This window comes from Chryseobacterium subflavum (assembly GCF_055762745.1).
Genome location: NZ_JBVTMR010000001.1, coordinates 1,152,944 through 1,614,316, shown reverse-complemented (window position 1 = coordinate 1,614,316; position 461,373 = coordinate 1,152,944). Strand labels below are relative to the sequence as shown.

General features: G+C 37.1%; 431 protein-coding genes, 2 tRNA genes and 1 pseudogene (1 of these 434 running past the window's edge). 158 read left to right on the top strand and 276 right to left on the bottom strand.

Features of this window, described 5'->3' with window-relative positions:
• Positions 1–802, bottom strand: the 5' portion of a protein-coding gene (locus AC0INN_RS07045) for a PLP-dependent cysteine synthase family protein (protein ID WP_273648147.1). It extends 236 nt beyond the left edge of the window; the window shows 802 of its 1,038 coding nt (coding positions 1–802); it begins with the start codon at positions 800–802; the stop codon falls past the left edge of the window.
• 224 nt (positions 803–1,026) lie between these two features.
• Between AC0INN_RS07045 and AC0INN_RS07040 the strand changes: the two genes are divergently transcribed.
• The 8 genes from AC0INN_RS07040 (at position 1,027) to AC0INN_RS07005 (ending at position 14,686) form a co-directional block, all read left to right on the top strand.
• The gene (locus AC0INN_RS07040; protein WP_273648146.1) at positions 1,027–4,512 is read left to right on the top strand and encodes a glycosyltransferase family 117 protein; all 3,486 of its coding nucleotides are present in this window, start codon (positions 1,027–1,029) and stop codon (positions 4,510–4,512) included.
• Between the two features lie 177 nt (positions 4,513–4,689).
• The gene (locus AC0INN_RS07035) at positions 4,690–8,175 is read left to right on the top strand and encodes a glycosyltransferase family 117 protein (RefSeq protein ID WP_306612482.1); all 3,486 of its coding nucleotides are present in this window, start codon (positions 4,690–4,692) and stop codon (positions 8,173–8,175) included.
• A gap of 100 nt (positions 8,176–8,275) precedes the next feature.
• Complete coding sequence (locus AC0INN_RS07030; RefSeq protein ID WP_273648144.1) at positions 8,276–9,760, top strand: LTA synthase family protein; 1,485 nt, start codon at positions 8,276–8,278, stop codon at positions 9,758–9,760.
• Between the two features lie 61 nt (positions 9,761–9,821).
• Positions 9,822–10,352, top strand: a complete 531-nt coding sequence (locus AC0INN_RS07025; protein ID WP_273648143.1) for a DUF1697 domain-containing protein — start codon at positions 9,822–9,824, stop codon at positions 10,350–10,352.
• A 114-nt stretch (positions 10,353–10,466) separates the two neighbouring features.
• The gene (kdsA, locus tag AC0INN_RS07020; protein ID WP_306612480.1) at positions 10,467–11,276 is read left to right on the top strand and encodes a 3-deoxy-8-phosphooctulonate synthase; all 810 of its coding nucleotides are present in this window, start codon (positions 10,467–10,469) and stop codon (positions 11,274–11,276) included.
• Positions 11,277–11,320: 44 nt separating this feature from the next.
• Positions 11,321–13,552, top strand: a complete 2,232-nt coding sequence (locus AC0INN_RS07015; RefSeq protein ID WP_306612478.1) for a TonB-dependent receptor plug domain-containing protein — start codon at positions 11,321–11,323, stop codon at positions 13,550–13,552.
• 170 nt (positions 13,553–13,722) lie between these two features.
• A complete protein-coding gene (locus AC0INN_RS07010) occupies positions 13,723–14,100 on the top strand; it encodes an HYC_CC_PP family protein (RefSeq protein ID WP_306612476.1) in 378 nt (125 codons plus the stop codon).
• Between the two features lie 112 nt (positions 14,101–14,212).
• Positions 14,213–14,686: a DUF3347 domain-containing protein gene (locus AC0INN_RS07005; protein WP_306612474.1), complete on the top strand. Its 474-nt coding sequence runs from the start codon at positions 14,213–14,215 to the stop codon at positions 14,684–14,686.
• Positions 14,687–14,812: 126 nt separating this feature from the next.
• On the opposite strand, the gene AC0INN_RS07000 is transcribed toward AC0INN_RS07005, so the two are convergent.
• The 5 genes from AC0INN_RS07000 to AC0INN_RS06980 form a co-directional block, all read right to left on the bottom strand.
• Positions 14,813–15,931, bottom strand: coding sequence for an FAD-dependent monooxygenase (locus AC0INN_RS07000; RefSeq protein WP_306612472.1), 1,119 nt, complete (start codon positions 15,929–15,931; stop codon positions 14,813–14,815).
• Between the two features lie 18 nt (positions 15,932–15,949).
• Positions 15,950–16,459 carry a GNAT family N-acetyltransferase gene (locus AC0INN_RS06995; protein WP_273648139.1) on the bottom strand — a complete coding sequence of 170 codons (510 nt, stop codon included), beginning with the start codon at positions 16,457–16,459 and terminating at the stop codon, positions 15,950–15,952.
• 23 nt (positions 16,460–16,482) lie between these two features.
• A complete protein-coding gene (locus AC0INN_RS06990) occupies positions 16,483–17,076 on the bottom strand; it encodes a hypothetical protein (RefSeq protein WP_273648138.1) in 594 nt (197 codons plus the stop codon).
• Positions 17,077–17,394: 318 nt separating this feature from the next.
• A complete protein-coding gene (locus AC0INN_RS06985; protein WP_055859010.1) occupies positions 17,395–18,261 on the bottom strand; it encodes a sigma-70 family RNA polymerase sigma factor in 867 nt (288 codons plus the stop codon).
• Between the two features lie 237 nt (positions 18,262–18,498).
• Positions 18,499–19,290 carry a S1/P1 nuclease gene (locus AC0INN_RS06980; protein ID WP_273648137.1) on the bottom strand — a complete coding sequence of 264 codons (792 nt, stop codon included), beginning with the start codon at positions 19,288–19,290 and terminating at the stop codon, positions 18,499–18,501.
• 342 nt (positions 19,291–19,632) lie between these two features.
• Between AC0INN_RS06980 and AC0INN_RS06975 the strand changes: the two genes are divergently transcribed.
• The 3 genes from AC0INN_RS06975 to AC0INN_RS06965 are packed head-to-tail and all read left to right on the top strand — an operon-like array spanning position 19,633 to position 22,674.
• Positions 19,633–20,550, top strand: a complete 918-nt coding sequence (locus AC0INN_RS06975; protein WP_228457021.1) for a type VI secretion system baseplate subunit TssG — start codon at positions 19,633–19,635, stop codon at positions 20,548–20,550.
• A gap of 55 nt (positions 20,551–20,605) precedes the next feature.
• On the top strand, positions 20,606–21,508 hold the full coding sequence (locus AC0INN_RS06970) for a TssN family type VI secretion system protein (protein ID WP_306612465.1): 903 nt from the start codon (positions 20,606–20,608) through the stop codon (positions 21,506–21,508).
• Positions 21,509–21,534: 26 nt separating this feature from the next.
• Positions 21,535–22,674, top strand: coding sequence for a hypothetical protein (locus tag AC0INN_RS06965; RefSeq protein WP_172282477.1), 1,140 nt, complete (start codon positions 21,535–21,537; stop codon positions 22,672–22,674).
• Positions 22,675–22,805: 131 nt separating this feature from the next.
• Here the strand turns inward: AC0INN_RS06965 and blaIND are convergent, their stop codons facing one another.
• Positions 22,806–23,528, bottom strand: coding sequence for an IND family subclass B1 metallo-beta-lactamase (gene blaIND, locus AC0INN_RS06960; RefSeq protein WP_306612463.1), 723 nt, complete (start codon positions 23,526–23,528; stop codon positions 22,806–22,808).
• A 417-nt stretch (positions 23,529–23,945) separates the two neighbouring features.
• Here blaIND and AC0INN_RS06955 point away from each other — a divergent pair, with 417 nt between their 5' ends.
• On the top strand, positions 23,946–26,375 hold the full coding sequence (locus AC0INN_RS06955; RefSeq protein WP_306612461.1) for a TonB-dependent receptor: 2,430 nt from the start codon (positions 23,946–23,948) through the stop codon (positions 26,373–26,375).
• Positions 26,376–26,435: 60 nt separating this feature from the next.
• Here the strand turns inward: AC0INN_RS06955 and AC0INN_RS06950 are convergent, their stop codons facing one another.
• The gene (locus AC0INN_RS06950) at positions 26,436–27,089 is read right to left on the bottom strand and encodes a metal-dependent transcriptional regulator (protein ID WP_172282483.1); all 654 of its coding nucleotides are present in this window, start codon (positions 27,087–27,089) and stop codon (positions 26,436–26,438) included.
• An 85-nt stretch (positions 27,090–27,174) separates the two neighbouring features.
• Here AC0INN_RS06950 and AC0INN_RS06945 point away from each other — a divergent pair, with 85 nt between their 5' ends.
• Positions 27,175–28,206 carry a threonine aldolase family protein gene (locus AC0INN_RS06945; protein WP_306612458.1) on the top strand — a complete coding sequence of 344 codons (1,032 nt, stop codon included), beginning with the start codon at positions 27,175–27,177 and terminating at the stop codon, positions 28,204–28,206.
• Between the two features lie 48 nt (positions 28,207–28,254).
• Here AC0INN_RS06945 and AC0INN_RS06940 read toward each other — a convergent pair whose 3' ends face one another.
• Both AC0INN_RS06940 and AC0INN_RS06935 read right to left on the bottom strand, forming a co-directional pair.
• Entirely contained in the window at positions 28,255–28,584 is a 330-nt protein-coding gene (locus AC0INN_RS06940; RefSeq protein ID WP_306612456.1) for a hypothetical protein, read from the bottom strand.
• A gap of 58 nt (positions 28,585–28,642) precedes the next feature.
• A complete protein-coding gene (locus tag AC0INN_RS06935; protein WP_306612454.1) occupies positions 28,643–29,143 on the bottom strand; it encodes a hypothetical protein in 501 nt (166 codons plus the stop codon).
• A gap of 239 nt (positions 29,144–29,382) precedes the next feature.
• On the opposite strand from AC0INN_RS06935, the gene AC0INN_RS06930 reads away from it, so the two are divergent.
• Complete coding sequence (locus AC0INN_RS06930; protein ID WP_306612452.1) at positions 29,383–30,354, top strand: hypothetical protein; 972 nt, start codon at positions 29,383–29,385, stop codon at positions 30,352–30,354.
• Positions 30,355–30,617: 263 nt separating this feature from the next.
• Here AC0INN_RS06930 and AC0INN_RS06925 read toward each other — a convergent pair whose 3' ends face one another.
• The 5 genes from AC0INN_RS06925 to AC0INN_RS06905 form a co-directional block, all read right to left on the bottom strand.
• The gene (locus AC0INN_RS06925) at positions 30,618–31,175 is read right to left on the bottom strand and encodes a DUF4256 domain-containing protein (protein ID WP_172282491.1); all 558 of its coding nucleotides are present in this window, start codon (positions 31,173–31,175) and stop codon (positions 30,618–30,620) included.
• A gap of 150 nt (positions 31,176–31,325) precedes the next feature.
• Positions 31,326–31,739, bottom strand: a complete 414-nt coding sequence (locus AC0INN_RS06920; RefSeq protein ID WP_172282493.1) for a DoxX family protein — start codon at positions 31,737–31,739, stop codon at positions 31,326–31,328.
• 18 nt (positions 31,740–31,757) lie between these two features.
• A complete protein-coding gene (locus AC0INN_RS06915) occupies positions 31,758–32,336 on the bottom strand; it encodes a YdeI/OmpD-associated family protein (protein WP_273648132.1) in 579 nt (192 codons plus the stop codon).
• Between the two features lie 135 nt (positions 32,337–32,471).
• Entirely contained in the window at positions 32,472–32,957 is a 486-nt protein-coding gene (locus AC0INN_RS06910) for an SRPBCC domain-containing protein (protein ID WP_273648131.1), read from the bottom strand.
• Between the two features lie 73 nt (positions 32,958–33,030).
• A complete protein-coding gene (locus AC0INN_RS06905) occupies positions 33,031–33,360 on the bottom strand; it encodes an ArsR/SmtB family transcription factor (RefSeq protein ID WP_306612449.1) in 330 nt (109 codons plus the stop codon).
• Between the two features lie 497 nt (positions 33,361–33,857).
• On the opposite strand from AC0INN_RS06905, the gene AC0INN_RS06900 reads away from it, so the two are divergent.
• Entirely contained in the window at positions 33,858–34,463 is a 606-nt protein-coding gene (locus AC0INN_RS06900) for a DUF1062 domain-containing protein (RefSeq protein WP_306612447.1), read from the top strand.
• A 70-nt stretch (positions 34,464–34,533) separates the two neighbouring features.
• On the opposite strand, the gene AC0INN_RS06895 is transcribed toward AC0INN_RS06900, so the two are convergent.
• From AC0INN_RS06895 to AC0INN_RS06860, 8 genes are all read right to left on the bottom strand, one after another.
• Positions 34,534–35,400: a DMT family transporter gene (locus tag AC0INN_RS06895; RefSeq protein WP_273648130.1), complete on the bottom strand. Its 867-nt coding sequence runs from the start codon at positions 35,398–35,400 to the stop codon at positions 34,534–34,536.
• Positions 35,401–35,604: 204 nt separating this feature from the next.
• Positions 35,605–36,000 (bottom strand): VOC family protein, encoded by a 396-nt coding sequence (locus AC0INN_RS06890; protein ID WP_273648129.1) that lies wholly within the window; start codon positions 35,998–36,000, stop codon positions 35,605–35,607.
• Between the two features lie 233 nt (positions 36,001–36,233).
• Positions 36,234–36,641 (bottom strand): GNAT family N-acetyltransferase, encoded by a 408-nt coding sequence (locus AC0INN_RS06885; RefSeq protein ID WP_273648128.1) that lies wholly within the window; start codon positions 36,639–36,641, stop codon positions 36,234–36,236.
• 129 nt (positions 36,642–36,770) lie between these two features.
• The gene (locus AC0INN_RS06880) at positions 36,771–37,475 is read right to left on the bottom strand and encodes a hypothetical protein (protein WP_306612444.1); all 705 of its coding nucleotides are present in this window, start codon (positions 37,473–37,475) and stop codon (positions 36,771–36,773) included.
• A 338-nt stretch (positions 37,476–37,813) separates the two neighbouring features.
• On the bottom strand, positions 37,814–38,674 hold the full coding sequence (locus AC0INN_RS06875) for a PhzF family phenazine biosynthesis protein (RefSeq protein ID WP_306612442.1): 861 nt from the start codon (positions 38,672–38,674) through the stop codon (positions 37,814–37,816).
• 45 nt (positions 38,675–38,719) lie between these two features.
• On the bottom strand, positions 38,720–39,328 hold the full coding sequence (locus AC0INN_RS06870; RefSeq protein WP_273648126.1) for a dual specificity protein phosphatase family protein: 609 nt from the start codon (positions 39,326–39,328) through the stop codon (positions 38,720–38,722).
• Positions 39,329–39,628: 300 nt separating this feature from the next.
• The gene (locus AC0INN_RS06865; protein ID WP_273648125.1) at positions 39,629–40,426 is read right to left on the bottom strand and encodes an SDR family NAD(P)-dependent oxidoreductase; all 798 of its coding nucleotides are present in this window, start codon (positions 40,424–40,426) and stop codon (positions 39,629–39,631) included.
• 26 nt (positions 40,427–40,452) lie between these two features.
• Positions 40,453–41,253: a helix-turn-helix domain-containing protein gene (locus tag AC0INN_RS06860; RefSeq protein WP_273648124.1), complete on the bottom strand. Its 801-nt coding sequence runs from the start codon at positions 41,251–41,253 to the stop codon at positions 40,453–40,455.
• Between the two features lie 290 nt (positions 41,254–41,543).
• On the opposite strand from AC0INN_RS06860, the gene AC0INN_RS06855 reads away from it, so the two are divergent.
• Positions 41,544–42,314: a T9SS type A sorting domain-containing protein gene (locus AC0INN_RS06855; RefSeq protein WP_273648123.1), complete on the top strand. Its 771-nt coding sequence runs from the start codon at positions 41,544–41,546 to the stop codon at positions 42,312–42,314.
• Positions 42,315–42,473: 159 nt separating this feature from the next.
• Positions 42,474–43,268, top strand: coding sequence for a CPBP family intramembrane glutamic endopeptidase (locus AC0INN_RS06850; RefSeq protein ID WP_273648122.1), 795 nt, complete (start codon positions 42,474–42,476; stop codon positions 43,266–43,268).
• A gap of 122 nt (positions 43,269–43,390) precedes the next feature.
• Here the strand turns inward: AC0INN_RS06850 and AC0INN_RS06845 are convergent, their stop codons facing one another.
• A complete protein-coding gene (locus tag AC0INN_RS06845) occupies positions 43,391–43,660 on the bottom strand; it encodes a bacteriocin-like protein (protein ID WP_273648121.1) in 270 nt (89 codons plus the stop codon).
• Between the two features lie 468 nt (positions 43,661–44,128).
• Here AC0INN_RS06845 and AC0INN_RS06840 point away from each other — a divergent pair, with 468 nt between their 5' ends.
• Positions 44,129–44,824 carry a VIT1/CCC1 transporter family protein gene (locus AC0INN_RS06840; RefSeq protein WP_273648120.1) on the top strand — a complete coding sequence of 232 codons (696 nt, stop codon included), beginning with the start codon at positions 44,129–44,131 and terminating at the stop codon, positions 44,822–44,824.
• A 27-nt stretch (positions 44,825–44,851) separates the two neighbouring features.
• Here the strand turns inward: AC0INN_RS06840 and AC0INN_RS06835 are convergent, their stop codons facing one another.
• Complete coding sequence (locus AC0INN_RS06835; RefSeq protein ID WP_273648119.1) at positions 44,852–45,358, bottom strand: hypothetical protein; 507 nt, start codon at positions 45,356–45,358, stop codon at positions 44,852–44,854.
• A gap of 312 nt (positions 45,359–45,670) precedes the next feature.
• On the opposite strand from AC0INN_RS06835, the gene AC0INN_RS06830 reads away from it, so the two are divergent.
• Both AC0INN_RS06830 and AC0INN_RS06825 read left to right on the top strand, forming a co-directional pair.
• Positions 45,671–46,594 (top strand): NAD-dependent epimerase/dehydratase family protein, encoded by a 924-nt coding sequence (locus AC0INN_RS06830; protein WP_306612434.1) that lies wholly within the window; start codon positions 45,671–45,673, stop codon positions 46,592–46,594.
• A gap of 30 nt (positions 46,595–46,624) precedes the next feature.
• Positions 46,625–47,533, top strand: coding sequence for a helix-turn-helix domain-containing protein (locus AC0INN_RS06825; RefSeq protein WP_273648117.1), 909 nt, complete (start codon positions 46,625–46,627; stop codon positions 47,531–47,533).
• Here AC0INN_RS06825 and AC0INN_RS06820 read toward each other — a convergent pair whose 3' ends face one another.
• Complete coding sequence (locus AC0INN_RS06820; RefSeq protein WP_273648116.1) at positions 47,534–48,325, bottom strand: hypothetical protein; 792 nt, start codon at positions 48,323–48,325, stop codon at positions 47,534–47,536. It lies immediately after the preceding gene.
• 719 nt (positions 48,326–49,044) lie between these two features.
• On the opposite strand from AC0INN_RS06820, the gene AC0INN_RS06815 reads away from it, so the two are divergent.
• On the top strand, positions 49,045–49,530 hold the full coding sequence (locus AC0INN_RS06815; RefSeq protein ID WP_273648115.1) for a DoxX family protein: 486 nt from the start codon (positions 49,045–49,047) through the stop codon (positions 49,528–49,530).
• Between the two features lie 99 nt (positions 49,531–49,629).
• Positions 49,630–50,418 carry a PhzF family phenazine biosynthesis protein gene (locus AC0INN_RS06810; RefSeq protein WP_273648114.1) on the top strand — a complete coding sequence of 263 codons (789 nt, stop codon included), beginning with the start codon at positions 49,630–49,632 and terminating at the stop codon, positions 50,416–50,418.
• A gap of 88 nt (positions 50,419–50,506) precedes the next feature.
• Here AC0INN_RS06810 and AC0INN_RS06805 read toward each other — a convergent pair whose 3' ends face one another.
• The 11 genes from AC0INN_RS06805 to AC0INN_RS06755 all read right to left on the bottom strand — a co-directional run bounded on the left by AC0INN_RS06805 (position 50,507) and on the right by AC0INN_RS06755 (position 64,613).
• Positions 50,507–52,024, bottom strand: coding sequence for a TSUP family transporter (locus tag AC0INN_RS06805; RefSeq protein ID WP_273648113.1), 1,518 nt, complete (start codon positions 52,022–52,024; stop codon positions 50,507–50,509).
• Positions 52,025–52,028: 4 nt separating this feature from the next.
• Entirely contained in the window at positions 52,029–54,905 is a 2,877-nt protein-coding gene (locus AC0INN_RS06800; RefSeq protein WP_273648112.1) for a TonB-dependent receptor, read from the bottom strand.
• A 236-nt stretch (positions 54,906–55,141) separates the two neighbouring features.
• Complete coding sequence (locus tag AC0INN_RS06795; protein WP_306612429.1) at positions 55,142–56,815, bottom strand: NADPH-dependent assimilatory sulfite reductase hemoprotein subunit; 1,674 nt, start codon at positions 56,813–56,815, stop codon at positions 55,142–55,144.
• A 39-nt stretch (positions 56,816–56,854) separates the two neighbouring features.
• A complete protein-coding gene (locus AC0INN_RS06790) occupies positions 56,855–58,564 on the bottom strand; it encodes a diflavin oxidoreductase (RefSeq protein WP_273648110.1) in 1,710 nt (569 codons plus the stop codon).
• Entirely contained in the window at positions 58,554–59,399 is an 846-nt protein-coding gene (gene cobA / locus AC0INN_RS06785; RefSeq protein WP_273648109.1) for a uroporphyrinogen-III C-methyltransferase, read from the bottom strand. The genes AC0INN_RS06790 and cobA overlap by 11 nt, the downstream gene beginning before the upstream one ends.
• A 26-nt stretch (positions 59,400–59,425) precedes the next feature.
• A complete protein-coding gene (gene cysK / locus AC0INN_RS06780) occupies positions 59,426–60,337 on the bottom strand; it encodes a cysteine synthase A (RefSeq protein WP_306612427.1) in 912 nt (303 codons plus the stop codon).
• A gap of 27 nt (positions 60,338–60,364) precedes the next feature.
• Entirely contained in the window at positions 60,365–61,195 is an 831-nt protein-coding gene (epsC, locus tag AC0INN_RS06775; protein WP_273648107.1) for a serine O-acetyltransferase EpsC, read from the bottom strand.
• A gap of 3 nt (positions 61,196–61,198) precedes the next feature.
• Positions 61,199–62,437, bottom strand: coding sequence for a sulfate adenylyltransferase subunit 1 (locus tag AC0INN_RS06770; RefSeq protein WP_273648106.1), 1,239 nt, complete (start codon positions 62,435–62,437; stop codon positions 61,199–61,201).
• Between the two features lie 47 nt (positions 62,438–62,484).
• Positions 62,485–63,393: a sulfate adenylyltransferase subunit CysD gene (gene cysD, locus AC0INN_RS06765; RefSeq protein ID WP_273648105.1), complete on the bottom strand. Its 909-nt coding sequence runs from the start codon at positions 63,391–63,393 to the stop codon at positions 62,485–62,487.
• Between the two features lie 10 nt (positions 63,394–63,403).
• Positions 63,404–64,117 (bottom strand): phosphoadenylyl-sulfate reductase, encoded by a 714-nt coding sequence (locus AC0INN_RS06760; RefSeq protein WP_172282549.1) that lies wholly within the window; start codon positions 64,115–64,117, stop codon positions 63,404–63,406.
• A 79-nt stretch (positions 64,118–64,196) separates the two neighbouring features.
• Complete coding sequence (locus AC0INN_RS06755) at positions 64,197–64,613, bottom strand: RrF2 family transcriptional regulator (RefSeq protein ID WP_172282551.1); 417 nt, start codon at positions 64,611–64,613, stop codon at positions 64,197–64,199.
• A 230-nt stretch (positions 64,614–64,843) separates the two neighbouring features.
• Between AC0INN_RS06755 and AC0INN_RS06750 the strand changes: the two genes are divergently transcribed.
• On the top strand, positions 64,844–66,172 hold the full coding sequence (locus AC0INN_RS06750; RefSeq protein ID WP_273648104.1) for a hypothetical protein: 1,329 nt from the start codon (positions 64,844–64,846) through the stop codon (positions 66,170–66,172).
• A 45-nt stretch (positions 66,173–66,217) separates the two neighbouring features.
• Here the strand turns inward: AC0INN_RS06750 and AC0INN_RS06745 are convergent, their stop codons facing one another.
• The 7 genes from AC0INN_RS06745 to AC0INN_RS06715 all read right to left on the bottom strand — a co-directional run bounded on the left by AC0INN_RS06745 (position 66,218) and on the right by AC0INN_RS06715 (position 73,623).
• Positions 66,218–66,712, bottom strand: a complete 495-nt coding sequence (locus tag AC0INN_RS06745) for a GNAT family N-acetyltransferase (protein WP_273648103.1) — start codon at positions 66,710–66,712, stop codon at positions 66,218–66,220.
• A 227-nt stretch (positions 66,713–66,939) separates the two neighbouring features.
• Positions 66,940–67,887: a CE1 family esterase gene (locus tag AC0INN_RS06740; protein ID WP_273648102.1), complete on the bottom strand. Its 948-nt coding sequence runs from the start codon at positions 67,885–67,887 to the stop codon at positions 66,940–66,942.
• 81 nt (positions 67,888–67,968) lie between these two features.
• Positions 67,969–69,234, bottom strand: a complete 1,266-nt coding sequence (locus tag AC0INN_RS06735) for an NAD(P)/FAD-dependent oxidoreductase (RefSeq protein WP_273648101.1) — start codon at positions 69,232–69,234, stop codon at positions 67,969–67,971.
• Between the two features lie 8 nt (positions 69,235–69,242).
• Positions 69,243–70,241 (bottom strand): 4-hydroxyproline epimerase, encoded by a 999-nt coding sequence (locus tag AC0INN_RS06730; protein WP_273648100.1) that lies wholly within the window; start codon positions 70,239–70,241, stop codon positions 69,243–69,245.
• 3 nt (positions 70,242–70,244) lie between these two features.
• Complete coding sequence (locus AC0INN_RS06725) at positions 70,245–71,726, bottom strand: aldehyde dehydrogenase (NADP(+)) (RefSeq protein ID WP_273648099.1); 1,482 nt, start codon at positions 71,724–71,726, stop codon at positions 70,245–70,247.
• Positions 71,727–71,742: 16 nt separating this feature from the next.
• The gene (locus AC0INN_RS06720; protein ID WP_273648098.1) at positions 71,743–72,648 is read right to left on the bottom strand and encodes a dihydrodipicolinate synthase family protein; all 906 of its coding nucleotides are present in this window, start codon (positions 72,646–72,648) and stop codon (positions 71,743–71,745) included.
• Between the two features lie 96 nt (positions 72,649–72,744).
• Positions 72,745–73,623, bottom strand: a complete 879-nt coding sequence (locus AC0INN_RS06715) for a helix-turn-helix domain-containing protein (protein ID WP_306612421.1) — start codon at positions 73,621–73,623, stop codon at positions 72,745–72,747.
• 183 nt (positions 73,624–73,806) lie between these two features.
• On the opposite strand from AC0INN_RS06715, the gene AC0INN_RS06710 reads away from it, so the two are divergent.
• The 3 genes from AC0INN_RS06710 (at position 73,807) to AC0INN_RS06700 (ending at position 78,229) form a co-directional block, all read left to right on the top strand.
• Complete coding sequence (locus AC0INN_RS06710; RefSeq protein WP_273648096.1) at positions 73,807–75,201, top strand: aminopeptidase P family protein; 1,395 nt, start codon at positions 73,807–73,809, stop codon at positions 75,199–75,201.
• Positions 75,202–75,212: 11 nt separating this feature from the next.
• Positions 75,213–77,384: a S9 family peptidase gene (locus AC0INN_RS06705; protein WP_273648095.1), complete on the top strand. Its 2,172-nt coding sequence runs from the start codon at positions 75,213–75,215 to the stop codon at positions 77,382–77,384.
• Positions 77,385–77,623: 239 nt separating this feature from the next.
• Complete coding sequence (locus AC0INN_RS06700) at positions 77,624–78,229, top strand: DNA-3-methyladenine glycosylase (RefSeq protein ID WP_273648094.1); 606 nt, start codon at positions 77,624–77,626, stop codon at positions 78,227–78,229.
• 19 nt (positions 78,230–78,248) lie between these two features.
• On the opposite strand, the gene mug is transcribed toward AC0INN_RS06700, so the two are convergent.
• The 3 genes from mug to AC0INN_RS06685 form a co-directional block, all read right to left on the bottom strand.
• A complete protein-coding gene (gene mug / locus AC0INN_RS06695) occupies positions 78,249–78,749 on the bottom strand; it encodes a G/U mismatch-specific DNA glycosylase (RefSeq protein WP_273648093.1) in 501 nt (166 codons plus the stop codon).
• A gap of 129 nt (positions 78,750–78,878) precedes the next feature.
• On the bottom strand, positions 78,879–79,715 hold the full coding sequence (locus AC0INN_RS06690; protein ID WP_306612418.1) for an SDR family NAD(P)-dependent oxidoreductase: 837 nt from the start codon (positions 79,713–79,715) through the stop codon (positions 78,879–78,881).
• A gap of 76 nt (positions 79,716–79,791) precedes the next feature.
• Entirely contained in the window at positions 79,792–80,697 is a 906-nt protein-coding gene (locus AC0INN_RS06685; RefSeq protein ID WP_273648091.1) for a helix-turn-helix domain-containing protein, read from the bottom strand.
• A 394-nt stretch (positions 80,698–81,091) separates the two neighbouring features.
• Here AC0INN_RS06685 and AC0INN_RS06680 point away from each other — a divergent pair, with 394 nt between their 5' ends.
• Together AC0INN_RS06680 and AC0INN_RS06675 are read left to right on the top strand one after the other, a co-directional pair.
• On the top strand, positions 81,092–81,409 hold the full coding sequence (locus AC0INN_RS06680) for a DMT family transporter (protein ID WP_273648090.1): 318 nt from the start codon (positions 81,092–81,094) through the stop codon (positions 81,407–81,409).
• Positions 81,410–81,693: 284 nt separating this feature from the next.
• Entirely contained in the window at positions 81,694–84,585 is a 2,892-nt protein-coding gene (locus tag AC0INN_RS06675) for an AsmA-like C-terminal region-containing protein (RefSeq protein ID WP_306612415.1), read from the top strand.
• Positions 84,586–84,657: 72 nt separating this feature from the next.
• Here AC0INN_RS06675 and AC0INN_RS06670 read toward each other — a convergent pair whose 3' ends face one another.
• The 28 genes from AC0INN_RS06670 to AC0INN_RS06535 form a co-directional block, all read right to left on the bottom strand.
• Positions 84,658–85,083 (bottom strand): hypothetical protein, encoded by a 426-nt coding sequence (locus tag AC0INN_RS06670; RefSeq protein WP_172282569.1) that lies wholly within the window; start codon positions 85,081–85,083, stop codon positions 84,658–84,660.
• A 109-nt stretch (positions 85,084–85,192) separates the two neighbouring features.
• The gene (gene xth, locus AC0INN_RS06665; protein ID WP_306612412.1) at positions 85,193–85,978 is read right to left on the bottom strand and encodes an exodeoxyribonuclease III; all 786 of its coding nucleotides are present in this window, start codon (positions 85,976–85,978) and stop codon (positions 85,193–85,195) included.
• 33 nt (positions 85,979–86,011) lie between these two features.
• Positions 86,012–86,473 carry a PA2169 family four-helix-bundle protein gene (locus AC0INN_RS06660; RefSeq protein ID WP_306612410.1) on the bottom strand — a complete coding sequence of 154 codons (462 nt, stop codon included), beginning with the start codon at positions 86,471–86,473 and terminating at the stop codon, positions 86,012–86,014.
• 146 nt (positions 86,474–86,619) lie between these two features.
• A complete protein-coding gene (locus tag AC0INN_RS06655) occupies positions 86,620–88,920 on the bottom strand; it encodes a multicopper oxidase domain-containing protein (RefSeq protein WP_306612408.1) in 2,301 nt (766 codons plus the stop codon).
• Positions 88,921–88,943: 23 nt separating this feature from the next.
• A complete protein-coding gene (locus AC0INN_RS06650) occupies positions 88,944–89,396 on the bottom strand; it encodes a heme-binding domain-containing protein (protein ID WP_306612406.1) in 453 nt (150 codons plus the stop codon).
• 1 nt (position 89,397) lies between these two features.
• Positions 89,398–90,078 (bottom strand): DUF3347 domain-containing protein, encoded by a 681-nt coding sequence (locus tag AC0INN_RS06645; RefSeq protein WP_306612405.1) that lies wholly within the window; start codon positions 90,076–90,078, stop codon positions 89,398–89,400.
• Between the two features lie 24 nt (positions 90,079–90,102).
• Complete coding sequence (locus tag AC0INN_RS06640) at positions 90,103–90,597, bottom strand: DUF305 domain-containing protein (RefSeq protein ID WP_306612403.1); 495 nt, start codon at positions 90,595–90,597, stop codon at positions 90,103–90,105.
• A 15-nt stretch (positions 90,598–90,612) separates the two neighbouring features.
• Positions 90,613–91,491, bottom strand: coding sequence for a DUF3347 domain-containing protein (locus AC0INN_RS06635; RefSeq protein ID WP_273648083.1), 879 nt, complete (start codon positions 91,489–91,491; stop codon positions 90,613–90,615).
• Between the two features lie 120 nt (positions 91,492–91,611).
• Positions 91,612–91,917, bottom strand: coding sequence for a hypothetical protein (locus AC0INN_RS06630; RefSeq protein WP_172282584.1), 306 nt, complete (start codon positions 91,915–91,917; stop codon positions 91,612–91,614).
• Between the two features lie 440 nt (positions 91,918–92,357).
• Complete coding sequence (locus AC0INN_RS06625; protein WP_273648082.1) at positions 92,358–93,797, bottom strand: SusD/RagB family nutrient-binding outer membrane lipoprotein; 1,440 nt, start codon at positions 93,795–93,797, stop codon at positions 92,358–92,360.
• An 11-nt stretch (positions 93,798–93,808) separates the two neighbouring features.
• A complete protein-coding gene (locus tag AC0INN_RS06620) occupies positions 93,809–96,829 on the bottom strand; it encodes a SusC/RagA family TonB-linked outer membrane protein (protein ID WP_306612400.1) in 3,021 nt (1,006 codons plus the stop codon).
• Between the two features lie 147 nt (positions 96,830–96,976).
• On the bottom strand, positions 96,977–97,678 hold the full coding sequence (locus tag AC0INN_RS06615; RefSeq protein ID WP_273648080.1) for a LytR/AlgR family response regulator transcription factor: 702 nt from the start codon (positions 97,676–97,678) through the stop codon (positions 96,977–96,979).
• Positions 97,659–98,729, bottom strand: coding sequence for a sensor histidine kinase (locus AC0INN_RS06610; protein WP_273648079.1), 1,071 nt, complete (start codon positions 98,727–98,729; stop codon positions 97,659–97,661). Before AC0INN_RS06610 ends, AC0INN_RS06615 begins: the two co-directional genes overlap by 20 nt.
• Before the next feature lie 78 nt (positions 98,730–98,807).
• Positions 98,808–99,203 carry a DoxX family protein gene (locus AC0INN_RS06605; RefSeq protein ID WP_273648078.1) on the bottom strand — a complete coding sequence of 132 codons (396 nt, stop codon included), beginning with the start codon at positions 99,201–99,203 and terminating at the stop codon, positions 98,808–98,810.
• Between the two features lie 77 nt (positions 99,204–99,280).
• Entirely contained in the window at positions 99,281–100,315 is a 1,035-nt protein-coding gene (gene arsB / locus AC0INN_RS06600) for an ACR3 family arsenite efflux transporter (protein ID WP_273648077.1), read from the bottom strand.
• A gap of 10 nt (positions 100,316–100,325) precedes the next feature.
• Entirely contained in the window at positions 100,326–100,943 is a 618-nt protein-coding gene (locus AC0INN_RS06595) for a low molecular weight phosphatase family protein (RefSeq protein WP_273648076.1), read from the bottom strand.
• A gap of 34 nt (positions 100,944–100,977) precedes the next feature.
• Entirely contained in the window at positions 100,978–101,451 is a 474-nt protein-coding gene (locus tag AC0INN_RS06590; RefSeq protein WP_273648075.1) for a DUF6428 family protein, read from the bottom strand.
• A 57-nt stretch (positions 101,452–101,508) separates the two neighbouring features.
• A complete protein-coding gene (locus AC0INN_RS06585; RefSeq protein ID WP_172282600.1) occupies positions 101,509–101,835 on the bottom strand; it encodes an ArsR/SmtB family transcription factor in 327 nt (108 codons plus the stop codon).
• A 127-nt stretch (positions 101,836–101,962) separates the two neighbouring features.
• Positions 101,963–103,087, bottom strand: coding sequence for an ABC transporter permease (locus tag AC0INN_RS06580; RefSeq protein WP_273648074.1), 1,125 nt, complete (start codon positions 103,085–103,087; stop codon positions 101,963–101,965).
• Entirely contained in the window at positions 103,084–104,190 is a 1,107-nt protein-coding gene (locus AC0INN_RS06575) for an ABC transporter permease (protein ID WP_273648073.1), read from the bottom strand. Before AC0INN_RS06575 ends, AC0INN_RS06580 begins: the two co-directional genes overlap by 4 nt.
• A gap of 2 nt (positions 104,191–104,192) precedes the next feature.
• Positions 104,193–104,936 (bottom strand): ABC transporter ATP-binding protein, encoded by a 744-nt coding sequence (locus AC0INN_RS06570; RefSeq protein ID WP_273648072.1) that lies wholly within the window; start codon positions 104,934–104,936, stop codon positions 104,193–104,195.
• Positions 104,926–105,867 carry an ABC transporter ATP-binding protein gene (locus AC0INN_RS06565; protein ID WP_273648071.1) on the bottom strand — a complete coding sequence of 314 codons (942 nt, stop codon included), beginning with the start codon at positions 105,865–105,867 and terminating at the stop codon, positions 104,926–104,928. The genes AC0INN_RS06570 and AC0INN_RS06565 overlap by 11 nt, the downstream gene beginning before the upstream one ends.
• A 98-nt stretch (positions 105,868–105,965) precedes the next feature.
• Positions 105,966–106,895, bottom strand: a complete 930-nt coding sequence (locus AC0INN_RS06560; RefSeq protein ID WP_172282610.1) for an HlyD family secretion protein — start codon at positions 106,893–106,895, stop codon at positions 105,966–105,968.
• A 15-nt stretch (positions 106,896–106,910) separates the two neighbouring features.
• Positions 106,911–108,197 carry a TolC family protein gene (locus AC0INN_RS06555; RefSeq protein WP_273648070.1) on the bottom strand — a complete coding sequence of 429 codons (1,287 nt, stop codon included), beginning with the start codon at positions 108,195–108,197 and terminating at the stop codon, positions 106,911–106,913.
• Positions 108,198–108,296: 99 nt separating this feature from the next.
• Complete coding sequence (locus tag AC0INN_RS06550) at positions 108,297–108,923, bottom strand: TetR/AcrR family transcriptional regulator (protein WP_172282614.1); 627 nt, start codon at positions 108,921–108,923, stop codon at positions 108,297–108,299.
• A 145-nt stretch (positions 108,924–109,068) separates the two neighbouring features.
• Positions 109,069–110,202, bottom strand: a complete 1,134-nt coding sequence (locus AC0INN_RS06545) for an FAD-dependent oxidoreductase (protein WP_373428007.1) — start codon at positions 110,200–110,202, stop codon at positions 109,069–109,071.
• Between the two features lie 52 nt (positions 110,203–110,254).
• Positions 110,255–111,085 (bottom strand): AraC family transcriptional regulator, encoded by an 831-nt coding sequence (locus AC0INN_RS06540; RefSeq protein ID WP_273648068.1) that lies wholly within the window; start codon positions 111,083–111,085, stop codon positions 110,255–110,257.
• Positions 111,086–111,267: 182 nt separating this feature from the next.
• Positions 111,268–112,458, bottom strand: coding sequence for an MFS transporter (locus AC0INN_RS06535; RefSeq protein WP_273648067.1), 1,191 nt, complete (start codon positions 112,456–112,458; stop codon positions 111,268–111,270).
• An 87-nt stretch (positions 112,459–112,545) separates the two neighbouring features.
• On the opposite strand from AC0INN_RS06535, the gene AC0INN_RS06530 reads away from it, so the two are divergent.
• The 5 genes from AC0INN_RS06530 (at position 112,546) to AC0INN_RS06510 (ending at position 116,073) form a co-directional block, all read left to right on the top strand.
• Positions 112,546–113,394, top strand: a complete 849-nt coding sequence (locus AC0INN_RS06530; RefSeq protein ID WP_172282620.1) for an AraC family transcriptional regulator — start codon at positions 112,546–112,548, stop codon at positions 113,392–113,394.
• 107 nt (positions 113,395–113,501) lie between these two features.
• A complete protein-coding gene (locus AC0INN_RS06525; protein ID WP_172282622.1) occupies positions 113,502–113,789 on the top strand; it encodes a 7(1) septoil knot domain-containing protein in 288 nt (95 codons plus the stop codon).
• A gap of 178 nt (positions 113,790–113,967) precedes the next feature.
• Positions 113,968–114,387 (top strand): cupin domain-containing protein, encoded by a 420-nt coding sequence (locus AC0INN_RS06520; RefSeq protein ID WP_273648066.1) that lies wholly within the window; start codon positions 113,968–113,970, stop codon positions 114,385–114,387.
• Positions 114,388–114,607: 220 nt separating this feature from the next.
• Entirely contained in the window at positions 114,608–115,360 is a 753-nt protein-coding gene (locus AC0INN_RS06515) for an SDR family oxidoreductase (protein ID WP_273648065.1), read from the top strand.
• Positions 115,330–116,073 (top strand): succinate dehydrogenase cytochrome b subunit, encoded by a 744-nt coding sequence (locus AC0INN_RS06510; protein WP_273648064.1) that lies wholly within the window; start codon positions 115,330–115,332, stop codon positions 116,071–116,073. Before AC0INN_RS06515 ends, AC0INN_RS06510 begins: the two co-directional genes overlap by 31 nt.
• A 227-nt stretch (positions 116,074–116,300) precedes the next feature.
• On the opposite strand, the gene AC0INN_RS06505 is transcribed toward AC0INN_RS06510, so the two are convergent.
• From AC0INN_RS06505 to AC0INN_RS06480, 6 genes are all read right to left on the bottom strand, one after another.
• Positions 116,301–117,050, bottom strand: coding sequence for a DeoR/GlpR family DNA-binding transcription regulator (locus AC0INN_RS06505; protein WP_273648063.1), 750 nt, complete (start codon positions 117,048–117,050; stop codon positions 116,301–116,303).
• The gene (locus AC0INN_RS06500) at positions 117,044–118,141 is read right to left on the bottom strand and encodes an MFS transporter (protein ID WP_306612390.1); all 1,098 of its coding nucleotides are present in this window, start codon (positions 118,139–118,141) and stop codon (positions 117,044–117,046) included. The genes AC0INN_RS06505 and AC0INN_RS06500 overlap by 7 nt, the downstream gene beginning before the upstream one ends.
• A 233-nt stretch (positions 118,142–118,374) precedes the next feature.
• Positions 118,375–119,067 carry an MgtC/SapB family protein gene (locus AC0INN_RS06495; protein WP_172282632.1) on the bottom strand — a complete coding sequence of 231 codons (693 nt, stop codon included), beginning with the start codon at positions 119,065–119,067 and terminating at the stop codon, positions 118,375–118,377.
• A 272-nt stretch (positions 119,068–119,339) separates the two neighbouring features.
• Positions 119,340–119,999 carry a phosphatase PAP2 family protein gene (locus AC0INN_RS06490; protein ID WP_273648062.1) on the bottom strand — a complete coding sequence of 220 codons (660 nt, stop codon included), beginning with the start codon at positions 119,997–119,999 and terminating at the stop codon, positions 119,340–119,342.
• Positions 120,000–120,231: 232 nt separating this feature from the next.
• Complete coding sequence (locus AC0INN_RS06485) at positions 120,232–121,695, bottom strand: RagB/SusD family nutrient uptake outer membrane protein (protein ID WP_306612388.1); 1,464 nt, start codon at positions 121,693–121,695, stop codon at positions 120,232–120,234.
• A gap of 6 nt (positions 121,696–121,701) precedes the next feature.
• On the bottom strand, positions 121,702–124,659 hold the full coding sequence (locus AC0INN_RS06480; protein WP_273648060.1) for a SusC/RagA family TonB-linked outer membrane protein: 2,958 nt from the start codon (positions 124,657–124,659) through the stop codon (positions 121,702–121,704).
• A gap of 564 nt (positions 124,660–125,223) precedes the next feature.
• Between AC0INN_RS06480 and AC0INN_RS06475 the strand changes: the two genes are divergently transcribed.
• Positions 125,224–126,042, top strand: a complete 819-nt coding sequence (locus tag AC0INN_RS06475; protein WP_306612385.1) for a DUF2490 domain-containing protein — start codon at positions 125,224–125,226, stop codon at positions 126,040–126,042.
• A 4-nt stretch (positions 126,043–126,046) separates the two neighbouring features.
• Here the strand turns inward: AC0INN_RS06475 and AC0INN_RS06470 are convergent, their stop codons facing one another.
• Complete coding sequence (locus tag AC0INN_RS06470) at positions 126,047–129,100, bottom strand: DNA polymerase III subunit alpha (RefSeq protein ID WP_306612383.1); 3,054 nt, start codon at positions 129,098–129,100, stop codon at positions 126,047–126,049.
• A gap of 4 nt (positions 129,101–129,104) precedes the next feature.
• Positions 129,105–130,268, bottom strand: coding sequence for a DNA polymerase IV (gene dinB / locus AC0INN_RS06465; protein WP_306612381.1), 1,164 nt, complete (start codon positions 130,266–130,268; stop codon positions 129,105–129,107).
• A gap of 61 nt (positions 130,269–130,329) precedes the next feature.
• Here dinB and AC0INN_RS06460 point away from each other — a divergent pair, with 61 nt between their 5' ends.
• The 5 genes from AC0INN_RS06460 (at position 130,330) to AC0INN_RS06440 (ending at position 132,718) form a co-directional block, all read left to right on the top strand.
• Complete coding sequence (locus AC0INN_RS06460; RefSeq protein ID WP_306612379.1) at positions 130,330–131,100, top strand: XRE family transcriptional regulator; 771 nt, start codon at positions 130,330–130,332, stop codon at positions 131,098–131,100.
• A gap of 198 nt (positions 131,101–131,298) precedes the next feature.
• Positions 131,299–131,526 (top strand): glutathione synthase, encoded by a 228-nt coding sequence (locus AC0INN_RS06455; RefSeq protein ID WP_306612377.1) that lies wholly within the window; start codon positions 131,299–131,301, stop codon positions 131,524–131,526.
• Positions 131,527–131,538: 12 nt separating this feature from the next.
• Positions 131,539–131,763 carry a hypothetical protein gene (locus AC0INN_RS06450; protein WP_172282657.1) on the top strand — a complete coding sequence of 75 codons (225 nt, stop codon included), beginning with the start codon at positions 131,539–131,541 and terminating at the stop codon, positions 131,761–131,763.
• A 103-nt stretch (positions 131,764–131,866) separates the two neighbouring features.
• The gene (locus AC0INN_RS06445) at positions 131,867–132,037 is read left to right on the top strand and encodes a lmo0937 family membrane protein (protein WP_172282659.1); all 171 of its coding nucleotides are present in this window, start codon (positions 131,867–131,869) and stop codon (positions 132,035–132,037) included.
• Positions 132,038–132,106: 69 nt separating this feature from the next.
• Positions 132,107–132,718 (top strand): alpha-ketoglutarate-dependent dioxygenase AlkB family protein, encoded by a 612-nt coding sequence (locus AC0INN_RS06440; protein ID WP_273648053.1) that lies wholly within the window; start codon positions 132,107–132,109, stop codon positions 132,716–132,718.
• Positions 132,719–132,720: 2 nt separating this feature from the next.
• On the opposite strand, the gene AC0INN_RS06435 is transcribed toward AC0INN_RS06440, so the two are convergent.
• The 5 genes from AC0INN_RS06435 to AC0INN_RS06415 all read right to left on the bottom strand — a co-directional run bounded on the left by AC0INN_RS06435 (position 132,721) and on the right by AC0INN_RS06415 (position 137,577).
• Entirely contained in the window at positions 132,721–133,179 is a 459-nt protein-coding gene (locus AC0INN_RS06435; protein ID WP_306612373.1) for an NUDIX hydrolase, read from the bottom strand.
• A gap of 27 nt (positions 133,180–133,206) precedes the next feature.
• Positions 133,207–135,978 carry an aconitate hydratase AcnA gene (acnA, locus tag AC0INN_RS06430; RefSeq protein ID WP_306612371.1) on the bottom strand — a complete coding sequence of 924 codons (2,772 nt, stop codon included), beginning with the start codon at positions 135,976–135,978 and terminating at the stop codon, positions 133,207–133,209.
• 228 nt (positions 135,979–136,206) lie between these two features.
• Complete coding sequence (locus AC0INN_RS06425) at positions 136,207–136,614, bottom strand: GNAT family N-acetyltransferase (RefSeq protein ID WP_273648051.1); 408 nt, start codon at positions 136,612–136,614, stop codon at positions 136,207–136,209.
• A 75-nt stretch (positions 136,615–136,689) separates the two neighbouring features.
• Positions 136,690–137,121, bottom strand: a complete 432-nt coding sequence (locus AC0INN_RS06420) for a GNAT family N-acetyltransferase (RefSeq protein ID WP_306612369.1) — start codon at positions 137,119–137,121, stop codon at positions 136,690–136,692.
• 3 nt (positions 137,122–137,124) lie between these two features.
• Positions 137,125–137,577 carry a carboxymuconolactone decarboxylase family protein gene (locus tag AC0INN_RS06415; protein ID WP_273648049.1) on the bottom strand — a complete coding sequence of 151 codons (453 nt, stop codon included), beginning with the start codon at positions 137,575–137,577 and terminating at the stop codon, positions 137,125–137,127.
• A gap of 154 nt (positions 137,578–137,731) precedes the next feature.
• Here AC0INN_RS06415 and AC0INN_RS06410 point away from each other — a divergent pair, with 154 nt between their 5' ends.
• Complete coding sequence (locus tag AC0INN_RS06410) at positions 137,732–139,198, top strand: aminotransferase-like domain-containing protein (protein ID WP_306612366.1); 1,467 nt, start codon at positions 137,732–137,734, stop codon at positions 139,196–139,198.
• A 56-nt stretch (positions 139,199–139,254) separates the two neighbouring features.
• Here AC0INN_RS06410 and AC0INN_RS06405 read toward each other — a convergent pair whose 3' ends face one another.
• Positions 139,255–140,250: an aldo/keto reductase gene (locus AC0INN_RS06405; protein ID WP_306612364.1), complete on the bottom strand. Its 996-nt coding sequence runs from the start codon at positions 140,248–140,250 to the stop codon at positions 139,255–139,257.
• Positions 140,251–140,365: 115 nt separating this feature from the next.
• On the opposite strand from AC0INN_RS06405, the gene AC0INN_RS06400 reads away from it, so the two are divergent.
• Complete coding sequence (locus AC0INN_RS06400) at positions 140,366–141,631, top strand: NAD(P)/FAD-dependent oxidoreductase (protein WP_172282669.1); 1,266 nt, start codon at positions 140,366–140,368, stop codon at positions 141,629–141,631.
• Between the two features lie 5 nt (positions 141,632–141,636).
• Here the strand turns inward: AC0INN_RS06400 and AC0INN_RS06395 are convergent, their stop codons facing one another.
• Entirely contained in the window at positions 141,637–142,071 is a 435-nt protein-coding gene (locus AC0INN_RS06395) for a low affinity iron permease family protein (RefSeq protein ID WP_306612362.1), read from the bottom strand.
• A gap of 265 nt (positions 142,072–142,336) precedes the next feature.
• Between AC0INN_RS06395 and AC0INN_RS06390 the strand changes: the two genes are divergently transcribed.
• Entirely contained in the window at positions 142,337–142,954 is a 618-nt protein-coding gene (locus tag AC0INN_RS06390; RefSeq protein ID WP_306612360.1) for a YciE/YciF ferroxidase family protein, read from the top strand.
• Positions 142,955–143,019: 65 nt separating this feature from the next.
• On the opposite strand, the gene AC0INN_RS06385 is transcribed toward AC0INN_RS06390, so the two are convergent.
• From AC0INN_RS06385 to AC0INN_RS06375, 3 genes are all read right to left on the bottom strand, one after another.
• Positions 143,020–143,922 (bottom strand): helix-turn-helix domain-containing protein, encoded by a 903-nt coding sequence (locus AC0INN_RS06385; RefSeq protein ID WP_306612358.1) that lies wholly within the window; start codon positions 143,920–143,922, stop codon positions 143,020–143,022.
• Between the two features lie 16 nt (positions 143,923–143,938).
• The gene (locus AC0INN_RS06380) at positions 143,939–144,937 is read right to left on the bottom strand and encodes an aldo/keto reductase (RefSeq protein WP_306612356.1); all 999 of its coding nucleotides are present in this window, start codon (positions 144,935–144,937) and stop codon (positions 143,939–143,941) included.
• Between the two features lie 133 nt (positions 144,938–145,070).
• Positions 145,071–146,015 (bottom strand): aldo/keto reductase, encoded by a 945-nt coding sequence (locus AC0INN_RS06375; RefSeq protein WP_306612355.1) that lies wholly within the window; start codon positions 146,013–146,015, stop codon positions 145,071–145,073.
• A gap of 616 nt (positions 146,016–146,631) precedes the next feature.
• Between AC0INN_RS06375 and AC0INN_RS06370 the strand changes: the two genes are divergently transcribed.
• The 3 genes from AC0INN_RS06370 to AC0INN_RS06360 all read left to right on the top strand — a co-directional run bounded on the left by AC0INN_RS06370 (position 146,632) and on the right by AC0INN_RS06360 (position 148,052).
• Positions 146,632–146,856, top strand: coding sequence for a hypothetical protein (locus AC0INN_RS06370; RefSeq protein WP_306612353.1), 225 nt, complete (start codon positions 146,632–146,634; stop codon positions 146,854–146,856).
• 94 nt (positions 146,857–146,950) lie between these two features.
• Positions 146,951–147,289, top strand: a complete 339-nt coding sequence (locus AC0INN_RS06365) for a hypothetical protein (protein WP_306612351.1) — start codon at positions 146,951–146,953, stop codon at positions 147,287–147,289.
• Positions 147,290–147,335: 46 nt separating this feature from the next.
• Positions 147,336–148,052, top strand: coding sequence for a GLPGLI family protein (locus AC0INN_RS06360; protein WP_306612349.1), 717 nt, complete (start codon positions 147,336–147,338; stop codon positions 148,050–148,052).
• Positions 148,053–148,155: 103 nt separating this feature from the next.
• Here AC0INN_RS06360 and AC0INN_RS06355 read toward each other — a convergent pair whose 3' ends face one another.
• The gene (locus AC0INN_RS06355; RefSeq protein ID WP_306612347.1) at positions 148,156–149,964 is read right to left on the bottom strand and encodes a hypothetical protein; all 1,809 of its coding nucleotides are present in this window, start codon (positions 149,962–149,964) and stop codon (positions 148,156–148,158) included.
• A 239-nt stretch (positions 149,965–150,203) separates the two neighbouring features.
• On the opposite strand from AC0INN_RS06355, the gene AC0INN_RS06350 reads away from it, so the two are divergent.
• Both AC0INN_RS06350 and AC0INN_RS06345 read left to right on the top strand, forming a co-directional pair.
• A complete protein-coding gene (locus tag AC0INN_RS06350) occupies positions 150,204–150,668 on the top strand; it encodes an SRPBCC family protein (RefSeq protein WP_306612345.1) in 465 nt (154 codons plus the stop codon).
• 35 nt (positions 150,669–150,703) lie between these two features.
• Entirely contained in the window at positions 150,704–151,255 is a 552-nt protein-coding gene (locus tag AC0INN_RS06345) for a DUF6624 domain-containing protein (protein WP_306612343.1), read from the top strand.
• Between the two features lie 97 nt (positions 151,256–151,352).
• On the opposite strand, the gene AC0INN_RS06340 is transcribed toward AC0INN_RS06345, so the two are convergent.
• The 5 genes from AC0INN_RS06340 to AC0INN_RS06320 form a co-directional block, all read right to left on the bottom strand.
• On the bottom strand, positions 151,353–152,768 hold the full coding sequence (locus AC0INN_RS06340; RefSeq protein ID WP_306612341.1) for an efflux transporter outer membrane subunit: 1,416 nt from the start codon (positions 152,766–152,768) through the stop codon (positions 151,353–151,355).
• Between the two features lie 2 nt (positions 152,769–152,770).
• Positions 152,771–155,923, bottom strand: coding sequence for an efflux RND transporter permease subunit (locus AC0INN_RS06335; RefSeq protein WP_306612340.1), 3,153 nt, complete (start codon positions 155,921–155,923; stop codon positions 152,771–152,773).
• 40 nt (positions 155,924–155,963) lie between these two features.
• Complete coding sequence (locus tag AC0INN_RS06330; protein ID WP_306612339.1) at positions 155,964–157,085, bottom strand: efflux RND transporter periplasmic adaptor subunit; 1,122 nt, start codon at positions 157,083–157,085, stop codon at positions 155,964–155,966.
• 255 nt (positions 157,086–157,340) lie between these two features.
• Positions 157,341–158,105, bottom strand: coding sequence for a LytR/AlgR family response regulator transcription factor (locus AC0INN_RS06325; protein ID WP_306612337.1), 765 nt, complete (start codon positions 158,103–158,105; stop codon positions 157,341–157,343).
• Positions 158,102–159,202 (bottom strand): sensor histidine kinase, encoded by a 1,101-nt coding sequence (locus tag AC0INN_RS06320; protein ID WP_273648035.1) that lies wholly within the window; start codon positions 159,200–159,202, stop codon positions 158,102–158,104. The genes AC0INN_RS06325 and AC0INN_RS06320 overlap by 4 nt, the downstream gene beginning before the upstream one ends.
• Positions 159,203–159,434: 232 nt before the next feature.
• Between AC0INN_RS06320 and AC0INN_RS06315 the strand changes: the two genes are divergently transcribed.
• A complete protein-coding gene (locus AC0INN_RS06315) occupies positions 159,435–160,283 on the top strand; it encodes a helix-turn-helix domain-containing protein (protein ID WP_273648034.1) in 849 nt (282 codons plus the stop codon).
• A gap of 77 nt (positions 160,284–160,360) precedes the next feature.
• Complete coding sequence (locus AC0INN_RS06310) at positions 160,361–161,578, top strand: MFS transporter (protein ID WP_273648033.1); 1,218 nt, start codon at positions 160,361–160,363, stop codon at positions 161,576–161,578.
• A 78-nt stretch (positions 161,579–161,656) separates the two neighbouring features.
• Here the strand turns inward: AC0INN_RS06310 and AC0INN_RS06305 are convergent, their stop codons facing one another.
• Entirely contained in the window at positions 161,657–162,580 is a 924-nt protein-coding gene (locus tag AC0INN_RS06305) for a DUF3078 domain-containing protein (RefSeq protein ID WP_172282699.1), read from the bottom strand.
• A gap of 293 nt (positions 162,581–162,873) precedes the next feature.
• Between AC0INN_RS06305 and AC0INN_RS06300 the strand changes: the two genes are divergently transcribed.
• Together AC0INN_RS06300 and AC0INN_RS06295 are read left to right on the top strand one after the other, a co-directional pair.
• Positions 162,874–164,286 (top strand): aminotransferase-like domain-containing protein, encoded by a 1,413-nt coding sequence (locus AC0INN_RS06300; RefSeq protein ID WP_172282701.1) that lies wholly within the window; start codon positions 162,874–162,876, stop codon positions 164,284–164,286.
• A 378-nt stretch (positions 164,287–164,664) separates the two neighbouring features.
• Positions 164,665–165,009 carry a mannan-binding lectin gene (locus tag AC0INN_RS06295; RefSeq protein WP_172282703.1) on the top strand — a complete coding sequence of 115 codons (345 nt, stop codon included), beginning with the start codon at positions 164,665–164,667 and terminating at the stop codon, positions 165,007–165,009.
• A gap of 283 nt (positions 165,010–165,292) precedes the next feature.
• Here AC0INN_RS06295 and AC0INN_RS06290 read toward each other — a convergent pair whose 3' ends face one another.
• The gene (locus AC0INN_RS06290) at positions 165,293–166,150 is read right to left on the bottom strand and encodes a helix-turn-helix domain-containing protein (protein ID WP_172282705.1); all 858 of its coding nucleotides are present in this window, start codon (positions 166,148–166,150) and stop codon (positions 165,293–165,295) included.
• Positions 166,151–166,302: 152 nt separating this feature from the next.
• On the opposite strand from AC0INN_RS06290, the gene AC0INN_RS06285 reads away from it, so the two are divergent.
• Complete coding sequence (locus AC0INN_RS06285; protein ID WP_273648032.1) at positions 166,303–166,836, top strand: carboxymuconolactone decarboxylase family protein; 534 nt, start codon at positions 166,303–166,305, stop codon at positions 166,834–166,836.
• Positions 166,837–166,855: 19 nt separating this feature from the next.
• On the opposite strand, the gene AC0INN_RS06280 is transcribed toward AC0INN_RS06285, so the two are convergent.
• Positions 166,856–167,740 carry a LysR family transcriptional regulator gene (locus tag AC0INN_RS06280; protein ID WP_273648031.1) on the bottom strand — a complete coding sequence of 295 codons (885 nt, stop codon included), beginning with the start codon at positions 167,738–167,740 and terminating at the stop codon, positions 166,856–166,858.
• Positions 167,741–167,835: 95 nt separating this feature from the next.
• Here AC0INN_RS06280 and AC0INN_RS06275 point away from each other — a divergent pair, with 95 nt between their 5' ends.
• Positions 167,836–168,702 carry an alpha/beta fold hydrolase gene (locus AC0INN_RS06275; RefSeq protein ID WP_273648030.1) on the top strand — a complete coding sequence of 289 codons (867 nt, stop codon included), beginning with the start codon at positions 167,836–167,838 and terminating at the stop codon, positions 168,700–168,702.
• An 82-nt stretch (positions 168,703–168,784) separates the two neighbouring features.
• Here the strand turns inward: AC0INN_RS06275 and AC0INN_RS06270 are convergent, their stop codons facing one another.
• The 5 genes from AC0INN_RS06270 to AC0INN_RS06250 all read right to left on the bottom strand — a co-directional run bounded on the left by AC0INN_RS06270 (position 168,785) and on the right by AC0INN_RS06250 (position 177,650).
• Positions 168,785–169,963 carry an acetyl-CoA C-acyltransferase gene (locus AC0INN_RS06270; RefSeq protein WP_273648029.1) on the bottom strand — a complete coding sequence of 393 codons (1,179 nt, stop codon included), beginning with the start codon at positions 169,961–169,963 and terminating at the stop codon, positions 168,785–168,787.
• Between the two features lie 35 nt (positions 169,964–169,998).
• Positions 169,999–171,540 carry an MDR family MFS transporter gene (locus tag AC0INN_RS06265; protein ID WP_273648028.1) on the bottom strand — a complete coding sequence of 514 codons (1,542 nt, stop codon included), beginning with the start codon at positions 171,538–171,540 and terminating at the stop codon, positions 169,999–170,001.
• 201 nt (positions 171,541–171,741) lie between these two features.
• Positions 171,742–172,890, bottom strand: coding sequence for an efflux RND transporter periplasmic adaptor subunit (locus AC0INN_RS06260; RefSeq protein ID WP_306612330.1), 1,149 nt, complete (start codon positions 172,888–172,890; stop codon positions 171,742–171,744).
• 7 nt (positions 172,891–172,897) lie between these two features.
• On the bottom strand, positions 172,898–177,235 hold the full coding sequence (locus AC0INN_RS06255) for a CusA/CzcA family heavy metal efflux RND transporter (protein WP_306612328.1): 4,338 nt from the start codon (positions 177,233–177,235) through the stop codon (positions 172,898–172,900).
• Between the two features lie 82 nt (positions 177,236–177,317).
• On the bottom strand, positions 177,318–177,650 hold the full coding sequence (locus tag AC0INN_RS06250) for a hypothetical protein (protein WP_306612326.1): 333 nt from the start codon (positions 177,648–177,650) through the stop codon (positions 177,318–177,320).
• A 306-nt stretch (positions 177,651–177,956) separates the two neighbouring features.
• Between AC0INN_RS06250 and AC0INN_RS06245 the strand changes: the two genes are divergently transcribed.
• The 6 genes from AC0INN_RS06245 (at position 177,957) to AC0INN_RS06220 (ending at position 181,783) form a co-directional block, all read left to right on the top strand.
• Positions 177,957–178,607 (top strand): Crp/Fnr family transcriptional regulator, encoded by a 651-nt coding sequence (locus AC0INN_RS06245; protein ID WP_306612325.1) that lies wholly within the window; start codon positions 177,957–177,959, stop codon positions 178,605–178,607.
• Positions 178,608–178,715: 108 nt separating this feature from the next.
• Entirely contained in the window at positions 178,716–179,258 is a 543-nt protein-coding gene (locus tag AC0INN_RS06240) for a YceI family protein (RefSeq protein ID WP_273648024.1), read from the top strand.
• Between the two features lie 21 nt (positions 179,259–179,279).
• Positions 179,280–179,498: a tautomerase family protein gene (locus AC0INN_RS06235; protein WP_172282726.1), complete on the top strand. Its 219-nt coding sequence runs from the start codon at positions 179,280–179,282 to the stop codon at positions 179,496–179,498.
• A gap of 4 nt (positions 179,499–179,502) precedes the next feature.
• On the top strand, positions 179,503–180,234 hold the full coding sequence (locus AC0INN_RS06230) for an SDR family NAD(P)-dependent oxidoreductase (RefSeq protein ID WP_172282728.1): 732 nt from the start codon (positions 179,503–179,505) through the stop codon (positions 180,232–180,234).
• Between the two features lie 71 nt (positions 180,235–180,305).
• Positions 180,306–180,680, top strand: a complete 375-nt coding sequence (locus AC0INN_RS06225; RefSeq protein WP_306612322.1) for a nuclear transport factor 2 family protein — start codon at positions 180,306–180,308, stop codon at positions 180,678–180,680.
• A 26-nt stretch (positions 180,681–180,706) separates the two neighbouring features.
• Positions 180,707–181,783, top strand: a complete 1,077-nt coding sequence (locus tag AC0INN_RS06220) for an NAD(P)H-dependent flavin oxidoreductase (protein ID WP_306612320.1) — start codon at positions 180,707–180,709, stop codon at positions 181,781–181,783.
• Between the two features lie 266 nt (positions 181,784–182,049).
• On the opposite strand, the gene AC0INN_RS06215 is transcribed toward AC0INN_RS06220, so the two are convergent.
• The 17 genes from AC0INN_RS06215 to AC0INN_RS06135 all read right to left on the bottom strand — a co-directional run bounded on the left by AC0INN_RS06215 (position 182,050) and on the right by AC0INN_RS06135 (position 203,794).
• On the bottom strand, positions 182,050–182,799 hold the full coding sequence (locus tag AC0INN_RS06215; protein WP_306612318.1) for a porin family protein: 750 nt from the start codon (positions 182,797–182,799) through the stop codon (positions 182,050–182,052).
• Positions 182,800–182,808: 9 nt separating this feature from the next.
• Entirely contained in the window at positions 182,809–184,104 is a 1,296-nt protein-coding gene (locus AC0INN_RS06210) for a TolC family protein (protein WP_306612316.1), read from the bottom strand.
• A 1-nt stretch (position 184,105) separates the two neighbouring features.
• A complete protein-coding gene (locus tag AC0INN_RS06205; RefSeq protein ID WP_273648018.1) occupies positions 184,106–187,204 on the bottom strand; it encodes an efflux RND transporter permease subunit in 3,099 nt (1,032 codons plus the stop codon).
• Between the two features lie 8 nt (positions 187,205–187,212).
• The gene (locus AC0INN_RS06200; protein WP_306612314.1) at positions 187,213–188,352 is read right to left on the bottom strand and encodes an efflux RND transporter periplasmic adaptor subunit; all 1,140 of its coding nucleotides are present in this window, start codon (positions 188,350–188,352) and stop codon (positions 187,213–187,215) included.
• 67 nt (positions 188,353–188,419) lie between these two features.
• Positions 188,420–191,125: a magnesium-translocating P-type ATPase gene (mgtA, locus tag AC0INN_RS06195; RefSeq protein WP_306612312.1), complete on the bottom strand. Its 2,706-nt coding sequence runs from the start codon at positions 191,123–191,125 to the stop codon at positions 188,420–188,422.
• Positions 191,126–191,234: 109 nt separating this feature from the next.
• Complete coding sequence (locus tag AC0INN_RS06190) at positions 191,235–191,933, bottom strand: MgtC/SapB family protein (protein WP_273648014.1); 699 nt, start codon at positions 191,931–191,933, stop codon at positions 191,235–191,237.
• 100 nt (positions 191,934–192,033) lie between these two features.
• The gene (locus AC0INN_RS06185; protein ID WP_273648013.1) at positions 192,034–193,401 is read right to left on the bottom strand and encodes a HAMP domain-containing sensor histidine kinase; all 1,368 of its coding nucleotides are present in this window, start codon (positions 193,399–193,401) and stop codon (positions 192,034–192,036) included.
• Positions 193,401–194,081 (bottom strand): response regulator transcription factor, encoded by a 681-nt coding sequence (locus AC0INN_RS06180; RefSeq protein WP_172282743.1) that lies wholly within the window; start codon positions 194,079–194,081, stop codon positions 193,401–193,403. Before AC0INN_RS06180 ends, AC0INN_RS06185 begins: the two co-directional genes overlap by 1 nt.
• A 43-nt stretch (positions 194,082–194,124) precedes the next feature.
• Complete coding sequence (locus AC0INN_RS06175) at positions 194,125–195,972, bottom strand: chloride channel protein (protein WP_273648012.1); 1,848 nt, start codon at positions 195,970–195,972, stop codon at positions 194,125–194,127.
• Positions 195,973–196,306: 334 nt separating this feature from the next.
• Entirely contained in the window at positions 196,307–197,014 is a 708-nt protein-coding gene (locus AC0INN_RS06170) for a DUF421 domain-containing protein (RefSeq protein WP_273648011.1), read from the bottom strand.
• 158 nt (positions 197,015–197,172) lie between these two features.
• The gene (locus tag AC0INN_RS06165) at positions 197,173–197,988 is read right to left on the bottom strand and encodes an alpha/beta hydrolase (RefSeq protein ID WP_273648010.1); all 816 of its coding nucleotides are present in this window, start codon (positions 197,986–197,988) and stop codon (positions 197,173–197,175) included.
• A 78-nt stretch (positions 197,989–198,066) separates the two neighbouring features.
• Positions 198,067–198,603 carry a GNAT family N-acetyltransferase gene (locus tag AC0INN_RS06160; RefSeq protein ID WP_273648009.1) on the bottom strand — a complete coding sequence of 179 codons (537 nt, stop codon included), beginning with the start codon at positions 198,601–198,603 and terminating at the stop codon, positions 198,067–198,069.
• A gap of 247 nt (positions 198,604–198,850) precedes the next feature.
• Positions 198,851–200,134, bottom strand: coding sequence for an adenosylmethionine--8-amino-7-oxononanoate transaminase (gene bioA, locus AC0INN_RS06155; protein WP_273648008.1), 1,284 nt, complete (start codon positions 200,132–200,134; stop codon positions 198,851–198,853).
• 167 nt (positions 200,135–200,301) lie between these two features.
• Positions 200,302–201,300 (bottom strand): biotin synthase BioB, encoded by a 999-nt coding sequence (gene bioB, locus AC0INN_RS06150; RefSeq protein WP_273648007.1) that lies wholly within the window; start codon positions 201,298–201,300, stop codon positions 200,302–200,304.
• Positions 201,293–201,910: a dethiobiotin synthase gene (bioD, locus tag AC0INN_RS06145; RefSeq protein WP_273648006.1), complete on the bottom strand. Its 618-nt coding sequence runs from the start codon at positions 201,908–201,910 to the stop codon at positions 201,293–201,295. The genes bioB and bioD overlap by 8 nt, the downstream gene beginning before the upstream one ends.
• Before the next feature lie 151 nt (positions 201,911–202,061).
• Entirely contained in the window at positions 202,062–203,219 is a 1,158-nt protein-coding gene (locus tag AC0INN_RS06140) for an aminotransferase class I/II-fold pyridoxal phosphate-dependent enzyme (RefSeq protein ID WP_273648005.1), read from the bottom strand.
• Positions 203,177–203,794 (bottom strand): hypothetical protein, encoded by a 618-nt coding sequence (locus AC0INN_RS06135; RefSeq protein WP_273648004.1) that lies wholly within the window; start codon positions 203,792–203,794, stop codon positions 203,177–203,179. Before AC0INN_RS06135 ends, AC0INN_RS06140 begins: the two co-directional genes overlap by 43 nt.
• Before the next feature lie 65 nt (positions 203,795–203,859).
• On the opposite strand from AC0INN_RS06135, the gene pdxR (AC0INN_RS06130) reads away from it, so the two are divergent.
• Positions 203,860–205,350 (top strand): MocR-like pyridoxine biosynthesis transcription factor PdxR, encoded by a 1,491-nt coding sequence (gene pdxR / locus AC0INN_RS06130; RefSeq protein ID WP_172282759.1) that lies wholly within the window; start codon positions 203,860–203,862, stop codon positions 205,348–205,350.
• Between the two features lie 43 nt (positions 205,351–205,393).
• On the opposite strand, the pseudogene AC0INN_RS06125 reads toward pdxR (AC0INN_RS06130), so the two are convergent.
• The 9 genes and pseudogenes from AC0INN_RS06125 to AC0INN_RS06085 form a co-directional block, all read right to left on the bottom strand.
• A pseudogene (locus AC0INN_RS06125) lies at positions 205,394–206,602 on the bottom strand (PepSY-associated TM helix domain-containing protein).
• 2 nt (positions 206,603–206,604) lie between these two features.
• Positions 206,605–209,049 (bottom strand): TonB-dependent receptor, encoded by a 2,445-nt coding sequence (locus tag AC0INN_RS06120; RefSeq protein WP_273648002.1) that lies wholly within the window; start codon positions 209,047–209,049, stop codon positions 206,605–206,607.
• The gene (locus tag AC0INN_RS06115) at positions 209,036–210,424 is read right to left on the bottom strand and encodes an AMP-binding protein (RefSeq protein WP_273648001.1); all 1,389 of its coding nucleotides are present in this window, start codon (positions 210,422–210,424) and stop codon (positions 209,036–209,038) included. Before AC0INN_RS06115 ends, AC0INN_RS06120 begins: the two co-directional genes overlap by 14 nt.
• Before the next feature lie 4 nt (positions 210,425–210,428).
• Positions 210,429–210,674 (bottom strand): acyl carrier protein, encoded by a 246-nt coding sequence (locus AC0INN_RS06110; protein ID WP_172282766.1) that lies wholly within the window; start codon positions 210,672–210,674, stop codon positions 210,429–210,431.
• Between the two features lies 1 nt (position 210,675).
• Positions 210,676–212,079 carry an MATE family efflux transporter gene (locus AC0INN_RS06105; protein WP_273648000.1) on the bottom strand — a complete coding sequence of 468 codons (1,404 nt, stop codon included), beginning with the start codon at positions 212,077–212,079 and terminating at the stop codon, positions 210,676–210,678.
• Complete coding sequence (locus AC0INN_RS06100) at positions 212,076–213,884, bottom strand: IucA/IucC family protein (RefSeq protein WP_273647999.1); 1,809 nt, start codon at positions 213,882–213,884, stop codon at positions 212,076–212,078. The genes AC0INN_RS06105 and AC0INN_RS06100 overlap by 4 nt, the downstream gene beginning before the upstream one ends.
• Positions 213,885–213,890: 6 nt before the next feature.
• Positions 213,891–215,204 carry a lysine N(6)-hydroxylase/L-ornithine N(5)-oxygenase family protein gene (locus tag AC0INN_RS06095; protein WP_273647998.1) on the bottom strand — a complete coding sequence of 438 codons (1,314 nt, stop codon included), beginning with the start codon at positions 215,202–215,204 and terminating at the stop codon, positions 213,891–213,893.
• Positions 215,197–217,623 (bottom strand): GNAT family N-acetyltransferase, encoded by a 2,427-nt coding sequence (locus tag AC0INN_RS06090; protein ID WP_273647997.1) that lies wholly within the window; start codon positions 217,621–217,623, stop codon positions 215,197–215,199. The genes AC0INN_RS06095 and AC0INN_RS06090 overlap by 8 nt, the downstream gene beginning before the upstream one ends.
• Entirely contained in the window at positions 217,595–219,118 is a 1,524-nt protein-coding gene (locus AC0INN_RS06085) for a pyridoxal phosphate-dependent decarboxylase family protein (RefSeq protein ID WP_306612301.1), read from the bottom strand. Before AC0INN_RS06085 ends, AC0INN_RS06090 begins: the two co-directional genes overlap by 29 nt.
• A gap of 213 nt (positions 219,119–219,331) precedes the next feature.
• Here AC0INN_RS06085 and AC0INN_RS06080 point away from each other — a divergent pair, with 213 nt between their 5' ends.
• Positions 219,332–220,429 carry a Fe(II)-2OG oxygenase family protein gene (locus AC0INN_RS06080; RefSeq protein WP_273647995.1) on the top strand — a complete coding sequence of 366 codons (1,098 nt, stop codon included), beginning with the start codon at positions 219,332–219,334 and terminating at the stop codon, positions 220,427–220,429.
• A gap of 93 nt (positions 220,430–220,522) precedes the next feature.
• Here the strand turns inward: AC0INN_RS06080 and AC0INN_RS06075 are convergent, their stop codons facing one another.
• The 5 genes from AC0INN_RS06075 to AC0INN_RS06055 form a co-directional block, all read right to left on the bottom strand.
• Positions 220,523–221,539, bottom strand: coding sequence for a S41 family peptidase (locus AC0INN_RS06075; protein ID WP_273647994.1), 1,017 nt, complete (start codon positions 221,537–221,539; stop codon positions 220,523–220,525).
• 82 nt (positions 221,540–221,621) lie between these two features.
• A complete protein-coding gene (locus AC0INN_RS06070; RefSeq protein ID WP_306612298.1) occupies positions 221,622–222,404 on the bottom strand; it encodes a helix-turn-helix domain-containing protein in 783 nt (260 codons plus the stop codon).
• A 114-nt stretch (positions 222,405–222,518) separates the two neighbouring features.
• Complete coding sequence (locus tag AC0INN_RS06065) at positions 222,519–223,217, bottom strand: DsbA family oxidoreductase (protein WP_273647992.1); 699 nt, start codon at positions 223,215–223,217, stop codon at positions 222,519–222,521.
• A gap of 106 nt (positions 223,218–223,323) precedes the next feature.
• Complete coding sequence (locus AC0INN_RS06060; protein ID WP_273647991.1) at positions 223,324–224,511, bottom strand: MFS transporter; 1,188 nt, start codon at positions 224,509–224,511, stop codon at positions 223,324–223,326.
• 154 nt (positions 224,512–224,665) lie between these two features.
• Positions 224,666–225,292, bottom strand: a complete 627-nt coding sequence (locus tag AC0INN_RS06055; protein WP_273647990.1) for a chloramphenicol acetyltransferase — start codon at positions 225,290–225,292, stop codon at positions 224,666–224,668.
• A 316-nt stretch (positions 225,293–225,608) separates the two neighbouring features.
• On the opposite strand from AC0INN_RS06055, the gene AC0INN_RS06050 reads away from it, so the two are divergent.
• The 7 genes from AC0INN_RS06050 (at position 225,609) to AC0INN_RS06020 (ending at position 230,908) form a co-directional block, all read left to right on the top strand.
• Positions 225,609–226,451, top strand: a complete 843-nt coding sequence (locus AC0INN_RS06050) for an NAD(P)-dependent oxidoreductase (RefSeq protein ID WP_273647989.1) — start codon at positions 225,609–225,611, stop codon at positions 226,449–226,451.
• Between the two features lie 20 nt (positions 226,452–226,471).
• On the top strand, positions 226,472–226,933 hold the full coding sequence (locus AC0INN_RS06045) for a PPC domain-containing DNA-binding protein (RefSeq protein ID WP_306612295.1): 462 nt from the start codon (positions 226,472–226,474) through the stop codon (positions 226,931–226,933).
• A 109-nt stretch (positions 226,934–227,042) separates the two neighbouring features.
• Positions 227,043–227,762, top strand: coding sequence for an SDR family oxidoreductase (locus tag AC0INN_RS06040; RefSeq protein ID WP_273647987.1), 720 nt, complete (start codon positions 227,043–227,045; stop codon positions 227,760–227,762).
• Positions 227,763–227,821: 59 nt separating this feature from the next.
• A complete protein-coding gene (locus AC0INN_RS06035; protein ID WP_306612292.1) occupies positions 227,822–228,742 on the top strand; it encodes a helix-turn-helix domain-containing protein in 921 nt (306 codons plus the stop codon).
• 110 nt (positions 228,743–228,852) lie between these two features.
• Positions 228,853–229,704: an SDR family NAD(P)-dependent oxidoreductase gene (locus AC0INN_RS06030; RefSeq protein WP_172282811.1), complete on the top strand. Its 852-nt coding sequence runs from the start codon at positions 228,853–228,855 to the stop codon at positions 229,702–229,704.
• A 5-nt stretch (positions 229,705–229,709) separates the two neighbouring features.
• Positions 229,710–229,964, top strand: coding sequence for an Atu4866 domain-containing protein (locus AC0INN_RS06025; RefSeq protein ID WP_273647985.1), 255 nt, complete (start codon positions 229,710–229,712; stop codon positions 229,962–229,964).
• Between the two features lie 29 nt (positions 229,965–229,993).
• Positions 229,994–230,908 carry a helix-turn-helix domain-containing protein gene (locus AC0INN_RS06020; protein ID WP_172282815.1) on the top strand — a complete coding sequence of 305 codons (915 nt, stop codon included), beginning with the start codon at positions 229,994–229,996 and terminating at the stop codon, positions 230,906–230,908.
• Between the two features lie 23 nt (positions 230,909–230,931).
• Here the strand turns inward: AC0INN_RS06020 and AC0INN_RS06015 are convergent, their stop codons facing one another.
• From AC0INN_RS06015 to AC0INN_RS06000, 4 genes are all read right to left on the bottom strand, one after another.
• Positions 230,932–231,432, bottom strand: coding sequence for a hypothetical protein (locus AC0INN_RS06015; RefSeq protein ID WP_273647984.1), 501 nt, complete (start codon positions 231,430–231,432; stop codon positions 230,932–230,934).
• A 6-nt stretch (positions 231,433–231,438) separates the two neighbouring features.
• The gene (locus AC0INN_RS06010) at positions 231,439–232,260 is read right to left on the bottom strand and encodes a helix-turn-helix domain-containing protein (protein WP_273647983.1); all 822 of its coding nucleotides are present in this window, start codon (positions 232,258–232,260) and stop codon (positions 231,439–231,441) included.
• Between the two features lie 18 nt (positions 232,261–232,278).
• Positions 232,279–232,680 (bottom strand): GlcG/HbpS family heme-binding protein, encoded by a 402-nt coding sequence (locus AC0INN_RS06005; RefSeq protein ID WP_273647982.1) that lies wholly within the window; start codon positions 232,678–232,680, stop codon positions 232,279–232,281.
• Between the two features lie 72 nt (positions 232,681–232,752).
• Complete coding sequence (locus tag AC0INN_RS06000) at positions 232,753–233,541, bottom strand: SDR family oxidoreductase (RefSeq protein ID WP_273647981.1); 789 nt, start codon at positions 233,539–233,541, stop codon at positions 232,753–232,755.
• A gap of 216 nt (positions 233,542–233,757) precedes the next feature.
• Here AC0INN_RS06000 and AC0INN_RS05995 point away from each other — a divergent pair, with 216 nt between their 5' ends.
• The 4 genes from AC0INN_RS05995 to pdeM all read left to right on the top strand — a co-directional run bounded on the left by AC0INN_RS05995 (position 233,758) and on the right by pdeM (position 239,584).
• Positions 233,758–234,780 carry a ligase-associated DNA damage response exonuclease gene (locus tag AC0INN_RS05995; protein ID WP_306612287.1) on the top strand — a complete coding sequence of 341 codons (1,023 nt, stop codon included), beginning with the start codon at positions 233,758–233,760 and terminating at the stop codon, positions 234,778–234,780.
• Positions 234,777–236,357, top strand: coding sequence for an ATP-dependent DNA ligase (locus tag AC0INN_RS05990; protein WP_273647979.1), 1,581 nt, complete (start codon positions 234,777–234,779; stop codon positions 236,355–236,357). The genes AC0INN_RS05995 and AC0INN_RS05990 overlap by 4 nt, the downstream gene beginning before the upstream one ends.
• 49 nt (positions 236,358–236,406) lie before the next feature.
• Positions 236,407–238,809: a ligase-associated DNA damage response DEXH box helicase gene (locus AC0INN_RS05985; RefSeq protein ID WP_373428011.1), complete on the top strand. Its 2,403-nt coding sequence runs from the start codon at positions 236,407–236,409 to the stop codon at positions 238,807–238,809.
• Positions 238,810–238,939: 130 nt separating this feature from the next.
• Positions 238,940–239,584 carry a ligase-associated DNA damage response endonuclease PdeM gene (pdeM, locus tag AC0INN_RS05980; RefSeq protein ID WP_172282827.1) on the top strand — a complete coding sequence of 215 codons (645 nt, stop codon included), beginning with the start codon at positions 238,940–238,942 and terminating at the stop codon, positions 239,582–239,584.
• Here pdeM and AC0INN_RS05975 read toward each other — a convergent pair.
• A complete protein-coding gene (locus tag AC0INN_RS05975) occupies positions 239,581–240,111 on the bottom strand; it encodes a GNAT family N-acetyltransferase (RefSeq protein WP_306612283.1) in 531 nt (176 codons plus the stop codon). The genes pdeM and AC0INN_RS05975 overlap by 4 nt on opposite strands.
• A gap of 166 nt (positions 240,112–240,277) precedes the next feature.
• On the opposite strand from AC0INN_RS05975, the gene AC0INN_RS05970 reads away from it, so the two are divergent.
• On the top strand, positions 240,278–241,009 hold the full coding sequence (locus AC0INN_RS05970; protein ID WP_273647977.1) for an MBL fold metallo-hydrolase: 732 nt from the start codon (positions 240,278–240,280) through the stop codon (positions 241,007–241,009).
• 6 nt (positions 241,010–241,015) lie between these two features.
• Here AC0INN_RS05970 and AC0INN_RS05965 read toward each other — a convergent pair whose 3' ends face one another.
• Entirely contained in the window at positions 241,016–241,357 is a 342-nt protein-coding gene (locus tag AC0INN_RS05965; protein ID WP_172282833.1) for a helix-turn-helix transcriptional regulator, read from the bottom strand.
• A gap of 562 nt (positions 241,358–241,919) precedes the next feature.
• Here AC0INN_RS05965 and AC0INN_RS05960 point away from each other — a divergent pair.
• Positions 241,920–242,513 (top strand): Crp/Fnr family transcriptional regulator, encoded by a 594-nt coding sequence (locus tag AC0INN_RS05960; protein ID WP_273647976.1) that lies wholly within the window; start codon positions 241,920–241,922, stop codon positions 242,511–242,513.
• 21 nt (positions 242,514–242,534) lie between these two features.
• Complete coding sequence (locus AC0INN_RS05955) at positions 242,535–242,990, top strand: PCC domain-containing protein (protein WP_172282837.1); 456 nt, start codon at positions 242,535–242,537, stop codon at positions 242,988–242,990.
• A 20-nt stretch (positions 242,991–243,010) separates the two neighbouring features.
• Here the strand turns inward: AC0INN_RS05955 and AC0INN_RS05950 are convergent, their stop codons facing one another.
• The 3 genes from AC0INN_RS05950 to AC0INN_RS05940 form a co-directional block, all read right to left on the bottom strand.
• Complete coding sequence (locus AC0INN_RS05950; protein WP_273647975.1) at positions 243,011–243,901, bottom strand: MBL fold metallo-hydrolase; 891 nt, start codon at positions 243,899–243,901, stop codon at positions 243,011–243,013.
• A gap of 179 nt (positions 243,902–244,080) precedes the next feature.
• Entirely contained in the window at positions 244,081–244,659 is a 579-nt protein-coding gene (locus tag AC0INN_RS05945) for a 5'-methylthioadenosine/S-adenosylhomocysteine nucleosidase family protein (RefSeq protein WP_306612279.1), read from the bottom strand.
• A gap of 184 nt (positions 244,660–244,843) precedes the next feature.
• Positions 244,844–246,073 (bottom strand): MFS transporter, encoded by a 1,230-nt coding sequence (locus tag AC0INN_RS05940; protein WP_306612276.1) that lies wholly within the window; start codon positions 246,071–246,073, stop codon positions 244,844–244,846.
• A 186-nt stretch (positions 246,074–246,259) separates the two neighbouring features.
• Between AC0INN_RS05940 and AC0INN_RS05935 the strand changes: the two genes are divergently transcribed.
• The 4 genes from AC0INN_RS05935 (at position 246,260) to AC0INN_RS05920 (ending at position 248,040) form a co-directional block, all read left to right on the top strand.
• Complete coding sequence (locus AC0INN_RS05935) at positions 246,260–246,850, top strand: TetR/AcrR family transcriptional regulator (protein ID WP_306612274.1); 591 nt, start codon at positions 246,260–246,262, stop codon at positions 246,848–246,850.
• A 70-nt stretch (positions 246,851–246,920) separates the two neighbouring features.
• Positions 246,921–247,379: a hypothetical protein gene (locus tag AC0INN_RS05930; protein WP_172282847.1), complete on the top strand. Its 459-nt coding sequence runs from the start codon at positions 246,921–246,923 to the stop codon at positions 247,377–247,379.
• A 2-nt stretch (positions 247,380–247,381) separates the two neighbouring features.
• Entirely contained in the window at positions 247,382–247,684 is a 303-nt protein-coding gene (locus AC0INN_RS05925; RefSeq protein ID WP_306612271.1) for a DUF3817 domain-containing protein, read from the top strand.
• Entirely contained in the window at positions 247,681–248,040 is a 360-nt protein-coding gene (locus AC0INN_RS05920; protein WP_306612269.1) for a rhodanese-like domain-containing protein, read from the top strand. The genes AC0INN_RS05925 and AC0INN_RS05920 overlap by 4 nt, the downstream gene beginning before the upstream one ends.
• 52 nt (positions 248,041–248,092) lie before the next feature.
• Here the strand turns inward: AC0INN_RS05920 and AC0INN_RS05915 are convergent, their stop codons facing one another.
• The 5 genes from AC0INN_RS05915 to AC0INN_RS05895 all read right to left on the bottom strand — a co-directional run bounded on the left by AC0INN_RS05915 (position 248,093) and on the right by AC0INN_RS05895 (position 252,878).
• Positions 248,093–248,737, bottom strand: coding sequence for an NADPH-dependent F420 reductase (locus AC0INN_RS05915; RefSeq protein ID WP_306612267.1), 645 nt, complete (start codon positions 248,735–248,737; stop codon positions 248,093–248,095).
• A gap of 89 nt (positions 248,738–248,826) precedes the next feature.
• Positions 248,827–249,435: a Crp/Fnr family transcriptional regulator gene (locus AC0INN_RS05910; RefSeq protein ID WP_172282855.1), complete on the bottom strand. Its 609-nt coding sequence runs from the start codon at positions 249,433–249,435 to the stop codon at positions 248,827–248,829.
• Between the two features lie 249 nt (positions 249,436–249,684).
• Positions 249,685–250,530 (bottom strand): nitrilase-related carbon-nitrogen hydrolase, encoded by an 846-nt coding sequence (locus AC0INN_RS05905; RefSeq protein WP_306612265.1) that lies wholly within the window; start codon positions 250,528–250,530, stop codon positions 249,685–249,687.
• A gap of 178 nt (positions 250,531–250,708) precedes the next feature.
• Positions 250,709–251,503, bottom strand: a complete 795-nt coding sequence (locus AC0INN_RS05900; protein WP_306612263.1) for an AraC family transcriptional regulator — start codon at positions 251,501–251,503, stop codon at positions 250,709–250,711.
• 136 nt (positions 251,504–251,639) lie between these two features.
• The gene (locus AC0INN_RS05895; protein WP_306612262.1) at positions 251,640–252,878 is read right to left on the bottom strand and encodes a Na+/H+ antiporter; all 1,239 of its coding nucleotides are present in this window, start codon (positions 252,876–252,878) and stop codon (positions 251,640–251,642) included.
• Between the two features lie 287 nt (positions 252,879–253,165).
• Between AC0INN_RS05895 and AC0INN_RS05890 the strand changes: the two genes are divergently transcribed.
• Positions 253,166–253,672: a pyridoxamine 5'-phosphate oxidase family protein gene (locus AC0INN_RS05890; protein WP_306612260.1), complete on the top strand. Its 507-nt coding sequence runs from the start codon at positions 253,166–253,168 to the stop codon at positions 253,670–253,672.
• An 83-nt stretch (positions 253,673–253,755) separates the two neighbouring features.
• Here the strand turns inward: AC0INN_RS05890 and AC0INN_RS05885 are convergent, their stop codons facing one another.
• Genes AC0INN_RS05885 through AC0INN_RS05875 form a run of 3 tightly spaced genes read right to left on the bottom strand, consistent with a single transcriptional unit; the run spans position 253,756 to position 255,364 of the window.
• Positions 253,756–253,989 (bottom strand): thioredoxin domain-containing protein, encoded by a 234-nt coding sequence (locus AC0INN_RS05885; RefSeq protein ID WP_306612258.1) that lies wholly within the window; start codon positions 253,987–253,989, stop codon positions 253,756–253,758.
• Positions 253,990–253,993: 4 nt separating this feature from the next.
• The gene (locus tag AC0INN_RS05880; RefSeq protein WP_306612256.1) at positions 253,994–254,878 is read right to left on the bottom strand and encodes a dihydrodipicolinate synthase family protein; all 885 of its coding nucleotides are present in this window, start codon (positions 254,876–254,878) and stop codon (positions 253,994–253,996) included.
• Between the two features lie 30 nt (positions 254,879–254,908).
• Positions 254,909–255,364, bottom strand: coding sequence for a cupin domain-containing protein (locus tag AC0INN_RS05875; RefSeq protein ID WP_273647963.1), 456 nt, complete (start codon positions 255,362–255,364; stop codon positions 254,909–254,911).
• A gap of 100 nt (positions 255,365–255,464) precedes the next feature.
• On the opposite strand from AC0INN_RS05875, the gene pdxR (AC0INN_RS05870) reads away from it, so the two are divergent.
• Positions 255,465–256,919, top strand: a complete 1,455-nt coding sequence (pdxR, locus tag AC0INN_RS05870; protein WP_306612254.1) for a MocR-like pyridoxine biosynthesis transcription factor PdxR — start codon at positions 255,465–255,467, stop codon at positions 256,917–256,919.
• 153 nt (positions 256,920–257,072) lie between these two features.
• On the opposite strand, the gene AC0INN_RS05865 is transcribed toward pdxR (AC0INN_RS05870), so the two are convergent.
• From AC0INN_RS05865 to AC0INN_RS05775, 19 genes are all read right to left on the bottom strand, one after another.
• A complete protein-coding gene (locus AC0INN_RS05865; protein ID WP_306612252.1) occupies positions 257,073–257,729 on the bottom strand; it encodes a DUF6766 family protein in 657 nt (218 codons plus the stop codon).
• Positions 257,730–257,746: 17 nt separating this feature from the next.
• On the bottom strand, positions 257,747–259,258 hold the full coding sequence (locus AC0INN_RS05860; protein WP_306612250.1) for an FAD-dependent oxidoreductase: 1,512 nt from the start codon (positions 259,256–259,258) through the stop codon (positions 257,747–257,749).
• Positions 259,259–259,321: 63 nt separating this feature from the next.
• Positions 259,322–259,465, bottom strand: coding sequence for a hypothetical protein (locus AC0INN_RS05855; RefSeq protein ID WP_306612248.1), 144 nt, complete (start codon positions 259,463–259,465; stop codon positions 259,322–259,324).
• A gap of 25 nt (positions 259,466–259,490) precedes the next feature.
• Positions 259,491–259,973 carry an alpha-amylase family protein gene (locus tag AC0INN_RS05850; protein ID WP_306612246.1) on the bottom strand — a complete coding sequence of 161 codons (483 nt, stop codon included), beginning with the start codon at positions 259,971–259,973 and terminating at the stop codon, positions 259,491–259,493.
• Positions 259,936–260,958: an alpha-amylase gene (locus AC0INN_RS05845; RefSeq protein WP_306612244.1), complete on the bottom strand. Its 1,023-nt coding sequence runs from the start codon at positions 260,956–260,958 to the stop codon at positions 259,936–259,938. Before AC0INN_RS05845 ends, AC0INN_RS05850 begins: the two co-directional genes overlap by 38 nt.
• Positions 260,959–260,963: 5 nt before the next feature.
• Entirely contained in the window at positions 260,964–261,716 is a 753-nt protein-coding gene (locus tag AC0INN_RS05840) for an SDR family oxidoreductase (RefSeq protein WP_194304268.1), read from the bottom strand.
• 5 nt (positions 261,717–261,721) lie between these two features.
• Positions 261,722–262,522 (bottom strand): SDR family NAD(P)-dependent oxidoreductase, encoded by an 801-nt coding sequence (locus AC0INN_RS05835; protein WP_306612242.1) that lies wholly within the window; start codon positions 262,520–262,522, stop codon positions 261,722–261,724.
• Between the two features lie 4 nt (positions 262,523–262,526).
• Positions 262,527–263,027: a CinA family protein gene (locus AC0INN_RS05830; protein WP_273647951.1), complete on the bottom strand. Its 501-nt coding sequence runs from the start codon at positions 263,025–263,027 to the stop codon at positions 262,527–262,529.
• A 44-nt stretch (positions 263,028–263,071) separates the two neighbouring features.
• Entirely contained in the window at positions 263,072–264,241 is a 1,170-nt protein-coding gene (locus AC0INN_RS05825; RefSeq protein ID WP_306612239.1) for a zinc-dependent alcohol dehydrogenase, read from the bottom strand.
• A 48-nt stretch (positions 264,242–264,289) separates the two neighbouring features.
• Positions 264,290–266,425 (bottom strand): catalase, encoded by a 2,136-nt coding sequence (locus AC0INN_RS05820; protein WP_306612237.1) that lies wholly within the window; start codon positions 266,423–266,425, stop codon positions 264,290–264,292.
• Positions 266,426–266,464: 39 nt separating this feature from the next.
• The gene (locus tag AC0INN_RS05815) at positions 266,465–266,845 is read right to left on the bottom strand and encodes a hypothetical protein (protein ID WP_306612235.1); all 381 of its coding nucleotides are present in this window, start codon (positions 266,843–266,845) and stop codon (positions 266,465–266,467) included.
• Between the two features lie 12 nt (positions 266,846–266,857).
• Positions 266,858–267,205 carry a hypothetical protein gene (locus AC0INN_RS05810; protein ID WP_306612233.1) on the bottom strand — a complete coding sequence of 116 codons (348 nt, stop codon included), beginning with the start codon at positions 267,203–267,205 and terminating at the stop codon, positions 266,858–266,860.
• A 21-nt stretch (positions 267,206–267,226) separates the two neighbouring features.
• Positions 267,227–267,817: a ferritin-like domain-containing protein gene (locus AC0INN_RS05805; protein ID WP_172282913.1), complete on the bottom strand. Its 591-nt coding sequence runs from the start codon at positions 267,815–267,817 to the stop codon at positions 267,227–267,229.
• Between the two features lie 70 nt (positions 267,818–267,887).
• Positions 267,888–268,712 (bottom strand): KGG domain-containing protein, encoded by an 825-nt coding sequence (locus tag AC0INN_RS05800; protein WP_306612231.1) that lies wholly within the window; start codon positions 268,710–268,712, stop codon positions 267,888–267,890.
• 217 nt (positions 268,713–268,929) lie between these two features.
• Positions 268,930–269,544: a Crp/Fnr family transcriptional regulator gene (locus AC0INN_RS05795; protein ID WP_306612228.1), complete on the bottom strand. Its 615-nt coding sequence runs from the start codon at positions 269,542–269,544 to the stop codon at positions 268,930–268,932.
• A 41-nt stretch (positions 269,545–269,585) separates the two neighbouring features.
• Entirely contained in the window at positions 269,586–269,813 is a 228-nt protein-coding gene (locus tag AC0INN_RS05790; RefSeq protein ID WP_306612226.1) for a helix-turn-helix domain-containing protein, read from the bottom strand.
• The gene (locus AC0INN_RS05785) at positions 269,813–270,181 is read right to left on the bottom strand and encodes a Crp/Fnr family transcriptional regulator (RefSeq protein WP_306612224.1); all 369 of its coding nucleotides are present in this window, start codon (positions 270,179–270,181) and stop codon (positions 269,813–269,815) included. The genes AC0INN_RS05790 and AC0INN_RS05785 overlap by 1 nt, the downstream gene beginning before the upstream one ends.
• A gap of 257 nt (positions 270,182–270,438) precedes the next feature.
• On the bottom strand, positions 270,439–270,678 hold the full coding sequence (locus tag AC0INN_RS05780; RefSeq protein WP_273647943.1) for a hypothetical protein: 240 nt from the start codon (positions 270,676–270,678) through the stop codon (positions 270,439–270,441).
• Between the two features lie 258 nt (positions 270,679–270,936).
• Positions 270,937–271,821, bottom strand: a complete 885-nt coding sequence (locus AC0INN_RS05775; protein WP_172282921.1) for a DMT family transporter — start codon at positions 271,819–271,821, stop codon at positions 270,937–270,939.
• Positions 271,822–271,910: 89 nt separating this feature from the next.
• On the opposite strand from AC0INN_RS05775, the gene AC0INN_RS05770 reads away from it, so the two are divergent.
• A complete protein-coding gene (locus AC0INN_RS05770) occupies positions 271,911–273,335 on the top strand; it encodes an aminotransferase-like domain-containing protein (protein WP_306612222.1) in 1,425 nt (474 codons plus the stop codon).
• On the opposite strand, the gene AC0INN_RS05765 is transcribed toward AC0INN_RS05770, so the two are convergent.
• The 5 genes from AC0INN_RS05765 to AC0INN_RS05745 form a co-directional block, all read right to left on the bottom strand.
• Entirely contained in the window at positions 273,332–273,922 is a 591-nt protein-coding gene (locus AC0INN_RS05765) for a Crp/Fnr family transcriptional regulator (protein ID WP_172282926.1), read from the bottom strand. The genes AC0INN_RS05770 and AC0INN_RS05765 overlap by 4 nt on opposite strands.
• Positions 273,919–274,299, bottom strand: coding sequence for a bacillithiol system redox-active protein YtxJ (ytxJ, locus tag AC0INN_RS05760; RefSeq protein ID WP_172282928.1), 381 nt, complete (start codon positions 274,297–274,299; stop codon positions 273,919–273,921). Before ytxJ ends, AC0INN_RS05765 begins: the two co-directional genes overlap by 4 nt.
• On the bottom strand, positions 274,296–274,757 hold the full coding sequence (locus AC0INN_RS05755; RefSeq protein WP_306612218.1) for a DUF1569 domain-containing protein: 462 nt from the start codon (positions 274,755–274,757) through the stop codon (positions 274,296–274,298). Before AC0INN_RS05755 ends, ytxJ begins: the two co-directional genes overlap by 4 nt.
• The gene (locus AC0INN_RS05750; protein WP_172282930.1) at positions 274,751–275,287 is read right to left on the bottom strand and encodes a YfiT family bacillithiol transferase; all 537 of its coding nucleotides are present in this window, start codon (positions 275,285–275,287) and stop codon (positions 274,751–274,753) included. The genes AC0INN_RS05755 and AC0INN_RS05750 overlap by 7 nt, the downstream gene beginning before the upstream one ends.
• Positions 275,288–275,470: 183 nt before the next feature.
• Positions 275,471–276,613, bottom strand: a complete 1,143-nt coding sequence (locus AC0INN_RS05745; RefSeq protein ID WP_306612215.1) for a DEAD/DEAH box helicase — start codon at positions 276,611–276,613, stop codon at positions 275,471–275,473.
• 266 nt (positions 276,614–276,879) lie between these two features.
• Between AC0INN_RS05745 and pncA the strand changes: the two genes are divergently transcribed.
• A complete protein-coding gene (gene pncA / locus AC0INN_RS05740; RefSeq protein WP_306612213.1) occupies positions 276,880–277,485 on the top strand; it encodes a bifunctional nicotinamidase/pyrazinamidase in 606 nt (201 codons plus the stop codon).
• Positions 277,486–277,680: 195 nt separating this feature from the next.
• Here pncA and AC0INN_RS05735 read toward each other — a convergent pair whose 3' ends face one another.
• Positions 277,681–278,850 (bottom strand): pseudouridine synthase, encoded by a 1,170-nt coding sequence (locus AC0INN_RS05735; protein WP_194304269.1) that lies wholly within the window; start codon positions 278,848–278,850, stop codon positions 277,681–277,683.
• 101 nt (positions 278,851–278,951) lie between these two features.
• Here AC0INN_RS05735 and aroB point away from each other — a divergent pair, with 101 nt between their 5' ends.
• Positions 278,952–279,998 (top strand): 3-dehydroquinate synthase, encoded by a 1,047-nt coding sequence (gene aroB / locus AC0INN_RS05730; RefSeq protein ID WP_306612209.1) that lies wholly within the window; start codon positions 278,952–278,954, stop codon positions 279,996–279,998.
• 75 nt (positions 279,999–280,073) lie between these two features.
• Here the strand turns inward: aroB and AC0INN_RS05725 are convergent, their stop codons facing one another.
• Together AC0INN_RS05725 and AC0INN_RS05720 are read right to left on the bottom strand one after the other, a co-directional pair.
• A complete protein-coding gene (locus tag AC0INN_RS05725) occupies positions 280,074–280,424 on the bottom strand; it encodes a hypothetical protein (protein ID WP_306612208.1) in 351 nt (116 codons plus the stop codon).
• Between the two features lie 59 nt (positions 280,425–280,483).
• Positions 280,484–280,846, bottom strand: coding sequence for a hypothetical protein (locus tag AC0INN_RS05720; protein ID WP_306612206.1), 363 nt, complete (start codon positions 280,844–280,846; stop codon positions 280,484–280,486).
• A 509-nt stretch (positions 280,847–281,355) separates the two neighbouring features.
• Between AC0INN_RS05720 and AC0INN_RS05715 the strand changes: the two genes are divergently transcribed.
• The 3 genes from AC0INN_RS05715 to AC0INN_RS05705 all read left to right on the top strand — a co-directional run bounded on the left by AC0INN_RS05715 (position 281,356) and on the right by AC0INN_RS05705 (position 283,909).
• Positions 281,356–282,003: a porin family protein gene (locus AC0INN_RS05715; RefSeq protein ID WP_172282940.1), complete on the top strand. Its 648-nt coding sequence runs from the start codon at positions 281,356–281,358 to the stop codon at positions 282,001–282,003.
• 142 nt (positions 282,004–282,145) lie between these two features.
• Positions 282,146–282,706 (top strand): porin family protein, encoded by a 561-nt coding sequence (locus AC0INN_RS05710; RefSeq protein ID WP_273647937.1) that lies wholly within the window; start codon positions 282,146–282,148, stop codon positions 282,704–282,706.
• 498 nt (positions 282,707–283,204) lie between these two features.
• A complete protein-coding gene (locus AC0INN_RS05705; protein ID WP_172282943.1) occupies positions 283,205–283,909 on the top strand; it encodes a porin family protein in 705 nt (234 codons plus the stop codon).
• 101 nt (positions 283,910–284,010) lie between these two features.
• Here AC0INN_RS05705 and AC0INN_RS05700 read toward each other — a convergent pair whose 3' ends face one another.
• From AC0INN_RS05700 to AC0INN_RS05675, 6 genes are all read right to left on the bottom strand, one after another.
• Positions 284,011–284,958, bottom strand: coding sequence for a glycerophosphodiester phosphodiesterase family protein (locus AC0INN_RS05700; protein ID WP_306612203.1), 948 nt, complete (start codon positions 284,956–284,958; stop codon positions 284,011–284,013).
• Positions 284,959–285,124: 166 nt separating this feature from the next.
• Positions 285,125–286,618 carry an amidophosphoribosyltransferase gene (gene purF, locus AC0INN_RS05695; protein WP_306612201.1) on the bottom strand — a complete coding sequence of 498 codons (1,494 nt, stop codon included), beginning with the start codon at positions 286,616–286,618 and terminating at the stop codon, positions 285,125–285,127.
• A 110-nt stretch (positions 286,619–286,728) separates the two neighbouring features.
• Positions 286,729–287,448 (bottom strand): phosphoribosylaminoimidazolesuccinocarboxamide synthase, encoded by a 720-nt coding sequence (gene purC, locus AC0INN_RS05690; protein ID WP_172282949.1) that lies wholly within the window; start codon positions 287,446–287,448, stop codon positions 286,729–286,731.
• Positions 287,449–287,480: 32 nt separating this feature from the next.
• On the bottom strand, positions 287,481–288,176 hold the full coding sequence (locus AC0INN_RS05685; RefSeq protein ID WP_306612199.1) for a DUF3307 domain-containing protein: 696 nt from the start codon (positions 288,174–288,176) through the stop codon (positions 287,481–287,483).
• A gap of 1 nt (position 288,177) precedes the next feature.
• Positions 288,178–288,783, bottom strand: a complete 606-nt coding sequence (locus tag AC0INN_RS05680; RefSeq protein WP_172282953.1) for a SatD family protein — start codon at positions 288,781–288,783, stop codon at positions 288,178–288,180.
• 204 nt (positions 288,784–288,987) lie between these two features.
• The gene (locus AC0INN_RS05675) at positions 288,988–290,862 is read right to left on the bottom strand and encodes an endonuclease (protein WP_273647934.1); all 1,875 of its coding nucleotides are present in this window, start codon (positions 290,860–290,862) and stop codon (positions 288,988–288,990) included.
• A gap of 195 nt (positions 290,863–291,057) precedes the next feature.
• Between AC0INN_RS05675 and AC0INN_RS05670 the strand changes: the two genes are divergently transcribed.
• From AC0INN_RS05670 to AC0INN_RS05625, 10 genes are all read left to right on the top strand, one after another.
• Positions 291,058–292,197 (top strand): acyl-CoA dehydrogenase family protein, encoded by a 1,140-nt coding sequence (locus tag AC0INN_RS05670; protein WP_172282956.1) that lies wholly within the window; start codon positions 291,058–291,060, stop codon positions 292,195–292,197.
• Positions 292,198–292,213: 16 nt separating this feature from the next.
• The gene (locus AC0INN_RS05665) at positions 292,214–292,711 is read left to right on the top strand and encodes a DinB family protein (protein ID WP_273647933.1); all 498 of its coding nucleotides are present in this window, start codon (positions 292,214–292,216) and stop codon (positions 292,709–292,711) included.
• A gap of 201 nt (positions 292,712–292,912) precedes the next feature.
• On the top strand, positions 292,913–295,843 hold the full coding sequence (locus tag AC0INN_RS05660) for a reprolysin-like metallopeptidase (protein ID WP_273647932.1): 2,931 nt from the start codon (positions 292,913–292,915) through the stop codon (positions 295,841–295,843).
• A 249-nt stretch (positions 295,844–296,092) separates the two neighbouring features.
• Positions 296,093–298,336 (top strand): reprolysin-like metallopeptidase, encoded by a 2,244-nt coding sequence (locus AC0INN_RS05655; protein WP_306612195.1) that lies wholly within the window; start codon positions 296,093–296,095, stop codon positions 298,334–298,336.
• A gap of 421 nt (positions 298,337–298,757) precedes the next feature.
• Complete coding sequence (locus AC0INN_RS05650) at positions 298,758–299,465, top strand: glycohydrolase toxin TNT-related protein (protein WP_306612193.1); 708 nt, start codon at positions 298,758–298,760, stop codon at positions 299,463–299,465.
• Between the two features lie 13 nt (positions 299,466–299,478).
• On the top strand, positions 299,479–299,898 hold the full coding sequence (locus AC0INN_RS05645) for a hypothetical protein (RefSeq protein ID WP_172282966.1): 420 nt from the start codon (positions 299,479–299,481) through the stop codon (positions 299,896–299,898).
• Between the two features lie 192 nt (positions 299,899–300,090).
• On the top strand, positions 300,091–300,558 hold the full coding sequence (locus tag AC0INN_RS05640; protein ID WP_273647928.1) for a nucleoside triphosphate pyrophosphohydrolase family protein: 468 nt from the start codon (positions 300,091–300,093) through the stop codon (positions 300,556–300,558).
• 3 nt (positions 300,559–300,561) lie between these two features.
• A complete protein-coding gene (locus tag AC0INN_RS05635; RefSeq protein ID WP_172282970.1) occupies positions 300,562–301,128 on the top strand; it encodes a thioredoxin domain-containing protein in 567 nt (188 codons plus the stop codon).
• Between the two features lie 3 nt (positions 301,129–301,131).
• A complete protein-coding gene (locus AC0INN_RS05630) occupies positions 301,132–301,737 on the top strand; it encodes a DUF4230 domain-containing protein (protein ID WP_172282971.1) in 606 nt (201 codons plus the stop codon).
• Between the two features lie 10 nt (positions 301,738–301,747).
• Complete coding sequence (locus tag AC0INN_RS05625; RefSeq protein WP_172282973.1) at positions 301,748–301,933, top strand: hypothetical protein; 186 nt, start codon at positions 301,748–301,750, stop codon at positions 301,931–301,933.
• 75 nt (positions 301,934–302,008) lie between these two features.
• Here AC0INN_RS05625 and leuB read toward each other — a convergent pair whose 3' ends face one another.
• From leuB to AC0INN_RS05605, 4 genes are all read right to left on the bottom strand, one after another.
• Positions 302,009–303,133: a 3-isopropylmalate dehydrogenase gene (leuB, locus tag AC0INN_RS05620; RefSeq protein ID WP_306612188.1), complete on the bottom strand. Its 1,125-nt coding sequence runs from the start codon at positions 303,131–303,133 to the stop codon at positions 302,009–302,011.
• Positions 303,123–303,722, bottom strand: a complete 600-nt coding sequence (gene leuD / locus AC0INN_RS05615) for a 3-isopropylmalate dehydratase small subunit (protein ID WP_306612186.1) — start codon at positions 303,720–303,722, stop codon at positions 303,123–303,125. The genes leuB and leuD overlap by 11 nt, the downstream gene beginning before the upstream one ends.
• Before the next feature lie 120 nt (positions 303,723–303,842).
• Positions 303,843–305,231, bottom strand: a complete 1,389-nt coding sequence (leuC, locus tag AC0INN_RS05610) for a 3-isopropylmalate dehydratase large subunit (protein ID WP_306612184.1) — start codon at positions 305,229–305,231, stop codon at positions 303,843–303,845.
• A gap of 38 nt (positions 305,232–305,269) precedes the next feature.
• Positions 305,270–306,433 (bottom strand): 2-isopropylmalate synthase, encoded by a 1,164-nt coding sequence (locus AC0INN_RS05605; protein ID WP_273647925.1) that lies wholly within the window; start codon positions 306,431–306,433, stop codon positions 305,270–305,272.
• Positions 306,434–306,579: 146 nt separating this feature from the next.
• On the opposite strand from AC0INN_RS05605, the gene AC0INN_RS05600 reads away from it, so the two are divergent.
• Positions 306,580–308,124, top strand: a complete 1,545-nt coding sequence (locus AC0INN_RS05600) for a hypothetical protein (RefSeq protein ID WP_306612181.1) — start codon at positions 306,580–306,582, stop codon at positions 308,122–308,124.
• 52 nt (positions 308,125–308,176) lie between these two features.
• On the opposite strand, the gene AC0INN_RS05595 is transcribed toward AC0INN_RS05600, so the two are convergent.
• Positions 308,177–309,136, bottom strand: a complete 960-nt coding sequence (locus AC0INN_RS05595; RefSeq protein WP_306612179.1) for a dipeptidase — start codon at positions 309,134–309,136, stop codon at positions 308,177–308,179.
• Between the two features lie 8 nt (positions 309,137–309,144).
• Positions 309,145–310,338 carry a DUF4932 domain-containing protein gene (locus AC0INN_RS05590; protein ID WP_273647922.1) on the bottom strand — a complete coding sequence of 398 codons (1,194 nt, stop codon included), beginning with the start codon at positions 310,336–310,338 and terminating at the stop codon, positions 309,145–309,147.
• A 93-nt stretch (positions 310,339–310,431) separates the two neighbouring features.
• On the opposite strand from AC0INN_RS05590, the gene thrS reads away from it, so the two are divergent.
• The 9 genes from thrS to AC0INN_RS05545 all read left to right on the top strand — a co-directional run bounded on the left by thrS (position 310,432) and on the right by AC0INN_RS05545 (position 319,452).
• A complete protein-coding gene (gene thrS, locus AC0INN_RS05585; protein ID WP_172282986.1) occupies positions 310,432–312,351 on the top strand; it encodes a threonine--tRNA ligase in 1,920 nt (639 codons plus the stop codon).
• Between the two features lie 71 nt (positions 312,352–312,422).
• Positions 312,423–312,953 (top strand): translation initiation factor IF-3, encoded by a 531-nt coding sequence (gene infC / locus AC0INN_RS05580; protein ID WP_172282988.1) that lies wholly within the window; start codon positions 312,423–312,425, stop codon positions 312,951–312,953.
• 191 nt (positions 312,954–313,144) lie between these two features.
• On the top strand, positions 313,145–313,966 hold the full coding sequence (locus AC0INN_RS05575; protein ID WP_306612175.1) for an alpha/beta fold hydrolase: 822 nt from the start codon (positions 313,145–313,147) through the stop codon (positions 313,964–313,966).
• Between the two features lie 173 nt (positions 313,967–314,139).
• Positions 314,140–314,703: a hypothetical protein gene (locus AC0INN_RS05570; protein ID WP_172282991.1), complete on the top strand. Its 564-nt coding sequence runs from the start codon at positions 314,140–314,142 to the stop codon at positions 314,701–314,703.
• A gap of 180 nt (positions 314,704–314,883) precedes the next feature.
• Entirely contained in the window at positions 314,884–315,081 is a 198-nt protein-coding gene (rpmI, locus tag AC0INN_RS05565) for a 50S ribosomal protein L35 (protein WP_034676300.1), read from the top strand.
• A 121-nt stretch (positions 315,082–315,202) separates the two neighbouring features.
• Positions 315,203–315,547: a 50S ribosomal protein L20 gene (gene rplT / locus AC0INN_RS05560; RefSeq protein ID WP_172282993.1), complete on the top strand. Its 345-nt coding sequence runs from the start codon at positions 315,203–315,205 to the stop codon at positions 315,545–315,547.
• Positions 315,548–315,657: 110 nt separating this feature from the next.
• Positions 315,658–316,833 carry a M28 family peptidase gene (locus tag AC0INN_RS05555; protein WP_306612164.1) on the top strand — a complete coding sequence of 392 codons (1,176 nt, stop codon included), beginning with the start codon at positions 315,658–315,660 and terminating at the stop codon, positions 316,831–316,833.
• 127 nt (positions 316,834–316,960) lie between these two features.
• A complete protein-coding gene (locus tag AC0INN_RS05550) occupies positions 316,961–318,145 on the top strand; it encodes a M28 family peptidase (RefSeq protein ID WP_306612162.1) in 1,185 nt (394 codons plus the stop codon).
• Positions 318,146–318,273: 128 nt separating this feature from the next.
• Positions 318,274–319,452, top strand: coding sequence for a M28 family peptidase (locus AC0INN_RS05545; protein ID WP_306612160.1), 1,179 nt, complete (start codon positions 318,274–318,276; stop codon positions 319,450–319,452).
• Positions 319,453–319,520: 68 nt separating this feature from the next.
• On the opposite strand, the gene AC0INN_RS05540 is transcribed toward AC0INN_RS05545, so the two are convergent.
• The 16 genes from AC0INN_RS05540 to AC0INN_RS05465 form a co-directional block, all read right to left on the bottom strand.
• Entirely contained in the window at positions 319,521–321,518 is a 1,998-nt protein-coding gene (locus AC0INN_RS05540; protein ID WP_306612158.1) for a glycoside hydrolase family 97 protein, read from the bottom strand.
• 398 nt (positions 321,519–321,916) lie between these two features.
• The gene (locus AC0INN_RS05535; protein WP_306612156.1) at positions 321,917–324,037 is read right to left on the bottom strand and encodes a TonB-dependent receptor; all 2,121 of its coding nucleotides are present in this window, start codon (positions 324,035–324,037) and stop codon (positions 321,917–321,919) included.
• 231 nt (positions 324,038–324,268) lie between these two features.
• Positions 324,269–324,856, bottom strand: coding sequence for a bifunctional phosphoribosyl-AMP cyclohydrolase/phosphoribosyl-ATP diphosphatase HisIE (gene hisIE, locus AC0INN_RS05530; RefSeq protein WP_306612154.1), 588 nt, complete (start codon positions 324,854–324,856; stop codon positions 324,269–324,271).
• The gene (gene hisF, locus AC0INN_RS05525; RefSeq protein ID WP_273647914.1) at positions 324,843–325,607 is read right to left on the bottom strand and encodes an imidazole glycerol phosphate synthase subunit HisF; all 765 of its coding nucleotides are present in this window, start codon (positions 325,605–325,607) and stop codon (positions 324,843–324,845) included. The genes hisIE and hisF overlap by 14 nt, the downstream gene beginning before the upstream one ends.
• Complete coding sequence (gene hisA / locus AC0INN_RS05520; protein ID WP_306612151.1) at positions 325,600–326,322, bottom strand: 1-(5-phosphoribosyl)-5-[(5-phosphoribosylamino)methylideneamino]imidazole-4-carboxamide isomerase; 723 nt, start codon at positions 326,320–326,322, stop codon at positions 325,600–325,602. The genes hisF and hisA overlap by 8 nt, the downstream gene beginning before the upstream one ends.
• A 2-nt stretch (positions 326,323–326,324) precedes the next feature.
• On the bottom strand, positions 326,325–326,903 hold the full coding sequence (gene hisH / locus AC0INN_RS05515) for an imidazole glycerol phosphate synthase subunit HisH (RefSeq protein WP_306612149.1): 579 nt from the start codon (positions 326,901–326,903) through the stop codon (positions 326,325–326,327).
• Between the two features lies 1 nt (position 326,904).
• Positions 326,905–327,999 (bottom strand): bifunctional histidinol-phosphatase/imidazoleglycerol-phosphate dehydratase HisB, encoded by a 1,095-nt coding sequence (hisB, locus tag AC0INN_RS05510; RefSeq protein ID WP_306612148.1) that lies wholly within the window; start codon positions 327,997–327,999, stop codon positions 326,905–326,907.
• Positions 328,000–328,001: 2 nt separating this feature from the next.
• Positions 328,002–329,027, bottom strand: a complete 1,026-nt coding sequence (hisC, locus tag AC0INN_RS05505) for a histidinol-phosphate transaminase (RefSeq protein WP_306612146.1) — start codon at positions 329,025–329,027, stop codon at positions 328,002–328,004.
• Positions 329,028–330,311 carry a histidinol dehydrogenase gene (gene hisD, locus AC0INN_RS05500; protein WP_306612144.1) on the bottom strand — a complete coding sequence of 428 codons (1,284 nt, stop codon included), beginning with the start codon at positions 330,309–330,311 and terminating at the stop codon, positions 329,028–329,030. It abuts the gene before it with no gap.
• Positions 330,312–330,313: 2 nt separating this feature from the next.
• Positions 330,314–331,171, bottom strand: coding sequence for an ATP phosphoribosyltransferase (gene hisG / locus AC0INN_RS05495; RefSeq protein ID WP_172283016.1), 858 nt, complete (start codon positions 331,169–331,171; stop codon positions 330,314–330,316).
• 248 nt (positions 331,172–331,419) lie between these two features.
• The gene (locus AC0INN_RS05490; RefSeq protein WP_273647907.1) at positions 331,420–332,517 is read right to left on the bottom strand and encodes a glycosyltransferase family 4 protein; all 1,098 of its coding nucleotides are present in this window, start codon (positions 332,515–332,517) and stop codon (positions 331,420–331,422) included.
• Positions 332,514–333,290, bottom strand: coding sequence for a polysaccharide deacetylase family protein (locus tag AC0INN_RS05485; RefSeq protein WP_273647906.1), 777 nt, complete (start codon positions 333,288–333,290; stop codon positions 332,514–332,516). The genes AC0INN_RS05490 and AC0INN_RS05485 overlap by 4 nt, the downstream gene beginning before the upstream one ends.
• Complete coding sequence (locus tag AC0INN_RS05480) at positions 333,291–334,220, bottom strand: glycosyltransferase family 2 protein (RefSeq protein ID WP_273647905.1); 930 nt, start codon at positions 334,218–334,220, stop codon at positions 333,291–333,293.
• Between the two features lie 4 nt (positions 334,221–334,224).
• On the bottom strand, positions 334,225–335,394 hold the full coding sequence (locus tag AC0INN_RS05475) for a glycosyltransferase family 87 protein (protein ID WP_273647904.1): 1,170 nt from the start codon (positions 335,392–335,394) through the stop codon (positions 334,225–334,227).
• Between the two features lie 28 nt (positions 335,395–335,422).
• Positions 335,423–336,235, bottom strand: coding sequence for a 2,3,4,5-tetrahydropyridine-2,6-dicarboxylate N-succinyltransferase (locus tag AC0INN_RS05470; RefSeq protein WP_273647903.1), 813 nt, complete (start codon positions 336,233–336,235; stop codon positions 335,423–335,425).
• Positions 336,236–336,395: 160 nt separating this feature from the next.
• Positions 336,396–336,965 (bottom strand): C40 family peptidase, encoded by a 570-nt coding sequence (locus AC0INN_RS05465; RefSeq protein WP_228457032.1) that lies wholly within the window; start codon positions 336,963–336,965, stop codon positions 336,396–336,398.
• Positions 336,966–337,118: 153 nt separating this feature from the next.
• Between AC0INN_RS05465 and AC0INN_RS05460 the strand changes: the two genes are divergently transcribed.
• Positions 337,119–337,769, top strand: coding sequence for a hypothetical protein (locus AC0INN_RS05460; protein ID WP_273647902.1), 651 nt, complete (start codon positions 337,119–337,121; stop codon positions 337,767–337,769).
• Between the two features lie 178 nt (positions 337,770–337,947).
• Here the strand turns inward: AC0INN_RS05460 and AC0INN_RS05455 are convergent, their stop codons facing one another.
• Both AC0INN_RS05455 and AC0INN_RS05450 read right to left on the bottom strand, forming a co-directional pair.
• Positions 337,948–338,142 (bottom strand): bacteriocin-like protein, encoded by a 195-nt coding sequence (locus AC0INN_RS05455; protein WP_407933714.1) that lies wholly within the window; start codon positions 338,140–338,142, stop codon positions 337,948–337,950.
• A 334-nt stretch (positions 338,143–338,476) separates the two neighbouring features.
• Positions 338,477–338,550 (bottom strand) — tRNA-Ala (locus AC0INN_RS05450).
• 442 nt (positions 338,551–338,992) lie between these two features.
• On the opposite strand from AC0INN_RS05450, the gene AC0INN_RS05445 reads away from it, so the two are divergent.
• Entirely contained in the window at positions 338,993–339,589 is a 597-nt protein-coding gene (locus AC0INN_RS05445) for a Crp/Fnr family transcriptional regulator (protein ID WP_172283032.1), read from the top strand.
• Positions 339,590–339,674: 85 nt separating this feature from the next.
• Here the strand turns inward: AC0INN_RS05445 and AC0INN_RS05440 are convergent, their stop codons facing one another.
• Positions 339,675–340,271: a Crp/Fnr family transcriptional regulator gene (locus AC0INN_RS05440; RefSeq protein WP_306612136.1), complete on the bottom strand. Its 597-nt coding sequence runs from the start codon at positions 340,269–340,271 to the stop codon at positions 339,675–339,677.
• Positions 340,272–340,528: 257 nt separating this feature from the next.
• On the opposite strand from AC0INN_RS05440, the gene AC0INN_RS05435 reads away from it, so the two are divergent.
• Both AC0INN_RS05435 and AC0INN_RS05430 read left to right on the top strand, forming a co-directional pair.
• Positions 340,529–340,762: a hypothetical protein gene (locus tag AC0INN_RS05435; protein WP_306612134.1), complete on the top strand. Its 234-nt coding sequence runs from the start codon at positions 340,529–340,531 to the stop codon at positions 340,760–340,762.
• Between the two features lie 217 nt (positions 340,763–340,979).
• A complete protein-coding gene (locus AC0INN_RS05430) occupies positions 340,980–341,357 on the top strand; it encodes a membrane lipoprotein lipid attachment site-containing protein (RefSeq protein WP_172283038.1) in 378 nt (125 codons plus the stop codon).
• A gap of 430 nt (positions 341,358–341,787) precedes the next feature.
• On the opposite strand, the gene AC0INN_RS05425 is transcribed toward AC0INN_RS05430, so the two are convergent.
• The 10 genes from AC0INN_RS05425 to amaB all read right to left on the bottom strand — a co-directional run bounded on the left by AC0INN_RS05425 (position 341,788) and on the right by amaB (position 353,263).
• Positions 341,788–342,267, bottom strand: a complete 480-nt coding sequence (locus AC0INN_RS05425) for a MarR family winged helix-turn-helix transcriptional regulator (protein WP_172283040.1) — start codon at positions 342,265–342,267, stop codon at positions 341,788–341,790.
• A complete protein-coding gene (locus AC0INN_RS05420) occupies positions 342,267–342,761 on the bottom strand; it encodes a GNAT family N-acetyltransferase (protein WP_306612130.1) in 495 nt (164 codons plus the stop codon). The genes AC0INN_RS05425 and AC0INN_RS05420 overlap by 1 nt, the downstream gene beginning before the upstream one ends.
• Positions 342,762–342,903: 142 nt before the next feature.
• On the bottom strand, positions 342,904–344,319 hold the full coding sequence (locus AC0INN_RS05415) for a TolC family protein (protein ID WP_306612128.1): 1,416 nt from the start codon (positions 344,317–344,319) through the stop codon (positions 342,904–342,906).
• Positions 344,320–344,408: 89 nt separating this feature from the next.
• Positions 344,409–347,555, bottom strand: coding sequence for an efflux RND transporter permease subunit (locus tag AC0INN_RS05410; protein ID WP_172283046.1), 3,147 nt, complete (start codon positions 347,553–347,555; stop codon positions 344,409–344,411).
• A complete protein-coding gene (locus tag AC0INN_RS05405) occupies positions 347,555–348,739 on the bottom strand; it encodes an efflux RND transporter periplasmic adaptor subunit (protein ID WP_172283048.1) in 1,185 nt (394 codons plus the stop codon). The genes AC0INN_RS05410 and AC0INN_RS05405 overlap by 1 nt, the downstream gene beginning before the upstream one ends.
• 6 nt (positions 348,740–348,745) lie before the next feature.
• The gene (locus AC0INN_RS05400) at positions 348,746–349,201 is read right to left on the bottom strand and encodes a transcriptional regulator (RefSeq protein ID WP_172283050.1); all 456 of its coding nucleotides are present in this window, start codon (positions 349,199–349,201) and stop codon (positions 348,746–348,748) included.
• 116 nt (positions 349,202–349,317) lie between these two features.
• A complete protein-coding gene (locus AC0INN_RS05395; protein WP_172283053.1) occupies positions 349,318–349,830 on the bottom strand; it encodes a GNAT family N-acetyltransferase in 513 nt (170 codons plus the stop codon).
• Positions 349,831–349,985: 155 nt separating this feature from the next.
• A complete protein-coding gene (locus AC0INN_RS05390; protein ID WP_172283056.1) occupies positions 349,986–350,216 on the bottom strand; it encodes a DUF2007 domain-containing protein in 231 nt (76 codons plus the stop codon).
• A gap of 63 nt (positions 350,217–350,279) precedes the next feature.
• Positions 350,280–351,605, bottom strand: a complete 1,326-nt coding sequence (gene lat, locus AC0INN_RS05385; RefSeq protein WP_172283058.1) for an L-lysine 6-transaminase — start codon at positions 351,603–351,605, stop codon at positions 350,280–350,282.
• A gap of 107 nt (positions 351,606–351,712) precedes the next feature.
• Positions 351,713–353,263, bottom strand: coding sequence for an L-piperidine-6-carboxylate dehydrogenase (gene amaB, locus AC0INN_RS05380; RefSeq protein WP_172283061.1), 1,551 nt, complete (start codon positions 353,261–353,263; stop codon positions 351,713–351,715).
• A 133-nt stretch (positions 353,264–353,396) separates the two neighbouring features.
• Here amaB and AC0INN_RS05375 point away from each other — a divergent pair, with 133 nt between their 5' ends.
• Complete coding sequence (locus AC0INN_RS05375; protein ID WP_172283065.1) at positions 353,397–353,594, top strand: hypothetical protein; 198 nt, start codon at positions 353,397–353,399, stop codon at positions 353,592–353,594.
• A 107-nt stretch (positions 353,595–353,701) separates the two neighbouring features.
• Here the strand turns inward: AC0INN_RS05375 and AC0INN_RS05370 are convergent, their stop codons facing one another.
• The 8 genes from AC0INN_RS05370 to AC0INN_RS05335 form a co-directional block, all read right to left on the bottom strand.
• Positions 353,702–354,871: a hypothetical protein gene (locus AC0INN_RS05370; protein WP_306612122.1), complete on the bottom strand. Its 1,170-nt coding sequence runs from the start codon at positions 354,869–354,871 to the stop codon at positions 353,702–353,704.
• A 252-nt stretch (positions 354,872–355,123) separates the two neighbouring features.
• Positions 355,124–355,318, bottom strand: coding sequence for a type II toxin-antitoxin system antitoxin (locus AC0INN_RS05365; protein ID WP_172283093.1), 195 nt, complete (start codon positions 355,316–355,318; stop codon positions 355,124–355,126).
• 69 nt (positions 355,319–355,387) lie between these two features.
• Positions 355,388–356,254, bottom strand: a complete 867-nt coding sequence (locus AC0INN_RS05360; protein WP_172283094.1) for an SPFH domain-containing protein — start codon at positions 356,252–356,254, stop codon at positions 355,388–355,390.
• Between the two features lie 174 nt (positions 356,255–356,428).
• Positions 356,429–359,692, bottom strand: a complete 3,264-nt coding sequence (locus AC0INN_RS05355) for a cytochrome c biogenesis protein CcsA (protein WP_306612119.1) — start codon at positions 359,690–359,692, stop codon at positions 356,429–356,431.
• A 196-nt stretch (positions 359,693–359,888) separates the two neighbouring features.
• Positions 359,889–360,470 (bottom strand): Crp/Fnr family transcriptional regulator, encoded by a 582-nt coding sequence (locus AC0INN_RS05350; protein WP_306612117.1) that lies wholly within the window; start codon positions 360,468–360,470, stop codon positions 359,889–359,891.
• Between the two features lie 62 nt (positions 360,471–360,532).
• On the bottom strand, positions 360,533–361,180 hold the full coding sequence (locus AC0INN_RS05345; RefSeq protein ID WP_306612115.1) for a cysteine hydrolase family protein: 648 nt from the start codon (positions 361,178–361,180) through the stop codon (positions 360,533–360,535).
• Positions 361,181–361,444: 264 nt separating this feature from the next.
• Positions 361,445–361,945 carry a hypothetical protein gene (locus tag AC0INN_RS05340; protein WP_306612113.1) on the bottom strand — a complete coding sequence of 167 codons (501 nt, stop codon included), beginning with the start codon at positions 361,943–361,945 and terminating at the stop codon, positions 361,445–361,447.
• Positions 361,946–361,989: 44 nt separating this feature from the next.
• Positions 361,990–363,681 (bottom strand): DUF8202 domain-containing protein, encoded by a 1,692-nt coding sequence (locus tag AC0INN_RS05335; RefSeq protein ID WP_306612111.1) that lies wholly within the window; start codon positions 363,679–363,681, stop codon positions 361,990–361,992.
• 634 nt (positions 363,682–364,315) lie between these two features.
• On the opposite strand from AC0INN_RS05335, the gene AC0INN_RS05330 reads away from it, so the two are divergent.
• From AC0INN_RS05330 to AC0INN_RS05320, 3 genes are all read left to right on the top strand, one after another.
• A complete protein-coding gene (locus AC0INN_RS05330) occupies positions 364,316–366,829 on the top strand; it encodes an FtsK/SpoIIIE family DNA translocase (RefSeq protein ID WP_306612109.1) in 2,514 nt (837 codons plus the stop codon).
• Positions 366,830–366,897: 68 nt separating this feature from the next.
• Positions 366,898–367,545, top strand: a complete 648-nt coding sequence (gene lolA1 / locus AC0INN_RS05325; protein ID WP_273647890.1) for an outer membrane lipoprotein periplasmic chaperone LolA1 — start codon at positions 366,898–366,900, stop codon at positions 367,543–367,545.
• A 65-nt stretch (positions 367,546–367,610) separates the two neighbouring features.
• A complete protein-coding gene (locus AC0INN_RS05320; protein WP_306612108.1) occupies positions 367,611–369,062 on the top strand; it encodes an LptF/LptG family permease in 1,452 nt (483 codons plus the stop codon).
• A 166-nt stretch (positions 369,063–369,228) separates the two neighbouring features.
• Here AC0INN_RS05320 and frr read toward each other — a convergent pair whose 3' ends face one another.
• Entirely contained in the window at positions 369,229–369,783 is a 555-nt protein-coding gene (gene frr / locus AC0INN_RS05315; RefSeq protein WP_172283103.1) for a ribosome recycling factor, read from the bottom strand.
• Between the two features lie 112 nt (positions 369,784–369,895).
• The gene (gene pyrH, locus AC0INN_RS05310) at positions 369,896–370,603 is read right to left on the bottom strand and encodes a UMP kinase (RefSeq protein WP_172283104.1); all 708 of its coding nucleotides are present in this window, start codon (positions 370,601–370,603) and stop codon (positions 369,896–369,898) included.
• A 167-nt stretch (positions 370,604–370,770) separates the two neighbouring features.
• Here pyrH and porQ point away from each other — a divergent pair, with 167 nt between their 5' ends.
• From porQ to AC0INN_RS05285, 5 genes are all read left to right on the top strand, one after another.
• Positions 370,771–371,760, top strand: a complete 990-nt coding sequence (porQ, locus tag AC0INN_RS05305) for a type IX secretion system protein PorQ (RefSeq protein WP_306612105.1) — start codon at positions 370,771–370,773, stop codon at positions 371,758–371,760.
• A gap of 63 nt (positions 371,761–371,823) precedes the next feature.
• Complete coding sequence (gene cmk, locus AC0INN_RS05300; RefSeq protein WP_273647888.1) at positions 371,824–372,498, top strand: (d)CMP kinase; 675 nt, start codon at positions 371,824–371,826, stop codon at positions 372,496–372,498.
• 96 nt (positions 372,499–372,594) lie between these two features.
• Positions 372,595–372,942: a YtxH domain-containing protein gene (locus tag AC0INN_RS05295; RefSeq protein ID WP_172283107.1), complete on the top strand. Its 348-nt coding sequence runs from the start codon at positions 372,595–372,597 to the stop codon at positions 372,940–372,942.
• Between the two features lie 82 nt (positions 372,943–373,024).
• Positions 373,025–373,333: a phage holin family protein gene (locus tag AC0INN_RS05290; RefSeq protein WP_172283108.1), complete on the top strand. Its 309-nt coding sequence runs from the start codon at positions 373,025–373,027 to the stop codon at positions 373,331–373,333.
• A 3-nt stretch (positions 373,334–373,336) separates the two neighbouring features.
• The gene (locus AC0INN_RS05285) at positions 373,337–373,834 is read left to right on the top strand and encodes a phosphoribosyl-ATP pyrophosphatase (protein ID WP_306612102.1); all 498 of its coding nucleotides are present in this window, start codon (positions 373,337–373,339) and stop codon (positions 373,832–373,834) included.
• Positions 373,835–373,912: 78 nt separating this feature from the next.
• On the opposite strand, the gene AC0INN_RS05280 is transcribed toward AC0INN_RS05285, so the two are convergent.
• Positions 373,913–374,638 carry a TrmH family RNA methyltransferase gene (locus AC0INN_RS05280; RefSeq protein ID WP_306612100.1) on the bottom strand — a complete coding sequence of 242 codons (726 nt, stop codon included), beginning with the start codon at positions 374,636–374,638 and terminating at the stop codon, positions 373,913–373,915.
• Between AC0INN_RS05280 and tamL the strand changes: the two genes are divergently transcribed.
• Positions 374,624–377,236 (top strand): translocation and assembly module lipoprotein TamL, encoded by a 2,613-nt coding sequence (tamL, locus tag AC0INN_RS05275; RefSeq protein ID WP_306612098.1) that lies wholly within the window; start codon positions 374,624–374,626, stop codon positions 377,234–377,236. The two genes, AC0INN_RS05280 and tamL, sit on opposite strands and share 15 nt — an antisense overlap.
• Here tamL and AC0INN_RS05270 read toward each other — a convergent pair.
• The gene (locus AC0INN_RS05270; protein WP_172283116.1) at positions 377,233–377,850 is read right to left on the bottom strand and encodes a SanA/YdcF family protein; all 618 of its coding nucleotides are present in this window, start codon (positions 377,848–377,850) and stop codon (positions 377,233–377,235) included. The genes tamL and AC0INN_RS05270 overlap by 4 nt on opposite strands.
• Positions 377,847–378,971: an iron-sulfur cluster-binding domain-containing protein gene (locus AC0INN_RS05265; protein WP_306612095.1), complete on the bottom strand. Its 1,125-nt coding sequence runs from the start codon at positions 378,969–378,971 to the stop codon at positions 377,847–377,849. Before AC0INN_RS05265 ends, AC0INN_RS05270 begins: the two co-directional genes overlap by 4 nt.
• Before the next feature lie 29 nt (positions 378,972–379,000).
• Between AC0INN_RS05265 and AC0INN_RS05260 the strand changes: the two genes are divergently transcribed.
• From AC0INN_RS05260 to AC0INN_RS05215, 10 genes are all read left to right on the top strand, one after another.
• Positions 379,001–379,567 carry a TlpA family protein disulfide reductase gene (locus tag AC0INN_RS05260; protein ID WP_273647884.1) on the top strand — a complete coding sequence of 189 codons (567 nt, stop codon included), beginning with the start codon at positions 379,001–379,003 and terminating at the stop codon, positions 379,565–379,567.
• 23 nt (positions 379,568–379,590) lie between these two features.
• A complete protein-coding gene (locus AC0INN_RS05255) occupies positions 379,591–380,562 on the top strand; it encodes an iron ABC transporter permease (RefSeq protein ID WP_306612093.1) in 972 nt (323 codons plus the stop codon).
• 114 nt (positions 380,563–380,676) lie between these two features.
• The gene (locus AC0INN_RS05250) at positions 380,677–381,600 is read left to right on the top strand and encodes an ABC transporter ATP-binding protein (protein WP_306612091.1); all 924 of its coding nucleotides are present in this window, start codon (positions 380,677–380,679) and stop codon (positions 381,598–381,600) included.
• A gap of 164 nt (positions 381,601–381,764) precedes the next feature.
• Positions 381,765–382,214 carry a MarR family winged helix-turn-helix transcriptional regulator gene (locus AC0INN_RS05245; RefSeq protein WP_172283496.1) on the top strand — a complete coding sequence of 150 codons (450 nt, stop codon included), beginning with the start codon at positions 381,765–381,767 and terminating at the stop codon, positions 382,212–382,214.
• A 62-nt stretch (positions 382,215–382,276) separates the two neighbouring features.
• Positions 382,277–384,682, top strand: coding sequence for a 3-hydroxyacyl-CoA dehydrogenase/enoyl-CoA hydratase family protein (locus tag AC0INN_RS05240; RefSeq protein ID WP_172283126.1), 2,406 nt, complete (start codon positions 382,277–382,279; stop codon positions 384,680–384,682).
• A gap of 39 nt (positions 384,683–384,721) precedes the next feature.
• Positions 384,722–385,075: a four helix bundle protein gene (locus tag AC0INN_RS05235; RefSeq protein ID WP_306612088.1), complete on the top strand. Its 354-nt coding sequence runs from the start codon at positions 384,722–384,724 to the stop codon at positions 385,073–385,075.
• Positions 385,076–385,124: 49 nt separating this feature from the next.
• The gene (locus AC0INN_RS05230; RefSeq protein ID WP_172283130.1) at positions 385,125–386,303 is read left to right on the top strand and encodes a thiolase family protein; all 1,179 of its coding nucleotides are present in this window, start codon (positions 385,125–385,127) and stop codon (positions 386,301–386,303) included.
• Positions 386,304–386,411: 108 nt separating this feature from the next.
• Complete coding sequence (locus AC0INN_RS05225) at positions 386,412–388,202, top strand: acyl-CoA dehydrogenase family protein (RefSeq protein ID WP_306612085.1); 1,791 nt, start codon at positions 386,412–386,414, stop codon at positions 388,200–388,202.
• Between the two features lie 112 nt (positions 388,203–388,314).
• Positions 388,315–388,650 (top strand): YegP family protein, encoded by a 336-nt coding sequence (locus tag AC0INN_RS05220; protein WP_273647878.1) that lies wholly within the window; start codon positions 388,315–388,317, stop codon positions 388,648–388,650.
• A 78-nt stretch (positions 388,651–388,728) separates the two neighbouring features.
• A complete protein-coding gene (locus AC0INN_RS05215; RefSeq protein WP_172283136.1) occupies positions 388,729–389,175 on the top strand; it encodes a phosphohydrolase in 447 nt (148 codons plus the stop codon).
• On the opposite strand, the gene AC0INN_RS05210 is transcribed toward AC0INN_RS05215, so the two are convergent.
• Both AC0INN_RS05210 and AC0INN_RS05205 read right to left on the bottom strand, forming a co-directional pair.
• Positions 389,172–389,888: a DUF2490 domain-containing protein gene (locus AC0INN_RS05210; RefSeq protein ID WP_172283137.1), complete on the bottom strand. Its 717-nt coding sequence runs from the start codon at positions 389,886–389,888 to the stop codon at positions 389,172–389,174. The two genes, AC0INN_RS05215 and AC0INN_RS05210, sit on opposite strands and share 4 nt — an antisense overlap.
• A 53-nt stretch (positions 389,889–389,941) precedes the next feature.
• On the bottom strand, positions 389,942–391,750 hold the full coding sequence (locus AC0INN_RS05205; RefSeq protein WP_306612082.1) for a TonB-dependent receptor plug domain-containing protein: 1,809 nt from the start codon (positions 391,748–391,750) through the stop codon (positions 389,942–389,944).
• A 602-nt stretch (positions 391,751–392,352) separates the two neighbouring features.
• Between AC0INN_RS05205 and uvrA the strand changes: the two genes are divergently transcribed.
• Positions 392,353–395,145 carry an excinuclease ABC subunit UvrA gene (uvrA, locus tag AC0INN_RS05200; protein WP_172283139.1) on the top strand — a complete coding sequence of 931 codons (2,793 nt, stop codon included), beginning with the start codon at positions 392,353–392,355 and terminating at the stop codon, positions 395,143–395,145.
• Positions 395,146–395,199: 54 nt separating this feature from the next.
• Here the strand turns inward: uvrA and AC0INN_RS05195 are convergent, their stop codons facing one another.
• Positions 395,200–395,838 carry an NAD(P)-dependent oxidoreductase gene (locus tag AC0INN_RS05195; RefSeq protein ID WP_306612079.1) on the bottom strand — a complete coding sequence of 213 codons (639 nt, stop codon included), beginning with the start codon at positions 395,836–395,838 and terminating at the stop codon, positions 395,200–395,202.
• 309 nt (positions 395,839–396,147) lie between these two features.
• On the opposite strand from AC0INN_RS05195, the gene AC0INN_RS05190 reads away from it, so the two are divergent.
• Positions 396,148–397,254, top strand: a complete 1,107-nt coding sequence (locus AC0INN_RS05190) for an epoxide hydrolase family protein (RefSeq protein ID WP_306612077.1) — start codon at positions 396,148–396,150, stop codon at positions 397,252–397,254.
• Positions 397,255–397,616: 362 nt separating this feature from the next.
• Here AC0INN_RS05190 and AC0INN_RS05185 read toward each other — a convergent pair whose 3' ends face one another.
• Genes AC0INN_RS05185 through AC0INN_RS05165 form a run of 5 tightly spaced genes read right to left on the bottom strand, consistent with a single transcriptional unit; the run spans position 397,617 to position 400,676 of the window.
• On the bottom strand, positions 397,617–398,348 hold the full coding sequence (locus AC0INN_RS05185) for a hypothetical protein (RefSeq protein ID WP_172283145.1): 732 nt from the start codon (positions 398,346–398,348) through the stop codon (positions 397,617–397,619).
• Between the two features lie 4 nt (positions 398,349–398,352).
• Entirely contained in the window at positions 398,353–399,333 is a 981-nt protein-coding gene (locus AC0INN_RS05180) for a hypothetical protein (protein WP_306612076.1), read from the bottom strand.
• A gap of 29 nt (positions 399,334–399,362) precedes the next feature.
• Positions 399,363–399,860: a hypothetical protein gene (locus tag AC0INN_RS05175; protein ID WP_273647872.1), complete on the bottom strand. Its 498-nt coding sequence runs from the start codon at positions 399,858–399,860 to the stop codon at positions 399,363–399,365.
• A complete protein-coding gene (locus AC0INN_RS05170; protein WP_273647871.1) occupies positions 399,860–400,333 on the bottom strand; it encodes a hypothetical protein in 474 nt (157 codons plus the stop codon). The genes AC0INN_RS05175 and AC0INN_RS05170 overlap by 1 nt, the downstream gene beginning before the upstream one ends.
• A 19-nt stretch (positions 400,334–400,352) precedes the next feature.
• Positions 400,353–400,676, bottom strand: coding sequence for a magnetosome magnetite crystal formation protein family (locus AC0INN_RS05165; RefSeq protein WP_172283152.1), 324 nt, complete (start codon positions 400,674–400,676; stop codon positions 400,353–400,355).
• 233 nt (positions 400,677–400,909) lie between these two features.
• Between AC0INN_RS05165 and AC0INN_RS05160 the strand changes: the two genes are divergently transcribed.
• Both AC0INN_RS05160 and AC0INN_RS05155 read left to right on the top strand, forming a co-directional pair.
• Positions 400,910–402,766 carry a helix-turn-helix transcriptional regulator gene (locus AC0INN_RS05160; RefSeq protein ID WP_273647870.1) on the top strand — a complete coding sequence of 619 codons (1,857 nt, stop codon included), beginning with the start codon at positions 400,910–400,912 and terminating at the stop codon, positions 402,764–402,766.
• A gap of 51 nt (positions 402,767–402,817) precedes the next feature.
• Entirely contained in the window at positions 402,818–404,257 is a 1,440-nt protein-coding gene (locus tag AC0INN_RS05155) for a S41 family peptidase (RefSeq protein ID WP_273647869.1), read from the top strand.
• Positions 404,258–404,307: 50 nt separating this feature from the next.
• Here AC0INN_RS05155 and AC0INN_RS05150 read toward each other — a convergent pair whose 3' ends face one another.
• Positions 404,308–405,456 carry a hypothetical protein gene (locus AC0INN_RS05150; RefSeq protein WP_273647868.1) on the bottom strand — a complete coding sequence of 383 codons (1,149 nt, stop codon included), beginning with the start codon at positions 405,454–405,456 and terminating at the stop codon, positions 404,308–404,310.
• 70 nt (positions 405,457–405,526) lie between these two features.
• Complete coding sequence (locus tag AC0INN_RS05145; RefSeq protein ID WP_273647867.1) at positions 405,527–405,976, bottom strand: DUF1569 domain-containing protein; 450 nt, start codon at positions 405,974–405,976, stop codon at positions 405,527–405,529.
• 120 nt (positions 405,977–406,096) lie between these two features.
• On the opposite strand from AC0INN_RS05145, the gene AC0INN_RS05140 reads away from it, so the two are divergent.
• A complete protein-coding gene (locus AC0INN_RS05140) occupies positions 406,097–407,083 on the top strand; it encodes a GlxA family transcriptional regulator (RefSeq protein ID WP_273647866.1) in 987 nt (328 codons plus the stop codon).
• A 36-nt stretch (positions 407,084–407,119) separates the two neighbouring features.
• A complete protein-coding gene (locus AC0INN_RS05135) occupies positions 407,120–407,668 on the top strand; it encodes an AAA family ATPase (RefSeq protein WP_273647865.1) in 549 nt (182 codons plus the stop codon).
• Positions 407,669–407,723: 55 nt separating this feature from the next.
• Here AC0INN_RS05135 and AC0INN_RS05130 read toward each other — a convergent pair whose 3' ends face one another.
• The gene (locus AC0INN_RS05130) at positions 407,724–408,638 is read right to left on the bottom strand and encodes a helix-turn-helix domain-containing protein (protein ID WP_172283163.1); all 915 of its coding nucleotides are present in this window, start codon (positions 408,636–408,638) and stop codon (positions 407,724–407,726) included.
• Positions 408,639–408,714: 76 nt separating this feature from the next.
• Positions 408,715–409,512, bottom strand: coding sequence for an SDR family oxidoreductase (locus tag AC0INN_RS05125; RefSeq protein WP_172283165.1), 798 nt, complete (start codon positions 409,510–409,512; stop codon positions 408,715–408,717).
• A gap of 165 nt (positions 409,513–409,677) precedes the next feature.
• On the opposite strand from AC0INN_RS05125, the gene AC0INN_RS05120 reads away from it, so the two are divergent.
• From AC0INN_RS05120 to AC0INN_RS05110, 3 genes are all read left to right on the top strand, one after another.
• Positions 409,678–409,749: transfer RNA gene (locus tag AC0INN_RS05120), tRNA-Arg, on the top strand.
• A gap of 525 nt (positions 409,750–410,274) precedes the next feature.
• Positions 410,275–411,222 (top strand): MBL fold metallo-hydrolase, encoded by a 948-nt coding sequence (locus AC0INN_RS05115; RefSeq protein WP_273647864.1) that lies wholly within the window; start codon positions 410,275–410,277, stop codon positions 411,220–411,222.
• A gap of 83 nt (positions 411,223–411,305) precedes the next feature.
• Positions 411,306–411,479 (top strand): hypothetical protein, encoded by a 174-nt coding sequence (locus AC0INN_RS05110; RefSeq protein WP_172283168.1) that lies wholly within the window; start codon positions 411,306–411,308, stop codon positions 411,477–411,479.
• A gap of 43 nt (positions 411,480–411,522) precedes the next feature.
• On the opposite strand, the gene AC0INN_RS05105 is transcribed toward AC0INN_RS05110, so the two are convergent.
• Entirely contained in the window at positions 411,523–412,272 is a 750-nt protein-coding gene (locus tag AC0INN_RS05105) for a DeoR/GlpR family DNA-binding transcription regulator (RefSeq protein ID WP_273647863.1), read from the bottom strand.
• An 81-nt stretch (positions 412,273–412,353) separates the two neighbouring features.
• Between AC0INN_RS05105 and AC0INN_RS05100 the strand changes: the two genes are divergently transcribed.
• The gene (locus AC0INN_RS05100) at positions 412,354–412,917 is read left to right on the top strand and encodes a 5' nucleotidase, NT5C type (protein WP_273647862.1); all 564 of its coding nucleotides are present in this window, start codon (positions 412,354–412,356) and stop codon (positions 412,915–412,917) included.
• Between the two features lie 440 nt (positions 412,918–413,357).
• Here the strand turns inward: AC0INN_RS05100 and ilvA are convergent, their stop codons facing one another.
• From ilvA to AC0INN_RS05065, 7 genes are all read right to left on the bottom strand, one after another.
• The gene (gene ilvA / locus AC0INN_RS05095) at positions 413,358–414,623 is read right to left on the bottom strand and encodes a threonine ammonia-lyase IlvA (protein ID WP_273647861.1); all 1,266 of its coding nucleotides are present in this window, start codon (positions 414,621–414,623) and stop codon (positions 413,358–413,360) included.
• On the bottom strand, positions 414,613–415,674 hold the full coding sequence (gene ilvC / locus AC0INN_RS05090) for a ketol-acid reductoisomerase (RefSeq protein ID WP_273647860.1): 1,062 nt from the start codon (positions 415,672–415,674) through the stop codon (positions 414,613–414,615). Before ilvC ends, ilvA begins: the two co-directional genes overlap by 11 nt.
• Positions 415,675–415,743: 69 nt before the next feature.
• Positions 415,744–416,283, bottom strand: a complete 540-nt coding sequence (gene ilvN, locus AC0INN_RS05085) for an acetolactate synthase small subunit (protein WP_228457034.1) — start codon at positions 416,281–416,283, stop codon at positions 415,744–415,746.
• 8 nt (positions 416,284–416,291) lie between these two features.
• The gene (gene ilvB / locus AC0INN_RS05080) at positions 416,292–418,031 is read right to left on the bottom strand and encodes a biosynthetic-type acetolactate synthase large subunit (protein WP_306612067.1); all 1,740 of its coding nucleotides are present in this window, start codon (positions 418,029–418,031) and stop codon (positions 416,292–416,294) included.
• A 10-nt stretch (positions 418,032–418,041) separates the two neighbouring features.
• Positions 418,042–419,724, bottom strand: coding sequence for a dihydroxy-acid dehydratase (gene ilvD / locus AC0INN_RS05075; RefSeq protein ID WP_273647858.1), 1,683 nt, complete (start codon positions 419,722–419,724; stop codon positions 418,042–418,044).
• The gene (locus AC0INN_RS05070; RefSeq protein WP_172283179.1) at positions 419,717–420,616 is read right to left on the bottom strand and encodes an aminotransferase class IV; all 900 of its coding nucleotides are present in this window, start codon (positions 420,614–420,616) and stop codon (positions 419,717–419,719) included. Before AC0INN_RS05070 ends, ilvD begins: the two co-directional genes overlap by 8 nt.
• A 753-nt stretch (positions 420,617–421,369) precedes the next feature.
• Positions 421,370–422,158, bottom strand: a complete 789-nt coding sequence (locus AC0INN_RS05065; protein WP_306612065.1) for a helix-turn-helix transcriptional regulator — start codon at positions 422,156–422,158, stop codon at positions 421,370–421,372.
• A gap of 166 nt (positions 422,159–422,324) precedes the next feature.
• On the opposite strand from AC0INN_RS05065, the gene AC0INN_RS05060 reads away from it, so the two are divergent.
• Genes AC0INN_RS05060 through AC0INN_RS05050 form a run of 3 tightly spaced genes read left to right on the top strand, consistent with a single transcriptional unit; the run spans position 422,325 to position 426,295 of the window.
• The gene (locus tag AC0INN_RS05060) at positions 422,325–423,644 is read left to right on the top strand and encodes a TolC family protein (RefSeq protein ID WP_273647856.1); all 1,320 of its coding nucleotides are present in this window, start codon (positions 422,325–422,327) and stop codon (positions 423,642–423,644) included.
• A 9-nt stretch (positions 423,645–423,653) separates the two neighbouring features.
• Positions 423,654–424,700 carry an HlyD family secretion protein gene (locus tag AC0INN_RS05055; protein WP_172283185.1) on the top strand — a complete coding sequence of 349 codons (1,047 nt, stop codon included), beginning with the start codon at positions 423,654–423,656 and terminating at the stop codon, positions 424,698–424,700.
• A 5-nt stretch (positions 424,701–424,705) separates the two neighbouring features.
• Positions 424,706–426,295 (top strand): MFS transporter, encoded by a 1,590-nt coding sequence (locus AC0INN_RS05050; RefSeq protein WP_273647855.1) that lies wholly within the window; start codon positions 424,706–424,708, stop codon positions 426,293–426,295.
• A gap of 147 nt (positions 426,296–426,442) precedes the next feature.
• Here the strand turns inward: AC0INN_RS05050 and AC0INN_RS05045 are convergent, their stop codons facing one another.
• The 4 genes from AC0INN_RS05045 to AC0INN_RS05030 all read right to left on the bottom strand — a co-directional run bounded on the left by AC0INN_RS05045 (position 426,443) and on the right by AC0INN_RS05030 (position 428,907).
• Positions 426,443–426,946, bottom strand: coding sequence for an endonuclease V (locus AC0INN_RS05045; RefSeq protein WP_273647854.1), 504 nt, complete (start codon positions 426,944–426,946; stop codon positions 426,443–426,445).
• 6 nt (positions 426,947–426,952) lie between these two features.
• Positions 426,953–427,321, bottom strand: a complete 369-nt coding sequence (locus AC0INN_RS05040; RefSeq protein ID WP_172283190.1) for a VOC family protein — start codon at positions 427,319–427,321, stop codon at positions 426,953–426,955.
• Positions 427,318–427,761 carry a GNAT family N-acetyltransferase gene (locus AC0INN_RS05035; protein ID WP_306612061.1) on the bottom strand — a complete coding sequence of 148 codons (444 nt, stop codon included), beginning with the start codon at positions 427,759–427,761 and terminating at the stop codon, positions 427,318–427,320. Before AC0INN_RS05035 ends, AC0INN_RS05040 begins: the two co-directional genes overlap by 4 nt.
• A 93-nt stretch (positions 427,762–427,854) precedes the next feature.
• Positions 427,855–428,907 carry a M28 family metallopeptidase gene (locus tag AC0INN_RS05030; RefSeq protein WP_273647852.1) on the bottom strand — a complete coding sequence of 351 codons (1,053 nt, stop codon included), beginning with the start codon at positions 428,905–428,907 and terminating at the stop codon, positions 427,855–427,857.
• Positions 428,908–428,996: 89 nt separating this feature from the next.
• On the opposite strand from AC0INN_RS05030, the gene AC0INN_RS05025 reads away from it, so the two are divergent.
• The gene (locus AC0INN_RS05025; RefSeq protein WP_273647851.1) at positions 428,997–430,136 is read left to right on the top strand and encodes an aminotransferase class I/II-fold pyridoxal phosphate-dependent enzyme; all 1,140 of its coding nucleotides are present in this window, start codon (positions 428,997–428,999) and stop codon (positions 430,134–430,136) included.
• A 63-nt stretch (positions 430,137–430,199) separates the two neighbouring features.
• Here AC0INN_RS05025 and AC0INN_RS05020 read toward each other — a convergent pair whose 3' ends face one another.
• On the bottom strand, positions 430,200–432,941 hold the full coding sequence (locus AC0INN_RS05020; protein ID WP_172283198.1) for a sodium-translocating pyrophosphatase: 2,742 nt from the start codon (positions 432,939–432,941) through the stop codon (positions 430,200–430,202).
• A gap of 132 nt (positions 432,942–433,073) precedes the next feature.
• Here AC0INN_RS05020 and AC0INN_RS05015 point away from each other — a divergent pair, with 132 nt between their 5' ends.
• Positions 433,074–434,801, top strand: a complete 1,728-nt coding sequence (locus AC0INN_RS05015; RefSeq protein WP_306612058.1) for an amidohydrolase — start codon at positions 433,074–433,076, stop codon at positions 434,799–434,801.
• Positions 434,802–434,927: 126 nt separating this feature from the next.
• Here AC0INN_RS05015 and AC0INN_RS05010 read toward each other — a convergent pair whose 3' ends face one another.
• Together AC0INN_RS05010 and AC0INN_RS05005 are read right to left on the bottom strand one after the other, a co-directional pair.
• The gene (locus tag AC0INN_RS05010; RefSeq protein WP_172283200.1) at positions 434,928–435,539 is read right to left on the bottom strand and encodes an inorganic pyrophosphatase; all 612 of its coding nucleotides are present in this window, start codon (positions 435,537–435,539) and stop codon (positions 434,928–434,930) included.
• Positions 435,540–435,561: 22 nt separating this feature from the next.
• A complete protein-coding gene (locus AC0INN_RS05005) occupies positions 435,562–436,074 on the bottom strand; it encodes a DUF7935 family protein (protein ID WP_273647849.1) in 513 nt (170 codons plus the stop codon).
• A gap of 185 nt (positions 436,075–436,259) precedes the next feature.
• On the opposite strand from AC0INN_RS05005, the gene AC0INN_RS05000 reads away from it, so the two are divergent.
• Positions 436,260–437,006 (top strand): FkbM family methyltransferase, encoded by a 747-nt coding sequence (locus AC0INN_RS05000; RefSeq protein ID WP_273647848.1) that lies wholly within the window; start codon positions 436,260–436,262, stop codon positions 437,004–437,006.
• Here the strand turns inward: AC0INN_RS05000 and AC0INN_RS04995 are convergent.
• The 7 genes from AC0INN_RS04995 to pdhA form a co-directional block, all read right to left on the bottom strand.
• Positions 437,001–437,831, bottom strand: a complete 831-nt coding sequence (locus AC0INN_RS04995; protein WP_306612055.1) for a phytanoyl-CoA dioxygenase family protein — start codon at positions 437,829–437,831, stop codon at positions 437,001–437,003. The two genes, AC0INN_RS05000 and AC0INN_RS04995, sit on opposite strands and share 6 nt — an antisense overlap.
• A gap of 184 nt (positions 437,832–438,015) precedes the next feature.
• Positions 438,016–438,936 carry a hypothetical protein gene (locus tag AC0INN_RS04990; protein WP_273647846.1) on the bottom strand — a complete coding sequence of 307 codons (921 nt, stop codon included), beginning with the start codon at positions 438,934–438,936 and terminating at the stop codon, positions 438,016–438,018.
• Entirely contained in the window at positions 438,933–439,610 is a 678-nt protein-coding gene (gene radC, locus AC0INN_RS04985; RefSeq protein ID WP_172283210.1) for a RadC family protein, read from the bottom strand. Before radC ends, AC0INN_RS04990 begins: the two co-directional genes overlap by 4 nt.
• Before the next feature lie 37 nt (positions 439,611–439,647).
• The gene (locus AC0INN_RS04980; RefSeq protein ID WP_273647844.1) at positions 439,648–440,217 is read right to left on the bottom strand and encodes a murein L,D-transpeptidase catalytic domain-containing protein; all 570 of its coding nucleotides are present in this window, start codon (positions 440,215–440,217) and stop codon (positions 439,648–439,650) included.
• A gap of 12 nt (positions 440,218–440,229) precedes the next feature.
• Positions 440,230–440,898 carry an ABC transporter ATP-binding protein gene (locus AC0INN_RS04975; RefSeq protein ID WP_172283214.1) on the bottom strand — a complete coding sequence of 223 codons (669 nt, stop codon included), beginning with the start codon at positions 440,896–440,898 and terminating at the stop codon, positions 440,230–440,232.
• 140 nt (positions 440,899–441,038) lie between these two features.
• On the bottom strand, positions 441,039–442,655 hold the full coding sequence (locus tag AC0INN_RS04970) for a pyruvate dehydrogenase complex dihydrolipoamide acetyltransferase (protein ID WP_273647843.1): 1,617 nt from the start codon (positions 442,653–442,655) through the stop codon (positions 441,039–441,041).
• Positions 442,656–442,751: 96 nt separating this feature from the next.
• A complete protein-coding gene (gene pdhA, locus AC0INN_RS04965; RefSeq protein WP_172283218.1) occupies positions 442,752–443,753 on the bottom strand; it encodes a pyruvate dehydrogenase (acetyl-transferring) E1 component subunit alpha in 1,002 nt (333 codons plus the stop codon).
• Positions 443,754–443,878: 125 nt separating this feature from the next.
• On the opposite strand from pdhA, the gene AC0INN_RS04960 reads away from it, so the two are divergent.
• Both AC0INN_RS04960 and AC0INN_RS04955 read left to right on the top strand, forming a co-directional pair.
• Positions 443,879–444,481 (top strand): phosphatase PAP2 family protein, encoded by a 603-nt coding sequence (locus tag AC0INN_RS04960; protein WP_273647842.1) that lies wholly within the window; start codon positions 443,879–443,881, stop codon positions 444,479–444,481.
• 8 nt (positions 444,482–444,489) lie between these two features.
• Positions 444,490–444,957, top strand: a complete 468-nt coding sequence (locus AC0INN_RS04955; protein WP_172283222.1) for a BlaI/MecI/CopY family transcriptional regulator — start codon at positions 444,490–444,492, stop codon at positions 444,955–444,957.
• 127 nt (positions 444,958–445,084) lie between these two features.
• Here AC0INN_RS04955 and AC0INN_RS04950 read toward each other — a convergent pair whose 3' ends face one another.
• Complete coding sequence (locus AC0INN_RS04950) at positions 445,085–445,441, bottom strand: RNA recognition motif domain-containing protein (RefSeq protein WP_172283224.1); 357 nt, start codon at positions 445,439–445,441, stop codon at positions 445,085–445,087.
• Positions 445,442–446,018: 577 nt separating this feature from the next.
• Between AC0INN_RS04950 and AC0INN_RS04945 the strand changes: the two genes are divergently transcribed.
• The 8 genes from AC0INN_RS04945 to AC0INN_RS04910 all read left to right on the top strand — a co-directional run bounded on the left by AC0INN_RS04945 (position 446,019) and on the right by AC0INN_RS04910 (position 455,349).
• Positions 446,019–446,414: an acyl-CoA thioesterase gene (locus AC0INN_RS04945; RefSeq protein ID WP_172283226.1), complete on the top strand. Its 396-nt coding sequence runs from the start codon at positions 446,019–446,021 to the stop codon at positions 446,412–446,414.
• Positions 446,411–446,971, top strand: coding sequence for a helix-turn-helix domain-containing protein (locus tag AC0INN_RS04940; protein WP_273647841.1), 561 nt, complete (start codon positions 446,411–446,413; stop codon positions 446,969–446,971). The genes AC0INN_RS04945 and AC0INN_RS04940 overlap by 4 nt, the downstream gene beginning before the upstream one ends.
• Positions 446,972–447,251: 280 nt before the next feature.
• Positions 447,252–450,116, top strand: a complete 2,865-nt coding sequence (locus tag AC0INN_RS04935) for a heavy metal translocating P-type ATPase (RefSeq protein WP_273647840.1) — start codon at positions 447,252–447,254, stop codon at positions 450,114–450,116.
• Between the two features lie 59 nt (positions 450,117–450,175).
• Entirely contained in the window at positions 450,176–450,904 is a 729-nt protein-coding gene (locus AC0INN_RS04930) for a DUF72 domain-containing protein (protein ID WP_306612047.1), read from the top strand.
• Positions 450,905–451,030: 126 nt separating this feature from the next.
• Positions 451,031–451,897, top strand: a complete 867-nt coding sequence (locus AC0INN_RS04925; protein WP_273647838.1) for a polysaccharide deacetylase family protein — start codon at positions 451,031–451,033, stop codon at positions 451,895–451,897.
• Between the two features lie 112 nt (positions 451,898–452,009).
• Positions 452,010–452,669, top strand: coding sequence for a YggS family pyridoxal phosphate-dependent enzyme (locus tag AC0INN_RS04920; RefSeq protein WP_273647837.1), 660 nt, complete (start codon positions 452,010–452,012; stop codon positions 452,667–452,669).
• Positions 452,670–452,725: 56 nt separating this feature from the next.
• Entirely contained in the window at positions 452,726–453,910 is a 1,185-nt protein-coding gene (locus AC0INN_RS04915; protein ID WP_172283238.1) for a sigma-54-dependent transcriptional regulator, read from the top strand.
• Between the two features lie 71 nt (positions 453,911–453,981).
• Entirely contained in the window at positions 453,982–455,349 is a 1,368-nt protein-coding gene (locus AC0INN_RS04910; protein WP_273647836.1) for an MATE family efflux transporter, read from the top strand.
• Positions 455,350–455,376: 27 nt separating this feature from the next.
• Here the strand turns inward: AC0INN_RS04910 and AC0INN_RS04905 are convergent, their stop codons facing one another.
• On the bottom strand, positions 455,377–455,946 hold the full coding sequence (locus AC0INN_RS04905; protein WP_273647835.1) for a Crp/Fnr family transcriptional regulator: 570 nt from the start codon (positions 455,944–455,946) through the stop codon (positions 455,377–455,379).
• A gap of 77 nt (positions 455,947–456,023) precedes the next feature.
• On the opposite strand from AC0INN_RS04905, the gene AC0INN_RS04900 reads away from it, so the two are divergent.
• The gene (locus AC0INN_RS04900; protein ID WP_273647834.1) at positions 456,024–456,713 is read left to right on the top strand and encodes an HAD family hydrolase; all 690 of its coding nucleotides are present in this window, start codon (positions 456,024–456,026) and stop codon (positions 456,711–456,713) included.
• Positions 456,714–456,760: 47 nt separating this feature from the next.
• Here the strand turns inward: AC0INN_RS04900 and AC0INN_RS04895 are convergent, their stop codons facing one another.
• The 4 genes from AC0INN_RS04895 to era form a co-directional block, all read right to left on the bottom strand.
• Entirely contained in the window at positions 456,761–457,297 is a 537-nt protein-coding gene (locus tag AC0INN_RS04895; RefSeq protein WP_172283245.1) for a hypothetical protein, read from the bottom strand.
• Positions 457,298–457,383: 86 nt separating this feature from the next.
• Complete coding sequence (locus tag AC0INN_RS04890) at positions 457,384–459,786, bottom strand: alpha/beta hydrolase family protein (RefSeq protein ID WP_306612042.1); 2,403 nt, start codon at positions 459,784–459,786, stop codon at positions 457,384–457,386.
• A 215-nt stretch (positions 459,787–460,001) separates the two neighbouring features.
• The gene (locus tag AC0INN_RS04885) at positions 460,002–460,430 is read right to left on the bottom strand and encodes a DoxX family protein (protein WP_273647833.1); all 429 of its coding nucleotides are present in this window, start codon (positions 460,428–460,430) and stop codon (positions 460,002–460,004) included.
• A gap of 66 nt (positions 460,431–460,496) precedes the next feature.
• Positions 460,497–461,372 (bottom strand): GTPase Era, encoded by an 876-nt coding sequence (gene era / locus AC0INN_RS04880; RefSeq protein WP_172283251.1) that lies wholly within the window; start codon positions 461,370–461,372, stop codon positions 460,497–460,499.
• Between the last annotated feature and the right edge of the window lies 1 nt (position 461,373).

The window sequence follows — 461,373 nt, the reverse complement described above, 5'->3', positions numbered from 1 at the left end:
CTATTTCACGGGTTCTGTAGGCAGACATTTCATCATTCACTCTTACAAACTGGTCGACTTTATCAAAAAGTAAGGCGGCAGGAATAAGATTTTTTCCCATTCCTTCAATCTGATAGGGGTGAACATCTTCTTTATGGATTTCTCCGGTTTCATGATAACTTTTCAGAATAGATCCGTCTGCATCTACTCCTATTATTTTGATATTCGGATTCTTTTCCTTTAAAAATTTTGCTGACCCGGATAAAGTTCCCCCGGTTCCTGTACATGCAAAAAGATGTGTGATTTTTCCTTCTGTCTGCTCCCATATTTCCGGTCCGGTAGTCTGGTAATGGGCATCAATATTCAACTCATTAAAGTATTGGTTGATATAAACAGAATTAGGTGTTTCAGAAGCCACTCTTTTGGCAACCTCATAATAGGATCGGGGATCATTCGCAGGTACGTTAGCAGGGCAAACATACACTACCGCTCCAAGAGCTTTAAGATAGGCAATCTTTTCAGGTTTTGTTTTGTCACTTACAGCAAGAATGCATTTATACCCTTTGATAATGCAAACCATTGCAAGAGAGAATCCTGTATTCCCTGAGGTGGTCTCTACAATTACAGAATCTTCTTTTAATAAACCTTTTTTCTCAGCGTTTTCTATAATGTGAAGTGCGATTCTATCTTTAGTGGAATGTCCAGGATTATATGATTCTAACTTGGCATAAACAGTTGCAGGAATATCTTTCGTTACAGTATTTAGCTTCACCATAGGAGTGTTTCCTATTAGGCCAAGGATATTATCGTAAACATTACTCATTATTTGCTATTTTTCAATAAAAATCTGAGGGCAAAAATACAAAAAAATAAATAATTTCTAAACTTTTGTTTGATTTCTAAGCTGTCATTACTTAAATCGATATTTTTCCTTCCTCAATGGTTACAGACTTATTAACGCAAATACCACACCAGTATTTTAAAAAATTGTTAAAATCGATATAAAATCATATAAAAGCCCTATTTTCGCGTAATTGATTTTATACTATGAAAAACTGGACTTTTAGGCAATGGAACACCGTTTTAGGATGGGTGATTTTCGTCATTGCATTTTTCACGTACTTATCAACAATAGAACCCAAGCTGAGTTTTTGGGACTGTGGTGAGTACATATCTTCTGCAGTAAAATTAGAGGTAACGCACGCTCCCGGGGCTGCTTTATTCCAGATTGTGGGCGCTGTAGCGGCCATTTTTGCATTAGGAAAAGGCGAAAATTATTCTATCGTAATCAATGCAATGTCTGCTACGTTCAGTGCTTTTACGATCTTATTTTTATTCTGGACCATTACGCATTTTGTAAGACGATTACTGAATAAAGATTTTGAAGAAGTAACCAAACATCAGGAAATTTCGATTCTTTTTGCCGGTGTCATAGGCGCGTTGTGTTTTACATTTTCCGATACTTTTTGGTTTTCGGCGGTTGAAGGGGAAGTGTATTCCATGGCTTCGATGTTTATTGCGCTTTTGGTATGGCTGATCACAAAATGGGAAAATGAGTATAACACTTCGGACAATGAAAGATGGATCATTCTTATTTTCTTTATCGTTGGACTTTCAGTAGGTGTACACATGATGTGTATGTTATCTCTTCCCGCAATCTGCCTGGTATACTACGCCAGAAACTATAAGTTCACGTGGAAAAATTTCATCTGGGCAAACCTGATCACGTTGGGGATTCTGATTATTGTATTTAAAATTATTTTCCCACTCATCATGACGATGTTTGGTAAACTCGAGATATTCTTCGTCAATGGTTTGGGACTTCCTTTCCATTCAGGAACAATTGCTGCTTTTATTCTTATGGTAGCAATATGCTATTTCATGATTAAATATGCGAGAAAAAGTAAAAAAAGCATTTATCAGACCATAGCATTATCAATTGTTTATATGGTAATCGGCTTCTCATGTTGGATGGTCATTCCAATCAGAGCTAACGCAAACCCTCCAATGAACCTGAATGATCCCGATACGGCTATCGGTATGCTTGATTATTACAACAGAGAACAATATGGAGACTGGCCGACAATTTACGGACAAAACTATACCGCTTTCCTTGATGCCAACGGAATTGAGAAAAATGAAGACGGAAGCTTTAAAACCAAGAAGACCGGCGACATTTATGAAAAGGATGAAAAAACAGGAACCTATAGAAAGACAGGAGAACGTTTTAACTATGTTTTCAGCAAGTCCCAGGTAAGTTTAATGCCCAGAATGTTCAATGAAGACAAATCGGTGATGGCGAACTACATTTCAATGTATGGAGCTCCTGACTTCACCTTTAATTATGGAAATGAAGATGTAGCAGATAATCCTCAGGCAAAAGAGATCTTCAATGAACTGAGAAAGAAATACGAAGATAAAACGATTACGGCAGCAGATTACCTGAAAGTAAAGCCATACGATCTTATTAATGTTCAGAAGCCTTCTCTGGCTCAGAATATGGATTACTTCATTACTTTCCAGAACGGATATTACTTTGTAAGATACCTGATGTGGAATTTTGTAGGAAGACAGAATGACCTTGAGGGGAATATGGAAAATACAAAAGGAAACTGGATTTCCGGATTTTCTTTTATAGATAATGCCATGTGGGGAAATCAGGATAAGATGCCTGCTAAATTTAAAAATGAAAGCACGGTTGCTTTTTTCTTCTTACCCCTTATTTTAGGATTAATCGGATTCTTCTTCCAGCTTAACAGGGATTTTGGAAGATTCTATGCTATATTATCATTATTCGTTATTACCAGCGTTGGAATTATTTTCTATACAGGTGTAAAACCATTTGAACCTAGGGAGAGGGATTATGCGATGGTAGGCTCATTCTATGCTTTTGCTATATGGATAGGTTTAGGAGCGGGTGCTATTTTATGGTTCTTACAGTCTAAAGTAAAGTCCGGTGCAGCGAATATTGTTGCGGGAGTGATTTTACTGGGTATACCTTTTATGATGGGATTCCAGAATTATAATGTACATGACAGAAGTAACCGGTATACAGCATATGATTATTCTTATTCCGTATTAAAATCATTGCCAAAAGAGGATATTTTATTTGTATACGGTGATAATGATACATATCCGGTTTGGGCGATTCAGGAAACCGAAAATTTCCGTGATGATGTAAAAGTGGTCAACTTTACTTTGCTATCAACACCATGGAACATTGACCAGGTAAAAAGAAAAACCTATAATGCCAATGCCATTCCAAGCCAGTTAACTCACGAAGACTACAGGGATGGTGTGAATGATCAGATCTACCTGATGAAAAAAGAAGACTGGCAGAATATCTTCAATAACCTTCAGGAACAAGGAGCCTCTTCTACGGAATTCCAGGCTTTTAGAAAGTATCTTACCCAGGATTCCATTACTTTAAAAGAAGCAATCAATTTCATCAAAATGAAATCCCCTGAAAAGGATGAAATTCTTAAAATGATCTTTGGAGAGGCACGTTATGAAAAATACAACTTCTTACCGGTGAGTAAATTTATTTTACCTGTCAACAAGGAGAATGCTTTAAAAGCAGGGATTATCAATCCAAGTGATCTTCCTAATACTGTTAATCAGATTATGATCGATTATAAAGCCAATACTCTTTATAAGAACAACCTGATGATGTTTGATATTCTGGCTAATTTTGATTGGAAAAGACCGATTAACTTCTCCTCAGGCGGAGTATATGACAGCGAAAATATTTTCTATCTGGATGATTATTTGCAATTGGATGGTTTCAGCTACCGACTGATTCCTATTCATACGCCACCTAGCAGCGATGGAGATATGGGAAGGGTAGACGCCAACTCTCTGTACAATGTGGTGAAAAACTTCAAATGGGGTAATTTTAAAGACTTAAATGCTCATTTTGATGAAACCGCAACTTCCAATATCATCAGCTATAGAAGTGCAGCGAGCAGAGCAGCGGCAGCCCTTTCTTTAAAAGGTGAAAAAGCTAAAGCGATCGAGTTACTGGACCTTGCTGCTAAGGAAATTCCGGTAGAAAAATACAATGATCCTCGCTCATTAAGTTCAATTGTGTACGGATATATTGTAGCAGGACAGGAACAAAAAGGATTGAAACTGGCAGAAGTTCTTAAGAAAGGAATATTCGAAGAATATGATTACTATTTAAGCCTTAGCCCTGGTGATCAGAGATACCTGAGAAGACAAATGGGAGCTAAACCTATGGAATATTCTCTTGTGGTTTCTGCTGTAACTACAGCTTACAACGCTATTGGGCAGAAAGATAAAGCATACGACTACCTTGTGAAATCTATTGAGCCTATTGATAAAAAGTTCAATGTGTTAATCAAAGATCTTCAGCAAATGGGTAAAGAAAAAGCGATGAATGAATCTGAAAATGTACAAAGAATCACTCCGTTCTATCAGTACTTATTTGATATTATGGAACCTTTTGATTCTACTTATTCCAAAGAAAAAGAGCATCAGATTACAACAGCGATTATGAAAGCGACCCAATAAAATACTTTCAAAACATAATTAAAAACGGAACTTCGGTTCCGTTTTTTTTTGCTTTGGATGTAATAAAATTAAGTGGTTAAATGTCTTACAGAGAATAGCTATATTATTAAAGATATCACTGGAAAATAATCCTTGACCGCTTAATAATTTGTAGGCAAAGATAAACTGATATATTATATGAAAAACTGGACTTTCAGGCAATGGAACACCGTTTTAGGATGGGTGATTTTCGTTATTGCATTTATTACTTATTTTTCAACGATAGAACATTATTTGAGTTTTTGGGACTGTGGTGAGTACATATCTTCTGCAGTAAAATTAGAAGTAACGCACGCTCCCGGGGCTGCTTTATTCCAGATTGTGGGCGCTGTAGCGGCCATTTTTGCATTAGGAAAAGGCGAAAATTATTCTATCGTAATCAATGCAATGTCTGCTACGTTCAGTGCTTTTACAATCTTATTTTTATTCTGGACCATTACGCATTTTGTAAGACGATTACTGAATAAAGATTTTGAAGAAGTAACCAAACATCAGGAAATTTCGATTCTTTTTGCCGGTGTGATAGGCGCGTTGTGTTTTACATTTTCCGATACTTTTTGGTTTTCAGCGGTTGAAGGGGAAGTGTATTCCATGGCTTCAATGTTTATTGCGCTTTTGGTATGGCTGATCACCAAATGGGAAAATGAGTATAACACTTCGGACAATGAAAGATGGATCATTCTTATTTTCTTTATCGTTGGACTTTCAGTAGGTGTACACATGATGTGTATGCTATCTCTCCCCGCAATCTGCCTGGTATACTACGCCAGAAACTATAAGTTCACGTGGAAAAATTTCATCTGGGCAAATCTGATCACGTTGGGGATTCTGATTATTGTATTTAAAATTATCTTCCCACTCATCATGACGATGTTTGGTAAACTAGAGATATTCTTCGTCAATGGTTTGGGACTTCCTTTCCATTCAGGAACAATTGCGGCTTTTATTCTTATGGTAGCAATATGCTATTTCATGATTAAATATGCGAGAAAAAGTAAAAAAAGTATTTATCAGACCGTAGCATTATCAATTGTTTATATGGTAATCGGCTTCTCATGTTGGATGGTCATTCCAATCAGAGCTAACGCAAACCCGCCAATGAACCTGAATGATCCCGATACGGCTATCGGTATGCTAGATTATTATAACAGAGCTCAATATGGAGACTGGCCGACAATTTACGGGCAAAACTATACCGCTTTCCTTGATGCCAACGGAATTGAGAAAAATGAAGACGGAAGTTTTAAAACAAAGAAAACCGGCGACATTTATGAAAAGGATGAAAAAACAGGAACCTATAGAAAAACAGGAGAGCGTTTTAACTATGTTTTCAGTAAGTCCCAGGTAAGTTTAATGCCCAGAATGTTTAACGAAGATAAAGATGTTATGGCGAACTATATTTCAATGTATGGGGCTCCTGACTTCACCTTCAATTATGGAAATGAAGATGTGGCAGATAATCCTCAGGCAAAAGAGATCTTCAATGAACTGAGAAAGAAATACGAAGATAAAACGATTACGGCAGCAGATTACCTGAAAGTAAAGCCATACGATCTTATTAATGTTCAGAAGCCTTCTCTGGCTCAGAATATGGATTACTTCATTACTTTCCAGAACGGATATTACTTTGTAAGATATCTGATGTGGAATTTTGTAGGAAGACAAAACGACAGAGAAGGACATATGGAAAGTACCAATGGAAATTGGATTTCCGGATTTTCTTTTATAGATAATGCCATGTGGGGAAATCAGGATAAGATGCCTGCTAAATTTAAAAATGAAAGCACGGTTGCCTTTTTCTTCTTACCCCTTATTTTAGGATTAATCGGATTCTTCTTCCAGCTTAACAGGGATTTTGGGAGGTTTTACGCATTGCTGTCATTGTTTATTCTCACAGGTGCCGGAATTGTTTTTTATACGGGAGTAAAACCTTTTGAGGTTAGAGAAAGAGATTATGCGATGGTGGGCTCATTCTATGCTTTTGCTATATGGATAGGTTTAGGAGCGGGTGCTATTTTATGGTTCTTACAGTCTAAAGTAAAGTCCGGTGCAGCGAATATTGTTGCGGGAGTGATTTTACTGGGTATACCTTTTATGATGGGATTCCAGAACTATAATACGCATGACCGTAGCCGTAAATCAGCAGCACACGATTATGCCTACTCATTTCTGAAGTCTTTGCCCAAAGAGGATATTATATTTCTTTATGGAGATAATGATACCTTTCCTGTTTGGGCGATTCAGGAAACCGAAAATTTCCGTGATGATGTAAAAACAGTCAACTTTACATTGCTTGCTACTCCCTGGTACTGTGATCAGGTAAAGAGAAAAACCTATAACGCCAATCCAATCCCTGGGGAACTTACGCGTGAGGATTATAAAGATGGTGTGAACGATCAGGTTTACATTATGAAAAAAGAAGACTGGCAGAATATTTTTGAAAATCTTAAAGAACATGGAGCGCCTGAAACGGAATTTCAGGCTTTTAGAAAATATCTTACCCAGGATTCCATTACTCTAAAAGAAGCAATCAGTTTCATCAAAATGAAATCTCCTGAAAAGGATGAAATTCTTAAAATGATTTTCGGAGAGGCACATTACGAGAAATACAACTTCTTACCGGTGAGTAAATTTATTTTACCTGTCAACAAGGAAAATGCTTTAAAAGCAGGGATTATCAATCCAAGTGATCTTCCAAATACTGTCAATCAGATTATGATCGATTATAAAGCGAATACTCTTTTTAAGGGAAACCTTATGATGTTCGATATTTTTGCCAATTTTGATTGGAAAAGACCGATTAACTTCTCCTCAGGTGGAATTTATGACAGTGAAAATATTTTCTATCTGGATGATTATTTACAATTTGATGGTTTCAGTTACCGATTGGTTCCTATTCATACACCACCTAGCAGCGATGGAGATATGGGAAGGGTAGACGCCAACTCTCTATACAATGTGGTTAAAAACTTCAAATGGGGTAATTTTAAAGATCTTACCAATCATTATGATGAAACTGCAACATCCAATATTATATATTACAGATCAACAGTCAGCAGAGCTGTAGGAGCTTTATCATCCGCCGGACAGAAAAATAAGGCAATTGAATTGTTAGATCTTGCCGCAAAAGAGATCCCGACGGAGAAATACAATGATCCTCGCTCTTTAAGCTCAATTGTGTACGGATATATTGTAGCTGGACAGGAACAGAAGGGATTAAAATTGGCAGAAGTTCTTAAGAAAGGAATATTTGAAGAGTATGATTACTATTTAAGCCTTAGCCCTGGTGATCAGAGATACCTGAGAAGACAAATGGGAGCTAAACCTATGGAATATTCTCTTGTGGTTTCTGCTGTAACTTCTGCATACAAAGCTATTGGGCGGAAAGATAAAGCATATGATTATCTTGTGAAGTCGATAGAGCCTATAGATAAAAAGTTCAATGTGTTCATTAAAGGCCTCCAGCAAATGGGTAAGGAAAAAGCGATGAATGAATCTGAAAATGTACAGAGAATCACTCCGTTCTATCAGTACTTATTTGATATTATGAAACCTTTTGATTCTACTTATTCCAAGGAAAAAGAACAGCAGATTACAACAGCAATCATGAAAGCTACCCAATAAAAGGCTTTCAAAACATACTTAAAACGGAACTTCGGTTCCGTTTTTTTGTTATTGTATTCATAAATTTTTAAGGTTATATTTGTGGCATTAAAGAAGCACAATGTCTGAAAGAACAACTAAACTTCCAATCTATGCTGTAATTTTTACAGTGGTTTTTAAGCTCCTTTTCTTACTGACGCACCATATTCAGGAGGATGCATTCATCACCTGGCGGGTCGCACAGAATTTAATGGATTATGGAGTAATAGGGTTTAACGGAGATACAAAAATATCGGCATCTACAACGCATCTGTATGTTTTTGTCTCCTACCTGTTCAACCTTATTTTCGGTAAAGAATACTTTATTGAACCTCTTCTTATTTTCAACTCCATATTATTTACAATAGGAAGTTTATTCTTATCTCATCTGCTTTTAAAAAATCCATGGCATAAAGCTATTTTTATTTTTCTGTTTGGAATTTTACCACCTTCAATAAAAATTTCAATTCTGGGAATGGAATATGGGCTTCTCTTCTTCCTTGAAATGGCTTTGCTGTATTATGGTTTTAAAAAGGAAAAGAAATGGGCATTTATTGTACTTCCTATCCTTATTTTATTTACAAGAATTGATACTGTTATTTTTTTAGGTAATGTATTCCTGGTCGATATATTCTGGAATAAGAAAATACGATGGAGCTACATTTTTGGTGGAATACTGGGGATTTCCTTTGCCCTGGCGTTCAACTGGTTTTATTTTGGAGAATGGGTTAACAATACCATTGTTGCTAAAAAACTACTTTATGATAAGAATTTTACATTCGGGCAGGATGTGGAATATTTTATTTCTAACTACGGAAACTTCTGGGGAATGCTCAAATTACCCGGCGATTTTAATCCGTTTACAATCGTTGTGCTGCTTTTTGAATTGGCCTGTTTTGTTTTTCTGGTCCGCCAAAGAGAAAAGAGGAATTATTTCTTATGGATGATTTTCATTTTTGGATGGGTGAAGCAACTGGTCTTTCTTTCTCAGAAAAGTTTATTCGACTGGTATTACTGGGTTCCTCAGATTTTACTTTTTGTCCCGGTCCTTATTTTTGTGCTCGAGCAAAAGGTCAAAAAAGATCTATGGCTGTTTTTATTGGTTATTATTTATATCGTTCCTATGATGATTTTCCAGACCATACATTCCATTGCAACAGGCAACGGAGAATGGAATTACAGAAGATCGATCGGAACTTCCTTAAACTTTTATGAAAAAGATAAAAATCAGTGGATCTTACTAGAACCAGCAGGATATGTACCTTATTTTTCTGGGTTGAAGACAATTGATGAAGTTGGTTTGGTGGATAAACAGATTCAGACCGAAATCAAGAAAGATAAAGCCAATTACTGGATCAACACCGTTAAAAAAAGAAAACCCAAATATCTGCTTTCTTATAATGACTTATTTAAAGGAAAAGATGCGGAATATTATAAAGCTCACTACAGATTATTGGAAGAATTCAGGATAAAAGACCATCTAAAAAGTGAGAATACAATTCTGGAAAAGATTTATCGTCTTAAACCTTCCGGGACGGATTATAATTTGTACGTTAGGATAAAGTGATAGGTAGTTGCTCTCAACTTTTGACAAACCTGTAATAATCAAACCTTAAAAAACTAAAACTATGAAATACTGTGCTTTTCTTCGAGGTGTGAATGTAAAAGGAACGAACATGAAAATGGCCGATGTTTGTAAAGTCTTTGAAAAAGCCGGAATGAAAAACGTAAGCTCTATTCTGGCTTCCGGAAATATTGTTTTTTCTTCCGATAAGAATGTGGCAGATCTTAAAAAAATTCTGGAAGCAGCAATGTCTGAACATTTTTCTTATGATGCTTTTCTTTTTATCAGGTCTGGTGCTGAAATTGAAAACTTCTGGAACGGAAATCCCTTTGAAAAAAACGAAGATTTTCATAGCTATACTTTTATAGGAAATGAAGGTGTAGAAGCTATTTTAATGAAAGAATTTGAATTGTCTTCCAAAGCTGAAAATGAGAAGGGTGAGATTATCAATGATATTTTTTACTGGCAGGTTCCTAAGGGGAATACATTAGACTCCAGCTTCGGGAAAATTCTGGGAAAGAAAAGTATGAAAGACCAGTTTACCAGTAGAAATATTAATACTTTTGAGAAAATTCTTAAGAAGATGGAGTCTTAATATTATTAATGTTTTGGAAAAAGACCTTGAAATTCCAGTAATATTAAGGCTTTAAATAATTTCGGATTCTGAAACATTATAAGTATTTTTACTGAACTTTTTAATTATAATAAAATGATTCAGTATTTAGATAATATCCATCACAAAGATTCAAAAAACTTTTTTCTTACAGCAGGACCTTGTATCATCGAAGGCGAAGACATGGCATTGAGGATTGCTGAAAAAGTAATAGAAATTACCAACAAATATAATATACCATATATTTTTAAAGGAAGCTTCAAGAAAGCCAACAGAAGTAGAGTAGATTCCTTTACTACGATCGGGGAAGAAAAGTCTCTTGAAATTCTAAAAAAAGTTGGGGAAACTTTTAATATTCCTACAACAACAGATATTCATGAAAATGAGCATGCAGCTTTGGCTGCCCAGTATGTAGATGTTTTACAGATTCCCGCATTTTTAGTCCGTCAGACGGATCTTTTGGTGGCAGCAGCGAAAACCGGAAAATGTGTGACCCTGAAAAAAGGACAGTTCCTGTCTCCGGAATCTATGAAATTCGCTGTTCAGAAAATAACAGATTCCGATAATCAGAAAGTAGCAATTATTGAAAGAGGAAATTCTTTCGGCTATACAGACCTTATCGTTGACTACAGAGGGATTCCTACTATGAGGCAATATGCCCCTGTTATTCTGGATGTTACCCATTCTTTACAACAGCCTAATCAGAATTCAGGAGTTACTGGAGGAAGACCAGACCTGATTGAAACAATTGCAAAAGCTGGAATTGCAGTAGGGGCGGATGGACTTTTCATAGAAACACATCCTACACCGGAAACGGCGTTATCTGATGGAGCTAATATGTTAAGGCTGGATTTATTAGAAGATTTGTTACAAAAATTAACAAGAATTAAAGAATCGATTTTGTAATTGTTAAAAAATACTTAATTTTAGAAATTCTTAAAACATTTCTTTTGAAAAAACTAGTTTTACCGCTGAGCCTTATGGTTCCCATGTTAGTGTTCTCTCAGACAAAAAAGAAGGATACTGCAAAATACAGAGATATTGAGGAAGTTGTGTTCCAGAAAAAAGTCGTTGGTAAAACCAGTGATCTCAGTACTGTAAAAATCTCAGCCAAAGATGCTAAGAATGTTGCAAGTATTTCGGGAGGAATAGAAGGAATTCTGAAAACCTTACCTTCCGTAAACTCCAATACAGAGCTTTCTTCACAATATATGGTTCGTGGTGGAAACTATGATGAAAACCTTATCTATATTAATGATATTGAAATCTACAGGCCCTTTTTGATCAGAAACTCTCAACAGGAAGGGTTAAGTATCATCAATCCCGATATGGTTTCAACAGTTAATTTTTCTGCAGGAGGTTTTGAACCCCGATATGGAGATAAGATGTCCTCTGCACTGAATATTTATTACCGGGAACCTGAGAAATTTGAACTTTCCGGGGAAGCAAGTTTGATCGGAGGCAGACTAACGACCGGTTTGGCTTCAAAAAATAAAAAGCTGACTGCTTTATTTTCCGGCCGGTACAGAAATACCAATCTAGTTCTGAATACCTTGAAAGAAGATACCAATTTTAATCCTACCTATTGGGATTTTCAATCGTATATCAATTATCATTTCAATCCTAAGCTTAGTCTTTCATTTGTAGGATATTATTCCAAGAATGATTATGAAATGATTCCTAAAGAAAGGAGTGTGGATTTCGGAACGCTTCAGAGACCTCTTAATCTTACTGTTTTTTATGCAGGAAAAGAAAATGACCAGTATAAAAACATGATGGGAACACTTTCGATGAATTTCAAACCATCGGAAAAGTGGAGATTTACATTAGACGCTTTTGCCTATCAAAACAGGGAGCGAGAATATTATTCTATTCAATCCCAATATATATTACAAACATTTGATCCGATCACCGGAGCACCTATAACGACCTATGATACTGGAGGACAGATAGACCATGCAAGGAATGATCTTTTCGTAAGAACCTACGGAGCCCAGTTCAGAGGACGTTTTTCTCCGAATGTGAATACTGATATCGAAGTAGGGTTTAAATATGAAAAAGAAAACCTCAAGGATCTTACCAATGAATGGAAATTAATTGACTCTGCCGGCTACAGTATCCCAAGACCTATAGATGATCCAAGATTCGGAACACCGGGAGATCTTAAATTATTATACAGGATAGCAGGGCAGAACGCTATTGAGCCGACACGGTTATCAGCCTATGCACAGTATTCCCAGAAATTTTATTGGGGAACCAATAAGGTTTTCATCAACGCCGGAGCAAGGGTTGCTCATTGGAGCTTTAATAATGAAACCATTTTCTCGCCCCGCGTTCAGTTTGCTGTAAAACCTGACTGGGATACGGATATGTTATTCAGGCTTTCGGGAGGGATATACTATCAGGCACCTTTTTACAAAGAGATTAAGGACCTGGACGGGAATTTCAATAACACCATCAAATCCCAGCGTTCCATACAGCTGATTCTGGCAAATGATTATGAGTTCCAGATGTATGATCGTCCGTTTAAATTAACTACAGAAGCCTATTATAAAAAGATGGATGATCTTATTCCATACTACATGGATAATGTAAGGATCCGTTATTCAGGGAAAAATAATGCTTCCGGATATGCCTATGGACTTGATGCCAGGTTATTCGGAGAATTTGTTCCCGGAATTGATTCATGGCTGTCTGCAAGTTATGCGAGGGTGTATGAAAATATCGATGGGAGAGGGAATATTCCCCGACCTACCGATCAGAGGTTAAGATTTGCGATGTTCTATCAGGATTATATGCCTCAATTTCCTTCAATGAGAGTGAATCTTACTCTAACCTATGCAATGGGATTACCGACAGGATCGCCGATCATATTGGATCAGAACGGTGCACCGGACGTGAATGCCCCGTATAAATATCAGAGTACCTTACCATCTTATAAAAGAGTGGATATAGGACTATCCAAAGTATTCATTGATTCAAAAGATAAAAAACAGACATATGGTTTCTGGGGCAATTTTGAGGAGCTTACTTTAGGAGTACAGGTATTCAATGCATTTAATATCCGGAATACGGTAGCCAATCAATGGATTACCGACGCGAATACTAATCTGATGTATCCGGTACCGGTACGTCTGACCGGAAGATTTTTCAATGTAAAACTTGAATTTAAGCTTAAATAAGATTTTCACTGAGATGACCGTCTGATCATTAAAAACGGTTAATCTGAAATAGATAACATATAAAAAAGCTTCTGAAGATTTCAGAAGCTTTTTATTTCCCGAATTTTATAACAACGTTACATAATTTTATAACAACAAAATCAAAGATATTTTTACCTTTGCTTCAACATATGAAAAAGATTCTGGCCATAGTGTTTTCTATTTTCTACTTCGGATTTTCTTCCGGAGCTGTTTTTAGGGTGCATTATTGCATGGAAGAATTGGTTTCTGTAAGCCGGAAAACCGACGACATATGCTCTAAATGTGGTGTTAAGTCCAAAAAGGACTGCTGCAAGACAGAAATTAAGGTTTTAAAAGTTGATGAGTCACAAAAGTCAGATTTTCTGAAAATCAAATTACTGAAAGCGATTCCAAGGCTTCAAAGTGACGAAACTTTTTATGCAGACCGATCTTTTTCAGCTGAAAAATTTTCTCAAACCATTGTCAATCCACCACCTGATAGGAGATCAGTTCCTATTTTTATTGAACATTGTAATTTCAGAATTTAAAATTTAATCTTTCGTCCAATGGTTTTTATTGGATGAACAAAGATGATTATCACCATCTGTGATATTCCAGGACCTTATTAATAATAAAATTTTCAATTCTAAATTTAAAACAATGAAAAAGTATATCATTACAGCAGTACTTTCTATATTCTCAGTACTGTCTTTATCTGCACAGTCACAATCCAACCCTCAGGTTTCAAAATTATACCAGGATTATATTTTTATTAAAACAGCTTTAACAACGGACGATGCTGATAAAACATCAAAAGCCGCTGCAGAATTCGTTAAGACAGCTGCTGCAATAGATCCTAAAGTTATTTCATCGACTCATTTGTCTGCTCTGAAAAAGAATGCCGGTACTATTTCCGGAACCAAAAGTATAGATACCCAAAGAGAGGCCTTTCTGAATCTTTCAAAAGATATGATCGCGCTGACAAAGCAGTTCAAACTATCCGGAAAACCTGTTTTTGTAATGTATTGTCCTATGGCTGACGGAAGCTGGCTAAGTAATGAAAAGCAGGTTGTAAATCCTTACTACGGAAGTAAAATGCTTTCATGTGGGAGTGTAAAGTCGGAAATTAAATAAAGACCTTAACTGTCTTTAAGATAATTGATTGTATAGTTTTATTTAAAGTGTAATTTAATTAAAGCTATACATTTTTTTTATTCTGTTTACTGACTTAGCGGAAGAAGATTGTTGACTCTATAATGGTTATAGCTCCAGATATACCAGTTTTTCAATCAGTTTTTTATTGGTACTTTCAGGGATTTGCCTCATTAAAAAGTTCCTGAATCCTGTGCCATATTTCCACAGAGATATTTTTCCAATCATCCGGCTGGTATTGACAACATAGTCTACTTTTTTTCTCCTTATTTTTTGAAAATTTTCGAAGACCCGGTTAAAATCTTTATTCTCTACGAGCAATTTTCCGATGATATAAGCATCTTCTATGGCCTGGCATGCACCCTGCCCCATATTAGGAGTTGTTGCGTGCGCGGCATCACCTATCAGGCATAAATTGTCAGAATACCATTCAGGTATGGGAGAGAGGTCTGTAATATCATTTAAAATGATATCCCCGGGAGAAGTTGCTTGTAGGATTTTTGTTACCAATGGATTGAAATCACTGAAAACAGAACAGAGATCAATATCTGGTTTAAAGCTTTTATCACTTATTACGGCATACCAATATACTTTTGTAGCTGACATCTTTACAAAACCGAAACGTTTACCTTTTCCCCACATTTCCAGAGCTTCATGATGGTACTCTTCCGGGAGATCGTAGTTAACGATGCCCCGCCAGCACTTTTGTCCTGTATTTCTGATGGTTCCTGTTTTTAAGATCTGATTCCTAACTTTGGATTTTATTCCATCCGCTCCAAAAACAACCATGCTTTCTACGGCTGTTCTGTTTTCAAAGTGTAACGTATAGTTATCATTTTTTTCTATACTTTGTAGATTATGACTTAGCTGAATGTTTTCGAAACCTATGTTTTCAGCAAGGATTTTTTGCAGCTCCGCCCTATGAATGGCTACATTGGAGACATTCAACTTTCTTTCAAGATCTGAACTATGTGTTCTTGAAATAGATCGAAATGAACCGTCAGTAATAGAGATCCCATGAATTTTATTCCCTGCATTTTCAACTTTTTCTTTTAGATTTAGTTGTTCAAATACCTTCATCGCATTCATGGCCATCATAATTCCTGATCCCACTGGCTTAATTTCAGGAGCTGACTCATATAATGTAACATCCAGCTGATGTTGTTTAAGGATATTGCCAAGGGTGAGACCTCCGATTCCGGCTCCGATAATTGAAATTGAATTCATATCAGCTTGATTATCTGCTTACAGGGTTAAAATATAATTTTCGGAAACTTTTCTAAAACCATATTTTTCAAAAAAATGATGAGCTCCTTTATTATCAATACCACTTTCCAAAAGGAGAAAGCTGATATTCCACTTACCGGATTCTTCGATCGCACTTTCCAGGAGGGTACTTCCGATAGATTGCCCGCGGTAAGACTGATCTAAGAGCATGTCTTCTAGCACTGCATAATTTTTAAAACCACTGTAAATCACATTAAAAACCAGCATCCCAATGATTTCTTTTTCAGCGTTTTCTGCAATTAAAATCCTGACCGTTGATGCAGAAGGACTTCCAGCATTAAAATCACTGTTAAACTGCTCTGTCAGAATGGATTCAAGATCAGCACTCCATTCTTCCGAACTTTCTGCTCTTCCTGAAATTATTTCTCCATGTGAAATGTATGACTTTGTTTTATGGGTAATAAAAAAGTCAACAAGTTCTTTAATCCGGCTTTTATCAGTAAGCCATTGAGTGGTATATTGCATCATTTGGATTTTTATTGTATTCTGAATTATTTCAGGTTTTTCAGCTCCTTTAATAGCGTATTTTGCTTATTAATGAATATGTTCAGTTGGTCTGTTTTCAGAGGATGAGCCTGCTGGTATTTTTCAATTTCAGGAAGTGTCTTTCTGATCTTAAAAGCGGTGTAAAGATCATTCATTTTCTTTTCATTGACATCGATCTGACTAATAAGATCCTTTATGTTTTTGACTTTTAAAGAATATTGATCAGAGCTTGCTTTGATAGATTTGGTTATTTCATTTTTCAGAATGGAATCGCTTATTGCATCAGTATGGTACTGAGCATCATGGTAGTATGATTCAGATTTGTCAAGGACTTCTTTATACTTAAAAATAACTTGAATGGCTTCCCTGTTTGCATCGCTTATTTTATCATCCAGTACTTTCAGATTGTTGTCATTCTTAATCAATTCAGAGTAAATCTGGTCGATCATATCACCACCCCGACCACTTTTAAAAGATCCTGAAACAGAAGATTCTGCATGATCCACTAAATTATCTGCAATAGGTGCATTCTCCGAATTATTTTCTTTGCAGGAGATTAGTAAGGCAACAAGGGATATGATGTAAAGTATTTTTTTCATGTGTTGTTTTTTTCAGTTGATATTTGTTGACTACAGAATTTTTCCGAAGATCTGATTATTTAATTTGATTAGTTGAATATATTTTTTGTATTGTTACAAACATTGAATTTATAAAATGGAATTGATATCAAAGCCTTTATTTTTAAAATTTATGAAAATTATAAAGTCCGGATTTAAAATTCCGCAGTTGAAGTAGCCTTTTATCCTGAGGCTTTCGCCGGCTTTTGATTGAGAGTAAAAAAAATCTCGATCATAAATACAAAGATAAAAAAAGCGGAGTCTGAAAATCAAACTCCGCTGCTAATTGTTTAGGCTAAATTATTTACCCAGGTAAGATTTTAAAATCTTACTTCTTGTATTATGTTTTAGTCTCTTGATCGCCTTTTCTTTGATCTGACGAACTCTTTCTCTCGTCAGGTCAAAAGTCTCACCAATTTCTTCTAAAGTCATTGGATGTTTTCCGTTTAATCCGAAGTATAATCTTACAAGATCCGCTTCTCTTGGAGTTAAAGTGTTCAATGCTCTTTCAATTTCAATTTGAAGAGATTCAAGCATTAAATCTTTATCCGGGCTTGGAGATTCTCCGGAACGCAATACATCGTAAAGATTAGAATCTTCACCTTCTACTAAAGGTGCATCCATAGACAGGTGTCTACCGGAGTTTTTCATAGATTCTTTAATATCCTCTTCGCTCATATCAAGAACTTCAGCCAATTCTTCCGGAGAAGGTGGTCTTTCATTTTCCTGTTCAAGGTGAGCGTATGCTTTATTGATTTTGTTAATTGAGCCAATCTTGTTTAGTGGCAATCTTACAATCCTTGACTGTTCTGCCAAAGCCTGTAAAATTGATTGACGAATCCACCAAACTGCGTAAGAGATAAATTTGAAACCTCTGGTCTCATCATATCTTTTTGCAGCTTTCATTAATCCTAAATTACCTTCATTGATCAAATCGGGTAAAGAAAGTCCCTGGTTTTGGTATTGTTTAGATACAGAAACTACGAAACGAAGGTTGGCTTTGATTAATTTCTCCAGTGCGGCTCTGTCACCTGCACGTATTTTTTGTGCCAAATCTACTTCTTCGTCTGCAGTAATCAATTCTACCTTACCAATTTCCTGCAAATACTTGTCTAATGAAGCAGTTTCCCTGTTGGTTACCTGCTTAGTAATTTTTAACTGTCTCATTTATTTTATCCTCAAACTAGAGTTACTATATATTATACGCTTGAAGAGGTCAAAAGGTTACACCAGTTTTAATTTTTTTTAAACATAAACTGAATTTTGCGCAAACAAAAAGGCGAAACCGAAGTTTCGCCCTATCTTTTTAATCGTTGAAATTTTTAGAATCACACTTTAGAGGTTAGATGTTGAACAAAAATATAACTCAACATACCACCCTGAGTTCTATCACGATCAATCTTATTAAAACAGGTCGTTCAACAATTTGGCCAGTCTTAAACCTCCGTAAAGAAGTTGCCTTTCCAGAGTATCGTTAAACTTATACTGGTAGTCAAATGATAATTTGGATCCATCCGGTGTTTGCGCATATATTTTATTGGCAATTTTATGCGAATCGTACAACCAGTCTTCCAATGTCCCGTACTGAATTTGCTTCACTTCATCTTTTGATTTGATATCCAGTAATCTTGAATATTCCGTGTAGCTGTATTTTTGGGAATCAACCAATTTTCCGTCCCAGACAGAGTGCAGGTTGGTTTTTTCTCCGAAATAAGTAACATTAATCTTGTTGCCTCCCAGATCTTCCGCTCTTCCTACGTGTAAAGGCTGTGCTAAATCTCCCATAATATGGATCAGGAAAATCAATGCAATTTTTCTATCTTTCTCAGGGGTTTTTTCATCTTTTACCTGTGCAGATAACGTATTTACCTGAGAATAAAGGCTTGGTCCCGCCTGTGCTTTTAAATTTTGCTCAAAGGTTTTAAAATCAGTCTGCGGATCAATATTTACATAATGCCATGCTGAAGCCTGCTTCCATACCCCTGTTGTATCCGATTTAATAAAGTCCGGCCAGTTAGCCCAATAGGCCAGGCGTTCCTTGCCCATAATTTTTCTGATTTCTCTTCTTGCCTTTCCGGAAAGATGATTCTCTGCGATTTCTGCAATAATTCTGTGTCCCGTTAATCCCCACGCAAATGAATAAAGAGAAGAGGAAATGAATGCTAAAATTAAAATTTTAGAATAAATACTTTTCATTGTAAATAACATTTTCAATCTGCAAAGATAACTTAGCTTTTGGTAATAAGGCGTAAAAAAGTGAATTTCTTATTATTATAATAAGGTTAATAAAATTTAATCATATTCATGGATTAAACCATGTTCCAATTAACAGGTAGCTACGTATTCTTTTATTTTATATTTTTTATCCGGAACCCGCTTTGATTATACAAAATTTTTATATTTTTACTGCTGTTATCGATAGTATTGTCGTAGAAATATAAAAATTGAATAATATTTTTTTTTTCATTGCGATGAGATATATTATCTTTACAGGCCATAATCACAGGAAACACTATGTATGAGAATAATATTGTAGATATGCATTACAATAAGCTGCAGACAGATTTTAAAGCAGAGTCTGTAGCCGTTAATCTTTTGAAATATCACAGGAGTGTAAGCAATATTTTCATTGATCGTATAGGCATCAATGACAGGGCTTATCTTAAAGATATCAAAAGTATTTCAAGTAATTATCTGGGATTTGATGAAGAAGTATTTACGATAGAAACTTACAGGGAAGGGATATACGACTATCTTCCGGAAGGTTTGTTTCATCCCCCTTCATTAAGTACCTCAAGAAAGAATGTAGAAAGTGTTGTTAAGGAGATCCGCAAACAAAAAAGGATTGAGGAAGACGCGCGCAAATTTTTTCGTCCATTTGAATTAGAAATCTTTTTTACCGAAATCAGTGCTCTGTCTAAGGAGTTTGACTTTGATGTATCAAGCGATACCGATACACTGCTTGAAACGATCAGTGAGCTGTGGCCTATTGTAAGACATCTGGATACAAAGAATGCCTATATTTTTATGCATATTTTACCTTTTTTCCATAACATCCGTGGAGATAAAAGGTGGTTTGAAAGATGCCTGACTGCCTTCCTTCAGGTACCGGTAGAAGTTACCTTCACTCCTAATGTTATTGAGGATATAGAGGAAAATGACGACTCTATGCTTTTAGGAAATTCCCGATTGGGAGTTACTTATATTCCCAGTGGCAGGCATATGGACGGACAGCGTAACTGGGTTGTGAATATAGGACCCATTCCGTACGAAAAAATGAAAATGTATATTCCCGGAAATCCATTCAGAAAAGTTCTCCAGGCGTTATACGATTATTTTCTCCCTGTAACGGTAGATGTAGTGGAAAATTTTATCACCGAAAAACAGGAATATTCATTTAAGCTGGAAGATGATGAAAGAAATGCAAACCGCCTTGGATACTCTACATTTCTGTAAAATAATTTAGCTATATTTACAAGCACCAATACATTATAAATTTGAAAAACAACCAATGGAAATTTCTTCAGTAAAGGGAATCTTTTTAAGATATATTTTAATGCCTTTAATAGCAGTAATCATGATGGTTATACTCGGTATAATCAGAAGAAATAAACCTGCAATTAAAATTAAGGTCATTATTATTTATGTGCTGCTATGCAGTTTATGTTTGGCTTTGCCCGGATTTTTTGGGTTTGCCGGAAATCTATTTAACCCGTATTGGTATCTTATAGCACAAATCATTTACCTTATTTTTGGAATTATCCATGTCAACCTATTGGATAAATATTTCAAAAAACACATTGACTCATTGCCGATGAGCATTTTATTTGAGTCTATACTTTCATTAACGTGTATTGCTTTCGGAGGATATCTTTTTGTATTGCTGTTCAAATGGATGAGTGTGGGAACCGGTAATGCGGTCATGTCTGCAACGAGTGTTATCATATTTCTTGTTCCGATGGTGTTTCATTATTGCTATGTTCAGTTTATCAGTATTCCGGTGGATATTTATAAAACATGGCGTTATTCTCCAGAGCAGAGGCTTCCGGATTTTGAAGGCGCGGATTTTGATAGACTTATGGTATTGAATGTGGAATTGAGTAAAAACTTAGAAGATTCCAACAGGTTCAGAATTAAGGCTAAGACTTTGCCAACCGGAGTAACATTTGGAGACTGGTTTTATAGGGTAGTGGATGACTACAATCACAAAAATCCTAAATCGATCATTCACCTTACGGATGCAGACAGAGAATCTTATTACTGGATCTTTTATACTAAAAAATCATTTTTCAGCTTTAGAAAATATATTGATTTTAACCAGGATATTAATACAAACGGGATTTCTGAAAATGAAGTCGTAATTTGTAAGAGGGTTATTCAGCATGAAGAAGAAGGAATAACAAGAAAATCATAACCACACAAAATTTAAAAGTATTTAATATGATACAGCCTATTAAACATTTTGCAATCAATTGGGTTGACGGGATGAAAGTTTCCCAGAGACACCTGAATGATCAGGATAATTTTTTAATTGATACCATCAGGGATTCCAATTCATTGGGAATCACTCCTTATAATTACGGGCTTCTTCCTATCTCAAATGAATTTACAGATAAAACCATTTTTGATGTTCACAATACCGCGACGAATGATGTACAGCTGGTTATCAAACGTTGCAGTGCTGTAACACTGGCCGGATACAGAATGGAGCTGTCGGACAGAAGGGTAAGCGTAAAATCATTGGCGAAGTCCATGAATGAAGAACAGGCTGATGGAGAATATTACATTCTGATTTCAGTAAATCCGTTTGATAAAGTACCTTTTGGAGATATCGATCCTGAAGAGATCCCTCCAAGACACCCAAATGCCCAGCCGAATTACCATATTGAACTTCTTCCTGTAACGTCGCTCAACAGCAGCTATTCCGGAGGAAATTATCTGATCGTGGGAAAGGTTGATCTTAAAGGTAATATTGCCCAGGTTAATTCCAATTTTATTCCGCCATGTACTTCTATTCAGAGCCATCCTGTTCTTATTGATTACTATGGCAGTTTTGCTAAATCTATTGGAAATCTACAGCAGTATGCGTTCAAGATCATTCAGAAAGCTTCTCATAAAAATCAGAATACGGCACTGGCACAAAACGTTAAGTTTTTGTGTAATGCCATGATCAATACGTTCGGGGATATGTATTTTCAGTTCAGAAATGTGATTCCCTGGCAACCACCGGTATTTTTAATTGATTCTTTCGCAAAGCTGGCGCTTCGTCTTTATAATTCTACCCAGGTTCTGGTTCCTGCCGAGCTGGAAGAAATGCTGAATTACAGTTTGGAATGGAGTGAAATTGCCCCTCATACGTTATTGAATCAGCTTTCTATTGTTGCTGAAACCAATTATGATCATCACAATTGTGGTGAGCCTTTGCTTTATATCCAGCAGATGCTCAGAAGTCTTGAAATTATTTTCTCCAAATTAAGTGAACTTGATTATATCGGTCAGAGAAAAGAAAATATCATCGTTAATGAACAGGAAGTTTCCAATAACGCTAATCCGAAAAGAGGTTGGAGCGTATTGGATTAATTGATCCATATTAAAATATTAAAATCCCGTGTTACGGGATTTTTTTGATGAAACAAGCTTTGTAAACATGATTAACACAGCAGAAAGTATGTTTAAATAAAAAAAGCCCAGGCAAGTTGCCTGGGTTTTTGCTATTTTTTATTCAGGAGATCTATTGTATGCTCTACATGACCTCCACCTTTCCATTCATCATGTCCCGGAATAACCATCGTTGCTCCGGCATACCTGGATTTTAATTTTGCCATTGTCTGAGGCCACGCCTTTACATTAGCTTCTCCGGTATATCCTAAATCTGCCGCCATTCTGCTTTTTACCAGACATCCTCCATCTAATATATGGTATTTTGGGAACCATACCACTACATTATCTGCAGTGTGTCCCTCTCCAAGAAAATCAACGATAAACTCTTCTCCTCCAATGCGATAGGGTTTTCCTGTTTTTATAATTTCAGTAGAGGTTGCTTTTCCGTTCTTCTTTAAGATTTCGTTGGTTTTTTCCGTTGCATAGGTCTTGATGCCCTTGTTATTATAAAAACTGAGATCTCCTGCTCTGTCCTCATGGGAATGGGTGGCAAATACAGCAATAACAGGAAGATTATGGCGCTTTTGTATTGTATCTATCAGGCTTTGATACTGTGTTTTCTGCCATGGAACATCAAATAAAACGACTCCTTTTTTAGTAATAAGATATACTGCGTTGGTAGAATATTCCTTACCACCAAATACTCCAAAAGTTTTGTATATATACAAATTGGGCTTAATAGGTGGTTCTATTACAAAATCTCTTATCTGGGCATGGATGAACTGGCTTAGAAACACAATGGAAATAATCAGAAACTGACTTCTTTTTTTCATAATTTTTAGAATAATAATTTAATGATACTGCTTTTAAGAAGAATAAAAGTTGAAGCAGAAAGATTTGCAAACCTAATTAAAATAAAAATATTGACCATTTGCTGAAGAAGGTTTAACCCTTTTTTAACGATTATCAGTCACCATCATTCTGTATGAGGTAAATACTTGCTCGCAAATTTATCTGCATGATAATGTTGTGAAATCTCCGTAGTGGTTTTGAACAACCATTTTCACTTCGTCTGTGAAATTAACTTTGTTACTTTCAGGTAGGATTCCAGAGTAATGAGAAGAATATGATAAATAATTAAAGCAACATTGTTGCATTAATTAAAATTTTTATACTTTTGCCTTTGTTCACGAATAGGCTTTTTAATGTTTAGCCATAGCCTTTGATGATCATAGTTTAATACAATGTATATGAATTTCAGATTTATGCTGTCAGCATCCGGTATTTTTACTATTTCTATAGTAGGTGCCCAAAATGCACAATTAAAAGGAAGGATACTTTATGAAAACGGAGACTTTCCGAATACCGAAGTAATACTCAAAGGAACAAAAGAAAAGACGGTAGCCGACAAAACCGGTAACTACATTATGGAAAATCTGGTTCCGGGTAGTTATCAGCTTGTTATCAAGGCGAAAGGGTATGAGGAAGTGCAGCAGGACATTTTTGTAGAGAAAGCTTCTACGGCTATTCCGGATATTTTATTGTTACGTAATAGCAATACAATTGATGAAGTGGTTATTACTGGGGTTTCAAAAGAAACTTTAATTAAGGAAAATCCTGTTGCAGTGATCAGTATTTCTTCTAAACAGATTGAAAAATCGGTAGCTACCAATATCATAAGTGCCCTTGTAAAATCTGCACCGGGAATGAGTGTGGTAGAAACGGGACCGAATGTTTCCAAACCTTTTATCAGGGGATTGGGTTATAACCGGGTTTTGACTTTGTATGACGGGGTACGTCAGGAAGGTCAGCAATGGGGAGATGAGCATGGTATAGAGATCGGTCCCTATATGATTGAAAGGGCTGAAGTTATAAAAGGCCCTGCAAGCCTGATGTTTGGTTCTGATGCATTGGCCGGCGTTGTAAGTCTTTTTCCCTATATTCCGAATCTGGATGATGGAGTAGTACATGGTAAAATAACAAATGAATACCAGGGAAATAATAATCTTATCGGGAACGGAATGCAGGTGGGATACAAAAAGAACTCTTTTATAGCAGCCTTAACCGGCTCTTACCGAATGGCTAAAAACTTTAGAAATTCTATTGATGGAAGGGTCTACAATACCAATTTTGAAGAAAAGAACTTGTCTTTTTTATTAGGATATAAAACAGACACCCGTTTTTCTAAGATCAATTTTACATTATATGATAATCTCCAGGGAATACCGGATGGTAGTCGAGATCCAAAAACCGGAAAATTTACTTATCAGGTAGGAGAGGGAGATGATGATGATATGGAAAAAAGACCTATTGTGCCGGAAAAAGATCTTAACTCTTATGCTCTTTCCCCATTGCACCAGAGAATTCAGCATTACAGGCTATATGCTCAACATACCGAACAGTTGAAAAAAGGTGATCTGGATATCCAGCTGGCATTACAACAAAATATCCGCCGTGAATACAATCATCCTACATTTCCCTCCCAGGCCGGGATGTATGTACGACTCAACACGTTAAATTATGGGGTACGCTATAATTTTCCAAAATTTTCGTCTTTTGAAATTTCTGCCGGAGTGAATGGTATGATGCAGAATAATACAAATAAATCAGCAACTGATTTTCCTATTCCGGACTATGATCTGCAGGAGGAAGGAGTTTATGCTTATGTAAAATGGAAATACAAAAGACTCAACATCAGTGGTGGTGCGCGGTATGATCTTCGGAATATTCGATGGAGTGACTTTTATATAGGAACAAATCCTATCACCCAATTTGAAGAACACGTCCCATCATCATCTGCCAGTGCCGAACTTCGATTTCCCTTGTATCATAAAACATTCGGCGGACTATCTGCCAGCATAGGATCAGCGTTTCAGTTAACGAAGCACATCAGTCTTAAAGCAAATATCGGAAGAAGCTACAGAGCTCCTAATATCACAGAAATAGGTTCCAATGGATTGGATCCGGGAGCTCATATTATTTACAAAGGAAACAGGAATTTTGATCCGGAGTTTTCATTACAGGAAGACTTGGGAGTCAGTACACGCTTTAAAGATTTTTCTGCAGACGTGAGTTTGTTTAACAATAATATTCAGAATTATATATATCTTTCATTGCTTATAGACAGTCAGGGAAATCCTCTCGTCGATTCCCAGGGAAACAAAACCTACCAATATCAGCAGGCTTCTGCCCAACTTTATGGTATGGAAGCATGGCTTTCTCTTCATCCTGAGAAGTGGAAGGGATTTAATTTTGAAACCAGTTTTTCGGTTATTTATGGATTCAACCGGGAAAAGATGTTTAAAAACCAGGGAATCAACGGCGAATATCTTCCATTGATCTCTCCGCTGAGATTATCAGGCAATATATCCCAGAAAATAGCTACAGGTTCCACAATTATTTCTTCGATTACTCCAATGGCAGAAATAGAATATTCAGCTGCGCAGAACAGATACCTTAACCTCAATGGTACTGAAACTGCAACATCTGACTATACCTTATGTAATATAGGAACGTCCATGGCTATCAACTATTCGGAAAATCATTCCGCAGTCCTCCAGTTTCAGGTGAATAATGTTTTTGACCGTGCTTATCAGTCGCATCTTAGCCGTTTGAAGTATTTAGGCAATATTTATAATATGGGAAGGAATGTATCTTTAAAACTTATTGTTCCTTTTTAAGGATATAAAAAAAGTGGCCGGATTTTTTCCAGGCCACCTTATTTGTGTTATACTTAGGATTTACTTTTTTACCAGTATTTTCTCCGTCGCTTTTTTACTTAGAATTTCTTTTTTTCCTTCGATTTCAATTGTTACGGATTTATCGAAACTCTCAATTTTAATGATCTTTATCTTTGTATTCAGTAATAACTTTCTCTCCGTGAGATAGCTTAAGAAAGCATCATCTGAGAGTGTAACGGATGCAAAAACTACGGTTTCACCGACTTCGCAATTGCTCAGCTTCTGCAGATCCTGAGCAATAATATTTCCATCTTTATCGGGAATAGGCTCTCCATGGGGATCGAATTTCGGATGATCCAGAATTTCATCCATTTTATCAAAAAAGATCTGGGAGTGTACGTGTTCCAATTGTTCTGCAATTTCATGCACATTTTCCCAGCCAAAGTTCATTTTTTTCACCAGAAACATCTCCGTCAATCTATGTTTACGCACTACCAAAGCTGCTTCCCGTCTTCCTTTTTCGGTAACTCGGAGAGGTTTGTAGGTTTCATAAACAACCCAGCTTTTTTCTGCAAATTTTTTCATCATGTTATTAACGCTGGGCATTTTTACATTTAAAAATTTACTCAGTTCGTTAATCGTTACTTTCCCTTCATTATCAACCAAATGAAACAAAGCCTTCAGATAATTTTCTTCTGTTAATGTTGTTTTCAAAATGTTAGACGATTTTACCTACAAATCTAACAAAATATTGTGGAAATGTTGCGCTTGTTGTCTTCAATTTTTTTAATTTTGATCTATGAAATTTTCATTCAAAAACGATTATTCAGAGGGATGTCATCCCAATATTCTACAAGCACTTTTACGATCTAATCTCGAGCAGGAAGCCGGTTACGGGGAAGACCGTTTTTCTTTAGAAGCTAAACAACTGATCAGAGAAAAAATAGGAAAAAAAGATTCAGAAATTTATTTCGTTTCAGGCGGAACACAAGCTAACCTGATCGTTATTTCATCTATTTTAAAACCCTATCAGGCTGTAATTTCTGCTTCTACAGGTCATGTTTTAAATAATGAGACCGGAGCTATTGAAGCTACAGGCCATAAGATTCTAGGCATTGAAAAAGCAGATGGGAAATTAACGCCGGAAGATATCATAACGGTTTTGGAAAGCCATACCAATGTTCCGCATCAGGTGATGCCAAAATTGGTTTATATTTCCAACTCAACAGAATTAGGAACCATTTACACCGCCCGAGAACTGGAGGATCTTTCCGCATTTTGCAAAGAAAGAGGCTTGTATCTTTTTATGGATGGAGCAAGGCTTGGACATGGTTTAACGGCAGAAATAAGTGACCTGAGTCTTGAAAAAGTAGCCCGGCTTACTGATGTTTTTTATTTGGGAGGAACTAAAAACGGAGCTCTGATAGGGGAGGCAATTGTGATCAATAATCCTGTTCTTCAGGAAGATTTTGGGTTCAATATCAAACAGAAAGGGGCTTTGCTGGCAAAAGGAAGGTTACTTGGAATCCAATTTCTGGAACTGATGAAAGATGATCTGTACTTTGATCTGGCCAGACATGCGAACCAGCAGGCGATGAAAATAAAAAATGCCCTACAGGAAAAAGGAACTGCCTTTTTATCCGTGACTTATACCAATCAGATATTTCCCATTTTGAGTAATGAGCTTATCGATATTTTATCCCAAAAATTTGAGTTTTACATCTGGAAAAAGATCGATGACCAGTATTCTGCAATCCGGTTGATTACTTCTTGGAATACTCCTGACGAAGGCATCAATGATTTTATTGAAATTATTAACAGAGAGTCATAACTAAAAAAACAGCCATATGGCTGTTTTTTTAGTTTGCATCACTGCTGATTAACCGTGGGGATCTTGCCTAAGTATTTGCTTTATACCCGCAACCACTTCATCTTCAAGATGTTTTATTTTATCTTTTTTCATTCTGATATAAATAGCGATCGGAAAAGAGAAGATAAAATAAAATAGAGGAATATCACTGTTGGTTTGTGTAATAACGGTACCTATTCCCGGATTGGTCGTTATTTTTACATTTCCGGTAAGAGTAAAACCACTTGTACGAACCTGTAATGTTCCAAAACTTGTCTGAATTTTATATTGAGGAAATATTCTCCTTAAATCTTCGATAAATTCGGACTGTGAAAAAGGCCTGAATTGAAGTGTCTGCATAGAACATGATTTTGGTTTGTATTCGTGGAAAGTCGCTAATGTGATGCAAGAAGCTGTATTATTTTAATGCTTTGGATACAAGCGCACAATCAGCAACATTCATTTTCGGTCCATCTTTGTAAGCAACTTTCTTTTCGTCGGCATACTTACTTTGTCCGCCTTCTTCTTTATGGTCTCCAATTCCTTCAATTAATGTATTGTCTTTCTGAATAAAGAAAATATCGCGTTTACTTTTAGTACCTTCTGATTGGAATTCATAAGTGAGTTTTAATGTATCTCCTGATTTAAAGCCCGTTATATCTCCTTTAGAACTGTCCTTTTCGCTGTTTTTATAAGCTAATTTACCTGAGATGGTTCCCAGATTATCATCAATAGATGCAAAAACACTGTCTTTACCAATTACTCCTAAATAGCAAAATGACTTTGTTCCTAATGTATCAACCACTGGCTCTTCAACTGCAACAGAATCGGTTTCCACTTTTGGAGTTACAGGTTCCGATTTTTTATTGCAATTCATTAAAAAGAATGATAATGAACCCAACATAATTAATTTTTTCATATCCTTAGAATTATATTAAATCAAATTTCGATTTTGCTAAATTAACCAAACTATTTAAATCAAAGATATATTTAATGGAAATAAAATTTATTTTAAAAAAAAAACCGAAATACTTGTGTATATCAAATTTTTCCTAATTGCCGAGAATCGCTTAAAAAAAACTTTCCCTGATATTTTCCCGTATATCAAAAACTCATTTAGGCATAAAAAGTGCTTATAAAGGATAATAAAAATCGGATATGATAAAAAGTTTTAAAATATTTTGTCTTGCTTTCATTTTCTTTGGAGCAAGTTCTTTCAAATCTCAAAAACCTCAAAATTATATTTATACTTCTTCAGGTGATCTTCATGATCTGGAAAAAAAGATAAGAAGCAAAGAGATCGGAGGAGTTCAAATTGTGTATAATTGGAAATCTTTGGAAAAAGAAAAAGATGTTTATGATTTTTCCCGGATTGAAAATGATCTCAATTTCCTAAGCCAACTGGATAGAAAGTTGTTTATCCAGCTTCAGGACCGCTTTTTTGAACCCGAAGCCCGATACGTTCCGGATTATATATTAAAAGATAAGGAATATAAAGGAGGATTGGTTCCGCAATATGATAACCCTGGTGAAAATAAGCCTGTTGGGAATGGTTGGGTCACCCAACAATGGAATCCCGAAGTTCAAAAAAGATTTCAAAAGCTCATTGGCGCTTTAGCTGAAAAATTTGACGGAAGAATTCAAGGTATTAATTTACCGGAAACATCTATAGACATTGAGATGAAAAAAGATAAAACCGGTTTCAGCTGTGACCGTTATTTTCAGGCAGAGATCGATAATCTAAAGTTTGCAAAAGAGGTATTCAAAAAGTCCAACGTTTTGCAGTATGTAAATTTCTTTCCTTGTGAATGGGAAAATGATCATCAATATATGTCCAGGCTATTTAAATTTGCCAAAGAAAATAATGTGGGTTTAGGCGGTCCTGATATTGTTCCCAACAAAAAAGCCCAGATGAAAAATTCCTATCCCTTCTTTAATCAGTATAAAGGACAACTTTCTTTAGTTGCAATGGCAGTCCAGGAGCCAACACTCACATATAAAAATCCAAAAACAAAGAAACCTTTCACAAAAGAAGAGTTTGTAGAATATGCCGGGAACTATCTGGGTGTGGATATTATCTTTTGGAGCGTGGAAACACTGTGGATAAGGGAATTGAAAGTTGAAGAATAAGGGGGAGTTGTATTTGTGTTTGAGAGTCTGAGAGTTTGAGAGTTTGAGGGTTTGAGAGCTGCAATAAGGTTCAAGATGTAAAGTTAAGTTAAGAGTTGAAAGTTGAGAGTTATTACAATATAAATACTCTCAACCTTAACGATATCTAGAACCACCTACCAAATCAAACAACCTTATACCAACCCAGTATTCTACAACCCTAATACTCTCAAACTCTCAGACCCTCTAACTCTCAACCCCAAAACTCTCAAACACAAGTACTCTCAAACTCTCAAACTTCCACGAAATCCTCTTGCAGCGTAGTATGAATCTGCACCGTTGTGATACATGAAAACCGTATTGTACCGGCGGTCGCAGAAGATGGCGCCTCCCAATTCACGAATTTCAGGTGGTGTCTTTACCCAGCTGGATGTTTTCAGATCAAACTTTCCTAATTCCTGAAGTTGGCGGTATTGTTCTTCAGTTAGTAATTCAATTCCCATTTCTGACGCTTTGTCGATGGCATTACTTTCCGGCTTATTGGCTTTACGGGATTCCCAGGCCTGGTAGTCGTAACATAAGCTTCTTCGTTTTGGACTTTCCGGAGAGCAGTCGACAAAAATGTATTCATCGGATTTTTTATCGTAACCGATGACATCGGGCTCTCCTTCAGTATCTTCCATTTCAGAAAGTGACCATAATTTTTCAGGTTGTGCTTCAAGCCTGGTCTGGATCTTACTCCAGTCAAGGCCTTTGTGACGGCCGGTATTTTTTTCAAAACGCGTCTTCAGAATTTTTAAAAGCTCCTGACTCTGTTGTGAAGTTAATTTTTTCTTATTCATATTAATTTGATGTTTTTTTGTTATTCTTTAATGGGATGGGATTTCGTATAACACGTATTCCTGAAGTTACTGATTATATGCGTTTTAGGTATATTTTTTAAAATTTTTGTCTAACTGATCATGCAGATATTTTTAATCAGATTAAAAAACTTACAATACATTATTATTACCAAATCCAACTTTTCGGTCAGCAGGTCTGAAGTAATATGAAATCAGAGTAAGTACCAAAAGCAATAGTGAAGCAAAAATTTTACTTGAATTGTGATCTGAAGCAAGATGGGAAATAATAGCTCCTGACATCACGAAGAAAAATCCTGCATAAGCCCATTCTTTTAATAAAGGATACTTAGGAATAAGTACGGCGATGACACCCAGGATTTTCCATACTCCGATAATGGTCATGAGGTAAGCCGGATATCCAAGGCTGGTAAAGTTTTCCACTTCATCTTTATTTTTTAAAAGCTGAACCGCAGCAGTTGATACCATTCCCAATGCCAGCCAAAGGGTAAATATCCAATAGATGATCTTGTTTCTTTTTTCGGATTTGTTTGATTGTGTTTCCATAGTATAATTTTTTTGTGATTAGTCGTTAATTCCTTTACCGTCAAGAATTTGAGGAATGCATTTTTCAATTCTTGATTCACGGGTTTTACTTTGTTTAGCAGAGGAAAAATGGAGTAGGTAAGCCCTTTGTCTTCCCGGTGTTAAGGATTCAAAAGCTTGTTTTAAAACAGGATCTTTATCCAGCTTCTGTTGAAATTCTTCCACCACTTCGAATTCTTTGGTCTTTTTCATTTCAACTTTAATTCCCGATTCTTCAATTTCAACAGCCTCAAATATGTATTCCCGAAGAATTTTTTCAAGGTCATTAATCTGTTCCAGATCTGTAAAGCGGATTTGTCTTGCGGCCTGTACATTTTCCGTCTGTTGGATCAGAATGTTATCAGGATCCTTCATTAAAGCACCTTTAAAAAAGAGTAGGGCGCAATAGTCTTTGAACCCGTGGATCAAAAAAATATTTTTCCCTTCATAGGTATAACAGGGACATCCCCATTTTAAATCTTCTACAAGTTCGGTACTTAAAGCAATGATTCTTAATTTTTTAAATTCTTTTTGCCATTGGCCGGATTCGTTAAAGAAAAAGTCTGTTTTTGGATTCATGGTGTTTTGTGTTATAGGGTTTAGAGTGGGAGAGTTTTAGGGTTTGAGAGTGGGAGGGTTTGAGTGTGTGAGGGTGAGGTTTGCAGGATTCGAATTCCGGGGTTAAAAAATGAAATGGTTATTTTCCTCTAACTTCTAATCTCTAATTTCTAATTTCTCAATTCCCTTAACCACTTCCTGAAGTCGATTATGGGCCATATTGATTCCCTGGGCAAATGGTAATTTCAGGTGCTGGTCCCTGAAGTCTACGGATTTATAGATGGTTTGGATGGTAATTTTGCTGGTTGTGTCAGTTAATTTTTCAAACTCTAAAAACTCGATCTGAGCGGGGAAGGGTGTATTTTCCATTTGAAAGGTCCGGATTATTTTCTGATCGGGAATGATCTCATGGATCGTTCCGTTGGCACTGAAGACTACGTCGCCCTGCGGGTTTGAGGTTTCAAAACGGTAGCCGCCATGTTGCTTATTTTCCATTTTTACCACTTTAGTTCCCATCCATTGTTCTACCAATTCGGGTTCTGTGTAAGCTTTAAAGAGAAGATGGACAGGAAGATCAAATTCCCTGGTGATGAAGATTTCCTGCTTGCCGTCTTCGGCGTGAATTTTTGTTTTTAGTTCCATGTTTTTGGTTTGAGGGTTTTGGTGTTTGAGAGGGGGAGAGTAAGAGTTGTTAGGTGTAATTATTCATTGCCCATTACTTACTACTTATGTTTTGATATGCTTTCATCACGCTTTCCAGCTTATTGAATTTCTCATCCCACATTTTGCGGAAGGGTTCTATAAAATCGGCTATTTCTTTCATTTTATTGGGATTTAGGTGGTATATCATTTCGCGGCCGTTTTGTTCCTGGGTTAAAAGTTCACATTCCGTAAGGATCTGTAAATGCTTCGAAACAGTAGGGCGGGCAGTATCAAAATTAGAAGCAATGGCTCCTGCGGTCATTGATTGGGCCGCCATCAACATCAAAATAGATCTTCGGGTAGGATCTGCTATTGCCTGGAATACATCTCTTCTTAAATTCATCGTGTAGTTATTTGACTACAAATATATATGAAGTTATTTAGCTACGCAAATATTTTACAAAAAAAATTGAAATTGTTTTATATAAATCTTTTGTAAAGCATTGGATTGCGGCTTTGAGCCCGGAGACAGGGTAGTTGTAAAGGTTAGGAAAAATCATATTATTCTCAAAAAGCAATTGTAACGAATAAAAAACGATCAAATAATCGCTGTTTACAAGAGATTGATTATATTTATATCACAAATCAACGATCATTGAGAACTATTCTTAAACTTATAGTAGCTTAAAATCGGCCTCACAAACCACAGGCTGATTATTTCTTTATTTGGGTAATTCTATACCCGAACAGGTTTTTCATTTAATCATATTATTTATTGGGTTGCTTACAAAGGCAATTGCATGAATTATTTCTACAGTGTCCTGATCATCTTATGGATCAAGACTATAATATTATTAAATGATATCCCAAAATTAATGAAGAATAATAAGCATACTTTAAATGATACAATATATTTGGGAGGTAAAAATAATGAATACTCCCTTTTTAAAAAGAAAATGCAGTCATTGCAGCAGCGATAGATTTTATTGCAGTGAGAAGTTCAGGATGAACGCTCAAAAAAAGAATATTGATATATGGTTAATTTACAACTGTTTAAAATGTGGGAGCTCTTATAATATGACGATTTTTTCCCGTATAAAACCAGAAAACATAGATAAAAATCTTTTTAATAAGTTTTCGGAGAATTGTACAAAGACAGCCTGGGATTACGCGTTTTCCAGGGAAACAGCACGGAAAAATAATGTTGAACTGGATTTTGAGAGTGTCCGGTATGAGCTGGAGTATGAAAAGGTTTCAGCAGAAGATATTCTGAATGGTGACCATGATATCATAACCTTTGAAATTAAATATCCTTTTGATTTTAATCTTAAATTTTCATCTGTTATAAAAAAATGCTTACAGCTTTCGACAAATAAACTGAACCAATTGATCAAGGAAGAAGCAATACATATCCTGCAAGGGCCACTGCAAAAGAAGCATAAGATCAAGAATAAGGATATAGTACGGATAAACAGAGTAAGATTGAAAAGCATGTATAATAATTAATTATCACTATTTTGTGATTTAAATTAATTTTAAAACCCTCTTACCATAAAGGAAGAGGGTTTTGTATATATTATTTTTTCCTGATCGAAATGAAGGTCTGTAATACAACAGAAGTAATAATCAGAGAAAGTCCAATATAGAATGAATGATTTACCTGTTTGCTTTCATTAAAGAATAAAAAGGCCATGATAATTGCATAAACAGGCTCTAGATTGAAGGTTAAGTTCACTGTAAATGCAGGGATCTTTTTTAAAACCTCTGCAAATATAACATAGAGACCCACTGTACAAAAAAGAGCCAGGATCATCAGATTACCGATATCTTTCATTCCGGGAATCACACTTTCTACTGGGAAAAAATAAAGATAAACCGGTAGGACAGCTCCCAGGCAAACAGTTCCACTAAGCATCTGGTAGTAATTAATGACTTTGGTGTCATAATGTTGAACCAGGCGCTTGTTGAAAATGGTATACAAAGCGCCAATAGCGGATGAAATAACACCCAAACCAATTCCTAATTGATACGATGTATCAAAATGAAAAATCAGACTGATCCCAAAAACCGTTAATAAACTCAGCAACAGCTCAGAAATTTTAAACGGTTCTTTATCGATGACAGGTTTGAATATTGCTGTAAAGAAACTGGTCAGACAATAACACACTACACCTATGGAGATATTAGCGTATTTGATACTTGCGTAAAAAAATAACCAATGCAAGGTAATCAGTATTCCAACTTTGGCTATATGGAATTTTCCCCGGGTTGAAATCATATAAGGGATTCTCAGCGATTTGAGAATCACAAATAAAATGAGAGTGGAGAATAACAGCCGGTACCAGACCAGAAGACCTTCGTTAAGCGAGATGAGTTTTCCGAATATTCCTGTAAATCCAGCCAGTATAACGGCCAGATGTAATAATACATATGATTTTTTCATTAGACAATTTGCCTTTCTGTAAAGACAAAGATTTTAATTAATAAGTAATTGAATCTGAAGCATTAGAAAACAGCCAATAAAATTTTATCGGCGTTAATACTTCAGTTACACTTTAGAAATATTAAAATCTTGGAGGAGGCAAACAGCTTGAATGGTTCATATTGGATTGTATTGCAGCAAATATAAGAATTAAATCCAGGAATACTACATATGGAATACATTAAAGGTATGGCCGTCAGGATCGGAAAAAACAAATCCATAGTAATGATCTCCGAAACTTTGAGGCGCCGAAACAATGGTGCCACCGGCTTTTTCAACTTCTTTAGCCCAGGCATCTGCCTGATCTTTGCTTTCTGCAGATAGCGTAAAAACAATCTCATGGACTTTCTGGGTGTCGCAGAATTCTAACGGCTTAAGATTGGACTCCAGGATATTTTTCAGGAAAAAATGGATCACAAAATCATTGTCACCAAAGAAAAAGCTTACCAGCTGATCAGAGGTGTGCGGACCATTAGGTTTAAATCCTAAGTCTGTATAAAATTTGTGGGTACGTTCAAGATTGGCTACGGCCAGATTTGACCAGATCATTTTAGGTTTCATAATGATTTTATTTTTTGGTTAGGATAAAGGTATACGGTTTATAAAGAATCTGCATTGCCATATGACAAGATTTGTAATGGCTGAGAATCGGGTATTTGAAAAGATGACAGAAAGATCAGCGTATGAAGGATAATTACCCCTATTCGGAATGAATTTAAAAAGTCCTATAATTTATATTATGTTAAATTGTATATGCTAGTATAAATTTATGTATCTTTTTATAATAAGCATACTTAATAATTTCTTTGAATTATAAATGCTTCAGAAATATTTTTCATTCCAATTTTTTCATAAAATTTAAATGCATTTGCATTTGAATGTAAAATTAGTTTGCATTCATTGCCTGCACTTTCTTTTGTGAGTTCAATTAATTTTTTTCCAATATTCAGATTTCGATATTGTAAGTCAACGCAAAGATCTGAAAGATAGCAACAATAACTAAAGTCGCACAAAGAACGAGCAATTCCAACAAGTTTTGTATTATCCCAAGCAGAAACTATCAGATTTGCATTAGTGAACATTTTTTGTAAACGGATTTTATCATTCATATCTTCAATTGGCAAATAATCAGAATCAAATAATAGGGCTATTATTTTTTCAATTTCTATTTCTTTGTTTAATTTATATATTATGTCTTTCATATAATTCCCTATAACGAAGTGTTGTCAAATGCCTTGTCAAATTTATCTGTAAGTTGGCAGAGCCGATTTGTTTTAATTCTTACTAAAGACTGATTGTTTTAACTATACAAAGTTGTGTATGGTTTAATTTTATTTATTGTTGATAATCGGTGCGAGTTCTGTTTTTAATTTGTCAAACTCTTCTTTGCTCATCATATCAATTTCTACTAGATCTTTTGCTTCCTTTAATTTTGCTATCGCTTCATCTCTAGTCATCTTTCTGTTTTTTAAAAGAATTTCACCAGATTCAATTCCTAATTCTGTATCCATTACACTTAAATATTTATTTATTCCGAAAGCTCGACCATTTATTTCTCCCAAAACCATAACTACATACAAAGGCTTGTTTTTACTACCTCTATGGTATGCTTTTATCTCTCTGACAATAACTGTAGTGTTCTTTAAACTGTTGTCTGCCATATTCTGTGCATCACCACCCATAGCAGACATAATACTTCCAAATCCAGCTGGTCTGCCCATTTGTATAAATTCATAAGTTTTTTTTGAAGTACTTGTTGATTGTGAAATACCTCCTCTTGCTCTACCTCCATAACTTCCTGAATAAGTTCTTGTATTCAGTTCTTGAGATGTAGGATATCCTAATATTAATGTATCACCAACTTTCACACTATTTTTATTCGTCGTTATATATTCTTTAACCTGAGCACCATTTTTAATAGTGTTGAAAAAATTAATGTCCTGAGTGTTTTCGTAAGTCAATAAATCAATATCTTCTTGAGCTTGAATATTAGCTATTGAGAAAATAATAGTAAAAAAAGTAATTGTTTTTTTCATAATTGTTATTTATTATAGTTGTTTTATTTAATATTCGTTTTGAGATTTTAAATATTAAATTTCAGAAATATTGTGCATTTTTCAAATAAAAATCCTAAAAATCTGATGTTACCATTCTAAACTTATCAATATCCCTACTTTGTTCTATCTCAAATATTTAGTAGTCTTTTCTGTTTATGTACTAACCAAAGATAATCAATCTAATCTATCATAACCTACGGGATGCCGTAAATGATCACATAACGGTTAGTTATAAATACTATACAAAAACCAGGCTTATTGTAAGCCTGGTTTTTGTATAGTATTTAAATATATATCAGGAGCACATTTGCTCTTAGTTAGATGAATACTTCTCCTTGTGCGATTTTACAAACATCCCCTTCTACAAAAACATGATCCATTTGTTCATTTTCACCGGTGACCATAACTTTAATCTGGCTTGGTCTTCCCAAAAAATGCCCCTGCTCAATAATGATTTCGTTATTTATTTCTGCAATTTTATTCTCAACTAAGTAGGCACCTACAGGACCAGCTGAGCTTCCTGTGGCAACATCTTCTACCCAACCCTGATTATCCCAGGTTCTCCCCTGCTTTCCGGCAACATCCAGAACAAATATGAATTTGGCACCAATTTCATTAAGCTTAACTTCTAAATCAGGAATTATAATTTTTGATTTGCCTAATGCACTGGCTTTTACAGGAACTATTAAGTAAGGTAAACCTGTAGAAACCACCTGAAATGGAAATTCTTCGAATTTGTCCTCCATGCTCAGATTTAAATAGCTTAAAAATTCAGTTTCTTGTTCTTTCCTTAATACCGTTTTAAATTCCGGAATTCCCTGATTCATTCTTGCTGAATAATAGTTTGGTTTTTTTGTTGTTTCCACAACAACCGGCTTTTCATTAAGCTCAATAGTCCAGCTGTTTCTCTCCTTTTCCGGGGAATAAAGATCGTGAAGCATTGCAGACAAGCCGATTATGGGGTGTCCTGCAAAATCCAGCTCTTCTTCAACTGTAAATATGTATGCTCTGAAAGTGTTCGGATTGATTTTATAATAAAAGATACTTTCAAATTGCTTCATTTCCTGCGTTAGAATATGCATGCTCTTTTTATCAAATTCCTCATTAATCTCAAAAATGGTCAATCCGTTTCCAGAAAATTTCTTTTTTGAGAAAACATCTACATGGTAGTACTTCATTATATTTAATTTTTATTCAGTTTGTTGGATATATTATTTTATCTCTTATAAAGAATCCTGTTTTTTGCCTGATGTTCTTTTCTTGTAATTCAACAGATAAGTTCCTTTGTCCGAATTTTTAGAGAAATTACTACCGAACTCCCAAAGGAAACGGGCATTTGCTCTGGCCTCTTCGTTAGTGAAATTTTCATATTCAATTCTGTACAGTGAGCTGAATAAACGGGAACGCCCAACACCATGATGACAATGGATCAAAACAGGATAATTTTTAGGGTTATCCATAATAGATAAAAACTTTTTTACCGTGCTGTCCTGGGGAATCTGATCGGTGGGCAAATTGAAATAATGAATACCTGAAAGCTTATCTACGGCATTTTCTTCCGCATTTACCTGTTTCTTTGTTTCCGGGTTGAGTTCCGTTTGCTGCAGGCCATCCCGTAGGTCAATAACCGTTTTTATATTGTGACTCTTTAATACCTCCGGTAATTTGTCAGGAGGAATAACTCCTGAATTGTACACCTTGTTTTCTGAAATGGTGACTAAATTATACCGCACCTTCTTTTGATAAAGGGCACCAATTAAAAATAAAAAAGCTATTATTAAAAGCGGAATTAGTATTTTTTTCAGCGTATTGTTTTTAAAATTCAGGCTCATGATTGAATGATTAAATCTTGTATCGTGGAAAGCTCTAATTTATTTAAAAATATTCATTTTCTCTTATAAAAATATTTTAAGTAAAAAACCTTTTTGATCTAAGGCCTATCCGGGGTTTATTAGGCTTTTTTTTAAATGGAACTAGCTGGTAATTAGCTTTTAAATATAAAGAAAAGGAGACCTCTGGATCTCCTTTTTATTTCAATAATTTTCTGTAAATGTCTAAAAGAACTGATATATTATGCATCAAATGAATTCTACTGATCCTGCAGATCACTTGGGTCTGCCGGATTTTATTATTTACAGGCAACGTATTGTACCGCCGTCTACCCGAAGAACAGAACCACTGATGTAGTCGGCAAAATGACTGCAAAGGTATACTACAGCTCCTGCAATCTCTTCGGGTTCACCAAACCTTCCTGTGTCATTCGGAATAAGTTCCTGGACAGCTTTGTACTTGATCTCCTCCATATCTGTTCCCCAATTAAATTTCGGGGCTGCATTTTTGAGCCAGTCTTCCACCATTGGATTGATAATGGCACCCGGCGACACCACATTTGATGTGATGCCCGTATCTTTTAGTGTTCTGGCAAGCGAAACAGACATATTATGACGGGCGGCCAGGGTTGCATTGTAATGAGGCTGCTCTTTAATCGGTTGTATGCCAAGGCCTCCTCCGATATGGACTACCCTTCCCCAACCCAGATTTTTCATCTGTGGCACAATACGTTGAATCATCCGTACATATGAAACTACATTTGTATTGTAAATATCCAGCCAGTCATCGGCTGTCGCTTCACCCCAGGACTTATGGGAAGTTGCACCTGCATTATTAATCAGGATATCTATCTTTCCAGACTGGAGTGCTTCGGCGGCTACCTGATCTGCTCCTTCATCAGTTGAAAGATCCCCTATAGCAATTTTTGCAGACCCTCCTTTATCGATTATTGCTTTTGCAACGTTCTCGGCACGGCTTTTATCACGGCCATGGATAATTACCATAGCACCTTCATTTGCTAGCATTTTTGCAATAGCTTCGCCGAGGCCGGAGCTTGAACCTGTAATTAATGCTCTTTTTCCTTTTAATTGTATATCCATTATTATTGTATTGGTTTTTATTGATATTATTTTTTATTGGGAGCGTAGCCAAACGCTTTTTTATAAGCATATGAAAAATGAGAAAGATCTTCGAATCCCAGATCCAGGTATATATCAGAAGGCCTGTTTCCTTTTTCCTCTATTTGATATTGAGCATCTTCCAGTCTTTTTCTGACGAGCCACCTGCGGGGGCTCGTCAGAAAAAGCTTCTCGAAATCTCTTTTGAATCCGGCCAGACTTCTCCCTGTAAGAAAGGCAAAACGTTCAATACTGATATTATATCTGTAATGGCTATTCATAAATGCCTCGAGATTAATTTTACCCGGCTCTCTGAAATCAAAAAGGATATTCTTAAACTGTGGATTGTTTTTGATCAGTAACATGATCAGCTCCCGGGTTTTTAACATTAGAATATGATGATCAATTTCAGGCTCCTGCAGATAGGGAATCAGAGATTCTGTAAATCCTTTGAGAAGATTGTCGGGACTGATCAAAAGCACTTCTCCGGACAAATTCATTTCATCTGCTATCCACCCATATTGATGACTCATTTCCTTTAAAGTGGTTTGGTCAATATGGATAGCAATTGATTTAAAGCCATCAGCACCGGTATTTTTAACGTATTTAGCCAGCTGATTCCTTCTGAAGAATCTGAAATCTCCCTGTTGAAACGAATATTTTTTGTTGCCAAGCCATACCTCATGTTTTCCCTGCAGGATATAGCTGAAGATATGGTCGGTTACAAAGGCCTCTCCTTCTACATCAGCTCCCTTATAATCATTTAATATTAATCTTGGTCCTAAAACAGTTGATTCTTTCTTTTCCATGCTTGTATCATTATTTGCATGGACAAAATTATGGGGGAAATCAGAGTTTAACTTTGCTGGAAAGCTCAAAATACTTTGTTGAAAAGCTCGGACTGAATGATATGATGATGGGTCGTATCATTTTAATATGAGCATTATCGGAGTTTCTTTTAATAGTATGTTATAGACGATTACTAGGGAAAACAAGACAGATACTAGACCAGTTTGCTCAGTTGCTAGTTGTTTGTTGGCTGTACCCTATTTTAATCTCAATTTTATTAAAAATATTTTACTAACCTAAATTTAATTGCATGAAAAAACTAATTCTATTTTTATCCTTTATGTCTTTCTTTCAAAGTCAGATAATTGCGCAGATAATTGCTCCTGTAAGAGATACCTATAACATTACTTTTACCAGGGATGACAATTTTATAGGTGAAACCGTACCAGGGCACGCCCATACAAATGTTACTCTGGATATAAAAATTGGCTCTAATATAAGAACAAATACTTTTCTTCCAGATGTTGTTTCCTCAAAGGATTATAATTTTCCTGTGATCTATCTTCTTCCCGGGAGCCCGGCCCCTGTCACCTATGTTAATGTAACTTTTAGTACTCCATCCTTACAAAGCGGATATTATGAGCTTGGAACCCATGTTGGAGATGAGACTATAATTCCTCCTGTGACCTACTATACCGGTCAATTCGGATACGGTGTTGCGATTACCTGTATTGCTACCAATAAATATCTCATGAGAATTACCCGTTTTGAATGTAATATATGCATTCCGGGAGGTGGTATACCGGTTTCAAAAACAGCAAACCCTCAAAATACACCACTAATAGCTCCAAATCCAAGCATGGGACTTAGCGAATTGTATTATACGGCTGCAGGTAAGGAAACAGTTTCAATAAACATAGCAGATATTAATGGTAAAACAATAAATGCTTATTCTAAGGATTTAGAAGCCGGTTTACAAAAGCTTCCTATTGATATTCAAAATCATTTGAGCGGTACTTATATTGTTCAATGGAGATCCAGTACCGGTAAAGCCGGAAGTTTGAAACTGGTTAAAAAATAAATAAATCAAAAAAAACTGCTCTCAATAGGTATTGCTCCTGCATTTTGCAGGAGCTTTTTTATTCAGTTCCAACAGAAAATTCTTAATTGGCTTTTTTATTATTATTTTTACTTTCAGAAACCAAGCAGTTATTAGTTTAATTAAAGTATCATCAACCATATGGAAAGAAAAGAATTCATTAAAACAGGAGTATTATTTTCTGTTTTGATGATGAGCATCTTCACTCAGCTTATATCTGTTACAGGATTTTTAATTATAACGTTGTTTGCAGCTTTGGTCTATCTGTATACTGTTCTGGAAAAGAACCTGAAATACAGCAGGTTTTTATATCATACTTTGGCACTGGTAATTCTGGCTGTTTCGATTATTATTTTTCAGCATCTGTTGCCGGGGTTTAATAATGTGCTCATTTTCGACAAAATACAGGTTTCAAAAGACGGTGTCCCTTTCACAATGTACTTTAATATAGATAAAACGTTGGCAGGACTTACCCTGTTGTTATTTGTAGTACCGCCTGGAGCTGGTTTCAGGTCCGCTTTGAAGAAAAGCTGGTCTCTGATTTTGATGACCATTCTTTTGCTGATGGGACTCACACTATTATTTAGTTTTGTAAGAATTGATATTAAATTTCATCAGTATTTCTTTGTATGGGCTTTGAATAATGTATTGTTTGTCGTCATGGCCGAAGAGGTTTTGTTCAGAGGTTTCTTTCAAAGGCATTTGTCTTTGCTGAATATTAAAAACAGTCAGATAATTGCTGTTGTTATTGCCGGATTAAGCTTTGGAGCGTTGCATTGGGCGGGTGGAATATTGTATGTTCTGTATGCTGCAATAGCCGGGATTATGTATGGTTTAATTTACCAGAGATCAAACAATATACTGGTGAATATATTGAGTCATTTTTTATTGAATATCATTCATATTCTGTTTTTTACCTATCCATTTTTAAAATAAAAGTTTGTCCGTAAATCTCCGGTTCTATACCCGCTGATTAATGTGACCAAGATTTGTATTGCTTATTTCTGAGCATAAAAAAACCGCCCTTTTCGGAGCGGTTATTAGTCTTTAATTTTTTATTAGTTGCAAGTGTTTGCTCCACAGCTAACAACAGTAATGTGTACTACGTTGTTGATTCCGCACTGCACCTGGCAAAGTCCGTTTTCAAGATTTTTGATCACTTGAACAACAGTTCCTCCAACTGCACCACCAACAGCACCGATAGTACCGCCAACGATAGTTCCAACACCTCCTAATACACCACCTACTAATCCTAAGATTGGATCAAGGAATCCATCTCCTGAAATAGTTTTCAATTGCTCTCTGTCTAATTTTTTTAAATTTTTCATGATATAATTTTTTATGATTAATACATCACTAAGATATGAAAAATTATAATATGACAAATTTTTTTTGAAAAAAATAATTAAATATTCTTATAATTTAATATTCGATTAATATATCGGGTGTTTAGTATGGATATCGTTTTTGTAAAAACACCCTTTCTGAATGCATTTTAACGGATATTAGGGGGCTTTTTTTCCGGAATGAATATTTATTTATAGATCCTGGTTGTAGCGTTGCGTTATTTTAATGTTGTATTATTGTTACAGCTCGCTCCTGTAAAACAACAAATTTCTAAACAAATGTTTGACCCCAGGAGGTGCATGTACTGTTGATTAGAGATTATAAATATTTTTTTCGAAATGAGAAATTGTTGAAATGGCGTTTAGCATTGTCTTTTTATTTTTACAAAAGTAGAATACGGTATTATTTCCTTATATTTAAGATGAGAATAACTATTTATTCATTCGTGTATGCATCATCAACAGGAAAAACATTATGTAAACAGGGTTGGTTGGCTGCGGGCAGCCGTTTTGGGAGCCAATGACGGTTTATTATCTACAACAAGCATTGTTATAGGAGTTGCCGCTGCAGAATCACAGCGTAACACGATCATTCTGGCTGCATTAGCCGGGATGATCGCCGGTGCCTTGTCCATGGCTGCAGGTGAATACGTATCGGTGAGTTCACAGGAGGATACCGAGAAAGCTGATCTTCTGCGTGAGAAAAGGGAGTTGGAAGAAATGCCGGAAATGGAACTTAAAGAACTTGCCAAAATATACGAAGAAAGAGGTGTGAGTAAGGAAACAGCAATGCAAGTTGCCGTTGAATTAAGTGAGCACAATGCCCTGGAAGCCCATGCCCGGGATGAATTAGGAATTAATGAGATCAGCCAGGCCAGGCCATTGCAGGCTGCCATTGCTTCGTTGGCATCATTTGCTGTGGGCGCCATGCTTCCCTTTCTTGTATCTCTTTTAGCTCCTATTGATCAGATGGTTTATTTTCAATATGGATTTTCCATTATTTTTCTGATGACTTTGGGAGCTGTTTCTGCAAAAACAGGAGGCTCAAAAATCGGAATTGCTGTGATAAGGATTTGTTTCTGGGGAACTGCTGCGATGGGGATTACGGCACTGATAGGACATCTTTTTGGAGTAACCGTTTCCTGATATTTGCCAACAGTGACCTCTGCCCTATTATTTCCTTTTGATGCCAATCATTTTTAATGCCGTAGGGCTCAGATAGATCTCATCAAAAACGGTAAGAGATTCAATATCCGTAAATGTTTGAAATTTTAAATCATTTTTATTGAAAGATAATTCTATCGATTCATCATAGGATGCTGTAATGCGTACGACCGAATACCCATTGTAGGCCACTTTAAAGCCTTCAAAAAAGCAGTTTTGTTCGGCTTTCTTATACACATTGTATTCTTCAAATCCGCTTACAGCAGGAGTATCATCGGAAAGAACTTCATTGTGCTTAAGCGATTTCCAGGAAGAATAGTTTTTAGGTTCCTTCAAGACATTCCCATTTGGATCTACAGGAACAAACAGGGCAAGCGTTAAGGGATGCCTCAGAAAGTTAGCATAATTTTTCATCAGATTTAATGTCTGAAGATCGGCGTATCCTTCGTTTGAATAATACTCAATGACAAAATCGGTCATTGGGATAAGCTTATGGGAAGCATCATTTGGCATCATTAATATTCTCTTTGTCTCGAATGAATTTGATTGTTGGGCAAATATACAAGTTTAGCATAAATACACCTCCTTCACAACGTTCAAGAATGCGGATTAGTACAGGAATTTCCGGTATTTTTTCTTAGAATAAATAAGGTTAGGAATGGAATTGGGATTTGTCATTACGTTAGAATGATCAACACCTGTGATTGAAATATGTGTAGGGCAAGAACAGAGATTATGTTACAAATTCAGGTGATCGGGATACAATTTCATTCAGATTATGCCCGAATTTTGCATAGGAATATAAGTCAGAAATAAATACTCATAATTATGCAAACAATATTAGGTGCTAATGGCCAGATTGGCGAAGAACTGGCAAGGGAGCTAAAGCGGAATTTTACTTCCGATATCAGAATTGTAAGCAGAAATGCAAAAAAAGTAAATGACACGGATACCGTCTTTTCAGCGGACCTCTCTGTTAAAGAAAATGCGGTTGAGGCGGTGAAAGGAAGTGAAATTGCTTATTTCACACTAGGGCTTCCGATGGACTCGGATCTTTGGGAAAAACAGTTTCTCCTTATTACAAAAAATATAATTGAGGCTTGTAAAGTAAACGGAACCAGGCTGGTATTTTTTGATAATACCTACATGTATCCTCAAAATGGTAACGTTCTTACGGAAGAAACACCGTTTGCTCCTGTGGGTAGAAAAGGAAGAGTAAGGAAGAAAATGGCAGAAATGCTTTTAAAAGAAATGGCAGCAGGAACTATGGATATTGTCATCTGCAGAGCTCCGGAATTCTATGGCCCCGGAAAAACACAGAGCATTACCAACGCTTTTATTTTCGATGCTATTAAAGAGGGAAAAAAACTAAAGGTTCCTTTAAGAGATGATAAGTTAAGAAGCTTAATCTGGACACCCGATGCGAGCAAAGCTACCGCTTTGATTGGTAATACACCCAATGCCTATGGTCAAACCTGGCACTTACCTGTTGATGATCATCGGCTGACTTATAAAGAATTCATTGCTTTGGCTTCGGAAATTTATGGACAGGAATTCAGATATTTTACAATTCCTAAATTTGCTTTCAGGATTGGGGCCCTGTTTAATGAGAAAGCAAAAGAACTGCAGGAACTTCTTCCCAGATATGAATATGATAACCTTTTTGATGATTCAAAATTCAGAAACAGATTCCCGGATTTTGAGGTAACCCCATATCGAAAAGGCATAGAACAGATAAAAAAAGAGCAGTAAAATACACGGTAACTTATAAAACAACAAACGATGAAAACTCCTGAAAAAGTATCTTCTATTACAGCAATGCATCATTATCTGAAGCTTAAAAAACCTACGAATCCATTGATCAGTGTTTTTGATTTTAATGAAGTGTCTGTGTCTCCGGATACCATTCTGAGTGCTATTACAACGGAATTTTACGTTATTGCGATTAAAAGTGATTGTGCGGGAAGATTCAAATACGGTCAGCAATATTATGATTTTGAAGATGGAATCATGTACTTTATTGCTCCCCATCAGGTGGTGCAGTTTGAAGATATTCTGCTTTCTGACGTTAAAGGAAGTGTATTGGTGATTCACCCGGATTTTTTGCAGGGCTATCCTATTGCTTCTTCCATAAAGGATTACGGTTATTTTTCCTATTCTGCCAATGAAGCTTTACACCTTTCCGAAAAAGAAGAAAATTCCGTTACGGAAATTATCGCCAATATACGGCGGGAAACGGAAAATAATATGGATGTTTTTACCCAGGATTTACTGATCTCCAATATTGACCTGCTTTTGAAATACTGTGACCGTTTTTATAACCGTCAGTTTTTAACCAGAAAGAAAGTAAATAATGATCTCTTAACGCAATTGGAAACACTGCTTGATGAGCAGTTTAAAAATAACAGCCTCATCATCAATGGAATTCCGTCCGTACAATTTATAGCGAACGAATTGCACATCAGTCCTAATTATCTCAGCGATATGTTGCGTGTCCATACGGGACAAACAACACAGCAGCATATCCAGAACCGGCTGATTGCAAAAGCTAAAGAATTGCTGTCTACGACTTCAATGTCGGTTTCGGAAATTGCCTATCATCTTGGTTTTGAGCATTCGCAATCTTTTCACCGTTTGTTTAAGAACAGGACTTCGCTTTCTCCACTTGAATTCCGGCAGACTTTTAACTGATTATTCTTTTGCGGCCTCTTTTTCCAGTTCTTCCTGAAATTCAATAAGGGCTTTGGTGGTTCCGGATTTTAAGCTTCCGTTCTTTTCTCCTTCATCCCAGGTTTTAAAAGCTTTTTCTTTTAATCCTAATGTATAATAATAGCTTCCCAGAACCGTATACCCTTCAGGCTCTCCCATGCTTATTATTTTCTTTGACAGGGCAATTAATTCAGGATGAGGTTGTATTTTTTTTGAGGCGATTTTCTCCGGTTTGGTCAAAAGCCCGGGAGTATACTTCATCATTTTGAGCCCAAAAAGATTCATGCAGGCCTTTGCTAATCCTTTATTACAAAGTTCTTCATTCACTTCATCGGTTTTTCCTGAAAACAGGGCTTCAAAATCCAGATCTGAACCTGAAGGACTTTTTGTCTTATCATAGTATTCTGCTAAAAGCCGGGCTTTGTTTTGAGCCTCCAGAGGACTCTTTCTGTTATTGACTTCGGAGCTGTCTTTTTTCTGAACCCAGACGCCTTTTTCAACCCAATTGGAAATCCCGAGCAGTTTTCCTTTTTTAATTTTAAAGATGAAAATGCTTTTATCAGGATAAATAATTAAACTGTCATTTCTTGTAAAATAATCTCCATAATCCATATCACCTATCGCAACTTTCCCGTTTCCATCGAAGTTAAAACTGCTGTAAAGTGTATCGTCACTGCTTGCTTTGTAATATCCCTGAAGGGAATTGTCGGCATTTTGTGCCGAAAGAATATAGCTTGATAAAAAACATAGTATCGACAGGATGCATCTTTTCATGGTGCCTAATATTTTTGGTGTGATTTTTATTTGTGCAAAACTATTAAATAAAAAACAGTTATAATAATTGATAAATATCACATCAGTAGTGAATGGATGTAAGGAATTTCACCCGTAAATATTTTATTACCTTTGTCTGGTGTAAGGAAGTGCTTATGGTGAAACAAATCGGTTTATGGCATTATATAAAGGTATTGAGTATATTTTTGATGCTTACCCATTTGTTGATCATTCAGTCTGGTACAAATTCTTTTACAGCTCCGACCACTGTCTTTTTTCACATTAAGGAAACTTCCCATAAAGAATGTGATAAAGTTATTCTCAAAGAAAACAATACAACGCCTGTTAAATGTAATGGCAATTATTGTTCAGGTTTCTCATCATTGTTTACTGCACCATTTTCATCTTTTACATTCGGTAGATTTGAAAAGGATGTAAAAAACCGGTTCTTTTTATATGATGATCCATCCTACTCTTCTTTTTTTTATTCGATTTGGATTCCCCCAAAAATAACAGCTTAATTTCTGATTGTCTTTGGTCTTATCCAACAATGACAGAACCTTATTATTGCTTACAATAATACTATCCAGGATCTATATGCCGGAATATATGCACATTGCTTTATTCCTTCATAATCTGTGATCTGGATTTCAATAAAATGCAAGGCCGGGATTTCTGTGCCTTCAATAATGTTTAATTAAAATGAATTAAAAAATATAATGAAAACAACCATATCAAACTTTGAAAAAAACAGCAATACCATTTATATTATCTGTAGAATCCTGATAGGGCTGTTCTTTTTTATCGCAGGGTTTAATAAATTATTCCACCCTATTTTCCAGGGATATATGTTCAATACCATCAGCAGTATAGGCTTTCCCTTTCCGGCGTTCACTGCTCATTTTACAGCTTTTTGCGAGTGTGTATTTGGCTTATTTTTAATGTTGGGTTTCTGGACGAGAATAAGTTCTGTTGTTCTGATGATCATAATTCTGGTAGCCTTATTGACACATGATCTGAATTCAATTCCTAAAGAGCTTATTCCGATTAAGCCGGAAACCGGAGTTTATGAAATGGATGCGTTTACCTGGCTGAGTTATTTTCTTTATCTGCCTCAAACCCTTTATTTCCTTTTTCTTACCCTGTTCTTATTCCGGGGATGTGTGGGATTTGGGATTGATACTTCGAAAAAAATAAATGCATAAATATACCTAAAGGTCCATCTGAAAGATATTGCCCCTGTTGGAATACCAAGATGAAAAGAAATTTTTAATTTTGCAGGAAACAAGTTTATATCCGTAATTATGAAATTAGAATTATATCAGATAGATGCATTTACAGATGAGCTTTTCAGAGGTAATCCGGCATGTGTTGTACCATTAAAAGAATGGCTTCCGGATGAAACTCTTCTTAAGATAGCTATGGAAAACGCGGTTGCCGAAACAGCATTTTTTATAGACCTCGGTTCAAGAATACATCTTCGCTGGTTTACCCCTGAAATTGAAATGGATTTATGCGGACATGCAACACTGGCAACGGCCCATTGTCTGATTTCAGTTTTAAACTATAACAGGAATGAAATTATCTTTGAAACAAAAAGCGGTAATTTAAAAGTTACCTACAGGGATGGGCTATATTATCTTGATTTTCCTTCGAGAATGCCTTCCCCGTCCTCTTTACCGGATTTGATTTCAAAATCATTGAATATACAGCCTAAAGAGGTATTTAAATCCAGGGATTATGTTCTGGTATATGATAATGAAGATGATATCAGAAACATCAAAATCGACAGGCAAATCTTTGATAAGATCAATCTGGACCCGGGTGGCGTGATTGTAACTGCAAAAGGTGACCACAGCGATTTTGTTTCAAGATATTTTACTTCGCAGGCAAGTATTCTTGAAGATCCGGTAACAGGCTCGGCTCATTGCTCATTAATTCCTTTTTGGTCTGACAGATTGGGGAAAAAAGATCTTTTTGCAATGCAGCTTTCCGAAAGATTAGGAAAGTTATATTGTGAGGATCAGGGTGATCGGGTGATCATTGCCGGAAAAGCAAAAACGTATGCTGCCGGACATCTGTGGACGGAATGATTTTTATAGGAAGTAATCATTACATCTATATTGTTAGCAAAAAAGCTCCCGTGAGGGAGCTTTTTCTGTATAGGTAAAATCCTGGTTGCTAGATTATCGATTTGATAATTGTGGTAAGGCTCATTGCAATAACCACTATTCCTACAACCACAAACATTTTCTTTGTAGGAAGCCTGGAAGTAAGCATTGCTGAAAAAGGAGCAGTGAAAACACCACCCAGTAAAAGTCCAAGCACGATATTCCAATGATGGATACCAATGGTAAAAATAAAAGTAACAGCACTGGTAAGGGTTAGAAGAAACTTAGCAACAGTAGAGCTTCCTACAACATAACGCGGAATTCTTCCTTCTTTGATCAGGGTTCCTGTAACCAACGGCCCCCAACCGCCTCCGGCGAATGAATCTATAAAGCCCCCAACCAATCCAAGAAGCCTAAGGTTGGTTCTTTTTTTTGTTTTTATATGATCTTTTGTTTTTTCCTTGAAAGCATTCTTAAGAATATTCAGTCCCAAATACAAAGTATAACAAGCGATAATAGGCTTTACGATATGCGCATAATATTCGCCGTAATGGGATAAGGTTAATGCACCGATCACAGAGCCGGCAATGGCCAGCGGAAACAGAACCCAAACCAGTTTTTTATTGACATTTCCCAGTTTATAGTGGCTGAAACTTCCGGCTGCAGTAGTAAATGATTCTGCAGAATGAATGCTTGCGCTTACTACGGGTGGCGGAACATTGAGCAACAAAAGTATAGTGGTGCATATTACTCCGTACCCCATACCCATTGATCCTGCTACAATTTCTGCCAGAAAACCGGTAAGAAGCATCCAGTAAAAAATATGGCCGTCCTTATTAAGGAACACCTGAATGTCATCCGAAAGGTTAAACTGATAAATAATAATTCCTAATACGCCTAAAAGAAGTAAAACTCCGATGACAGCGAGATATATGTTTGCTCTTCTCTGGGCTATTTTGGTAATGTGGATCAGCTTTTCGATTTCCAGATCTGAATTCGAAAAGCTTTTTTTTCCATCAGCAAGATATTCTGTCGTTACCCGGTTCAGTTCTTTTACTTTATAATTAAAATCTCCCTTTAGCTGGTTACGAATATCCTGCATATTGTCCAGTACCATATCCATTTCATCAGGAATGATTTCGGTAAATGTTTCCCTTAATCTTTTGGCAATGGTTGGCGATTTTCCGTTGGTTGAAATAGCAATTTTCAGACTTCCTTTCCTGACAATGGATCCTAGATAAAAATCGCACAAATCCGGTTTATCCGCAATATTCACCAATAAATCATGATTCCGTGCCTTTTCCCTGATCTGACCTGCGAGCTCAAGGTCATTTACGGCAATAATCGCAAGATCTGCATTATTAAAATCATTCTCATTATAGGGTCTTTCATGTATCTGGATATTAGGGAACCGGGCTTGTAAAGCTTTTACTTCCGGAATAATTTCCTTGGCTACCAATTTAATTGAAGTCTCAGGGGAATTACCCAGTACCGATTCCAGCTTTTCAAGGGCAACCCTGCCACCACCGATAATAAGGAGTGACAGCTGCTCCAGCTTTAAAAATATGGGATATAAGGAATTGCTCATTTAATTATAGTTTTAAATCATAGGTAAAAGCCAGATAATACAATCCGCCTATTTCAGGCCCGGCTGCATATTGAAAATAACGCCTGTTAAAAAGGTTGGTAGCTCCAACCTTTACATTGGCATGGATCTCAGGAAGCTTCCATGTTGCCTGTGCATCTATGGTGTAATATGCCGGAATATTCCCCGAGGCCAAAGGACTTTCCCATAAAAACTGATTCTGCCATCTTGCTACGACTGTAAATCCGATATTTTTAATGATCTCCCTGTTTCCTATACTTACATTTACCATCCATTTTGGGGTGTTGAATGAAGTAATGAACAGGTCGGATGCATTGTTCGAAGCCAGATCATTGTAAGAAACGTTAGCATTGATATTGTAGTTTTTAATAATATTATATCTGATTCCCAGAGAGGTCCCGTAACTTTTATAAGTACTGTTGCTGTTGGTATATACCCGATAACGATCCTGCTTGCTTCGGTCGGTCATATCCAGCACTGCATTATTGCTTCCCACCTGACCGTTTTTAGGTACGGCCACTTCTACCTGTCCCAGAAAACCTTCGTAGATATTATAATAAAAATCCCAGTCCAGAACCAGTTTACTATTAAAGAAAACCGATTTGTATCCTACCTCAAATGAATTGATCTTTTCAGGTTGTAACTTTTGAAGATTGGCAACGGCTAAAAGATTCTTATTGTCCAGGGCCGCCTGGTTAAGGGTTTTCCCTCCGTCTACATCTGCATTCACAGCAGAAGTGAATCGATCAATTGATGCTAGCGTGTAAGAATTTTCGAGATATCCTAATCCTTCGTTGACCTTTGAAAGTCCTCCGACCCTTCTTACATTTCCGTTGTTGACGAAAGACAATGCTTCAAATAATGAAGGAAAACGATATCCATTCTGAAATGATGCTCTGAAGTTGTGCTGGTTTACAGGAGAATAGACAATACTTATCCTCGGATTCACTTTAGCTTCAAATTCAGGATTTCTGTCCACCCTTAAGGCGGCATTAAGTTTTAATTTATCGTCAAAGAAAAGCTTGGTAACCTGGGCGAAAATCCCATATTTCTGATAGATAACATCCTTACCAAATGTTCCGTCGGTTAAAGGGATGTTTCTTTCTTTAACCGGCCTATTAAAATCTACAAAATTGTTTCCATCGGGAGTAATGCTGTAAAGACGGTAATCGATACCCGCAAGGAGATTGAATATTTTTACAAATCTGCTGAAATCATAGGTTAGCTCCCCTTGATAAAAACGCGATTTTTGCTCCAGTTTTGCTCCTCCGGTTGCAGGTGCTCCTGCCACTCCTCCATTGGCCGAATCCCAGTTATTAATCCCAATAATTGTATTTTTTAATTGTTCAAAAGCCGGGGTTCCCGGGACTACTCTGTTTTTATCGGCTTCCCTTCTGGCAAGAATAAAAGCTTCATTAAGGCTTACACCGGCATTAATACTGTTCTGCAAAGCCGTCTGAAATGCATTTCTCCAGTTGCTGTTAGAAAGATTCGTAAGATCAAGATTATCCGCTAATGGTTTCAGATTATAGGAATCTCCTGTATTTTCTATAGAGACATACGCTCTGAATGTAAGCTCTTTACCAGTCAGTTCAACTTTGTGATTCTGCACCGTCGCATTTTGGAGGCGGATTTTATTTCCCCTCTGGAAGGTTCCGTCCAGCAATCCGTACCGGTATACATATGAAGTCTTCCACTGGTCTCCAAAACGGTAATATAATCCCGCATCAAATTTAATGTTCTTTACTTCAGGACTTACAAGGTCTTTTTCAAGATACCCTGTTCTCGATACATTGAATGTGGTAGGTTTGCCGTTATAATCTACTTTTACGGCAACCCGGTTGTTTCTTTCATCTCCGTATTTGTTCCAGAGATCCTCTGCAGGGTTATTAGCTAATGAAAAATTGGGATTGGCCGTAATCAATGGATTGGCGTTCTGATCGGTTTGATTATTCGAGATCCAATCGACTCCGCTGAAATAAGAGGCATTAACTTTTACCGCCAGATTTTTATTTAAAACTTTTGCAAACCGTATTGCACTCTCCCCCAGAGAACTTATTTTATGATTAACGTTGTCTACATGATTCACGCCGCCCCGGAAATAAACGCTGAGCCCTTCGGAGGTAAAAGGATCTTTTGTCTGAAGGCTTGCCAGTCCGTTGATGGCATTCATTCCGTAGAGCGCAGAAGCTGCACCAGGTGTAACCTCCATAGACTGTATATCCAGCTCTGTAGGTCCGATTGCATTTCCTAAAGGAACACCCAATGTGGCAGATTGTACATCTACCCCATCTACCAGCTGCATAAACCGGAAATTATTGGGAGAATTAAATCCCCTTGAGTTAGGAATTTTTAAAGTAAGGCTGGACGTTAATAGTTGTAACCCTTTTACATTTTCAAGGGTTTCATAAAAAGATGCAGCAGGGCTTTCCCTGATCGCCCGGATATCAATCTTTTCAATAGCTATTGGTGATTTTAAAACTTTTTCCGGAACTCTTGATGCAGAGATGACCACTTCATCAATGATGGCATTCTGCGGATTAAGTTCCACCGCAATTTTATTGGATAGGGATAATATTTCCACCGTTTGGGTGAGAAAACCTTCTTTGCTGATGATCAGCCTGAAAGGTACTTTTACCCTTGTACGTATTTTAAAATTACCCTGTTGATCTGTTAATGAAGTATCCTCAGTGTGTTCAACCTGCACCTTTACGGTACTGATCCCTTTCCGGGTATCGGTATTTTTTATCGTTCCGCTTAACTCTACGAGCTGCTGCTGCGCTTCTGCAAGAGTACAAAATAAGAAGATCAATAGAAATACAGCTGATCTCTGCAGAAAATATCCCTGCTTATTGTTTTTCATTTTTTCATTTTTTAGGTTATGTGAATGAGCCTGTTTAAACTTTTAATAAGGGAGGATTCAGATATGTTTTTAAAAACAAGCAACATTAAAGTCTTTGTGGCTTGTGATTTAAATAATTTAAACAGTTAATGCTATCATTGATTTAAAATCAACAGCACATACACATTCGTTTACCTAAAATAGAATGGTTTTGTTTTTTAGTTTGTTTCTGACGATAAAATGGTTGTGTCATATTTTCAATTTAAGTTTTGTAAATAACGATAGGAGAAATCACCGAAAGTTTCTTCCTCTAGTTTATCTTGTATGTAAATTCCAAAAAGCTCATCAAGCGTTTCAATGATTTCTTCCTCGCCGATATTCTCTTTGAATTTCGTGTTAAGACGGGTTCCTAAGCGGTCTCCCCCAATGTGAAGGTTGTATTTACCATAAGCAGTACCCACAAAACCGATCTCTGCATTAGGTGATCTTCCGCAACCATTCGGGCAACCTGTCATTCTGATCGTGATATCTTCTTCCAAAAGGCCATATTTTTCGAGTACGGGTTCTATTTTGGTTACCAGGGAAGGCAGATAACGCTGTGCTTCTGCTAAAGCCAGGGAACAGGTATTTAAGGCTGCACATGCTACGGAGTTTTTGCGCAATGCGCTGGCTCCGGTTGTATACCCAGAAATACCATATTCTTTCAGGAGACGTTCAATTTCAGGTTTATCAGCTTCTTTAATATCCGCAAGAATAAGGTTTTGGTTACAAGTAAAGCGGAAATTAACCTTGCCGGTTTCTGCAATTTTTAATAAACCTGATTTTAACGGGTAATTATCCGTGTTGAGAACTCTTCCATGTTCAATAAATGCGGTGTAGAACCAATTTCCTTCATGGTTTTGTGTCCAGCCGTAACGGTCTTTTCTTTGTTCAAACTTAAATTCCCTGGCGGGTTCGAAGGCAAAGCCTGTTCTTTTTTCAACCTCCGCTCTGTATCCTTCGATTCCCATTGTATCGATTGTATATTTTAGCCTGGAAAGTTTTCTGTCACTTCTGTTTCCGAAGTCACGCTGTACGGTGATGATTTCATATACCGCCTTTAAAACTTTCTCTTCGGTATCCACAAACCCTAATACTGAAGCCAAACGTGCATAGGTAGCCGCATTTCCATGTGTTGCACCCAAGCCTCCTCCTGCTGCAATATTGTAGCCGGCGATTTTATTGTTTTCAATGATAGCGATGAGTGCAATATCATTGATAAATACATCTACATCATTATTAGGTGGAATAGCAATTCCAATTTTCAGTTTTCTCGGAAGATATCTGTCCTGGTACAGAGGATCTTCTTCAACTTTCCTGTCGACTATTAATTCATCATCGATCCAGATATCATAATAGGACTTGGTTTTAGGAAGACACATTTCACTGATTTTACCGGCTAATTCATAAGCTTCCTTGTGCAATGGGGACTCCGAAGGATTCGCAGTACAGGTTACATTTCTGTTCACGTCCCCGCAGGCTGCAATGGAATCGAGATGCTGTATATTGAAATTCTGGATCGTAGGTTTTAAATGTGATTTTAAAATGCCGTGCAGCTGAATGGTTTGTCTTGTTGTAATTTTTATCGTGCCTGTAGAATGATCTTCGGCAATGCCATTCAATCCGATCCATTGTTCCGGGGTTAAAAATCCACCGGGTAGTCTCAGTCTGATCATATATGAATACAACCACTCCAGTTTCTTGCTTACCCGCTCCTCCCTTCTGTCCCTGTCATCCTGCTGGTACATTCCATGGAATTTGATAAGGGTCTGGTCGTCTTCTCTTATAGATCCTGTGAAATCATCCGCAAGACTTTCCTTTAACGTACCTCTGAGTCCGTTGCTTCCGGTTTTTATTCTTTCTACCGGCGAAAGGTTATCTTTATTGCTCATTATTATTTTCTTTTAATTGGTGATTATTTCCGGCAGATTTTAATAAACATCTTTCGCGTACCTGCCACTAAGTTCCATTTCCTCGAGATAGCTTACTGCTTCGGTTCTGCTACGTCGTCCTTCATCCTGTATGATATCCAGAAGAGTTTCTTCTACATCACGGCTCATCGGGTCTTTGGTTCCGCAAACGTAGACGGATGCTCCCCCTTCCAGCCAGTAAAATACCTCCTGTGCTTTTTGTTTCAGCTTATGCTGGACATAAATTTTTTCAACAGTATCCCTTGAGAATGCGGTATCCAGATGCGTTAATGTTCCTGTTTTCAGGAAATCAATCAGTTCCGATTGGTAGAGGAAATCTGAAATGAAATTTCTATCCCCGAAAAATAACCAGTTTCTTCCTTCCGCTCCCGTGGCATCCCGTTCCCAAAGAAACGATCTGAAAGGTGCAATCCCGGTGCCGGGCCCTATCATAATGATATCTTTTTCCGGTTCAGGCAGTTTGAAGTGTCCCGCGTCCTGAATATAAAATTCAAGCTCTTCACCTTCCTTAAATTGACTTAAATAACCACTGCATAAACCATTTTGCTTCTGGTCATCAATGAAAAATTCTGATTTCGCTACCGTAATATGAATTTCAGTATCACCATGCGCTTCCAGTGAAGAAGAAACAGAATACAGACGTGGGGATTGGCCTGTCAGTATTTTAATAACCTGCTCAAACTCATCAGGTCCCTTTACCGGATAGATCCTTAGAAGATCCAAAAGACCTAAACGGACATCCGGAATTGAATGACCTGTGATCTTGGCATATTGTGCAACGACAGACTTTAATAAATAACTTATATTAAGGTGTTTATGCAAAAGCTCCTGCACGCTGGCGGTAAGCTTTGTAGTTTGTATCTGCTTTTGGGAATTGATTCCGGTAAGCCGGATGATCTCGTCCACTGCTTCCTGTGAATTAAAAGGCATAATCCCTAAAGCTGCACCCGGTTGATAACTAAGGGTTTCTTCGGTTTCAATCTCAATATGATAGGTTTCTTTTTCTGAAGTGATGTCGTTGAGGTTGATGATTGCAGATATTTTTCCCTTATATTTTCTTCGGCCGGAAGGTTGTTTTGGAGCTGAAGCATTTTTTAAATTTCCTTCTGATGCTTTTTGTACAGCTTCAAAAACATGTTCTATCCAGGTTCCGGCTTCGCTTTCATAATCAATATCACATTTTTTTAAAGGAACAATACGTTTTGCTCCCAATAGCTCAAAACGGTAATCCACGTCTTCTCCTGTTTTACAGAATAAAGGATAACTGCTGTCTCCCAATGCCAGAACCCCGAACTTAAGATTGCTGAGATTGATTTCATTTTCATGGATATAATCATAGAATTTTTTTGCCAGAACAGGTGGATCTCCTTCTCCTTGCGTACTGATAATCACAAAGAAATAGTCTTCTTTACCAAGGTCTTTAGGCTTATATTGGGAGAGATCGGCTAATTTGACCTGAATTCCCTTTTTCTTGATAATCCCTGCAAGTCCTGTTGCCAGCTTTTTACTGTTTCCCGTTTCCGTACCGTATGCCAGGGTTATTTTCCTTGTAGTGATGGGGTCTGGCTGGTCTGTATGGATAGGTGGTAGCACGGCAGTCGCAGGAGTTCCTGCAAGACCGGCTAAATATCCGCTTGCCCAGATGGTTTCGTCCCTGGAGAATTCCCCGGATATTTGTTTAAGGACATTTAATTTTGTTTCAGACAGCATATTCGAAAAAGTTTTGAGTTTTTTGTATTAGGCTTCCATTTTCAACCGATTTAAAATAAAGACCTTCTTCTGCTGCATTTTCCAGCCACGAAAACTCTTCATGCAGATTCACGATCTTGCCGATAATCACCAGTGACGGTGAGGCAAATGTTTTACCTTTAAAATTATTTTCAAAGTCATCAAAAGAAGAAGTATATACCTTTTGATAAGGTGTTGTGGCCTGCTCAACGACAGCTATTTTTTTCTCATCGGAAATGTTCAGCCTGATGAACTTCTTAACCAGACCGGCAAGATTACCTTTGGACATATAAAAGACGAGAGTGTCGTCGGTCCCGGCCAGTTCCTTCCAGTATTCATCTGTAAGAATTTCAGATTTATAATAGGTTAAGAAACGGACTGATGTGGCGTATCCTCTGGCTGTTAAAGGCATGCCTGCGTAGGCTGCTGCTCCTAAAGCTGCAGTAATACCAGGGATAATTTCATATGGAATATGATTTTCTCTTAAAGTCTGGAGTTCATCCAGGATATTAGAAAATACTGATACATCTCCTCCTTTAAGCCGTACGACGGTTTTGTTCTGGCGAGCATAATCTACCATTAGAGAATTAATGACCGATTGAGGGGTAGAAGCATTTTTACTGCATTCTTTACCTACATATATTATTTCTGCGTTTTTGCTGACATAAGTCTCTAAAATTTCAGGACTTACAAGTCGGTCACACAGAATAACATCTGCTTCAGCAATAATTTTTACTGCTTTTACAGTGATCAGATCAGGGTTGCCGGGTCCTGCACCGATAAGATATACCTTGGGTGCTTTGATACTTGTATTCATTTAAAATCGGTTTTTAGTTAAAGGATTTAGAAGAGTCCTTCAATCGAAAGATACCTTTCTCCGGTATCATAATTTACGGTAAGAATTTTTGCTCCGGGTTGTATTTCAGGGAGATGTTTTGCAATCGCTGCCAATGCAGCACCTGTTGAAATTCCTACAAAAAGTCCTTCCTGTTTTGCTGCTTTCAGTGTATATTCAAATGCCTCTTCCTTACCTACAGTAATGACGCCATCTAGAAGTGTTATATCCAATATGGAAGGAACAAATCCTGCTCCCAGTCCCTGCAAAGGATGAGGCGCGGGACTTCCGCCGCTTAATACGGGAGACAGCTCTGGTTCTACAGCAATTACCCTGATATTGGGAAAGGTTTCCTTTAAAACTTTAGCAATTCCAGTGATATGTCCTCCGGTGCCCACTCCTGTGATTACATAATCCAGTCCGTCGGGAAAGTCCTTTATAATTTCCTGTGCCGTAGTTTCGGTATGTATTTTTACGTTGGCAGGGTTATCGAATTGTTTCGGAATCCATGAGTTCTGGATTTCCTCTGCCAGTTCGTTAGCCTTTTCAATAGCACCTTTCATTCCTTTTTCCCTTGGCGTGAGCACGAACTCAGCACCGTAGGTTTCCATAATCTTGCGGCGTTCTATACTCATGCTCTCGGGCATTACGAGAATAAGTTTATATCCTTTAACTGCAGCAACAAGCGCAAGTCCTATTCCTGTATTGCCACTGGTTGGCTCTATAATGGTAGTATCTTTATTTAATAATCCTTTTGCTTCTGCATCTTCGATCATTGCTAATGCAATTCTGTCTTTGATACTTCCACCGGGATTGCTTTTTTCCAGTTTGATCCAGACTTCATGATCTGAATTAAAAAGTTTATTAATCTTTACGACTGGCGTATTTCCAATCGTTTCTAATGCGTTCTGAAATTTCATACCAATACAATTTTTATTTTTCTCTTTTTATATAACGAAGTTCAGCGACTCCGGTAATGTGTTGTTATCTTTTATTCTTATTTCCCCTTTATTATACACCAGGGAATTAGACGGAACGCTTTGAGTGATCCATACGTTTCCACCGATAATGCTTTCCCTGCCTATTGTTGTATTTCCGCCGAGGATAGTCGCTCCGGAATATATAATAACATGGTCTTCAATATTCGGATGTCTTTTTTGGTTGGCTTTTTCCTTCGAAACATTCAAAGCTCCCAAGGTTACCCCCTGATAGATCTTGACATGGTTTCCAATGATGGCTGTTTCCCCGATCACGATTCCTGTTCCGTGATCAATAAAAAAATGTTCCCCGATCACCGCTCCAGGATGGATGTCGATCCCTGTTTTGCTGTGGGCATATTCAGAAATGAAACGCGGTAAAATTCTTATTTCCTGTTTCCATAACTGATGAGAGATTCTGTAGACATACGTAGCAAAATATCCTGGATAAGCAAGAAGTATTTCTTCAGGAGAATCCGCAGCGGGATCAAACTCAAGTATAGAACGGGCATCCTTGATGAGGTGATCATAAATTCCAGGGAGTGCATCAAAAAAGCTATCCGTCTGCACTTCTGCAATTTCTTCATCACCGGTTATGCTGTTGATCAGGCAAAACAGTTCGCCATATAATCTGGCAAAATTTTCTTCCAACTGATCTTTTATCTCTTCTTTTTCAGGAAGAAAAAGAACTTCGTACAGGGTCGTAACAAAATTTTTGGCTTTTGCTTTATCAAAAAAAACATAGCCGCTATTTTGTTTATTGTCCCGGATTCTATCGATTAAATTACTAAATGCTGTCATTTTTTATTGAATTATGCATGCTGCCACCGTAGAATTAGATGTTTCATCCACCAAAATTGCAGATCCGGTTCTTTTGTTATTAATAAAACTATCGTAAGCAAGAGGTTGTGCTGTTCTCAGGGTAACCTTAACGATCTCATTCAGCTTTATCTCCCCATCAGCCTGTTCCTGTACCAGCGTATTGACATTGATCTTATAGTCTACTGCTTTTACTATTGTTTTTACAAGTCTGCTATTCTGTTGTAACAGGTATTTATTACCGGGCTGTAATGATTTCTGGTCGAGCCAGCATAAGAGTACTTCCAGATCTTTTTCTATAATGGGAAGCTGTTCTTCGGTCGCAAAAAGATCACCTCTCCCAATATCCAGATCATCAGCAATGTGAATGACGGCAGGTTGTCCTTCAAAGGCTTCTTCAACTTCTTTTCCATTAATTTCAATTGCTGTGATTTCACTTGATGAAACAGCCGGAAATATCTGGATTTTGTCCCCTTTTTGAAATTTTCCACTTAATATCTGTCCGGCATATCCCCTGTAATCATGTAATTCCTCTGTCTGTGGACGAATTACATACTGCACCTGGAAACGGCTTCCACTATTCAATTCTTCATCAAGAGTTACCTGTTCCAGGTATTCCAGAAGAGCGTTTCCCTTATACCATTCTGTTTTAGAAGATAAGCTTACAATATTATCTCCTTTCAGCGCTGAAATGGGAAAATAGCTTACGTCATGTAAGTCCAGATTATCGGCAATCTTGGAATAATCGGATTTAATGCTTTCAAAAACTTCTTCCGAATAATCGACCATATCCATTTTATTAATGGCTACAACTACTTTTTTCAGCTTGAGTAATGAAGCGATGATAGAATGTCTTCTTGTTTGTTCAATGACTCCTTTACGTGCATCAATAAGGATGACCATCAGATCCGAATTGGAAGCTCCGGTGATCATATTTCTGGTATATTGCACATGGCCGGGAGCATCGGCTATAATAAATTTTCTTTTAGCTGTTGAAAAGTACCTGTAAGCGACGTCAATGGTAATTCCCTGCTCTCTTTCAGAACGTAAACCATCCGTTAAAAGCGCCAGGTCCACTCCATCTTCATTTTTATTTTTAGAATGCTTTTCAAGGACTTCCAACTGATCCTGTAAAATACTTTTGCTATCGTACAACAGTCTTCCGATAAGGGTACTTTTACCGTCATCAACACTTCCTGCTGTTATAAATCTTAAAATATCCATATCTGTTAGTTATAAATGATTAGTTATAAATGATAGATGATAGACGATTAAAAGTAGCCTCTTTTTTTTCTATCTTCCATAGCGGCTTCTGTTACACGGTCGTCGATCCTTGTTTCTCCACGTTCGGAAATGCGGGTTGCAACAATTTCTTCGATTACTGCATCTATGGTTACAGCATGAGATTCAACCGCTGCGGTACAGGTCATATCGCCTACCGTACGATACCGTATTTTTTTTGTAGTAATAAAATCGTGGCTTTCTAAGGAAGCATGTTCTGAATTGGCAATCCATTGTCCGTTAAAATCTACCACCTCCCTGTCATGCGAAAAGTAAATTGATGGCAATTCAATTTTTTCTCTTCGGATATAATTCCAGACATCAAGTTCGGTCCAGTTGCTGATTGGAAAAATTCTTACATTTTCTCCCTTATGAATTTTTCCATTGAAGATATTCCATAGTTCGGGACGTTGGAGTTTAGGATCCCATTGTCCAAATTCATCACGCACAGAAAAAATTCTTTCCTTCGCCCTAGCTTTTTCTTCATCTCTGCGGGCACCTCCTATACAGGCATCAAATTCAAATTCTTCAATGGTATCCAGTAAAGTATAGGTTTGCAGCCAGTTCCTGCTTGGAAATTTGCCTTTAGGTTCTGTAAGGCTTTTAGCTTTTATCGTATCTTCTACTTTTCTTACAACAAGGTCCACTTCCAGCTCTTTCACCAGCTGATCCCTGAAATTAAGAACCTCCGGAAAATTATGTCCGGTATCCACATGAACAAATGTAAAAGGGATCTTCCCGTGACGGAATGCTTTTGAAGCAAGATGAGCCAGAACAATACTGTCTTTTCCTCCACTGAACAGCAATGCGGGCCGCTCAAACTGTCCCGCGACCTCCCTTAAGATATAAATAGACTCAGATTCTAACTGGTCGAGATAATTTAAATGATATTTTGACATATTTTTTTCTTTATTTATGGATATGTAAACCGCATTCTTTTTTACTGGCATCTTCCCACCACCAGCGGCCTGCCCTGAAATCTTCACCTTCTTTTACAGCTCTTGTACAGGGCTCACAGCCAATGCTGACGAATCCTTTTTTATGCAGATGATTATAGGGTAAGTGGTTAGTCTGAACATACTCCAGGACCTGGTCTGAAGTCCAGTGAAGCAATGGATGGAATTTGATGATCCTGTTATCTTCGTCCCATTCCAATTGCGGCATATTTTGTCTGTTGGCAGAATGTTCGGATCTCAATCCAGTTATCCATACTTTATAACCCTGCAATGCCTTTTTCAAAGGGTGTACTTTACGGATTGTACAGCATGCCTTCCTCTGCTCCACCGATTGATAAAATGAGTCCGGTCCGTTTTGTGAAACAAACTCTCTTATTTCTTCCGTATCGGGATAATAGGCTTTGATGTTCTTTTTAAAGAAAGCCCTGCTGGCTGTCCATGTTTCATAGGTTTGTTCAAAGAGCCTCCCGGTATCCAACGTGAAAATATCAATATCAAGATTTTTTATCAGGTGAGTGATTATTTGATCTTCGTAGCTGAAGCTTGTTGAAAAAATAACCTCACCCGGAAACCTTTCTGCAAGTAATTGTAGAAACTCAGTATTAACAGCATGGTCAGAGACTTCTTCAAGCAGTTTTTCGAATTCTTTTTTCAGATTATTTTCCATTTGAGATTGAAATTATTCCTGCAAATATATATAATCCTATTAATCCTACCAAATTAGTAGTATTTAAAATTAAAAAAAACTAACTTTTTTTCATAAACGTAGTCAGAGTGGCCTCCATCATGCTTTTTCTTGTTTTTTCCCTTACGATAATAAATTCATTTCTCAGATAACAGGTTTCTTCATCCACACAATCATCACAGGGTTCATAAAAGTTTAAGGAAACACATGGCGCCAATGCAATAGGACCGTCGAAAATCCTGTAAATATCAGCGAGAGAAACTTCGTCAGGAGATTTCAGTAAATAATATCCTCCTGTTTTTCCCTGTTTGCTGTTCACCAGTTTTACCCTCTTCAGCTCTAAAAGAATTTGTTCTAAAAATTTTCTGGGAATATGCTCATCTTGTGCTATAACAGACGTAGGCAGAAAGCCCTGATTGTAATTTCTTGCTAACCTGACCATTGCTTTTAAAGCATATTTGCAACGTTTGGACATCATAATGACTGCAAGTTATAACATTTTCTTTTATTAATGAAATGTTTTTCAGGTGGGAATATATAGCCATTTTGTAAAATTGTTGATTGGCCACCCGTCAGGACAGTAATTATTTATTCTGAAGAGATCTTGAAAAGCTGCATAGAGAACTTTTTTAATAGTACATATTAAGTTTTAAAAGACCCCTACTCGCTTTAAGATTAACCTGTTATCTTTATGATCAAACTATTGATATGAGACAAAGATTAGAGTTCTTAAGTATTTTAATGGTACTTATTTTTCTGGTTGGCTGCCAGCAATCCCCTCAAAATAGAGTGTCTTTCAAGAAAGTAACGATAACAAAAAAGATCATATATACTGCATCTTTATATCCAAGCTATAATGCTAATTATGTGCCTCCTGTGGGATTGAAACCTTTTGAGCTGAGTCAGGACTATCCTAAAGAATTGGTTTTAGAAAATTATCCCTGGCAAAGTATTGATTTCACCAAAGATCCTCAGCTTTACATGCATACGGTTTTACACTATTGTCTGGAAGGTAATACAGACGTGAATTTCAGAGGTCAGGAAAACCGGATCAGAAAATGGTACCATGCTCCATGGCTTCACGATGATGAAAAATATGCAGGTACTGACTATATAGGAAATGGTCGGGAGTATATCCATGGCCTGACAAGAGAATTTGCAACCCCAAAATACAAACTGCACGATCTTCAGGATGTTGAGCTGGAAAACTGGGCAGTCGGTATATATAATTCTCCGGGAGGATATACGTTAGGGCAAGTCTGGCCGGGAGCAAAACAAAGTCCTGATCCCGGGAAATCCCATTTCCCCGAAGGAACGGTAAGTTTTAAGCTGCTGTTTACAGATGCCGATACCAAAAAGCTTCCCTTCCTGAACAATACGCTTGAATGGAAAGCAAATATCTATTTGTGCAATCCCAATGCCGAGTGTGCCAACAAAAAAAGGATTGATCGTACTGTTCGGTTACTGCAGATCGATATTGCTGTAAAAGATCATAGAGCATTAAAAACGGGTTGGGTATACGGTACGTTTATGTATGATGGATCAGAGAAAGGAAAAACAGTCTGGGAGAGAATGGTTCCGGTAGGATTAAGCTGGGGGAATGATTCGGGTGTGGTGAAGGATCTTAACCGGGATGGTGCATTTATCAACCGGGAATTAACGGAATCATTTATTAATCCTGCATTGATCGGGTCGAAAGAAAATTATTATGCTGCTTTTCTCAAATATCATGGATTGGGTGGAAGGCTTAATGGTCCGATTGATAATCCTGTCTCATCCTGTATCTCTTGTCACGGAAATGCAGCAGTAAATGATAGAGGCGTTACTTTGCCTCTTGGTGATTTTAAAAGTTCTACAACACGGCAGAATTATTCCCCGGAATCATTCAGACAATTTTTTAAAGATATCGCGCCGGGTGCAAATGAGATCAGCTACAAAGGAGAAAATTATGTAACCACCGATTATTCCTTGCAGATTTCAACGGGGATTAGAAATTACTATGCAAATAAGAAATCTCTGAGTGGGAATGAGAAGTGAGATGTTTTTTCCGCAAACCGGGCAGAATTAAACAAACATACTTATTTAATTTTTCTGAAATATAAAATAGGCCAATTCCTCATTTTCCCTTGCCAGGTTTTCCATCCTGTTAAAGCCATTTTTAACAAGAACTTTTTGTGATGCGATATTATCCAGATCAGTTACGGCAACGATATCTTTTGTTTCTCTTAGTGAAAGACAATACCCGACAAGGGCTTTGCATACAAGAGTTGCTACCCCTTTTCCCCAATAATTTTCACTGAGTACGTATCCGATTTCGGTTTGTTCAGGATGATCTGCAAAGATTCTGGCAACCCCCATTCCTATAAAGTCATTATTTTCAGCATTAAAAATTCCCCATCTGCTGAGTGAACCTTCTTTATAATCTGATAAAGCTTTTTCGAACATTTCTATATATTCCTGATGGGTTTTATGGGGCAGAAAGCTGGTAACGTTTTTATTTTCGAAAAGAGAAAGAAAAAGAGGTAATTCCTGATGGGTAAACTCACGTATGATGATGGTATCGTCTTGATAATGCATAAGAATATTTTAACGATTATAAAATTACATAAATAACTGTAAAATGAGTAATGATATTAATCAGAAAGGGCTTAACGCCATTGTTGGTCATTAAGCCTTATCAACATTCAACTATATATTTATTATTTTTAATAGACCACCTGTCAAATCTTTGATTTGCCACCCTCAGTAGGAGGAAAATTTTAAGTTGTTTTAAATGGTGGTGTTTTGTTTTAGAAATGTGTCAATTAAAAAGTTTTGAACCAATCTGTTACTGCTTTGAAGTAATAATCTGGGGGTTGGTGACCAGGAAGACTGCCACTGCCTGAGTATTGTCCGGTTTTATAAAGGCTAAGCTTTACGGCTGCTGTGCCCCCACCATACGTTTTTGTAACATCAGTACTGCTTCCAATTGGTGTAGATGTGGGGGTACCGCTTGTTCCGTTTTTCAGTCTCCAGAAATCAGCTTGCTGTATTCCGAAGAGCCCATTAGGACTGATGTTACCAAAATGATCATCATTAAGCCCAAAGAACACCCACACGGCCGTGTTTCCGTGATAATTGGAATTAGCAACATAATTACCATTGCTATTTTCAAACCAAAATGGTCTATTGGATGCTATGGGAGCAATAGCTGTGAATACTCCATTTAAGAAATAAGCTGTAACATTGGTCATATCACCGCCCCAGGAATGTCCGGTAGCAAAAATACGGTTGTTATCAATGGTATATTCATTTTTGATCAATGCAAGAAGTTCTTTTGTGAATTGAATATCATGCATTCCTCCATATTGTCCGGCATAGCTTCCAAGAGCCCAACCTGTTCCAGTACCCCATATGTATTTCTGATCAGGATAAACAAAAATTGTATTGTCCATTAATTTTTCCAGTCCAGGAGTGTTGGAATTCCAACCTTGTCCCATCCATTCATGCATAAATTCTCCGGTCGAATCTGTTCCTGCAAAAACAAAAACCAAACGGTATTTTTTAGTATCGTCATAATTTTCAGGAATCGAAATGTAGTAACTTCTCTCTCCACCTGCTTCGGGTGAAAAAGTGTATTCTCTCTGTTCGCCGATTAAAGAAACATTCTTAGCCATAGTTGTGGGTTTTGCCTCTGGCTGGTCTGTTATGGTCTCCAATTCTTTGCTTTCACATGAATAGCAAAGCAGGAAATTGAGTAATAATAGCATCATTGTGATAGGTGTTGTTTTCATTATTAATTATGGTGTGATTTTGGTGTTGAATTGTAAAATGTCGAATGTAAAATGTAATTTTTAGCTAAATCTTTCGGGATTGAATTTACTGATATCGGCTGTTGGTTTTTGACCATTGGCGATTTCGGAAACTGTTTTTCCAAAAACGGGTCCAAGACTGAGTCCCATCATTCCACCGCCACCTGCAATAATTAAATTGTCAAGTTTAGAAGATTGTCCTAAATATGGAAGTCCGTCTGGAGCACAGGGTCTGTATCCAAACCAAACATCAGATTCTTTTGGTATTTGTACCTGAAAGTCCGGCATATACTTAGGGATTGATTGTACAATACCTTCTACTCTGTTCATGTTCTTTTTATCACGATGAGGTGCAAGCTCCATGGTACCCCCAAAGCGTATTTGTCCTCCCATTGGCGTTACTGCTACTCTGGCTTCCAGTAATAATGCAGCGTGTTCCAGTTTGTTGGATGGGTTGTCTGGTTGATGCATGAATGAATATCCTTTACCAGGCATTAAATGGATTTTAATTTCTGCTTTTTGTGCCAGTTCCGGAAGAAAAGACCCTCCCGTCATTACATAATGATCTGCAGTGAATTTTTTGCCATTTGCAATAATGCCTTTAATTGTTCTTCCTTGTATTTCAAATCCCGTTACCTCATGTTGAGTATAGAAAACAACCCCATTGTTTTTAAGATATGAGATCATCTGACTCATCAGTTTTATAGGATTCATGTGACCATCACATTTATAATTAATTCCACCAATGACATCCAGCTTAGCATGCGGCTCTAAGCTTTGAATTTCTTTCTGATCAAGAATCTCAACAGGCAGTTCTAATTTGATAGCAGTATGAGCAAGTTCAATTTCTTCTTCAGCGACTTTTTCTGTTTTATAAAGCATAAGGATTCCATTCTGAGTAAGCTCAAAATTAAATTCTTCTTTTTTAGCGAGCTCATTATAAAGCTGGCTGCTTGCTAAATTAAGATCCCGGATAGCCGATGCAGAACGATCTACATGCTTCTGATTGGAATGTTTTAAAAATTTCAACCCCCAGGATAGTAGTTGTGAGCTTAGTGAAGGTCTTACATAAAACGGACTCTTACTGTCAAACATCCATCGGATACCTTGTGTCACTACTCCTGGTGCAGCTAAAGGTGTAAAATGACTCGGAACAATCATTCCTGCATTGCCATAAGAGCAATTGTTGGACAGATCATTCTGTTCCAGAATTTCTACCTGCCAGCCTTTTTGTAAGAGGTAGTATGCAGAGCTTAATCCTACGATTCCTGCACCAATAACCAGTGCTTTTCCTTTATTTTGTGTCATTTGTCTGTTTACATAACCTGAAATCCTAACCAGTATGGATCTTCGTCGTCAATAATAATATGATTATACCCTGTAATTCTCGCCCAGCCTTCAACTGAAGGGATAATGGCTGGTTTTCCGGCAACGGTTGCGGTTCCTTCAATCCGGCCTATAAATTGGGATCCGATATAACTTTCGTGAATGAATTCCTCGCCTTCTTTTAGTTTTCCTTTAGCATACCATTGCGCCATTCTTGCAGAAGTTCCCGTACCACAAGGAGATCGATCCAGAGCATTTTCACCTACTAAAACTGCGTTACGTCCATTTGCTTTAGGATCTGTAGGCTTACCTGTCCACTGAATGTGGCTTAATCCTGTAATGTTTTCATCTTCAGGATGAATGAAACTATATTTTTCATTCAAAAGCTTTCTGATCATTTTTCCATAATGGATTAACTGGCTGGCTGTAAAACCAGAGATATCTTTGAAATTTTCCTGAGGATCGATAATTCCATAAAAGTTACCACCATAGGCTACATCTACTCTTATAGACCCCAAACCCGAACAATCTACTTCCAGATCTTCGGCGTACAGAAAAGATTTTACATTCGTTAGTTTTACAGATTTTACTTTCTTTCCTTCCTCAACATAATCAATAAGAATAAGGCCAGCGGGAGTTTCCAGCCGTAATTTCCCGGGAACCTTTGGAACAACCAAGCCTTCTTCTATAGCGATGGTGACTGTTCCGATGGTTCCATGCCCACACATGGGAAGGCATCCACTGGTTTCAATATATAAAACACCGACATCATTAGCTTCATCAATAGGTGGATAAAGGATACTGCCACTCATCATATCGTGCCCCCTTGGCTCAAACATCAATCCTTTTCGGATCCAGTCATATTCTTTCATAAAATGAAGCCGGCGTTCCATCATCGAATTCCCTTCCAGCATGGGTCCACCACCAGCCACAAGGCGTACAGGGCATCCACAAGTATGGGAGTCGATACAAAAAAATGTTCTGTTCATCTGTTATAATTTTATTGGTTCTGACTGAATTTTTCCATCAACAATTCTGTTAATTTGTAGTGAATTTTCATTCTTTAATTCTTCCGGCAGAAATTCATCCGGCCAGTTCTGAAAAGAGATCGGACGGACAAATCGTTTCACGGCATCCGGTCCTACTGATGTAAAACGGGTATCTGTGGTAGATGGAAAAGGTCCTCCGTGCTGCATGGCATAAACAACTTCAACACCTGTTGGCATTCCGTTGAATAATAATCTTCCGCATTTATCTTTTAAAAGATTAATCACATCAGAATTTTCACGTGCATCTTCAACTGTAGCTGCTACGGTTATGGTTAACTGTCCTTTTAACTGTTGAGCAATTTGAATAATTTCTTCATGACTCTCACATTCGACAACGATACCAAAAGGCCCGAAAACTTCTTCACTTAAAAGATGATTTTTAATGAAGTTTCTGCCGCTGGTCTGTATCACACTTGCACGTCCTTGCCATTCCTGGGCTTCCGTATGAGATTCGGCAATAAGGTGAACCTCTGGTTGTGTTGAAGCTGTCCTTTTATGTTTTTCAAAATTTTCAAAAATTCCTTTATGAAGCATGTTGGCAGGAGTAATCCCTTGAATTTCTTTTTTTAGTGCATTGACAAATCTATTCAGTCCCTCTCCTTTCAACGCTATAAATACACCAGGATTGGTACAGAATTGACCTGCACCCAATGTTAAAGAAGCAGCATATTCCTTTGCCAATTCTTCTGCTCTGTTTTGGAATACACTCTGAAAGGCAAATACAGGATTGATGCTTCCCATTTCTGCAAATACAGGAATAGGTTCCTCGCGCTGATTGGCGAGGTCAAATAAAGCTTTCCCACCAGCAAATGAACCGGTAAAAGCAACAGCCTTAATATCTTTATGTTGAGTTAAATAAGCTCCAACATCATTTGATATTCCTGTAATATCGCTGAATATACCTTCAGGCCATTCTTGTTCCTTTATCACTTCTGTTATAGCCTCTGCCATGATCTGCGAAGTTTTGGGATGTGCAGGATGTACTTTTACAATAACAGGATTTCCTGCACCTATTGCACTGGCAGTATCTCCTCCCGCAGTAGAAAATGCAAATGGAAAGTTACTGGCTCCAAAAACCACTACAGGACCCAATCCTATATTGTATTTTCTCAGATCTCCTTTTTGTTTATCCGGTTGAGGAAGATCAATTCTTGGTTCGGTGTAGATCCCTGTTGCTACTGCTTTAGCATAACCTCTCCATTGTCCTATTGTTCTTGCTTTTTCACCTGCAAGTCTGGTCATAGGTAATGAAGTCTCAGCATGTGCTGTCTCCAGAAGTTCATCTCCCAGGGATTCAATTTTATCTGCTATAGCGTTCATTAACGCCGCACGTTCCATTATCGTTGAATTCTTCAGGAACTGATAAGCCTCAGTTGCCTTCTGAATTTTTCGATCAATAGTTTCTTTTGATGTTTCTTCAATCATAACTGTATCTATGACATTAATCTAATGAGGGACGATTCGCTATTCCATCTGCAATAATTGTATTGATTTTTTCAGCTTCTTCGCCTTGAAGTTCTAATCTTGGAGCTCTTACATAAGGATTGCTTATCCCTTCTGCGGTTGCTGCAAGTTTGATGTATTGAATAAGTTTAGGATGAATATCCAATTCCAGTAAAGGCATGAACCATCTGTAGATCGTAACTGCTTTATCATAGTTTCCAGCTTTAGCATGGTTATACATTGCCATTGTTTCATTAGGGAATGCATCGACCAAACCGGCAACAAGACCATCAGCACCCAGTATCAGAGTTTCAAGGCAAATGGTATCTACACCACCAAGAATTTTAATTCTTTTGCCAAAACGGTTGATCATTCTGGTAACATTGGCCAGATCTCTTGTAGATTCTTTAACGGCCTGGATTGTAGGATAAGCAATAAGCTCTTCAAACATATCAAGAGTTACATAAATTCCGTAATCAACAGGATTATTATAAATAAGAATAGGAAGATCAGTCGCAGTTGCTACGGCTTTAAAATATTCTACGACTTCACGGCTGTCCGCTTTATATCTCATAGGAGGAAGTAACATCAATCCATCTGCATCTAGTTCTTTAGCTTTCTTTGCAAAGTTGATTGCATTTTTTGTAGTATTCTCAGAAAGATTCAAAATGACAGGGATTCTTCCAGCTGTAATCTTCTTTGCATATTTTAATAGTTCAAATTTTTCCTCTGTTTCCAAAGCGCTTGCCTCTCCTAATGTTCCAGCCAATATGATTCCATGGACACCCGCTTCAATCTGAGCTTCTGTATTTTTAGCAAACATTTCAAAATCTATATTCCCCTCTTTTGTGAATGGAGTCAACACTGCCGGATAAATACCTTCCCAGTTAAGTTTTGTATTCATAATCAAATTATATTTTTCTCCAAAACTACCGGAATTTTAAATCGACGAATGTTAATATTTTAATGAATTGTAACCATATTTTAACATGGTGTCTTTTTAATCCAAAATGGTGTATTTGTACCGCTTAAGATATTCTTTGGGAGAATGCTTCATAATTGATTTAAAAACCCGGTTAAAATTAGTCAGGCTCGTAAAACCACTGTTAAAAGCTACTGACGAGATATTGTACATGGTGGAAGAGATCAGCAGTTTGCATGCGCGTTGTACCCGTAATTCATTAAGGAATTCAATATAAGTAATTCCGGTCCTCTTTTTAAAAGAGCGGCAAAAAGCCTGTGGAGTCATACATGCTTCCTTCGCAATACGATCAAGAGTCAGCTTATTCTGGGCAAAATTTTTCCTGATATAGTTTTGGGCATCTATGATGCGTTGATCATAATTAGAAATCTCAACAGGCATATTTTTTTCTGCTGATAATGGAATGTGTAGATTTCTGTTTTGCATCAAATGAGTGAGGATCTTTATAAAGCTTAGAATTTGATCTATACCCTTCGATTTTTTCAATTCGTTGATGCTGACGCTTATCTCGGCTTTTACCTCAGAAGCGATCTGGAAGCCCACTTCAGAGTGATCCATAAAATGTTTCAACTCTTCAAATTCGGGTAGGTTAAAGATGGGAGATAATTTTTTATGGGGATCAAAGAAGATGGATACGGCATGAACTTTTTGTTTTTCTCCTTTATTAAAATCACCTTTGAAAACATGTGACTGATTGGCTCCGATATAGAAAATATCACCGGCTTCAAAAGCGAAAAGGTTTTGTTCTATGGCTAATGTTCCATGTCCTTCAATGATCCACATGATCTGGACTTCGGTATGCCGATGAAAATGGGGGTAGAAGTTAGGCATAATATCCTCTTGAATACGGATGCTTTTGCTGGTATCAGCAGGAACTGAAAACTGAAGACTTTTCATACAGGATCAGAATTTTGTAATGAAAGAATATGGTGTTAAAATATGGTCGAATTTAAGCAAAATATAAACACTGTATATCATTTTAAAATCCAAACTTTACCTGCTATTTATTTTTCGTGAACAAATCCTTTAGAAATATAACAAAATTGTAACTTTAAACCTTATCAAAATTATATGCATTATATGTTTTCAGCACAGACTTATCAGGATAGACGAACTGCATTACAAGGCAGTATAAAGAACGGGATTCTTTTATTTTTAGGGAATATAGAGAACCCTGTTAATTTTGAACATAATCCCTATTATTTCCGCCAGGATAGTACTTTTCTGTATTATTTTGGAATTCAGGAACCTCGTATTGCCGCTATCATTGACATCGATGAAAATAAAACGATTATTTTCGGCGACGAGCTGAGCATCGATGATATCGTATGGATGGGAAGACAGGAAACACTGAAAGAGAAAAGCCAGAAATCAGGAGTATCAGAAACTTTACCCTACAAGGAACTTTCCCAATACATTCTGAAGGCAAAAACAGCTAACCGGAAGGTGCATTATCTTCCACCATATCAATCTTTCAATAAAATTTTGCTAAGTGATCTTTTGGGAATTAAAGTAGCAGAATTACAGCCCTCTGTAGAGATGATCAAAGCGATTGTAAAACAACGTTCGGTAAAGGAACCTCAAGAGATCGTTCAGATAGAACAGGCTGTAAATGTATCCAATGATATGCATCTGCTGGCAATGCGCATGGCAAGACCCGGAGTTAAAGAATATGAAATTGCCAATGCAATTCAGCACCTGGCAGGAGATAAAGAATGCCAGATGTCCTATCCGCCAATCGTAACGATAAACGGAGGCATCCTGCACAATCACTACCGCCTTAATACTTTGAAAGACGGAGATCTTTTCCTGAATGACTCAGGAGCTGAAACAGCAATGGGATATGCCGGCGATCTCACCAGAACATTTCCTGTGAGTACAACTTTCAGTACCCAGCAAAAGGAAATCTATGAGGTAGTTCTAAATGCTTTTGAAAATGCCCAGCGTCTTTTAAAACCAGGTGTAAAATTCAGGGATATTCATTTACAAGCGTCCCGGCATCTGGTAGACGGACTTGTCGATTTAGGATTAATGAAGGGAAATCCGGAAGAAGCAGTAAAAAATCATGCCCATACCCTATTTTTTCAGTGTGGATTAGGACATATGATGGGGCTTGATGTTCATGATATGGAAGACCTTGGGGAACAATATGTAGGATATACTGAAGATGAACCAAAGGATACAAAAACATTTGGGCTAAAATCTTTACGTTTAGGTAAATCTTTAGAAACCGGTTTCGTGGTAACGGTTGAACCGGGTATTTATATAATTCCTGAATTGATCGATATATGGCAGGCTGAAAATAAAAATGCAGAATTTATTAATTACGATAAAGTTAATGAATACCGGAATTTTGGAGGCGTACGTATCGAAGATGATTTCGTGATTACGAATGAGGGATACAAACTTCTGGGGAACGGATTGATTAAAACTGTGGAAGAAATTGAGAATTACAGAAAAGAACATATATCTTAATTAATTATTATATGAGAAGCATAAAAAAACTGATTAACATTGCACTGTGTTTCCTGTGCCTGTCGCCTCTTGCGGCGCAAAAAACACAATGGACGCCTGATGGCAATGCTTATTATTCATTTACCAAAAACGGAATTGAAACCGTAAATTTATTAAATCCCGGAAAGAACCAGACATTTTTAAGTTCGAGCGAATTAATTCCACCAGGAAGTTCAGAAGCTCTGGATGTACAAAGTTTCGAGGTGTCTCCGGATGAAAAAAGCCTTTTGCTTTTTGCCAATACCCGGAAGGTATGGCGGGACAATACCCGCGGTGATTACTGGATTTTTGATAAAGCCAGTAAAAGGCTGACACAGCTTGGAAAAGGATTACCCGGTGAATCCCTGATGTTTGCCAAATTCTCACCGGACGGGAAAAAGGTAGCTTATGTATCTAAGCATAACATATACATCGAAGATCTTTCCAACAACAAGTACAGTAAAATTACGAATGACGGAACAGACAGGATCATCAACGGAACTTTTGACTGGGCCTATGAAGAAGAATTCGGGACTCAGGATGGATTCAGATGGTCTCCGGATGGAAGTAAAATTGCTTATTGGAAACTGGATGCACGTGGAACCAAGAACTTCCTGATGATCAATAATACTGATAGCCTATATTCTTTTACGATTCCCGTAGAATATCCTAAAGTTGGAGAAAATCCTTCTGGTTGTAGCATCTGGTTATATGATTTGGCTTCAAAGTCCTCAAAAAAAGCAAATATTGCAGGGGATGAAATGCAGAACTATATTCCGAGAATGGAATGGGTGTTGGATTCCAAATCTATTATTTTACAGCAGTTGAACAGAAAACAAAACCAGAGTAAGGTAATTGTGGCCGATGCCAATTCAGGAAACAGTAAAACCATTTATACCGAAACGGATCCTGCGTGGATCGATATCAAATCCCGTTGGAACGACAATGATCCGAGCGGATGGGACTGGATCAACAATGGTAAAGAATTTTTATGGTTATCTGAGAAAGACGGATGGAGACACATTTATAAAATAGACCTGAACGGAAAAGAAACACTGATTACAAAAGATGATTTTGATGTGATAAAACCGGAATTTTTTGATGTTCCTAACAAACTGATTTACTTTTTAGCTTCACCAAAGAACGCCACTCAGGAATATTTGTACAAAGTGAGCATGAACGGCGGGAAATCCGAAAGGGTTACTCCTGAGTCTTATCCTGGAACTAACAAATACAGCATTTCATCCAATGGAAAACTGGCGATATTTAGTAACAGCAGTGTTAATGCCCGTTCCAATGGTTCCATTATATCGCTTCCTGATCATAAAGAACTGGTAGCTGCAAAAAATTCCACCAAAGCAGACCCTTCGAGATCTAAGGCCGAATTTTTCCAGATTACAACACAGGATGGAATTACCCTGGACGGATGGGTGGTAAAACCTAAAAACTTTGATCCGAATAAAAAATATCCGATCGTCTTTACAGTATATGGAGAACCTGGAGCCCAAACCGTAACCGATAGCTTTTATACGGGCTGGAACGGCTTATATATCGGAGATATGGCAAAGGATGGCTATTTATATGTTTCACTTGAAAATCGTGGAACTCCGGCTCCAAGAGGTCGTGAATGGAGAAAATCTGTTTACCGTAAAATAGGACAGCTGAACATCCGTGATCAGGCAATGGGAGCTAAAGCTTTATTTGCAAAATGGCCTTATATTGATACTTCCAGAGTTGCCGTATGGGGCTGGAGCGGTGGCGGTTCTTCCACACTGAATCTTTTGGGACAATATCCGGACATTTATCAGACAGGGATAGCGATTGCTCCGGTGGCTAATCAATTGTTCTATGATAATATCTACCAGGAAAGATATATGGGACTTCCACAGGAAAACAGAGAAGATTTTGTAAACGGATCTCCTCTTGCTTATGCTAAAAATCTGAAAGGGAACCTTCTGCTGGTTCACGGAACAGGAGATGATAATGTGCATTATCAGAATACAGAGGTCTATGTGAATGAGCTGATCAAGTACAACAAGCAGTTCCAGCTGATGTCCTACCCTAACAGGACACACTCAATCAGTGAAGGAGAAGGAACTTCGCTTCACCTGGCTACATTGTTTACCCAATATTTAAAAGAACATTGTCCTCCCGGACCTAGATAAAAAGAATCCCACAGTAATGTGGGATTTTTTATTTCTTTTTATAGCAGATGTAACCTAAGAGCTATTTTCTTTTAAAAACCAGTGTGCAGATTCCATGGCTAACCTTGTTATTATGCACTACTTTTATTTTAGTGAATAGGTAGGATCTTAAAGTTCAAATCTAATAAGAATCTACAGACGATTAGCAGATTGCTGTTTATATCGTTAATTTTGTTGTATTAAATTTTAAAACCATTGTTTTGAAACTACCACTCTCCTATTATCAGAACCAGGACGTTATATTTCTCGCTCAAAACCTTTTGGGAAAAGTGCTTTTCACGCAGATCAGTGATCAGGTGACGGCAGGTATTATTGTTGAAACTGAAGCTTATTTCGGTGCTCTTGACAAGGCTTCCCATGCCTATGGAGGACGGCGTACAGACAGAACAGAAACACTGTATCATGAAGGAGGTGTTTCGTATGTATATCTGTGCTATGGAATTCACCATCTCTTCAATATTGTAAGCTCGGTACGTGATGAGCCGCACGCGGTATTAGTAAGGGCAGTCGAACCATTGGTAGGGAAAGAAATTATGGAACAAAGAAGAAATATGCCTTTTACAAAAGCAGCGATCTCTTCCGGACCGGGTTCAGCAGCCAAAGCTTTGGGAATTGACCGCACATTCAATAAAAAAGATTTGACAGGGGAAGAAATCTGGATCGAAGATCATGGTATTCGTTATTCGCCTGATGATATCGTGGCATCTCCACGTGTAGGAGTTGCTTATGCCCAGGAAGATGCCCTTCTGCCCTGGAGGTTTTTTGTGAAAGGCAATCAATATGTAAGCAAGCCAAATAAAATATAAAAATTTATATAAGTACTTTTTACTTTTGAATTTCGTGATACAATTCTGAATAAGAGTGAACAAGATCTTCAAAGGTAAAGCTACGGTTCAGGCCACTTGGATTTGGTAATATCCAGACTTTAGCTCCGCAGAAATCCTCGGATTGTTTTCCCCATGAGATTTGTTTTTTTCCAGAAAAGGCCTGATAGGCTGCCTTCCCCAGGAAAGCCACATATTTGGGGTGGAAAGTTGTGATTTTAGATTTAAAAATTTCAAGAGACTGGTCGAATTCCTCATTTGAAAGCTCATCTGCCCGCGATGTGGGTCTTGCTACAGCCGTAGTAAGACCATATCCAAAATCCAGAATCGTGGTATCATGTACTGCTTCAATCTGGTAGGGAGTAAAACCGGATTGATGAAGAACCTTCCAAAAACGATTGCTTCTGCCTGAAAAATGGTGGCCATCGTCCGCAGATTTTAAGCCCGGATTGATTCCACAGAAGATAATATTGAGATCCTTTGCTATAATATCGGTCAGCATTGTAAGAACTGGATGTTATTGTTTGATGATCGCAATTTAGAAATTTTTAATGGTCCGCTCCTGTTTTATATAAAACAACCTCCATAAAAAAGCTTGCTGGTTTATGGAGGGTCTTGATAACTTAGTTTTTTATCCGGGAAAATCTGTAGAAAAAGAAATATCTTTCCATCTGCTCATTTCCTGGGAAAGCTGTTCTATTTTACTTTGAGCTCTGTTGAAAGAATCGCTGCCCAAAAATAAATTGACAGCTGGTGCAGGGTTATTAACTACTTCTAAAAATACATCTGCTATTTCATCCGGATCTCCCGGCTGGTTTCCGTTCAAAGTATTCATTCTTTCATGAGCCTCCCGAATGTAATCATAATCCTTTATGCTGTTTTTATTATAAGCTATGGAATCTGTATTGGCAAAATTTGTCCGGAACCACCCGGGAAGTACATTCGTTACATGGATGCCAAAAGGTTTAAGGTCATTCGAAAGCGCTTCAGAAAGTCCGCTAACTGCAAATTTTGTAGCACTATACATCGACCAGCCTGTTCCGGGAGCAAAGCCGGCTATAGATGAAATATTAATAATATGCCCTGATCTCTGATCTCTTAAATACGGTAAAGCCTGCTGAAGAACTTTAACGACAGCAAAAAAGTTGACTTCAAAATTGTCATTAATTTCCTCTGACGTAAGTTCTTCCAACGCACCGCCAAGTCCGTACCCGGCATTATTGACCACAACATCCAGTCTCCCAAACTTTTCATAGGTTGTCTTAAGGGATTGAGCAATAGAACTCTCTTTTTTAAGGTCAACTTCCAGTGGAAGAAATTTTTCTCCATACTGAAAAAGTGGTTCTAATGAGCTTACAGACCTGGATGTAGCGGCAACGCAATGGCCTTTAATTAATAATTGTTGAGCTACTGCAAACCCCATCCCCTTTGAAGCTCCGGTGATATACCAGATTTTTGTACCTGTCATGATTTCTTTTTTTTTACAAAGGTAGATCCCGTTACCCGGCCTTACTTTGTGATATTAAAACCATTTTTTGTCAGATTCAAACCTGTCTGAAGGCAGATGGATTCATACCCGTTTGTTTTTTAAAAAAATTATTAAAGTGAGCCTGGTCTTCAAACCCCAGAACATAGCTTATTTCTGCGATATTCCATTGGGTATGTTTTAGCAGGGATTTAGCCTCTGCAGTGAGCTTAGCAAAAATGTGTTCCGTAGTTGTAAGGCCTGTTACAGTTTTTATAGCTCTGTTGAGTGAGTTGACATGGATTGAAAGCCTTTCGGCAATTGTACGCGGAGATCTTAACTCGAACCGGTCTGTTTTGGATTCTATCGGGAACTCTCTGTCGAGCAGTTCGTGGAATAGAGCCGTAATGCGCGAATTTGAATCGGAATGTAAAGAAATATCTTCACTGGGACGGAATTGCATGGCAAGATAGATCACTTCACTGATATAGCTTTTGATCAGTTCATGTTTGTAGATGTATTCTGTATTATTTGCTTTATAGATTTTTTCGAAGATCATACGTATTTCTTCAGACTCTTCGGAATTGAGTTTAAATACCGGATGGTCTGCCCCTGAAAATAAAGGCAGTTCCCTGAGGTTGATCCGCTGGGTATCCTGAAAAAACTCTTCTTTAAAGACACAAAACCATCCGCTGCTTTCGGGTTTCAAAAGATCGTAAGTATAAGGCATTTTAGGATCAAAGAATAATAAAGTATCTCCTTCAACTGGTATGCTTTTGTCACTGTAATGGAATACATTATTCCCTTTAAAAAGCATGATCTTGTAAAAGGTTCTCCGGATATAGCTTGGTGAACTTGTTCCGTTAATCATATTTTCTTCAATACTAAAAATATTGAATAGACCACTGTCCTTTCCTGGACTCTGGGAAAGATGCGTAAGCTTATGTTTGTAAAATTCCTCAAGTGATTCCGTTGATTTTCCCATGGTAATGCTAAAAATGAAAATACTTACCTAAAGATAAGCTATTCTCCCTAAATCTGCTATTGTGTAAAAAAGGAAGATCTACAGTAAATATATATGTGACGTTTCATCCGTTGAAAACTACACTTCACCTGCGGATTATGTCAGATCACTTTATTTAATCTGTTGAAAACTAGTATTTACTATTACTTTTACAAAGTAAAAATGCTGTACACTTCATTACTCAAAGTTTTCAGTTTTTATGATTGGCAAACATGGTTAAGAATCAATAAAAATCTGTACAGTCTATCCTTTCATGCCGGAAAGGTTCATTCTAATTTAATCATGTTTGGTAGGATTGGTGTATTTCCAATCCTACTTTTTGAGAACAGTATAACAGATGAAAAAATAATAAATTATGAACTGGATTGCATTAATTATCGCAGGGATTTTTGAAATCGGATGGCCTTTGGGAATCAAAATGTCGCAACAGGCTGATAGCAATAAATTCGGATGGATCTTTCTATCTGTCATTTGTATGACGATCAGCGGTGCTATGCTGTGGTATGCACAGAAAACCATTCCTATTGGGACAGCCTATGCGGTATGGACAGGAATTGGTGCGGTAGGCACTTTATTGATAGGGATTATATTCTTTCAGGATTCGGCTAATATCTTCAGATTGTTGTCTGCATTGCTGATTGTAGTTGGAATTGTAGGACTTAAATTGTTTTAGAGTTAAAACTCTTTCGAATTTATAGAATTTAAAAGTACCTCCTAGAGGTACTTTTTTGTTAAAATTATTGTAAACTTTCATAGATCATATAAACTATAATTTGATTGCAATCTATTGTTGTAATTATTTGTTTATTAATGTATTGTTGTTTTTATAGTGAAGTATTTGTTTACATGTTTGAAACAGTGCTTTAGTGATGAATGGCTTGATTTTAGATGGTTGTTAATTATTATTTACTCATAAGAGGAAAATAATATCGAAATCAAAATTATAATAGCAATTTTATGGAAAAGTTTATAAAAATAATTTTGAAAGTTTTGAAATGGCTGGGAATTTCTATAGCATCCATTCTTTTTCTGATGTTCATCATCCCTATATTGTTTCCGGGAACTATTTCCCAGCAGGTAAAAATATTTGCCAATAAACATCTTGCGGGTAAACTGGATTATAAAAAGACCCACCTCTCCTTTTTCAGGCATTTCCCATCGCTAACGGTTTCTGTGGATCAGCTTATCCTGAAAGGTTCAAAGCCATTTCAGGAAGATACTCTACTTGCCGCTAGAGAAGTGGCCGTGGGAATCAATCTTAAAAACCTGATCTTTGACCGTGAGGTGAAGATTGATGAAATATATGTAACGGATGCCAACGCGAATGTTTTCGTCAACAGTAAAGGAGAAGCCAACTATAATGTTTATGTTTCCAAGTCCTCACAAACACCTAAGGATAGTACAGAAGAAGGAGCATCTATAAAGCTGGACCTTATCAAATTCAGAAACTGGAATATCAAATACAATGATCATTCTGCCAGAGTGCTGGTAGATGCCAAAGGCTTGAATTACACAGGTAAAGGTGGATTCAGCAAAGATATTTTTGATCTGCAAACCGATCTGGAGATCAATAAAGTAGACTTTGCCCTCAATAGAATCTATTACGCCAAACAAAAAAGTTTGCGTGCAGATCTCATTACGCGGATCAATACGAATGCATTAACTTTTGTATTAAGGAAAAACGAATTAAGGATCAATGATCTGCCCTTAAAATTTACAGGTTCTCTTAGTATTTTGAAAGACGGATATAATCTCGACATCAATGCTGCATCTGAAAAGACAACGATTCGCGATATGATCTCGGTACTGCCGCCGCAATATCTGGACTGGGCAAAAGACACTAAAATTGAAGGAAACAGCGATCTGTTTTTCAGCCTGAAAGGAAGATTCAGTGAACCTAAAAAGCTGAAACCAAGGTTAAATGCCAGACTGCTGGTAAAAGATGGATTTGTCTCCAATGGAAAAGCTCCTGTTCCTATGAATAACCTGAATATGGATCTTATGGTAGATCTTCCTTCATTAGATACGGAACAGATGAATCTGAATCTCAGGAATCTGAGTTTTGATCTGGGTAAAAATAATAATTTCCGTGCGGTGGTAAGAACGAAAGGACTTAATGAAATGATGGTGAATGCCGATGTAAAAGGCGCTGTTGATCTTCAGACTCTTGATCAGGCATTAGGTTTGAAGAATATTGATGTTCGTGGGCTTATGGATACGAATATCAAGGCAAACGGGATCTTCAGCCTGGATAAAAAATTATTCCCAAAGACGGAGGGTTATCTTCATTTAAAAGAGGGTTGGCTGAAGACGAAATATTACCCCAACCCTATTCAGAATATCAACCTGACCGCCAATATTAATAATACAGACGGAACGTTTAAAAGCCTTGGAGTGAAATTGGATCCTTTTAGTTTTGATTTTGAAGGGAATCCTGTCTATGTTAATGCTGATCTGCATGATTTTGAAGATCTGCTTTATAAAGTTAAAGCAAAAGGTGTTTTGAATGTGGGCAGAATCTATAAAGTTTTTGCAAAAGAAGGATTTGATGTAAGCGGACTGATTATGGCGGATCTTTCCCTGAACGGACGTCAGAGCTATGCAACTACCGGCCAATACAGTAAGCTGGATAATAAAGGAACTTTGATTCTTAAAAATATAAAGGCTACTACATCGTATCTTCCCAAATCATTTTATATCAAAGAAGGAAATTTTCAGTTTGAAAATGAGAAAATGTGGTTCAGAAAGTTTTTGGCCACTTATGGAAAATCGGATTTTGCATTAAACGGATATCTGCTCAATACGATCAACTATTTTATTGAAAGAAAGGGGACCCTTCACGGAAAGTTTGGGTTAAACTCCAATTATATTCTTATTGACGAGTTCATGGCACTTAAGGATGGAGATAATGCAGATAAATCGATTGAAGTGGAATATGCAAAAGTTGAAAATCCTAAAAGCAGCGGTGTGGTAATTATTCCGAAAAACCTTGATGTCTCTTTGGAAGCTCATGTTAAAAAAGTCGAATTTAAGGGACTTGATCTCAATCATCTTCAAGGTCTGGCTTCTGTAAATACGGGTCAGGTGTATCTTAAAAATACTTCTTTTGATATCATTGGAAGCCGCATGAATATTGATGCACGTTATCAGGACGAATCTCCATTAACGGCTAATTATGACATTGTGCTTAAGGTACTGGATTTTGATGTACAAAGGGCTTATAAAGAAATTGATATGGTCCGGGAAATGGTTACTGCTGCTAAGAATGTAAAAGGGATTGTGTCTCTTGATTATAAACTTAAAGGAGATTTTGATAAAAATATGAGGCCTATTTATCCGTCCCTTGAAGGGGGTGGTATCGTAAACCTTCGGGATGTAGAGGTAAAAAATCTTAAGATGCTTTCGGTAATTGGTGATAATGTTGGTGCAAACGCTTTTAATAATCCGGATATGAAAGGAGTTAATATCGAAACCGTGATCAAAAATAACCTGATCCACGTTGATAAATTCACCTTTAAAGTATCTGTCCTAAGACCTTCTATCAGTGGAACAACAAGTTTCAACGGTTTACTGGATCTGCGGGTAAGAATAGGTCTTCCTCCGGGAGGATGGATCGGCTTTCCGGTAGTTGTAACGGGGACCCATGACAAACCTAAAATAAAAATCTTCAGTAAAACCGGACAAGGAATCGTTGATGCTTTGTATAACACGAAATCGAATAAAGTAATACGCCAGGAAAGGCGTGCTGAAAAAAAATCCAGAGTGCAGCAGCGTAAAGAGAAGGAAGCACAGGAAAAAAAAGCTGAAAATGCTGAGAAGCAGATTAAAAAAGATCTTAAAGAAAAATAAATAAAATCAGAGCCCGTTATCAGCAAATAACGGGCTCTGGTCATCAACAGCCTGACCGGCAGGCTTTATTTTTTAAATACTGTAAATGATTTTCTTACCTTTCCTGAGTGTATAACTATCCTTTTCTTTATTCAGGTTATACGTTCCTTTTTTACTTTTATACACCGATGTGTTTAAGTATTCAAGGGTTCTGTTGAGAATGATACTTCCCTTGGATTCAGGAAGGAACAATTCCGCCTTTTTCTTGTCTTTACTCAAGATAACTACAGCATTGGAAACGTAGGATTTCTGAGGATTAGCTTCTCTCAGCTGTATCTTTTCTTCAAAAAGCTTTACGCAATCATCTTTTAGAACGGAATAGGTATAACCGGCTGAACCGATGCACCCGTGTTGGTCTTTATCCCCACCTGCTACTTTTGGAGTTGTTTTCTGAGCCCATCCTGTAGTGGTAAACGTCGCAGTGATCATTACTGCCAGTAATAATTTTGTATTTTTCATGTGTTTGTATTTTATAAAACGTTCTATAATATTACGAAAAATCTTTTAACTAAAATTAAAAGATTTATTATTAATATGCCTGGAATAAAAGATAACAGGAAAGATAGGGTTATTGTTTCCCTTCTTTTTCTAATTCTATCCACACCGGGGCATGATCACTGCTCTTTTCCCAGCCACGAACATGCCGGTCAACACCGCCCGATTTTAACCTGGATGATAGATAAGGGCTCAACAGAACATGATCAAGCCTGATTCCGGCATCGCGGTCATATGCTTTGTAGAGGTAATCCCAGAACGTATAGATCTTTTCTTCAGGAAACAAGGTTCTGATAGAATCAAGCCAACCTTTTTTAAGCATTTTCTCAAAAGCTTTTCTTACTTCGATCCGATATAATGCATCATTTTCCCATCGTTCGGGTTTATGTACATCAAATGGCGTTGGAATAATATTAAAATCACCAATAACAATGGCGGGCAGGTCCATTTTTATAAGCTCATCTGTTCTTTTTTTCAAGCGATCGATCCATGCCAGTTTATATTCGAATTTTGGTCCCGGATAAGGATTGCCATTGGGGAGATACAAACAACAAATAACAATCTGATCAATGATTGCTTCGATATAGCGGCTTTGAACATCTTCCGGATCCCCTGGCAAAGCCCTCTGAACCTCTGTGATTTCATATCCTTTTGAAAGTATGGCTACTCCATTCCAGCTTTTCTGGCCATGCCAGATGGCATTATATCCTGCATCATTTATTTCTTTCAGGGGAAAACGTTCCTGTGGCGCCTTCAGTTCCTGGAGGCATACCACGTCCGGTTGTGCTTCTTGTAACCAGCGAAGCAGAACAGGCAGCCGCCCATTTACTCCGTTTACATTATACGTAGCTATTTTCATGGTCCTTATCAGTTCGTGAATAGTATATATTAGTTAATCCTTTTTCTTATAATCCCCCATTTTTTTAAACTGGGCGTAGGACTGTTTTATGTTGTGCAGTTGTTCTTTTACGGTCTCCAGGCTCTTATCATAAAGGTGTCCGCTATCGATAGCTTGTTGATAGGCCTCTATTGCCGCTTTTTCTCCAAAAGCAACATTTTCCAGGGTAGATTCTACCTTATCCCCTACGAGAAAAGAGTTTTTAATGTCAATCCATGTTCTGTGAAGTGATCCTGCAACAGAAGGTGAATCTTCGGGAGTTCCTCCTTTTTCGGTAATCAGGTTGATCAGTTCATTTTTCATGATTTTTGATTGGGTGATCATCTTATCGTAATCATCTTTGATGTCCGGATAAGACTCCCATACCTTTCCTTCTACTTTTTCAAATCCGGCAATCCGGTCGTTGCTGATGTGCAGCAGATCGTTAAGGACTGCTACGGTTTCTTGATTTTCCATATTTACTTTTTTTTTGTGGTGTATTCAATTCGTACAAGAATTATGCCCCAAGGGTTAAAATATTCTGGATTTCAGGCATATATTCATTCAATAAAAATGGCTCGGGAGCAAAGCTCCCGAGCCGTTTTGTTTTTAAAGTGCCACCTTTAATAATTTAAGGTAATACCTGCTCCAAAGCCCATATCACTATCATAATGGGTTCGGATGTTGATATTTTTGTTGATGATATAGCTGAGCCCTGCCATATATTCCCTATCGGTATTTATCATGAAGTCTCCTCTCAATCTTCTGGAGATCGGAATGTCTTCACGCATGAGCTGCAGACGCACAATACCATCATGATATACTTCTGCCTGAAAATTAACCAGCATCGGTAAAGTGTACATAAAACCTAAACTGAATGCCCTACGGCTATCTTTTTCGTTTTTTTGCCCGAAGATATTGGTTTCGTGTTCGTCGATTCCCATTTTCCGGTAACGGTAGTCAAAACCAATAAACGGCATAAACCACTGCATTTTACCTATATACCTGCCCAGATGGGTTTCTACCTCATAACCGTGCATGCTGTTGTATCCCAGACGCCATTCCGTTCCTAAAGACCATCTTGCATTCTGCAGCATGGCCTGCCCGTCATTACCATTGGTAGCAAAATCATTCTGCGCCATAAAGTGTGGCATATTGCTTTCCATCTGCAAAGCCATATAGGCTTTTTCCTTGTCTGGGAGTAAAGGATTCTTATAATCACCAACGGCAAATACCCTGTTCATTCCGGACATCATATGGTAAAGGATATGACAATGGAAGAACCAGTCCCCTTCTTCATTGGCCAGGAATTCGATGGTATCGGTTTCCATCGGCATAATATCGAGAACATTTTTCAGAGGAGACTTTTCCCCCTTACCATTGATCACCCTGAAATCAAATCCATGCAGGTGCATCGGGTGTCTCATCATGGAATTATTATAAATCGTAATACGTAGGATCTCTCCTTTTTTAACCGGAATTTTATCTGTTTCGGAAAGAACTTTATTGTCCATGCTCCATACGTATCGATTCATATTTCCTGTAAGCGTAAACCTGAGTTCTTTTACCGGGGCATCTTTCGGAAGCGTGGTATCGAAAGGAGATTGTAGCATGGCATAGTTTAGCGTTTTAATGTCACCCAAAGCATTGGCATTATACCGGTTGGGATCATTATCCATATCCATATTCATGGTATGTTTGCTGTGGTCTTCTTTGGGTTCTTCCTTTTGCTTGCCTTTTTTCTTAGCTTCTCCTGTAATTTCGGGATACATCACGACATTCATATCCATTTGGTTTAAGCTCATTTTCATGCCCATATCATTCAGGTCTCCGTTCATTTTCATCATCCCGTTCATCATTTTCATTCCTTCAAAATATTTTAATTTTGGAAGTGGTGAAATAAGCTGTTTTATCCCATTTCCAATGTAATAACTGGCTGACTGGGTTCTGTCTTCAGTAGTAGCTAAAAACTCGTAAGAAACACCATCTTCAGGAATTGTTACAACTACATCATAAGTCTCGGAGACGGCAATGATCAAACGGTCGACTTCTACCGGTTCAACGTCATTTCCATCGTTGGCGACAACCGTTATTTTTCCTCCTGCATAGCGAAGCCAGAAGTAAGATGATGCACCACCGTTTGATATTCGTAACCTTACTTTATCGCCGGCTTTTAATGTTTTACCATCAACGGTTTTTAAATCTGTAGCGTTATTCCCGTTCATTAATATTTTATCGTAATACACATCACTTACATCCATTGCTGTCATACGCTTCCATTCATTGGCGATTTTGGTTTTAAAATAACCTTCCTTGATAGCTTCGACATAAGATTGTGTTGCATTCTTTTTTATTCCTGCCCAATCATTGGCGTTATGAAGCATTCTGTGAATATTGTCCGGATTAAGGTTTGTCCATTCACTTAAAATAACAGGAACGGTTGGCAAATCGTCGATTCCTTTTCTAAATCTTTTATCCTCTTCACGCTTTTTCAGGATGAGGCTCCCATACATACCAATTTGCTCCTGCATTCCTGAATGGGAATGGTACCAATGAGTACCGTTTTGAATCACTGGAAAGCGATAAGTGTAGGTTTCACCTGGTTTTATTGGATTTTGGGTGAGAAAAGGCACACCATCTTCCTTATTGGGTAAAAAGACTCCGTGCCAGTGCAGCGAAGTATTTTCTTTTAACTGGTTGTGGACCACTATTTCAGCAATGTCACCTTCCGTAAAGGTCAATGTAGGCATCGGTATTTGCCCGTTTACTGCAATGGCTCTTTTTTCTTTACCTGCGTAATTAACTATGGTATCTTTTACATATAGCTCGTAACGGACGACTTTTTGCGCGAAAATAGTCTTCGAGCACAGGAGTATAAATACTGTCAGAAGTACCTTTAACGAGATATTTTGGGATATATTCATTGTATATTTCTTTTATATGAAACTTATTCTTGCTTTTCCAGCCAATCTGTTATCAGCTTTATCTGCCGGTCATTCAGTTTTGCATCTTTATGCATAAGCGTGTAGGATGACATTGGCATTTTTTTAGTTTCAATCTGTTTTTTAATTGAGTTTATTAATCTTTCCTGCTTTCGACCCGAGTAAGTGGCCCATTCGTTAAAATTCAAATCCTCTTTTGCATCTTTAATGTGCTTGTCTACTAAACTTCGTGCAGGCTGTATGTAATCGTACCATTGATAATTGGTATTGTTACTATGACAATCATAACACGAGGTCTGTAATAGGGTTTTTACTTCAACGGGCATTGTCTTATGGGTCTTTATAAAATCGGTTTTGTAAACCTGCCCTTTATCTGCATTCCGGGCAGGCTGATAAAATTGTACAGCAATAAAAACCAGCAGCATAATAGCTGCAAAAATCTTTAGTACTCTCTTCATTTTAAAACTCCTTTTTTACGGAACCACAAGTGAGCATCTTATTACCGTAATAAGGGTTTTTAATTTCTTTTGCTTCGCTGATCCAGATGGCACCTTTTCCATCGTTGAACATCGGGCAGTAATCCTGATACAATTTTTGGGTCGTTCCAAATGTTGCAATAAGATCAGCCATGTCATTACTTAATGACATCATGTGTTCCCTTTGGTGATCTATTTTTCCTGCATTATCTCCAATATGCTCCGCATTCTCTTTAGCGTCTTCTGCAATTTCCATATATGCTTTATGCTTATCTGCAGGGATAGTTTTCATATCTACCTTCTCTAGGGTAGCTAATAACTGTTTTCCGGCAGTAGCAACAGCTTGATCGTTATCGGCAACAAGTGCATTTTTTAAAATTAAATAATCTTTGATTAAAGGATCTATAGAAAAATTGTTAACAGGGTCTTTGACAGCTGTCTTTTCATTTGATTTATTGTTGATTTGTTCTGCTGTATTGGTATTTTCTAATTGGGCGGCTGATTGTGTTTCTGTTGCAGAAGAAGCACGGTCAGTATGTTGTTCCGCATTTTTATCCGGTGATTTTGTACAGGAGAATAAAGTAATTGCCATCATTGAGACAACACTGATTGATAAGAATATATTTTTCATGGTATAGGTACTATTAAATTTTTTTGATTTCATAATTGTTATAATATGAGTTTTACCTTATTTTTTGTTGAGTTCTTCCAGCTTCCGCTTCATGAGTTCGATTTCATTGGCCTGGGTTTCCAATATGTTTTTTTGGAGTTGTATCAATTCCGGGTCAGTAAGTTTTGTCTTTTCTGACATAAGAATAGCGGCTGCATGATGAGGGATCATTCCCTTTACAAATTCTTTATCATCCACCATAATCTGTTCTCTGATTCCGAACCAGGAAAAAATGCCTAAAGCAAGAGAAAATACAATGATGATCCCATTGATTTTCTTGTTTTTATACATATCCTTCATGATCAATAATTCAATAATTAACATGACGGATACCATAAGCAAGGTCATATAAAAGTTATTGATATTGGGAATGAGATTTTGTATTCCGTCGATCATTGAATACATCATGAAGTACATGGCAACAAACATAGCAACAGCCATCATGATAAATCGTTTATACATTCCTGTATGGTTTTTATGTTGCATTCCGTGATGATCTGATTGATTATCCATAACTGATATTGTTTATTAGTTACCAAGTGTTTCTACTGTGCTGCCACAAGTTATCATCTGAGAACCAAAATAAGGGTTCTTGATCTCATTTTCCAGGCTCAGCCAATCAGCTCCTTTCCCATTATTGTACATAGGACAATGCTGATAATATATAGGATTACCCTGTTTGGATACCTTTGCGAGGTCGTACATACTTTTAGATAATACAGCAAATATTTCTCTTTGTTTGGCAACATCTTTAGCAGAGGAAATCTTTTCTGCATTAAGGGTCAGGTCCTTCATTACTTTCATCCAGACCATATGTTCTTCATTTGAAAGTTGGTTCATATCCACTGCTTTAATTGCTTTTGACAGTTCAGAAGCTTTAGTTGATGCATTATCGGCATCTGTTTTAACCAGTGCATTTTTTAAAGAGAAGTAGTTGTCGAAAACAGCTTTTAGCTGAGATGTATTCTGGGTAGCTATCATGTCGTTTTCTTCCGTTTTTTTCTGGTCATGGTTCATATGGTCAGTCTTCATATTCATGTCCATAGCCTTATTTTGAGAAGCGGGTTTTAAATCCCTTTTGTAATGACAACATTCCGGTAATGCTGCATAAGCATTGTCAGGAGCTAAAAATTTTTCGCTGTCATACCCTGCCAGAGCTATTCTTTTTAATATTTCGTCCTGACTGGTCTTCTGAGGATCGTAGGTTAAAGTAGCCATTTTGGTATCTTTGTTCCAGCTTACTGTGGCTATTTTTCTTAGGTTTCCCGCTTTTTCTATATTCGCTTTACAGATGTCACAATTCCCATAGATCTTTACGGTTTCTGTTTTTATATTTTGAGATTGGGCATAGATTGCTAATGAAAACAGCAAGCTGAATGCTATCCATATTTTTGATATTGATTTCATTGTATAGAGTATTTTGTGAACAAAAGGAATATTCCTGTTGTTTCAGTTAATAAATTGAATGGAAAAAAATTGAAGTGTATCCTTACAAAAAGGCACACTTTAGGCTATAAAATACAGGATCTAGCCTATTTTAGGGATTAACCAAATGGATTGAAAGCCTTTAGAAACAGCACTTTCATAAGTTAAAAAAGAAACAGGAGAAAAGACTTCTACTGTAAGAAAACTAAAATCATGTCTGTCCGGTAAAGTTGGATTTAAATTGGATGCCGGGCATTTGCATAAAGGATTATTGCATTTTCCTGGACATTTTTTAGAACCACAGGAATTACACTGATCTTTTTTAATAGATTTTGAAATATTGAGTTCACAATGCGATTTCTCTTGTAAGGAAATTTTTACAGCACATGCATAGATTTGCTTGGGCATGAATAAAAATCCCAATAGAATAAAAATCAATATGTACTTACGTTGAAACATAATAATATACAAAATTAATGTTTTTTTTAATCGAACATCAATTTATGCCTCACATGTTTGTTTTTTTACTCTACGGATCATGAATTATTACAGGACAAAAAAAAAGGCTTAAGAGTCTGAAAACTCATTAAGCCTTAACGATTCACAGCGTGAATACTAACCTATATATTGTTATGTTCTTTGGAAAAATAAGGTATGATAGTGTTTTTGCAAACCCTGATTCACAGTTCAAAGATGATCAATTGGTGTGTAAAAAAATAAAATGATCTACGAATACAAGAGTCCGGTCTATAAAAGTTTTAATAAAAAACCTGCATGAGTCATGCAGGCTAAAATCACAACTGAAAAAATTTAATATGAAGTTGATTGTGTGAATTTATAAATGCTGTTTAATGGATATCCCAGAAGATTTTAGTCGTTAATTTATCTCCTCCGATAGCGGTGGCGGCTTTGGAATAATTGGTTCCGTTCGTAGTTGCTTCAAGCGATGGATATTGCAGTCTTACAGGGACTTTTCCTTCTGCATTGTTAATGGCGGTAGGAGGAGCCTGAAGAGCGGGATAATCCAGCCTGCGGTAAAAATTCCATGCTACTACAGGATGATTATATAGAGCAATCCATGCCTGTTCTCCGATTGATTTTTTCCAATTGCTGGGGTTATAAGGGTGGGCTGTCAGGTAAGTTTCAGCCTCCTGGGCAGAAAGTTCCCATTCCAGGAATGAGGCCCGGACAGCATCTTTATAAAGCGTCTCCGGATTTCCTCCGATTCCAAACCGGGCAGCTGCTTCTGCAAGATAAAATGTTACTTCTGTATGCGTCATCAGGTTTCCCGGAGTCACCGGAATATAAGCAAAGATTCCGGGAGACGAAAAGGCGAAAAAGTTTCCGGGAGCTCCAATGGTCTGTCCCAGATAAACTCCGTTTACATCTCTGAAGTACTTGGTTACCCTTTGGTCGGAATTAGCATTGAGATAATCTATAAAAGGTTTTCCTCCAATAAAATCGTTTCTTCCATTATTAGCCAGATTTTCGAATATAGGGCTGAAATTGGGTGTCTCCGCAAGGTATCTGAAAATACAGTTCTGAGACTGATCCGTAATTACTCCTCCGGAAATCGCTGTATTGATTGCTGTCCTGGCCAGGTTTGCATCAATATCGGAAATAGCGATTCCCAGTTTCAGAAGTAACGAGTTCCCGAATTTTTTCCATTTTGCGATATCTCCACCATACAAAATGTCTCCGGAGCCAAAAGTCCCTTCTCCTTCCTTCAGTCTGTTAATGTCCGCCATAAGGCGATTAATAATGCTTTCATAAATTTTTTGGTCATCGTCATAAACCGGAAGCGGGTATTTTTCATTGTTGAGAGCCTGGCTGTACGGAATATCTCCATAAGTGTCTGTCAAAGTCTGAAATGTATAAACTGATAAAATATCAATAATGGCCAGCTGATTCTGCTTTTTAGCCTGCCAGCTGGTCACTTCGGAAGCGGAAGGCTGGTACTGCTCTATCAGTTCCTTAGCTTTATTGAGGCTGTTAAGCACATTTACATAATTATCCGTCCATACATTATTGGAAACATTTCTTGCTGTAAAATTATAGTTGCTTTCATTCACATAAACGGTTTCCTGCCAATACTGCATAATAAGGCGAAAATTATTTTCGTTCACACTGGGAGTGTTCATATAATCGCTCAGTTCCTTTTCTGCATAAGTAATAAGAGTTTCCGGGATCGTGTTATAAGTGACATGGGGATCATTATTTACATCCTCCGATGTGCAGCCCATTAATACCGAAAATAGTATAGAGCTTATCATTATTTTATTTTTCATTTTCATAGTTTTTAAAAATTAACTTTCAGGTTAAATGCAAAATTTCTGGTTGCAGGCATCACTCCGGACTGATATCCCTGAATATTTCCCGATGACAAACCTGCTTCGGGATCTGAATAAGGAAGATTTTTATGGATGATCCAGAGGTTACTTCCCACAACACCTAATGTGAGACTCTGAATACCTATATTTCCCAGAGATTTCTTATCGAAAGTATAAGAAACGGATACCTGGCGGAGCTTTATAAAGCTGGCATCATAAACAAAGGCAGAAGAAGGTGGGTCGGTTTCAATGATCTGGCTGGATCTGGAACGATCCAGACGTATCGTGTTGGGAATATAATGTCCCGGATTATTAGGATCCTCCATCACTCCGGGTAATATAACTCCTCCTCCATTAGATAATGTGTTTCTTATAGGATTACCTAAATCATTCAATCCCACAGAGTCGGGATAAAGTCCTGTTCCATAGCCGAAATATTGGTCCAGCGAGAAGATCTTTCCTCCTTTTTTCCAATCGATCTGAAAGGTTACATTAAAATTTTTATAGGTAAAAGAATTGTTGAGTCCGGCAATAAAGTCAGCCTGGAAACTTCCCAGGTTGTGATTGGTATCATCCGTGTGAAGGTAAGCCCCGTTTTTTCCTATGATCTTATTTCCATTAGGATCATACACAAAATCTGCTCCCCAGATGCTTCCATACTCCTCATTAAGTGGTGCGTTGATAGAAATCCCTCCCGGAAGCGTTCCTATTGAAATGTTTTCTGTCCCTTCTCTTAAGGCGGTAACTTTTGTTTTAGGATTGGACCAGTTGATGCTCATATCCCAGTTGAAGTTATTCAATTTTAAAGGACTTATATTGAATGAGACTTCAAATCCTTTGGTGGTAAGCTCCCCTGTATTCTGAATTTTGCTTCCGGAGCCGTTGGCAAGAGAAATAGGAAGTGGTAAAATCTGATCAAAGGCAATATTTTTGAACCAGGCAACGTCAAAACCTATTCTGTTTTTAAAGAACTGCATATTGGTACCCAATTCAAGGTTTTTAAGCTTTTGCGGAAGCAGGTCGGCATTCCGCAAGACCGTATTGTAAGAATATACAGGATTGTTTGCAAAGGATGACTGAACAATGAACCTGTTTCTCAACTGATCTGCATTGGTGTCAGAACCTACTTCTGCGTAGGCAGCCCTTACCTTTCCAAAACTCAGCCATTTTTGTTGCAGCAGATTGGAAAATACCATGCTGGCTGAAACGGATGGATAGTAGTAAGCTTCTTTTCCTTTAGGCAATGAACTGGATTGGTCTCTTCTGAAAGTCCCTTCAATGTAATACGTGTTTTTATATCCTAAGGAAGCCTGGACGAACGCTCCGTAAACATATTTTGATGTATCCGATATAAGAGGTTTTGCAGGTGTTGCTGCAGAATTGGAAATGGTATACAGGTCATCGATGTACAATCCTCCGGATGTGGTCTGGGCATTGGAATAGCTGGACTGGACATTGATATTTCCCCCGATCAGTGCCTGGATATTAAAATTTTCTCCAATATTCTTTTTGTAGGTTGCGATAAGGTCGTAATTGGTTTCTGTAAAGCGGAAATCGGTAATAGCGTATCCGGAAGGCTGTTCAATAGGATTAAAACTAAAGAATGCAGGTATTGAACCTTTGGCTCTCCGTTCTTCTGTAATCATCGTATATCCGTCGATACCCACCCTTCCCAGGATATTGATGCTTTTGGAAAGATCATAGCTCAGGCTGAAGTTTCCTGCAAAACGATCCCTTTTATCGTTTTGATAATTCTTATAGCGTGTAAAATAAGGATTATCCCAATAACCCGGACGTAAATCATCAGGAGAAAGGATGTTCCAGGTATAGTTTTTATTAAATGTTTCATAAAGATATTTTTGGTATTGAATATCGACATTGGTAGGCCACCACTGCCTGAAATTACCCATAATATTATCCCCGTAACCCGTAGAATTCCGGCCTTTGGTATTTTGAGTTACATAATTGGCAAAGATTGTAGCGGTAAGATTATCCGTTATTTTATACGACGCACTGCCTCCGAAATTATTTTTGATCAGGGAAGAGTTGGGAAGAATATCTGTTGCATTGATATTGGAATAGCTTAATCTGAATGTAGCACGGTCATTTCCCCCGCTTAGTGCGATATTATTGGTTTGATTAATTGCTTTCTCAAAAAAAGTTACCGGTCCGTTTTTGGCCATTACCCATGGTGTTCTCTTTCCAAAGTTACGTGAACCGGGAATAAATGCATCATATTGCCACACCAGAAGGTTAGGATCAAATGGCGCTCCATAGGAAGAATCTGAAAAAGAGGAAATCGGATGCCCCTGGTAAGAATTGAAAAAGTTTCCATCGTATCCCTGCCCGTATTCTGTCTGATATTTTGGAAAGGTTGACTTATCCACAGTAGAAACGGAAATGCTTCCACTGTATTCCAGACCGATCCCCCGGGTATTTTTCCTGCCTTTTTTCGTTGTGATGATTATGGCTCCATTCTGTGCCCTGGATCCGTACAATGCGGTGGCTGCAGCTCCTTTTAATACATTGAGTGTTTCAATATCATTGGGATTGATATCGGAAACCGGGCTGCCGTAATCATAGCCTCCAAAGCCATTTACCTGAAGCGGGGAATTGATATTCCTGTTGATGATGGGAACTCCATCTACCACAAACAAAGCCTGGTTATCTCCAAGGATAGATTTATATCCCCTGGAAACAGCATTGACTGATCCTCCGAAGTTGGTAGACTGCTTGATCTCAAGACCAGCCACTTTACCGGATAGATTATTAATGAAATTGGTAGTAGGATTTTTATTGATTTCTTCGCCTTTTACTTCCTGGGTAGAATATCCTAAAGATCTTTTTTCTCTCTTTATTCCTAAAGCAGTTACCACCACACCTTCTATATCCTGGGTTTTAATGGTATCTTGCTTTCCCTGTGCAAAAACAAGCCCGTGTCCTATAAAAAAGACGACACCTGCGCTGAGAAGCTTTATCCGGTAATTCATAATTATTGATTTTTTTAACTGTTATGAGTCAAAATTCAATAATTGGTGAATATTTTAATGAAATGTATATATCAACAGCTGGATAACGTCTACTAAAACTGGAGGCCGGAAAAATAATACCATTACAGAATAAAGGCTTAAAGAATGCTACAATTCAACAAATGGTTTATACGTTCTGCCTATGGGAAGCTTTTTACCGTTTATCTGAATCATATTGGCTGATTTAACTTCTATTTTTAATTTAGAAACAATATAGGATTTATGAATACGGAAGAATATTTTTGAAGGTAGGCTTTTTTCAATTTTACTGATGGGCATTTTAAAGGTGAGCGTTTCTGCTTTTGTATGAATATTGATATATTCGCGCAGACTTTCAATATAAAAAATGTCCTGAAGTGTGATCTTAACCTGTTTTTTTCCGCTGTTAATGAAAATGTAATCACGGTCGGCAATTTCCAGTAAAGCTTCTTCGGATTCCATAATGTGTCTGAATTTACTGATGGCAGTAACAAACCTATCGTAAGGAATGGGTTTCATCAGGTAATCCACAATATCGAGTTCATACCCTTCTACTGCATATTGATGATAAGCTGTGGTTACAATGACAAAGGGAGGTTTTTTTAATTTTTTCAGAAAATCAAATCCTTTTATAACGGGAAGGTTGAGATCCAGAAACATAAGATCTACATCATGAATGTTTAAAAGGCTGCTTGCGTGTACAGCATCGGTACATTTTCCAACAAGGTTGAGTTCTTCGTTCCGGATTACAAAATTTTCCAGAATTTCAGCTGCAATGGGCTCATCTTCCACGATAATGCAGTTGTATTTTTTAGATGCTGAATGTATCATTGAGGTCAATGGTTAGTTTAACGTTATACCGATCATTTTTATCTTCCACAGAAAGGATATGTTCCGGATACAATAATTCCAGTTGTCTGCGGATATTTTTTAATCCTATTTTAGTAGAATCACCGGCTATCTGTTCTTTGGAGTTTTCTACAGAATAATGGAGGATGCCGTTTTTCAGGCGAATATCTATATGTATAAATGAGTTGCCCAGACTTTCGGATACGCCATGTTTAAATGCATTTTCAATAAACTGAATCAGTATCAACGGTGAAATTTCCTGCGAGGGATTATCGATGTCTTCTTTAAAATTAACAAAAAGCCGCCGGTGACGGATTTTCTGAATTTCAATAAAATCTTTAATGTTCTCAATATCTTTTGCAATGGAAATGTGTCGTTCAGCTGCTTCATAGATATTATAACGCATGATTTTGGAAAGCTGGAGAATGACGTCTGGGGTCTCATCGGCCTTTTTCAGGGCCATTCCGTAGATGTTATTAAGCGTATTGAACAGAAAATGCGGATTGATCTGGGCTTTCAGCATGGTGAGTTCCTGATCCAGTTTTTCCGATTTCAGCATGGATATTTGGTTCTTGAGAAGGTTCTTCTGCCGGGTAATTTCAACTCCGAATACCAATCCGACCATAAAAATAAGGTCCATGAATGAATTGAAAGCAACAAGTCCGTTGATAAACCCCGAAGGTTGTTTCCCGTCAAGGGTTTCCGTAACCCCGTATATGTAAGGATAAATGATATAATGCGTGAAAAACCGATGTCCCAACACGGCAAAGATCACAATGAGAATAGAAAAAAGATACTTGAGAATCTTACTGATGCCTGTTTTTTCGTAAACATAGAGTAACGCGTAGGCAAGAGGGACTTTAACTAAAAAATATCCCAACTCAAGAGTCAGGGTGTTCTGAAGCCTGATCTGCCATTTGAAATCCGGAAACTGATACCGCGACCAATAGAAATCAAGATAAGCCTCAAGGATATAATACAATATCCAAAAAACCAGATGGGTATATAATTTCGATTTGATATTGGTTTTCAAGCTGTCGATTTAAAACTACAAAATACTATTTTTCAAACCAATAAAAAAGCAGAAAAGCTATGAAGCGAAACTTTTTGTCTATGAACGACCTGCTTCTTTCTTTCTAAAGGAAATTTCCGGAAACATAAGATTCAGAAAACAAAAGATCAAAAGGAAATTAAATTCAATTCCGTTGGTACCCCCTCCTACCACAAACCAGCCGTTTTGTGCATGGACATAATAGATCCCTGATATAAAGATCAGTATGTTGCATATCGCGACCGCTTTTATATATTTGTTCAGCACCAGAAATGGGACGGATAAAAGATGGGTTAATTTAACCATCCACGCGATATACAAGCCCCAGGGACTGAAACCAATGGTATTCAAAAAATGGATGCCAAATTTATTAACATCCCCGCTTACAATGGAGTCAACACTGTGCATCAATAAAATCACGGATAACGCAAACCTAAGGAAAAAAGACTTTTTCATATAACCAAAAATAGGTCATAGGAAAAAGTCTGGTTTTATTTCAGGTATCAACAACCCTGAAGTGCATACAAAAATGGTTATGGCTTGTTACTATAGTTTTTTAACCATAAGCTGACCTTAACCAATAGTATCAGAACCGGAACTTCAACCAAAGGTCCGATCACACCAACAAATGCCTGTGGAGAATGGATTCCGAACACCGCGATAGATACGGCGATGGCAAGTTCAAAATTGTTTCCTGTTGCAGTAAATGCGATGGCTGCATTTTTATCGTAAGGAATATTCAACAGCTTATTGATAAAGAAACTCATCATAAACATCACTATAAAATAGGCGATAAGCGGAATGGCTACTTTTAGTGTATCTAAAGGGAGTTCCAAAATTTTGTCCCCCTTAAGGCTGAACATAAGAATGATGGTAAACAATAAGGCATATAGCGTTAATGGTGATATTTTAGGAATAAACTTTCTCTGGTACCATTCCTTTCCCTTCAATTTTGTAAATAAATAACGGCTCAGAAAACCGGCAAAAAAAGGGATGCCCAAATATATCAAAACACTTTCTGTTACTTCTGATATGGATACGCTGATATTAAAATTAGCAAGGCCGAGTTTTCCGGGTAAGACATTGATGAATAACCAAATCATAAAACTGTAGCTGAATACCTGGAATATGCTGTTAAGAGCTACCAGCAAGGCTGCATACTCACGGTTGCCTTTTGCAAGGTCATTCCAGACAAGGACCATTGCAATACATCTTGCCAGTCCTATGAGAATCAGGCCGACCATATAATCCGGTTCATTCCTTAAAAATAAAACAGCTAATATGAACATTAAAACAGGGCCAATCAGCCAGTTCAGCAATAGTGAAACACCGATAACCTTCTTATCTTTGAATGCTACAGGAAGAAGGGAATAATCCACTTTTGCCAATGGCGGATACATCATTACGATTAGACCGACGGCTAAAGGAATATTGGTTGTTCCCACTGATAATGAGGTGATCATATCCGGGATTCCGGGAAATACATTGCCCAGGATAATTCCTGAGATCATGGCAATGAATATCCATAAAGTGAGAAACCTATCCAGGAATTTTAATTTTGGCAGCATAGTATTGATCTTAATGGAGTTGTTTTACCTGGGAAAAAACATGCCACATTTCTGCCCCTATCTCTAGACTTCTTTCATCATAAACTTTGGACTGTTCAGGAGTATTGTCTGAAATTTTAGGATCTTCAAAAGTGATGGGGATACGTTTTTCTGCACCTGGAATAAAAGGGCAGCCTCCATCTGCCTGAGAACAAGTCATGATTGCTGCAAAACTGTTGGCCGGATTAAACGCACTGTCATATCTTTTAGAAAAAGCAATAATGGGTTGGGACTCTTCATTATACCTGATTGAATAAACAGGATTTCCGTTCTCAGCTATTTTCAAGATCTGGAATCCCTGTTGTTTCAGAGTTTCTATAACCGTAGGAAATACAGCTGTTTCTTCCGTTCCTCCCGAATAGCAAGTTACTTTTGGAATGGCAAAAAAATCGGCTGCTGCTTGTGCCCAGACCTGTGACAAATGACTCCTTCTGGAATTGTGTGTACAAATAAAGTTTAGATTTATTGGATTTCCGGCATTGAATTTTGCCTGGATGAATTCTGTAAGAGTTTGTAGCAGGACTTTTCTTTCCTGGGTAATTTCAAAGGCCTTTAATTTTTCTATAGTTTCTAAAACGGATGGATACATAATTTTTGTTTATTTTTAAGATGGGACAGGTTGATTAGCAGCATCCTGATTCTGGTGTACAGCAAGCACCTGATTGGGAAGAAAGGTCTGATAATTTGAGTTTTTTCTTTTCAGGTGGAACCCCACAAGCTTCCTGAGCCAGGCAGGCTGTGGTTTTATTTTTAAGGACAAAGGTTTTTCCATTGAAATCCAGATCATACTTTCCGATGGTAATGTTCTGATATTCCACTTCTATTTCATGGTCTTCAATTCCTAATTTTTCCTCGGATAGTGCGATGATATTGAGAAGCTTTCCGGGTTTTAAACGATGTTCATAGTCATTGGCATTCCAAAGCTGGAAATTGACTACTTTTTCATTTTTTATGGTTCCTCCGCAATCAATAAAGGATTTTGTTATCGTTCCTACTTCTGTAACATGAAAATGCTCAGGTACAAATGTTCCGTCTTCCAATTGAAATTCAACATTATGTAATGTTGGTAAGATGTTTTTGATTTCAGATAATTTCATTGTTTTTATTTTATTTGTTTATTGCAATATTACGATTTATAAGGTCAAAAAAATGCATTAGCAGCATTTTTGTGTAGTAACAGTGGAAATAATCCCCGAGAAATATTCGTTCAAAACTTCAAAAGTTTTTTCATCAATGCAGTAGCAAATTGCAGTTCCTTCGATATTTCCTTTGATGAGCCCTGCATTTTTTAATTCTTTTAAATGCTGGGAAACCGTAGCCTGTGCCAGCGGAAGTTCATTTACGATATCCCCGCATATACATGCGTTTACTTTTAGCAGGTATTCTATAATAGCAATCCGTGCAGGATGTCCCAATGCTTTGGCAATAGTGGCTATTTTATTCTGTTTATCCGTAAAATGGTCTGTCTTGGTTGCTCCCATAATGATAACTTTATATTGCAATATTACGATAAATATGTTACACTAAAAATATTTTTTCCATTTTAACAATTAATTATTAGAAATACGAACAAAATAATTTTACAATTGTCGTTGATTTTCAGTGCTTTCAACTCGTTTTCCTGTAGTTGTAAATTGCCAGTGAATTCAGGAGCAATGCGAATCCCAGCAGGTAGAAAAACTCGGTTTTGATCTCAGAGAATCCACTTCCCTTCAGTACAATAAGCCTTACGACTTTAATGAAATGGGTAACAGGAGTGAAATTGGATATCTGTCCCGCCCAGTCGGGCATGCTTTCGGTGTTGGTGAAAAATCCGCTCATCAGCATAAAGATCATCATGAAGAAAAATGCAATGAACATCGCCTGAAGCTGTGTATCGGCAAAAGTAGAGATCAGGAGGCCCAAACCTAATAATGCAATAAGGTAAACTGCTGCGAAAACATAAAGAGTCAAAAGGCTTCCTTCAGGAAATATGCCGTAAATAATGTACATTACAATCAATCCGATGGTAAAAACAGTCATTCCTACAATCCAGAAAGGAATCAGTTTCCCCAGGATAAATTGCCATTTTTTTATAGGGGTAACATTAATTTGCTCAATGGTTCCGATTTCTTTTTCCTTGACAATATTAAGAGCCGTAATGAATCCTCCGATCAGTGTCAGAAGCAGGACCAGTATTCCAGGAACCATATAGTATTTGTATTCTGCCCTTGGATTATACCAGTTGGTACTTGCCACTTTAATGGTTGCCGGAGATACAGTGGTGGTTTTAACCGGTGATTTAATATTAATATCCAGATTTTTGTTAAAATCTCCGATAACCGATACCAGATAGCTACCTCCCAGAGAAGACTTTGTCCCGTTGATCGCATCTACCGATATATTTATTTTCTGGCTTTCCTCGCGGACCAAATTGCGTTCAAAGTGAGCAGGGATCTCCAGAACAAGATCGGCATCACCTTGTTCAATCATTTTCAATCCTTTTTGGTAGGAATCCGGGTTTCCTGCAATTTTAAAATATCCGGATGAAGCAATTTTGTTGATCAGTCTGTGGGAGTAGCTACTTTGATCATGATCATCATATGCAATATTAATATTTTTTACCTCAAAGTTAGCCGCCCATGGCATGATGATGAGCTGTATTGTCGGCATCATGAACATCATTGCCAGGATAATCTTATCCCTGAAGATCTGACGGAATTCTTTTCTTAAAATAAAGCTTAATACTTTCATGACAAGCGGATTTTAAATTTCTTTAAGGCAAGCGTTAAGAGTCCACCTGCCATAATGAGTAAGACAAGAGTTTCTTTCCATACATAACTAAAGCCCAGTCCTTTCAGCATAACTGCTTTTACGATATCATAGTAATATCTTGAGGGAAGGATGTGTGATACGACACGGAATATCCAGGGCATATTTTCTATAGGGAACATAAATCCTGTAAGCAATAATGTAGGTAACATCATTCCCATCATAGAAATCAGCATGGCTGTCTCTTGAGAGTTGGTTACATTCGAGATCAGCAAGCCCAGGGAAAGACATGTGATAATGAATAAGATGCTTTCTACAAATAATAAAAGCAGGCTACCCCGGATTTCTACATCCAGCAGATACACAGATAGCAGCAGGATGATCACAAAATTGACTAAAGACAATACAAGATAAGGAATGGCTTTGGCCATCAGGACCATAACGGGCTTAAAAGGAGAAACCAATAAGATTTCCATGGTTCCCATTTCTTTTTCACGAACGACAGACACAGAGGTTAAAGCCGTACTCACAATCATAAAAATTAAAGCAATCACTCCCGGAATAAAATTCAGTGATCCGTTTTGTTCTTCATTGTATAACAGCCTTATTTCGGGAATTATTTTATATGTGATTTTGATATGGGGATTAAGTTGTTGCTGATAATCATTAATGATATTGTTGAGATAATTGGTTAATATCGTTGCGGTATTGGGATCTGATGCATCCGCTATAATCTGAATTTGCGCTCCGCCTGTACGATAGAGATCTTTTCCGAAATTGACCGGAAATATAACTGCACATTTGATGCTTCCTTCTTTAAACCTTCTTTCCACATCCGGATAATTCAGGATGGGTCCATGCATTGTAAAATAGGGGCTTGCCTGTATTTTGGAAATGATCTGGACAGAATGGATGTCATGGGCATTATCCTGTATGGCAATGCCTATATTTTTTACCTCACTGCTTAATGCATATCCAAATAAGATGATTTGAACGACAGGCAAACCAAAAAGGATAAGTAAGGTTCTCCGATCTCTGAAAACATGGTAAAATTCTTTCCTGATAAATACGAGTAACTGTTTCATAACTAATCTCCTGATCTTTTGGCACTTCTTGCCAACTGGTAAAAAACTTCGTCCATCGAGTGGGTTCCAAACTGGTTCTTCAGGTTGGCGGGGGTATCCATGGCTTCTACTCTTCCGTCCACCATTACAGTAATCCGGTTACAATATTCTGCTTCATCCATATAATGCGTGGTCACGAACACCGTGATCCCATCCGCTGCCGCCTGATAGATCATATCCCAGAACTGCCTTCTTGTAATGGGATCTACTCCACCTGTGGGTTCATCCAGGAATACGATTTTAGGCCTGTGAAAAACAGCTACTGAAAAGGCCAGCTTTTGTTTCCAGCCCAGCGGTAAGGAACCCACCAGTTTTTTAGCCTCGTTTTCCAGTCCTAATCTGGAAATGAGTTCATTGCTTCGTGTTTTTATATCTGAACGCGATACGCCATATACTCCTCCATAAAACTCAATATTCTCCAATACAGTAAGATTATCATATAAAGAGAACTTCTGACTCATATAGCCTATATTTTTCTTGATCTCTTCCTGTTGTTTGTATACATTATAACCGGCTACTATTGCTTTTCCTGAGGTTGGAAAAGAAAGGCCACAAAGGATACGCATGGCAGTGGTCTTTCCTGCCCCGTTGGCTCCCAGGAAACCGAATATTTCGCCCTGATCTACATCGAAGGAAATACAGTCTACGGCCTTAAAATCTCCAAACTGCTTGGTCAGATCTTTACAGATAATTGCTTTATTTCCCATGGTTCGCTTCTCTTATTTCTTTTTGTTCACGCATCAGACGAATAAAACTATCCTCAATAGTGGGGGTAATTTTTTTGATCTCAAGTTCATCAGGATGATACGATTGGGCTAGTTCTGTCACCTCCTTTTCAGTTGCCGTATCAGAAACCATAGTAAGATGAAGATATTCTCCGAATGCATAGCAACTTTCAACAGCTTGGTCAGATCTCAGGTTTTCCAACAATTGATACATATTTGCACCTTTGGCTGCAAAAAGGGATTTGGGAAAATTGGAGACGATTGTTTGGGGTTGATCTACAGACATGATCTTTCCTCCCTGTATCAAGGCGATCCGGTCACAAAGTCTGGCTTCATCCATATAAGGTGTAGAAACAACGATGCTTATATTCTGCTTCTTTAATCTTCCTAGCATTTCCCAGAACTCTTTTCTTGAAACCACATCCACACCGGTGGTTGGCTCATCCAGAAACAGCACTTCCGGTTTATGGATCAATGCGCAGCACAAAGCCAGTTTTTGCTTCATTCCCCCTGAAAGCTTACCTGACCTTCTGTTGTTGAATGGTTTAATCTGCTCATAAATATCTTTAATGAGACTGTAATTTTCCTCTATGGTTGTTCCAAATAAGGTAGCGAAGAAGTCCAGGTTTTCTGCCACGGTGAGATCCTGATATAGTGAGAATTTTCCTGGCATGTAGCCTACTTTATTTCGGATAATCTGGTAATCATTTACCACATCATGTCCTTCCACAGTGGCTGTTCCACTATCAGGAAGTAAAAGTGTGGTAAGAATCCTGAAAATAGAGGTTTTACCTGCACCATCAGGACCGATTAACCCAAAGAGTTCCCCCTTTTTTACTTCAAATGAAACCTCATCAATGGCTTTTATATCGTCGTAGGACTTGGTCAGGTTTTTTACTATTACTGAATTCATTTTTATTTTGAATTATGAATTATGAATTATGAATTATGAATTATGAATTATGAATTGAGGGTTGAGAGTTGAAAGAGGAAAGAGATTGTACTTTTTAATTAAAAAACTACCTCACCATACATTCCAATTTTCAAATAACCATCATTCTTTACACGTACCTTTATAGCGTAAACGAGATTGGCTCTTTCGTCCTTAGTCTGAATATTTTTTGGAGAGAATTCGGATTGAGATGAGATCCATTGTATGGTTCCTTTGTATTCCCTGAATCCATTCTTACCCTGATCGATTCTTACTTTTACCTGCTGCCCTATTTTAACCTGAGGAAGCTGGACTCCCGTTATATAAGCCCGTAAATCAAGGGTACTGATATCTGCTATTTTATACAAGGGCTTACCGATCAGCTGCATTTCTCCTTTGAGGGCATAATTAACAAGCACTACTCCATTAACAGGGTTAATGATCTGTCCTTTGTTAATCTGTTCCTGAAACTGGGCCGCTGTTTTCTCCAAAGGAGCTTTTTCACTGAGAATACTTCTGTTTTGGGTATTGACATTGGAGTTATTGACTGATCGTTGCTGACGGGTGGCTTCAATCTGTTTTCTTAGTTGATCAATGGCGGCATCGATATCGTCGAGCTGTTTCCTTGTAGCAGCATCTGCTTTCAATAAGTTAGCTGTACGTATTCGTTCACGGAGCTGTTGTGCCAGTTGAGCTTCCTGTACAGCAAGCTGCTTTTTGATCAGCAGATTCTGCTCATCTGCATTATTGGTTTTTTGGTTTAGGGCTCCAATGCTTGCTTCGGCCTGCTCTTTCTGAAGAGTGGCTACTTTTACATCTATTTGTCCTACTTTACTTCCTGCATGAAGTTGCGATCCTTCCTGAACGGAATAAGAAATCAGCTCACCGTTTTGCTGTGCGGATACAATAACCTCATCGGCTTCAAAGTTTCCTGAAGCGTCAAAATTATCTTTTTGTTGACATGCCGTCAAGAGTAAAGTATAGGCTAAGGGGATGATTATTTTTTTCATTGTAACAATGGATTATTAATTTCCGGTTATGAATTTCTGATTGTATCTGGCCTGTAATAATTGAATCTGATGGAGAACCAGGGTTTGTCTTGCAAGATGTTCAGCATTGAGTTTCTGAATGTATTCGTGGATGGTGATTACTCCATTATCAAGCTGTGCTTCTGCAGATTGTTTTACAGATTGCCGCAGGGCAATGATGTTTTCATCCTGTGTGATCAGTTGGGTGTATTTTTTTACCTGTTCATCCTGCTGCGTAAGATCCAGTTTTGTGTTCAGAAGGAATGTATCTCTGTCTGCATCCGCAGTTTTTTTGTTTAACTCCAGTATTTCTTTTTTGTTGGATGAGGTATACAAACTATCAAGAGACCAGCTAAACCTTACTCCTGTAATAAACCACGGACCGAACTTATTCTCAATGATATTAAGTGTAGGCCTTCCATATGCTCCCTGGAAGAATGCACTTACCCTGGGGAGAAAATCGGATTTCAACTGTTTTTTCTGGAGGTCATAAATGGAGTTTTGGAGATCAAAAGCTTTGAGCTCAGGCCTTCTAATTTCTGTTTGAAAATAATCACTGTCGGGAGTTTCAAGTTTCGTAGAATCTGAAAGTTCTTTCCCAATGAAAATGGAAAGCATCTTAAGATATGCTTCCCGGTTAGCTTTATACTCTGTTGCCATCATATCGATATTGATGATCTCTGCTTTTAGTTCATCCAGATTGCTTCTGTACGCAACACCATATTTTAATGCGGCTTCTGTCTTCTGGATTTGGGTATGAAGGTTGGATTTGTTGAGGTCGTTTTGTTTTAGCTGTGCATCCATAAGCAGGATGGAGAAAAACAGATTATTGACCCTTTGCTTTAATGTATAAAGGCTTGTTTCAATGTTTTGTTGCTGTAGTTCAGTATTGGCTTTTATCAGTTCCTTCTGGTTGTGAGTGGTTCCTCCATCGTACAATACCTGGTCTATCTCTCCCTGAATTTTGTATTGGTCTTTACTGAGTGAAGGAAGTGCAGCATTGATCGGGAGTGCTCCCAGTGCATCCGAAAAACTGATGGTTTGAGACTGGTATGTGGCCTGGCCGGAAAAAGAAACCTGGGGAAGATATTTCTTATTGGCGTTTTCAGTATTGTAACCGGCTGTTTTTGCAATCATCCCTTTTTTTCTGATCAGCGGGTAATTGTCTTTTGCCAGCTGATAACATTCTTCAAGACTAAGGCTTTGAAGCTGAGATTTAAAAGAAGTTGTAGAGACACAACCCAGAACGAAAACCAGCAGGTATTTTTGAGCATTTTTGTACATAATAACTCATCGTTTATAGGTTAAAAATCATTTTTTTATTTTTCCAATTCTTGTTTAAAATTTCGTTTTAATCATTTGATTAAATTAGGGTCAAAAAAATTAGCCTGCCGCCATCATGGCTTTTACCCAGATCGGGATAAGCTTTTTACGTTGAATCATTAAGGTATTGAACTCTTTATCGTTCAGTTCACTGCTTCCAATCAACATTGGTTTTGCTATGAAGGGAAATACGGTAAGCCCCAACAGGTTAATTAGAAAATGTAAAGGATTAGGCTCGATAATACTACCCTTTTTCACCGCTTCCTGATGTTGCTTTAAAAAGACAGAAGATTGAATCACTTCTTTTAAAGGGATTTTTTGCAATAGAAGATTAGGATTGTTACGAAGCTCACTGATGATGAATGTCGGAATTTCCGGCTCTTTGATGATCAGGTCGATATACTTCCCTACCACCTCTTCTACTTTCTTTTCGAGAGTTGTTTTCTCTGTATTTAGCACCACTAACAAGCTTTGAAAGAATCCAGCCATAGTTTCGAGCATGATAATCTCAAATAATTTGGCCTTGCTTCTGAAATAATAATTGAGCAATGCCAGGTTGATATCTGCTTCTTCAGCAATATCCCTGGTTCTGGTTGCAGCGAATCCCTTTCTGTAAAATACGATTCGTGCGGCTTCCTTTATTTTTTCTTCCGTTGAGGTATCTATTTTTTTTGATTCTTCTTTCATATTACAATCGTTCTTCTGTTGCAAAGGTAGAAAATTTTTTTTAGGTTAAACAAGTAATTTAATCAAATGATTAAATTTATTTTTATAAAGATATAACCTGAGTTGCGTCAACCCAGGCTATATCTCTTTATGCAGTAGGTTATTGTTATTCAAAAAGCTGTAGGAAAGAAAAATCGGGATCGCGCATTTCTGCCTCGTTAACGGCGGATTCCTGTTGGGCTTCAGCTGCATACTTTATCATTTTCTGTTCATAATCTTTTATAGCTGCTTCTACAGTTTCAAAACTACCTTCAGTAAGATTTTCAGATAAGGTAAGGGCATCTACCAGGCCAATGTTTACACCCTGTCCGGCAAAAGGAGGCATCAGATGGGCTGCATCACCGATCAAAGTTATGGGAAGCGGTCTGCTATCTTTCCACTGTTTTAATGGTAATTTTCGGGTTGGTAATCCAACGAAGAAGGAAGTTGCCTGAAATACTTCCTGATAAGGTTTGCCCCAATCCGGTAATCTTTCGGAAAGAAACTGAATTACACTTTCTTTATCCTGAAAGTCCAAAGCATGGCCCTGATCCCATTCTTGAGGTTTTTGTATAATTAAACCATAAGTCAGCGAACCATTGTTATAAGGATTGGCAACGAATAAGCTTCCTTGGTTTGAAGTCATGAGCCTGCTTCCATCACACAGCCCGTACATTTGAGGAGAATTGATCTCAGGCTGCGGAACATCACCCTGGATAATAAAGCTACCGGTTTCTTCGATTTCGGCATCGGTGACATAGTTTCTGACTTTTGACATTCCTCCGTTGGCAACAATCACTAGATCAGCTGTTGCATCGGGCTGGTTTTCGAATTGTAGCAACCATTTGCCATTATGTTCTGTGAGATTGGTCAGCTTTCTGTTCCAGATAACGGTATCTGGAGCTAAGCTTTCCAGCAGGATATTTCTTAGCTGATTTCTGTTGATTTCAGGATTATCATACCGGTTTTCCGGAGTTGGCTTTCTGGTATGTAAAGTATTGCCTTGTTGATCGGCAAATATAATTCCCATGGGAATTGCGGTTGTATAGTAGTTTTCAAGCAGTCCGGCCTTTTTAATGGCCTCCTGTCCTGAACCTTTATGAAGATCGAGCGTCCCACCCCATATTCTGGTTTGGGCGTCAAAGTCTCTTTCATAAACGGCTACATTGACTTCTTTTTGCTGAAGTAGTCTGGCCATAGTTAAACCTACAGGTCCGCCACCGATGATCGCTACTTTTTTGTCTTTTAATAAATATTGCATGTCTTTTAATTTGTATGTTAATTTCCATACAAATGTCAGAAATGCAGTAAGCTTAGGATTGTACAAATGCGACAAAATCATTGCTTACCAATCGTTGTCCTTTTTTAGCTTTTTTAGCGAACGCAGCAGGAGTAATACCGGTATACCGTTTAAACTCTCTGCTTAAATGGGATTGGTCCGTATATCCAAAATCAACAGCCAACCCGGCTAGATTAACATCAGGATGCAGCCATAAATGATTTCTGGCCTGCTCAAAACGCATCAGACCCGATACATCCTTAACGGTGTGACCGGATGATTCTTTAAATTTTCTTTCTAAAGTTCTTACTGTTGCATGAGCCGCTTCAGCGACCTGGCTGACGGGTAAAGTACCTTTGGCCTTTGTCATGGCAACTCCTGCTTTGAATAACATGCTGTCGGTAGAAACATGTGAACGCAGTTTAAGGAAATATTGTTTTAGCTGATCTATAGCTTCTTCTTTTCTACCTTGCTGAATCAATGCATCCAATGTGGAATGAAGCTGTGCTATTGGGTGTTCAAAAGTATGTACCCCTACTTTACCGGAAGGAAGTTCCAGCAAATCGAAAACCGTCCATGGGAAACATCTTACCGCGATAATCTCCAGCCGGTTGGCCATATGGAAATGAACAGGCTGATTGAGCAGCCCCATCATAAATGGCGAAGGTAACGGATGAAGAATTCCGTTTTGAGCAACGCTGCATTCGCCACTGAAATAAAAAATAATTTCAGCATAGCCATCAGGAGTTACTTCAAAGACGGATTGAGCTTCTGTTGAATCCCTCCTGTTGTACCAGAAACATTTTATAGTATCCTGTAATTGTTCCGGGACATCAAATTCCTGATGATACATTTCGGGAGGCATAATAAATGGATGTTGGTATTAAAGCTATATTTAAAAAGTAATACTAAATTAAAAATAAAATGGTCACGATTGATCATAACCCAAGAAGAAATAATCTCAATACAATCTTTTTCTGCAGAATATTCAGAATAAAAACTGTATTGAGATGAGGAGAAAAAATTTATTATTTAGTCAAATATGATTTATTCGCAAACTGCAGGAGAAATTGTTATTTCTTCTTTTTCCTCAGCTTCTGATTCTATTTCTATTTTTTTCGGAAAAGTAATAAAGCTGATGGCGAGTGTAACTCCCAATAATGCAATGCTGATCCAGACAATTTGATGAATTCCATATTTTGCAATAATTAAACCACCCACAAGAGCTCCTAATGATATCCCGATATTGTAGCAGGAAGTCAGCAGGCTGTTGACAAATTCAAGGGCGCTGTGAGGGACTGCCTGGGTGGTACGGATATTAGGAACCAGGAAGCCTCCGGTGTGTATCATTCCCCAAAGGGAAAGAATCAGAACCATCGCCACAAAAATTCCCCCGAAGTAATAGGCTAATATCTGAACGGCAATCAGAGACACAAAAAACAATCGTACGGTAACAAGTAAATTTCTGTTTAGTGCAATCCCCATAAGCCAGTTCCCCAGAATTCCCATACTTCCGAATAAAAGAAGCATTACACTTATTTCTGCTCCATTCATCCGCGTAATTTTTTCCAGATAAGCCGCCAGATAGGTATAGCTTGAAAACATAGCTGCCAATGTAAGAATAGTCGAGATCAGATTGACCCAAAGTTGTGGACTTTTTAATACGTATAATTGATTTTGTGATGTTTTATCTTTACTTGCGGGCATGGACGGAACAAAGAATAATAATCCTAAAAACGCAATCAGGCTCACAAAACTTCCCATATAAAAAGAGGCTTGCCAGTTATTAAAGAAATCCGCTGCATAGGTGGTAAGCGGAACTCCTAAAACGGTAGCCAAACTAAGTCCTGCCATTACCACAGAAACGGCTTTAGCACCACCCTGTTTAAATGCAATTGCCATTGAAATATTCCAGAACAGCGGATGCAAAAACGCAGGTAGAACCCGTGCTACCATCAACATGGTAAAACTGGTTGAAATAGAAGAAAGAAGATTTGATAATACAAATACACCAAGCACCATACATAATAAAAGCTTACGGTTGATCTTAGTGGTAAATGCAGTGATAAAAGGAGATGAAACAGCCACAGTAAGTGCAAAAGCACTTAACAGCCAACCGGCTGTATCTATAGATACATTAAATTCCCTGCTGATGTTGGGTAGAATTCCAATTACCCCAAATTCTGTAGTAATGATTCCAAAAGCTCCCAGAGCCAAAATATAAATCGATCGTTTCATGATGAGTCTTAAAATTATTCCACAAAATTGGACAGATTTTTTTTAATAAATCAGTATATTTTAATGATAATTGAGTAATTTTGCAGGATGAATAAAGAAAATATAGACCGATTGGTAGATGTAGAGTACTGTAAAACAGAAAAGTGCCCCGTAAGGAATCTGCAGTTTTCTTTTTTTCAGATGGTCTATGTTATCTCCGGATCAGGATTTTTAGAAATCAATGATAATAAAGTTACCTACAACAAAGGTAGCCTGATCATGCTCACTCCTAATGACCAGCATTATTTTGAGATTTCTGAGATCTCAGAATTTTTATTTGTTAAATTCAGTGAGAATTATGTAAGAGAATACAATTGGAAAAGCATAAACTGTATTGAATGCTTATTGTATCATGCTTCACATCTGTCAGGCTGTGTTTTGAAAAACAAGCCGGATGAATTCCTGGTAAAATCAATCGTAGATTCACTTCTGCACAATATGAAGCATAGTGATCTTTATCAGGAGGATCTCACACTTCATTATGTAAACGCATTAATTGTGATTGCAGCAAGAAATATTTCTAAGATGAGGCCCGTCAATGCAACGGTGAATGCAGACAAAAGAATGTTATCGATCATCGGTCACATTCAGACCCATATCTATGACCCACAACAGCTGAAGGCTTCTGTGATCAGTCAGAAATTTGGATTATCTGAAACTTATTTGGGAAGCTATTTTAAGAATCAATGTGGAGAAACTATTCAGAACTATATCTATAACTACAAAATGCGATTGATTGAGCACAGACTGATGTTCAGTGATATGCGGATCAATGAAATCGTAAGCGAGTTTGGTTTTGCGGATGAAAGCCACCTCAATAAGTTTTTCAAAAAGCGCCACAAGATCAGTTTAACCGAATTCAGAAAATCTAAACAGAAGGTTAAAGAAATGGTTTAATGGAAGGAGATATAAAGCATTGTGATCCATTAAATTATAATTTACTACCTTTAGGCCTACGGAATTGATTCAATACCGAAATATAATAACTCCAAAACACCGAACACATGCCAAGTATTAGTATTAAAAATTTTCAATCTAAAAATGATCTTGTAGTTTATGAAACTGATGTTGAAAGCTCAGCTGATCTACTGGTCTATAAAACAAACTCTAAACTGAAAGCTCTGGAAAATGAAGCGTTCTGGTATATTGAGAAACTGGAGAACAGCTCGGATCGTTCGATTTGTTTTTCCAATTCCAAAGCCGCTGCAGATTTATCAATTCATTATGTGGGTAATGATGCCAGTGCCGGATGGCAGGGCGAGCACCCGTTGAAAGGTAAGCTTAAAAGCTGATCCATTTACTGAATCATAGAAATTATATTTTTTATAATAGAAAACCACTGTATTGCAGTGGTTTTTTGTTGGGAACAGAATGAATTTTAAAGTAATATTTCTTAAACCAGTTTAAGCTTATATGGCTTTTTTATTTTCAGTTTTGCTTTAGTAATAATCAAAGAAAAAACTGGATACAATGAAAAAATCAGCAATCATTCCTATTGCCTTTTGTTTTGCTTTTGTGATGAATGCAAAAGCACAACATTCCGGGGATTCAGCATCTGAAATCCCACCACGTGTTATCTTCAAACAATTCATAGAAACTTCCGGGCTTAAAGAGCAGGAAGTAAAAATGGTTATCGTTAATTTTTCTCCGGGTGAAGTCTCTGCGCCACACCGGCATCCTATTCCTACTTTTGGTTACGTTTTAGAGGGTGAACTGGAATCTACCTTTGATGGTAAAGTATATCATTATAAAGCCGGCGATGCCTTTTATGAAAAACCAGACGGACTACATTCAGGAACGAGAAATATGAGTAAAGATAAGCCAGCCAGGCTTCTTGCCTTTTTTGTCGGAGATAAAGGGAAACCATTTTTAGTTCCGGAAAAAAAATAAAGTTTCTCAATCTGCATTTCACTTCTGGAGAAGGACATTTTACAAATTTGATAAGCCTCATTTTTAATTTTTAAAATGAGGTTTTTTATTATTTTATTCTGCTGAGATTATGAATCCCATTTTGTAGAAATCTGAATGGTTAGCATTTTCTTAAACCAGTTTAAGCAGATATAGCTTTTTTATTTCCAGTTTTGTTGTATTAATAATCAAAACAAAAAAAATGAAAATTGTAATCATCGGAGGTAGCGGACTTATAGGAAGTCAGCTAACAAATATTCTTAAAAATGAACATGAAGTTATCTCTGCTTCACCAAGTTCCGGCGTTAATACAATTACCGGAGAAGGTCTTGATGAGGCCCTTAAAGAAGCTCATGTAGTGATTGATGTATCGAATTCACCATCATTCGCAGATGATGATGTGATGACCTTTTTCAAAACTTCCACCCATAATTTGTTGTCCGCGACAAAGAAAGCCGGACTGCAGCATTATGTTGCGCTATCAGTAGTAGGAACAGATAAATTGCAAGAGAGTGGATATTTTAGGGCTAAGCAAACTCAGGAAGATATGATCAGAGAGTCTGGAATACCATTTACCATTGTTCATGCCACACAATTTTTTGAATTTGCGGGAGGGATTGCAACGATAGGAACATCAGACGGAAAAGTATGGCTTTCAGATGCATTTGTTCAGCCTATGGCAAGTGCTGAAGTCGCTGCATTTATGAGTAAAATCGCAGTTGAAAAACCCGTCAATGAAATGATTGAAATAGGAGGTCCGGATCAAATAAGACTGGATGACTGGATAAAGCAATATATTGTATCAACCGGAAAAGATATTCAGGTTGAAACAGATACGGCTGCACCTTATTCAGGAGCTATACTGGAAGAAAAGACACTGGTTCCGGAACATCCTGCTTATGTAGGAGTGATCAAATATTCTGAATGGATTGCAAAGCCCGAAAACAGGCGTTGATTATCCGGAAGATCTTACATTATCTCAGAAAAGCAGCTATGAACTATCAGAAAAATACCCTGATCACAACTTCCATAGGAAGAAAAGTTGTAATGGCATTAAGCGGTTTATTTCTAATCAGCTTTCTTATTGTACATGCTTCGGTTAATGCGCTTATTTTTTATAATGATCATGGGGAAACATTTGGAATCGGAGCCCATTTTATGGCTACCAATCCTATAATCAGGACGATTGAGGTATTTCTGGTTATTGGATTTATTATTCATATTGCCCAGGGATATATGCTGTGGTATAAGAATAAAAAAGCCAGGCCGGTTGGTTATGCAATAGAAAAAAGGCTGTCAGGAGTTACATGGTATAGTAAAAGCATGACTTTATTAGGGACATTGCTTTTGTTATTCCTGGTTATTCACACCCGAAATTTTTGGATTCCTAATCGAATTCATCAGTTTCAGTCGGGCGAAGAACTTCCCTTGTACCAAATGATGATTGATAAATTCACGAATCCTGTTGAAGTGGTTATATACCTAATTGGATGTTCATCCCTTGCCTGGCATTTGGCCCATGGCTTCCAAAGTGCATTCCGTTCTCTTGGTGGTAACCCCAATAAATTCAATTGCCTGATTCTCAATTTGGGTTATGCTTTTGCCGTTATAATACCATTTACATTGGCGATGATGCCCATTTCGATTTATTTTGGATGGATAAAATAGAGAGAAGTGTGCTCCGGAATATTGATAACAAAATCAACCTGCTCAATAGCAGGTTGATTTTGTTATCATGATAAATATGACTTATCTTACTTATAATATTATGTATTTTTTAATTATAGAGAATCGGCTGAAAAGAAAAAGCCGTTTGTCCTAGAAAAAGAATGACGGTAACATAAGCTTTTAGATTGATTTTTAACATTCAATCGTACAGTTTATAATACTGTTCTCTACACAATCTGAACATTTAACCTCCGGAAAGATTCCAGTTCATCATGATCGGCAGATAGATCTGTAATTAATACATCAAGATCTGAAATATCACAGATTTTAAGGGGTTCTGTCCGTCGGAGTTTATTTTGATTGGCGAGTGCAATTGTTTTTTTTGATGATCTGATCATGGTTCTTTTGGTTTCCGCATCAGTCATAGAAGTTGCTGATGCACCAAAATCTGCATCTATTGCACAGGTTCCCATGATGAAAAGATCTGCAATAAACCGGGACGCTTCATGACAGGTTGCATTTCCTGTAGTAACGGCTAAATCATTATCATAAATTCCTCCCAACAGAATCAGTTCTACCCTTTTGAATTTACTAAGTATAGGAATAAGCGAGGTGTTGTTCGTTATAACCCGGATATTGATAGTTGCCGGCATATAATTCGCAACTGCACAGAGGGTTGTTCCCCCATCTAAAAAGAGGGTCATCCCATCCTTAATGAATTGCTGAGCTTTTAAAGCAATTACATTTTTCTCCTCGGCCAAAAAAGACTGCCTGTCATGAAAAGATAGCGGATCTTTCTCTCTTAAAATAGCACCTCCACGAACCTTGGATAAAAGACCATTGCGGTGAAGCTGCTCTATATCTCTTCGTACCGTGTCTTCAGAAACATTAAGATCTGAGGCAAGGCTCTCAAACATAACTTTCTTTTTTTTCTTTAGCTGGGTCAGGATGACCTCAAAACGTTCTTCTTTTAACATGATGACGAAGTATTTCTGAATTTATATATGATGGCGACCACAACAAATAGCAAAGCTATAATTTCAAATGCAGCAGTCAAAGAAAAATGATGCGCAATAAAGCCTAGTAAAGCAGGACCTGCCAGTGATCCGGCATAACCTATTGTCGTAATTGCAGGAATGGCAACCGTGGAAGAAATTCCTGAAATCCTCCCGCCTTCACTGAAAAATACAGGAACGATATTGGCAGCTCCCAATCCGAGTAATATAAAGCCAAAAAGAGATAGCGGTACCCATGGACTAAACGTTAAAATAATTACTCCCGCTGCAGCAATAATACTTCCGCCTATGACCACTATCCTGCTGTTTAATTTGCTGATAAGGGAGTCCCCCGATAATCTCATAACAGCCATGGCTACAGAAAAAGCAGCATATCCTATCCCTGAAAATTCAGACTCTACGCCTTTATCATCTCTTAGAAATACGGCACTCCAATCCAACATAGCTCCTTCGGAGAGAAAAACCATAAAGCACATGATCCCCAGAATTAAAACTCTCGAATCCATCCATTGAAAACGGGAAGTCGTTTTACTTTCAGGATCCACATGGGAAAACTGGATAATGCTTTTTCTTTCCGTTTCACGATCAAATAAATATCTGAATTGAATGATCAAAAGGAAAATAAGCAAAACGGATATACTTACTGCCGCATAAATCGGATTTAATCCCAGCTTCATAAGAAAACCCAGTCCTAAAGAACCGAAAAGCCCGCCAACACTAAAGAGTCCGTGTAGGGATGACATAATAGGTTTTCCATATTGATTCTGCACCTGTACTCCATGAGCATTCATAGCTACATCAATCGTTCCTATGCTGCACCCGAATGCGAAAAGAACGGCTCCCATAATATAAACATCCGATACAATCAATAGAAAAGGAAGAAGTAATGCACTCAACAAAACGCTTACAGCTATAATTTTCCGGCTCCCTATTTTATTGATCAGGAGTCCTGATAACGGCATCATCAACAAGGCTCCTCCTCCCAGCAAAAGCAACAGTAAGCCTAAATCGGCTTCATCTAATCTAAGCCTGTCTTTAGCAAAGGGAACCATAGGTGCTCAACTCGCAATTCCCAATCCACAAACTAAAAATATAAGCTGGGTAGCTATTTTTGCTTTCTTTACCGTTTCAGAGACCATTAATGTAATTATTTGTTTTGCGAAAATATGCAAATTTGCATTATATCGCAATATTAATCTTGCTTAATGCATAAATCTGCATAAATGAAGCGGATCATTTTGCTGTATAATTCTTAAAGTTGAAAAAGAATTTAAAGAAAGATTTATTAGATATGAGAATTAATCTCAGTTATCCCTTCAATCGTTTTAAACTCATCTAATGCTGAAAGTATTTGAGATGGAGGGGAATTGTAATCAAAGGTAACCTTTAGTTCATCGGATGAGCTGTCCTTACTGCTGTGTATGAATATTTCACTTGTAACCAACTCATATTTAGTGAATATACTTTCAATCTGAGCAAGGCTGATCAGTCCGGAATTATAGAACAAGGTCATGGTTTTACCTTTTGTACTTTTAAAAAGCTTTCTTTCAAATGGTTTTAAAAGAGCCAGAATAACAAGGATGATCACCGTGGCAATGAAGGCTGGAAAATACAAGCCACCCCCAACGGCTAATCCGATACCTGCAACAGCCCACAATCCAGCCGCTGTAGTAAGTCCGATTATAATTTGTGGTCTGAGAAAAAGAATGGTACCGGCTCCCAAAAAGCCTATTCCACTGATGACCTGAGCAGCAATCCTTGAAGGGTCGAGCACAATAGAAGGTTTTCCCATAATATCATTAAAGCCAAAGGCAGAAACAATCATAATTAAAGAAGAACCTACACAAACCAACATATGGGTTCTTAAACCTGCCACCCCTTCTTTCCTTTGTCTGTCCCAACCGACAAGACCACCGAATACAGCAGCAACAAGCAGGCGGATGGCTATTTCCTGATTAGCTAAGTTATAATTAAGCATAATGTTAAGAATTAAAGTGTAACGAATATTCAGAGTGTTTTGCTATTGGACTGAGTTTCAATAAGCAGAAATAAAACAACTCATACGGATATGGTCGCAAAAAAGATACCATTTTGAAGTATTGTTACATCGCGAAAAAGCGAAAAGCCGGAATCGAATAAAGCTGGAAGGTAAAATTGCAGATTTATTGAATTGTAAATTTTGTTTTTTGAGAAGCCGGTTTTATGCAATTTTGCCTTTTCGCCATTATATCACTTTACTATTCAGCAACTTTATGGTGCAGTTCTTATATTTTTCACATAGACGGATCCCAAAGCAAAGAGACAGAGAATCCCTACAATAAATCCGCCTAAAACATCTGTAAACCAATGTGCTCCCAGATAAATACGGGAAAAAGCTCCTGCAAATATCATCAGCAGACATGTGGCAACAAGGAATATACGCACGGTATATTTTATGGTCTTCATATGAAGGAAAATTAGAATCAGCGCTCCGAAAAAAGTGGTATAAAATAAAACGTGTCCGCTTGGAAAACTCTGGTATTGGGTTTTTTCTAAAAGAACGACCAGATCCTGGGAAGGACGCGGTCTGTTGATGATGATTTTAAGGATTAAGCCTACAAGTCCTGATAACAATGTGGATACAATAAATACGGCTTCTTTTCTATACCGTAATAAAACCAGTACAAGGGCAGTAAGGAAAACCATAACCACTGATACCGGGGTTCTTCCCAACCAGCTGATACCTATCATTAATGCGTCAAGATTCCTGGTTTGATTCTCCTGTATTTCTCTGGAAATATGGAGGTCCAGATATTCGGGAGAAATAAAAGTAACAAAAAGGCTCAACAGAATAAACAGCACCACTAAACTCATAAGTATTGCTTTAAATAGAAGTTTTTTATTGGCCTCCAGATAAGTTAGGAATTTCATATTTTAAAAATTAATCAGGATAAAATAAGTACACCAATTTCAAATTAATTTTGAATTGACCAGAGATCAATTAATTTCATTATGGTAATACTGAGCATCTATCATAACAAAATGTGTGCTAATGCGAGGCTATAAGTTGAATTGCCATAGACGTAATATACAAAAAAGCCGGAGTGAAAATACTCCGGCTACAAATTGCTAATAATTTGTTGATACGAATGAATGTGTGTTGCTAATCGTTTTGTTTGATCTGTGGATTGTTATTGATCTCTTTATTAGGAATCTGGAATCTGAATTTATCGGGTGAAAGATTGAATCTGCCAAACGTATGGTTGGTTCCCGGATATATTCTTTCCAGAGGAACATTCAGTCTTTTCATGTCAAACCAGTCATAACCTTCACCCCATAATTCTATCCTTTTTTGCAGGATAATTTCATTGATCAGCTCATTTCCGGTTTTGGTAGATAACGTGTAGGCACTATTTCTTTTCGAAGTGATTTCATACAATACCTGTCTGGCTTCTGCTTCCCTTCCCTGTCTGGCCAGTGCTTCAGCCTGTATGTAATATAATGATGAAGCCCTGATATAGATATAATCACCTTCAAAAAAAGTAGGGTCTTTAAATTTCCAGCTCACATATGCAGGATAGTTTCTTGTTTCTCCATTAAAAGTATAGGCAGTGCTTTGTGCTCCGTTGAATACTTTTTTGCGATAATCCGTTTCTGGAATAGCTTCATACAACCTTTTGTCGATAAGCTTATAGATACCGGCAGCACCGGCATATCCTTTATTGGTATTATCAAACATAGAGAAGAAAGAAGCATAATAATTTCCAATACTCATTGTGGAGGTCGTATTGTGGAAACCCCACAATACTTCCGGATTATTGATATTGGAAAACCCGGTTGTCGTATACTCATTTTCGGTCATCAGTGCTATTCCCTGCTTGTTTTCTTCAGCATATTTTGCTGCTTTTATGTAATCTCCTGTCTGTAAATAAACTTCTGACGCTATAGCTTTTGCCGTTCTTTGGTCTATCTGGGCTCTGGATGGGCGGGCATAGCTATCCAGAAGTATAATAGATTCTTCAATATCACTGGCAATCTGTTTATATACATCTGATATAATTGCTCTGGGAAGTCCCTGGTTTGGATTGCTGCTTGTTAAGACCAAAGGAACTCCCGGCTCCGATTGATGTCCTTTGTAATCGTTGGCGTAAAACCGCACCAGATAAAAATAGGAGTAAGCTCTGAGGGCGAGAAGTTGTCCTTTAATGGCTTTATTATTATTGTTACCATTTTTCTGCAGACCATCCAGAAGTTTATTGATGATAAAGATTCTCGCATAAAATGTAGTCCATACAAATTCGGATGCAGAATTATTGGCATTCGTTGCATCATAATTGTAAAACATTCCCAAATGCTGATTTTTAGCCTGGATAACGTCATTAGACATCAGATCTGATCCTGCTTTTATCGCCATAATTCCAAAATCCGAATGTAAAGTTGTTCCTCCGGCTCCGTTACTGCGGAGATCAAGGTACATTCCACCCAGTATTTTTTCAGGTGCTGACTGATCATTATTCAACTGTTCACCGGAGATATCTCCATCCGGATCTGTATTCAGATCATTGGTACAGCTTGTCATCATAACGCTTATTGACAGGGCTGCTATAAAGTATTGTATTGTTTTCATATTTTCTTAAAATGTTAATTTAAAACCTAGGGAAACACTGGATATTAAAGAGTACCGGTATGGATCGGATACGCCGGTTAATGAAGCTCTCGGATCATAACCTTTTCTTTTAGACCATAGATAAAGGTTGTTTCCTGTAACGTAAATTTTCAGCCCCGATAAACCTGCCTGCTGCGGAAATCCGTCCGGAAGCTGATAGGATAATGTAACATCCTGAAGACTGATATAATCCGATTTTATAAGATAAAGCGTGGAGTTTCCATTCTGATTCGTAGAGGTAAGATCTACCCTTGGAAGCTCTGCACCCGGATTTTCCGGTGTCCATGTTTTGCTTAAATCTGTAGAATAATTAGAAGCATAGCTATCAGAATGGAATAAAGACCTGTAAATATCATCATAGCCGTATCCACCGAACTGATAAGAGAAATTGACAGCCAGGTTAAAACCTTTATAAGTAAAATCAGTTCCGAAACCACCGTATACTTTTGGAATGGCGGATTTACCCGTATTGTAATCTGTTGCATCCTTATAATTCCGGGTAACAGTTGTTTCCTCTTTCTGGGTATTAGGGTTTAATGCTGTACGGTACCATAAAGCATCTCCGTTAGAAGGGTCTACACCTGCAAATTTTTTAAGATAGTAAGTATACCTGTCGCCTCCTTCCGTAAGGATAAAAAGTCCGGAAACAAGGCCTGTATTCCTTTGTTCGGCCGGTAATCTGGTGATTTTATTTTTGTAATGGGTGGCATTCGCATATACATTCCATTGGAATTGATCGGAGTGCAGGATTTCAGCGCTTAGATTGGCCTGGACTCCCCTGTTGATCATATCGCCGATATTACCGTACTTTATGTAGGATCCGGCATTGGACGGCGGTAATGGAAGCGTATAGATCATATCGGATACTTTTCTTTCGAAATAATCTGCATTCAGGCTGATCCTGTTTTGTAGCAGGGATATTTCAAAACCTGCATTCAGGTTTTTGGAAGTTTCCCATTTTAAGTCCTTATTTCCCTGTTTTTTAAGGGAAAGAACGGGCTTGTCATTTCCAAAGTTATTGATGCCATAGATGTCCTGGTATGCATAATAATCCCTTGTTCCGTCATTAAGTAATATGTTATCATTACCCTGCTGACCGTATGAAGCTTTTAACCTTAAGGAGCTGATTACTTTATTATCTTTAAGGAAATCTTCTTTGGCTACATTCCATGCAGCTCCCAGACCATAAAAGGTACCCCATCTGCTATCCGGCGAAAATACAGACGATCCGTCTCTTCGGATATTGGCATTGAAAAAATACTTATTATCATAGTTATAAAGTAATCTGGAAAAGTAGCCTTCTACAGCATATTCATAGCCATTCCCCGATAAATCTGTTATTTTTACAGCATTGTCAAAAGATAACGAGTTGGGTAATAACAGTTGTTGTTTTGATCCGGAAAACCCTTCATTTTTTATTTTATTGAGTTCATGCCCAATAAGGATATTGAAACTATGTTTGTCTAGTTTTTTCTGATAAGTAAGGAGCTGCTGATGGTTTAATGTATGCTTGAATGTGGAGCCCATATTGATGGTTCCCCCGACAGATGATGAAGTTCCTCCGACGGTATTGCCATATCTGAGGTCTTTAAGATTTTCCAGATATGCTCCAAAGTTATAGGTGAAATCCAATCCTTTGACAATTTCGTAATTGAGGCCCAGATTGATGTTGGTGAGATTGCTTGTTGTCCGGAATTTATCCTGCTGAAGATTGGCTACCGGGTTTTCATAGACAGCATAAGACCTTTCTGCTCCGTTTGGACCACTGGAATCCCCGTAATCATAGAGTGGATTTCCATTATTGTCATAAATGATCTGGTAATTATCATTCCTAAGGAAAACAGGATAGAAAGGAGCAATATTTCTTGCAAACTGGAACGGATTGGAAAATCCTCCCGATTCACCAAAATTCTGCTGACTGTAAGTATAGGACAGGCTACTGATCAGTTTTAACTTTGAGGTGATAGTATAATCCAGATTGGATCGTATTCCGAATCTTTCAAAACCGGAAGAAATAAGATATCCCTTGTCATCTAAATAGTTCAGGGAGGTATAGGATTTTATCTGGTCATTATTGGCGCTGATCCCTACATTGGCTTCTCTTCTTAATCCGGGTTTAAAAAGAAGTTTTTTCCAGTTGTCCTGATAGATAAGTTGGGCACTTTTGTTAAAGGTACCATCCTGCCCTATCATTTGACTGAAAGGGACATTGTAGGCATTGTATCTCAAGCTGGTCAGAGCAGTTATTCCAACTTCATGAGGGTTAGTACCGGAAGGAACCGCTCCGGGTTGTGTTAATCTGGCAATTTCACCGATCCTTGCCCGGTTATAATAAGCGGTGTAGTAATCCTGTGGTGAAGTATACACTGAATAATCTTCAACAGATCTGAAATTAACCCCTGTTCTGATATCTGCTTCTATATGAAGGCCTTTGGATTTACCCCTTTTGGTGTTTACAATGATCACACCATTGGCTCCCCTGGAACCATATAATGCGTTGGAAGAAGCATCTTCAAGAAAGGAGATGCTTTCAATGTCAGATCCCGGAATGCTGTTAAGGTTTCCGTTATAAGGAATGCCGTCCAATACGATTAATGGATCACTTGAAGCATTGATCGAACCTATTCCTCTCATTCTGATGACAGGCTGTGAACCTGGCTGACCTGAGGATACTACCTGTACCCCTGCTACTTTACCCCCGATTCCCTGTAAAACATTTCCGTTTTGGAGATTAGCAATATCTTTTGTCTTTAAAGACTGTACGGATCCTGTTATTTCTTCTTTTTTCTGTTTTCCAAAGGCTACCACCACGACTTCTTTTATAGACTGCTCTTTGGTGGAAAGGCTGTCCCTGTTTTGTGCAAAGCCAAATTCTGCAATTAAGATCATGGCCAGTGCACCAATTTTACATTGGTTTTTCTTCATTATATATTAATTTAAGTAGGTTAAAAAATGAGATGGATGCTTACTGTTTTTTTCCGGTAAGAAATAATAATCCTCCTCCCTCCTTTTCCGGGACGGCTATAATAGAGTCGTTAAATTGTACGGGAATTACTTCTGTTTAAAAACCTGTAATTATTGGGTTTTAATTTCTACAGTAAAGGTGGCTTATGACTTCATCATCATGTAGCACATCATAAAATCAAAACACATGTATTGTAACATAAGATCGTGTTGTGAAAGACAGTTGCCTGTACTCCATTCGTCTTGAATGGATACCGTTGCTGTCATCGTGCATAAATAAGGATGAGATGAAGTTTTATTCATGAGAATAAAGTTTATTTTTTTTACTGTGTCAAAAGTATTTAATTCTTCACAAATCTTAACCAAGGAGGGATATGAGATAAATCATATTAGTCTATTAATCTGGTGGACTAATTAAAATTATAACATGGATTCCAGAATTTTTCCAGATTTTGTCCCGATTTTCGACACTTTAAAAGTCATTTAAATAATACGTGGAGTTAAAAAGCCTTTAAATTTGTGATAATGAAGAATGTTTTATGGGAACGACCGTTGAGATTAAAAAAAATTGCCGGAGCCTTATTGCTGTTCGGAAGTCTCTTTTTACAAGCCCAGATCAGCCCGCCGGGTTTAGGGGAAGCCAATACAGCATTCTGGGGTGCATTTGGTGTTCGCCGCAGACTGGATTCATTGGGGAAAAAGCAAACTTTAAGTTATGTTGCGGTAGGCCGTAAAAGTGAACCGGACCGGAATAATTTGTTTTCCAGGCAGGCGATCCTGGTATTGAATCATGAGGTGTATCATTCGTTTGCCCCGCACCAGCAGTACAGTTATGCATTCAGTTATCGTCGTCAGCCTCAATATGATGAGGTCTCCCCTTATGAAAAAGAAGGTATAGAGCAGGAATTCAGGATCTATGGGAGGTATGCATATACTTTTAATCTCGGAGAAAGATGGAAGCTTAAAAATACCGTGCGACAGGAATTCAGAAAGTTTTTTGATCCTGACTTCCATAATGTGGAAGAAGATTTTCAGTTGAGGACCCGTCTTAAAAGCCAGATCACCTATAGCCTGCCATCAGAGAATAGCCAGAAATTGATGCTTAGCGTAGAAGGATTATTTTCTGTGAGCCATCTTAATGAGCCGGATAAGGAATGGACTCCTTTTGGATACCGGGAAATGCGTATTGCTGCTTATTATATGTTTGATATTCCCAATTCTCCTTTTACGGTAGATATCGGTTATATGGATGACCTGATCAGAGACGGCCACAGCATACATAAAGGTGGTGTCCATTATCTTGCCGCTGACCTGATCTGGAATCTGCCTTATAAAAAGAAATAAATATTTATTTAAGCTTGTTTCTGGGGAGCCCGATTTCGTGGGCTTGGGGATAAGGAAGCCTGTTTGTCATACTGACGTCCTCTCTGATCTGTTTATGAATATCGTATTGCATTTCTTTGTCATATGCATATCTTGGATCAGGAATGAATGGCATTTTGGCCATTTTGGTAACCGTAATGGTCGGAAAATGAAAATCAACTTCCACAGTTCCTAAAAGAAGATAGCATCCCCCACCCTGAAATGCATATTTTTCAAGACTGTCCGGAAAATGGGCAGTATCAAAGTAATCGCCGTTCACATCGATCCAGGTTCCGAAATACATCGTTCCTTTTTTGGTAGGGACATGTTTTCTGGAGATGAGGTAGGCCAGCATTTTCACCTGTTTTTTATGGTACTGTAGCAGGTCTTTCACAAAAACGGAACCTCTGTAACCGGTTTTCAGCAAGTCAAAAGGACTGCATGATACGGTAAACCCCAGAATTTCAATTTCATCAAAAGCATCTTCAAAAGTCTCCCTTTTCAGCCGGGGAAGCTTGTATTCCTTAACAGGTTCTTCGATCAGCATCAATCCTCTGTTTTCCGGTTTGAAATTAACCAGGAGCATCCTTACTTCCACCAGTAGTTCGTTTTTCTGTTTTCCGGTAAACCGGAAAGCTCCGATGAAAATAAGTATTTGTGCGGTTTCAAGTCCGACAGGGACTCTTCGGATAAAATCCTCCAGGGATTTATAATTCCCGTTTCTGGCTCTTTCCTCAACGATAAAATGGGCAATCCTGGTTTCAAGCCCCTGTAAATGCATTAACCCGAGATAAATTTCTTTTCCGTGCAGGGTGGTTTGAAAATCACTGGTGTTCACGCAAGGGTTGCAGACAATTCCACCCGACATTTTGGTTTCATGAATGTACACCTCGGTGCGGTAAAATCCACCCATGTTATTGATCACGGAAACCATAAACTCTAGAGGGTAATATACTTTCAGATATAAACTCTGATAACTTTCTACAGCATAGGAAGCCGAATGGGCTTTACAGAAAGAATAACCAGCAAACGATTCTATCTGGCGGTATGCTTCAGCAGTCAGTTCCAACGAATGTCCTTTATCTTCACAGGATTTAAAGAAATTTGCTTTTACTTCCCGAAGCTTTTCAATGGAGCGGCCTTTCCCGCTCATCGCTCTCCGGAGAATATCTCCATCTGCTAATGTTAATCCTCCAAAATACTGGGAAATTTTGATCACATCTTCCTGATACACCATGATTCCATAAGTTTCTTTCAGATGTTCTTCAAATACGGAATGAAAATATTCAAACTGGTCGGGATGGTTATGCCGGAAGATGTATTCGCGCATCATTCCGCTTTGGGCAACACCGGGTCTGATAATGGAAGAAGCCGCCACTAAAATTTTATAGTTATCGCATTTCAACCTTCGCAAGAGCCCCCGCATGGCAGGACTTTCAATATAAAAACAACCTATTGTTCTGCCTTGTGCCAGATATTCATTACACACTTCTTCATCTTTGGAAATTGAGGTATCCCGAATATCTATATCAATATTCCTTGTTTTTTTGATCAACTTAACGGTATCGTTAATGGTTCCTAAACCTCTTTGGGAAAGGATATCAAATTTTTCAAAACCGATATCTTCAGCAACATTCATATCGAACTGGACAATGGGAAATCCTTTAGGAGGCATTTCAAGGGCTGTAAAATGGGTAATAGGCTCTTCCGAAATCAGAATTCCGCAAGCATGCATACTCCTTTGATTAGGAAATTTTTCTAATAATTTACCATATTTATGAACATGCTCTATAACCAGGTTTTTATCATGCAGTTCCATCCGTTGGCTGGTCAGCTCGTCCAGTTCTTCTTTTGGCAGACCAAAAACCTTTCCTACTTCACGCAATATCGATTTGTACTTAAATTCAACATTAGTTCCGCAAAATGCGACATGTTCTTTTCCATAGCGATCAAAAATATATTGCAGAATAGCATCCCTTTCCTGCCAGCTCCAGTCAATATCAAAGTCTGGAGGGGTCTTCCTATTCAGATTGAGGAAGCGTTCAAAATACAGATCCAGTTCCAGCGGACAAATATCCGTAATTTCCAGGCAGAAACTTACGATACTGTTGGCTCCACTTCCCCGTCCTACATGCATAAATCCCATTCTGTTGCTGTATCTTATAATATCCCAGACGATCAGGAAGTAGGAGCTGAAATTGAGTTCATCAATTACTTTAAGCTCCATTTCAACCCTTGCTCTGGCAATTTCATGATCTAAGCCATAGCGTTTTTTTAATCCTAAATAGGCCAGTCTGGTCAGCATTTTAAGGTCTCCTTCTTTGGACCGGGTGTAATGTAATTTATTTTTAACTCTCTTATAGTCAAACTCAAAATGACAGGAATTGAGAATATGCTGTGTATTTTTAATAATTTCTGGATACTGATAAAAAGCATCACGGATACTTTGTTCCCGTTTGAAATATTCCGTTTTATGGCAGGTGCCATCTTCAGTCAGTTTACTGAGGAGTGTATTGTTATCTATGGCCCGAAGAATACAGTGCAGGTTATAATCCTTTCTGGTGGCGAATGTTATCGGATGCAGTACCACCATTTTATGGATGAGGTTCTGATATTCAGTACGGATAAGAAGTGTCAATTCTTCCTCCCGGATCCCTATAAACTCATTTTCTCTAAGTGTTTCAGGAATATTTTCTTTAGGATAGATCACAAATACATTGGCAAATTGCGGAGCGGCTTCCGTGAGGTCTTTTCCATTGCAGTTATAATCCGTAATCATTTGGTTGATCTCTCCAATCCCGCTGAATTCCTTTGCAATAGCGATATAAAGAAGCCTACCCTCTTTCCTTATTTCAACTCCGGCGATGGGTTTTATACCACATTGGTCACATAACGTTTTAAATTCGTAGATTCCGGTAATGGTATTGATATCCGTTAAAACCAATTCCCGGACTCCTGATTCCTGAGCTTGTTTTACCAGCTCTTTGATGGATAGTGTGCCATAACGAAGGCTGTGGAAAGAATGACAATTGAGAAACATAGCGTTAGAATAATCTGTTTTTATTTTCTAAATCAAATCCGGAAGCTCTGCCGACAGCCTGGGCTCCAAAACGATTTTTGATATAATCCATCGACTGATAAAGATTCATCAGCTTTTCGGTATCTTCGAAAAGATCCATCTGATGGTTTCCATGAACCAGTCCTGTGAAGCGTAATCCTACCAGACGAAGGCGCATTCTTCTGGTGTAGGCTTTTTGGAATAATTCCAGGGCAACCCGTGAAAGGGTGTGATCTGCAGAAGTATAAGATACTTTACATTGTTTGGTCTCCGTATCAAAATTGGAATACCGGATCTTAATCGTTACCGTTGAAGTCAACCATCTTTCTTTCCGGAGCTGATAGGCCAGCTGCTCAGCCATTCCCGATATCAGCCCTTTTAAAGAAACCATATCCATGGTATCATTCGAAAAAGTTCTTTCCGTTGAGATTGATTTCCTTTCCGAATAAGGAATGACCGGATTCTCATCAATTCCATTGGCTTTTTTCCAGAGTTCAATCCCGTTTTTTCCGATCATCTGTTGTAATACCAGAACAGGCATTTCAGATAATGTATGAATGGTGCGGATTCCTATTCTTGAAAGGAGCTGAAAAGTAGCATTTCCTACCATCGGAATCTTCCTTATTGATAAAGGGTTAAGAAATCCCTGCATATTCTGCGGCTTTATTTCGAGCTTTCCATGGGGTTTAGATTCCCCACTTCCGATTTTTGAGACGGTTTTGTTGTTGGATAATGCAAAGCTGATGGGAAGCCCCGTTTCTTTTGTGACGGCAGCAGCAATTTCTGTAGTCCACTGATAGCATCCGAAAAACTGATCCATTCCGGACAGGTCGAGATAAAATTCATCAATACTCGCCTTTTCCATTACCGGAACCTTACTTTGAATGACCTCTGTTACCAGATGGGACAAGTTGGAATACATTTCATGATCTCCACGGATCACTTTAGCATCAGGGCAGAGCTTAAGTGCCATTCTTATCGGCATGGCAGAGCGTACTCCAAACTTTCTTGCTTCATAGGAACACGAGGCTACTACCCCACGGTCCCCACCTCCTATGATCAGAGGGATTCCGTTAAGTTCTGAGTTATTAAGACGCTCACAGGATACAAAAAATGTATCCAGGTCCATATGTACAATCGATCGTTCCACGAAACAAAATTAGTTACAATTTGTATCAAAATTATTATATTTGTTGATATAATTTATAGCAATGTCAATTTTAGCAGAAAACATAAGGTATTTGAGAGATCAATTGAAATTATCTCAACAATCCGTAGCAGATAACTTATCAATCACGCGCGGACGGTATGCGAAGTATGAAGATGGCGCTTCGCAACCTCCGATAGAGCTATTGATTAAGATGTCCAGGTATTACAGGGTAAGTATCGATCTGATGGTAACGATAGACCTTAAGAAATATCCATTAAATGATATTATTAATCTTCCCGATAACAGAATTGTGCTTCCTGTCGTAGTTGATCAATCAGGAAATAACAGCATTGAAATTATTCCTCAGAAAGCATCGATGGGATACCTGTCCGGATATACCGATCCAGGGTACATTGAAAGCCTCCAGAATATCTCCCTACCCTTTCTTACAAATGGAAAATACAGGGCTTTTCCTGTAGAAGGAGATTCGATGCCGCCTTTTAAAGATGGTTCTTATATTGTCGGAAAATACATTGAAAAAACAGAAGACCTGAAGCCTGATAAAACATACATTTTCGTAACGTTAAATGATGGAATTACTTATAAAAGATTTAAATCCAGAAAAGAAAATGCACTTCATATAGCGGCTGACAATCCATTTTATGAGCCTTATGATATTATTTTGAGTGATTTACTGGAAGTTTGGGAATATGCCTGTGGAATTTCGATCCGGGAATTTGAAAATGAAGACCACACCCAAAGTATAAAAGATATGTTTCTGGAATTGCGGAAAGATATCAAAAATCTTAATCAAAAGGTATCAGGATTGTAGTGATGATAAAAGAAATCCGTTTTAAGTTGAATTACCTTATAAATGATTGATTATCAAAATATATGAAATCCTGCAGATATGCTATTGATAATGGGATTGATTGCTGTGTTGTATGTTAAAAGTGAAAAAAAAATAACATATTTGTAAAAAATGGCATAATTTATTCTTTATATAAACCGAATTCTTATACTTTATATCATGGCACATCGAAATTTACATAAAGAAGATTTTGTACCAACTGATGACGGACGATATCAGGTTGAATACAAAAAAACAGAAATCGGGGAAGGCTCGAATCTTACTGTAGAGAAAAGAAATGAAGATGGAAGTTACGAGGTTATACAGGCTATGATAAGAAGACTGAATGACCGTATTTTTATCAGTTGGAGTGAGCCGTTTGAGGGCAGACTTATCTTTGAAAAGTAATAAAAAAGCAATATGGAGTACAACGAAGCAGTTCAGCATAAAAAAGAATCTTTAAAAAAAGCTGATGAAACGGTATTGAAGGATTATCATATCATTATTACCCCAGCTAATACGGAAGAAAGTCAAAAACACATTGAGGCTTTTCTGAAAGCTCCTGATAAATTTGATGATGAAAGTTGTAAAAAGTTTTGTTCGGATGGTGAATATCAGGTTGTAAGTTTTAGAAAAGAGGAGTAACCAACGAAAGAAACGTATTGAGGTTCTGAATTCAGGATAAAAATTGAATAACAAAAGGCATAAGGTATGCTTTAATAAAATAAATCACTTAAAATATACAGTTATGAGAAGTTTATTATGGTTAGTCGCAGTTATTTGTATTGTTGTTTGGCTTTTAGGAATGCTAAACGTTATACCCGGAATAAGTACCGGATATTTAGTTCATGTTTTATTGGTTATTGCCATTATTGTCGTTCTTTATAATATTATTTCAGGCAGAAAGCCTCTTGATTAAAATTTAAAATATTAAAATATCCTTTACCAGATTATTTACCGGTGAAGGATATTTTTTTAATTTCTTACAATGGACCAGCTTAGCTTATTTGATGCAGAAGAATATTACCAGTTTCCTAAAGAGTTATTGGAATATACAGATCATTTCCTATCACAACAGGAAGCAAAAGAGCTTCAGGAGTTTTTAATGGAAACTGCCCCATGGATCCAGACGACTCAGAAAATGTATGACAAAGAAGTTTTGACGCCACGCCTGACCGCTTGGTATGGAGACGAAGGCAAATCTTATCAGTTAAGTGGTACCCGTGTTGTGGTTAATCCATGGTCCCCTGAATTACTGGCATTGAAACAGCGTTTGGAACAGACAACCGGATATACATTCAATTCGGTATTACTGAACCTATACAGAAATGGCAATGATTCCGTTGCGTGGCACAGGGACAGAGACAGTGAGTTGGGGAACCGGCCTGTAATCGCTTCTCTGAGTCTTGGACAGGTCAGAAATTTTGATTTCCGTAAAGTGGATGATCATCATTTAAAATACAGCCTCCCTCTTTCGCATGGATCGCTGTTGATCATGAAAGGTAATTTGCAGGTTAACTGGGAACATAGAATTGCGAAATCAACCAAGCCTATGCAACCCCGGATCAACCTTACTTTTCGATTGATTAAAGAATTGTAATCTTACTTTTGCAACAGTTCCTCCAGTTCTGAAAGGAACAACACCTGCGCTGGATTAATACGTATTTTTGCTTCTTCTGAATCGAACCATTCCCATTGGTCTACCTCCGGTATTTCCATACGTTTTCCTGATCTTGGCGGCCATTCTATTTGTAAAAAATTGCTGAAAAGCTGTGTCGTTTCAATATCTGTTTCTATTGCCCAGGCATGCACTGTTTTACCTCCTTTCTGCCGGATGGGAGTCAGTTCTATGAATTCTCCTTCTATAGATTGTCCGGTTTCCTCTTTAAATTCTATGCGGGCCCGTTCCAGAGGATCTTCCCCCTGTTCTATTTCTCCTTTGGGAATGGACCAGGCACCTTTATCTTTATTCTTCCAGAAGGGGCCTCCCGGATGAACCAGAAAATAAAACAGATGGTTATTTTCTTTTTTAAATAATAAGATGCCTGCACTTGTTTTCATTCCATCGTATAGTCCGGATTCCGGAGATTAATTATTTTTTAAATAATCCCGTAAAACGTACTGTAATATTCCCTGGTTTTTATAATATTCAATTTCTATTGCCGAATCTAATCTTGCCTTAACGGTAAATACTGTTTCTTTTCCTGAAGGGTGTACAGCTTTTACATTAAGCATTTTATGCGGAACCAGGTTTTCCTCTAAACCGGTGATGGTATACGTTTCCGTTCCGTCCAATCCTAAAGAGGCTGCATTTTCTCCATCATTGAAAACCAATGGTGCCACACCCATTCCAACCAGATTGCTTCTATGGATACGTTCAAAGCTTTCAGCGATCACCGCTTTTACACCTAACAGGAAAGTTCCTTTTGCAGCCCAGTCACGGGAGGATCCTGATCCATATTCTTTACCCGCTAAAATAATCAGCGGTGTATGGTCTTTTTGGTATTGCATGGCGGTATCAAAAACCGTTTTAACTTCTCCTGTAGGTAAATAACGACTGTATCCACCCTCTCTGTCAGCTATTTTATTTTTTATCCTTACGTTGGCAAAAGTTCCGCGCATCATCACTTCATGATTTCCTCTTCTGGAACCATAAGAATTAAAATCTTCTTTGTTTACATTATTGGCTTTCAGATAACTTCCTGCCGCAGAGTCTTCTTTAAAAGATCCGGCCGGTGAAATGTGATCGGTGGTTACAGAGTCTCCGAGATACAGCAGCACTTTTGCATTTTTTATATCGGTTACAGGATCCGGCTGAGCCTTGATATTTTCAAAAAAAGGAGCTTCTTTGATATAGGTTGAGCTTTTGTTCCATTCGAAATTCTGATCCAGGTTAACTTCAAGATCCTGCCAGTCTTCTGAACCATCAAAGATTACATTATAAACGTCTTCAAAATCTTCCTGTTTCATACACTCATTGATCGTTCTTTGGATCTCTTCGCGTGAAGGCCAGATGTCTTTTAAATAGACAGGCTGCCCATTCGGATCATAATCCAGAGGGTCTGTAATTAAATTGATATCAACATGTCCAACCAAAGCATAGGCAACAACCAACATTGGTGACATGAGGAAATTCATCTTAACCTGCGGATGCACTCTTGCCTCAAAATTCCTGTTTCCGGAAAGTACCGAAGCTACTACCAGCTCGCCATTATCAACTGCTGTTGCAATAGCAGGTGGAAGTGGTCCTGAATTTCCGATACATGAGGTACAGCCATAGCCGACTGTATGAAAGCGAAGTGCCTCCAGATCTGTATTAAGTCCGGATCTTTCAAGGTATTTTGTAACGACTTTGGAACCTGGTGCCAGAGATGTCTTAACCCATGATTTTGTTCGAAGTCCTTTTTCTATAGCATTTCGGGCTAAAAGTCCTGCTCCTACCATAACAGCAGGGTTTGATGTGTTGGTGCAACTGGTAATCGCTGCAATAACAATGCTTCCGTCACTTAAGACAAATTCAGAATTATTTTGTTTGATTCTTACAGTTCGTAAAGAGTCCTGAATAACTTCCGAATGAAGTTCTCCTTCAATAGGAACTTTTCCAAACGTAAATTCCGTTCCAGAACCTCCGTCCGCTAACCAGGCATATTCTGTTCTTTTGGAAATAGGTTCGTAATTACGATGATGCTCGTCTTTTAAAACTTCAGAAAATCTCTGGCTAAGATCTTTAACTAAAATTTTATCCTGAGGACGTTTAGGCCCGGATACCGTTGGTTCAAGGGTCGACAGATCAAGTTCTGCGACGGATGAATATTTAATTTCTTCCGTTCCGGTTCTCCATAAAAGATTTTCTTTGCAGTATTCCTCAACAATTTTGATCTGTTCCGGAGACCGGTTGGTAGCATGCATGTATTCCAAAGTACGTGAGTCGATAGGGAAATAAGTAACCGTACATCCGAATTCCGGAGACATATTGGAAATGGTGGCACGGTCGGTAACCGTTAAATGATCAAGCCCTTCACCAAAGACTTCCACAAATTTCCCAACTACTCCCTGGTTTCTGAGGATCTTTGTGATTGAAAGAACCATATCGGTAGCAGTACAATGATCAGGAATTTTTCCTGTCAGTTTTAAACCTACTACCTCAGGACAGGTAAAGAAAATAGGCTGTCCCAGCATAGCTGCTTCCGCTTCTATCCCACCAACACCCCAGGCGATAACCCCGATTCCGTTTACCATTGGCGTATGTGAGTCTGTTCCTACCAATGTATCAGGAAAGAGCCATCCGTCTCTGCTGATCACTCCTTTTGCTAAATATTCCAGGTTAACCTGATGGCATATTCCCATTCCGGGAGGAACTACGGTAAAATTATTCAACCCATGTTGTGCCCATTTCAGGACTTCATACCGTTCCTTATTCCTTTCAAACTCCAGTTCTACATTCCGGTCATAAGAATAATCGGTTCCGAAATAGTCTACCTGAACGGAATGGTCGATAACCAGATCTACCGGAATAGCTGGGTTGATCTTTTGTCCGTTTTTTCCCTGCCTCACAAATTCTGCCCTTAAAGAAGCCATATCTACTACTGCAGGTACTCCCGTGAAATCCTGCATCAGGATCCTGGCGGGTTTAAAAGGGATATCCTTATCATTAGGAGCAGGTGTCCATTGCAGTAAGGTATTGATATGTTCGTCTGTAATACCAAAGCCGTCATAATTCCTTAAAACATTTTCTAGAAGAATACGGATACTGAACGGAAGATGATCCACACCTCCCGGCAGGTTTCTTAAAGAGCTATAAGTATAAGATTTTCCATCAATAGTGATTTGTTGTACAGATTTTGCGTTTGGGGTGTTCATTTCAGGTGTTTTTTATTATATATACTAAGTTACCTCAAAAAAAGAAATATGAAAAGAACATTAGGATATATTAACATTAAAGAACCTTTTTTTTTCTTTAGTCTACTTCTACTTAACCCAAAAGATAGATGGGGAATTGTTAAAACGAAAATATTGCCTTATCTATAATGATAAAATAATATGTTTGTTTATTTAGTTAATCACAAAAGAGGTGATGAATTCAACTTATTATTTAAGAGCATCAATATCATCCAGAATGTAGCATTGTTCCCACTGTACCATTCCAATCTTAGGATAATAATGTATCGCTTTTGGAGCTGCCAGCAAGATAAGTTTTGCTTCGGGAGTTTCTTTTTTAGTTAAACGGATAAGTTCTTTTCCGATGCCTGTTTTCTGGTATGCTTTATCCACGGCAAGATCTGATAGATAAGTGCAGTAAACGAAATCTGTTAACGATCTGGCAATTCCTACCAGCTTTCCCTGATCACGCGCTGTTACAATGAGGTTTGCATGTTCCAGCATTCCATTGATTCTTCTGGAGTTATTTACAGGTCTTCTTTCGCCAAGGGTTGAAGTGAGGAGAATATCGGTAAACTCTTCAGTGCTTATTTTTTCTTCTATTTGATAACTGATCATTTTTATTTTATTGATTTTTAGATAGTTATATTGAGTGATGGATTTCCGTTTGTCAGATTGATTTTTTTACATCAGTTAAGAAATCTTTTTTGCAAAATGATTACAGGCAAGGACATAGCCTTTATTAAGATATAAACGGTGTGCGTCATGGAGCATATAACCACTATCCAGATGAACAGACTGTATTCCTGTTGTTTCCGCTTCTTTGGTTACGCGATCCAATAACAAACCTGCAAATCCTTTACTACGACATTCAGAAGAAGTGAACAGATCATCTATATAAATAATCTTACCGGTCCTCAGCATTTGTAGCGGGCGGTAGCCAATAAATGCTACAGCTTTTGTATTGGTATCGTTGGGGATATAATGTAGTTTAAAACCTTCCTCATTCATCATTTCTATAATCTGATCAACATAATTATCTTCCTTCAGATTCGTACGGAACTGAAGAATTACTTCTTTGCAAAATTCTATGTCTGCTCTTGTTTTTGCTTCTTTTACTTCCATTATTTATTGATTTTTGTATTGTACGGGGTGCATCTGAAGACCAACACCAATACGGTTCCAGCTATTGATGCTGATAGCGGCTAATATCAAATGAGCTGTTTTTTCTTCTCCGAAAGTTTCTACAGCTTTGTCATATACTCTATCGCTTATTCCATGAGAGCCTATTAATGTAATCTCTTCAGTAAGCTGTAAAATAATCTGTTCTTCAGTAGTAAACCAGTTTTTAGCCTCATGCCAGGCACTCAATACGTAAATCCGCTGTGGATTTTCTCCATATTGAACAGCATCAGTAATATGTTTATTAAGGCAATATGCACAACCGTTTAATTGTGAACCGCGGATCTTGATTAATTCAAAATGAAGAGGGTCTATGCCTTTTTTAATAAGGTCGTCCATTTCTTTCATCAATTGATAAGCCTGTGGCAGGTATTTCTGTAATGCGAGTCTCTTTTTCATAACTAAATTTTAATTAATGCAAGTAGTTTAACTTCAATTGTTTTATTTGTTTTAATGATACAAAATTAGACCGCAGGAAAGGTGGTAATCGGAGCCAGATTTATTTAATTTGGTAGTCCAGATTATTTATATTTGTATTAGTAAATTCCAGATTATGCTTCCTTATAAGAATCTGATTCTCATTAATGCGGATACAACTGAACCTCTGTATCGACAGATTGCAGCCCAGCTTATTTCATTAATTCAGGAAGGAAAGCTCCTTCCCGGAACCCTGTTGCCAAGTACCAGAGGTCTTGCATTTGATCTTCAGCTTCATCGAAAGACAATTACTGCAGCTTATGATGTTCTGGTATCAGAAGATTGGGTGGATAATCTGCCGAGGAAAGGATATAGGATATCTTATGATTTGCCCCGGATTAAACCCAGATCTTATAAAAAAAATAAAATAAGTGTCTTTGCGCATAAAGGAGCAATCAACTTTGAACGTTTCGAAATGATCTTAAATCCTGTTCTCTCTGTTGAAAACAGCAGGATAATTATCGATGATGGTTTACCGGATATTTCACTTTTACCGGTTACAACCATAACCAAACAGTTTAAAAAGGCATTGGATGAAATTACATATAAAGCTGTTTTGAGGCATAGGATATCAGAAAACTCCAATCTTTCTATTGCATTATCTACTTTCCTGAAGCATACCCGAGGATTGGATATGGAGATAGAAAATATTTTTACCACACGTGGTGCGCAAATGGCAATTTATATTGCTGCTTCGCTTATTATAAAGCCAGGTGATAAAGTAATTGTAAGCGACCCTAGCTACTTTATCGCAAATCTTGTTTTTGAAAAATTAGGGGCCGAGCTTATCCGCGTACCCGTAGATAATGAAGGAATGTGCACACGATCGGTTGAGGAGGTTCTGCAGAAAAATGATATTAAAATGATCTACATTATCCCTCATCATCATCATCCTACTACAGTGACGATGAGTGTAGAAAGAAGACAACATATGCTGAAATTGATTAAATCATATGATATTGCAGTTATTGAAGACGATTACGATTATGATTTTCAGTTTAAATATGACCCTTATCTTCCTCTGGCTAGTGGGGATCATAATGGAAGAGTTATTTATATAGGTTCTCTTACAAAAGTTCTTGGGACTCCTTTCCGCCTTGGATATATGGTGGCTACAGCCGATTTTTTAGAAGCTGCCCGTAAGCTTAGAAAACTTATTGATATCAGGGGTGATGCTATTATTGAAGAGGCAGCAGCCGGACTCATTAACAATGGTGATCTAGCCCGTCATATTCAGAGATCCAACCGTTTGTATGCCCAACGATGTGATCTGGTTTCAGAATTGATCAGTAAAGAATTGACTGATGTTGTTACTTTTACAAAACCAACGGGAGGAATGGCATTATGGCTTAGATTTAATTCTGAATTTAAATTGTCGGATATTTTGAAGAAAGCACATAAAGATGGTTTGGTTGTTTCCGGGACTGTTTATTGTACCGGAAAAAACGCCCAGTTGAATGCCTGCCGGTTTGGGTTTGCTTCTTTGAATGAGAATCAACTTACAGAAGCGGTTGAATTGTTGAAAAAAGCAGCCGGAGTATAAGCAATCAAATAAAAGCCTCTCACAATGAGAGGCTTCTGTTTAATAATATTAAAATTCTACCTGTAATCTGGGATCTGAGCTTTTTCATAAATCAATCCCTCAGATTTTATCTCATTCCAGAAATCAGGAGGAATTACAGCATTCAGTCCTTCTACATTGTCATGCACCTGATCCGGCTGACTGGCTCCGGGAATAATGGCCGCAAATTCATCAGCCGCCAAAACAAATTGCAGGGCTGCATGTACAATGTCTGTGTTGTATTTTTTTGCTATTTCTGCAATCCGGTCTCTTTTTTCTGTCATCCCTTTGGGAATGACATCTTTATAATTATAGCGGTTTCTCCCCGCAATAAATCCTGAATTATAACCGGCTCCGGAAACCAGTTTTACCCCAGCTTTTTTTACGGCCGGAAGTAATCTGTCTACGGCATCTTCATGTTCTAAAATAGAATATTGGGTAGCAGAAAGGCAGATGTCTGGGTCAGCAGCTTCAATGCAGTCCAAAATAGGCTCTATCTTATTAACACCCATTCCCCAGGCTTTTATAATTCCTTGTTCCCTTAACTCTGAAAGTACTTTAAAAGCTCCTTCCTTTGCCTGTTTCAGAAAGTAAGGATACCGGTCACCGACCTGATCTTCAGAAAGGTCATGGATGTATACAATATCAATATGGTCGAGCCCTGATCTTTCAAGGCTTTCATCGATTGACCTTTTTATAGCATCTGCTGTATAATCATGCCGGAAGTCATAATTTAATGGATTCTTCCACATGGTGGGTGGGACCTCAGATTTAGGGACTTCCTTAAATAATCTGCCTACTTTTGTAGAGAAAACAAAGTCATCTCTATCCTTACCCTGTAAAAACTGTCCAAATCTTCTTTCGCTTTTTGTCAATCCGTACCAGGGTGAGGTATCATAATACCGTATGCCCAGGTCCCAGGCCTTTTGCAGGACTTGGTGTGCTTCTTCATCCGTAATGTCAGCAAAAGCAGTTCCTATAGCTACTCCTCCTAATCCTAATTTGTGCTTTTCTGTTAGAATGTCTGTTTTCATATTGTACTTTTTATGTTGGGTTATAGTAAAGCAAGCAAACATTGTGCATTTATGAACTTTAATTTTTTTTGGTCTTATTATTGGACTCTTACTGTAACCACTCAAAATAGTAAGTATGAAAAAGCACATCATCATTGTAGGCGGAGGATTTGCTGGGATTAATCTCATCAAATCACTTAAAAATGACGAACGGTTTGAGATCACATTGATTGATAAAAATAATTACCATTTCTTTCCTCCTCTCATCTACCAGGTAGCCACTTCTTTTATTCAGGCTTCAAATATCAGTTATCCTTTCAGGAGAATGATTTCAAAGTTCCGAAATGTACGGTTTCACATGGGAAATCTAATTAAAGTGGTTTCAGAAACCAAAACCGTAGAAACTGATACCGGAAATTTAAGCTATGATTATCTCGTTCTTGCTTTAGGAACCGAATCTAATTTTTTCGGAATGGAAAATGTTCAGAGGTGTGCACTTCCTATGAAAAGTATTACTGAAGCTCTTTATCTTCGAAATCATATGCTTCTGACCCTGGAAGAAGCGGCAAGAAATAAGGATATGAAAGCAGCAGGTCGTCTTCAGAATATTGTTATTGCCGGAGGTGGACCCACAGGAGTGGAACTTGCTGGGATGCTGGCAGAAATGGGAAAATATATTGCTGAAAAAGAATATCCTGAAATTAAACTGGGTCTTTCCAACCTGTATCTTATTGATGCCCTTCCTACCCTTCTTTCCCCGATGAGCGAAATGGCCCAGAAAACTTCTTATGAGACACTGAAAAAATTAGGGGTAAAAATTATTCTGAACGTCTCTGTGAAAGATTATATTGACAATAAAGTAATCCTTTCTGATGGAAGATCCATTGAAACCGAGACCCTGATCTGGACATCCGGTGTCATAGGCCGGGAAGTTCCCGGTATTCCCAAAGAAGCTATCGGTCGTGGAAGAAGAATACTGGTAGACGGATATAATGAAGTGGAAGGAATGAGAAATATTTACGCTGTAGGTGACATTTGTCTTCAGCTCACGGAAAAAAAATATCCAAACGGGCATCCTCAACTGGCGCAGGTAGCCATACAGCAAGCGCATAACTTAGCTGATAACTTTAAATATATTGCACAAGGTAAACCTTTGAAACCTTTCGAGTACAATGACAAAGGAAGCATGGCAATTATTTCTAAATACAATGCGGTAGTAGACCTCCCAAAATTTTCTTTTAAAGGTTTTATAGCATGGCTTACGTGGTTATTTATTCATATCATTCCTTTGGTAGGATTTGGAAGTAAGGTCCGTCTTGCTTTTGATTGGCTTCGGTTGTTTATTACCAATAACCCTTCTATCCGTTTAATACTCTATCCAAAGAGGAATACAGATAAATAACAGTTTTATTTATACCGCTGATTACAGGCAGATTTTGATTGCTCATCTATTGATATTGAATGGGTGGAAGAAGCTTCTTTTTTAGGTAGTTTTCCCAGCTTTTCATAGAATTTATGAAGCTGGTCCAGTTCATCTTCTGTAAGATCTTCAATATCTACGATCCGGTTACTGGCGTGTTCATGAGCAGCAATTAGCTCGTTAAGTTTAATCTGTATGGCTTTTGAGTCCTTATTTTGTGCTTTTTGGATAAGGAAAACCATGAGAAAAGTAATTATTGTGGTTCCGGTATTGATAACCATCTGCCAGACTTCCGAAAAATTAAATATAGGTCCTACGGAAGCCCAGGCAATAACGAGGATTGTTGCTGTGATAAATGCAGCGGCACTACCAGTAAAATAAACAGCTTTATCTGCGAATTTGTCAAAAAGATTCTTTTTCATAATAATAGTGGATTGGAAGACATACATTTTAGTGATGCTTAATGTCTTTTCATTTATTTCGAATATAAAGATTCAGCAACTGTTATTTTTATGATCATAGTCATAATTAGAATTAGTAATTGCGTATTTAATTCTATTTATTTTTATTCAATATTTCATTTTTAAGTTAAAGTAATGTTAAGTATTTAAATAATTTGAGGTTTCGTTGTTGCGTTTGGCTTTATTATTGTAACCAGTTAATGCATAAACCACAAAAAATATTAATATGGCAACGAGTACAAAAACACCAGGAAAAAAAACGTCAACGTCTTCAAGAGCCAGATCGGCATCAACCCCGGCTAAAAAAACAGCTGCGGTAAAAACTCCGGCAAGAAAGGTTCCCGCTAAAAAGGATGCGGCAAAGGAACTCAAGGATCTGTTTGAAGATGGGCTTAAGGATATTTACTGGGCTGAAAAAGCATTAACGAAAGCTCTTCCGAAAATGGAAAAAAATGCTGAAGATAAAGGCCTGAAGAAAGCGATATCAAGTCACCTGGCTGAAACCGAAAACCATGTAAAAAGATTGGAAGAATGTTTTGCTGCTTTGGGCAAGAAAGCTCAGGCAAAAAAATGTGATGCCATGCAGGGATTGCTGGATGAAGGGAAAAGTATTATGGAAGAAACACAACCAGGTTCTGTACGGGATGCCGGAATTATTGCAGCATCCCAGAAAGTAGAACATTATGAAATTGCTACCTATGGTACGTTAGCAGCTTATGCTAAGGTTCTGAAGCAAACCAAATGTCTGAAAATTTTATTGAAGACATTGGAAGAAGAGAAAAAATGCGATGAACTCCTTACCAGTATCGCAGACACTGCTCTGAATAAGAAAGCAATGAAATAATATGATTAATACAACAAAGAATCCTCAATTTTAATTGAGGATTTTTTTTTATAAAAATTTAGGTATTATTTTATTCCGAAGGAAGTTCTGAACTCCATCGGAGCCATTTTTGTTTTCTTTTTAAATAGAGTGCTGAAAGACTGAGGATGTTCAAAGCCTAATGCATAGGCGATTTCACTCACAGATAAATTAGTGGTCGACAGTTTTTCTTTGGCCTTTGCTATTAATTTTTCATGAATATGTTGTTGGGTATTCTGCCCTGTATGAATTCTTAACAGATCACTGAGATAATTAGGAGATAGGTTCATTGCTTCAGCAATAAGCTGAACGGTTAACAAACCCTTATCTGCAGATTGTTCATGATCAAAATAATCATTCAGAAAACGCTCGAATTTTGTTAGGAGCTGATGATTGCTGTTTTTGCGGGTAATAAACTGCCGTTCATAAAAACGATTGGAATAATTAAGTAAAAGATCAATCTGAGATAAAATAATCTCCTGGGTATGACGATCGATATGCTGACATTCTTTATCTATTTTTTTGAGTATTGCAATCAGATCATCTTCCTCATCTTCCGATAAATGTAAAGCTTCATTTACCGCATAGGAGAAAAAACCATAACCCGTAATCGAAGATGCCAGAGGATGTTTCAATAAAAAATCAGGATGAAAGATCAATAAGTAACCTGATCCGCATTCCATATTTTGCAAGTCTAAATACTGTACCTGGTTAGGTGCAGTAAAGCTTAATACTCCTTTATCATAGTCATAATGCTGCTGACCATATTTGATCTTGCCCTTTGCTTCTCTTTTCAATGCAACACAGTAGAATCTGTTCACAAAACCTTTCCATATTTCATCTTCCAGAAATATAGAATGGGACAGATTAATAACACTTACCAGCGGATGTTTAGGTTCCGGTAAGGATAATAAGCGATGAAAAGCTGAAACCGACTGAATAGCATTCATAAAACAAATGTAACAATTAATCTAACAGTCCCATACTGAATTCATCATATTGAGCTCCCGTATCAGTGCCTAAAGGAATAATGCTTTCCAGTTTTAAAATTTCCTCTTCTGTAAGCTGAATATGAACAGCATCAATATTCTGTTCCAGATATTTTCTGCGTTTTGTTCCTGGAATCGGGACAAAGCCTTTACTGATAATCCATGCTAATGCCAGTTGGGAAGATGTAATGTTCTTCTCTTTTGCCATAGACTCGATGGCTTCTACCAGTTTAATATTTTTATAAAAATGTTGTTCCTGAAAACGAGGGATTGCGCGTCGGAAGTCATTTTCAGGCAAGTCATCAATGGAACGGATTTGTCCGGATAAAAAACCGCGTCCCAGCGGAGAATAAGGCACAAACCCTATTTTCAGCTCTTGTAATGTTGTAATCACTCCTCTTTCTTCTACTGTACGCTCAAACAATGAATATTCACTTTGTACAGCTGTAATGGGATGAACAATATGGGCTCTTTTGATGGTTTCTGAAGATACTTCCGATAAGCCGATGTATTTCACTTTTCCTTCTTTTACCAGGTCGCTCATTGCTCCTACAGTTTCCTCTATAGGTGTGTTTTTATCCAGCCGATGCATATAATAAAGATCAATATAATCGGTCTTTAAGTTTTTTAATGAACGTTCTACTGATTTCTTTACATAATCCTTCTTTCCGTTGATGGCCCAGGTAACCTTATCCTGGTCATTGATTTCCCAGCCAAATTTGGTAGCGATAATATATTGGTCCCGATTGTTTTCCGTAGCTTTGGCAATAAGCTGCTCATTTTTAAACGGACCGTAAAGATCTGCTGTATCAAGAAAATTACCTCCTAGCTCCAATGATCTGTGAATGGTTGCAATAGCTTCCTTCTCATCTGCTTCACCATACATATTTCCATCTTCAAAACCTGTCATGCCCATACATCCTAAACCTATAACAGGAACTTTCAATCCCTGATTTCCTAATTGTATTGTATTCATTTTCATACTGTTTATTTAATGATTCAAAATTCGTAAGAAATAAAAAACAGCATGTATGCAAAACACTGAACAACGTATGTAAATCAAGGGTATATAGATCATAAAAACAAAAGCCTCGTATGAGGCTTTGTTTTTATTTGCTTGCTTCATTCAGAAGCTGTACATCTTCATTACTCAGATGAAGTTCAGTCGCTTTAAACAAGGTTTGTAATTGAGACTGGCTGGTTGCGCTTACGATAGGTGCGGTAATAAGTGGATTGGCTAATAGCCATGCTAATGCCACAGAAGCCTGGTTGGCCTGATGTTTTTCACTTACCTGATCCAAAGCTTTTAATACTCGCTCCCCTTTTTCATTCAGATATTTGCGGACACCTTCTCCCCTGGCACTTTTAGAAAGATCTGCTTCACTGCGGTATTTTCCGGTTAGAAAACCTGCCGCTAAAGACCAGTATGGGAATACGCTCAAATCATATTTTTCCACCAAAGGAGCGTAATTTTTTTCAAAGTTTTCACGCTCTAATAAATTATAATGAGGTTGTAAAGCGACATACCTAGGTAAATTATTCTTTTCTGAAGCTTCAAAAGAAGCGGTAAGCCGTTCCGGAGTAAGATTGGAAGCTGCAATATAACGCACCTTTCCGGCTTTTATAATTTCGTCATACGCCGCAAGAGTTTCCTCAACAGGGGTTTTATGATCATCAAAGTGGGTATAATAAAGATCTATATGATCGATCTGTAATCTTTTCAGAGATTCGTCAACAGATTTCAGGATATGCTTTTTACTGATATCAAAACCATGTTCTTTGGTCTCTGATCCTACTTTAGTCGCAATAACAAGATCGTTTCTGTTGCCCCGGCTCTTCAACCATTTTCCGATAATTTCTTCAGACTGTCCCCCTCTTCCATTTACCCACCAAGAATAGGTATCAGCAGTATCTATAAAATTGAATCCGGCTTCTGTAAACTGATCCAGGATGTCAAAAGATTGTTGCTCATCCAATGTCCATCCGAAAACGTTTCCTCCGAAATTAATCGGTGCGACCGATAAATCCGTATTTTTTATCATTCTCTTTTCCATACATTAAAAATTAATTTTTTAGTCATAATCATTGATGTGGTGCTCTATGAACCCACAATTGAAAACTGTTAAGATAGTTGATCTCCTTGTTTTTTGAATTTGTTTGAAGACGGAGAATCATCTTCAGTACTATAAATTTAAAGAAAAATTTTCTTAAGAATAGCGGACAGAAGATTATTTAAGATAATATTAATACAATACGGTTGATTATAAGGGTTTATTCTGTCAATTAAGATTATGATTTTAAATACAAAGACGCAAAGGAATTTAATGATGATACTTTTTAAGGGGCAAAGATTTTTGGAAGGTATGGTGTAATAAAATTTTAGATTCTTTCAACACTGTATATTTAATTGTCCTTCAAGATTTAACTCAGTATGAGATCATTGAAAGGCTGCAAAAACTTGAAATTTGGCTAAAAAGTTTGAGCTTAATGAAAAGCAATTGAAATAAATCATAGAAAATTATGAAGCATAAATAATGTTTACCTTTTTCGCATTCTATACAAGCAGAAAGTTTTAGTAAATAGGGCTTCCCGTAATGGTGAATAAAAATAATTTTGTACTATTGTAATGATTGCAATCACAAAAAAATATTAAAATTAAAAACGATCAAAATGAAAAAATTAATTCTTATTTTAGGTATTGCTACATCAGGTATATTGTGTGCCGCTTCCCCAACAAAAAGTGATGTAAAATCTGCTGAAACTATTAATGCAGCGCAAAATAGTATTAAAAAAATTAGCTTTAATGGGTTTATAGCTTATGATACTACCTGTTGTGGCACATGCTATCAATACGGAACTTATACAGAGCAAACTGTGGGAGGTATTACATATTGAGAATTTGAGTCAGCTAGTCAAGCTACATCATCGACTGTTATCACACCTCCTTGTACTGGAGCGGGATCATACATGGGTTAATATTGAAATTAATATGAAAAACTTACTTATTTTATCTACTTTCTTTTTACTTTTTTCTTGCAGCAGAAAAAATGCTCAAGCATTAGAATTTCAAAAATTACCAATTGTTGATTATAATAATTCTGATGAATTTTTTAAGAATTCCGGTAAAGTTAAGGGTTACTTTGACAAACAAAAAAAGCAAACGGTAATAATTGCTAATGATAAGGTTATAGATTTTGAAACCTTTCATAAATTAATGGATACAGAGAAGGTGCGTACAATAAAAGTAATTGAAGACAGTATAGAAATAAGTAAATTAAATTACCCGTATAATGATGTCAAAAAAATTATTATTGTAACCAAAAAATAAACTATCCAGGTGGCTGTTATATCAGCCACCTTTTATATAATAAAATATGAAAAAAATACTCTCCATTGTTTCTATATTTTTATTTGGGATTGTGCTTTCACAGAATAAGAAATTTAAAGTGTTTAAGTCTCATACTCAAATAATTTACAATGTTGATTTTAAAGCAGATTCAACACTAAGTACTAAAAGTGATGATATGCTTACTTTATATATTGGTGATAATGAATCCATTTTTCAAAATGATAAAAAATATAAAATTGATTCAATAATAGATAGTCAGCCGTTTTTTCAAATGTCATCAAGACCAATGTTCAAGGTGTCTCATGTAATAAAAAAAGATTATCAACAACCTGATTTGATATATAGTGATAAAATTGAAAATATAAACTTTGGGTATAAGGAAAAAAGTCCTGCGATGCAGTGGAAACTTATTGATGAGAAAAAAAATGTTTTAACATACGAATGTTATAAGGCAGAAGCTACATTTAGAGGTAGAAAATTTATTGCATGGTACACAAAAGATATCCCAATAGCTGATGGCCCATATAAATTTGCTGGTTTACCGGGGCTTATTCTTGAAGTATATGATGACCAGGAAAACTTTCATTATAAACTTTTAGCTATTACAAAAAAGTCCCAAAATATTCTGTACGATGAGAATATCAATTTTATTGACCGTAAGAAAATGATTGAGGCTAGAATGAATGTAATCAAGAAGTTTACAAAAGGAAATATAAAAATAAATCCTATAGAAAAAAATTAAAAAGACACCCATTATGGTGTCTTTTGTTAAAAGCCATCCTGAATATTTTCTAGTATTTGGATTTGAATTTATCCTTATTATAGAATTACAGGTATGTTAGTTTTTATTTTTTTATCTGTGGAATTATAATTTGTGAGATCATTACTTTACACTCTTCAAGTTGATGTTTCATATTTTCTTTTTCTTTATTAAAAAATCCTGTGGTACAGAACAGGTTTTCGTAGTAAGCAATGCCTTCCAGTAGATTTTTTCTGAAGATATTCCATTTCTTTGTTTGGGAAAGAGTAACCGTGTCAGTTACCGCTTTGATTTCCTTTTTCAGGTGGTCCACATACATTTTCAGCTCATTAATGAACATATTCGGGCGTTTATTGTCCGGAAGGATATTGCCGTTGCCATAGATGTGTTGAACCATTTCAGTGAGAGAAACCTCTTTATCAAAATAAGCCAGATTAGGTCCCGGACAAATAACTACACCTTGATCCTCTCCTTTTATTTGAATCTCCTGTTCCATATAGGCTGCATTCACAAGCCCCACACATAAGCAGGCCTTATTAGTTATTTCTTTTTTCCTGTTGTTAAACTCTTCTTCACTGAGGGTTTCTTTTTCTTTCTCAAGCTCTTTTAATTTGATAGCTTGGTATTTCCGTGATGCCGTGCAGTTTCCTTTGGAGGAATATTCTTTGTTTAGTGCAAGCAGTTTTTTGGGACAGGAACTACCGTACTTTCCGTGAGCCTCTTTTTGATGTTTAAGAAGTTCATTGGAGGTTCCCCGGACAGTGTTAAAAGGGACTCCTAATGGTGAAATGGTACTGAGATAAAAATCATTTTCTTTAGATCGGACCAGGAGATCACGGGTTACTTTATCTACAGATGTCGCTTCAGGAACCAGTAAAAATGGAGAGCCCCATCCTACACTGTCTGCATGATAATATTCAAGTAAAAAAGCATGTTCTTCGGAAGTTCCTACTCCTCCCTGAACGGTAATTTTTACTTCCGGCGGTTGAGTAGCCGTATATCTGTCTTTTTGTTCTAAAGCTGCAATCATAAGAGTATAAGCAGAATTTATGAGTTCATTCTTTTTCTGTTTGAATTCTTCCAAAATGGGACCTAATAATAAGCCCTCCGTTGCAAAAGCGTGACCACCACAGTTGAGCCCGGATTCAACTCTGTATTCTGAGACCCATAATCCCTTTTTTGCTAAAAAATTTCCCTGGATCATGGCGGAACGGAAATCACTTACCTTGAGGATGATCTTTTTTTTCAGATTTCCATTTTTGTCCGGAAAAAAATCATCAAATTCTTCGAGGTAGCTGTATAAACGTGGATTCATTCCTGCAGAAAGTACTACAGATGAAGAGAGTCTGCTATGAGCAAAGCCCCGTAACGACGCGTGGGCGTCATTATGCATTACAGGAAGCTGTTCATTTTTCGCGAAATTATCCTTATCTACTTTTGTCATAATATTCACATCTATATTCCCGGGACTGAGATGAGCGTCAATAAATTTTCTGATACCAGAACCTACATAGTCTTTTTGATCTGCAAAATCCTGCAATCTGCTTTTAATAGAAGAAGTATTCGGTAGCATGCCTATAAATTCTCTGAGTGTTTCTGCATTCTTGATAATCTCCTGGTTAAAGGATTCGAACTTTTTATTAACGATGTCATCTACCATATTAAGGTAGTCCGTTATTCTTTTAGCTCTGTAATCTTCAGTTTTTGTAGAGATGAATGGATAATTGAGATTGAATTTTCCAGCGTAAAAATTCTTCATTTTTTCTATAATCTCGTCATCTATGATCGAAATAACGGAGGAAATTCCATATTGTGCAACCCGTATCGGACTGTCAATAGTATAGGCTAGTCCCATCACCGGAATATGGAAACTGTGTAAGGGTTTATTTGTCATTTTGTTTTGATAAAAATAGGATGGAAAGATAGCCTGAAATAGTGGGTTATTTTATACCCTTTTCTACTAAAGTATACGGATATGGTATATTACATTTTCCTTTATTAAAAGAGTAAGCAGAGAATTTATTCATGTCGATCTTATATTTATGAAAAAAAAATAAAAAGAACACTTGTTTTTAAAAACTAATGACTTAACTTTTCCCTAAGGACCCAAACTTTTAAAATTGACGATACAAAATGGTACATCAACTTCAACGTGAACAGCAGCTTTATTGTGATCTGGAAACAGCATGGAGATTTTTTTCCTCAGCCAATAATCTTTCTAAAATTACTCCAAAAGACATGAACTTTATTGTCCTGACCAAGCTGGAGAATGATGAAATTTATGAAGGGATGATAATTGATTATTATGTTTCTCCATTGCTGGGGATTAAGATGAGCTGGCAAACTGAGATCATTCAGGTTTCTTTTCAAAAAAGCTTTACTGATTTTCAGAAAAAAGGACCTTATAAACTTTGGAATCACTTTCACGAATTCATTCCCAACGAAAAAGGTGTTTTAATGAGGGACACGATTAATTATGAGCTGCCAATGGGTGTTTTAGGAGAAGTAGCCCATGGGCTTTTTGTGAAAAATAAAATTGAACATATTTTTAATTATCGTTATCAGATTCTGGAGAAAATGTTTAATGAGAAAAAGTAATCTGACTTTTAGTTCATGAATTTGTCATCAATACCATGAAACATAGTTGTTTTATCCTGTTATTAAATGTATTGCTTATTTCTTCCTGTAAAAAGAAGGATGATGAATACCGTATTATAAAATATCAGCTGGAAAAAGTATTGGTTGATGATCAAAAGTACAGGGCGCCCGTATACAATCCACAAAAGCAAAATCCGATAGATCGAAATAATTTGATGATCGTTACAAAAATTATTGATAGTCTGGGTTGGTTGGGAAAGGATAAGATCGGAAATGATGCTAATCTTGCTTTGTTCGTTACGATACAACACGCGGGGAAATTATCTGTAATGGAAAAATATCTTCCCATAATGAAGAAAGCTGTTAAAAGAGGAAATGCTGAAAGGTCTCAGCTGGCTTACCTTATCGACAGGGTTGAGATTTTAAATAACAGAAAACAGATATATGGGACCCAATATTCTATAGATGACAAGGGCAAGGTTTTTTTTAAAGATATTGCAGATTCAAGCCACGTAAACGCGAGGAGAAAATTCATGAATTTAGGAACTATTGAAGAGTATATAAAGATGATTGATTCTGACCGGTAGATTATTTTGTTTGTAGCTTGTAAAAGATATCAATTGAAAAAATAAAAACTGCCTCATTTTACAAGGCAGTTTCACAAAAGTAATCGTATTTTGAGTATCAATTAACCCCTCCTCCTAAAGACCGGTAAAGGTCTACTTCTGCATTTAGCTTTTCCAGGGTAATGTTTACATACTCAAGATCATTCTGGAGCTTGTTATTCTGTGCAGTGATTACCTCCAGATAAGTTGCCATACCACTTTTATATAATTTAAGCGCATCATTGATTCCTTTGTCCAGAATAGCAGTTCTCTGTTCCAGTAATGTGAGCCTTTCTGATGTTCCTTTAGATTTGGCCATTGCATCGGAAACCTCACTTACTGCTGTCATCATGGATTGCCGGAATGCTATCACCGCTTTTTCCTGTTCAATAACAGCTGTTTCATAAGCTGTTTTCAGCTGCCTTTTCTGTAATAAAGGCATGGCTAAGTTAGCAGCCAGGGTCTTGGTGATGGATCCCGGGAGGTCAAACCATGTATTAAACTTATTCGAGTTGATTCCAATTTGTGGAGTAAGGCTTATGCTCGGATACATGGCGGCTTTGGAAAGACCTGTTTTAACATTCAGGCTGATGACAGCCAGCTCTGCTGCTTTCAGGTCTGGACGTCTGCTTAAAAGCTGGGCGGGAACTCCTTCTGACAATGTATTTTCGGGGATCATATTTTTCATGGAGTTTCCCCTGTCGATTTTTCCAGGATATTCGCCACACAAAATACTTAAAGCATTTTCCTGTATTGAAATATTCTGCCTGGCCAAAGGGATCAGAAGTTCAGCTGTTTTCTTTTGGGCTTCAGATTGCTGAATTGCCAATGAATTGATCTGTCCTGCCGTATATTGCAGCTTCATCATTTTTAGGGTATTATCACTTAGCTCAATATTTTTTTCTGCTATTTTCAGCTGTTCATCAAGGCTGATCAAATTGTAGTAGGCCTGAGCTACCTGTACGATGATGCGTGTTTTAAGGGCATTCATATTTTCTTTTTGAGCAAAATAATCAGCTGCAGCGGATTCTTTCTGCATTTTGGTCTTTCCCCATATATCCACTTCCCACGACAACCTTAACGTTGCGCTGAAATCATCAATATACTTGGTTCCGGTAAACTGTTCATTAAGGGAACCATTCAGGCTGTTTTTTGAAGCCCACGCCCTATTGGCCCCTGCACTGAAATCTACAGTTGGTATAAGGTTGTTTTTGGCCTGCTTGTAGGCGAGATCAAGCTGCTCCATATTTTTAAGCGCGGTATGGATCTCATTATTTTTCAGGAGAGCCTTATCGATAAGATTAATCAGCTGAGGATCCTTAAAAAATGTTTTCCAGGGAACTATAACCGTATCTCCGGTTACTTTCGTGGACTCTTTATATGTTTGAGGGACATTAAGGTCCGGTCTCTTATATTCTTTTCCTACGGCGCAGGACAACAGGAGTATTGCTGCCAATCCCGATAAAAGGAAATTTTTTATATGAAATGTGTTCATTTTTATTGATTTAGTGATGAAACATTAGAAACATTAGGATTCTTTGCCGAAATCTTTTCATCGATATATTGAAAGAACATATATAATACTGGAATCACAAATACTCCCAGAACAACCCCGCTCAGCATTCCCATTGCCGCACTCACGCTGATGGATTTATTTCCTGAAGCCATTCCTCCGGAGGATAACATCAAAGGAATCATTCCCACAATAAATGCCAGTGAAGTCATAATAATAGGGCGTAATCTGGACTTCGCCCCTTCAAGAGCCGACTCGAGAAGAGACATTCCTGATTTTCTCCGCTGGACAGCGAATTCAACGATCAGAATGGCATTTTTGGCTAAAAGTCCTATCAGCATGATCAAGCCAACCTGTACATAAATATTGTTGTCGAATCCTATTGCTTTTATTCCAAGGAACGCTCCAACAATTCCTGTAGGAATGGAAAGCATTACAGCTAATGGAAGTATATAACTTTCGTATTGGGCAGCAAGGAGGAGATAAACAAACAATAGACAGAGACCGAAGATTGCAATAGTCTGATTTCCTGATGACTTTTCCTCTAAGCTCAATCCGGTCCATTCGTAACTATAATCAGATGGAAGTTTATCCAGTGTTTTTTCCAGGGATGTCATTAATGCCCCGTTACTTACTCCCGGTTTTGGGGTCACGTTGATGTTCAATGAATTGTATAGGTTATATCGTCCAACAGATTCAGGGCCATACACTTTCTTTAAAGTGATCAAGGTGTTAGCCGGAACCATTTCACCTTTGTTGTTTTTCACGAAGATATCATTAAAGGCTTCAGCATCCATCCTGAAAACTCCATCCGCTTTAATATTTACCCGGTAGAATTTCCCGAATCTTGAAAAGTTTTGAGACTGGTCTCCTGAAAAATAAGTCTGTATACTTCCTAAAAGATTGGAAATGCTTACACCTAGCTGTTTGGCTTTGTCTTCATCCACTTCCAGCTCCATTTGCGGATAATCTGCCCGGAACATGGTGTAGGCAAAAGCTACGTTTGGATTTTGCATCAGCTGTCCGATCAGCTCATCAGCTTTAGCCTTTAAAATCTGTGGGTCACGTCCCATGCGGTCCTGAAGTACAATTTCTGCATCGTTGGTCATACCATATCCTTCCACCGGAGGCATTCTGAATGTCATGACACTTCCCTCTTTGATGCCTGAAAACTTCTCGTTAACAATGGCCATGATTTCATCAATATCCTGGGTTTTTCCTCTTTCTTTTTTAGGCTTCAATTTTACAAATCCCATAGCATAGGCCGGCCCTGAACTGTTACTCAATAAATTGTAACCTGTGATAGATGTATTTTCCTGAATAGCATCCAGTTTTTTAAGCATGGCATTCATTTTATCAGATACTTCTGTTGTTTTCGTTAATCCTGTTCCTGGTGGCATGCTTAAGGTATACATAAACAGTCCGTCGTCTTCCATAGGCACAAAACTTTTGGACGTAGAAGTCATCAGCCATGCGGCTCCCCCGATAATCCCTATGATCAGACCTCCGGCAATCCATTTTCTGTTGATCAGAAAGCGTACGCCTTTTACATATCTGCCCGTTAAATTATTAAAGCTGGCATTGAAAGCGGTAGCGAATCTTTTTCCAAATCCTTTCTTCTTACCATTTTCCTCATGGGAATGGTTATTTTTAAGAAAAACGGCACATAATGCAGGTGTTAATGTTAATGCATTCACTGCCGAAATAATAATTGCAATAGCCAGCGTATAGGCAAACTGTTTATAAAATAATCCTGCTGAACCCGACATGAATCCGATCGGAATAAATACGGCAGACATAACCAGGGTAATTGAAATAACAGCTCCGGTAATTTCATTCATGGCTTTGTGTGTTGCTTCCTTACCGGTAAGGCTGGTTCCTTCCATATTACTGTGTACCGCTTCTACGACAACGATTGCATCATCAACGACAATACCGATGGCCAGAACCAATGCAAAAAGTGTCAGTACATTAATCGTGAACCCTAGTACAAGAAGGAAAAAGAAAGTTCCGACAATCGCTACGGGAACCGCAATAGCAGGAATAATGGTAGACCTGAAGTCCTGTAAGAAAATAAACACAACAATAAACACTAGAATAAATGCTTCTATCAACGTAGATTTTACCTGTCCGGTTGCTTCGTCCAATCTTTCTTTGGTACTGATCACTTTAGAGTATTTAATTCCGGGAGGAAAAGATTTGGAGAGCTGTTCAATGGATTTGTTGATTCCAATTTCAATTTCATTGGCATTAGATCCCGTAGTCTGCATGATAGCAACAGTCACGGCATTTTTACCATTTGAAAGATTATCCCCGCTGTAAGAAATTGATCCGAATTCTACTCTTGCTACGTCTTTAAGGCGGATCAGTTTGGTTCCGTCATTTTTAACAACGATGTTTTCAAATTGTTCAGGTTTGTTTTTCTTTCCTTTGTACCGGATAACATATTCAAGGGAAGCATTGGATTCCTCACCCAGTTTACCGGGAGCAGATTCCAGACTGTGATCAGCTACAGCATTGGAAATATCAGCAGGTTCCAGTCCGTAAGATGACATTTTCTGCGGATTCAGCCAGATTCTCATTGAATAATCTTTAGCTCCGAAAACCTGAGCCTGCCCTACACCCTTTACCCTTTTTACCTGTGGAATAAGATTGATGTTGGCATAATTCTGTAAAAAGGTTTCATCATACTTTTTATTATCGTCAGTATAAATGTTAAACAGCATGATCATACTGTTTTGCTGCTTGGAGGTGGTTAATCCCATTCTCACAACTTCCTGAGGTAAAATAGGGGTTGCCTGCTGCACTCTGTTCTGTACATTTACGGCAGCCTGATCGGGATTAACTCCTTGTTTGAATATAATTGAAATGGAAAAAGTTCCGTCATTACTGGCATTCGACTTAATATATTGCATATCTTCCACTCCATTGATCTGCTCTTCTAAAGGCGTTACTACGGAGCGGATAACGGTTTCACTATTTCCTCCCGGATAAGATCCGGAAACCATAATGGTAGGCGGCGAAATATCCGGAAACCGGGTTACCGCAAGTTTGCTGAGGCCTATGATTCCCAATATGACAATAATAAGGGAAATTACAGTGGCCAATACCGGTCGGTCTATGATCTTTTTTAGCATGTCTTAATTTCTTTGGATGAGTACATTGTGTTTTTAGAATCTATTTTGAAGGGATGATTTTAGGGAGTACTGATGCTCCTTCGTTAAGGACATCAATCCTGTTGATGGCTATTTTATCTCCCGGCTGCACTCCTGATGAAACGAAATAATCAGAGATGGTTCCTCCTGAGATTTCAATTGGAGTCATAACAACTTTGTTCTGAGCATTCAGTTTGTAAACAAAAAATCTGTCCTGAATATCCTTTACAGCTGTTTTAGGTAATTTAATGACATCATCCACATACTGATGAATCTTTACCCGCGCTGTACCTCCTGCACGAAGAAGTTGATCAGGATTTTGAAATATTGCTTTCAGCTGCATACTTCCTGTCATCCGGTCAAAATTTCCACTGGCATTTTCCAACTTTCCTTTATATGGATAGGTAGAACCATCCGGAAGGATCAGTTCAACGTTTCCGGTTTGATCTTCGGAGGCCATTCTGGCTTTGGTATAGCGAAGGAAATCGGCTTCGTTCATTGCAAAATAAACATTCACTGTATGGATATCGGAAAGTGTGGTAAGCGGAGTGGCATCAGAAGGGGTAATCAGATTTCCGGTTCTGTTGACGATCCTGCCAATATATCCCGATACAGGAGCTTTTATATACGCAAATCCGGCATTGATCTTTGAAGAGCCTAATGCAGATTTAGCCTGTGCGACCTGAGCTGTTGCTGCTGCATAGCTTGCCTGAGCTGTTTTCAGCTGCATATCGGAAACCACATTTCCTTCCACCAATGGTTTTAGTTTTTCTACTTCAAGTCTGGCACTCGCCTGGTTGGCCAATGCTATTTTTAATGCAGCATCACTATTATTTACCTGTTCATTATAGACTGAAGGATTGATCCTGAAAAGCGTCTGCCCTTTTTGTACATATTGCCCTTCTTTTACGTATACCGTTTCCAGATAGCCTGTGACCTGGGCTTTGATATCCACATTATCCTGTCCTTCGATACTTCCCGGATATCCGGAAGAAATATCAGCATTTCCTGATTTCAGCTGTATAAAATCGGTAGGAAGTGCAGACATTTGCTCACCTGTTTCCTGGCTTTTTCCGGAGTTGCAGGACTGGAGAAAAACAGCTGCTGTCAATAGCAGTACGAAATAACCTTTTTTACAATTCATAATATACGATTTACTATTTGTTGACTACAAAATAATCGCAAAAAAAGGGCATTGATAGGGAGAATTTCAGTGAAACGTAATTATTCGGGGATGAAGCGTTTAATAGCTGAAATGAAAAGAAAAGGGTATAAAACGAGATTTTTCCTATTACTGAAATGATAAAGAGTATTACCCCGAACAAATGTTTGGGATGAAGAATTTTAAATTGTATGATAAAAAAAAGATTTCCACTATCGTAGAAATCATATAGGTGATCTAATAATCCATCCAGGACTTCAGTGCCGAAGCTTTTTCCCTGCTTACAATGACTTCAATATCCGGATGCCTGACCAGGTCGAGTTTTAGCTTTCCGTTGAAGTAATTGGAAATATGCTGTACGGAATCTATGTTGATGATAAACTGCCTGTTGGCTCTGAAAAACATTTTAGGATCCAGCTGTTTTTCCAGTTCCTCTAAGGTCTGGGGAACAATTTCTGTGTTTCCGTTTTTTACAACAGCCCTGCTGATGCCCAGTTCAGTAAAAAAATAGAGGATATCCTCCGAGAGCAGGGTTTTATAACCGTCTCTGTGGGCTAAAAGGAAACGCTTCCTGTAATCTTTGGGCTGGATGTAGTTCAGCAGTCCCTCTATAGCAGTTCCTACATATGGAATGGTTTCCATAAAGGTTTCATAATTCTTTAATGCGGTTTCGAGCTCCTCTTCCTCAACAGGTTTTAAAAGATAATCGATGCTGTTGTATTTAAATGCTTTTACTGCATATTCATCATAAGCGGTGGTGAAGATCACAGGACATTTAATTTCTGTCTGATTGAAAATTTCAAAACTTAAGCCGTCTGCCAGCTGGATATCCATCATAATGATATCAGGAGCCGGATTTTCTTCCAACCATTGTACTGCTGATGCTACGGAATCTTCAACAGATACAATTTCAGCGTGGGGCCGCAATTTCAGCAATAACCTTTTTAGGCGGTCCGCATTAGGCTTTTCATCTTCTACGATTAAGATCTTATTGAGCTTCATAATAATGGTATTTTGGCAAGGAAATCTTTTTCTGTTTGAAGGATCAACGGCTTTTTATCTCCAAGCAATTCAAACCGGTTCATGATGTTTTTAATACCCACTTTGGAAGATTCGGCTTTATTGATGAGAGGGATCAAAGTGTTGCAGACAACAAGATTTTTGCTGGTTAATGTATAAATTTTTATTTGTAGAGGATTGGATCTGAGTGTTTGATTGTGTTTGATGGCATTTTCTACCAAAAACTGCAGAGTTAAAGGAGGGATCATCATATTCCTTAATTCCGGATTAATAGAGATCTCGAAATTGACTCCGTCACCGATTCTTTTTTTTATCAGGAAAATGTAAGAGTCTAAAAATTTCAATTCTTCGTCTAAAGAGATCACATCTTTTTTTGAATTAATAACAAGATAGCGGTAAACTTTAGAGAAATTTTCAGCGTACTCATAACCTAATTGCTGGTTTTCCAGAATAAGTTCCGATAAAACGCTTAGGTTATTAAAAATAAAATGAGGGTCTATCTGTAGTTTCAGAGCCTGTAGCTCTGCAGCCATTGCAGCCTGTTTGTGTTTAGAAGCCCTTAGCTTGTGCTGGGTTACTTCTATGGCAGATTTTTTCCAATTTTCCAGTAAATAATCTCCTGTATTTACGGCACTGATGAGCAGGGAAATAATGATATTGGTAGCTACCCATTGTCCCAACAAGGTCATTTCTTTACGATAATCCATTTTGGCTATGTCGGGAGTATTGGAAAAAATATTAATGATAATGGCCACAAAAAGAATGCTTACGGCAATTTGCAGAATGCCTTGTATGCATAAGCGTTTTATTCCCCGGTTACTCCATGGAAGCAACTTATTAAGCTGGCTGTCGATCAATATGCTTACCTCCGAAATAATAACTGAAAAAAGAAGCACCCACAGAAAATCACTGATCAGAAAATCCAACGGATCTTTAACATAGTCTTCCCATACCGGATCAAAAGGATCCATGAGATAGGAAAATAAATAAAATGAAATGATTGCCACAGCCCATATGACCAGGCGTTTTTTGGTGGCAGATAATAATTTTTTTTTCCTTATTTGGGTTTTTCTCATCATAGAGCAAGTAGGTTTTGGAACCATTAATTCTGTAAATATAAATATTGATTTTCTAAATGCGCATCTGTTTTTTGAGTCAAGCAGGAAAAATTTAAGATGAAATGTAAAATAAATGGTTTAAAACGAATGCCTCATATTACCATATATATCATATGAAAGAAAGTGTTGCTTTTATTAAAATATCAGGCAATATGATTACATTTACACGCTCTAACAGCCCAATGTTTCAGTGATGGCAAAATCGAACATTTTACTCCATACAAACGAACTCAACAGCACCGGTATAGAAATTTGTCCTATGGGTGAACTTGAAGAATCTGTACAGGCAGCTCACCGCGATGAACATTTTATGTTTGTTATTCAGCAGGAAGGATATTCTTCATTAGAACTGGATTTCCGTAAGGTTGAACTTCATGGAGCTGCAGTGTTATATGTTGCACCCGGACAGGTTCACCGGTATATAAAAAATGAGCATTCTAAAGGCTGGTTGGTGTTTATAGAAACGGCACTGATTCCTAAAACTTATCTTGAGATTTTCACTACTTACCTCAATTCTAACCAGGCTGCAGAAGTTGAAAAGAATGACAGTCTGTTTTCGTTTATTCCGGTTTTTGATGCTGTATTGGCTCATAATGAAGTTTCTTTTCAAAATAATCTTATCAATTCATTTACGGATAGCCTGGCAGGTCTTATGGTAAGAGCGTTGGTCAGAAACAAGCATTCTGAAAAAGTCATTGGCGGACAGAAATATAAGACAGTATTGCTTTTTAAACAAATGATTCAATCGCATTACAGGGAATTGAAACAGGTAAAGGAATACGCAGTGAAACTTCATATCACCCCTCTGTATCTGAATGAGGTGGTAAAAGAAATCACAGGTTTTGCAGCCAGTCATTGGATACAGCAGGAAATTATCCTGGAGTCTCAGCGTCTTTTGTACTATACTGACATGGATATTAAGGAAATTGCTTTTGACCTTGGATATGATGATTATACTTATTTTTCGCGCTTTTTTAAAAAGAATACCGGTTATACAGCATCTGAATTCCGGAAAAGAAAACCATTATTTGTCCAATTATAGCCATTGAATAGCTATCGCTAATTGTATGTTGCCGATCTACTTTTGTACTCGAAAAATAACTAAAAAAACGATGCAATATGGCAATCAAAAGTACAACTATGGTAACTCCTAAGATTGGAGATACTCATTATCACAACAACATACCTTTAAAAAAAGTTCTCGCTCCGATTGTAATTTCCGTATTTGCGGTATACCTTACAATTGGAATTACACTGGGTGCCTTACCGGCTCTGATTAAAAATGAACTGAAATTCGACTCCTTTATCGTGGGGGGTGTGATGGGGCTTCAGTTTTTAGCTACTTTATTAACAAGGGCTTATGCCGGTAAAATAACCGATACACTTGGGGCTAAAATCAGTAATCACAGAGGGATATTTATGGTTTTTGTAGCCGGGATCCTTTATATTGCAGGAAGTTCCTCTGTACATTTCCCAATTTTAGCATTAGGATTGCTGATTCTGTCAAGAATTATTCATGGTATTTCTGAAAGTATGATGGTAACGGGAGCGCTAACCTGGGGAATTGGACTTGTGGGAGCACACAATTCCGGCAAAGTAATGACCTGGAACGGAATTTCAATGTATGGAGGAATCGCTTTAGGAGCCCCGTTAAGTATATGGATGGGAAGCCAATTCGGTAGTGTTGTTCCTTTTACATTAATTCTGGTCCTTTCTGTAGTGAGCTGGTTATCAACAGCCCGGCTGCCAACCCTTGAAGCGGATCCTACTCATATAAGAACTCCTTTTTATAAAGTGATTGCAAAAGTCTCCGATCAGGGATTGGCACTGGCTTTCTCTTCCATAGGATTTGCATGCATAGCTTCCTTTATCGCTTTGCTTTTCGCTGAGAAAAACTGGGAGCATGCTTCTCTTGCTTTTGTTTGTTTTGGTGGATTTTACATTCTTACCAGAATATTATTTGCCTCCCTTCCCGACAAGTACGGTGGTTATAAAGTAGCCTTAGGGTCTTTTGCTATTGAGATCATAGGACAGCTATTGATAGGTTTTTCTCATTCGGGATGGATGGCAATCGTAGGCTGTGCACTTACGGGAATTGGTTTTTCCCTGGTATTTCCATCTTTGGGAGTACTCGCCATTAAAAAGGTAACTCCGCAAATGAGAGGAACAGCACTGGGAGCTTATTCCGCTTTTTTCGATCTTTCACTAGGCCTGGCTGGTCCGATAGCGGGGATTATTGCAGGCTGGCTGGGATATCAGTCTATTTATTTTTTTGGCGCGATCAGTGGGCTTCTGGCTATGCTGACTTTAATGGGCAGAAAAAGCGGACATCAATAATTTTCATTTTTCTCCATACTAAATAAAAAAGACTAACCATTCTTCGGTTAGTCTTTTTTATTTTTTCGATGAATAGTGCTACTTCTTCATCCAGGATTGATTGTCTTTTTTATCAGAACGTTTTTTCCCGTTATCAATATTATAGGCAAAACCAACTCCCAAAGTCTGTTTCAGCTGTGTTCTTCTGATCTGGTTGTGATCATATAAAAGATCCAGCGTTATGTTGGTTGAAATAAATTTGTTGATCTTCATATTTAAAATTCCGCTGTAAGACAGGACCAGTCTTTCAGGATGATCTAAATAATTGGAAAAGACAGACCCTGTATTTGTAAGGTTGATGTTTTCCATGATCTTTATTTTATAAATGGCTGTTCCCAGGAAACCGAACTGAAATAGTGAAGAATCTCCATCATTCTTTAAGCCGTAAGTTCCTGCATACTGAAGGTCTTTATCCAGTACAAAAGTTACCCTTGCATTTGCCGGACGTAATGTCATGGTGAAATTATCATTAGGTCTGTATGTAAAACCAGCACCTACATTAAGGTATCCCGGAGCCATAAAGTTGGATATCTTTTTCGCATCAGGATTATTTCCGTCCTCATAGCCCGGAGCAAATTGAGTTTGTAAACTTACACCACCGGATGCGTACCAATTTTTAGCGATCTCCCTCCCATAGTTACTTGAAAGATTAATTACATCCTGGGTCTTTCTTGTTCCTACGCCCTGGGTATTGTTTTGTCCGTATCCAAGGATAATAATATTTTCCCAAAGGTCCTTCCCTTTTTCATAAGTAAGGTTATAATTCACACCGGCAAGCCAACCCACGTTGTTTGCTCCACCACCTACCCAGTTCGAGAATGCCGCCTGGTTCAGCATTAATGTGTTTTGACCTTGAATGCTCCATGCTTTTGTCGTATCAACAGCCGGAGCCTCTGTTTTTGCTTCTTGTGCTGCAGCAAAAATTCCCAAAGAAAGAGAAAGGGTTAATAAAATTTTTTTCATAATTTATAAGATTTTGTTGCAAAAATAGAAATATAAATTTTGTTAAAAAATATTAAAAAAATCTAAAATCACTTAAAATTAAGATTTTTTATAATACAATTTTAAAAAGTTATAGAACAATATTTTACAGATCATTCACTTTTGTATGAAATATATCGTATTAAGCGGTATTTCTGATAGAAATCATTTTTTATGAATTAACGCAGTGCTTGTGACTCTTTATCTGCATGATAAATTATTAAACGGGGATTTAATTTCTTAATTTTGAACTACACAGAAATAATACCGATTGAATGAAAAAAGAAATCCTTTATCTGAAAATTGCCGGGATCATTGAGCAGCAGATTCTCAGTGGAACGTTAAGGCTTGGTGATAAATTGCCTTCTATACGGACCTTACAGAAAGTATATAATGTAAGCATCAATACCGTTCGGCAGGCATTTCTGGAGTTAGAAAGTAAATCGTTGATAGAACCACGACCTAAATCCGGCTACTATGTAAGTAAAGCTTCACAAAGGAAATTTTCTCTTCCTTCTGTTATTATCCTGGAATCCCTGCAAAAAGAGCAGTACCCGGAACATCTTTTCCTTAAGACATTTGCTTCTTCGGAAAATACGGACATTACCCATTTTTCCCTCGGGCTGCCGGAAAAAAGCCTGCTGCCCATCGCCCAGCTTAATAAGAGCGTGACTACAGTTATGCGAAGCCTGGCAAATGGCGGGGCAACGTACGAATCTGTTCAGGGAAATCTCAATTTTAGAAGAACGGTTGCCAGATGGGCATTTATGCTGGAGGGTAAAGTTACAGAAGATGATGTGATAGCAACGTCCGGAGCGATGAACGGAATGTTTACCTGCCTGATGGCGGTTACCAAACCCGGAGATAAGGTTGCTGTAGAAAGTCCCGCTTACTTTGGTATTCTTAAAATGATAAATGCCATGGGACTTGAAGCTGTAGAAATCCCTTCAGACCCTTCTACAGGTTTAGATCTCGAAGCATTGAAAAAGGTTTTGCCTGTCATAAGTGCATGCTGTTTTGTGGTTAACTTCAATAATCCTTTAGGTACACTCATGCCTGACGATCATAAAAAGGAGCTTGTAAAAATGCTTACGGAATGGGATATTCCATTAGTTGAAAATGATATTTTCAGGAATGTGTATTATGGAGCCGAGAGGCCGAAACCCTGTAAAGCATTTGATGAAGCCGGTATTGTGATGTTGGTGAATTCCATATCCAAAACACTGGCACCGGGTTACAGGCTCGGATGGATTATCCCGGGCAAGTATAAGGATAAAATTATCCAGCAGAAGCTGATACAAACGCTTTCTACCCCTGCTTTGTATCAGGAAGCCATATCCCATTTTTTAGAAAACGGAAGGTATGATCATCATCTTCGTACATTCCGGAAAATAGTACAAAATAATTGTCTGAAGCTTCAGCAGGGCATTGAGGATTATTTTCCTGATAATACTAAAGTTTCCCAGCCGGAAGGTGGATTTATGGTATGGCTGGAACTTGATAAAAAAATTGATACTGTCAAACTGTTTGATATGGCCATCAGGCGGAATATTACTTTTGCTCCGGGAAGAATGTTTACCCAATACAATCAGTATAACAACTGTATGAGGCTTAATTTTGCGATGGAATGGACAGATAAAGTTAACTCCGATCTTAAGACGCTTGGGGAAATTGCCAGTAATTGGTAATCTGTGCCCTAATAAAAAACAGCAACTGTATCTGTACCTGTCGTACGAATTGCTCTAAATTTGTACCAACAAAACCAAATGATTGAAAAAATTGATGAGGCTATAAGTAATAATTATAGCTTCGTCTTTTTTTATGTCCTTTTCTCTTAAAAAAATTAACTTCTTTTGTTTTTTCTGTTATTTTCCATTGATCAATCTGATATATCTAATTTCGGAGAAATAATTTAAACCTATTAGCCCTTTATTGATGGGGGTTAACTCATTTTTTTTTAAAGCAGTAGGTATAAATACTGACCAAAAAAAATGGTGTTTTCTACTCTAGTGTTTGTTTTATTATAGTTGCACCTTTGGTATGTTAAAACATAAAAAACAAACACCATGTCAAAATTCAAAATCAACATCGTTGCAGGTCCGCTTTGGAGCAACGATCAGGCTCAGAAATTAGGAGGTCGTATTGCTGCGGCACATTTAGGAAAATTTACCGGACAATGGTCTACCATTGTTGAGGGGGAAATGAGTGTAATTGAAGTTGAGTACGATACGGTTCCTACAGGAAGCACAGAATATACATTGGATGTTCTGGCAGGTCCTATCTGGAGCAATGAAGATGCAAAAGAAATATGCCCTTCCATTTGTGCCTCTTACGGTGGTACCTGGAACGGACAATGGACAACAGTCGTTGAAGGTAAAATGAGCGTTTGCGGCTGTGTATTCAAATTTTAGTCAATAAAAAGTTTCAAACCTCCGGGATTTTTCCCGGAGGTTTTTTTATGGATCTGAAATACTTGCTGTATGTTTAAATAGAAAAAACTCCTCTGAAAGAATTATACCTATATTTGAAAATATATTAATAGTATGTATGCATAATATTAATATGTTATTTAAAATTGAATTAAAATATTAATAAAATTATAATGTATTACATAATATATTTTATTATATTTGCACTTCGAAATAATTTTTTTTCATCATTTGTGTTTTTTAAGGCCTCCCTCGGGAGGCTTTTTTATGGAGTGGAAATTCCTGCTGATTGCTTTTTGAACGCCAGAGGTGAAAGTCCCGTTACCCTTTTGAAAAAGCTACTGAAATAAGCAACATCTTCATATCCTAATTCATAAGCAATTTCTTTGGCTGAGCTGTTGGTAAAAAGCAGTAATCTTTTAGCTTCCAGTATAATCCTTTGCTGAATGATTTCAGAGGGAGTTCCGTTATTATAGAGATTAAAAAGATTGGACAGGGTTTTGGGAGACTTATGAAGCTGATCTGCATAAAACTTTACGGAATGTTCCGACTTATAATTCTTTTCAACCAGTAAACTGAATTGCCGGATAATATCCAGTTTTTGTTCAGGAAATTGATCTGCAACAAATTGTTTTTTTGCCGACCGTGTAATCAGGATGATCAGGCGCTTCAACAGCATCCGGAGCATGTCCTCCTGGATATCATCTACATCCTGGAATTCTTCAATAAAAATACGCAGTAGCAATGTGAGTTTATCACGGACCTGATCCTCCACGGAAACAAACATACTTTGAGACAAACCATAAAAAAGAAATCCTACACACCCTACTTCGGAATCATGACTTTCAATGCAGTAGAAATCTTTATTAAACTGCCATACGATGATTTGTGAATTGTCGGGAAAATCAAATGACTGATTGACCATTAAGCAAAGTATGCTGCCTGATTTGAATAGATAGGATATTTTATCTATTGTAATAAAAATGTCCGGACCCTGGTTCCATGCCAATGTCAGAAATTTGTCTTTACGGTCTTTTCCGTAGAAAACCCTGTCAAATTTTTCTTCATGGACAAGAAGCCGGCAAGCTGCTTCCGTCTGTTTATTATAGAAATTATAGATCATCTTTTATCTCACTAATTTTTAATAAAAGTCTTATTTGAACAAATGTATCATTTGGAAAGGGAAAAAAGCATACATCTTCGGGAAATTGTTCTATTTTTTTGAGGTCAGGGATCACTGAACTTTGTCGTATTAATTTTAAACAACAATTACAAATGAAAAATTTTCAGATTCCTCAAAAAGAGCAGCTTTCAGAAGCAAATCAAAATATTTTTAACCAATTAGAAAAAGGGGTTGGCTTTGTTCCTAATCTGTATGCAACTTTTGCACATTCGGAAAATGGGCTTGCCACTTATCTTGCCTTGCAAAATGCCAAGTCATCCTTAAAAGCAAAAGAAAAAGAAGTAGTGAACCTTATTGTCAGCCAGTATAACAATTGCCTGTATTGTTTAAGTGCTCACACTGCTATTGCAAAGCTGAACGGATTTGATGATGATCAGATCCTTGAAATCAGAAAAGCAAAAATATCTTTTGATTCAAAACTCAATTCCTTAGGGCAACTGGTTTATGAGGCAGTAAGCAATAAGGGTGAGATTTCTGAGGAGACAAAAAATCAGTTTTTCAATGAAGGATATACCGAAGGCCATTTGGTAGATGTGATTATTGCGATCGGTGATAAAACAATAACCAATTACTTGTTTGCAGCTACAAAAATTCCCGTAGACTGGCCATTAGCTCCGGAACTGTAAATAATTACAAAAGGCAATCTCAAAAAGAGATTGCTTTTTTATTACCTGTTGCATACATCCCGATAAAAGATTCCAAAGCTTGGGATTTGGGAATGCTTTTCAGGTAGATGAGAGAAGTGGATATGGTATTGATCTCCTTACTGAGCTTAAAGGTTTTCAATTTCCTGCCACCGTAATACTTTTCAATCAGCTCAAGCGGAAGCAAGGTAATTCCCAGGCCTGCTTCAACGAAATTAATGATCCCTTCAATAGAATTCATGACCATGCTCTTGTATTGTATCACTCCCCTTGCATTGAGCAAAGTTTCAAGCCTTGCCCTGTAAACGCAACCCTGGTCAAAAACAACAATATTCAGATTGTCCTTTTTGAGAATTTGATTGACTGATCTTTCATCCAGAGAAGTCACAATAACCAGCTCATCCTGCTTGATGTGGATCTGCTCGAGTTGTGCGGAATGAATAGGTGCAGAAACAAACGCCGCATCCAGCTTATAATTCAGAACATCATCAATAAGCTTTGAGCGGGTGTCCGATTTAAATTCCAGCTGGACATGAGGATAAGCATTCATAAAACCCGAAAGGATTTCGGGGGCTTTAAATACCAGTGTTGTCTCTATACATCCTATGCACAGGTTCCCTCCTATCTGATCAGAATTTTTAATTTCCTTTTTGGCTTCTTCTATTGTGTGTGAAATCTTACGGGCATATTGAATAAATGCATGTCCGGCCGTGGTTAAAGAAACTTTTCTGGAAGTACGCGTAAAAAGCTGAGCTTCCAGTTCTTCTTCGAGCGTTTTTATCCTTGCGGTAACATTGGATTGTACGGTACACATAACTTCCGCAGCTTTTGTAAAACTGCCGGAAGCAGCTACTGCTTCAAATATTTTTAAATCATTTAAATTCATGTATCATTTTTTATGATTATTCATATCATAATTAATCGTTTTATGTAATCAAATGTATGGCGTAATTTTGAAATAACAAAAAAATAAAAACAATTATGAACCCAACCATTTATTACAACAATACAGACGTTGATGGTCTGAATATTTTTTACCGTGAATCCGGGCCTGAAGATGCTCCTGTTCTTTTGCTTCTTCATGGATTTCCTACGTCTTCACACATGTTCCGCAACCTGATTCCTAAGCTGAATGATCAATATCATATCATTGCACCGGATCTACCGGGTTTCGGGTTTAGTGATGCTCCGGATTCTGACCACTTCAGCTATACGTTTGATAATCTTGCCAGGATAATGCAGGGATTTATTGATAGATTGGAATTAAAAAGATTTGCCCTTTATATTTTTGATTATGGTGCTCCTACCGGTCTTAGGTTAGCTTTAGCCAATCCCGAAAAAATAACGGGAATTATTTCTCAGAATGGGAATGCATATGAAGAAGGTCTTAGTGACAGCTGGAGTTCGATAAGAAAATACTGGGAAGATCCTACTCCGGAAAACCGTAAGCTCTTAAGTGATTTTACTTCTGAAAAGATGACCAAATTCCAGTACCAGGAAGGTGTTAAGGATCTTTCGCTTATCGCCCCTGAATCTTATGCTCTGGATCAGCATTTTCTGGACCGCCCGGGAATGAATGATATTCAGATTGACCTGATGCTGGATTACCGGACTAATGTGGCACTATATCCTGAATTTCAGGCATATTTCAGAAAATACCAGCCCCGGTTCCTGGCTGCATGGGGAAAATATGATCCTTTCTTTTTGCCTCCGGGAGCGGAAGCTTACAAAAAAGATATTCCTGATGCTATTGTAAAATTTTATGAAACCGGACATTTCGCACTGGAAACCCATACAGAAGAAATAAGTAATGACATCAGGGAGTTTTTAAAAGGCCTGCCTTCGTAAGCCTGGAATATTGTATTCATAAAAAAATGTCCGGTCATTCATCTGGCCAGACATTTTTTAATGGAAATTAAAAATACTTTAGTTATATATTCATATTTTCGATAACCATAGCGGAAGCTCCGCCGCCGCCATTACAAATGGCAGCTACACCATATTTTCCCTTTTCCTGTTGAAGGACATTGACAAGCGTCACAAGAATTCTGGCCCCGGAAGCTCCTATAGGATGTCCGATGGCTACTGCGCCGCCATATACATTCACTTTTTCAGGATCAAAACCTAAGATCTTCTGATTGGAAAGTACAACTGAGGCATAAGCTTCATTGATCTCAAAATAATCTACTGCTGAAAGGTCAAGGTTGGCACTTAAAAGAGCTTTTGGAATAGCAAGAGCCGGAGATGTTGTGAACCATTCCGGTGCCTGGGCGGCATCTGCGTAACCGATAATTTTGGCAAGCGGTTTCAGCTGATATTTTTCTACAGCTTCTGCCGAAGCGAGAATCAAAGCTGCGGCACCGTCATTCAGATTACTGGAGTTGGCCGCGGTAAGCAATCCGTCCCGTTCAAAAACAGGCTTCAGCTGAGCCATTTTTTCAGGAATAAGCTTAAAAATATCTTCATCTTTATCGATGGTAATGGTTTCTTTTCCTTTGGTGAATTCTACAGGAACAATTTCATTTTTAAATTTCCCCTGTGCAGTTGCGTTTTGTGATTTCTGATAAGAAGACAATGCATAATCATCCAGTTCCTGCCGGGTATGTCCATATTTTTTAATTCCCAGCTCTGCCGCACTTCCCATATGGAAATTATGATAAACGTCCCATAAACCGTCTTTAGTCATCCCATCAGTAAGGGTAAGGTCTCCTAATTTTTTTCCGTTTCTTATGAAGGCATAATGTGGTGTATTGCTCATACTTTCCATTCCGCCTGTTACGATGAGATGTTCAAGGCCTGTCTGGATTTGCTGTGCTCCCAATGAAGTTGCCTTCATTCCTGAAGCACATACCTTATTGATGGTCGTGGCATCTTTATCATACGGGATATCAGCAAAAATAGCAGCTTGTCTTGCCGGAGCCTGTCCTACTCCTGCACTCAGTACATTTCCCATATAAACACTGTCCAGTAATTCCGGTTCCAGAGAAATGTTTTTATAAGCTTCCCGAATGGCCAGAGCGCCCAGCTGTGTGGCTGTAAAAGTGGACAGATTCCCAAGTAATCCTCCGACGGGAGTACGTTTTGCTGATACAATGAATACTTCTTTCATGATATTGATTTTATTATATTTTATATGATTCTGTTTTAATGGTCTGCTGATACGATTACTATTTTTTTATTTTTATTCCTCTTCAGGAAAAATAATAATAAAGGTAAGACAAATATAAATGCCAGACCAATAACCATATAGGCATCGATATAGCTTAAAAAAAATGATTGTTTCACCACAATTTTTTCCACCAGACCTATTGCTTTTTGCTGTGCTTCAGGAAGACCGAATCCCTTGCTCTGAAAAAGTGAAGTATAGGTTTGAAGACGATCCATTACCGAACGGTTATCCGGAGTAAGGTTGGAGATAAGGTCGGTACGGTGAAGGGCAACCCTTCTTGCGATATATGTATTGATAATGGATATTCCAAATGAACCACCCAACTGGCGCATCATGTTGTTAATAGCGGTTCCCTGGGGCATATCTTCAGCTTTTAAAGAAGAAACGGCAAGTGATGCAAGCGGAACGGTAAGTAAAGCCATTCCCAGTGCTCTGAATATAAGATTAATGGAAATTGTAGCAAAAGAAACATCCAGGTTTACCTGTGCCATAGACCAGTTAAAATAAATAAAACAACAAAAACCAAGAAATACTACCAATGCAGGAGGAACTCCTTTTTGCAAAACTTTCCCGGTAATGATCAGCGCAAATACGGCAATAATGGAACCCGGAAGCAGTAAAAGACCAGCCTGAGCCGGGTTGAATCCTAAAAAGCGTTGTGCCAGTACAGGAGTGAGGTAAATGGAAGTAAACATGCCAATCCCGGTTATAAAGGTAAGTATGGCAGAGATACTGAGTGAAGGGTGCTTAAGAACCGATAGCTTTACCACGGGATGTGGTATAGTGAGCTCCCTGTGAACGAAAAGAACGAGTGAAAGGACAGCTGCTACAGTGAGGAAAATAATATAACGGGCAGCAAACCAGTCTTCCGTTTCCCCACGCTCCAAAACCGTTTGTAAAGAGCCGATACCAATAATTAAGAGAATAATTCCTGGCCAGTCGATCTTTTTAACCTTTTGCCGGGTCGGAGATTCGGGTAATAATTTTAAACATAGAATAGCGGCCAGTATTCCTAAAGGAATGTTGATGTAAAAGATCCATCGCCATGAAAAGTTATCCGTAATAAATCCACCGAGTGTAGGCCCGATCGTGGGTCCTATAAAAACCCCGATCCCAAATAAAGCGCTGGCAATATTCTGTTTTTCTTTTGGAAAACACTCGTATACAACCATGGCAGATACAGATAATAATGCTCCACCTCCAATTCCCTGCAGAAACCGGAACATGACGAGTTCCCAGAGGTTTGTGGAGTTGCCGCACATAAAAGAACAAAAGGTAAACAGGATAATAGAGCCGATGTAATAATTCCGCCGGCCAAGGTTATTGACCAGAAAGCTGGTCATCGGAATAATAATAACGTTGGCAATTCCATAAGCTGTAACCACCCAGGAAATGTCTTCTAATGTTGCCCCCAGGTTTCCGCTCATATAATTGAGGGCAACATTTACTATGGAAGTGTCTATAAGCTCCATAATGGCTGCGGAGATTACCGTGATAATAAGAATGATTCTTTTCATAGCATTTTACTATTTAATATACCGATCGGTATATTTTGAATTAAAAAATTTTATGATTCAAACAAAAGGAATAAACCGTCTTTAATTCAGTAGTTCCATTTTTAAATGGCAAAGATATAAAATAAATATACCAATCGGTATATTTATTTTCGGAATCATAAAAAGCCGTTCAAACGGTTGAACGGCTTTGTGCTAAAATGATTATTCTGCTTTATTTTTAAGGATCATCAGGAGATTGTAAGTTCCTTTTTGTACCAGTCTTTTATTTTTTAACGATTCAGATTTGAGAATTTCCGTAAATCCATTATCTGAAATTCCTGTGATTACGGGGATCATTTTATACCGGTGATTTCCAAGGTCTTCAAAGATATAGTTCTTATTTTCAAATGATACTATAGATTCGCCGGGTAAGCCGGTCGTATTTCTACCACTAATGCTTACTTCTGCATTGATGTACATTCCGAGCACAAACTCTGTGCTGGATGCGGACAATTTGGCTATAGCTACCGAGGATCCTCCATTTTCGATATTGGGAACAAGGCTTATAATTTTGGCAGGATATTTCTGGTCCGGGTTCTGATTATTATACACCAGGATCTCCTGCCCGGTTTTTATATCATTTACGTCATTTTCAAATACTTTTAATTCCAATAACAGACCAGCAGGGTCAATCAGTTCAAATAAGGTATCGGAAGGATTGATATACTGACCATTATTAACCCATATTTTACTTACAAAACCGCTAAAAGGGGCATGAATGCTTATTCTGCTTTTAATATTTCCGGAATTTAGTCCTTTCGCATTGATGCCTATGATCCTGAGTTTTTCTTCCAGTCCCTTCAATGTAGCGTTCAGTGTGGAATAATCCGCCTGGGCGGTCTGTAATGTTTTGTCACTACTGGCTTTGCTGGTGTTGAGGTCTTTTTGCCTGTTGAAGTTCAATCTTGCTGATTCAAGCTGGGCCTTTGTAACGAGATAATCCTGCTGAAGCTGTATGAACTGAGGATCTTCTACTACAGCCAGTACCTGTCCTTTTCTGAAATGACTCCCGTTAATAACATTGATCGATTTTATATGTCCTCCCATAATACTGGAAAGAGAACTGATATGAGACGGAGCTATGTCTGCTTTTCCGTTCAGCCGTACCGTTTTTTCCATGATCCTGTTTTGAATACCTGTCAAGGTAAGCCCTGTAATTTTGATCTGCTGATCACTTAACTGAACGATATTCTGGTTTTTTGATGCCAGTTTTTTATTTTCATAGACTGTGGTTTCCTCTTTCTTTCCCGAACATGAGGTTAAAAATAAGGCCGCAACAATGATGTATAATGATGATTTTCTGAAATACATGATATTATTATTTTGAAATTAAGAAATTAAGCTCGGCCCCCGTTTGATTGAGTCGATCTAAATTTTCGATATAATCAACCTTTATTTTAACAGCCTGATTGGTTAAAATAACCCAATTGAGGAAATCGATCTCTCCTGCTTCCATTTGTTTTTGGGCTGCTTTAAGAATTGTTTCAGCTTTGGGCAGTTGCTTCTGTTCGTAATTTTGTATGATCGCAAGCTGGTTAGCATAGGTATTGGCCAGCTGTTCATACCTGTTTTTCAGTTCGGTTTCTTTTCTTTGGTATTGATTTTCTGCAATGGCCACTTTTGCTTTTGTTGCTTTTGCCAGTGCTCGCTGTCCTTTTGTAAATAGAGGGATCCCAACACCGACCTGAACGGAATTGAAACGGTTGTTATTGATATTCTTCATGCTCTGATTAGTGTATCCTACAAGAAGATCCGGAAGGAGTTTGCTTTGTTCTAAACGGGCTTCTGCTTCATTCACCTTGATTTGCTGATTCAGATACTGGAGCTGCGGATGATTTCTTAAGACATCCCCCGGAATTTGAAAGTCAACATTCAGGACGGGTTGATCAGTAAGCGGCAGGTATCTTTTTTCCGACTGAAGCAATACCTGAAGCTGGAGCTGTGCAATATTGAGGTCGTTTTCAAGAATATTCAGCTGCACTGCGGCCTGTTCCCTTTGAATTTCGGCCGTTGACTCCTCGAGAATATTGGCTTCTCCTTTTTTCAAACGTAAACTTGCTTTGTCGGCAAAGCCATTGTACAGCTCACTGATGTAATCCAGCACTTTTTTCTTTTCCTTTAGAATAATAATTCTGTAAAAAACTTCTGAAACTTCTTTAGTCAGTTGGGCTTGGATGAGCTGCTGATTCATAAGACCTGAAGCCCATTCCGCATCCAGCAATTGTTTTCTTCTGGAATAAACAGTCGGAAAACTAATGCGTTGAGATACGGAAAACGAATTATCGGTTTCGATTCCCTGTATCTGGCCGATACCTGCTGTCACTTCCAGTTGAGGAATGTCGAGATAGCTTGATTTCAGTTTTTCCTGATAGGCTGAAATGAGTCTGGAATTCTTATAGTTTCCGTTTTGCCGGAAGGCAGCTTCCAATGCCTGATCCAGTGTAATGTTTTCCTGTGCCTGAATACTTCCGAAAGAAATGAATAACAGGAGTATGGTTAGTTTTTTAAAGTTTCTTTTTTTTGAGAATTTCATTTTATTTTTATTGATTCGTTCAAATAAGACATACAAAATAGGCAGGACAAATAAGGTTAAGAGCGTAGCAAGCATTAAGCCTCCTATAACCACGGTAGCCAGAGGTCTCTGTACTTCTGCCCCTGCACCACTGCTTAACGCCATAGGAAGAAAGCCCAGCGAAGCGACAAAAGCAGTCATCAGTACGGGACGAAGCCGGATTCTTGTGCCCATTAAAACAATTCTGCTGAGATTGGTTATTCCATTATTTTTTAATCGGTTGAATTCTGATATCAAAACAATTCCATTAAGTACCGCAACACCAAATAATGCAATAAATCCTACTCCTGCACTGATGCTGAAAGGCATTCCCCTGAGGGCCAGAAAATAAACTCCACCAATGGCTGATAGCGGAATTGCGGTGTAGATCAGCAAACTGTGTTTTACGGAACCAAATGCGAAGAAAAGAAGCAAAAAGATCATTACCAATGAAATAGGAACAGCGACACCTAATCTTGCTTTAGCTTCATTTAAGTTTTCAAAGGCTCCACCATAAGAGATGGTATAACCTGAAGAGAGTTTCAATTCTTTATCGGTCTTTTGCTGAAGTTCCTCCACGATACTTTGAACATCTCTTCCACGGACATTAAATCCGACAACAATTCTTCTTTTGGTATCTTCCCTCTGGATTTGGTTGGGACTGCTTTTCAATTCTATGCTGGCCAGCTGGTGTAAAGGAATCTGCTCACCAGAAGCAGTCGGAACCAGAAGATTTTGAATACTTGTTATATCTTTTTTATGTTCACTGTCCATTCTTACCACGACATCAAATTTTCTTTCACCTTCATACAAGGCTCCAGCAGTTTGTCCGGCAAAAGCCATATTGATCACCCTATTGATTTCCATTACGGAAATATGGTAACGCGAGAGCTCGGCACGGTTATAACCGATAACTACCTGTGGCGCTCCGACAACAGGCTCCAGATAAAGATCCTGTGCACCTTTTACTGTATTGATAATCCCACCCAGCTTTTTGGCATATACAGCAAGGCTGTCCAGATCTTCTCCATAAATTTTACACACCACATCCTGTCTTGCTCCGGTCATTAATTCATTAAAGCGCATTTGTACCGGGAACTGAAAACCTGTTTTGAGCCCGGGAATAACCTGCAATGCTTTGCTCATCTTTTCGGATAATTCCGGGAATGATCGTGCAGACGACCATTCTTTTTTAGGCTTCAGAACAATGATCATATCACCCGCATCCATTGGCATCGGCTCTGTGGGAATTTCGGCACTTCCTATTTTAGTGACTACCTTTTGCACCTCTGGAAACTGTTTTAAAAGAATGTGCGCCGCCTGGGTGGTTGCTTTTTTCGTTTCATTAATATTACTTCCCTGCAGGATACGCATTTCTACAGCAAAATCACCTTCCTCCAATGATGGAATAAACTCTCCTCCCATCCGGGAAAGGGTGAAAACAGCTCCTGCGAAAAGGAGAAGCACTGTGATAATAATGGTTTTTCTGTACTTCAATGCTTTTATCAGAAGCTTTTGATGCCCGGTTTCTACCCTGGTCATCACCTTGTCTGAAATATTGTCTTTGGTCTTTTTCTTTCTGCTAAGAACCAGGGAACTCATCATTGGAATATAAGTAAGGGAAAGCAGGAAGGCCCCGATCAATGCAAACGCGACAGTCTGAGCCATGGGTTTGAACATTTTACCTTCAATCCCTTGTAATGTGAAAATAGGAAGGTATACGATCAGAATAATAATCTGCCCGAAAACCGCACTATTTACCATCTTGGTAGCGGAATCTGAAACCTGTGTATCCATTTCTTTTTTGCTGAGGATATGATCTTTCCCGAAATGTTTTTTATGGGCAAGCTGATGCAACACAGCTTCTACGATAATAACAGCCCCATCAACGATAAGTCCGAAATCAAGAGCACCGAGGCTCATGAGGTTTCCTCCGACTCCAAAAAGGTTCATCATGATTATGGCAAAAAGCATTGCCAGTGGAATTACAGAAGCGACAAGCAGACCGGCACGGAAGTTTCCTAAAAAGAGAACAAGAATGAAAACAACAATCAGGGCTCCTTCCATCAGATTGGTTTTTACGGTACTGATAGTATTGTTAACCATTTTCGCACGATCCAGGAAAGGCTCAATAACAACACCTTCCGGTAAGGTTTCCTGAATTTTTTCCAGACGCTGTTTAATATTACCAATTACTTCATTGGCATTTTCTCCTTTAAGCATTAGTACAATAGCTCCCGAGACCTCTCCTGTGTCATTATAGGTCATCGCTCCATACCGTGTGGCATATCCTGTTTTTACTTCCGCCACATCCCTGATAAGAACAGGAATCCCCTCTCCTGTTGCTGATACTTCAATATTACCTATATCTTCAGTACTTCCCAGAAGCCCCTCTGTCCTAATGAATAATACAGTCTCCTTCTTTTCAATATAAGCCCCGCCGGTATTTTGATTATTCCGCTCCAGGGCATCAAAAACGTCATTGATGGTAATATCAAATGCTTGTAATTTATTGGGATTGATAGCAATCTCATATTGTTTCAGTTTTCCTCCAAAGCTGCTGACATCCGCAACTCCTTTTGTTCCCAGAAGCTGGCGGCGGATGATCCAGTCCTGGATGGTTCTCAGTTCGGTCTCATCGTAGATGTTCTCGTAGCCTTTTTTTGCCCGCACCACATATTGGAATATTTCACCTAATCCACTGGAGATAGGTCCCAATTCCGGTTTTCCGATTCCTTCCGGTATATTATCCTGGACTATCTGCAGACGTTCCTGAACCTGTTGTCTTGCCCAATATACATCGGTATTATCATTAAATACCACCGTAACAAGGGATAAGCCGAACCGTGAAAAACTTCGGAGCTCTGTTATGCCATTGATGTTACTGGTAGCCTGTTCAATGGGAAAGGTCACCAGACGTTCGATATCAGCTGCTCCATATGAGGGTGCGACAGTGATAATCTGTACCTGATTATTGGTAATATCAGGCTGGGCATCAATTGGAAGCTTTGTTGTTTCATAGATTCCAAGAAGAATCAGCCCCATTGTAAAAAGGGCAATAATGAGTTTATTCTTTACAGAAAACTCAATAATTTTATTTAACATGAAAAAATTAATTAATTGATAGATAACAAGATTAAGCTGCTCTAAAAAGTATTTTAAAGCATAGTTATTGTGCAGAGATTAATTAAGAATGGCGTGGAGGCTGGAAAATGCTGGAAAGATAGAGTCCGGAAAAATCTTTTTCCTGATAAAAAGTGTTTTTTTGCTGAACCGGAAATTCTTTTATTTTTTCAATATGAAATAGGGTTTCCGGAAGTTGTGCATATACCATAAGCACAACAGGAGGATTGATGAAGGGCAGTTTCTGATCGGTATCCCAATCCTGGTCTTTTTTATGATTATCATAATGTTCTACCAGAAATTCTACACAATTGCCGTCATATTCCATCAGATGTTCTATAAAGACCGGAGCCTTCAATACTTCCGCCATATTTGTTGTCGCAAATACGTAAGTCATAGAACAAAATATAGAAATCCACTTCAGCATAGGTGACAAAGATAAGGTTTTTTGGTCTTTTTTACGTGAATTAATTGTTAAAAAATACTTTATTCATGCATGTTTTACTCTTTTTACTAAAGTTTGATTAATACGATAACAATCAAAGTTAGGGTTTTATAACCCCATGTTTTTTGAGATGATAATTTTTGATTTTCAATATTTTACATTTTTTTGCTGCTGTACCTGGATCATCCGTTTTTGGTATTTAGGTATTATTGCAATTGTTTTCTTTACCCTACTAAAATTAGACTGAAGTTCTTCTTAATGGATAAGATAAAGTTAAGGGCTGTTTTGGGGAAATGTTTTACATTGTATATTTGTAATTCAATTAAAAAATTGATGACCCATCCTAAAGAGATATTACAGCAACATCTGTCACAATTTGTTTCTCTTAATGAAGAGCAACTGGATTATGTATTTTCGCATTTTACCCTGATCAGTCTGAAAAAAGGACAGATGCTTTTGTCGGAAGGAAATCATGTAGATCACGAATATTTTGTCCTTGAGGGTTGCCTTAAGGCGTTTTATCTAAATGATGCCATGAAGATGTTTATTTTACAATTTGCAATGCCAAATTGGTGGGTTTCCGATTATAATGCACTGTACAGTCATCAGAAGGCAACCATAAATATTGATTGCATTACCCATGCAACCGTATTGGCCATATCCAATAAAAACAGAGAAAAGATATGCAGCGAAATTCATGAAATGGAGCATTTTTTCAGGTGGAGAACCAATAAAGGCTATGTTGCAGTACAGAAACGCCTTCTTTCACTAATGAATAACGATGCTAAATTCAGATACGAAGAACTTTTATCAATGTATCCTCAATTGTATAATCTTGTCCCTAAACATCTTATAGCTGCTTATCTCGGTGTTTCCAGAGAAACCTTAAGCCGTTTGTATCAATCCTGATCTCTTAATTTACTCATTGCTTTTCAGTAAAATTAAATTGTGACCCAGGTCACGTAACTTTTTAACGTCCCCTTCTGAACTTTGTGTCAACATTTAAACATAGAAAAAATGAATACACAAAATTTTAAAGTAGACCATGAAAAAAGTACAATAGAATGGACCGGAAGAAAAATAACTGGTGCTCATAATGGGACCATCGGAATCAAAGAGGGGTCATTTACTTTTAAAGACAACCAACTATCTTCAGGAACATTTATTATAGATACCCGTTCTATAAAAATTCTTGATATCGAAGATGCTGAGACCAACGCTCAGTTTGCGGGTCATTTAGCTTCCGATGATTTCTTTAATTCGGATCAGTTTCCGGAATCTACCTTTGAAATCAGGCATATAGAGCCTGGTGATGATCATCTGTATTATGTAAACGGAGATCTTACGATTAAGGGAATCACCCATCCTATTGATACTGTATTAAAAATCGAGAACACTCCAAACTCAGCAACTATTCAAAGTAAAATTGTTCTTGACCGTACTAAGTATAATATGAAATTCAGATCAGGTAATTTCTTTACGGATTTAGGGGATACCTTGATATACAACAATTTTGACCTCACCATTAATCTGGTTGCTGAATCAGTTGAAAATAATTAATAACCTTAAAAATTTACAATCATGCCTTATATAAAAATAGAAGTTCTGCGTGACGGAGTTACAAGAGAACAAAAACAACTTTTGATAAAAGGAGTAACAGAACTGGTAACTTCAGTTTTGAATAAAGATCCGCATCTTACCCATGTAGTGATTGATGAAATAGAAGATGATAACTGGGGATATGCCGGAGAGCAGGTATCTGCGTTGAAAGAACAGGGATTTTCCACCGATAAAAAATAGAAAAATGGAAAAACAAACGGTCATCATAACAGGTGCATCCTCAGGAATCGGATTGGAGATCGCCAGGTATTTTCTGGAAAAAGGAAGTAATGTAGTTATTAATTCAAGAACAGAATCTAAATTGCAGGAGGTTTTTAATGAATTGGGAGGTGGAGATCATTTGGCAATGATTGCAGGGGATGTTGCCGACAAAGCTATTGGTGAATTACTTGTAAAAACAGCGATTGAGCGATTTGGTTCAGCAGATGTTCTTGTCAATAATGCAGGAATTTATGAAAACAAACCATTTCTTGAAGTAACAGAAGATCATCTGGACAGGTTTTTAAGAACAAACCTTAAAGGGACCTTTTTTACGACACAGTCGGTTATTCCTCAGATGCAGAAGCAGAGAAATGGAGTTATTATTAATATAGGTTCTCCATTGGTATATCACGCTATGGCAGGATCTCCTTCTACGGCTCCGATATCGAGTAAGGGTGCGATCCATGCTTTAACACATCAGCTTGCCGCCGAGTTTGGAAAAGATAATATCAGAGTAAATACCGTTGCCGCCGGGCTGATCAGAACCCCTATGCACGATGAAAATATCGATCAGGCAGCAGGAATTCATTTACTGAACCGTATCGGTGAACCTGAAGAAGTTGCACAAATGGTTTACAGCATTGCATGCAACAAACTGATCACGGGAGCGATAATCAATGTGGATGGCGGCATGGGAGCCGGACATTACCTATAATGAAAATTGTATTATTAATAGCATGGTTGCTGGGTATTCCACTAAGCAGCCATGCTCAAAAAATCAACACTATGAAAAATAGTACAGAAGAAACCGCTATAAGAACCGCACTTGAGCAATATTACTTCAAAGGCATTTTTGAAGGGAATACAACACTTTTGAAGGAAGTCTTCTTCAAAGACGCCCTTCTATTCGGAGATATAAAAGGAGTAGCGTATTATAAAACAGCGGAACAATACATCGAAGGTGTAGGCAATCGGGTCAGCCCGGAAAAGGTAGGAGCACCGTTTCATCCGGAGATTATTTCCATCGACGTGATCAATTCTATTGCTTCAGTAAAGCTCAATGTGAAGATGTACGATTATAATTACTATAATTTTATTACTTTCCATAAAATAAACGGGAAATGGCTGATCGTAAACAAAACCCTTACGGATGTTGAATAATTGGTAACCCAATCAAATCACTTATTATGTGGAATAAAAACAGAATTACAGATTTACTTGGAATTGAATACCCTATCTGGCAGGGACCTTTCGGAGGAGGCTTATCTACAGTAGAACTCACTTCACGTGTAAGCAATAAGGGTGGATTAGGTGGTTTTGGAGCATATACCCTTAGTCCGCAGGAAATTTATGAGGTCGATCAGAAAATAAGATCTCAAACGTCCCAGCCCTATAATCTTAATCTTTGGGTTTCCGATACAGATTTTGTAAGTGCGGAAGACAATGAAAAAAGCTATAAAGAAACTGTGGAGGCTTTTAGACCTTATTTTGACCGACTGCAAATAGATGTTCCCGCTCTTCCACCCTCTTTTGAATCCAGGTTTCAGAATCAGCTGCAGACGGTTTTGGATATTAAACCAAAGGTTTTCAGCTTTATGTTTGGGTTGCTGGATCCAACTGTTGTCGAGGAATGCCATAAAAGAGGAATTCTTTTGGCGGGAAACGCAACGACATTGGACGAAGCGATAGCTCTGGAGAATATTGGAGTAGATATTATTGTTGCTTCAGGGTTTGAAAGCGGCGGTCACAGACCTTCATTTTTGGATAAGGCTGAATATTCAACTACGGGCACATTCGTTCTTGTACAGTTGATAAAAGATAGGATTAAAATACCGGTAATTGCTGCCGGTGGAATTGCTAATGGGACCGGAATTGCAGCTGCGCTTACATTAGGAGCGGAAGGAGTGCAAATCGGAACTGCGTTTCTGGCTTGTGAGGAATCCGGTGCTTTGCCTGTTCATAGAGAGGCTCTTTTTTCAGAGTCGTCAAAAAACACGAGGCTGTCAAGAGCTTATACCGGACGTTTAGGCAGAGGAATAACCAATGAAATTTTAAAGGATCTTTCAGAAAAACAGATTCCTCACTTACCTTTTCCATTACAAACTACTTTTATGTCATCTTTGCGTAAGGCCGCTCTGGAACAAGGGAAAAATGAAATGGTATTTTTCTGGGGTGGGCAGATCGCACCGGTTCTTAAGCATAAAAGCGCAACGGTATTGATGGATAGTTTAATTACTGAAGCCTCAAAAATACTTCCTGGATGATAGTTTCCTTAGGCAACTTACATCTAAGAATTTGAGCACAAAGACGCTATAGTTTTATAGAATTCTTTATGCAGGTTTTAGCGTGTTAATACATTTTGGAACTAAAATAAGCCGGGTTAAAACCCGGCTTTAACACTAATTTAGAAATAAATAATCTACGATATAAGATGATCGTATTGGATTAAAAGGAACCAAAAAATATATATAGTTTCTTTGTGTTTTTACTGTTCTGTTGTAGAACTTTGAGATTTTGATTCCTTTTTGCATTATTTATAAGAATGATATGATGTCAGGTCATATGCTAAAGAAAGCATAAGTCCCCGATTGTATATTTTAATTTTATCTTTTTTAGCATTGCCGTTTGCTGAACTGTTGGCATTCTGAAAAAGATCTGTAAAACCATGTGTGTATCTTAGCCCTACCGACCATCTGTCTTTTAGTTGGTAGTCCAGACCGATATTCATTCCAAAATCAAATTTCTGAAGATAATAGCTTTTGCTTTCATCATTGGCCGCATCTCCGAAAATGCTTTTATCCCGGAAAACGTTACCATTTTCATCTTTTCGTTTTGTATTGGCTGCTGCTAAAACACTTACATACGGCCCCGCATAGAATTTAAATCCGGATAGGCGGTAATTCATGTTCACAGGAATAATATCAATATAAGAACTGTTGATCACTGAGTTATAAGTTTTGTCAGAACTATCCTTATAGGAGACACCTACCCTTCTTTGGCTGAAAATCAATTCATGGGTCAGTTCTATATTTTTGCTTATCCGGGTGTTAACAAATACGCCTGCATGGAAGCCCGGTTTGAATTTTGTGTCTGGATTTGCAAAAATAAAATCCCTCTCTTTGCCGTAAAAATTATAAGAATTAATACCCGCTTTCACACCCCAGCTTACTTTGTTTGTGTTTGATTCTATGGAATCTGTTTTTAACGTATCAGAATTCTGTTGAGCATATATAAAATGCCCTTCAAATAATATGATCAGTATAAAAAATATTTTTTTCATTGTTGTTAATTATAAATTAATATCCCATATTCCGGCAGCTCTTTCAAGCTCTACCAATGCAACGGCATAGTTGTAAAGTGTTCCGTAATAATCGTGCTGTACATCATTATAGGTACGTTGTGCATTCAGGACTTCCAGTAAGGAAGACTGACCTCTCTTATAGCTGTATATTTTGCCCTCAAGGATAGCTTTAGCTTCTGTAAGCAAACCGGATTTAAACTGATTCACCTGCTTTTGAGCTGCGATATAGGTGTAATATGCCTGGGTAACTTCGGTTTGAATCTGGAGCTCAGTCTGTTTGTAGGTTGTTTCTGCCTGTAAGGTACCGTATTGTGCTGCTTTCAGATCTCCCGATCTGTTGTTTGAAAATTTCAGGGGAACACTGATTCCTGCATTTACAGTAGTCATTGCAGGTGTGGGAGCGATGGTATTTCTCACGTAAGAAGCATTATTAACACCAAATGACAGTCCCAGGTCAATCGCGCGGTCAGCCTTAGCTTGCTTAAGCAGACTTTGAGAAACGGTTTTGCTTTGCAGGGCTGCTTTTAAATCTGCCCTGTTGTTTTGAGCTTCAATAACCAGATCCGATAAGGAAAATTGACGTTCAAACCCTGAAAAATCGCCCTGAGGATACCATAAAGAATCACTTTTAGCTTTTCCCGACAAAAGTGAAAGGTTAGCTAATGAAGCTTTCCACTCTGCTTCTGCAGAAAATACATCGTTCAGCATAGTACCTGCTTCCAGCTTTGATTGCCTGGCATCTACCTGGGTGATCACTCCTAATTTGAAGCGGATACTGTCGGATTCCGCCAGTTTTTTCATCTGCAGATAAGAATTGGATTCTACATCCAGCACGATCCTATTCTGGATAGCAGAGAGATACGCCAGTGTAGCATCTGCCCGGAGATTACGGAAATAATCATCCAGAAGAAGACGGCTAAGCTGTGCCTGATTTCGAGCAACTTCTATACGGGCTTTTCTTTTGCCACCCATTTCCAATGTCCAGCTTACTTCAGAGTTAAAACCATAGCCCATCTTCATTCTTCTTTGTCCGTTATCAAACCATCCGAAGCCTAATTGTGGATCCGGAAAAATCCGGGCGGTTTGTATCGCGGCATCGGCAATATTGATATTGAATTTTTCTGCAGAATATGCCAGATTGTTTTTTCCGACCAGATTGATATAGGTCATATAATCAATTGGTTTTTTAGCGAATGCAGTATCAATCTTCTGGGCCTTTATATTGAAGGCTGAAACGAGGAATATTATGATAAAAAGCTGTGTATATTTTTTTATTGTGATCATTTTAATCTTCTTTTGGTACATTAAAATTCTTTCCCCATTTATTTTCTATCAGATAGTAAAGTGCAGGAAGTGCAAACAGGGTAATGATGGTAGAAAACAGGAGTCCATACACAATTACAGTGGCCAGAGGTCTTTGTACATCAGAGCCAATACCTGTAGCCAATGAGGCAGGAAATAACCCCAATATAGCGACAGTAGCGGTCATCAGAACCGGACGGAAGCGATGGAAAGCTCCTTCTGTTACTGCTTTTTTCAGGTCGTACCCTTTCTTTCGCAGGTCATTGATGTGGGAGATCATGATTACCCCATTTTGTATGGCGACTCCAAATAAAGCAATAAAACCTACTGCTGATGAAATATTCAGGGTCATGCCCCGAAGATTGAGAGCAAGCATTCCTCCGAAAAGAGCCAGCGGAACTATACTGATTAAAAGCCCGGCCTGACGGAATGACTGGAAAGCTCCATACAACAAAATAAACATAATGGAAAGCGCCAGGGGAACAATAACAGAAAGCCTTCCGTAGGCACGGTTCTGGTTTTCAAACTGACCACCCCATTTGATGCTGTATTTTTCGTGATCATATTTTACATTTTTTTCGATGGCATTTTCTGCTTGTGATAAAAATGACGTTAAATCGGTACCACGAAGGTTAAGGCGTACGGTGAGATGACGCTTGTTCATTTCACGTGCGATCATACTTTCCCCTGTATTCAACTGTATATCCGCAACCTGGGATAGTGGGATTTTCGCCCCGGATTCATTGGTAAGCATCAGGCTACCTATTTTTTCCGGCGTATTTCTGCTGGTTTCGTTATACCTCGTAATAATATCGTATACTTTGATTCCCTGATATACTTTTGAAACAGCTTTTCCCCCGATTGCTACTTCTATAAGATCTGAAACATCAGATACATTGAGTCCATATTGGGCGATTTTTTCGCGATCTACCTTTATCTGTAACTGGGGCAATGGAGGCTCCTGATCTATAGCAAGGTCCACGGCTCCTTTTACCTTTTTTAAAGTAGCCATTACTTCTTCTGCTATTCGTCTTGTTTCTTTAAAATCATTTCCATATACCTTAACAACGAGTTCACTATGGGCCCCGGAAATTTTGTCCATTACGCCATCGATCATCGGTTGGGTGAAAGCAATATTGTATCCCGGCATGGTTGCGTATTCTGCTTCAAGTTCTTTGATAAGATCCGCTTTACTTCTTCCCCATTTCCATTCGCTATACGGTTTTAGTCCCACACTCACCTCAAAATGGGAAGGTGTCCAGGCGTCAGTTCCGTCGTCATTTCTTCCAGCCTGTACCATTACATACGTTACTTCTTTGTGCTTAAGAGTATGCGCCCTGAGCGTATCACTCATTTCTCTTGATTTTTCTACTGTAATGCCTGGTGGTAAAGAAACCTGAAGCCATATTGATCCTTCATCCAGCGGAGGTAAAAAGTCTTTTCCTACCAGGGCTGTTAAAACGCCTGTCGTCAGCAGGATAGCAATCAATGGAATAAATATCCGTTTAGGACGGCTCATGATCTTTTGAACTCTGTTATGATATGCCGTCCCTATTTTCTCAAGCCAGCGGTTGTGGTAAATCTTCCGTGGTTTCCGGTAGATGACAAAAGCCAGTCCCGGAATGAGGAATAATGCAACAGCAAGGGCACCCAGCAATGCGTAACCTACTGTAAATGCCATTGGCGTAAATAATTTCTTTTCTACTCTTTCAAAAGCAAACAATGGCAAATAAGCGGTGATGATAATGATGGTGGCAAAGAATATGGGTTTGGCTACTTCTTTTACTTTTTGAGTAATGGTTTTTTCTTCCAGTTCCTCTTCAGGATGATCTTCCCGTTTCTTTAAAATCGTTTCAAGCATTACAATAGCCCCATCTACAATAATCCCGAAATCGATAGCCCCAAGGGATAAAAGGTTAGCCGGAATATTAGTGAAATGCATTAATATAAATGCAATAAGCAAAGACAGGGGGATGGTAATGGCCACAAGCAGGGCGCCGCGCCAGCTTCCAAGGAATACAATCAATACGATGATAACCAAGGTCATTCCTTCAAGTAAAGTTTTAGATACGGTATGTAATGTATTATCAACAAGGTTGGTTCTGTCTAATACAACATGGATCTGAACACCTTTTGGAAGGATGTTTTTATTAAGATCATCAACAGCATCATTTACTCCTTTTAATACGACAGATGGATTTTCTCCTTTGAGCAACAGAACAATACCTTCTATGTTGTCCGAGTAATTAACACCCCGCTGATCTGAGTAGCCTAGCGCTCCTTTACGTTCAAGGTTCCCATATTTTATTTTGCCAATGTCATTCATGTATATGGGAGAGCCATTAACTGATTTTACGACAACCCTACCCATGTCTTCGAGAGATTTAACCAGGCCGATTCCACGGATAACGTAAGACTGGTCTCCCCTGTTCATAACACTTCCACCTGAGTTGGCATTGTTGGCCTCAAGCTTTTCTGCCACCTCTTTAAGGCTAATATTGTATTGTTCCAGCTTTACCGGATCCAGTTCTACCTGAAACTGGGTGGTAATCCCACCAAAATTGGTAACGTCTGCCACTCCAGAAACCTGTTTTATTTTCGGGATGATTACAAAATTCTGAAGATCAGTAAGCTCACGTAGATCATGGGTTTTACTCTCAATGATATAGCGGTAAATCTCTCCTGTTGGAGAGGTGAGCGGATCCAGCCCAGGAGTTACTCCATACGGAAGTTCGAGATCCCCCAGCCTTTCTTTAATTCTGGTCCTTGCCCAGTAATCATCGACCCCGTCATTGAAAACGATGGTTACCATGGATAATCCGAAGGTACTTTTGCTTCGCATGACATGCATTCCTGGGAGTCCATTTATTGCCTGTTCAATAGGTATGGTAATTTGCTGTTCAATTTCCTCGGCAGCTAAACCGGGTACCTGAGTAACAACCTGGGAAGTAACATCTCCGATATCGGGATAAGCTTCTATAGAAAGTTGTTTCCATGAATAATATCCGAAAAGAGCAAGCAGTGCAAACAATGCCAGTATCAGCCATCGTTTAGCAATGATATTGTTTAATATGTTTTTCATTGGGTTCCTTATTTAGCATCCAGAAGATAGAAAGCTCCTTCACTGATGATCGTTTCGCCAGGTTTCAGCCCGTTGAGGACCTGTATTTTATCATTTTCCGTAATTCCTGTTTCTACATACCTTTTTACATATTGGTTACGAGAGGTCTGTACCAGCACATAATTTTTATCATTGAACTGAAGGACAGCCTTAGCAGGAACAAAAATTTTTTTCTCCGCGGTGTTAATGAACTTTACATTCACAAACATCCCGGGTTTTAAAAGCCGGTCATCATTTTCACACTCCACCAGGACTTCCACACTTCGGGTTTCCTCATTGACAATTTCATTGATATGATAAATTTTTCCCATAATTTTTTTATCCGGTAATGCGCTGATATTGACTTCCACCGAGGTTAAATTTTGCAGAAAACGAATGTCCTTTTCTTTTACCTGTCCTGCTATCCATACTTTGGAAAGCTCTGCAATTACGGCAATAGGCGGAGCGTCTTCTTTCAGGTATTGTCCCATAACAATATTATTCGTTACCACTTCTCCTTGTATTGGAGATACAACGACAAGAGGAGTATTCGGAGACATATTTTTACCATTTTTAAAAATCTGCAAAGCTCCCGATGCGTTGTCGAGTGCTGTTTTCTTAATCTGGAATTCTGTGGCAGCTTCTTCCGTTTCACGCCGGATACCCACGCCGTGGTGTAATAAATCCTGTTGACGCTTAAGGTTCAGTTCGGCCTGACGGTATTCCTGCTGGGCGTCACGGTATTCTTTTTGTGCAGCGAGATAGTCTCTGGAACTTATTGAAAATAAAGGCGATCCGGAATTTACCTTCTGCCCTAGTTTAACGTATGATTTCAATATCCTTCCGGCAAATGGTGAGGCAACTTCTGCATAGGTATTGGGAATCGCTTTAACCGTTCCTACGGTAAGTAAATTGGGATTGTATTCTTCTTCCTGTACTTTATGCAAAACTAGTTTGGAAAGTATCGGAGTATTTTTCTGCAAAATGATCGTATCTCCTTTTGTGATATACGGTGCTGTGTTTTCAGACTGTTCTTTCTTATTATTACAGGAATAAAGAAAGATTGATGCAGTTGTCAGCCATATCATTGCGGACATATTGCTTTTCAATCGTGCTGATTTAATAGTCATTACGTTTATAGTTTTAATTGTTTTTTTGAAATTGGATCGATAAATACTTGAAAAGGAATTCTTTTTCTTACAACCAGGTATTGAATTTTCTGATAAACCAGTTTTTCACCCATTGAGTGAGCAGGCAATAACAAGTGAGTATACCTAGTAGCCATGGGAAATAGCTTAATGGTAAAGGCTGCATCTTTAAAGCTGCTGCAAATGGTGAGAAAGGTATAGCAATCCCTATAATCATGATTAAAGTTGTTAAGGCAACTACCGGAGCGGTGGCCCAGCTTTGTATGAAAGGAATTTTCCTTGTACGGATCATATGAATGATAAGGGTCTGCGAAAGTAAACCTTCAATGAACCATCCGCTTTGAAACAGGGTCTGATGTTCTGGTGTATTGGCTTTGAACACAAAATACATCACGGCAAATGTGGCGAAATCGAAAATAGAGCTTATAGGTCCTATAAAGAACATAAATTTAGCCACTCCGCCTGCATCCCATTTTTTTGGTGTTTCAAGGAATTCTTCATCCATTTTGTCCCAGGGAATAGAAATCTGAGAGATATCGTACAATAAATTCTGGATCAGCAAATGAACAGGCAGCATAGGAAGGAAAGGCAGAAATGCACTCGCTCCCAGCATACTGAACATATTCCCAAAATTACTGCTCGCAGTCATTTTAATATATTTGATAATACTCCCAAAGGTTCTTCGCCCGTAGATCACCCCTTTTCTGAGAACCATAAGGTCTTTTTCAAGAAGGATAATATCTGCGCTTTCTTTTGCAACATCCACTGCTGTATCTACACTGATCCCTACATCCGACTCTTTAAGGGCCGCTGCATCATTAATTCCATCTCCCATAAAGCCCACCGTATGTCCCTGATCGCGTAAAATTCTTACAACCCTTACTTTTTGTAAAGGATTTAGTTTGGCAAATACAGAAACAGAATCCATTCGCTCTGCCAGAACTTCGTCTGATATTTCATCCAGATCCCTTCCGTTGATAATATGGTGAACCGGAATTCCTACATCTTTGCAAATTTTCCGGGTTACAATTTCATTATCACCGGTGAGTACTTTTACCCCAACACCCAATTTATGTAAGGCTTCTATCGCCGGCTGAGCTGATGGCTTGGCAGGATCAAGAAAACCGATGAATCCGGTAAGGGTAAGGTCTTTTTCACTTTCCAATGTATAAGTAAGCGGATGAGAGGCATCAAATTCCCTGATGGCAACAAGGATCACCCGGAGTCCTTCCTCATTCATTTTTTTTGAAGTTTTCAGCACGATCTTACGCATGGCGTCGTCCATGGGAACGGCTTTATCATTTTCAATATGAATATTCCTGTTATCTCCCGGATCGAAAGTTTTACTGCATAGTTCCAGCATTTCTTCTACGGCTCCTTTGCAGATAAGGAGATGGTTTCCGTTGTGCATTTTAAGGATAACAGACATTCTGCGACGCTGAAAATCAAATGGTATTTCATCTACCTTCAGGTATTGTTCTTCCACTTTTAAATAATCATGAAGCTCAACATGCTCAAGAACAGCTTTGTCTAAAAGATTCTTTAGTCCTGTCTGGTGATAGCTGTTCAGATATGCCCATTTCAATACTTCGTCATCCTCTATTCCATGGACATTAAGGTGTTTTTCAAGGACAATTTTATCCAAAGTAAGGGTTCCGGTTTTATCTGTACACAGGATATCCATAGCACCGATATTCTGGATGGAATTCAGGCGCTTTACAATCACCTTACGTTTGCTCATGTTTACAGCTCCTTTCGCCAGGTTAGCTGTAACGATCATCGGAAGCATTTCCGGAGTTAATCCTACAGCAACGGCAATAGCAAACAACAGCGCTTCCAGCCAGTTTCCCTTTATAAGCCCGTTGACCAAAAAAATCACGGGAACCATAACCAGCATAAAACGGATCAATAGAAAGCTCACTTTATTGATTCCTTTATCAAAACTGGTTTCAGGACGTTCTCCAGTGATGGATTTACTGATGCTTCCAAAATAGGTATAGCCTCCGGTCACCACAATAACTGCTGTCGCTGAGCCGCTTACCACATTAGTTCCCATAAAGCACAGGTTATTAAGTTCTATGACCTGTTTAGTTTCTGCATCGCGGATCGGAAGATGGTTCTTTTCCACAGGTAATGCTTCGCCTGTAAGCATACTTTCGCTGACGAACAAATCTTTACTCTGTACAATCCTGCAATCCGCAGGAATCATATCTCCGGCAGACAGATAAATAATATCGCCCGGAACAAGCTCGCTGATGGGTATTTCTTGTTTAGATTGAAATTTCCTGAGTACAGTAGCCGTTGTTTTTACCATGCTTTTCAGCTTTTCAGCAGCAGCATTGCTCCTGTATTCCTGCACGAAACGCAAGAGCGTACTGACCAGGATCATAACCGAAACCACGATTACCGTCTTAAAGTCACGTTCTTCTGCGGGAGGGAGCCATACATCAATGATAAAGGATACTGCAGCAATAGCCAGCAGAATATAGATGAAAGGGTTGGCAAAAGCTTTTAACAGCTGGATGTACCATTTGGGAGCTTTCTGATGTTGAATTTCATTGTGTCCGAACCTGGCTTTACGTTCATCAGCCGTTATCTTTGTTATACCTTCTTCACTGGTTTCCAGCATAGCATATACAAATTTATCATCCTGGCTGGATGCATTTTGCAGCTTGGTAATGGTTCCGATATTCATTCCGTCTGAATTGATTACAGAATGAAATGGGTTTTTAATTTTTTCTTTTAGTTTTATCATGACTCATGGTATTAATGAGTTAAAAAGGAACAGAATATCCTGCATCACAGGATTGATGCATGTTTAGTAGATCATTACGCGAAAAGGTAATTTTGGTTAAAGAGAGAGATTATAATTCCGACTGGGTACCTATAATCTCCCAACTGACCTTATGTACTTTTTCCTCTATGGTAAGGCGGCTTGCTGTCCGCTCAATAAGGCTGTCCTGAGGCGTTGCAGTAACGATTACAGCGGTGATGATAACATTATCATCTACATCATCGCTTGACAGGGATTTCAGTAACAATTTTTCATCATTTCCCAGCATCTGCATGAGCAGTACACGAATATGGTTTTCCACTTCGGCCGTACATTTTATTGTAAAGAGATAGTCTGTCTGTACATTACCGGATTTTACGAAAGTGAATCTGTTTAGGTGAATACCTATAGGACGAAGGATAATGTGGGTGAACATAACGGTAACAGTAACTACCGCGGCTTCCATCTGAAGACCCATTCCGCTAAGAGCACCTACAGCGGCAGAACACCATATGGTTGCAGCGGTATTCAATCCCTGTACATTGAGTCCGTCTTTCATGATAACTCCGGCACCGAGAAAGCCTATACCGCTTACAATATATGAAGCAATCCTTCCGGTGGCATCGCCACCGATTTTAATGGAAAGAAGAATGAAGGCCGTAGCACCCAGGGAAACCAGAGCATTGGTACGTAAACCCGCACTTTTCTGACGCCAATGTCTTTCGATACCGATGGCGGAACCTAATAACATTCCGCTTAAAAGTCTGATTGTAAATTCCAATAATCCCATGATTCCTCTTCTTTTATTTTGCTGGCACAAAGGTCTTTACAATCTGCCACAAACACGGTTAGAGAACCACTAGAAAAAAATTAGAATTTTATTAGAAATTTTATAAATGAGGGAGCTCTACCGTGAAGGTTGTCCCTTTGTTTTTTTGTGAAGATACGGTGATGCTGCCTTTATGCAGATCAACTATTTTTTTGGTAAGAGGAAGCCCTATTCCGTTTCCATCCGCAAATTCTTTATTTTCACCTCGATGGAAAGGAGCAAAAATAAAGTTCATATCTGTTTCTGAAATACCAATTCCAAGGTCTGAAAATGTAAGGATAATTTTTTCATTACTGAATATAATGGAGACTGTACTTTTATGGTCATCGGAGAATTTACATCCGTTTTCAAGAAGGTTTACAAATGCCACTTTTAAAAGATACTCATTTCCATTTACCGTAATCTGGTTTTCATCATCAATATCAGCTTTGAAATTGAGGTCAATCTTATAATCATAGTTATAATTCTGAACCTGCTGACGGGCATCCAGCAATATCTCATCGATCCTTACAGGTTTAAAGGAAATTTCCGTAGGATCATAACTTGCTTTGGCAAAATCCAGAAGGCTGTTTGATAAACGGACCAGCTTTTTGGAGTCGTCTAATACATTGTTGATCACTGTTTTATATTCGTTATTGGTCCTCTCCTTATTAATAGAAAGTTCCAGTTCGGTAATGATTGCGGCCAGAGGGGTTCTCAGTTCATGGGAAATATTGGAAACAAAATTTTTCTGGGCATCAAAAGAGCTTTCCAGACGATTGAGCATGTCATTGAATGTATTGGCCAGTTCCGATAACTCATCCTTATTTCCTGTAGTTTCCAGTCTAAGATCGAGATTTGTTGCTGAAATATTCCGAGCTTTTTCCGTCATTTCATTTACTGGCTGAAACGCTTTTCTTGAGAAGATTCTTCCTGCCAGAAAAATGATGATGATTGAAAATATAAAAACAATGACGATCGTTTTCAATAAATTACTGACTTTGCTGTATCCATATTGGTCATACGCTGCCGCCGTAACCAGATATTTTTGTCCCTGGTACGCATAAGTAACCCCAATCACCTGCCAGTTATCCTGATAAAACTGAATGTTTCCTTTGGAATTGATATCATCAAGCATTTTTGAGGTTTCCTTTACGAAATCAATATCCACTGCATCATGATATAAAAGCTGATGATCTGTATTATAAATAGCTACTTCAACCTCATTCAGGGTTTTACGGTTATTGTGATAGATTTCCTGGAGGGTATGTTTGTCTACTTTAGCATTCAGGAACAGATTGGCTTTGGTGTAAGCTTCTTTTTTTAAAAGCGCATAAAATTCGGTTTCCCTGCTTTGGCTTGCGGAAAAATAGATTACAAAAGCAAATACCAGCAAAATAGTTGCTGTAATAATGGTGAATAATATGGTAAGCCTGGTTTTGATTTGCATCACTCCAATTTAAGAATAAATCCCATACCGGATTTGGTATGGATGAGTTTCTGATCAAAATCTTTATCTATTTTCTTACGAAGGTAATTGATATATACATCGATAAAATTAGTTCCCGTATCAAAATGGGTATCCCATACTTTTTCGGCAATTTCTACTCTTGACAGCACTCTTTCCGGGTTGTGCAGCATGTATTCGAGCAGTTTGAATTCTTTCGGAGTGAGGTTGATATCTTTTGTATTCCTTTTAACGATCTTGGTATGAAGGTTCATTTCCAGGTCAGCGTAACGCAGGATAAATCCCGAATTCTGAGCAGCTTTGTTGTTGCGTTTCAGTAAAGCTCTTATTCTTACCAGTAATTCCCTCATTTCAAACGGTTTTACGAGATAGTCGTCTGCACCGGCATCAAAACCCTCTACCTTATCGTCTGTTGTTCCCAATGCGGTAAGCATAATGATCGCAAGGTCAGGCTTGATCAGGCGTACTTCCCGGCAAAGGTCGATTCCATCCATTTTAGGAAGAACGATATCCGTTATCACAAGATCGTAATCATTCTGTAAGGCTAATTTCTTTCCGGACAACCCGTCATAAGCCAGAGTTACCGTAAATCCCTGTTCTTCCAGACCTCTTTGGGTAAGCTGGGCAACTCTCTGATCGTCTTCTATGATTAGGATATTCATGGATACAAAGATATCAAATATTGTTTCTTAAAATAAAAGGATTCTAATCGGAATATTCCTTCAGCAATTCCCTGTAGCTCATTAAAACGGTAGATTTTGAAATGAAGCCGATAAAACGGTTTTGAGCATCCACAACAGGTAAATTCCAAACCCCTGTTTCATCGAAAATCTGAATGATCTTCAAAGGCTCATCTTCGGGGTGAATAACTGCAGGCGGAGCTTTCATAAGCTGCTGGATGGTGAATGACGCATCTTTATCCCTGTTAAAAAGCAAAGGCCGGATATCGTCCAATGTTAGAATTCCTTTCAGCATTTTTTCATCATCCGTTATTGCAAATATGTTCTTTTTTCCATTTTTGATCAGTTCATACAAATCATTAATGGGAGCATCCTGGCTGATAGTCTGGGAGTCCCGGTCTATCAATTCTTTTGTACGAAGTGAAGACATCAGGTTTTTATCATGCTCATGGGTAAATATTTTGCCCTCATCAGCCATGTTTTTTAGCTCCGGAGATATCGGGGAAAACCACTTTGCCATTAAATAGGACATTACAGAAACAATCATTAACGGGATGAAAAGATCATACCCGAAACTGGATTCGGCAATAAGAAATATAGCCGTAAGAGGTGCATATAGTACGCCACTCATAGCGCCTGCCATTCCTACAAGAACCAGATTGGTAACAGGAACATCCTCAAACCCTATTTGCTGGCAGATCATGGCAAAAAGAAAACCGACCGTACCTCCCGCAAAAAGTGAAGGTGCAAAGTTCCCTCCGTTCCCTCCGCTGAAAATGGTAATAGAAGTCGCAAAAGCTTTTAACAGGCATATCAGGACCAGAAAAATAATGACCGTCCAGTTTCCGATTTCAAAGTATCTGAAAAGACTGTTTTCAATTATAAAATGGGTATTTCCATTGGTGAAATCCTTTACTGTTTCATAACCTTCACCAAATAACGGAGGAAACAGGACGCAAAGTAAAGACAACGCGGCTCCTCCGATCATTGCCTTACGGATGCGGGAAACTTTCAGCTCCTTAATAAAATGTTCTACTTTCTGGGAGATGATCACAAAATATCTGGCATATAAACCTGTAACAATACCTAATATCAGATAATACGGAACATTGTGGTAATTAAAAGATTCTCTGGCGTGAAACCTGAAAAGGATATCCTCCTGAAGCAATATCCTGGATAAAAGACTTCCGCAGACCGCAGCAACTACAAGCGGAATAAAATCGGAAAAGACAACTCCCGTCAACAGGATCTCAAATGCGAACATTACTCCTGCTATCGGGGCATTGAATGCGGACGCAATGCCTGCTGTTGCTCCTGCAGCTAAAAGCAAAGTTCTTTCTTTATATCCTAAACGATAAGTCTGCGCATAATTTGATCCTATGGCAGCACCGGTAACGGCGATAGGGCTTTCCAGCCCTGCAGATCCTCCCAATCCTACGGTAATGGCACTCTGCACAATCTGCGAGTACATTTTTACTGAAGAAACGATACTGGAGTTTTGAGCTATCTCATAAAGAATGGCGCCGATTCCTTTCCTGTCCTGCCCTTTAAATAAAGTAAGAACAATACTGGTGGTCAGTACAATTCCTAAAAAAGGAAAAACAATATAAAAAAGGATCTGATATTCAAAATGGACTTTATTGACAATGAAATAATGGATGGTATGAACCAATGTTTTAAGGATCACACCTGCCAGTCCGGCAGTGCATCCAACCAGGATACCCGAAAGAATAAGAAACTGGCTGCGGCTGAGTCTGTTGCTTAGCCAATGAAGTACAAGTTCATAGCTGCGTACTTTCTCGAGACCATATTTCTGAAAATCTCTTTTAAACTTAAGAAAACTGAGGTATTTTCTTTTATTGTGAATCTTCACGTGTAATTATCGGGTATTTGAGTGTTTTTTACAAGTATTCTTCCATTGCTTTACACAGATATTACCATGTAAAGAGGAAATTAATGTTATAAAAAGGGTTAATGATTAATGAGACTTTTCACAGTTTTTATTTAAAACTGATACTTGGGATAACAAATATAAGGAAAAAAGAACACTTAGATTTTAGGAAACTTTAATTATCATGAGATGATCAGGATTGTTTTTTTAAGTTTGCCAGGAGTACCGCGATTTATAAAGATTGCTAAATGAAAAAAAGTTTTTACTAGAACTCAATTTTTACAGTTTAGGAATTTTTTTAAACTTTAATTGATGTTTATGTCACTCTTTTCCTATCGCTTGCCAATACCCATTCATCTTTTTTACAAACAGGACAATCTCCTGCATTTCCCTGATTTTTTATTTCCGTTTGTCCACAGAAAGTACATGAATAATATCCTTCTTCATCGATGTACTTTACGGTTTTTTTTAAAGAGTCCGGCATAATAGGGAGACCATATTTTACCTGGGCATCTTCAAAATAAAATACGCTGATTTCTCCTGAAATTTCTTCAATAGCTGTTTCGATCTGTCCCAGCTGTGATATGCCTTTTAATCTTAACTCTGCAAAAAATTCATCGCTTCCCAGATTTTCTTTTTTGAAGTTCTCGATAGCAAACTTCCCATTTTTAATAAGGCAGATAGAAGTTCCTTCAATGACTTTTTCAACGTTTTTGTATTTTCCGATCAGATAGGTAATGATGCTGTACATAATGATGATCACGAGGAAAACAATGATGGAAGAAATAATTCCGACGTCTTTATTGAACATGGGGTCTCCGGCGGCAGAACCTAAACCGATAATCACAACAAGTTCAAAAATCGAGAGTTGTTTTACACCCCTTTTGCCTAGAACCCGGAGGCCAATAATGATCGTCAGAAACATAATAGCCGTACGAAGAATGATTTCAAGAATAAATGACCATTCCTCATGTCCCATCAGTAATTCTTTCCAGTTGAGTTCTAAGAGCAGTATGGATATCATAGAAATTAATTTAGAATGAACATCCAAAAAATAAGCCATTTCAATAGGAAATGAAATGGCTGTAAAAGATTAGTTTGCTTTATGTGAGGCTTATTCGATACTTTATAGTTAGTATGATTTCTTAGATTTTTGAAGTCACTATCTCAAATTATTTTTGATTATTTGTTATCAAAATATTTATTGAATAAAGCCAGTTGATCTGATAATGATCTGCTCCAGTATTCCGTAGTGTGGCCGCCCAGTGATTCTGTGTATAGATGCTGGATTTTATTGGCTACGAGTTTTTCATGAAATTTCCTGTTCATCATGATCATTTGCTGATCTTCAGTACCACAATCGAAAATATAGGTTTGATTAGCGCTGATCATTTTCTCTATTTTACTGTCCGTAAGAAACTTTGGATCAAGCTTTTCCAAAGGGCCTAAAACCTCATTAACTTTGTATTGTTCGTAACCTTTTCCAATAGATTTTAGGTCTAAAGCTCCACATGAACTTCCCACAATCCCAAAAGTGTCCTGATAAGTTACGCCGATGTTTAACGCACCATAGCCACCCATACTCCATCCTAAGATACCACGGTACTTTTTCTCTTTTTTTACAGGATAATTCTTATCGATATAGTCTACCAGCTCTTTTCCGATAAAAGTCTGATATTGTGAGTCTTTTTTCAAAGGGCTGTCTACATACCAACTGCTGTAATTGCCATCAGGTAGGATATAAATCGTGTTGTAGGTTTTGGCTTTGTCAAGCAGATTAGGCAGGTCTTCCTTTACAAGCCTGTCCGGATTCCCACTGAACCCGTGAAGAATATAAACTGTTTTATACGTTTCTTTAGGCTTAATATTGGGTGTAATGATAATGGTTTTAATATTTTTGTTCATCCGTGGGCTGAAAATTTCTTTGTGGATGAGTTTTTGTGCGGGTGTAAGCCCGAAAGTGATCAGTATCAGAAGCAGGTTTACCAAATTTTTCATGCGCTAAAAATATTTAATTAAATACGTAGTGATATTTTGAAATAGCATGGCAAAATTGTGCCAGATATATTCAAAAAGCTATTTATTAAGCCATTCTTTTTGCAGTAAAGCAAAAACGAGATCATCAACCCAAACACCATTTATATATAAGCTTTCAACAAAATGAGCTTCTTTTCTGAAACCTATACGATTCATGAGATCAATTGAACTTTTGTTTGCGGGGTCAACAGAGGTTGTAATTCTATGCTTGTTAAGGTCTTTGAACATCAAATCAATGAGGCTTTTCAATGTTTCTGAAGCATACCCTTTATGGTGGTGTTTTTTGTTCAGGGTAATTCCAAATTCGACCTGCTTGTTGTCACTGTCTATAAAATGGATGCCAACATCCCCGATCACGTCATTTGTCTTCCTGTCCGTAATCAAAAGCTGATACCAGGTTTCCGGCTGATTGAATTCTTTAGGATTTCTAAGAATAAAAGTTTCCACTTCATCTATTGTTTTGGGGATCCAGCTTTGGAATTCATTGGTTTCAGCATCTGACCGGTATTCGAAAAGAGCTTCTTTATCACTTACATGGAGGTCTCTGAGGACTAATCTCTCTGTTTCAAGAATCATTGTAATAGTTATTATGAGGAGCTAATTTAAGAGTTTAAGGGGTAAGAATCAATATTCATGGGAAAAATTGATCATTAAACTTTAAATTTAGACAGCGTGGAATTAAAGATTTACTTTTCTTCAGTATCTCCCCCAATCAGCGAAAAAAGATGCAAAAATATACTCTCGCATACCATGCTTAATGTAACAGATCATAATTTTGTGTTTTTTTAAATCTGTGTATCGTTGCCGGCAGCGAGAGTATGGGCTATTTCATTTTCAGAAATAGGTTAAGAACGTCTATGATATTTTCATAAATGAAGTCAAGCTCTTCTGGGGTAATGCAATAAGGAGGAACCAGATACATCACATTTCCCAGCGGGCGCATGATAATTCCTCTGGACAGAAATTCATTGTAGATCTTTTTTCCGGTCTCATTAAAATACGAAGTTCCCTGATCCGTTTTGAGCTCCCAGGCCAGAATGGTTCCCATTTGGCGGACATTTTCCACTTTCTCATGCTGCTGAAGGATTTTTGTAAAATCAGCATGTTGTTGGGAGATTCTTTCAATGGCAAGTTGTGTATCTTGCTGTAATAAAAGCTCCATACTGGCAAGTGCCGCAGCACAGGCTAAAGGATTTGCTGTAAAGGAATGCCCATGGAATAAAGTTTTATACTTATCATCGGATAAGAAAGCATTGAAAATCACTTCTGAGCAGGTTGTAATACCCATTGGCATTGTTCCGCCTGTTAATCCTTTTGAAAAACACATGATATCAGGTTGTTCGGACAGGTGATTCGCTGCAAAAAGTTTTCCCGTTCTTCCGAATCCTGTAAAAACTTCATCCTGAACCAGGATGATTTCTTTTTCCCTGCAGAACTTCATAAGCTTACTAAGATCTTCAGCATGGTGTACCAGCATTCCGGCAGCTCCCTGTATCAATGGTTCGTAAATAAAACAGGCCACATCATCGGCAAAACCTTCAATCCGGATTTTTAATTCTTCCAGATTTTCAGAATTCGGAGTATCTATGAAGATTACTTCAAACAGCATTTCGCCAAAAGGCTGGGTCCAGATGCTTCTTCCGCTCACTGACATTGCTCCAAAGGTATCTCCATGATAAGCATCTTTGAAAGCAAGTATCTTTGTTTTTGATTTTCCCTGATTGTAAGCATGCTGGATGCTCATTTTTAAAGCAACTTCTACCGCAGTAGATCCGTTATCTGAATAAAAAACCTTCTCCTGATTATCCGGTAATAGCTTCAGGAGGTTTTCAGAAAGCTGTATCGCTGGTTCGTGGGTAAATCCGGCAAAAATAACTTGCTCTAATGTATTCAGCTGACTGTAAACACGTTCGGCAATATGCTCATTAGCATGTCCGTGCAAAGTAACCCACCATGATGAAACAGCATCGATATATTTTTTACCTTCATTGTCATAGAGATATACTCCTTTTCCTTTGACGATAGGAATTGCATCGTCAGCTGTTTTCATCTGAGTATACGGATGCCAGTTCACGGCCCGGTCTCTTTTTTGTAATTCGTTCGGCATAGATTGATTTATATTGTGTGTTGTTTTAGTGTGTATGATGAAGGGGAGAAAAAGAGGAGAAAAGAGAAAAGAATAAAGAATAAAGACCTGGACTTATCTGTAATTTTGCCTCTAACCTCTAACCTCTAACCTCTAACCTCTAACCTCTAACCTCTAACCTCTAACTTCTAACTTTCACTATTCACAAAGGCTTCTTCTCTTTTTTTCATCGGTTTCAATCCGAGGGTATTGAGCATTTGCATATCTTCTGAAACTCCAGGGTTTGGGGTTACTAAAAGAGTTTCCCTTTCTCCGGTAAAAATGGAATTAGCTCCTGCCATAAAGCACCATGCCTGTTCGGTTTCGGTCATCTCGATGCGTCCCGCGCTCAAACGAACCATTGATGATGGCATTACAATTCTTGCGGTAGCGATCATTCTCACCATTTCCCAGGTATCTACTTTGGGATTGTTTTCAAGAGGGGTTCCGGCTACTCTGGCTAAGGCATTGATCGGAACAGATTCCGGGTGTTTAGGCATTGTAGCTAATGTCAGCAGCATGGAAATACGATCCCCATTGGTTTCCCCAAGACCGATAATCCCTCCGGAGCATACAGTAATTCCTGCTTTTCTAACGTTATTAATGGTATTGATCCTGTTATCGAATGTACGCGTTGAAATAATTTCTTCATAATACTGTTCAGAGGTATCCAGATTGTGGTTATAAGCATATAACCCTGCTTCCTGTAAACGTATTGCCTGCTCTTCTGTGAGCATTCCCAATGTACAGCATACTTCTAATCCGAGCTCGTTTACTCCTTTCACCATATCGATTACGCGATCAAAATCCTTGTTGTTTCGTACTTCACGCCACGCAGCAGCCATACAGAACCTTGAAGATCCAGAATCTTTGGCTTTTTGAGCATGTTCAATTACTTTTTCTGTAGGAAGTAAGGCCTGTACTTTGATATTCGTATGATAGCGTGCAGCTTGTCCGCAATAGGAACAGTCTTCCACGCAACCTCCTGTTTTTATTGATAATAACGTTGAAATCTGTACTTCTTCAGGGTTATGCCATTCCCGGTGAACGGTCGCAGCTTTGTATACAAGTTCTAATAGAGGCAGGTTAAATATTTCCTCTATTTGCTCTTTCGTCCAGTCATTTCTAAGTTTTGTTGTTTTATCCATTGTATACGTGTTTTAAATTGTTTGATATTGTTTCTATGTTTTCTTTTGTAATTGAATCTATCTCAGGTATTCTGATGATATGGGTTTCTTTTTCTATATAGTTGATGATCACCCGTTCTGTATCGGTTGGAAAAGATCCGTTAAGGATCAGGTATTTTAATGAAAGCCCTCTTTCTCTTAAAGCCATTATGGATAACAAAGTGTGATTGATACATCCTAAATAATTTCTGACTACCAGGGCAACAGGTAATTGCAGTTTTTCTATCAGGTCAATCATAAATTCATGATCCGAAAGTGGTACCATTAATCCTCCGGCTCCCTCTACGACCAGGGTATTTGATGTATCCGGTAACTGAAAATCGTCAACACTGATTTGTTTTCCTTCTGCTGCTGCAGATTGATGAGGAGAAGCTGCCAATTGTAAACGGTAGGTTTCGGTATAACAACAGACCTCATGTCCCACCCAATTATTAATTTTCATACTGTCCGTATAATGCAGATCTCCGGATTGAACGGGTTTCCAGTAATCTGCTTTAAAATGGTTGGTTAAAATTGCTGAACAAACTGTTTTTCCTATTTCGGTTCCTATTCCGGTGACAAATAATTTCATAGGTTTAATATTGTTTAAAGGCGAAATCGCTGAACAGCTTACTTGCTGAATCTTAAAATTGTGGATTTATAATGTTGTTAAAAAGTAGAAGGCTTTTACCTCTTGATAATCAACTACAAATCCTCAATTCTGTGATTTCGTTATTTTACATTCACATAATTTCTCTGATTGTTGTGGCAAGCTCAATAATCTCTTCTTCGGTATTAAAATTGTGCAGACATACCCTCAATCTTTCTGTTCCTTCTTTCACGGTTGGACTGTAGATTGCATAGGTGAGCATTCCCTTTTCCGATAATGTTTTTTGCAGCAATTGTAATTGTTGGTTATCAGGAATAACAATAGCCTGTACCGGGCTGCTTTCTGCTGAAGGGCTTTGAAGTCCTTGTTTTCTAAAAAGGGTGATATTGTGCTGTAGTTCTAATGCTAATTCAGGATGGATTTTCAGGAAATCATAACCGGCTTTTACAGAATTCCATTGAACATCCTGTGCTGATGTGGTATAAATAAAAGGAGACGCAAAATTAATGAGATAGTCTTTGATCAGCCGACTGCTTAAAATAGCTGCTCCATGTGCCCCTAAAGCTTTACCATAAGTTATCACAGTAGCCAAAACCCTGTCCTGTAATTGATTTTCATTAACTAATCCATATCCTAAAACACCAAAACAATGAGCTTCATCCACGATGAGATGGGCATTGTATTGTTCTGCCAGCTCAACAATTTTTTGGATCGGAGCAAAATCACCTTCCATCGAATACAGGCTTTCAATGCCAATATAACAGTTTCCCTGAATTTTGCTTAATTTTTCTTCTAAGCTGATAAGGTCATTATGTTTAAACTTGATCTTTTTTGCATGGGTGATGCAGCAGGCATCGTGTACCGATCTGTGGATGTGTTCGTCTACAATAATAGTATCCTGTCTTCCTGGCAGGGCTGAGAACAAAGCCAGATTGGCATTGTATCCGGAAGAAAAAAGCAATGCTGAATCGTATTGATGTTGGTGGGCAATAAATTCCTCCGTGTGAACGGCTACTGCACTATTACCACTGATTAGTCTTGATCCTGTGCTGCCTGCTAATAATGCAGGATTATTCTGAACCTGCCCGAGCAAATAATGCTGAAATGCTTTATTTTGTGCCAGACCCAGATAATCATTAGAATAAAAATCTGTTCCTTCAAGCTTAGGCCGGAGAGATCTGAAGATTCCCTGCTCTCTTCTTTTATCCAATGCCTGCTGGAAATGAGCTAATTGACCCCCTCCCATTTTTAATTCAGCTGTATTACTTCTTTTGTAATGGAGCTGATCCATTGTTCATGTAACTGATGTTCAATTTTAAGAATCTCTTCTGCATGAAGCTGCCAGTCTGGTGAAAACTCATTCAGTTGATTGATCATTTCCTCTAAGTGTCCTTCTTCTTCAAGAATGATTGACTTTACCATAATTTTAGAAGATTCTTTAGTCAGGATATCCTGATATATGGGATATAGCTCATCGGCACGTACTTCAATGGCATAGGTTACAAAAAGGTAAGCAGCATATTTTAGCTCTTCTTTGGTTAAGGAAAATGCCTTTTGTAAATATTTACACGCTTTAATATCCAAAGAGTGCAGATATTGACGGGTTGCCAATGAAGCCAGAAGCTCTTCTTTTTCATAGGTTTTACAAAAGTCGGGATTAAGCTTTCCGATCTGCTTTTTCAGATAGTAGGCATGGCGGTGTTCTTCTGCTGCATGTTTTAGCTGGATCTGGCTCACCTGGGTAGGATGCTCACAGCTGGAAATTTTTCTGGCTCCTGCATTCTCCATAAAAGATAATGTATTCAGCCATTTGGCATGAACCTCATTATTTTTTACAATACGTTCTAATAGATTGTAAAATTCCATGTATTTTTATTTTGATTCAAATGTAGTATATTGCCGGATGGTTGAATGGTGCCAGTTTTAATATTATGGATAGTCCGGTTGAAATTCCTTATCAGAGTTTTGTCAAAATTAACAGAAGTTCAGACGCTTCAATATATATGCAGATTGCCAATCAGCTGATCAATGCGATTCAGCGTGGTTACCTTCCTTTTGGGACCAAACTTCCGGGAACCAGGGCTTTAAGTCAAACCCTTGAAGTACATCGTAATACAATTGTTGCCGTATATGATGAGCTGTTTGCTCAGGGCTGGGTAGACAGCATCCCGAATAAGGGGACATTTGTTATCGGGAAAAATAAGGATGAGCCTACAAAGGTTAAAAATTTTGAAACCAATGACCTTGAACATTATCCGAAAACAACAGGCTTTTCTTTTAAAACGTCCAATATCCTCGATAACCCATTTGAGCATTCTGCATGTGAATATCTGTTGAATGATGGGGTACCGGATATCAGGTTAACACAGATTGACCAGCATTCCAAGATTTACAGTGCTATTCTCAAGCGTAAAGCACATCATAAAATGCTTGGCCATTATAATCATGACGGAAGTGAATTCTTTAAAAAGAACCTTTCTCATTACCTGAATCTATCAAGAGGGCTTCCTATTTCCAAAAAAAATCTGCTTATTACAAGAAGTACGGAAATGAGCATCTATATTGTCTCGGAAGTACTTTTATCAGAAGGCGACACTGTATTGGTAGGCGCACTGAGCTATTTTTCGGTTAATATGATACTGGAGAAAGCCAGGGTTCATATTGTTCCTGTTCCTATCGATGAAGAAGGAATTATGGTGGAATATGTAAGGGAGGCCTGTAAAAAGCAAAAGATACGGATGTTATATCTCACTCCTCACCACCACTATCCTACCACGGTAACGTTAAGTGCTCAAAGAAGACTAGAGCTGTTGAATCTGGCGAACGAATTTGGATTTGTGATCCTGGAGGATGATTACGATTATGACTTCCATTATGATAAGAGTCCTATCCTTCCTTTAGCAAGTGCAGATACAAACGGAATGGTTGTTTACACCGGTTCTTTCGGAAAATCACTTGCCCCGGGATTCCGGACAGGATTTATTGTGGCTCCGGAAAACCTGATGACTGAATTGCGTAAATATTTGGGAATTATAGACCGTCAGGGTGATATTCTTATGGAGCAGGTATTGGGTGAAATGATTGCTGAAGGAGAAATTCATCGTTATCTTAAGAAATCGGTCAAGATTTATCAGGAAAGAAGGGACCAGTTCGCTCTTTTACTGGAAGAATATCTTGGGGAATATATACGGTTCCAAAAACCATCAGGTGGCTTAGCGATCTGGATTGAGTGGAATGTTCCCCTGAACCTTATGCAGCTCAGCAGGAATTGCGCTCAAAATAACCTATTCATTCCTAAAACATTATTGTATCAAAACAAAAATCTTACGGCAATGAGGCTGGGATTTGGAAACTTAACTTTCGAAGAAATGGAACAAAGTATCAGAATTTTATCTGAAAATGTAAAGAGACTGATTTCATAATTTTTTAAGCCCATAAAAATGAGTACTATTTTTATTACTCTTTTTAGTGGCTATTTTGAAAAAAGGAATGTCTTCGCTTATGAATTTTTGCATGACTCCTTTTTGTTGGTTTCTTTTTTTTCCTGTTTAGATAAATCATAAATCCTGTAATGGGAAGTGATGCCGCAATTAAACCAGCAATGAGATATAAAATTCTGCCTGCCGTACCCAGAATACTTCCTGTATGCAGATCGTAATTTCTTCCTCTTAGAGCGGTTCCGTTCCCGATATTTTTGTCATTATACAATTGATGTTTTAAAGTTTCCCCGGTATATTGATCAAAATTGAATTGCTCATTCTGGTATTGTTTATCACCATATGTTATCTCTGCATAGTACGTTCCCTCTTCTTTTTTGGGAAAACTGATCAATGCGGATTTTTTACCTGCCAGACTTTTTTCCACTTTATTCCCTACGATATCCAGGATCATTTTTTGATTGGAGAACCCGGTGGCGGGTACTGTACTCTTAGCTTTTTGTTCAGTGTGGGCCTTTCCGTTTAAAGTTTTCTTTACCCATTGATCAATATTTTCAAAATTCCATATCACTGCGGAATAGCAGATCAGAAGCAGAGGGATCACAGCATAAAAACCCAGAACATTGTGACTGTCATAATTAATTCTTTTCCAGTTAGCTGATGTTTTAATAAAAAACATGCCTTTCAATGCATTTTTATTCATTTTACGGGGATACCAGATCACTAAGCCGGAAAAAAGCATGATCGCTAAAATCAGTGTGGAATATCCCGTAATGGTCTTTCCTATTTTTTCTCCAAGCAATAATCTTCTGTGGAGATCCATCACAATTTCAAAAAAGTCGGTTTTGGCGTTCTCAACTGCAAGAACTTTTCCGGTATAAGGATCTATATAAACCCTGTAATAATAAATATAAGTTCCCCAATATGTCTATGCTTCGTCATTCATTTTCAGGGAACGGAATGCATAACTGCGGTAAGGATCGGAAGATATTTCTACCCTGCTAAGTTTTAAGCTGTCAGGTAATGCCTGTTTAGCTTTCAATTTTAGTTCCGAAAATGGGAGCTTTTCATTTTTAACTGATCTGACAAAATATTTTTCAGGATAGAACGTATGTTTTAATTCTTTTTCAAATGCCAGGATGCAACCGGTAACTGCCATTATTACAACTATAAGCCCGGACATTAGTCCGAGCCATAGATGTAATTGATATGTGATTTTTCTCAATTTAGAATTCATTATTAAAACTTAAGGCTAACCTCAGCTACAAAATTACGAGGCATTTGGGCTACTACAACACCTTGCCCTGCAAAATATTGGGCATTCCCTAAATTATTCATTTTAAATCCTAGTCTGTATCTTTCTTTTTCAAGAGAGACAGAAGCATTGATCAATGTATAGGCAGGAAATATAAATTGTCCTGTAGTTGCATTATCCACTGTTATTTGTTTACCTACACGATTAAGTCCGAAACCTATACCTAATCCCTGTAGTCCGTTGATTGGGAGTATGTAACTGATCCATGAATTGAATACATTTGCAGGACCGGAAGATGAAGGACGGCGGCCTTCCACATTGGCCGCGGATCTTACAAATTTACTGTCATTGTATGAATATCCTGCCATAATATTTAAACCATGGATAGGGTTTAAAATGGTTTCAATTTCAATTCCTTTACTTCTTTGTTCTCCATCCTGAATGGTTACATTATACCCTTTTCCATCTCGAATCACAACGTCTGCCCTTAGCATATTGTCGACAAGGATATTGTAATATCCGATCGTAAAATTCACCTTGTTTCTCCACAAATTTCCTTTAATTCCAGCTTCCCATTGATTAGATCTTTGAGGTTTAAAATCTCCGCTATAATCTGGAAGCGGCTGAGAGCTCGGAGCTACATAGCTAAAACCATTCATATAGTTGGCGTATGCAGACAGGCGATCTTTAAATACCTGGTAAACAATACCCAGTTTCGGTGACCAGGCATTCTGATTGAATGCACCTGTATTCGTATTGGTATTGAGGTCAAGTTGACCTTTACTTTCATAATGATCAAAACGTAAACTAAGCAATGTAATTAAACGGTCGGTAATATAAACGGCATCAGAAATATAAGCCCCATACATATTGCTTGAAATTGTATTTCTTTCCAATGGCGATTTTCCTGTTTTAGTAATAGCATTTTGTGTGAAAATCTGTATTTTCTGAAGAGCCAGATCTTTTGATATTGCACCGTATTTACCCGTAAGATCCCTTCCGTTGATCGTATCATACTTAACGATTGGAGAATTATTATTGTTCAGTGACTGATTTAAATAATCCAATCCGATCAGGAGTTTATTTTTAATTTTCCCAATTTTAAATTGTCCGTTAAAATTCTGCTGGATACTTGTGGAAGCTCCTTCGGAATTCTGCCATTGTACGTTACGTTCCAGCATATCGTCTCTTTTAGGTGATCGGATAAATTGATACTGGTATAATCCCTCTGTTTTTCTGTAGTTTCTCGAAATCAAAGTCTGCGAACTCCAGTTGTCGGAAATTTTATAATTAACCTCAGCTTTTACATTGATAGACGGAGCTTTTAAACTCATATCATTGTTGGAATATGATCTTTTCCAGTCAAATCCAAGCTCCTGTGGAGTATGTGCTTCAAACGGGCGTGTTCTGGCAAGGAAAATAATCGGCGTATTCGTTCCTTCGTAGGTATAAATCTGCGCTCCAAGATTGAACTTTAATCTGTCATTAACCTGATAACTCAGTGTAGGAGCAACAAACATAGACTTTCTGAACTCAGAATCCCTGAATCCGTTCTGATACTGATATGCTGCATTTAATCGGAATAAAGTTTTTCTGGAATCGGTGATTGGACCATAAACATCAGCTGTAACACGATTCAGGTTATAACTTCCCAATAAATAGGAAACTTCTCCCCCGAAATAATCTTTTGGTTTTTTGGTTACAACATTGATCAGTCCGCCAAATGATGTTACCGCTCCACCGTATAATGTTCCGGAAGGTCCTTTGATTACATCAATACGTTCAATATCTGAAGGATCAATTTCAGAGTTGGTGGTTGCCGGGACACCGTCTACCATAGAAACTCTTGTTGGAAAACCTCTTAAGTTATAGTAGAAACTTCCGTCTCCTGCTCTTCCGGCGCTTCCCTGCATTTTTACAACACCAGGAACATTTTTCAAAGCATCTGAAACATCATAAACAAGCTGTTCTTTAAGGATCTGCTGATTGATGCTGGTGTACATCTGTGGATTTTCCAGGTTTTTCAACGGCATTTTAGCAATTGAAGTACTGTCCTTATCGAGAAATTTATTTCTGCTTACAGCATATACGGTAATTCCTTCAATAACATTGTTCTCCACCGCGGTATAAATAACCGGGATTTCATAGACATCTTTCTCAATACGAATGGTTTCACGTGTGAGTTCGATATCATTTAAAACCACCTGAAGAGTATACTCCCCAGGCGGCACGTTGTCAAAATAATATTCTCCTGAATTATTGGTTTTTGCCTGATAAGGCGTATTTACTAGTCTTAAAAGCGCGTTTTTTACCGGTGCTTTATCAGACAGCATGATCTTGCCGTTGACACGTTCGCTCTGTTGTGCAGAGACAATTACGGGAAAGCTGACAAGAAGTAAAAGTAATATAAGGGTTCTAAATGTTTTCATGCTGAAGGTTTTGTAACAGGGGATAATTTATTTTGCCGTTTTGTGATAATGGAAATGTCTCTATATGTTCCGTGCGTACATATTGAGGATTGATGCGTAATTTATTCTTTATGGTTTCAGTGATAATCTGAGGATCAATTTCATTGTTGTCATATAATACAATGATCTTTTTGTCATTGGAATTCAGGCATACAAATGTGCTTCCCTCCAGTTCATTTTTAAGAATAAATTCAACCTCATCCAGGTTGAGACGAATTCCGAATAGCTTCATGATGCGTTTTATTCTTCCTGTAATATAATACAGTCCATTTTGTCCTCTCCTGGCGGTGTCTCCTGTACGAAGCACTTTGGGTTGCTCATAAGTTGCAAGATCATGGAGTGTATTGGCATATCCTCCACATATACTTTCATGGAAGAAAAGAAGTTCATCTGTTTCCGGATCGATCTCAAAGCTTGCGCCGTGTACCGGGCTACCAATAGACGTTTCTTCTTCAAGAAGTCCATCGGTACTGAGGTAAGCCATTCTTCCTCCGGCTTCTGTCTGTCCATATTGGGCAAAGAATTGTTTTTCAAATTCATGACAGTAATTGAAGATCGTTTTTCGAAGTTCTCCGTTGATCACCCCTCCTGTATGGGTCATGTATCGTAGGCTTTTACTGTCTTTTCTGAAGAAGCCTATTCGGTTCAGATTTTCATAAAGGTATGGAACGCCACCCAGTGTACTGTATCCGTACTCTTCCATTTCATCCCAGAATGCCTTTTGCATAATATCTTTATCCGTGCATACTATTTTCCCTGCCCGCATACAGTTGGTAGTGAAAATCGAAAAACCATACACGAAATTAATCGGGACATTTAACGGAACTACATCCGATTCCAGGATAGGCATATATTGCAGAATACTCACCGCATTTTTATAAAGACTCTCATCCGAAAGCTTAACCAGCTTAGGAACTCCTGTTGTTCCCGAGGTGCTTAAAAGAATCTTAATATCCGGATGAATGGAAACTTCCGGTTTATAATCTTCTTTAACAAAGATTTTAATTGTTTCTGAGAATTCTCTGGATGAATATCCCTGAAGCTCTTCCCGTGACGGATCAAAGATGTATTTCGGACGGTATTCTGCTTCCAGGCGTTCTTTGAAGTCCGGGTGAAGCTTTTGTCCCAGAATTGCAATGGCATGAGCCGTACCATAGAAGTTCAGTAAAACTTCAATACTGGACAGCTGATTGTCATTGTATAAAAAAATCAATCCTTTTTCTACAGGATTCAGGCCTAATGACCGGTACAATGTTCCTACCGGAACACTTTTGCCACTGGAAGCCTCTATAAAAGAGAGGCTTCTGTTGGCAATTACATTTTCTAAAATTTTCATATACTTAGTTTTCTACGAGTACATCGTATTTTTTCATTTTGTCGCGGATCTTTCCTACAGTTCCCATTTCAAGAATATCATTAAAATCAAACTTTATTTGGTAGAACTGTTCCAATGCTTCTACTATAAGAAGATGGGACATAGAATCCCATTCCGGGATTTCCTGGTAGGTAAGGTTTTCATCAATCATTTCTTTTTTTACTGCAATTGCTGATGCAATAATTTCATAAAATTCGTCTGTTGTGTGCATTTTAAATTTTTATAGTTTTCCATTTACCATTTCTGAAGATCATAAGGAAAAGCACAGCCAGTACAATTTCCGAAGAAACGATAGCTGTAAATATTCCTTTCAGTTCCCATTGAAGCCTTACTCCAAGGAGATAAGCCAAAGGAAGCTGAATAACATAAAACATGATCATATACAGCAGGGTTACCTGCATGATATTTCCGGCAGCATTAAGTGCGCGGCTGATCACCATTGTAAAGCCTAATAACAAATAAGCCATTGAAACCACGTGGATATACTGGACTGCATACTGAGCGACCTGGGCTTCCGAAGTAAAAAAGGTAACAACATATTCCGCTGCCAGTTGCCAGAATAAAGCAACAGCCACGAGATATGTCATGTTGATTCCTCCTGCCCTCCATACGGTTTTTTCCGCACGATCCGGATTTCCTGCTCCCAGATTCTGGCCCGTAAGAACTCCCGCAGCATTTCCTATTCCCCAGGCAGGCATGGTTGCCACAGAAGCTATCCTTTGGGCAATAATGTAACCTGCAAGTGCGGTGGTTCCAAAGGTTGCAATAATCTTCACCATAATCAGCCAGCTGGAGGCAGGAATAATATACTGAACCAGTCCGCCAAAGGTAATTTTGAGGATTTTCTTTGTTAAGGAAAGGTCGAAGTGAAACTTCGTACCGATCTTGATGCTAGTTTTTCCTGTAAGGAGGATAAAAAACTGGTATATTACCGCGAGCAGACGGGATAAAACAGTAGCATAAGCTAATCCCATTAATCCGTAAGCAGGAATAAAACCAAGTCCGAAAACAAAGATGACCGCGAATACCATACTCGATATATGGCAAAGCCAAAGGGATTTCATAGCAAGGGAAGCATCCCCGGCCCCTCTGAAAAGCCCGTTAATGGAAAGCCTCAGAATAACCAATCCGATACTTAAAAATACCAGTTGGGAAAAAAGGACTCCATGATCAATACTATCGGGTTTAATCCCGAGAAAGCCGATGATATCGGATGCGAAAATAAATGACAGTCCCCCAACCAAGAGGGCAAATCCAAACGCAAGCAGTATGATATACTGTGCCGTTTGTCCCATTCCTTCCTTGTCTTTTTCACCTGCTCTCCTTGCCGTTAATGTAGCAGCCGCTATCCCAAGACCGATGGCAATCGCGTTGGCAAAATTGATGTAGTTATCTGTAATACCAACAAGTCCGAGGACCTTATCTCCAAGCTTCGCAATAATTAAAAGATTGATACTCACGAAAACAGATTCCATAACAAGCTCCATCACCATAGGAATGGCTAAACTGAAGATTGAACGGTTGATGCTTCCGCTGGTAAGCTCGGTTTTTCTCCCGGCTAATGCTCCGTACGCAAATACAGAACCGTCTTTTACAAGATGCAGGAACTTTTTCATAGTGCCACAACAGAATTTTTATTGGCTATCTGGTACAATGGGTTGGGTAAAGCACCATCTTTCTTTGGAATAGCAAATGCTTTGTTTTCACTGTAACCGTTATTTTTCAAGCGTACACTGTTGATATAGAATCTTTTGAATGACGGAACATACAGATCATATTTTGCATAGCGGTCTTTTAAATCAGGGTTTTGATTTTTGTAATGCTCTATACATTCATGAACAAGTGTCCAGAACTCTTCTTCTTTAAGATCCGAATAGGTATGAAGAACGTTTGATAAATATCTGAAAAAGGCATCAAAAACCCCAAGAAGAATGGACAATGGAACATTTTCTTTGTTTGAGGACTGAATCAAGCCGTCTGCCAGATGATCCGGTAATTTTTCTCTGGCTTCTGTCGTTAAAACAATGTCATCTACAAAATCTTTAATAACAATTCTTTGTGGAAGCCCGTTTCTCAATACCACCATAATGTTTTCTCCGTGAGGTGTTACGCAAAGAGAATGGGTGTAATAGATATGAAGAAGAGGAGTAAGATAAGCGTCGAGATATTCTGTGATCCATTGTCTTACACTGATTCCTGCTTTTTCAGCAAAAGCTTGTACCAGGGGAACTCCGTTTTGATCCACATAGAGCAATGAAGCCATGGTAAACATTTCTTCGTCTTCCTTTAAATAAGATCCGGCACTTTCACGCCATAATGCTCCCAGGAACTCATTATATTGATATGGGACGCCTGTAATAGCACCGTATTGCGGATGGTGATAAGCGATTGAAGCTTCTTCACCGAGAAATATGGTTCCTTTATTTTCCAGATAAGCATCCCCTTTGATCAGTCCTTTTACCCAATCTGTAATGGAGGGTGCTATTTTCATCTGTTTAGGGGAAAGTCCTCTGATGTTTCCGGTACTCAGAATAGAGACAGCCGTTTTTAAGTATCTCTTCTCAGGATGATCTGCATTGAATAAAGTACGGATGCTCTGTTGCGGGCTGTAAACGTCATTACCCTCTCCCATCGGAATTAATATTCCGGAGACAAGGTCTCCGGCAAAATGGATCTTTAACTTATGTTCCCATTGCCAGGGATGCACCGGGATGAAATGATAATCCTCAACTGATTTTCCTTTGTTGATCAGTTTTTGTTGAAAATTCTGATATAATTCATCCCCGATTTCAGAGCGGTAAAATTCTTCCTGATCGATATGCCCTAAAGAATGAAAAGATGATCTGCTCTTATGAGCGGCAAACCAAAGGACTTTTAAGCTCTTATCCGCTTCCGGGGCAAAGGTTTCAAGGTCAGTAGGTGAAAAGCCTAATCTGCTTTTATTGACAATAACCCATGGGTGACCTGTCATTTGGTGCTCTACTGTCTGGTAATTACTGGATGCCAGATCCTTTGAAGTCATAATCCCTCTGGACAAGATCAGGGAATCACAATATAAAGTATGCAGTAATTCTTCTGTGTATTTTGCTAATGTATTGGAATCAAGATCAAAAACCGCCTGCATTTCAAGGAAAAATTGAGGAATATTAAGGATGTCGGTTTTTTCGCCATTCTCTGTTTTTGTAATACTGGCTTTATCAATATGCCAGAAATCCATCATTCTTTCCTGTCCCCTGAAGCTATATTCTATGTTTTCAAATCCTGTCTCAAGGCTGAAGGTGGTATATCCTTCTTCATCTTGAGATACAGCGACAGGCTTTAATCGCTCCTCATGCATTAATTCGGCGATTGTTTTGGCCATAAGGTCCCTGTTAGCCTGTAGCCAGTGTTTCTGGTTAATTATCGTATTATCGTTACTCATTATTCATTATATTTTGGCGGTTGGCATTGCGTGTTTTTCAACGTCAAAATCCTGGAAGGCTATTTTCTTTTCTATTTTATAATGCTCCCTTCCCAGAATATCATTGATGATATAAGAATTACGGTAAGCCGCCATTCCAAGGTCGGTAGAAATATAGCTATGGGTATGGACTTCTGCATGAAGCACATAAATTTCACCTCCGTTATGATCTATTGAGTAATTTCTGTTCACGGCAAATAACCCGTTGGAATCCCTTTTAATTCTTGATTCAATATTTTTTAAGAATGAAGGTTCATGATAACGGTATCCTGTTCCAATTACGAGATAATCAGCTTCCTGTTCATAAGGGATATCCTGTTCCAATTGTGTAAATTCAAGGGTAAGACGTTCTGTATTGCTGTTATCTACCCGATCCAGCTGGCTGTTGGGAATGATCGTAAGCTTTGGATCGGCATTATCAATATTCAGATCATAGATAAAATCGTAGATCTGGTTGATCAGGTCATAATTGATCCCTTTAAACTGTGCCTGTTGCTTGCTTAAGATAGCTTTGCGGGCAGCTTCGTTTCTGCTGTAAAAATAATCTACGTAATCAGGGGAAGTAAGCTCTAAGGTAAGCTTTGAATATTCCATCGGGAAAAACCGGTCAGGTCGGGAATACCATCCTAATTCCGTATTTTCATTGCGGCTTTGAAGAAGATCGTAAAAGACTTCCGCAGCACTTTGCCCTGAACCAATTACGGCTATTTTACGGCCTTTAGCTAAAAGCTCCTCTTTTCTGTACAAATAAGAACTTGTATGAAGGATCCTGGAATCTTCTTTGGGAATAAATGAAGGAATATGGGGCTGTGTCCCGGTACCAAGGATGAGTCTTTCCGCTTTAAAAACTACCGCCTCCTTGGTTTTGGTGTGAAGCGTGGTAATCAGATAAAGTCCGTCTTCATAAATAATATCGACAACCTGTGTGGAAAAACGGCATTGTGGCAATTGGCTGACTACCCATTGACAATAGCGGTTGTATTCTTTTCGGGGAATGAAGAAATCTTCCCTGATAAAGAATTTATATAACCTGTTGGTTTCTTTAAGATAATTAAGAAGGCTTAAGGGATTGGTAGGATCTGCCATCGAAACACAGTCACACAAAAACGGTGTCTGAAGGGTTACGTGGTCTATCATTAATCCCGGATGCCAGTCGAAGCCATCCCTTTGATCAAGAAAAAGTGTTTTTAATTCAGATATAGGATTGGATAAAGCAGCTAGCCCTAAATTAAAAGGCCCGATACCTATTCCTATTACATTATATATGGTTTCATTAGTCATGTTCAGCGATTTTTGCGGTGATTTGTACATCTTTGTTTTGTGGGAATTTTTCCCAATACCATTCTCTGTAGCAGAAGTTCAGATTGGCTTTTTTGTGTGGCATTTCAATGATTTTTTCTATTTTGAAGCCTACATGTGCCTTATTCATCATGGATGCAAAAGAATCTACAGAGCCTTCTCCTACCATTTTTCCAACTTCCGGTTGGGCAAATACGTAATCTACCATAGATTGTGTGGAAGGAGAAACATATTTCTTTTTAGGATCTGTCGGAGCTATAAACTGATGCGTCCCATAGTCTGTAGGCATTACATCATAATAATCTCCCACAATATCCCGGCATGGCCAGTAAACTTCAATATTGCAGGAAGGTTCATCATTACTCGAAATAATATAGCTGTGGGCTTCGTCACCCGGTAACATCAGTCGGTAATAGGTTTCCAGCTCGTCAATCGGCCAGTTCATCTGCCATATTTTTACAGCATGCTCACGATTGAACCATTCATGAAGCATTTCAAGATCTTCATCAAGGTTAATAGGACGCATACTGATTGTAACATCTTCTTTCTGAAAATAACGCCTGAAGAACACATCGTTTCCTTTTGGATTGATCAGCTGATCCGAGAAGAAATATTTGTAAAGAAGATTGGGAATCCTGGCATAAGAAATAGCCCCGGCACTGGTAATTCCATCAATCTCATTGGCTACTGCCTTAAAGTTTGTTTTGGTTCCCCAATACCTGTTTTGAAGGGCATAGTTGGTAAACGCTGAAGGCATCTCATGGTGAACGGCATCAAACTCCCGGTATAATATATCAATCAGCATTCGTTCACTTATCCACCCTGTTTTTCCTAATGAGGCGATAAGTGCTGAAAAATTGCTCACCAGTACATGATAAGAAATGATATCTAAAAGACGCTCATCTTTGATAAAGAGATCCTCAATCTCCGGATATTCTTTAGCCAGCCCGGTATACTGGTCTCTCGAACTTTCTCTGAGGAGATAACCCTGTGCATCTCTTACAAAAAGTGTTTGAGGAAGCAATTGATCATCCAGCTGAATCAACAGGTTCTGCTGATGAGCCTCAGGAGCCATTCCATAATGGCTGTATAAGTGGTTTAATGGAGCGATTAATAGTTTAATATACTTTTCGAACCATGTGGTTATGGATTCTTCAAGACCCATTCCCAGGACATCTGAAACATCCGAGAAAAATTTCTGTATAAAAGTCTTTCCGTCAGCAGGCTCATCCTGGCATAACCTGGCGAGTAAAAGTATTTTATCTTCAGGTAAAAACGGATTCTCGCGAACTAATAAATTAAGACTATCAATGTTTTTATCATTGTGGTAGACTGCCAATGTTACAGGTTCTAAAAGAAGTTTGAACTGATTAAAATCCTTTTCAAATGCTGAAGCTGCGTGCTTACGCCATAATGCTGAAGCATAGCCTCTTTTTAAATCTTTTTCAGTGTTGATCCTGATCGAACCGGTTAAAAGAACATTCAGGGAAAACTTTGGCATCCATGGAATATGAGGGTTGTACATGCTTCTTATAGAAGATGTTGAATAAAATCCTTCTCCCAGGGCTCCGATGTGAATTAATGTCCTGTTTTCTATCATTTCCGAGCCTTCTTTTATCGATAAAAGATAACTGGCTTCCCAGGGATGACATGGAACGATATAGAAGTCGGACAGGCTTTCCCCTTCTTTAAGATAATTTTTTCCAAAGTCCGAAGGCAGAGAAACGATGCTTTTCAGAAATTCATTGTAGGAGATCTCTAAAACAGAGTTTTCTACAACATTGTTTTTATGCACTAAAAAATACTCAAGCTGTATCTCTTTATTGAATTCAGGACCATACAAAAGCTGTTCTTCTTTTGAAAATCCCATCCTTGCTTTGGTAAAAGGATGAAGATTATGCCCTGCCGGAAGCCTCTGCTCAGATTCCAGAAAGGAGTAAGACACAGGATCATTCTCCTGAGCACCAGCATTCATGATCAGTTCCAGGTTTCTGAAGCTGCTTTGGATTCTTTTAGTAAATAATTCCAACCCTTGTTCACTGAATTGCTCAGAAAGCTCTTTATAAACCAAAGCTGTCAGCTGGTCGATATCCACCTCAAAAATGCTTTCATTTTTATGATCAACGGCCCATAAAGGCATTGCATAATCGTGAAATGAACTTTCGGAACGATAAGCAACAGGGGCGAATAAAAACAGATTGCTCTTTTTTAATTCAAATCTTATGTATAGCGGGTAATTGCTGTTTTGAAGTGCCCGGGCTGTAAGGGTATCATATTTTGGAACTCCTTCATAAAATCTTCCGTTCCCCAGTTCCCGCAACATACCATTCAATAAGATTCTGCTTGTAATGGTAAGCGCTTTTTCTGCAACATTAGTTTGTTGTTCCAAAATTTTCTCCATGCTTTTTTATTGTGTTTAATATTTGATGAATATCTTCAGTAGTAGTAATAGGATTCAGGAAAGTAAATTTCAGATAGAAATTACCATCAACCTTGGTACTTGCTACCAGGATCTCTCCACTGTAGAACAATTTCATTTTTATATGTAAGTTCAGTGCATTCAGATCTTCAATATCGTCTCTCAGATAACGGAATACCAATACACTAAGGTCAGTATGCGATAGCAATTCAAATTCCTGGTCTTCAGTGATCATTGCTGCTGCATCTTTAGTAAGATCAATCACCCTGTCGGTATATTCAGCCAATTGTTCCTGCCCCATTATTCTTAAGGTAAACCAAAGTTTTAAGGCGTCAAATCGACGGGTACTTTGTATAATAGACTTATTGATCTGTGCAGGAATCTCTTCCTCATCCATTTCTGCAGGATTCAGATAATCGGCATGATGTTTAAGGATTCGAAGTTCTCTCTTGTTTTTAACAATGAAAGCACTACTGCTGATCGGCTGGAAGAATGATTTATGATAATCTATTGTTACAGAATCTGCTTTTTCAATGCCGTTTAAAAGATGACGGTATTTCGCGCTTAAAAGTAAGGCACAACCATATGCTGCATCTACGTGCATCCAGATATTATGTTGAGCCGCGATATTCGCAATATCCTCCAATGGGTCTACATTGCCAAAATCTGTTGTTCCGGCGGTTGCTATGATCCCGATAGGAATATTTCCTAATTCGATCTCACGCTTCATATATTTCTGAAGCAATGTAATATCCATCCGGAATTCATGGTCAGTGGGAACTTTTATTATGGATTTTTCCCCTAACCCCATAATAGATGCATTCTTTGAATTGCTGAAATGCGCTTTATCGGAAATGAAAATTCTAAAACGGCCGGCTTCAGGCGGTAAGCCGTCTTGTTTGATGTTGTGATGTAAGTTTTTTTGAGAGAAGACATCCCGCATCATCACCAATCCCATCAGATTACTTTGTGAACCTCCTGCGGTGAATACACCATCACTTTCAGAAGAATACCCTAATCTTTCTGCTGTCCAGTCAATCAGTTTTCTTTCCATAAAAGTGCCGCCGGCACTCTGATCATAAGTATCCTGTGAAGAGTTGATAGCGCTCACAAGAATTTCTCCGGCTAATGCTGGAATTACAATAGGGCAATTGAGATGGGCTACATATTGAGGAAGGTGAAAGGCTGTGGCATGCTTTACGTAGATGTCATCCACCTCATTCAGGAGCTCTTCATAAGAAGAGAGTTTTTGGTTCAGGTCAATGTGCTGAACCTTTTGTTTCATTGTTTTAGCTTCTATTCCGCTAAATGGTTTGTCGTTTCTATGAAGAAATGTTCCGACCAGGTCTAAAGTGTCATTGATAGCGGAACGATAGTGATCATAATTATCCTGATGAAAAATGTTTTCAAATTTCCCCGAAAAGTGATTCAAAGTGTCGTTTATCACTCCTTCGTGAGGCAAAATTTCGTTGTTCATATATTTATTTATAACGTTGATTAAAAAAAATGGTGTTGACTTATTTTTATTTGGACATAGGTTATATATCTCGTAATCAATACGTTAAGTTTTATTTTTTTGCATTTTTTATTTGGTACTTAATTAAAAATTTATAAATTTGACAACGCAATTGTTATTTAGAATAATTAAAAACAAATATAATAATTTAATCCTAACACAAAATTTTTTTTAATGAATTCTCTAAAAATTCTTGAAGAAAGCAGTTTGACTATGGAAAGAGTACTTCCTGTAGCCATTCAGATTACAGATAGCGAGCGCAGGATGATCAAAGACGCGGTAGATCATCTCGAAAGAAAATATGGAACTTTTGAAAACAGAGAGTTTGTCATGCAGGTTCATCAACTGGCCTCTTATTTTTTACCGGAAAGATTATTAAAGGTTCTGGCGTCATTTGCCAGCGATTTTTCCAGAGAGCAGTATGGTGCATTGATTTTCCAGGGCCTTTTTGACATTGACCAGGAAAAAATAGGAACGACTCCACCCAACTGGCAATCGGCGGATTACTCAAAATTCAATCAATACGGATTTGCCTGTGCTTTGTTGCATGGTGCTCTTCCATCGAAACCGGTACAGTATTATTCACAGCGTAAGGGAGGCGGGCTGATCCATGCGATCATTCCGGATGAAAAAATGCGGGATACTCAGACGGGATCAGGATCAGCTACAGATCTGTATGTCCATACGGAAGATGCTTTTCTTAAACATCAGGCAGACTTTTTAAGCTTTATGTATATCCGTAATGAAGAACAGGTACCTTCTACCCTTTACTCTATCCGTTCCCATGAATCTATTCATGAAGATTACAAACCTTTATTTGATCCGATCTTTAAAATTCCTAAGGATGCGAATCTAAAAACCGAGGCAGAGGAAATCGATACTTTAGATGCTATTTTATACGGAAATAAGGAACTGCCGTTTATGAGATTTGATGCCGCAGAGCAATTGTTTAATCCGGATATTAAGCAAACAGATATTGCCCATCATGCGCTCAGCAAATTCTGGCAGGAAGCAAAACATCTGATTTATTCAGATTTTACTCCTCAGGCAGGAGACGTTATCGTCGTTAATAATCATTTATGTGCCCACGGAAGATCCGCTTTCCGCGCGGGAATAAAAAATATTAATGGTGTTGAACATACCTGTGAAAGAAGGATCATGCTTCGTATGATGAGTAAAGTAAGTCTTATAGATATGAGAGGACATACCCTCAAAGAAGATCCATTCTTTGTAATAGAAGAACATTTGGGTAAAAACTTCAAAGACTTCTAATCATTTAAAGATTTAAATTTTACTATAAAATCCTTTCTGAGCATTTGTGCAGAAAGGATTTTTATGATGTATTACAATTTGGAAAATATAAGCTTAAATTGCCATCTTGCTTTTCTCATTTTCTAATTTCTCAATAAGACTTTCCAGTTCATCCCTATTTAATTCTGTTTGTATTTTACTGTTCATGATCTCTTTTAAAGCCAGAATATATGCTGTTTTTAAAGCATTTTCCGCTGTGGTTTTTATATCCGGGGAAACACCTGTGTGTTCCCAGTTTCCATGGGTTATTGTGGCTGTAATTTTTCCGACTGGAATAACGGTGAGGTATTGATCTGCAATAATAAATTCGTCTACAGGATTTGCCGCCCCTCCGGTATTTTCTCCAATGATTTTGGCGAGTTTATAGTTTTTAAGAAAGTAGGCTAATCCTTCCGCAGCAGAAAAAGAAGACCTGCTCGTAAGGATATAGACATTTTTATCAAGGTATTTTTTTCCTAAAACTTTTGTTCGGGTAGTATTTTGAACCGTTTTTTCTTTGTCTCTGAAATAGGTAGAATACAGATTGGTTTTTTCTTTGAAAAAATAACTGCAAAATAAGATAAGCATTCCGTTATCACCTCCTCTGTTTTCACGAAGATCAATAATCAAAGAGTTGGTATTCGCAACAAAATCCATTACTGATGCAAGTGTTTTTGCACTTGAACGGGATTCTGCAAACCCTTTGAAATTAATATAACCAATGTTCCCTTCCAATCTTTTTACATTTTCGAATCCGAAATTTTCAAGGCTATTAAGGAAATTATTTTCAGCGGCGGTTTCCTTTGCATTTTTCTTGTTTTCAGATGTTAGACCGTCCTTGTATTTAATAAAAAAATGCTGATCACCGGACACAGTCCTCAATTTTTCAGTAAGCTTCTGAGCCAGTTCTTTTCCGGTCAGTGTATCCCAGTCTTCCGGTTGAAATTCCGTTTCAAGCTTTTTATAAAGATCTTTATCTGTATAGTGCTCTTTGACCTTTTCCAGAATATCTTTCACAACAGGGTTGTTTGTTTTCTGGCAGCCAAATGATAAAGAATATAATAATGATATGAGGACAAGTGTTTTCTTCATGAGATATAATTTAAGTTCATGACAAAAGTACGGGGCAGGAAAAATTGAGAATTGTAAAAAAGGAAACAGATTAAATAAATAATCAGATATTATTTTGTTCTGTATTAACTTTTTTGAAGAATGTTTTTGGAGTTATTTGAGTAAGTTCCTTAAAATCTTTGATAAAATGAGACTGGTCGTAAAAAAGATTTTCATAGGATAATTCCGTAAGATTTTTCACCTGTTTGTTTCGCAGCAGGGAATTTCGAAACCGGTTTATTTTACGATATTCGGAGGCTGGTTTTGCTACAAACCGTTTGGTAATTTTATTAACGTATTGTCTTGTAATGCCATTCTTTTCCGCAATGTCCAGGATACTGATATCATTCTCAAGGTCTTTGATGATATTTTCGGCTCCAGTCAGATGCTTATCAATGAATTTAGAGAGCAGGTAATCTTCCAGGGCTTTTATTTGTATTTCCTTCCCGTGTTCATTCAGTATCTTATCCATAGCCTCACGAAAGTCCGAAGATAAAATTTTATCTTTTAGAATTAAGCAGTTGTCAGCATTAAAAAAATGATAGATCCCCAAAGGTTTAAAGTAGATGGTAATTTCATTAATGGGTTTCTCATAAAAGATTTCCGTAGATCCTGTGCATCGGGAGACCAAATCAATCACTATATTTTTTATGGGAGAATGATAAATTTCCATACTGCCTTCATCCGATCTGATCTCGGCATCCTGACAGGCTGAAACAATGAAAAAATTGTTTGGAAATGTCAGATATCTGATAGACGAAGCAGATTCATCTTTATCCATAAAATAATATCCCTGGATATATTTTTTAAGAACAGGATTTCTTGGTTGGTAAAAATGGATATCCATAATCTGACAATAAATAAGGGTATAAAATTACAAATACAAAAGAAAAACCTGAAGAAAATCTCTTCAGGTTTTTCTATATAACGTAATTTAATTGTCTTCTGAATATTATATCAGTTAAATGCTGCATCCATCGGGGTCACAGGCATTTTCTCCATTAGAAAGATCTGTGAATGGAGAAACCGTTTCTTTATACGTTTGCTGGAGTGCATTTTCAAAAACTTCAACAGGTTGAGCGCCCGAAACAGCATACTTTCCATTTAAAACAAAAAATGGAACGCCGGTAATTCCATTATTTCTGGCTTGTTGGATGTCTTCATTGACTTCTGATGTCAATTCCTCTGAAGTTACTGCATGCTTTGCCTCCTCTTTATCAATACCCAGTGATTCTGCAATTTCTGCCAATGTATCAACATCCCCCACGTCTTTGCCATCAATAAAATGGGCGATGAACAGAGCTTCCTCCATTTCATTGGACTTGTTGTATTTTTTAGATAACTGCAACAATTTATGTGCAGGAAACGTATTGGTTATAAGCGCAGTTTCAAAATTGAAATCAATACCAGCCCCTTTTCCCATTTGAGTAACCTGGCTGATCATTTGCGTAGCCTGGGTCTCAGGAAAGCCTTTTTTCTCTCTGAAGTAGGTAAGTGTATTCTTTGTTTCACCTGTATTTAAGGTAGGATCCAGCTGGAAGCTCTTCCACTCTACTTCTACCTGATCTTTGAATGGCAATTTTTGAAGAGCCTGTTCAAAATTATTTTTTCCTATATAACAAAACGGACACATAACGTCCGACCATATTTCTATTTTCATTGTAATTCTTGTTGTAATGTTCTGCAAAGTTACCATTTAATTTTAATGTAACAAAATTTATTACATTTAACTTGGATCTACTTCGTTTTACGAATAGAAACGCGGATTACAATGTTTTACTTACTTTCCTGCTAAAGATCAAATGAGCGATTAAAGCTAAGAGACCAAAGCTTGCTCCAACGAAGCACACCCCTTCCCACTGTGCGTAATGCCATGCAACCGATGCCAGCCATGTTCCTAATGATCCACCGATAAAGTAGCAGACCATATAAACCGTATTCAGGCGGTTGACCGCATTGGTTCTGATCAGAAAATAACTGGTTTGATTCATAATATGACTGGATTGTACTCCGAGATCAACCAGGATGACTCCTACAATCAAACCCCAATACGTGTATCCTGCAAAATAGGTAAAAGCCCAGCTGCCTAAAACGATTAGTAGTGAGTAGAATATGATCCTGTTGATATTCATGAACTTTTGGAATGCCCCGACTTTGGCTGCGGCTAAAGCACCTACTGCCCCTGCCAGGCCAAAACTCCCTACCACAGATGAACCGGCATTAAATGGAGGTTTCTCCATATGAAAAACCAAAGTGGTGAATAAAGCACACATAGAGCCAAAAGCCATTGCGCCCCGGAAAGAGGCCAGTTGTAAAACAGGCTGTGTTCTTGCGAGATGAAATACAGAACGCATCAGATCTTTGTATGTCCCCTTAAAATTTGGTGAGAGCTCAGGAAGCATTTTATACACTGCAAACCAAACGAGTATCATCAAGCCTGCCGCAATACCGAAAACGGCCCTCCAACCCAGAATTTCTCCCAGGATTCCCCCTACAAACCTGGATAAGAGAATACCCAAAAGTAATCCGGACATTACCAATCCTATATTGGAAGACTTCTTTTCATCAGATGAAAGTTCTGCTGCGATAGGAACAAAAAGCTGCGGAATAACAGAGGTCATTCCGATCAGTAAGCTCGCCGCATACAGCATCCATAGTTGAGTAGCAAAGGTCATCCATAAAAGTGATCCGAAAACCAAAAGAAGATCAATCAAAATCAGTTTTTTACGGAAAAATTTATCACCCAACGGAACAATAAGAAGCAATCCCAGTGCATATCCTATCTGGGTCAGTACGGATATTTTGCTGGCAGCACTTTCTGAAATATGTACATCATTTGAAATGAGTGCCAATAGTGGCTGATTATAATAGTTGTTGGCAACTACCAACCCTGAAATAATAGCCATCAGCCATATCACAGTTCTGGAAATGCCCTGAGAAGAACTCGCCTGCATACTAACGTTTTAAATTCAAAATTAATTATAGAATAATGAGATAAGTATCTTTCCTGATTTCCGGAATCAAATCGAGGATTTAAATTCCGGTCAGAAAGAAAAAGAAACCTTTTAATTACCTGCAAAGATAATTTAATTACATTAAAATTATTCGTTATAAATCCAATTGTTTTTGAAATTCTTCGAAGTATTTTGCCAGATGAAGACCGTCTGCCAGACCATGATGAGCTTCTATGGAAACCGGTAAATATTTCCTTCCGTTACGGATGCTGTATTTTCCAAATGTAATTTTCGGAATAGATTCCGTCTTATCAAAATTCGTAGGATGCAGCAGTGCACTGAAAGAATTCCAGGGAATAGTAGAATGTCTTATTAAAGCTTTGGTGACGCTATCAGTACTTAATCTTAATCCTGTGGAGCTTTGTACAGCCTGAATTTCTTTTTGTAATTCTTTATTGAAAACTTCAAAGCTTTCTGAAAAAGGAATGTAAGAAAAACCAAAAGTTCCGTCTGCCCTGGCGATTGTACTTCCCGCATCGATGACATCGAAAATGACCACCTGGTCATCAACAATTCTCATTTTCAGTTCTTCAACAGAATTCACGGCAACCATCGATTTATGAAGGTAATAGGCAAAAAAAGAATGACCGTTAGTTTTTACAGTATCATAAGCTTTTGTACAATCCACTTCTGCTGTAAAACCAAAATAAGGACTTGCCATTTTTGAAAAAAAATTAAAATGTTCTTTTCTGTTCCACTTTTCAACATCAATGATCTTCATTTTTATACTGCTTATTTTTTCTGCAAATTTCTGTAAGTTTTCTCATTATAAAAAATGTAAGGGTAATAAAATTGATTTTGGAATGCGTAATTTTGATACGTTGATTGTTGTTTGGATAGAAAAACACATTGTAAGGCTTAAGAAATAAGAAGTAAATTATGAATCCCGGATTTTAAATCAATGGTTACAGGATATGAAATCTGAGGCAGTTATGAATAACCATCCATAATTATCATTGCTCATCTAATCTCTAAGCTGTATTTCCCAACTTTCAATTCATTATTAATACTTTTTACATTTTACAAAAAATAAAAATATGGAAGACGCAAAAATTGGATTCATCGGATTAGGAAATATGGGGCATCCCATGGCTAAAAATTTAGAAAAAGCAGGATTTCCTTTGTCTGTCTATAACAGAACCACCGAAAAAGCAAATGATTTTAAGGAGAAGTCAACCGTATATACCAAAGTTACTGAGCTGGTAAAAAACAATGATGTTATTTTTACAATGCTGACCAATGATACAGCAGTGCGCCAGGTATATGAAGAAATTCTTTCAGAGGATATTCATGGAAAACTTTTCGTAGATATGAGTACCATTTCTCCACAAGCGACCAATGATATTTCCTCTGCAGTTAAGATAAAGGAAGCCGGTTTTATCGATGCACCTGTAGCAGGAAGTACCAAACCTGCAGCTGATGGAACATTGATCATCATGGCAGGAGGTGATGAAAAGGATCTTGATCGTGCTGAACCTTATTTACAAAAGCTGGGAAAGATCAGACATTTAGGAGAGAACGGAAAAGGAATCGCTGCTAAGCTTTCGGTGAATTATTTTCTGTCTACGCTCTATCAGGGCCTTGCGGAAACGGTCTTATTTTCAGATAAATTGGGAATCGACAGGAAGGACATGCTTGATATAATTAATGAAAGTGCAAGTGGAAGTGGTGCCACAAAAGTAAAAACACCACTACTGATCAATGATGATTATGCACCGGCATTTGCCCTGGATCTGATGTTAAAAGATATCCTTTTAGCCCATAATGCAGGAGCTGATTATCCTTTATCAAAAACGCTTATTGAAACCTATCAATCTGCCCATGATGAAGGATTTGGAAAAGATGATGTTATCGGGATCATCAATTATCTTAAGAAATAATAAGTGTAAATTGAAATATGATGAGTACGAGTACTGCTATTTTAAAAGGAAATAACTGGACTGCTAAAAAAGTAAATTCCACTTATATTGTGAGTGTGAAAAACCATTCAGGTATTGTGGAAGCGTTGACCGATTTTGTAATAAATCAAGACATCAAATCGGGAGAAATAACAGGAATTGGTGCTGTAAGTGAAGCGACGCTTCGTTATTTTGTACCCTCAACAAAGAAATATGTGGATAAAACGTTCAATGAACAAATGGAAGTCTCTAATATTTCCGGGAATGTTTCTGAGCTCAACGGCCAGCCACTACTCCATTTGCATATCACGTTAGGCAGACAGGATTATACAGCTCTGGCAGGACATCTTTTGGATGCAAAAATTTGCGGTGCCGGAGAATTTATTTTTTATCCGCTGGATACCAGAATAGTAAAGGTCAAAGATGAGGAAGTGGGAATTAACTTTTATGACATTGAAAACTAAGGAAATACCTTAATTTTTGTTTGTATATTATATTCAGCTACAACAATCATATATCCGGCTACTTTAATTGATAGATACATTCGCAACTTTGTATGTATAAATAAAACATATGAAAACAGTATTGATTACAGGAGCAAACAAAGGAATAGGTTTTGAAACTACCCGGCAATTAGCAAAACTTGGATATCATGTTTACCTTGGATGTCGCAGTCGGTCTCATGGAACTGAGGCTGTAGAAAAATTAAATGCTGAGGGATTTAATAATGTGGATCTGCTGGAAATTGATGTAACGGATTTGAGGTCGATACAATCCGCAAGAAAAGAACTGGAGAGTAGCATAGACCATCTCGATGTCTTAATTAATAATGCAGGTATTGCAGGTAAGCAGCCACAAAATATTTCTTCCTGTGAAATGGAAAACCTGAGAGGAATATTTGAAACCAATTTCTTTGGAGCTGTACAGACTACACAGGAATTGGTGAACCTGCTGAAAAAATCAGACGAGCCCAGAATTGTGAATGTTTCCAGTCAGCTGGCTTCCCTGGAAATCCAGAACAGTTCACAGAATCCTAATCATAGGATATATGATGCTTACAGCGCTTCTAAAACTGCATTAAATGCTTTTACAGTATTACTGGCAAGGGAATTCGATGGTACAAATTTTAAAATAAACAGTGTTGAGCCGGGTTATACAGCAACCGACCTGAATAATTTTATGGGGACGCAAAGCCCAAAGCAGGCTGCAGAAATTATCGTAAAATATGCTACTTTGGACAAAGAAGGACCTACAGGAAGTTTCTTCAGAAAAGATGGTAAGGTTGCATGGTAAAGAATAAACCACGAATGTGAAATTTTGTATTCGTGGTATTATAATTCACATTTTTAAATATGGAACAAAGAAAGACCATAAGGATAAAAACGATCACGGAGTACCATAAGCTAAGAGGGCTGCCACCACCAGAGCATCCCTTAATCAGCGTGATCGATTACAGTACAATGAAACGTCCTTCTGATATCGGTGAAGTCAACTGGATCCTTGATTTTTACCATATTTCAGTTAAACGGGGAATGAACGGCAAGCTAAAGTACGGACAACAGGAATGTGATTTTGATGAAGGTATTATGTTTTTCATTTCTTCCAACCAGGTGTTCAGGATAGCAGCAGAAACTACCTCAGAAAATAAACAGTCGGGATGGATGTTGCTTATCCATCCTGATTTTTTGTGGAATACATCACTGGCAAAAAAGATCAGGCAATATGGATTTTTTGATTATTCCTTAACTGAATCCCTGTTCCTTTCAAATAAGGAAGAAATCATACTTGACCAGATCATTGGGAATATCAGACAGGAGAGCCATTTGAATCTTGATAAATTCAGCCAGAACATCATTGTTTCGCATCTTGAAACATTGATGAACTACTCCGAAAGATTCTATGAACGGCAGTTTATGACACGAAAGGCGGTCAATCATAAGATCCTGGCCCGACTTGAAGAATTACTGGAAGCCTATTTTAATGATCATGATCTCGCATCAAAAGGATTGCCCACGGTGCAGTTTATTTCCGGCGAGCTTAACCTCTCCTATAATTATTTAAGCGCACTATTAAAAACACTTACCGGACAAACTACCCAGCAGCATATTCATGAGAAATTAATTGAAAAAGCTAAAGAAAAGCTCTCAACAACTGATTTATCGGTGAGCGAAATTGCCTATGAATTGGGATTCGAGCATCCGCAATCATTCAGCAAGCTGTTTAAAAATAAAACGGATATGTCTCCGTTGGCATTCAGGCAATCTTTTAATTAGAATAAAAAGTTCTTCCACGATTTGATTACATTTTTAGTTGATCGGGTTATCTTAAATTTTGATTTCCTTATGATCTTTGTATCATCAATTAAGATCAAAAAAATAAAAAAATGGAAACAAAAAAAGTATGGTTTGTTACAGGCGCTTCAAAAGGTTTGGGGCTTAGTCTTGTAAGAAAATTATTAAGTGAAGGATACCGCGTTGTAGCGACAAGCCGGAATGCCGAATCTTTGGTTAAAGAAATAGGTGATGCCTCTGATGCATTTTTACCATTGGAAGTTAATTTACAAGATGATTCCAGCGTAAAAGAGGCTGTGGAAAAAAGCATTGCACATTTCGGACAATTGGATGTTATTGTCAATAATGCAGGATATGGCCAGATAGGTACTCTGGAAGAATTATCGGACGAAGAAGCCAGAGAAAATTTTGATGTGAACGTATTTGGCTCCTTAAATGTGATCAGAAATGTTATGCCTTATTTACGGAATCAGGGTTCCGGAAATATATTTAACATTGCTTCTGTAGGAGGTTTATTTGGAAGTTTTCCGGGTTGGGGAATTTATTGTTCTACTAAATTTGCTGTTGCAGGATTCACTGAAGCCCTTGCTGAAGAAGCTAAAGCTTTCGGCGTAAAAGCTACAGTGGTTTATCCGGGCTATTTCCGCACAGATTTTCTTGCTAAAGGTTCTGTAAGGACACCTAAAAATACCATTAAAGCATACGAAGCAGCCCGTGAATCTGAGCAATTACACCTTGATACAATTAATGGAAACCAGGCCAACGATCCGGAGAAGGCTGCTGAAGTGCTTATTGCCATAAGTAAGGAGGCTCAGCCACCAGTGCATTTATTGCTGGGAAATGATGCTTATGATATACTTAAAAATAAAATAAATATGATTAACCAAGATGCGGAACAGTGGAAAAATTACACATTGTCTACCGCATACACAGAACTTTCATAATAAAAATGAATAAGACCATCGAAAAAACAAAAGAATACATCGGAATGTGGGTAACAGAGGATGGGTACGTCCGTCATGAATTGCTGCCGGACAACCGGTATTACGAAGCACGTGGCTCAAGAGAAAGTGCTTATCAGGGAAGTTATATCGTTTCAGGTAATCATATTGATTATAAAGATGACACCGGATTTACAGCTGACGGAGAGTTTAAAGAAGGGATATTATATCATGGAGGTATGATTTTGTACAAAGAAAATTGATTCACTAATTTAGCATCATAGTATAAGATATGGAAAAGACATTTCGCTTTAATTCGATTTCCGAGTTTCATCATTTTTGTAATCTTGAAGGACCTGAACATCCGCTGATCAGTCTGATTGATTATAGCAGGGTTTCTTACCCTGTGAAGGATGATGAAATGAAATGGATTCAGAATTTTTATTCTATTGGTTTAAAGCGGAATGTTAATGCTAAATTTAACTACGGACAGCAGGAGTATGATTTTGATTCCGGGGTTTTATCATTTGTTTCTCCTTTACAGTTTTTAAAGGTGGAGATCAATCAGAATGCTAAAGTGGAACCTACAGGCTGGATACTTCTGATCCATCCCGATTTTCTGTGGAATACGTCACTTGCCAAAAAGATCAAATCTTATGATTTTTTCCAATATGCAGTGAATGAAGCTTTATTTCTTTCAGACAAAGAGGAAAAAGCTATTGTAGAAATTCTGCTGAATATAGAAAAAGAATACCGGTCTAATATCGATAAATTTACCCAGGACCTGATCATCGCACAGATAGAACTGCTTCTCATATATTCCGAACGTTTTTATGAAAGACAGTTCCTGACCAGGAAAAAATCCAATCATGAAGTCATAGAACGTTTTGAACAAACAATTTCTAAATTCTTTGATCATGAAAGGATCATTAGTAATGGTTTACCCACAGTGAAAGCTATTGCTGAAGAAATGAATATTTCTCCTAATTATCTGGGAAGTCTGTTGCGTATTCACACTCAGCAAAGCACGCAGAACCATATTCAGAACAGGCTCATCGACTATGCAAAGGAACGGCTAAGCACAACCAGTCTGTCCGTTAGCGAAATTGCCTATGAATTGGGTTTTGAGCATCCGCAATCTTTCAGTAAACTTTTTAAACAGAAGACGGCCCAATCCCCATTGGAATTCAGAAAGTTTTTTTCATAAAAGATTGTTTCTATGTTTACCTTTTACTTGTTAAGTTCTTGTAAAAAAGAAAGATAAACATTCATCCTGGCATGAAATAAGTTATCTGTAATCAATAAAGTTAAAAACAGAATAATACACCCTGCTGAAAAACCTTTTATATACATACTGCTTGCCAAAAGGTAGATTATAATGGAAACCAGCAGCAATGAACCCCAGATTGTTTTAAAAACGACATAACTTTTACTGTTGGCTTTTCCTTTGGAATGCTCTTTACTAATAATTCTCTTTTGATTTTCTAAATATTGCTGTTCTATTTTGCGAACCTCTTTGTCTTTTGTGATCAATAAATAGCTGCCATACCCTAAAAGCATGATGGCCAGTAAAATTAATGGAATAATGAGACCCTTATAAAAGATTTTATTGATTTTAAAACAATAGCAGATGAGCGGTATACAAAAAATAAAGGCCCAGGCCAACATGATTTTAGCCTGAAGCAGATCCCCTTTTGCCCAATGATGAAGTTGCTGAATATAATTCATCATAATACATCAGGATACTGACTGTGGTGAAATTTCAGAAGTAGTAAGACCATATTTTTCTTTAAATGAATAATAGAAATGGGACAGGTTTTCAAATCCAAGATCCAGATAGATGTCAGCCGGTTTTTTATTTTTATGTTTGATAAGATAATACGCTTCCTGTAACCTTTTTTCCTTAATCCATTTTTTAGGAGGCATATTGAATGTCTTCTGAAAATCACGCTTGAAGCCTGAAAGGCTGCGTCCTGTCAGCTTTGCAAAGGCATCTATAGAAAGATTAAAGATAAAATTCTTATTCATAAATTCCTTCAGGTCCGTTTTATGGGGATCGGAAAAATCAAAAAGCAGATTTTTAAAATCAGGATTGCTCTGTAAAATAAGCTCAATAGCTTCTTTCACTTTTAAGGAAGCAAGATTGGAGCTAATTGTTTTTGTTTTATCAATGTAAGGAGTAAGCGAAATAAAATAATTCGAAAAGAATGCATCCGATTCAAAGAATATTTTCTTGTTATTATGAAATACATCGTCGGTTACTACTTTATTTTCAGCGGCATATTGCCGTAAAGTTTCTTTATCCAGTGTTATAGAAATAAATTGGTATTTTGCACTTTTGGCAGGATACTTTATGGTCCTGATCAGCTGGTTTTTTCTCACCAGAACCACTGTATTTTCCTTTATAACGGTTTTCCCCTGATCATGGAAAGCATGGGTTTCACCAGACAGCTGAAAACCAAGGAAATGATCAGGAATAAATTCCTCATGTCCCCTGTGTTTTTCAAATGCACAGGAATACACCAGTTGATTAAATAATATTTCAGATTGTGGAGCCATTATACAAATATGCAAAATTTAAAAAATAGAAGAGGCTCCTTCAAGTGCTATTTCTCTATCCTGCTCCACAGTACCTCCTGAAGACGCGATAGCACCTATTATATCCCCTTTTTCATTCCTGATGATTACGCCGCCGGCAATCGTAAGGAGACCGCCGTTTGAATTCAGCATGCCATATCCGTGAATGTCTGCGCCAGCAATGATGGTTCCCATTACCTCCGTGTCTACTCCGAACATAACGGCCGTTCTTGCTTTTTTTATGGCGAAATCTATTACTCCGTATACACTGTCTAAGCGGGCAAAAGAAACCAGATGTCCTCCGGTATCTACAACGGCAATGCTTACGGGAATACCAAGTGTTTCTGCTTTTTTAATTGATTCGTTTAATGCTTTTGTTGCTTCGTGATAAGTAATATTCATGTCGTTTAAATTTAAATGGGAGAATGAATGCATGAACAATAATATTCATGCATTCTATAAGTAACTGTGTTTTTAGCTCTTTGCGCTCCAGGCTTCAGTTTGTAATTGTTTTACAAAATCCTCGGTTTCCTTTGGATGCAAATTTCTGAAGTTGCTATGGTCATCCAACGTAACATTTACAATAACATCTGCCATGGATTGAGGATCCAGTTGATGGGCTAATGATTCTTCAGCTCCTGCAAAAGCAGATTCCGGAGTGAAGTTTTCTTTAGGATCATACCAATGTCTTATGGAATCCACTCCCCTGTCATTAAAACCGGTTCCGAATACTCCCGGATTGCATGTCGCAATTTTGATGTTAAAAGGAGCCAGTTCTGTCTTTAAGCCCTCAGCTATAGCTTCCAGAGCATGTTTTGATGCGCAGTATGCTGCCACGTACGGAACCGTCCACAAACCTCCCATAGAAGAGGTAAATACTATTTTTCCGCTTTTCTTTTGAACGAATTTTTTAATGAATCCCTGAGCGAGTTCCAAAGCCCCGAATACATTCACCTCAAACATTGAACGGATAAGATCCAAAGGCTGTTCAGCAATAGGTCCGCCTTCCATAATACCGGCGTTGCTTATTAAAATATCAATATCATATTTTTTTAAGATATAAGCGATATCTCTTGAATTGGTAACATCCAGTTTATCAACAGTCATTTCTACCCCTTGCTCTTTGGCTTCACGGATCATGTCGCTCATCTGGGGGTATACCTGTGTTGTAGCAATTACATGGTGTCCTTTTCTTGCTAAATCGAAAGCTGCTATTTTTCCAAATCCGCTTGCTGCTCCTGTAATTAAAATCGTCTTACTCATTTTGTACTTTTTATGGGTTAGTCATAAGGCAAATTTCAGATTTATACAGTCTTTGTTTATTGGTGAAAAGTCCAATGTTTTATTGCTGGGAAGTTCACACTGAAAAATGATTATTTTTCATGATTTAATGATAATTGGTCAGCTTTTTGAATGATAAATTAAACCAAATCGCTATAAAAGCATTATATCTTTTATCGATAACAAAATATACCTCATTTGAAACTAATTACATTCACAAAAAAAGGAATATACTGCCCTCAGGGTCAGTTTTACATAGATCCGTGGCGTCCTGTAGATCTTGCGGTTATAACGCATGGCCATGCTGATCATGCCCGTTGGGGAATGAAGAAGTATTTTTGCCATGATTTTACAAAACCTATTTTATACCAGAGAATTGGTCCCGATATCGAATGTCAGAGTGTAGGATATGGAGAAGTTACCACGATCAATGGAGTAAAAGTTTCCCTTCATCCTGCCGGACATATTATAGGCTCTGCCCAGGTCCGGTTAGAATATAAAGGATATGTAAGTGTGATTTCCGGAGATTATAAGGTTCAGGATGATGGATTAAGTACACCCTTTGAATTGGTAAAGTGTAATGAATTTGTTACTGAGAGTACCTTCGGACTTCCCATCTATAATTGGCTGGATATTGAAGATCTTAATAAAAAGCTTCAGAACTGGGTGTTGAGAAATAAGGAAAATTCCAAGACTTCAGTTTTTGTAGGATATTCTCTTGGAAAAGCTCAGCGTATCATGAAAGCTGTAGAAGGTCTGGGGAAAATACATGTCCACTACTCTATCGGAAAGCTTAACGAAGCATTTGAAAGTGCCGGAATCGTCCTGCCTGAGTATGAAATCCCGGATTTCAGAGAAAGCATAAAACACCTGCAGGGTGAAATTGTCATTGTTCCGCCTGCTTTACTGGATACCAATATTATCCGCAAAATACCGGATGCCGCTACGGCAATTTGCTCCGGCTGGATGCAGGTTCGGGGGGCCAGAAGATGGCGGAGTGCTGATGCAGGGTTTGCAATGAGTGACCATGCGGATTGGGGTGGATTGTTACAAGCTGTAAAAGCTACCGAAGCTGAAATAGTACATGTAACCCATGGCCAGACTGAAGTTTTTTCAAAATACTTAAATGAAATAGGAATTAAGGCGGATGTGGTTGCCACCCAATTTGGCGACGATGAAGAAGAGGCTGAAAAAGAAATCATTGAAAACCCCGAATCATGAGACATTTTGCAGAACTGATCAACGCTTTGGAAAGCACCAATAAAACCAATGCCAAAATTGATGCGATCATTGATTATCTTGAGCGTGCTCCTGATGAAGATAAAGTTTGGTTTATTGCCTTATTTACAGGCAAAAGACCCAAAAGGAATGTCAATACAAATTATATGAAAGAATGGGCTTTGGAGATTACAAAGCTGCCTTTCTGGCTTTTTCAGGAAAGCTACTCTTCTGTCGGAGATCTTGGAGAAACACTTTCTCTGATTCTTCCGCAACCTACCGAAAAAATAGAACGAAGTCTTTCACAGTGGATGAATGATATTGTGAACTTAAAAGAAAAGACAGAGGCTGAGAAAAAAGAGTTTGTCTTAGAATCGTGGAATGGGCTGGATTATACAGAACGATTAATATTCAATAAATTACTGGGCGGAAGCTTCAGGATCGGCGTATCGGATAAAACACTGATTAATGCGCTTACAAAGTATTCCGGACAGGAAGCCAGTGCACTAATGCACAGTATGATGGGGAAATGGAATCCCGGTGAAGTTTCTTTTCAGGAACTGATCTCCGCCGAAAAAGTAAATACAGATAATTCACGTCCTTATCCATTTTGTCTTGCCTATCCTTTGGAGAAAGAGCTTTCGGAATTGGGAGATCCGGATGAATGGCTCGTCGAATACAAGTGGGATGGAATCCGCGGGCAGATCATCAGGAGAAATGATGAAGTATTCATCTGGTCCCGGGGTGAAGAGTTGGTAACAGAACAGTTTCCTGAAATTGCAGAGTCTGTAAAGGCCATGCAGGGGAATTTTGTCATAGATGGAGAAATACTTGCGGTAAGGGATGATAAAGTTTTAAACTTTAATGAATTACAGAAAAGGTTAAACCGTAAAAATGTCACCAAAAAAATGCTTACTGATGTTCCTATCGAAGTATTTGCCTATGATCTTATTGAGCTTGAAGGAAATGATCTGCGCGAAAAACCTATATCAGCCAGAAGAGCAATGCTCGAAGAATTATTCCTGAATGAAAATCCCGAAAAATTAAAGCTGTCAGCAATCGTTGATTTTGAAAAATGGGAGGAACTGGATCAGATCAGGGAAAGCTCCAGGGATATTAATAGTGAGGGTTTAATGCTTAAACAAAAGAACTCTCCGTATCATTCAGGACGGAAAAAAGGAGATTGGTGGAAATGGAAGATCAATCCCATGACCATTGACGCAGTGCTGATCTATGCTCAAAAAGGAAGTGGCCGACGAAGTGCTTACTATACCGACTACAGTTTTGCAGTTAAAAATGGAGATTCACTGGTAACAATTGCTAAGGCTTATTCAGGATTGACGGATAAGGAGATCATGGAAGTAAGCAGGTTTGTTAATAAGAATGCGATTGAAAAATTCGGTCCTGTCCGGACTGTAAAGGCGGAACTTGTTTTTGAAATTGCTTTTGAAGGAATAGGTTTCAGCAGCAGGCATAAAAGCGGGGTGGCTCTACGTTTTCCGAGAATCGTAAGATGGCGGAAAGACAAAACAGTCGATGAAATTGATGATCTTGAAGAAATAAAAAAACTGATACAATAGTTTGAGTGCTTTTGAACATACCAACGGATTTAAGGTTATCCAGCAATGGATGGCTGAAAAAGGTAATACCCCATTTAAATTCCAAACGGATACCTGGTGGAAATTTGGAAACGGATACAGCGGAATGGTTATTGCGCCTACGGGATTTGGTAAGACCTATTCCGTGTTTTTGGCGTTAATTACAGATTTTCTTAATCATCCTGAGAAATTTAAAAAAGGACTTAAAATGATCTGGATCACTCCTCTCCGATCCCTTTCCAAAGATATTGCTAAAGCCATGGAAGAAGCTATCAATGAAATCGGGTTGGATTGGACAGTAGGTGTCAGAAATGGTGACACTGATCCTAAAACCAGACAGCAGCAGGTAAAAAATATGCCTGAAATCCTTGTCGTAACACCGGAAAGTTTACATCTGCTTCTGGGACAGAAAAATCATGTTAGATTCTTCCAGAATCTTCACTGTATTGCTGTAGATGAATGGCATGAGCTGCTGGGATCCAAAAGAGGTGTGATGGTGGAACTGGGAATTTCGCAGGTCAGAAAATATGCTCCAACACTAAAGATCTGGGGAATTACCGCAACAATAGGTAATCTTGAAGAAGCAATGGATGTTCTGATACCGTATGATGTAAAAAAAGTGAAGATCACGGCTAAACAACATAAAAAGATCGATATCATTCCTGTGTTTCCGGATGAAGTTGAAATTTTACCGTGGGCTGGACATCTCGGGGCTAAACTGGCAGATAAAATTGTTCCCATCATTCTGGAATCCAAATCTACCATTGTTTTTACGAATACCCGAAGCCAGAGTGAAATGTGGTATCAGCTGCTTTTAAATGCATATCCTGATTTTGCCGGGCAAATTGCCATTCACCATAGTTCCATAGATGCTCATTTAAGGATCTGGATTGAAGAAAACTTAAGTAACGGCAAATTAAAGGCTGTTGTTTCTACTTCATCTTTAGATTTAGGTATCGACTTTAAACCTGTTGATACAGTGATCCAGATAGGATCAGCAAAAGGAGTCGCAAGATTTCTGCAACGGGCAGGAAGAAGCGGACACTCCCCTTTTGAAACTTCAAAAATATATTGTGTTCCTACCCATTCCCTGGAGCTGATCGAGGTGGCAGCATTGAAGGAAGCCGTCAAACAGAAAGTTATAGAGCCCAGGGAACCTCAGGTTTTGTGTTTTGACGTATTGGTTCAGTTCCTGATGACTTTAGCTATAGGTGATGGTTTCTACCCTGACGAAACCTATCAGGGAATTAAAAACATTTATACTTTCCAGGAAATAAGGGATGAAGAATGGCAGGCTATAATAGATTTTCTTACCATTGGCGGCAGTGCTCTGAAAAGTTATGAGGAGTTTCATAAGGTAGTTATTATGGAAGATGGTTTGTTTAAAGTTACTTCCCGCAAAATAGCTATGCTGCACAGAATGAACATGGGAGCGATTGTAAGTGATGCCATGCTGAAAGTGAAATTTATTTCCGGAGGCTATATCGGAATGGTTGAGGAATATTTTATTTCAAAGCTTAAAAAAGAAGAGAAGTTCATTTTGGCTGGAAGAGTTCTTGAGGTAGTAATGGTGAAGGATATGACCGTTTATGTACGGTTGGCAAAGGGAAAAGCTCTGGCTCCGAGCTATCTTGGAGGAAGGTTACCTTTAAGTTCAAATCTAGGGCATTTCTTAAGGGAAAAACTTTCCGGTGCATTGAATCCTTCATCTTCGGAAAAAGAGCTGAAATTTTTACATCCATTATTGGTTAATCAGGAAAAAAGGTCCCATATACCGAGAGAAGATGAGTTTCTGGTAGAACTTATTAAAAACAGAGAAGGTTACCATTTGTTTATGTACCCTTTCGAGGGACGTTTAGTGCACGAAGTAATGGCAGCCCTGATCGCTTTCAGGATTTCAAAACTGGCTCCCATTTCATTTTCAATGGCCATGAACGATTACGGATTTGAATTGTTCAGTGATAAGGAGATTCCGATACATGAAGATAATCTGCAAAAGATCCTGACCCGGGATAATCTTATGGTTGATGTAATATCGAGTATTAATTCGGCTGAAATGGCCCGGCGAAAATTCAGGGATATTGCTGTGATCTCCGGAATGGTGATTCAGAATTTTCCCGGACAACAAAGATCGAACAAAGCTTTGCAAAGCTCAGCAGGCCTTATTTTTAAAGTATTGGAAGACTATGATCCCAATCACTTCCTTGTTCGTCAGGCCTATACGGAAGTCTTCAACATGCAGCTTCAGGAGCAAAGGCTCGTGGAAGCTTTTAAGAGAATAGAAAAATCAAAGATTGTTTTAAAATATTCCAATACTTTTACCCCTTTAAGCTTTCCTATTAAAGTTGACAGTCTTCGTCAGACGCTTTCAAGTGAAGGGTTAGATACGAGGATACAAAAGCTGATACAACAGGCGACTAAGGGAAGAAAATAGAAAAAGAGAGTAAATAGAGCAAAGAAAAAAGAGAAAAGAGAAAAGACCGGAATACTCAATAATCTTTAACTTTGCCTCTAACCTCTAACCTCTAACCTCTAACCTCTAACCTCTAACCTCTAACAAATAAATGAACATCGCCACAAAAAACGTAACCATTCAATCTGAAATCTTCACCTTAACCAATCAGCGCGCTGTATTTTGGAAAAAAGAGAAAGCACTGATTTTATCCGATCTTCACATCGGGAAAACAGCCCATTTCAGAAAAAATGGAATTGCTTTGGCGAACCATGTAATGAAAAGTGATCTGGAGCGTCTTTCTGTGCTGATTGCTTATTTTCAGCCTGAAAAATTTATTATGGTAGGCGATCTGCTTCATGCCGGAAATAATTCTGATGTGGATGAATTCTGTGCATGGAAAAATCAATACCCGGATCTGAAATTCTATCTTGTGGAAGGAAATCATGACCGGATTTCCAAAGTGCTGGATGAAAAATTATGTCTTGATTTTAAAGCCGATGTGCTTGAATTAGGAGATATCCTGTTTATTCATGATTTCGACAATTCGAATCCGAAGTTCCAGATTACAGGGCATATCCATCCGGGATTTGTCATCAGCTCTCCGGTTAAAAATATCCGTCTTCCATGCTTTGTAAAAACGTCCGGACAGTTGCTTCTTCCGGCTTACAGTGAATTTACCGGTTTAGACACAAAGAATCTTCCTAAAGGAGGAAAATTCTTTGTTTTTACCGATGCCGAGATCTATGAAATTTAAAATTGTTTATTCAATGTTTTCTTCATCATAAGATCTGTCTGTTCTTCATTGCCTAAACGGAAAATATGTTTGTCAAATTCCTCAAAACCGTTTTTTTTATAAAAACTAACAGCCCTATGGTTTTCTTCCCATACGCCAAGCCAGATATAAGCCTTATTTAGCTCTTGGGCAGTGTTTAATGCTTTTTCATAAAGAAGCTGACCCACTTTTTTACCGTGATGGCTGCTCTTTACGTAGATTCTTTCAATTTCAAGTGACGAATGGTCCTGTAACTCAGTCTGTGCAGTTCCAGAATTCAGTTTCAGATATCCGATCGGGTTATCTTCTTCCCAGGCAATAAAAAAATAAGATTCGGGATTATTCAATTCATCAGTCAGTTTTTCTTTATTAAAACTTTTTTCAAGATAAAGATCCATCTCTTCTTTGGAATTGCTTGCTGCAAAGGTTTCCGAAAAAGTTTCTTTTCCAAGGATCTGAAGGACATCCAGGTCTTCCGGAAATGCTTTATTGAGTATTATCGAGCTCATATTTACTGTTGCTTATTACTAATTGTAAAATTACAAATAGATTATAAAAAGGGATGGATACAGAGTTGATAAAAATTGACATTTTTGATAATAACATTGGTTTTACCGATAGTTTGTATTGAAAATAAAGTTTTCAATATTTACAAATATTCAGGAAATTTGCAACATGAAAATCATTCCACTAAAAGAAGGTAATTTTGTAGCCAGCCCAACCAAAGACTTCAGTCTTTTAACCACGGGGAAAATTGATCTTGCCCAAGGAATAAAAATGGCTGTACAACCTTTTCTGATCATTACTAAAAACGATTATATTCTGCTTGATACCGGATTGGGCTGGAAAAATCAAACAGGAAAAATGGTTATTTTAGACATTCTGGAGAAAGAAAATATCAGCCGTCATCAGATTACCAAAGTCCTGCTCTCCCATTTACATAAAGATCATATCGAAGGAGCGATCCTGCACCTTGAAACCGGCTTTGAGGCTACTTTCCCCAATGCTGACCTATATATTCAGAAGCGTGAATTGGAATATGCACGTGAAAATACAGGAAATCCATCGTTTGATTTCGATACCCTGGATAAGCTTGTTCAATTACCAAACATCGTCTGGATGAATGATGATAAAGGCAGCATTACCAATGAAATTTCTTACGAAGTGGTTGGAGGGCATACTCCTTTTATGCAGGTTTTCTGGATCACTGAGGACGGGCAAACTGCCTTTTATGGTGCTGACGATTTGCCACAGGAAGCCTATCTGCACTATCATCTCGCTTATAAAAGCGATTTTGATGGCAGAAAAGCTATGGAATTACGACAAGACTGGCAAAAGCAAGCCGAAGAAAAACATTGGAATATATTACTGTATCACGATCTTGATAAAACGGCTATACAGTTCTAAATCCTCCTATAAATCATTAAACCACTTGTAAATGTCTGTTTCAGAGGGAATGAACAGCTTTTTTCTGATTCTGTTTTTTCTGTTCTGGATGGCTTTTGGCGTTACAAAAGTATAGGTTGCAATCTCTTTTGTTGATAAATTCAGTTTTAGATAAACACAAAAAATCAATTCCGAATTTTTTAAATCGGGTTGTATAAGGGATATTTTTTCAAAGAAATTGGGATAAACTAATCTGAATTTATTCAATAGACGTGGAGAATTTTCTTTGGCTAATGCTATAATTTCGTCTTGAGCAAAAAATTTTTCGTTTAAATCTTCTAAATTAAATCCAGGTTTTTCGTTTTTCATAATATTTTTCTCATCTCTACTAGTTTCTGCAACGTTATCATTTTATTACACTGCTACAGAGTTTAATACGCTTTCTCACTATTATTTTTAATACATTTAGAATCTTCTGATTGTTATTGAAAACAATAGGAACACCATTAATTTTTTAGACTGAACTATTTTTTACAATTCCTTCATACCTTTAAAAATAAAGTTTGCTTTAACAAAGACAAAGAAAGAAAAAATGATTAAATTTTTGTTAAATTAAAATACCACATAGATACCACGCGAGTCTCTCCATAGTGCCAGTCAGATTTATTTTTAGTGTTTTTTCCAGATTCCGCATTTTTTAAGTGAGAATTCAAATGTACACCGCTTCACTCATTACTTTTTATGATCATGATCAATGTTTTTCTATTTTGTTATAGCAGCATGTTTCCACATACCGACAAATAAAATACGTGGTACTGATGTGGTACGTGATTTTTAGGAAATTACCGAAAATTAGTCTCTCTTTACTAAACAAAGGTAGCGGCTACCTTACCAGCATATTTAATTTTTAACCTTATAAGCTGATATTACCATGATAAATGAAGATCTATTGCTTTCCTATGGAGCAGAAGTTAAAAATTATAAATCAGGCGACACGATATTCCGGGAAGGAGAACTTGCACTACATTACTACCAAATTATTAAAGGAAAAATAAAACTCAATAATTATACGGAAGACGGAAAAGAATTCATTCAGAATATTTTTTCGGATGGGAATAGCTTTGGAGAATCCATTTTGTTTGTCGATAAACCCTATCCCATGAACGCGGAATCCCTCACCCCCTCCACAGTCCTCAAACTCTCTAAATCGGATTTTTTAATTTTAATGAAAGAAAATCCTGAAGTTTCCAACAATATTTACCAGTGTATGGCAGAACGGATGTATTACAAATATGTTATGTTGTATAATCTTTCCGTTCAAAATCCCGCTTCCAAATTAAAACTCTTAATGGATTATCTTAAAAGCTATGACGAAAATAAGACACCGTATTCTTTTCAAATCCCTTTAACCAGGCAACAATTGGCTTCTTTAACAGGGCTTCGTGTAGAAACTGTAATTCGTGTTATAAAAAATATGGAAAAAGAAAATGAATTAAAAATTGTGAACCGAAAAATTTTCTATTAATTTTAAGCAAAACTAACTATCATGAATTCACAAATTGTTACCGGCAATCTATGGACCGCTCACAGAATTGAAGATTACTACATTGTAAAGCTTCAGGACAAAGCAGATGTTCTGGATGCTTTAAATGATTTTGTCTCGTATGAAAGGATCAAATCAGGAAATTTTTCGGGTGTAGGAATCGTCAAAGAGATGACCCTTCGCTTTTTAGAGCCTATTGTAAAGAAGTATTTATATACCCATTTAAATAATCCCATAGAAATTCAGAATATTTCAGGAGCTGTTTCAGATCACGAAGGAAAAATATCCGTTTCCTTGAATGCTACCCTCGAATGGAGAAATGAAACCACATTGTCGGGTCAGCTGATTGATGCTAAAGTACACGGTTGTACGGAATTCCTGTTTTATTCTGCAGATGACCGGATAATCACCGATGAGTTTCTGGACCTCTGCCATACCAGCTTCTGGAGTTTTAATTAATTGTATTATCCAAAAATACTTCAGATCCTTATTGAATAGGGATCTGATTGTGCTTTCGGAATCCATTGCCAGCCTTTTTCGGTTTTCCCAATATATCCTATCCCCGGCCACGGAAGATGGCAGGTGGTCACTAAAGTATTGTTGACAGAACAACTTTCTAAAATCCGCTTTCTGGTAGCAACTCCTTCTTCAAAATTAACATCCCATTGGGTGCCCCAATCCGGATGAGCAATGAGCAAAGAAGAATGAACCACATCTACGAGGTGTGTGATAGATTGGTCACCGGAAAATATATGCAATATAATATGCCCAGGTGTATGGCCGGGTGCCAGTTCTGTTTTGATGCATGAGAATAATACATCGCCGGGCTCAAAAATAGTAAGCTCATTTTTAATCGCTCCAAGGATATCGGTCTGTATTTTTCCTGTTGGATAAACAGTCATTTTGCTTTTGGAGAAATCTTTTGCTTCGCTGTTCCAGAAGTTATATTCCGGAGCCGGTATGTGATATTTTGCATTAGGATATCTTCTTCCGCCATCTTCAAAAAGGATTCCTCCGATATGGTCCCTGTGTGCGTGCGTGATCAGGATGTCCGTAACGTCTTCCGGTGAGAACCCTGCTTCCGATAAGCTATTTTGAAGCCAGCCAGCGTTTACGGGATCATGATACCCTTCGCCGGTATCCACAAGGATATGACGGTCTCCACTCTTGATAAAAAGGGTGGTAATAGGCATCTCGTATTCAGATCCGGGTAAGTGTAAAGATTTTAAAGCATCCTGTACATTCTCTTCTTCAATTTCAGGAGCTAAAATAGGTTGTGGATTACCTATTCCAAAATATCCGTCCGATACAATATAAACATCCATTTCCCCCATTGGAATATGGATCGATGCGCTATTTTTTGATTTCATTCGCTTTCTGAATTAATATATTCCTATATCAGTTTTCAAAAACTGTTTTAAATAAGAAACACCAGATCATAAGAACTGGTGGTAAATTGATTTACTGTATTGCAAAATTAAATAATTTTATAAATAAAAAAAATACTTTAAATTAAAATTAATCCTTTCTGACAGGCAATTTCTGTTATTTAAAACAACAACTTCCTGAATGCCTCGGCAGCAAGATGTACCTGTACCGACCAGTCGTCAGCAGCATCACTGCCAGCATCATCCGAAATATATTTCAAACTTAGAAAAGGAATTTCCTCATTCATCGCAATCAATGCCAGAGGATAAGCTTCCATATCCACTACATTATAATCTGTTTCTATATGATCCATTTCAAAGCTGTCACCACTTCCGCATATCCCCTGTTGTACTCCATCCATTTTCAATCCGTATTCGAGGACAGGTGGAATTCCCGATAACGGAGTCTCATATTTTTTAAACCCAAGACCTCTTACGTCCATATCGCGCTGGATAAATTTTGTGCAACAAACAATTTCTCCTTTACCGAATGTTTTGCTCCCTGCGGAACCCAGATTAACAATTAGCTTCGGTTTTCTGGAATGGATTTCCCTGGTGAGTGCTGAGGCAGCATTCACCTTTCCTATTCCGGTGATCAGTTTATGGGTATCATTAAAAAGATCTGCGGCTTCAGATTCCAGTGCGAAAACAAAGAGGGTGCCTTCTAACGGATATGTATGCTCAGAATTAATTGCTATCATGAGTAATAATTTTTAGAAATAACGGATGCAAATGTATTTATTAAAAAGCATATAAAAAATCTGTGCAGATGGTTTTTTCTCACACTGTTCAAAACATAGTTAGATTTGGTGTTGCGTGTAAAGACTCATCCCAAAAGGGTTGAGTCTTTTTATACGGATAAACAGTTAATCGTTTTTCCACCAATTATTTCAGCAGTTTTTTTCCAAGGCGAATGCTGTATAATGTAATCATTACTGTAATCACAAGGAATAAAGCTCCGATCCATGGTGTACTTCCAATTCCTAAAGATGATGTTACAATAAGCCCACCTGAATAGGATCCTATCGCAATTCCGATATTAAAGGCGGCAATATTAATGCCTGACGCCACATCCTGTGTTCCCGGAAGTTCCTTTTCTGCAATCTGAACCACTAAAAGCTGTAATCCGGGAACACTGGCAAAAGATAATGCTCCGAGGAAGAATAAGGTTATAATACTTAAAACCGGACTGTGAACCGTAAAGTAAAAAAGAAATAAAACCAGACCTTGTGCTATAAACATCCATAATAATGCTTTCAGGGGATTTTTGTTAGCTAACCTTCCTCCGATAAGGTTTCCCAGAGCAATAGCAATTCCATAAATCAGTAAGATCAACGTTACAACAGATTCTTTCAGCCCTGTAATTTCCTGCAGAATTGGTGATAGATAAGTGAAAACGACAAAGGTTCCGCCATATCCCATAGCTGTCATTAAAAAGGCAAAAATTAAACGTTTATTGGTAAGTACTTTTAACTGTTGTTGTAAAGAAGCTGTTTTTCCATTTTGTAAATGGGCAGGCACAAGAATCATACTGGCCAATAACCCGATAATTCCTAAAATAGCGACTCCGATAAAAGTTGCCCGCCAGCCAAAATGCTGTCCGATAAACGTTCCAAGTGGAACACCGGTAACAATGGCTAAAGTGAGGCCTGCAAACATAATCGATATTGCCGTAGCTCTTTTTTCCTCAGGAACTAAAGATGCTGCGATCGTAGATCCGATAGAAAAGTAGACTCCGTGAGCAAATCCTGTTAAAATTCTGGCTAAAATTAATGTAATAAATCCAGGGGCTATTGAAGCTAGTCCATTTCCGATAACGAATAGGATCATAATGGAGATCAAAAGCGTTTTGCGGGGTACCTTACCTGTTAAAGCTGTCAAAACGGGAGCTCCTATGGCTACTCCTATAGCATACAAGCTTACCAATAAGCCTGCTGAAGGAATGGAAATACCTAAATCTCCTGCTACTGTTGGTAAAAGACCTACGATAACGAATTCTGTAGTTCCGATTCCAAATGCACTGATCGTTAATGCCCATAGCGCAGCAGGAAGGCCTTTTTTTATCTTTTGGGTGACTGTTTTGTCGGAAACAGCTATTTCATTCTGATGATTCATTGTATTATGTTTTTGGTTGTTCTTTTAAAAGGACAAAATTCCGATGAAATTTTGTATTATTAAAATTAGTTAAATAGTAGTTATTTATTATAATTATAATAGTTTAGAGATTGAATTTAACCGGATCCGAATTTGTAATGATGAAAAAATATTGTTTATTTGTAGAAAAATACCGGTTAGTATCTAATGAAAAAATCTGAATCCACCCGACTAAACATTCTCCAGAAAGCATTTGAACTGATTTATTCCAATGGATATCAGACAACAAGCGTAGACGAGATCATAGCAACCACCCAGGTTACAAAGGGAGCTTTCTATTATCATTTCAAAACAAAAGATGAAATGGGGCTGGCCATCATCAATGAATTGATGAAAACTACCTTTCAGGATACTTTTATTGCTCCCTTTAAAAATACAGATGATCCATTGGATGCTGTATATCAATTGATGCATTCCCTTCTGATGGATAATGAATTTTTAAAAGTAGAATACGGTTGCCCTGCTTCCAATTTCACACAAGAAATGGCTCCATGGAATATAGAATTCACAAAAGCACTGAACAGTTTGTCGGGCCAGTGGGAGGAGGCAATGATCCAGGCAATTGATAAAGGCAAAGAAAATGGAACGGTTAGTGAAAAAGCAGATGCTAAAGGAATTGCAGTCTTTGTAATGTCGGGCTATTGGGGAATCCGTAATTTAGGAAAATTAGAAAACAATAAGTCAGTTTATCTTGTTTATTTAAAGCAACTTAAGGGTTATTTACAAGGCTTTCAATAATTTTTTTACTTAAAAACATACTAATTAGTATGTTTTTATTATATCTTTGTCTGCGTATTAAAAACTACATATGTACCAGACGCTTACTTTTCTGCATTCCATCTTCCGGTGGTTGGTTTTAATAAGCCTTATATATGCAATATTCAGCGCTTATAAAGGATACCGTTCAAACAGCAAATTCTCTAAAACTGATGATTCCGTGAGACATTGGACAGCAACGATTGCCCATATCCAGCTTGTTCTGGGAATTATACTATACTCCAAAAGTCCTATTGTCTCCTACTTCTGGAAAAATTTCAAGGTAGCTAAAGATACCGGTGACCTGTTATTTTTTGGACTGATCCACATTTCCCTAATGCTGATTTCTATTGTTATGATTACGATTGGCTCTGCCCTGGCAAAACGTAAAGAAACCGACAAGGATAAGTTTAGGACTATACTCTTATGGTTTGGCGTCGGATTGCTTATCATTCTTATCGCGATCCCATGGCCTTTCTCCCCTCTTGCAAACAGACCTTATTTCAGATAATTATGACAGATTTACTTAAAACCAAAATCGGACGCCTGCGGATCCTTGCTATTCTTGAAGGGATCTCGTTATTAACCCTCGTGTGCATTGCTGTTCCTATGAAGTATGGAATGGAAAATCCTTCTATAGTAAAAATCATGGGACCGGTTCACGGTTCTCTGTTTCTGCTTTTCCTTTTTAATACCCTGAGTGTGGGAGTTGAGCAACACTGGAAATTTAAAGAGACAACATGGAAAGTCTTAATAGCTTGCTTTATTCCTTTCGGAACCTTTTATATTGATAAAAAAATACTAAGCAAGCTATGAAGAACCTTCTTATTTTCTGGGGAATTTTGCTTGGGATTTATGTCATCTACCGGGTCTACAGATACCAGACTCTGGACAATGGTTTGGCCCAACTTATTAAAAACGGAGCCGTTATCCTGGATGTACGGACGGAGAAAGAATATGAAACCGGCCATATTAATGGTTCCGTCAATATTTCTTTAGGAACAATAAGGGAAAGGTATATCGAATTAGATCCCAATAAAACGTATATCACCGTATGCTCGCATGGGCTCAGAAGTGTAAAAGCTGAAAATATTTTAAAAGAAAGGGGATTTCTAAAAGTTTATAATGGTGGAGCGTGGAGTGACTTGGAGAAGACCTTGAAACCGGATTAAAAAAAATCGAAAAGGTCTAAAAAGATCTTTTCGATTTAATATTTTAAAATCTTTATACTTTCTGCTTTGCCTCAGATAAGGTAACCAGTTTTCCCAAAGCACCGAATTCATGAAGGTCGCCAAATACTTCTATCCTGATCGATTGATCGATCCCTCCTACTCTTAATGCATCATAGCCGGTATTATGAATTAGCTTTTCTACCTGAGGATCGATACTGGTATCATCTGTAGCATAGAATAAGACTGCTTTTTCAGGAGATTGATATGCTGCGTTGGACAACGTTTCGGCACCTAAGGTTCCCAGTGCTTTAACTAATTTTGCACCATGAGGAAGATAAGATGCATTGATTTCTCCTGCTGATTCATTTTCTCCGATAACTTTCTTGAATCCTCCACTTTCTGCGGGAGCAATCGGATTGGACGGATCAACGATGATTTTACCCTCCAGATCTGCTGAATAGTCTTTCATAAATCCACTGATGGTCCCAAAAGGAATAGCAAGGACTAGAATATCTGCATTTTTTACAGCATTTCGAATATCACTTGGTTCAGCATTCCATTTTTCAGAAAGTTCCTTTGCTTTTTCTAAATTACGATCTGCAGCAATAAATGAGGTATTGGACTTTGAAAGATTTCCTGCTACTGCCTGACCGATATTTCCCAAGCCGATTACGGCTACTTTTGATGATGTTGTCATGATGATTTCTTTTAAATTGATAAGACAAATATCCACCGAAAAATGCTCTGTTTCCAATGAACTGCATCAAGAAATACGATTGATCTGGTTTAAGATTTTGATTTTACCAGTCTGTTTCTAAGTCTGCTGAGAAATTCAGGTGTAATCCCTAAAAAAGATGCAATCTGTGTTTGTGACAGACGATTAGATAAATGGGAATACGTGTGCATAAAGAAAAGATATCGTTCTTCTGCCGTAGAACTTATGCTTTGCAACAATCTGTTTTGTAATGTGATAAAACTGTTTTCCAGCAAAACCCTGAAGATTCTGTCAAATTTAGGAGCATTTGTATACAAAGTAACTAAATCCTCCCGGGTGATCTGCAAAAGCATGGTATCCTCCAAGGCATCAATATTAAGTTCTGAAGGCTGTTTCTTATGAAAACTTCCAATATCATTGATCCACCAGTTTTCTGCAGCAAATTGGATAATATGAGTATGGCCTTTTTCGTCTACCTTATACATCCTGAGGCATCCCCGGACCACAAAATTAAAGTGAGTACAATGATCTCCTGCCTGAAGAACATATTGCTTTTTCCTGTATAATCTGGGCTTGAAAAGTTCAGTTACAAGTAGGCGTTCCTCAGCATTTAAAGGAATGCGTTGGTTAAAATAATCAATTAATGGCTCTACTGAATCTTGTCCGGGATTTTCTTTCATAAAATGGATTCGTATGACAAATTTACTATTCCTTTGCTAATTTTATCCATTGATCAGCAATATTTAAGGAAATCATAATTCTTATTCAGTGAGTCCCGTGCATTCCGGCAATAATACAACTGTGCAAATCCGTAGATTTTAGTCATTTTCAGGATGTAACCAGATTACTTTCTGTTCAGGCTGATGCTCGCGTCCAATGATATCCCGGTACAGATCTGGCCGTCTCGCTTTAATATACCGGTGTCCTCCTTACTGGAAGAGTTTTTCAGAAGTAATCAAAGCGGTTGTAAAGCTATCTTCAAATGAGCGACATTCTGCGAGAACATCTCCAAAAGGATCAATGATCATGGAGCAGCCATTTTTCAGCTGGTCATCATCCATTCCTATGGGATTGGAGAAAATAACGTAGATACCATTGTCATAAGCTCGTGCGGGCAGCCATTTCATAAGCCAGTCGCGTCCTTTCATTCCATCAAACTCAAGGCGTAATGAAGTGGGATCGGCTTCCCGGTTTTTCCAAAGTTGAGCATCTACAAAACCGGCTCCCGGTCTTGAGGAGGGTGTACACATGGTAACATGAGGCATAAAAATAATATCTGCTCCTAAAAGTCTGGTAGCCCGGACGTTTTCAATAATATTATTATCATAGCAGATCAAAATTCCGCATTTCCATCCATGAATATTAAAAATACAGTATTCCTGTCCCGGACTAAGATGGGGATTGATGAAAGGATGCAGTTTCCTGTATTTCGCTACCAATCCGTTCTTATCGACACAAACGTAGGCCTTGAACAGGTTATTATGCTCATCTTTTTCAAAAAGACCGGCTAATATGGTAATGTTAAATTTCCCTGCGATTTCCTTTAGTTTCTGTATACTTTTGCCTTTCGGAATGAATTCGGCAATATCGAGCATTTGTTCCCTGTTTAGTTTTCGGGCAAATGTATATCCTGTGATTGAACATTCGTGAAAGGCAATAACGTGTGAACCTTTATGGGCAGCTTCCTCGCTTAGCTTTTCTATGACTGAAAGATTGTATTCTTTATCTCCACTTTTGTTTTCGAATTGCGCGCTTGAAATTTTTAGATTGGTCATATTTTTTTCAGCAAAGCTATAAGCTTGGAGTATTCCGGAATTGTAAAAATCCGCCATTTTCTCTGTGGCGTTTTTATCTTAAAATAAAAATTAATAGTTAAAAAAAACACGTTCATTATATCCAGCGAATAGAAAATGAATTGTTACCGTTTTTTATTTATTGTGCTTTAAATTGGGTTCAATGAAGCTCTATAAAATTAACAGCTAATTTATTCTTCGTTGTAAGATATTGTCCGGGAGTCAGGCCAATGATGTTTTTAAAATCTTTGATCAGATGTGACTGATCAGTATACCCTGCTTCATAAGAAAGACTTGTCATGGTGGTGTTTTCAGTGGTATTCTTCATAAGACTCAAAAAGTGATGAAGCCGTATGATGGTATTGTACCTCTTAGGAGATATCCCAATATGGTTTTCAAATGTCCTTTCGATATGCCTTTCGGAATATCCTGTAAAGCGTTCGAGCTTTTTTAAAGATACCGTTCCTTTATTTTGTAAAAGATATTGCTGGGCTTTTATCAGCCAAAGCTCAGACATATTTTTTTGGGAAATCAGTTTTAAGAAGAAGAGATTCAAAGCATTGATTATCAATTGCGGATCATCTTTTTTATAAAGACTTTCCTGGAATGGTAGGAGCTGATTTTTTAAAATATCAGTTGCAGAAATGATTTCATTTTTAGTTTCTTTAGCAGGCACACCAAAAAGAAGATTGAAAAAATAGGGCTGAAAAACGACTGCCAATAAAGAAAACTCCCCTTTTGTATAAAGATCTTTGTAGACGGTTGGCTGACCATAAAAAAAAGATAAGGGCAGGCTTTGCATTGAACCATCGGACATATTCATATCGGGTGATAGGATAAGCCCTGTATTCCCGTCAGCAAATAAACGCAAGTCTTTATGATCTTTTTCAGTGTTTTTTAAAAAGATGTAATGTTTGATAAAACCGGATAATTGACTGGAAGGAGAAACCTGCATGATCCAAAATTAGGTAAAAATAACTAATAAAATATGCCATCCCGGAAACGGTGTATCCAATTTACATATTCTGCTGCAAGAGTTTGAATGATGAAAACAAGCAATTAAAGCCTTTATTTGAATATGCTTATACCATTTATAATTTAAACTTTTTAACGATCCATGGTAACGTTAAACCTTGTCCTAATAAGGAGATCAAAACCACAACGACAGATAAAAAGATAATTTCATTACGCATCGGAAACTGTTCTCCTCCATTAATCGTTGTTGGAAGACCTAATGCAATGGCTAAAGAAACGATTCCGCGCATTCCTGACCAGCTAAGAATAAAGCTCGTTTTGGAGTCGAACAAAGCTTCTTCGCTGATTTTTCTTTTACCCTGAAATGCCTTTTGAAGGTTAAATTGCTGCAGATATACCCTGGCCATTCTGATCAGTAAGGTTACAATCACAATAATAGCAGCATAACCCGCATAGGTCCATACCTGGATTTGAGGCATTTTCTTCAAAATAACAGGGAATTCCAGTCCAATCAATAAAAAGATCAATCCATTGAGTAGAAAAATAATGATATCCCAGAAATTACGGGATTGTTCCTTTACATGATCAGGAAATTTAATCCTGCTCAGTTTAGACATTCCCAAACCTAACATAACAACAGCAATTACCCCGGAAACTTTGAAATGTTCAGCAATAAGATAAGTTACAAACGGCATCAAAAGGATCAGGCTGTTTACAACCATGGCATCTTTACGGAAGAAGGCAATAGCGAATCTTAATGCTATAAAAATAATCCAGCCAATAAGAAATCCTCCTCCCAGTACACATAAAAATTCAATGGATGCTTTCCAGGTTACAAAAGCTACTCCTGTTACGGCAGCTACGGCAAAACGATATGCTACCAACGCAGAGGCATCATTGATCAAACTTTCTCCTTCAAGTATAGTCATTGTTTTATGGGAGAGACCCAATCCTTTTGTTACGCCTAAAGCTGCCACAGCATCGGTTGCAGATAGAATAGCGCCTAAGACAAAAGCCAATGGCCACGTCATTCCGGGAATTAGGTAATAAGCCAGCACAGCAATACCTGCAGTAGTCATAAAAACAAGTCCTATAGCCAAGGTACCTATTGTATTGAGATTGGTTTTAAACTGCTGAAATGAGATATTAAATGCTGCATCATACAATAAAGGAGGTAAGAAAAGCAACATAATGATCTCCGGATTGATTTCAACCTCTGGCATAGCGGGAACAAACCCGATCATCACCCCGGCAATTAAAAGCAGCATGGGGACGGGAACCTTAAATTTACCCGCTAAACCGGACACCCCGATCATCAGGGCCATAATTACTAAAATGACTGCATAGTTCTCCATCAGGTTTGTTGTATTTCAGAAAATGTATCGTTTTAACTGTTGTTGAGTGTATAAAAGTAACAAAATATTATTTCTGCTTATCAAAAGTCATTTCATTTTCTTTGTATTATTCAAGACCAGAGGAAAATTTATTTTAGAAGAAGGTGAAAAAATATACCACAAATACAAGTTTTTAATAGACTAAATATTTTGTATTGGCATTTATGGTTAGATTTTTGAAGTGTAATACATGAAATGAATTATCATTTTATTCAATTTTCTTAACCAATCACTTAAAATATAATATTATGTCAACAAAAGATCTTGTCCATTTGGAGGCAATCAAAAAGATTCAGGAACTTTCGACGAAAGCAAGAATTTGTATGTTTTGTACAGAACTGAAAACTGTTCCTGTTAATTCCCGTCCTATGACTTTACAGGAAACGGATGACAGCGGGAATTTATGGTTTATAAGTAGTGAAACCAGCAATAAGAATTTTGAGATCAAAGAAGATCGAAGAGTTCAACTATTCTTTATGAATAATGATGATTCCCAGTATCTTTCTGTATACGGTGAAGCATCTGTATACAAGGATAAAGCTACAATTGAGGAAAAATGGTCTGCAATGGCAAAGGCCTGGTTCGATGGTAAAGATGATCCTAATGTGACCATTATCCGGGTAGAACCGAAAGAAACCTATTATTGGGACACTAAGGCTGGAAAACTGGTAAGCTTGTTAAGCTTTGTTGCTTCTGCCGTTACAGGAATCAAGACCAATAATGCTGATGGTGTGGAAGGCAACGCCAGCATTTGATCATAAAAAAGCAGACCGATTTCTCGGTCTGCTTTTTTAGTATTTTCCTTCTCTATTAATACAGGTTTTGACCTGTTTTCATTTTATTTTTTCACATCTTCCAGCGATGCTCCGAAATTAATATGAAGTACATTCCCGTTAGGAGTAATTAAAGCAGGTACAGACTTTACACCAGCTTTTTCTGCAGCATCAATTCTGTCCCTTTCCTCTCCAAGGTGTACAACTTCTATATGGTCTTGACCGATCAGGTTAATGATATCATGCTCTGCACTGACACATACAGGACATCCCGCATGATAAAAAACGGATTTTTTCATTTGATTAATTTTTAAGATTATTAATAATATTTTTTAACTCTTTTATTTCATTTTCCTGCAAGGGTTTTAGAGGACTTCTTAAGCAGCCTCCATCTTCACCCAGGATATTTAAACCAGCTTTAATCGCTCTCGGAAGTCCTTTGGAAACAATAAACCTGAGTAATTCCACCTGTTTATAAAAAATATCCTGAGCCTCCTGTAATTCGTTATTTTCAATGGCTTTGTACAAATCTATATTCAGTTCAGGAATTAAATTAGGAGCTGCAGTACACCATCCTCTTGCACCAGCCGCAAATGCAGCAAGCGCCAACGGGTTTGATCCGTTATAAAAAGCGACATCCTCTCCAAGCTCTTTTCGCAGGTAATGCATTCTTTGGATATCACCTGTGCTTTCTTTAATCATAGTAACATTGGGAATTTCCAACAACCTTTTCAGTAAGGCCGGTGACATATCTACTCCACCGGTTGCCGGATTATTATACGCCATAATGGGTATTGATATTTTACCGGCTACTTTATCATAATGAGCAACGATTTCGTCATCTGTTAATTTCCAGTAACTCATTGGAATGATCATTACAGCATCAGCTCCCGCCTTTTCAGCAAATTGTGCATGATACGTTGTTTTTTCAGTGGTTAAATTAGAAACACCTACCAGTGTCGGGATCCTTCCCTTTACCTGCTTTAGTGTTGCTTCCGTTACAGCCTCTTTTTCTTCATCTGATAAATACGGCAATACACCGGTACTTCCCAAAGGTGCAATACCGTTACTTCCGGAAACAACAAGTCTTTCGACTAACTTTTTGAAAAGAGGAAGATCTACTTTTTCATTTGTATCAAATGGGGTTATAGGATAGGCAATGATCCCTTTAAATGGAACGTTTTTCATGTATTTCTTCTTTTAAATGGTAATTTGATTTTACAAATCTCTTCCTTCTTCCTCTCTCAATGCTACGCCCAGGTTTTGTAATTGCGGAGCATTTTCACAGGCAATGTATTTTGCAGGTTCGGTATCACTGAGGTTTTGATGCTTGTGCCATCCCCACGATGGAATATATACAGCATCTCCGGCCTGCCATTCCACTTTTTCGCCTTCTATTTCCGTCCACCCTTTTCCTTCTATAACATACAGAACCGTTTCATAAGTATGACGGTGCCTGTTGGTTTGCTGCCCGGGTAATAATCCTCCAATGGTCATGCTTACATTTTTACTGGGCAGATCCACAAAGAAAACAGGATGTTTTCTTTCTGTTGAAAACTGATTATGCTCACCAGCTCTTTCTACATTTTTATGAATGAGATGACTGGGTTTTTGGAATTCTGGTCTTGCAAAAGTTTTATGAAAATCTTTTGAACTGAATTTTTCATTGTCCATGATGTAAAATATTTAATGTTTTTTGCATTATTGCATGACAAAATTATTTTATATTTGGACCAGTTAACTGATTCAGTTTTTATAAAAACAGGTAGTCCAGATGTTGCGTCCTTGGAAATTAGAATTTAAAATCGATAAAAAAAGCTCAAAAGCAGTATATCTTCAGATTGCAGATACCATCATAGCAGATATCCGTTCCGGAAGATTAAAAGCCGGAGATGTACTTCCGGGCAGTCGTATTCTGGCCTCAATGCTTGAAGTGAACAGAAATACAGTCGTTGAGGCTTACCAGGTTTTGATTAATGAGGATTGGGCAATCTCTAGAGAGCGTAAAGGTATTTTTGTTTCTGACAGATTACCTTCTTCATTGGAACTTTATCCCGTTGATATCAAAGCCCGTATAAATGATCATATCCCTTATGCAGATCCTTTTATCATTGATTTTGATGACGGGCATCCAGACAGTAAAATAGCTCCTATTACTGAATTGGCCAGAGCTTACCGTCAGATATTCGACAGGAAAGCCAGATGGCAGATGATGGGATATACAGATGTTCACGGTGACATTGAATTCCGGAGAGCAATTTCCCGGATGCTTAATCACCAAAGAGGAATGGATACCACTGAACATGAGATTTCCATAACCCGGGGAAGCCAGATGGCCATGTTTCTTACTGCAAAAAGCCTTCTAAATCCCGGAGATTATGTAGTGGTCGAAAATCCAGGATATAAACCTGCCTGGAAAGCAATTGAGCATACAGGAGCCCAACTTTTGCCCGTATCTGTAGATCAAGAAGGTATAATCGTGGAAGATCTTATTCAAATTCTGAAAAAGAACAAAAAGATAAAAGCAATATATTTGACGCCTCACAGACAGTATCCTACAACCGTTACTTTAAGTCTCGCTAGAAGGCTAAAATTAGTAGAGCTTTCCAATGAATATGGCATTACGATAATTGAAGATGATTACGATAATGAATTTCATTTTGGTTACCGGCCCATCCTTCCCCTTTCAAGTTTTGCGGAGCTAGACAATTATATATATATCGGGACTATGAGTAAAGTTGTTGCTCCGGCTTTAAGAATTGGCTATTTAGCAACCAAGGACACTTTATTGCTTGAAAAGATCGGAGAATTGAGGAAGATCATTGATGTACAAGGTGATGTGATTATGGAACAGGCTGTTTTGGAGCTGATCAAGGAAGGAGCGGTACGAAAGCATATTAAAAGAGCTACTATTCATTACAGGAATAAGAGAGATTTTGTATACCGGCTTTTAAAACAACATATGGCGGGTTGTGCGGATTTTAATTTACCAGATGGAGGACTTGCTTTCTGGATTACACTTAAAGCAGAATTGAACTGGGATATAGTAACTCGTTTGTTATTAGATCATAAAATTAAAATAATTCATCCCAAGCATTATGGCTTTGATCAACATATTAATGGATTCAGACTCAGTTACGGTTCTCTTTCAGAGGAACAGCTAGAGCAAAGTATCAAGGTTATCGGGGAAATATTGTCTGGTCAACATCAACAAAGCTCTCCCGTTTAGGAAAGCTTGATGATTATTGATTGTTAAAATGCCTACTTAAAAACTTTTCATTCAACTTACTTTAGTTCTTCTAAAATTTGAGCCCATTTCCGTTGGAAGGAATGATGTTCAAAGGATGAAACATTTCTACTTTCCTTGCTGCATTAACATTAATCAGGGATTTTCGTCATGAGCCATGTCAACGGGTTTAGATTCTGGTGACCCTTTCTCCCTAAGCCAGATGGATAGAATAACAAGAGAAAAAACAGCTAGAAATTCGCTTTGCCAATTCTGAAATGATTCAAACCAGAAACGGGATTCCGTTATATAATCAAATGCTGTAATAACAGGTTTTTCCTTGGAAATCTGCTCCGTATTGTACTCTTTGAGACTACCGTAAAAATGCAGTGCAAAGCTTAAAAGAAATAAAATGGCAAAGGCAATGGATAGAGAATGCTTATATATCGTTAACCAAATGCCTCCTTTCTTCACAGGCCAGGGTGCTTTTGGATGTGGGACAGGTTCTTTGTCTACATCTTCTTTTTCTTCTAGGGATTTGGATTCGCTGGAGCCCTTTTGTCTAAGGGAAATCGTCAGTAAAACATAGATCATCATCTGGAGGAATTCACTTTCCCAGTTTTCAAAAGTCGCCTGAATGAAATGACCGCTGTATACATATTCGCTCAGGCTGAGAGTAGCATTTCCTTCCTCCAGTAATTCTTTATTCTGAGTATTCCAGCCAGTTAAAAACTGCCCCAAAAGACAAATGAGCATTAAAGAAATTAAAACAATACTCAGACTATTCCGGTAAAAGAAATTATTTTTTGACATGACCGTAAGTTTTAAAATTAAGATTCTATTCTTTGCAAATCCTTTACGGCAGGACCCGTAAGAAGTTTACCATTAACATTAAAACGGGATCCGTGACACGGGCAGTCCCAAGTGATCTCTGCACTATTCCATCTTACTTCACATTTTGCATGTGGACAGGTACTCTTTACCATATGTAAACTCCCTCCTTTCTCTTTGTACAGCGCATAAGATTCTCCTTCGTATCGGATCACCTTGGCTTCACCGTCTTTAATCTCTGAAAGTGAAGTTATTTTTTCAGTGAGTAATTTGTCTTTAATAAAATCAAACATTACAGTTGCCTGCTCCTGTACAAAAGTTGAAAATCCAGCGATAGGTTTGATCCTTCCGGGAGAAAAAAGCTGCTCATATTTATTAGATCCTTTTACAATTAAATCACTTAAGATCTGTGAGGTAATCGTTCCGAAGATCATCCCATTTCCCCGAAACCCCGTTGCTGTATAAATACGACCTTTACTTCCCGGCAATACTCCGATATAGGGTAAGCCATCTACCGGCTCGTAATACTGACTGGACCAACTGTATTGAGCTGTCCCCACGTCAAAATACTGACGCACATAATTTTCAAGCCTCGAAAAACATACTCCTGTATCATCAGAATGTCCTGTTTTATGGTCTTCCCCACCTGCAATTAGAAGGTTTTTCCCATCGATTTCCTGAATCCTGTAATAATGATACGGATCTACCAGATCATAACCAAGATCTTTCGGGTATGAATCACCTTTTAAGGTAAATGCAATGGCATAACTTCTATAAGGTGCATTCATAAAATGAAGCTGGTTAATCCCTGGAGGAATGTGAGTGGCATAAATTACATGTGTGGCATTGATTATGCCTTTCGATGTATGCAATCTCACCATATCGTCAAACTCCTCATGGCTTTCACAAAGGCACTTTTCGATAAACGCACCACCGGCGGCGATAAAAGCTTCGGTAAGTTTTTTTATATATTTAACCGGATGAAATTGCGCCTGATCAGGAATAATTGCCGCTGCTTTAAACGGGATGGGAAATGGAATATCGTTAATAGAATCAATACGATGTCCTACTTTTGAAGAGCCTTCTATAATATCAGCGAGTTTCTTTTCCTGCTTTTCATCCAGAGCAAAAAGATAGCCGGTTTTCATCTCGAAATCGCAATCAATATCAAACTCATGGATATTGTTTTTAATAATATGAAGTGCTTCTATTCCTACATTTTTTAAGAGTATGGCATTATCTAATCCAAAATCTTTAATAGCTTCAGCATAGGTGGTATCAAAGAAATTGTTCAGGTGAGCAGTGGTGCCTCCTGTTGTTCCAAAGCCAATATTGGAGGCTTCCAGGATAATGCACTTTTTGCCGGCCTTTTGCAGGCGCATTGCTGTTGAAATACCAGTAATACCGCCACCTACTATGGCTACATCATACAATGGGTCTGTATGGATTTTAGATGGGAATTTCCTGATTTCTTCCTGCCATATACTTTTTCGTACGCCGTCTCTAAACATAATAGATGTTTTAAGTTGTTATTCCAAAATATCAGATTTGTTTCCATTACTTATTAATGCACCCTACTTTTTAAGAGTGATGGTGTCGTTTTCGACATCCGGACTTTTATATTTTGCCTTTGGCTCATCTTCTTCGAGATTGCATCTGCATGAAACCGTAGAAAAGAGACAAAAAATACCTAAAAGGATCGTTGCTGTTGTTTTCATAATACAAGTATTTTGATGGTTTATATTATTTTTGAATCCAGATGCTTACAGAGCGGGCATTTACTTTAAAAACGGCCCTTCCGTTCTCATCTGATTTTATTTTATCTTTTCTCTGTTGAAGAAAATCGGAATATTCGGAATTAGCATTTGCTTTCCCCAGATCAATTTCTTTGGCCCCCTCACCGTTGTTAGAAATGATGATGATACATCCTCTGTGTTTTTCATCACCTTTTCTCATCCATGCAATGCAGTTCGGATCATCAAAATAGTTGATCTGCTCACCATGGGCAAATTCCTGCCGGGCTTTTAAAAGCAGTGGCAAAAGCTGAACTTTAGGCATAGAAACTTTAATTTCTTTACCCCCTGACAAGTCAGTATATTCAGCGCCGTATAGATCCGGATAGAAAATACATGGATAAGCATTTTCGTTCATAAGGATCAATGTGTAGGCAATCGGTTTAAACCAATCTTTAACGACAGATTCCAACGCCTGAAGTCTTTGGGTCATGATTTTCTACAAATGAAACTGAGCATCTGGGGTTCTGACTTAAAAGAGTGCCATCCAGAATATTTCTCAGATCATATTTCTCCTCTTCATTGGAGGCATTATAAAAATGGTAATGCAACGGAACATCAAAATAACATAAAAGGTCTTCCATGAATTCAGAAAAGTCGTTGATTTTTACTACCTCATCTTTCCACAATTCCCCCATAATAAAAATATCAGGCTTAAGCTCCGTTTTTATGTAGGTAATCCATTCTTTTAAAAAATCATAGGAAATATGTTTTAACGCATCAAGACGAAGTCCGTCTACTTTAGTCGTATCCACATACCATTTAATCCATCTTTTCATTTCTCTAACAACCTCCGGATTCCGGTATTCCACATCTGCTCCCATCAGATAATCGTAATTTCCAAACTGATGACTGACAGAGTCATTCCATTCTTGCCCCGACGTATTGTGGATTTTAAAAACTCCCTGCTTTTCATTGTTGTCCTTAACAATAGTATCTATACCACTAAAACAGTGAAAATCCCATATGAAATCCGAGTATTTTCCATTTCTCCCGGGAAAAGTAAATTTCGTGAAAGCCGATGCTGAAAAAGAATTTCCTACCATTTCATTTCTGTTTTCTCCGTTTACTTCATGTACGATAATATCTTCTTTTTCATCCCCTCCTATCCTGTGGTTAAGAACGATATCCGCATACACCGACATTCCAATATCATGCGCTTTTTGAATTGCGGTAAGGTATTCTTCTTTTGTTCCATATCGTGTGGCTACTGTCCCCTTCTGATCAAATTCCCCTAAATCATATAAATCATATACATCGTAGCCTCTTCCCTCTTTACCCAGCCCGCCTTTTGTAGCAGGAGGAAACCATACGGCAGTTATCCCAAGTTCTTTTAGATCATCTGCTTTTTCTAAAAACTCTTTCCAGAGGTTTCCTTCATAATACCAATGGAAAAATTGCATAATAACTCCATTCATATCATTTATCCATTCACAATAAGTCCTCCGTTAGGATGTAAAACCTGCCCCGTAATCTGCGCAGATTCTGTACTGGCAAGGAATAAAAAACTGTAGGCAACCTCTTCGGGAGTTGCATTTCTCTCAAACGGAGGTTTGCTGGGATCCTCCTCTTCTTCACCAAAAGTTTCCTTGGTAAGAGGTGTTGCTACAGGTCCCGGTGCAACAGCATTGATCCTGATTCCTTTGGATTTCGACTGTAATGCCAGGGAACGGGTAAAAGATACAATTGCCCCTTTTGTAGCAGAATAGTCTACCAGTTCTTCATGTCCCTGATAAGCCACCGCAGAGGTTGTATTAATAACACTTCCCCCTTCTTTCAGATAAGGGAAAACTACTTTTGTAAGCAGGATCATTCCGATGATGTTGGAATCAAATGTTTTTCTGATATTTTCTTCCTCCAATTGTTCGATATCCTCTGCAGGAAACTGAACTCCTGCGTTATTCACTAGGATGTCTATGCCTCCGAATTCTTCAGCCACCTTCGCTGCCGTCTTTTCACAAAATTCATAGTCATTGATATCTCCCCTAAAAAGGATTGATTTTCTGCCTATCATCATAATGTCATTCTGTGTTTTTTCTGCATCCTCATCATCAGCATGGTAAATGATGGCAATATTAGCTCCCTGCCTTGCAAACAACAAGGCAACCGCTTTTCCAATGCCACTGTCAGCTCCTGTGATAAGAACCGACTTGTTGTTTAATCTTAATTCTCCCATGATCTTTAGTGTTTTTCTGAAACCGGCTCCTGCATGGCACCCATTCTCTGAGCAGCCATGCTGTCCGTCGATACATTAAGCATCGCAACATTTAACTTATTTCTTGTCCCTGAAATGATCTTATCATCTCCTTTCATCAGAGCATTGAATCCATCCATGGCAACATCTGCCGGAGAGGAAAAATTTTCTTTATCTTCCATGATCTTGCTCCTGGTCATATCTGCTTTGTTAAAGAAATCCGTATCTGTCGGTCCCGGTAAAAGGGCTGTTACAGTAATTCCGGTATCCTTCAGTTCTTCACGGATAGCTTCAGACCATGATAATATAAATGCCTTAGTACCGTGGTAAACGGAATGCCAGGGCCCGGGAGATTTGCTTGCAATGGACGCCAGGTTAAGTATTTTTCCACTTCCTTTGGATATGCGATCCTTTAAAAATAGTTTAGTCAGGATCACCACCGATGTGATATTGAGGTTGATGATATCTATTTCCCTGTGTATATCAGTATCCTGAAATTTACCATAAACTCCCTGGCCTGCATCATTAACCAAAATTTCCGGACTAATGGCGTTGGCTTTGAGTTCAGAGTACAAAGAATAAGCTTCATCCTGCAGGAAAAGATTTTTGGAGATAGGGATCACATTCACTCCGTAGCTTTTAAATTCTTCTGCTTTAATTTTGAGCTGATCATGATTTCTGGAAACAATAACCAGGTCATATCCGTTTTTGGCAAAAATTTTGGCAAGCTCATAGCCTATTCCACTTGTAGCCCCTGTAATGAGTGCATATTGATTTTTACGTTCCATAAGTTTATTTTAATATTAAAACCTGGTTAAGCTCACTTTTAAAGCATCCTAGAATAAATTCGGTATAATATAACTGTGCATCCAATGCCTGAGTTTTAGGATGAAGTTCAAGCTTTTTACTCAGAACAATTTCTCCTTTGTATGAAAATGCGAAATATGAAAATATTTTATAGGATGAACTTCTCACCGGTGTACAATAACCTGTAGTTGCAATGGACCAGTCTGTATCAAATAATCTTGCGACACTCAGGGCCATGGTTTTGGCAATATTCTCAGATACGCAATCACATTCTTCAGCTTCTTTCTGATCCACATCCAGAAATATAACTTTCTGTGGTAAAGTGTAGGCGGTGATACCACCATTATAGAATAGAGAAGCGTTTGGCATTTGTGAAAATGCAAGCTGTAATAAGCCTGATGTTACACTTTCTGCTACAGCAATTGTTTCTCCTGTTTTAAGTAAGGACTGGCTTATATATTGAAGCAAATTTTCTTGAAATTTCATAATCGTAAATTTTTAAGTGATTAATTGGTGTACCATGTCGTGTTTCATACTTTCCATGGGTCCAGGACGACTTTCACACAGCCATCTTCCTTTTTGTCGAAGATTTCATAGCCTTTGGCTACTTCATCCAGCCCGAGACGATGGGTGATAATATCATCGAGTTTTACTTCCCCATGTTCTACATGTTTCATCAGTCTGTCTATAATGGGATGTACAGGAGCCTGTCCTGCTTTTAAAGTGATTCCTTTATCAAAGATCTGTCCGAGTTTAAAATTATCGTAATTCACAGGATAGACCCCCAGAATAGAGACGGTTCCTCCACGTCTTACCGCACTCATGCAGGCCTCCAATACCTTGATTGATCCCTTTTCAAAATTCAGGACGGCTTTTGCCCTGTCCAGCAAATCTCTTTCAGGTTCGAAACCAACAGCATCAATGCAAAGATCGGCTCCGCGCCCGTCCGTCATGTCCCTGATCTGTTCAATGGTATTTTTGGCATCTTCCCATAAAATGGTTTCACAGCCCGTCAGCCTTTTGATCTGATCCAGCCTGTACTGTAAAGTATCAATTACAATGACCTTTTTGGCATTATGAAGAATGGCGCTTTTTACCGACATGGAACCAACGGGTCCGGCCCCAAAGACCGCTACTGTTTCTCCATCTTTTAATTCGCCCCACATAACGCCGGTATAGCCTGTCGGGAAAATATCGGTAAGAAATAAAACCTGTTCATCGGTAAGGTTATCGGCTACTTTTCTGGGTCCGAAATGAGCATAGGGAACCCTTACATATTGTGCCTGCCCACCATCATAACCGCCATAAAGATCCGTATACCCGAATAAGCCGCCTCCTTTTTCGGTAAGGATTCCGCCTTCTGGTCCATAATGTTCCGGATTACTGTTTTCACAAGCACCCGGCAGATCGTGCTGACAAAAAAAGCAGCCTCCACAGGCAACGGGGAATGGAACAACCACCCGGTCTCCAATGTTCAGATGGGTGATGCCTTTACCCAGTTCCTCTACAATTCCCATAAATTCATGTCCCATGACCATAGGACGAACTTGTGGTAATCCCCCTGAATACATATGAAGATCACTTCCGCAAATGGCTGTAGAGGTTACTTTTAAAATGATATCATTTGAATCCTGAATAACGGGATCGTCTACTGTGTCGCAGGTAATTTTACCTGGTGCGTGAAAAACTGCAGCTTTCATAATGTAATATTTTGGTGTGATGGTGTTGTTGGTGTGTAGTATGAATTTCTAAGAATTCCTTTCCGTTTCCAGATGCCACACCCTATGACGGGCAATAGCGTCGATAAACCGGTCTTCTGAATTCTGATCCGATGCTTTTATAATCGCAGGGTCTTCGTGCTTTTTATGAGCTACATTAGAATTAGCATAAAGGTTATCCGTTCCAGCTCCAAAATAAAGAGCTTTACAGTGTTGATATGCTTCGTTTATAAAGTTGAGGACTGCATGTTTGTTTTCAGGGCTCAAAAGCTCTTTTTCAGACAGTTCTCCCGGACAAAGCAATAACGCATCAAAACATACACTCTTTGTACTGGTGAGAGAATGCTTGGGAATAAAAGAAGTACCATCATCAGCTGTCACGGGTGCTACGCTCGGACCTATGATCTGTACCTGGGCACCATTCTTTTCAAGAAGGTTTTTCAGCCGGGTTGTTGATTTAGCATCTGTTCCGTTCCCCATTATAAATCCAATGATCCTGCTTTTAATAGTATCTTTAACCGTATTTTCCATGCTTAAGGCCTCTGATTTCGAAATTTCAGGTTCCCTTTCCTCGCTTTGCAATTCTTTCGGATCCGCATCTGCCGGTATACTTTGATTGGGTTGCTCAGGTTTTTTAACTTTTACCCCTAATTTATTTGCTACAATGGATGCCAGCTTTTCATCTATGAATGCTAGTTGACCCACTAACCTTTCCCTGATTGCAGGAACGGTTACTTTAGAAAGTTCAAAAATAAGAGCATTTTGCAAATGGAGCTGTTCCGGATCAGATTGACTGTTATAGAACAGCTTTGCCTGGGAATAATGATCAACGAAACTCTTACTTCTTGATCTTATTTTAGCTCCTGAGACAGGCTCCTGATGAGAAACAAATCCTCCTTCCTTCATCATAGCCTGGAAAGGACATCCACCTCCTATAGAATTGGGTTCGTAACTTACTTTTCCTTTAACGATCTGTTGTCTCATATGGCCGTCACGCTGGTTATTGTGTACGGTATTTACAGATCTGTTGATGGGAATTTCATGGAAATTGGGTGAACCTAACCTGGATAACTGGGTATCTGTATATGAAAACAACCTACCCTGAAGCAGTGGATCATTACTGAAGTCTATTCCGGGAACAAGATGTCCGGGATGGAAAGCGACCTGTTCTGTTTCAGCGAAAAAATTATCAGGATTTCTGTTTAAAGTTAAAGTTCCTACGATCTCTACGGGAACAATTTCCTCAGGAATAATTTTGGAAGGATCTAAAAGATCAAAATCAAAACGATGCTCATCTTCTTCAGGCACTAACTGTACCCCCAGATCCCATTCAGGAAAACTTCCCGATTCAATGGCCTCCCAAAGATCTCTCCTGTGAAAATCCGGATCTGCACCTGAAATTTTCAAGGCTTCATCCCATGCAACAGAATGCACTCCCAGCCTTGGCTTAAAGTGAAATTTCACGAAATGGGATTTCCCTTCCTCATTAATCAGTTTAAAAGAATGGACACCGAATCCCTCCATCATTCTGAAACTTCTTGGGATGGCTCTGTCGCTCATCAGCCACATGATCATATGCATGCTTTCCGGCATTAAAGAAATAAAATCCCAGAAAGTATCGTGTGCTGAAGCAGCTTGCGGAATTTCGTTGTCGGGTTCCGGTTTTACCGCATGGATAAGATCAGGAAACTTTATAGCATCCTGAATAAAAAATACAGGCATATTATTCCCCACCAGATCATAATTTCCTTCATCTGTATAGAATTTTACAGCAAATCCTCTTACATCCCTTGCCAGGTCTGTGCTTCCCCGGCTACCTGCAACCGTTGAAAACCTGACAAAAACTGGAGTTTCTTTACCTATCTCACTGAGGAATCTAGCTTTCGTGTATTGGGAAAGACTTTTTGTTAATTTAAAAACGCCATGAGCTCCTGAACCTCTCGCATGAACTATTCTTTCGGGTATACGCTCATGATCGAAATGGGTGATCTTCTCCCTGAGAATAAAATCTTCCAGTAAAGTGGGTCCCCTTTCTCCTGCCTTTAGCGAATTCTGGTTATCATTAATTTTAAGCCCCTGGTTCGTCGTTAACATTTCGTTGTCGTTAGAGGTACTTAATGATTCCAGTTGTTCAATCTTTTGATTATTTTGTGCATCTTTTTTCATAATAGTGTAATTGTTGATTGGTGTTACTCCGAAGAGCTGTTATTCTATGTGATTTATTTCTCTGTCCAGACTATTGATAAGTTTCTGAAGATATTCTTCTTCTTTTAAGACCTTATAATAAGCTGTTTTAGCATATAATGTAAAATTCATATTCCCTGTTGTTTCATGAATATTGGGATGGGTTATTGAACTTTCATTTTGGTATCGGGTGATGGAAGTAATACATTCTGATGTATAATTATCCAGTGTTGTTTTCAATTGTCCGCAGCAGGCATTATGTTTTATTTTTTCCAAAGATTTCATAACAAATGCACTTACTCCATAGGTATTAATGATACCGGGAAATAAAGATTCATTCTCAAGGATATTATTTTTATCATAGAGGCCCGAATGTTTTAATGTTTCATTTTCAAATATCATAACCGTGGATGTTTAAATTTGTGGGACTTTCAGATACTTGTCAAAATAATGCAGATCTTCTTTGTTCTTTATGGAAAGATAGAACATGATCTGTTTCGGCTCCTTTAATCCGATGCTGTTAAAGTCTTCAAAATGGCCAATCATGGCTCTGATGCTTTCGGTATCAATATCCTTTACCGTAATAAAAACAAGGAAAAGATTCTGTCCGATTTCTTTGGCATATACATTAGCGCTGTCTTCCAGCCATTTCCCTTTATTGGTAACCTCTTTAAACTGATCACATTGTATTGATTTGATTATCGCCTGGTAATTCATTTTGCTATAAGGTATTAAATAAGCCAGATCAATAGAAGCATCCATCTGGCTTATATAGGTAAATGTTTAATCTTCCTGCTCAGCATCAAAATTGATGTAGGTCTCAGCGATCTCAGTTAAGGTATAATCTGTATCCTCTTCTTCTTCGAGGGTCTTTTCCAGAAGATCCGCTGCCTTATCATGTCCCATTGTTATAGCGAGCTGAGCAAGGCCACCATAGGTTGCTATTTCATAATGTTCTACTTTCTGCGCTGCAATAATTAAAGCGGCATCCCGGGTCATCGATCCGTCTTTGGTGGATTTTATAATCTCTTCTCCTTCTTTAATGATCCCTTTTATAGCTTCGCATTCTTTCTTTTCAGGCTTCTCATCGATTAATTTAAAAACCTTTTCAAGGCGGCTTACATGTTTTTTAGTCTGTAACTGATGATCTTCAAAAGCATCTTTCAGTTCCTCTGTCGTAGCGGCTTCCTGCATTTTTTCGAGAGCATCAATAATTGCATTTTCAGCAAAATAAATATCTTTTAATGCACTTACAAAAAATTGATGGAGGGAAGAATCTTTCATCTCCTTTTCATTAACAGAAGCGTTTCCTACTGTTATTTTCTTTTCAGGAGTTGTTGTAGCTGTATTGGTTTCTGATGTTTTCGTTGCCATAATGTGTGGTGTTTAATAGTAAAGATTGCCCCTTCTATCAGGGAAGGGACAATCTGATTAATAATATAAATTATGAATTACGTCTGCCTCCGAATCCTGATCTTCCGGAACCTGATCCCGAACCCGATGATCTTCCACCTCCATGAGATGCCTGACCGCCCATACGGGCGATTCTTGTACGTTCAGCTTTGCTCATGGCAGCAAAACCTCTTCTTGAACTTCCGTTTCCGGAATTTGTCCCACGGCCAGAGGAATTACCACTATTTGATCTAGAACCTGAACCTCTGGAACTACTATTGCTTGATGATCTGCTATTGGAACCGGAATTTCCAGATCTGGAACCCGAAGAAGACCTTCCACCTCCATGCGAAGCTTCACCACCCATACGGGCAATTCTTGTACGCTCAGCTTTACTCATAGATGCAAAACCTCTTCTTGAAGTTCCATTTCCTGATGAACTCCCTCTTCCTCCGGAACGTGATCCGGAATTAGAGTTGCTACGGGACCCAGAGCTACCTCCTCTTCCTCTTCCTGATGTAAATCGGCCCTGACTGTCTCTTTGCTGATTTCCATTTCCTGACCTACCACGACCTCTGTTGCCACTGCCATTGTCATCGTCGTCGTCATCTTCATCATCATAATCCTCATAATCGTCATCTTCATAATCTTCATCTTCATCGTCGTAATCTTCATCATCATACTCCTCATCGTCGTCATCATATTCATTATCATAATAATCCTCATAATCTGAGAAATCATCATCATAATCCTCTTCTTCGGATGCGTCGTTATAACCATGGTCATAACCTAATTGATACACTTCTTCAAGTGTTGATCTTGACTCATTGGATGAATTACCTCTTGAACTTCGATTGTTTGAATTTCTGGTGTTCATAACTTTAAATTTTTGTAATTAATATTGCGTGATGTTATTAATTATTGGACGTGACTAGTATTGAACAACAATTAATGATTTGATGTTTTAAATAAATTGTACAGCAAAAAAGGAGTAATTATTTTACTCTGGAAAAGGAATTACATTCCTTAGTTGTAAATTAGTATATCAAAGATAGGAGATTAAAATACCTATTCTTATGACTTGAATCATGTTACTAATATAAAATTCGTCTATTTTCGATTTTAATAGAATTTTCTTTTTCCATTTTCTTTAACGTTCTGATAACAGTCTCTACACGCAACCCGGTAAGGTTGGCAATCTGCTGTCTCGTCAGCTCTATGGGAAATTCAAACTGGCAGTCATTCTCCGAATAGCTCTTCAGGTACTCCATGAGCCCTTTCAATCTAAATACAGGATTCTGATATGCCATATACTGGGTCATCAGTATTTTATAGTACAGCCTCTGAGAAAGGCAGGCGTTCATCATTAAAGAAAGATCTGGATTTTTTTCCAGTAACTTCAGGAAGCTTTCTTTTGATATCCTTATAATTTGTGTAGATGTTAACGCCGTTGCATTTGTTGGATATAATTTATCCAGAAAAAGTAGAGGATCTCCAAAACTCTGGTTTTTACCTAATATATTCTGGATAAATTCTTTTCCTTCTTCGTTATAATTATTAAGCTTTACTTTTCCATCAACAATCTGAAAATAATAAAGCGCATGGTCACCTTCTCTGAAAATCAATTCTCCTCTTTTATATGTTTTATCTTCTGCACCAAAAGAATATAAAAGTTTTTGGTCAATATTCATGCAGCTTATTGTTTTCATTCTGTTTCCATTTGTACCCAGAAAAATACTAAAACTAAACCTTAATACAAAATTTTTCTGTTTTCAATCTGCACGGTGCATTCTTTTTCCATTTTTTTAAAAGATCGTATGACTGTTTCTACACACAAGCCTGTAAGATTAGCCATCTGCTGTCGGGTTAAAGGAATAGAAAATGAATAAGGGCTCTTGTCATTATGAAAGCTCTTCAGGTAATCCATCAAACCTTTTAGGCGTGTTATAGGATTAAGGGAAGATATATTCTGCATCATTACATATTTATAATAAAGCCTTTGGGATAAAAAGTTGCTGATTTCAAGATAGAGCTCAGGAGATTCCTCCAGCAATTGAAAAAAAGATTTTTAGAAAGTCTCAGGATATTACATTCCGTCAATGCCTCGGCATTCATAGGATAAGGTTTATCTATGAAGAGAATAGACTCGCCACAGCATTGTCCTTCTGATAAGATGTTCTGGATAAATTCCTTACCATCTTCATTATAATTATTCAATTTTACTTCACCCTCTACAATCTGATAATAATAGTGTGCAAAATCTCCTTCACTAAAAATAAAATCCGAAGGACTATATTGTTTTGTCTCAGCTCCCATAGAATATAAGACGTTTTCGTTGATTACCATAATATTTAGTTTTTGGTATTATTACATAAACAAAGTTCACAAAAACACCCTAGTAAAATATTTTAATGGACCAATGCTTTTATAAGTGCAATAATTGCACCTATTGATTATTTTTTATGTTAATTATGATTTAATTAACTAATTGAAATACAAATTATTATATGAAAATATTTTACGTAAGTCTATCAACAAAAGGCATTCGTGAGATATCACGAATACCCATTTACTTGAAAGAATTTTTACGTTAATTTGAAGAATTATCTCTTTTTATTTGTGGTAGAATCCTGTGCAGGCATAGTGGTTGTGCCGGATTGGGCAGTACTGTCTCTGGAAGGCAATGATGTAGTCATCGTGTCAGAGGCTGGAGGAACAGCTCCCATCGTATCCCCCGGAACTGTAGTTACCGTGTCAACGCCGTTATTCATCTGATTTTCCTTTTCTTTTTTGCAACTCAGGATAAGTAAACCCATGATGCTTAATGATAAGATCAATTTCATAATATTTTTATTTTGTGGTGTGTGGTGTATATAATATAATTTTAAATAAAAATCAATCATATTTATATATGAACGATTATTTAATAATTATATTTCAAATCTACAGATAAAATATTCATAAATTTATGACTTCAATCATAAGGTTTTTTTTGTGAAAGTTTAATTTATAATACCATAAAGCCTTACCAGAGTGATTTATATACAACAAAAAAGACTGCTTTACAGCAATCTTTTCTTGTTATAATATTTTTAAACCTTTTATTTTGCAAATTTTTTGGTCCCGGCAACACATAAAATCACACCAATTGTCACTCCCAGCATTCCTATACTTACAGGTTCATGAAGCAGATAAGCGGCCAATGCAAGTCCAAAAAACGGTTGTAAAAGCTGTAATTGCCCTACACTCGAAATTCCTCCCTGTGCAAGCCCTTTATACCAAAAAATAAACCCGATAAACATACTGAATAATGAAATATAAGCTAGGCCAAACCATCCCTGTCCGCTCACGGTTTCAATATGGTTGGGAAAATAGATGAAAAACAAAGGGATCATAAGGGGTAAGGCCAGTATCAGCGCCCAGGATATCACCTGCCACCCTCCCAGTGTTTTTGACAACTTAGCACCTTCCGCATAACCAAGCCCACATAAAACAACAGCGGCAAGCATCAGAATATCGCCAACAGGAGAAGCCGATATCCCTTGCGAAACAGCATATCCTATAACCAAAAGGCTGCCGGCAATAGAAAAAAACCAAAATACAGGATGCGGTCGCTCACCACCTCTCAGTACCCCGAATATAGCTGTTGCAAGAGGAAGCATTCCTAAAAACACGATAGAATGTGCAGATGTAATATATTGAAGGGCCAGAGAAGACAACAAAGGGAAACCAATAACACATCCCAATGAGACCAGAGCTAATGGGAATATCTGTTCCTTTACCGGGCGTTTTTCTTTATATATCAGAATGACAGATAAAGCCAATACACCGGCAATGGTTGCCCGGGCGATCGTTACGAAAATTGGGTTCATATCCATTACGGCTAATTTTGTGGCCGGCAGCGAACCGCTGAATAGCAATACTCCGATAAATCCGTTGATCCATCCGCTAAGAGCCTGATCTTTTGAAATTTTATTCGTTATCATTTTATATTTTATTATAAATCAAAATTAGAGAGGAAAAATAAATAAACACAGTCTCAGTTTTGTATATTTGTATGAGCACAGTTTAAGATATGAGTAAAAATTTTTTGTACACAGAGATCACCAATGGTTTTATTTCACAGATTACAAGCGGAGTTTTGAAGCCTGGTGATAAGCTTCCGTCGGTAAGAAAATTATGCCTTGAGCATCAGATTAGCATGAACACGGCAAAGCGTGTTTTCCTGGAACTGGAATCCATGTCACTCATTGAACCCAAACCACAGTCCGGATATTTTGTAAGTCAGTTACTTTCGGTAAAGCTTCCGCTTCCTGAAGTCAGCAGGCCATCACTGATTGCCAATAATAACGAACCCGATGAACTCATCAGTAAAGTGTATGAAAATATGGGAAAGAAAAATCTTACCCTTTTTTCCATAGCAATTCCATCCGGAGAATTATTACCGCATGCAAAACTTAAAAAGGAAATCATCCATGCCACACGGGAGCTTGAATATGGAGGCGCAGAGTATGAGGAACTCCAAGGGAATTTAAAATTAAGAAGAATGATCGCCCAAAGATCTTTATCCTGGGGCGGAAACTTTAGCGAAAATGACCTTGTGACGACCAACGGTGGAATGAATGCTTTGTCATTTTGTCTGATGGCTTTAGGAAAACCGGGAGATACAATAGCTATAGAAAGCCCATGTTATCCGGGCATCTTACAACTGGCTACCGGCTTTGGACTTAAAGTACTGGAATTGCCTACCCATCCTGCCCATGGAATTGAAATCGAATCCCTGAAAAAAGCTATTCCTAAAATTGACATCTGCTTATTGATCCCTAATTTCAATACTCCTTTAGGAAGCTGCATTTCTGATGAAAATAAAAAAGAAGTTGTAAAACTTCTTGCCGAAAATAATATTCCGCTTATTGAAGATGATGTGTACGGGGATATTTATTTCGGAACACACCGTCCGAAATGCTGTAAATCCTTTGATACAGAAGGAAATGTTTTATATTGCAGCTCTATCTCAAAAACGCTTGCCCCGGGTTATCGTGTAGGATGGATTGCTCCCGGAAAGTACAAAGACAAAATCCTCAAACTCAAACTTCTTCATTCCACCTCTTCTATTTCTATTGTAAATGAAGCCGTTGCTAATTTCTTAAAAACCGGGAAATACGAAAAACACCTTCAGGAACTACGGAAAACCCTGCAGGCTAATTATCAGAATTATGTCCAGACCATTGCGCAGCATTTTCCGGAAGGAACCAAAACAAGCAGGCCACAAGGAGGGCTTTCCCTCTGGGTGGAATTCGATAAAAAAATACAGACCCGGAAATTATACGACCTTGCCATTAAGCAAAGTATAAGCATTGCACCGGGAAGAATGTTCAGTCTCCAGGATCAGTTTGAAAATTGTATGAGAATGTGTATCGGGCTTCCCTGGTCAGAAGAAACCCAACAAAAGCTAATAGAGGTAGGAAAAATGGCTAAAATGATTGAGAGGGAATCTTAATCAACAACAAAGTTTTTCCTTGCTAATTCCTTTCTTACACGGCTAAGGCTTTCTGGGGTAATTCCTAGATAAGATGCGATCATCCATTGTGGTACCCGTAATAATAAATCCGGGTACATTTTAATGAATTTAAGGTATCTTTCTTCCGCAGTCTCGCCTAATAATGAGCTGATCCTGTCCTGAAGACTTCTGACGTGCTTTTGTAAAAGAATATCCCGTCTTTCTGCACTGTCCGGAAACTGGGAGACCAGTTTGTTAAAAAAGTCCGGATGAAGAAATAAAACTTCGGAATCCTCCACAGCCTCTATATAATACACCGATTGTTCGTTAAAGTAAATACTGGTGCGGTCAGAAATCAGCCAGCTTTCAGGGGCAAATTGTATGATGTGTTCTTTTCCGTTCTTATCGATCGAATACATCTTTAAAAGCCCTTTTTCTACAAAAAACACATAGCGGCAAATTTCGCCGTATTGCAGAAGGAACTGGTTCTTTTGAACTTTCTTTACTTCATAGTGCAAGCTACAGCCATTAACCTGTTCTGTGGGAACATTTAAAACCTGAGCTAGGTAGTTATTAATATTCTTCATTGTGCGATTTGGGTTATTGATATATTCTGATGCGAAGCATTATTTACGGCTTTTCCGTTTTCTACTACAATCAGTTGAGGACTTTGATGGGTTACATCAAGATCTTCTGCTATCTTATTGGAAATAGGTCTGTATGCCAGCAAATCAAGAAAATATAAATCTGCATTGGTACCGGCATCCTTAATTTCCGATTCAAAATTCCTGAGCACCGTCTTACTGATAAAACAACTGGTAGAATGTTTGAATATGGCAACCTTGTTATGGTATGATCTTTCTATAGCTTCTGCGAGATCTTCCTCGGATTCTATTTTTTTCCAGAAAGATTTCTGTTCCGGTTTCTCTTCTTTTCCGCCAAATATTTTATCAAAAAAACTCATACATTAAATTGTTTTAGGTGATGATCGAGATGTTTATACTCCAGAAAACCCCAGTCTTTCTCTTTCATTTTTCCAAATAGAACATGCTTTTCAGGCAGGTTATCTTGGGTATAACATTCCCAGTATTCATTCATTGTTTCTAAGAGTCCTTTTCTGGCCTCAGTAAAATCACAGTCAAAATTAACGATAAGTTTTCGAAAAGTAGGCATATTTCGGGGAATTCCGTTATTAAAGACCTGCATTTCTATTTTAGTGAGCACTCCTATTGTCTCAAAAAGGGGATTGATAGTGGAAAGCCAGGTTTTTCCCAATGCAATGCCAAGAATAAGGTCACAATGTTTTAACATTTGAGCAACATTCATCTTACCCCATTTTCCTGGAGAATTTTCAGTAAGCATAGAAACCCTGTTGAGGATCTCATCAAAATAGATTCGGTTATGCAGACTCTTTTTTACCAACCTCTCTCCTTCTTCAGATTTTCAATATGAGTAAAATGATGATTGCAATGCCAGCTATAAAATGCCAGATAGCTTCTAAGGTCATAATCCTGATGGTTTTCAGGATGATGAAATGTTCTTTCGAATTGCTTATTCGTGAGTGTTTTAAGGAGGATATACCATCTTTCGTGAGTTCCTTTGATCATTCTCATTGCCGGTTTCACAGGAGAACTTCTGCTGTCCTGGAGTTCAGCCCATTTTGCCTCTTCATAAGGTTTTATGGTTGGATTATTTTCCGTTAAAGCCAATTTAAAACGAATAAAACTATTAATATGGCTGTCTGCAATATGATTGACAAGCTGTCTTACCGTCCATCCACCTTCCCGATATGGGGTATCCAATTGATCATCCGAAAAGTTTTCAATCAGATTTTTCAGTTTGGCAGGAAAGTGTTTGATCACTTTTATATATTCATCCAATTGGATGTCATCGATGCTTTCCGGCTTTTCAAATGGTCCGATCGGATATTTTTTTAATTCTAAATTGCTCATTTTTAATTATCGTGGTTAATATGTTCTTCATCCTTTCAATAAATAACAGAAAGGTTTTTGCCCTTCCGGAATTTTTTCTAAAATTACTACAAGAAAAGCTATCAGCCAACAAAAAAATAGGGATTAACGGGATAAAATAAAACGCCTCAATTCTTAAAAAAAATTGAAGCGTTTTTATTGTTTCTAATAACCGTGAAGATCGATTCCTTCCGTTCTTTGCAATGTCACTTTTTTACCCATTTTCTTTTGAATAACCCTGAAATGTTGCAACTCATCATCCGTGAGGATTGAAATGGCGGTACCTTTTTCATTGGCTCGTCCTGTCCTTCCGATACGGTGAATATAATCCAAAGGTGAACGTGGTAGCTCATAATTGATCACACAAGGCAAAGACTCAATATGAATGCCTCGTCCCAGTAAGTCCGTAGCAACCAAAATCTGAGCACCGTTTACCTTGAACTCTTCCAGATTATTTCGTCGGGCACCCTGTGACTTCTGACTGTGAATGGCTACTGCTTTAATTTTATTCTTTTTAAGCTTTTCAACCAGATTATCTGCTGACTTTGTTGAAGATACAAATACCAAAGCTTTTTCAACCTTTTTCTCTTTGATTAAATAACGCAGGAAAGGCCCTTTATGTTCAGGAGAAACATGATAAGCCAGTTGCTCAATATTATCAATTTCAACTGCTTCCTTTTTTATTTCAATAATAACGGGATTATGGGATAAACGTTCTTTTATTTCAGAAACTTTATCATCTACAGTTGCTGAAAACATAGTCGTTTGTTTCATCGCCGGCATTAAAGCAAAAAGCTTATTCATTTCGTCACCAAATCCAAGCTGGAACATTTTATCTGCCTCATCAATCACCAGGTGCTTTATTTCTGAAATGCTCAAAGCTTTATGTTCTATCAGGTCCAATAAACGTCCTGGGGTCGCAATAAGGACTTCTACTCCGAACATTCCTTTCATCTGAGGGTTGATAGAAACTCCACCATATACTGCCATCGTACGGATATCACGTTTCAGGTTTCCGGTAAAGGCTCTGAAAACTTCATCAATCTGGATTGCCAGCTCACGCGTAGGAACCAATATCAAAACCTGAATATTACGGTCTTTCTTAACTTCTGCATTCTGTAATTTTTCTAAAATAGGCATCACAAAACAAGCCGTCTTTCCCGAACCGGCTTGTGCAATTCCCATCAAATCCTTTCCCTGTAAAATAACAGGAATAGCTTGCTCCTGAATTGGAAATGGCTTTAAATAGCCTAGCTTTTTGACAGATTGAATAATATTGTGTGATAATCCCAAAGACTCAAATGACATAAATACATATTTGCTGCAAAGATAAACTATTGATATTTGGTTTACACCCGAACCGGATTATTAATTTTACAGGTGAATGAGTCTGTTGGGATAGAAATTAATTATTTAAAAATTTAATCTATAATCAAGGACCATTTTCTGGGATGAACTCATCCATTGACAATGGTGAATTCTTTCATAAAGTGTCGTTTTGTCCGATAATTCGTGTTTGGATAATTTTTTGAGTATTAGTTTTTGTAAATTTATCAAAAATTCGAGATTTAAATATGAAAAAAGCACTAATAATAGTAGATGTTCAGAATGATTTTTGTGAAGGTGGAGCTTTAGCGGTTCCGGGAGCTAATGAAATTATTCCTTATATCAATCTTTTAATGGAGGAAAACGAATATGACCAGATTGTTTTAACCCAGGATTGGCATCCCGCAGACCATAAAAGTTTTGCCAGCAACAATGGAAAAAAAGTAGGAGAAAGTATTATTTTAGGTGGTGTTCCGCAATTTATGTGGCCGGATCATTGCATCCAGGGATCTTTCGGGGCAGATTTTCATAAAGATCTTAACAGGGATAAAGTAACCCACATTATTCAAAAAGGAAAGAATACCGAAATTGATGCTTATAGCGGTTTTCAGGACAATAATCACTTTATGAAGACCGGATTGGATGATTTCTTAAAATACCATGACATTCAGTTATTGGAAATCGTCGGTCTGGCAATGGATTATTGTGTAAAGTTCACCTGTACAGATGCTGTAGCAAACGGATATGTTACCTGCCTTCATTTTAACGGAACACGCGCGGTTAATGTAAAACCGGATAACGGTAGAGACGCCATTTACGAAATGATCCAGAAGGGAGTTACTGTTTTAGGATAGTCTTTTATTATCATAAAAATAAAGAGCACAGTTAATTACTGTGCTTTTTGTGTATCGATTACACCGGAATGAAATCAGTATAAATGACACAAATAGTTTTTACTGAATGGTATTAAATAAAAAAGCGTGGTTATTCTTTTACCACGCCTATATTTTTCAGTTTAAAAACCTTTTTGATCAATTAAAAATTAATCTCTAAAGCATTTTTAAATTGTTAACTTCTAATTCCGTAAGAATTCTCCAGTGACCTCTTTTGATGTTTTTCTTTGTTAAACCGGCAAACATCACCCTGTCTAAAGCTTCCACTTCATACCCTAATCTCTGGAATATCCTTCTTATGACACGGTTCCATCCGATATGGATCTCAATTCCTACCTCATTTTTAGGCTTTCCTTCAATAAACGAAATCTGATCCACCGTAGCAACTCCTTCATCCAGACGGATACCTTCAGCAATCAGTTTCATATCTTCATGTGTCAGTTTTTTGTCCAGTGTTACATGATAGATCTTTTTAGCATCAAAAGACGGGTGTGTCAGTTTTTTGGTCATATGTCCGTCATTTGTTAAAAGAATAACACCTGTTGTGGAACGGTCCAATCTTCCAACCGGGAATACACGATAAGGAGACGCATTTGCAACAAGATCCATTACCGTTTTTCTAGCTTTATCATCTTTTGTAGTGGAAATATATCCTTTCGGTTTATTCAGAAGGACATAAACAGGTTTTTCAGGAGTAATATTTTGTCCGTCAAAAACTACTTTATCACTTTTCTGAACCTGATAGCCCATTTCAGTAACCACTTTTCCGTTTACTTCTACAAGACCCTGTGTGATCAGTTCATCTGCTTCCCTTCTGCTGCATATTCCTGAATTGGCTATATACTTGTTAAGACGGATCGTATCTTTATGGACATCTTTTTCGATCTTGCTCAATCTTCTTTTCTGTACAAAAGATCTTGCTTTATCTTCATCTCTGTCATTGCCCGATGAAGGTCTTCTACCATATTTTAAGCTACCTCTCTCATATTTGTCTCTTGCATCAAAACTTTTCCCTCCTCTTTTAGGACCTGGTTTTCCATAGGTCTTTTTTTCTCGTCCTTCACTTTGATTGGTAATATAAGGTGTTCTCTCAGGTTTTGATTTACCTTCTTCAGCACGTCCTTCAAAACTTTCCTCACTCCTCTTAAACTTCGAACTGCTGCTTTTGTGATCAAAATTTCTCTCTCCTGCTTTAGGAAAAGATTTCTTGAAAGAACCTGATCTTGAAGAATTTCCAGATTTAGAAGCACGAGAATCATCAGAATTTTTTCTGGTTGAAATTCTTGGTCTTTGTGGTTTCCCTGATTTATTATTATCTCTGCTCATTCTAAATATTTTTGCAAAGATAGTAATTTAGTTACGAGTTAAAAATTAAGAATCATAACTTTGCAATATTGTTCTACAATTAAATATATATTATTCCAGAAATGATAACACTATTAAACGATCAGTTTTCCCAGCTTAATGATTTTTTGCATGGAAAATCTTTCAGCAAAATTTTCATATTGGTTGATGAAAATACACATGAATATTGCCTTCCGGTACTTTTAGGCAATATGGAAACGGATCTTGCTTTTGAAATCCTGGAGATAGAAGCGGGTGAAGAAATGAAGAATATTCAGACTGCCAATCAGCTTTGGGAGATTTTAACGGAAATGCAGGCAGATAGAAAAGCTCTGGTTATAAACCTCGGTGGTGGTGTTATTACCGATATGGGCGGATTTGTTGCCTCAGCCTATAAAAGAGGGATCCAGTTCATTAATGTTCCTACTACTCTATTATCGATGTGTGATGCCTCTATTGGAGGAAAAACAGGTATTGACCTGATGCACTACAAAAATATGGTAGGTACCTTTACCTTTCCTGAACAGATTTTTGTATATCCTAAGTTCTTAGAAACACTTCCCTTCAAAGAATTACGAAGTGGTTTTGCTGAAATGCTGAAGCACGGGTTAATTGCAGACCGTTTACATTGGGAGAATCTGATCAAAATACAAAAGCTGGATGTAGAATCAGTACTACCACACATTCAGACCTCGATGGCGATCAAACAGGATGTTGTAGATCAGGATTTTCATGAAAAAAATGTCAGAAAAACTTTAAATTTCGGACATACAATCGGTCATGCTATCGAAAGTTCTTGTCTTGAACAGGGAAATCCGGTTTTACATGGAGAAGCAGTAGCTGCCGGAATGATCTGTGAAGCACATCTTTCTCACCTTGAAAAGTTAATTTCAAAAGAAGATTCGGAAATGATCATTGACCATATCAAAAGGTATTATCCATACCTGGATATCAGTGATTTTAGCAATGAAAATCTGATGTCTCTATTATTAAACGACAAAAAGAATACGGAAAAGAAGATTAATTTTTCTTTGCTTTCCGGAGTAGGATCGTGTGTTTTTGACCATGAATGCAGCCAGGAAAATATTGAAAAATCACTGCATTTTTACAGAAAACTGAATGATGCTTAACATGCCTGTTTACTTTTTAGATAAAATTAAGAATCCTGATTGTTTGATCAGGATTTTTTAATGATCAGATCACCTCTACAGTGTATCATGAGTAGTGAATTGAATATGCTTTATCAGCCGATGTCTAATCATTTGAAATACCTTTTCCAGGTCCTCCACATCATCATATAGAAAGGGTAGGTAAAAACCGATCCCTTCAATATAAATTTTTATTTTGTCTCCGTTCCAGGTGTTATTAACCTTTTCAACAGAAATCTGATCTGTAAAATAAGCTTTACGCATTTTTTTCTTAAAAAATAAAGATAGCGCACTTATGTTTCGGGCTGCCGTTCCAAAGTCGTAAACAGGGAGAAATTCGATGCTGTCATCATTGATAATTAGCTGTACGATTTTCCTTCGTCTGATAAAAAGCTTAATTCCTGTCAAAAAACAATAAATAGATCCTATAAATAAAATAACATATAAGAGCATCAGAACAATTACTATTACCGAAGGTCCATATAAATTTCTTCAATAATTTCAGGGAATAGCTGAGTGAAAAGATAAATGAAAATTGCGGACAAAAATATCATTGACATACTTAGCAAACTTGTCCGGAAAGTTGAAATATAGAAGATCTTTTGTCCAGGTTCATCGACGTATTGCCTGGATGATAAAGATTGAGCTGCTTTGGATAGAAATAGATTATAGATTAATTTTAAACTTAATGCAATGATTAAAATACCCAGGCAGATCATTACCCATACTTTTAATGGATAAAAAGTTTTACCAGCCACCATAGTCAACAGCAGCAGAATAACCAATCCCAGAATAGGAAGTATAAATTTCAACTGCTTGTTTTGTTTCATTCCCAGATTAGTTTATTTTTCATTTAAGGTTCAATATAAACCCTGATCCTTAAGTTTTATTATCAAAATTACAACTTATATACTGTATTGTATTACAGACGATTAAAAATATATTAAAAGAATGATTTAAATTACTATTCATTACAGGCCTTATGGTTTTTCATAAAGGAATTTTCATCCGGCCTTGATTTTAAAATAAATTCCACTAATTTCAAAAAAGGAGTAATATATATCAATTACGTTCAAGTCATTTGAGTATTATTTTACTCGAAATAAGCCTAATTTAGAATTTAAGCTGTTTTTAAGATATGTTAAACAAATGTTTGTTTATTTATTTTATTGGTCTGATTTCTAGTATTTTATAGTAGTTTTTAGCAGTGTTTATATACCTGACTTTTGTCATGTTTTATGTTTTGGCATCTAATTTGAAAGATACTCTGCGTCAAACGAAAGTTGACAAGTAGTAAAATTTAAAATTAAGAATAGTAAAATATTAAAAAAATTAAGTTATGAAAAAGTTAATTTTAGGATTAGCAGTAACTGCAAGTTCATTAGCATTCGCTCAGACAACTTCTACTTCATCTTCTAACCCGGTTACATTTGGTGTTAAAGGTGGTATGAACGTTTCATCTCTTTCAAAAGGAGCTGACCTTAGTGATTCAAAATCTAAAATCGGATTCAATGCAGGGGTTTTTGCAAACATCCCGGTAGCGAGCTCATTCAGCATTCAACCGGAGGTATTGTATAATGACTTGGGTTCAAAAGTAACCAGAGAATATACAGTATTAGGTAATAACTTTAAGGATGAATCTTCAAGAAATTTAGGATACATAGCTGTACCGGTAATGTTCCAGTATAATGCAACTCCTGAATTCTTCTTGGAAGCAGGTCCTGAATTCGGATTTTTAGTAAGTGCTAAAGATAAATTCAAAAGTTCTACGAATGATAATACAAGCACAAGAACGAGAAGTCTTGACAAAGATGCTTTCAACACATTCAACTTTGGAATCGGTATTGGTGCAGGATATTATTTCACACCAAACCTAGGAATTACAGCTAGATATACTGCCGGATTAACAGATATCTACAAAAACAACAATGGTGATGCGATGAGAAACAACGTATTCCAGGTTGGTTTAGCTTACAAATTTAAATAAGCATAAAACACATTCAGATAACAAATTTTGATTTCAATAAAATGGTTAGATTTAATGGTTAAATTTAACCATTTTTGTTATTTTAACATAATTTGGCAAGAATTTTGCAGCAAAACAGTACAAATTAAAATTAAATATAATCATGAGAAAATTATTATTAGGTTTGGCAATCGTTGCTGGTTCATTAACGTTTGCTCAAACATTTGGAGTAAAAGCAGGTCTTAATATTTCTACAATTTCAGGTGGTGATTCAAAATCAAAAGCAGGATTCTATGGTGGGGTTTTAATGAATGTCCCTGTAGCTCCTAGCTTTAGTGTACAACCCGAAATCTTATACAATGGATTAGGCGCAAAAGCTGATGGAAATAATGATGTTAAAGTAAATTTAGATTATATCTCTGTTCCTGTGATGTTCCAGTATAATGCAACTCCGCAGTTTTATCTTGAAGCAGGACCTCAGTTTAGTTTCCTGATCAATTCAAAATTTAAATACAATTCCTATTCTAGAGATGGAAAGGATTTTGTGAAAGGTTTTGATTTTGGTGTAGGTCTTGGTGCAGGATATTTCTTTACGAAGAATATCGGTGTGAATGCAAGATATGTTGCGGGTGTTATAGATATTGCTAAAGAAGTTAATAACGTACAGGCAGATGGGAAAAATAACGTATTCCAGATCGGTCTTACTTATAAATTTAATAAGTAATAATATACTTAATAACAAGATAAGCGGTTAGATTTAATAAATTTAACCGTTTTTTTATATCCGGATCTCCTGTAATGTTCTGTTTTCACATTGAATAATCATTGCAATGCATCCATTGATCAACAAATTATGATCATAAAAAAGTATAAAAGTCTGATCAAAATGGTCACCTGCCATTTTTGTAAGCTTCAATTCATCTGGAAAGTTGGGTGAAAATGGTCATAATTAACGATGAATAAAGGGTGTTGAATAAAAAAAATGAAAAAAGTTTGCATTTTTTTTCAAGCAATTTTAACTTAAAAATTAAACAAATTAGATTGTTTTAACTAAAAAAATCCCACGTATGTGGATTATCACTTATTCTTTTAAAGAAGTGGCTCACAGCTTATCTTTCTGCAAATCATAAAATTATAATTATGGCAAGCCTTTTGCAAAATACACCCCATCTGAATGAATAATTCGGATAACAAGAAATAGTACAATTTAAAAAATAAAATTATGAATAAGTTATTTCTAGGACTAGCAATAGTTGCTGGTTCATTAGTATTTGCTCAGGAAACACAAACAACAGCTACTATTACTACTGTTAACAAAGAAAAAGAACCAATCAGATTTGGTATTAAAGGTGGAGCTAACTCCGCTCAATTCAGTCAGCAACAATTAAGTGCAAACAATCAGAAAATAGGATTTAATGCCGGTGTTTTTGTAAATATTCCTCTTTCCAAGCAATTCAGCATACAGCCTGAAGCATTGTATAACCAATTAGGAGCAAGAAGTGTTCTTTCTTCTACTGAAGTTACAACGGGAGCTACTACTGTAAAAACTCAACGTGATTACAAAACAACATTGAATTATGTTTCAGTACCGGTAATGGTTCAGTTTAAGCCAGCGGATAACTTTTATGTAGAAGCAGGTCCTGAATTCAGTTATTTCATCGATGGAAAAAACAAAGGTGAAAATACTGTTACAAGCACTACAAACGGTATCGCTACCACTCAGAAAAATTCAGTTTCTGAAACGATCAACAAAGATGACATCAACAAATTCAACTTTGGTCTAGGTCTAGGTTTAGGATACTACTTCACACGTAATCTGGGAATCAACGCAAGATATGTAAATAGCTTGACTAAGATTGATAAAAGCAGACCTGCTGCTGAAAACAACAACAGAGTATTCCAACTAGGTTTGAATTATAAGTTTTAATAACAACAACCAATTTTTTAACCATAGAATGTAGTTTTCTGCATTATAAAATGGCTGGAAGAATAACTTCCAGCCATTTCTATTGTATGGGTAAGGCAAATCTATTCGAAAATTCGAGGGTCATCGCTGATCACCCCATCTATTCCCATTTCTTTTAATTCCTGCAGTCTTTCTTTCGAGTTTACTGTCCATGGTATGACTTTCATTCCGAGTTTGTGACATTCCTGCACCAATCCGGGTGTGACAAGAGATTGATCCGGACTGTAAATTGTAGGAGTAAAACTTAAGAATTTCATATCACCCGATACTCCATTAAGATGATCGGGATACATTCTGAATTTTTCGACAGGGATATTTTTAAAATAATTCCGCTGCTGGGCAAGCTTTTTATCATCCACCTTCTCTACCAGTAAGGCAGTCATTATTTTAGGATATTGTGCATGGATAAGCTCTAAGGTTCTTGGATCGAAGGATTGAATAATAACCCGGTCCTGGATATTTTTTCCTACAATGATCTTCATCATCAGATCGACAAATTCCTTAGGTTCAGGATGGAAAATATCGTCCGAAAAAGGTCGCGTTTTAGTCTCTATATTATAAAACGGCAAAGGCCTTTTAAGTTCCCGGGCATAATTCTCACAGGCATCTATAACATCTGAAAAGAGCGGTTTTTGTACCCTCATTTTCTTTTGGTCAGGATAATTGGCTAGTGTTTTCATCCCTACATCAAAAGTTTTGATCTTTGCATAAGGCATTTCATAAATTTTGTAATAAAATCCGGAATCCCGGGGAATAAATGTTCCGTCAGGCTTTGTTACCAGTTCAGGTGAAAGAAATGCATCGTGAGAAAGAATCACCTGCTTGTCTTTTGTGATGGCAAGATCCATTTCAAGTGTCGTAACACCCATTTTTAAAGCATTTTTCATTGCAGGGATGGTGTTTTCCGGATATAAGGATTTTCCACCCCTATGCGCCTGGGTATCAAAAGACTGAGCTGAATATAGCTGAATAAACAGAAATAAAATACCTGTGATAAATGTACTTTTCATAATCCTGATCTTAATTACGCAAAATTAAAGGATACCGGCATATCCTGTACGACAGTAATATTAAGCTTTTGCTACATTTATATCAATTATTTTTTTCGACAATAAAAACGAAAAAAGACCTGATATTATGCTATCAGGTCTTTTTATGTATTGATTGTTGAGACAATTAATTAAATAGCTCTACTTCCTCCCCTTTTGCTACAGGATATTGTTCTGTAAAACATCCAAAGCAGTGATTGGAAGATCCTAAGATTTCTTTAAGGTTTTCTGTACTGAGGAACTCTAAAGAATCTACTCCAAGGTAGTTTCTTAGCTCTTCAGTCGTCATATTGGCTGAAATCAAATCATCTTTTGATGGAGTATCAATCCCAAGATAACAAGGTGCAATGATCGGAGGAGAAACACTTCTGAAATGGATTTCCTTTACTCCGGCATCCTTTAAAATCTTAACCAGTCTTTTAGAAGTAGTTCCCCTTACAATAGAGTCATCAATAATAACTACTCTTTTGCCTTTAATTTCAGATATAATAGGATTCAGCTTCAGGTTAACGATCCTTTCTCTCATTTCCTGAGTCGGAACAATAAAACTTCTTCCGATATATCGGTTTTTAATTAAAACCGGGCGGAAAGGGATCCCTGATGCTTTTGAAAAGCCAATCGCTGCAGGCACTCCTGAATCCGGAACTCCGATAACGATATCTGCATCCACAGGAGCTTGTTCCCAGATTTTTTCACCCGACTTTTCTCTGATCTCATACACATTAATGTTTTCTAATGTAGAGTCAGGTCTTGCAAAGTAAATATATTCGAAAGAACAGATTCTTTGTTTTCCTTTTTCATTCACCATATAAGACTGTAATCCGGTCTCATTTTCGTTGGTGTAGATGATCTCTCCAGGTAAAATATCACGAACATACTGTGCTCCCACTGCATCCAATGCTACAGATTCAGAAGCTACCACATATGATTTTTCATCAATAGCTCCTAAAACCAACGGTCTGATCCCGTTGAAATCCCTGAATGCAAAAAACTTATTTCTCGTCATTCCTACTACGGAATAAGCTCCTTCGATCTTTTCCATTGTTGCTTTGATCGCTCCTCTTAATCCCAGATCAAGGTTTTTCTGGATTAATCTTAAGATAACCTCAGAATCTGAAGTTGCTCTGAAAACAACACCTTCTGCCTCCAGTTCGGCTTTCAGTTCTTTTGCGTTCGTTAAATTACCGTTATGTGCAATCGAAAGTATAATCTGGTCATATTCATTTTTCGCAAAAAATGGCTGGAAATTGTACTTCTTTTTGTCTCCTGCTGTAGTATAACGTGTATGCCCTATTGCAGAATTCCCCATAAAAGCTTCAGGATCCTGAATATCTTTATAAACGTCTAAAACCAACCCCTCGTCTTTCAGGTTATTGATCTTCCCGTTTTTAAGAACGGAAATACCACAAGCCTCTTGTCCTCTGTGCTGTAAAGCAAAAAGTCCGAACTGAGAAAGGGAAAACGTATCCAGATCATTGTCAGAATACAATCCGAAAATACCGCACTCCTCATTCGGAGCATCAAGTCTTTCCTCTTCCCTTGTTCTGAAAAGGTTTCTACCGTAAGTCTGGTTTTTAAACTGTTTTAAATATTCACTTTTATGAATGTCTAAACTTTTCATTTCTATTTTTTCTAATCTAGATTTTATTTTGATAGATTCTACAATTAGATGTGAAATTCAATATTATGTTAAATACAATCTCAAGTCTGATTATAAATCTTCCGTATTACTTATTTATTAAGTAAAGCTTTCAGTCTGTTATAGATTTCGACATACGCTTCAGTTACTTCACCTAAGTCTCTTCTGAATCTGTCTTTATCTAATTTTTTCATGGTGTCTTTATCCCATAATCTGCATGTATCAGGAGAGATTTCATCTGCCAGGATAATTTCACCATCTGATGTTTTCCCTAATTCGATCTTGAAGTCAACCAGGATGATATTCATCTTATCAAACAGATCGATAAGGATTTCGTTGATATCAGAAGTCAGCTCGTACATTTCGTCAAGCTCTTCATACGTAGCTGCACCTAAGAAAACAGCGTGGTGATCATTGATCAAAGGATCTCCCAATTCGTCTTTTTTATAGCAGATATCAAAAATAGTTACCGGAGATTTTATACCTTCCTCTACTCCTAATCTCTGAGCCATACTTCCGGCAGAATAGTTTCTTACAACCATTTCCAAAGGAATAATGGATACTTTTTTTACCAATTGTTCTCTTTCGTTCAATTGTTTAATGAAATGAGTTTTAATCCCTTTTTCATTTAAATACTCGAAAATTAAAGTGGTGATCGCGTTGTTCATTTCGCCCTTAAGATCAACCTGTCCTCTTTTCTGAGCATTGAAAGCCGTAGCATCATCTTTGAAACGCACTACTACTTGATCAGGATTATCGGTAGCAAACACTTGTTTAGCCTTACCTTCGTACAACATTTCTTTCTTTTCCATTTTCTAAATTGTCTTTATAGTTAGATTTATAATTATTTTATTAAAATTCCCGTTAAAACAGCCATTCCAAAACTTAAAAGCGTTCCTACCAATACATATTCAGTCAACTTTCGTTGTTTTGCCTGTGCAAGGTCACTGAATCTGAATACAGATTTGGCAGCAACCATGAAACCTACCCCTTCCCAGTGGTTTACCAGAATAAAAATAAATACCAGCAAACGTTCCAGGATTCCTATATATTTACCTGCACTCGTTAAAGATTCGGTTTGTATATTATTCTGAGCTTCAGCAACCGGAGTCCATGAAGACAGTAATATTTTAATGATAATAGATGAAGGCGTCGTTAAAAATAAAACAGCCATTACTATTTTCAGAAATTCCTGATTTTCAAATATCGTTACATCAAATTCTTTAAAATAAAATGAAACACCTAGAATGACCAGAATATGAAGAACCTGATCAATAAAAAACCATCTTTTCTTTGTTTTAATGTTTTGAAAGATAAGCTTAGCGGCATCAATGATAAAATGAGAAATACCTACCAACGCTGCCACCCACCAAAGTTGAAGGTTCCAGAGGAAAATAAAAGTTAAAGCGGTATGTATGAGAACATGCAGGTACAGAAACTTACTTTTAAGTTTACGATTTTCTTTATCAGCAACCCATGAATTTGGCTGAAGAATAAAATCTCCGAGTAAATGTGCCAATATGAGTTTAGTGAAAATCATGTTACAGTTCTGAAATTTTCTTTCTAAAATATTGATTTGTCTCTACGATAAGGTCATAGTTCGCCCGTTTTAGCCTCTGGCTTACCGAAGATTGCGATATGGCAAACTTCCTGGCTAGATCTTCCTGGGTGATATCTTTATTCATAATCATTTCATGAATAATTTCTGCGGTAGCCATTGTCCAGTTATCAAAATCTTTTGAAGCCCACTTTAAAAGAATATTGAGGTCCCTGTCTACCGTTTCGTTCGATGTTTTAATAGCAACAGTATCACCATCACTCTTTAATCCATTCAGTAATCTTCCGGAATTAACGTAGGCCGTTCCATTGGATTCGGTAATCTTTTCGGATGAAAAGTTTTCCTCACCAATACCGATGGCTATCCTTACATCTAAATTTTCCTGACTTTTTATAATAGATTTTATGGCTAGAAAACGCCAGAAAACTTCATCGATAGTACACTTAAACTGAAATTCATCTCCTCTGTAAATTTCCCATGTGAGGGGTGAGCTCCCCCAATTCTCCAGGAGATTCTTTAGTTTGGTAATCCAAACTTCTGTGTCTGCATGTTGCGAATTTATAATATCACCGGTGATGACCGCTATCATTTTGCAAATATAAGCATAATTACTTATAAATAAAAGATATAAGCAGAAACACTTATAGATATTAATTATTAGTGAATCTGCTTATATCAATATCCTGTAAAACAGTAGATTCAACGGGATATGAGCTCTTTGAAAATTAATTTCCAGAACTATAATTTCATTACTTTTTAAAGTGAAAAAATCTATTTTCTGAATTTTATAAAGTTATTTCTTGATAAATTTAAATACTTTGTTATCCAGTTTTAAAAGATAATGACCGGATTGTAAATTCTGCACGGAAATATTATTTTTATTTAGGAAAGGTGTTTTTTCAGTAATCAATACCCTTCCGGACCAGTCGATGATCTGTGCCGTTTCTATGCCTTCTGTTTTTCCGGTTACAAATATATTTTCACTGACAGGATTAGGATATATTTTAAGCTCTTCCTGTCCGGAATACTGAATATCCTGTAAAAATAAAGTTCCCGTATCTTCACAATGATCAGCAGGATGTGCATCCCATTCATTTATATTAAAAGAAGTTGTGGGCTGAGTAACATTAGCTTTTCTGTAAAGAGAAACGTCAGTCAATTGAGATGAATTGGATTGGGACTTGATACCAATAGCATCAACAGTTGCCGATTTATAGCTCAGCTCAATATACTGGCTTCCTGAAAATGTCATTTGCGGGGCTGCAGTAACAAACTTAGCGCTTTCATTGCCAAAGCATGAAAAACTGGCGTTAGGATTTAAAATCATAAAAGTTTCATTATTCTGTACGGTCCCCTCCAGCTCATATGGAGCGGGAAAATAATAATTGGTACCACTAGGAAACTGAATAGCAAGCCTGTAATTGCTTAAATTCACCGCATGCCCCGTTCTGTTGGTAATCTCAATAGCTTTATTATTGGATGTTCCTTCTAAATATTTAGAAACAAAAAGGTCTTTGGAATATACATCGGAAGCAAGAGTGGTTACTGAAACAATATTACTGTCTGGTGAAAAAAGATATCCGTTATCATAGGCTTTAACCGTATAATTGTAGTTGGTAGAAGGAGAAAGATGATCGATGCTTATCGAGGTATTTCTTGTTGATGCCACCAGCGACCCATTCTGATAAATCTTATATCCAATAACATCGGAACTTGTACTTGGCGTCCAGCTCAATGTTGTAAAGTAGGTGCTTGTCTGACTCACAGTTAGATTCGTTGGTGATTGAGGAGAAACCGTGTCCGGAACCTGTCCCCAGATATCATTTACCCATTGCGGATGATCAATAAATGGATTTCTGTTCTTTTGTATCATGTAAACAGAATTATTTCTGTCAATTTCTCTTTGGGAAACAGGATCCTGGGCATGCCACTGGAGAAGCATAGCTATATACGCATCATCAAATGCTTTTTCTTCCGTACCGTCCAGAGGATTGGTATCCGAGGCCGGATTTGCATTATTGTTGAATTTAAAAGTTCCTAATTTTCCTTCATACCTCACCGCAAAATACAATAAGCTCCTGGCAATATCTCCTTTAAACTCATCTATCGGTTCATAAACACGTCCTGTATAAGCATAATTGGGAATGGCACTTCTTCCGATTTTGGAAGAATTGGTAAAGGTGTAAAATACATTAGAAGGTGTTGTAGTAGAAATTCCATAAGGATAATTACTTCTCAACTGATTGATCCTTGCATCTGTTGGTACTACATAAAACAAATCCGAATACATGGGATAGTTACTGTAAAATGTACTTTGAGGCATCATATGCTCTCTGTTCCATCCGAGTCCTTCTGCCGACGAACTTCCTATAAGATTAGCGGTCGTATATTCGTAAGCATCCGGTCCTGTCGGAATTTCAGAGTACATATCCAATAGTATGGTCGTGTTGCTTGCATCATGATCATAATAAATATCGAGATCCGTCTGATTATAATAATTGGTGAGATCACCATAATGCCAGCTTATGTTCTTGGTCGAAATAATGTCATGCAATCTGGACTTCAATGCAAATCCGGTAAGTCCCGTTGTTCCGTCATAATATCCGGCCGGAGCTTGTGCTGAAACAAAAGAGGAAAATAAGATAATAGATCGTAAAAGTTTTTTCATATTCTAAAATTTGGTATTGTAAAGTAGATAAATAATCAATATCTCTTTACACGATTTTTATTAAAAAATTATTAAATTATATTATGTAAAAAACTGATAGTTAATTTATTGTAGACATAATATTACGCATTGGATAATTTATTTTCGTATTTCTACAATTTAAGTATCTTTGAGAACTAACTATTTACTTATATAATGAATACCGAGATTGTTGACAACATCAAAATGATAGCAGAAACAGCAAAAGAATTTGCTGAAAAAAACATCAGACCCCATATTATGGAATGGGACGAGAGCCAGACTTTTCCAAAAGATCTATTTCATCAATTAGGAGAAATGGGTTTTATGGGAATTGTTGTTCCTGAGCAATATGGAGGTTCCGGGTTAGGCTATCACGAATATGTTACCATTCTTGACGAAATTTCTCAGGTAGACCCTTCTATCGGACTTTCTTTAGCCGCACACAACTCATTGTGTACGAACCATATTTACGAATTTGGAAATGAAGAGCAAAGACATAGATGGCTGCCTCAGCTTGCAACAGGAAAAGTACTTGGAGCATGGGGATTAACAGAACACAATACGGGTTCTGATTCAGGAGGAATGTCTACAACAGCTGTGAAGGATGGTGATGAATGGGTAATCAATGGAGCTAAAAACTTCATTACTCATGCTATTTCCGGAGATATTGCAGTCGTAATGACAAGAACGGGAGAAAAAGGAGCAAAGAATAATTCAACTGCTTTTGTTTTGGAAAAGGGAATGCCGGGTTTCACTTCAGGAAAGAAAGAGAACAAACTGGGAATGCGTGCTTCTGAAACGGCTGAATTAATTTTTGATAATGTACGTGTACCAGATTCTAATCGTTTAGGAGAAGTTGGAGAAGGCTTCAAGCAAGCTATGAAAATCCTGGATGGGGGAAGAATATCTATTGCAGCATTAAGTCTTGGGACAGCAAGAGGTGCATATAAAGCAGCATTAAAGTATGCTAAGGAAAGACATCAGTTCGGAAAATCTATCGCAAGCTTTCAGGCTATTAATTTCATGCTTGCTGATATGGCAACTGAAATTGACGCTGCTGAACTTCTTATTCACAGGGCTTGTACATTAAAGAATGCAAAACAAAAAATGACCAAAGAAGGAGCAATGGCGAAGTTATTTGCTTCTGAAGCTTGTGTGAGAATTGCAAATAATGCAGTTCAGATCTTTGGAGGTTATGGATATACTAAAGATTTTCCTGCAGAAAAATATTACAGAGATTCTAAACTTTGTACCATTGGTGAAGGAACTTCAGAAATCCAGAGATTGGTAATCGGAAGAGATATTACACAATAATTTATTTTCTACTATCATGATTAAACAGGCTCTTTTAGGTGAGTTTCTCTATGAAGCAGAGAATACCCGGAAAATTTTAAATGCAATTCCCGACAGTGTTCTGGACTGGAAACCTTCCGATAAAAGCTGGACCACGGGCCAACTGGCTTCACATATTGCAGAGATTTACAACTGGTATGAATATACTTTCAATCAGGATACTTTCGATATGGGAATCTACCAATATGATAAAGGGGATATTTCCACAATTCAAAATATTGTAGCAAAGTTTGAAAATAATGTCAGTAGAGCCCAACAAGTAATAGAGGACTCTGATGAAAGTACATATTTTAATGAGTGGAAAATGGAAATGAATGGAAAAATTCTTTTCGCTCCTACTCCAAGAGTTCAGGTAATCAGAGGCTTTTTATTTAATCATTTATATCATCACAGAGGAGAACTGGTTGTTTATCTGAGATCAACGGGAAATAAAGTTCCTGGATTGTATGGCCCTACGGCTGATGATAGATTGTAATGTAGAGTTAACTTATCAATAAATGAATAGCATGCGTATTTTACGTATGCTATTTTCTTTTTTTGATACAATATGAATTTTATTATTCTTAACATAATGCTTAATATATTTAAAATATAATCAAAAATTTTCTTAAAAAATTTTGTTTTCTGTTGTAAATTTTTTATTAGCTTTGACATTCCACAATCAAACAAATATTTTATGAAAAAACAATTAACTCTGATTGGAGTGCTTTTTATGACGGGCATTTCTTTCGCTCAGACCGATCGTCTCTGGTCTCAAAGTTCACAGAAAACATCTGCAAATGTTTTCGAGAATAAAACGAACATCAATAATCCAAAAGTCTATACACTGGACATAGACGGTTTGAAAAACGCGCTTTCAAGAGCTCCCAAAAGACTGGCTGCCGGCGAAAAATCACAAGTCATTATTTCTTTTCCTAATTCCGACGGGAAAATGGAAAACTTTAAAGTAAAGGAAAATTCAAATTTTGATCCACAACTGGCAGCCCGGTATCCGGACATCAAATCTTACGTTGGTGAGGGTCTTGGAGATTCTAATTCCACAGTTTATTTCAGTATTTCACCCTTAGGATTATCCTCGATGGAAATCTATGGTGATAAATCGGCTGTGTTCATCGAGCCTTACACCAAAGATCTTTCAACGTATGTGGTTTATAAAAAATCAGACAAAAAAGACAATCTTAACAAATTTGAATGTACTGTTATTGATGTTGCCCAAAAAGGGATTGATAATACCAGTCTCGCTGCAAGACCTAACGCTGATGATGCCAAGCTGAGAACTTTCAGATTAGCACTTTCCTGCACGGGAGAATACACTACTTATTTTGGGGGAACAAAAGCCAACGCTTTAGCTGCAATGAACAATACAATGACCCGTGTAAACGGTGTTTTTGAAAAAGATTTCGCAGCAAGAATGGTTTTAATTTCTAACAATGATGCTGTAATTTACACTAATGCTTCTACGGATCCTTACTCTCCTTCAAGCAGTATGAATAATTGGAATTCGCAACTTCAAAATACCCTAACTTCTGTGATTGGCGAGGCTAATTACGACATCGGACACCTTTTCGGGGCTACCGGAGGTGGTGGAAATGCCGGATGTATCGGATGTGTTTGTACAAACGGCTCGAAAGGAAGCGGCTACACCTCCCCTGCGGATGCAATTCCTTCAGGAGATAATTTTGATATTGATTATGTAGCGCATGAGATGGGGCATCAGTTCGGAGGAAACCATACATTCTCTATGAGCAATGAAGGAACCGGAGCTAATATGGAACCTGGTTCAGGATCTACCATCATGGGATATGCAGGAATTACCTCTCAGGATGTACAACCCCATTCTGATGCATTTTTCCATGCAATAAGTATCCAGCAGATCACTAATAATATTAAAGCTAAAACATGTCCTGTAAGTACAGCAACAGGAAATGCAATTCCAACCGCTAATGCAGGATCTGATTACACTATTCCTAAAGGCACACCATTTATGTTAACAGGAACCGGTACGGATTCAAACGGAGATTCCTTAACCTATATATGGGAACAAATGGACAATGCTTCTTCGTCACAGACAGGAGCAAGCTCTGCAGCCAGCGCAACAAAAGCATCCGGACCTACTTTCAGATCATGGACTCCAACAACTTCTCCAACCAGATATTTTCCAAGGATGGCTTCTATCCTTGCCGGTGCTACCACAACCGCAGGTTCAGAAATTACTGTAGAAGCTTTATCTAATGTAGCAAGAACACTGAACTTCAGATTTACAGTTCGTGATAACAGAGCCGGAGGTTCAGGAAACAATTCTGATGATGCAGTGATTACGGTAAATTCTACAGCAGGACCATTTGTGGTTTCGTCCCAAAATTCAGCAACGACATATACAGGAGGAACTTCCCAAACTGTAACATGGGATGTAGCAGGAACTACAGGAAATAATGTAAATGCTGCTAATGTAGATATTCTTTGGTCAACTGACAGTGGAAATACCTGGACTACATTATTGGCCGGAACACCTAATGATGGAAGCCAGGCTGTTACCATACCTAATGCCTCTACGACAACAGGGAGAATTATGGTAAAAGGTTCCAATCATGTATTCTTTGATGTAAATAATGCTAACATCACGGTAAATGCAGGTTCAGGAGGAACTGATACTGTAGCGCCTACAGCACCTACTCTTGCTGCTTCCGGTACTACTGCAACCACAACCAATTTATCATGGAGCGGAGCTACGGATAATGTAGGGGTTACCGGATATGATGTGTACCAGGGTGCTTCATTAATAGGATCTACTGCTTCTACTTCTTATACAGTAACAAGCTTAAGTCCATCTACCACTTACAGCTTTACCGTTAAAGCAAAAGACGCCGCAGGAAACACTTCAGCAGCCAGTAATTCCGTAAGTGTAACAACTCTTGCAGGAAGCACGGTAACTTATTGTTCAGCAAGTGCAAACAATACTGCTGACGAAAGAATAGGAAACGTGAAGTTTGGAACAATCAACAACACTTCTACGGGAACTGCAGGATACGAAAATTTCACATCTGTTTCCACTAATGTTACAAGAGGAACTGCCTATACAATTTCTATTACTCCGGTATGGACTTCAACCGTATACAGTGAAGCGTACGCAGTATATATTGACTACAATCAAAACGGAGTCTTTACAGATAGCGGCGAATTGGTATGGACCAAATCAGGATCTACTACAACACCGGTAACGGGAAGTATAACGATTCCGGCTTCTGCTGCACTTGGCTCTACAAGAATGAGAGTAATGATGCAGTACAGCTCTATCCCATCATCATCTTGCGGAACTTATACGTATGGACAAGTTGAGGATTACACAGTAAATATCGGATCAACATCTAAAGGAGACATATTAGGTGGTAATAATATGCTTACAGATATCAAACTTTATCCTAATCCGGTAAAAAATATCCTTAATGTTTCCAATACAACATCTGAAGAATATAAAATCTTCGATATGACAGGAAAATTAATCAATTCAGGAAAACTCGAAAGAGGATCTGTTAATGTAAATAATCTCGTAAAAGGAGCTTATATGATACAAATTGGTGAAATTTCAAGGAGATTCATTAAAGATTAATAATATTAAATCAGAATTAAATGAAAAAGCTACCTCGCCAGAGGTAGTTTTTTTATTTGCTGATTTAGAAAAAAATTAATCATTTATTTTGTTTTAATTTATTTTATTCATTTTTTATTAAAAAATTAACTATTATTCAATTCGTAAATGAAAATAATAATTAATACCTAGTAAAAATATGAATTAAGTACGTTTTTCGTAATATTATTTTCGTTAGCTTTGGTATTCCACAATTAAACAATATTTTATATGAAAAAACAGTTATCCATGATTGGGGTGCTTTTAATTTCGGGCATCTCTTTCGCGCAGACCGATCGTCTCTGGTCTCAAACTTCACCAAAGACAGCATCGCAGGTTTTTGAGAACAAAACCGGCATTACTGATCCAAAAGTGTACTCACTAAATCTTGATGCACTCAAAAGCGTCCTTTCAAAAGCTCCAAAAAGATTGTCTGCGGGAGAACCATCAGAAATTATTATTTCTTTTCCTAATTCAGAAGGAAAAATGGAAAATTTTAAAGTAAGGGAAAACTCAAACTTTGATCCTCTTTTAGCTGCGAAATATCCGGATATTAAATCGTATGTTGGACAGGGAGCAGAAGATAAAAGTTCGACTGTGTATTTCAGTATTTCTCCTTTGGGGCTTTCTTCTATGGAAATTTACGGCGACCGCTCTGCTGTTTTTATTGAGCCTTACACGAAGGATCTTTCTACGTATGTAATTTATAGGAAGTCTGATAAAAAGGATGCCCTTAATAAATTTGAATGTAAAGTGATTGATGTTGCACAGAAAGGGATTGATAAAACAACCGTTGTTGCAAGACCGAATGCTGATGATTCAAAGTTAAGAACCTTTAGATTAGCCCTCTCCTGCACCGGTGAGTATACGTCTTATTTTGGAGGAACTAAAGCAAATGCCCTGGCTGCTATGAATAACACAATGACCCGTGTAAACGGAGTGTTTGAAAAAGATTTTGCTGCCAGAATGGTCCTTATCTCAAATAATGATGATGTCATTTACACCAATTCATCCACCGATCCTTATTCCCCTTCATCACAGCTTGATAATTGGAATTATGAACTTATGCAAACCTTACATTCAACAATTGGTGATGCCAATTTTGATATAGGACATTTATTCGGAAAAGATGGTGGTGGTGGTAATGCAGGTTGTATAGGCTGTATTTGCAGCAATGACGATACAACTTATGTAGATGGAGGAGTTACATATCCTGAAAACTATAAAGGAAGCGGATACACCTCACCGGCAGACGGTGTTCCTTCAGGAGATAGTTTTGATATAGATTATGTAGCTCATGAGATGGGACATCAGTTTGGAGGTAATCATACATGGTCTTATCAAACCCAAAACGGATTGCAACCTGTAGAACCGGGATCCGGATCTACCATAATGGGCTATGCAGGGATTACAAGTTATGATGTGCAAGCTCACTCGGACGCTTTATTCCATGCATTAAGCATTCAGCAGATTACGGACAATATTAAAGCGGCAACCTGCTCTGTAAATACTGCTACAGGAAATTCCATCCCAACAGCTAATGCAGGCCTTGATTACACTATTCCTAAAGGCACGCCTTTTATGTTGACAGGAACCGGTACGGATGCTGACGGAGATACATTAACTTATATCTGGGAGCAAATGGATAAGGGAACTTCTTCACAAACAGGATCCAGTTCTGCAGCCAGTGCTACAAAAACCGTTGGTCCTACATTCAGATCATGGACACCAACTGCCTCTCCTACCAGGTATTTCCCAAGAATGGCTTCTATCCTTGCAGGTGCTACAACTACCTCAGGATCGGAAATCACAGTAGAAGCATTATCTAATGTGGCAAGAAAACTGAATTTCAGATTTACAGTTCGTGATAACAGAGCCGGTGGATCAGGAAATAATTCCGATGATGCTATAATTACAGTAAACTCTACAGCTGGTCCATTTAAGGTGAGTTCCCAAAATTCTGCCGTAACTTATGCCGGGGGAAGCTCTCAAACCATAACATGGGACGTTGCAGGAACTACAGGAAATAATGTAAATGCGGCTAATGTGGATATATTATGGTCAACCAATAGTGGAACTACCTGGACCACTTTGCTGGCGGGAACTCCAAATGACGGCACCCAGGCAGTAACAATTCCTAATGTTGCAACAACAACAGGAAGAATTATGGTAAAAGGAAGCAATCACATTTTCTTTGATGTGAACAATGCCAATATAAAGGTAACTGCATCTTCAGCCAAACAAAAAGACATCACTAAAGACCTGATCACCGAGGTGAAGCTCTTCCCTAACCCGGTAAAAAATATCTTAAATGTTTCAAACGCTACTTCAGAAGAATATAAAATTTTTGATATGGGCGGGAAACTAATTAATTCAGGAAAACTTGAAAGAGGAGCCATTAATGTAAGTGGCCTTATTAAGGGAGTTTATTTACTTCAGACTGGAGAAACAACAAAAAGGTTTATTAAAGAATAATTATCTTGATAACAATGATCTTAAGGCTGCTCTTTTTAGAGCGGCCTTTTTTTATTCAATTCATCTTATAGAAAAGTAATAAATTCTAAAATTAAAAACTAAAAAAGTAAATAATTCATTAATTATTAATTTTTAAAGTAATTTATTCTTTTTTTATAGTTTTTTAATTTAAATTTATCGAATCATTGTACCGCCTGCCATCGGGTATTCGGGTCGAAGATGCTATTAGTAAGCATTGCCTGATTCATATCACTTTGCATTCCATTACTTTGGATAAAGTCTTAATAAGCGCCTTATTTTACATCCAAAGTGAACCAATAAATTTATTCCGAAGATGACCGCCAATATTCACTAGATGAATATTAATGAAAAAGATATGCCTCCTGACACTAACTTAATTATAAATAAAAAACTAATTATTATGAAACATTTACTGAAGTATTTACTTTTTTTATCCGTTATTTTTTTCTCGACTGCTTGTAGTTCGGACAGGGATGATGAAATTGATAACACAAACGGAGTTACCCACGTATTTTATAAGACCGCTGATGAATTTGCATTAACTTATGATACCGCGGGACTGGTTAACCAGGATATCCGGAATCAGGCTTTCGAATTATACAAACAGGGAAAATGGAGTGAACTGGAAGCTCTTTTTAAAGCCAATAATCTAAATGGAGGCTGGCCCCCTGCCAATGGAGGATATAATATAGTTGATAATGTTCCCTTTCAGGCCGGGCAAAAGTTTGACCGGTACAGCGGAGCGATTAATTATAATGGAAGCGGAATTCCTACGTTAGGAGGCAGTTTTACAAGTCCTATTATAAACGGGTATGTGTATACTTTCTCTCAAAGAGCATTAAATCAACCTGAAAACACCTATGATTTTTATTATGAGATCGATGTTCTGAATAATTCATTACCTTTCACTTCTCAAACAGCTGATGTAATTCCCTGGTTTAATCAGGTAGGTGGCGGAAAACAAACGATGTGGAAAATCCCTATAGATCCGGCAACCGGCTATCAGAAAACCTGGAATAAGCTGGCGGAGGAAGGATATGTGAAAATAACCATAAAAAAAAGTCCAAGCGGTCATTACAACAATTTAGTAGGTACAGTGATTCAATAAAAGACAGATCCTGATGTATTCAATATCAAAAAAAATAAGAATTGGCAGAAAAGTTCTCGTAGCAAAAACAGTTTTTACCAATGGTGAAATTATCCCATCTGCAGTCACAACATTTGCCTGTTGTGACTGCGGTTATGAAAATAAACTCGAAATTATCCCTTATCAATCAGGGTTCCCGATCCTTCAGATTTATCAGAGTGACAAAGTCCTTTCGAAAAATGAATTAACAGATAATGGTATTGTTGCTCCCACCCTCCCTAGCATGTTGCATTTTGGAGAATTAACGGTTTCTAATTTACCTACCTTATACTTTGGTACGGACTGTCCATCCTGCCACTCCTCTTATATCTGTGTTTTCAGTTATGGTGAAAAACAACCGGGAGCAACGGTCTTACATATTTCCGGGGTCTGGAAATTTGAAAAAATGGAGTAATCTGTTTTTAATCATCATTTTGATAATTTCGCATGGTTACTAATGAACATGATTATCTGCAAAATCCGCCAGAGGATCATGAAGTAGATTACAGAGAAGTAGGCTATATTCTACCGTTTTTAGGTACATTTTGCGTTGTACATTTTACCATTAGCAAATCGTTTTCTATCTTTGCTTTAAATAAAAAAATTCATGGATAAAATTGATAGTCTGAACCAAGTAGCAGAATTCCATACTACTTTTAAAGCCCCTATTTTAGAAACACCACAAATTCCTTCTTCTGAAAGATGTAATCTTAGAGTTGAACTGTTACAGGAAGAATTAAACGAATTAAAACAAGCAATCGCAGATAATGACATCGTTGAAATTGCAGATGCTTTATGTGATTTACAATACGTTTTGAGTGGTGCTGTTTTAGAATTTGGTCTTGGCAACAAATTTGTAGAGCTTTTCAACGAAGTTCAGCGTTCCAATATGTCAAAAGCATGTGACAATGAGGAGCAGGCAAATGAAACTGTTGAATTCTATAAAGAAAAAGAAGTAGAATCTTTTTATGAAAAATCAGGAGAAAAATTCAACGTTTACAGAAAAACCGATCACAAAGTTCTGAAAAACAAATACTATTCTCCTGCTGATTTGAAAACGATCATCGAGAAATAAAATATGAAAAAATTTATTACAAATACTGTTGCTATTTCAGGATTGTTCCTGGCTACCCAGCAGCTCAGTGCTCAGAAAGTGGTTGTAAACCGTGAGGTAGAAACCCAGAATGATGGCAAAATGCTTTTGGGGAACCAGTTAAAAGAACAATTTTTAAAGGCACCTTATGCAGATTGGTATGTGAAAGAGCATGATGAATATGCTTTAGATCAGAAGGCCATTGCAGACTTGAAAAAAGCTAAAATAAGTTCTTATCACATTATCGTTTTCATGGGAACCTGGTGTGAGGATAGTCACCGGGACTTTCCGAGACTGATGAGAATTCTGGAAGAAGTAAATTTTCCGGATAACAGGCTGACCATTATTGCAGTCAATCGCAAAAAGGAATCTCCATCAGGAGAAGAAGGTATTTATAATATCCAGAAAGTTCCGACTATTATTGTTGAAAAATATGAAAAAGAAATCGGAAGAATTATTGAAATGCCCAAAACCGGTTATGTAGAAAGGGATCTGGTAGAAATTCTGAAAAAAGATGACAAATCGGTACTTAAAGAAATATTTAAAAAGTAAATATTGAAAAATAATAAGCTTATACTATCTTTTGTAGCAGGAATTCTTGTGATGCTTTTCCTGTTTTTCGGTCTTAAGTCCTGTTTTAATTTTGGAGGCAAAACGGAAAAATCGGATTATTATATTCTGACGAACCAGATTTCCAAAATGAATAAAATGGTGGTTTTGGAACAGAATATTTCCAGCATGCAGAAAACCAAAATGGGTTATGAAGTATTCGGAAACGAAGTATCCAGTAACAGTATAATCACCTATACCAAGACCAATGCCCAGGTTTCCTACGATCTTAATAAAATGAAGATAGAGGTGGATTCGATCAATAAAAAACTGGTTATTACTCAGCTGCCTAATGCCGATATCCGAATTACTCCAAGTGTGGAAATACAGTCGCTTGACGATTCTTTCTTTAACAGGATTTCTGAAAAAGACATTAAAAATGTAACCAACAAAGCAAAAGAAACAGCTATTAAAGCTATTGATGAAAATAAGCTACGAAATGAAGGACGTAAGCAATTGATGGAAAATCTTAATAATATTTTTGTTTTGGCAAAGGCTTTGAATTATACCATTGAAGACAAAACAGGTCAACTCGGTATTTTAGAACTTTAAAATCTAAGCTATGAATTCAAAAGATAATGCTAAAAAAAAGGAATCTGCCAATGCTGCAGAATCGAAAAAACAAAACCAGGATTTCCCGGATATTCCTGCATCATCTAAGAAAACCAATCCACCGGATATCGATAAAGAGGATATTGAAAAATCTTCGAAGAATAAGTCCGGAAAAACAGATAATACCCGTCGGTAAAATAATGAAAGGTCTGCTTCAGAAGAAGCAGACCTTTTCAATATAAAAAAAATAAAATCAAACTCTTAGTTATCACTATACAATAGTGGATTTTCCGATCTTGATATTCTCAAAATTGTAATATGATTTTTCGGAAAACCTGATATAATCTGCAATGAAGTCCCCTACTTCGCTTGTAGAATAAGATTGCTTCGCATTAAGATCTACGGTTACATATTTGTTTTCAATGGCATGTTCTACCGATTCTCTCAATTTATCTGCTGCCTGATTCAATTTCAGGTGATCCAACATCATTGCCGTACTCAATATTGAGGCTACAGGATTAGCAATACCTTTGCCTTTTGCCTGCGGATAAGACCCGTGAATAGGCTCAAATAGTGCATTTTCATTTCCTATAGATGCGGAAGGCAGAAGTCCTATGGAACCGCCGATTACACTCGCTTCATCAGAAATGATGTCTCCAAACATATTCTCCGTTACGATAACATCAAATTGTTTAGGATTAAGGATCAGCTGCATCGCAGCATTATCTACAAACATAAAATCCAACTGAACTTCAGGATATTCCTGGGCGATTTCCTTACAGATCTTTCTCCACAATCTTGAAGTGTCCAGAACATTAGCTTTATCAATAAGCGTTAATTTCTTTTTACGTTTTTGGGCTTCCTGAAATGCCATATGGACAATAGGTATAATATCTTCCCTGCTGTATTTACAAACATCATAGGCATAAGCTCCTTCTTCATCGGTAAATTTTTCACCAAAATAGATCCCACTCACCAATTCCCTGAAAATCTGAATATCCGCTCCTTCAATGATTTCTCTTTTCAAAGGACTTTTCTCAATCAATGAAGAATAGGTTTTTAACGGCCTGATATTGGCAAAAAGCCCTAATTCCTTACGAAGCTTCAGCAATCCCTGTTCAGGTCTTACTTTTGCGTCGGGATTATTATCAAAAGCAGGGTCGCCTATCGCTCCAAAAAGCACGGCATCTGATTCTTTACAAATGGCCAGTGTTTGTTCAGGCAACGGATCTCCTGTCTGAAAAATTGCTTCTGCTCCCATCAATCCATAGGTAAACTGGAAATTGTACTGGAACACTTCACCAATCACTTTAAGGATTTTTACACTCTCACTGACCACCTCAGGACCAATTCCGTCTCCGGGAAGTACAGCTATTTTGAAATAATTATTGTTCATATACTTTTTGTGTTTTTAATTCAAACTCTTTTATGGCTTCTTTTTTACTGATCAGAAAATCAATGTCGTCATATCCGTTAAGCAAACAGATTTTCTTATAAGAATCCAATTCAAAATATTCTGTTTTACCATTAAAACTTATAGTTTGCTGTTCAACGTCTATGGTAATTTCCTTTTCAGGATTTTCTGTAATGTCCGTTAAGATTTCCTGTAAGAATACATCAGAAACCTTTACAGGCAACAAACCGTTATTCAAGGCATTTCCTTTGAAAATATCCGCAAAATAACTGGATACAATCACTTTAAACCCATAATCGGTTAAAGACCAGGCAGCATGTTCACGGCTACTCCCACAACCAAAGTTATTACCGGCTACTAAAATCTCACCGCGGTACTGGGGTTTATTTAAAATGAAATCAGCATTTGGCTCATTGGTATGAACATCATATCTCCAATCTCTGAACAGATTATCTCCAAACCCTTTTTTGTCTATACTCTTCAGAAACCTTGCCGGAATGATCTGATCAGTATCTATATTCTCTATAGGCAAAGGAATTGCACTTGATTTTATTATAGTTAGCTTTTGCATTGCTTTAGTTTACTAGATTACAATATGTTTTGGTTAAAAGCTGCTTTATTTAAAATGTATGAGAAATCAGTTCAAACAAAAGCAGCTATTTTTAACATCCTCTATTTGTATGTCTTATTATTAATTTAAATTTTCAAAAACGCTTATTCTGCCTTCTATGGCGACTTTAGCAGCAGTCAACGGACTTGCCAGAATAGTTCTGGCTCCCTGTCCCTGTCTGCCTTCAAAATTTCTGTTGGAGGTCGAAACGCAATATTCACCTTCAGGAATCTTATCATCATTCATGGCCAGACAGGCTGAACATCCGGGCTGCCTGATCTGAAAACCGGCATCATTGAATATTTTATCAAGGCCTTCTTCATAGATCTGCTTTACGACAAGCTGGGATCCGGGAACAATAAGCGCTTTAACATTTTGAGATTTATTCTTTCCCTTAATATATTGCGCTGCAGAGCGAAAATCTTCAATCCTTGCATTCGTACAGCTTCCAATAAATACATAATTTACCTTAATATCAGAAGGAGACTGACCGGCTTTTAATCCCATGTATTGCAACGCCTTTTCCTCGGATTCATTTTGTGGAACAGGAATAATCTCATCCAAAGAGATACCCATTCCCGGGTTTGTTCCATAGGTAATCATAGGTTTTATTTCTGATGCATCGAAACTAAATTCAGCGTCAAATGTGGCATCTTCGTCCGTTTTCAGACTCTTCCAATAGGCAAGCTTTTCTTCCCACTCCTCTCCTTTTGGTGCAAAAGGTTTTCCTTTTACATAGGCAAAAGTCGTTTCATCAGGAGCAATCATTCCTCCTCTGGCTCCCATTTCAATACTCATATTGCACACCGTCATTCTTCCTTCCATCGACATTTCCTCAAAAACAGACCCCGCATATTCACAGAAATACCCGGTTCCTCCATTAGTTCCTACTTTAGAAATAATGTACAGGATAACATCCTTGGGCTGAACATCTTTTTTAAGCTTTCCATTAACCGTAATCCTCATTGATTTCGGTTTATTGAGCAATAAACACTGGCTCGCAAAAACCTGTGCTACCTGGCTGGTTCCGATACCAAAAGCTATTGTTCCGAAAGCTCCGTGTGTAGAAGTATGACTATCTCCGCATACAATGCTCATTCCCGGCTGCGTGATCCCCAGTTCCGGTGCAATAATGTGGACAATTCCCTGATAGGGATGCCCAAGACCATACAGTTCGATATTATTTTTGGTACAGTTTTCAGTAAGTTGTTGTACCTGGTTTCTTGAAGACTCATCGCGGATAGGCTGCTCCTGATTTAAAGTCGGTACATTGTGATCTGCTGTAGCTACAATCTGATCAGGCCTGAATATTTCAAGATTTCTTGATTCCAGTTCAGCGAAAGCCTGAGGACTTGTTACTTCATGAATAAGATGTTTATCGATATAAATAATTTGCGGTCCGTCAGGAATTGTTTCCACCACATGAGCATCCCAGACCTTATCAAAAAGTGTTTTCTTATTATTGTTCATTTTTTTGTTTGATTTTATTGAGAAATGATGTGAAATGCCTAACTGATTTTTCTCGTTAATGCATTCATCATCAGGCTAAGATCATCATTATCCACTTCTTTTTTAGCATCTGCAATTTTTAAAAACTCCCCATACAAAAAGTCCAGCTCATTTTTGGTAACATCAAAGCCGATATGCTTAAAACGGTATGCAAGAGCAGAACGTCCGCTTCTTGCTGTAAGAATAATCGAAGATTCGGTTACTCCCACATCTTCAGGATTCATGATCTCATAAGTTTCCCTGTTCTTGATCACACCATCCTGGTGGATGCCCGAACTGTGGGCAAACGCATTGGCTCCTATGATTGCTTTATTAGGCTGAACAGGCATTCCCATAAGGTCTGATACCAAAGAACTCATTGTATTCAACATTCTGGAATTAACATCTGTATGAAGTCTAAGGTCTTTATGTTGCTTCAGAATCATGACGACTTCTTCCAAAGCCGTATTTCCTGCTCTCTCTCCCAATCCGTTGATCGTACATTCAATTTGTCTTGCCCCGTTCATTACTCCTGCAATGGAATTAGCAGTTGCCAATCCCAAATCATTATGGCAATGGCATGAAAGGATTGCTTTATCAATGCCTTTTACATTTTCTTTTAGGTATTTAATTTTCTGTCCGTATTCCTCCGGCAGGCAATATCCTGTGGTGTCAGGAATGTTTAAAACGGTTGCCCCGGCTTTTATTACAGCTTCACAAACCCTGGCAAGGTATTCATTATCGGTTCTTCCTGCATCCTCTGCATAAAATTCAACATCTTCCACAAAGCTTTTAGCATATTTTACAGCATCCACTGCCCGTTCAATAATGTCTTCTCTGGTAGAGTTGAATTTATATTTAATATGTGAGTCTGAAGTTCCTATTCCTGTATGGATTCTGGGGCGTTTTGCATATTGCAATGCCTCGGCAGCCACTTCGATATCTTTTTTATTGGCCCTGGTCAGTCCGCAAACTTTTGCATTTCGTACCAACTTGGAAATTTCAGAAACGGAATGAAAATCTCCCGGACTTGATACCGGAAAACCGGCTTCTATTACGTCAATCCCTAGCTTATCAAGCCTTTCGGCGATAATTAATTTTTGTTCTGTGTTTAACTTACATCCCGGAACCTGTTCCCCATCACGCAAAGTGGTATCAAAAATTTCAATTTTTTCGGAATTCATAATGAAGTTTTTACTTAATTTTGATCCAAAACTAAGGCTTGCATATTTTTTACATTTTCAATTTTAATGAAAATTACAATATTCAAATAATGAAAAACTAAACGTAAGTATAATAAAATCAATAATTTAAATTATTAAATTTTACAATGGCAGAATTGCAGAAAGACTTCTTATTTGTACTCATTAAATCATTAACCACTTCTGAGAAACGGCAATTTAAGCTTTATGTTAATCGTTTAGGAATTAATGTAGATGCTAAATTTCTACTACTTTTCTCTGAGCTTGACAAAATGACTGAGTATAACGAGTCTGTCATCATAGAGAAGAAAATTTCTACCAAGCAGCAGCTTTCTAACCTGAAAGCGCATCTCTATAAGCAAATCTTAGTAAGCCTTCGTATGAACCCGAGCCATCAAAATTACAGGATTCAGCTTCGCGAGCAACTTGATTTTGCCAATATCCTGTATCAGAAAGGACTATACAAGCAGGCTTTAAAAATATTGGATAAAACGAAGCAATCTGCCCTGGAACTAGATGAAAAAAGCATCGCTTCAGAGATTATTGACCTTGAGAAGGTAATTGAGTCCCAATTTATTACACGAAGTATAGACGGAAGGGCCGAAGAACTAATAAGAGAGTCTAAAGAAATAAGCAAACAAAACCAATACACAACTGAACTTTCCAATCTTTCATTGAAGTTATACAGTGAAATGCTCACCCATGGGTATGTGAAAAACGATGCGGACAGGCAAGAGGTACTGGAAATCTTCAACTCTCAGATTAAAAATATAAAACCTTCCAGTTTAAATTTTACTGAAAAACTTTGGTATTATAAAGCGCATGTCTGGAAAAATCAGCTATTGCAGGATTACAAATACACGCTGAAATATGCTTATCAGTGGGTAGAGCTGTTTCATCAGAAACCCGAAATGATTTTTAGTCATCCGGTGTGGTATATCAAAGGCAATACTTATTTACTGAAGATCCTTTTCCTTTATGGTAATATCGATATTTTAGAAAAACAATTTGAAAATTTCACTAAAACGGTTTCTTCACCTGGATTTGCCCAAAATGAGAATTTACAGGCTCTTACATTCCTTACCTACTCCAATACTTTAATGAATATCCATTTCGTAAAAGGAGAGTTTTTCAGTGGAACGAAGCTTATTCCAGAAATAGAAATGAAGATGGAAAAGCTCCGGGATAAAATTGATGAGCACCATTTTATGATTCTGTATCTTAAGATGGCAGCTATGTTTTTTGGAAGCAAGAAGTATAATGAATCGATGCGCTACTCTATGAAGATCATCGAGTCAAAAGGCAACGTACAGGAAGATCTTTTATTTCATACGAGGATTCTGATCCTTATGTCCAAGCATGAATCCGGAAATGACGAAGATTACGATGAGTTTATTAAAGCTACTTTAAAGTTCGCTTTAAAGATGAAAAAGCCGGAAGAATTTCATTTTGAAAGCATCGATTTTTTTAAAAATCTCAATAACCTTGTTTTGGATGAAAGACAAAAAGCATTTGAAGCATTTGACCGGAAACTGGATCAATATGAAAACAATGAATATTACAGACGTTCACTCTTTTATATAGATATCCATGGCTGGATACAGTCAAAAGTTCAGCATGTGGATGTAATTGAAATTATAAAGAAAAAAGTGAAGTATAAAAGACTGAAATAATAAATAACACCAGATGGTAACCGACTTTTAAAGCCACCATCTGGTGTTTATTTTAAAGCTTTTTTATAAAATCCAGAGCATTTTTATGGCTTATTTTTTCCATTAGCTCAACGGAATAATTTTCGGAAATCTTTTTATTGATTGCTTCATAGGCGGTAGCATTCTCGAACTCCTGAAAGAATATGGGAAGCTTTGACGGATCCGGATAGTTTTTGCAGTAGTAAAAATCTGCACCAAAAGCAATTGAATTTTCTCCACCAAGATCAAGCCCATATTGAAGATGTTCATATAGCTTGTAAGGATCAGTTTCATCAACACAATTCCTGATAAAGTTAAGTCCGATAAGACCTTTTCTCCTAATCACTTCTTTTGCCAGTTCATCAGGAAGATTCCTCTTTTTATCATAGATAGTGCGGTAATTGGAATGGCTTGCCAGGATAGGAATATGATAGTTTCTCTGATCGATATAATTAAGAATATCATAGGCCAGCTGATCGCTTGTATGGGAAAGATCAATGGCAATTTTTCGGTCCGAAATATAATCCAGAACTACTTTTCCGTCTTCTTTTAATCCTGTCCCTGAATTATTTCCGCCCCCAAATCGGTTTTCTGTATGATGCGTAAGTCCTATATAAAGGACTTTCTGCGTGTTATTGATAATAGCTTCCAGGTTTTTAAAACCTGTTTCGAGGTCAGAATCCTCTTCACAAAATGAGGATGCATTTTCTATGGAAGCAAGTACTCCTGCCCGATCCTTATTTTCGTGTGCTTCATAATTTGAAGGATCAAACAGGAAGAAATCATCAGTATTCAATAAATCAGCGAATACCTCACTTTGCCTGATTCCTTCGGCCGTACTGTTCATAGCTGTAGCCGTGTAAATGGCCATTACCTGTAATTTTACATTTCCTTCTCTTAAATAGGGCAATGAACACCCCAACTCCCTGTCATCTGGTTTTGAATTTTTTCTTAGCAGATAATACAATAAATCACAGTGTAAATCAAAATTCATTTCATTCATTATATTTTATCTTTATTTATGTCGAGTTCTTTATTAATCCACTTAATATCACTATTTTCAAATACTTTTAAGAGTTCCGGAACAAAATCTCCGAATTTCTTATATTTTTTTCTGTTAGCATTGTATTCCTTTATCTTTCTTTCTAACTGAGGGAGAAAAATAAAATGATTTTTCAGATGATAGGCCTCTAGTTTTTTAGCACGTTCAAGATCATTCTGTATAATGGCTGTTTCAATTTCCCCCAACCTTACCAGATGTTCTACCACGCAAGTCTGATAATCGGCAACGCCACCTGTTTTTGTCATGATTTCTTTTAAGTTTGATTTTTCAAACAAATCCTTAAACATATTGAGCTTATCCTTATTCTGATAGACTTCCTTATTTATAAATGCATGACCAAACTCATGAATAGTTAAAAACCTCGCCTGAAACTGGTTGTTATATCCACATTCCCCTTCTTTTGCCACTCTCATAAAAGGGCTTGCAACTTCATAAATACTTTTCTTTCCTCCCGAATGTTGTATATCAGTACCAATGCCACGACCTTCATTATCTTCTATTGGCCACATCATCATTGGTGAAATGAAAACAGTATAGCTGCCAAATCTTTCTCCATAGTAATGTTCCATTGCTGAAACAAAATTCGCGGGAATCTGTTGGTAATATTCTTTAATTCCACCTTCATAGAATGTTTTATTCTCTGAAAAGAAATCCCCAATTTTTTCCTGTATATAAAATTGCTGCAATTCTGAGATGTAGTTTTTAATAAGGAATGTTATTTCATCATTTTGTACTTTGGTCAGCGTATTTTTTTCAAATAAATAGTCATCATTCCAGCCTTTTAATGGAAATTCTTTATGTGATAAAAGCGGTTTCATGATTGCGTCATTTCCAATGCCATATTTACTGAGTAGCGTATCATTAATCTTTGCAGTAAGATGAGCGATTTTAGAATTTTTCAGATGCCCATATTTTTCCAATGCTCTTTTTACAATAGGCTGGTAGGTTGAGCACTCTTTAATCTTGAATAATTCAAAATCTTTATTGATCTTCCTATGCTCAGCTGAAAGGATCTCAGCTAAAAAATAAGTATCTATATTTTTGCTGTAAGAAACCTGAAATTTTGGGGCTTTTTTTTGTGAAAAAGAGAATGTGAAAAATAAAACAGTAAATACCGTTAATAGGTTTTTCATTATTTTGAATTATTTATTTATTCAAATATACGTTAATATACCATTTTAAATAAAAAATGCGTATTTTTGCATCTTAAAATTTCATAGTAAACAATGATAAAAATTACACTTCCAGACAATAGTGTCAAAGAATTCGAGGGAGAAGTAACTCCTTTAGATGTGGCAAAATCTATAAGCGAAGGATTGGCTAGAAATACCATTTCCGCAGTCGTAAACGGCAAACAAGTAGAGATTACCACACCTATAACGACGGATTCTACGGTACAGCTATTGACATGGAATGATGATCTTGGAAAGAAAGCTTTCTGGCATTCTTCTGCCCACCTTCTGGCGCAGGCCATCCTTGAATTTTATCCTGATGCTAAGCTTACTATCGGCCCAGCCATAGAAAATGGATTTTATTATGACGTAGATTTTGGAGACGAAAGTTTATCTGAAAAGGATTTTGAAAAGATTGAAAAGAAAGTTTTAGAGAATGCTAAGAAAGGTTCTACATTCTCCCTCTATCCTGTTTCCAAAGAAGAGGCATTAAAAACTTATGCAGATAATCCTTATAAAGTAGAACTGATCTCCAATCTTAATGACGGAGAAATTACTTTTGTAACTCATGATAATTTCACGGATTTATGCCGTGGAGGTCATATTCCCAATACAGGAATTGTAAAGGCCGTAAAAATATTAAATGCAGCAGGAGCATACTGGAGAGGTGATGAAAAGAACCCCCAATTGACAAGGGTTTACGGTATTTCTTTCCCAAAACAGAAAGAGCTTACAGAATATCTGGAAAGATTGGAAGAAGCAAAAAGAAGGGATCACAGAAAACTTGGAAAAGAATTAGGGATTTTCGCATTCTCTGAAAAAGTGGGTGCCGGACTTCCGCTATGGCTTCCAAAAGGTACTGCATTAAGAAGAAAATTAGAAAACTTCCTTAGTGAGGCTCAGAAAAAAGGAGGCTATGAATTCGTGATGTCCCCGCATATTGGTTCAAAAGAGCTGTATGTGACTTCAGGACACTGGGATAAATATGGGGCAGACAGTTTCCAGCCTATTAAAACACCGAATGAAGGTGAAGAATTTTTGCTGAAGCCTATGAACTGTCCTCACCACTGTGAAATCTACAAAACTTCACAATGGAGCTACAGGGATCTTCCAAAAAGATATGCAGAGTTCGGTACTGTTTACAGATATGAGCAAAGTGGAGAGCTTCACGGCTTGACAAGAGTACGTGGATTTACTCAGGATGATGCCCACTTATTCTGTACTCCGGATCAGCTGTCGGAAGAATTTGAGAAAGTAATAGATTTAACACTTTATGTTTTTAAATCTTTAGGATTTGAGGATTTTGTTACACAGGTTTCTTTAAGAGATCCTGAAAACAAGGAAAAATATATCGGTTCTGATGAGAATTGGGAGAAAGCTGAAAATGCCATCATCAATGCAGCAGAGAAAAAAGGATTGAAAACCGTTATCGAATATGGTGAAGCTGCCTTCTATGGCCCTAAACTGGACTTCATGGTTAAGGATGCGTTAGGAAGAAAATGGCAGTTAGGAACCATCCAGGTGGACTATAACCTGCCGGAAAGGTTTGATCTTCACTACATCGGAAATGATAACGAAAAGCACAGACCGGTAATGATTCATAGAGCGCCGTTTGGTTCTATGGAAAGATTTATCGCTATTTTATTAGAAAATACAGCAGGAGATTTTCCTTTATGGTTGAGCCCTGATCAGTATATAATTCTACCGATTAGTGAAAAATATGTAGATTATGCAAAAAAAGTTTCACAATTTTTGGAAAATCACGATATTAGCGGTCTGATTGATGACAGAAATGAGAAGACCGGAAAGAAAATCCGTGATGCAGAATTAAAGAAAATCCCTTTCATGATTGTGATCGGTGAAAATGAAGAAAAAGACGGAACCGTTTCAGTAAGAAGACGTGGAGAAGGAGATCTTGGCGTAATGAAGATGGAAGATTTCGTCAATTATTTTAAAAAAGAAGCAGCTATATAAGAAAGCTGTCAATAGAAAGTTAACCAATAAAATTTAAGACAATAGCACAAAGATTTAACAACAGAGGCCCAATGCGTCGTCCGGTACAGGAGGATTTGCATCAAATTAATGGTAAAATCAGAGCCAGAGAAGTTCGTTTGGTAGGTGACAATGTGGAACCTGGAGTTTACCCATTAGATAAGGCTTTGCAGATAGCCAAGGATCAGGAATTAGACCTGGTTGTGATTTCAGACAAAGCAGAACCTTTTATTGCAAGAGTATTAGACTATAAGAAGTTTTTATACGAGCAAAAGAAAAAACAAAAGGAACTTAAGGCAAAACAAATAAAAGTGGTTGTAAAAGAGATCCGTTTCGGGCCTCAGACAGATGACCATGATTATGAATTCAAGAAAAAGCACGCTGAGAAATTCCTGGAAGAAGGTTCGAAACTTAAAACCTATGTATTTTTCAAAGGACGTTCAATTATCTTTAAAGATCAGGGAGAAATTTTACTTTTAAAACTTGCACAGGAACTTGAGCATGTAGGTAAAGTAGACCAGCTTCCTAAATTGGAAGGTAAAAGGATGATTATGATGATGAGTCCTAAAAAAGCAGCTAAATAATCAAATTAAATTCAGAATTTAATTTCCAATATAAACCTCAAAGAAATTTGAGGTTTTTTTTTATTCAATTCCGAATAAAATATCCTATGTTAAGAGTTGTGTTTATTAATAAATTTAATTTTGAATTAGAAATAAGATTAAAATATCATAGATATTAAAAAATTAAATTACTAATCATAAAATTAAAAACAATGAGTACAATTCAACTAAAAGACGGAACTGAAATTTATTACAAAGACTGGGGAAAAGGACAACCTGTATTTTTTCATCACGGATGGCCATTATCAAGTGACGACTGGGATGCTCAAATGCTTTTCTTTTTGGAAAAAGGATACAGAGTCATTGCTCACGACAGAAGGGGGCATGGAAGATCCACCCAGACTGCGGAGGGACATGATATGGACACGTATGCATCAGATGTTGATGAGATTGTAACGGCACTAGACCTGAAAGATGTGATCCACGTAGGACATTCCACAGGAGGCGGTGAAGTGATCAGATATGTAGCACAGCATGGAAAAGGAAGAGTTGCCAAAGCTGTTTTAATAAGCGCTGTTACCCCGATTATGGTTCAAAATCAAAATAACCCGAACGGTGTCCCGATTTCTGTTTTTGATGATATCCGTAACAATACGGCACACCACAGGCAGCAATTCTATATCGATATTACCTTCCCTTTTTATGGCTATAACAGAGAAGGAGCTAACATTTCCGAAGGTATCCAGAGAAACTGGTGGAGACAGGGAATGATGGGATCAATTAAAGCACATTATGACTGTATCAAAGCTTTTTCGGAAACTGATTTTACAGAAGATCTTAAAAGTACAGATGTTCCGGTATTGGTGCTTCATGGGGAAGATGATCAGATTGTACCTTATGAAACTACAGGTGTGGTAGCCGCAAAATTAGTTAAAAATGGAAAGTTGATCACTTATCCGGGATTCCCTCACGGTATGCCAACGACTGAAGCTGAAACTATTAACAGAGATCTTCTTGCTTTTTTCCAATCATAAAACCTTAATTGAAATAAAAACTAAAAGGACTGATTCACCAATCGGTCTTTTTTTTGTTATAAATTTATCTTCCTGAAAATGCGATTAATAAAGAGAAAATTAAAATATATTAAGTCTTATGATTGTGAGTTAATTTGATTTTTTATTATTTTTGCGGCTCAAAAAAATAATATATGAAGATAAAATTATTGACTTTTGTAAGTCTTTCAATGCTTTTAGCATCTTGTGGTCAGGACGATACTCTTGACAATGTAATTGTAGAAAATGGAAAGGTACAAACAACTGCGAATGCAAATAAATCTATTCCTGGTGGTGGTCTTACCACATTAACATTTATTTCGGAAACAACCAATCATCCTCAGGTGTTAAATGCCGGCGAATCAATTAGTTTAGAAAATCAGGGTGTTACTTACCGTCTGGTAATGCAAGGAGATAGTAATCTTGTCCTATATGCTGAAACACCTAGCAGCTACAGAGTACTATGGGCATCTAATACGGTAAGAAGCGGAGGTACCCCAAAACTTATTGCACAAAATGATGGGAATCTTGTTATTTACAATAACGATACTCCTCTTTGGAATTCAGACAGCGCAGTTGCAGGGAACGTTTCCAACCCACATATTAAGCTTCAGCTTTATTCAAGAACCGGATATTTAATCGGTAGTGGTTTTAGAGTTAAAGTTATTCTGGGTGGAAATAATCAGGAAAGAAGAGAAATAACTCATAAGGATATCTAGTGAGTAATTTAATGATTTGTAACCACTTTTTATAGAAGTGGTTTTTTGAAAATACTATAAAATCACAATTTTGAAAATTCGAATTGATATTTTTTGTATCTTTGCACACTATTATTCCTAAGTGTCTTTGGGAAGAAAGTAAATCAGATATTGATAACAAAATAATAAAAAAGCAAGACAATGCCAAAATTAAAAACGAAATCAGGTGCTAAGAAACGTTTTGCTCTTACCGGAACTGGTAAGATCAAAAGAAAAAATGCTTACAAAAGCCACATCTTAACTAAAAAAGAAACTAAGCAGAAGAGAAATCTTACTACTACTTCTTACGTAGCTAAAGTGGATGAGAAAAGCGTTCAACGTCAATTAGCAATTAAGTAGTTTTTATAAATCTATATTCGGTTTATAGGAATTAAAACAATTCAGAATTTTTAACCCTGAAACGGAGCAGATAAGTGTAATGAAAAAGTTTACCGCCCTTTTCAAAAAAACAATTTAAATTATGCCAAGATCAGTAAATGCAGTAGCTTCAAGAGCTCGCAGAAAAAAAATCATGAAACAAGCTAAAGGTTTTTTCGGTAGAAGAAAGAACGTTTGGACTGTAGCTAAAAACGCGGTAGAAAAAGCAATGCAATATGCTTACCGTGGAAGAAAAGAGAAAAAGAGAAATTTCAGATCACTTTGGATCACGCGTATCAACGCTGGAACAAGAGAGCACGGAATGTCTTACTCTCAATTTATGGGAGCTCTTAAAAAGAACAACATTGAGCTTAACAGAAAAGTTTTAGCAGATTTAGCAATGAATCACCCTGAAGCTTTCAAAGCAGTTGTAGATCAAGTAAAATAATGTAAAATTTTTTGTTATCAATATTAAATCCTGAGTTTTTTGCTCAGGATTTTTTTATTATATACATTTGTTTCATTAAAAATATAATAATTCTGTAATTCTTTTATCAAGTGAAAAAAATAACTACTCTACTTCTTTTTTCCATTGCTATTTATAGCGCAAAGGCACAAAGCTTTATTCAGGCTTACCAAAGCAGAGCAACTCAGGTTTCACAAACCAATATTACAGCTAATTTACACGAGTTTGAAAACCTGGGTGTAAAAACAACAGGTTCTGTAAATAATACCAATACTTTAAACTGGATCAAAAATAAATATACGTCTTACGGATATAGTGCAAGTCAGATGGTTGAGGATCCTTTTACCTTTGGAAGTACCAGTTCTAAGAATTTAATTATTACCAAAACAGGAACTGTTTATCCTGATACCTATGTAATTATCTGCGGACATTATGATACCATAACCGGTTCCGGAGTTAGCGACAATGGAAGCGGAACGTCTATTATATTGGAAGCTGCAAGAATCTTAAAAGATATTCCAACAGAATATTCTATTAAATTCATTCATTTTTCAGGAGAAGAACAGGGACTGGAAGGAAGCTATCATTATGCAGACAATGTGGTTTTTCAGAATAATATCCGTCAGATGAATATAAGACTGGTATTTAATATAGATCAGGTAGGTGGAAAACTTGGCAATAACAATAATACGATAAAGTGTGAGAAAGGCGTTAACGGAAGCTCTGCCAATAATGCAACTTCAAGTGCGTTTACCCAACAGCTGGCCACTTGTACAAGTCTTTACTCCCCTCTTCAGACTGTAATTACTAATGCATATTCCTCAGATTATATTCCTTTTGAACAAAACGGAGATATCATTACAGGTTTTTATGAGAATATCAAAAGTAATAATGAACATACGGTAAATGATACCTTTGCCAATATAGATCCTGTGTATGTCTACAACGTAGGTATGGCAGCGGTTGGTGCTCTTCAACATTTTGCTGTAGCAACAACTCTGAATTTGGGAACAAGCGAAACAGAAGGACAGAAATCATTAGAATCTGTAAAGATCTACCCTAACCCGGCAAAAGACGTATTGACAATTGACCTGCCAAATACGATTAATGATTTTAATTTTGAATTAACAGATCTGCTAGGTCACACTTTAATTAAACAGAATAATAAGAAAGCGATCCAGGTTTCTTCTCTGACAAACGGTGCCTATTTAGCTATAATAAAAACTGCTGATCATACCGCTGTACGGAAAGTAATAATCAGCAAATAACTCACCGCTAAAAAAATAATTTAAAAATGCTTTTATTACACGTTATAAAAGCATTTTTTATTTATACTACAAAATTAATATTCTTTCATTGTGATTTTATTATTACTTTTGCAAAAATCACCAACTAATGAAAAATGTAATTACTTTTCTAATTTTTTGCCTGCTAAGTCAGCAACTATCATCTCAAACATTTATTCAGGCCTATCAGAACAGGGCCAATCAGGTTACTCAAACCAATATTACAACGAATTTACAGCAATTTGAAAACCTTGGTGTCAAAACTACAGGTTCCACGAACAATGCGAATACTCTCACGTGGATAAAAAATAAGTACCTCTCTTATGGCTATACAGCCAGTCAAATCGTTGAAGATCCTTTTACATTTGGAAGTACGAGTTCAAAGAATCTGATCATTACGAAAACAGGGACAACATATCCCAATACGTATGTAATTATTTGCGCCCATTATGATACGGTAACAGGATCCGGCGTAAGTGATAACGGAAGCGGAACTTCAATTTTATTAGAGGCCGCAAGAATTTTAAAAGATGTCCCTACCCAGTATTCAATAAAATTCATTCATTTTTCAGGAGAGGAACAGGGACTTTACGGGAGCTACCACTATGCGGACAATGTAGTTTTTCAAAACGGAGTTCGCAAACTTAATATAAGACTGGTCTTCAATATTGATCAGGTGGGAGGTAAATTAGGAAATAACAACAATAAGATAAAATGTGAAAAGGGAGTTAACGGAAGTTCTGCCAATAATGCAACATCGAGCTCCTTTACCCAACAGCTGGCTACCTGTACAAGTCTGTACTCTCCTCTTCAGACAGTAATGGCTACCGCATATGCTTCAGACTATATTCCTTTTGAAGAAAACGGAGATATTATCACAGGTTTTTATGAGAATATCAGGAGCAATAATGAGCATACGGTAAATGATACCTTTGCCAATATAGATCCTGTATATGTATTCAATGTAGGTAAAGCTGCTGTTGGTGCGCTCCAACATTTTGCCGTTGCATCTACAACCGCAGCAATGGTTCTAAACACAGAAGAAACAAAAGCTCAGGCATCAATAGAATCAGTAAAGATATATCCTAACCCGGCAAAAGATATTATAACTATTGATTTACCTGATACCATTAAAGAATTCAACTTTGAGCTGACAGATCTTTTAGGACATATTCTGATCAAAAAAGAAAATCAAGGAAAAATCGATGTTTCCGGTTTGCAGGAAGGAGCTTATCTAGTCATTATAAAAGCCAAAGGTCAGACTACAACAAGAAAAATTGTTATAGAAAAATAAATCATCAAATATCTCCCAATTACAAAAATGCTTTTATTATCAACAATAAGAGCATTTTTTATTTATTACATAATATTTTTATTCTTTCATTGTGATTTTATGATTACTTTTACAAAAATCACCTAACAATGAAAAATATAATTACTCTTCTTTTTTGCGCTTTATTAGGCCAGCAATTACAATCTCAAACCTTCATTCAAGTTTATCAGGACAGGGCTAACCAGGTTACACAAACCAATATTACAACCAATCTGCAGCAGTTCCAAAATCTTGGTGTAAAAACAACAGGTTCTACCAATAATGCCAATGCGCTTACGTGGATCAAAAACAAATATTTATCTTACGGCTACACAGCAAGCCAGATTGTTGAGGATCCATTTACCTTTGGAAGCACAAGTTCTAAAAACCTGATCATCACCAAAACAGGAACAGTATATCCTAATAAATATGTTATTATTTGTGGGCACTTTGATAGCATCGTAGGTCCGGGAACCAATGATAACGGTAGTGGTACTTCAATTATACTGGAAGCTGCCAGGATCCTTAGAAATGTTCCGACAGAATATTCTATCAAGTTTATTCATTTTTCCGGGGAAGAACAGGGATTAAGAGGAAGTTCTCATTATGTAAACAATGTAGCTTATCAAAACGGTGTTCGAAAGCTGGATATAAAACTGGTATTCAATCTTGACCAGGTAGGTGGAAAAATGGGGAATGTAAATAACAGAATATACTGTGATGAGGATCAGGGAGGAGTAAGCAGCAATAATGTGGCATCAAGTGCGGTTACACAACAGCTGGTAACCTGTACTACTCTATATTCTTCACTACTTACAGGGATTGATCCGGCAGAAGATACGGACTATATCCCTTTTGAACAGAAAGGAGAAGTAATTACAGGATACTTTGAGTATAAAAGAAGCAGTTATCCGCATACTGTGAATGATACCTTTGCGAATACAGACCCTGTATATATTTTCAATGTAGGAAAAGCAACGGTGGGGGCACTTCAGCATTTTGCAGTAGCATCCACTACGGCATCTTTAGTTTTGAATACCAAAGAAACCGCCGCAGATAAGCTTGAATCCATTAAAATTTATCCCAATCCGGCAAAAGATATTCTGAGTCTGGAATTACCATCTTCCGTTAGCAACTTCAGTTTTGAAATCACCGATCTGTTAGGTAGGTCTTTACTTAAGCAAGAAAACCAGACAAGAATTAATGTTTCTAATTTGCCAAAAGGGGTTTATTTAGGAAATCTTAAAGCCGATGAGCATACAGTAGTTAGAAAAATTATGATTGAATAATCACTTATACTATATATCTTAATACAAAAGCTTTCTATTTTTAGAAAGCTTTTGGTTTTTATAATTCTTTATTTTTTTGTGATCTTTATTACGTAACCTCCTCCTGACGCCATTGATACGGTTAATTTTCTATTGGCTGGAATGTCAATGACTTCCTTTTTGTAATCTTTAGCAACACGATTCGCGTTGATTCCATCTTTAAATACTTCACCTTTGAAATTGCCTTTTCCTAGGAATGATAAATCTAATTCTACAGTACGTGCATTCCAGTTGGTTAAAGCACCCATATACCAATCATCTCCTTTTTTACGGGCTATTGCTACATATTTTGCGACCTCACCATCTAAAGCTATGGTTTGATCCCAAATGGTAGGAACCTTAGCAATAAATTCTGTACATTCCGTTTCTGCCATATAATTTGACGGGCTATCACAAAGCATATTTAACGGAGACTCAAAGACTATATATTCTGCCAGCTGACGGCATCGTGTTCCCTGGCTCATAGCTTCACTATCAACACTTTTGAAATTATCTTTGGTTGCATTACGCATTGCTCCCTGAGTATAATCCATTGGACCTGCTATCTGTCGGATAAATGGAATGGTTACATCATAGGTCACCTGGTCAAGATGATCTGCCCATTTCATTTGCTCCAATCCGTTTACCCCTTCAAAATTAATAACATTAGGATAGGTTCGTTGTAGCCCTGTAGGTTTATATGTCCCATGATAATCTATCAACAACTTATATTTTGCAGCCATTGCTGCCCCTCTCCGGTGAAAGTCAACAATGATCTGGTCATCCCGATCCATAAAGTCTACTTTAAAACCTTTGATTCCCATTTCACTATAATGTCTGCAAACAGCTTCCATATCACGATCAAAAGCATAATACCCTGCCCAAAGAATAAGCCCTACTTTTTTGGAATTTGCGTAAGCAATCAATTCCGGCAGATTGATTTCAGGGACTACCTGAAAGAGGTCTGCTTTCTTATTCACTGCCCAGCCTTCATCAAGAATCACATATTCTATTCCATATTGAGCAGCAAAATCGATATAATATCGGTAGGTTTCATTATTAACCCCGGTCTTAAAATTTACATTGTACAAATTCCAATCATTCCACCAATCCCAGGCTACTTTTCCTGGTTTCACCCATGAATAATCTCCCTGAGAAGGAGTTGCCAATTTATAGACGATATCACTATCTGTCAAATCTGAGTCTTTCTCGGAAATAATAATGATTCGCCAAGGAAAGTCTGTCCCTTTATCGAATTGGGCAACAAAGTTTTCACGAGATTTTATGAGCATCTGCAAATTATTATGTCCCCCTTGCTGAACTTCTTTCGGGTAAGGTGCAAATACGCCTTTTAAACTATTGGATTTATCTCCCGGATATAAGAACATTCCCGGGTAATTGATCAGGTCAGATTCGGCAATACAAAGCTTTTTACCCTTTACCCCTTCTACAAGTAAAGGATTGATAGCTAGTCTTTTCTTATTCCATTCGGATAAAGGATAATGAAAATAAGGTTGTTCAAACGAGTTGAAAAATTGTTTTTCCAAAGGAGCTGTTTCCGGTTTATTGGTATAGTTGATAAAAGCTTTTTGATCTGCAGGGAAATTAAATTCAGCTTGTTCAGCCATTATTTTAAATGGCTTTTTAGCTAAAGACACAAATCTGTAAGCAATCCCTTCATCATAAGCTCTAAAAATAATATGATAATCTTTAAACTCTAATATCAGTTCATTATAATAGTCTTTAATTTGCTGGCGTTTATATATCCGCACATTGAAAGTCTGGTTAACTTTTTTTTCTGACGATCTTAAAAGTTTTCCATTTTTCCCATAGAAAGATCCATCATCAAGTGTCATGGAGATAGCAGATTTGTCGAGCATTACATCTCCATTGTGTAGCACGGAATACTCTACTGTTTTACCTACGTTGATGAAGGTTTTCAGTTTATTATCAGGAGAAGTGAGTATTAATTGTTTTTGAGCTGAAACCCCTGTAGGCAAAAGTATCAGACAGAATAAGATGAAAATAATAAAATCATTTTTTTTCATAAATATTACTGGGTATTTGTACAAATTCTGTTTATGGCATATTCTTTAAGGTTGTTTTGAAAATAAAATGTAAATTATGAAAAATGTTTTGAAAATATCATCTGCTTTATAAGTTTTTTATGCCTAATACTGCTATGGCGCTCAGAATGCAAAAACTGATTCTCCTATTAATGGAGGAATTACCTATCTCATAAATCCTAACTCTATAATTGATTTCTCTTCGGGAGCTGAAATATCAAGAGAATCCTCAGCATTCTTTATTGCTCTGGGCATTTCGTTCAGAACCAGATTGAAGAAATAATGTATATTACATAGGACAAAGAGGATTATATTCTTTAAAACACAAAACCCTATCTAAAAGCAGATAGGATTTCATTATTCATATAGCTAAAATTAGTCTAGTAATTAAAATTCAGAGACAAGGTATAATACCTTCCGTTTCCTCTTACATACTCTGCATCTCGTGCAGTGTACATTGAAGTTGGAGTATAATAGGTTTTATTCAAGACATTTTCTATTCCTAATCCTACCGTAATTACATTATTAAATTGGTAACTCCCTTGAAAATTAAAAAGGTTAAATTCCTTTACAGGACCTTCTCCTTCCTGATATTTTCCGGATACCGGTTCAAATTGTTCTCTTTTAAAGGAGTACATATGATAAACTCCTAATTGAAGCTTCTGGGATTTATTATTCCATTTGATATAAGAATTAAGTCTGGCTGGAGCGATCCTCAATCCGCTCAAATATTTATCATAGCTATTATCATTTTTCACGTCTACTTTTCCTTCCTGGTAAGTATAATTAGCTCCTATAATTAATCCTCTGGTCGGATATACGTTCATTGCCAGCTCTACTCCACTAATGTACTGTGGCGCTCTCAAAGGCGTCCAAAATCCGTTTACAGAGACCAGGTCTGCCCCCAATTTTGAATAATTATAAAAATAACTCGCTGAGAAATCAACAGCCCGGCCAATTTTACTGTTAAATCCAATCTCGTAATTATCAATAACAACAGGATCCGTATTGATTTCATTTAAAACATTAGTTTTAGCATCTCTCAGCACTCGTCCTAAATCATAAATATTAAATCCTCTTGAGTAAGAGGTAAAAGGCTGGAAAAAGTCAATTGCAACATAACTTACTCCTACATTATATGATATATTGGAATAATTTAACTGGCCTCCCTGCACATTAAATTCAGAGGCATTTCCAGAAGGCAATGTAGTATAATCCGGAACTTTTACAGACATCTTATCCCATCGTAATCCTGCTTTAACAGTTAAATCTTTGGTGATAAACAATTTACCTTGTACAAAAGGAGCAGCCGCCAGCATACTCATTTCAGGAACCCATATTCTTCCGTCTACCAAAGGCTGGCTTGTTTTCTCATTGAGTAAATCAAGACCATAGGTTAAAGAACCTATCAGCTCATTTCCTTTTTTAAATTCAGTATTAAAATCTGCCCTGAAACCATATTTCTTTTCCAAAATAGCCGATTGTCCCCCTGTTTTCCATCTTGGTGGGTTACGATAATCATAGATTGTATAAAAGTCCTGAAAATAAAGCGTTGTATTGAGGGAAGTCTGATGGAAAATATTTTTATTGATATATTTTAAATATCCGTTATGATTATATCTTGTTCCCTCTTTCACCCCTTCTCTGTTTCCTAATTTTCCTGTAGAAGGTCTTTCTCCATACTTTCCGATATCAAGAATATATTTAGAATCCTGTAAACTGGAATAATAATTATACATTAACTCCACTCTATTATCATCATCTATATTATATCCTATTTTTCCGAATACGTTTCCTACACTGGTTTCTCCTAATCCATATCTTGGATTTTGAACCAAATCATCACCGTCTATTTTCACTCCATTCTGAGTAATTGTACCGTTAATTAGGTAATCCCACTTTCCTAAGTTTCCAAAAAAACTCTGGGAAACCCTGTAGCCAGCGCCACCGTCCGATTTGAACATATTACTGTTGAATAAATCATGACTGGTAAAGCCCAAAACTGTTTTTCCTGAAAATGGTTTGCTCTTAGTATTTTTCTGAGTGATATAATTGATAATACCGCCCTCTGCACCATTTCCATAAATGGATGTTGCTCCTTTAACAACTTCAATACGTTCAAGTACTGACGGATCAATACTTCTGATCTCTCTGTCATTATTTCGTAACGGACTTGATTGAGGAATACCATCGATCATGATCAGTACATTTCTACCCCTCAGGGTTTGGCCTCTATTTCCTACGAGATTATTACCAAAAGTAAGTCCCGGAACTTTATAAGCTAATATATTACTGAGATCAGGAGATATCAGAGACTGCTCTTCAATTTCTTTTTTATGGATAATATGTACTGTAGAAGCCGTCTTTTTTACAATTTCGGGAGACCTTGATGCTGTGATAATAACTTCTTCAAGTCTCCTTTGATCAAGTGAATCTTTTTTTTGTGCATGTATTAAGGAAGCTGCGATCAAGCTTCCCAAACAAAAAATATTTTTTTTCATCTACGTGTTCTTATTTAGAATAATTAAAAGGCAAAAGTAATGCTTTTAATATTTTACTAAATAAGACAGATTCAACCCAATCAGATAAAATGAAAAACGATTGAATTATAAAAACTTATTTTAATGTAAAAAATCCAAAAATTCAATTAAGTAATTTTATTTTTTACACATTAAAAGATAAATGTCATGTTTACTAGCTAACCCACATCTAATATAATGTGCCAAATATTTTTATCTTCCATTCCTCTCCAGCAAAATGCGTTCAATGTCTTTCAGGGAAAAGTTTTTGGCTTTCAACAGAATTAAAAAGTGATACATCAGGTCCGCAGCTTCATCCTTAAACAATTTTTCATTATCGTCCTTTGCTTCGATTACCAGCTCTATGGCCTCCTCACCTACTTTCTGGGCAACCTTGTTGATACCTCTCTGATATAGTGAGTAGGTATAAGATCCCTCTGTTTTATCATCAATTCTTTGTCCTATTTTTTCCTCCAGCTCATATAAAAATCCCTTGGAATCTTTTTCACCAAAACAGCTAAAGCTTCCGGTATGACAAACCACATTTTTAGGAGTAGCTTTTATCAAAATAGTATCCTTATCGCAATCAATATCGATACTTTTTACCATTAAAAAATTCCCTGACTCTTCTCCTTTTGTCCATAATCTGTTTTTTGACCGGCTGAAAAAGGTAACAATTCCTTCCGCCCTGGTTTTGTTCCATGCTTCTTCATTCATATAGCCGAGCATTAAAACCTGTAAAGTCCGTGCATCTTGTATAATAACCGGAACCAGCCCGTTTGTTTTATTAAAATTGATCATTTCTTACCTGTATTTTTTTATATAATAATTCTTTTTTTACATCCTGAATATGAATTTCTCCAAAATGGAAAATACTCGCAGCCAAACCACCGGTAGCTTTTGTTTCCTGAAATACTTCTGTAAAATCTCCTATTGTTCCTGCCCCTCCTGAAGCAATTACGGGGATATTGACAATTTCAGACACCGCTTTGGTTATCCTGATATCAAATCCCTTTTTGGTTCCGTCACCATCCATTGATGTCAGAAGAATTTCACCGGCACCTAAAACTTCAGCTTTTTTAGCCCAATCCAAAGTTTTCAGCTCTGTTGCTTCTCTTCCGCCTTTAATGTGGACCCAATCTTCATTATACACGAATTTTGTGTCAATGGCAACCACAATACACTGACTTCCGAATTCATTGGCCAGATCTGTAATAAGCTGTGGTTTCTTGACAGCAGAAGAATTGATACTGATCTTATCTGCTCCCGCTTCAAGAAGTTTTCTTACATCTTCAATAGAATTGATTCCTCCGCCAACTGTAAAAGGAATGCTTAATTCTTTTGCGATATCCCGGACAAGTTCTACAAAGGTTTTTCTTTCTTCAATAGTAGCTGTGATATCGAGAAAGACCAGTTCGTCCGCACCGTCAATTTCATATTTTTTAGCCAGGCTGATCGGATCTCCTGCATTTCGGAGTCCTTCAAAATTAATTCCTTTCACGGTTGTCCCATCTTTAATATCAAGACATGGAATAATTCTTTTTTTAAGCATTTTCAATAAAGTTCTGAAGTTCTTTTAATTCAATTTTCCCCTCGTAAATAGCTTTTCCGATGATCGTTCCGGAACAGCCTATTTCTTTCATCCTATATACATCCCCGATACCTGAAATTCCTCCACTGGCAATCAGATTAACAGGAACATTCCCTAAAATATCCTGATACAGATCGATTGACGGTCCCTCCAGCATTCCGTCTTTAGAAATATCCGTGCAGATTACCTGCCTAATTCCTTTTTCTTTATATTGAAGGATAAAAGAGATTACATCAATTTGACTTTCTTCAAGCCATCCGGAAGTTTTTATTTTTCTGTTTTCACAATCAGCTCCGAGAATAATTTTTTCAGGACCGTATTTGCTGACCAAAGCGTAACAGAGTTCCGGATCCTGAACTGCAATGCTCCCGATAGTCACCTGACTTGCACCAGCATTAAGAGCCGTCTCAATATCTTCCGGTGTTTTTAATCCTCCTCCAAAATCAATTTGCAAGGAAGTCTCGCGAGCAATTGATTCCAATATTTTCTGATTTACAATATGCCTGGATTTAGCTCCGTCCAGATCTACCAGGTGGAGATACTGAATACCGGAATCTTCAAACTCTTTTGCCACCTCAAGGGGGCTTTCGTTATATATTTTCTTTGTGTTGTAATCTCCTTTAGAAAGACGTACACATTTTCCGTCAATAATATCAATAGCAGGAATGATCTTCATAATTACAGATTTAAAAAGTTTTGAAGTAATCTTGCCCCCACTTTCCCGGACTTTTCAGGGTGAAACTGGGTAGCAAAGAAATTGTCTTTTTGTAGTGACGCACTGAATGGAAGTATATAATCACAAACAGAAGTCGTATACTCAGAAAGCTCACAATAGTAGCTGTGCACGAAATACAGGTCATTTGTTTTTTCAATACCTGAAAAAACAGGACTCTTCAAATCGTTTACTGTATTCCATCCCATATGAGGAACTATATCATTCGCCGGAAATTTTTTGACATTGATATCAAAAATTCCCATTCCTGTAGTATTTCCTTCTTCATTATCTTTACACATCAGCTGCATTCCCAAACATATTCCCAATACCGGCTGTTTTAACCCGGGGATGAACGTATCAAGTCCTTTTTCCTTTAAAAGTTCCATTGTTGAAGATGCTTCTCCTACGCCAGGGAAAATCACTTTATCAGCCTGTTGAATAATAGTAAAATCATCACTGACCACTGATTCCACGTTTAACCTACCCAAGGCATTCTGAACGGATTGTACATTTCCGCCATTATATTTAATAATTGCAATCATCTTATAAGCTTCCTTTAGTTGAAGGTAAATTAAAATTCTGATCGGTCTGATTTACAGCCATCTTTAAAGCTTTGGCAAAAGCCTTAAAAACAGACTCGATCTTGTGATGCTCATTGCTTCCTTCCGCTTTAATATTCAGGTTGGATTGAGATGCATCGGAAAATGATTTAAAAAAGTGGAAAAACAATTCAGTAGGAACATCTCCTATTTTTTCTCTTCTAAAATCAGCATCCCAAACCAGCCATGGTCTCCCTCCAAAATCCAGAGCCACCTGGGCCAGACAGTCGTCCATCGGAAGTAGAAAGCCATATCTTTCAATCCCTTTCTTATTTCCTAATGCTTTAAGAACAGCCTGCCCCAGAACGATGGCCGTATCTTCTATCGTATGGTGTTCATCTACCTGCAGATCTCCCTTCACCTGAATACTTAGATCTAAATTTCCATGCTTTGAAATTTGCTCAAGCATATGATCAAAAAAGTGCAGCCCTGTTGAAATACTGGAGTTGCCTTTCCCATCGAGGTTAACTTCAATTTCTATTTCTGTTTCATTAGTCTTCCTTGCAACTTTTGCTTTTCTTGGCATATCTTTTAAAAACTGATAAATTTCCGACCATTCTTTGGTTGTCAAAGCAGCATTATCATCAGCCATTTCACTGATAAAAATTGCTTTTGATCCTAAATTTTTGGCCAACTGAATATCTGTCAATCGATCTCCGATAACGTATGAGTTTTCAAGATCATAATTTCCATAGATGTATTGACCAAGCATCCCTATTCCTGGCTTTCGGGTAGGAAGATTTTCACGTTCAAAACTTTTATCAATTAATATATCATTGAAAATTATTCCTTCATTTTTAAAAGCATTCAACATTTTTTCCTGAGGCTTAATAAAGTCTTCGTAAGGGAAGCTTTCAGTTCCCAATCCATCCTGATTGGTTACTATTACCAATTCATAATCCAGTTCCCTGGCTATTTTGGAAAGGTTTTGAAAAACACCCGGATAAAACTCCAGTTTCTCCAAAGAATCAACCTGAAAATCTGTAGGTGGCTCAATAATGAGTGTCCCGTCACGGTCTATAAACAGTACTTTTTTCATAATTACACTCTATTTAAAACAGCAATTAATTTCATATTTTCTTCTCTTGTTCCGATATTGATGCGTATGCAATCAGGAATAGCCGGAGCCCTTTTATTGGTAAGTACCTCATTGGCCAGTAACTTTTGATGAACCTGGTCTGCATTGGTAAATTCAACCAGGAAAAAATTGGCATCGGTAGGGAAAATTTTAGTCACGCATTGAAGCTTTTTGAGCTCATTGTTTAACCAGGCTCTTTCAATTAATATATTTTCAACATTCTGCTGAAACAAATCTATCTGATCGATGCTTTTTAAAATCAAATCCTGGCTTAAAGAATTAACGTTATAAGGAGCCTTCACAGTGTTGATGAGATTAATGATTTCTTTAGAAGCATAGGCGATCCCAACTCTTGCTCCCGCTTTTCCCCAGGCCTTTGAAAAAGTTTGAAGAACGATAAGGTTTGGATATTTCATCAGCAATTCCAGGCTGGATTTTTTATCTGAAAATTCAATATAGGCTTCATCGACTACTACAATTCCATCAAAATTCTGTAAGTAGAATTCAATATCATCGACACTGTTCCCCGTAGGATTATTAGGCGAACAAAGGAAAAATATCTTAGGCCGGTTTTCCATGGATATCTTGAGAAAGTTTTCCTTGATAATCTCAAAGTTTTCGTCAAGATCCATTTTGATCACCTTGTTTTCGTTGATCGTAGCATAAAATGCATACATCGCAAAAGATGGATTCATCATCATGATAGCGTCTTTTTTGGGCTCACAGAAAATCCTTATGATCAGGTCTATAAGCTCATCACTTCCGTTTCCGATTGCGATCTGCTCTGGAGATAGTTCCTTGAGATCTGCAATTTTATTTTTAAGCTTCTTCTGGGTAGAATCCGGATACCGGTTAAACTCTCCAAAAGGACTTTCATTGGCATCCATTAGAACCGGTGATTCAAATTCATTATGATCCCTGAAACTGATATAAGGTTGTAGCTCTAAAATATTCTTCCGTACAAATTGACTGATCGTTAATTGTTTCATCTATTTTTTATTTTTTAATCGTATTGAAACGGCATTCTTGTGGGCAAATAATCCTTCTGCCTCTGCCATTATTTCTATTGTTTTTCCCAAATTCTGCAAGCCTTTTGCTGAAAGCTCCTGAAAAGTGATTTTCTTTACAAAACTGTCCAATGAAACACCGCTGTAATTGCGTGCAAATCCGTTGGTAGGAAGTGTGTGATTGGTTCCACTGGCATAATCTCCGGCGCTTTCACAGGAATAGTTTCCTAAAAACACGGACCCAGCATTTTGAATTGAAGAAATAGATCCCTCAAAATTTTCTATTGCCAGAATAAGGTGTTCCGGACCATATAAATTGCTGAATTCTATTGCTTCTTCTACCGTATTAAGTAAAATAAAATAACTGTTGTTTAAAGACTCTTCCGCAAATTGATTCCTGGGAAGTTTTTTGATCTGATTATCTATTTCTTTGATCGTTTCAGTAAATATTCCAAAATCTGTAGAAATAAAAACAACCTGACTGTCACTTCCGTGTTCTGCCTGGGAAAGAAGATCAGCCGCACAGAAAGCAGGCACTGCCTGCTGATCTGCAATAACCAGAACTTCACTTGGCCCTGCAGGCATATCAATGGCTACCCCATAGTTTTGTGCATATTCTTTTGCTGCAACCACAAACTGATTTCCGGGCCCGAATATTTTATATACGTTTGGTATACTTTCCGTTCCGATAGCCATTGCTGCAATAGCCTGTGCTCCTCCTGCTTTAAATATTCTGGTCACCCCACAAATCATTGCGCTATAAAGAATGGCAGGATTAATATTTCCATTTTTATTCGGAGGAGTGCACAGAATAATTTCTTTACATCCGGCTAAACGGGCAGGAATAGCCAACATCAGAACCGTTGAAAATAAAGGCGCAGTTCCTCCGGGAATATAGATCCCTACTTTATCAACCGCACGATTTTCCCGCCAGCAAATCACTCCTTTTGTAGTCTCTATTTTTTTCGTTTCCGGTTGTTGCAGAGCATGAAATTTTGTAATGTTTTCGCTCGCCTCCTGAATTGCCTTTTTTAACGCTGGGCTGACCAAAGATTTCGCCTGTTCAATCTCGACTTGGGAAACTTCTATTTCTTCAATATCAGCAGAATCATATTTCTTCGTAAATTCAAGCAATGCTTTATCACCTTCCTCTTCTATCTTCCTGAATACTTCTGAAATAATTTCTGAGATTTCTTCTTTTTTCCGGGCAGGACGCTTAACCAGCTCCTTCCATGTTTCTTTTTTAGGATATCTGTGTATAAACATAATTAAATCACCATTTTATCGATTGGAATTATAAGAATATCTTGTGCTCCGTTGTCCTTGAGTTCATCAATAACGTCCCAGAACCTTTCTTCGTCAATAACGGAGTGAATACTGCTCCACCCTTTTTCAGCCAGGGGAAGTACGGTAGGACTTTTAAGAACCGGAAGTACTCTGGAAATATCTTTGATCTTATCATCAGGTACATTCATAAGAATATATTTGGAATTTTTTGCTTTGAGCACAGCCTTGACCCTGAATAAAAACCGATTCAGAATGTTTTCTTTTTCCTCATTCAACTGAAGGTTTTTAGCAAGTACTGCTTCAGATTTCAATAAGGTGATAGTCTCCCTTAATCCGTTTTTAAATAAAGTGCTTCCCGAACTTACAATATCACAGATCCCATCTGCCAATCCTATATTGGGAGCAATTTCAACAGAGCCTGAAATAACGTGAATATCTGCTGATACAGCATTTTCTGCCAGGAATTTTTTAAGGGTATTGGGATATGATGTAGCAATTTTCTTTCCCTGAAAATAATTCAGTTCATCGGTTTCTACATCTTTGGGAACTGCTAGAGAAACCCTGCATTTTGAAAATCCGAGCTTCTGAACAATTTCAATTTGCTTTTCTTTTTCTACCAGCAGGTTTTCACCTACAATGGCGATATCCACCACACCATCTTCAAGGTATTGAGGGATATCAGAGTTTCTGAGATACATGATTTCAAATGGAAAATTGTCTACAGAAACCTTTAGCTGGTCTTTTCCGTTGTTAACGAAAATTCCACAATCTTTTAAAAGCTGTAAAGAATCTTCATAAAGTCTGCCGCTCTTCTGGATGGCAATTTTTAATTTACTCATTGTTGCACATATTGGGTCTGAGTAAATGAAAAGTATTTTTGAAAAGTTTCCGGGAAGAATTTGAAACAAAAAACCGTCTGTTACTCAGACGGTTTTTAATTATTTTTTGATTTTAACACAGGCTACTATCAATCAATTCCGTCTTAGCAGAGATGATGATGATAATGATGTAGTGTTAAAAAATTCGGTTTCATGTTTGAAAATTGTGGTACAAATGTAGGACTTATTTTTAAATAACAAAATTTTTTTTACAAAATTTCATGATACAAATTCATCAGTTCCTGTGCAATAGGTTCGTCATTAAACTTCTGAACGAACTCAAAACCCAGATCAGCACGACGTTTTCTTTCCGCCTGATTATCCCATAAAAATTGTATTTTGGATTGAATATCCAAATAATTTTCCGGATTAATATAAACGGAGTTCTTTCCTCCCGCTTCCGGCAGACTGCTTATATTACTCGTTATGGCAACGGTTTTTGAAAAAAGCGCTTCAATAACAGGGATTCCAAATCCCTCAAATAAACTGGGATAAATAAAAATATCAGCAAACTTATAGATAACGGCCAGTTCATCCATAGAAACTCCTTCTAAAAAGTGAACCTGATTTTCTAATTTATTCTTCCTGATGAAGGTTTCCAGTTTCTTATAATATCCGGTTTTCCGCCCTATAACAACCAAAGGAATTCCGGTTCCATTGATAGCCTTTAAAACATTTAAAAGATTTTTACGCTCCTCAATAGTCCCTACATTTAAAATAAATCTTTCCGGAAGTTTAAATTTTTCTTTTGTAGCTTTAATCAAATCTTCGGGCTGCTGTTCTTTAAAAGCCTTGTGACAACCCTGATAAATAACTTTAATTTTATTTTCAGGTACCTTCAGATATTGGATAATATCGTTTTTGGTCTGTTCTGAAATAGCAATAATTTTGTCTGCACTTTGCGCCGCCTTTTTAAATTTCCATAAATGAATCTTGCGGTCAAAAAATGAGTAATACTGAGGATATCTTACGAAAATAAGATCATGAATCGTTACAACCTTCTTTATTGGTTTTTTGTCCCATTTTAAAGGCAATTCCCCGGATAGACCATGAAAAATATCGGCTCCGCTTTTCTGGGCATCCTTTCCCATTTTGAACTGACGGGACATACTTCCTTTGGAGGTTTCAACAAACTGAACATTAGGGTTTTGAAGTATATCTGCCCCCCTGTCTGATTTATTTTTATTGAGTAACAGGTACTGATTATTGGGAAAATATTCTGAAAGAATTCTTACAAGATCCCTGGAATAATTACCCAGCCCGGAAGTATTATGGAAAAAACGTTTAGCGTCAAAAGCAATCTTCATGATTCTATCTTTTTTTGAAATTCCTGAAATGTTCCAAAGCTATACTTCTTATTTTTCAGCCATCCTATGAATTCATCAAACCTTTCTACCATATCAACTCCGGAATTTTTCACCGTAAAGCCAGGAAGTTTAAAGGCTTCATCCTTAATTTCAGCAAACTCCCATGGGTGAAAGTATATATTAAGGTACTTATCTTTCTTCAGGCTATCTGAAGCTATTTTTTTATAGATGGAAAGGGGAAAATTATGGAAACTCAGCCAGAATAAAGGAATCCTGAAATTTGGAGAAACAGAAGCCGGAATCTGGGTAACATTTCCCTCTTTGAAGTAAGTCCTGGATACTTTCAGGTTATTATATCTTCCCGGTAAAAAGGTTGGATTAATCGAAGAATTATAAGAATAACCCGCTTTTTCCACTGCCATTTCATTAACAGGCATCATCCTTGGCATCCGAAGGCCGGTAACTTTTGCTGAAAATAACTCTTCAAGTTTCTCCCGGGATTCTTTTAAATGCTTTTCCTCAAATTCAGAATGAAACCATGTGTGGGAAGCCAGTTCATGTCCTTCGCTTAACAATCTTTCGATTAAATGTTTACTGTTTTCTGCAAAGACAACAGTTGAAAAAAAAGTCGCTTTTACCTGATGTTTTTTCAAAAGGTCAAGTATTCTTTCCAATCCTTTCTGAGAAATAGAGATCTGCCTATCAAAAGGAATTTCTCCTTTATACTCTAATGGCATATCAAATTCCTCGATGTCAAAACTTAATAAAACCATTTATAATTTTTTATTTTTAATAATGTAATTAGGCCTTTCTTTAACCTGTTTAAAAATTTTGCCCAGATACATCCCGATAATTCCAAGGATGATAAGCTGTAAGCCACCAAAAAATACGATCGTCATAATCAAAGATGCCCAACCTGAAATTTCTGTATGAGACACAAAAGAATGAATCACATAGATTCCATAGCCGATCACTGATATTGCAGAAAACAGGAATCCCAAATAAGCCGCAATATAAAGAGGTTTTACGCTGAAAGCCGTTATTCCCGTGAAAGCAAAAGTTATCATCTTCTTGAGATTATAACTACTTTTACCAGCCAACCTCTCATTAGCCGTGAAATTAAGGGCTGTTTGTTTAAAGCCCATCCAGCTTGTCAGTCCTCTTAAAAATAAATCATCTTCATTGAATTGCCTCATTACTTCCATAGCACTGGCATCCAAAAGTCTGAAATCAGATCCTCCCCCTTTAGTAAGGTTTACATCAGAAAGATTAGATAACAGCTTATAGAAAAAATCGGAGGTTTTCCTTTTAAAGAAAGAAATTTCTTTCGGATAGGTCCTTACCGTTAATACAACATCATAGCCTTCTTCCCATTTTCTGATCATATCAGGAATCAGCTCCGGAGGGTGTTGAAGATCTCCGTCCATAGAAATCACAGCATTTCCGTAAGCCTGATCCATCCCTGCTTTTACTGCCGGCTGATGCCCGAAATTCCTTGAGAATTCAATAAATTTCACTTCATCATACAGCTCGGACAGTTCCTCAAGTTTTTGCTGTGTATTATCCCTGCTTCCGTCATTTACAAATATAATTTCGAAATCATAAGCCTTTAACCCGGAAAAAACCTCTTTGATCTTCTGATGGATCATAGCTACGTTTCCTTCTTCGTTATAGGCTGGTATTACAATAGAAATTTTTTTCATCGGATCAGTTCAGGCTATAATTTTTTTCAAAATCTTTGGTTAAAAGTTCATATACAACTCTTAGCCAAACAATAATGCAAGGTACCGCTTTTAATGAATATTTGATGATATAATCATTTTTGACTGATTTAGGAAAAAGATCTGAAGTTGAAAAACAAGTAAAAATGATCACAAAAATCAACAATCCAATGATAAATGGTGTTCTTTCTTTCTGAAGAAAAAACCAGATCATCACTCCTACAACAGCAATGATATACGTAGGTGATTCTGAACTTGAGCTGAATAGCACCAAAAACAATAATGTAGAAGCCAGAATCATTAGCTGAAAAGCATAATTTTTATATTGTTTTATTCGCACATATGGCAAAGCAAATAATGGCAAGCCAAAAGCTAAAAATATAAGATTGGAAATGGAGGCATCCCCAAGAACTCTTCTTACAAAACCCATTAATGAAATATCCTGCATATTTCCCAATACCTGGTTTTCATTATTCTTCTCTACAATAGAATGAAACCAATCTGCATAGCTCTGTATGACAAACTGAGGAGTGGAATAGATCATAGGAATGACAAAAAACAATGCGGCAATTACAATCCCCGAAATAATAAACTTCATCTTATTTTTGATGAAGAAAAACTGGCTCAATCCTACAATACCATATATTTTCACAAAAACACCAATGAGAATCGCTGTAGCCGAACGTACTTCTTTTCTTTCATAGATGTATACTGCAGATAATATCAAAAGCCCTGTAAGAGCTACATTAAACTGCAGGCTTAATGCAGCGGTAATATACTCCTGGAGGCACAGCAATCCGAATATCGCCTTTTTGGAATCCGAAAACGGAAGCTTATAAATGGCAAATACAAATACAAAAGTATTAATCAGATTCCAGAGTGAAATTCCCAGCCAGTCCGGCATAACGGCAAACGGAGCAATCAATAAGCTAAAAAAAACTCCATAATGATTCAAATCAAAATAGAGGTCAGGATAATGGATAAATAAATTTTTCTGATGAATGGTATTAAAAAATACATTTTTAAAAATCAGATAGTTGTTGATGGCATAATCTCCTCTCAGATATTTGGAAATTGCAGTAACTACCGATATAATAAGATAAACCCCAAATATATATTTAGGGTTTAGTATAAATTTTAAAACTTTATCTTTCAAAATTGTGCAGTATTAGATGGATAAGTGCTTATATAGCTACATTATTTTCCCTTAATGCATCATTAAGAGAAGTCTTCTTGTCTGTAGATTCTTTCCTTGTACCAATAATCAAAGCACAAGGAACCTGATATTCCCCTGCCGGATATTGTTTGGTGTAGCTTCCAGGAATTACCACTGAACGGGCAGGTACTCTACCTTTGATCTCAATCGGTTGATCTCCTGTAACGTCAATGATCTTTGTTGAAGCAGTTAATACTACATTAGCTCCCAATACCGCTTCTTTTTCCACATGTACTCCTTCTACCACGATACATCTTGAACCAATGAAACAATCGTCTTCAATAATTACCGGTGCAGCCTGTAATGGTTCTAAAACACCACCGATGCCAACACCACCGCTAAGGTGAACATTTTTACCGATCTGTGCACAGCTTCCAACGGTTGCCCAGGTATCTACCATCGTTCCTGAATCTACATAAGCCCCGATATTTACATAAGAAGGCATCATAATTACTCCTGAAGCAACAAAAGCTCCTTCTCTTGCAATAGCATGAGGTACAACACGTACTCCTTTTTCAGCATAATTTCTCTTCAAAGGAATTTTGTCATGGAATTCAAATGGTCCCACTTCAATGGTCTCCATTTTCTGAATCGGGAAATACATTACTACAGCTTTCTTCACCCATTCATTTACCTGCCACCCGTTTTCCGTAGGTTCAGCAACACGAAGTTCCCCGGAATCCAATAAAGAAATAACTTCTCTTATCGCCTTCTGGCTATCTTCATTTTGTAATAAGTCCCTATTATCCCAGATGTTCTCAATAGTTTGTTGTAACGACATGTTTATAATTTAAATTAATTTGAATAATTATACCGGCCAAAGATACAAAAAAGTTCAGCAAAACCTTTTGAAACTTAGTGAATGCAAAATGATTTAAATCAATCTGCCGTCGTATAAAAACTGAAATGATAACAGAAAGATAATACAGAATATTTACTCATTACAAAACCCTTCGGGCATGCAGATACGCTTTATTCCAATACTTTTCATTTAAAGAAGAAATCATCACCCCTTTTGAGGTTGAAGCATGGATAAATCTGATTTCGCCATCGTTTCCGATATCATGAACAATGCCAACATGCGATACTCTGCTTCCACCTGCAGTTGCAAAAAACAGCAAATCCCCGGGTTTCACTTCACTGATGTCAATTTTCTTTCCCGTATCTGCCTGATCAGAAGATCTTCGAGGTAATTTCTGGTCGTTTTCTTCAAATACTTTTACCGTAAAACCGGAACAATCGAATCCTGAAGAAGTACTGCCTCCAAATTTATACGGAGTTCCAATGTACTTTTCAGCATCTTTCAGAATACTATTGATTGAGCCAGACACTTTCCCATTGAAATTTGAATCCAGACGTCTGAGGTTTTCAGATCTTGCCACTGTTTTTGTGTTACTCTTTTTTGAAGAAACACTTTTACTGCTTCCGCATGAAATCACAGTAGAGGTTACAATCAGCAAAGCAGCAATCTGCTTTATTCTCATTTTTCCAATAAATAATCCTGTTGTCATATCTGCTTGATTTTTACCGAGGTACGTAATTATTTACAAATATACATTTTATATTTTAATTATATAAAATCTATACTACAACTATATTATAAATATATGTTAAAATTTTATATTTATTTAATTATCACTATATTTGGTTTTAATTTTGAGAAAATGGCCACATATGAAAGCATAATTAAAATAACAGGATCAGTTGGTGACCTTGTTTTTTACACTTTGAACGGAAAAAATGTCGTCCGGAAGAAAAGTGGGTTTAATAAAAATGCTTTCAAAAAAAGCGCTTCCTACGAAAAAGTAAGACAAAACAGTTCCGAATTCGGACATTGCTCAAAAGTGGGGAAAATAATACGCCAGGCCCTGGACCATTACGTTAAAGCTGCTGGAGACCCGCTACTCTATCAAAGTTTCGCGAAAACAATGACGAGAATTAAGGATCTTGATCAGATTTCAGTAAGAGGAAACCGTAATGTGAAACATGGATTGCCTTTGGAAGAGGGAAAAAAACTGCTCAAGGAGTTTCAGTTTGGACAGATCCCGGTTATTTCAGACCATATTTCTGTCTCATTTGACCTTTGGGAGAACAATCTTCACATTCATAAAAAAAGTGAAGCTGATGAAGTTACCATTGTTACTTTAAAGGTAGATACTGACTCGTATTCGATTGAAAAGTTTGAACAAACCGAGGCTTTGAAACCTGACATGGAAATGATCAGGTTTGAAAAGCATTTTTCTGACGATGATCTTCTCCTCTATTTTATGGTTTTGAAAAGAAAAGGTGAGATTTTAAATATGGGGTTTGTGTAATGTAAACCATTCCTTTATTTATTTTTTCTAGCTCCCCTTTACGTAAAGGGGTTTATTTATATATTAAGTATACATCACGTCAGGATGTGACAAAAGCAGCAACCTAAAAAGCTATTGAAATATATTCAGCAACAGTAAAAAAGGAAACAAAAAATCCCTCATTTGAGGGAAGTATTTCTTAATCGTCACAGTGGGTAGTAACACAATAATTACCAGTTGGGTGATAACAACATTGATATTCTGCAGTTGGACAATGTGATCCTCCGCATGCTGGACCTGTTGGATCTGTTCCGATTCCGGTATCTGGTTTATCAGGGCCCCCTCCGTTAACTTGCTTTAGTTTCGCTCTTGAAACTTTTTTTAGATTTTTCATAGTAGTTTTATTTTATGAATTGTGAATATAATAAAAATAAAGAAATATACAATGCGAATAAATAAAATAAAGCTAATTTTAAATATGAAATAACAATTGTAAAACTTTATAAGTGCTTTTAACAATTTCTTTATGATGACTTTGTTATCAGTTACAATAAATAATCTATTTGCTAAAACGGTAAAATACTTTAATGGAAAACATACCAAGGTATACGTAAAAAACTTAAGCAATGAGCTATTTATGAGTTTATAAAAAATAATTGTGCTTTTGTGTATCAGGCTTATTATTGAAATAAAAAATCCCTTTATATAAAGGGATTGCTCATTGTTTGTGGAGAATACGGGGATCGAACCCGTCACCTTTAGACTGCCAGTCTAACGCTCTAGCCAGATGAGCTAATTCCCCATTTTTGTGGACTTCATTTTCTGAAGCGGTACAAAAGTAAGTATTTATAGCGCATATACAAATATTTTCTAAAATTTTATTTATAAACTTCTGTAATGAACTGAATAATAAATACAAAATTTAGTAAGATCAGGAATAAATATCTGTACCAGGATTACAATTCATTTTTTCCAAGGTCTATTTTTAACTTTTTTCTATCATTTGCAGTCTTTATGACTGCAATCATAAATGTATTATAAGAGTACACTTAAATTTATACTTATAATTTTTCATCGTTTTTACAGTCGTTGAGCTTCCCGATATGGGAAGCTTTTTTTATTGAAAAAAAATATAGAAAATGACGTCTACATACCACACGGAGGTAAAAACTGGTTTGGAATTTGCTGAGAATTTTTCATCAATCTTTATAAAAATTATTCTTATAACCTAAAAGCTTACAATTATGATAATACGTGAAGATTTATTGCTGGCACATGGTGCGGTTTACAAGGAATTTCAACCAGATGAAATAATATTTGAAGAAGGCAGTCAACCTAAATATTATTATCAGATATGTACTGGTACAGTGGAGTTATTTAATTACCACTCAAACGGAAAAGAATTTATTCAGAACATTTTAAATGACGGACAAAGTATTGGTGAATCCCTTTTATTTACAGACAGACCTTATCCAATGAACGCAATTACAAAGACAAATTGCATCCTGTTATGTCTTGGCAAAAATGATTTTAATAATCTTGTAAGCCAGGATGCTAACATAATGCAGAATTTATTACAATGTTTGTCTGAAAGGTTGTATTACAAATATTTAATGCTTTTTAATTTATCAGGCATTGAGCCTGCTACAAAGATTAAAACAGTTCTGGATTATATTAAAGATTATAATTTAAGAGAGGTATCTGATACTGTCCAGGTTCCGTTTACCCGTCAACAGATTGCAAACCTTACCGGCCTGACGGTAGAAACGGTGATAAGAACCATAAAAAAAATGGAAACGGAAAATATCCTGAAAATAGAAAGAGGAAAAATCCATTATTAACGGGTAAAATACCTAATGATAGGAAAAAATAATCTGTGGAGTCTTTCAAAAAAGAAAGACTCTTTTTTTATGGCTTGAAAAAGATTTAATAGAAAATCTTCCCATTTACGATTGAAAGCAGATTACGGCTCTCCATCCTTTTAACTGTCCTTATGACCGATTCAATAGTTAACCCCGTCAACGATGCCAATTGCTGTCTGGTATAAGGTATAATAAAGGGGCGGGTATCATTTAATGTATAAAACTGTTTAATATAATCTAATAAAATAGTTAATCGCTCCTGAGAAGTGACACATCCCAGTGTTGAGAGCATAAGATTTTTATAGTGGATCCTTTCTGCTGTATAGGCATATAAATTGACTAAAAGAGAAGGAATATTTTCTATAAGTTGTATAAACTGATTCTTTTCTACGCGAATGATCTTACAATCTGAAATTGCTATTGCACTAAAAGGATATTTTTTATCAGTAAATAAATAAGATTCTGCAATGCAATGCCCATTGAAAGGCAGGCCATAAAAATATTCTTTACCGTCAAAATGAACTGAATTCATCTTTGCTGTACCTTTTATAATCTGTAAATAATATTTTGCGCAAGTAGCCTCTTCTACTATACATTCATTAGCCCGATATTCTATTACTTCTCCCCCATTTTGAAGTAACAGATTTTCGCATATTATCATTTCTTAATGTTTGGTCATTCAAAATTATAGGTATATTATCAATAATTAGTGAAATGTGGTATCAAAAAGTACAACTGAAGGCATTCCGGATAGTTTATATTCTTTAAAAATAAGGCATTACGAATAGCAGTTACCATCCGATTATCAACAAGAAGAAATTCTCCTGATAAAAAGTAAAAAAATACATACCACATTCCTCATTTTCTCTTTACTGTGGCACATTGCTTGATAATGGATAAACATATTTGAAAATAGCAATGGAACCTAGTTTAAATCAAGAAACATTAAGCAATGATGAAGTGACTGTAATACTTGCTCTTTTGGATAAAGATTTACAAGAAATGATGCTTTATTGTGTTGAACATCAATGGAAATTTGAAATGATTAATTCATATAACCTACAACTTCGTATTCCCAAGGATTCTATTCATCTGCTTTTTTATTTAGGGCATAAAGTTTTATCAGGAGATAAGCCATCAATTTACAATTGATAGTTTAGATTTTTTATCTTTTTATTGATCTCGGTTATTAGATCCTGCAAAACAAATATTCAATTATTTGTTTTACAAAAAAAACACAAAAAGTGCACAAATTAAATAAAAAATTATATATTTGCGCTCAACAGAAACGAGGATTACTAACGATTTTAACTAAAAAGGAGAAAATGAAGATTCCCATATTCTCCACTCTTGTAAAACTATCAAAACTATGAAGAAACTTTTTTTTCTTTTATTAGCAACTTTTGCACTAATAGGATGTAGCTCAGATGATGATACGATCTATGATTACATCGGAACCTGGTCAGGAACTTATGATGGAAGCGATAAAGGGGTTTGGAATATTGTAGTCGCAAGTGATGGAACCGTAAATGGAACAATGCATTCTGATGTTAATAATGAAAATTACAAGATTGCCGGTCATTTAAATGATTCAGGGGAGTTAAATGCTTCAGTTGGTCTTCCGTCTGATGGTTCTTTCAACGGAAACCTGGGTACTGATAAAAAAGGAAACGGAAGCTGGACAAATGCTGTTCCTACTCCTACAAGATCCGGATCATGGACTGGGGAAAAAGATAAAAGTCAATAAGGTTTATTACTACATATAAAAAGGTGGCCAGTGGTCACCTTTTTTTGTTTCTTATTTAAAACGTAAAAATCTCCGGTATGCTACCGGAGATTTATCTTAATAATATATAAAAAAATGATGTGGTGTGTTGCTTTTATATAATCAATTTTAAGGAAAACCTTAATATTTATCGTATGTAAAGCATGATTTGCGTGTGCGCTTTTGTTATCTGCAAATACTGTACCCTATGAAGTGATTTTTTCAATAAAATTTCAAGTTTAATGTCAACTTATAGAATATCAATAGATTAAATTTACATCATCTATCATATAAAAAAAAGCCCGCAAAGCCCATTAACATTAAAAAAACAGAATTCAAAAAAAATCCTGCGTAGTGCAGGATTCATTTTATTCATATGTATAAGCTGTAAAATTGAGTACTATCAGAAATTTTACTTAGTATTTTTCAATTGCAAAGCACGTTGTAAAAAGGACTGATTTGCCAGTTTTTCTTCTGCTTCATCAATGGCTTTTAATAAGTGATTGTTATTGTCGGCAATTTCTCCCAAAACAGTTGAAATAAGTTCCCATACAGGCTTCATTTTTTCGATGAGTTCAAGGCCCTTGGGTGCTAATCCGATCAAACGTTTTCTTTCATCCTGCTTATCCTTTTTTGAAATAATCATCTTCTCCTTTTCAAGTTCCTTAAGTAAGCTTATTGTAGAGGGATGGGTATACCCTATTTCATTGGCCAGCTCCACAACACTCAGGGGCTGTTTATGATAAAGTGTAAAGATAACAGGAAACCACTTAGGCTCAAAATCAATATCAAATGCCTTATAAACCAAAGCTCCATCTTTACGGAGCTGTTCACTTAGCCTCTGCAATCTTGTGGATATCGCAAGAATTCCGGATTCGTTAATAACATTCATTAGATCTCATTTAAATTAAGAATATAAAAGACGTTATCAGCACTCATCAGAGGAAATAAAGGAGGGAGATCTTCTTTGGCAATTTTCTGAAACCGGTTACGTTCATAAAAACGCATGGCCGCATTCAGCACAGAAACTGTCCCCAGCATAATTTCTTCAATTTTATTTTCCCTACAATACGAAATCAGGATATCTAATAATTTTTGTGCGATCTGATGTTCTTTTCCCCTGAATTCTTTTTTAACAAACATCTTTCTGATGGCTGCAGCCTTTTCGTCAAATTTAACTAAAGCAATGGTACCTACCAACTCTTTATCCAGAAAAGCGCCCCAAAAGTTTCCGCCCCCTTCTCTATAAAAGCTTTCAATCTTTAAAAGATCCGGCTGGTCTTCGATCGTGATAGGAATATTAAATTCTTTTTGCTGAATATTCAGAATCAAATCTATGACTTGTTCGGAATAAGTATTACCGATAGGTTGGATTTCTAATGTCATAATTTTATTTAATGTACAAAACTACGTAGTTAACTACATAAAAACAAATATATTTAATCAATCAACAATAATTTATGTTATCAATAAAAAGACGCATACAATAACTGCATGCGTCTGATCTATTTAAAAAGTGTCGGGGGAATTACTTCCAACCCCCACCTAGTGCCTGGTATAAGTCAACTGCAGCTTTCATTTTGTTGTATTCTGCATTTGAAATATTCAATTCTGCATTCAATGAATTTACACTCGCATTCAACACTTCAAGGTAATTGGCCATACCATAGTTAACCAATTCCTGAGAAAAATCGACTGACTTTTTATACGCGTCCAGTTCCTTTCTTTTAAGTTCAATAAAAGAATCCTGCACTCCAAATACCCGTATTGCATCAGATACTTCTTTTCCTGCAGTAAGAACTGTTTTTCTAAAATTCAGATAAGCCGTTTCCTGATTGGCCAGGCTCACGTCATAATTCGTTTTGATCTGTCTTCTGTTGAGAATAGGTTGTGCCAATCCTGTTACTACATTGGCAAATAACGAATTCACACTGAATAAATGATCAATATCTACAGACTGTACTCCACCGGTTCCGGTAAGTTTTAGTGTAGGGTAAAACTGTGCTTTCGCAGAGTTGGTTAATTCGAAAGCATTCATCAGATTGTATTCCGCACGCATTACATCAGGACGGTTGGCCAGTAATTGAGCCGGATATCCAAGCTTGATATCCTTCGGAAGGCTTTGGCTTTCTAGTGTTGATCTTTCAATAGCATGAGAAGGTTCTCCCATCAACAGACTCATTGTATTCTCCAAAGACTGGATTTGAGTATCAATATCAATAAGTAGAGATTTCGCATTAAAAACCAACGCTTCACTTTGCTGAACCGCCACTTCAGTTACCGTTCCTGACTCTTTCAGAGCTTTTGTTGTTTCAAGGTTTTTTTCCCGGACATCAATGGTTTCCTGAATAATTCTTTTCTGCGAATCGAAAGTCAGCAGTTGATAATAAGCAGAAGCTACTGAGGCTACCAAACTGCTTTTTACAGCCTTGTGTGCGGCAACTGTTCCTAAATAAGTGGCAAGCTGCGCTTTTTCCTGAGCTTTTAATTTACCCCAGATATCCGCTTCCCAACCTATAGTCGCTGTAATATCAAACTGATTTACATAACGTCTTTCTCCAATGATCTGACCAAACTGGGTATTGATGGATTGGGTTTGAAACGTGTAATTGGGCCCGACTGAAACCGTTGGCTGATATGCTGCTTTACTTTGTTTAAGATAAGCTTCGGCAGAGGCAATACTCTGTAATGCAATTCTGATATCTAAATTGTTTTCTAAAGCTTTTGAAATATGCCCCTGTAATATGGGATCCGTAAAAATTTCTTTCCAGGAGATATCAGCAATACTTGCACTGTCCTTAGGAAGCATATCAGTACGGAAAAGCTTTTCGTCCACGACATTTTTCGGTCTTTCATACTCTTTTCTCGCCATACATGATGAAATGGCTCCCAGTATGAAAACTGAAAAAGTTATTCCTTTTATGATGTTTATTAAACTTTTCATTGTTAAAAATTGGAAGTTAGAAACCAGAGGTTAGAAGTAAGATCGGAAATTCAATTATTCTTCTACTTCTACCTCTCTGGTTTTTATTTTTATTCAGCTAAATTGATGTCTTCTCTTTTAATCGGTTTGATTTTTTCCTGCAATGTTTCAAAGATCACATACAATACAGGAATTACGATAAGCCCTAATACCGTTCCTATCAATAATCCAATGGCAGCACCCGTTGCAATAGATCTGTTTCCTACCGCTCCGATTCCACTTGCCAGCACCAATGGTAATAGACCAAATATAAAGGCAAATGAGGTCATCAGAATCGGTCTTAATCTTGCCTTCGCAGCATTGATTGCAGACATGACAATGGTTTCACCATGATGTCTTCTCTGAACTGCAAATTCAACAATCAAAATGGCATTTTTAGCCAATAATCCGACCAACATGATCAAGGCAATCTGGAAATAGATATTGTTTTCCAAGCCCATGATTTTTTGTCCAAAATAAGCTCCCATTACCCCTAATGGAAGTGAGATCACAACAATCAGCGGAAGAATATAACTTTCATATTGCGCAGAAAGGATAAAGTAAACAAAAATTAAACTTAGCCCAAAGATTAATACGGTCTGAGATCCGGAGTTTAATTCTTCTCTTGTCAATCCGGTAAACTCAACATCGTAATTCTGATTCAGGGTTTCTTTCGCTACCTGCTGTACCGCAGTAATAGCATCCCCGGAACTGTACCCCTGGGAATTACCCCCTGTAATTTTTACTGATGTAAAAAGGTTATAACGACTTACAGACTGTGGACCATATGTTTTGTCTAATGTCACAAATTGCGAAATAGGAGACATTATACCCGAACCTGTTTTTACATAGAGATCGTTAAGATTATCGATGTTTTTTCTGTTTTCAGGAAGAGCCTGAACCATTACTCGGAATTGTTTTCCGTATTTCGTAAAGTCAGCTGTATAAATCCCTCCAATATATCCCTGCATTGTACTTAGGATGCTATTTACAGAAACTCCTAATTGTTTTGCCAAAGGAACATTAATTTCCATTTGATATTGCGGGTACTTTGTATTGAACGAGGTCTGTGCAAACTCTATCTCGGGTCTTTCCATAAGCTTACCGATGAATTCATTAGTTTTATCATCAAGCGCTGTATATTCACCACCGGATTTATCCAGCAATACCATCTCAAATCCTGCACTATTACCAAAACCGGGTACACTTGGTGGCTGAAAGAATACGACTTTGGCATCCGGTACTTTCCCTGAAATTCCAAATAGTTTTTTCGTAATATCTTCAGAGGTTAAATTATCTTTTTTCCTTTCATCAAAAGGTTTTAATTTAATAAAGGCAAGACCATTATTACTTCCGTTTCCGGATAAGAAACCTCTACCGGTAGAAATGGTAACGTTTTGGACTCCCGGAATTTTCATTGCGTTAGCCTGTAGTGTTTTCAATGCATTATAGGTTCTTTCCATAGATGATCCCGGAGGAAGCTGCACATCGGTAAAGATAATTCCACGGTCTTCAGTAGGAACGAATCCTTTTTTCATCGTTGAACTTGCCCAGAATAAAATTCCTCCTGTAATGGCAAAGATGATCAGGGTAACCCATTTATGCCTTAATAAGAAAACAAATCCTCTTCCGTAACGTTCAGTGGTTGTTCTAAATGCTATATTGAATTTATAGAAGAACTTCTGAAGGATATTCATATTCTTGTATTCCTGGTGATGCTCAGAATGAGGTTTAAGGAATAGTGAACATAAAACCGGACTTAACGTTAATGCATTGATTGCCGAAATGATGATCGCTACGATAAGTGTAATACCAAACTGCTGATAGAATACCCCTGTCGGACCGGTAATAAAAGTTACCGGAATAAATACGGATGCCATTACCAATGTAATTGAAATAATTGCTCCAGTAATCTCATCCATCGCTTCTACGGTAGCCTTTTTAGCATCGGAAATACCATGCTCCATCTTAGCATGAACGGCCTCGACGACGACAATGGCATCATCCACTACAATACCAATAGCAAGTACTAACGCGAATAAGGTTAAAAGGTTGAGTGAATATCCAAACAAATTCAGGAAGAAGAATGCTCCCACAATAGATACCGGAACTGCAATAGCCGGAATCAAAGTAGATCTGAAATCCTGTAAGAAAATATACACTACAATGAATACCAGAATAAATGCTTCAATTAAGGTATGAACAACCTTATCAATAGAGGCATCAAGGAACTCATTGGTATCAAAGTTGAAAGTATATTTTATCCCTTTAGGAAAACTTCCCTCTGATGCTTTTAAGTATGCTTTAATATTCTTAATAATGTCCTGAGCATTGGAACCTGGCGTCTGAAAGAATCCCATACTGATGGAAGGATTATTTCCATTCTCCCCAATTCCGGTATAAGATTGCCCAGCCAATTCAACTTTGGCAACATCTTTAAGCATCAGATTCTGGCCATCGGCAAGAGACTTGATAATGATGTTATCATATTGAGATTTCTCGTTGAATTTCCCTACATATTTAATGATGTATTCAAAAGAACTACCACTGTTTTGTCCGATGGATCCAGCTGCTGCTTCTCTACTCTGCTCATTAATGGCCGCTGTAACATCATCCGGTGTTACTCCATAGGCTGCCATTTTCGCAGGATCCAGCCATATTCTCATCGAGTAGTTTTTCCCACCGAAAACCTGAGCATCTCCAACTCCATTAATCCTTTTGATATTAGGAATAATGTTAATATTCAGGAAATTTTGAAGATAAACGTCATCGAGGTCCTTATTTTCGGAATAGAAAGACATATACATCAAGGCACTGGTTTGCTGCTTCTGAGTAACAACCCCTGAACGGGTTACTTCACTTGGAAGTAATGGTGTTGCTCTTGTAACACGGTTCTGTACGTTTACCGCTGCAATATCCGGATCAATCCCCTGCTTAAAGAAAACCTGAATATTGGCAGATCCATCGTTTCCTGCAGAAGAAGTGATATAATCCATTCCTTCTACCCCGTTAATCTGTTCCTCCAAAGGAACTACCACACTTTTCATCACCGTCTCCGCGTTAGCTCCCGTATAGTTTGCTGTAACACTCACTGTAGGAGGCGCAATGTCCGGGTACTGGGTAACAGGCAATGAAATAAGGCCTAAAACACCGAGTATAACAATTAATATTGAAATAACAGTGGATAAAACCGGTCTGTTAATAAAGTTTTTTATCATTAGAATTTCGGTTTTATAGATTGAACGAGGCTATCCATTTTTATAGGTTTTGGCTTTACAGGAGTTCCGGATTTCAAACCACCGATACCTGCTGCCACTATAGTTTCTCCTTTATTTATTCCTGATTTTATTAACGCCATGTTGTCAATTCTGTCAATTACATTTACTACTACATTTTTAGCAGTATCCTTTTCAACTTTATACACATAAACAATTCCCTGTTGTTCGTATGTGGCACTTTCCGGAACAACCAAAACGCTATCATACGCTTTAGGTAATCTTATTGTTCCACTGTTCCCGTTGCTAAGTAACTTTTGGGCATTTGAAAATGCTACTCTGAACTGAATGGTTCCTGTAGTGGGATCAATTTGTCCTGTAATAGCTTCGATCTTCCCTTTTTCAGGATAAATACTTCCATTAGCCAGCTGTAAATCAACCATAGGAAGATTTTTGATTTTCTCAGGCATTGTAGCTCCTACAGATTTCTCCAAAAAGTTGAAATATTCTTTTTCGTTCATCGAAAAATAGGCGAAGACCTCGGAAGTATCTGAAATTGTCGTTAAAGGAGTCTGATCAGTCGGTCCTACCAAGCTACCCACTTTTAAAGGAAGTTTTCCAACAACCCCCGAAATAGGTGCGCGAATAATAGAATATTCGATATTAGCTTCTACCCCTTTGTAATTGGCTGTCGCCTGACGTTTTGAAGCAACCGCCTGCTGAAGCTGTGCCTGAGCCTGAGCCAGGTTAGCCTGTGCTGTTTGAAGCTGTACGTTACTGATGATATTCTTAGCAACCAGAGGTTTAAGTTTATTCACTTCCACCTGAGCTGCATTTACCGAAGCCTGTGCAGCAGCCACCGTTGATTCGGCAGCACCGATACCTGCCTTTGCAGCAGCTGCATTTTCAGTAAGTATATTCGTTTCAAGACGGAATAAAGGTTGTCCTTTGGTTACATATTGCCCTTCGTCTACTAATAGTTGGGTAATATATCCCTGAATCTTAGCCCTTACATCATTATTTACTCTACCTTGTATGCTCGCAGGGAATGTCTGGTATCCTACGATATTCTTTTGTTCCACCGAAATTACAGGGTAAGGTTTTGCACCATCCTGTTTTGGAGCTTCTTTTTTGCAGGCTGTCAGTGAGATAGCTGCAACAGAAAGTATGAATAGTTTATTTGTCATTTTAAATTATAGTTTATTAATAGATTCCTGAATATTTGAAATGTTTTTATTCAATAGCGCCTTATAAATACTAAGTTTTTCATTGTAATGTTCATCGTGTACCTTTCTAAAGTTATTTAAATCGTCTAGTAGTTTTAGTTCATCCTGTAATTTCTGGAGAATTTTTTCAAACCTTATCTTCATATGCTCATCATTGATAAAGAAATACCGCTTCCTCTCATCGATCTTATTATGGTCGATAATAAGCTGAGAGTTGAGTAATAATGAAATACTGGTGGAAACGGAACTTTTACTGGCTGAGAGCACTTCTACAAATTCGTCAAAAGTAATTCCTACTTTTTCAAAATCGAAGATGAGATAAGCATATATTTTTGAAGCTAATGGAGGAATATTCAGGTTGGTACCATAGAATTTTACGGCATCCTGAAAAATTTTTTCATCAACTTCTATACTTTTATGCATAATATACAAATTTGAACAAAAGTATAAATTAGTTCAGAACTAAACGAACAAACGCAATAGAGTTTATAAATATATAGCGTTTTAAAAATTCAATGGAAAAGGATTTAACCTTTCGCTCAAATTATAATCTTCTCGAATGCTTTTCGGACTCCTCCGGCAAGAACTACTTCACCGCAATAGGAATAACCTTGCTTTTCAAGAATCTTCAGCATGGCAATATTATCATAATTAGTGTCTACTTTTACACTCAATACCCCCTGGCTTTTTGTGTAATTTTCTATATGATCAAATAGTTTTTTTACGAGTCCCTGTCCGGCAAACTCTTCGGAAACAGCTACACGGTGAACAACAACAAACTCACCGTCACTGAGCCATGCCCCATCAATGGTACTATAAGCAGGCTCGTCATTAAATATCAGGGCAACATAAACGGCAATAACATCATCTACTGTAAGAACAAAACCAAAACCTTTCGAAATATCACTTTCTATAGTATCTTCATTCGGATAACCATTTTGCCACTGAGTACTCCCGTCCAATCTTCTCCTTTCGATTGATTGCTGGATAATGTCCCAGATGATATTTTTCTCTTTAATTTCGGCCTTTCTGAACTTAATTTGCTGCGTCATAGATTCTTAATTGTTGTCAGGATTTAAAAGAAAGAAAATTAAGATTATTTTCAACCTTATATATTTCTTTAGCATTAAATTTAAATAAAAAAACCGAAAATTAATTGAATTAATTTTCGGTTCGAAGTAGTAAAATTTAAAATTATGAAATTGTTTTATTGGTTTGCACTTTGTTGTATATAAGTGTCAATAATTTCAAATGCTTTTTTCTCATCTTCAAGATCCACCATGAGCTTTAGCGATGTTGCCGTTGGCGTTGTTGTAAAAGTGAGATAATTATTTTCAACTGTGTTTGTGATTTGAGCGTCATCTAATTTAGACTTGATCAATTGAATTTCTGAAGGATTATCACTTTCAAAAACTGATACTCTCGTACTTCTTTCCATATTTCATCCTTTTTTGAATATCTAAATATAGTAAGATTTTTCCTAAATCACAAATCCACCGTTTTAAATTTTGTTAATATTATTTTCAATTTTATCGAGAGCCAATTGAATTTCTTCTCTCGAAACATTCAAATGTGGCCTGAAACGAACGGATTGATCACCGCATGGTAAAATTATTAATCCATCTTTGAAAAGTTCATTTACTAAAAGATTTCTTTGTCCTCCGGAAGGTAAATCTACTGCACACATCAATCCTCTTCCTCTTGCATTGGAAATCTTTTCAGGATATTTCTGAGCCAGATTTTGCAACCCTTCCAATAGATATTCTCCAACCTCCTTAGCATTCTCAACAAGGTTTTCTTTTTCGATCACTTCCATAACCAATTGAAAACGGAGCATGTCTATAAAGTTTCCTCCGAATGTAGAATTGATTCTTGAACTCTCTCTGAAAACATTGTTCGGAACTTCATCAAATTTTTCTTTATTTGCTAAAACACCACAAACCTGCGCTTTTTTACCAAAAGAAATAATGTCCGGCTTAGCCGTAAAATGTTGGAAAGCCCACATTTTTCCGGTAATTCCAATACCTGTCTGAACTTCATCAAAAATCAGCAGGATCTCATTCTGATCACACAGCTTTCTTAGTTCAACGAAAAATTCATCCCTGAAGTGATTATCTCCTCCTTCTGCCTGGATCGGCTCAATGATAATGCATGCCACTTTATCAGGATTGGAAAGAATTGCCTCTTCGATGTGCAATAACGCCATTCTTTCATTTTTAATGGTCTCTTCAAGATTTTCCTCTGTAATAGGAAAGCTTAATTTTGGATTAAGGATCCTTGGCCATTCAAACATCGGGAAATATTGATACTTTCTTGGATCGGAAGTATTGGTTAAGCTTAAAGTATAACCGCTTCTTCCATGAAATGCCTGTCTGAAGTGAATACAAATTCCGGCTTCTGTCTGAAGTCCTTTAGCAAAATTTTTGCGGGTTTTCCAGTCGAAACATGCCTTCATTGCATTTTCAACACCTAGGGTTCCCCCTTCAATAAAAAACGCATATTGCAATTCTTCCGGAATAACCACTCTTTCAAAAACTTCTAAAAAATGAGCATATTCTTCGGAATAAACATCTGCCAGGGTAGGCTTATTAACCGCCATTTTACCTAGCCAATCTGATTTACTTACAAGATAAGGGTGATTGTATCCTATAGATCCTGAACCGAACATAGAAAACATATCCAAAAATTCTCTGTCAGTAAGTTTGTCATATAACCATGATCCATGAGATCTTTCGATATCCATAACGAAATCAAAACCATCTGCAAGTACATGTTTACCTACTGTTTCTTTAACTTTATTTGCTTTTATATCAATTGTTTGTTCCATAATATTTTGATGTGATTTAAAAATTGAATGATTAAAAGGTTTAAGCATTCATGGGTATTAATTTTTAAATTCTTAAATCTTAAAATGATTTAAATGTTGTTTTTTTATTAAATATCAAATTTAATCCCTTGTGCCAAAGGAAGGTTTGTAGTATAATTAATGGTATTCGTTTGTCTTCTCATATAGTATTTCCAAACGTCAGAACCGGATTCTCTACCTCCTCCTGTTTCTTTTTCACCACCGAAAGCTCCGCCGATTTCAGCACCTGAAGTTCCGATATTTACATTGGCAATTCCACAATCTGAACCTGCATGGGAAAGGAATAATTCTGCCTCTCTTAAGTTTTGGGTCATAATTGCAGAAGACAATCCCTGAGGAACATCATTTTGAATAGCGATGGCTTCGTCAAGAGTTTTGTATTTGATCAAATAAAGAATTGGTGCAAAAGTTTCATGCTGCACAATCTCGTATGAGTTTTTTACTTCCGCGATACATGGTTTTACATAGCATCCTGATTCATATTCTTTACCGCTTAGAACGCCGCCTTCAACGATGAATTTACCGCCTTCTTTTTTACATTTTTTTATTGATTCTTCGTATTGGGTAACAGCGCCGGTATCGATCAATGGTCCCACATGATTGGATTCATCTAACGGGTTTCCTATTTTCAGCTGTCCGTATGCTTTTACCAATCTGTTTTTCACTTCATCGTAAACGCTTTCATGAATAATCAGTCTTCTTGTAGATGTACATCTTTGTCCTGCAGTTCCTACAGCTCCAAATACAGCCCCAATGATAGACATATCAAGATCAGCATCTTTAGAGATAATGATGGCGTTATTTCCACCTAGCTCAAGGATTGATTTTCCAAATCTCTCTGCTACTTTAGAAGAAACCATTCTTCCTACTCTTGTAGAACCTGTAAACGAAATTAAAGAAACACGCTTATCTTCAACTAATTTTTGCCCGATCTCATGATCTGAAATCAATACACTTGAAATCCCTTCAAAAAGATTATTTTCTTTAAGAACTTCTGCTAAAATATTTTGACATGCAATTGCACAGAAAGGTGTTTTTTCGGAAGGCTTCCAGATCGTAACATTCCCACAAATCCATGATAATGCTGTATTCCAAGCCCAAACAGCTACCGGAAAGTTAAAAGCCGTAATGATTCCCACAATCCCTAGCGGGTGATATTGTTCGTACATTCTGTGACCTGGTCTTTCAGAATGCATCGTATATCCATGAAGCTGTCTTGATAGACCAACCGCAAAATCACAGATATCAATCATCTCCTGAACTTCACCAAGACCTTCCTGCAGGGATTTTCCCATTTCATACGAAACAAGTTTTCCCAAATCATCTTTATATTCTCTTAGTTTTAGACCTAATTGTCTTACGATTTCCCCCCTTTTAGGCGCCGGGATTAACCTGAATTCCTGAAAAGCCTTTTGAGCAGACTGAATTACCTTTTCATAATCACCCTCATTCGATGTTTTTACTTTAGCAATTAATTTTCCATCAACAGGAGAATAACTTTCAATTACTTTCCCCGATGCAAAGTATTTCCCCCCTACAGAAGTTCCTTTGTTGTCATCTTTAATACCTAGATTTTTTAGGGATTTCTCGATACCGAAATCCTTGACTTTTTTAGACATAAAATATTCCTTTTCGTTTTCTCTAAAGATAAAAATATTATGCGAACCGCAAAAAATTAATTTTCATAACGTTTTTATTTGGACTAATTATAAACATACCTATCTTTGTCATATCAATAGTTTAATTTCGGAAATGGAAAATAATAAACCACTAGACGAGCAGCCTGTCAAAGAGAATACTTCAAAATGGAAACAATGGGTTAAGCGTTTTGGGATCGGAGGGATTATATTCTTTACCGTAAAAGGGATTATTACGTCAACCCTTATCTATTTTCTCGGAAAAAATTTCTGGACTATCATCAGTAATTATTTTACCGCTCTATTCGATTAATAGAGCATATTATTAAAATAAAAAAAGCAGAGAAATTTTCTCTGCTTTCTTTTTTCGGAAGCTTAACTAAAAGCTAATGATAAATTGGCAACTGGTATAGTTACTATTTATTCTATTGAGCTATCAAACCTATTGGTTACATTATATGTTTTGTCTTTTACTATAATATCATAACCTCCTTTATCCAGAATAAGATATCCTGAGTCTTTATCACTCTGTAATTCTATCATATCCGCAGGAACACCATTATTGTCAAACTCTCCTTTTCTATAGGCAAAAATTAAAGAAGGATAACTTTTAATCTTTGATTTTGGTACTTCATAAAGTTTCCGGTTTTCATTAAGCATCCAACGAGGTCTATCTTTGATATATGTTGTAACGGGATGAACCACTTTTATATCCGTAAAAGGTTCAATTTGACTTCCTTTGAATGCCTTGTTATTTTCGTCCAGCAAAACGACAGGATCCTTCCCCTTTATAATTTTTAATAGAGGACTATTACGTTCGGTAACACTTTTTTCAGAAAACTCTGTTTGGTCAATTGTAAATGGGTTGATTTTTGTTAAGTCGGAAAGTCTTCCTGCCATGGTTTTTTCCCAATATGGATCTTTTCCTTCATATGCGTGCCCATAACCGCAGTAAATAATATATTTTCCATTTTTATTTTCCTGCATAAATTTATAGATGTTATCCGCTTGTTTTATCTCTCTGTCTTTTCCGTTTTCTCCTTGTACTGCTTCATATTTAAAGAGAGTAAAACCCAGATCTAAAGCTGTTTTAATAAAACTACCAAATTGTGGTTCAGAGGTGTAAAAACCACTTTTTGTTGTAGGAAACTTTCTAACATTTATTGAATCATCTCCAATAGCTTCCAAGCCCAAATAACGATAACCGTTTTCATAAAGTCCTTTTAAGAGGGATGTTGCAAATGTTCTATGACTTGCGTAATGATGTGCTTCATTAAGAATTACTATTTGCTCTTTTTTTGTTTGGTCTAAAATATAATTTTTAGCATTTTCAACTTTAAGCTTTACTAATTTCAAACTGTCATCTTTAGATATTTTTCTTCTTTTACGTCCAAGTTTATCCCAGGTTTGTAAACCCTTAATGTAATAGTTCGAAACGGAATATTTCATTGCTCCCACCTGATATCTGTAATCGTCTCCATTTTTATCATTCTGGATGTCATTTTCAATATCATTTGAAAATTTATATTGCTCTTGGGCGAAGGATTTTGTTGAAAATAGTATTACGAATAAGAAAAATGTCTTTTTCACCATATTGCTTTATGTATTATACTGAAAAATATTATTTGGAGTAGTTCATTACTTTATCACTCTAAAATAGTACTTTTATCTATAATTTAAGATTTATATTTTCATTATTAATATACTTATCCCTAATCCTGATTTTATTTTCCTTAGAAAGATTGTTTTACAGTGCAGGAAATCAAAAGCTGTCAAAGTTCCAGCTTTCAATTCCTTCACAATTATTAAACTTAGCAATTTTGCCTTTTAGCTATTCCATCGCTATTCCTTTTTCTTCCTTCCCGACTCAATAAGACTCTGATGAAGCAAATACTCAATTTGTCCGTTTACACTCCTAAACTCATCATTCGCCCACTTCTCAAGAAGTTTATACGTTGATTCTTCTATCCTTATCACAAAGGATTTTTTGCCTTTTTGAGTGCTTTCAGAAGAATTTTGAGATTTTTGAGATTTCATTTTTTACTTTTAAATTTCATGATAAGATCGCCTATGGTTTCAGGTCGATTCTTTAACCAAAAAGAAGTTTTAATTGTATAAAGTTCCTGCATTAAGAACCGGAGTTGCTGCCTTTTCACCACAAAGAACGACCATCAGATTACTCACCATTGCAGCTTTTCTCTCATCATCCAACTCTACGATGTTCTCTGCCGAAAGTTTTTTCAATGCCAGATCAACCATTCCTACCGCGCCCTCTACAATTTTTGTTCTTGCTGCAACAATAGCTGTAGCCTGCTGTCTCTGAAGCATGGCACCTGCAATTTCGGATGCATAAGCCAAGTGTGATATTCTGGCCTCCTGGATTATAATTCCGGCTTTAGAAAGACGATCAGTAAGCTCCTGCTCCAGAATAGAATTGATCTTGTCACCACCCTCTCTTAAAGTAATTGGTGCGTGATCATCTTCCAAATTATCATAAGGAAAGCTCATAGCCAGGTGACGTACCGCTGCCTCACTCTGCATTTTTACAAAATCAGAATAACGTTCTACGTCAAAAGCTGCTTTATAGGTATCCCCTACTTTCCATACGATGACAACAGCAATTTCAATTGGGTTCCCCATTTTATCATTCACTTTTAATGTTTGTCCCTGTAAATTCTCGGAACGAAGCGACATTTTCTGGGATGAGTATAATGGATTGATAAAGAACAGTCCGTTATCTTTCACTGTTCCTACATATTTTCCAAAGAAATTCAATACTCTTGAGTGATTAGGCTGAATGATCATCAGGCCTTTTAAGAAAAAACATGAAGTCAGAAAACAAAGCATGGCTAAAACAACATAAGTAATACTCTGATCTACTCCGCTGATGAAGAAGTAAACTGCAGCTATAAATAAACCCAAACAAATAACAAGGGTTAAGTAGCCGGACATAGGTTTTAAGATTTTTTCCATATAGGTATTAATTTTAAAATGATATTATTTTGATATCATAAAGTTATAAATAAGTTTTGGATTAAAAATGATAATCTTAAAATTTTTTACTTAGTAATAATACCTAATTCCGTTTACCAAAGAAAAATCCCGGAAACTATCGTTCCGGGATTTAGTATGTGTATGTATTTACGCTTATTTTTTGTTCAGCATTTTAAACTTAAAGTAAGAAGCTGCAGACAATAATATCATTACTGAAAGTCCGATATATACCCAAGCCGGTACTGGTACCGGATCTCCTGCTGCATACGAGTGAAGTCCCGTTAAATAATAATTAACTCCAAAATAGGTCATAACCATTGAGCAGAAAGCAAACATTGTTGCTACATGGAACGCCCACTTGCTTCTTAATCCGGGTACCAATCTCATGTGTAACACAAAAGCGTATACCATGATAGAGATAAATGCCCATGTCTCTTTTGGATCCCAGCTCCAGTATCTACCCCATGACTCATTCGCCCAGATTCCTCCTAAAAAGTTCCCTACCGTTAAAGCAAACAAACCTATAGTAAGAGACATCTCAGAAACAATAACCAGCTCTTTTAAAGTAGTATCATGATGAATTTTGTATGTTTCTTTACTCGAAATAATATAGAATACCAGTGAGATGACAGCAATAATCATCGACAGGGCAAAGAATCCATAACTCGATGTAATGATTGCTACGTGCACAATCAGCCAGTATGACTTTAATACAGGTACTAATGGTGTGATCTGTGGATCAAGAGCAGATCCTCCGTGAGCAAATCCCATCATAATAACCGCTACCATAAATCCGGCTGCAGGAATCAAAGCATTGGAGTTTCTATACAATAACAATCCGGCTGAAATACCTACCCATGAAATGAAAATGATTGCTTCATAACCATTACTCCATGGTGCATGCCCGGAAATATACCATCTTGCCACTAATCCAAGGAAATGGAATATATATCCTACCAGACCTAACACAATAATCACCTTGATGATCTTGTTCAATATCTTATTAGGCTTGAATAATTCAACAAAACCTAAAATCAGTAATAGCCCTCCTATCAGTGTATAGAAAATCAGGAGTTTAAAGTTGATATTCACTTTATTCATGAATACCTCCAGATCAACTTTAGATTTAGCCGGAACTACACTTTTACCCCATTTTTGCTGGTATTCTGAAAGTCTTGCCAATTGAGTATCTGCTTTTCTCCAGTCTCCTGTTTTCTGAGCAGCTAATGCTTCAGCAAAATAAGGTCCCATTACCTGTTGAGATTCCATATCCGGTTCGAATTTCTGGTCCAGCCATGAATGCCATGTGTGGTTCGGATCATTTTTCACAGGCACAATTCTCATAAATTGCCCGCTGAAAAATTCATTGAAGATCTGAACTCTTTCATTTACAGAAATAACTTCTTTATCATAATTGGTTTGCTCAGCCGGTTTTTTACGGAAAGCAATATTATAGTCATGCTCAAGGATATAGGTAAGGTTACCGTTAGCATCCGCAGGAAACAAATTCATCAGGGAAGTATAACCATCTTCATCAGCCTTGGTTTTGTTCTTCAGCTCATCTCCTCCTTTAGAACCTACTTTAATGATAGGAACCATTGTCCAGCTAGGAGTGTCGGTGTTAATGGATAAAAACCACTGATTTGCAGTAAGGTATTTTCCATCCGTTCCTTTAAATTCGTCTTTTTTATAAAGCTTTCTTAAAACATCAAGAGCTTCAGTATTGATCGGAACAATTCTTCCTTCAAAATTCTGTACCAAAAGATATCCGAATTTATCTGCATGTTCCTTGCTTATTTTGTTTCTAGCGATGATCTCATCAGCAGAAATTAATCTCATTTTAGAAAACGGAGCAGCCAGAGAATTTTGTTTTTGCGGAGCAGTTTCGGGCTGTCCCATTTGAGGAGCCTGAGTATGATCATCACCTTGTACGTGGATGTGCTCTCTGCTTCCGTCAGTAGTTCCATGGGTTTCAATTTTCTGAGCATTTAATCCTAAACTTAGCAATAATACAATCACCATGGTAGCTCTTTTCTTATTCACATCAGTCAGTATTTTATTTAATTTCCAGAAATGAGATCCTTTCCAGAAGAAAATTAAAAACATACCTAAAAACAAGAATGTATATCCGATATAAGAAATTAAAGTTCCCCAGAAATCATGGTTAACTGACAATACAGTTCCCATTCTGTCCGGATCAAAACTAGCCTGGAAAAAACGGTATCCTCCGTGGTTCAGAACGTGGTTCATATAGATTTTATAAGGTGTCTGCTTACCTCCGTCAATGATCTTCACATGACTCTCATAAGCACTTGGCGATGAACTTCCCGGATATGTTTCCATTACAAAGTCGTCCAGTTTCAGTGCAAAAGGAGTGTTGTATACTTTAGGACCAAAACCTGCCATGATATTCAATCCGTCCATCGTAATCTGCTTGAATGCATTCGGATTTCCTTTTTCTACAGATAGTTCAACCAACTGTTTTGTTTTAGGACCCTGGATTTCTATTTTCAGCATATCAGGAACTGCCTGATCTTTCTTTCTGTCTCCTTCAATCGCGATCAGTTTTCCTTTTCTTAAACCTTCAGGAACAACCAATTTCAGATCATTGATGCTATATAAACTTCTCAATGCCAAAGGTTGGAATTCATCCTTCTTTGTATTTCCGGTCGCCTGAGTTGCCATCGTCATATACGTTGCATCAACGGGAGTTTTAACAAATAATTTCCCTCCTTCATTTTTAAATTCCACAGCTCCTTCAATCGCTCTGTTAAAAGTAACAAGCGTTCCATTAATGGATTTTGTTTCACCTGGCTTGATGTAGATATTCTGTCTTCCGGTCTGCCCCGTTGAAACCAAATGCAGGTATTCAGTACCACTCGGGTCGGCCACAAGACTGTCTTTTTTTCTTTGAATATATTCTTTGGCAAAAATCTTTACTTCTTTTCCGTGAAAGTCATAGGTTGCGCTGAAATCTTTGTGTAAAGGAGACATCAGATAAGGAATATCCTGGTAGTTAAGCACATCTCCCTTCTCTTCAATCTGAATCTTAAAGAAGTTTTTATCCGTAACTATTTCATTAGAGGTTTCTCCTTCCCTGATATGCATAGTTCCTTCAAAACTCACATACCTTGTAATAGCTCCCCCGATAAAAATGAAGACAAATGCAAGGTGAAAAACCAAAACCGGCCACTTCTCTCTTTTCCAAAGTCTATATCTGCCGATATTTCCGATAAAATTTAAGATCAGCAATACCATGATCAGCTCAAACCATTTTGCTTCATAAATTAATGCTTTCGCCGTAGGGGTTCCATAATCGTTTTCGAGAAACGTTGCATATGCCATGGCAAATGCAAAGACCAACAGCAAAACCGCCATTGTTCTGGTTGAAATAAGAATATCTTGGATCTTCTTCATGATTTATTTTACTTGACATGCAAAAATAAGCATGATTAAGTAAAAGGTCGATAAAAAAAGATGTTTTTTATCATTTTAAAGCCCATATTACTTATTTTGAATTATTCTTAATAAGCCACAAAACATTAAAGAAAATTTAAAACTAAAAACTACGATTATAAGAATGACAAAAAGCTATACAGGTCATTGAGTCTGTCTATTTTTTAAGGCTTATTTTTTTCCTTATTTTACTTAAAAATTCATGGGTGATACCAAGATATGATGCGACCTGTTGCTGTGTAATTTTCTGTTCGAGACCAGGATATTTTTCAAGAAATTCAACATATCGCTGATCTGCCGTCTTACCGGTCAAAGAAAGAATCCTCCTCTGTAGTGCCACTGAAGACCTTTGATTCATGATTCTGAAAAGCTTCTCTACCCAGGGAATGGTTTTGTAAAGATGTTCTTTATTTTCTTTTAAAACCATAAGAACTTCACTATTTTCCAGCGCTTGAATATTTAAGATACTGGGAACACGATTTATCATACTATCTATATCCGTAATCCACCATCCTTCCACTGCAAAATATAATGTTTGCTCCATCCCTTTTTCGTTGAGATAGTACACTTTAAAACAGCCGCTTGTAACAAACCCTTCAAAAAGACAGTAATTTCCCTCTTTCAGCGCAAAATCATTTTTCGGAAATTGAACTTTATTAAAAGATTCGGAAAATCTTTTAAATTCATCATCAGAAAAATCGACATATTGCTTGATGTAATGATAAAGTAGGTCAGACATCGTATAAAATTAAAACATAAAGATACCGATATTATGACCGGTATCCTTATTTTAAACTAATCTTATTTACTTGCCAGCAAATCCTCTGTACTTATGATTCTGCTGTATAAATTTCCTAATGAAGAAATACCCGCCAGGAAAGATTTCTGAATATCTGCTGCTTTTATAATTTCTCCATCCAGCTCCCTGTTCTTTGTTGCCGTTGCATCCCCCACAATCCTGTTACTGAAACCCAGATCAAAAGCTGCTCTTGTAGTAGATTCCACACATACATCGGTCATCATTCCGGTGATAATTAAATTTTTAATATTATACTCTTTTAAATAGGCAAGAAGTTCTGTTTCTCTGAAGCTATTTGGAAAATGTTTGATGATTACTTTCTCATTCCCTTTTGGTAAAACCAGGTTATGAATTTCAGCACCCTTTGTGTCCGGAAGGAAAAAATCAGCTCCTTCATTGGTTGCTATATGTTTAATATGAATGACTGGCAGATTATTTTTCCTAAAATATTCCAACACCTTACTGGTATTTTTACCTGCAGTTTCTGCCCCTTCTAAAACCATTTTTCCTCCGGGAAAATAATCGTTTTGTACATCGATGATTAATAATGCCGTGTTTTCCATTGTCATGTTATTTTGTTGTGCTTTTGCAGACGAAAGTGTAACGAATACTATACATAACGTCAGCATCCTTTTGAATTTATTTTTCATTTATTATAAATTGATGGTACAAAATTACAGGAGGTATCATCAATAGCATTTGAACTAGTTCAAAAAAGAAAGTACAAGCCACAGACATTTCAAATTAATGCCGAATATCAAACTGTGTAGATCTACTATTTTTCTAAAACCAATTTGGAAAGTCTTATTAAATATTTCCAGGATTGGAAAAAAACATAAAAAATGCCCACAAGGATATAATGGGCAATTTTATAAATAAAGTAGAGGTCTACTATTCCTATGAATTGAGTCTGATCATTTCCAGTAATTCCATTTCAAACCATCAAACAGAGCTATTGTCTTACTGACGGTATCATAACATATCATCCCCGGATACGGGGTTCTCACATTAAGATGAGGATTAGCTACCTTGGGTAAAATCAATGCTTTATTGGCAGATTCCAAAACAAGGACTCCGGGAGCACTTGTAGTAGAAGAGCCTATAATCACTCTGTTATTTCCCGCTGTTTCGGCACTCGTATTAAATATAACATTTGTAGTGGACCCGGGATCACTCATATTCACCCAGCCGGAGCCGGTATTCATTTTTAAGACCTTATCATTCTTATCCATTAAAAGAGTTCCAGCAACAGCGTTACCTGGGAGAGTTTCTACAATAGGAAGTAAAATTCCGTTAGTTGTACCTGAAGCGAAATCAAGAATACCATCTCCGTCTACTGTTTGCTTACCGATCGCTATTTGGGCGTGGATAAAACCAATTCCAAGCAATCCTAATATAGCTAATATATTTTTCATGTTTTCTATTTTATAATTTTAAAATTTAAGCCATCTGTCTAGGGTTAGTCATTACAAGACCGGATAATACAGTTCCATGAAGTACCGTTATACAGTTTAAAGCAATTATCTGTAGTATCGAAAATCAGCATCCCTTCTACCGGAACAGCAATACTTGCGGAAGTTGTTCTGGTAATAACAAAACCTTTATCTTTTGACTCTAATGCTATAAAACCATTAGGAATATTAGTTGGCCAGTTGGGCAGGATTTCACGAAGACCTGTAATACCAAATTTTGTCATACTGTTTGGTGTTCCTGTAACCGGATCTTTGGTACAATACGTTTGAATATTGGTTCCGAAGGTAAAATATTTATTAGCAGGAAACGAATAATTAAATACTGCTTTCCCTCCAGTAAAACTTGTTGCCGGAATAAATTGTACATTCTGTGAAAGTCCATTGTTATCAGCTACAATCATGTATAATTTATCTGTTGCCACAATACTGGTATAATTAGTAAGGTCAGCTTGCAGCCAGGAAGAACCCGTGTCATTCGTTTTTTGTGCTAACCACGTCCTCTGAATAATCTTTCCCGGAGCTATACCATAATTGAGTAAGGTTAAGGATTGATTATTATTATCTCCCATTATAAGAAAGGTTTTGTCTTGCGAAAAACTTGTTCTACCTGCAGCATTGTTTGCCGAAACAAAATCATTCGTGGTTGATACGATTAGCATGCTATTATTGTTTTGATTAACGCTATTTGTAACCACTTGGTTTAATGCTGTATCGTCATCTTTCGCCATCCCAAAAATGTTGTTATTGAAACTGGTATTCAGTCCAGAATTCCAGGTAACAGTAGTCTTGTCGGAGGCAATGTAATTGAGGGGTTGCTGCAAAGTAATTCCATATTTAACAGCTAAATAAGAATTTACACTTTGCCTTTCTACAGCTGTCTGTGTACCAGAATATAAAATAAATTCTCCAATCCTATCTCCTTCCAATGAACTGCTACCAGATCCCCCGTCATTATCCATCAAAAGAACCATTCCCGGATAGTTGCTTGTAGAAGATACATTATTGGAAGGATTGCCAAAAGCAAGCGCATTATTATCAAAAAAATAATTCATGTTTCCTCCGGACAACTCATTATAAAATGATTGTATACTTGGAAACTGTGTATTAACAGTATTTATAGTATTTGTTCCAAAAAACACATCCCCGGATTCTTTTTCATTATAAAATTCTGGACGATTGGTGCGGGTCCCGAAAAATGGAGATTGCCACACTCCTGCTATTGGAGATACATTGGAATTTCTTGTTACACCATTCATTACAAATACCGATCTATAGGTGGCAGAAGCGGTTCTTGTAAGAAATGTATAGGAGGTCAGTGCATTGGTGGTGTTATCTGGAAATCCTCCCGGAAATTTATATCCCGATCTATATTGATTGGTACTCGTAATTTCAATTGCAGGATTAAAATTAAAATTAGGAATAGAGGTTGCCGTCCTGTAGACTGGTCTTGCATTTACACCTGGATCCGCATAATAACCCGGCATTCCCTGGTTGGCAATACCATTAATTCCGCCTGATCTTTGATTATTCCATATAGCAACCTGCGTATTGTCTACTGTTGTATTCGTTCCGGCATCTGCTTTTACCCATATTTGAAGGTTAGCAGAAACGCCTCCGGGAGATTGAGACCACAATAATGAATTGAATATCATTGCTGTAAATAATAATTGCTTTCTCATTGATGTTTCTTTTAATTGTTTGTAAGTATATTCATTGATATAACCCGACTATCTCAAAAAAAATAATCGGCAATGGTGAAACTAGAAATCAGCCAAAATACACATGGTAAGTAATGTGGTCAATAATCCAGAATTAATAACAAGATCATAAAGAAGATAATAGTATTGAAATAATACTTTTATTTTGGGAAGTATTTTTTGTTTTCATTTATATGTGTGTTTTTAAATTAGACAAAAATTGTGGAATATTTAAACAATAAGTAATGCCTGTAAATAATATCAACAAAATAATTAATGCTTCTTAATATTACCTTAGTGTAAATTTATAAATTATTTTCATAAAAATATACTTTTTAAATACAATTTAACCACAGAATAACCGAATTATTGTTAATATATTTGATAATGATTCTTTTTTTTCAATTAATAATTTCATAATGATAAAATTTTGTCAATAGAAAATTATTCATTTTTATATGAGTTTTTAATTTCATTTGATATTATTTAGAATCAATTTCAATAATCAGGATTTTCTGATGTCTGAAAAGGATCATAGAGTTATTGTAAAATGCTTTTGAATAAAAAAAGATTATTTTAATATTGAAAAAACACTAAATTTGCCCACATTGATATTATGGACAAAAAGACACAAACAAAGCAGCAAGACATGTCTGAAAAAGGCAAAATTCTATCGAAACCCCGTATATTTTTCGGGCTTACTTTTATACTTTTTTCTGTCGTACTTATATTTTCATTCATTTCATATTTAATGAACTGGAAGGCAGATCAAAGCCAGGCAGGAACCATGCTTGATAAAAGTATACAATCCTCTAATATTTTTGGTAAAGTTGGAGATTGGCTCGGGAATATTTTCATTTTTGAAAGTATTGGCGTAGCTTCTTTTATTATAGCATTCCTTTTCCTTGTTTTCGGAACTTTAATTTTAAAAAAGAAAATTTTCAAACCTTGGAAAACAATAGGTCATTCGTTGTTTTTTATCTGCTGGGTTCCGATTTTCATGGGAGCTGTTACAAAAGGACAAGGTGTTCTGGGAGGCGTTTATGGCTACCAAATTATGGATTCGCTTAATGCAATCATAGGAACGGTTGGTCTTTGGTTGGTACTCGCCTCAAGTATAGCTTTATATTTTATCCTTGAGTTTAACTTACGTCCGAGTTCCATCAAAGCAAAACTTAATAATATTAATGAAAATACGATCGGAAAGGTAAAATCCATGATGCCTAGTTCTGACGAAAACTTTGAGGCTGATGAAGAGCTGGAAGAAGAAGCACTCGACAATCATCCTAATATTTCGGTTACGGATATGAGTGAGCCTGTGAAACAACAGGAACCGGTAAAGGTACCTAAAGGTTTTCCTGAGGTCCCGGTATCTACAAACCTGGAAACCATTACTACTCCTAATCATACTTCATTTGAAGATGATGGCAATGCTAAGCCGATCAACCTTAATCTTAATACCAAACCAGGTCTTCCGGTTTCAACTCCGGAACAGGCCTTTGATCTTACACCATCTACTCCATCGCAGGAAAATATTAAGTTCAATGTTGAAATTGCTCCTGTAATTGATGTTTTAGATGACACAGAAAAGCAATCTCAGGAACTAGTAGAAAAACATGGTCTGTATGATCACAAATTAGATCTGGCCAAGTTTCAAATGCCTCCGGTGGAATTACTAAAAGATTATGGTAATGAGGAGATTTCCATCAATAAAGAAGAATTAGAAGAGAATAAAAATAAGATTGTTGGTCTTTTAAAGAACTTTAATGTAGGTATTGCTGAAATTAAGGCAACCATCGGCCCCACAGTAACCTTATATGAAATTGTTCCTGAAGCAGGAATCAGGGTATCCGCTATTAAAAAACTACAGGATGATATTGCGCTGAATCTTTCAGCGCTGGGGATCAGAATCATTGCACCTATGCCTGGAAAAGGAACCATTGGAATTGAAGTTCCTAGAAAGAATCCTACCATGGTTTCTATGCGCTCTGTAATCGCTTCGCACAAATTTCAGAATACAGACATGGATCTACCTGTCGTTTTTGGAAAAACCATTTCCAACGAGATCTTCATGGCCGATTTATCAAAAATGCCACACTTACTGATGGCAGGTGCAACCGGCCAGGGTAAATCAGTAGGAATTAATGCAATTCTTACTTCTCTCTTATACAAAAAACATCCAAGCGAACTGAAATTCGTAATGGTTGACCCTAAAAAAGTGGAACTTTCTTTATATTCAAAAATTGAAAGACATTATTTAGCAAAACTTCCGGATACGGATGATGCCATCATAACGGACACCAATAAGGTAATCAATACACTGAATTCTCTTTGTATTGAAATGGATAACAGATATGACTTACTTAAAAATGCATTTTGTAAGAATTTAAAAGAGTACAATAAAAAATTTGCTGAAAGAAAATTAAATCCTGAAAACGGACACCGTTACTTACCATACATCGTTCTGGTGGTTGACGAATTTGCCGATTTAATTATGACAGCAGGAAAAGAAGTAGAATTACCGATAGCAAGACTGGCACAGCTGGCAAGAGCGGTAGGAATCCACCTCATTGTTGCCACCCAAAGACCTTCCGTAAATGTAATTACGGGAATGATCAAAGCTAACTTCCCCGCAAGAGCAGCATTCAGGGTAATTTCAAGTGTAGATTCAAGAACAATTCTTGATTCTACCGGTGCTGATCAGCTGATTGGTAAGGGGGATATGCTTTACTTTAACGGAAATGAAATTCTTCGACTGCAATGTGCCTTTGTAGATACGCCTGAAGTGGAAAGAATTGCAGAATTTATTGGCGAGCAAAAAGGATATGCTTCTGCGTTTCTTCTTCCTGAATACGTTTCTGAAGATGCAACAAGTTCAGTAGGTTCTTTCGATCCTAACGAAAAAGATGCACTGTTTGAAGAAGCAGCCAGAATTATTGTTTCTACTCAGCAGGGATCTACTTCCATGCTTCAGAGACAGCTTAAATTAGGATATAACAGAGCGGGAAGAATTATGGACCAGCTGGAGGCTAGTGGTATTGTAGGAGGCTTTAATGGCGCAAAGGCAAGGGAAGTGATTATTAGCGACCTTCATTCTTTGGAACAGTTTTTGGAAGATTTGCGTAAATAAAGGAAAACATGCCATAATGTTTAACTTTTGAAGTGGAAAAAATGTCTAAAGAATATTAAAATAAAAAAATGAAAAACATAGTTTCGAAAATTATATTAGGAGGATTTGTGGTAGGAGCTGTTGGATTATCCAATGCACAGAAAATAGATGCAAAAGCTAAAAAGATCTTGGATGATATCACCTCCAATTATAATTCTAAAAAGAATACCTATTTTAAATTTTCTTTTGGAAGCGGTGTCAATGGCAAGGTTGCTAAAACAGAGCCTGGCATCTATTACTCATCGGGAGATAAATATAAATTGAAAATCATGGATACAGAACAGATTTTCGATGGTAGCAAGATCTACAATATTAATGCTGACGACATGGAAGTAACGATTGCCAAACCTAACGGAAGCAGTACTATGTTCTCCCCTATCAATTACCTTTCTACCTACAGAAATGATTACAATGTAGTTTATGGAGGAAAGAAAGTAGTCAATGGTGTAAGTGCTGATCTGATCAAGCTTACTCCGGTTAAGCCTAATGGATTAAGTTATGTTTATCTGTTTGTAGATTCAGCTAAGAAACAAATGGTGAAACTTGAACAGCATGGAAGCAACAAAGATGTTGCAGTAATTGCCATAAAAGAATACAAGGAGAACCAGGAATTAGATCCTAACATGTTTGTTTTCGATAAGAATAAATTTAAAAATTACGTTATTACAGAATTGTAATTAAAAAAGTAATAATTTATAAAGTCACAAAGTAAACTTTGTGGCTTTTTCATTAATTTTGGCGAATGTTAAAAATACTAGACCGATATATCATAAAAACCTTTTTCGGACCATTTTTCTTTATATTCAGTGTATTGTTTTTCATATTTATTGTAAACATTATCTGGGTTCAGTTAGGGCAGTTTATGGGAAAAGGATTAAGCTACTGGCAAATTATTAAGCTCCTTTTTTATTTAGGGGTAAGTGTTATCAGTATGGTTTTGCCTCTTACGATCCTTTTAGCAAGTATCATGTCTTTTGGTGAGTTTGGGGAGCGTTACGAGCTTGCAGCTATGAAAGCCGCCGGAATCTCATTAACCAGGGTTATGGTTCCTCTTTTTGGGGTCACCACCATATTATCTATAATGCTGTTCTTTTTCTCTAATAATATTATCCCGGATTTTCAAAGAAAAGCGAAAAATATGCTTTTCAATATTGCTCAGACAAAACCCGCTCTTAACTTTACTCCAGGGCAGTTTATTGATCAGATACCCGGTTATATGGTGAAGTTTGATAAAATCCACGAAGACAATAGTATTGAAGGTGTGTTTGTTCACAGAAAAGCTAGCACATTCGAAAACCAGCAGTCTATTGTCGCTGAAAAAGGGAAATTTATTCCCGCAGCTAACAACCATTACTTAAAACTTGAGCTTTATAAGGGCTATGTGTTTGAAGATAATTTTGCAGGGAAAGGTGAAAATGTGAGATTAAAGCAACCGGATCAGGCTATTAAATTTGATACTCTTGTTTCGCATTTTGATATTAGCGAGCTCATCAATAAAGCAATCGAAGAAGAGCAGATCACGGATGATTACCGTTTTCAGACATTCAATCAGCTTAATAAAACTATTGATCTTAATAAAAAAGACAACGAAAGATTCTTTTCCACCGTCACGGACGATGTTTTGAACCAGACCAACTCCACCGTCAGCTATATGGATAAAAACAATAAATCCAAAGCTCCGGTTAAACAACAACTAAAACTGGATACGGTAAAAGGAAACAGGAAGATGGAGATTATCTACAATGCCTATACGAGATTGGATAATCTGAAAACCACAATAGACGGTAAAGCCAATGATTTCAAACCCAATGTTAAGTATTTCAGTAAAGTTGTTATTTATCAGCAAAGAATACTCTCCTATTCATTTACCTGTATCATATTCTTCCTTATCGGCGCCAGTTTAGGTTCCATTATCAGAAAAGGAGGAATGGGAGTTCCCGTAATTATTGCCATCGTTATATTTATTATTTTCTATGTGATTAATGTGGGAATGGAAAACCTTGCCTGGGCAGGAACATTAAATCCATATCTGGCAGCATGGCTCCCTAATATTATACTGTTCCCGTTCGGAGTGATTATGACCTATAAAGCATTAACGGATTCGCAACTCTTTGACGCTGAAAAATACAAGGCATTTCTCAAACCTATTACCAAAAGGTTTTCTAAAAACAAAGAACATAAAAGATATCAATAACAAAACGCTCCGGATTCCGGAGCGTTTTTTAAAAGGGAAAGGCTCCCGTTTCCAAATCATTCTAACAATTTTATTTTTAGATATTAGAAACACCTTCAGCCTTATTGACAATAAAAAAACAGGCCTCATAATGAGGCCTGTTTTAGTATATGTTCTAAAGCGAAAGTTACACTTTCATAATTTCAGCTTCTTTTGTTTTAAGGTGGTCATCACAAGCTTTCACATACTTATCAGTAAGTGCCTGGATGTCCTCTTCAACGCCTTTAATAACATCTTCAGAAACACCTTCAAGTTTTTTAAGTTCTTTTAAACCGTCCTGTCTTGCATTTCTTACGACAATCTTTGTCTGTTCGGTTTCTCCTTTAGCTTGTTTTGCCAGATCTCTTCTTCTCTCTTCTGTTAAAGGCGGAACATTCAAAATAATATTCTCCCCGTTGTTAGAAGGTGCAAAACCTAAGTTTGAATTAATAATAGCTTTTTCAATAGCATTGATTGCTGTTCTGTCCCAAGGTTGAATAGAAATCGTCATTGCATCAGGAACCGAAACATTAGCAACCTGGTTGATCGGAGTTGGAGCTCCGTAATATTCAACCATCACATCCTGAACCATTGAAGTAGAAGCACGTCCGGCTCTAATTCTTTGAAATACATGTTCAAGGTGCTTAATAGCCGCTTCCATGTCCTGTTTTACAGACTCTACTATTAGATCTAATTCTTCCATTATATATTTAAAATTTGATAAATTACACATTTATAAACGATGATCTTTACCTCAGTGGTATGGGATCAACAATAAATAATTTTTAAATCTCTTTATCTATTTACTTTACTGACTATAAATCCACTAAAGTACCAACGTTTTCTCCGTCTACAATCTTTACTAAATTCCCCTCTTTATTCATGTCGAATACGATGATAGGAAGTTTATTTTCGTGACTTAAAGTAAATGCAGTCATATCCATTACTTTAAGATTCTTTTCGAAAACTTCATCGAAAGATAAAGAATTATATTTTACAGCGTCCGCATTTTTTTCAGGATCACTGTCATAAATTCCATCTACCCTTGTTCCTTTTAAAATAACATCAGCACCAATTTCAATGGCTCTTAATGTAGCTGCAGTATCAGTTGTAAAATAAGGGTTTCCGGTTCCTGCTCCGAAAATAACCACTCTTCCTTTTTCCAAATGTCTTACTGCACGTCTTTTAATGAATGGTTCAGCTACCTTGTCCATTTCTATAGCAGATTGAAGTCTGGTTTTAATACCGGCGTCTTCCAAAGCACCTTGCAAAGCCATTCCATTAATCACTGTTGCAAGCATACCCATATAATCGCCCTGAACTCTGTCCATTCCCTTTGCAGCACCTGCTACTCCACGGAATATATTTCCTCCTCCAATTACAATGGCAACTTCACAACCTTTATCTACTACTTTTCTTATTTCAACAGCATATTCCTGAAGTCTGTCATTGTCAATACCATATTGTCTGTTCCCCATTAAGGCTTCACCACTAAGTTTTAGAAGGATTCTTTTATATTTCATCTTTAATTTTTAATAAATTTTAAATAGGGTTTATATCCCTGAAATTTGATTTTGCAAATATAATCATTAAAAATATTGAAAAAAGAAAAATATTTAGCTGTAAATAATGTTAGAAATATTTTGACAACTACAAAAAAGGATTATTTTTGCAATAATTATAAATTGAATTGAAGAAAATTATCATTCTTTCATTATTTCTGTCAGGAATTGTTTCTTATGCACAAACGGGAACAAATGTTTATCCTTTCTTAAACATTCCCGTATCTGCCAGACAGGCTGCATTAGGTGGCGATGCAATTACTATAAGAGATTATGATGTTTCCTTTGCTATAGCAAATCCGGCCTTACTTAATAAAGATTCAGACAAACAACTTTCTGTGAACGGAGCAGCATATCTTGCGGATTCCAAATACGGAACGATTGCTTTTGCTAAAGATTTTGATAATGGCCATATGGCTACAATCAACGCCAGATACATGAGTTACGGTGATATTCCAAGGACTGATGAAAGTGGTTTTGAAAATGGACAATTCAACGCATCCGATGTTGCCATCGGAGCTGGTTACGCCTATCAGTTTGAAGAAGACTGGACCATTGGAGGAGGAATTAATTTTATTACTTCAAAAATAGATACCTATACTTCTTCTGCTATTTCAGGAACTGCCGGAATTACTTACCATAATAAAAAAAACAAGGAAGTTCTTTCTCTTGTCGCAAGAAATTTCGGATATCAGTTCAAATCTTTTAATGGTACGCGCGAGAACCTTCCGTTTCGTATTGATCTGGGATATACGAGAATCTTAAAGGCTATTCCACTTGCCATTACAATTACGGCCCATGATTTACAGCAATTCAATATTTCATCTCCGTTTAACGTAGACGGTCAGGAAGTGAATGTGGGAAGAAAAATTGCAGATCACTTTTCTATTGGGGCAGAATTATTTCCGGAAAAAAACTTTAATATCAGATTAGGATATAATGTGAAAAGAGGAAATGAACTGGCTGTAGCTGACCAAAGAAATTTCTCAGGACTATCAGGAGGATTTGGAATTAAAATTTCAAGATTCCGTGTAGATTACGCTCATGTAAGATACCATAACTCTTCCAATGTGAATCAAATAGGAATATCTATGGACCTTAGCGGGCATCGCTATTAAACTTTTTCAATATTTAATTTTCCATTTCCTTGATTTTTTAAAAAAAATCTTGAACTTTGCAGTATGAAAAAACCTGTAATAGCTATCGATGGATACTCCTCTACCGGAAAAAGTTCAATATCAAAGGTCATTGCCGATAAATTAGGACTTATTCACCTGGATACCGGAGCGCTTTATAGAGGAGTTACCTGGTTTGCCCTGCAAAATTGTAAGGACGAAAAAGGTTCTATTGACCTTAATCGACTTTTCTCATTATTAGATCAGATCCAGCTTGAATTTAAAAATGATGAAGGTGAACTGGTTCTTTATCTGAACCATAATGATATCTCAAAGGAGATCCGAACTAATGAAGTTTCTGACAATGTAAGCCTTGTAGCTAAACAAAAGGAAGTAAGGGATTTCTTATTACAATCCCAGCGTTCCCTTGCCGAAAAAGGAGGTATTATAATGGACGGCCGTGATATCGGGACGGTAGTTCTTCCCAATGCTGATTTTAAGTTCTTCCTTACGGCAAGCATCGATGAAAGAACCAAAAGAAGATACAACGAGCTTTTGAGTTTAAATATCGAAGCAAACGAGCAGCAGGTAAAAGAAAATCTTATCGAAAGAGACAAAATTGACAGTGAAAGAGAAATCGCTCCGTTAAGACAAGCTGAAGATGCCATTGTTATTGACAATACCGAACTTTCTAAAGAAGAAACCATCGAAGCCATACTGTCTTATATCCAAAAGATTTAACAATTTTTAATAGGACCATAGGCTCATTTGGTATATTAATTGTAATATTTAACAAAGTAAAAACTAATATTATTTAACTATTAAAAAAAACGAAAAATGTCTAGAAAAGGAAACAATACAGCAGGTATATTAGCGGGACTTCTAGCTGGAGCAGCAGCAGGTGTAGTACTTGGAATGCTTTATGCGCCAGAAGAAGGAAAAGAAACGAGAAAAAAGATTAAAACAAAAGCTAACGATCTTAAAGATCAGGCTAAAACAAAATACGGAGAAGTTTCTGAAAGAGTAAAAGATCAGTATGACAATATATCTTCTACTTTTAAAGAAACAGCAAACAGTGTTGCTCATACCGTAAAAGATGGATACGATAAATATAAAGATCAGATTGTTTCTAAAACTACAGATGTAGTAAAAGATGTAGAAGCAGAATTAAACGATCTTAAATAGTAATAATTTCAATTAATTTTTAAATTATGAAAGGGACTTTTTGCATTAAAGTTCCTTTTTTTGTAACTTTAAAGAAAAACAGATGATAGAAACTCTTAAAGAATATGCATCTAAGAGAATAGATCTACTTAAAATAGAAGCTACCGAAAAGTCATCACTCTCCGCAGGTATGATTACCTATCTGGTCGTATTGCTTGTTGCTTTTGCTTTTTTTATTATTCTTTTCAACTTTGGAATTGCATTTCTTATCGGTAAAGCGTTGGACAACTACTCCTACGGATTCCTTATTGTAGCTGCATTTTACTTATTGATAATGATTCTTGTTGTTCTGTTTAAAAAGAGAATTGTAAATACCGTAGCGGACCAGGTTATTAAATTTTTAAATCATTAAACTATGAGCAGAAACTATGAAAGTCTGAAAGAATTAAGAATAAAGAAGAAGTTACTGAAGGCAGAACTTGATGATTTGGAAAACCTTCTTACATTCAAGAATACAAAAGAAAGTTTAAGCGCATTTACCAATGGTTTAACGGATCAATATCTTCAGGAAAAAGTAGATGAAGACGGTGATGAAAAAATAGTCCTGAGAAAGGATGTGATTGCCAAACAGCTTACTTCTGAGGTGAAAGATATGTTTATCAGCAAAAATACAGCAATGGGTATTGCAAGCTCAGCGCTCAAGGGTAATGCACTGGATGGTATCATCAGGTTAGGTGCTACTGCTCTTATTGGAAACTATGCAAAGAAAAATATGCGTAGTTCTAATTGGAAAAAGAAACTGCTTGGTGTGGCTATGATTTATCTTGCGCCAATTGCATTAAAATTTGTCAGAAAAAAGCTTGAAAGTTATCAGAAAAATAAAAGTGTGTCCAGCATGGAGCAATTAATATAAAAATAACAAACCAGAGGTTAGAAGTTAGCTAAAGGTTATCTTTAAAATTTAATCCAGCTAACCTCTGACTTTTGGAATCTATTTAGAAAACAATTGTCCCAATATAATTCCGGCTGCCATAGATACATTAAGACTTTCCGTTGACTGAGATGTACCAAACCTAGGAATACTAATACTTTTATGAAGCAACTTTTCCGTTTCCGGTCGCATTCCATTTCCTTCATTTCCTAAAATCAGGTTTAGTTTCTTAGGCTTCTCGAATTGGTATATATTTTCTCCCTCCATATCGGTTCCTATGTTTACATTCTCCGTATTCGAAAGATAATCGGTAAGATTACAGTATACCATGTTCACTCTTGTAAAAGAGCCCATACTTGCCTGAATCACTTTGGGATTATAAAAATCCACCGTATCTTCACTGCAAATAATTTGTTCTATCCCAAACCAATCCGCTAAACGGATTATAGTTCCCAGATTTCCGGGATCCTGAATCCCATCCAATACAATCTGTATATCCGGGTCTGCCATCTTTTTCTCAGAATTCATATAGCAAACGGCAACGGAATCTTTAGGTGTTTTGAGAAAACTGATCTTTTTCAGCTCATTTTCAGATATATGGATAACAGGAACGTCAGAAAATTTAATTTTCTCTGGATCTGTAGATAATATTTCTTTAATTTTAAAGTTAGAATTGGGAAGTTCACAAATGATTTTATTACCCTCAACCAAAAACAAATTGTATTTTTGTCGGAACTTCTTTTTATCTAAAGACTGTAAAATTTTTATTGTATGAGCTGTAAGCATTATAAGAATTCTCCTCAAAAATATTATAAAATTATATCATTTGCAACATTTGTTACTCTTCTTTATGCTTGTAGCACCACAAAGAAAGTTCCCGATGGCGAATATTTGCTTACGAAGAACACATTCACTTTTACTGATAAAAAAGAACCATTTGATGGAGAGCTAAAGGGTTATGTTCAGCAAAAACCCAATAAGAAGCAATTCCTTTTTATGCCTTTAGGCTTATTATTGTACAACGCCGCCAATCCTAAATATGACACTATTCTTAATGAATACATGACCTACCCTAGCGAAATGCGAACGCAAAAGCTCAGGGATTCGCTCTTCATTAAATACAATATGAAAAGTAGTGTGGGAAAAAGCCTTTTATTAGACAGGTTATACCACAACTGGGGTTCACCTCCTGTTATCCTGGATCAAACAAAAGTGGAAAAAGGAGCCGAATCCATTGAAAAACGACTTACCTACAAAGGGTACTGGGATGCAGAAGTAAAGTTTAAAACCAAAATAGATTCTGCAGCAAAAAAAGCGGCTGTTACGTATTTCATTACGCATAATGATCCTACTTATATTAAAGAATATTATTACAATATTCCGGATCCGGTTCTCCATAATCTTTACCAGCAGAAAATTAACGGAACCCTTATCAGATCCGGACAGGTACTAGATCAAACGGTCCTTGAAAAAGAAGTTACCAGACTTAATGAAATCATGAGGGATTATGGGTATTACAGATTCAATAGCGCCAATGATGAAATTTATTTTGTCGCCGATTCACTAAAAAGCAGAAAACAGGTTCCTCTGACCCTTGAAATTCATAAAGATTCCATTGATACTCCTTATAAAAGGGCAACTATTGGTAATATAGACGTAGCGATCGTTAATGAAGCATCAGAATACCGTAAAAATACAACCAAAGACAGCTTAAGAGGAATACGGTTCCATAAGGTTGATAATAAATACACAACCCGTTCTGTATGGAGAAATATCATAGTTGGAAACAAACAGATTTATGATCAGAAAAAGCTTGACCTTACCAAAAGGAATCTCCTCTCTATGAATAACTTTAGCATTCTGAAAGCAAAAGATTCTCTAAGACACGGAGGTGAAGGCTCTCCTAATGATAGTATTATTGATGTATTATATATACTTAAACCGCTTCCGAAATATGAATTAAAAGTAGGAACGGATATCAATTATTCGCAGTTATTAAATCTTGGGATTTCTCCCTCCATAGACCTTACTACCAGAAATGTTTTTAGAGGGGCTGAAAACCTTTCAACAAGTCTGGCGGGTACCTTTGGTTCTATCAGAAGCACCAAAGATATCAGTCAGCGGATATTAGCCTATGAATTATCAGCACAGGCTTCCCTGAATTTCCCAAGACTTTTACTACCTTTTGATTATTATAAATTGATTCCTAAAAGATACAGCCCTACATCATCAATTGTTCTGGGGGCTACTGTACAAAATAATATCGGTTTAGGAAGAGTTAACTTCAATACCGGCCTTAATTATCTCGCTACGATTAATGATAAAGTATCCCATAGGCTGACCCTTTTTAATACACAGTTAAGTTTAACAAAGAATAAATCGGCTTATTATGATTACTTTACAAACGATCGTGATCTAAAAGATGAAATATTTGAGAATTACTTTCAAAACAGCCCGCAAGGTGCAGCAACGAAAGCCAAGCTTTTATCCGGACAGCTTTCAGTAGATGAAGTATCTCAACAGATTGTCACTGATAATGCCTACCGTAATTCTTTAGATCAGGCAGGTGCGGATCTTTTTACTGCATTTACAGGAATTCTTGTCAATAAAGACAGGCAAACCCAGGATGTTCTAATTTCTTCCATGATCTATAATTATGTGTATAACGAAATCGGTAAGAAGGATTATCCTAACGCTTTCTACTTTAATGGAAAGGTAGAGTTGGCTGGTAATATATTAAGCATTTTTAATCAAAAAAGAAATGATGGCGGAGGTGTAATCACAAGTCCTCAAAGAACAATTTTTGGAGTGCCTTATGCACAGTTTGTAAAATTTGATATTGACGTAAGAAAGTACTTTAAGTTTAACGGGAATCAGACTTTAGTACTTCGTCAGTTCGTAGGAGTAGGAATACCTTACGGAAACTCTTCATCGATGCCGGTTATCAGGTCTTATTTCAACGGGGGATCCAATGATATCCGGGCGTGGGTTGCTTTTGGAGGCTTAGGTCCTGCTGACTCTCAGATTGATGAAAGAGTTCGTACTTATATGACGGATAATTTAAAGCTTACTACAAATATTGAATATCGTCTCCCTTTCAACGATATGTATGAAGGGGCGCTGTTTACAGATATTGGGAATACCTGGAGTCTCAGGGATTATAATGATGGATACGGCGATGAGTTTAAATTCAATAAATTCTTAGGCCAGGTGGGTATCGGTAGTGGATTCGGATTAAGGGTGAATATTGCATACATCACTTTAAGGCTTGATTTTGCATATAAAATCTATGATCCTAATAAACCTACAGGTGACCGATGGAGATTCAAAGATTTCCAGCCTTTTAAACCTACATTGAATGTAGCGTTTGGATATCCTTTCTAATCAGGAGAAATTCCCAACAGGAAATAAACTACAGCGATCATTCTTGCGAAAATCTCCCTGAACTGATTTCTGTAGTAGCTTTCGGGTTTATTTACATCCTGTGCATCAAATCCCAGTGCATTCATATTATTGTTTCTTGCGAAAAATAGGGCCCGAAGGTTATGAAATCCCTGAGATACTATAATAACATTACTTTTTTTGTACACATCCTTACAGCGTAAAATACTCTTATATGTGTTGAAGCCTTTCGGATCTTCAATAATGATTTCTTCAGGAACTCCTTCCTGATAAACAAGATAATTTTTCATCGCAGCCGGTTCATTATAACCTTTGCTTTTTTCACCGCTTACAATTATTTTACGGATTTTCCCATGATGATACAATAAAGCAGTAGCATCCATTCTTTTCGTAAAATAAGGATTGGATAGTCCGGATCTCATCTTAGGTGAAGTACCTAAAACCAGAGCAACCTCACGAGGTGGTATCTTTGATATTTTGGTATAGGTCCTCCCATTAGTAAGGGCAAACACCCAGGCATTAGCCAAACATATCACTAGAATTCCAATTTCTATTGATGTAAGAATAAGATTGAATATGTTTTTTACAGCTCTCAAATGAGATCAAAGTTAAGCTTTATTTTCTTTGTTTTTGCTATAGACATGCATGCTAATATTTTCCCCTGCAACTCTTCTTTTTCCGTTAAATATTCATTCTCTAGCAATTCAACTTCTCCTTCTTCCAAATAACATTCACAACTTCCGCAAATTCCGGATTTACAGGAATAAGGAACAGGAAATTTCTGAACCAGCAATTGCTGCAGAATTTTATCCTTGTTATCCGGAAGATGGGTACTGTAGTCTTTTCCCAATATTTTAAAATCGATTTCCACATTTTCAATCAACGGAAACTCTTTTTCTATAGGATAAATATCATCATTAAACTCTTCAAAAAGTTCAAAATGAATATTTTTTTTCGGGATTCCATGATGGTAGCAGGCATTGGCCAGTGTTTTTATCATCTCCCCTTTTCCACAGATCAGAACTTCATCTACTGCATCCCAGATGGTGGATTCTTCGTCTGTATCATCAAGGTGCAAAATCTGATTGATAATCAGGTTTAACTTTTTCGCATCTAGCCTTCCATAAAAAAGCTGATCCGGTGTTTTTTCCTGCGAAAAGAAATAAAATATCTGTAATCTGTCCCCATAAGTTCTGGCCAGATTATCCAAAAGATCCCGGTAGATTAATTCGTCAGAATTTTTATTTCCAAAAAACAAAAACAGTCGCGTTCTGGGCTCATTATGAAGAATATTTTTGAAATGACTTAACACAGGGGTTATCCCGATTCCTGCAGCAAAACCGACTATCGTTCTGAATTCACTGGGTTTAGATATTAAAGTAAATCGACCTCCCGGTTCACTTACCAATAGTTCATCTCCAACGTTATAATTTTTAAACAGTTCAGCTGTTGCTCCTATAGGAGAATTTACTTTTATGCCCAGGCTTATTTTTTTCTCGTAAGGAGCCGATGTCATTGAATAATCATTGATGATATCTTTTCCATGGGACAGAAATTTAATACTGACAAACTGACCCGCTTCAAATTCAAAATTCTTCTGTAAATTCCCGGGAATCTCAAATTCCAGGGAGAAAGTATTTTTGGTCAGTTCTTCCTTTTTCGCTATTTTTAACCAATGAAACGTTGTAAGTTTCCCTTTATAGATTTGTTGTTCCATACTTCAAAATCAAAAATACTAAAATAATTATGAAGAAGATCATTTTATCAACCCTAGTTATATTTGCGCTGACCAGTTGTAAAAAAGAAAGTTCAAAAATTGATGACAAAGGGATATCCCAGGATTCAGTAGCTGTTGCAGAAAATACTACTTCTGCTGATCACACAGCTTATATTTCAAAAGAAATTTCTCCCGAAAATATTGGAGACTATCTGGCAAAAAATAATGACACACTGTATGTTACTAATTTCTTTGCCACTTGGTGTGGGCCATGTATTCAGGAAATTCCACATTTCAGAAAAAAAATGGAAGAACTGAAAGGAAAACCTGTAAAGTTTACTTTTGTTAATCTGGATAAAAAGTCTGATTGGAGTACTGCAGTTAAAGATTTTGCAGAAAAAAATGATCTTGCAAAAAACATAATCTTACTGGATGGCCAAAAGCTTGATGAGAATTTCTTTCCGAAAAATTTTAAAAAATGGGACGGTGGTTCTATCCCTTTTACTTACATGAGAAAAGGAGCGAAAACTGATGAATATCTTGGAATGATGAATGAAGAACTTTTAAACTCTAAGATCGATTCATTCTTAAAATAAATTGTACAGAATCACTTCTGAAAATGTCAAAAAAATTCAAAATCCTGTGTTTTTTATTTATAATCGCTATTATTCTAGCTGCGGTTATTAATCTGAATACAGGATTTTTAAGTTTAAACCTAAAGGATTTTTTTTATAGCTCAGCCAACGGCCAGATTGCAGACATTCGTATCAACAGGGTTTTGGTAATGCTTTTAGCCGGAATTTCCATTCCCACATCAGGGTTTCTGATGCAGGAATACTTCCAGAATCCATTAGCAGGGCCGGATATATTAGGTATTACCTCCGTAGCTAGTTTATCTGTTTCATTTTATATTTTCTTTTCACATGATATTCTGCTTCCGGATTATCTCCAGAACAGTTTCCTGAGCTTATCAGCGATTATCGGCAGTTTTTTCCTGATGATCGTACTTTTATCCATTTCTAAGAAATTCCAGGACAAATCTTATCTTATTATCTTCGGGTTTTTAGTTTCCGCACTGGCCGGAGCAATTGTTTCTTTACTTCAGTTGTATGCAGAAAATCAAAGTCTGAAAAATTATATCCTATGGTCTTTCGGCGCAAATAATATGGTCACCAGAAACCAGATCCTTGTATTATCTGTTTTGGTCATTGTCGGCTTATATATGTCTTTTAAAACCATTAAACCATTAATTGGAAATTCCTTGGGAAGCTCCTATGCACAGAGCCTTGGAGTAAACTTGCATCATTTAAAGCTGTTCATCATCATAGCCGCTTCGCTCCTATCAGCATCTATAACGGCATTTTTGGGGCCTATTTTGTTTATAGGCATTATTGTTCCTCATTTTTGCAGACTTATTTACAATCCTGCAAAACTATGGCAGCAGTGGATCTTGAATATGATGCTGGGAATGCTGATGATGTTACTGTTTTCAATTATTGCAGAGAAAAGTCAGATTCCGTTGAATGTGATAAGTTCTATTTTTGGAATCCCCGTTATCCTTGTGATGCTTTTGAAGCAGAATAAAGTTTAATTCGTTAATTGCGAAAGACACAAAAATTAAGATAAATACTGTATATTTTTAAGACGCAAGAAAACTGGATATAGATAAATTTCATTGCTTCTTTACAAATACCAAAAACAAAAAATGCATCTACAAATCAAACAAGCCCATATTGGTTATAATACGACCCTGATTTCAAATACTAATACCCATTTGAATTTAGGAGACGTATGCTTGTTGATTGGAAACAATGGTGTAGGAAAAACCACTCTGATTAAATCGATTTTACATCAGATACCACTATTACAGGGAGAAATTTTAATAAATGGTAAGAATATAAAGAAACTGTCTGTTAAAGAAATTGCAGAGAATATTGCCATTGTTTTTTCTAAGTCGGTTATTCCACAAAACTATACGGTGGAAGATCTTATTTCGTTAGGAAAATACATTTATTATCCATATTATTTTGAGTTAAAAAAAGAGGACAGAGATGAAGTTTCACATATCATCAGTGAACTGAATTTGAATCAGTATAAGGATATACTCCTGAAAAATCTCTCTGATGGAAATCTTCAGAAAGCATTTATTGGACGTGCTTTAACACAAAACTCCCCTATTATTATTCTGGATGAGCCTACCACTCATCTTGATGAAAAAAATAAGATTATCATCCTTAAAACATTACGCAGGCTGGCAAAGGAACAAAACAAACTTATCCTTTTTTCTTCCCATGACTGGCGGCTGGCAAAAGAATTTGCTGATAAGATATGGTACGTAAAAGACAATCATTTGTATTCAGGGATTGTTGAAGATATCCTCCTCCAACATGATGAACTGACCAACGTTTCTTTATTTCAGGTTAACGAAAGTTTTGTCGCACCGGAAATTTCTGCCCCTCCGATTTATAAGGAGATGCTGTATTCACTGCTTCAAAAAAACTTTCAAAAAGACCTCTCATCTTTTAAATTTGAGTTTCAAAACAAGTTTTGGGTAATTTATTATCATAACACAAAACATCAATGTGAATCATTCGAAGAAATCATTGATTCCATCAGAAACATTCATTAATACGTACTTTTTATTATTTATTTCACATACTATGCATGCATAGTATTATGCTAATCATACAATTTAATCGATTTACTATCAGATTGTTAACAAATTTTAACGTTAATAAATACTATGCATGCATAATATTTACTAAATTTGATAAAAACCTATTACCAAAAATGATGGATAACAACAAAGAAAAAATAGAAAATGTAGATCTGGTTCTAAAACAAACCTGGCTTGCTGTATCCAAAATGTTCACAGAACTTGCCCAGGAGCACGATTCTACAGCCGTTCAGGCGCTCACGCTTCTTAAAATAGATCCCAAAGAAGGGACAAGAAGCACAAATTTGGGACCCAAGATGGCCATTGAGCCTACTTCTCTTACAAGAATTATAAAACTTCTGGAAGATAATGGCTATATCTATAAGGAGAAAACCACTACCGACAAAAGAGAGGTTATCATAAAACTTACAGACAAAGGGCTAAACTCAAGAAATCTTTCAAAAGAAGTGGTCTTAAGTTTCAACAAAAGGGTCATGGATAAAATTGCTCCGGAAAAAATGGAAATTTTTAAGGAAGTAATGAATGAAATCATGAAAATTGCCAACGATCTGAATAACAGAAAATAAATTAAAATACAACCGAAAGGTTACGTCTGACCCAATAAAAATAAATAATAAATAGTTTACAGATGAAAAGAAGAATCAAACACGTTACGGTTCTTGGTTCAGGAATCATGGGAAGCGGTATCGCAGCTCACTTCGCCAATATTGGTGTGGAAGTTTTGCTTTTGGATATTGTTCCCTTTGAATTGACTGAAGCAGAACAAAAAAAAGGTTTGACCAAAGATGATAAAGCAGTAAGAAACAGAATTGCTGCAGAGAACTTTGAAAAACTTAAAAAAGCGAGTCCTGCACTACTCTATTCTCCAAAATTTGCAGATAGAATCAAAGTAGGAAATTTTGATGATGATTTACAGAAAATAAAAAATACAGACTGGATTATTGAAGTGGTCGTTGAAAGACTGGACATCAAAAAATCTGTCTATGAAAAGATTGAACAATTCAGGAAACCAGGAACTTTAATTTCTTCCAATACATCGGGAATTCCTATCCACTTATTAACGGAAGGAAGAAGCGATGACTTCAAGAAGTATTTCGCAGGAACCCACTTCTTCAACCCGGTACGTTATCTTCCTCTTTTGGAGATTATCCCAACCAATGATACGGATCCTGAGATTGTTGATTTCTATATGAACTACGGAGCTAAGTTCTTGGGTAAAACTACCGTTTTGGCAAAAGATACACCGGCATTCATTGCCAATAGAATCGGGGTATTTTCTATGATGGATCTTTTACATAATGTACAGAAGTTAGGTCTTACCGTTTCCGATGTAGATAAATTAACAGGACCGGTGATCGGCCGTCCAAAATCAGCAACCTTCAGAACAGCGGATGTGGTAGGTTTGGATACTCTGGTTATGGTAGCTAACGGTGTACGCCAAAGTGGTTCAGAAGCCAATGACTTTAATGATGTGTTTGCGCTTCCCAATTATATCCAGAAAATGATGGATAATAAATGGTTAGGCTCTAAAACACAGCAAGGATTTTACAAGAAAGTGAAGAATGCGGATGGAAAATCTGAAATTCACGGATTAAATCTGGATACCTTAGAATATGAACTTCAGGGAAAATCATCTTTCCCTACCCTTGAGCTTACTAAAACCATTGATAAACCTATCGACAGATTCAAAGTTTTAATCGGCGGAAAAGATAAAGCAGGAGAATTATACAGAAAATCTTTGGGTGCGTTATTCGCTTACGTATCTCATAAAGTTCCGGAAATTTCTGATGACATCTATAAAATTGATGATGCCATGAGAGCTGGTTTCGGATGGGAAAACGGTCCGTTTGAGATCTGGGATGCCGTAGGTATTCAAAAAGGTATTGAACTTGCGAAAGATGCAGGCTATGAGGTTTCTGATTGGGCTAAAGAATTGGCGGAAAAAGGACAAACATTCTATAAAGTTAATGATGAAGGTCAAAGTATCTATTATGACAAAAACTCAGGAAATTACAACAATATCCCGGGTCAGGATGCCTTCATTATTTTAGATAATATCAGAAAGAATAAAACACTTTGGAGCAATTCAGGTTCAGCTATTGAAGATCTGGGAGACGGAATTATCAATTTTGAGATCCGCTCCAAGATGAACTCTCTTGGCGGAGAAGTTCTTGACGGACTTAACCGTGCGATCGACTTAGCTGAAAAAGAATACGATGGTCTTGTAATCGGTAACCAGGGGACCAACTTCTCGGTAGGTGCCAATTTAGCTATGATCCTTATGATGGCTATTGAACAGGACTGGGATGATCTGAATATGGCTATAGCCTATTTCCAGAAATCAATGATGAGAGTTCGTTATTCTTCAATTCCTGTCGTAGTGGCTCCTCATGGAATGACTCTTGGTGGCGGCTGCGAAATGACCATGCACGCTGACCGTGTAGTTGCTGCTGCGGAAACTTATATCGGCCTGGTAGAAACCGGAGTTGGTGTAATTCCTGGTGGTGGTGGTACTAAAGAATTAACTTTAAGAACTTCAAGAGAATTCCACACCGATGATGTGAAAAACAACAGACTACGCGAAGCTTTCATGAACATTGCCATGGGTAAAGTAGCAACTTCAGCCTACGAAGCCTATGATATGGGAATCCTTGAAAAAGGAAAAGATATTGTTTCCGTAAGTAAAAACAGACAAATTGCAGAGGCTAAAAAGATTGCAAAATTATTAGCAGAGCAAGGATACACACAACCTATTGAACAAAGCGTAAAAGTTTTAGGAAAAGATGCATTGGGAATGTTCTATGTAGGAACAGACCAGATGTTAACCGGAAACTTTATTTCTGAACACGACAAGAAGATCGCAGATAAACTGGCCAATGTAATGGTAGGTGGAAATCTTTCCGAACCAACTGTTGTAACCGAACAATACCTGTTGAATCTTGAAAGAGAAACTTTCCTTCAACTTTGCGGAGAAAGAAAAACCCTGGAAAGAATACAGTACATGTTGCAGAATGGAAAACCACTTAGGAATTAGAATTTTCTGTAAAATGTAAAAAGTATTAATGTATTAACGATGCACAATTTCAGAGACCTAGAAGTTTGGACAAAATCAATGAAACTTTGTAAAATTTTTTACCTGGCCACGCTTGATTTTCCAAAAAATGAAATATTCGGACTTACCTCTCAATCAAGAAGAAGTCTTTATTCAATTTCTTCAAATATTGCTGAAGGTGCGGGTCGTGATACAGATGCTCGGTTTTCACATTTCCTGAATATTGCCTTAGGATCATCCTTTGAATTCGAAACACAAATATTAATCGCTAATGATTTGGGGTTTTTCAAAAATGATGATTTTGATATTATTTATTCAGAAACTAAACATATTCAAAATATGCTGGCCAAATTGAAGCAAAAATTTAATACTTAAACATTTTAGATCATTAATACATTTTACATTAATACTTAAATACAAAAAAATGAAACAAGCATATATAGTAAAAGGATACAGGACAGCGGTGGGTAAAGCGCCTAAGGGTTCCCTTCGATTTACACGTCCGGATGTAATGGCGGCTACAGTAATTGAAAAATTAATGGCTGAGCTTCCGCAATTGGATAAAAACAGGATTGATGACCTTATCGTAGGAAATGCAATGCCTGAAGCTGAGCAGGGCTTAAACGTAGCCCGTCTCATCTCTTTGATGGGATTGAATACGGATAAAGTTCCAGGTGTAACTGTAAACAGATATTGTGCATCAGGAAGTGAGGCAATTGCTATTGCTTCAGCTAAAATTCAGGCCGGAATGGCGGATTGTATTATTGCCGGTGGTACTGAATCAATGTCTTATATTCCTATGGGAGGATACAAGCCGGTTCCGGAAACTGATATTGCCAAAACAAACCCTGACTATTATTGGGGAATGGGTTATACTGCGGAAGAAGTAGCAAAACAATATAAGATCACAAGAGAAGAACAGGATCAGTTTGCTTTTGAATCTCATATGAAAGCTTTAAAGGCTAATGCTGAAGGTAAGTTTGCCAATCAGATTGTTCCCCTTCCTGTAGAATATAATTTCTTGGATGAAAATCAAAAGATGCAAACCAAAAAGTTTGATTTTTCTGTTGATGAAGGACCAAGAAAAGATACTTCTTTAGAAGGTTTGGCCAAACTAAGACCTGTATTCGCCAACGGAGGAAGCGTAACAGCCGGAAACTCTTCTCAGATGAGTGACGGAGCTGCTTTCGTAATGGTTATGAGTGAGGAAATGGTAAAAGAGTTAGGTTTACAGCCGGAAGCAAGGCTTGTTGCCTATGCTGCTGCAGGACTGGAGCCTAGAATCATGGGAATGGGACCTATCTATGCTATTCCAAAAGCACTAAAACAAGCAGGTCTTGAATTAAAAGACATCGAATTAATTGAATTAAATGAAGCTTTCGCTTCCCAGTCAGTTGCCATCAAAAAAGAATTAGGTCTAAACCCTGATATCCTTAATGTAAACGGAGGAGCAATCGCTCTGGGGCACCCTCTTGGATGTACCGGAACAAAGCTTACTGTACAGCTTCTGGATGAAATGAGAAAACGCGGAAATAAATACGGTATGGTTTCAATGTGCGTAGGAACAGGACAGGGAGCAGCAAGTATTTTTGAACTTCTATAAAATGTATGATGTATTGACGTAAAAAGTATTCATGATGAAGGAAACTTCATAAATACATATTACATGAATACTTTAATACAAATAATTAATCTAAAAAAATAAAAAACAATGAGTGATACACTTAATAAAACACGAAAAGGCGGTGAGTTTTTAATTAAAGAAATTCCTGCTACTGAGATCTTCTCTATTGAAGAACTTAATGAGGAACAAAAAATGCTTCGTGATTCTGCGAAAGAATTTATTGACAGAGAAGTAGTTCCGCAAAAGGAACGTTTCGAAAAGAAAGATTATGCATTCACAGAAGAAACAATGCGTAAGCTTGGTGAAATGGGTATGCTTGGAATTGCCGTTCCTGAAGAATATGGAGGACTGGGAATGGGCTTTGTAACGACCATGCTTGCCTGCGATTATATTTCGGGAGTTACCGGTTCATTAGCTACGGCATACGGAGCTCACACCGGAATCGGAACATTACCAATTGTTCTTTACGGTACAGAAGAGCAAAAGAAAAAATACCTTCCGGATCTGGCTACAGGAACTAAGTTTGGAGCCTATTGTTTAACAGAGCCGGATGCAGGTTCTGATGCCAACTCAGGAAAAACAAGAGCTAAATTATCTGAAGATGGTAAACATTATATCATCAACGGACAAAAGATGTGGATTTCCAATGCTGGATTTGCCGATACTTTCACTCTGTTTGCAAAGATCGATGATGATAAAAATATTACAGGCTTTGTAATCAACCGTTCTGAACTTGAAAATCCTGAAAGTTTAACTTTCGGAGAAGAGGAACATAAATTAGGGATCCGTGCATCCTCTACCCGTCAGGTTTTCTTTAACGATATGAAAATTCCTGTTGAAAACCTTTTGGGAGAAAGAAACAACGGATTTAAAATTGCTTTGAACGCATTGAACGTTGGTCGTATCAAATTAGCTGCAGCTTGTCTTGATGCTCAGAGAAGAATTACCAACCACTCTATCCAGTATGCTAATGAAAGAAAACAGTTTGGTGTTTCTATTTCAACTTTCGGAGCGATCAGAAAGAAGCTTGCTGAAATGGCAACAGGAATATTTGTAAGTGAGGCAGGTTCGTACAGAGCGGCTAAAGATATTCAGGATAAGATTGATGAACTGGTAGCGGGAGGATTAGATCATCAGGCTGCAGAATTAAAGGGTGTTGAAGAATTTGCTGTAGAGTGTTCAATTCTTAAAGTTTTCGTATCTGACCTGGCGCAACATACAGCTGACGAAGGAATTCAGGTATACGGAGGTATGGGATTCTCGGAGGAAACTCCTATGGAGGCAGCTTGGAGAGATTCAAGAATTTCAAGAATCTATGAAGGCACCAATGAGATCAACAGATTACTTGCTGTAGGAATGCTGATCAAGAGAGCGATGAAGGGTGAATTAGACCTGTTATCTCCTGCTATGGCAATCAGTAAAGAATTAATGGGTATCCCTTCATTTGAGGTGCCGGATTATTCTGCCTTTATGAGTGAGGAGAAAGCGATTATAGCAAACCTTAAAAAAGTATTCCTAATGGTTTCCGGAGCTGCTCTTCAAAAATATATGATGGATATTGAAAAACAGCAACACTTATTGCTAAATGCTTCAGAAATCCTTAATCAGATCTACATGGCAGAATCTGCAATCTTAAGAGCTGAAAAGCACTTTACCCCTGATTCTGTAGAAGCAGCTATGGCTCAGCTTAACCTTTACAAAGCAGTTGAGAAAATCATCGTTGCTGCTAAAGAAGGAATTGTTTCTTTTGCTGAGGGAGATGAGCAAAGAATGATGCTTTCCGGATTAAGAAGATTTACAAAATATACTAATCATCCTAATATAGTTGCTCTTACTGAAAAAGTTGCAGCACACTATATTGAAAAAGGACATTATTAGTCTTTTCTAAAATAAATTTGATGTTAAAGCACTTCACTTTGAAGTGCTTTTTTGTTTTATAAATTTTTGTTACTTTTAAATAACCGAAACATAATCATAAAACAAATAAATTATGGGAAAATTTATTATTTCTACAAGAACAAACGGGGATTATCAATTCAACCTGAAAGCAGGAAACGGCCAGGTAATCTTAACAAGCCAGGGATACAGCTCCAAATCGGGATGTGAAAACGGCATAGAATCCGTGAGAATCAATTCTAGAGACGACTCTAAATTTGAAAGAAAAACTTCTTCTAATGAAAAGTCTTATTTTAATCTAAAAGCAGGGAATGGCCAGATTATTGGAACCAGCCAGATGTATGAATCTGAAAATGGTATGGAGAACGGCATAGAATCAGTAAAAAACAACGCTCCCATTGCATCTGTTGAAGACGAAACACAGGGATAAAATATTTTAAAATAATTAAAAGAAATGTCTTATTTATTTAAGGCATTTTCTATTTTTGCACAGAATCTTTTCAAAAAAATGACTAAAGAAGAACTTTTACACAGAGCCATAAAGATTGCTGATAAAGCGCATAAAGGGCAGACCGATAAATACCATGCACCCTATATTGCCCATGTAATGCGTGTTATGGAGTACGGAAAAACAATGGATGAAAAAATCGTAGGGGTATTGCATGATGTCGTAGAAGATCACCCTTCTGAGTTTAGTCTTGATTTTTTACGAAATGAGGGCTTTCCGGAATATATCCTGTTTGCCATTAGTTGCCTTACCAAGTTCGATCCTGAAGAGGATTATGACGATTTCATAAAACGAACTGAAAGATCTCCCCTTGCTGTAGCTGTCAAATTAAACGATCTGCGGGATAATATGGATTTACGAAGAGTAAACAGGGAACTTACTCCTAAAGACATTAAAAGATTTAATAAATACCTTAAGGCATATCATTATCTGATCGAAAAATATTAATCCGCTCCCGGGAATTCATAAGTTTTTGTATGGTGATCGGTGCCATCGATATTAATGTTCAGGGCTAAGTAAATAAAATGAAGGTTTTTGTTCCCGGTTGCATCGAATTCTCTTTGCCAGAGGTAACCACATAAAACACCGAAATATTCGTCAATCTGATAACCGAATCCACCGTAAACCCTGTTTCGGGCAAATGTAGGTTTCATAGGACTTACAAAAAATACTTCGTCATAAGCATTGGCAAAAACAGTTCCTTTTTCGATTGTTTTCGCATTAAGAGGTACGCTTACATTCAAACGGTAACGATAACGCATCCTTTGAGATGTTTTATCTGTTTTAGGTTCGTAAAACCAGCTCTTCTCCGCGCGGAGACGATTCTCAAATTTTACAATCCCTTTCTTAACGTCGATAACGTCCTGGAGCCATACCCTGAATTCCTCCCTGCTTAAGCTCTGGGATTTATAGTTCACATATCTTCCAAGGCCTATAAACGGCTTGTGGTTTTTTGTGAGATTATATCCCAGCCCTCCTTTTATTTCGTAATAATCGGGGTAAGTATAATCTTCATTTCCTCGAAGCTGACCTTCTGCATACAGGAAAAATTTTGGATGAAATTTATAGGTGAGGGTTACAGCATTAAAGCTTGAAATATGCTCTTGTGCCTTTATAAATGCCATGCTACATAGCAAACTTAAACCTAAGAAAAGTTTCATCTGAAAAAATTTTTGCAAAAATAAAATTAATTAACCACTCGTTAATATTAACTTTACTTAATATTAATATTGTAGGTAAATCCTATATGAAACCATCTGTTAGGCATCTGAACACCAAAGGTTTCGGTATATTTCGTATTCGTAACATTATTAATCAGAACATAGACTGAGAAATCCTTTTTAACGAAACTAATTTTTTCGTCCAATAAATTATAGCTGCCAAGATTCACTCTGTCATTATAACGGTATACTAATTCATTAGTGAAATGTTGCAGGAAACTTGTCTCAAGTTTGGCAACCAACTGATGTTTCAGATTATCGAGAACATATCTTGAAACAAAATCATTAGACTGTTTAAATTCGGTATCCAGGTACGTATACCCCAAAGAATATTTTATCCAAGGGAATAATCTGTGATTAAATTCTATCTCAACTCCTTTCGTATCAATTTCTCCTACATTTTGAGCATACCATACAGGGTCCTCCAAGGATTTCTTTACCCAATCGATAGAATTCTTTGAACTGCGCATAAAACCACTGATTTTTGCCAGTAATATTTTATTCTGATATTGATATCCCACTTCTGATGAAACAGCATTCTCAGGCAAAAGACCAGGGTTTCCCTGCTCTGTTTTACTTATATAATACAGATCTGTAAATGTTGGCACCCTGTGCACTCTTGCCACATTCGCATAGACCTTGTTGTTTGAATCAAAATTATAACCTACATCCAGCCCTGGATAGAAGAAATTTCCTTCCTTGGAGTAATTAGCCCAGGAAATTCCGGGACTGATATTTAGTTTTTTGTCCAGCAATGAAAAGTGATGTTCAAAGAGTACCTGGGTGACAAAACGGTTTCTGTCTCCAAGGTTATTACTCACCAGAAACTCTTTTCTCAGTTCGACACCAACCCCTGTCGTTCCCAGTCCCCATGTATAACTTGAATTAACTTCTCCTCCAACATTATTTCCGATATGCATGTTCCTGTACAGAGCAGGATTTTGCCTGTTATATAAATACATATCCTGTCCCCTTCTCCAATATATATTAGAATTAAGTTTCAGTTTCCCAAAAGTTTGCTGGTGGGCTAAACTGATAATGGAAGCCTGCATCTCCTCATACTGCTCTGTAGCCTTCGGTGATGAATAAAATCCATTGGCTCCGAATTTCTTTTCTGAAAAACCTGCCTGAAGTCTTATATCTCCATTTCTAATCCCTAATTTGCTCTGGTAAAACACATTCCGTATTTCATAATCCGTATTATGCATATACCCTTGGGAAGTGGATGAATTAGCTTGCAGGGAGTTGGAAAACCTTTCATTTCCCAATTGGGCATTCAACCCGAAACCATAGGTCTCATAATCTCCGCCTTCCGCACTTATTTTTACCTTTTTACCTAAAATTGTTTTGGTGATGATATTGATGACACCCGCATAGGCATTTTGGCCAAATCTACGTGCTGCGGGACCTTTAATAATTTCTATGCGCTCAACATCTTCCAGATCCACCGGAATATTTAAAGAATTGTGCCCCGTTTGTGAATCATTCATCCGAATCCCGTTTAATAGTATAAGGACTTGTTCAAATGAGCTTCCACGAAATCCTACATCACTCTGTACACCATTGGCCCCTCTTCTTCTGATATCCATTCCAGGAACCATCTGAAGAATTTCATCAATACTTTTGGCCGCAGCATTTGCGATCTCTTCTCTTGAAATTATGGTAATATTCTGATTGGCACTCTTATAGGGAGTAGCTATAAATTTTCCCTGAACTTCTATCGTTTCAATATCTGATGCTTTTTCCTGTGCTTGTCCCATTACAATAGCTCCCAGAAAAAAAACGGCTCCCAGCTTTTTCATTCCTTAATTTAAGATTTTTTTAAGATTTCCAAAATTAGACGACTTGAACAACACTTACAAATGATTATTATCATAAACTTTAATTGATATAAATAAAAAAAGATGCAGTGGACTGCATCTTGTGTGGGGAAGTAATTACCTTTTTCTCATTAAATGTGTAACAAGGTCTCTGAATAACTTTACCATTATTATATACATTTATACGCTGCAATGTTAAATAAATTTAAAATACGAAGCAATACTGCAACTTAAAAAAACATAAAAATTCATAAAATTTCTTTAACATGCTAAATAATATATTGCATCTTTCCTTCTTTGTTTAATAATTAATGCTGATGAACAGATTCATTGCTATCATTTTATAACTTATTGTTTAATACACCGCAGTAATAATATTTTATTATTGAAATAATCAATTGGTCTGTTTAAAGTATTTACATAAGTGTTTTTTTATCAAAAAAGTACCAAAGCAATGACCGGGTCAATGTTTTTATTTTGTAAATATTAACAGTCTGTTTAATAGATTTTTTGAATAGTAAAAGCGATAATTAGACGAAGAAAATCCGTTAAAAATTCGTATTTTTGTTGGTCTTAATTTTACTATGGCATCAATTACAGAAATAGATATAAAAAAGCAGGTATTTGTTAAAAATGCACATCTTAACAACCTGAAGCACATCGATGTATTAATCCCGAAAAATAAATTGATCGTTATCACAGGAGTGTCCGGAAGCGGAAAATCATCACTCGCTTTTGACACAATTTATGCGGAGGGACAAAGGAGATATGTTGAAAGCTTAAGTTCGTATGCACGACAGTTTTTAGGGAAACTGGAAAAACCAAAAGTGGATGATATTAAAGGACTCGCTCCTTCAATTGCTATCCAGCAAAAAGTTATTTCTTCCAACCCCCGTTCAACAGTCGGAACTTCCACAGAAATTTATGATTACCTTAAACTTTTATTTGCCAGAATCGGGAAAACATTTTCCCCGGTTTCAGGACAGGAGGTAAAAAAAGATTCGGTAACAGATGTCGTGGATTTTATTAAATCTTCAAAGAAGGATTCTTCTTTTCTTTTAACGGCTCCACTGGAATATGATATTGATAATTTTGCAGAGAACTTAAATGTCCTCAAGCTAGCCGGTTTTACGAGATTGGAGATTAATGATAACGTTGCAGGAATTGAAGATCTGGAAAGCTTTGGATTTACTCCTGAAAAAGGAATGATCATTAATCTGGTGATCGACCGTTTTGCTTATGAAGAAGATGAGAGTTTTCTTCAAAGATTGGCAGACTCTATTCAGATGGCTTTCTACGAAGGTAGAGGGTATTGCTCGCTTAAAAATATTGAAACAGGAAAAGTTAGAGAGTTTTCCAATAAATTTGAGATGGACGGGATAGAATTCCTGGAACCCAATGTCCATTTTTTTAGTTTTAATAATCCTTATGGTGCCTGCCCTACCTGTGAAGGTTATGGAAAAGTAATAGGAATCGATGAAGACCTTGTAATTCCTAACAAGACCCTTTCCGTTTATGAAGATGCTGTTGTGGCATGGAGAGGAGAAACGATGAGTGAATGGAAAAAAGCATTCATCAAAAAAGCGGGGGACTTTCCTATCCATAAGCCTTATCATCAGCTTACGAAGGAGCAAAAAAATTATTTATGGAAAGGAGATGGTAGCAGTAGTTTTCCATCGATCAATAATTTCTTCAAAATGCTTGAAGAAAATTTATACAAGATCCAATACCGTGTCATGCTTTCCCGTTATCGGGGTAAAACACTTTGTCCAACCTGTGAAGGTTTAAGGCTTCGTGAAGAAACAAGCTGGGTAAAAGTTGACGGGCATAATATCCAGTCTACGATTGAATTACCGCTTGACGAGCTCTTCCCTTTAATCAATTCGTTACAGCTTTCGGAACATGATCAGGAAGTAGCTAAAAGGCTTCTCTATGAGATCACTACCCGTCTGGAATTCCTATTAAAGGTGGGATTAGGATATCTTACCCTTAACAGAACATCCAACACGCTTTCTGGAGGAGAAAGCCAAAGGATCAACCTGGCTACCAGTTTGGGAAGTTCATTAGTAGGTTCCATCTATATTCTGGATGAACCTTCAATCGGGTTACACTCCAGGGATACTGAAAATTTAATCGGAGTTTTAAAAAATCTGCGGGATTTGGGAAATACCGTTATCGTTGTTGAACACGATGAAGATGTAATGAGAGCTGCAGACTATATTATCGATATTGGTCCTGAAGCCGGTTACCTGGGCGGTGAACTTGTTTTTGCCGGGGATTACAAAGAATTAAAAAATGCTGATACCCTTACTTCTCAATATTTAACAGGCAGACTGGAAATTAAAGTTCCTGAGAAAAGAAGGAAGGCTAAGGAATGGATCCATATTAAAGGAGCCAGACAAAATAACCTCAAAAATATTGATGTAGATGTTCCTTTGGAAAATCTGGTTGTTATTTCAGGAGTTTCCGGAAGTGGAAAATCTACACTAATGAAAGAAATTCTCACAAACGATATCCAGATACAGTTAGGAATGGGAGGAAAAAAAGGAGATTACGATACAGTGGAATTTCCTAAAAAACTGATCAAGAATATTGAACTCATCGATCAGAATCCTATTGGGAAATCTTCACGTTCAAACCCTGTTACTTATCTTAAAGCTTATGATGATATCAGAGATCTTTTTGCCAAACAAAAGATGTCTAAGATGATGGGCTATAAACCGAAACATTTCTCATTCAACGTAGATGGTGGAAGATGTGATGAGTGCAAAGGAGAAGGGGTCATCAATGTCTCTATGCAGTTTATGGCTGATATCGAGCTGGAATGTGAAACCTGTAAAGGAACCCGTTTCAAAAATGAAATTCTGGAAGTAAAGTTTGATGAGAAGAATATTTCTGATATCCTCCATATGACGGTGGATGAAGCTCTTGAGTTTTTTAAAGAAAATCATGAAGACAAAATTGTTACGAAATTAAGACCTTTGCAGGAGGTTGGTTTAGGCTATTTGCAGCTTGGGCAAAGCTCTTCTACCCTTTCGGGAGGTGAAGCACAGCGTGTAAAACTTGCTTCTTTCCTGGTAAAAGGAGTAACAACGGATAAGACGTTATTTATCTTTGATGAACCCTCAACCGGACTCCATTTCCATGATATCCAAAAATTACTGAAATCTCTTCAGGCACTGATTGATCTCGGGCATTCTGTAATTGTTATAGAACATCAACCGGACATCATCAAATCTGCAGATTATATTATTGATATTGGTCCTGAAGCCGGAAAATATGGTGGTGAAGTAGTTTTTGCCGGGACACCTGAAGAACTGGCAGACAATAAAAAGTCGCATACGGCCAAATATATCAAAGAAAAATTAGAAAATTAATATGAACAGAGAGTCAAATTTGACTCTCTGTTTTTTTAATCTTATTAAATGATTTTAAAGCACATTATACAAAAATGGGCTTTCCCTGATGTATGTTGTATCTTCAATTTGTGAAATCAGAAATTCCGCCAGGTCTGCTGCGCTGATATTTTCACCCTTACAATCTTCCAAATTGGTTTCCACATTGAAATGTTCATCGGTCTGAATAATTAAAGGAAGTCTTACCAATGTCCAGTCCAGATCTGTTGTCGTAAGTAATTCATATTCTGTCTGCTTGTCTTTTGTTGTTTTCGGATAGTTTTGATACATCCAGTCTGTTGCCTGTTTCACCTTTATATTTTTTTTATCAAAAGGGGTGTTAACATTCAATCCGGTAGTTACAATATATCTTTTAAGACCGTGAAAGGTCATCGCCTTTAGAATATTTCCCGTGGCATCACTGAATATAGGATCTTCACCAACCGGCTGCCCTAAAGTACTGATAACACAGCTGCAATCTTTAAGTAAAGCATGAACGGACTGATAATTTCTGGCATCCCCTTTCATAATTTCTATCAGAGAATTTTTTGATTTAAAATTCTCGGGATTTCTGAGCAAAAGTTTAATGGAATAGCCTTTTTCCAAAAGCTGACGAACAAGATATTTTCCGGATTTTCCGGTACCGCCGATCACGGCTATTGTATTTGTTTTCATAAGAATCTCTTTAATGTTATAAACTGTACACGCCGGTAATATAATATCACCATTGGTTTTGTTTTTATGTAAATATAAAATGACAAGGAGTCCAGGAGCCTGAACCCTTATAAAGCCCGGTTATAGAATCTTACCGGTAAATACTGATGATATTTATAAAGAGATTTTAATAGGATAAATTTACTTATTTAAATTAAAACAGCAGTATAAAAATTTATAAATATCTAATTAATACGACTTTACAAAACAATTAAAGAATTATATTTGTTAAGAACCATAATGCAACTCATACAACCAAATTCAAATCATATGAAACCATTTACCGTAAACATTTCAGAGACTGTTCTTACAGATCTGAAAAACCGAATTCAAAACACCCGATGGCCCGGAGAAGCTGAAGGTTCTGACTGGCACTTCGGAACAAGCGAAAAGTACCTGAAGGAAATTACAGACTACTGGATCAATGGATACGACTGGAAAAAACATCAAGACCAGTTGAATCAGTATCCCCAATATACAACTGACATTGACGGGATTCAGATTCATTTCCAGTATATAAAAGGAAAAGGAAGCAATTCCATCCCCTTATTGCTAACCCACGGCTGGCCGGATACCTTTTATCGTTTTCACAAAATAATTCCTCTGCTTACGGAGGGTGAACAAACATTTGATCTTATTATTCCTTCCATTCCAGGGTTTGGCTTTTCTGATAAGATTGCCATTAGTAGTGAAGCCGTAGCAGATGTATGGATCAAATTAATGACGGAAACATTAGGGTATAATAAATTTTGTGCTGCGGGTGGAGACGTGGGAATGGGAGTTACCAAAGCTTTAGCTTCCAAATATCCGGATATTATGGAGGGAGTTCATTTTACGGATATCGGTTATCCTATGGGACAGGAAGATCCGAATACAATGACAGAGGAAGAAAAGCAATTTGCCCAGTTTGTACAGCGCTGGTGGTATTCCGAAGGTGCTTACGCCATGGTTCACTCTACAAAACCACAATCATTGGCTTATGCACTCAATGACTCTCCTGTAGGGTTAGCGGCATGGATCATTAGTTTTGGAAACGCCGGTGCTCCTCCTGAATTAATTGAAACAGCTTTTGGAGGACGCGATGAGTTGCTTACTAATATTATGATCTATTGGGTCACCCAGACCATCGGTACATCCATGAGAATGTATAAAGCCGATGCTATAGCACAATGGGGAGGATCTCAGCCATTGGAAAAAAACGATGTTCCTGCGGGAATTGTAGTGCTTCCCCGTGAGGCACAGTTTCCCAGAGAATGGGCAGAACGGTTTGTCAATGTTGTCTCTTTTAAAAAACTGGATAAGGGCGGCCATTTTGCAGCATTGGAAATACCCGAGGTATTTTCAGATGAATTGAGATCATTCTTTTATTCTTTGTAGCTGCGCTAAGAATTGGTTCTCAAAACACCATGATAAGGATAAAAACCTCAAATTGATTAACTCAATAAATACACTGAAAGACCGGATCACAGACTTATCCACAAAAAAATGTGGATAACTTGTGAATTTTAACATTTAATTCATGTTTTGTATTAAAATTATTCCTACATTTACTATGTAATACAACTGAAATGAAATCGTTTTTTGCTTTTTTCAGATTTGAAATTGCAATTAAATTTATAAAAATTTAAGCACAGCATTGTCGGCTGTGCTTTTTATTGTTGTCTAATTAAAAAAATGAGATGTATTTATCTACTGGATCCGCTCCTAAAGAGCGGATTCTTTTATATTATACCTCCTTACTACTCTCTTTCAAATTTTTTTAATGTTCCGTTTTCGTTTAGCTCAATTGAATAGCGTTCCCTGCTTCCGTTAATGCTTGAAGGATACCATCTTATCATATTGTTCCAGACCGAAATGGAAATATTTGTAACAGGCTTTGCTCCTTCAACGCGAGCTGTTTTTTCATTATAGATTTCTGCCGCTTTGGCAATATTTACGAAAGGAAGCTTTCTTAAGGGGACCAACCTGGTTTTAATATTATCTTTAACGGATAATTGTTCCGGGCTGGGATCAGACCATTTACCATTTTCATAACGGTAATTGTCTATGTATTCCGGGTTCTGAGGATGCTGAAGCATCAGCCTGATATTGCCGTCGTTATAAAAATAAACGGAAGAGTAGATAAAGATCTCTTTACCCATGTACTGAGGCAGCTTTTTCAGTGCTTCCTCAGCTTTGATTAATTTTTCTTCGTTGCTTAGAAAGTCTGTGCTTTTACCTTCCTGATGAGTCTGAACATGGGTTTTAGTATGTTTTTCCAAAATAGTATTGACCATATGCTGCGCTTCTTCTATCTGCCGTTCTACTGCAGGATCAAATGGGCTTTCAGGAAAAGTTTCTTCCTTTTTTACATAGGTAGAGATACTATCTTTTGGTACAGGCTTAAGGGTATCCTTAACACTCTTTGAAATCTGTTCGCAACCTGTAAAAAGAGTACTGCCTGCAATTATTATAATGATTGATTTTTTCATGGTGTTAACTAATTTGATCCAAATCAGAGGCAAATGCAACAAGGTCAGGATTTTCTTTGAGGTAAAAAATATCTATGTTTGCCTGTTTTACTATATTCAGGTCAAGAAGATTTACAATTTTTTTGAGCTCTGCCCTTCTTGTATGATTTTGGAAATCTATATATTCTACTTTAAACAGAACCATGGGCTGTTCATTGATATAGGTTCCTGTCTGGTTGGCGCTCAGTAATCTGGCTGTAGTTTTTATCCCTTTCAATTTAATAAGCGCTGCTTCACCCTTTTTTTTTCCTTCAAATACTCTTATAATCAAAGGAAATCCTACTCTATACAGCAAAAGAATGGCAGGGCAAAGAATAAGAGGATGCCAGAAAACCATAAACCTCCAACCCATTCCCATACTTTCCGTATGATAAGAGTAGATATAATACCAGGAAATAATTGCAACAAGCGCAAGCCATCCTAAGCAAATAAGAGAAATAGTCAGGATACTGATCTTCGCTTCAGTTCCTGCAAAAATAAAATAAGGTTCTCTTTTTACTTCTTTGTCAATAAGAATATCAATCTTTTTCCCGGCTTCAAATCGATGCTGCTGAGGTTTTGAATCGTTTACCGTTGTTTTCTGGACAATTTCAGTATCTACTAAATTTTTAAATAATAGTTTTAGGTCATAAGAGTTATATTTACTCTCCTCCTTTATTTTTACAGCTTCAATTATTTCGGCTTTGCGAGGGACTCCATTTTTGTTTAAATATTCAATATTCTTTTTTGCTGTAAAATTAGACAGGATCCATTTGCGAAAATACCCGGTAAGAATAATGATCCATAATATAAGAGAAACGGCTAAAATACCTAAAGCAAGCCATGGGTTTACAAGGCTGAGATCAGTAGGGTCATCCCCCTTGATGTTGTAATACAAAATCATTGGAAATGGGATTGCAAAAAACAACATATACAGTATCCAGAATATAACAATCTTTTTTTTCATATTGATATGTATTTGGAGTGACTTTAGATTTAAGGATTATTTACAAACTCAAGAATAGGATTCAGTATCTGTTCTACGTATTCATCCTCTCTCCTATTACTTCTTTTACTTCCTGAAAAGGTATCACTAATAGGATAATTTCTTAGAAACTGTTTCTTCTTTTTACCTATGGCATAAGCCCTGTCACCATATTCTGCAGTATTGATAATTGTCATTTCATCAAAAGCCATTAATCTTTTTCTTACCGACAATGGGTAAATCTTGTAAATACTGTTTGTTTTTTTATCAAACAGGAATTTTATACCGGCCCAAAAGATAAAATCATATACCGCATACAATAACATGATCCCACCAAGGCCATACAACGTATATCGGACGTTATCATTCAGCTGGGTGAAAAAGGGAACAAAACAGAATATAACAATAGCCAGAAAAGCGAATATCTTTATCTTTGGTAAATATCCGAAATAAGGTTTTATACTTAATTCAGTGGAGGTTATTTCCAGTTGATATTTATTCGATTCCATTATTTTTCTGCAATATTCATGATTTCGCTTACTTCATTAATGGCATTTTGTGGAGTTCTTGAACTAAAAAGCCCTACAACGACCGGAACTCTCTTCTCTCTGCCATTCTGATCAAATATTAAGAAAGCTGTACTGTCCATGGTGATAAAAAGATATTTTCCCACGAGTACATAAAATTGTTCAAAATCTTCAAAACGGTAAACAGCTTCTCCACTCAATATATTATTTTTATGAATGATGGTTCTGGCCTGTGTATCGATGATCAATTTTTTTGTTGTCCTCAACAAATTAACCAATGCAAAGAACACGAAAAGAACAGCTGACCAAAGCCTTATCTTATTTTCCGGAGGGATTATGTAATACAAAACAACAGCTATTACTACACATAATATTGTTCTTAGAACTGCAGTTGAGACTTTGGTTTTAAGATGAAACTGATTGCCTTCACGGATGAAATATTTATAATCGTCCATATTAATTTTCCTGCTTGTGTTAACCAATGAAATTAAATTTATCTTCAAACATTTTTCCGAATACGGGAACCGGCTTTTCTGCTCCGTTTGCGGCATTAATGATTCCCAATATCCAGAATATGGTAATAAGAAGTCCTGCGATACCTAAAAAAGATAATGCAGGTGTCACAGAAACCAGTATTCTCATTAAAATATTGAAAAGGATACTTATAATCATAAGTCCTAAAGACTGTCTTAAATGATATTTAAGTAGAGCGTCTGCATTGTCTTTTCCTGATAGATAGGCTATAATCCAGCCTATAGGAGTAATATAGGAAACGATAGATAAAGTTTTGTTGTTCATAAAAATCTGTGATTAATTATACAGCAATATTGCTAAGACAAAGATTCGTTTGAATGGCGCGTATTTCCAAACTTTATGATGCTACAAAACATCTACTTCTCTTATAAGGGTGTCTACAATATGACTACAGGAATCAAACAGCACTGGTTTCCAGCATCTTGCTATTCTATATATTCGTCCATATTTACAAACTTTTATGCGGGAATCTAACAAATTATCTTAATTTTAAGTATATGAAATCTGTATTCTACAAAATATTTTTATGGACCTGTTTAGGAATAAGCTGTCATGTTTTTCCTCAGGGTGTGTATACCGACAGTCTTCAATCGGCAATTAATAAACCGGCCACTGAGGAAAAAGAAAAGCCCTTTTTATTAAATCAACTTGCAGAAGCTTACAGAATAAACAGAAACTATTCTGCTGCCGAAAATAAGGCAAGGCAGAGTGCCCGTATCGCCTTAAGGAATAAGAATTACCTTGAAGCAACAAAAGCTTATACACTTCTCACAGTTATAAAAGCCAATGATCAGCAAATAGCCTCTTTAAAAAAGATAAGTGATTCGGCTTTAATGATTGCCCAACAATCTAAAAATCCTCAGGCAATGGCTTCCGCATATTATGCAAAAGTGTTCTTGTATAAAACTTTGGATGACCACGAAAAAAGGATAAAATATTGTCAGCTCGGGTTAAAAGAGCTGGAAAAATCACCGGACCCTTATATTGCAGCCTGTTTTTATTATCAGCTTTATGCTTCATATTCAACATGGAATAATGTACCCCAAGTCAATAACTATGCGCACAAAACAGTTGAAAATGCAAAAAAAACAAAAAATTATAATCTTCTCAGTAATGCGTATGCAGCCTTATCCGTTGCCCACGAATATAATTACAATTCTTCCAAAGAAAAAAAAGGACTGGACAGTGTTCTCTTTTATTTAAGAAAGTCTGAAGATCTTTATCTGAAATATCCAACAAGAGTATCCAGATATACCTATGCCATCACTTGTAACAATATTGCCAATGTATATTTAAAATATTTTCCAGCCAATGATAAAGATGCAGAAAAAAAAGCCATTTATTATGCTGAGACAGCGGGGAATATATTAAAAGATAATCCTAATGCTTCAGAAGTTAAAGCCAGTAGCTTTGGGATATTAAGTGAATATGCCAAAAGAGATGGTAATACTCTTTTAGAAGAAAAGTATCTATTAGAAGCTTATCATCTGATGAAAGCCGATAAAGCCCCATACTATTATACTTTAATCAATATTACCCAGGCTTTGTCTAACTTTTATAAAAATCAGGGCAATTTTGAAAAAGCTTTGGATTTTCAGGCGGAAGTAACCGAATACAGCGACAAGAATTTTAATCAGCAGCAAGCCCTTAATGCACAGAAGCTTGAGATACAATTTGAAACAGAAAAAAAGAATAATGAAGTGAAAATACTCAAAGAAAGGGAGGAAAGCCGTAAACTTCAAAACTATTTATATGTTTGCATTGCTATCGCTTCATTACTTGGACTCCTTTTTATGTTTCGTTCCTACCATTTCAAACTGCGTCTTTCCTTAGAACGGGAGAAACAACTTGAATTCGAAAAACACGAATCTGAAATGCAGGTAAAACTGGAGAAGGAAGAACAGGCAAGATTAAGGGCAGAACAACAACTGCTGGAAGCCCAGCAGCAGCAACTCCAAAAAGAAGCAATGGCCAACGTCCTTCAGCTGGAACATAAAAACCGCATGTTGCATAGCATCAAAGATAAACTTGCCGATGACAGCTCTCTGAATATGCAGAAGATTATGAAAGAAGAGCTCGTTCTTGATAATGATTTTGAAGATGCAAAACTCCAGATCCAGAGAGTTCACCCCGATTTCTTTAACCTCATCAACGAAAAAGCCCATAAAAAGCTTACCCTTCTTGATATGAAGCTTTGTGCTTACCTTTATCTTAAAATGGATAACCGCCAGATTTCCCAATTGATGCATATCGAGCCTAAAAGTGTAAGAATGAGCCGCTACAGGATCAAACAAAAATTAGGACTGGACAAAGAGGAAGATCTTAATCTTTTCCTTCAGAAATTAGGTAATTAGAGGGTTGGATATTTTTTAAATATTCCTGTTTTTAGAAATCAAATTTAAACCATGAAAAAAATTTCCATTGGTATTTTTCTTTTGGCCGGTAGCATTTTTGCGTCAGCCCAATTACAAAATCCCGGCTTTGAAAAAACAGAAAACAACTATCCTTCGGATTGGAGCCATAAAGTCCTCGACCCATATGAGATGAAATATGATGGTGAGGTTAAACACTCCGGTAACGGCTCATTACAAATCTTCGGTAAACAGGATCATGTTAATGAATTACAAACTTTCTCTCAAAAAGTAAAGATTCCTGGAAAAGGATTAAGAAAAGTTGAAATCGGTGCTTTTATAAAATCAGCAAATATCCTGGGTAATATTTCTCTGTGGGCACAGGTTTGGGATGGAAAGAATACTATGGTTGATTTCGGAAATTCTTTTTCCCAAAACCGTAAAATAGTCCAAAATGAAGATTGGAAAAAGTACACCCTGGAATTTATACTTAATGATCAGGCAGACTACTTTGTATTGGGTGGCTTTTTAAAAGGAAGTGGTAAAGTTTGGTTTGATGATTTTTCTGTCACGGAAATCCCATTTTCCGATAAGGAAGCTTCGAAGACCGCTTTGAAGTATATCAATCAATTTAAAAACATCGTAAAGAAAAATTCGATTTTTAAAGATAAAATAGACTGGAGTTCACTTGATAATAACCTTCAGAAACTTTCAGGAGGTATGGTAACAGAGGAAGTTACAGCTCCTGCTATTCAACATATTATAAAAGTGTTGCGGGCTGCAGGAGATAATCATTCTTTCGTGGACAACAAACAATATGCTGAAGAAAAAAAGAGTACCAAAAGTTCTCCTATTGAACCTGCATATAAATTATTGGACCAAAAGATCGGTTATATTATGGTCCCCGCATTTTCATCTCTTAACAAAGAAGTAGGTAATGCTTTTGCTGAAAAAATACAGGGTATGATTAAAAAGCTTGATTCAGAAAACACCCTGAAAGGCTGGATTGTGGATCTCAGATCCAATACCGGAGGCAATATGTATCCCATGATAACGGGATTAGGCCCCTTAACAGGAGAGGGAGCTTTGGGTTATTTTACAAAAGATGGAAAAAGCAAAAGTGCCTGGAAATACAAGGATGGCAGTATGTATAGTGTTTCTGTTTCAAAACCCTATACGCTACATGATCAGAACCCTAAAATAGCAGTCTTAATAGGACCTATGACAGCCAGTAGTGGTGAGGCGACCACTATTTCCTTTATCGGAAAAAAGAATGTTAAAACCTTTGGTCAGCCTTCTGCAGGACTTACCAGTGCAAATCAGGGATACGAACTGAGTGATGGAAGAACACTTTACCTTGCGGTTTCCTACGAAATGGACCGGACAGGAAAGGAATACAAGGAAGGCATACAACCGGACATTATGATTACTCCTTCAGAGGATAAAAATGTTGATGCCGTTCTACAAAAAGCTACCGAGTGGATCATGGAATAAATATTAAAGCTCCGGATTTACCGGAGCTTTATCTCTTTCTGGCACAATTTCTATTCTTTTTTGAGCACATACATGCTTGAAAACAATTTATTATCATCAAATATTAAATTGATTTTATAAGCAGGATTTTTAATCTCTAAATAATTGGAGTACTTTAATCCCGGATCTCCTACAACATCATTTTTACCTATGATCTTTAATACATCCTCTCCTTTCATTCCTTTTTTCAACTGATTCCCAAATGAAACCTCCACCGCTTCAAAATCATTGATCGCATAACCTTTCAAAATGTTATTTTTCTGATCATTTTCACCGTTTTTTCCAGCCGTGAAATAAAAATGAAAATTATTATAGGTATTTTGCTGCATCAATTCTTTGAGGTCTCCTTTTGAATCTACGGTGGTTATTCTTTCAAAATTTTTGTTGAGCGAAGATTTAACAAAATCCGCTTCGGTTGAAGTACCAAGTGCAAGACCGTTTATATTCCAGCTTTTATCAATTTTGATAACAGGTTTATCTTTGATATCTTTAGAATCGGTTCTGTTCTTGGTGAGTTCCTTCGTATAAGATTCATTGTCACATCCGCCAAAATCTATAAGACCGTTCATAGCATCCCAATAACATGTTTTTGAAAGATTTGTATTATTCAGAATAATTAGCCTGTCATAGTCCGGTGCATAGAAAATATATCGATTGTCTTTTTTTACATTCCAGTATAGCCCATTATCCGTATTAGGATTTTTAATTCCCTTTCCGTACCGGCTTTCGAGCTTTTTTAGGATTTCTTTCTTCAGGGCAGGAGTTTTCATTTCTATCCTGAATCCATATATCGTGGGATCTGCTTTTTGTTTTTTCAGAATTGCAGCAAGTTCTTTTTTATCTTTAAAACCTTGCATATCAAAATGACCTCCACCAAATTTTGTAATACTGTCTGTTTTCAATCGCTCGGAATTAATCTGGAAAAATACTTTTTGTCCTTTTAAATCTATTCCGTCAAACGTAAACTTCTCTGAATTATCTATTTCAATAAATAAACAAAAGGGATATTCAACAGTATTTACTTCAACCATATTTTTATTTTTAAAGTCGATCAGATCTTCAATGGACTCATTCAATCTCAATGTTGAAAGATCTGTTTTTCCCTGTCCTTTACAGGCAATAATTAAAAGTGAGCATACTACTAAATATAGGTATTTCATGATATTAGGTAACAATTAGTGAAAGACCAATATAGCAAGAAATAATGATTAGTATCCTATATCATGAATATTATACATTAAACTGCCGTAAATGATGATCCATGTGTTTATAAACAAACATGCCCAAATCCTCTGTTTTCATTTTCCCAAAGAAATTATGGATAAAATCAGGATTTGAATAGTTTTCATAAGCAGCAATCTGCTCCAACCATATTTTTTTATATAAGTCCGTATCTCCTGTTTTTTCTTTAATGGCAAATTCACCTGCCGGTACATTTTTATCCATGACAGCTCCTTCCCGCAATAATCTTTTTAAAGCCATTCTCCCAAATAGTTTTCCCAAAAATTCCTGTTTATACTCTTGTTTATTTCTTCCTAAAATCCAATCATTCCAAACGGTACAGTGTCTGATCATCTGATAAAGATTCATTTTTCCCCACTGTGCAGTCTTATTATCTGTTAGTGCACTGATCCTTTCGATCAGCTCCTGCCTGTCTTTATGTTCAAATATTGTTTTCATAACTGATTTTTATGTAAAATTAAAGAGCCTCTTTTTAAAAGGGGCAACGCATAAATGACAACATGCAGTGCATTTTGTGCCATTTAATTATGTACTTTTGAGTATACAAGCACTGATATTATGAAACATATTTCAATTATAGTGTATGAAGATGCCATGCCTACAGCAGTCTCCACGGTAACAGCACTTTTTAGCAGTGCCAATGAGATGGCATTAATGAATGGCAAGCCACTTCCCTTTCATATAGAACTTATCGGGATTCATCATAAAGAAGTTTCATCCGGGCTGCCTATGCAGTTTTGCTGTAGCAGAACACTGGCAGAAAAATTCGATACAGATGTTGTGATTGTGGCTCCCATGAAATCCGGACAGGAAGATGTGAATGCCATATTAACAAAAAATGCTGTACTGACGGGATGGATTCTGAAAAAGTATGAACAAAAATGTGAGATCATCAGTCTTTGTACCGGAGCATATTTCCTTGCTGAAAGCGGACTTCTTGATCATATGCCTGCGACTTCACATTGGAACGCTATAGAAGATCTTCAGTATCGATACCCTTTGATCGATTTCAAACCGGAGCATGTGGTTACCCATTCTAAGGCGATCATTACAGGCGGTGGCGGATTTTCATCATTGAATGCAATTTTGTATTTCATTGAAAAAAACTGCGGTAAAGAAGTGGCGGTTTCTTTAAGCAAATTCTATGCTCTTGACTATGGACGAAGCTCCCAGGGCATTTTTACGATCTTTTCCGGACAGCGCAGGCATAATGATGATGAAATCCATAAAGCACAAAGTTATATTGAAAAGAAATTTACAACAGAAATTTCAGTAGAACAGATCGCCAGCCAGGTGAATATGAGCCGCAGAAATTTTATCCGCCGCTTTAAAAATGCGACTTCCCTAAATCCTATAGAGTACATCCAGCGTGTAAAGGTGGAAGCTGCAAAGAAAGCTCTTGAATCCGGAGAACACAATATTGCTGATGTTACTTACAGTATCGGTTATAACGATCTTAAAACCTTCAGAACGGTCTTTAAAAGAATCACAGGACTCACTCCGGCAGATTACAGGAACAAATATAAAAGCCAGGAAATAGATTAAATCATTTTCCTTCTAAAAAACTCCATAAAAATGGGCATGAAATACCGTAGGAACAACTTTTACGTCATCACCGGTGGTCCCGGTGTTGGAAAAACAACTCTACTGAACGAGCTTGAAAATGCAGGATATCGGACAGTAGAAGAAGATGCAAGACAAATCATTAAAGAACAGATAAAAAATAAAGGAAATGGACTTCCATGGGGAAACAGAGAACTCTATACGGATCTTATGATCAGTGCATCTTTACAAAGTTATGAGGCTGTTTCTGCTGTTCGGGATGAGATTGTTTTTTTTGATCGTGGGATTATAGATGCTTTTTGCTATGCACGTATGATTCAACTACCTGTTAGCCCTGAAATGAAAAGTATTACTAAAAACTATCTATATAATCCTCAAATATTTATTCTTCCACCCTGGCCGGAAATTTACAGAACAGACGGCGAAAGAAAGCAAACCTGGGAAGAAGCAGCAGAAACTTATGATGTGATGAGGTCTACCTATATTGATTATGGTTATACGCCTATAGATGTACCGCCTGATACTCCGCAGGCACGGGCAAACTTTATTCTCAGGAATATCATATAAAGTGATTTCCAACAATAAAAAGCAACCATTCTTACATTTCAGCCCTTTGCGATAATCAGTTAAACGATTGCTTAAACATAAGGGGTGTGATATTCATTTTCTTTTTGAATAATTTATTAAATGATTGTGAATGCTCGAATCCCAGCTGATAAGCTATTTCTGCTACAGATAAGCTGGTGGTTGTAAGATATTCTTTCGCTTTTTCAATTAATTTTTCATGGATATGTTGCTGGGCATTTTGACCTGTAAGGTTGCGAAGCATATCACTCAGGTAATGGGGTGACAGGTTCAGTCGGGAAGCCAGAAACTCAACGGTAGGAAGTCCATTTTGTAAGGTCTCCTGATCTTCAAAATAATTCTCCAGGATCTTTTCCATCCGGGAAAGAAGATCATTGCTTACGGTTTTGCGGGTAATAAACTGACGCTTATAAAATCTGTTGCTGTAATTGAGTAATACTTCAATATAAGATATAATGACATCCTGGCTGATATCATCAATCGCAGTATGGAGTTCTCCATTGATATTATCCAGCAATCCAACGATAAGCTTCTTCTCTTTGTCGGATAAGTGAAGTGCTTCATTTGTATCGTAAGAAAAGAAGCCATATTTCTTTATATTCTTAGCCAAGGGATAATTCCTAATAAAATCAGGATGTATGAATAAGGTATATCCATGGTATTCCGCTTCTTCGTCAGTGGACAGGATCTGGTTGGGAGCCGTAAACATCATTCCACCCTCGTTAAAGTCATAATATCCTTGCCCATATCCCATTTTCCCGTTTTCAGAAAATTTATATGATATCTTGTAAAAATTCAAGACAAAATTCCGGTTTAGTATTTCTTTATTTACACTCATTGTGGTATTATCCACAAGACTGATCAGAGGATGTAGCGGTTTGGGAACCTGTAATATATCGTGCAGCTCGGAAATAGAGGAAATTTTCAGAGGAGCATTATCTTTCTTTTCCATAATATAAATGTAAGCATTATTTAAAGTTAAAAAGACAGTGCAGTCGTTATATCTGCACTGTTCTTTGAATGAATATTTATATAAATTGCTTTCCGAATTGTTCACGGAATGCTTCTGCTCCCATCTCCAGACGTTGTGCATACAGCTCATTAGCATCTTTACCTGCAACATAGCGAAGTTGCTTTTTACCGTCGGTAGCAGCTTCATATACTACTTCAGCAATTAATTCAGGCTCTGAAGCCCCTTCCATCATCGCTTCCGTATTGGAAAACATAGTATTGATCATTGGTTCATATTCCGGTTGGGTACCCATATCCAGCGACCTACTGATAAAATCTGTTTTAATCCCGCCTGGAGAAACGGTTTTTATATCCACCCCGAAGGTATTCAGTTCAAATGCCAGGCTTTCGCTCCATCCTTCCAATGCCCACTTCGTGGCATGATAGGTAGATCCTAATGGAAAAGCAATCAAGCCTCCAATAGAAGTTGTAGTAATGAACATTCCGCTTCTCTTTTCCCTGAAATAAGGAATAAAAGCCTGTGTAACACGGATCACTCCCAAAAGATTGGTATTTAATTGTTTTACAATCTGATCATCTGTTAAAGCTTCCAAAGGTCCTATTAAACCATATCCCGCATTATTGAATACAAGGTCTATCGAACTCATCTCCAATGCCTTTTTTACTGTAGATTTGATCTGTTCCGGATTGGTAACATCCAAAGGAAGTAACGTTACGTTTTCTAAAGTATGCAGTTCGGTATCAGATTCCGGATTTCTCATCGTTGCTATTACGTTCCATCCTTTGCTTTGAAATAATTTGGCACTCGCTTTTCCAAGTCCTGTAGAGGCACCTGTTATAAAAATTGTTTTCATTTTTTGTTGTATTAAAATTACAATACAAATGTCCGCACTCGAAGAATGACTGAAGTTGCCAAAACGGATATTGATGTAGCCAAAATGGAAATCAGCCTTTTTGAAAGAAAAAATGGCTGAACATGGCTTATTTTTAAATGGATATTAATATATTTGACCCACTAAGGCCTCATAGTTCAATGGATAGAACAAAAGTTTCCTAAACTTTAGATCCAGGTTCGATCCCTGGTGAGGCTACACATCACCTTTTGTTCAAAGCTCTAAAAATAGTATCCCCCGAAACATTCAAAATCGGAATTAAACAAGCGGCAACTTTATTTGAAGTGAAAGTTCTTTTTTTCATAGTTGAAAAAAAGAACTTGACGCTACTTTGGTAAAGTAAGTTTCATAATTATTTTTGATAAACGACTAGTATAATTCACCACTTTATGATCATGATCATAAAAACAAATGTATAGCAATCACTATTTTTGAATACGAAACATCACCTTAATAATAATTTTCATCATTTTAGTCTAAAGCTTCCCTCCAGCGGGAAGCTTTTATTTAATAAATTATTACATGCTTATATGTAATGCATTTGCAGCAGGGGCTTTTCATTTATGAGAAGCCCTTTTCCCTTATTTCAGAATTGTAATAAACATAATTATAATTACCTGGAGTCTTACAAAACATAGATTTCTTTAATTTGTTTTGTGATCGCTATGTTTTAAATTAAATTTGTATTCCCATTATTCCTCATAACAATAACACGTATTTTACATGATAAAACAATTTTTCAGCCTGGCTATTATTTTGTCGACAGCCATTTGTTCCGCACAGAACAGCTTCAAAGTAATCCCATTGGGGATTTATGGTGGAGGTTATGAAAGTAACTTATCCAGCTACATGGCTGCTCCGGTGCATTCTGACAATTATATTACTCTTGATGCCGGAACAATACGTTCCGGAATTGAAAAAGCAATAGAGAAGGGAAATTTTAAACAAAATTCTGCATTGCAGGTGATCCAACAAAATATCAAAGGCTATCTTATCTCCCATGCACATCTTGATCATGTAAGCGGATTGATCATCAACAGCCCGGATGATACAAAAAAGTCCGTGTATACACTACCTTCTGTTGGAAACATCATTACAGATAAATATTTCTCGTGGCAAAGCTGGGCTAATTTTACCGATACCGGAGAAACACCCAGGTTAGGTAAATATAAAATGATCAGTCTGGAAGAAAACAGGGAAATACCTCTAACAGACACAGAAATGTATGTGACAGCTTTTCCGCTTAGCCACGTCAACCCTTATGAAAGTACAGCTTTTCTTTTACGGTATAATGACGATTACCTTCTTTACCTGGGAGATACGGGAAGCGATCGTATAGAAAAAAGCAATAAGCTCGAAAAACTATGGAAACAGGTTGCTCCACATGTAAATAAGCAAAAGCTAAAAGGAATTCTAATAGAAGTTTCTTTTCCAAATGCACAACCGGATAAATCATTATTTGGACATCTTACCCCAGCGTTATTGGAAAATGAATTGAATATTCTGAATGGTTTTTGTCAACCCGGAAAACTAAAAAACGTCCCTGTAATCATTACCCACCTGAAACCTGTGGATGATAGCATAGAGAAAATCAAGAAGCAACTGAAGGAAAAAAATACTTTGGGAATCCGGTATATTTTCCCTGTACAAGGAGAAAAAATCACTTTGTAAAAAGATAAACAGTTTTTTTAAATAACAGATAATTTCCTATTACATAATTCATTACATTTGTTTTACAACTAAAACTATGTACTATGAAAAATTTAAAATCATTGGAAAGAAGTGAACTAAGACGTATTAATGGCGGATACCTGCAATGTCCTGCCAACCTGGAATGTGGTGATGACTGGTGCTGCATTAACGGAGCATGCCGTCCAAGATCACAAGCAGGGCCTAATGGGTTATGCATGGCCATTATTATCGATTAGAATTGATCAAAAGGCAAAGAAAGTTATTCTTTGCCTTTTGATTTTACCGTACTTCTATACCCGCTTCTATATAAGGTTTTAAATAATCAGAATCGGGATCAGCTTCTGTGATGATCACATTCAGGGAATTCGTGGCGCATATGTAAAAGGATTCCGATTTTCCCAGTTTATCTGAGGTCGATAAGGCAATCGTACATTTTGAAGTTTCTATCATTACTCTTTTAACCAGGCTATCTTCGTAATCATCTCCCGTCACACCCACCTCCAGATCAATACTGCAAACACCCAGTAGACAGATATCTGCCCTGATATTTCTTATACTTTGTATGGTTTCGTATCCTGTTGTAGAGAATGAAATTTTATTCAGCATTCCCCCCATAAACAAAACTTCAATTTCTGTATGGTCTTCCAAAAGAGAAGCCACAGGAAAGCTATTGGTGACAACAGTTAAAGCGATATCCTTTGGCAAATTCGCTACTACAGCCAATGCTGAGGTTCCTGAATCCACAAGCAGAACCATGCCGGGAGTGATATATTCCAAAACCTTCTCTGCAATCATCTTTTTGTGGGCTACATCAATATTCTGCCGGTCCTTAAAATGCAACGGCATTGATGACCGTTGAAGAGCACCACCACGGACAGCTTTAAGCAACCCTTTATCGGATAATTCTTTAATATCCCGGCGTATGGTATCTTCAGATACTTTAAGGGTTTTGCTCAATTGATCAAGCAAAACCTTTTTGTCCTTGGCCAGATATTCCAGAATGCGATCCTGTCTTTCAGCTTTTATCATAACACAAATATAGAAAATATTTACTGCAAGATAATGCAACTTCATGCAATATTTTATATATTTGTTGCAAATAATTGCAAAATGAAAAATAAAAAAGAAACGATCGCTATAGATATGGATGGTGTAATTGCAGATGTAGAGGCACAATTAATCGCCTGGTATCACAGGGATCATGGCATTTTAATCAGCCGGGAAGATATGATCGGTAAACCGGAACCGGACGCTTTTCCCAACAAAGAAATAATATTCGAATATCTGCAAACTCCGGGATTTTTCCGCACCTTGCCAGTGATGCCTGGTGCCATAGAGGTAGTACAGGAACTGATGAAAGATTATGATGTATATATTGTGACAGCAGCAATGGAGTTTCCGCTTTCATTATATGAAAAATACCAATGGCTGCAGGAGCACTTCCCTTTTATTTCATGGAAAAATATCATTATGTGCGGAGATAAGAGTGTAATCGATACGGACTACCTTATTGATGACCATATTAAAAATCTGGATTTCTGTAAGGGAAGACCAATTATGTTTAACGCAGGACACAACAGTAATATAGATCACCATCAAAGAGTAAATACATGGGGTGAAGTACGGACATTATTCAATGATATCAGGAATTTAAGTAAATCTGAAGCTGTTTAAGCCATCAGGAATAATCGTAACGATTTGATTTATCTAATAAACCGAAATAATTTACTCTAACAACTAACCCTTCCAATAATAGGAAGGGTTTCTTTTTACAGGAACATTTATCCTATAATAAAAGAAAACCGGTGAGATATGGCCTCACCGGTTAAAAAAACAAAAATTGATATGGATATGATTAGTTGTGTTATTTTTATTATACTTTCCAAAAAACAAACCGTAATAATTGAGAGTAATTATCTCTCTATTTCTTATTGTTATTTTGCTACAACAAATTTATATTTATTTAGACTGAATAAAAATAATAAACACCATGACATTTATCAGTTTAGCCTTATTTTAAGTATCCATAAGACTATAACGGGTATTTATTACCTGTCAAAGCTTATGTTTACCAAATAATCAAGCCACTTTTGTAAGTGGCTTGATTCATTAATCTAAATTAAAATATTCATCATATTGGGGGAATCATTGAGATATGATTCATAATACCCTGCCTGCTTCATTCTCTTTAATAATCCTTCAAAGTCTGAAAAAGAAGGAACTTCAATACCAACGATCGCTGAAGCAGTTTCCCGGGAATTCCTTTTGGTATATTCAAAAAAAGTAATATCATCCGATGTTCCCAAAACACTCAGAACAAATTCTTTAAGAGCACCCGGTCGCTGAGGAAATTTTACAATAAAATAATGTTTCAATCCTTTATAAAGCATTGCCCTTTCTTTAATCTCCTCCGTCCTTGTAATATCATTGTTACTTCCGCTTACAATGCATACAACATTTTTTCCTGCTATCTCTTCTTTACAGAGCTCCAGTGCAGCTATCGTCAATGCACCTGCAGGCTCAAGCACCATTGCATCCTTGTTGTAAAGTTCCAATAAAGTTTCACATACTTTTCCTTCATGAACAGCAATACACTCATGGATATGGTCCCTGCAGATTTCAAAAGCAAGGTCACCTACCTTTTGAACAGCAGCTCCATCTACAAATTTATCAATGTGCAACAATTCGATATTGGTTCCTGCTTCTACAGATGCCTTCATCGATGCAGCTCCCTTTGGTTCTGCAATAATGATTTTCGTTTGAGGTGATAAAATCGAAAACACAGTGATAATGCCAGCAGCTAACCCACCTCCTCCAAGTGGTACAAGTACAAAATCTATAGGATCTTTTGCTTGTTCCAGAATTTCCATGGCCAAGGTAGCCTGGCCTTCAATGATTTCCACATCATCAAACGGATGGATAAATTCAGCTCCCGAATTTTCACTGTATGCTATGGCCGCATTCTTTGAGTCATCAAAAGTATCGCCTATAAGCTTTATTTCAACATACTGTTCCCCAAACATGGCTACCTGCTCCAGTTTTTGCTTAGGAGTCGTGACGGGCATGAAAATCGTTCCGTTGATCTTCATTTTCCTGCATGCAAAAGCAACGCCTTGGGCATGATTTCCTGCACTGGCACAAACAACACCATTTCCGGTTTTATCATTTCTGTGGAGGCTGTAGATTTTATTATAGGCACCCCTGATCTTATAGGAACGGACCGGTTGCATATCTTCCCTTTTCAAAAAAATATTCGCTCCAATCTGTCTGGAAAGTCTAACGCTTTCCTGCAGTGGTGTTGTATTGACAATATTTTCCAGGGTTTTCCGGGCCTTTTTAACAGCATCTAAGGAAGGGAAAGTAATGGTTTTACTTTTCATATTCATATTCTCTATCCGGACGTAACGATCTTACGACTTTCCCGGCTTGCCATAATTCGCTGTTTCTCAATTCTTCAAGCTCTTTGTTAAGACCTTCCCTGTAATTTTCTTTACTGTTACTTGAAATTGATTTTTGTGATTCAGTTCCTTCTTTCACACTTTGATACAGCTCTTCAAATACAGGTTTAGTAGCATCATAAAACTTTTTCCACCAATCTAAAGCTCCTCTTTGGGCTGTTGTTGAACAGTTGGCATACATCCAATCCATTCCGTTCTCTGCCACCAAAGGCATTAAAGACTGTGTTAATTCCTCAACGGTTTCATTAAAGGCTTCGGAAGGTGAATGTCCCTGAGCTCTCAATACTTCAAACTGAGCCGCAAAAAGTCCCTGTATTGCACCCATCAATGAGCCCCTTTCTCCTACCAGATCACTATATACTTCTTTCTTAAAGTTGGTTTCGAACAAATATCCGCTGCCTACCGCAATCCCTAATGCAATTACTTTATCCTTCGCATTTCCCGTTGCATCCTGATGGATGGCATAACTGCTGTTCAATCCCTTACCTTCCACAAAAAGTCTTCTTAAAGATGTTCCGGATCCTTTAGGCGCTACCAAAACTACATCTACCTCTTTAGACGGTACGATATTAGTCTGGTGATTATAGGTAATTCCGAAACCATGTGAGAAATATAATGTTTTTCCAGGGGTAAGGTGTTTTTCTAATGTTGGCCAGAATTCGATCTGTGCAGCATCACTTAAAAGATAGCACAGAATAGTTCCTCTTTGTGCTGCCTCTTCTAATTCAAATAATGTTTCACCCGGAATAAATCCATCTTGTACTGCCTTATCCCAACTTTTAGAATTCTTACGTTGTCCGACAATTACATTGATTCCGTTATCCTGAAGGTTTAAAGCCTGACCAGGTCCCTGGATACCATATCCTAAAACCGCTACAGTCTCATTTTTTAATACATCCTGCGCTTTTTCAATTGGAAATTCTTCTCTTGTTACTACATTTTCTTCTACTCCTGCAAATTTAATTAATGCCATAATTTTGTTTTTAATTGTTATTTTTCCGGCCAATTCTGGCCACATTATAATATATTGAACTTGTGTTTTTTATTGATAAGCCATTTTTTCAAGGGCCGTCAGCTTTTTATGGAAAGCTTCATTGGATTTAATAACTGCTACTCTTCCGCTTCTGATAAACTCTATAAGACCATGGGGCTCCAGAAGGTCAAGGAAACGGCCTATTTCTTCATGATGTCCCACAATCGTAAAAACAGTATAATCATTTCTCACACTTACGATGGTTGCACCATATTGTCTTAAAATCCTTTCAACATAGAATTTTTCAGAAACGACATTGGTTTCTATTTTAAAAAGTGCCAGTTCCTGCCATACGATTTCTTCATTGGTATTGTAATATACTTTTATCACTTCTACCAGCTTCTGAATCTGGCGGGATATTTTCCTTACAGTTTCATATGTAGTTTCCACTACAATGGTAAACCTGGAAATACCTGTAATTTCTGTAGGTGAAACATTCAGGCTGTCTATATTAATCCCCCTCCTAGAAAAAACCGTTGCTATTCTGGCGAGTAATCCTACCTGGTTTTCTGTGAAAACGCTTATGGTGTATTCCTGTTTATTCATCATATTTATTTTTATTTTAAGCGGATTTCACTTACGCTGCATCCTTGTGGGACCATCGGGAAAACATTATTTTCTTTCCCTACTTTTATTTCCAGAAGATAAGATCCCTCTGTTTCAAGCATTTCTTTTAATGAAGATTCCAGGAAAGCTCTTTCTTTTACATGCTTTGCTTTAATGCCATAGGCTTCAGCAACAGCAGAAAAGTCCGGACTGGTGATATCCACGAAAGAATATCGCTTGTCATGAAAGAGTTCCTGCCATTGACGAACCATCCCGAGAAAAGAATTGTTCAGAACAATCATCTTTACCCCTATTCCGAATTGTGAAATAGTTCCCAGCTCCTGGATGTTCATCTGAAAACCACCGTCTCCGGCAATACAGATCACGTGCTTGTCAGGATTTGCCATTTTTGCACCTATTGCTGCAGGAAGACCAAATCCCATTGTTCCAAGACCACCGGAAGTGACGTTTCTTTTTGATTTTTTAAATTCAGCATATCTGCAGGAAATCATCTGGTGCTGTCCCACATCCGTACAGATGATGTACTCTCCATGGGTGAGTTGGTTCAGGTATTTTAACACCTCTCCCATGGTAAGTTCTTCTGTTTCCGGATTCAATTCCTTGTGTACAACCTCAAGATTTTCTTCACGATGCAGTTCTTTAAACTGATCCAGCCACTCTTTATGTGAGTTTTCTGAAAGAGCCTCAGTCAGCAGAGGAAGTGTTTCTTTACAATTACCAAGAACAGGGACATCCGCTTTTACATTTTTATCTATTTCCGCAAGGTCAATATCGAGATGAACTACTTTAGCTTGTCTGGCATATTGATCCAATTTCCCGGTTACACGATCGTCAAATCGCATTCCTACAGCGATAATCACATCACAATCATTGGTTAATTTGTTAGGAGCATAATGTCCATGCATTCCTAGCATTCCTACATAAAGCGGATGTTCTGTAGAAAGTGCTCCTAAACCCAAAGCAGTAGAAGCCGCAGGAATGCCGGTTTTTTCAACCAAATTCTGTAACTCTTTTTCTGCCTGTCCTATAATCACTCCTTGCCCGAAAAGTAGGAATGGTCTTTTAGCAGCGTTGATCAGTAAAGCAGCCTGCTCAATATATTCATGCCTGATTCGGGGTTTAGGATGATAAGACCGGATGGAATTACAGGCCTCATATCCTGTAAAATCGATTTCCTGAAGTTGTGCATTTTTAGTAATATCCACCAATACAGGACCCGGTCGCCCTGATCTTGCTATATAGAAAGCTTTTGCCAAAGCTGTCGGAATATCTTTAGCATCGGTTACCTGACAGTTCCATTTGGTAACAGGAGCGGTAACATTGATCACATCTACTTCCTGAAAAGCATCAGATCCCAAAAGGGATGCATATACTTGCCCGGTTATGCAAACAACCGGTGTGCTGTCAATCATAGCATCTGCAAGTCCTGTTACCAGATTGGTTGCTCCCGGGCCACTGGTTGCAATAGCTACCCCGGTATGGTTCGAAGACCTGGAGAACCCCTGTGCTGCGTGGATTGCTCCCTGTTCATGTCTAACGAGAATATGCTTTAAATCGTCTTTGTAATCATATAATGCGTCATAAATCGGAATGACAGCTCCACCAGGATATCCGAAGATCGTATTGACGTTTTCAGCTTTCAGGATTTCCAAAATAACTTCTGCCCCTTTCAATTTTTTTATGGTCTGTGTAGACCTTTCTGTTTCTAATGCATTAAATGTTGATTCCATTATATTCAATTTAAAAATCTGTTATACATCCCTGAGAGGCATCTGATACCAGCTTTGCATACTTGTATAACACCCCTGTTTTTACTTTATAATCCGGTTGTTTGAATCCGGCTTTTCTTTCTTTTAATTCTTCATCTGATATAATCAGGTTGATGGTATTCTTTACAGCATCTAGTTCGATCACATCATTGTCTTTAACCAAACCAATTAATCCTCCTTCAAAGGCTTCAGGTGTAATGTGCCCTACCACAAAACCATGAGTTCCCCCGGAAAAGCGCCCGTCCGTAATTAATGCTACATTCTTACCTAGTCCGGAACCCATCAATGCAGAAGTTGGTTTCAACATTTCAGGCATTCCAGGAGCGCCTTTAGGGCCTTCATTCTTAATCACAACTACATCACCTTCCTGGATTATTTTGTCTTCAATACCTTTGATAAATTCTTTTTCACCATCAAAAACCCTTGCTTTTCCTTTAAAAAAATTTCCCTCCTTACCTGTAATTTTGGCCACACAGCCTCTTTCCGCCAGGTTGCCGTACATAATTCGGATGTGGCCTGTTTCTTTTATAGGATTGCTGATATCTCTGATAATATCCTGTTTCCTATCTATAATTGAAGTAATATTTCTAAGGTTTTCTTCCATTGTCTTTCCGGTTACCGTAAGGCAGTCTCCATGAAGAAGTCCGAGATCCAATAGATATTTCATCACAGCCGGTACTCCTCCTACCTCATGAAGATCTTTCATCAGGTACTTGCCGCTAGGTTTCAGGTCAGCCAGCAAAGGTGTAGTATCGCTAATCTTCTGAAAATCATCCAGCGTTAAATGATGACCAATACTCTTTGCTATTGCAATGAAATGGAGGACTGCGTTCGTGCTTCCCCCTAAAACCATAATGATTCTCAAGGCATTTTCAAAAGCCTTTGGCGTCATGATATCGGAAGGCTTGATGTCTTTTTCCAGCAATATCCTCATATAATGTCCGGCAAACTCACATTCTTCCTTTTTCTCTTTGCTTAGAGCCGGATAAGAAGATGAGTATGGTAAGCTCATACCCAGTGCTTCAATCGCCGAAGCCATTGTATTGGCTGTATACATACCACCACAAGCCCCCGCACTTGGACAGGAGTTTTTGATGATTCCATCATAATCTTCATCAGAAAGCTTTCCTGCAATCTTATTTCCCAATGCTTCAAAAGCAGATACGATATTGAGATCATTGCCTTTATAGTGTCCTGCTTCTATGCTTCCCCCATATACCATGATCGATGGCCTGTTTAATCTCGCCATTGCCATTAGGGAACCAGGCATATTTTTATCGCATCCCGGAACTGTAATAAGACCGTCATAGTACTGTCCTGCACACACCGTTTCAATGCTGTCTGCAATCACATCCCTGCTGACAAGAGAATATCGCATTCCATCTGTCCCATTGGTCATTCCGTCACTGATCCCTATGGTATGAAACATCAGGCCAACAAGATTCTGTCCGTTTACTCCCTTTTTAACCAGTTCTGCCAGCCCGTTAAGGTGCATATTGCAGGTATTTCCGTCATATCCCATACTCGCTACTCCAACCTGGGCTTTATCGAAATCCTCTTTTTTAAAGCCGATTCCGTAAAACATCGCCTGGGTTGCCGGTTGAGTAGGATCCTGAGTGAGAACCCTGGAATATTTATTTAATGTTTCACACATACAACGCTTGTTTTAAATAGGAATAATCTTCTTCAAAAACCAGATGTCTGTAAGCTTTTTGAATCAAAGCAGACACACTGTTTTCCCACTTCAGTTTAAATGGAATATTATTCAATGATTCTAATGCAACCACTTCCGCTGCAGTACCACAAAAAAATCCGGCATCTGCTCCTTCCATTTCTTCAGGTTTAAAGAATTTTTCTTCGTAGCTAATCCCTAGCTGATCGCATATCTCGAACATTGTCGCTCTGGTTATCCCCGGAAGAATACTCCCTTTTGCCGGTGTATATAATTTTGCATCCTTTTCATAAAAAATATTAGCTCCTGAACTTTCCGCTACATTTCCATTGCCATCTAAAAGCATTGCTTCGTCAAATCCTTTATCTTTGGCTTCCTGCGATGCAAGAATAGAGTTTACATAATGACCACTCGCTTTTGCTTCTATTCTAAATGCCTTCGGATTGGGGCGCTCAAAAGAAGAGGTCATTATCCTTGCATGGTCGGATAAGTATCCGTTATCCCAACTCCACGCTTCAATAATCAAAGAACTTTTGTTTCCTTTTGAAAGGCTCATGTTAGGAGAGCAAATTACTAATGGTCTGATGTATGCATTACTTAAATTATTCATTTCCAAAAGCTTATAGGTCAAGTCAATCATCTCTTCCGTAGAATAATCAAAAGGAATCATCATTAATTCTGCTGATTTTTTCAGGCGGTCATAATGTTCTTTTGCCTTAAAAATTTTGGTCCCGTTCTTTGTTTTGTATGATTTAATTCCTTCAAAGACAGCATATCCGTAGTGAAGTGATTGTCCGTAAAGACCCGTAGAAGCAGTAGTAGCCTCCTGGAACTTTCCGTCATAATAAAGCATCGTTTTCTCGTTGTAATACATATTTATTTTTTAAATTATTTTAAGTTTAGACATAAAAAAAGCTATTCTCATCAGTCGGGTCAACATGGTAATAAATCCGATTCCAAAAGCAGTACATGAAGTTCTTTTCTAATTTTGATTCAAAACTAAGGCTTGTATATTTTCTATCTTTCATATTTCAATTAAAATTACAATATTCAAATCACGATAAAATAAATATAAAACACTAATAATCAATAATTTAAATTATCTAATTCTACAATAGCAGAATTATAAAAAGACTTCACTTCTGCATTATAAAATCATTAGTCCTACAGTACTTTGATTTGTTAGATAAAAAGCACCGGATGTATCATTGCTATCCGATTGAAAAGAATGATTGCAAACTCCGAATGATTTCAGAACCTTTTTCAGATTATGGAGTTTAAATTTTTTGTTGTAATACATATTTTAATTTTTTTAGATTTTTTAAAATTCGGGTATAAAAAAAAGCCATCCCGGATGAGGATGGCTTTCTAATAATTTTATAGAGTTTCAACAATACCATCGCTCATCACCGGAATCCGATAATGACAATAACGATAGTAATAATATTGTTGAATGTACTGTTCACTTTTATTTTTTGATGTGACAAATGTATAAACTTTTTTTAATTAAAAAAATATTTTATCATTTTTTTAATTAAATCTCAATAAAAAACAAAATGATTAATGGTATCTATAATCCTTGATAGAAAAGCTTAAGATGCAATTACAGACGGGAATAATTATTTCATTAAAGCATCGATTTAAATTCTGTTGGTCTCATATTAGTCAGTTGCTGAAATGTATTGCTAAATGCTGAAATATTGGAATAGCCAATTTCATAAGCAATCTCACTCATACTCAGAGTGGTATCTTTTAGTAATTCCATTGCACGAATGATCCTTACCATCTTTACATACTGGATAAACGAAATCCCCAATTTATTGGTAAATATACGGGTCAGACTTCTTACACTAAATCCAAATTTACCCCCTACTTCTTCTAGTGTGAGTGGGTTTTCTAAATTGTTTCGAACAAATTTTATAATTGCAGTAAGACGTTCATCACTGGTGGTAGGCAACTGGATAGAAAATTTTTTCAGATTCTCCTTAGGAAGTAAATGTTTCATAGTGAGAATAAATTCATATTCCCATGAATCTGGAAAGAAATCTCCATTCCAATCCTTTCCGAATTTCAAAAGCTCAGAAAGTAGATTACTTACAGGATATATCCCCAGATCATCGTAAAATGGATGATTAAATTTTTCTTCCTCCGGAAAGTAAATATTAATGATATCAAGATCCTTAGAATTGAACATCAAATTATGCGAGTACATTTTAGGCATCCAGATATAGTGACTGCGTGGAATGTAAAGATCTTTTTCTTTTGTTCTCAATTTTGCCATTCCACCAATAACCAAAAGCAACTGCCCTTTCTGATGCCTATGCATGGGTAGTCTTTGTTCCCATTGCTGACGGATCATCAATATGGATGCAGGATGAGCATCTACTTTTTCTCTTACTTCTTTTATCGTTTTCATAGGCAGGAGTCGATTTTAAAATTTTACAACAGAACACTGATAATGACTTATCAAATAGAGATAAACTTAAAAATATTGGCCAGAATAAACAAAAATAAGGCTAATATTATAAAAAGACTCATTTTAATCCACAATAATTTTGCCAGTATAAAAATGTAATCTGACAATGAAAAGATATATCATACTTCTGTACCTGGCTGTTTCGGCTGGTATAAAAGCACAAATAAAGGATAATCCCTCCGTATTGACATTGAATGAAATCTGGAATATATCAGAGTCACAAAACAAACAATTGAAACTTGCAGAACTTGCAAAAGAAGAAAGCGATATCAGTATTTTAGAAGCAAAAGATAAGCAATTACCAGAATTGTCTGTCGTTGGAGATTTTCGTCTTAACTCCAAGTTTCTTCTGTATGAAAATGGTCTGTTTTCGTCACCTCAAAGTGTTCCAATTAAGGGATATGGTTATGGATTGGGCTACAATCTGGATTTCAATCTTTATAGTGGAGGAAAAGACAAAAGAAACATTGAAATTAAAAAAGAAGAGAAAATACGCAAACAATATGAGTTTGAATTACAGAAAGATAATGTAAAATATATGATCGCTGCATCCTATTACGATCTGTACAAATTCCAGGAATTTGAATCATTTATTTCCTCCGAAATTTCTAGCGAAAAGAAGCAGCTATCCACCATTGAAAATCTTAACAAGAATGGTATTGTATTGAAGAGTGATGTATTAAGAATCTCAGTCAAACTATCTCAATTGCAACTCAGTGATTCGGATGTAAAAAAGAAAATTGATCTTACCAAGCAACGACTCAACATTCTGATGGGAAGAAGTAGTACTGAGCCACTGGCTATTTCTTCTGAAGATATTCTGGAAAACAAAAATTTACAAGGATCTAATTATGAAGACTATCTTGCAGCTGCACTCGATAATTCACCTGATCTTAAGATTGTTAACACAAATCAGACATTAAGTGAGCTTAATATTAGGCAGGTAAAATCAAGCCTATTACCAAGGATTTCTTTATACTCCAGATACAACTATACGTATCCTCAAATTTCATTTTATCCATACTCCAATGATCTCTGGGGATTTGGTCAAATAGGTTTAAAGGTAACCTACTCTGTAGACAATCTTTATAAGAGTAAACACACTATTGCTCATGCATATAACCTGAAAAAACAGGAGATTGAAAAGAGCCGGATAAAACAAGACGACCTATCGATTAAAGTAAGAGATGCTTTCCTTGAAAGAGAACAGGCAAGAGAAAGTGTAGAGACAGCAGAACTTACCATCCGTCAAAGTACTGAAAGTGTGAGAGTAATCAGAAACAGCTACCTCAATCAGCAATCTCTTCTGACCGATCTTTTAGATGCTGAGAACATTCTGTTACAAGCTAAATTCAATCTTACATCTGCTGAAGCAAATTTAAGACTAAGCCATATAAAACTATTGATTATCACAGGAACACTTTAAAATAAAATTATGAACAAGAATAAAACAGACCGTATTATAGTAGTAGCAACACAATGGTTAGGAATACTATTATTAATCGTAATCATCACTTGGGCTGTACTTCATTTCTGGAAAGGATATTGGTATGAGCAGACCAATGATGCACAGATAGAAGCTTATCTATCACCTATAAATGCTAAAGTTGGGGGATATATCAGCAAAATTTATTATCAGGATAATCAGGAAGTCCATAAAGGAGATACTCTCGTACGTATTGAAAGGGATGAATATGATCTTAAAAAAGAAACAGCTTTAGCAGAATTAGCGACATCGGAGGCCAAACTCCCTATACTAAGCGCCAGTGAACAAACCCAGATCAAAAATATTGATGTCATAAAAGCCCATATTTCAGGAATCAAAGCTAAACTGGATCAGCAGCAAAAGGAATACGATCGCTATAAAAACCTTCTGGCAGATGAATCGACTACTCAACAAAAATTTGATAATGTACATACTTCCCTATTAACCAATCAATCGGATTACGAAGAAACGCTCGCATCTCTTCGGGTAGCAGAGTCAAAACTCAATGATATACAAGCACAACGTTTCGCAATAAATGCTGAAATAAAAGTAAGACAGGCATCTATAGAAAGGCAGGATCTCGATATACGTTATACGGTAATCACGGCTCCATTTGATGGTAAAATAGGAAAAAAAAACATTCAGGAAGGACAACTGATTCAACCTGGGCAGACTCTGGCATTTCTTGTCAATAAATCGCAGGAGAAATGGGTGGTAGCCAATTTCAAAGAAACACAGATCAAGACATTCAAAATAGGCCAAAAGGTCAATATAGAAGTGGATGCTTTTCCAGGAGAAACATTTTCAGGTGTCATAGAATCCTTATCTCCTACTACAGGTTCCCGCTATTCTCTTCTACCACCAGATAATGCTACAGGCAATTTTGTAAAAGTAATACAACGTATTCCTGTAAGAATCAAACTTACAGAAACCAAGGAGAAACTGTCCGGGCTATCTGCAGGAATGAATGCTAATGTGTATATCAACAAAAATTAAAGCTAATGGAAGCCCACAATATGCCCATATTTAAAAGTTGGATCCCTGAATGGCTGGCCAGAAGCATTATTTTTACCATATTAATGGTCTCCTTATTCAGCTTTGCTCTGTACGGAAGGCCTATCAGTATGGCAGGATATTATGGAGTCCAGCCAACAGATGTTCAATATGCTATGGTACTTACCTATTCTTCTGCAGTCACTTTTTTAGCTTTAGATTTTCGTATTACTAAATATTTTGCACCCAGGAAATATCTGATAATAGGGTTAGCATTAAATTCGGTGAATTCACTCATCTGTTTTTATTCTAAAAACTGGGGATTATTTCTGGTATGTGGAGTCGTTCAGGGAATTGCCTGTGCACTCATTTGCAGTATCATCCTCAATATGGTTTTTTCCCGTTTATCTTCCACGAGAGCAAGAGTTATCGGTTACAGTATTTTCTATGCAGCCATACAGATCGCAGTTCCCGTATATGCTATTTATAGTAGTATTTTACTTGATGTCTTAGACTTTAACTGGCTGTTTTTCGGATTGATTTTAATGCTCATTACTCTGCTTTTTGTGATTTTAATAGGCATGAATTCAAAAGCCAGGTTTTCAAAAAAGATTCCTCTCTACAGAGTAGATTGGATCGGGTATCTCTACTATCTTACATTTTCCTCTGTTATCGGATACATTTTGATATATGGACAGCAGCTCAATTGGTTAGATAGTCCAGTTATTGTTCTGTTGGGTATGTTCTTTATCATCCTATTGTTTCTTTTTATAGTCCGGGAAAACAGGTTAAAACATCCATTGATTAATTTACAGATCTTTAAAGCCAAAAATTTTGTCATCGGTTTATTATTGCTTTTTGTTTTTTATATTTTTAAAGGAACAACCGGCCTTACCTATGGTTATATAGAAGTTGTCCTTGCCACTGATCCTCTCCATATTATTCCTGTTTGGATAGGCGTTATCTTAGGTACAGCAATCAGCATGGCAATCACTGCTCGTTTTATCTTAATGGGGATTTCCTTGATAAGAATTATTATCACAGGATTTGTCATCATGGCCTGCTATTATTTCTACATGTTACAATTTGTATCTTCTACGGGCGAAACAAAAGACTTTATTCTTCCAATGTTCATCTATGGAGTTTCTACAGGGGTCTTGTTTGTTCCTATTGTATCATTTATGGTTTCTTCAGCACCTCCAAAGGTTGCCTTCAATGCTGCTTTTCTTGGTATTTTTGCCAGATTCTTAGGATTTAGCAGCAGTATGGCTGTAAACAATTATACACAATTATATACCAGATCTGAAGCCAATGATAAACTCAGAGAATCATTGACAGAAACGAATCCCCAATTATCAATTACCCTGCAGAATATTCAACAAGCTTATTTGAATGCAGGCAACGATATGTATACTTCCAAAGGAGCCTCAAATGCTTACTTCAATTATTTTATAAAACAACAGATATTAATACGCTCAACAAAAGATTATTATGATATTATGCTGATCGGATTGCTTGTTGTAATTGTTATTTTGATATGCTTACCTGGAATTCAAAATATTGTTCTCAGATTGCGAAAAGGAAATGTACCTTATTAAACTGGTTCGTAAATTCCGTTTATTATGGACTACATTAACGAAATAAGAAGCAGAATTATATATTCTGCTTCTTATCCGTTTTTATCCTTTTATAAAATTCAAAATTATGACAAAGTCCTCACCTAGTTGTAGATAAGAAGGTTGTAATTAAGCAATTCTTGTCAATTGATCTAGTTTTTTCAACAATGTCGGTATTCTGTACAATCCGTGCATTTTCTCTATTTTATTTTTTAAGAAATCTACATCAACTCCTTTCGAAGTAAGAAATAACGGTGTTTTACTTTCCCCCCTATAGATTGTTCTCCGCTGAGAGTCAGGAGCGGAGAATTCATTTTTTGCAATTCCCACAACAGGATATTTTTCTTCTAATTTTTCATATAAATATCCTCCGAGTCCAATCTTACCTTCATTATTGAGAGTCACATAACCATCTACTAACAGAATATCTCCATTTTTGAGATCAATCTTTGATAATAAACTTAGAATACATGGAAGTTCCCGTTTGTAAAAAGCTCCACTTTCGTAATCAGAAGTTATAGGAGTTTTTTCACTGTAAGCTGCTGTTTCCAGATCATCTTCCCAGTCTTTGAATGCCAGACAGACTGTGTAGGCGTAATTCTCATAATAGTAGGTATCAAAAGCGTAAATCATCTTCAATTAATGGTTGAAAAATTCTCCAAAATGCCATAAAATACCAGAAGGATCATGCACGAAACATTCTTTTCCCCAATTCAGGGTTCTTACGGGCGTTAGTTTTATAGTATTATATTTCTCTGTCAAGTTCAAATCCAAAAGTTCCTGCCAATATTCATCCACATTTTCTACTTCAACAAAGATCATGGTATTATCAATCCACTCTTTCACATATGCATCCTGAAGATAGAATGCAATATCTTGTTTTTTAAATAATGATAATTTTTCTTCTAAAACAATTTCCTCAAATCCCAGATCCGTATAAAAAGATCTGCTTTCCATAAAGTTTTGAGCACCAATAAATGGTCGAATTGATTTCATTTTTTGTTTCATGGCTTTATTTGTTTCCAGGTTTTATAAGTCATTTCAAATTTAATTTCGTGCTTTCCATGAGTTCCTGTTTCATTCCAGCCTATCTTCCGGTAAAACTTTTCAGCTCTTGTATCAAAAGCTGTTCCCAGCCAAACACTTTTTTTAGTTTGCTGAAAATACCAATCCAGCATGATGTGGTGAAGCTTTTGCCCTACTCCAAGACCTTCAAAATCTGGGTGAACAAATAGTGCCCAAATGTTATTTTCTTTCAAATCAACAATTGAAAAACCGACAACCTGATCATTGATTTCACACACCCAACCTTTCCCTCTTTCAAATAAAAATTCTTCGCAATCTTTATCAGTAACAAGATCAGGATTTGACAATCTATTTTCTTTTACAGCATTTCTCACTATCTGTATCTGAAAAATATCTTCTGATTTCGCCTCTCGAATTACCATCACGTAATACTTCAATAAAAATAAATAAACAACTATATAATAAATAATTACATCATTTATATAAAGTAATTGATTATAGTATTTTATTATCTATTATTTTCTATCAACCGTAATTCTCTCCGGTCTGTTGGCAATTTCCCACGCTGTTGTGAATACCAGCTGAGCTCTTTTTTGCAATAAACTGAAATCAATCTTTTCAACATCATCGGTTGGTTTATGATAGTCTTCATGGATTCCGTCAAAGAAAAAAGCAACAGGAATATTATTCTTTGCAAAGTTATAGTGATCCGATCTGTAATACAATCTATCAGGATCATTAGGATCATCATATTTATAATTAAGTGCTAAATTATTGGTCTTTTTATTGGCTGCTTCATTAATTACTTTCAGCTGTGAACTCAGCATTTCCGAGCCTATTACATACACATAGTTTTTTCCTCTGTTTTCAGGATCATCCCTTCCGATCATATCGATATTCAGATCTACTACCGTATTGGCTAATGGGAAGACCGGATTGTCCGTATAATATTCTGATCCGAATAATCCATGCTCTTCTCCCGTTACATGCAGGAATAAAATGGATCTTTTGGGTCCGTTACCGGCTTTCTTAGCACTTTGAAAAGCTTTAGCTATCTCCATCACAGCTACAGTTCCGCTTCCATCGTCATCAGCCCCATTGTATACGATCCCGTTCTTCGTACCTACATGATCATAATGCGCAGAAACCACAACTATTTCGTCAGGCTTCTCAGAACCTTCAATAAATGCAAGGATATTCTCAGAATCAGGAAGATTTCTCCCTCCTCTCTGTTGCATGAAAGATGCGGGTACTTTCTGATAATATGAACCTAAAGCTTTTGGATAAGAAATTCCGAGATCTTTGTAAAATTTAACCATATACTCTCCCGCTTTTTTCTGTCCCGGGCTTCCGGTATCTCTGCCCTCCATTTCATCGGAAGCAATCACATATAAATTTTGCTTCAGGTCATCTAGCTTAATTTCTTTATATGCAGATTGAAAAGCTTTCTCAGACTTAGACATTGCCTTTGAAGCCGATTGTCCGTTTTGATTTTCCGATGTCACTTTAGCAGTTTCGCAAGAAGATAATATCGCGACAGCCAATAGTGGAATAAGTATTTTTCTCATTACAAAAATAATTTTACTAAAAGTAACAAAATTTATTTAATCTATAACCGATTCTAAATTTCCTTATATTTGATATAAACACGCAAAAGGTGGAAAATATTTACGGATTTACACATTATTCTTTTTTTACTGATATGTCTGAGCTGGCCGCAAAGCATAACAGTTATGATTTATCACTAGGGTTACCTGATTTTGATATTGATCACCGCCTCAAATATTACCTTAAAGAATCAGTTGATCTGATTCACCATCAGTACGAACCGCTTGCGGGTAGCCCGTCGCTTATAGAATCCATCATCAGGTTTAATGAAAAACGTAAAAATCCGATCCATCTGAAAAAGGAAGAGATCACCATAGTCCCTTGTACAACCTTTGCCTTATATACGGCTTTAAAAAGCATTATAAATCCCGGAGACGAAGTGATTATTATCCAGCCATCCTATTACACTTATGCTCCTTCTATTGTTCTCAATGGTGGTGTTCCTGTATATTATGATCTTGGAAATGATTTTGATATAGATTGGGATAAACTTCAATGCTGTTTATCGGAAAAGACCAAAGCAATCATTGTGAATTCTCCACAAAACCCCACCGGCAAAATATGGTCAGAACAGGATTGGAATCATCTTTATGATCTGATCAATCATCAGGAAATCTATCTTATATCGGAAGAAATCTACGACACCTATTGCTATGATGAACAGGAACATTACAGTTCCTTTTTACACAAAGAACTTAGAAAAAGGACGTTCTGCATTTTTTCCTTTGGTAAAATGTTCCATACAACAGGATGGAAAGTAAGCTATTTGCTTACGCCGGAACCTCTATCCTCTCAATTCAGATGTCATCAACAGTATATTTCCTATAGTGCCAATGGTCCTGCTCAATATGCTATTGCAAAATACCTTGAGGTTTTTGATCCCCTGGAAAACAAACTCCTGATGCAAAAGAAGAGAGATCTGTTCAATGAATTAATTAAAAATACGCCTTTAGTTGTTGAACAGCGGTCAGAAGGAAGTGTTTTTCAATTGGTTAACTTTAGAAACATCTCTAAAACCATGACTGATGTTGAATTTTCAAAGTGGCTGACCACAGAAAAACAGGTCGCATGCCTTCCTTTGTCAGCCTTTTATAATTCAAGGCAAAACTCTGATTATGTAAGATTTAGCTTTATTAAAAGCGATGATATGATCATCCGGGCGATGGAACATTTAAAAAAGAACCTGTAGCTAGATTGCTCCACATAAAAAAGCACCACAATTTGCGGTGCTTTTTGTAGATATTATTTTGAATTATAAAGAAAGGACCCTTACGTCAATCCTTCTGTTCTTTGCTTTACATTCATCGGTATCATTTTCTTCACAAACAGGGAATTGGGAACCATATCCCTCTGCTTCTACTCTATCTGAAGGTATACCCATTTCTAAAAGTTTCAGTTTAGCTGTTTGAGCCCTTAAGTTGGATAGTTTTTTATTACTGTCAGGATTTCCTGTATCATCTGTATAACCACCTAATTTTATCCTAAGACCCGGAAAAGCATTCAACAGTTCCGCTAAATTAGCCAGCTGAGCATCAGAACCCGCCTTAAGATCACTGGAACCACTTTCAAAATAAAGATTTTCAATTGTGTACCAATGATTAGGATCCAGAACAGATTGATTTTTGTTTTTTATGCTGTTATACATCTCAAACAGACGGCTGTTTTCTCCAAGTGAAATGGTTTTTCCATTGTTCAGCTTGATTTCCTTGATATTTCCGGTTTCATATACAAAATCTCCGTTTTCATTCAAATGTCCTTTGATTTCGGCTGGAGTTACAGTAATTCCAGAAACTCCAGGATCCATATTTTCAACACCTGAATGTGCACCGGCTTTGCTCAATAAATTTTCAATTGTCGCTTTTCTTTCAGCTTCAATCTTATCTTTATGTAAAGTGGCCAATGTAGGCGCAATCACCAAAGAAACAATAGACATTAATTTAATTAAAATATTCATCGATGGTCCGGAAGTATCTTTGAACGGATCCCCCACAGTATCACCGGTTACAGAAGCTTTATGAGGCTCTGAACCTTTATAATAAGTCTGACCGTTGATATCTACACCCTTTTCAAAAGATTTTTTGGCATTATCCCACGCACCTCCGGCATTATTCTGGAACATCCCCATCAGAACACCACATACCGTAGCTCCGGCTAAGAATCCACCCAATACTTCAGGACCAAAAATAAAACCTACTAATAAAGGAGATATAATCGCTATGGCTCCCGGAAGCATCATTTTTCTTATCGACGCATCCGTTGATATGGCAACACATTTTTCATATTCGGGTTCAGCAGTCCCTTCAAGAATTCCCGGGATCTCTCTAAACTGTCTCCTTACTTCTTCCACCATGGCCATTGCCGCCTGCCCCACCGCTGTGATTGCCAGTGACGAGAAAATAAAAGGGATCATTCCCCCTACAAATAAGCCGGCTAAAACATCAGCCCTGTATATATCGATTCCGTCAATTCCTGCAATTCCTACGAATGCCGCAAATAAAGCCAGGGCTGTTAATGCTGCAGAAGCGATAGCAAATCCTTTTCCTGTAGCTGCGGTGGTATTTCCTACAGCATCAAGAATATCTGTTTTCTCACGAACTTCTTTCGGGAGCTCGCTCATCTCAGCAATTCCTCCGGCATTATCAGCAATGGGTCCAAAGGCATCAATCGCTAACTGCATAGCTGTTGTCGCCATCATTCCGGCCGCTGCAATAGCCACTCCATAAAGACCGGCGCATAGATAAGATCCGTAAATACCTCCTGCCAAAACAATAATAGGAAGCAAAGTAGACTCCATTCCTACAGCAAGACCTCCGATAATATTCGTTGCGTGACCGGTCGAAGATTGTCTCACAATACTAGAAACCGGCCTTTTACCAATCGCTGTATAGAATTCAGTGATGATACTCATTAAAGTTCCTACCACCAATCCTACCATAATAGCCCCGAAAACACCCATTTTGGTAAATTCATGACCTCTTAATACCATTGTTTCAGGTAAAATATAAGTAACCAGGAAATAAGAAGCTACCGCAGTAATTACGATACTTCCCCAGTTTCCCAGATTCAATGCATTCTGCACACTGGAAGTTGAAGCTCCTTCATTGTCATTAATTCTGACAAATAAGGTCCCTATGATGGAAAAAATGATCCCGGTTCCTGCAATAAGCATCGGAAGCAGAATGGGAGCAAATCCCCCGAAAGAATCCACCGAAATTGTCTCTCTTCCCAGTACCATTGTTGCCAGAACAGTGGCTACGTAAGAACCAAATAAATCGGCTCCCATTCCTGCCACATCCCCTACATTATCTCCCACATTATCTGCAATGGTAGCCGGATTCCGGGGATCATCCTCAGGAATTCCTGCCTCCACTTTCCCTACAAGATCCGCCCCTACGTCGGCCGCTTTAGTATAAATACCGCCGCCCACTCTGGCAAACAATGCAATAGACTCTGCGCCTAAAGAAAACCCGGTAAGGATCTCAATCGTTTTTTCCATCTCATGAGAATCAACCGGAGCATCAGCAGCAAAGATCTGCTTAATGATCAGGAAAAGAGCTCCTAAGCCCAGAACGGCTAATCCTGCAACCCCCATTCCCATTACTGAACCTCCTGTAAATGAAACTTTTAAAGCTTTAGACAATGAAGTCTTCGCAGCTTCTGCAGTTCTCACATTGGCTTTGGTTGCTATTTTCATCCCAATAAAACCTGCAGAAGCAGAAAAAATAGCTCCTACCACAAAGGCAATCCCGATACTCCAGTGGGAATTAGAATTACTCATTCCCATTACGGCTAATAAGATCGCCACAACTACTACGAAATAAGTTAAAATCTTGTACTCGGCCTTTAGAAAAGCCATCGCACCGTCAGCGATATGCCCGCTGATAATTTTCATTTTTTCATTTCCGGCATTCTGTTTTTGCACCCAATTACTTTGTATAAAAGTGTATAGTAAAGCAATAACACCAAAAACCGGAATTAAATAGAACAAATCCATAGTTTATTATTTTTATATTAATAAATAGTAATTAGTTTTATAAATATAACAAAAATTCTTATGGTTTATTAAGACTAGGCCGATAATATATTTATTCGTAAATTTAAGAACACCACAAAAACACAATATTGTATGAAAGCATCAATTTATTTACTATTTTCAGTAGTTCTTATTGTTATCAGCTGTGCAGGAAGACCTCACAAAGAAAAAGCAGAAATTCTTTATTTTGGAGGAACAATTTTAACAATGGAAGATAGACTTCCCCAGTCGGAGGCAGTAGTTTTAAAAAATGGTAAAATACTTTTCGCCGGAATAAAGGCAGAAGCTGAACGTTACACAGATGAAGGAACGAAGATCATCAATCTTGAGGGGAAAGTTTTACTTCCCGGTTTTATTGATGTTCACAGCCACCTCACTTCAAGAGCGGGGATGCTGCAGGCAATCGATCTGTTTCCTGAACCTTATGGTACGGTTAATTCCATTAAAGACCTTCAGAATACCATCAGAAAATACCTTAAAGACCATGCTATTCCTGCTAATCAACCGGTCATAGGCAATGGATATGATGATGCCATCATGACCGAACACCGACATCCGACCAGGGACGAACTGGATGCTATAAGCAAAATCAATCCTATTATTGTTATTCATACCTCAGGTCATGCAAGTGTAGCCAATACCGCCATGCTAAAGTTTTTAGGGATATCAGATTCTTCAAAAGATCCGGAAGGAGGCCATTACGGGCGAAATAAAAAAACAGGAAAGCTTAATGGAAAATTAGAAGAAAACGCAAGCTTTTCAGCGCTTCTTTCCCTTACAGAAAAAATGAGTAAACAAACAGGAAATGCTCAGGAGCAGGCCATGCAGAATCTTAAGAAAGCTCAGGATGAATGGCTCAGCTATGGCCAGACCACCATCTGTGACGGAAGGACAATGGGCGAAAGTGTGGCCCTTCTGGAAAAAGCGGCATCCGAACACGTTTTTAAAGCAGATGTTGTGTATTTTCCCGATTATGAGTATTTCAAAAAGGAGCTGAGTACCTTTAAGCCGAAATATATGAAATACAACAATCATTTAAAACTTGGCGGTTTTAAATTTTCAGATGACGGCTCGCCACAGGGAAAAACGGCCTGGCTTACCCAGCCTTATCTCGTTCCTCCCGAAGGCCAGTCAGCAGATTATAAAGGCTTTCCGATATTTTCTGACCAGGTCTTATACGATGATCTGAAAACTTTATTTCAAAACAATATCACCGCACAGCTTCATGTAAATGGTGATGCTGCTATTGATCAGGCCTTACGGGTGATCGGAAAACTGAAAGAGGAAAATATTTACAGGCCGGAACTCCGTGCTACCCTGATCCATGTTCAGAACAGCCGTCCGGATCATATTCAGAAAATTAAAGATATAGGGCTTATTCCTTCTTATTTTTCTACTCATGTATATTTATGGGGAGACTGGCATTATTCAAGCGTTTTCGGGCCGGAAAGGGCATCATTCATCAGTCCTGCAAATTCAGCGTTAAAAGCAGGAATTATCTTCACCATGCATCACGATGCTCCCGTTACGCCACCCGATTTGATTACAGCAATGTATTCTGCAGTGAACAGGAAAACCCGTTCCGGAAGGATCCTGGGTCCCAATGAACGAATAACCCCTCTTCAGGCATTAAAAGCCATCACGATTAATGCAGCTTATCAGCTTCAGGAAGAAGAAAGGAAAGGCTCAATCAAAGCTGGAAAGCTTGCTGATTTCGTCATATTAGATCAAAATCCATTAACCATTGATCCTGAACAAATCAGGAATATTAAAGTATTGGAAACGATTAAAGAAGGAGTTTCTGTTTATCAAAGAAAATAGGAGGTTCTTATAATACGATCAAGGGTTATATTTAATGACCGGAGGTCCTTTTCCTACTTCATTTAAATATAAAGGCAGATGAAAATTCATCTGCCTTATATATTGTGTTCCGAATGCTGTTTTATTTTAGCCCCCGAATTTTTCTGCGTAGTCTTTTTGCGATGCTTTTATTACTTTTCTTGCATGCTCTACTCCGTAAACTTCCTGGATTCTACATTTTGCAGGCTCATCCGGTAAGTTTTTGTATGTTAAGAAGTAATGCATCAATCTTCTTACTTCAGCTTCCGGTAATTCAGCGATATCCCTGAAATGTCCGAAAGCGTGATCACCTACCATTACAGCAACAATTTTATCATCTGCCTCACCTCCATCAATCATTTTGAAACCACCGATTGGAATAGCTTCCATCAACATTCCTCCTGAGTGGATGTTGTGTGAACTTAATACACAAATATCCAATGGGTCATGATCTCCCATTGTTACATCGTCAGCACCGCTTTCAACAGCAAGCTTCATAACTTCATTATGGCAATATGTTCTTGGCACAAAACCATACAAAGCAGGGATAATATTTGAAAATTTCTGAGGACGGTCTACTTTTAAATATCCAGTTTCCTTATCAACTTCATACTTAATCGTATCTGAAGGAACAATCTCCACAAATACATTTACAACATTTGGCGCATCTTCTCCTGCAGAAATTCCATGCCACGGATGTGCTTTAAAATTTGGAATCATTATTTATATTTTAATTTTTTTGTTATGATAATATTAAAACTTCTCTTCTTAAATCTTCTATGGTAACAGCAATATAATCTTCAGCATTCATGTAATTCATAATAAAAACCGTTTTAAATTCATTAAGATCGGCATTATTATTAAGACCTTCATACGTCTTATGAAGCAAATCTATAATTGCATTTTTACAATCGACAACATTCTTCCATGAATTTTTCGTTAAATAAAGCTGCTGAGAAGAATTGTACTCGAACTCTTCATTGATCGTTTTTTCTGTAAGAAAAATAAATTCATGAACTGCCAGATCCTTATCAAACCGCTGAACGATATTCGAAGGTTTGATCCTTTCCAGAAACAAGGTCATCCTTTCATATGAATGGCTCTTGTTCTCAGAATTTGATTTCACGGACAGAAGCTTTATTTCCTGGTTTTTAAGGGTAATATAGTTATGTACAAATTGTCTCAGCAAAACCAGAAAAGGAATTGCAATAATTAGAGCAAAAGCATACGGCAGATATTCTGAAAAACTTGTCATAATTCGATGTGCAAAATTACTAATAATTTACTATTCACTATGCAAGTTTAAAGCTTTTATTTTTTATTTTCCTATCAAAAAAATAGTGAAATAAACATAAATACCATTAATTTGTACTGTCAACCATCTTATAATTTATAATGTCTTTAAAAAACTACATTTCAAAGGTAATTTTCAATAAAAATATGAGCGGTACTCTGAAGACCTTTTTTACAATTATTGTGAATTCAAAAAGGTACAGTTCCAAATTCAGAAAGAACGATCTCAATTTTAATAACAATGAGACCTTTGTATATAATTTTAAGAAGAATAAAAAAGAATTCAGCCTGTATTTGAGGACCTTTAAAGGTGATATTGATATTTTCTACGAAATATTCTGGAAAGAAACCTATACCGATCATCTTAAATTCTTAAACAAAAGCCCTGAGATTATAGTTGATCTTGGTGCTCACATCGGAATGACCTCCATTTACCTGTCTCTGAAATATCCAAATGCTAAAATTTATGCAGTAGAAGCTTCCCGGGATAATTTTGAACTGCTAAAAGCTAATACGCAGTCATTTAAGAATATTATTTGTTTACATGCAGCAGCCTATTTTGAAGATGATACTTTACACTTTGGTGGAGATGAACTTTCTTACAATCAAAAAATATCTGAAACCGGTATTCTTACGGACGCTTTATCTATTGTAAGCATCATGAAAAATAATGGTATCCAAAATATTGATCTTCTTAAAATCGATATTGAAGGAGCGGAAGCTGAACTACTCAGCAAAAATAATTCATGGCTTCAAAATGTAGAGAATATAGTAATTGAAACTCACCCGCCTTATGATTCCATTACGTTAAACAGAGATCTGAGTCCATATCAATTTACCATAAAAAACCAGAGTAAAGATGTGTTTTTTGCATGCAAACCAGTCGGTTTATAATTCAAAAAGTGCGGGACGTTGGGTCACTTCATGATAGCAAACACTGTTTTCATCAAAATAATGATAAACAAGACTTTTGCGGGTTCTGCTTTTATCCAGGTGTGGTTCCCCTCCATGGAGAATGTTCGCATGCCATATTAAAAGATCTCCCTTTTTAGCTCGAAAAACCTCTTTCTTTAATCCCAGCTCCTGAACTTTATTTTCTAAAAACTCTTCATAAGCCTTATAACTTTTTTTACCGATTTTAAAGACACTTCCTTCATTATCATAATCAGAATTCAGGAAATAAGGTAATTGATGGCTTCCCGGAATATAGTGCAATGCTCCGTTATTTTCGTCTACATCTTCCAAAGCGATCCATACGCCCAATAATCCTCCCAGAGGATAGGTAGTCATGTGGATACTATCCGAATGTGTTTTTTGCTGGCTCCCGTTAATAAAATTGATACTCTGGAAAAGTTTGGCCTGCCCGTCCAGTAACACCGATAGAAAATCGAGAAACTCCTTATCATTACCAATACTTCTGATAATTTCCGAATGATGGATAGCAAACATCAGCTTACCGCCGTAACGGAATTTCAAAGTCCCGTCATTCATTAATTTTTCGATTTCAGCATTGATCTGGTCCACCGTTGAAGAATTAAGGTAATTTTTTAAGATCAGATATCCATTATCATTATAACTGGATGCACTTTCCTTATTTTCTTCCGATAGGCTTTTATAAAAATCCGTATTCATCATCTTTTCCTGATGCACTTCTCTTTTGCTTGCAGGAAGATGCGAAAAATCTTTACTTGAAATACTTGAAAAGTAGTTCTTTTTCACACCATACTTTTTATAAAGCGGAATATTATGTTTTAATTTATTCTTATTGAAAAAATTATAAATAACGTAAGGTAATTTGTAATTTCGGATCTGCTTGAACATCGCTAAATAGGTTGTTAAAATAACCTCATAAAGGTACAAATAATATTTAGAACGAATCTAAATGAGATACAGGTCTTGTCATCTATTTTAATGTTGAGAATTTTCCTTTAATAATTAATCTCACTAAATTCTCAGCCAAAGATTTCACAGAACTCTGCAGAACCCCATAAGGTCTTAATTCCGGACGGAATCCTCTGAAAAACTCTTCAATATTAGGTAGCTCTCCTCCTTCAAAATCAAATATTTTACTTTCAATATGATTCCTGATTGCATGATCGATGAGAACGGATGCGCCAGAAATTTTTACATGTTCTTTATCGTTAAATGTTCCAAGTAAGGCAACAGTACCTAAATCTTCATAAAGCGCAATTATATTAATGATCTGATCTTTAAAATAAAAAGCTGAAAATTTAATTTTACCCAGCTTATAAAATACTTCAAAAATCCTTAAAAAGCCGTTAAGATCACCTTCTTTATCAAGTCCAAGCATATTGGCCGAAATAAAACTTCGGGCCTCTTCAAAGCTTACATTTTTAATCAGGGAATTCTCCAGTACGTTTTCGTCAAGCCTTAACTTCCTTTTCCTTTTAGGTGAATATTTGGCATATACCCTTTCGTATGCATCAGGTAGAATAAGGAAATTTTTTCTCAATGGTATTGTAGATTGAAACTGATTACAATCATTGAACTGGTAAATTCTTATCAGATAGTTTTCCTGTAAAAATTCCAAAAACGCCTGGTTGATTGAAACATCATCTTTCTTTGAAAAAACGCCTAGCTGCTGACAAAGCATAGGATTGTGAACAATTTTTATTCCGTATTTTTTTACGTACGGAACCGGCATTACTGCTTCATAATCATTGTAAACAAGCAATTCCCATTTATCCAGGGACGTGATATCTAAAAAAGTTTTAGAAGCTGAATATTTCCTTTGTTCAGAGCCTTCCAGGCATTGGGTATATTTTTTAAAATCAATTTCAGGGTATCGTACTCTCTTAATCATAATAATCCTTCGTCTGAGAAACTAAAATATGCATTCTGGGTTATTATTAAATGGTCCAAAAGCTGGATGCTTAAAAACCTTCCCGCTTCCTTTATCTTTTGGGTTATGGTGAGATCTTCACGGCTGGGTTTTAAACTTCCGGAAGGATGATTATGTGCTATAATTACACCTGTAGAAAAATTATCCAGCGCAGTTTTGAAAAGAACCCGTACATCAACGATAGATTGACTGATCCCCCCCTGTGTCAGCTGTGAAATCTGGGTAACTTTGTTACTTTGGTTAAGGAACAGTGCCCAGAATTCTTCAGTCCTTAAATCCGATAAATGATTTTTAAAAATGACATAAGCATCATTACTATTCGAAATAACCGGCTTGTCTGAGATTTCCTGCCGGGCACGTCTGCGTCCTATTTCAAGAGAGGTAGCAATTGACAGTGCTTTTACTTCACCTATCCCTTTAAACTTCATAAGCTCTTTAACGGATAGCAAACTGAGTTCATTCCAGTTATTATTAACAGATGATAAAATCTTTCTGGCTAATTCCAGGGCAGATTCATCTTTATTTCCACTTCCCATTACAATGGCCAATAATTCAGAATCGGAAAGTGAATCTTTACCTTTTCGTAAAAATTTTTCCCGTGGCCTGTCATCCTCAGCAAGAAATTTAATGGACATAATTGAAGTTTAAATTAAAAGTACAAAGTACGAATTTTTAATAAAAAGCATACAATATTACCGGTAGTTTAGATGAATCAATAAAGCGGGCGGTTTGTTGAAAAGCACCAGACGATAACATCGGACAGCCAAGGCTCAGACAAGCAGGCGTTTGTGATTCTTTATCCGGTATGCATCCGTATGAATGAATAACAATAGCTCTGCCCATTGCATTATTATTGCTTGAATCAAGACCGTTTAACCGGTAAGATTTCCCGAACTTCCCTATATAACTTTCTTTGATTTCAAATTTCCCCAAGGAAGACTGAAAAGAGCCTTCAGTATTACTAAAGCTAAGGACGTCCGTGTTTTTATTAACGGAACCACTTCCATGAGAAACAATAGCCTGCTGAAGTATTGTATTATTTTTCAGGTCGTAAACAAAATAACGGTATTTACCGGAGTGGATTTTATAATTAATGAATATAGCGAGGTCTTGATTATAACTTTTCCCGGCTAAGAATCTTTTAATTTCGATGATCTTTGCTTCCGGCAAATTAGAGTTGATCTGTGACTTAAAGCCCACAAAAATAAATAATACCAGAAAAAAGAACATCCTTTTTTGCATGATTGAAGCAAACTATTCTATAATCATTCCATCTTTCATCACCAGCTTACGGTCTGTAATCTCCGCAAGATTGGGATTATGGGTTACAATGACAAAGGTCTGATTGTATTTATCCCTAAGATCAAAAAATAAACGATGCAGATCATCCGCATTTTTTGAATCAAGATTCCCCGTTGGTTCATCAGCAAAAATAGTTTTGGGAGAATTGATAAGTGCCCTTGCTACCGCTACCCTTTGTGCTTCTCCACCAGATAACTGGTTCGGCTTATGATGCAATCTCTGTTCAATTCTTAGATCTTCAAATAGCGCATAAGCTTTTTCCAGCGCTTCTTTTTCATTTGCTCCTGCAATTTTGGTAGGTAACAAAACATTTTCCAGTGCTGTGAATTCAGGAAGCAACTGATGGAACTGAAATACGAAACCAATATTCTGGTTTCTGAATTTAGAAAGCTGCTTATCTGTCATATTGATAAATGACTCGCCAGCCAATGTAATTTCGGTGTCGTAAAGTTTTGAATTAGTAGGTGAATCCAATGTTCCCAAAATCTGTAATAGAGTAGATTTTCCGGCTCCGGACTCTCCCACAATAGAAATTACTTCCCCGGTTTTGATATGAATATCAACCCCTTTTAACACTTCTAAATTTCCATAAGATTTATGGATATTTCTTGCTATAATCATGTTTCAAAAATAGTGAATATAAATAAAACTCTAATGATCTTACATTAATTTTTTAATGATTGAAATTCTATTGAATTACAAGATCTACAAACAAAAAACCTCTCGTAACGAGAGGTTTTTATCTATATCATCCGGATTTGTTACAGTAATAAAGTCAAAGGACTTTCCAGATATGTTTTTAAAGTCTGTAAGAATTGAGCTCCTGTAGCACCATCTACTACTCTGTGGTCACATGCTAAAGATAGCTTCATAATGTTTCCAACTACAATTTCTCCGTTTTTAACAATTGGTTTTTCAATGATTGCTCCAACAGAAAGGATTGCAGAGTTCGGTTGGTTGATGATACTTGTAAATGTTTCAATTCCGAACATTCCAAGGTTAGAGATAGAGAATGTAGAACCTTCCATTTCATTTGCTTTTAAGCCTTTAGATTTAGCTCTTGAAGCCATATCTTTCACAGCCGCAGAAATCTGATTGTAGTTCATCTGGTCTGTATTCTTAAGAACAGGAACTACCAAGCCATCAGGAATCGCAACGGCTACTCCGATATTGATGTTTCCTCTGTGAATGATCTTATCACCTGCCCAGCTTGAATTTACCTGCGGATGTTTTCTTAACGCAACAGCTGTTGCTTTAATGATCATATCATTGAAAGAGATCTTCGTGTCTGGTAAGGAATTGATTTCTTTTCTTGCCTCAATTGCTTTATCCATATTGATCTCTACCATCAGGTAATAGTGAGGTGCAGAGAACTTACTTTCTGCTAGACGTTTTGCAATTATGCTTCTTACCTGAGAGTTTGGAGTTTCCGTATCTTCTCCCTGAACAAAATTTAAAGCAACCTGAGCTGCAGGACTTGCCGTCGGAGCAGATGCTGCGGGCTTAGCCTGAGAAGGCTGATAATTTTCTATATCTTTTTTTACAATTCTTCCGTTTTCTCCGGAACCTTGTACACCATGGATATCCACCCCTTTTTCCTGAGCAATTTTCTTAGCCAAAGGAGAAATAGCAATTCTATCCGTAGATGATGAACTCACCGCCTGAGCAGCTTGTTTATCTTCTGCCTTCACTTCGGATTTTTGTTCAGCTGGTTTTTCTGAAACAGCACCCGATGATTTTGCAGCACCTACTCCTGAAACATCTGTTCCCGCAGGTCCTATAATCGCCAATACCGAATCTACCGGAGCTGCTCCGTTTTCTTCGACACCTTGCTTTAATAATACCCCGTTGAATTCAGATTCAAAATCCTGAACAGCCTTGTCAGTTTCGATCTCCGCAAGAAGATCTCCTTCTTTTACGGTATCTCCTACGTTTTTATGCCATTTCGCTACCTTTCCTTCTGTCATTGTATCAGAAAGTCTTGGCATTGTAATCACTTCCACTCCTGCAGGAACTTCAGAAGAAGCTTGTTCTACACTCGTTTCTTTATTTTCGGTTTTAACCTCTTCTTCGGATTTTTTCTCTTCAGATCCTCCCGCTGCCGGAGCGCTTCCTCCTTTTAATGAGGATATATCTTCACCTTCATTACCAATGATTGCAAGAACAGAATCTACAGCTGCAGCACCGCCTTCTTCTACACCTACGTACAAAAGGGTTCCTTCTATCTCAGATTCGAAATCCTGAACAGCTTTATCTGTTTCAATTTCAGCTAAAATATCTCCTTCTTTTACTTTATCTCCAACTTTTTTATGCCATTTCGCCACTTTCCCCTCCGTCATTGTGTCGGAAAGACGAGGCATTGTAATTACTTCTGCCATAATTTTTTAATATGATAATGAATTAATTTGATAATTTGATAATGAAAGGGATATGATAATAACTCCCGGTCATCATCATATGATCTCCTATTATGTTTAGTTTTCCAGTTTATCTACGAATGGGAAATCTTCCTGTGCATATACATACTCATAGATTTTTTCCGCGGTTGGATATGGGGAATTTTCCATAAATTCCACACATTCGTCAACAAAATCTCTGGATTTATTTTCAATAGTTTCCAATTCTGCTTCTGTAGCCCAGTTATTCGCAAGGATTCTTTCTTTTACCAATTCGATTGGATCATCTTTTTTATGGATAGATACTTCTTCCTTGGATCTGTACGGCTCAGCATCCGACATCGAGTGACCTCTGTAACGGTATGTTCTTGCTTCAATGAATGTAGGCCCATCTCCTCTTCTTGCTCTTTCTATAGCTTCATAAGCTGCCTCAGCCACTTTTTCAGGATCCATTGCATCTACTGCAAGACAAGGCATTTCATATCCTAATCCTAATTTGTAGATATCTTCATGGTTGGCAGTTCTTTTTACAGAAGTTCCCATCGCATACTGGTTGTTTTCTACCACAAATACTACCGGAAGCTTCCAGTTCATTGCCATGTTAAATGTCTCATGTAATGATCCCTGTCTTGCTGCTCCATCTCCAAAGAAACAGATATTTACAGCTTTTCTGTCAAAATACTTATCAGCGAAAGCAATACCAGCTCCCAAAGGAATTTGTCCTCCTACAATACCGTGACCTCCGTAAAAACGGTGTTCCTTACTAAAAATATGCATAGATCCACCCATACCTCCGGATGTACCTGTAGCCTTTCCGCAAAGTTCCGCCATAATTCTTTTAGGGTCTACTCCCATTGCCATTGGATGAATATGACATCTGTAAGCAGTAATCATACTATCTTTGGTTAAATCCATTGCATGGGTAAATCCGGCTGGAATAGCTTCCTGACCGTTATACAAATGTAAAAAACCTCTGATTTTTTGTTTTAGATAAAGAGAACGGCATTTGTCTTCAAACCTTCTCCACATTGTCATATCTTCATACCACTTAAGGTATACCTCTTTAGAAAATTCTTTCATGTGCTAGCTCTTGCTTATTTATTATGAAATAGTTGAGCAAAATTATAAAAAAAACTTTGTTTTTATTGTATACATACCAATTGTTTTTTTACTTATAATGTTATATTTGAGTTTTTAATTTAAACATGGAAGAAAAACAAACATCCGCATTGCATAAAATCTCCAGAATTATCTCAGAATTTTTCAGTCCGCTGGTATCTTTATTTTTATTCTTTGTTTATAAAAGTGTTCATGAATATTCCCTTAAAGACTCAGTTACTTACTTTCTTCCTATTTTACTTATCATTATAATTCCTATTATTATCTGGCTGATCTGGAATGTAAAGACCGGACGATATACCAATATGGATGTTTCAAACAGGGTTCAGAGGAAGACATTTTATATTTTTGCTGCAATTGCTGTGATTGCCTATTTACTTTTTCACTATATCAAATATGGCTCACTGGATTTTCTAATGCTTTTTATCCTTATTCTCCTTTTTTCCTTACAGATAAGTAATTTTTTTATTAAAAGCTCTATGCATACGGCCTTCAATGTTTTTGTCGCCGGCTTATTTTATGCCATTAGTTGGAAAATGGGACTTTTATGGCTGGGAATAGCTGTTCTTGTGGGAATTACAAGAGTAATATTAAAGAGGCATACTATAAAAGAAGTATTTATGGGTGCAGCAATAGCATTTTTAATTTCTTTTCTTTATCTTTATTGCAGTATACACTTTCAACATTAGAATATCTTATGAAAATAAATCATCTTACAACTGCAGAAGAAAACTTAATGAAGCTATTTTGGAAGCTCGATTCATTCTACCTGAAAGATGTTATGGAGCAGCATCCGGAACCAAAACCACACCAGAATACTGTATCCACTTACCTAAAGATCCTTGTTGAAAAGGGATATCTTTCTACACAGAAAGAAGGCAGGATTTTTAAATATTCAGTCACCATACCCTATGAACATTATAAAAAGTTTTTATTAAAAGAACTTTCGCATAACTTCTTTCATGATTCGGGAAAAGAGATCTTACAATTCCTATTGAATGAAAAATTAATATCACAGGATGATTTAAAAGAGTATTTCGATCTTAAAATTGAAATAAAACCGGTAAAAACCAAAATACCGAAGCTGGAGATTGCCAATGAGATCCTTAATCCCAAAAAGGATAAGAAAAACAGGGATAAAAAGAAAAAGAAGAAAAAAGATTAGCCCCCGAAGAAGGCATATTTATAAATAAGTAAAACAGTATCGTATAAATTTATTTATATTGATTAATTAACAAGGAACACGAAATAAAAAGACATAAAAAAAGCGGCTTAAAAGCCGCTTATATTTTTTACCAACGATTTCCGCCGCCGTTTCCACCACGGTTGTTACCACCGCCGTATCCACCGCCTCTGTTGTTTCCATAACCACCACTTCTGTTGTTATCGAAACTTCTTCTTGGCTTCTCCTCTCTTGGTTTAGCTTCTGAAACGTTAAGTGTTTTTCCGTTAAATTCTTTTGCGTTTAATGCTTCAATAGCTTGCTTTCCTTCTTCTTCTCCCATTTCTATGAAACCAAAACCTCTGGAACGTCCAGTTTCCTTGTCTGTAATGATTTTAGCAGAAGATACTTCTCCAAATTCTGCGAATAAATCTTGTAATTCGTACTCTTTAGTTGAGTAATTGATGTTTGAAACAAAAATGTTCATTGTTAAATAAAATTATAATAATTAATAAAAATTTGGTATATAAAAGAAAAGCAACATATATTAAATGAACAAATATTGATTCCAAATATAAACGTTCGCAAGATACAATTTAAAATTTCAAATCAAAGCGTTTTTACAAGTATTTTATCACCCACATTTGATCTATTTACAAAAATTATCGTAAAACAATATTTTATATATGTATATCAATAATATCATAAGCAATATTTGGGAAAATTAAATATTTTTTAACACTAGATCTTATAGTAAAATGACACTTATATAGCAACAAATACTATTAAATTACTAAAATTTAAATTAAAACCACATCTATTTAAGCTTATCATTGAATATTTTTTAATAAACACAACTACATATTTTTAAAATACTATATATCAAATGATTAAATAAAACGGAAATAATAAAAAATGAAAAAAGATGATATGATGAGTTTGATATTGCGAAATGATGAAATTTTCTGATCGAGAAAATAAATATTTCTCTTTTGATAACTAAATCCTATTCGTTTGATTAAGCCAGTTTTTAGCGCTAAATTTGTGGGGCAAATTATTAAGGTATGAACTATCACACTAGAAAATGGGTAAAACCCGAAGATCTGAATCCTAATCATTCACTTTTTGGAGGCAGGTTATTACAATGGATCGATGAAGAAGCTGCTCTCTATGCTATCATTCAGTTAGAAAACACAAAAGTAGTTACGAAGTTCATTTCGGAAATCAACTTCGTTAGTTCTGCCAAACAGGGAGATATTGTTGAAATCGGGATTGAAGTAACAGCATTCGGTTCGAGTTCTATTACATTGCGATGCGAGGTACGAAATAAAATGACGCATCAAACCATTATCACGGTAGATAAAATTGTAATGGTCAATCTAGGTGAAGACGGAAATCCTCTTCCTCATGGTAAAACACAGGTTGAATTCGTAAAGGACCGATTAAATAACCAGCTATGAAAATTTTCATCAAAAATATGGTCTGCGGCAGGTGCATTTCTGCCGTTTCTTCTATTTTTAATGATTTTGGGATCGGAATACAATCCATACAACTTGGGGAAGTGGAAACGGAATCAGATATTTCAGATCATGATATGCGTTTCATTGAAACAGAATTGGAAAAAACAGGTTTTGAAAGAATAAAGGATTCCTCCCATCAACTTGTTGAGAAAATCAAAAATCTCATTATTACCAAAATCAGCGAACTTGATATTGATGAAGACTTTTTATTATCAGAATTTCTGGCTTCAAAAATACATAAGGATTACAGTTCCCTTTCAAAAACCTTTTCCCAAAATGAGAATATTACTTTGGAGCAGTTTTTCATCCTTCAAAAGATAGAGAAGGTAAAGGAGCTTCTTTTGTATAACGAATTTACCTTAACGGAAATTGCAGGAAAGCTTGGTTATAAAAGTGTACAGCATTTATCCTCACAATTCAGAAACAGCACAGGATTCACCCCTACTGAGTTTAAAAAACTGAAAGTCCATAACAGAAAACCGCTTGACAGTTTTTGAATGAAGTATCAGAGAGTATGGGATTAATTAGAGCTTATTTGTTTGACGGTTTAAGCATATAATTGGAGATGATAAAATAGCCTTTAAGCAGATAAATGCTTAAGTACTACAAGATAATAAAATCCCAAATAACTCAATATTACTCCATTATTCAATACCCTAACACCCTCCGACTCTCAAACATCCAAATACCCGATTTCCCAAATTCTATAACTATTATCCTTAAATTTATAACATACATTATTTTCCTTTACGGAATTTTGTATCATAATTTAAGATCATGGAACAACAATATAAAATACTCGGAATGAGCTGTTCCGGTTGTCAGAAAAAAATCTCTGAAAAGCTAAATTCAATCGAGGGTATTACAGCAGATATCAGTCTGGAAAATAATCTTGCAACTATTATCTCAGATACTGCAATTAACCTTAATACGCTAAACAAGGCTTTAGCCGAGATTGGCTATTATCAGCTGGAAGATCAGACGCAGCCGGAAAAAGCTTTCATTAAACCTCAGGATCGTGTTTCTCCATCTTCAGTTTACTATTGTCCTATGGAATGCGAGGGAGATAAAGTATACTTCAAACAGGGAGAACGATGCCCGGTTTGTCATATGTACCTTGTTCCTATTGAAGAAAAGCAGGCTAAGGACCCTAATTACAAACCGGCCTATTCTTCCAAACATTTGCCGGAAAACTTCAAAGACCATATTGGAAAATATTATTGTCCGATGTTTTGTGAAGGAGATAAAATATATGATGAAAAAGGCGACTGTCCGGTTTGTCATATGCACCTGGAAGAAATTACACAAGAGCTTGTTAATAATTCATCATCAGAACATACCCATCAACATTCTCATTCTCATTCTCATTCACAAACCCACCATCATCATGAAGCTCCTAAAGTTACGGATGATATGGCTGGAAGATACTATTGCCCGATGTATTGCGAAGGAGACAAAACTTATGACAGCAACGTAGGGTGTCCTGTCTGTGGGATGGATCTTGTAAAATATCCTGAGAAAAAGACCGCAAAATATACCTGCCCTATGCATCCTGAAATTATACAGGACGAGCCTGGAAGCTGTCCCATATGCGGAATGGATCTCGTAAGAATGCCTGATACTGGAGGGGAAGAAGATGATGAAACCTATAATATATTAAAAAGGAAATTCATTATTTCATTGCTATTTACCGTTCCCGTATTTATTCTTTCTATGGGAGGTATGCTGATTAATTTCCCGTTCTCTCATCAGATTCAGGGTTTTATTGAGCTGGCTTTAACACTTCCTGTGCTTTTCTATTCTGGGTGGTTTTTAATGAAAAGAGGCTGGGTTTCATTTAAAACATGGAATCTGAACATGTTCAGTCTGATTGCCCTGGGAGTTTCTGCAGCATTTATTTTCAGTATTGTCTCTCTTCTTTTTCCGGATATCATCCCACATGAAATCCGCGGTCACAATCATGAGATCCCGCTTTATTTTGAGGCGGTCTGTGTCATTCTTACGCTGGTTATCCTGGGACAACTCATGGAAGCCGCTGCTCATAAAAAAACTGGAAATGCAATCAGGGAGCTGATGAATCTTTCACCGGATGAAGCCAACCTGATCGTAAATGGAGAAGAAAAAAGGGTTCTTCTTTCTCAAGTAAAGATCGGTGATTTTTTAAAGGTAAAGCCCGGAGAAAAGATACCGGTAGACGGAAAAATAACGGAAGGCAACTCTATTGTTGATGAAAGTATGATCACCGGAGAACCGATTCCTGTAGAAAAAAATATGGATGATAAGGTCTCATCAGGAACAATCAACGGGAATCAGGTTTTTATTATGAAAGCTGAAAAAGTTGGTGATGAAACCCTATTGTCCCAGATCATCAAAATGGTGAATGAAGCAAGTCGTAGTAAAGCACCTATTCAAAAATTAACCGATAAAGTTTCAAAAATCTTTGTACCGACGGTTATCCTTATTGCCGCTTTAACATTTGTTGGATGGCAATTCTTCGGGCCCGAAGGTAAAAGAAGTTTGTTTGCTTTCGTCAATGCTGTAGCTGTACTTATTGTGGCCTGTCCTTGTGCATTAGGTCTTGCTACTCCAATGTCTTTGATGGTTGGAATCGGAAAAGGGGCTAAAAACGGCATCCTGATTAAAAATGCCGAAGCTCTGGAACAAATGAACAAAGTAAATGTTCTTATTACGGACAAAACAGGAACTCTTACCGAAGGGAAACCATCTGTAGAACACATTGAAACAGTGGATAACGGAAATCAGGATCAGATTTTAAAATTAGCCTATTCATTGAATCAGAATTCAGAACACCCTCTGTCTAACGCAGTCATTAAAAAAGCTAAGGATCAAAAAATCTCTTCCGCGAAGGTGGAAAAGTTTGAAAACATATCCGGAAAAGGGGTAAAAGGAATCATCGATGGAAAAACGGTGTATGTTGGAAACGAAAATCTCCTGACCTCTCATCAGATTGCCATTCCTGATAGTTTAAAACAGAAGGCAATTGAAGTTCAGTCCAAAGCGCATACGATTTCATATATTGCCGAGGATCATAATGTTTTAGGGTTCATAAGCTTTAGGGATAAAATCAAAGAAAGTTCTAAAAAGGCCGTTGAGCTCTTAATGAAAGAAGGTCTGGATATCGTGATGATGACCGGCGATAATGAACATACAGCTAAAGCTGTAGCGGATGAGCTGGGTATCATACACTACAAAGCCAATTGCTTACCTGAAGATAAATTAAATGAAGTTAAAAAACTTCAGAAAGAAGGAAAAATTGTCGCAATGACAGGTGATGGAATCAACGACTCTCCTGCTTTGGCACAATCCGACATCGGAATTGCTATGGGAACAGGGACGGATGTCGCTATTGAGAGTGCAGAGATTACTTTATTAAAAGGAGATATCATAGGTGTAGCCAAAGCTAAGCTTCTGAGTGAAAAACTATTGAAGAATATTAAGGAAAACCTCTTTTTTGCTTTTATCTATAATGTATTAGGAGTTCCTATTGCGGCAGGATTATTGTATCCTTTTTTTGGAATTCTGTTATCTCCGATGATTGCAGCCGCAGCCATGAGTTTCAGCTCTTTATCGGTGATTCTTAATTCATTAAGATTAAACGCTGTCGATCTCGACGTTAAATAATCAAATTTTCCTCCGGATTCCAGGTTTATAGATCAAATCCGGAGGAACTTTATAAAACCATGAAAAAAGAAATGTATCATATCGGTTGCTCAGGATTCTATAATAATGATTGGAAAGGCTCTCTATATCCACAAGATGCATCTGCGAAAAATTTCCTTACGCTCTATTCTCAAGAATTCAATGCTGTGGAAATTAATTCTACCTTTTATAGAAAACCGACTCTGAAAACTCTTGTAAAATGGTTTGATGAAACTCCTGAAGAATTCAGGTTTTTTATTAAAATCCCCAAAACGATTTCCCACGAAAAAAGAATGAAAGATTGTAAGGACGAGATCGAAATCTTTTGCCGTCACATCCATGAGGAATTAAAAAATAAGCTATCCGGATTTTTATATCAGTTTCCCCCTTCTTTCAAAAATACTCCCGAAAACCTTGATTTGGTACTAACACATCCGGACTTTGATTTCATAAATGTAATGGAATTTAGACATATTTCATGGTGGACTGATGAAGTCTTAAAGGCTTTAAAGCAAAAAAACATTATTTTTTCCGGTGTCAGTTTTCCCGGAAACCTTCCGGAAGACTTAATGAGTAATCATCCTGAAATCATTTATTATAGACTTCATGGAAAGCCTATTCTCTACAAATCTGAGTACACTCACGAATTTCTCAATCATTTAACCGAAAAAATAAAAAAATCACAAAAGAAAGCGTTTATATTTTTCAATAACACCTGGGGAACTGCCGCGATAAAAAACGGGCTGTATCTGAAAAAGATATTATCTTGAAAACCCTTTACAATTAATAGATTAAAATATTATTAAAACTTATTTTTTTGTAAAAATTGGCATGCATATTGTTAACATCTATTTGTAAATTTTAACGATAATTAACATTTAATCTCCAATTTTTTTATGAAAAACCTTTTTGCGGAAAAGTCGCGAAACCTGACTTTTCTTGGGATGTTTGCATTGGTGAGTGCAACTTCAGTTTTATTCAACAGCTGTAATGAGAAAAAAGACGCGAAAGATTCTGAAAAGATGATTTCCAAAGACCATCCCGTCGCAAAAATAGTCACCGAATTGGAGGATGACGAAACCCCGACAGACAAAAGAGTTATTTATCTTACTTTTGATGATGGTCCTAATCGCGGGACCGAAAACCTTCTGAAAGTTTTACGCAAAAGAAATGTATGTGCTACTGCATTTATAGTGGGAAAACACAGCTATGACAGCAACAGACAAAAGAATGATATGGAACTGCTGAAAGCAGACCCATTGATTGAACTGGCTAATCATAGTTTTTCGCATGCCCACAACAAATATTCCAGTTTTTATAAAAATCCGGAAGCAGTTGTTCATGATTTTGACAGAGCAAAGGACAGTCTTACACTGCACAATAAAATCGCCAGAACTCCGGGCAGAAATATCTGGAGGCTCAACAACATCAATGTTACGGATATTAAAAGTTCTTCGCTGGCAGCCGATCATTTAAAAAAGGCAGGATATAAAGTAATCGGCTGGGATCTGGAATGGAAGCCCACAAACAGAATGGTCCTTAAAGGAAGTCACGAAGCCATGTTGAAAAAAGTAGACAGCATCTTTTTTAATGACCTTGAAAAAACATCAAGACATTTGGTGTTCCTTACCCATGATCAGTATCTTTCGGATACCGATTCAATTAATGAGCTCGATCTGTTTATTGAAAAACTACAGAAGACCAATCGCTTTGTATTCAGAAAGATTTCCGCTTATCCTAAAATCAATGAAGTTTTAAATTAAAACATGAAACAAGGCTCATTCTGAAATTTCATGGCAAAAAAGTAACTCAGACCTATTTAAAATTTTATAAAATCATTAGCTTTTTGCTATAAGAATTCAGAAATTTGCAATTATGAATATTAAAGAAAATTACAACAATATAAAGGGACAGCTTTCCGAAGGAGTTCAATTGGTAGCCGTTTCAAAAACCCATCCTGTTTCAGCTATTCAGGAGGTTTATGACCTGGGACAGAAAGTTTTCGGTGAAAATAAAGTCCAGGAGCTTATGGAGAAATATCCTCTGCTTCCGAAAGATATTCAATGGCACCTTATCGGGCATCTGCAAACGAATAAGGTAAAATATATTGCTGAATTTATCGACACGATCCAGAGTGTGGATTCTGAAAAAGTATTGCTAGAGATCAATAAAGAAGCAGGAAAACATAACCGAAAAATTAAGGTTCTTCTGCAGGTAAAAATCGCTGCTGAAGACAGTAAATTCGGTCTTGAAATATCGGAAGCCAGAGAGCTCTTCCAAAGATACATCAATGGTGAATTTGCTAATATTCACATTACCGGACTTATGGGGATGGCTACATTCACTGACGATCAGCAACAGGTAAAAAAGGAATTTTTAACCTTAAAAAAAGTTTTTGATGAATTAAATCAATTAAAAAAACTGGATACCTTATCAATGGGAATGAGTGATGATTTCCCTATTGCCATTGAATGCGGGGCAAATTCCGTACGGGTTGGCTCTGCAATTTTCGGGCGAAGAGATTATTCTAAATAAAGTATTTAGGTATAGTTTTTGCTAATAATTCAATCAAAAAATCTAAATTTGCAACTATGCAAAAAATCCTTATAGTAGAAGACGAAAAAGCAATCTCAGGAGTACTGCACAGTATTCTGTCTGATGAACTTACCAATTATGAATTTGTAGTAGCCGAAGATGGTTTAGAGGGTTACAAACACCTGGAAAAAGAAGATTTCGCATTAGTGATTTCCGATATAAAGATGCCAAAACTTTCAGGAACAGAGCTTTTGAAGCAGACTTTGGTGTTAAAACCCGAAACTACTTTTATTATGATCTCAGGGCATGCAGATATTGATTCTGCTGTTTCTTGCTTAAAGGATGGAGCATATGATTTCATTTCTAAGCCTATCGATATCAACAGACTGATCACCAGTGTTAAAAATGCCTTAGCGAAAGAAACCCTGAAAAAGGAAAATAAGACGCTACAGAGTGAAAATAAAACACTTAAAAGAAAAGTCAACAAAAAATACCAAATGATCGGTGAATCTCCTGCATTACAGAAGATTCAGGATATGATCGAAAAAGTAGCTGTTTCTGATGCAAGAGTTCTTATTACCGGGCCTAACGGTGCAGGTAAAGAGCTGGTAGCGCATGCTATTCACAATCAAAGTGAACGGGCAAAGGGACCTATGATCGAAGTAAACTGTGCGGCGATCCCATCAGAACTGATCGAATCCGAACTTTTCGGACACGTAAAGGGTTCTTTTACCGGAGCTATCAAAGATAAGCAGGGAAAATTCGAACAGGCAACAGGAGGTACTATCTTCTTGGATGAAATCGGAGATATGAGCCTTATTGCACAGGCAAAGGTTTTAAGAGCACTTCAGGAAAGCAAAGTTTCTCCTGTAGGAAGCGACAAAGAAATAAAAGTTGATGTAAGGGTTCTTGCTGCCACGAATAAAAATATGCAGAAAGAAATTGAAGAGGGGAAATTCAGAGAAGACCTTTACCACAGGTTATCTGTAATTGAAATCTATGTACCTCCGTTGGATGAAAGAAAAGAAGATATCAAATTATTGGTAGAACATTTCTCAGGAATGATTTCGGATGAACATGGTACAGCCGTGAAAAAATTTGATGATGAAGCGATTGAAGCGCTTAAAGCCCTTTCATGGACTGGAAATATCAGAGAATTAAGAAATGTTGTGGAAAGATTAATTATTCTAGGTGGAAGCACAGTTTCCAAGGAGGATGTTGCAAATTTTGTAAGAAAATAATTTAATTATAAACTAAATAAATTATAAAAAATTTGCAGTAGTAACACTGCAAATTTTTTTTTGTTAAAACTATGAGCTTTTTAAATAAAAACTATACCAAAGAATGCCTTACTTTGGCGCTACCCGTAATGCTAACGCAGGTAGGGCAAGTATCTGTTAACTTATTCGACAATATTATTGTCGGAAAACTATTAGGCGCAGATGCTTTAGCTTCCGTTTCTCTAGGAAATGCCGTATTTTTCTCGACATTTGTACTGGCACTGGGATTCTCTTTTGCGATCCCTCCCCTTGTTTCGGAAGCACATTCAAGACACGACCATGAAAGAATTAATTCCGTATTCAGCCATGGATTTGTGATCAATATGACTGTAGGAATCATTTTAATGGCAGTCCTGTTACTGGGATTACCTCTACTCTATCATTCGGGACAGCCTGCGAAGATCGTTCCTGATACAGTTCATTTTTTGGGAATTATGGCGATCAGTATGATCCCCTTTATGGCGTTTCAGACCTTGAGAGAGGTTTCTGAAGGGCTATCCTACACGATTGGTGTGACCAAAGCAACCATTATTGCAAACGTTATTAATATTGTTTTAAATTACGTTTTTATCAAGGGCCTTTTCGGATTACCTCCGATGGGAGTAAAAGGATCTGCTTTGGCCAGTTTGATCGCCCGGATTTTTATGGTGGTTTTTCTTTACTTCGTTTTGTTAAAAGAAGAAAGAACAAGACGCTATATCAAAGATTTTTCATTAAAGATCCATGTGTTCTCCAGAAGTATGTTCGATAAAATGGTAAAATTAGGACTACCAACAGCTTTGCAAATGTTCTTTGAAGTAACTGCCTTCGCGGGAGCCGCTTTCATCTGTGGATTGATTTCAGCTCACGATATTGCCTCTCACCAGATTGCATTAAGCATGGCCTCGTTTACCTTTAATTTATGTGTAGGATTCAGTGTAGCCTCTACCGTAATGATCGGAAGGAAGATGGGTGAACAAAATTATGTAGAGCTGAGAAAAGTTGGGCTTAATAATTTAAAAATTGCCTTTATCTTTATGTGCATCTGTGGAATTGTATTTATTCTGGGTAGAAATATTCTCCCAACATTCTTCACCAAAAAAGAAGAAGTTGAAGTGATAACACTGGCCTCAAAACTAATGATTATCGCAGCATTATTCCAGTTATCTGATGGAATTCAGGTTACAGCATTGGGGATGCTTAGAGGAATACAGGATGTGAAAATCCCTTCTATTTACACTTTTATAGCATACTGGGTGATTACCGTTCCATTGGGCTACTTATTGTGTGTTACACTAAATATGGGAGCATTCGGAATGTGGATTGCTTTAGGATTGGGATTAACCATTTCTGCGATCTTCCTGGTCAAACGTTTTTTAAATATGTCTGCAAAGAAAATCAGGCAGAATGCATCCATATAAAAAAAGCGGTCTTGTCAGACCGCTTTTTTACTTATTATTCAGACTTTTCAACGCCCTGTTTAGGCTTCTTATGGTCACTCCTAAATAAGCAGCCATATCTTCTTTTGAAATTTCAATCTCCTGTTTGGACTGTAGCTTCAGAAGCTTTGCCAGATTATGTTCAGTGGTGTACAGCTGCTGGTAAGACGCCCTTGTCGATGTATTTACAATACGTTCAGCAAATACATCCAGCAAAAGGTTATTCAACGTAAGGTCATTTTTAATCACCGATCTCAAATAAGGGATGGAAATAGCGTATACAGAAACATTGGTCATAGCTTCGATGGAGCAAAGGCAATTAATATTTTTAATAAACTCTATTTCACCTATAATTTCACCTTTTCCCAGAAACTCCATAATATATTCCTTTTCATTTTCCTCTACAAAATAGCATTTTGTAATTCCTTCACGAATAAGCATTACTTTCGACGCCGCTTCGTTCTGGGTAAATATTTTCTGCCCCTTTGAAAATGATTTTATAACAATATCTTCTTTACGCTCCTGATTTACGTATAGCTGCTCTAAATACTTTAAAAATGCTTCGTTCGTTCGTAACATATAGGGTCCGGGACAAATGTCCTTTTCTGATGTATTTTTTATTCTGATTTTTGCCTTCAGAAATGTACAAAAGTAAAATGAAAAATCATATAACAACAATAGCATTTGATGCAGACGATACGCTCTGGATAAACGAGCCGTATTTTCAGGAAACGGAAAAGGAATTTTGTGCTTTACTGGAAGACTACCTTCCACACCACTCCGTTTCTCAGGAATTATTTAAAACCGAAATGCAGAATCTTCACCTTTACGGTTATGGGGTCAAAGGTTTTATGCTCTCTATGGTGGAAACCATCTGCAGAGTCTCAAGCGGAACAGCTTCACTCCAACTGGTCAATAAAGCAATTGAATTGGGGCATAATTTACTTCAGCAGCCTATAGAACTTCTTGAAGGTGTAACAGAGACTTTAGAACAACTAAAAGGAAAATACAGGTTGGTTATGGCTACAAAAGGAGACTTGCTTGATCAGGAACGTAAGCTTAAAAAATCCGGGCTCGAAAAATATTTTCATCACATAGAAATTATGAGTGATAAGAAAAATAGTGATTATCAAAAGCTATTGAAGCATCTGGATTGCAAACCTGAACATTTTCTTATGTTGGGAAATTCCATAAAATCAGATATTTTACCTGTTCTTGAGATAGAAGGCTATGCAGCTCATATCCCTTTCCATATCACCTGGGCTCACGAGCAACATGAACATCAGCTGAAACATGAAAGATTTATTGAACTTGATGATATCAGTGGGGTTTTGAAATATTTGTAATGATCAATTGATTTTATCCTTCCTGAATAAGTGGACAACGAATATAATTATATGATAATTCCCCCATATGCTAAATAGGTAAGTTTTGAACCTTTAATAAATTCTTCAAAGCTTGTCTTTTCATCAGCATTCATATTTTGAAGTTCAAAATAGTATTCCGAAGGATTAGCTCTTCCTTGCAGCATATATTCAAATGAATTTTTATGCCCAACCCTATTTTTGGGAATTATCCAAAACTTAAATCTTTTTGTCTGCGGATTCGGATTCAACAATACAAGTTCATTATTACTAAATATTTGAACTGCATTCTCATTGTCTAATTCTAATGGACTAAATAATTTATGTCCAAAAATTAAGGTAATTCTATTTCCTAAATCTCCTGAAAAGCCATCATCTTTTATAACATCAATTATTATTCTATCCTTTTCAACCTTTACATCAGAGTTTAAATAATTTTGTTTTATGTATTCCTTTTCAAAATGCCTTTTTGCTGAAAAATATTTTCCAGTTTCAAGACTATCAGTTTGTGCAAAAATTTTTCCAATAAAAATGAATAAAAGTAATGCTAACAATATTTTTTTCATAAGTGCTACTTCTTACTTTTTAACTTAATATGTAAATTTCAGCTAAAAATAACAAAAAACTCGTCCCTTTGGACGAGTTTTTCAATTTATTTCTTGAGACATTTCTCCAGGAACTGATCTTGTTCCCATAGCAAATGAAGAATATTTTCTTTTGCGACATATCCGTGGGCTTCTTTAGGTAAAAGAACCATCTTTACGGGAGCACCCAGATTTTTCAGTGCCTGGAAATATCTTTCCGTCTGTAAAGTGAATGTTCCCGGATTATTATCCGCATCACCATGGATCAGCAATAATGGTGTTTTCATTTTATCAGCATTCATAAATGGTGACATTGTGTTATAAATTTCAGGTACATCCCAGTAGTTTCTTTGCTCACTCTGGAAGCCAAACGGCGTTAATGTCCTGTTATAAGCTCCGCTTCTGGCAATTCCACACGCAAACAATTTAGAATGGGTTAAAAGGTTAGCGGTCATAAAAGCCCCATAGGAATGCCCTCCTACGGCTACTTTTTTCTTATCGATATAGCCTAACTGATCTACAGCATTAATTGCTGCTTCTGCATTTGCTACCAATTGCGGAATAAAAGTATCATTAGGTTCTGTTTTTCCTTCCCCTATGATCGGGAATGCAGCATCGTCCAGAACAGCATATCCTTTTGTGGTCCAGTATACAAAAGAACCGTAATAAGGGAAGGTAAAGTCGTTAGGATTCTGAGTATTCTGCCCTGCCGTATTTTTATCTTTATATTCTGTAGGATAAGCCCAGATCAGCAAGGGAAGTTTTTCTTTTTTTGCTTTTCTGTCATAGTTTGCCGGAAGATAAAGAGTTCCCGTTAGCGTTACACCATCATTTCTTTTGTAAGTAATCACTTCCTTATACACATCTTTGATGCTTTCGAAAGGATTGGCAAAAGTAGTTACAGCTTCTGCTTTATTAGATTTGATGTTTTTCCTGAAATAATTAGGATACTGGCTCGCAGACTGCTGGATAGTCAGTACCTCACCTTTTGCGGGATTAAGGATATCTATAATATCTTCCTTAGCATTTTTTAAGTTTGAAGTGTAAAGTCTTTTCTTTTTTAATGTTTTCACATCCATTTCATCGATAAAAGGATGCTGTCCGTCCTTTGTAAATCCTGCTCCGATGAGATAAGCTTTTCCCCCTTTCATATCAATTACAGTTCTTCCGAATTCATTTTTTGTGGTATTGAAATTTCCGGGATCGCTGTAAACATCCTGATAGTTTCTGTCATCAATTACTTTTGACTCCCCGTTGTTCAGGTCTACTAAAAATGACTTAGTATTTCTTGTATCATACCAATCTTCAGAAACGATAGCATAATGATCATTGGTCCAGCTCGTTCCTTCATATCTCTGCTTCGTTTTAAAGAACGATTTTGCCGCATTGTTAAACGGTGCTTCCCAGGTGAAGATTTCATCTCTGTATTCAGCAGTTCTAGCCTGATCACCTCCATCCAGCACTTCTGCGTAAACAAGTGTTGCCGGGGCATCGCTTCTCCAGCCCATATCTCTTTTACCTGTTCTTACTGAGGCAAAACCTTTAGGCATAATCTCATTTAAAGGGACTTCATTTACGACTTTCACCATGCTTCCTTTAGCATCATATACAGTTGTTGTCATGGGAAATCTGTTCAAAGGAACGATATACGAGAAAGGCTTTTTGATTGTTGTAACCATCAGGTAATTCCCATCCGGTGAAAAGCTCAGACCTGCATACATGTCCTGATCTTTCACTTTTTTTACGTTGCCGGAAAGATCTACGTTATAAATATCTGAAGCGGTAAGAATTTCAAAGTTTTTTTCATCCTGAGGATTTTTAAGAAGATCCTGATACGTTCTGTTTTGGGATACTTTTCCATCCGCAGTAGATACAATAGGTCCTGTTGGCAGATCCTTGCTTGAATCTATCAATGCAGGTCTGTTTTGCGGAAGCACTTTTATCAGTAAATTCTGAGAATCTTTATACCACGTATAAGGACTACCCAGGTTGGCGTTGAGATTATCATTGGTAACTTTCTTAGCCGTTGCCGTTTCAAGGTCCACGATCCAAAGCTCTACTCCTTTTGCTGTTGTATTAGTAAAGGCAAACTTTTTTTCATCGGGAGAAAAAGAAGTATTGGTTATTTTAGGATTGGAAGGCAATCCTTTTACCTGAACCTCACTTTTATCATTGATTTTTCTAACCTTAAGGTTATTGGAGTAAGTTGCTGAACTAGAAATATTCGTCACAGGATTGATTCTGAGACCACCTAATTTCATTTCCTGCTGACTAAGATCTTCTAGGGTTTTATAGGTAGGACGGTAAGTGAAAACTACCCAATCCTTTTTACTGTTCATTAAAACACTTGGAGGTCTTTCGTAGTCTGCAAGTTTAAGAATTTCAGCAGACGGCTTTTGATAAGTAACATTTTCCTGCGCTTCATAAAAATTAAGGAACGCAAGAAGGCAAACGGTTAGTTTTATCTTCATTATATACATTTTTTACGAATTTAGTAAATTTTGTTATTATAAAGGGTAAACAACAATCATTTAGCCTGTCCTGCAACTTGTAAAATCCGATAATTACCTAATAATTTTTACAACGTAATCGAGATTATACGGTGAAGATACATCGTGAATTTTATCTTTTATAAAACAAAAAGAGGGCATACAAGTATGCCCTCTTTATTTATATCGGTATGCATCTACCAATCGGATGCCCTTTTTCGTTTTTCTATCATGTAATCCACCGAGATCTTTCCGGCTCCATAAGCGATTAAAAGAAGATAAACAGAGAGGTAAATAAAAGCCAGCTCTCTTTTCTCAAATGGATCGGATCCATGAACTACAAATCCCGCAATAATCATTGTAAAGATAAGGAAACCCAGAGCTACTCTGGTAAATAATCCTAAAATAAGGAGTATTGAGCATACAAACTCTGCTATAATGGTAAGAATTAAAGAGATCTGCGGACCAAGTCCTAAGAAATCATAAAAATCTATCTTGCCGCCTTCCAATAACATCTGGAGTTTGGGATATCCGTGTGAAAGCATGGCAAATCCAATAAAAACTCTCACAATTAACAGTATAATATCTCTAAATATGGGATTAGAATTTGAGTTACTATAATTCATGTATGAAAAATTTAGTTTAAAGATAGTAAAATCTTTCTATACAACGATGATTATTGATGTTTTAGTTTATCTGTACCCAAAATTCTTTAGATCCCTGTCGTTTTTTCTCCAGTCTTTTTTCACTTTTACGAACAGGTTCAGATGAATTTTTTTATCGAAAAATTTCTCTAGATCCACTCTCGCTTCCGTACCCACTTTTTTTATTGCTTCCCCTTTGTGGCCAATGATAATCCCTTTTTGGGTATCTCTTTCCACATAGATAATAGAGTCTATAAAAATGATTCCTTCCTTTTCTTTAAATTGTTCGGTAACCACTTCTACGGAATAAGGAATCTCCTTTTCATAATTCAAAAGGATTTTTTCACGGATTGCCTCATTAACAAAAAAACGTTCCGGCTTATCTGTATACTGGTCCTTATCATAATAAGGCGGGTTTTCCGGAAGCATCGATTTTAGCTTTGGAAGGATAACGTCCGTGTTAAAGGCATTTAATGCAGAAATCGGTAAAATTTCGGCCTTAGGAATCCTGTTATGCCATTCTTCTACCAGCTTTTCAAGACCTTCCTGGTTGGTCTGGTCTACCTTATTTAATAAAAGTAAAACCGGAACCGGAATTTTATTCAGTTTTTCAATGAGAAATTCCGAAGGTTCCGCTTTATCTGTAACATCTACAATGAATAAAAATACATCGGCATCCTGTAAAGAGTCCTTTACAAAATCCATCATCTTCTCCTGAAGACCATATTTAGGATCCAACACCCCGGGAGTATCGGAAAATACTATCTGTAAATCCTCTTCATTATAAATTCCAAAAATACGGTGACGTGTTGTCTGTGCCTTCTGCGTTACAATCGCAAGCTTCTCTCCCATCAACTGGTTAAGGAGCGTTGATTTTCCTGCATTAGGTTTTCCAACTATATTTACAAATCCTGATTTGTGCATA

What these genes read in the sequence shown, in the direction of transcription:
- AC0INN_RS06760 (WP_172282549.1), bottom strand. Translation starts at nt 64,117, where the DNA reads ATGGAAAATAATCTGAAAAAAGAATTCGAAAAACTGCTTGAAGAAGTC.
- AC0INN_RS05105 (WP_273647863.1), bottom strand. Translation starts at nt 412,272, where the DNA reads ATGATAAAAGCTGAAAGACAGGATCGCATTCTGGAATATCTGGCCAAG.
- hisB (WP_306612148.1), bottom strand. Translation starts at nt 327,999, where the DNA reads ATGAAAAAAGTACTGTTTATAGACCGTGACGGGACACTCATTATTGAG.
- AC0INN_RS06165 (WP_273648010.1), bottom strand. Translation starts at nt 197,988, where the DNA reads ATGAAAAATTTGGTAAACCTGCTTCTGATACTGATCACTTTCGGGCTT.
- AC0INN_RS06840 (WP_273648120.1), top strand. Translation starts at nt 44,129, where the DNA reads ATGCATCATCAACAGGAAAAACATTATGTAAACAGGGTTGGTTGGCTG.
- AC0INN_RS07040 (WP_273648146.1), top strand. Translation starts at nt 1,027, where the DNA reads ATGAAAAACTGGACTTTTAGGCAATGGAACACCGTTTTAGGATGGGTG.
- AC0INN_RS06325 (WP_306612337.1), bottom strand. Translation starts at nt 158,105, where the DNA reads ATGAAGCTCAATAAGATCTTAATCGTAGAAGATGAAAAGCCTAATGCG.
- AC0INN_RS04955 (WP_172283222.1), top strand. Translation starts at nt 444,490, where the DNA reads ATGAAAATAAATCATCTTACAACTGCAGAAGAAAACTTAATGAAGCTA.
- AC0INN_RS06280 (WP_273648031.1), bottom strand. Translation starts at nt 167,740, where the DNA reads ATGAATTTAAATGATTTAAAAATATTTGAAGCAGTAGCTGCTTCCGGC.
- AC0INN_RS06445 (WP_172282659.1), top strand. Translation starts at nt 131,867, where the DNA reads ATGAGAAGTTTATTATGGTTAGTCGCAGTTATTTGTATTGTTGTTTGG.
- AC0INN_RS06100 (WP_273647999.1), bottom strand. Translation starts at nt 213,884, where the DNA reads ATGAGTAACGATAATACGATAATTAACCAGAAACACTGGCTACAGGCT.
- AC0INN_RS06405 (WP_306612364.1), bottom strand. Translation starts at nt 140,250, where the DNA reads ATGAAAACAGACATTCTAACAGAAAAGCACAAATTAGGATTAGGAGGA.
- acnA (WP_306612371.1), bottom strand. Translation starts at nt 135,978, where the DNA reads ATGAACACCCCAAACGCAAAATCTGTACAACAAATCACTATTGATGGA.
- AC0INN_RS06850 (WP_273648122.1), top strand. Translation starts at nt 42,474, where the DNA reads ATGGAAAGAAAAGAATTCATTAAAACAGGAGTATTATTTTCTGTTTTG.
- AC0INN_RS06675 (WP_306612415.1), top strand. Translation starts at nt 81,694, where the DNA reads ATGGAAAAGTTTATAAAAATAATTTTGAAAGTTTTGAAATGGCTGGGA.
- AC0INN_RS06980 (WP_273648137.1), bottom strand. Translation starts at nt 19,290, where the DNA reads ATGAAAAGTATTTATTCTAAAATTTTAATTTTAGCATTCATTTCCTCT.
- AC0INN_RS04885 (WP_273647833.1), bottom strand. Translation starts at nt 460,430, where the DNA reads ATGAATTATAGTAACTCAAATTCTAATCCCATATTTAGAGATATTATA.
- AC0INN_RS06655 (WP_306612408.1), bottom strand. Translation starts at nt 88,920, where the DNA reads ATGAATATATCCCAAAATATCTCGTTAAAGGTACTTCTGACAGTATTT.
- AC0INN_RS06235 (WP_172282726.1), top strand. Translation starts at nt 179,280, where the DNA reads ATGCCTTATATAAAAATAGAAGTTCTGCGTGACGGAGTTACAAGAGAA.
- AC0INN_RS05030 (WP_273647852.1), bottom strand. Translation starts at nt 428,907, where the DNA reads ATGAGAAAAATACTTATTCCACTATTGGCTGTCGCGATATTATCTTCT.
- AC0INN_RS05215 (WP_172283136.1), top strand. Translation starts at nt 388,729, where the DNA reads ATGACTAAAGAAGAACTTTTACACAGAGCCATAAAGATTGCTGATAAA.
- AC0INN_RS05255 (WP_306612093.1), top strand. Translation starts at nt 379,591, where the DNA reads ATGTCAAAAAAATTCAAAATCCTGTGTTTTTTATTTATAATCGCTATT.
- AC0INN_RS04940 (WP_273647841.1), top strand. Translation starts at nt 446,411, where the DNA reads ATGAAAATTTTCATCAAAAATATGGTCTGCGGCAGGTGCATTTCTGCC.
- AC0INN_RS05985 (WP_373428011.1), top strand. Translation starts at nt 236,407, where the DNA reads ATGGCTGAAAAAGGTAATACCCCATTTAAATTCCAAACGGATACCTGG.
- AC0INN_RS05425 (WP_172283040.1), bottom strand. Translation starts at nt 342,267, where the DNA reads ATGAATGTTATTAACGAATCCGGAATTCTTGCGATATCCACAAGATTG.
- AC0INN_RS06295 (WP_172282703.1), top strand. Translation starts at nt 164,665, where the DNA reads ATGTCAAAATTCAAAATCAACATCGTTGCAGGTCCGCTTTGGAGCAAC.
- AC0INN_RS05230 (WP_172283130.1), top strand. Translation starts at nt 385,125, where the DNA reads ATGAAACAAGCATATATAGTAAAAGGATACAGGACAGCGGTGGGTAAA.
- AC0INN_RS06490 (WP_273648062.1), bottom strand. Translation starts at nt 119,999, where the DNA reads ATGAAATTCCTAACTTATCTGGAGGCCAATAAAAAACTTCTATTTAAA.
- AC0INN_RS04915 (WP_172283238.1), top strand. Translation starts at nt 452,726, where the DNA reads ATGCAAAAAATCCTTATAGTAGAAGACGAAAAAGCAATCTCAGGAGTA.
- AC0INN_RS05130 (WP_172283163.1), bottom strand. Translation starts at nt 408,638, where the DNA reads ATGGAAAAGAAAGATAATGCTCCTCTGAAAATTTCCTCTATTTCCGAG.
- AC0INN_RS05795 (WP_306612228.1), bottom strand. Translation starts at nt 269,544, where the DNA reads ATGAAAACAATAAGCTGCATGAATATTGACCAAAAACTTTTATATTCT.
- AC0INN_RS06040 (WP_273647987.1), top strand. Translation starts at nt 227,043, where the DNA reads ATGAAAACAGTATTGATTACAGGAGCAAACAAAGGAATAGGTTTTGAA.
- AC0INN_RS06975 (WP_228457021.1), top strand. Translation starts at nt 19,633, where the DNA reads ATGCATTACAATAAGCTGCAGACAGATTTTAAAGCAGAGTCTGTAGCC.
- AC0INN_RS06755 (WP_172282551.1), bottom strand. Translation starts at nt 64,613, where the DNA reads ATGATGTCCAAACGTTGCAAATATGCTTTAAAAGCAATGGTCAGGTTA.
- AC0INN_RS06560 (WP_172282610.1), bottom strand. Translation starts at nt 106,895, where the DNA reads ATGAAAAAAATAATCATCCCCTTAGCCTATACTTTACTCTTGACGGCA.
- AC0INN_RS05930 (WP_172282847.1), top strand. Translation starts at nt 246,921, where the DNA reads ATGTACCAGACGCTTACTTTTCTGCATTCCATCTTCCGGTGGTTGGTT.
- AC0INN_RS05885 (WP_306612258.1), bottom strand. Translation starts at nt 253,989, where the DNA reads ATGAAAAAATCCGTTTTTTATCATGCGGGATGTCCTGTATGTGTCAGT.
- AC0INN_RS06140 (WP_273648005.1), bottom strand. Translation starts at nt 203,219, where the DNA reads ATGGATCAGCTCCATTACAAAAGAAGTAATACAGCTGAATTAAAAATG.
- AC0INN_RS05240 (WP_172283126.1), top strand. Translation starts at nt 382,277, where the DNA reads ATGAAAAGAAGAATCAAACACGTTACGGTTCTTGGTTCAGGAATCATG.
- AC0INN_RS06435 (WP_306612373.1), bottom strand. Translation starts at nt 133,179, where the DNA reads ATGAAAACAAGTGCAGGCATCTTATTATTTAAAAAAGAAAATAACCAT.
- AC0INN_RS06395 (WP_306612362.1), bottom strand. Translation starts at nt 142,071, where the DNA reads ATGAAAAAGAATCTTTTTGACAAATTCGCAGATAAAGCTGTTTATTTT.
- amaB (WP_172283061.1), bottom strand. Translation starts at nt 353,263, where the DNA reads ATGTCTAAAAAAGTCAAGGATTTCGGTATCGAGAAATCCCTAAAAAAT.
- AC0INN_RS06770 (WP_273648106.1), bottom strand. Translation starts at nt 62,437, where the DNA reads ATGGATATTTTAAGATTTATAACAGCAGGAAGTGTTGATGACGGTAAA.
- AC0INN_RS06110 (WP_172282766.1), bottom strand. Translation starts at nt 210,674, where the DNA reads ATGCACACAACAGACGAATTTTATGAAATTATTGCATCAGCAATTGCA.
- AC0INN_RS06580 (WP_273648074.1), bottom strand. Translation starts at nt 103,087, where the DNA reads ATGAAAGTATTAAGCTTTATTTTAAGAAAAGAATTCCGTCAGATCTTC.
- AC0INN_RS05955 (WP_172282837.1), top strand. Translation starts at nt 242,535, where the DNA reads ATGAATTCACAAATTGTTACCGGCAATCTATGGACCGCTCACAGAATT.
- AC0INN_RS05895 (WP_306612262.1), bottom strand. Translation starts at nt 252,878, where the DNA reads ATGGAGAACTATGCAGTCATTTTAGTAATTATGGCCCTGATGATCGGG.
- AC0INN_RS05965 (WP_172282833.1), bottom strand. Translation starts at nt 241,357, where the DNA reads ATGAAAAACGAAAAACCTGGATTTAATTTAGAAGATTTAAACGAAAAA.
- AC0INN_RS06505 (WP_273648063.1), bottom strand. Translation starts at nt 117,050, where the DNA reads ATGTTAAAAGAAGAACGTTTTGAGGTCATCCTGACCCAGCTAAAGAAA.
- lolA1 (WP_273647890.1), top strand. Translation starts at nt 366,898, where the DNA reads ATGAAAAACATAGTTTCGAAAATTATATTAGGAGGATTTGTGGTAGGA.
- AC0INN_RS06685 (WP_273648091.1), bottom strand. Translation starts at nt 80,697, where the DNA reads ATGGGAAAATCAACGGAATCACTTGAGGAATTTTACAAACATAAGCTT.
- AC0INN_RS06320 (WP_273648035.1), bottom strand. Translation starts at nt 159,202, where the DNA reads ATGATGAGAAAAACCCAAATAAGGAAAAAAAAATTATTATCTGCCACC.
- AC0INN_RS05055 (WP_172283185.1), top strand. Translation starts at nt 423,654, where the DNA reads ATGAACAAGAATAAAACAGACCGTATTATAGTAGTAGCAACACAATGG.
- AC0INN_RS04890 (WP_306612042.1), bottom strand. Translation starts at nt 459,786, where the DNA reads ATGAAGATAAAACTAACCGTTTGCCTTCTTGCGTTCCTTAATTTTTAT.
- AC0INN_RS06885 (WP_273648128.1), bottom strand. Translation starts at nt 36,641, where the DNA reads ATGAAAGACATAATATATAAATTAAACAAAGAAATAGAAATTGAAAAA.
- pyrH (WP_172283104.1), bottom strand. Translation starts at nt 370,603, where the DNA reads ATGAAATATAAAAGAATCCTTCTAAAACTTAGTGGTGAAGCCTTAATG.
- AC0INN_RS06900 (WP_306612447.1), top strand. Translation starts at nt 33,858, where the DNA reads ATGATACAATATATTTGGGAGGTAAAAATAATGAATACTCCCTTTTTA.
- mug (WP_273648093.1), bottom strand. Translation starts at nt 78,749, where the DNA reads ATGCTGACCGATATTATAGCAAAGGATCTCAATATTATCTTCTGTGGA.
- AC0INN_RS06460 (WP_306612379.1), top strand. Translation starts at nt 130,330, where the DNA reads ATGTCAATTTTAGCAGAAAACATAAGGTATTTGAGAGATCAATTGAAA.
- AC0INN_RS05020 (WP_172283198.1), bottom strand. Translation starts at nt 432,941, where the DNA reads ATGGATTTGTTCTATTTAATTCCGGTTTTTGGTGTTATTGCTTTACTA.
- AC0INN_RS05010 (WP_172283200.1), bottom strand. Translation starts at nt 435,539, where the DNA reads ATGATTCCAAATTTTAAAGCACATCCGTGGCATGGAATTTCTGCAGGA.
- AC0INN_RS05655 (WP_306612195.1), top strand. Translation starts at nt 296,093, where the DNA reads ATGAAAAAACAGTTATCCATGATTGGGGTGCTTTTAATTTCGGGCATC.
- AC0INN_RS06070 (WP_306612298.1), bottom strand. Translation starts at nt 222,404, where the DNA reads ATGGATATCCATTTTTACCAACCAAGAAATCCTGTTCTTAAAAAATAT.
- AC0INN_RS05155 (WP_273647869.1), top strand. Translation starts at nt 402,818, where the DNA reads ATGAAAAAAATTTCCATTGGTATTTTTCTTTTGGCCGGTAGCATTTTT.
- AC0INN_RS05295 (WP_172283107.1), top strand. Translation starts at nt 372,595, where the DNA reads ATGTCTAGAAAAGGAAACAATACAGCAGGTATATTAGCGGGACTTCTA.
- AC0INN_RS06530 (WP_172282620.1), top strand. Translation starts at nt 112,546, where the DNA reads ATGAATAAAGAAAATATAGACCGATTGGTAGATGTAGAGTACTGTAAA.
- ilvN (WP_228457034.1), bottom strand. Translation starts at nt 416,283, where the DNA reads ATGATGAATAAACAGGAATACACCATAAGCGTTTTCACAGAAAACCAG.
- AC0INN_RS06705 (WP_273648095.1), top strand. Translation starts at nt 75,213, where the DNA reads ATGAGAAGCATAAAAAAACTGATTAACATTGCACTGTGTTTCCTGTGC.
- AC0INN_RS06440 (WP_273648053.1), top strand. Translation starts at nt 132,107, where the DNA reads ATGGACCAGCTTAGCTTATTTGATGCAGAAGAATATTACCAGTTTCCT.
- AC0INN_RS07005 (WP_306612474.1), top strand. Translation starts at nt 14,213, where the DNA reads ATGAAAAAGTATATCATTACAGCAGTACTTTCTATATTCTCAGTACTG.
- AC0INN_RS05775 (WP_172282921.1), bottom strand. Translation starts at nt 271,821, where the DNA reads ATGATAACGAATAAAATTTCAAAAGATCAGGCTCTTAGCGGATGGATC.
- AC0INN_RS06050 (WP_273647989.1), top strand. Translation starts at nt 225,609, where the DNA reads ATGGAAGACGCAAAAATTGGATTCATCGGATTAGGAAATATGGGGCAT.
- AC0INN_RS04960 (WP_273647842.1), top strand. Translation starts at nt 443,879, where the DNA reads ATGGAAGAAAAACAAACATCCGCATTGCATAAAATCTCCAGAATTATC.
- AC0INN_RS05840 (WP_194304268.1), bottom strand. Translation starts at nt 261,716, where the DNA reads ATGGGAGAATTAAGATTAAACAACAAGTCGGTTCTTATCACAGGAGCT.
- AC0INN_RS05445 (WP_172283032.1), top strand. Translation starts at nt 338,993, where the DNA reads ATGATAATACGTGAAGATTTATTGCTGGCACATGGTGCGGTTTACAAG.
- AC0INN_RS06240 (WP_273648024.1), top strand. Translation starts at nt 178,716, where the DNA reads ATGAATACACAAAATTTTAAAGTAGACCATGAAAAAAGTACAATAGAA.
- AC0INN_RS06590 (WP_273648075.1), bottom strand. Translation starts at nt 101,451, where the DNA reads ATGAAATTATCTGAAATCAAAAACATCTTACCAACATTACATAATGTT.
- AC0INN_RS05575 (WP_306612175.1), top strand. Translation starts at nt 313,145, where the DNA reads ATGAGTACAATTCAACTAAAAGACGGAACTGAAATTTATTACAAAGAC.
- AC0INN_RS06945 (WP_306612458.1), top strand. Translation starts at nt 27,175, where the DNA reads ATGAAATTTTCATTCAAAAACGATTATTCAGAGGGATGTCATCCCAAT.
- AC0INN_RS04925 (WP_273647838.1), top strand. Translation starts at nt 451,031, where the DNA reads ATGAAAAACCTTTTTGCGGAAAAGTCGCGAAACCTGACTTTTCTTGGG.
- AC0INN_RS06135 (WP_273648004.1), bottom strand. Translation starts at nt 203,794, where the DNA reads ATGGAATTTTACAATCTATTAGAACGTATTGTAAAAAATAATGAGGTT.
- AC0INN_RS05245 (WP_172283496.1), top strand. Translation starts at nt 381,765, where the DNA reads ATGGATAACAACAAAGAAAAAATAGAAAATGTAGATCTGGTTCTAAAA.
- AC0INN_RS05335 (WP_306612111.1), bottom strand. Translation starts at nt 363,681, where the DNA reads ATGAGAAAGCAATTATTATTTACAGCAATGATATTCAATTCATTATTG.
- AC0INN_RS04930 (WP_306612047.1), top strand. Translation starts at nt 450,176, where the DNA reads ATGAAAAAAGAAATGTATCATATCGGTTGCTCAGGATTCTATAATAAT.
- AC0INN_RS05225 (WP_306612085.1), top strand. Translation starts at nt 386,412, where the DNA reads ATGAGTGATACACTTAATAAAACACGAAAAGGCGGTGAGTTTTTAATT.
- AC0INN_RS05340 (WP_306612113.1), bottom strand. Translation starts at nt 361,945, where the DNA reads ATGAAAAATATATTAGCTATATTAGGATTGCTTGGAATTGGTTTTATC.
- AC0INN_RS05280 (WP_306612100.1), bottom strand. Translation starts at nt 374,638, where the DNA reads ATGCTTACAGCTCATACAATAAAAATTTTACAGTCTTTAGATAAAAAG.
- AC0INN_RS05645 (WP_172282966.1), top strand. Translation starts at nt 299,479, where the DNA reads ATGTATTCAATATCAAAAAAAATAAGAATTGGCAGAAAAGTTCTCGTA.
- AC0INN_RS06680 (WP_273648090.1), top strand. Translation starts at nt 81,092, where the DNA reads ATGAACTGGATTGCATTAATTATCGCAGGGATTTTTGAAATCGGATGG.
- AC0INN_RS06270 (WP_273648029.1), bottom strand. Translation starts at nt 169,963, where the DNA reads ATGAAAGAAGTATTCATTGTATCAGCAAAACGTACTCCCGTCGGAGGA.
- AC0INN_RS05060 (WP_273647856.1), top strand. Translation starts at nt 422,325, where the DNA reads ATGAAAAGATATATCATACTTCTGTACCTGGCTGTTTCGGCTGGTATA.
- AC0INN_RS06055 (WP_273647990.1), bottom strand. Translation starts at nt 225,292, where the DNA reads ATGAAGATCATTGATGTTGAAAAGTGGAACAGAAAAGAACATTTTAAT.
- AC0INN_RS06005 (WP_273647982.1), bottom strand. Translation starts at nt 232,680, where the DNA reads ATGAATATTACTTATCACGAAGCAACAAAAGCATTAAACGAATCAATT.
- hisIE (WP_306612154.1), bottom strand. Translation starts at nt 324,856, where the DNA reads ATGATCAATTTTAATAAAACAAACGGGCTGGTTCCGGTTATTATACAA.
- infC (WP_172282988.1), top strand. Translation starts at nt 312,423, where the DNA reads ATGCGTCGTCCGGTACAGGAGGATTTGCATCAAATTAATGGTAAAATC.
- AC0INN_RS06540 (WP_273648068.1), bottom strand. Translation starts at nt 111,085, where the DNA reads ATGCCTCCCGAAATGTATCATCAGGAATTTGATGTCCCGGAACAATTA.
- AC0INN_RS06625 (WP_273648082.1), bottom strand. Translation starts at nt 93,797, where the DNA reads ATGAAAAATAAAATAATGATAAGCTCTATACTATTTTCGGTATTAATG.
- AC0INN_RS07030 (WP_273648144.1), top strand. Translation starts at nt 8,276, where the DNA reads ATGTCTGAAAGAACAACTAAACTTCCAATCTATGCTGTAATTTTTACA.
- AC0INN_RS06105 (WP_273648000.1), bottom strand. Translation starts at nt 212,079, where the DNA reads ATGAAAAAGTTCCTGCATCTTGTAAAAGACGGTTCTGTATTTGCGTAC.
- AC0INN_RS06375 (WP_306612355.1), bottom strand. Translation starts at nt 146,015, where the DNA reads ATGGAAAAGAGAATGATAAAAAATACGGATTTATCGGTCGCACCGATT.
- AC0INN_RS05000 (WP_273647848.1), top strand. Translation starts at nt 436,260, where the DNA reads ATGAGCGGTACTCTGAAGACCTTTTTTACAATTATTGTGAATTCAAAA.
- AC0INN_RS05400 (WP_172283050.1), bottom strand. Translation starts at nt 349,201, where the DNA reads ATGCATAAAAGTATAGAAGTTGATGAAAAAATTTTTCAGGATGCCGTA.
- AC0INN_RS06495 (WP_172282632.1), bottom strand. Translation starts at nt 119,067, where the DNA reads ATGCTTAATTATAACTTAGCTAATCAGGAAATAGCCATCCGCCTGCTT.
- AC0INN_RS06740 (WP_273648102.1), bottom strand. Translation starts at nt 67,887, where the DNA reads ATGATGCTATTATTACTCAATTTCCTGCTTTGCTATTCATGTGAAAGC.
- AC0INN_RS05810 (WP_306612233.1), bottom strand. Translation starts at nt 267,205, where the DNA reads ATGGATGCTTCTATTGATCTGGCTTATTTAATACCTTATAGCAAAATG.
- AC0INN_RS05365 (WP_172283093.1), bottom strand. Translation starts at nt 355,318, where the DNA reads ATGAAATCTCAAAAATCTCAAAATTCTTCTGAAAGCACTCAAAAAGGC.
- AC0INN_RS06910 (WP_273648131.1), bottom strand. Translation starts at nt 32,957, where the DNA reads ATGGAACTAAAAACAAAAATTCACGCCGAAGACGGCAAGCAGGAAATC.
- AC0INN_RS06965 (WP_172282477.1), top strand. Translation starts at nt 21,535, where the DNA reads ATGATACAGCCTATTAAACATTTTGCAATCAATTGGGTTGACGGGATG.
- AC0INN_RS05390 (WP_172283056.1), bottom strand. Translation starts at nt 350,216, where the DNA reads ATGGAAAGAAGTACGAGAGTATCAGTTTTTGAAAGTGATAATCCTTCA.
- AC0INN_RS05040 (WP_172283190.1), bottom strand. Translation starts at nt 427,321, where the DNA reads ATGAAACAAAAAATGAAATCAATTCGACCATTTATTGGTGCTCAAAAC.
- uvrA (WP_172283139.1), top strand. Translation starts at nt 392,353, where the DNA reads ATGGCATCAATTACAGAAATAGATATAAAAAAGCAGGTATTTGTTAAA.
- AC0INN_RS05920 (WP_306612269.1), top strand. Translation starts at nt 247,681, where the DNA reads ATGAAGAACCTTCTTATTTTCTGGGGAATTTTGCTTGGGATTTATGTC.
- AC0INN_RS06265 (WP_273648028.1), bottom strand. Translation starts at nt 171,540, where the DNA reads ATGAAAAGAATCATTCTTATTATCACGGTAATCTCCGCAGCCATTATG.
- AC0INN_RS05005 (WP_273647849.1), bottom strand. Translation starts at nt 436,074, where the DNA reads ATGACAAGTTTTTCAGAATATCTGCCGTATGCTTTTGCTCTAATTATT.
- AC0INN_RS06545 (WP_373428007.1), bottom strand. Translation starts at nt 110,202, where the DNA reads ATGCAATATTTATTAAAAGACAAAAAAGTAGCGATCATCGGTGGCGGA.
- AC0INN_RS05190 (WP_306612077.1), top strand. Translation starts at nt 396,148, where the DNA reads ATGAAACCATTTACCGTAAACATTTCAGAGACTGTTCTTACAGATCTG.
- AC0INN_RS05110 (WP_172283168.1), top strand. Translation starts at nt 411,306, where the DNA reads ATGAAAAATTTAAAATCATTGGAAAGAAGTGAACTAAGACGTATTAAT.
- AC0INN_RS05145 (WP_273647867.1), bottom strand. Translation starts at nt 405,976, where the DNA reads ATGAAAACAATATTTGAACATAAAGACAGGCAGGAGCTGATCGAAAGG.
- AC0INN_RS06255 (WP_306612328.1), bottom strand. Translation starts at nt 177,235, where the DNA reads ATGTTAAATAAAATTATTGAGTTTTCTGTAAAGAATAAACTCATTATT.
- AC0INN_RS05195 (WP_306612079.1), bottom strand. Translation starts at nt 395,838, where the DNA reads ATGAAAACAAATACAATAGCCGTGATCGGCGGTACCGGAAAATCCGGA.
- AC0INN_RS06725 (WP_273648099.1), bottom strand. Translation starts at nt 71,726, where the DNA reads ATGATTGAAGAAACATCAAAAGAAACTATTGATCGAAAAATTCAGAAG.
- AC0INN_RS06185 (WP_273648013.1), bottom strand. Translation starts at nt 193,401, where the DNA reads ATGCAAATCAAAACCAGGCTTACCATATTATTCACCATTATTACAGCA.
- AC0INN_RS06710 (WP_273648096.1), top strand. Translation starts at nt 73,807, where the DNA reads ATGTTTTCAGCACAGACTTATCAGGATAGACGAACTGCATTACAAGGC.
- AC0INN_RS06345 (WP_306612343.1), top strand. Translation starts at nt 150,704, where the DNA reads ATGAAACATAGTTGTTTTATCCTGTTATTAAATGTATTGCTTATTTCT.
- AC0INN_RS06955 (WP_306612461.1), top strand. Translation starts at nt 23,946, where the DNA reads ATGAATTTCAGATTTATGCTGTCAGCATCCGGTATTTTTACTATTTCT.
- tamL (WP_306612098.1), top strand. Translation starts at nt 374,624, where the DNA reads ATGAGCTGTAAGCATTATAAGAATTCTCCTCAAAAATATTATAAAATT.
- AC0INN_RS04900 (WP_273647834.1), top strand. Translation starts at nt 456,024, where the DNA reads ATGAAAAATCATATAACAACAATAGCATTTGATGCAGACGATACGCTC.
- AC0INN_RS05415 (WP_306612128.1), bottom strand. Translation starts at nt 344,319, where the DNA reads ATGAAAAGTTTAATAAACATCATAAAAGGAATAACTTTTTCAGTTTTC.
- AC0INN_RS05635 (WP_172282970.1), top strand. Translation starts at nt 300,562, where the DNA reads ATGAAAAAATTTATTACAAATACTGTTGCTATTTCAGGATTGTTCCTG.
- AC0INN_RS06905 (WP_306612449.1), bottom strand. Translation starts at nt 33,360, where the DNA reads ATGAATTTAAGAAGAGATGTATTCCAGGCAATAGCAGATCCTACCCGA.
- AC0INN_RS06000 (WP_273647981.1), bottom strand. Translation starts at nt 233,541, where the DNA reads ATGAGTAAGACGATTTTAATTACAGGAGCAGCAAGCGGATTTGGAAAA.
- AC0INN_RS06605 (WP_273648078.1), bottom strand. Translation starts at nt 99,203, where the DNA reads ATGAAAAAGTCTTTTTTCCTTAGGTTTGCGTTATCCGTGATTTTATTG.
- AC0INN_RS06020 (WP_172282815.1), top strand. Translation starts at nt 229,994, where the DNA reads ATGGAAAAGACATTTCGCTTTAATTCGATTTCCGAGTTTCATCATTTT.
- AC0INN_RS06570 (WP_273648072.1), bottom strand. Translation starts at nt 104,936, where the DNA reads ATGGGAAATAAAGCAATTATCTGTAAAGATCTGACCAAGCAGTTTGGA.
- AC0INN_RS06810 (WP_273648114.1), top strand. Translation starts at nt 49,630, where the DNA reads ATGAAATTAGAATTATATCAGATAGATGCATTTACAGATGAGCTTTTC.
- AC0INN_RS04945 (WP_172283226.1), top strand. Translation starts at nt 446,019, where the DNA reads ATGAACTATCACACTAGAAAATGGGTAAAACCCGAAGATCTGAATCCT.
- AC0INN_RS05045 (WP_273647854.1), bottom strand. Translation starts at nt 426,946, where the DNA reads ATGATTTACGCTTTTGATACCTACTATTATGAGAATTACGCCTACACA.
- AC0INN_RS05035 (WP_306612061.1), bottom strand. Translation starts at nt 427,761, where the DNA reads ATGGTAATTCGAGAGGCGAAATCAGAAGATATTTTTCAGATACAGATA.
- cysD (WP_273648105.1), bottom strand. Translation starts at nt 63,393, where the DNA reads ATGTCAAAATATCATTTAAATTATCTCGACCAGTTAGAATCTGAGTCT.
- AC0INN_RS05735 (WP_194304269.1), bottom strand. Translation starts at nt 278,850, where the DNA reads ATGAGCAGAGATAATAATAAATCAGGGAAACCACAAAGACCAAGAATT.
- AC0INN_RS06615 (WP_273648080.1), bottom strand. Translation starts at nt 97,678, where the DNA reads ATGATACATTCAGCATCTAAAAAATACAACTGCATTATCGTGGAAGAT.
- pdxR (WP_172282759.1), top strand. Translation starts at nt 203,860, where the DNA reads ATGGATAGTCCGGTTGAAATTCCTTATCAGAGTTTTGTCAAAATTAAC.
- AC0INN_RS05940 (WP_306612276.1), bottom strand. Translation starts at nt 246,073, where the DNA reads ATGAATCATCAGAATGAAATAGCTGTTTCCGACAAAACAGTCACCCAA.
- AC0INN_RS06795 (WP_306612429.1), bottom strand. Translation starts at nt 56,815, where the DNA reads ATGAGCAATAAAGATAACCTTTCGCCGGTAGAAAGAATAAAAACCGGA.
- AC0INN_RS06085 (WP_306612301.1), bottom strand. Translation starts at nt 219,118, where the DNA reads ATGAACAACGAAATTTTGCCTCACGAAGGAGTGATAAACGACACTTTG.
- AC0INN_RS06285 (WP_273648032.1), top strand. Translation starts at nt 166,303, where the DNA reads ATGAAAAATTTTCAGATTCCTCAAAAAGAGCAGCTTTCAGAAGCAAAT.
- AC0INN_RS05490 (WP_273647907.1), bottom strand. Translation starts at nt 332,517, where the DNA reads ATGAAGATTGCTTTTGACGCTAAACGTTTTTTCCATAATACTTCCGGG.
- AC0INN_RS04990 (WP_273647846.1), bottom strand. Translation starts at nt 438,936, where the DNA reads ATGATTAAGAGAGTACGATACCCTGAAATTGATTTTAAAAAATATACC.
- AC0INN_RS04920 (WP_273647837.1), top strand. Translation starts at nt 452,010, where the DNA reads ATGAATATTAAAGAAAATTACAACAATATAAAGGGACAGCTTTCCGAA.
- AC0INN_RS05265 (WP_306612095.1), bottom strand. Translation starts at nt 378,971, where the DNA reads ATGGAACAACAAATCTATAAAGGGAAACTTACAACGTTTCATTGGTTA.
- AC0INN_RS05355 (WP_306612119.1), bottom strand. Translation starts at nt 359,692, where the DNA reads ATGAAGAAGATCCAAGATATTCTTATTTCAACCAGAACAATGGCGGTT.
- AC0INN_RS05845 (WP_306612244.1), bottom strand. Translation starts at nt 260,958, where the DNA reads ATGAATGGAGTTATTATGCAATTTTTCCATTGGTATTATGAAGGAAAC.
- AC0INN_RS06825 (WP_273648117.1), top strand. Translation starts at nt 46,625, where the DNA reads ATGAAAACTCCTGAAAAAGTATCTTCTATTACAGCAATGCATCATTAT.
- AC0INN_RS06645 (WP_306612405.1), bottom strand. Translation starts at nt 90,078, where the DNA reads ATGAAATCAAAAAAATTTAATAGTACCTATACCATGAAAAATATATTC.
- blaIND (WP_306612463.1), bottom strand. Translation starts at nt 23,528, where the DNA reads ATGAAAAAAAGAAGTCAGTTTCTGATTATTTCCATTGTGTTTCTAAGC.
- AC0INN_RS06210 (WP_306612316.1), bottom strand. Translation starts at nt 184,104, where the DNA reads ATGATCACAATAAAAAAATATACACAGCTTTTTATCATAATATTCCTC.
- bioD (WP_273648006.1), bottom strand. Translation starts at nt 201,910, where the DNA reads ATGAAATTATTTGTCACCGGAATAGGAACCGAAATAGGAAAAACAGTT.
- AC0INN_RS06920 (WP_172282493.1), bottom strand. Translation starts at nt 31,739, where the DNA reads ATGGAAACACAATCAAACAAATCCGAAAAAAGAAACAAGATCATCTAT.
- AC0INN_RS05350 (WP_306612117.1), bottom strand. Translation starts at nt 360,470, where the DNA reads ATGTCTGACCTACTTTATCATTACATCAAGCAATATGTCGATTTTTCT.
- AC0INN_RS06720 (WP_273648098.1), bottom strand. Translation starts at nt 72,648, where the DNA reads ATGAATACAAAACTTAACTGGGAAGGTATTTATCCGGCAGTGTTGACT.
- pdhA (WP_172283218.1), bottom strand. Translation starts at nt 443,753, where the DNA reads ATGAAAGAATTTTCTAAAGAGGTATACCTTAAGTGGTATGAAGATATG.
- AC0INN_RS05360 (WP_172283094.1), bottom strand. Translation starts at nt 356,254, where the DNA reads ATGGAAAAAATCTTAAAACCTATGTCCGGCTACTTAACCCTTGTTATT.
- AC0INN_RS05435 (WP_306612134.1), top strand. Translation starts at nt 340,529, where the DNA reads ATGGAACCTAGTTTAAATCAAGAAACATTAAGCAATGATGAAGTGACT.
- AC0INN_RS06830 (WP_306612434.1), top strand. Translation starts at nt 45,671, where the DNA reads ATGCAAACAATATTAGGTGCTAATGGCCAGATTGGCGAAGAACTGGCA.
- AC0INN_RS05925 (WP_306612271.1), top strand. Translation starts at nt 247,382, where the DNA reads ATGACAGATTTACTTAAAACCAAAATCGGACGCCTGCGGATCCTTGCT.
- AC0INN_RS06550 (WP_172282614.1), bottom strand. Translation starts at nt 108,923, where the DNA reads ATGAAAGAAGAATCAAAAAAAATAGATACCTCAACGGAAGAAAAAATA.
- AC0INN_RS06330 (WP_306612339.1), bottom strand. Translation starts at nt 157,085, where the DNA reads ATGAATTGTAAAAAAGGTTATTTCGTACTGCTATTGACAGCAGCTGTT.
- hisH (WP_306612149.1), bottom strand. Translation starts at nt 326,903, where the DNA reads ATGATTGCAATTATTAAATATAATGGCGGAAATGTACAATCCGTTCAG.
- AC0INN_RS05780 (WP_273647943.1), bottom strand. Translation starts at nt 270,678, where the DNA reads ATGAAATTGATCTTATCATTAAGCATCATGGGTTTACTTATCCTGAGT.
- AC0INN_RS05875 (WP_273647963.1), bottom strand. Translation starts at nt 255,364, where the DNA reads ATGGACAATGAAAAATTCAGTTCAAAAGATTTTCATAAAACTTTTGCA.
- xth (WP_306612412.1), bottom strand. Translation starts at nt 85,978, where the DNA reads ATGAAAATAGCTACGTATAATGTAAACGGAGTAAATGGGCGGCTGCCT.
- AC0INN_RS06120 (WP_273648002.1), bottom strand. Translation starts at nt 209,049, where the DNA reads ATGAAAACATTTAGAACCCTTATATTACTTTTACTTCTTGTCAGCTTT.
- AC0INN_RS06335 (WP_306612340.1), bottom strand. Translation starts at nt 155,923, where the DNA reads ATGCTAAAAAAGATCATAGACCGACCGGTATTGGCCACTGTAATTTCC.
- AC0INN_RS06670 (WP_172282569.1), bottom strand. Translation starts at nt 85,083, where the DNA reads ATGAAAAATACAAAATTATTACTGGCAGTAATGATCACTGCGACGTTT.
- AC0INN_RS06245 (WP_306612325.1), top strand. Translation starts at nt 177,957, where the DNA reads ATGGATAAGATAAAGTTAAGGGCTGTTTTGGGGAAATGTTTTACATTG.
- AC0INN_RS05170 (WP_273647871.1), bottom strand. Translation starts at nt 400,333, where the DNA reads ATGGACGATTATAAATATTTCATCCGTGAAGGCAATCAGTTTCATCTT.
- arsB (WP_273648077.1), bottom strand. Translation starts at nt 100,315, where the DNA reads ATGCTGCCAAAATTAAAATTCCTGGATAGGTTTCTCACTTTATGGATA.
- AC0INN_RS05220 (WP_273647878.1), top strand. Translation starts at nt 388,315, where the DNA reads ATGGGAAAATTTATTATTTCTACAAGAACAAACGGGGATTATCAATTC.
- AC0INN_RS06420 (WP_306612369.1), bottom strand. Translation starts at nt 137,121, where the DNA reads ATGGAAGTAAAAGAAGCAAAAACAAGAGCAGACATAGAATTTTGCAAA.
- lat (WP_172283058.1), bottom strand. Translation starts at nt 351,605, where the DNA reads ATGGAACAAACAATTGATATAAAAGCAAATAAAGTTAAAGAAACAGTA.
- purC (WP_172282949.1), bottom strand. Translation starts at nt 287,448, where the DNA reads ATGGAAAAGAAAGAAATGTTGTACGAAGGTAAGGCTAAACAAGTGTTT.
- AC0INN_RS05150 (WP_273647868.1), bottom strand. Translation starts at nt 405,456, where the DNA reads ATGAAATACCTATATTTAGTAGTATGCTCACTTTTAATTATTGCCTGT.
- AC0INN_RS06450 (WP_172282657.1), top strand. Translation starts at nt 131,539, where the DNA reads ATGGAGTACAACGAAGCAGTTCAGCATAAAAAAGAATCTTTAAAAAAA.
- AC0INN_RS06170 (WP_273648011.1), bottom strand. Translation starts at nt 197,014, where the DNA reads ATGATATCCATACTGCTCTTAGAACTCAACTGGAAAGAATTACTGATG.
- AC0INN_RS05185 (WP_172283145.1), bottom strand. Translation starts at nt 398,348, where the DNA reads ATGAAAAAATCAATCATTATAATAATTGCAGGCAGTACTCTTTTTACA.
- frr (WP_172283103.1), bottom strand. Translation starts at nt 369,783, where the DNA reads ATGGAAGAATTAGATCTAATAGTAGAGTCTGTAAAACAGGACATGGAA.
- AC0INN_RS05235 (WP_306612088.1), top strand. Translation starts at nt 384,722, where the DNA reads ATGCACAATTTCAGAGACCTAGAAGTTTGGACAAAATCAATGAAACTT.
- bioB (WP_273648007.1), bottom strand. Translation starts at nt 201,300, where the DNA reads ATGGATAAAACAACAAAACTTAGAAATGACTGGACGAAAGAGCAAATA.
- ilvB (WP_306612067.1), bottom strand. Translation starts at nt 418,031, where the DNA reads ATGGAATCAACATTTAATGCATTAGAAACAGAAAGGTCTACACAGACC.
- AC0INN_RS06415 (WP_273648049.1), bottom strand. Translation starts at nt 137,577, where the DNA reads ATGAAAAAGAGACTCGCATTACAGAAATACCTGCCACAGGCTTATCAA.
- AC0INN_RS06995 (WP_273648139.1), bottom strand. Translation starts at nt 16,459, where the DNA reads ATGATGCAATATACCACTCAATGGCTTACTGATAAAAGCCGGATTAAA.
- AC0INN_RS05700 (WP_306612203.1), bottom strand. Translation starts at nt 284,958, where the DNA reads ATGAAAAGTACATTTATCACAGGTATTTTATTTCTGTTTATTCAGCTA.
- hisC (WP_306612146.1), bottom strand. Translation starts at nt 329,027, where the DNA reads ATGAAACAATTAACGATCAGTCAATTTGTACGGAAGAATATTTTAGAG.
- AC0INN_RS05705 (WP_172282943.1), top strand. Translation starts at nt 283,205, where the DNA reads ATGAATAAGTTATTTCTAGGACTAGCAATAGTTGCTGGTTCATTAGTA.
- AC0INN_RS04935 (WP_273647840.1), top strand. Translation starts at nt 447,252, where the DNA reads ATGGAACAACAATATAAAATACTCGGAATGAGCTGTTCCGGTTGTCAG.
- AC0INN_RS06820 (WP_273648116.1), bottom strand. Translation starts at nt 48,325, where the DNA reads ATGAAAAGATGCATCCTGTCGATACTATGTTTTTTATCAAGCTATATT.
- pdeM (WP_172282827.1), top strand. Translation starts at nt 238,940, where the DNA reads ATGAACATCGCCACAAAAAACGTAACCATTCAATCTGAAATCTTCACC.
- AC0INN_RS05595 (WP_306612179.1), bottom strand. Translation starts at nt 309,136, where the DNA reads ATGAATTTTGATTTACACTGTGATTTATTGTATTATCTGCTAAGAAAA.
- AC0INN_RS05640 (WP_273647928.1), top strand. Translation starts at nt 300,091, where the DNA reads ATGGATAAAATTGATAGTCTGAACCAAGTAGCAGAATTCCATACTACT.
- AC0INN_RS07000 (WP_306612472.1), bottom strand. Translation starts at nt 15,931, where the DNA reads ATGAATTCAATTTCAATTATCGGAGCCGGAATCGGAGGTCTCACCCTT.
- AC0INN_RS05860 (WP_306612250.1), bottom strand. Translation starts at nt 259,258, where the DNA reads ATGTTTAGAGACGGCGTACGAAAAAGTATATGGCAGGAAGAAATCAGG.
- AC0INN_RS06970 (WP_306612465.1), top strand. Translation starts at nt 20,606, where the DNA reads ATGGAAATTTCTTCAGTAAAGGGAATCTTTTTAAGATATATTTTAATG.
- AC0INN_RS06800 (WP_273648112.1), bottom strand. Translation starts at nt 54,905, where the DNA reads ATGAAAAACAATAAGCAGGGATATTTTCTGCAGAGATCAGCTGTATTT.
- AC0INN_RS05180 (WP_306612076.1), bottom strand. Translation starts at nt 399,333, where the DNA reads ATGAAAAAAAAGATTGTTATATTCTGGATACTGTATATGTTGTTTTTT.
- rplT (WP_172282993.1), top strand. Translation starts at nt 315,203, where the DNA reads ATGCCAAGATCAGTAAATGCAGTAGCTTCAAGAGCTCGCAGAAAAAAA.
- AC0INN_RS06025 (WP_273647985.1), top strand. Translation starts at nt 229,710, where the DNA reads ATGAATAAGACCATCGAAAAAACAAAAGAATACATCGGAATGTGGGTA.
- AC0INN_RS05835 (WP_306612242.1), bottom strand. Translation starts at nt 262,522, where the DNA reads ATGGAACGTAAAAATCAATATGCACTCATTACAGGGGCTACAAGTGGA.
- cysK (WP_306612427.1), bottom strand. Translation starts at nt 60,337, where the DNA reads ATGAAATTTCAGAACGCATTAGAAACGATTGGAAATACGCCAGTCGTA.
- AC0INN_RS05430 (WP_172283038.1), top strand. Translation starts at nt 340,980, where the DNA reads ATGAAGAAACTTTTTTTTCTTTTATTAGCAACTTTTGCACTAATAGGA.
- AC0INN_RS05720 (WP_306612206.1), bottom strand. Translation starts at nt 280,846, where the DNA reads ATGAAACAAAACAAGCAGTTGAAATTTATACTTCCTATTCTGGGATTG.
- AC0INN_RS06620 (WP_306612400.1), bottom strand. Translation starts at nt 96,829, where the DNA reads ATGAATTACCGGATAAAGCTTCTCAGCGCAGGTGTCGTCTTTTTTATA.
- AC0INN_RS05685 (WP_306612199.1), bottom strand. Translation starts at nt 288,176, where the DNA reads ATGATTTTCACTAAACTCATATTGGCACATTTACTCGGAGATTTTATT.
- epsC (WP_273648107.1), bottom strand. Translation starts at nt 61,195, where the DNA reads ATGACAGCATTTAGTAATTTAATCGATAGAATCCGGGACAATAAACAA.
- AC0INN_RS05470 (WP_273647903.1), bottom strand. Translation starts at nt 336,235, where the DNA reads ATGTCGTTACAACAAACTATTGAGAACATCTGGGATAATAGGGACTTA.
- ilvC (WP_273647860.1), bottom strand. Translation starts at nt 415,674, where the DNA reads ATGGCATTAATTAAATTTGCAGGAGTAGAAGAAAATGTAGTAACAAGA.
- rpmI (WP_034676300.1), top strand. Translation starts at nt 314,884, where the DNA reads ATGCCAAAATTAAAAACGAAATCAGGTGCTAAGAAACGTTTTGCTCTT.
- hisG (WP_172283016.1), bottom strand. Translation starts at nt 331,171, where the DNA reads ATGAGTAAATTAAAAATTGCCATCCAGAAGAGCGGCAGACTTTATGAA.
- AC0INN_RS05540 (WP_306612158.1), bottom strand. Translation starts at nt 321,518, where the DNA reads ATGAAAAAAAATGATTTTATTATTTTCATCTTATTCTGTCTGATACTT.
- AC0INN_RS05820 (WP_306612237.1), bottom strand. Translation starts at nt 266,425, where the DNA reads ATGAAAAAAGATGCACAAAATAATCAAAAGATTGAACAACTGGAATCA.
- AC0INN_RS06060 (WP_273647991.1), bottom strand. Translation starts at nt 224,511, where the DNA reads ATGCAGGCGAGTTCTTCTCAGGGCATTTCCAGAACTGTGATATGGCTG.
- AC0INN_RS05625 (WP_172282973.1), top strand. Translation starts at nt 301,748, where the DNA reads ATGAATTCAAAAGATAATGCTAAAAAAAAGGAATCTGCCAATGCTGCA.
- AC0INN_RS04905 (WP_273647835.1), bottom strand. Translation starts at nt 455,946, where the DNA reads ATGTTACGAACGAACGAAGCATTTTTAAAGTATTTAGAGCAGCTATAC.
- AC0INN_RS06930 (WP_306612452.1), top strand. Translation starts at nt 29,383, where the DNA reads ATGATAAAAAGTTTTAAAATATTTTGTCTTGCTTTCATTTTCTTTGGA.
- AC0INN_RS05745 (WP_306612215.1), bottom strand. Translation starts at nt 276,613, where the DNA reads ATGTCATTTGAGTCTTTGGGATTATCACACAATATTATTCAATCTGTC.
- AC0INN_RS05800 (WP_306612231.1), bottom strand. Translation starts at nt 268,712, where the DNA reads ATGAACACCAGAAATTCAAACAATCGAAGTTCAAGAGGTAATTCATCC.
- AC0INN_RS06835 (WP_273648119.1), bottom strand. Translation starts at nt 45,358, where the DNA reads ATGATGCCAAATGATGCTTCCCATAAGCTTATCCCAATGACCGATTTT.
- AC0INN_RS06290 (WP_172282705.1), bottom strand. Translation starts at nt 166,150, where the DNA reads ATGATCTATAATTTCTATAATAAACAGACGGAAGCAGCTTGCCGGCTT.
- AC0INN_RS07010 (WP_306612476.1), top strand. Translation starts at nt 13,723, where the DNA reads ATGAAAAAGATTCTGGCCATAGTGTTTTCTATTTTCTACTTCGGATTT.
- AC0INN_RS05455 (WP_407933714.1), bottom strand. Translation starts at nt 338,142, where the DNA reads ATGAAAAATCTAAAAAAAGTTTCAAGAGCGAAACTAAAGCAAGTTAAC.
- AC0INN_RS06215 (WP_306612318.1), bottom strand. Translation starts at nt 182,799, where the DNA reads ATGAAAAAAATATTTTTTATACTGATCATATTATTTGAAGGGCATTTT.
- AC0INN_RS06990 (WP_273648138.1), bottom strand. Translation starts at nt 17,076, where the DNA reads ATGAAAAAAATACTTTACATCATATCCCTTGTTGCCTTACTAATCTCC.
- AC0INN_RS05260 (WP_273647884.1), top strand. Translation starts at nt 379,001, where the DNA reads ATGAAGAAGATCATTTTATCAACCCTAGTTATATTTGCGCTGACCAGT.
- AC0INN_RS05855 (WP_306612248.1), bottom strand. Translation starts at nt 259,465, where the DNA reads ATGAAAACAACAGCAACGATCCTTTTAGGTATTTTTTGTCTCTTTTCT.
- AC0INN_RS06400 (WP_172282669.1), top strand. Translation starts at nt 140,366, where the DNA reads ATGAAAAAGCACATCATCATTGTAGGCGGAGGATTTGCTGGGATTAAT.
- AC0INN_RS05600 (WP_306612181.1), top strand. Translation starts at nt 306,580, where the DNA reads ATGGCAGAATTGCAGAAAGACTTCTTATTTGTACTCATTAAATCATTA.
- AC0INN_RS06250 (WP_306612326.1), bottom strand. Translation starts at nt 177,650, where the DNA reads ATGACTTACGTATTTGCGACAACAAATATGGCGGAAGTATTGAAGGCT.
- AC0INN_RS06485 (WP_306612388.1), bottom strand. Translation starts at nt 121,695, where the DNA reads ATGAAAACAATACAATACTTTATAGCAGCCCTGTCAATAAGCGTTATG.
- AC0INN_RS05545 (WP_306612160.1), top strand. Translation starts at nt 318,274, where the DNA reads ATGAAAAATATAATTACTCTTCTTTTTTGCGCTTTATTAGGCCAGCAA.
- purF (WP_306612201.1), bottom strand. Translation starts at nt 286,618, where the DNA reads ATGAAAAGTTTAGACATTCATAAAAGTGAATATTTAAAACAGTTTAAA.
- AC0INN_RS06875 (WP_306612442.1), bottom strand. Translation starts at nt 38,674, where the DNA reads ATGAAGTACTACCATGTAGATGTTTTCTCAAAAAAGAAATTTTCTGGA.
- AC0INN_RS06045 (WP_306612295.1), top strand. Translation starts at nt 226,472, where the DNA reads ATGAGTACGAGTACTGCTATTTTAAAAGGAAATAACTGGACTGCTAAA.
- AC0INN_RS05535 (WP_306612156.1), bottom strand. Translation starts at nt 324,037, where the DNA reads ATGAAAAAAAATATTTTTTGTTTGGGAAGCTTGATCGCAGCTTCCTTA.
- AC0INN_RS06985 (WP_055859010.1), bottom strand. Translation starts at nt 18,261, where the DNA reads ATGAGACAGTTAAAAATTACTAAGCAGGTAACCAACAGGGAAACTGCT.
- AC0INN_RS05140 (WP_273647866.1), top strand. Translation starts at nt 406,097, where the DNA reads ATGAAACATATTTCAATTATAGTGTATGAAGATGCCATGCCTACAGCA.
- AC0INN_RS06855 (WP_273648123.1), top strand. Translation starts at nt 41,544, where the DNA reads ATGAAAAAACTAATTCTATTTTTATCCTTTATGTCTTTCTTTCAAAGT.
- AC0INN_RS06935 (WP_306612454.1), bottom strand. Translation starts at nt 29,143, where the DNA reads ATGAAAAAATTAATTATGTTGGGTTCATTATCATTCTTTTTAATGAAT.
- ilvA (WP_273647861.1), bottom strand. Translation starts at nt 414,623, where the DNA reads ATGAAAAGTAAAACCATTACTTTCCCTTCCTTAGATGCTGTTAAAAAG.
- AC0INN_RS06525 (WP_172282622.1), top strand. Translation starts at nt 113,502, where the DNA reads ATGCCAAGTATTAGTATTAAAAATTTTCAATCTAAAAATGATCTTGTA.
- AC0INN_RS04980 (WP_273647844.1), bottom strand. Translation starts at nt 440,217, where the DNA reads ATGCAAAAAAGGATGTTCTTTTTTCTGGTATTATTTATTTTTGTGGGC.
- era (WP_172283251.1), bottom strand. Translation starts at nt 461,372, where the DNA reads ATGCACAAATCAGGATTTGTAAATATAGTTGGAAAACCTAATGCAGGA.
- ilvD (WP_273647858.1), bottom strand. Translation starts at nt 419,724, where the DNA reads ATGTGTGAAACATTAAATAAATATTCCAGGGTTCTCACTCAGGATCCT.
- AC0INN_RS05715 (WP_172282940.1), top strand. Translation starts at nt 281,356, where the DNA reads ATGAAAAAGTTAATTTTAGGATTAGCAGTAACTGCAAGTTCATTAGCA.
- AC0INN_RS05900 (WP_306612263.1), bottom strand. Translation starts at nt 251,503, where the DNA reads ATGCAGGTTTCTCCTTCCAGTCAATTATCCGGTTTTATCAAACATTAC.
- AC0INN_RS06180 (WP_172282743.1), bottom strand. Translation starts at nt 194,081, where the DNA reads ATGAATATCCTAATCATAGAAGACGATCAGAGAGTTGCCCAGCTTACC.
- AC0INN_RS06360 (WP_306612349.1), top strand. Translation starts at nt 147,336, where the DNA reads ATGAAAAAAATACTCTCCATTGTTTCTATATTTTTATTTGGGATTGTG.
- AC0INN_RS05050 (WP_273647855.1), top strand. Translation starts at nt 424,706, where the DNA reads ATGGAAGCCCACAATATGCCCATATTTAAAAGTTGGATCCCTGAATGG.
- AC0INN_RS05830 (WP_273647951.1), bottom strand. Translation starts at nt 263,027, where the DNA reads ATGAAATTTCAAGAAAATTTGCTTCAATATATAAGCCAGTCCTTACTT.
- AC0INN_RS05480 (WP_273647905.1), bottom strand. Translation starts at nt 334,220, where the DNA reads ATGAAAAAAATTTCTATTGTAATACCAGCCTATAACGAAGAAGGAAAC.
- AC0INN_RS04970 (WP_273647843.1), bottom strand. Translation starts at nt 442,655, where the DNA reads ATGGCAGAAGTAATTACAATGCCTCGTCTTTCCGACACAATGACGGAG.
- AC0INN_RS06585 (WP_172282600.1), bottom strand. Translation starts at nt 101,835, where the DNA reads ATGGGAGCAACCAAGACAGACCATTTTACGGATAAACAGAATAAAATA.
- AC0INN_RS06690 (WP_306612418.1), bottom strand. Translation starts at nt 79,715, where the DNA reads ATGACAGGTACAAAAATCTGGTATATCACCGGAGCTTCAAAGGGGATG.
- AC0INN_RS06190 (WP_273648014.1), bottom strand. Translation starts at nt 191,933, where the DNA reads ATGGGATTATTGGAATTTACAATCAGACTTTTAAGCGGAATGTTATTA.
- AC0INN_RS06305 (WP_172282699.1), bottom strand. Translation starts at nt 162,580, where the DNA reads ATGAAAAAAATTTTATTAACCCTTTCTCTTTCTTTGGGAATTTTTGCT.
- AC0INN_RS06340 (WP_306612341.1), bottom strand. Translation starts at nt 152,768, where the DNA reads ATGAACACATTTCATATAAAAAATTTCCTTTTATCGGGATTGGCAGCA.
- leuC (WP_306612184.1), bottom strand. Translation starts at nt 305,231, where the DNA reads ATGAACAATAATAAGAAAACACTTTTTGATAAGGTCTGGGATGCTCAT.
- pdxR (WP_306612254.1), top strand. Translation starts at nt 255,465, where the DNA reads ATGTTGCGTCCTTGGAAATTAGAATTTAAAATCGATAAAAAAAGCTCA.
- AC0INN_RS06595 (WP_273648076.1), bottom strand. Translation starts at nt 100,943, where the DNA reads ATGTATCCATCCGTTTTAGAAACTATAGAAAAATTAAAGGCCTTTGAA.
- AC0INN_RS06455 (WP_306612377.1), top strand. Translation starts at nt 131,299, where the DNA reads ATGGCACATCGAAATTTACATAAAGAAGATTTTGTACCAACTGATGAC.
- bioA (WP_273648008.1), bottom strand. Translation starts at nt 200,134, where the DNA reads ATGCCGAACGAATTACAAAAAAGAGACCGGGCCGTGAACTGGCATCCG.
- AC0INN_RS05290 (WP_172283108.1), top strand. Translation starts at nt 373,025, where the DNA reads ATGATAGAAACTCTTAAAGAATATGCATCTAAGAGAATAGATCTACTT.
- AC0INN_RS05590 (WP_273647922.1), bottom strand. Translation starts at nt 310,338, where the DNA reads ATGAAAAACCTATTAACGGTATTTACTGTTTTATTTTTCACATTCTCT.
- AC0INN_RS05070 (WP_172283179.1), bottom strand. Translation starts at nt 420,616, where the DNA reads ATGTATTACAACGAGAAAACGATGCTTTATTATGACGGAAAGTTCCAG.
- AC0INN_RS06350 (WP_306612345.1), top strand. Translation starts at nt 150,204, where the DNA reads ATGGTACATCAACTTCAACGTGAACAGCAGCTTTATTGTGATCTGGAA.
- AC0INN_RS06635 (WP_273648083.1), bottom strand. Translation starts at nt 91,491, where the DNA reads ATGAAATCAATATCAAAAATATGGATAGCATTCAGCTTGCTGTTTTCA.
- AC0INN_RS05825 (WP_306612239.1), bottom strand. Translation starts at nt 264,241, where the DNA reads ATGAAAGCTGCAGTTTTTCACGCACCAGGTAAAATTACCTGCGACACA.
- AC0INN_RS07025 (WP_273648143.1), top strand. Translation starts at nt 9,822, where the DNA reads ATGAAATACTGTGCTTTTCTTCGAGGTGTGAATGTAAAAGGAACGAAC.
- AC0INN_RS06500 (WP_306612390.1), bottom strand. Translation starts at nt 118,141, where the DNA reads ATGGTTCCCTTTGCTAAAGACAGGCTTAGATTAGATGAAGCCGATTTA.
- AC0INN_RS06880 (WP_306612444.1), bottom strand. Translation starts at nt 37,475, where the DNA reads ATGAAAAAAACAATTACTTTTTTTACTATTATTTTCTCAATAGCTAAT.
- AC0INN_RS05570 (WP_172282991.1), top strand. Translation starts at nt 314,140, where the DNA reads ATGAAGATAAAATTATTGACTTTTGTAAGTCTTTCAATGCTTTTAGCA.
- leuD (WP_306612186.1), bottom strand. Translation starts at nt 303,722, where the DNA reads ATGCAAAAGCTAACTATAATAAAATCAAGTGCAATTCCTTTGCCTATA.
- AC0INN_RS06845 (WP_273648121.1), bottom strand. Translation starts at nt 43,660, where the DNA reads ATGAAAAATTTAAAAAAATTAGACAGAGAGCAATTGAAAACTATTTCA.
- AC0INN_RS04910 (WP_273647836.1), top strand. Translation starts at nt 453,982, where the DNA reads ATGAGCTTTTTAAATAAAAACTATACCAAAGAATGCCTTACTTTGGCG.
- AC0INN_RS06715 (WP_306612421.1), bottom strand. Translation starts at nt 73,623, where the DNA reads ATGAAAAGTCTTCAGTTTTCAGTTCCTGCTGATACCAGCAAAAGCATC.
- AC0INN_RS06095 (WP_273647998.1), bottom strand. Translation starts at nt 215,204, where the DNA reads ATGACTAATGAAACCATATATAATGTAATAGGAATAGGTATCGGGCCT.
- AC0INN_RS06260 (WP_306612330.1), bottom strand. Translation starts at nt 172,890, where the DNA reads ATGTATTTCAGAAAATCATCATTATACATCATTGTTGCGGCCTTATTT.
- AC0INN_RS05790 (WP_306612226.1), bottom strand. Translation starts at nt 269,813, where the DNA reads ATGATGCAGAATATATCTTCCCTTAATCCTATAACACGCCTAAAAGGT.
- AC0INN_RS05680 (WP_172282953.1), bottom strand. Translation starts at nt 288,783, where the DNA reads ATGATAGCGGTCATCACCGGTGATATTATAAATTCGCAACATGCAGAC.
- AC0INN_RS05605 (WP_273647925.1), bottom strand. Translation starts at nt 306,433, where the DNA reads ATGAATTCCGAAAAAATTGAAATTTTTGATACCACTTTGCGTGATGGG.
- AC0INN_RS06365 (WP_306612351.1), top strand. Translation starts at nt 146,951, where the DNA reads ATGAAAAACTTACTTATTTTATCTACTTTCTTTTTACTTTTTTCTTGC.
- AC0INN_RS05015 (WP_306612058.1), top strand. Translation starts at nt 433,074, where the DNA reads ATGAAAGCATCAATTTATTTACTATTTTCAGTAGTTCTTATTGTTATC.
- AC0INN_RS05970 (WP_273647977.1), top strand. Translation starts at nt 240,278, where the DNA reads ATGAAAATCATTCCACTAAAAGAAGGTAATTTTGTAGCCAGCCCAACC.
- AC0INN_RS05250 (WP_306612091.1), top strand. Translation starts at nt 380,677, where the DNA reads ATGCATCTACAAATCAAACAAGCCCATATTGGTTATAATACGACCCTG.
- AC0INN_RS05975 (WP_306612283.1), bottom strand. Translation starts at nt 240,111, where the DNA reads ATGAGCTCGATAATACTCAATAAAGCATTTCCGGAAGACCTGGATGTC.
- AC0INN_RS06015 (WP_273647984.1), bottom strand. Translation starts at nt 231,432, where the DNA reads ATGATGAATTATATTCAGCAACTTCATCATTGGGCAAAAGGGGATCTG.
- cmk (WP_273647888.1), top strand. Translation starts at nt 371,824, where the DNA reads ATGAAAAAACCTGTAATAGCTATCGATGGATACTCCTCTACCGGAAAA.
- AC0INN_RS05115 (WP_273647864.1), top strand. Translation starts at nt 410,275, where the DNA reads ATGATAAAACAATTTTTCAGCCTGGCTATTATTTTGTCGACAGCCATT.
- AC0INN_RS06035 (WP_306612292.1), top strand. Translation starts at nt 227,822, where the DNA reads ATGGAACAAAGAAAGACCATAAGGATAAAAACGATCACGGAGTACCAT.
- AC0INN_RS06010 (WP_273647983.1), bottom strand. Translation starts at nt 232,260, where the DNA reads ATGGCTCCACAATCTGAAATATTATTTAATCAACTGGTGTATTCCTGT.
- AC0INN_RS05160 (WP_273647870.1), top strand. Translation starts at nt 400,910, where the DNA reads ATGAAATCTGTATTCTACAAAATATTTTTATGGACCTGTTTAGGAATA.
- AC0INN_RS05330 (WP_306612109.1), top strand. Translation starts at nt 364,316, where the DNA reads ATGGACAAAAAGACACAAACAAAGCAGCAAGACATGTCTGAAAAAGGC.
- AC0INN_RS06065 (WP_273647992.1), bottom strand. Translation starts at nt 223,217, where the DNA reads ATGAAAATAGAAATATGGTCGGACGTTATGTGTCCGTTTTGTTATATA.
- AC0INN_RS05670 (WP_172282956.1), top strand. Translation starts at nt 291,058, where the DNA reads ATGAATACCGAGATTGTTGACAACATCAAAATGATAGCAGAAACAGCA.
- AC0INN_RS05405 (WP_172283048.1), bottom strand. Translation starts at nt 348,739, where the DNA reads ATGACAAATAAACTATTCATACTTTCTGTTGCAGCTATCTCACTGACA.
- leuB (WP_306612188.1), bottom strand. Translation starts at nt 303,133, where the DNA reads ATGAACAATAATTATTTCAAAATAGCTGTACTTCCCGGAGACGGAATT.
- mgtA (WP_306612312.1), bottom strand. Translation starts at nt 191,125, where the DNA reads ATGATAAAACTAAAAGAAAAAATTAAAAACCCATTTCATTCTGTAATC.
- AC0INN_RS06890 (WP_273648129.1), bottom strand. Translation starts at nt 36,000, where the DNA reads ATGAAACCTAAAATGATCTGGTCAAATCTGGCCGTAGCCAATCTTGAA.
- AC0INN_RS06735 (WP_273648101.1), bottom strand. Translation starts at nt 69,234, where the DNA reads ATGACACAAAATAAAGGAAAAGCACTGGTTATTGGTGCAGGAATCGTA.
- AC0INN_RS05660 (WP_273647932.1), top strand. Translation starts at nt 292,913, where the DNA reads ATGAAAAAACAATTAACTCTGATTGGAGTGCTTTTTATGACGGGCATT.
- hisF (WP_273647914.1), bottom strand. Translation starts at nt 325,607, where the DNA reads ATGCTTAAAAAAAGAATTATTCCATGTCTTGATATTAAAGATGGGACA.
- AC0INN_RS05395 (WP_172283053.1), bottom strand. Translation starts at nt 349,830, where the DNA reads ATGACGCAGCAAATTAAGTTCAGAAAGGCCGAAATTAAAGAGAAAAAT.
- AC0INN_RS06575 (WP_273648073.1), bottom strand. Translation starts at nt 104,190, where the DNA reads ATGAAACAGTTACTCGTATTTATCAGGAAAGAATTTTACCATGTTTTC.
- AC0INN_RS05865 (WP_306612252.1), bottom strand. Translation starts at nt 257,729, where the DNA reads ATGTCAAAAAATAATTTCTTTTACCGGAATAGTCTGAGTATTGTTTTA.
- AC0INN_RS05765 (WP_172282926.1), bottom strand. Translation starts at nt 273,922, where the DNA reads ATGAAGAATATTAATAACTACCTAGCTCAGGTTTTAAATGTTCCCACA.
- AC0INN_RS06865 (WP_273648125.1), bottom strand. Translation starts at nt 40,426, where the DNA reads ATGGATATACAATTAAAAGGAAAAAGAGCATTAATTACAGGTTCAAGC.
- AC0INN_RS06390 (WP_306612360.1), top strand. Translation starts at nt 142,337, where the DNA reads ATGGCAACGAGTACAAAAACACCAGGAAAAAAAACGTCAACGTCTTCA.
- kdsA (WP_306612480.1), top strand. Translation starts at nt 10,467, where the DNA reads ATGATTCAGTATTTAGATAATATCCATCACAAAGATTCAAAAAACTTT.
- aroB (WP_306612209.1), top strand. Translation starts at nt 278,952, where the DNA reads ATGATAACACTATTAAACGATCAGTTTTCCCAGCTTAATGATTTTTTG.
- AC0INN_RS06425 (WP_273648051.1), bottom strand. Translation starts at nt 136,614, where the DNA reads ATGATCAGTTATCAAATAGAAGAAAAAATAAGCACTGAAGAGTTTACC.
- AC0INN_RS05990 (WP_273647979.1), top strand. Translation starts at nt 234,777, where the DNA reads ATGAGACATTTTGCAGAACTGATCAACGCTTTGGAAAGCACCAATAAA.
- AC0INN_RS04975 (WP_172283214.1), bottom strand. Translation starts at nt 440,898, where the DNA reads ATGATTATAGCAAGAAATATCCATAAATCTTATGGAAATTTAGAAGTG.
- AC0INN_RS07035 (WP_306612482.1), top strand. Translation starts at nt 4,690, where the DNA reads ATGAAAAACTGGACTTTCAGGCAATGGAACACCGTTTTAGGATGGGTG.
- AC0INN_RS06075 (WP_273647994.1), bottom strand. Translation starts at nt 221,539, where the DNA reads ATGAAGAAAACACTTGTCCTCATATCATTATTATATTCTTTATCATTT.
- AC0INN_RS06225 (WP_306612322.1), top strand. Translation starts at nt 180,306, where the DNA reads ATGAAAAATAGTACAGAAGAAACCGCTATAAGAACCGCACTTGAGCAA.
- AC0INN_RS06870 (WP_273648126.1), bottom strand. Translation starts at nt 39,328, where the DNA reads ATGAGCCTGAATTTTAAAAACAATACGCTGAAAAAAATACTAATTCCG.
- AC0INN_RS06355 (WP_306612347.1), bottom strand. Translation starts at nt 149,964, where the DNA reads ATGACAAATAAACCCTTACACAGTTTCCATATTCCGGTGATGGGACTA.
- hisD (WP_306612144.1), bottom strand. Translation starts at nt 330,311, where the DNA reads ATGTTTATACACAGATATCCTAAAAAAGAAACATGGAAGGAGCTGGTT.
- AC0INN_RS06380 (WP_306612356.1), bottom strand. Translation starts at nt 144,937, where the DNA reads ATGAATACAATACAATTAGGAAATCAGGGATTGAAAGTTCCTGTTATA.
- thrS (WP_172282986.1), top strand. Translation starts at nt 310,432, where the DNA reads ATGATAAAAATTACACTTCCAGACAATAGTGTCAAAGAATTCGAGGGA.
- AC0INN_RS05915 (WP_306612267.1), bottom strand. Translation starts at nt 248,737, where the DNA reads ATGACAACATCATCAAAAGTAGCCGTAATCGGCTTGGGAAATATCGGT.
- AC0INN_RS05750 (WP_172282930.1), bottom strand. Translation starts at nt 275,287, where the DNA reads ATGAGCAATTTAGAATTAAAAAAATATCCGATCGGACCATTTGAAAAG.
- AC0INN_RS05205 (WP_306612082.1), bottom strand. Translation starts at nt 391,750, where the DNA reads ATGAAAAAGCTGGGAGCCGTTTTTTTTCTGGGAGCTATTGTAATGGGA.
- AC0INN_RS04950 (WP_172283224.1), bottom strand. Translation starts at nt 445,441, where the DNA reads ATGAACATTTTTGTTTCAAACATCAATTACTCAACTAAAGAGTACGAA.
- radC (WP_172283210.1), bottom strand. Translation starts at nt 439,610, where the DNA reads ATGTCCATTAAATTTCTTGCTGAGGATGACAGGCCACGGGAAAAATTT.
- AC0INN_RS05905 (WP_306612265.1), bottom strand. Translation starts at nt 250,530, where the DNA reads ATGACCAATCTAAAAATTTCAAGCGCGCAATTCGAAAACAAAAGTGGA.
- AC0INN_RS06080 (WP_273647995.1), top strand. Translation starts at nt 219,332, where the DNA reads ATGAATTCTCTAAAAATTCTTGAAGAAAGCAGTTTGACTATGGAAAGA.
- AC0INN_RS06940 (WP_306612456.1), bottom strand. Translation starts at nt 28,584, where the DNA reads ATGCAGACACTTCAATTCAGGCCTTTTTCACAGTCCGAATTTATCGAA.
- AC0INN_RS05945 (WP_306612279.1), bottom strand. Translation starts at nt 244,659, where the DNA reads ATGATAGCAATTAATTCTGAGCATACATATCCGTTAGAAGGCACCCTC.
- AC0INN_RS05100 (WP_273647862.1), top strand. Translation starts at nt 412,354, where the DNA reads ATGAAAAATAAAAAAGAAACGATCGCTATAGATATGGATGGTGTAATT.
- AC0INN_RS05410 (WP_172283046.1), bottom strand. Translation starts at nt 347,555, where the DNA reads ATGATAAAAAACTTTATTAACAGACCGGTTTTATCCACTGTTATTTCA.
- AC0INN_RS06915 (WP_273648132.1), bottom strand. Translation starts at nt 32,336, where the DNA reads ATGAATCCAAAAACAGACTTTTTCTTTAACGAATCCGGCCAATGGCAA.
- AC0INN_RS05345 (WP_306612115.1), bottom strand. Translation starts at nt 361,180, where the DNA reads ATGAAAAATAAATTCAAAAGGATGCTGACGTTATGTATAGTATTCGTT.
- AC0INN_RS06370 (WP_306612353.1), top strand. Translation starts at nt 146,632, where the DNA reads ATGAAAAAATTAATTCTTATTTTAGGTATTGCTACATCAGGTATATTG.
- AC0INN_RS06535 (WP_273648067.1), bottom strand. Translation starts at nt 112,458, where the DNA reads ATGAAACGATCGATTTATATTTTGGCTCTGGGAGCTTTTGGAATCATT.
- AC0INN_RS06805 (WP_273648113.1), bottom strand. Translation starts at nt 52,024, where the DNA reads ATGAGCAATTCCTTATATCCCATATTTTTAAAGCTGGAGCAGCTGTCA.
- AC0INN_RS05465 (WP_228457032.1), bottom strand. Translation starts at nt 336,965, where the DNA reads ATGACAACAGGATTATTTATTGGAAAAATGAGAATAAAGCAGATTGCT.
- AC0INN_RS06475 (WP_306612385.1), top strand. Translation starts at nt 125,224, where the DNA reads ATGAAGAATGTTTTATGGGAACGACCGTTGAGATTAAAAAAAATTGCC.
- AC0INN_RS05285 (WP_306612102.1), top strand. Translation starts at nt 373,337, where the DNA reads ATGAGCAGAAACTATGAAAGTCTGAAAGAATTAAGAATAAAGAAGAAG.
- AC0INN_RS05165 (WP_172283152.1), bottom strand. Translation starts at nt 400,676, where the DNA reads ATGAACAACAAAACTTTATCTATCGTTTCCTATATTACTCCTATAGGC.
- AC0INN_RS06205 (WP_273648018.1), bottom strand. Translation starts at nt 187,204, where the DNA reads ATGAAAAACATATTAAACAATATCATTGCTAAACGATGGCTGATACTG.
- AC0INN_RS06090 (WP_273647997.1), bottom strand. Translation starts at nt 217,623, where the DNA reads ATGGAGAAAATTTTGGAACAACAAACTAATGTTGCAGAAAAAGCGCTT.
- AC0INN_RS05675 (WP_273647934.1), bottom strand. Translation starts at nt 290,862, where the DNA reads ATGAAAAAACTTTTACGATCTATTATCTTATTTTCCTCTTTTGTTTCA.
- AC0INN_RS06220 (WP_306612320.1), top strand. Translation starts at nt 180,707, where the DNA reads ATGTGGAATAAAAACAGAATTACAGATTTACTTGGAATTGAATACCCT.
- AC0INN_RS05175 (WP_273647872.1), bottom strand. Translation starts at nt 399,860, where the DNA reads ATGGAATCGAATAAATATCAACTGGAAATAACCTCCACTGAATTAAGT.
- AC0INN_RS06515 (WP_273648065.1), top strand. Translation starts at nt 114,608, where the DNA reads ATGAAAATTGTAATCATCGGAGGTAGCGGACTTATAGGAAGTCAGCTA.
- AC0INN_RS06160 (WP_273648009.1), bottom strand. Translation starts at nt 198,603, where the DNA reads ATGATTCTTGAAACAGAGAGATTAGTCCTCAGAGACCTCCATGTAAGT.
- AC0INN_RS06275 (WP_273648030.1), top strand. Translation starts at nt 167,836, where the DNA reads ATGAACCCAACCATTTATTACAACAATACAGACGTTGATGGTCTGAAT.
- AC0INN_RS05960 (WP_273647976.1), top strand. Translation starts at nt 241,920, where the DNA reads ATGATAAATGAAGATCTATTGCTTTCCTATGGAGCAGAAGTTAAAAAT.
- AC0INN_RS06510 (WP_273648064.1), top strand. Translation starts at nt 115,330, where the DNA reads ATGGATTGCAAAGCCCGAAAACAGGCGTTGATTATCCGGAAGATCTTA.
- AC0INN_RS05805 (WP_172282913.1), bottom strand. Translation starts at nt 267,817, where the DNA reads ATGGCAACGAAAACATCAGAAACCAATACAGCTACAACAACTCCTGAA.
- AC0INN_RS06115 (WP_273648001.1), bottom strand. Translation starts at nt 210,424, where the DNA reads ATGAAAATTTTAGAAAATGTAATTGCCAACAGAAGCCTCTCTTTTATA.
- AC0INN_RS06385 (WP_306612358.1), bottom strand. Translation starts at nt 143,922, where the DNA reads ATGAATGCTATTCAGTCGGTTTCAGCTTTTCATCGCTTATTATCCTTA.
- AC0INN_RS06925 (WP_172282491.1), bottom strand. Translation starts at nt 31,175, where the DNA reads ATGAATAAGAAAAAATTAACTTCACAACAGAGTCAGGAGCTTTTAAAA.
- AC0INN_RS05935 (WP_306612274.1), top strand. Translation starts at nt 246,260, where the DNA reads ATGAAAAAATCTGAATCCACCCGACTAAACATTCTCCAGAAAGCATTT.
- AC0INN_RS06030 (WP_172282811.1), top strand. Translation starts at nt 228,853, where the DNA reads ATGGAAACAAAAAAAGTATGGTTTGTTACAGGCGCTTCAAAAGGTTTG.
- hisA (WP_306612151.1), bottom strand. Translation starts at nt 326,322, where the DNA reads ATGAAGATCATTCCTGCTATTGATATTATTGACGGAAAATGTGTACGT.
- AC0INN_RS05210 (WP_172283137.1), bottom strand. Translation starts at nt 389,888, where the DNA reads ATGAAACTTTTCTTAGGTTTAAGTTTGCTATGTAGCATGGCATTTATA.
- AC0INN_RS06410 (WP_306612366.1), top strand. Translation starts at nt 137,732, where the DNA reads ATGCTTCCTTATAAGAATCTGATTCTCATTAATGCGGATACAACTGAA.
- AC0INN_RS06480 (WP_273648060.1), bottom strand. Translation starts at nt 124,659, where the DNA reads ATGAAGAAAAACCAATGTAAAATTGGTGCACTGGCCATGATCTTAATT.
- AC0INN_RS05665 (WP_273647933.1), top strand. Translation starts at nt 292,214, where the DNA reads ATGATTAAACAGGCTCTTTTAGGTGAGTTTCTCTATGAAGCAGAGAAT.
- AC0INN_RS06315 (WP_273648034.1), top strand. Translation starts at nt 159,435, where the DNA reads ATGGCAAAATCGAACATTTTACTCCATACAAACGAACTCAACAGCACC.
- AC0INN_RS05770 (WP_306612222.1), top strand. Translation starts at nt 271,911, where the DNA reads ATGAGTAAAAATTTTTTGTACACAGAGATCACCAATGGTTTTATTTCA.
- AC0INN_RS06565 (WP_273648071.1), bottom strand. Translation starts at nt 105,867, where the DNA reads ATGAATTCAGTAATAGTAAAAAACCTGACCAAGTCCTACGACGATATA.
- AC0INN_RS06860 (WP_273648124.1), bottom strand. Translation starts at nt 41,253, where the DNA reads ATGGAAAAGAAAGAATCAACTGTTTTAGGACCAAGATTAATATTAAAT.
- AC0INN_RS06555 (WP_273648070.1), bottom strand. Translation starts at nt 108,197, where the DNA reads ATGTACAAAAATGCTCAAAAATACCTGCTGGTTTTCGTTCTGGGTTGT.
- AC0INN_RS05880 (WP_306612256.1), bottom strand. Translation starts at nt 254,878, where the DNA reads ATGAAAAACGTTCCATTTAAAGGGATCATTGCCTATCCTATAACCCCA.
- pncA (WP_306612213.1), top strand. Translation starts at nt 276,880, where the DNA reads ATGAAAAAAGCACTAATAATAGTAGATGTTCAGAATGATTTTTGTGAA.
- AC0INN_RS05440 (WP_306612136.1), bottom strand. Translation starts at nt 340,271, where the DNA reads ATGATAATATGCGAAAATCTGTTACTTCAAAATGGGGGAGAAGTAATA.
- cobA (WP_273648109.1), bottom strand. Translation starts at nt 59,399, where the DNA reads ATGAATACAAGTATCAAAGCACCCAAGGTATATCTTATCGGTGCAGGA.
- AC0INN_RS06650 (WP_306612406.1), bottom strand. Translation starts at nt 89,396, where the DNA reads ATGAAGAGAGTACTAAAGATTTTTGCAGCTATTATGCTGCTGGTTTTT.
- AC0INN_RS06230 (WP_172282728.1), top strand. Translation starts at nt 179,503, where the DNA reads ATGGAAAAACAAACGGTCATCATAACAGGTGCATCCTCAGGAATCGGA.
- AC0INN_RS06730 (WP_273648100.1), bottom strand. Translation starts at nt 70,241, where the DNA reads ATGAACAGAACATTTTTTTGTATCGACTCCCATACTTGTGGATGCCCT.
- AC0INN_RS06815 (WP_273648115.1), top strand. Translation starts at nt 49,045, where the DNA reads ATGAAAACAACCATATCAAACTTTGAAAAAAACAGCAATACCATTTAT.
- AC0INN_RS06470 (WP_306612383.1), bottom strand. Translation starts at nt 129,100, where the DNA reads ATGTTTCTCAATTGTCATTCTTTCCACAGCCTTCGTTATGGCACACTA.
- AC0INN_RS05950 (WP_273647975.1), bottom strand. Translation starts at nt 243,901, where the DNA reads ATGAAATCAAAAAATAGCGCATCGATCCATATTCCAATGGGGGAAATG.
- AC0INN_RS06640 (WP_306612403.1), bottom strand. Translation starts at nt 90,597, where the DNA reads ATGGATAATCAATCAGATCATCACGGAATGCAACATAAAAACCATACA.
- AC0INN_RS05650 (WP_306612193.1), top strand. Translation starts at nt 298,758, where the DNA reads ATGAAACATTTACTGAAGTATTTACTTTTTTTATCCGTTATTTTTTTC.
- AC0INN_RS06790 (WP_273648110.1), bottom strand. Translation starts at nt 58,564, where the DNA reads ATGCTGTCTGAAACAAAATTAAATGTCCTTAAACAAATATCCGGGGAA.
- AC0INN_RS05485 (WP_273647906.1), bottom strand. Translation starts at nt 333,290, where the DNA reads ATGGTTTTATTAAGTTTTGACATCGAGGAATTTGATATGCCATTAGAG.
- AC0INN_RS06895 (WP_273648130.1), bottom strand. Translation starts at nt 35,400, where the DNA reads ATGAAAAAATCATATGTATTATTACATCTGGCCGTTATACTGGCTGGA.
- AC0INN_RS05420 (WP_306612130.1), bottom strand. Translation starts at nt 342,761, where the DNA reads ATGACATTAGAAATCCAACCTATCGGTAATACTTATTCCGAACAAGTC.
- AC0INN_RS05135 (WP_273647865.1), top strand. Translation starts at nt 407,120, where the DNA reads ATGAAATACCGTAGGAACAACTTTTACGTCATCACCGGTGGTCCCGGT.
- AC0INN_RS05910 (WP_172282855.1), bottom strand. Translation starts at nt 249,435, where the DNA reads ATGAAAGAAAATCCCGGACAAGATTCAGTAGAGCCATTAATTGATTAT.
- AC0INN_RS06520 (WP_273648066.1), top strand. Translation starts at nt 113,968, where the DNA reads ATGAAAAAATCAGCAATCATTCCTATTGCCTTTTGTTTTGCTTTTGTG.
- AC0INN_RS06630 (WP_172282584.1), bottom strand. Translation starts at nt 91,917, where the DNA reads ATGCCCAAGCAAATCTATGCATGTGCTGTAAAAATTTCCTTACAAGAG.
- AC0INN_RS05550 (WP_306612162.1), top strand. Translation starts at nt 316,961, where the DNA reads ATGAAAAATGTAATTACTTTTCTAATTTTTTGCCTGCTAAGTCAGCAA.
- ytxJ (WP_172282928.1), bottom strand. Translation starts at nt 274,299, where the DNA reads ATGAGTTTTTTTGATAAAATATTTGGCGGAAAAGAAGAGAAACCGGAA.
- AC0INN_RS06750 (WP_273648104.1), top strand. Translation starts at nt 64,844, where the DNA reads ATGAGACAAAGATTAGAGTTCTTAAGTATTTTAATGGTACTTATTTTT.
- AC0INN_RS05065 (WP_306612065.1), bottom strand. Translation starts at nt 422,158, where the DNA reads ATGAAAACGATAAAAGAAGTAAGAGAAAAAGTAGATGCTCATCCTGCA.
- AC0INN_RS06200 (WP_306612314.1), bottom strand. Translation starts at nt 188,352, where the DNA reads ATGACTATTAAATCAGCACGATTGAAAAGCAATATGTCCGCAATGATA.
- AC0INN_RS05320 (WP_306612108.1), top strand. Translation starts at nt 367,611, where the DNA reads ATGTTAAAAATACTAGACCGATATATCATAAAAACCTTTTTCGGACCA.
- AC0INN_RS06310 (WP_273648033.1), top strand. Translation starts at nt 160,361, where the DNA reads ATGGCAATCAAAAGTACAACTATGGTAACTCCTAAGATTGGAGATACT.
- AC0INN_RS05460 (WP_273647902.1), top strand. Translation starts at nt 337,119, where the DNA reads ATGGCCACATATGAAAGCATAATTAAAATAACAGGATCAGTTGGTGAC.
- AC0INN_RS05815 (WP_306612235.1), bottom strand. Translation starts at nt 266,845, where the DNA reads ATGATATTTGAAAATGAAACATTAAAACATTCGGGCCTCTATGATAAA.
- AC0INN_RS05125 (WP_172283165.1), bottom strand. Translation starts at nt 409,512, where the DNA reads ATGAAAACAATTTTTATAACAGGTGCCTCTACAGGACTTGGAAAAGCG.
- AC0INN_RS05890 (WP_306612260.1), top strand. Translation starts at nt 253,166, where the DNA reads ATGTCAACAAAAGATCTTGTCCATTTGGAGGCAATCAAAAAGATTCAG.
- AC0INN_RS06745 (WP_273648103.1), bottom strand. Translation starts at nt 66,712, where the DNA reads ATGCATTATCAAGACGATACCATCATCATACGTGAGTTTACCCATCAG.
- AC0INN_RS05785 (WP_306612224.1), bottom strand. Translation starts at nt 270,181, where the DNA reads ATGGTAATCAACGAAAACGTCTTATATTCTATGGGAGCTGAGACAAAA.
- AC0INN_RS06300 (WP_172282701.1), top strand. Translation starts at nt 162,874, where the DNA reads ATGAAAAAAGAAATCCTTTATCTGAAAATTGCCGGGATCATTGAGCAG.
- AC0INN_RS04895 (WP_172283245.1), bottom strand. Translation starts at nt 457,297, where the DNA reads ATGAAAAAAATATTGTTAGCATTACTTTTATTCATTTTTATTGGAAAA.
- AC0INN_RS05375 (WP_172283065.1), top strand. Translation starts at nt 353,397, where the DNA reads ATGGAAAATAATAAACCACTAGACGAGCAGCCTGTCAAAGAGAATACT.
- AC0INN_RS06660 (WP_306612410.1), bottom strand. Translation starts at nt 86,473, where the DNA reads ATGGAAAATCAAGAAACCGTAGCAGTCCTTAACGATCTGCTGCACATC.
- AC0INN_RS05710 (WP_273647937.1), top strand. Translation starts at nt 282,146, where the DNA reads ATGAGAAAATTATTATTAGGTTTGGCAATCGTTGCTGGTTCATTAACG.
- AC0INN_RS05850 (WP_306612246.1), bottom strand. Translation starts at nt 259,973, where the DNA reads ATGACCCAAAGACTTCAGGCGTTGGAATCTGTCGTTAAAGATTGGTTT.